We start from the raw sequence: 461,373 nt of genomic DNA on the forward strand, positions 1-461,373 counted from the left end.
TTTTTGAAGAACTACGTCCTACGCCAGAGCTTTCTTTTGCGGTAAAGCACCTTGACTGCCAGGCAGGTATTGTACTTACAGCATCGCACAACCCTCCTGAATACAACGGTTATAAAGTGTATTGGGAAGATGGCGGGCAATTAGTTCCACCTCAGGATAAAGCTGTTATTGATGTTATTGAAGCCTTAGAATACAGCGCCATTAAATTTGATGCTAACGAAAGCCTTATCGAATACATAGGCGAAGCTATTGATAAAGAATTTATAAAGTCATCTTTAATAAATGCGTCATTCAACACGCCGCAGGAAGCTAAAGATGCCCTTAAAATAGTTTACACACCACTTCATGGCACATCGGTTAAACTAATACCGGATCTTCTTGAAGATGCAGGGTATACTAATGTACACATCGTAACGGAGCAGGCAGTACCAAACGGAAACTTCCCTACGGTAAAATCGCCAAACCCGGAAGAGCCTGAAGCGCTTAGTATGGCTGTTGCACTTGCCGATGAGATTAATGCTGACATTGTTGTAGGTACAGACCCTGATGCTGACCGCCTTGGTGTAGCTGTTCGCAACGGTAATGGTATCATGACGCTACTTAACGGTAACCAGACCATGATACTAATGACCGAGTTTTTGCTTAGCGAGTGGCAGAAAAAAGGTAAGCTTGACGGCAAACAGTTCATTGGATCTACCATAGTTTCTACACCAATGATGCACGAACTTGCTTCGGCTTATGGTATAGAGTGTAAAGTGGGCCTTACAGGCTTTAAATGGATCGCTAAGATGATCGTTGATTTCCCTGAACAGGAATTCATTGGCGGTGGCGAAGAAAGTTTTGGCTATATGGTAGGCGATGCTGTACGCGATAAGGATGCGGTTACTTCTACGCTGCTGCTTAGCGAAATTGCTGCACAGGCTAAGGCTAATGCAAGCTCGTTATACCAGGAACTGCTTAAGCTGTATGTAAAATATGGTTTCTATAAAGAATACCTGATATCGCTTACTAAAAAAGGGCGTGACGGTGCTGCTGAAATTAAGCAGATGATGACAAACTGGCGCGAAAACCCGCTTAAAGAAATTAACGGACAGCGTGTAATTATGCTTGAAGACTATCAGGCATCTGTTGCAAAAAACCTGTTGAGCGGCGAAGAAGAACAATTAGACTTCCCTAAGAGCGATGTACTTATTTACTATCTTGAAGATGGTACTAAAATATGCGCCCGCCCCAGCGGTACAGAACCTAAGATCAAATTCTATTTCAGCGTGAATGATAAGCTGGATGATGTTGCAAACTTTAAGCGTGTTGAAGAAGCGCTTGACCAAAAAATCAAGAATATTGTAGAGGAACTTGACCTCAAATAATTAAATGAGTGATTATAAAAAAATAGCGCGCTTAGCACTGCCTTATAAAAAGTATATTATTTTAAATATATTTTTTAACGTGCTAAGCGCGTTTTTCAGCACCATATCGCTGATAGCTGTTATACCGGTACTAAAAGTAATTTTTGAAGACAACAAGGTTATACTTGAAAAACCTGTTTTTACAGGATGGGATTCTTTTACAAAATATCCTGAGCAATACCTTAACTATATACTTACCACGCAAATAAATGAGCATGGTACTTTTAATGTACTTATGTTCATTATAGGTATTATCATTACTATATTCCTGCTAAAAAATCTTACCAGTTATCTTGCGGTATACTTTATTACCTACCTGCGCAACGGCCTTATTAAAGATATCAGGGAAGCCATGTATGCTAAGATAGTAAGGCTGCCTGCTTCATACTATTCGGCTACAACAAAAGGCGATGTTATAGCAAGGCTTACCACAGATGTTAACGAGATAAGTAACTCTTTGCAAAACATCCTAGAAATGGTTGTTAAAGAGCCTTTAACAATTATTTTTACGTTAGGTACCATGCTGGTACTTAGTCCTAAGTTAACGCTGTTTGTATTTATATTTATTCCTCTTGCCGGATTTTTAGTTTCGCGCGTGGGCAAAAGCCTTAAAAAGAAATCGATGCTGCTGCAAAAGGAACAAGGCGAAGTACTGTCTGTATTGGAAGAAACCATAAGCGGGTTGAAGATCATTAAATCTTTTACGGCCGAAAATATTTTTAGTAAAAAATTCAACACCACCAGCGACAGGCTTTTTGAGCACAGTAATACCGTAGCAAACCGCCAGAATCTTGCATCGCCAATGAGCGAGTTTTTGGGTATTGTTATTATATCTGTACTGCTTATATATGGAGGTTATCTGGTATTTCAGGATAAAAGTATGGAAGCCGGATTCTTTTTAGGCTATATATTAATGGCATACAACATTCTTACCCCTGCTAAAGATATTTCTAAGGCCAGTTACGGTCTTAAACGCGGTACAGCATCTGCAGAGCGTATCGTTCAGATACTGGAAGCTGAAGTTTCTATAGATGATCATCTTAAAGCGGTAGAAAAAGAATCGTTTGATAGCGGTATAAGCATTGAGAACATAACCTTTGGGTATGACGAAAGCAAAAACGTACTGACCGATTTTTCACTCCACGTGCCAAAAGGCCAGACTGTAGCCCTTGTAGGCCAGTCAGGCTCAGGTAAAAGTACAGTAGCTAACCTGCTTACACGTTTTTATGATGTAAATAACGGTGCCATTAAAATTGATGGTGTAGACATAAAAGACATGAAACTGAATAACCTGCGCGGTATGACCGGTCTGGTAACTCAGGATAGTATACTCTTTAATGATACTGTAAAGAACAATATGCTTATAGGCCGCCCTACAGCAAGCGATGAAGAAATTATTGAAGCGCTTAAGGTAGCCAATGCCTATGAGTTTGTAGAAGGCCTGGAACACGGGATAGATACTAACATAGGCGATGGTGGCGGTAAACTATCCGGTGGGCAAAAACAACGCCTGAGCATTGCACGAGCGGTACTTAAAAACCCGCCGATAATGATACTCGACGAGGCTACCTCTGCACTGGACACCGAAAGCGAGCGCCTGGTACAGGAAGCACTGGACAACATGATGCAAAACCGCACATCTGTAGTGATAGCCCACAGGCTAAGTACCATACAAAAAGCCGATAAGATCGTAGTTATGAAACATGGCCGCATTGTAGAACAGGGCACTCATGACCAGCTTATTGCACTTCAGGGTACATACAACAGACTTGTAATGATGCAGTCTTTTGAATAGATTATCAGGATTTTATAATATTGGAATTTTGGGTAGTTCGAGTAGTTGATGCTCCGGAATCTTTGTCATTCTGAGCGCAGCGCAGCGAAGTCGAAGAATCTCAATGTAACTAATACCAAAAGAAAATAACAATTGATTAATAGCCGCAGGTTTTGCGGCTATTTTTTTTAGGCGTAACTTTAAACTTTCAATACATTTAATTACATGCCTAAAAAAGCCATAATCTACGATCTTGACAATACTATTTTCCCTGTAAGTGCCATTGGCGATAAGCTTTTTGGACCGCTGTTCGACCTTATACAAAGTTCAGGACAATATAATGAGAATATGGACACCATTCGCTACGCCATTATGCGCACACCTTTCAGGCTTGTAGCGGCACGCAATAACTTTAGCGATGACCTTACCCAAAAGGGCATTGAACTTCAGGAAACGCTCGCTTACAGCGAACCTATAGATACGTTTGAAGATTACCCCGAAGTAAAGAACATTTCCGCAGAGCGCTTTCTGGTTACTACCGGCTTTGATAAAATGCAGCGCAGCAAAATAGAACATTTAGGCATTACTGGCGACTTTAAAGAAATTCATGTCGTTAACCCTACCCTTACCAATAAAAAGGAAGTTTTTAAAAGTATACTGGAACGCAACGGATACACACCCGATGAAGTTTTAGTTGTGGGCGACGATCCCGAAAGCGAAATTGCAGCCGCAAAGGCCCTGGGCATAGCTACCGTACTGTATGACAAGTATGATAATTTTAGTGTTGATGATGCAGATTACAAAATAAACCATTTTGCCAGCCTTAAGGATATTTACCTAAATTCGTAATATGTACATCAGTAACAACGATATTAAGCTACCCGCGCCCGACACTATAGTCTGGAAATACCTGGATCTTTCTAAGTTTCTGGATATGCTGCTGTGTAAACAAATGTTTATGTCTCGGTCTGATAAGTTTGAAGACCAGTATGAAGGTACATTTAGCGAACCAACTTTTGAGGAGCTTAAAAAAATATCGGCTAATAATCCTGAGTTTTTAGACAATTACAAGAGCCATCGCAAAAATGTAGTAATAAGCAGCTGGCACATTAATGAATATGAGAGCTATGCCATGTGGCAGATCTTTACAAAGAATAATGAAGGCCTGGCCATACAAAGCACCATAAAACGCCTACAGGACGCTATGGGGCCTGAAAATCGTTATGACCAACATATTGGCGAGGTAGAATATATCGACTATAAAAAAGAATACATCCCGTTTGATAATAACTTTTTCCCGTTTCTGTTCAAGCGAAAAAGTTTTCAGTATGAACGTGAGGTTCGTGTAATTTCTGACCTTACTCAGAACAATATATCCATACACGAAGGGCTTAAGGTTAATGTAGACATCAATAAACTTATTGAGAAAATATACATTCACCCAAAATCAGAGAACTGGTACAAAAACCTTGTCATACAACTAATGCAGCAACTTGGTTTTGATTTTGAAATTGAAAAATCTGACCTTGAAAGCGATATACTTATTTAAGCCTTAAAGTTTTTAAAGTCATAAAGTCGAAAGCACCTAGCATTAATGCTTTATATCCTGTACTTCTTGTGGGTCGTGCTTGTGCCTGAACATTATGGCAAACGCAATGGCTATAACAAGCGCATAAGCTGCAAAAGACAACCATATGTTATGCCAGTCTTTCATCATTACAGGGCTGCTAAAAGCGCCATTTGTTATACTTATACCCTTACTTTCTATAAATCCGAGCATATGGGCATTATCCGGTGTGGTCTCTAAGAATGAAGATAAGCCACTGGCATCTGTAAAAGATTTAGTAAAATACTTATCAATAACCCATCCCGCCGTAAAACTACCAATGATGGCTCCAAAACCATTGGTCATCATCATAAAGATACCCTGTGCAGATGAGCGTATTTTAGGGCTTGTGGTAGTTTCTATAAACAGTGAGCCTGAGATATTAAAGAAGTCGAACGCCATACCGTAAACAATACATGAAAGTATAATCATCCAAAGGCCGGTTACAGGATCGCCAAAGGCAAACAGGCCAAAACGAAGTACCCAGGCCAGCATACTAATAAGCATAACCTGCTTGATACCAAAACGCTTAAGGAAGAAAGGAATGGCAAGGATAAATAATGTTTCAGAGAATTGTGAGATAGACATTATGATAGTAGAATATTCTACCACAAAAGAATCGGCGTATTTAGGAAAATCTTTAAACTCACTTAAAAACACGTCGCCATAAGCATTAGTAAGTTGTAACGCACCGCCAAGAAACATAGCGAATATAAAGAAAAGCGCTGTTTTATAAGTGGCAAAAAGCTTGAAAGCCTCAAGGCCTAATGTTTCTACTAATGTAGCATTTCGGGTAGCATTTTGCGGTTTACATGGTGGCAGCGTAAAGGCATAAAGGCCAAGGCCTATAGCGGCTATACCAGCAATGTAAAACTGATATTCGGTAGCTTTGCTTCCCGTAAGGTTAGTTATCCACATGGCTGCTATAAAGCCAAGCGTACCCCAAACCCTGATGGGTGGAAAATCTTTTACTACATCTCCCCCATTGTTCTTTAAAACAGTATATGATATTGAGTTACTTAATGCTATAGTAGGCATATAACAGCACATAGCTGCCAGCATAACCCATATAAAATCTGACGGTGTAGTAACCTGCGGAATGTAAAACAAAATACCTGCATAAAGTATATGCAATGCGCCATATAGTTTTTCGGCATTTATCCATTTATCTGCAATAATACCTGTAAGTGTAGGCATAAATACAGAGGCTAACCCCATAGTACTAAAAACAAGTCCAAACTGGGTACCCTCCCACTGTTTAGTACCAAACCAGTAATTTGCAATTGTGATAAGCCATGCTCCCCAAACAAAAAACTGAAGGAAACTCATTAAAACAAGGCGGTTCTTAATACCCATATAGTGCTGTATGTATTAACATTTAATTAACGGAGGTAAAACTATCAATATTTTTCGGTTTTAAAAATATTGCAGCCGTTAAATGTTACATCGTTAGCGTAAAAAACAGGATTTATTGCAGATTTATCATCACACCAAAAAGGCTGGTGCTTGCCGCAAGGGTATAGCGAGAATAAGAATAATCAAAACGAAGCTTATTAAAGCGTACTGAGAACCCGGCTGAGATACCCGAAAAGCTTCGCTTATCTGTAATACTAAGCTCTGCACTACGGCGAAAGTTATACCCCGCCCTTATGTTAAACGATTTTCCCGGAAACAATTCAGCCCCAAGTATTACGTGGCGCAGGGCATTATTAAAAAAAGAAACTTTTTCTTTTGTAACATTACCCTCAAGGTCTTCTGTGGCGCGGTTAGGGTTACTAAACGCAATATTCCATTGTTGCAGGTTTTCGAGCGTTACATGCCAGCGGATTGGCACGTTCTCTACTTCCTGGCTTATACCGGCAATAACCTCTAACGGAAGAGGCTCATTAGTACCGGCATAGGTTGTTAGCTGTGTACCTATGTTGCGCACAGCAAGCCCTATATTAATATCATTATCCTCGTCAATGTAAATACCGCCTATATCAACTGCAGCGCCTATTGAGTTATAGCTTTCCAGTGTAGAAGAAATTAGTTTTGCATTAGCACCAATGTGGATATCAGTATATGGGATGTTGTAGGCATACCCAAAAGAAAGTGCTATTTCGCTGCCGCTGAATGTACCGGTTTTGGTTCCCATTTCATCATAACCTTCAAAGTCGCCATAATTTACATAGTTTACACCCATATGAAAGGTTTGCACATGCCTGTCATATGTATATGCATAGGCAGCTGTACCATAAGTAACCTCGCCAAAATAACTGCCGTAGTTGGCAGATAGCTGGTTGCTCATTTCCGGGTTTATGGTAGCAGGATTATAAATAGCCTGGTTTACATCATAGTCATAGAGGGTAACAAGCTTGCCCCCCAGTGCTGCCTGTCGTGGCGATGTAACAAGGTTTAAGAACTGGTAGGTATACTTACCACCTATCTGGCCGAAAGATGCCGTGGCGGCAAGCAAAAAAATTAAAAGGTACCTGTTTTTAAACATTCGAGTAATGGCGATTTTGCATACTATAACGCAGTTGCGAAGATATTATTTTTTAAATAAAAAAACGGCTAAGAATTTTAGCCGTTTTAAATTTTATGTAATACGCTTTTTAAGTCTAAACTACCAAACCTTATAAGATAGAAATAATTTAAACCCAATAGGTAAGCCCTTAGAGCGTTTTAGCATTTTTAGCATCCTGATCAGTAATGGCATACTTAAGTACATCTCTCATATAACGCACATAATGAAAAGTAACACCTTCAAGGTATTCTGCTTTTATCTCATCAATGTCGCGTTTGTTTTCTTCGCAAAGGATGATTTCTTTAATACCGGCCCTCTTGGCAGCCAGTATTTTTTCTTTAATCCCGCCAACAGGAAGCACACGTCCGCGAAGCGTAATCTCGCCTGTCATGGCAAGGTTTTTCTTTACCCTTTTTTGGGTGAAAGAAGACACAAGAGATGTAAGCATTGCAACACCCGCACTTGGCCCATCTTTAGGCGTAGCACCTTCAGGCACGTGAATGTGTACATTATATTTTTCGATAACCTCTGGTTTTATACCCAGCTCTTCGGCGTTCGATTTTATATACTCCAGCGCCAGCGTGGCAGATTCTTTCATCACCGTACCCAAGTTACCTGTCATGGTCATGTTACCTTTGCCTTTGCTCAGTATCGACTCTATAAAAAGGATGTCTCCACCTACACTTGTCCAGGCAAGGCCGGTAACAACGCCGGCAACATCGTTATTTTCATAACGGTCGCGTTCCATTTTTGGTGCGCCAAGTATTTTTATTACATCCTCATCTGTAAGCTTAACGCTGTACTCCTCCTCCATTGCTATACACTTCGCAACATTGCGTACTACTTTGGCAATTTGTTTTTCAAGACCGCGTACACCACTTTCGCGCGTGTAGCCCGTAACTATCTTTTCAATTTGCTTTTTGCCTATTACAATATCTTTAGATGTAAGCCCATGTTCCTTAACCTGTTTTGGCACAAGGTGCTTTTTAGCTATTTCTACCTTTTCTTCAATGGTATAGCCCGTCATGTTTATTACTTCCATACGGTCGCGCAGTGCAGGCTGTATGGTAGCCATATTGTTTGATGTGGCTATAAACATAACCTTACTAAGGTCAAAGCCCATTTCAAGGAAGTTATCATAAAACTCCTTGTTTTGCTCAGGGTCTAAAACCTCAAGAAGTGCAGACGATGGGTCGCCCTGGTTACCTGTGGCCAGTTTATCAATTTCATCAAGTACAAAAACAGGGTTGCTTGTACCCGCCTTTTTAAGGCTCTGGATAATGCGGCCCGGCATAGCACCAATGTATGTTTTACGGTGTCCGCGAATTTCAGCTTCATCACGGAGTCCGCCCAGTGATATACGGATGTATTCCCTGCCCAGCGCTTCTGCAACCGACTTACCTATACTTGTTTTACCTACACCCGGAGGCCCATAAAGACACAGGATAGGCGATTTCATATCATTGCGCAGTTTAAGTACGGCAAGATATTCTATAATACGCTTCTTAACATCGTCAAGGCCATAATGGTCGCGGTGCAACACTTTATCGGCACGTTTAAGGTCAAAATTATCTTTACTGAATTCGTTCCATGGCAGGTCGAGCATCAGTTCAATGTAATTACGCTGAATGGCATACTCAGCAGCCTGTGGATTCATACGCTGCATTTTTGACAGCTCTTTGTCAAATTGCTTAGCCGTTTTCTCGTCCCATTTCTTGGCTTTGGCCTTTACGCGCATTTCTTCCACTTCCTGGTCGTGACTAACACCGCCAAGTTCTTCCTGAATGGTTTTCATTTGCTGGTGCAAGAAGTACTCGCGTTGCTGCTGGTCGAGGTCAAAGCGCACTTTGCTTTGTATATCATTCTTAAGCTCCAGTTTTTGCAGCTCAAGGTTCATATAACGCAAGGTTTCCAGCGCACGGTCTTTAAGGTCGCTTATGGCTAACAGGTCCTGCTTTTCTTTTACAGAAAGGTTCATGTTACTGGAAACAAAATTTACCAGGAATGAGTCGCTTTCAATATTTTTTATGGCAAAAGTAGCCTCAGTAGGAATGTTTGGACTCTCTTTTATAATTTGTATGGCAAGCTCCTTTATAGAATCTATGATGGTAGTAAATTCAGGATCTTTAAACTGCGGGCGCACCTCTTCAAACTCACGTGTTGATGCACGCAGATAAGGCTGATCTGTAATTACCTCACTAATCTCAAAGCGCTTTTTACCCTGAATAATTACCGTAGTATTACCGTCGGGCATTTTAAGCACACGCAGTATTTTTGCAACCGTACCTACCGTATTTATATCATCAGCACCCGGCTCTTCTACTGTTTCATCTTTTTGCGACACAACACCAATGATCTTGCTGTCGCCATTGGCATCATTAATCAGTTTTATAGATTTATCGCGCCCCGCCGTAATAGGAATTACAACACCCGGAAATAATACCATGTTACGCAGCGGAAGTATAGGAAGTGTTTCTGGCAGGGGCTCATTATTCATTTCCTCCTCATCCTCAGGAGTCATTAATGGAATAAGCTCTGCATCAGTATCAATCTCCTGAAGTGACAAACTGTCAATATTTAAAATTCTTTGTTTAGACATATCGTGTTATAGGTCATTTTGTCATTATTAAAGATACAGATATAAAACAACAAAGCTAATCAATATACTGTTAATCTATTAATTAGCCCAATGTATCTGTACTGGCCCTTATGGCTTCCCCGTTATAAAACAAGTACTATGCCAATAAAAAAATCCGCCTGAGCGGATTTTAAATCTATTTTGATGTCGTAGTTAGTTATACTCTACATCAAATGAACCGGCTGTTACTGTATGCGTTGCAACACCTGCATCATTTGTTACGGTGTAGCTAAATGTACCTGCAATCCTGGTACTGGTCTTACTTGTAATAATAAGTGTACCATTGCTCACTGCTGTCTCAACATCAGAGCTATCTGTAAACCATGCCTTAGCTGTTGCAGTAGGTGTAGCGCTAAAAGGATATGTACCTACACCAAGGTTGTTCATAAACAATCTTATTTCATGATTATCACCAAAAGCCTGAAGCGTAAGCTGATTATCATTTACCAGTCCAACTACCACGTCAGTCCCTTCATAGGTATATGCAGTACCGTCTACCGTAGCCCTAAACACATCATCTGTTGGTGTAGTACCTGCTTCAGTGTAAGGAATGTTCTCAAATTTACCATCAGTAAATGCTTTATTAGCAACACCATCGCGGTAGCCTGTAAAGCTAAATGTACCAGAGATAGTATGATTAGTTGTATTGATCTGGCTAATGGTTACCGTACCGGATACATCTTCTTCTGTTAGAGAAATATTAGAATATACATTATCTTCATCGCCATCAGGAGAATATGCCATTAGTGCACGTGCATCATAAGTACCTGTTGTAACAGCGTCAAGCACTATTGATACATACTCGCCGCCTGTGCCCCTAAAGCCCGTTATGCTCGTAAGGCCATTACCCACTGTAGCAACATAAGTACTGGCGTTATACTGGGCACCATCTATCTTAACTGCAAATGAAGCTGTTCCTGTAACGCCGTCTCCTGTATAAGGCAACGCCGTAAATATACCGTTTGTAAATTCTAAATTCGGGATGTTTGCCGAAGGATTATACCAGTAGCCTGTAAAGTTAAAAGTACCTGTTACTTTATGTGTCGTAGTATTTATAGACGCAATATTAACGGTTCCTGAAACATTTGAAGTACTTGTATTTGTGTACATTCCCGGTATTGTAGCACTTGGCGTATACGTCATTACAGATGCCGTATGAGCCCCCCTTGTAGCAGGTACTGTAATGGTAAAGACACCACCTGTATCGCGGGTGGCGGTTATAGTAAGCACTCCATTAGTTACTACAGCTGTTGTAGATGTAGCCCTGTAGGTAGCATTGCTAAAATCTACCTGAAAAGACGCCGGAGTATTGTCATCCGGATTTTGGCCGACAAGCAAAGGGTCTACCGGCTCAGTATCACATGATGTGAACCCGATAGCCATAAAAAGCACCATAATAGAAGAAAGTAACTTTAATCTTTTCATAACATTGGATTTAAAGTGCCAAATATAAATTTTTAATTTATAAGAATGTAAACTTTGTTGCATATTATTTAATAAAAAAGCCTTGTATCAAACAAGGCTCTTTATGAAATATGGTAAGTATTATTAATATGTCACATCAAAATGTCCATCGCTAATTTCATGGGTCTCTGTCGTCATATATCCCCCGGTAAAATTAAAGGTGCCTTTAATTTTTCTATTAACAGTATCATGTTCACTAATTATTAATGTACCACCAGATGCTCCAAACATTCCACTTGGAGTTTCATTAGCCATATACATAGCAACGTAGGTATTAAGTGCGCTAAGAGTGTAGGTTCCCTGAGTAATTGTTGACGGAAAAAACAGTGCAATAGACTCTACAGCCCCTCTGCGTGCACCAAGGTTAATATTGCCTCCGAATGAGGTGGCAGATATAGTAGTACCAACAAAATTCTGTCCATCTAATTTCGCAGTAAATATATTATTAGTTACCGGAGCTTCACCCTCAGCGAAAGACACATTGCTAAACTCCCCGCTTGTAAAAGTTATAGTTTCAATTTCATCAGTAGTAGGATTATCCATATCAAAAACAGAGCGTACACCTGTGAATCCGAAAGTACCTGAAACTGTTTTATTTACAATATCAATTGCGGTTATGTTAACAATTGCTGTATCAGTATATTCAGGATATTCTGAATACTGCCCCCATCCTCCAGCATCAGCTATATAAGAACTCTGAGCATTACCGGGAACATAAGCCATAGCAAGTAGCCCCGCAGGAGAATTTGGGTCGGGTTGCTGTGCCGCAAACTCGAATGTACCCACACGAGGATAAGGTACCGTAATCATAAAAGATGTACCATCTGGTTTAATTCCCATCACAGAAAGATATTCAGATGCATAAACCGCACGGGTTGTTGCTGCAGTCCAGGTTGCACCGTTAAAATTCACTTTAAATAGCGGATTACCTACAGGTTCTGTAGGTGTATTTCCTGTATAAGCAATATTTGTAAAAACGCCATTTGTAAAGTCAATGGCAGGCATATTTGCCCCTGCAACACCCCAGTAGCCCTTAAAGTTAAAAGTACCCGTAAGTTTATGCGTTGTTGTATTTATAGATGCTATACTTACCGTACCATTTACAACTGTACTGCTACTGTTTGAATAAAAATCTGTTGCACCGGCAGTTGGGTAGTATTTAATAACTGCATTAGTATAATTACCTCTTGTAACACCCGGTACAGTAATTACAAAGTATCCTGCATTAGTTTTAGAACCCAAAATCTGTATTGTGCCATCCTGAATGATAGCTCCTGTAGTGGTCGCATTATAAGTAGAACCTCCAAAATCTACATGGAAAGCAGAAGTTGCTTCAGGTTGCTGCCCTACCAGTAAAGGATCTGCCGGCTCAGTATCGCAGGAAACAAGCCCTAATGATGTACAAATAAGAATAAGGAAAGAAAGTAATTGTAGTCTTTTCATTGTATTGGTTTAAAGCGCCAAATATAGATTAATTAATCTACATTAATGCAAACAAAACAACCGATTATGAAAGAGAAATAACACTTTTTAAGACTTAATTATCAATGAATTAAAGTTTTTAAGTTGTTTAATTTAATTTTTTATATGTTTTGGCGCACTACTCTTGTCGATTATGTGAGTGTGTATGATAAATTTAATTGCATTGAATAGTCAAAAAATAAATACAATCGTATTTAATTAGGTAACTCATCGAAATGGCGCACACAGAGGACACATCAAATTTTCAGTTATCATTAAACCAGTAAGTTAAGAAGATGTGGCTGGTTATTGAGATAATCTACATAAAAGCCGCGCTCTTTCATATTAGCTAACAGTACTTCATACTCTGAGGCATTTTTAAGCTCAATGCCTACTACAGCGGTACCTTTTTCTTTACTATTCTTTTTGGTGTATTCAAAATGGGTAATGTCATCGGTAGGGCCAAGAACATTCATTACAAACTCTCGCAGGGCGCCCGGCCGTTGTGGGAATTTTACAAGGAAGTAATGCTTGAGACCTGCATATAACAGTGCACCCTCTTTAATTTCTTCCATACGGGTAATGTCATTGTTACTGCCGGATATAATGCATACCACATTCTTGCCTTTTATCTCGTCGGTAAACTGGTCAAGCGCCGCTACAGATAATGCTCCTGCGGGTTCGGCTACAATAGCATCTTTATTATACATACTCAGTATTACCTGGCAAATACGGCCTTCATCTACCGTGCGCATATCATGCAGGGTTTGACGACAGATGTCAAAAGTAAATTCGCCTACCCTTTGCACGGCTGCACCGTCTACAAATTTATTGATACGGTCCAGGTGTACTGTTTCGCCTTTGTCAAGTGCTTTCTGCATACTGGGCGCTCCCGTAGGCTCTACCCCTATTATTTTAGTATTAGGCGAAAGCTGTTTAAAAACACTGCTTAGCCCTGCTGCGAGTCCACCTCCTCCTATAGGCACAAATATATAATCTATGGGTTGCGGCAGCTGTTCCAGCAATTCTAGGGCTATGGTAGCCTGACCTTCAATAATTTTAGGATCGTCAAACGGGTGTATGAATACTGCGCCTCGCGATTCACAAAAATCGGTCGCGGCATATTTTGCCTCATCAAAGGTATCTCCGGCCAAAACCACATCTACATAGTCTCCGCCAAACATTTTTACCTGCTCCAGCTTTTGTCCCGGTGTGGGAGTAGGCATAAAAATAGTGCCGTGCACCTGCATTTTATTACAAGCAAACGCCACACCCTGTGCATGGTTACCCGCGCTGGCACATACTACACCTTTAGCAAGGTCGGCAGCACTAAGCGTAGCCATTTTGTTATAGGCACCGCGCAACTTATACGAGCGTACCGGCTGCAAATCTTCACGCTTAAAATAAATGTGCGCATCATAAATTTCGCTGACAGTACGGTTTAGCGTAAGTGGTGTGCGGTTAACAATGCCATTTAGCCTCTCAGCAGCTTCCTGAACATCTGGTATTGTGGGGAAATATGTTGTCTTGGTATTCATTATATATGATTATACCTACGCTCTGTCATTGCGAGCAGAGGTACGGAGCGCGGCAATCTCATTCAAGTTAATTGATGAGATTGCTTCGTCGTTCCTCCTCGCAATGACAGCCAGATAGGTACGTTATTATTATATGCTAAGAATAGCTTTTGCTTTCGCCGGGTGCCTAGTTATTCTCCGGCCTCAGGCTACGCACGGTTTTACCGGCTTGCCACATTTCGCTTTCGCGAAGTTCAGCCAGCTCGGCATCCAGTTTTACGCGGTAGTCCGGCTTGCTGTTACTGCTGATAGAGAATCCGGCTTCTTTTCCTGTAGCTACGCTATCGTACAACTCTTCAAATACAGGCTTGGTAGCATCTTTAAAACGCTTCCACCAGTCTAATGCGCCACGTTGCGCGGTAGTAGAACAGTTAGCATACATCCAGTCCATACCGTTTTCAGATACTAAAGGCATAAGCGATTGTGTAAGTTCTTCTACCGTTTCGTTAAATGCTTCAGACGGTGAGTGCCCTTTAGATCGAAGCACCTCATACTGTGCTGCAAAAATTCCCTGTATTGCACCCATAAGTGTGCCGCGCTCTCCGGTAAGGTCAGAATATACTTCTTTACGGAAATCGGTTTCAAAAAGATATCCAGAACCAATAGCAATGCCCAGTGCCACTACCCTATCCCAGGCTTTACCTGTAGCATCCTGAAAAATGGCGAAGCTGCTGTTAAGCCCGCGGTTTTGCAAAAACATACGGCGTAGTGATGTACCAGAACCTTTAGGAGCCACAAGGAACACGTCTACATTTTCTGGCGGAACAATGCCTGTTTGCTCATTAAAGGTTATGCCAAAGCCATGCGAGAAATAAAGCGCCTTACCCGCAGTAAGATTTTCTTTAACCAGTGGCCAGTACTCTATTTGTGCAGCATCGCTAAGCAGGTAACATATGATAGTACCTTTTTGCAGTGCTTCTTCAATTTCAAAAAGTGTTTCGCCCTCCACAAAGCCATCTGCAACAGCTTTATCCCATGAAGGCGAATTTTTGCGCTGGCCCACAATTACGTTAATGCCGTTATCTTTTTGGTTAAGCGCTTGGCCGGGACCCTGAACGCCGTAGCCTATTACAGCTACTACCTCATCTTTTAATACTTCCTGTGCTTTTTGTAACGGGAACTCATCGCGGGTAACCACGTTTTCTTCTACCCCGCCAAAATTTAATTTTGCCATTTTTTGTCTGTTTATTTTTTAATTAAGTTTCTTATTTTTTAAGTTTCTGAGCTACTAAGCAGCTAAGGCTTCGAGCCAGCTTCACTCAAATTTCATGGACATCCCAAATTGTCATTCTGACGACAGGAGGAATCTCTTAATTTTAAAACCATTTCAATAACGAGATTGCTTCGTCGTACCTCTCCACAATGACAGAACGTACTGACAGTACGTTTGAGTGAAGCTACTCCTTTCTTGAGAGGGGTTGAAGTCGTGTTGCGCTTACTTTATGACTTTACAACTTTCGACTTTACAAACCCCAGCTTACATTGTAAACACGCCATCGCGTTGGTCAAGGAACTCGTTTTCTATAGCGGGTTCGCTTGGTTTGGCGGCTTCAAATTCCATTACAGCTTTGTGTATGCCTTCGCTGGCCTTTATAACCGCTATACGCGCACTACGTACAAACTCTATCAATCCCCAGGGCTGCAATGCGGCTACAAGTGCATCTATCTCTTCGCGATGCCCTGTGGTTTCAAACACGGTATAGTCATGACGTATAACTACTGTATTGGCACCATACTGGCGCAGCAGGCGCTCTACCTTTACTTGTTCGGCTATTACTTTAGTAGGTACTTTATACATGGCCATTTCCTGCCATACAATTTCTTCATCAGTATTAAAAAATACCTTTAGCACTTCTACCTGTTTTTCTATTTGTTTTACAGCTTTTTCCACTACATCCCTACTTTCATTGATAAGAATGGTAAAACGGCTGATGCCTTCAACCTCGGCAGGGCAAACATTCATTGTTTCAATGTTTATCTTCCTGCGCGAAAACACTATAGCAATGCGGCCCATAAGCCCCACATGGTTTTCGGTATATGCTGTTATGGTAAATTCCTGTTTCATTTTTTTTAAAGTTTCTTAGCGGCTGAGCTGCTTAGTTTCTGAGGTTAGCTTTACCCATGCTTTTTTTCTATACCTGACAGGTTTTAAAAACCTGTCAGGTATAGTTCACGGCAAGAGTGGCAACAACAAACAATGAACTATAAACAATTTAACTACGGGCTTTGCCTGCTATATTTCCTCCCTGCTCAATACAATATCACTCACACTCCTGCCTTGTGGCACCATAGGGAACACGTTATTTTCTTTACCTACCATTACTTCCAGCAGGTAGCTGCCATCGTGTTCCAGCATGGTTTTAAGCGCATCGGTAAGTTTGTCGCGTTCGCTTACACTTTTACCCGGTATGCCATAACCTTTTGCTACCTGAACAAAATCAGGACTCTGTATATCTACAAACGAATAGCGCTTTTCATGGAACAGCTGTTGCCACTGGCGCACCATACCTAAGAAACAGTTGTTTAATATCAGTATTTTTACATTGGGCTTAAACTGCATGATTGTTCCCAGTTCCTGTATTGTCATCTGGAAACCACCATCACCAATTACCGCCACGGTAGTACGGCTTGGGTCGCCATATGCCGCGCCAATGGCAGCCGGAAGTGCAAAACCCATAGTTCCAAGGCCACCACTCGTAACATTGCTCTTGCTTTTATTATATTCCGCATAACGGCAGGCAACCATCTGGTGCTGGCCTACATCGGTTACTATGATAGCCTCGCCTTTTGTAAGTTCGTTAAGAATCCGAATTACCTCACCCATAGTCAGTGTATCGGTTTCAGGGTACACCTCATCATGAATGACTTTTTCTACCTCCTGTTTTTTACAGTCAATGAATTTTCGGTGCCACCCCGCATGCTTACGTTCCTCTATAGCAGCCGTAAGCATTGGAAGCGTTTCTTTACAATCACCCCATACCGGTACATCTGCCTTTACATTTTTATCTATTTCAGACGGGTCGATATCCAGATGGATGATCTTCGCCTGTTTGGCATACATATCTAACCTGCCGGTAACGCGGTCGTCAAAACGCATCCCTATTGCAATAAGTACGTCACATTCGTTCGTAAGCTTATTAGGTCCATAATTACCGTGCATACCCACCATACCCACACCCAGCGGATGATCTGTAGGAATGGCACTCATCCCCATAATGGTCCACGCTGCGGGTATACCCGATTTTTCAATAAACACCTTAAATTCTTCTTCGGCTTTGCCAAGAATTACGCCCTGCCCAAAAACGATGAACGGACGCTCAGCCGCATTGATAAGTTTTGCGGCTTCTGCAATATATTCAGGTCGCACTACAGGTTTAGGCCTGTAGCTGCGAATGAAATTGCATTTTACATACTCTGTAAACGCTATCTTTTGCAGTTGTGCATTTTTTGTAATATCAATAAGCACAGGACCCGGCCTGCCCGATCCCGCTATGTAGAATGCCTTGGCAATAACGGCAGGCAACTCTTCTGCATCGGTAACCTGGTAATTCCATTTGGTAACCGGTGTGGTAATGTTTATTACGTCCGTCTCCTGAAAGGCATCAGTCCCCAGCAGATGTGCGAATACCTGACCTGTAATACATACAAGCGGCGTACTATCTATCATGGCATCGGCTAGACCGGTAACTAAGTTAGTTGCACCGGGACCGCTCGTAGCAAACACGATACCCGTTTTACCGGATGCCCGTGCAAAGCCCTGTGCTGCATGTATACCGCCCTGCTCATGGCGTACCAGTATGTGCTGTAGCTTATCGGCATAGTCATAAAGTGCATCATAAATAGGCATGATGGCACCACCAGGGTAACCAAATATAGTGGTTACGCCCTCCTTAAGGAATGCTTCAAGTAAAACCTGCCCACCGCTATGGGTTTTAGGAGCTTCAACTTCAACAGGAACTTCTTTTAATGTGGTATCTGCTTTTTCAATTGTCTTTTGCATACAACTTAATTTTATTTGTCCTACGACGTTGCCGTAGGCTTATAGATTTGACCCTTACAGGGTCTTTGGCATTGATATTTAGAATCTAAACCCCCCCACCCTGCGGGCAGCTTCACTATACTTTATATGTCTGTGCGACACGCACTAGAATTCATCTGTTACACAGCCCTCGGCAGCCGAAGACACCGTACGGGCATATTTATACAGCAATCCGCTTTTTACCTTTAGCTCAGGCTGTTGCCAGGCAGCCCTGCGCTGTGCCAGTTCTTCATCGCTAAGCAATACATTAATGGTATTGTTTACCGCATCCAACTCTATAATGTCATCATCCTGAACCAAACCTATAGTACCACCGTCATATGACTCGGGAGTAATATGCCCCACTACAAAACCATGGGTGCCGCCACTAAAGCGGCCATCGGTAATGAGGGCTACGCTCTTGCCAAGTCCTGCGCCAATAAGGGCACTGGTAGGTTTAAGCATTTCCGGCATTCCGGGTGCACCTTTAGGCCCCTCATTCTTTATCACGATCACATCGCCGTGCTGTACTTTTCCACTCGAAATACCTTCTATAAGATGTTTTTCGCCGTCAAAAACACGGGCAGGGCCTGTAAACTTCTCCCCTTCTTTGCCTGTAATTTTAGCCACGCTGCCGCCTGTTGCCAGATTTCCGTAAAGGATACGCAGGTGTCCATCGGGCTTGATAGGATTAGAAAGGGGACGGATTATTTTTTGGGTTTCAAAATCAAGAGAAGGAACGTCTGCCAGGTTCTCGGCTAACGTTTTTCCGGTTACGGTAAGGCAATCGCCGTGCAGCAGGCCTTCCTGTAACAGATATTTCATAACGGCAGGAATACCGCCGTTGTTGTGCAAATCCTGCATTAAATACTTGCCACTCGGCTTAAAATCAGCCAAAACGGGCGTAGTATCGCTCATGCGCTGAAAATCATCCTGTGTTACCGATACGCCTACGCTTTTAGCCATGGCTACAAAGTGCAGTACAGCATTTGTACTACCGCCCAGTATTACGATAATGCGCATGGCATTTTCAAACGCCTTACGCGTCATGATATCTGTAGCCTTAATATCTTTTTCAAGTAACAGCCTTATATATTTGCCGGCATCCAGGCATTCCTGTTGTTTCTCTGGGCTTAGTGCCGGATTTGAAGATGAATAAGGCAAACTCATACCCAGAGCCTCTATTGCAGATGCCATAGTATTTGCGGTATACATACCACCACAGGCTCCTGCTCCCGGGCACGCATTGCGTATCACACCCTGAAAATCAGTTTCGCTCATGGTACCGGCTATTTTACCACCCAGTGCCTCAAATGCCGAAACAATATTGAGGTCTTCGCCTTTATAACATCCGGGGGCTATAGTACCGCCATATACCATTATAGACGGCCTGTTTAGCCTGCCCATAGCCATAATGCTACCCGGCATATTTTTATCGCAACCGGGAATGGTAATGAGTCCGTCATAATACTGCCCTCCGCAAATGGCCTCAATACTATCGGCAATAACATCGCGGCTTACAAGGCTGTAGCGCATCCCAGCGGTACCGTTACTCATACCGTCGCTCACACCAATAGTGTTGAATATAAGCCCGGCCATGTTGTTATCCCAGGTTCCCTGCTTTACAACTTTAGCAAGGTCGTTAAGGTGCATATTGCAGGTGTTTCCATCATAACCCATACTGGCTATGCCCACCTGTGCCTTATCCATATCATCATCTGTAAAACCTATGCCGTACAGCATGGCTTTGGCCGCAGGCTGTGTGTCATCCTGCGTAAATATTTTAGAAAACTTATTTAATTCCATTATTGTTTGTAGTTCAGGGTTCATGGTTTAGAGTTACTCACTCTTGCCTTTAAACCTCAACTTAATATTTAGTTTGTGTGTGTATTTGTAACTACTCTGCCCTGCTGGCACCCTCAAAAGGGGAATAGCTTCACTCCTGTTGATAACATATTGTGTGGCTCAACTATAAACGATGAACCACAAACAAAAAACTACCGCAGTTGCAGCTTAAACTCCTCAAGGTTCTTGCCTACTACAAGGTTACTGTATCCTTTCTGGATAATGGCACACAGGCTGCTGTCCCAGTCTTTTGTAAACGGTATATCATCTAACGATTCTAATGCAATAACTTCTGCGGCAGTACCACAAAAGAAGGCAGCATCTGCACCACGCATTTCATCGGGTGTGAAGAATTTTTCTACTACAGGAATATCCAGTTCTTTGCACATTTCTATAACCGTGGCGCGGGTAATACCCGGAAGTATACTCCCCAGAGACGGTGTATATAACGTGCCGTCTTTTTCAAAAAAAACGTTGGCTCCGCTACTTTCGGCAACATAGCCCTTAGCATCCAGTAACAAAGCTTCATCATAACCTTTATGGCGCGCTTCTTCGCATGCCAGTATAGAATTTACGTAGTGTCCGCTTGCCTTGGCTTCGATGCGAAACGCTTTAGGATTTGGGCGCTCAAAGCTGCTGGTCATTACACGTTGTTTACCAGAAAGGTACCCGTTGCTCCATCCCCATGCCTCTATAGCCAGGTAACTCTCCTTCCCCCTGCTCAATGACATATTTGGCGAACAAAATACCAGCGGGCGGATGTAGGCATCGCTAAGCCCGTTACGCTCTAAAAGTTGGTAGGTAAGTGCGGTAAGTTCCTCGGTAGTATATTCAAACGGAATGTACATCATCTCTGCACTGCGGCGCAGGCGGTCGTAGTGTTCTTGTGCTTTAAAAATTCTTGTGCCGTTATCTGTCTTATACGACTTAATACCTTCAAAAACGGCATAACCGTAGTGTAGTGATTGCCCGTAAAGATTAGTAGTTGCTTCGGTTGCTTTTACAAACTCGCCGTTGTAATAAATAATCGTGTCGCTGTTGTAATACATGTATGCTGTTTTTCTGTTTGTTTATATACTAAATACCGGATACAAAAAAGCCGTTCCTTTATGAGGGAACGGCTTTTATATATCTGATATATCTACACGGTATCCCTCACATTAATTGCTAATGAGAATAATGTTGTGCAGGACTACTATGTTGATGTTTGTTTTCATTGTTATAACGAATGTATAAATAATTTCTCAACAACCAAACAATTTAACTAACAATTATTCAACACAAAACCTTTTATAAACATATTAATATCTGAAATTTTGCCAAAATATTAAATAGTACAAAATTTAAAGTGTGATTTTAGATTTTATCAAAAATAGATTGCTAAAAAGGGATGCGATTTTTCTTGATATGGCAAAAATCATAGCAATACAACGGGAAACAAAAAACCCGTACTACAAAAATGTAATACGGGCTCATGTCATAAATTATATAATGGCCTAATATCCTGAAAGCGGAATTTCTACCGAATATTCTTTCCCGCCAGATACATCGAGTTTACGATCTCGCATCCACGGGTTGTGTATCTTGAGTATCTTATAATTAATCCCCTGCTGCTTTGCAAAAACAGAAAGATCGGGCACGGATGATGTTACACTAACCGTTTTAGATGGTATAACACCATATAGCTCGCCGGGCGCAAGCGTAAAGCCATACTGCGCCGGGTGCTGCATAATTTCTTTTAATGCCAGTATCCTGAAAACATAGCGGCTTGTTTCATCAGCCAGCAATACATCATAATAACTATCTACCCCCTGAAAGGTAAGCTGTTTATTTACGCCACCCAGGCCGGCGTTATACGATGCCGCTGCCAGCGTCCAGGAACCAAATTTGTTTTTTGCAGCAAGCAGGTATTTACAGGCAGCCTCTGTACTCTTAGCCAGGTGGTAGCGTTCGTCTACAATCTCATTTACTTCAAGTCCGTATTGCTTGCCGGTTTCTGGCATAAACTGCCATACACCACGTGCACCTGCAGGCGATACCACATTTACAAGTCCGCTTTCTATCACAGCCAGGTATTTAAAATCATCGGGGATGCCATACTGTTTTAATATGGGTTCTATAACGGGAAATGCCCTGTTGGCACGCTTTAATATAAGGAGTGTTGTAGCGTCGAGGTTTGCGTTAACCAGCAGTTCCCTGTCTAATCGTTCACGCACATCGCTTATATTTAACGGTGTCTTTTCTCCCGCAAAATCAATCTGCGTTGGGAAAGAACGTCTCTCTACTGCTACGGTTTTATCTGCCGGTTTATCATAAGTTGTTTGCACTGCAATACCTCCCAGTAAAACCAGTGATGCTGCTACGCCTGTATTTTTTAGCCACTCCATTTATCTTCTGTTGTTTTATGTTCTATATTTTCTGAGGTCGAAAGTATGATGCCCAAGCATCATGAATACTACTCTCAATTCGTAATTTCTAATTCTCAATAATTTCCGGCAGGTGCTCTGTAAGCCACTTGCCTTTTGTAAGCACCATAACATGGGTTGCTTCCTCAACAGGTATGTAGCTTTTTAAATACTTTACCGGAAAAACCTCATCGGCTGCTCCGTGTATGTGCACTACATCCATATCAGGGTCGCATCTGTCCCAGTTTATAATTGTTTTAAACGCCCAGTCGAGGTATTTCTTATCCCGTACCGACATAAATTTATCATATAAATTCAGCTTTCGGGTTACCGCGTTGTTACCCACAAACATTTGCGCCAGCCAGCCTATTTCCTGCATCAGTCTTGTAGGGAAAAGATGGTAGGCCTTAATACGTTTTGCAAAACGCATTCGCCTTGGATACTCAGCGTTGCATCGCACGCTGGATATGATAATTATCTTTCTGGCCTTCAACACCTTAGCCATTTCCTGCACAATGAGCCCCCCAAATGATACGCCTACCAGCACCGGGTTTTCATGCTTTATTGCCTGCGCTACACGTGCTGTATAATGGGGTATGGTTTCCGCTTTGTTTTCGGGCAGCAACCATTCAAGATAATGACATTCATAGCGCTCTTCCGGCAACTTAATGTTTTCAAAAATTGCAGGGCTTGCCGCAAGGCCGGGCATAAAGTACACAGGTATCTTTTCCATCACACAGTTTTAACGCCCATATAGGGGCTACTATCAAAATTTATTCCGAAATTTGTATAAAATTAAAGTTTTTACAGTAACACACTGTTGCCAAATTTTAATTTATCCGTTAAAATTCTATGAAAACAAGACTATTCCCTAAAAGCCAGCGAGGTACAGCAGATCATGGCTGGCTACAAGCCAACTTTTCTTTTTCGTTTGGCAATTATTATAACCCCGATATGGTACAGTTTGGTATGCTTCGCGTGCTTAATGATGATACCATAGGCGCAGGTATGGGCTTTGGCACGCACCCGCATGATAATATGGAGATCATTACCATTCCGCTTGAAGGGGGGCTTACCCACCGCGACAGCATGGGCAGTCATGCTACCGTTCGTTTTGGCGAAGTGCAGGTAATGAGTGCCGGTACCGGGATTACTCACAGCGAAATGAATGCCAGTGAGACTGACCGCGCCAAAACATTACAGCTATGGATATTTCCGGAAACAGAAAATGTAACGCCACGCTATGACCAAAAGAGCTTTGACCCCGAGGCACATCGTAACAGCTTTATCAATATTGTGTCGCCAAATGATAAAAATGACGGCAATGCACTATGGATCTATCAGCAGGCCTGGCTACATCTGGGTGTTTTTGACGCAGGGCAAACCATAGAATACAAGATAAACGCCGAAGGGAATGGCTTATATCTGTTTTTAATTGAAGGAGAACTTGAGATTAATGGACAGGCAGTTAATGAGCGCGATGCCTATGGTGCTGTAGAGTTTGATACCCTACAGATTAAAACAAAGGCTGCCGCCAAAATACTGACCATAGAAGTACCAATGCAATTTAAATAATAGCCATGGAAGTTAAAGACAACGAATTTAGCCGTCAATTTGAAGCTACTGTTAACGGCAACACCTACACTATTGAATATTCTATACAGGAACGCAAACTGTTTCTAACCAAAGTGCACCAGCCCGAAGGAGCAGAAGATGATGGCGTTATTAGCGATATGCTAAAAGAAATTTTAGCTACTGTAGAAGAAAAGAGATGGCGTGTAATGCCTATTCACCCTAAGGTGGTAGCGTTTTTCAGGAAAAACCCGGGCTATAAAGATATGCTTCCGCCGGGCATACGAATCTAAATTACTTAATTACCAATACACACATAATGCAAAGTTTAAAAGGAAAGAATGCACTGATTACCGGTGCAGGAAAAGGTATTGGCAAAGCCATAGCGCTTGCCCTTGCTGAAGAAGGAACTAATCTTATATTAATAGCCCGCACAGCTACAGACGTTGAAAGCGTAGCTAAGGAAGCTGAAGCAAAAGGTGTAAAAGCGCTTGCTCTTACTGCCGATGTTGCCGAGATCGTTTCGATTACCGCAGCGATCGAAAAAGGTGTGGCCGAATTTGGCCATATCGACATACTTATCAATAATGCGGGTGTAGGCAAATTTGGTAAGTTCCTCGACCTTACACCAGATGAGTTTGAAAACATTATCAAGGTAAACCTTATGGGCGTGTACTATGCTACACGTGCTGTACTACCAGGCATGATAGAGCAGCAAAGTGGCGATATTGTAAACATATCATCTACCGCAGGATTAAAAGGAGCAGCAGTTACCAGTGCCTACAGCGCGAGTAAGTTTGCGGTAATGGGCTTGACAGAATCGCTAATGCAGGAGGTACGCAAACACAATATACGTGTTACAGCACTTGCCCCAAGTACTATTGCTACAGATATGGCAAAAGACCTTAACCTTACCGATGGCAACCCTGATAAAGTAATGCAGGCCGAGGATTTTGCTGAGCTTATTGTGGCACAGCTTAAGCTAAACAAGCGTGTATTTATTAAGGAGAGCAGCATTTGGTCTACAAATCCATAAAATAAGATATGAGTAACGTTGCATGCCCGCTGTGCAGCGGAACCTCTAAAACATATTACATACATGGGCAAAGGGAGTTTTTACAATGCTCCCTTTGCCTTTCTGTTTTTTTAAACCCAAAAGATTATCTTTCTGTAGAAGCCGAACTGGCGCACTACAATATGCACAACAACGACCCGGAAGATGTGCGCTACCAAAACTTTGTGCGTCCCATTGTAAATCCTATCCTGGCCGATTTTAAGCCGGAAGATAAGGGCCTGGATTTTGGTTCGGGTAGTGGCTCCCCTATTGTAAAACTGCTTACTGATGCGGGTTATAACATTAGTCAGTACGACTTATTCTACCACAACCATCCTGAAGTATTACAGCAGCAATATGACTACATTGCCTGTAGCGAAACGGCTGAACATTTTAAAGAAGCGCATAAAGAATTTACGGTATTTCGTAAATTATTAAAACCCGGCGGCAGGTTGTATGTAATGACATTGCGTTTTGACCCGAATATTGATTTTGGCACCTGGTTCTATAAAACCGACCCTACCCATGTATTTCTATACAGCGATGAAGCGTTTGAATGGATACGGGAGGAATTTGATTTTAAGAGTGTTGAATTGAATGGCAGGGTTGCGGTGTTGGGATTGTGATCTTTAATTCTTAGTATATTTTACCACTAAGGTCACGAAGTTTTACACAGAGATCACAAAGCTGTGTGAATAATTGTGGGTACGGGGCTATATGCTATTGTAACAATAGGATACATCGAAATATATTTTTTTGTATATTTATAGAAATATATTTCGTCATGGATACTTCAACACTAAGGACTGATCTGATAGATAAAATCAAAAACTCTCTTGACGATGAAACAGTTTTAGACATTGCCCGATTAGTAAACTTAAATAATGAAAAACTTATAGTGGTTTTTACAGAAGAGCAACAAATGCGTATAAATAAATCTCTCCTGGATTATAAAGAGGGTAGATATGTAACTGGCGAAGTTGCTGAAAAAGATATTCAGGAATGGCTAAAAGATTAATTTGGACAACTGAAGCCTTAAACAACAGAAAAGAAATTTTCGAATACTGGACTAATAGAAATCAGTCAAAATCCTACAGTAGCAGACTAAACAAAATTTTTAATGAACATATAGAATTAGTTCTTAAATATCCTGAAATAGGCATGAGAACTAACAATAAAGATATTTTCACAAAAACAGTCAGGGATTATCAAATCATATATTTATCGCTACAAAATTCGATAATGATCCTGAGTATTTGGGACACAAGACAAGACTCAAACAAATTAAAATATGAAGGTTTTTAATTTGTTTGAATCTTGTAAAGAAATCACCCAAGCCACTTCACTAAATCATAAAAATTTTGCGGAGCCACACCATGCCCTACCGGATACTCGTGGTACTCATTTTTAATGCCTAACGTGTTTAAAAATTCAGGAGCTTTACGTGCCCAGTCTACCGGGATAACCTGGTCTACAACGCCGTGCGAGATAAAGAATTTAATATGCGAAAGTTCTTTTGTATGTACATCATCTGCTACTATAGGCTGGTGCAGGTAACCGCTAAGTGCTGCCACCCTTCTTATTTTTTCAGGATATTTTAAAGCTACCGAATAACTTAATATAGCACCCTGGCTAAAGCCGATAAGCGTTACATTATCTTTATCGATAGGATATTTAGCAGTGGCTTCGTCAATGAACGTTGCAAGCAGGTCGCGCGATTGTGCCGCCTGGGCATCATCGGTAAACTTATTCATATCGGCATCAAAATTGATGGCATACCACGCATACCCTGCTCCCGGAAGGTTATAGGGCGCACGTACCGACAAGATAAAATACTCGTCGGGCAATTGTGCTGCAAAACCAAAAAGGTCTTCCTCATTACTGCCGTAGCCGTGTATTAGTAATAGCAAAGGATTTTTATCAAGCTTTACTTTTGGTTCTCTTACCAGGTGATATAATGACAACTCCATTACTTACATTTTTTTAAATACTTTTTGAAACAGTTTGCCTATTAATGGCATTGGTGTAGTTTGCCCGGAAATGGCTGTGTAAAGGCCATAACCCCACAGTACTGCCATAAATATCCAGAACGGAAATACTACCATAGGTGCCCAAAAGCCGCTAAGTGTATATCCCAGTGCAACAAAAAGTATTGATAAGCCCAATGCCTGCCTAACGTGGAAAGACGCATACGGGTTTTTATTCTCGGCATTCATAGACATGGCTATCAGTGCACCTACTACCAGTATATAAGCTGTAATTGCGGCTGGCTTGCCCTGTTCTATCGTTTCTTTATCCATTTAATATATTTCTATTGTGCTTTTAACTTCAATATCAGTACGCGGGTCAAATACTACATCATAATAACCTGCCGCGCCGGCATTAGCGTTCAGCTGCAATTCTTGCCTGCCAAACTCTACTCCTTTTTTATCGTTTATTTTAAAGGTAACTGTCCCTTTAAATGCTTTTTCTGTAATTATGTAAATAACAAGCTTATTATCTTTGCCAAGGCTGTCATTTTCAATATGATATTTACCGGTGCTAATGCCTTGTGCCTTTAACCCTTCAGAAACCACCACCTTACAATCAAGATTGCGCTCTACTCCTTCAGTAACGCCCTCAGTAAATTCAGTAGCCATTTCACCTACGGTTTCTCCGCCTTTATTTATGGTTTCTTTGGTTTTCTCCTTTACTTTATTGCATGATATAGCTAACGCCGCCATCAATACTACAGTTAAAAGCTTCTTCATAATTATCGTAAAACTAATTTACCGTTATTGTAAACTCCATATGCCCTGCCCTTAAACTGCTGACCCAAAAATGCTGAGTTCTTTGATTTAGAAAGAATATCTTTTTTATCAAATGTCCAATCACCTTCAGGGTTAAACAGCGTAAACGAAGCTGCATCGCCCTCGGCTATGCCGTTGCTTTCAATACCAAAGATAGCCTTGCCCGCAGTAAATTTGTCTACAATTACCTCCAACGGAAGCAATGTATTAAGCACCCCAAAGGCACTTTCAAAACCTATGGAACCATCTTTAGCAAGATCAAACTCCAGTTTCTTAACCTCTACATCAAGCGGGTTATGGTCGGATGTTATTACATCAATAGTACCATCTAATACGCCTGCTAAAAGGGCTTTTCTTTCACTCTCCGGCCTTAATGGTGGTGCTACTTTATAGCGGCTGTCAAAATTGCCCAATACTTCATCTGTAAGCAGCAGGTTATGTATGGCTACACTACAGGTTACATTCAGGCCTTTTTGTTTTGCTTCTTTTATCAACTGAACCGACTTGGCTGTACTAATCGTTGGTATATGCAGCTTGCCTCCTGTATATTCTAAAAGATACAAGTTACGCGCTATCTGAAGTTCTTCGGCCAGCGCCGGAATACCTTTAAGTCCCAGGCGCGTACTTACAATACCCTCATGTACCACGCCTTTACCCTTTATCTTATCGTCCTGGGAATAGGCTATAACCAGTCCATCAAAATCCTGTACGTATTGTAGTGCTATTTTAAGCAGGTTAGCATCAGATAACGACTTTTGATAATCGCCAAAAGCTACTGCACCGGCATTTTTCATATCAAAAAATTCAGCAATATCTTTACCCTCGCTACCTTTTGTCAGCGCCCCTATTGGGTGTGCTGTTGTAGCGGCATAGGCCGTCCTGCTTTTTATAAAGGCAATGTCTGCCTGCTTGTCTGCAACAGGGTTACCGGTAGGTTGCAGTGCAACATTAGTAAATCCGCTTTTAGCAGCCACCTCAAGGCCATTTGCAAGGGTTTCGCGGTCTTCATAACCGGGTTCGCCCAGGCTTACAGAGCTGTCAAACCAGCCTTTAGATATGTGCAGGCTATCAAGCTCAACCACCTCATAGCCATCTGCACTAAGGTTAGCGCCTATTTTTTGTATGGTGCCATCTTTTACAATAATGTCTACAGCCTGTTTGTGGTAAGGGCTGTTAGCATCTATAATAGTAGCGTTTTTAAAGATCAGGTTCATGTTATTTTACAAATTTTTGTATCAATAGTTCAAGTATCAGGAAAATAAGTGTGCCTACAACAAACCATTTCCACAGTTCGCTTGCGGTGCGGCTCGATGTAATGTCGTTAAATACGGTAGCAACAGAGTCTGCTTTAGTAAAATCTGCCAACACATCACTGTTCTCCAGGCTTAGGTTACTCTCGGTACGTGCGTGGTTAAAACTCACGTCCTTTAATTTTTCGCTTCCTTTAAAAATGGTATAGTTACCCGCTTTTTCAGGGTAATCGCCAAAAGAAAGTTTTACTTTATTGCTCAGCACCTGCTGTGCCGGTATAAAATCGTTATCTGCACCCTTAACGCTTACTACTTCGTCTTTAACCAGTACGGCATCAAGCAGCAGGTTTTGGTTACTGCCTATGGCAATGGCACTTATACCTGCTTTACCACTGTTTTGCCCCATGTTATAAAACGTAGGCACAATAAGCGGTGAGTTCTGGAAGTTTGTATTGGCTTTGTTTACCGGTGCAGCAAAGACATATACATTTCCAAGCCTGTTAGTTACAGAGGCAAGGAATGGTGTTTGGTCGTCAAAAGTAAGTACCGGCAGCGCATTGCCGCTAAGGGTAAAGCCCCCGTTTACTTTAGGGTACTGAAAGTTATCGGTCTTTTTTTCGAAAACGGTTTGGTACAACGGGTGGTTAAAGGCAATTTTAGTGATCTGCCTTTCAGTTTTAGCAAATGGCTTAAACTGTGCATTACCAAAATTACTTAAAAGGCTATTCAGGTTTTGAAGGCTGCCTTCTGCCGAAGGGATTACAACGATGTTCCCTCCTTTTGCATAAAAGTCTTTTAGCGTAGTAATAAGCGATTGTGGAATGTCTTTAAGCTCGTTAAGGATGATGGCATCCTGCTTTTCAAGACTGTTATAATCTAACGCAGATAACTGTACATCGGTAAGGTTAAATTCATCGGCGGTATAAATACGAGTAAGGAAGCTGTTTTTAGCACTTTCTCCAATTACCGTTACGCTTGATTTCTCAGGTTTTGAAATGCTGAAGTAAAATGTATTATCGTACCCCAGGCTGTTATCGCTCACTTCTACCCTGCCGTGAAAATCTTTTTTAGGTATTGTAAAAGTGCTGCTCTTTTTAGCAGCATCAAATTTCACGAGTGTCTTCGCTATAAGACTGTTACCGTTGTACAGGGCTATAGGCACATCATCTGTAAATTCGCCATATGCCTGCATATCTACCTTTACTTCATAAAAGTTATCCATTACCTGCGATATGTACACGCTGTCTATAGCAACGTTGCGCGTAGTTTCAGCCTCGGGAATAACGGCATAACCGGTAACATCCTTAAATGTTGAAACATATTTACTATCAAGGTTTACGGCATCGGTAATCAGCACTACATCTTTGCCCGTTGCCTGATTTTTGGCTTTAGCCTTGGTCAATAAAAAGTCAGGGCGAAAAGGCACATCGGTATATTGCAGGTTTTGCAGGTCTTTTTGTATCGACTTTATATCGGTGTTAAACCATGCATTGTTATTAGTAATTAGCGAAAATTGCTGTGTTTCGGGCGTATTTTCAAGGAGGTCCTGTACCGCGCGTTTTAGCAGTTCACCCCTGTTTCCTTTGGCATGCATAGAAAAGGAATTATCAAGCAGTATCACCATTTCATTGCCGGTCTTATCATCATCTTTAGCCTTAAAATAGGGCTGTGCAAAGGCAACGATCAACAATGCAAGCAGCGTTAAACGCGTGGCAAGCAGCAGCCATTTTTTAATGACCGAGCTTTTACGGGTTTGCATACTTAGTTCTTTAAGGAAGCGGACATTAGTAAAGTACTGCTTTTGAAAGCGGCGCAACTGGAACAAATGTACCAGTATGGGAATTATCAGCAGGAATAAGAAGTAAAGAATGTCCGGGTGTTTAAACTGCATTCGCTTGAAAGTTTGTCAAAAATAAACATTTTTATTGTAATTGGAACGGACATTGCTCCTGATAAATTTCACAAAACATTTAAATAAATTACTTTTGTAAGCACTAAATTGCATACCATGAAATTAATCAAAGCCTTAGCGCTATTTGCCGTTATGAACGCCGCCGCACAGGATAACTATAATCTTATAATAGGTACATATACTAATGCATGCCCCAGCAAAGGCTTGTATGTGTATGATTTTAACACCACTACACTGGATTATAAATTAAAATCGAATACTGATGCTGTAGTGAACCCAAGCTACCTTACCGTTAGTAACGACAAAAAATTTGTGTACAGCGTTAACGAAGATGGTAAAAACAGTACTGTAAGCGCGTTTAAATACAATACCACCACCGGAAAACTTGACTTTGTAAACAAGACCGACAGCAAAGGCGCCGATCCCTGCTATATTATTAACGATGATAAAAATGTTATTGTAGCTAACTATAGCGGTGGTACTATTTCGGTATTTGAAAAGAAATCCGACGGTAGCCTTAGCGATGCCATACAAACGATAAAACATAGTGGTACCGGTCCTGATAAAGGCCGCCAGGAAAGTGCCCACGTGCACATGGTGTACTTTAGTCCCGATAAAAAGTATGTGTTTGCCAATGACCTGGGTACCGATAAAATATTTATGTACACCTACAATCCGGGTGCCGGAGCAAAAACGCTTACACTAAAAGAATCTTTTTCAGTTAAAGCCGGAAGCGGGCCGCGCCACCTGGTGTTTAACCCTAACAATACTTTTGTATACCTGCTACAGGAACTTGATGGTACGCTTACTACGTTCGATTATATGAACGATAAACTTACCTCAATACAGGAAATTAACGTTACCCCTAACCTGCTTAACGGTAAGCACGGTGCTGCCGACATTCATTTTAGTAATGATGGTAAATTTTTATACGCTACAAATCGTGGTGATGCCAATACCATTTCGGCATTCAGGGTTCACGCAAACGGAATGCTTAGCATGGTACAGCAAATAAGCACACAAGGCAGTGGCCCACGTAACTTTACCATTACACCAAACGACAACTTTGTTTTAGTTGCAAACCAAAATACTAATAACGTTACTATTTTTAAACGTGATAAAAGTACTGGTTTCCTTACCGATACAGGAAAGAAAATAGAGCTTTGCCAGCCGGTGTGTTTGGTGTTTACGGGGAAATAGTTTACAGTGAGCAGTCGCAGTAAGCAGGTGCTTCACTCGGATGTTGTAATGCTTTCTTCACGCCCGTCCTTCCGAACGAAGCACAGTATTACAATCTAAAGGAGCAAATATACTTAATGAGATTGCCGCGGTCGTACCTCCCTCGCAATGACAGCACCTGAATAAAGGCCTGGTCACAACGACAACGATATTAAACATAAAAAAACAGTCATACTTCGAAAAGTATGACTGTTTTTTTATGTTTAGATCCTTCGACTCCTTTGCCCTCAGGATGACAACATCTGAGTGAAGCTAATCTTAATACTTAGTACTCAATTCTTAAGACTAAAATCCTATTTTCCTTTTTTCTTTTTAGCGGCACGCTTGGCCTCTACACCACGGTTACGGGGTTCCGTTTTACGGGGCTTGGTTTTGCCCGGGCCACCCAGGTTTACTTTTTTATTCTTTTCTTTCTTTTCATGGAAGGCACCACCACCGTCATTCTTTTTACGCTTTAGCAGGAACTTGATTTTTTTGCGGTCTTTTTCAAACTCCAGCAGGCGCTCCTCTACCTTTACACCTTCCGGAATGTCCTGAAAGTCCAGTTCCTTCTCCATTAGTACTTCGGCAGCAAGCTGTATTTCCTCTTCGTGAGGAGAAACAAAACTTACAGCAACACCCTCTTTATCAGCACGTCCGGTACGGCCTATACGGTGAATGTACTGCTCAGCCACTTCAGGAAACTCCATATTAATAACATGGGTAATGTCTGATATGTCCAGTCCGCGTGCCATAACATCGGTAGTAATAATACCCCTTAGCTCGCCCGCCTGAAAATTCGCCATGGTGTTGATCCTGTAATTTTGCGACTTGTTAGAGTGTATAACCCCAAACTGTCCCTCATACTCTTCTTCAATGGCATTACTTACCATATCAGCAATCTTTTTATTATTCACAAATACCAGTACACGCTCCAGGCTTTCGTCTTGTAATAAATGTTTAAGCAAATTTATTTTGGTCAGAAAGTTAGGCACCTGATAAGCAAGCTGCGTTATCTTTTCCAGCGGTGTACCACTGGCAGCCAGCGACACCTCTTCCGGAAATTCAAAGTAATCATTAAGCAATTCATCTACTTCGTCAGTCATGGTAGCAGAAAACAGTATGTTCTGCTTTTTAGACTTCATCATACTTAATATAGAAGTAACCTGTGCGCGAAAACCCAGGTTAAGTATCTCGTCAAACTCATCTATAACCAGCTTTTGCAGCGAATCAAAACGCACAACATTATCCAGCGCAAGATCCATAAGACGGCCGGGAGTACCTACAAGTATATCTACACCTCCGTAAACGGCTTTCTTTTGGGTATTAATATTTACACCTCCGTAAACACCCAGTACCCGAACAGACATATATTTAGTAAGCTTTTCTGCCTCTTCTGCAACCTGTACAACAAGCTCACGCGTGGGTACTAATATTACAACGCGGGCACTGTCTGTAGCTAAAAACTTCCATTGCTTAAGTATGGGCAGCAGGTAAGCAAACGTTTTACCGGTACCTGTTTGTGCAATGCCCATCATATCGCGGCCGCTTGTTATTACCGGCATGGCACGCTCCTGTATGGGCGTGGGTGTGGTAAAACCAAGTTCATCTATGGCTTTTTGTAATGATTTTGGAAGGTTAAAATCTAAAAATGTGGACATTGCAAATTAATTTAGCTGCAAAGATAGTTTAATTAGGCGATTACAGGGCCAGAATGTTAGATTATTGAGGAACTGCCCCGCTTTTAAATTAACATAAACTTGCATATTATTTATTTTATCGGGAGTATTTTTAAGATATAAAACAAAACATTATGTCAGAATTTGTAACCATAGGCCATGCCATATCTATAGCAGCTATAAGAGATTACCTGTTTGCAAAACGTATAGACCAGGGCGACACACTTGTACTTAACAATCAGGATTACCATACTATCTCAGAAGAAATACTACATTCCGGCGAGCCTGTAGATATCCCTGTAAATGTACTTGGAGTATTATTAGCGAAAGATACTACAGGAGACATTCCGGTAGGAAAAGTGCAGATCGTAAAAAACGAAAAGCTGTAATAACCTTTAAACTCATGACCATGCACGAAACGTTTAAGCCAATAAAAGAAGCTTTTGAAAAAGAAGGTATTGATGTTGCCAGTGCAGCATTTAGCATTACACCCTATTCGCTCAATACAAAACTTAGCTTTAAATTTAGCAATGCAGATGAACTGCTGTACTTTTTAGGCGTTTCTTCTCCGGGAGATACCGCCGGGATAGAGCATATAAACAAGCTGATTGTAGATGCGGGTGTGCAGCCCGACAGTTTTTTTTACGTGAATTTTTATACCCCAAAAATTGCTGAACTTTAATTTATTAACTCCTTACTATGGATCCGGGATACCTGAAAATAAAAATAGACATTAAGAGTGAGCACGACCACTTTTTAAAGAAATACGACTTTAAGCGTAAAGAACTGAAACGTGACGAGATAAAAAAGATATTCGACAGTTTTAAAGATTTTTTTAAAACTGACGGACACTTTAAGTTTAAGGAAAATGAACATAGTGTTACCGCAGAATATAAAGACCATACCGTGGTGCTTGATATGGATATTTATAATAACATAGATAGTGCCGACTTTAAGTTAAACGGCACTATAACCACCTTTGAAGGCGATAATTTTGAATTTACTGCCGAAGGCATACAAAGTAACGATATGGCTTTACCTCCTACCGACATCGACGAACAGGAACGTATGGTTTACGATACAAAATTTTACAAAGAATTTTTAGAGGATGAAGTTATCTATACTTTTCAGTATCAGGTTACCGGGCGCCAGGCTGTTTATCTTAGCATGAACGAACTGCTTGCCGCATTATAAAAACACAAAAGCCGCCCAATTAAGAGGCGGCTTTAGCATTTTTAAAAACTATCAAAATTAAAAAACTATTTCTTTACCAGTTTCTGGGTAGTTGTTCCTGCGTTGCTTTTTGTAGTTACAAAGTACATTCCTGCTTTTAATGATGTTACATCTATTACTTTACTTTGCGCTTCCATTTTTGTATACAACACAGTTTTCCCTAAAACATCTGCTATAATTATCTCTGCCTGTTGTGCATTTTCTAATTGTATGGTAACGTTGTTATTAGCCGGGTTAGGATACAGTTTAATACCTCTCTTGCCAAAATCTGTAATACCCGCAGTATTTTGAACCGTTGTAATGGCAGTATTCGTTACAATAGCCTCATTAAAATCAAAGTAAATATTAGCAGTCTCCTGCATAGAATCGCCCAGCCCTACTGTTTGTAAAGGCTTGATCCTAAAGCTTACAAAACCATGGCTGGCTGGCTCATTAGCATCTTCAAAAGGTAGTTGAATACCATCAAAAACAAAATCTAATCCCTCAGCAGAACGGTTTGCCCTATACACATGGCTGCTGCCAATAGGCTGAAAGGTACTCCAGTCAAGGTTTTCATCAAGCGGCAGGCTAACCTTTATATTCTGTGCATTGGCAGAACCCGTATTTTGGAAACGTATCGTATACGTCAGGAATCCTTCAGCCTGTGTTTCGGTAATATACCTGCCTTCGTGTACAGTGATATCATTAGGGTCATAAGAATTTACAGCCACCTGATTAAATGCATATGCATTATTATCGAGGTTAATATCGCTGTTTACAGGTGTTATTGTTGCAGTATAGCTTAGTATTGTTCCGCTATTTACAATAGGCGGTACTGCTACGGTAAACGAAACATATTTATAAATGGTTTGGTAAGGAGCCAGGTTATTGTATGTCCACGCAAGTGTATTACCACTTTGTGTAGCGCCCGTGGTAACAGGGTTGCTTACAAGCGCACCGTTGTAAGTAAGGTTTATAACACCACTTACGGTTGTGGTACCATAATTAGTAGCCGCTACATAATATCCTGCCGGAAATCCCGCAACTGCCTGTAATGCAGGAATAATATATGTAGCTACATCACTATACGGTGCCGGCACGCTGATACAAAAATTGTTTACCGTAGCATCTTCCGGAAGATGCAGTGTTACATTTGTCGGGCTGGCTGTAAAGCCCTGTCCGTTTATGTTCTGTATCCATACAGTTACGTTACCTTCTCCAACATTATTAAAAGTGTAAGTCCCATTAGCATCGGTAAAAGTATTAAACACATAGTTACCACTATTGTAGCTTACCATTATACCGGCAACCGGATTATCGCCGTCATCACAGCCGTTGCCTTCATCATCAAGTGTAACTATGCCTGTAAGCGTTGAAGATCCTTCGCAGGGTATTACCAATAGTTGAAGCGGCAGGTATCCTAGGCAATTATCGTACAAAAAGCCAATGTATATTGTTATCTCATATATTTCTACGCCCACAAATGCCTGTGTGTTTTGTATTGCATTTGTTTGCGTCTGGGCACCCGCCTGCGTCAGGTAAAAAGCAATATCTGTTACCTGCGGATTGTGCAGTAAAAACTCCTGTGCAGCAATTTCAAGATTAAAAGTACCTATGCCATCGTTATTAATATCGCATACTGTTAATGGATTTGGAGGCAAAACATTATCTGATGAACCTACATGTACCGTAAAGTGCACATCAGCCCAACAGCCACTATTTTCAGAATTATAAACGTAAATGGTTTGTGTACTATTTATTACCGTACCAACAGGTATAACAGTACCCCCACCGTTTGGCGCTGTGCGGTATTCGCCCGTTTCTAAATCAGGTAGTGTGTAAGGCCAGCAAGAGTTTACATCCTGAAAATCATTAGAACCAGCACCTATAGTTATGGTAAAACTCCGCTCGTTACTGCAAATACCATTACTGGCATATATATACAGTGTCATAGAAGCCGTTATAGATGTCCCGGCAAAAAGCGAAGTACCTGTTCCGCCCGGGCCTGTATAATAGTTACCATTAGTAAGAGCAGGCAGTGTGTATGAACCACAGGCTACAATATTACTAAAACTATCAAGACGTATCGACGGAATAACCGTTACCACAAAACTCGCCTGCGAACTGCATGTAGTAGTACTGGCATAAACATAAATAGTCTGCGTAGTTGTAATTGCTGTACCCACCGGTATAACAGCACCGGTACCCTGTGGGCCGGTATAATAATTGCCTACACTAAGTGCAGGTAAATTATAAAATGTACATACTGATATATTGCTGAAAGTCCCTACGTTTGGCCCCGTAGTAATAATAAGCTGGAAAAAAGATATTGCAAATTCTCCGGTAATATTATTTATAAGCCTTGCGTATATGGTTTCCTGAGAAATACCAATATAAGCTGAAGGATTAGCAATAGGGCTTACCCCAGTCTGGGCATTACTGTTTGTAGTATGGTATGTAACAGAATAATTTTCAGGATCCTGATTCCCCCTGATGATGTCATCCTGAACCGTAAGATCAAAAATTTCATACCCGCATTGTGCTATATTGGGTGCTTGGTAGGCAGTTACCTGTGCACTACTTTTAATTGTAGCAAGAATACACAAAAACATGAGTAAAATTCGTTTCATAGTAAATTGGTGTTTTGTGATGGGAAGATTTAAACATTAAACAACCAAAATGTTAAAAACCCTACCTAAATACAAACAGGAGATTTTACAAATCTGAAAACCACACCTCTTAAATAAACAATAAAGCAATAAAATGTTTTAAAAATAACAATTTGTTATTTTTTGTTAAGTAATTGATACAAACTTGTATGCGCACTTTATGATGAGTATTTTTGTACCCTAAACTTAGATATAATGGAAGCGAAACAGTTAGTTAAATTAGCTGAAGAATTTGGAAGCCCGCTCTATGTGTACGATGCGGAAAAAATACAATCTCAATACAACAAGCTCGAAAAGGCATTTAGCAAGGTATCAAGCCTGCGTATAAACTATGCTGTAAAAGCACTTAGCAATATATCTGTACTTAAGTTACTAAAACAAATGGGCTCAGGCCTTGATACGGTTTCTATACAGGAAGTACGCCTTGGACTTCTGGCAGGCTATGCTCCCGAAAGGATTATTTATACACCAAATGGCGTTTCTATGGAAGAAATAGAAGAAGTAGCCACATTAGGTGTACAAATAAATATAGACAACCTGTCTATACTGGAGCAGTTTGGTGCCAAGCATCCTACTACACCGGTTTGCATTCGCATTAACCCACATGTTATGGCTGGCGGAAACAGTAACATATCTGTAGGTCATATAGACAGTAAATTTGGTATCAGTATCCACCAGATGCCACACCTTTTGCGCATTGTAGAAAATACAGGTATGCATATTAACGGCATCCATATGCACACGGGTTCTGATATACTTGACATTGAAGTATTTCTTTATGCTGCCGAAATTTTATTTGAAACGGCATTACACTTTAAAGAACTTGAGTTTGTAGACTTTGGTAGTGGCTTTAAAGTAGCCTATAAAAAAGATGATATCCATACCGATATCGAAGAACTGGGGAAAAAACTAGGGAAGCGCTTTAATGCGTTTTGTACCGAATATGGCCGTGATCTAACGCTTTGCTTTGAGCCTGGTAAATTTTTAGTGAGTGAAGCAGGTTACTTTCTTGCAAAGGTTAATGTGGTAAAACAAACTACGTCTACCGTTTTTGCAAGTATCGACTCAGGCTTTAACCACCTTATACGCCCTATGCTTTATGGCTCATACCACCAGATAGAAAATGTTACAAATCCTAAAGGCAAGGAACGTTTTTATAGTGTGGTAGGATACATCTGCGAAACCGATACGTTTGCCAGCAACCGTCGCATTGCCGAAATTAAAGAAGGCGACCTGCTGTGTTTCCGCAATGCCGGGGCATACTGTTTTTCTATGTCAAGCAACTATAACTCCAGGATACGCCCAGCCGAAGTACTTTGGTACGAAGGCAAAGGCCATCTTATAAGGGAACGCGAAACTTTTGAAGACATCATCCGCAACCAGGTCATCCTCGATTTCGAGCCTGCACAGCCTGTTGCCGTTACCATTTAGGTTATATATTGTTACTTTTTTGAAAGGCCGGGACAGTAATGTTCCGGCCTTTCTGTTTTCTTAAATCTTTAATTTTATAATTTCACAGCCCATCGTTAGCGCATTGCATGCGTCCATGTTCCCGCCATTGCCTTTATCTTTCCGCTACGCTACAAGGATACCGGCGCTGTCAGGGCTAAGAACAATCTAAGCGCACCGCAGCAGCTTTTAGCAATAGTGTCCAGTTGTTCTAATAGAAACTTACCTATAAAAACAACCCGGGCAGCCATATGGCTGCCCGGGTTTTCTTTTTGTGGTTTGTATTCAGTTTAGTGAAGCTACTGCTTACTGCTACTGAACACTGCGCTAATTGTTGTTTATCGCTTCATCGCAAAGTGCGCCTTAAAGGTCCTTGCATGGCCGTTCTCGTTGAACTCAACCGTAAACCAGTAGTCGTCTGACGGTAACGGGTTACCGTTGTAGGTACCGTCCCACCCCTGGCCTTTGTCGGTCCTGCTGTCAGGGCTCAGCTGTTTGATCAGCTTGCCGTAACGGTCAAAGATAAAGATCCTTGCACCCGTGCCCTGAAGACCGATGATGTTCCAGTAGTCGTTGATGCCATCGCCGTTTGGTGTGAAGTATTTAGGGTAGTCCACTACGCTTACACCCGGGATCCTTAGCATGTCACATGGGTTGATCTCAAGGGTGTTCGCATCACGAACGTATACCGTAAAGAAGCCCAGCGGTACATTAGTAAATACATTCGAGTTCTGCCATGGGCCCAGTGGCGTGGCATTGCCGTCTGCATCTTCAGGGGCAAGGCTGTACTGGTAGTCGCCATAGCCCTGTACAAGTACCGTTACCGTCTGGTTGTCCCCAAAGGCGTTGCTTACCACATAACCTGTATTAATGATTTCCGCCGGCCCTGAAAGGAATACTTCAAACGGTGCCACTGCATCTGAGATACAGCTGTCTGCATTCCATACTTCTACCGTGTAAAGGCCTTCTTCGGTTGCTGTGTACCTTTCTGAGGTGCCGTTCGTGGTTACTGCCGTACCGTTAAGGTACCACTGGTAGGTGTTGCCTGCCGTGGTGTCGCCTGCATGCAGGTACACCGGTTTGTTTACGTTGCCACTGCTGTATTCCACACACAAGGTATCATCGTTGTCTTCACTGGTAATGTTTGGTGTTGGCAGCAAGCTTACCCTGATGTTAAAGCTTGTTACTGCATAGCATGGTGAGAACGTGCTGGTGTTGGTTACCCTTACCCAGATCGTCTGCCCAAGGTATACCGTATTGGTAAACGCTGCAGGCGTTGCTATATACTCCGCTGCCGTGATATCGCCTGCCTCGGCTGCTGCCTGGCTGGTGTAGTAGCCCAGTGTATATTGTGCAGGGTTCTGGGTGCCCAGTACTTCTGCTCCTGCTGGGGTAAGGTCAAAGGCCGTAAAGCCGTCGTTTGTACCGTCATAGTCACATTCCACCATTGGGCTGTTAGCCGGGCTTGTAACAGGGTTGGCTACAGCTGCCTGCTCTGCATAAAGCTCAAGTGTTGTCAGTATCTCACAACGGGTTGTGTTGTCTGTTACATGTACCAGGATCTGCTGGTGCCCTGCCGTTACGTTGGTATAGTTGTGCGGCAATGCCGTACCTGCCGTATAGGCAGCCATGTCTTTATAGAACCTGATTGCATAATCGGTAGGGTTTACACCTGCAGTGGTTAGCAGGTCGGTTATATGACCGATTAGGTTGAACGTCTCAAAGCCGGTCGTCGGGTCGTTACAGATCGCATACAATGGTACTACGCCGGTGCTGTCATATACCGGTGGCAGTGGGTTTACGATAAGCGGTAAGGCTACAACTTCTGCACAGCCCGGTGCGCCCGGCTGGGTATCGGTACGCGTTACACGTACATATACCGTATCGTTCCATGGGGTTACACTCGTATACGCTGTTGGGGTACCGATGTATTCTGCAGCGGTAATGTCGCCTGCTTCGGCGGCGGCTTCTGTGGTATAGTAGGCCACCTGGCTCTGGGTATCCCCGCCCAGTATGTTGCGTTTGGCAAGGTCAAGGTTAAACACCTCGATACCGTCGCCAAGGTTGGCATCATTCGTATCGCAAAGCTCCAGTGGTGTTGGCGCTATGTTTGGCGTTGGCCTTGGCACTACCCTTAGCGTTACGCTGCTGTAGCTCTCACAACCCTGTGGCGTGGTAACACGTACAAACACCGTTTGCGGGTTTGAGGTATTGGTATAAGCGCTTGCAGGGCTGATCAGGCTGGTATAGGCACTGTCTTCAAAGTATTCTACGATGTTACTTTCCCCGATGCCGGTTGGCGTCAGGATGTAGTCGTTCATTGCCGTAAGGTCAAAGGCGGTCTTGCCGTCGTTTGGAAGGGCCTCGTCACACAGCATCAGCACCGTTGGGGTGGCAAGCTCTTGTGGCGCATTGACATGCAGCTCAAAGCTGCTTACCTGGTAGCAGTCCGTGCCCGGTACACTTACCCTTACCCATACCTGCTCGCCGTCGGTGCCGCGGTAGCTCTGTGGTGTGGTGATGCGTGGTGCTCCGGCCTGGGCATTCACCTCACTGGTAAAATACTCGATCGTGTAGCTGCCCGGGGCAACTCCGGTCTGGGTGTATACTTCAGCATCTTTTTGAGTCAGGTCAAATACCCTCCTGTGGTCGGTATTGTCGCTGTCTTCATCATCACAGTCCGTCAGGTCGGTTAGCGTTACTGCTATCGGCGCACGGGTAATGATGATCGTGATCGGGTAGACTATAGAGCGGCATCCTGTTACCGTATTGGTAGCAACCACATAAAGTACCTGGCTGCCCGGTGTTACGTTCTCATAGTCGGATGTGTTCAATATAGGGTTGTTGCCCCTTTCTGCATCATCCTGTGTGCGGTAGAAGGCTACTGTTAAGCCTACACCATTGTTGACCATGTTCGCTACAAGCGCGTCCAGGTCAATATTACCATAGCCTGAGCCGTTGGTATCGCATATGGTCAGTTCATCCAGCGTTGGGCTTACCAGTACCGGAAGTGGCTCTACACGGATGTCCAATAGTACGATACGGTAGCAGCCCGTTACATTATCGGTTACCCTTACAAAGATGGGCTGTACCGCAGGGGAGCCGGTATTTTCATACGTCTCAGGGTTAGGGATTGCTCCGGTACCTGATTCTGCATCCGCAAGGTTCGTGTGGAACGTGGTGGTTAAACCGTTTACGCCTCCTGTGATCTCGTCTGTCTTAGCGGTAAGGTCAAATTCCTCGACCTCATCGCCGGAGTTATGCTCGTCACAAAGTACCAGCGGTGTTGGGTTCGTTACTACCGGTAGTGGGTTTACTACAAGGTTTAGTGGTACAATGTCGTAACAGCCCGTAGCGTTGTTCGTTACCCTGATGTATACTGTAGCTGTGGCTGACGTATGTGTGCCCGGGGTAGCGATAGCAGGCGTGCCTAGCTGTGCGCTGCTAAGGCCGGTATGGTACGTTACTGTAAACTGGGCAGGGTTCATCGTGTTCAGCACGATAGCCTGGTAGCTGGTAAGGTCAAAGATCGCCTGCCCGTCGGTATCGCTGGCACCGTTGTCGCAAAGCGCATAGTCCTCAAGTGGGTCTGTCGCTTCCGGTACGGGGTGCACCACAAGGCGTAGCGGTACTACGTCAAAACATGAGGTAGTGGCTGAGTTTACACGGATGTAAAGCGTCTGGATGCCTCCCGTGGTCTGTGCCTCGATGTTTGTATAGTCATTCAGGTGCGTAGTGATCGGGTTGGTCCCGTTCTGGTAGTTTGCATCCGCTGACGTCTCATGGATCGTAAGGGTTACCGTACCTCCCATTGCCGCCTGGATCTCATCCAGTGCATCCTGAAGGTTGAACGTAGTTACATTATCGTTGTTGAAGTCACATTCTTCAAGGTCGGTTGGGTTTGGTGCGATAGGCGCCGGTTGTACTTCCAGTTGGGCCGGTGCAACAACGCTACAGCCCGTAGCCGTATTGGTTACCAAGGCATAGATCGTTTTGTTTACCGAAAGGTACGGGTTGACCGTAATGAAGTTCGCATTGCCAGGTACCGCATCGGCCTGGTTTTCATAGTACAGTGCCGTATAACCGGCCTGCCCGCCCATCATTACAGGGTCTAACCTGTCAAAATAGAACAAGCCTTCACCCGGGGTTTCTTCACACGCGTAGAAAATTGGGCTGCTTAAATCCGCTAATGGTAGCGGGTTAACGATCAGGGTAAAACTCCCTACATCATAACAGCCGTGTATTGTTTCTACTCTAACCCATACCTGTTGCCTGTCACGGGTTTCATTCTGGTAGCTCGCAGGTGAGATGATCGCATTCTGGTCAAGCTGCGCATCGCTGTTGCTCCTGTAGTAGGTTACAACGTCCGTAGGGTCGCTCGTAGCCTGCGTATTACGGCTCGTAAGGTCAAACACTTCCTTGCCGTCTAATGCAGGGGCAGTGTCGTCGCAAAGTACTATATCCTGGATTGGGTTGATCACCGGGCGTGGGTTTACCGTCAGAATTACCTGCCCTACCGAATAACAGTTGCCTGTCACTCCTGTGGCTACTACCCTGATGTACACCGTGCCACCTGTGCTGCTGTAGGTACCCGGGCTGCTGATCTGGCCTGCTGTACCGCCTGCATCGGCGAAGGCCTGGCTAGTGTAAAAGGTAGCTGTATAGCCTGCCTGGTTGTTGACAACCGCGGCACCCGCAGGAATAAGGTTGAACGTGCCGGAGCCTGTCCTGCCGTCTTCGCAGACATCTAGGCCTGCAACGGGGCTTAGCGTTGGGCTTGACAGTGCCTGCAATTGTAATGGTGTTACAACATAACAGTTTGTGGTAGCATCCTGCACACGGGCATAGATTGTTGTGGTAGCGCTATAGTAGCTGTTGGCAAGCTCGGTACCTGTAGCTCCACCCTCTGCAAGCAGTTGCGTGGCGTAGTAGCGTACCGTGTAGCCTGTATTATTATTGGTTATCTCATTGTTTTTTGCAGACAGTGTAAAGGTAGCCCTACCCGTGCCGTCATCGCATAATGAATACGGCGTCGTGGCCGGGTTGACCACCGGAAGCGGGTTGACGATAAGGCTGAAAGAGCCTGTACTGTAGCAGCCTTGTGCATTTTGCACGCGCACCCATACTATCTGTGGTGAACTTGTATTGTTATAGGTAGCAGTACCCACAAGTGGTGTGGTGCCGGCTTCAGCATCCGGTTGGCTCGCGTAGTAGCTTACCGTGAGTCCGCTTACACCTGCCGTGGCTTCCGCGTCTTTCGTGGTCAGGTCAAACGTGGCTACATTGCCCGTGGTTGCCGGGTCATCGCACAATACATAGTTTTGTATGACAGGGATCGCAGGCCTTGGGTTTACCGTTAGCTGTACCTGTGTTACCCCGTAGCAGTTGGTACTGTTTGCAGCGTCTATGACACGGATGTAAACCGTCTGGGTGGCCGATGGATAGGCTCCCGGGGCTGATGGTGTAATTACATCGGTATTGGTTTGTGCGCCGTTAAGGCTGCTGTGGTAGCTTACCGTATAGCCTGTCTGACCGTTTAGCGCCTGGGTAGCTGCCGTGGTTAAATTGAAGACCGCAATGCCATCATAATCGTCATCGCAAAGCGTTTGTGCTGCTGGCGCTGTGAGCGCAGGGGCTGCATCGATGGTGATCGTTGCCGAATCTGTACCTCCTATAATACAGTTACCAGGGTCTGGGGCTATCGTATAGGTTACCGTATAGCTGCCCGGCGTGCTTGTTGACGGGGTGATTGCACCTGTGGTGGCGTTGATCGTAAGGCCTGTACCTGCCGTGAAGGTTCCGCCTGTTGTAAAGCCCGTAGCAGGTGTTGGTAACACATCTGCAGTGGCCGAAACACACGCATTAGATGGCAATGTGAAACCCGTAACAGGTGCCTGGCCTGTACCTACGGTGACAACCAATGGTGCAGGGACACTTGGGCAGCCTAGTGCGTTTTGCTGCTCTACATAATATGTAAAAGTACCCGCCAGACTCGTATCCGGAGTAATGCTCGGATAGCTGTTACCTGCTACGTCATACCAAACCAGTGTATTACCAGCATCTACACTAGCCGTCAAAGGAACAGCCGTCTGGTGCTGGCAATATGTAATGTCTGTTACTGTAGGCGAAGGAGGTTCAGCTCCTGTAAATGTTATTGAAATGCTTTTAAAACAAGTAGGTGTACCCCAATTATACTTATAAACTCCGGGCACTGTAAAACCATGAATCTGCGTACCATTTGTTAAAGGACTCGTTATAATCGAAGTTCCGGGGTTACTACTGTCGGCTGTCCATGTACCTATACCTGTGGCACCTAAAGTTGTATAGGTAGTACCACACCCAACTGTAGTAGGAACAGCCATAACGGTATGCTCTAACCCAAAAGTAAAATAGTAACCCGTAGGTATATTTACATTTTTATATAGTATTGTTCCTGTATCATCTAAATCATAAATGGTTATGTCATTAGCCAAAAAAGCAGGAGTTGATGACACAACAAGATATTTTGTATTTGCAGGTAGCTCTGCTTTAGCTGCAGCTATGGTTACATCAGTAATGCTACCGGTTTTTTGTACTTTCCATGTTCTTGCAATTCGGTTTACACATTCGCCAAGAAGAACATTATTCCCCATTCCATCATCTGCTGTCATAAAATAAGATGCTGACGCATCTATGGTAGTGCTGTTTATAGCATTTGAAAGAGGAAAAACACCCGCAGCACTTTTATTATAAACAGTTATAAGGTTATTGTTATGTACTGATTTAGATTGCTTTTGGTAAAGCCCGGAAACATCATCTCTACCTATGCCGGTAACATTAAATTTAAAAGCATTATCTGTTGCCCAAAATATACTGCCATTGGGTGCTGTATAATTCCAATTTGTTGACGATTGCCCGGTAGTTAGGGTTACGCCATATTTTACAGCAAGATATGACTCAACCTTATTAACATCTGCGTCAGAAAGGTTTACGTTATATGTAATTACCTCTGCAACTCCTCCACTAAATAATTCGCTTCCGTTATTACTTCCCACAAAAAAACCTGCGGAGACAGAAGGATTATAAACAGGATCAAACCTGTTTGTGATGTTTGCGATATCACCATTGCGCTTCGCGCTGAATTCGTTTGAAGTAGTGCTTGTACTTATACCCTTACCTAAAAGGATGATTCCTGCAGTTTCAGGATATGATGTAGTATTTTGACCGCCCGGATATGGTGCGGCATTATAGTAATCTCCGGTGCTGCCTGATACGCCATTACCAGACTGGGTGCGGAAACTGGGCTTGAACTGCCAGCGGTTTGACCTGGAATAGGTAAGAGCCGTATTTTTTGGGTTGATATTAGCGTATGTATTTACTACGACAAATGCCGAACCCTGCGTAGCCATAAGGTCTGCCGCGGTGCCATCTGTATTAGATAACATGGTATTATTACCACTGCTAAACTGGATAAACGGGTTAAAGTTAAAGTTAGCAATAGGAGTATTTGTTGGCGTATACACAGGCATACGCGAAGTTGTTGTCTGTGTTAGGGCATATGTACCTGCATTAGTACCTCCGCTGCTTGTCCAGGAACGGACACGATTATCTGCTGTATTGTTTAATAAAACGGGATCAGTAGTAGCGGTACCTGCACTGCTGGTTGACCTAAACCAACCTGTAAGGCCGGCATTAACACCGCCTGGCGACTGCGAAAAGACACTTCCTGCGCAAAATAGCAGTATTATTGACAAAGCTTTTGAACGCTTTAATGACTTAAACATTGTGAGAAAATTATTTGTATTCATGATCATTCGGGAATCGCAAAATTAATTTATTCTAAACAAGAATATATACCTGTAGCACACACTTGTGAGTGTTTTTACATAAATGTATTTTACACACTAATTTTAAACAGGTTAGCTCTTATTTATTTTATGAGAACTAATATATGCAGCCCTTTTATTCGGCCAATACTGCCTTTAGACAGAAAAAATGCCCGGACATTTAGTCCGGGCTGTATATACTACTGCTTCACGATAAGGAATTCACTCCTTCTGTTTTGTGCGTGCTCTTCCTGTGTGCATGCTGTGCACTTAACTTTAGGCTCGCTCTCGCCATAGCCTTTGCCTGAGATACGCTCTTTAGCAATGCCTTTTGAGATGATGTACTGTACCGTACTCTTTGCCCTGCGGTTAGACAGGCTCATGTTGTACTGGTCACTGCCGCGGCTGTCGGTATGAGACTTAACCAATACCACAAGGGCCGGGTTGTTTTTCATCGCGGCTACCGCCTTGTCAAGCTCAAAGGCTGCTTCTTTGGTGATGTTACTCTTGTCGTATTCAAAGAATATTTCATTAAGCACGATCTCTGTTGGTTTTACGATCGTTTCGATCGGGTCAAGGTTAGCATTTACCGTTACCTCTCCGCCTGCGGTCTTGGCTACCGGGAAGGTGTTGTTTACATAACCTTCTGCACTGGCCTGTACGGTATATGGCCTGTCACAGTCGATGTTGTAGTTTACCTGCCCTTTATTGTCTGCCGTGCGGGTTTCGATAACATTGCCTTTTTCATCTACTATAGCCACTTTGGCTGCTGCAATGGCTTTGCCTGTTTTTGAGTCCCTGACCATTACAATGGCTTCTACACCACATACCGGGGTAGCAAGGTAGATCTTGTCAAAGCCGTCACGGTTACTTGAGAAGAAACCGATCTTTTTGGTATCGTTAAACGTAAAGGCGAAGTCGTCCTTTCCGGTGTTGATTGGCTGGCCTACGTTTTGTGCCTCGGTGCCTTTTTTAAGGTCAATCACATAAACGTCTAATGCGCCAAAGCCTTTCCTGCCATCGGTTGAGAAGTATAGCTTGTCACTATCGGTGATGTAAGGGAAGCTTTCCCTGCCTTCGGTGTTTACCTTTGGCCCAAGGTTCTGTGGCTCGCCATAGCTGTTGTTGCCCTTGATCTCTACTTTCCAGATGTCGTTGCTGCCACCCATCGAGCCTTCACGGTCCGATGCGAAGTACAGCCATTTACCGTCTTTGCTTACTGATGGGTTGCCTGTACTCCAGGTCTTGCCGTTAAATGGCAGTTCCTCGATGTTGCCCCACTTGCCGTTGACTTTTGTGGCTTTGTACAGGTATACCTGACCTTGCTTGCTGTTGCTTTCCTTGTCTTTTACATATTGTTTCTTTTCTTTAAAGCTCTCGCTTGAAAAGTACAATGTGTTGCCCTCAGGGCTTACCGAAGCAGGGCCGTCATGCCATTTACTGTTCACATCGCTTACCGGGGTGGGTTCGCTGATCGTACCGTTGGCATTATAGGTAGCCTGGTACAAATCAAGGAACGGCTCATCGTTGGCTCCATAGGTTTTCCTTGCCGTGTTCCTTGCGCTGGTAAAGTACAGGGTGTTGTCATTGGTCAGTACCGCGCCAAAGCTGCCGTATTTCTTGTCGTTGATGTCCAGTACCTTTTCATCAAAAAGTTTGGCCTGGTTGCGGAGCTTAGGCAGGTAGTTTGGGTCTTGTTTAAAGGTTACCGCCCTTTGGTCGTTTGGTGCCAGTTGTGCAAACTTCTGCATCTGTACGTTGCTTTCCTCATACTTGCCTTCTGCTTTAAGCATCTGTGCATATTTGTAGTACGTCTCGGCATCCTGGGGCGTTTTGGTGGCTTCTGCAAACCATTTTACCGCTTCCTTGCTGTTGAACATATTGTAGTAGCTTTCGGCAAGTTGCTTTGCTACATAGTTGTCTTTCTTTTTTACTTTTAGGTAGGCTTGCGCCGCGTCTACATACTCAAGCCTCGCAAATAGTTTGTCGGCAGCCTTCGTTTCTTCGCTCTGCGCCATCGCCGAACCAGCTATAAGCAGAAAGCCAAGGGTAAGATATAAATTTTTCATGGTCCTGTCTTTTGCTTTTGGTTAGAAATAACGTGGTGAACGTGATACTTTTTTCGGGAAGTTGACATCAAACAACAGCATGATCTCGTGTGAGGCAGGTGTGGTTACCTTCAGGTCGGATACGATGTGGTCGTATGCATAGCCAATCCTCAGGTTCGGTGTGATGGCATAGTTTACCATACCACCCCATGAATCGTCTAACCTGTAAGTGGCTCCGATCTCAAATTTCTCGAAGAACAGCGCGTTTAGTGAACCGTCGATAGACGGGTCTACACCAAAGGCTGATTTTACCATGAACGAGGGCTTCAGCTTGAAGTTGTCGGTTACCTGGAATACGTAACCTCCTGTTAAAAAGTAGTGCGATACTTCTGAACCAAAACGGTAGTCGGTACCGCTTTGGGTAAGGTCAAGGTGTTTGCTCTTTAGCATGTTGGGTACCGAAAACGCTAAGTAGTAGTTATCGGTGTAGTAGAACACTCCTGTTCCTATGTTAAAGTAGGTGTTGTTTACGTTTTCTGCAAATGCAGGGTCATTAGGGTCCGGTACAAAGCCGTTGCCAATATCGCTGAACAATCCTACTTTATGGAAGGTAGCGCCCGCCTTTAAGCCAAGGGCAAGCCTGTGCGCGCCACCAAGTTTCAGCGTGTAGCTGAAATCGGCATATACATTGGTTTCATTCACCGGACCGATCTTATCGGTGATCGCCGATAAGCCCAATCCTACATTTTTGCCCACAGGGCTGTGGCCCGAAAACGTGCCCGTACTCGGGGCTCCGTCTACATCTACCCATTGCTTGCGGTATAAAAGCCCAAAGGCTAAATTCTCCTTGCTGCCAGCGTATGCAGGGTTGATTACGTTCATGTTGTACATGTACTGTGTGTAGTGTGGGTCCTGCTGTGCGACTGCATCCGTAAACCCTACAAAGGCCAGTAATGCCGCCAGGTATAGTTTCTTTGTCATCTCTTAGTCTGTTCTCTTTTTTTATTCTCTTAATTTTGCCTGTTGATGTAGATCCATCCTGTTTTGCTCTCGCCATTGTTGCGCTCAAACATATAGAAGTACGTTCCTGTTGGCAGTTCGTCGCCATTACTGCCCTGTCCGCCCCACTGATTGGTGTAGCTGCCTTTAAAGCTGTAAACCTCAAGCCCGTAACGGTTATAGATACTGATTTTTCTTACATCAAGGTACGCAAGATCAAAATTGTCATTCTGCCCTATCGTTCCGCCCGGAGAGATACCACGCTGAATCTCGCAGTTGCCTGTAGTAAGTGCTAATTCCTCTACAGTAGTACAACCGGCAGCATTTTCTGCACGCACATATACTATACCTGTAGTTGTAGTAAGTAGGTAAGAAGCCGGTGTAGCAATGGCATTGTTATTAGCAAGGGCATCTGCCTGAGTGGCAAAATATCCTAGTGTAACACCTGTGCCTGCCTGCGCAGCTACTTCAGTAAGATTAAACGGAGAACAACCGGTAAGTTCTAACGCCGCAGCAAATTGTGGAGCCGGCAAAACATTAAGAATAAAAGATGTTGTTGTATAGCATCCACCATTACCTACCCTGACATAGATAGTTTGTGGGTTGGCCGTATTATTATAACTACCCGGTGTAGTAATAGCACCAGTATTGTTATCTGCATTGCTCTGGCTTGTAAAATACGTAACGGTATCTGTAGAACCGGCAGGTAATATAAGCGCATCGCGGCTTGAAAGATTAAATGCAGCTACTCCTGTAGTTACTTCGCAAAGCTGGTAATCAGCAATCGTATTTGCAACCGGAAGCGGATTTACAATTAGAGCCAGGCTTGCAACACTGTAACATCCTGCCGCTGTTTGCACCCTTACCCAAATAGTAGCCGTACCACTAGTATATGTAGCAGGTGTAGCTACAGGAGTAGTGCCTGCATTAGCAGCAGCCTCTGTATCATAGTATGAAACCGTTAAGCCCGCTACACCATTGGTAGCTTCTGCATCTTTAGAGTTAAGGTTAAATACTGCCTGAACTCCTGTGGTTGCAGGATCATCGCAAAGTACATAATTTGTTAAACCCGGCGTTGCAGGAAGCGGATTTACCTGCAGGTTAAGGGTTGCAAGGCTGTAACATCCTGCTGCCGATTGTACCCTTACCCAAACAGTACCTCCGGCACTTTGATAAGCAGAAGTTCCTGTTATTGGCCTGGTGCCATCATTAGCTTCTGTTTCTCCGGTATAATAAGAAACCGTTAAGCCCGCTACTCCATTAGCAGCCTGTGCATCTTTAGTTGTAAGGTTAAATACTGCCTGTACCCCTGTTGTTGCAGGATCGTCGCACAGTGCATAGGTAGTCATTACAGGCACCACAGGTTTAGGGTTTACTGTAAGCACAATAGTTTTTATGGTATAACAGTTTGTTGTAGTGCCGTTTTCTATAGCCCTGATATAAACTGTTTGTGTATTTGGTGTTATCGTTGAGTATGCCGCAGGTGTGGTTATAGCAGCTGTTCCTGCTTCGGCATCTGTTAATGATGTGTGGTAGGTTAGCGTGATGCCTGTCTGCCCGTTAAGGGTGTTGTTACCTTCTGCTTCCAGATTAAATACAGCAAGCCCGTCATAATCATCATCACATAAAGCTAGTGAAGACGGTTCAAGCAGCACAGGTGCGCTGTTAATAAGTATCGTTACTGTAGTATCATCGCCTGTAATACAATTTGTAACATCTGTAGTAACTTCATATTTAACATTATAAGTTCCCGGTGTACTTGTAGCAAGGTCTATTTCTCCTGTTGCAGCATTAATTGCTAAACCTGTAGCAGGTGTTACGGTAAATGCACCTCCTTCGGTAAAGCCTGCGTCTTTAGTTGGTACTACATTAGCAGCGCCCGCACAAACAGCAGCAGGAAGTGTAAAGCCTGTAACGGCAGTAGTAGGAGTGTTAATTGTTACCGTAATGGTAGCATCCAGACTTTGGCATCCCTCAGGAGAAGTCTGATAAACATTAAAAGTAGCAGTACCTATAGCAGACGTTAATGGAGTTGGTGCACCCGGCAGTTGTATGCCGTTGCTGTCTACCCATGTAAGTGTGTAACCGGTAAGTGCAGTAGCCGTTAAAGGTGCAGCTATTTGTCCCTGGCAATATGCAATATCTGTAACAACCGGTATAGCAGGTACAGCACCGGTATATGTTATAGTTACTGTTTTAAAACAGCTTGCACTACCCCAATTATATGTATAAACACCCGGTGTAGAGAAACCAGAAATTAGTGTGCTGTTTGCTGTAGGGTTAGCAATAACTGTGGCAGATGGGTTGGCACTATCTGCCGTCCAGGTACCAAGACCTGTAGAAGTAACTGTTGTAGTTGATGTATTACAGCCAATAGTTACCGCGTTTGATACTACGTGCTCTGATCCATAAGTAAAGTAATAACCGGTAGGAATATTTACATTTTTGTACAATATAGTTCCGGTATCGTCAAGAGGATAAGTAGTGATATCTCCCGCAGGAAAGGTTGGGTCTGATGATACGACAAGGTATCTTACATCTGCAGGCAATTGTGATTTTGCTGCTGCAATAGTAACATCTGCAATACCACCCGTTTTCTGAACTTTCCATGTGCGTGCAATGCGGTTAACACAGTTACCCTGCACCGTTGCATTACCAAGACCGTTATCTGCCGTTATAAAATAAGAAGCCGTAGCATCTATAGCTGTTGTGTTTAATGCATTTGTTACAGGAAATGTACCCGCAGTATTTTTGTTATAAACCGTAATCAGGTTATTGTTGTGTATTGATTTAGACTGCTTTTGGTAAAGGCCAGAAACATCGTCCCTGCCTATACCGGTAACATTAAATTTAAATGTATTATCTGCTGTCCAGAAAACGCTGCCATCCGGCGCGGTATAGTTTCTGTTGGTTGAAGATTGCCCAGAAGTGAGAGTAACTCCATATTTTACAGCAAGATATGATTCTACCTTGTTAACATCTGCATCAGAAAGGTTTACATCAAAGGTAATTACCTCAGCAATGGCTCCGTTAAATATTTCATTTCCATTATTACTGCCCAGGAAGAACCCTGATGAAACAGCAGGATCATAAACACTGTCAAAGTTATTGGTAACACTTGCTGTATCACCATTTCTGTTAGCACTAAAAGTATTAGATGTTGAATTGGTATTAACACCCTTACCCATCAGGATTATACCTGCGGTTTCAGGATAGTTAGTCATACCAACACCTCCCGGAAACGGAGCATCGTTATAATAATCTCCTGTACTACCGGCAAAACCGTCTCCGGTTTGTGTCCTGAAGCCCGGCTTAAACTGCCATTTGTTTTGTGAAAACAAATAAGTAAGTGCCGTATTTTTTGGAGTAATATTTGTATAAGTATTAACTACCAAAAATATAGAACCCTGGGTATTTAAAAGATCTGTTGTGAAACTTGTATTTGTAAGCAATGTATTATTACTGCCTGAAAATTGCATGAACGGGTTAAAGTTAAAGTTTGCACTTGCTGTATTGCCCGTAGTATATACCGGCATACGTGTGGTATTAGACTGTACCAGTGCATAAGACCCTGAGGTGGTGCCACCACTACTCATCCATGAAGTAACACGGTTATCTGTTGTGTTATTTAACAAAATAGGATTTGTATTAGCTGTACCTGCATTACTGGTAGACCTGAACCAACCTGTAAGGCCGCCACTAACCCCACCCGGAGCCTGTGCAAAAACAGTTGTGCCACCCAGCAGAGAAATAACTACAAAAGCCCTGACAGGCTTTAATATGAAAGATGTTAATAAATGATATTTTTTGCTCATTATAATTGGTTTATATAATTTAATTTGTAGGTAAACTGAGTTGTTTTTTTGTCTTAAATCTTAGCCGTTTTTTGCATTAGGAATACAGTTTAAAACTGTTATTTTTAAACAGTCTAAATATAAAAAACAAAGATTGTAAGATATTACTGTTTAACATAAAAAAATCAACAAATAAATATGACAGTTCCTTAAACCGTAAACTTCTTGTTTTTAGGCAAAAAGGGCTTTCAGTATTGTTTCAAACAATTGTACTATTGTTTTATTGACCAAATTTTATTTTAAAGACGGCCTTATAAAGCTTCTATTTGAAGCAAAATTTTTGTTGTAATAGTTCAAAAAATAAAGAAAAGCCGTGATGCCTTTTGGGCAACACAGCTTCTCTGCCTAAAATCAATAAACTTTAATTTTTAACTATTTTGGCAACTTGCACATTGCCGTTTTCAAACTCAGCTTTCAGCATATAAATACCGCTGCTAAGTAAACCCATATGTAGTGTAGGCTGTAACGACCTTAGCACTTCTTTGCCCAGGCTATCATAAACAGAAACTACTTTTATAATTGACTGTGATTTAATTTGAACCATATCTGTTGCAGGGTTAGGGTATACTGCAATTGCATTTTTACCAAAACTTTCAACTGCCGATACCGGGATGTTTACGGTAATGTTAATACTTGTAGATAGTGTAGCTCCGCTCGCAGATGTTGCAGTAACAACGGCTGTACCATTTGCAACAGCAGTTACAAGGCCATTTTCATCTACGGTTACAATACCTACCGGTGTAGCAGTCCATACAACATCTGTATCTGTAGCATTTTCAGGAAGTATTGTTGCAACAAGCTGCAATGTACCACCAGCGGTAACAATTGTTGGCTCCGCATTGTTTTCTACAGTTACAGTAATACTTGTAACCACAACTACCTGACCTGTAATAACCACATCAATCGTATCTGTAAAAGATCCGTCTTCTGTAGTAACAGTAACGGTAATTGTACCGTTAGCCAATGCCCTGATTAATCCGTCTTCGCTTATCGTAGCAAAATCACTGCCTGCACTAATAGCCCATGTAACATCTGCATTACTTGCATCATCCGGAGTAACAGTAGCCACAAGCTGTAGTGTACCACCATCTGTAGTTATTGTTGCCGGTGCATCATCTGCCACAGCTACATCAACTGCTGTTACAGCAATTACCTGATTAGAAATAACAACTTCAATATCATCATAAATTGTAGTATCACTTGTAAGCGTTGCGCGTACTGTTACAGCACCATTAGCCAGAGCTGTTACCAGGCCTGTAGCACTTATAGTTGCAAACTCGCTTCCTTCTGCAATAGTCCAGGTTACAGTCTCTGTAGCCGGTGTTACTGCTGCGGTAAGTTGTAGCGTACCTCCATCTGTAGTTATGGTAGCCGCAACATCTCCCTGCACCGCTACTGCAACTGTAGATGGTAATGCCGGTGATGCTGTTGCAGAAACAGCAAGCACTGAAAGACGTATCTCACTTGCCCATTCTGCCGAAGATGACCCTTCAAAACTAAAGGCAATACCGGTTATGGTTTTATACTGATTACCTGCATCAAGCGGCAGAGCTACCTCATAAAGCCTTGGGTTTGTAGCGCTGCCTTCAAGGTTGTTGTTAGCAGTATTAATACGCCCTATACCTTGTATAGCATAACCGTCGCCATCATACCAGTCGCTGATTGTAAGTGTTGAAGCCTGTGTAGTGCCATCTGCAAAATTTACCGTAGCAGAAAACGACTGGTACTGGTTACCGCCGCCTGTAGCACCTGCCAAAAGGTAAAGGGTACTAACGTTTGATTTACTGAATGCTAGGGTTCCTGTAGACGTTGCTCCATTACCCACATAAGCCGGTGTTAGGAACAGGGCATTATTGCCACTGTAATCTGCTAGCTGAAAATTAACGCCAATTGAATTTGCACTATTGATCAATCCGTTAACCGGCAGTCCGTATGTGGGTGTTGAGCCAGATGTTGTAGCCTGAAAATCCAGGGAAACAAGCGCTCGTGTATTATGCTGATCAAAGCCCATGGTTGTAGAAGCCGAAGCATTGCCTACACCATTTGCTATAATATCCTGATTAAAACCTGATGTGATGGTAACAGGTGTAGCTGTTTGCGCAAAAGATATTGCCGGGCTAAGCGACAAAAAGCCGAAAGCGATTGCATACCTAAATGGATAAAGTAGTTTTCTTTTCATAAACCGTCATGTATTAGTGTTAATTATTAGCTCTTTATAACTTTTTTCACAACCACCTCATCGTTAGAAAAAAGTATTTTAACAATATACATACCGCTTTTAAGGGCAGACATATCAACGTTATTTGATGTACCTTTAGACACAACCTGACCCGTAATGGAAACAACAGTAAATTCTTTTACTTCTTGATTTACCGCGTTTATAACAGCTGTGTTTAAAACAGGGTTAGGATATAGAGAAACACTTTCTGCACTAAAAGTATCTGTAGAAAGTACCGTATCATAACTTTGAAGATATACCGACATTGGTATCATACCATCGTTTCCGTTAAAGGTAGCATCCGGCACATCGATCTTGAAACTGTGTGCACCGGCAGAAAGGTTACCCAGGCTAATTTCCCTGATAGGAATTGAATTACCGGGACACCAGTTGTTCCAGCTCCATGCAGCATCTGTATTTGCCAGAGGCGCTCCTGTATTACAGTTATTATAAATACAATTTCCCTGAGTATTATACCTGCGGTAAGGTCCACAAGATACACCCCCCGGCTTATAAGTAAGCACCTGCACACCATCTACATATACAAAGTGCTGCCTCCTTACATATTCTTCACCACCGCTGCCTGCACCATGGCTTGATGTTATAAGGTACAGTTTTGCATTTGGCAAAGCCTCATCAAGTGTAAAATTTATGGTACGCACCGTTTCATTAAGCACATCTGTACCAGAAAGGTTATAATCGCGCATTTCATATTTAAATGATAGTGGCTTTAAAAAATTATTGCTGTAGTTTACCGATGCATCAGTTTCTGAAACAAACTCAAGCGTGCCAAAAAATACATCGTTTCTGCCAGAGCATCCTGCCACCTGGGTGTTTGCAGCATAAGGAACACCAAAAAGTTCAAGTTCTACCCAAAGGTCAAATTCTGATGTAAGCTGTGTATCCTTAAATATCTGAGCTACGTTATCTATTTCATAAGTATATGGTACCTCATCCGGCTGTACATTCTTGTTCATAAACGGAGTAATGTACCTGCCTAGTTCCAGGCGTTGCACTTCTGAAGGGTTGTAAGATGTAGCATCTTTAGGTACAAGCGCCAGGTTAATGTTACCTATCCTGTCATAATTATCACATGATGCTTTTATGGTAACGTTCATGGTAAGCTTGTTGCCAAACTGTGCCAGTTGTTCTGCCGTAAGCTTTTTAGCATATAATGAATTGCTGTGCCTTATAACACCATCCGGCACCGGCTCTGATACGTTAGCTGCATAGCCATCATAAAACAGTATCTGGTCAAATACTGTAAGTATATATGGGTCTTGTGCAATAGCTTTATTTGAGAAGAGAAAAAACAAGCACAAGCCGGCAAAAAAGGCCTGCCTGTGCTTTTGAAAATAACCAGAGAGATTCTTAATAGTAGTAGTTTTGTTCATTAGGTAAGAGTTTCGCGTTTAATAATAATGCTGTAAACTTCTTATTTTAAGCCTAATGACGATTGTACTATTGTTTCAAAACCTGTAACTATTGTTACATTATACTGCTGTTTTTAAGAAATCGCTTGGTGTTATACCATAAACCTCCTTAAAACTACGGGTAAAGTAAGATGGGCTTGCAAAACCGGTTTTATAAGCCACCTCAGCTACCGTAAAATTCTCTTTAAGCAACGGTAAAGCTTTACTCAGGCGATAAGCCCTGAGCATTTCACTGGTGCTCATTCCGGTAATACTTTTAATTTTACGATGCAGGCTTGTCCTGCTTATAAGGAGCACTGCAGAGAGCTCTTCTACCCCAAAATTATCATTGTCGATATTCTCGTCTACTGCTTCGTATATTTTAAGCAGGAACGGGTCTATCGGCTTACTTTCTATAACCTCTTCTGCAGCCGGTAACGTAGTAAGCCCCCTGTAAATAGATTCGCGTAACAACTTTTGCTGCGCCAGCCTGTTACTTACCCGCATTAGTAGTTCTTCTACACTAAAAGGTTTTGTAAGATAATCATCTGCTCCATATGAAAGGCCTTCCAGCCTGCTCTCCATATCAGCTTTAGCGGTTAGCAAAAGTACAGGTATATGACTTGTAGCAATATCAGCTTTTACAGCACGGCAAAATTCAAAACCATTCATTACGGGCATTAACACATCGCTAATTATAATTTCGGGCGAATGTTGCTGCGCAAGTGGTAATGCAGCAATGCCGTTTTCGGCAGCTACAACATTATAATGCGCATTTAATATGCTGTACATAAATGCTGCAAGCTCCTTATTATCTTCTACTACCAGTACTGTTGGCTTTTCAGTAGTGTGATCTTCAACAAACACAGCACCGGTATTTTGGGCTGCTTCTCCTGCAATAGTTGTAGTAAGTTCTTTTAACGGCAGGAATATTTCAAATACCGCGCCCGTTGTATGTAGAGAATTAGTCGACACATTAATAGTACCGTCCTGAAGTGTGATTAGTTCTTTAACTAAAGAAAGGCCTATTCCGCTGCCAGTTGCCAACCTGTTTTCTGCACTATTACCTCTGTAGAACCTATTAAAAATATTTAGTATATCTTCTTTTGTAACTCCCGGGCCATTATCTGAAACACTTAAGATTATACCGTTAGGCACTATATCAAGCTTAACAACAATACTGCCGCCTTGCGGGCTGAAACGTATAGCGTTAGACAAGAGGTTAAAAAGTATCCTTTCCATCATTTCTGCATCAAAAAGATAACCTGCATTTTCTGGTATTTCCTGCGTAATAACAATATCTTTTGAATTAGCTTCCTGCGAAAACGCCGCTACAACTTTGCGCATAACCTGCGTAAGATCACCAGCCGAAAAATGCGGTTTTAACGCTCCGGCTTCCAGCTTAGACATATCCAGGAGCTGATTGGTAAGATTTAAAAGGCTTGTGGCATTTTTAGTAATAATTTCTGCCATTTTGCCCTGCTCTGTTTCAAAAAGCCTGGTTTTAAGTTCCTGTGCGGGGCCAAGTATAAGGGTTAACGGTGTGCGCAACTCATGCGTAATGTTCGAAAAGAAGCGGGTTTTCATATCATCAAGTTCCCTAAGATGCAGGGCTTCTTTTTGTTTGAGCACAATTTCTTCCTTCATTACACGCTGCCTGATCCTGAAGTTAGTAAACAGCAATACAGATACCGCAAATAATATAAGATAAACTATCCATGCGCCGGTAGTATTCCACCAGGGTGGCGAAACTGTAACCGGTAACGATTTTATGTATGAGCTCCACTTACCCGTAGTGTTAGTAGCATTAACTTCAAAAACATATTTACCCGGCGGAATTTTAGTATAAACAGCATCTCTTTTATTTGCTGCGGCTACCCACTTATTGTCATATCCTTTAAGGCGGTAGCGGTACTTAATATCTGTAGGATGATTAAATTGCAGTGCTGCATATTCTATACGCAGGGTATTATCATTATAAGGCAGGCTTAAATTTGTAACCAGAGGTAAGGCGCTGGCATAAGCCGTACCTTCAATTGCCTGGTTATTAATAAAGATATCTGTTAGCTCTACATTTGGGTTAAAATTATCGTCTTTAATTTCCTGCGGATTAAAAATCACATACCCGTTTATACCGCCAAAGGCAAGCTTACCATCGGGCAACGGTATTTGATGAAAACGGTTAAACTCATTATTAGGCAAACCGTAAGAAACCGTAAAAGTGCGGCTTTTGTGTGAAACAGGATCAAAACGCACCAGGCCCTTATTAGTACCCAGCCAGAGATACCCAGCCGCATCCGGCAACATAGAATATACAACATTATCCGGTAAGCCCTGCTTTACAGAAAACACGTTTGTTTTAAAGGTAGTTTTATTAAAGCACAGTAAACCTTGCGGGCTGCCTATCCATATAAGGTTATTACCGGCAGGATCTGGAAGCATATTATAAAGGCTTCTTGCCGAAAATACTTTGCCCTCTTTATCATTTACTTTATGCAGTGTTTTGCTTTTTAGGTCAATGTAAAATAAACCATCATACTCTGTTGCCACCCAAAGGCGGGTTTTATCTAAAAGTATACTGCTTGGGGCTACGGTTTTTAAACTATAATTGCCTGCCGTTTTAAAAGGAGTACTTAGCTGCCATACTCCTGAACTCTGCAAAGTATAAAGACTACCACAATCGTCCATTACCATAGGCATTCCGTTTGCCATAAGCACCAAACCTTTTACCGGCACAAACTTTTTATTTGCTGCCGGCAGCTCAAAACCTGTTACTTTTTTTTGCCTGATATCATAGCGGTAGAGAGCCCTGTCTAATGCTATCCAGATGTTATTAGCATCTTTAACAGTACGCAAATAATAACTAAGGGGCAAAGTACCCTTATATGAATTTTTATGCGCCAGGTATGCAACCGGAAAATTGAACGCTCTTGTCAGCACATCTGTTATAAAATCCTTCTCGTACCTATGTGAATCAAAATCTGTAGCAAGGTCAATCTGGGTGATGCCATCTGTGTTTCCGCCTGTCCAGATAAGCCCTGACCTGTCTACAAGGAAAGCCTGTATGTTTCGAAAATCTTCTAACCCGTCTTTAGCATATTTTTTAAGTCCGTTATTATCATCATAGCTATAAACATTATTTCCTGCTATAAAATACTCTTTTCCATCAGGGCCAATGTTTATCCATTTAACGCTGTATTCTGTAACTTCGGGTAGACTTATCTTGCGAAACCTGTGACTTTTTGGTTCAAAAAAGAAAATATTTTTAAGGTCTGTCCACATCAATTCGCCGTTAGCTCTTTTGTGTAGCTCAGGAATATCGTCGCCATAGTCAAGGTTATCGTTAAAGTACTGCTTGCACTGCAACGGATAATCAATAAACCTGCTACTGCCCTTTATTAAACGGCTTAGTGCATTTTGCCTCAATACCCATAAATCTTTTTTCCCGTCTATAAAAAGGCTCCTTATGGTATCGCCCTGAAAAGAATAGGTTCGCTTTTCTTTTATTTTTCCGTTATGCTGATATTTAAAACTCTTTACGGTTCCACCTTTCCCCAGGTACCATATAACATTATCATCTGCAATGCTCCAGCCACGGCGTATTATAAATAACTTTTCTTTTTCTGAAATATCCTGTGTAATGATATGGGACACTTTTGCAGAGTCTATACTAAGCCTGTCTAATTCTCCCGTTTCATACTTAAGCCAAAGCGAATTTCCGGGGCCGGGTTGCAAATGGGTTATGGCATTAGATGCAAGCGAATTTTTATCTGAAAGGTCATGCTGAAATATCCTGAAGTTATGGCCATCATAGCGCGCTAATCCATTTCTGGTTGCAATCCATATAAATCCCTGCTTGTCCTGGTGCAAGCCCGAGATAAACGACTGCGGAAGGCCTTCATTTTCAGAAAGCCGCCTTGTATTTTGCGCATATAAAAATAATGGCAAAAATAATATATAGAGTACAGACTGTAATTTCAGTCTCATTGCTGCTGGAATTTATTGGTCAATAATGGTCATGATTAAAAAAATATGACGCCTTCAGTTGATGCCAATGTACACTGATTTGCCCCTATTATGCAAATTTCACTTATTTTTTAACAAAACTCACAAATTTTACAAATAAAACTATTAAGTATCCATCAAAATTAGAAAATATACTGACTGAGGATATCAAAGTCCATTGGTGTAATTTTTAAAATCAACATAGCACCTTAACAATAGCAGTACATCTTAAAATACATAACAATATGTTTAAATTTTTCACACATGCAAATGTTTTTGTTATGAAAATTAATCAGTTTCTATTTTTTTTCAAAACCTATTGGGTAATATGTAAAAATTAATTGAATTTATTTTTATTTAATCTAAATAAATAATTTTACCAAATATACTTATAACCTTTCATAACAATGAAGAAAATATCTTTACTCATTAAAAAACAACATCTTAAACCCGTCAGCTTACTTTGGCTGGTTTGTGTTTTTATGTTGTTTACAGCCGTTAGTAATGCACAAACCATTTCTTACTATAGTTTTAATCAAACTGAAGGAATGTACACTCCTTTATTTAACGGTACCAATATTGCTACAGCCACGGCGGCATCAGGCACCGGTGGTATTGACGACCAGGTGTATACATTAGATAATGTTATTCCTTTTAATTTTAACTTTAACGGACAATCATATACATCACTTAAAGTATATGCTAATGGTTTTGTTTCGTTTGGGGCAACAGCATCTAATAGTTCTGACCCTATAGGATCATCAAACAGCTACGAAGGTGTAATATCTCCACTTGCTGCCGATCTTGATGCGCTTTACAATATTAACGGCGATAGCGGAAATATAGCTTATGAAGTAATTGGTACGGCACCAAACCGTGAGTTTGTAGTACAATGGAGCCACTTCAGGCCTTATTCTTCTACTGCTGCAACAGTAGCTTCTCACCACAACTGGAACTTTCAGGCACGCTTAAAAGAAGACGGCACCATACGTTTTGTTTATGCACTGTCATCTGCAGGCACACCGTCTTCTACAACTGCTAAGGTAGGCCTAAGGGGTACAACATATAATGATTATAACAACCGCACAGCAGCCGGCACTACAGCCAGTAACTGGAACAACACTGTGGCAGCTACAACGTCATCCGGCGGAATTTCCACTAACTATAACTATCTCCCATCTGATGGCCTTACTTTTACATGGACCCCACCGGCTGCATGCCTTGCACCGGTAACACAGCCTACTGCACTTGTATTAAATAATACAGGTATTATTATAAATGCAAGTTTTGCAGCAGCAGTTCCTGCCGCTGACCGTTACCTGGTTTTGCGCAACATTGCAGGTACAACGCCAAATGCTCCGGTTAACGGCACTACATATGCTACAGGTGTAAACACAAACCTTAATAGCTATGTAGCTTATTATGGTACAGCCACATCTTTCGAAAACAACTACAATCACGGTATAAGAGGTAATAACAATTATGTATACACTATTTATGCTGTAAGTTCAAACTGTAATGGTGGACCGCTTTATAATACAACCGCCCCGCTTACAGGCAATATTACAAACTGCCCTGCAACTGTTAACGGCATTACTTCTAATGCTATTACATCTACCGGTTTTACACTGGCATGGCCTGCTACAGATAATGGCAATGCAAGAGAATTTACAACTGTTCTGGAAGTAGCTACTAACAGTACTTTTACAAACATGGTTACCGGATCTCCTTTTACGTTATCGTCTTTTACAACTTCTCAGTCAATTACAGGCCTGCAACCTAATACACAATATTTTTACAGAGCTAAAAATGTAGTTACAGAATGCGAAAGCAGCTATTCTACCGTAGGTAATGTATATACATCGTGTATACCTGTATCTGCTTTTAATGAAGGCTTTGATGGTGTTACCGGTTTAGCATTACCTAACTGCTGGAGCAAAATACTTGTGGGCGCCGGAGGCCCGCCAACCATTAATGTTACTACAACTGATGCTTTATCTGCACCAAACAATGTAAGCTTTTATGGCAATGGCGCGGATACCGAAGTAGAAACTACTAAGATAATATTGGTAAGCCCGGAGGTTAATAACCTATCGGCAGGTACACACAGGCTACGTTTTAAAGCCCGTAAAACATCATCTACAAGCACTGCGGGTATACGCATAGTAGCACTGGATGGTAACACCGCAGAGGCAACCAGTACTATAATAGAATCTGTAACCACGCTTTCTACTACCTATCAGGAGTATACTGTTTACTTTACGAGTTACACAGGCACCGGAAATTACATTGGTATACAAAGAGTTGGAGGGCCATCTTACTCTTATGTATATGTTGATGATGTTGTTTGGGAACCGGTGCCTTCTTGTATAGAACTCCAGGCGGTAACAGCTACAGAACCAACACCTACAGGTGCTACAATAAGCTGGACTAATGTAGACAATGCTGCTCCACAGGGTGGATATGAGTATTTTGTTTCTACAACAAATACAACACCAGACGAAACACAAACTTTTGTACAAACTACTCAAACAAGTGCAACCCTTACTGGCCTTGCAAGTGGGGTAAGACACTATGTTTTTGTAAGGAGAATATGTAATGCTACCGAAAAAAGCCCTTGGGTAGCTACAAACTTTACAACAATCGCCACAGCTCCGGCTCCGTGGATAGAAGAATTTCTTACATCATCTTACCCTACAGGCTGGACTACAACAAACTGGTCATTGGGTACAACAAGGGGTATAACCGGAGAAGGTAATTCGGCTACCAGCCTTTATAAAAACCTTTTCAGCGGCGCAGCTACAGGTACATTTACAACCATAGCGGTTGGCCCGCTAAACGCATCAAACTATGAGTTGAGCTTTTATCATAAACAATCTAATTATAACGGCCCTTATGCAGCACCTGCTAACTGGGGTAATTTTACAGTACAGGTTTCTGATGATTTTGGCGCAACGTGGAATGTAATTGATACCATCGAAAATGAAAGCAATACCGGATATACTCAAAAAGTATATTCACTTGCTAATTATCAGGGAAATTATGTGCAGGTAAAAATTGTTGCTAACTGGACATCGGGTGACTTTGACCTTTCTTTTGATAAGTTCGAAATTAAAGCTCCGGCAGTTGCTGTAGAAAATGTACTGGTTACTGTTGCAGATAACGCACCGGCTACCATTACAACTGAAAACGGAACACTGCAGCTCCAGGCAACAGTAAATCCTGCCGGAACAAACCAGGAAGTAACGTGGTCTGTATTTGCAGGTAGCGATTTTGCTTCGGTTAGCGAAAGTGGCCTTGTTACTGCTATTGCTAACGGTACCGTTACGGTACGTGCTACATCAAATGTTGATGCCACTAAATTTGAAGATATAGAAATTACTATTGCCATAGAAGAAACCCCTGAAGGATATTGCGAAGTAAGTGTTGAATACGATGTAGAGCCTATAACCCTTGTAAATTTTGCCAATCTAAACAAAGCTACAGCTGCCGGTATAAACAACACACCGGCTTATGAAGATTTTACGGCATTAATAGCCAATGTAAACCGCGAAGGTATCTATACCATGACTGTAAAAGGTAATACAGGTAACCTTGAGCACGACATCAGGGTATTTATTGACTGGAACCGGGATCTGGTTTTTGATATGGATACTGAATATTACACTACCTCTTTACCCGCTTCTACTGGCGAAGATACTGTAGAGGCTACCTTAGAAATTACAGTTCCAGAGAATGCTGTATTGGGCAACACGCGCATGAGGATAATAAAAGATATGTGGAATGTATATGAAGAAGGAGAATTTGATGCTTGTACTGATGCCTACTATGGGCAAATAGAAGACTACACGGTTACTGTTGCAGAAGCAATAGAAGTTACAAGTGTTTTAGTTACAACACAAAATAATGTTACTGCTGAGATAACTGTTGAAAATGGTACGTTACAACTGGTAGCTGCTGTAAACCCTCAGGGTGCAAACCAGGATGTTACATGGTCTGTTGTATCAGGTGCGGCTTTTGCAACACTTAGCGAAAGCGGACTTGTTACTGCTCTTGCAAATGGTACTGTAGTGGTACGTGCAACATCGGTACAGGATGCTACAAAATTTGACGATATTGAAGTTACCATAAATTATGTAACAGTAATTGCTGTTGAAAGTGTAACTGTTGCTACTCAAAATAATGTTACTACTGAGATAACTGTTGAAAATGGTACGTTACAACTGGTAGCTGCTGTAAACCCTCAGGGCGCAAACCAGTATGTTACATGGTCTGTGGTATCAGGTGCGGCGTTTGCAACACTTAGCGAAAGCGGACTTGTTACTGCTCTTGCAAATGGTACTGTAGTGGTACGTGCAACATCGGTACAGGATGCTACAAAATTTGACGATATTGAGGTTACTATAAATTATGTAACAGTAATTGCTGTTGAAAGTGTAACTGTTGCTACTCAAAATAATGTTACTGCTGAGATAACTGTTGAAAACGGTACGTTACAACTGGTAGCTACTGTAAACCCTCAGGGCGCAAACCAGGATGTTACATGGTCTGTGGTATCAGGTGCGGCATTTGCAACACTTAGTGAAAGCGGACTTGTTACTGCTCTTGCAAATGGTACTGTAGTGGTACGTGCAACATCGGTACAGGATGCTACAAAATTTGACGATATTGAGGTGGTTATTGATACTGCACTTTCTAATGAAGATTTTGACGCAATTAAACTTACATTGTATCCAAATCCTGTGAGCAGCATTCTTTATGTTGAAACCCCGGCTGGTTTTGAAAACTATGAAATATTAGATATTACCGGGAAATCTATCCTGAATGGTAGCAATAAAGCTATCAACTTTGAAAGCGTTAGCGCCGGTACTTATCTTGTAAAGATTAACCTGGAAGATGGAAAAACAGTAACCAGAAAAATCATCAAAAAATAAGCTCGATACTCCCAACTAAAAAAACTAAGTAAGGAAGCCGTCTCAATATCTAATTGAGGCGGTTTTTTTATGTATATATAAAAGGAGATTTGAAAGAAAACATTATTGTGACTCAATAGACATATAAAGTAATAAGACATATCTAAACTGGAGTGATAAGTTTGAACAGCCCCTTGGCTTTTATAAAGATATTGATGCCTTTGAGGTAAAATATCTGTAAAAATTATAAATTTGAATATGAAGAAAAAAATTGTAGTGCTATCCGGTGCGGGAGTAAGCGCCGAAAGTGGTGTAGCGACCTTTAGGGATGCAGACGGATTGTGGGAAGGACACGATGTAATGGAAGTCGCCACCCCGGAAGGCTTTGCCAAAAATCCGGCACTGGTACTGGACTTTTATAATCAGCGACGCCGTCAGCTTTTTGATGTGCAACCCAATAGCGCACATAAGATAATTGCTGAACTGGAAACAAATTTTGACGTTACCGTGATAACCCAAAATGTAGACGACCTGCATGAGCGTGGTGGCAGCAAACAGATAATTCACCTTCATGGAGAACTTTTAAAGGCGCGATGCACTGTAGACGAGCATACTGTTATAGAATGGGCAGGAGATATTGTACTGGGACAAAAGCATCCTGATACCGGCAGGCAATTACGCCCGCATATAGTGTGGTTTGGCGAAGCCGTGCCTGCAATAGCTGATGCGGCAATATATGTTGAACAGGCCGATTATATTATTGTAATAGGCACCAGTATGCAGGTGTATCCTGCTGCAGGGCTTATAGATTATGCCAAACGCAATGCTAAAATATTTTACATTGATCCTAATCCTGCCAGCGTAAGTGGTTTTAATAATGAGATAGAGATTATTAAAATGCGGGCAAGCGAGGGCATGCAGATTGTTAGGGATAAACTAAATAATATAGCAGAACACAATTAAGTTTTCAACAACAACCAACACCTTGCTGCAATAATTCTTAAAAAAAAACCATTCATGCCAGTTGCTGTTTATTTATGTGCCTCAATTTCTATAGTCTTTACTACAGCCCTCTTCGGATTACTTATAAATAATACAATTAATTCTAAGGATTTTTATAACAGGTTAACTAACATGAACTTTATAAGAAATGAGGCCATTAACAAGTACTTAGGAGTTAAAGCACTCAGACTTTTAATTGTAAATACTTTTTGGAGTAAGCTCAATCCCAGCCTTCAAATTCCAAATACAAGGAATAAAGAGCAATTACTAAAAATACGTGCCGAAATGACTAATGCTGAAATTAGCCACCTCATCGGATTTTTAATTACGTTACTATTAATGCTTACAAGCTATGCTACTTCTTGGCATACAGGTATCATACTACCCTTGTTAATTTCAAATATTGCATTTCACTTACATCCGGCGCTATTACAACAATATAATAAACGCAGACTCGACAAGCTATTGAAAATGCTCTAAAAAAAAATAAGAGCCCCTGAAAATACAAGGGCTCTATATTTTTATACTAAACAGTATCTACATTACTATTTGCTCAGGTACATTTTTCTGCGGCTGTAAAGCTCATAGAACTGGTCATCTTTAAGGTCATCAATAAACAGGATACTCTCCCCTGTTGACTTCATCTCTGGTCCAAGCGCTTTGTTCACACCCGGGAATTTACTGAAAGAGAATACCGGCTGCTTTATGGCAAAGCCTTTAAGCTGTGGGTTAAAGGTAAAATCTTTCACTTTTTTCTCGCCCAGCATTACTTTAGTAGCATAATTTACATAAGGTTCGCCATATGCTTTAGCAATAAACGGCACCGTGCGGCTCGCTCTTGGGTTGGCCTCGATTATGTAAACAATATCATCTTTAATAGCAAACTGAATGTTGATAAGCCCTACCGTTTTAAGCGCAAGCGCTATCTTTTTAGTATGGTCTTTAATTTGCTGCATTACAAACTCGCCAAGGTTAAATGGTGGCAACGTAGCATTACTGTCGCCACTGTGCACACCACAAGGCTCTATATGCTCCATGATACCGATGATGTAAACATCTTCGCCATCGCAAATTGCATCGGCTTCAGCCTCTATAGCGCCGTCAAGGTAATGATCCAGCAGTAATTTATTGCCCGGTATGCTCTTAAGCAGGTCGATAACGTGCTCTTCAAGCTCCTGCTTGTTGATAACAATTTTCATGCCCTGGCCACCCAGTACATAACTTGGTCTTACCAGTAGCGGGAAGTCTAATGTCTCAGCAAGCTGTACCGCTTCATCAGCGCTCTCTGCTATACCAAACTGGGGGAATGGTATGCCCAGGTCTGTAAGCAGGTCAGAGAAACGCCCTCGGTCTTCAGCAAGGTCAAGCGCATCGTAGCTGGTTCCTAATATCTTTATGCCATAGCGATCCAGTTTTTCAGCAAGCTTAAGGGCAGTCTGCCCACCAAGCTGCACGATAACACCTTCTGGCTTTTCATGGCGGATGATGTCGTAAATATGCTCCCAGAATACCGGCTCAAAGTACAGCTTATCTGCCGTATCAAAATCGGTAGAAACTGTTTCCGGGTTACAGTTTATCATGATGGTTTCATAACCACACTCTGCTGCTGCAAGTACACCATGTACGCAAGAGTAGTCAAACTCAATACCCTGGCCTATACGGTTAGGGCCTGAGCCCAGTACCACAACCTTTTTACGGTCTGATACTATACTTTCGTTATGAACATATTTGGTACCGTCGGCCTTTTCTATCTCTGCCTCAAAAGTTGAGTAGTAGTAAGGTGTTTTAGCTTCAAATTCGGCCGCGCAGGTATCTACCAGTTTGTAAACACGCTTTACGCCCATTTCTTCGCGCTTGTTATACACATCACTTTCTACACACCCCATCATGTGGGCAAGCTGCCTGTCGGCAAAACCTTTTTGTTTGGCCTCAAGAAGCAGTTCTTTTGGCAGGGTATCTATTTTAAAAGTAGAAATTTCTTTTTCAAGTATGTACAGCTCCTCATATTGCTTAAGGAACCACATATCTATTTGTGTAATTTCGTGGATGCGGCTTAATGGTATACCCATTTGTATGGCATCATAAATTACAAAAACACGATCCCAGCTTGCATGGGTAAGCTTATCTATTATTTGCTCGTAGTTTTTGTAGCCTTTACCGTCAGCGCCAAGCCCGTTACGCTTAATTTCAAGCGACTGGGTAGCCTTGTGCAGCGCTTCCTGGAATGAACGGCCTATACCCATAACCTCACCTACAGATTTCATCTGAAGGCCTAGCGTACGGTCTGCACCTTCAAACTTATCAAAGTTCCAGCGTGGTATTTTTACGATAACATAGTCAAGCGTTGGTTCAAACAGGGCCGATGTAGATTTTGTAATCTGGTTTTGTAGTTCGTCAAGGTGGTAGCCCAGTGCCAGTTTAGAAGCTATCTTGGCAATAGGGTAACCGGTAGCTTTAGAGGCCAGTGCCGATGAGCGCGATACCCTTGGGTTGATCTCAATGGCTACAATGTCTTCTTTTTCATCCGGGCTTACGGCAAACTGCACGTTACAGCCACCGGCAAAGTTACCTATGCTGCGCATCATTTTGATAGCCATATCCCTCATTTTCTGGAAGGTGGTGTCAGATAATGTCATGGCAGGTGCTACGGTAATACTGTCTCCCGTGTGGATACCCATAGGGTCCATATTCTCGATAGAACAGATGATAACCACGTTATCGTTCTTATCACGAAGCAATTCTAATTCGTATTCTTTCCAGCCTAAAAGAGCTTTATCGATAAGCACCTCATGTATAGGCGACATCTCAAGGCCGTAAGTAAGCAGGTTGTCAAAGTCTTCTTTTTTATGTACAAAAGCAGCTCCTGTACCACCCAGCGTAAACGATGGGCGAATAACCAGCGGGAAGCCAAACTCCTGCGCTATCTCTTTACCTTTAAGGAATGAGTTAGCCGTTTTAGCAGGTGCAGCAGGTATGCCTATCCTTTCTAAAAGTTGTTTAAACTGTTCCCTGTCTTCGGTAATGTTTATGGCGTTAACATCTACACCTATAAGGCGCACGTTAAAGTCGCTCCAAATCCCTTTTTCTTCTGCCTCAAGGCATAGGTTAAGTGCAGTTTGCCCACCCATGGTAGGTAATACAGCATCAATATTAGGGTGCGCTTTCAGTATCTCAATGATCGATTTTGTGGTAAGCGGCTTCAGGTAAATATGGTCGGCCATAGAAGGGTCGGTCATAATGGTGGCCGGGTTAGAGTTGATAAGGATAACCTCTATCCCCTCTTCTCTTAGTGAGCGCGCCGCCTGAGAACCGGCATAATCAAATTCGCATGCCTGGCCAATTACGATGGGACCAGAACCGATGATCAGTACAGATTTAATGGAAGTGTCTTTTGGCATTGTGTGTTGTCGTTGTGTTTAGTATGTGTTTGCCTTATAAAAGGCTGTGCAAATTTACATTTTTTTTAGGCTATCCCCAAGGCTACATTAAGCGTAGTGAAAATATTTCGTACCCATTAATATCCCGGGGTGAAGCCGCCCCGCCTCTCCTTTAGTGTGGCCTGGGTATAAAAAAAGGCGTTACTTAAAAAAAGTAACACCTTTATGTATGTTTTATACAAACATTATTTTTTGTGACGCGGTTCGCTAGAAACTGTTAGTTTGTGGCGGCCTTTAGCCCTTCTGCGAGCAAGCACTTTTCTACCGTTGGCAGAAGCCATCCTGTCCATGAAACCGTGCTTATTTCTTCTTTTTCTCTTTGATGGTTGAAAAGTTCTCTTACTCATTGTTTTGTATCTTTAAATCTTTATGAATATCTTTCTTTCGGGTTCAGGAACCTCTTCCTAAAAACCGAGTGCAAATATACAAACCTTTTTTTTTATGCACAAGTGGTTTTATAAAAATTATTTTTAAGTAAAATTATTACCTTTGCGCCGCTAATTTACAATACTTATATGTTTAATAAAAATATAAAGCTGGTAATAGCCGGCCTAATCCTTATAACAGCCGTATGGCAGTTTACAGAAAACAACATTGGCAATGGTATATTCCTTATACTTATAGCGGGTCTTGTAGTACTTACCTATTTTAAGAATGAAATAATTATTGCTGCTTTCTTTAAACTAAGGAAACAGGATTTTGAGGGGGCTAATAAATTATTAGACAAAATAAAGAACCCACATACAGCACTTGTGCGCAAGCAGGAAGGCTACTACAACTACCTTAAAGGGCTTATGCTAAGCCAGACAAACCTTAATGCTGCCGAGAAATTCCTTAAAAAAGCAGTAGAGCTTGGCCTTAGCATGGATCAGGATCTTGCCATGGCAAAACTTAACCTTGCCGGTATAGCAATTTCTAAAGGACGTAAAATAGAAGCTGAAAAATTGCTTAGCGAAACTAAAAAACTGGACAAACAGGGCATGCTGAAAGACCAGATAGCCATGATGAAGGCTAACCTGAAAAAAGGCCCTGCACAACAGCAAATGAGAAGATATTAATAAGAACCGCCTTAGGGCGGTTTTTTTATGGTGTTATTTCACTAATAGTCTATATTTGGTTTTATCAATCAATCAATCAATCATGAAAAAATATTTTATTATTAGTCTACTTGGACTTACATCAATAATTTCCGGACAGAGTATTAATAAAAAGTATAAAGCATTATGGGCTGCTTCTTTGTTTAAATATCAATTTAAGAAAGATATGACATTTAGTTTCATAGCGAGCGGTCATATAGGAAACATTAAAGAAGTCGGCAAATATGAACTTAAAAGAGACACATTGCTACTAACATTTGACGGTATCTCTAAGCCTCTGAAATTTGTATATGATTTTCAGGGTAAGCTTATAGAAATTGTCACCGGCTACGAATATGATGAATATACTGAAGAAGAAGGCATAACTAAATCAGCAATTAAGCGTGTGCCTGTTAAAATTATCGTGTATGATTGCAATACAAAAAAGAGAGATACATTTTTGTATTATGGTATTAAACCCGAAGGTGAGACAAATATTAAAGAACAACTTTATTATTTCCTAAACAGCTTTAAAATCCTCAGAAAATTAGAACCCAAAAAAATCATTAAACTTTCAGAGACTTCTATAGGCAAGTTAGATGCAACTGATAGCTATGACAAAAATGAAAGGCTAATTGAAGTCTTTTATAGAGGAAGTCGTATCAGTGGAATACAGCCTCAAGGTTATGTTTTTCATTATAAATTAGAAAGCAACCAGATTGTATCCATTACAGACAATGGACCCAATGTAAATTCAAGTTTTATTTTCACAAATGACAAATCAAATAACCTCGAATCTATTACTGAAAAAACTAAAAATAATACACTTATCTATATTTTATCCTATGAATAACACAACGTTATTCATAGGATAAAGCGCGGTGGTTTAGCCTGTTTTATTCAAAGGCACTGCTATATAATTTTTACTATTTTTGGCAGGATCACCAACCTATAAATTATATGGCTTCACTCAAAAATAAGTTTATCATAGTATTGATTTTGATAGCCTTCAGTGCATACAGCCAACAACCGCTTAAGTATGTGAGTGATAATTATTTTATAAGCAGGCTGCTCTATTACTACGATCCGGGAAAATATGGAAACCTAAATTCCCCCTATTATTTTCAGATAAAAAAAGAAAACAACAAATACGGAATTTATAAAGATACTGATAAGTCGTGGGCTATTGAGCCGGTTTATGATTCCATTACCCGCACGGCTAATGTGCTGCAAAACGGCAAATGGTCTAACCTTCTGTTTAAACACCCACTTGATGATTATCAGTATTCATACCCACTGTACCTCATTGTTGAAAAAAACAACCGTAAGGGCCTGATGTCTGTATGATGAGCTGCGCCATACAGAATTTGAAGGTTTTTTCCTGACACGCAACGGTAGTGCATGGGGACATGTATCGCTTACGAATAAAAACCTGAGGGCTGAGCCACAGTTTGACTGTGTATATTATGACAAACAGTTCCCTATAAGTAATAGTACCGCATGGATACAACGCAGTTGTATTGTTACCTATAAAAACGGCAAAGAATATAAATTACTATCACTAAACGGCACCGTACTCGAAACCGGAAAGAATGATTAAATTTGTAGCTCGGAAGAGTACTCAGAACTTTGAACCTCCGACTTAAAAACAAAATAAATGTCTTCACACCACATAGTACGCGACGACCAGGAACCCGCACTTATAATAGCTAACGGCGCTGCCTGCAGCAAAGAGCTTATGGGCCACCTGCTGGAATGGTCGCCACTGGTAATTGTGCTTGATAGCGCTATAGACCGTGTAATGCAGTTGGGCATAAAAGTAGATGTATTGCTGGGCGACTTTGACCGTGGTTTTGACCCTGAATATTACCGCGACCTGCAATACCCGTTGGAAATTGTATATGCTCCGGACCAGGAAAAGACCGACCTTGAAAAAGCATTCGATTTTTTAATCGACCGCAAAATACCCGCTGCTAATGTTATCTGGGCCACCGGCCGGCGTGCAGACCACACCATAACAAATATTACAAACATAGTACGCTTTCGCGATAAGCTTAAAATTGTACTGTTAGACGACCACAGCAAAATATTTCTGTTGCCCCCTACGTTCGAAAAATGGTACACTGCCGCTACCCCTATTTCGCTAATACCCATAGGCCAGGTTGAAGGTATTACCACCAAAAACCTTAAGTACCCGTTAAACAACGAACCGCTTACCATAGGCTATCGCACCGGAAGCAGCAACGAAGTTGAGAAAGATGGCATGGTACTGATAGAGCATAAACAGGGTGACCTGCTTATGATGGAGTGTTATGACTAAACATATCATAAACAGCTGATTCCAAACAAATGCACACCATTCGCACTGCTACAATAAACGACCTGCCTGCCATACAAGCTATTATGAACTATAATATTTTGCACAGTACAGCAATATATGATTATGATGTTAAAACTGGCACAGAAATTGAGCAGTGGTTTACCGATAAGCAAAACGGCAAGTGGCCCGTTTTTATCGCCGAAGAAAAAGGTGCTATTTTAGGTTATGCTACGTATGGCACATTCCGTTTTAAGGCGGGTTTTAACCCTACTGTAGAACATTCGGTTTATGTTGATGAGGCCGCCCACGGCAAAGGCATTGGCAAACTATTGCTTAGCCACCTTATTGAAACAGCACGCAGCAGCGGCTACCACTGTATGGTGGGCTGCATAGATGCCAGCAACGGAAGCAGCATTGCTTTTCATAAAAAGTTTGGCTTTACAGAGGCCGGAGTTTTAAAAGAAGTGGCATATAAATTTAACCGCTGGCTCGACTTAGCATTCATGCAGCTCATACTGCAATAATTGCATTCGGGCGATGCTATATCGAAATAGTGTTTTTTATAACATTTTTTAGATTGTAAGTAAGTTATCTTTTACTAATTTTGTACCCAATGAAGGTATTTGTGAAATTGTTTTTCTGGGCTTTACTTCTTCTGGTTGGCGGATATAATAATATCTACGCACACCAGGATAATGCTGCACCTGCCCCTGTAAAAACAATTGATCAGATCTTACTGCCCGGCATTAGCCATATACAGTACAACCTTGACTCCAGCATTAAATCTTACAACACTACCTTAAAGCAAAACGATAAAGTAGAGCTTAGGGATGGCGAAGAGGATGAAGAAGATATGTCTTCTTATAAAGTTGTTACCGCTAAAAAAACTTTAGCACTGCACAACTACTTTACTACTGATTTTTACAATTACACCCCAGGATATTTTTGCGATGCCTTAAATAAAAGCTTACCCGTTTGTAAGCAGTTATTTCATTACCCATCAAACAGGCTGCATATAATATTCCGTGTATTCAGGATTTGATACCCTAAATCCGTGCAGGTAAAAACCACTTCGTTTTTCCTGTAATTATCCATTTGTATTGCGCTTTTATAATGCCGGTTGTCCATTACAATTTCTTGTAATGGGATATATACCTGTACATTCCCTTTTTTCGCGCACTACAAATCCACATTCCATAAAAAGTAATCAAGTAAGTTGTAATAATTTTATTATGAAGAGAATCCTCATGTTAGTAAGCCTGGGTGCCACACTTTGCATCACAAGCTGCCAATCAAAAAAAGAAGAAAAAGAAGAAGCTACTAAATTCTTAGTTACCAACCCGGTAGTAAAAGACACTACTACTATTAAAGAGTATGTAGCGCAAATTCGTTCAATAAGCCATATCGAACTAAGGGCTCAGGAGCGCGGTTATTTGCAAAAAATATTTATAGACGAAGGCCAGTTTGTAAAAAAAGGCCAGCTATTGTTCCAGATCATGCCGAACCTTTACCAGGCAGAACAACAAAAAGCACAGGCAGAAGCAAACTTTGCCGAAATAGAATACAAAAACACCAAGAGGCTGGCAGACAGCAAGGTGGTTGCCCCTAATGAGCTTGCCATGGCAAAAGCTAAATGGGACAAAGCAAAAGCAGAACTGGCTTTAACCTCAGTTCACCTTCAGTTTACAGAGATCCGCGCACCGTTTGATGGTATCATCGACCGTTTTCATGTAAGGCTTGGTAGCCTTGTAGATGAGGGCGAGCTGCTTACAGAACTTTCTGACAACAGCAAAATGTGGGTGTACTACAATGTACCTGAGGCAGAATATCTTGACTATAAGCAAAAAGTAAAAGCTAACGATAAACCATCGGTAAGCCTGCTTATGGCAAACAACAAAATCTTTAACCACGAAGGTATTGTATCTACCATTGAGGCAGATTTTGATAACGAAACTGGTAACATTGCCTTCAGGGCTACCTTCCCTAACCAGGAAGGCCTTTTAAGGCATGGCGAAACCGGTAACATCGAAATGAAGGTACCGTTTAAAAACGCACTACTTATCCCTCAAAAAGCTACGTTTGAAGTACTTGATAAGAAATATGTGTATGTTATAGACAAGAACAACGAGGTAAAATCAAGAGAAATTACCATTGCTGCTGAGCTGCCTCACCTGTTTATCATCAGTAAAGGACTTTCTACAGATGATAAAATACTGCTTGAAGGTATACGTCTTGTAAAAGAAAACGAAAAGATAGAATACAAATTAGAGAAGCCTGAATATGTTTTATCGCATTTGGAGCTATACGCAGAGTAATAATCTAATAACTTCAAAAAAGACAAAAGATGTTTAGTAAATTCATACACAGGCCTGTTTTTGCGATTGTAATTTCGATTATGATCGTGTTTATGGGTACGTTGGCAATCACACAGTTGCCTACGTCGCAGTTTCCTGATATTGCGCCTACAACAGTAAATATATTCATTGCATATCCCGGTGCAAGTGCCGATGTGCTTGTTAAGTCTACACTTATTACACTGGAGAACTCTATCAACGGTGTTCAGGATATGCGATACATGGCTACCGATGCCACCAGTGCCGGTGAAGCCACATTAAGGATAATCTTTGAACCGGGTACCGACCCTAACCAGGCGGTAATCAGGGTAAAGACCAGGGTAGACCAGGTTATGCCACTACTACCCGATCTTGTACAGCGTGAAGGGGTGGTTATTACCCCTATACAGCCGAGTATGCTTATGTATGTCAATCTTTACGCTAAAGATAAGAGCATGGATGAGAAATTCCTGTACAACTACGCTAACGTAAAAATGATACCTGAAATAAACAGGATCAAAGGTGTGGCAAGGACTCAGATATTGGGTAGCCGTACTTATGCAATGCGTATCTGGCTAAACCCAGACCGTATGCGTGCTTACAAAGTATCTGTAGACGAAGTTATGGATGCCCTTGGCCAGCAGAGTATTGTGGGCCGTCCGGGCCGTATAGGCCAGAGTTCCGGTATATCGGCACAATCATTAGAATACGTACTTACTTATAAAGGCAGGTTTAGCGAGCCGGAAGAATATGAAAATGTAATTATCCGTGCCAACGCCGATGGTGAGGCCATACGCCTTAAAGACATTGGTAAAGCCGAGCTGGGATCAGAATTCTTTGACATCTACTCTAACCTTGACGGTCACCCATCTGCCTCAATCGTACTACGCCAAAACTATGGCAGTAACGCGAGTGATGTAATTGCAAAGGTAAAATCTACCCTTGAAGACATGAAAAAATCATTCCCGCCGGGGCTTGATTATAAAATTAGCTATGACGTTTCTAAATTCCTTGATGCCTCTATAGAGCAGGTAATTGATACCCTTAGAGATGCGTTTATACTTGTGGCACTGGTAGTGTTTATCTTCCTGGGCGACTGGCGCTCTACGCTTATACCTATATTAGCGGTACCGGTATCGCTGGTGGGTGCGTTCTTTGTAATACAGTTCTTTGGCATTACCATAAACATGGTTACCCTGTTTGCACTTGTACTGGCTATTGGTATTGTGGTAGATGACGCGATTGTGGTCGTCGAGGCGGTACACGCCAAGTTTGAGGAGTTCCCCCACATATCGCCATATCTTGCTGTTAAAAAAGTACTTGGCGAAATTAGTGGTGCCATCATCGCTATTACAGCAGTAATGGTTTCGGTATTCCTTCCTATCTCATTTATGAGTGGTCCTGTGGGTACGTTCTACCGCCAGTTCTCTATCACTATGGCGAGTTCTATTGTAATTTCTGCAATTATTGCACTTACGCTTACACCGGTATTATGTGCCATGCTGCTTAAAAACCACCACGGCCACGAAAAGAAAAAGAACATACTTACTAAAGGCCTTGACCGCTTTAACAAAAGCTTTGATAAACTTACAGGCCGATATGAAAAATTGCTTAAGGTTATTGTTAACCGCAGGGTAGTAACTTTTGGTGTGCTTCTTGCCTTTTGTGCCGGTACGTTCTATGTAAACAAGATACTTCCTTCAGGGTTTATACCAAGTGAAGACCAGGGTACTATCTATGCCATCATCCAGACGCCTCCGGGATCTACGCTTGAAACCACAAACCAGGTTTCTCAAAGGCTACAGAAAATATGTGAGGAGATACCTGGTGTAGAATCGGTAACATCGCTTGCAGGTTACGAGATCATGACCGAAGGCCGTGGATCTAACGCCGGTACCTGTCTTATCAACCTTAAGCCTTGGGATGAAAGGGATAAAAAAGTAACCGAGATCATGGAAGAGCTTGAAGAAAAATCTAAAAACCTTGGTGCTAAGGTAGAGTTCTTTGAACCGCCTGCAATTCCTGGTTTTGGTTCTTCTGGTGGTTTCTCTATGCGTTTGCTTGACAAAAACACAACTACTGACTACCAGGAGTTTGACAAGATTCAAAAAGACTTTATGGATCAACTGGGTAAACGCAAAGAGCTAAGCGGCCTTTTCAGCTTCTTCGCAGCTAACTACCCTCAGTATGAGCTTATCATAGACAATAACCTTGCAATGCAAAAAGGCGTATCTATCGGTAAGGCTATGGAAAACCTTGACATCCTTATAGGTAGTACTTACGAACAGGGCTTTATTAAGTTTGACCGTTTCTTTAAGGTATATGTACAGTCTGACCCTAAATTCAGGAAACTGCCTACAGACATCCTTAACCTGTATGTTAAAAACGACCACGGTGAGATGGTACCTTACTCAGCCTTCATGAAAATGAAGAAGACACAGGGGCCAAACGAGATTACCCGTTACAACATGTACAACTCTGCGGCTATACAGGGTCTGCCTGCAAAAGGCTACACAACTGCCGATGCTATTGCTGCTGTAAAAGAGGTTGCTGTTAAAACACTACCTAAAGGGTATGATATTGCATGGGAAGGACTTTCTTTTGATGAGGCTAACAGGGGTAACGAATCCATCTACATCTTTATGATCGTACTTGCGTTTGTTTACTTTGTACTTGCAGCGCAGTATGAAAGCTTTATTATTCCTCTTGCCGTAATATTATCACTACCTGTGGGTGTATTTGGTTCATTCCTTTTACTACAGCTTATGGGTCTTGAAAATGATATCTATGCACAAATCGGGCTCATCATGCTCGTCGGGCTACTGGGTAAGAACGCGGTACTGATTGTAGAATTTGCGGTGCTCAAGCACCACCAGGGTTCTACCATACTGGAAGCTGCCATAGAAGGTGCTAAAGTACGTTTCCGCCCTATCCTTATGACCTCGTTTGCATTCATTGCCGGTCTTATTCCGCTAATGCTTGCTTCAGGCGCAGGCGCCATTGGTAACAGGACACTGGGTTCTGCGGCGCTTGGTGGTATGCTTTTCGGAACCATTTTCGGTGTAATCATCGTTCCCGGATTGTATTACATTTTTGGATCGATCGCTAACGGCAGGAAACTGATACAGTTTGAAGATGATAGCTCGCTGTCTGAAGAACTGGTGCACCAAATAGATAACTTCTCTAATACCGAAGACAATGAGGCTTAACAACAGAATATATAACTATATGGCAATTGCGGCCGTGGGACTTAGTTTCACGGCGTGCAAACTGCCCGAAACCGTAACAAAGGCAGAGAATAACGCTACTCCTGCCGCTTATGCAAACGGATCTACGCAGGATACACCAAGTGCTGCTACCATAAAATGGAAGCAGTATTTTACAGACCAGAACCTTGTCACCCTTATAGATACTGCCCTTGCCAATAATCAGGAACTGAACATTACACTTCAGGAAATAAGAGTAGCCCAAAACGAAGTAAGGGCACGCAAAGGGGAATACCTTCCGTTTCTTGGCGTTCGCGCCGGTGCCGATGCTACAAAGGTTTCGCGCAATACTAACATTGGTGCGCTGGAGCATAACATAGACATTGTGCCGGGCAAAGAAAACCCTGAGCCTCTTCAAAACTATATGATCGGGGCTTATGCCAACTGGGAAATAGACGTTTGGGGCAAACTGCACAATGCTAAAAAAGCTGCCGTAAACCGCTACCTTAGTACTGTTGAGGGTAAAAACTTTATGGTTACTAACCTGATTGGTGAAATAGCAGATTCATACTACGAGCTGCTTGCACTTGACAACCAGCTTGCCATTGTACAGCAAAACATACAAATACAAACTAACGCGCTGGAAATTGTGAAGCTGCAAAAAGAGGCTACACGTGTTACCGAGCTTGCCGTTAAGCGTTTCCAGGCACAGGTGCTTAATACACAAAGCCTGCAATACGATATACAGCAAAAGATAGTGGAGACAGAAAACAGGATCAACTACCTGGTAGGCCGTTTCCCTCAGCATGTAGCACGCAATACACAGCCGTTTCTTGATATTACACCAAATGCAGTACAGGCAGGTTTACCATCGCAACTACTGGCTAACCGCCCTGATATTAAACAGGCTGAGTTTGACCTTGCCGCTGCAAAACTTGATGTTAAGGTTGCCAAAGCGCGTTTTTACCCGCAACTGGGTATTTCGGGCGGTATTGGCTACCAGGCATTCAACACAAGTTACATTACAAAGCCGGAGTCGCTTATCTATAACTTAGCGGGCGACCTTATGGCACCGCTTATCAACAGGAATGCTATAAAAGCAACGTATTATTCGGCGAATGCCAAACAAATACAGGCTGTTTATAATTATGAACAGAAAATACTGAATGGTTACATAGAAGTAGCCAACCAGCTTTCTAAAATAAGCAACCTGCAAAAAAGCTACGACCTGAAATCGCAGGAAGTAGAGGCACTTACCCAGTCTGTAAACATTTCTCAGGACTTGTTTACCTCTGCAAGGGCTGACTATATGGAAGTACTGATGACACAGCGCGACGCGCTGGAGTCGAGGTTTGACCTTATTGAAACCAAAATGCAGCAAATGAGCGCTATGGTAAATGTATACCGTGCGCTTGGTGGAGGCTGGAACTAACACAACACTTACCTTGATTACCCTGGGCCATCTGGAATTTATTTCGGATGGCCCTTTTTTTGCGGACAGTTTTACCTCAAAGGACACAAGGTTTTCACAAGGTACACAAAGCTAATCCTACATTTTTCTAAAAAAATTACAGAGTTAAAACATAAAGCTTTGTGTGATTTCAACCTCAAAACAAATAGTGTTCGGCAGCTTTGTGTACCTTGTGAAAACCTTGTGTCCCTTGTGGTTAATTTAAAAATGTGTACCCCCTTAGTAATACAATTAATTGTTAAAAGATTTCAGGGTAGTTTTAAAATTCGGAAATTCAGATGTTATTTTAAATGAAAAATAATTTCTCGCAAAGGCGCTAAGGCGCAAAGCTGTACTGTTGATTAACTTGCTATACAAGCTATTTGTAAATGTAGAGCTTTAGTGCTTGTCGATATTTTATTCTGTTATCACTTTTGCGGCTTAGCGCCTTAGCGAGATATTAAATCATCATATATATCTTCAAATCTTATTATTTTATCCTGTTTTAAAAACTTTATACTATTATTTAAAATGAAAGATATTGCCAGGCGCTTCCCCGAAAATCCGCTACTCATGCCTAAAGATATTACACCAAGTAATCCGGCATTAAAGGTAATCAGCCTTTTAAATCCGGGTGTATTCACGTTTGAAGGTAAAATATGGCTGGTAGTGCGTGTGGCAGAAAGTACGGCGCAAAAAGAAAGTGTAATCTATTTCCCAATAGTAAACGAGGCAGGACAGACAGAGATTATAGAAGTACCTTTAAACGATCCCGACCTTATAGCTAATGATGCCCGTGTTATAAAATACAAAGGCCAGGATTACCTTACTACCCTATCGCACCTGCGGTTACTGTGTAGCGAAGACGGCAGGCATTTTTATGAACCGGACGGCAACAATATGTTGGCTGGCAAAGGCATACAGGAACAATTTGGCATTGAAGACTGCCGCGTTACTAAAATTGAAGATACTTATTACCTTACCTATACAGCCGTATCTGATAATGGTGTGGGCGTAGGTTTACGCACAACTACAGACTGGATTAGCTTTAAACACAAAGGGATGATACTGCCACCGCATAATAAGGACTGTGCTATTTTTGAAGAAAAAATAAACGGAAAATTTTATGCCCTGCACCGCCCCAGTAGTGTAGAGATAGGCGGCAACTATATCTGGCTGGCAGAATCGCCCGACGGCGTGCATTGGGGCAACCATCAATGTATTATTAAAAGCCGTGCGGGATTGTGGGATAGTACCCGCGTAGGCGCAGGAGCTGCTCCTATAAAAACGAAACACGGCTGGCTCGAAATTTACCATGGGGCTAATGGCGCAAATCAATATTGCCTGGGCGCTTTCCTCCTTGACCTCAACGATCCGTCAAAAGTACTTTCGCGCACCACCCAGCCCATTATGGTACCTACCGAGCCTTATGAACTCAGTGGATTTTTTGGGTATGTGGTATTTACTAACGGCCATGTCGTAGACGGCGATGCCCTTACCATATATTATGGTGCAGCCGATGAGTTTGTTTGCGGTGCACATTTCTCAATCAATCAAATACTATCGATGCTGGAGTAGCCTTTAATGTGAAAAACCAAGTGTAATACTGGTAATGATAATGGCTACCACAATAAGGGTAATTACGGTATAGAGATAATCTTTCTCCAATAAAAAAGAGAAAAGTGATAGTATTACCCGTACCACAGGTGTTAAGAACAGCAATATGATACCTAAAAAGATGATTGATGCACCATTGCCTTCAAGGCTTCCGCTAAGCACATTACTTATAACGGTAAATATGTTACGGTCGTTTTCTATAAAATGAGCATAATTAACGGTATCATTACCATGATGCATTAAATATATAATACCACCTATTGCCGCTACAGACAATGATGTCCACACACCATAACGCAATAAGTTACCAACTATGGACTGAAAGTCTTTTTCTCCAAATTTTTCCTGTGTCATAGCTGTTATATTTTTCCGTTAAGTCCGTTGTAGATCATGTTTATTGCCAGGAAGAAAATAAGGCAGGCAAAAAACACGCGCAGCTTTTTAGGATTGGTCTTAACCAAAATCTTTGCCCCTGCCATAGCGCCAAATAATACGCCTATAACTACAGGCATACAAATGCCGGGCTCTATATAGCCTTTTTGTACATATATAACAGAACTTGCCATTGCGGTAACACCCATCATAAAATTACTGGTTGTGGTAGATACCTTAAACGGTATGCGCATAATGTTATCCATAGCGATTACCTTAAAAGCACCTGAGCCAATGCCCAAAAGCCCTGACATCATGCCTGCAAGGCCCATCATGCTAAAGCCGCCAATAACATTCTTGGTTCCGTAGCGTATAACCGTACCATCATGTGCCGGGTAAGTGCCGTTTAGTTTTAGTTTTTCAGCCAATGGGCTTGATTGTAAAACTACATGCTCTTCCTTTTTGCGAAGCGAGTTTATAGCCGAAAAAATAAGTGTAAGCCCAAACAATACCGCTATAAAAGAGGTAGGTGCAACAGCCGAAAGCAACGCCCCTCCTACTGCCCCAATTGTGGTGGCAATTTCAAGAAAAATCCCCAGGCGCATATTGGTAATACCTTCTTTTACATAAGCCGCTGCCGATCCCGAAGAGGTGGCAATGACCGAAACCAGTGCCGCACCTATGGCATAATGTATGTCTACCCCTAAAACTACTGTGAGCAGCGGTATGATGATAATGCCTCCGCCAAGGCCTGATAACGAACCAATAAAGCCTGCCAGGAAAGCCCCAAGCAGCATTATCAGCGTAAATGTAAGTACTGTCATGCTAAAAAATATTCTGGTTTACAAGTTACGAAGTAATCAAGCATCAAGCGTATATATTCGCTATAGATTGACAAAAAACATTATAAAACACTACTTTTCAACCATCTACACAACACTAAAAAATAATTCCCGGCCACGACAAGCGCAACCGGGAATTAACACACACAATGGTTTAGTTGATTAAAAGATGATTTTTCGGGTCACCCTGCCCTTTTCGGTATCTATTACAACCGCAAGTACCTGCTGTTGTACCGCAAGGTTATTAATTTCAGCTTTCGTATTGTCTACATCGTTAAGTCGGTATACCTCCCTGCCCTGCATGTCATAAAGTGTTACGCTAATAAGCAGTACATATCCTCCATCAACAAATAACGTGTTGCCGTTTTTATAAACTACTACATTATTGGCATCAGTATCTACTATATCAGTTCCAAGTGCATTAGTCTGGTACATCAGTTCAAAACGGGTGTCAAAAGTTCCTGCCTCTGTAGTAAACGTATAGTTACGCGCATCAAGGCTGCGGATAATACCCTCCGCATTATCTTTCAGATATACTTTTTGCCCAGTAGCAAATACACCTTCAGTATGGTCTATGCTAATAGTATACTGCCCTGCATTAGGCGCACTAAAGCCCAGGTTTACAACATCAGCTATATTAAACGCAGGCCTTGCCTGTATGGCAAGCTTAGTATCTACAACTACAGAGTATAGCGAAACAGTAGCGGCATCTGTAAGCAATTTACCATCATAACCATAGTCAATACCATTAGTTGTATTATCAAGGTAAGCAATAGCAGTTTGCGCTGCATCGCCCTGTACTCCTGTAACGTTAAGCCACACTTTTGAGGCGTTACTTTCCCCCTGCCTAAAAAAGCCCTGATTACTGCCCTGCGCATTGCGTCGCATACTATTTGTAAAAGTTAGCACAGGTGCTGTAACAGCTCTAGTAGCTGTTTTTACGATAAAGCCCTGCCCTGGTGCTATCATCCAGTTGTTTTCAATACCGCTATAAAAAATTTGCTGGTCGCTGCCAGCGTTACCTGACGGATTAACAACAAGACCGGCACGGGTAAGCGTAGCATATGACGATGAGCTTGAGCTGTTGCGTTTTCTCCATAAGTAAATACCGGTATCTGTAGCAAGCTTACTTAGGTTTGCGGTAAAAAAATCGGACACACTAACCGGCGACGGATATGGGTTACCCACAGCAGTAAAGCGATTATTATCCATAGACAGCTGTATGTTTACACTACCATTATGAGGTGTACCTGTAAAGGTACCTGTAAAAGCATAAGAGGCTCCTGTTTCGTAACCAGGTGTATCTTGTACTGTATTTGGCATGCGTACAAGATATCCTTTACCTGTTTCAAAACTCGAATTCGCTGCATCTACTGCCCAGTACCCTTCTATCCATGAAGTACCGTTATTGGCATATTTATATTCGTAAAAACGGTTTGCTAAAGTTTGCGGACTAAAGCCCAATATGTTTTGCCCCGCCACAGGAGACGACCATAGTGTATAGTCCAGCCTGTATAACGGATTTGCTTTTTTGCGTAGCGTAATTTTGCCCTGGTTAGCCACATCATTCACCTGCACAAAAGCACCATTATCTTCTACAGTTACGGTGGCGTTGTCTGCTATAGTAAGCGTATTAGTAAGGCGAAGTGTTCCGCCTGTTGCCACATTAACTGATGCACCACTGCCCACGTTAAGCGTATTTGCATAAGCAACAGTACCAGCATTAACTACAGGTTTAAGTGATGTTTGAGATACCGTTATGGCATCTACTGCCGTAGGCAAAGCACCACCGCACCAGTTAGCCGGGTTGTTCCAGTTGGTGTCCTGTGCGCCCGTCCACTCATAGTTTACCGTTGCAGTAACCGGTACCCTTATAGCCGATTCGCCACAGCCTGTCGTAAATTTCCAGTCGTAAAAGTAAAACCAGTAATCTGCATTAGATGTACCTCCTGTATTTCCTGTAAAGGTAATTCCATTATAATTCCTGTTATAGAATGCACTGCCTCCACTATTATTCCTGATTACCATGTTTGCACCGTTAAATGAAACATATTTCCATTCAAGCTGATATCCGGTACCTGCCGGTATATCCCATCCTAAATTCACAATAAACGGCGCGGCAATAGTTGTGGTTGTAGAGACAGGTGCCGCAGATATTGAAAATGTGTATTCTTTTAAAACCACTCCTGAAGAGTTCTTCAGAATAATTACATTATTATCCTGCTGATCTGCCGGATATATAGTAACTGATTGCAATGATGTAGCTTGTGAAACATTAAAGATAGTAGCATAACCATTATTAAATGTACCATAGGCTGTTGATACATTTTGCGGAGTAACCGGCCCTGCAGTACTATTACTTTGCAAACCCGATGCCGCAGCATAATATGTTGTTGTATGCGCTACCTGTGGTGTTGTAAAAGTAAGGCCTGTTCCCAGTGCCGTGTTGCTATCTGCAGATGTATACCATTTTACTGTATTACCTGCCTGAGTAGTTGCTGCCAACTCTACAGTTCCTAATCCGCAACGATTACCCGGTATTACGGAAATTACACTTACATTAATACCAATTTCCACCGGTGCAGAGGTAAGCACTACAGTACCGTTACATAAAACATCACACTTAAACCATCTTTTATTTTCACTTGCTGTTAATGTTGATAAAGATGATGAAGTGGCATTACCTGCATTAATATAAGTAATTCCGTCTGCTGAAGATTTCCATTGATATGTTATCCCGGTGGTCTCGGGTATTGCCTCCAACAGACTAAAATTCAGGTTCTCTTCGGTACATATCGTGCTTTTTGATACTTGTGCGGTTACTGCTGCAGGAAAAGTTATCGTGCTGCAATTAGGGAGGCTGGTAATAGCTACATCATCAATATATAAATAAAAGCCACTTGTTGCAGATGTAGCATGCCAACCAAAATATTGCACACCAGTTGCTGTTGCAGTATATGTTACTGTAGCGGTTTGAAAAGTACTGTTTGTGATTGCATTATTACTAAACAATGCGCTCCCGGACATTGCTGTTGCACTTTGCGAAGTACCCGTTCTAACCTCTAGTGCTTCAGGATAACTTGAGCCATATGCCCTATAGGCAAATGTAATTTTGTATGTATTACCAGCAATAAGATTAATACCCGGAGTAAACCACCAGTCATTAGCTGTACTAGAACCATAGGGATATCGTAAAGAATTACTGCCGCTATTAGCGTAACTTGATGACGTTTGAATAGCCCAGGTCTTACCATCAGCATTAACATCCTGTACAAGTGTACAGCCCGGTATAGTAGTAACAGCATCAAAGTTTTGTGTATAAGGTGCATTAATTGCTCCACAAGCGGTTGTAAAAGTAGCTGCTGTCGCGGTCCATTCGCTTTTATCATTTGCTGAACAAACCGAACGTACCCATGCATAATAAGGGGTATTAGCCGCAAGATTGCTTAATGCAGATGTTGTAATCCCGACAGATGTACTGCCTGTAACAGGTGTAGCTGCTACCGGTGCAGTGGCTGAAGTACTTAAATAATACTCATATCCTAAAGCCGGCGCCGATGATGGGGCTGTCCAGTTAATGGTTGCGGAAGATGATGTAATGTTTTGTGTGGCAGCCATAGTGCCGGCAAGACAGGTAGCGCTTCTTTTTACAGATACATTGTCCAGATAACAGTTAAAGCCATAAGCTGACGTAAATAAGAATGCTATATAAACTTTAGGCTGGTTAGCCGCAGCTGTTGGTAAGGTTACCGATTTTTTAACCCATGCCAATGTAGCGGCGTATCGGGTTACCTCAGCTCCTGCATTTACCCAGGTAGTGCCGTTTAATGAATATTGTAACTGTACTTTATCAGCCTGAGTACCTGCACTGCTAAGATACCAATAATACTCTACGTCTACGCTGGCAATATCTGTAGTGTTAAAAGCTGACGACATAATGCGTGTTTGTACATTGGCACGCGCATCATACGAACCAAAGCGTAGCATATATCCCCCTTCATAAGGAGAGGCTGTCGGATTACTGCCGGAAGATACAGCGGTAATAGTACCATTAGCCGTTGTAGAACTTATTATTGCCTGAGACCAGCAACTATTGATTGTTGAAGCGTTAAAACATTCTGTATAAGGTATGCTCACAGCACATGTTGGCGGTGTTTGTGCATAACAAACACCAGTGGTAACCAACAGCATTAAAGTTATTTTTTTTAGTATTGGGAGAAAACTATTCATTTTATATTTATTTAAACTTATTCTAAATAGATTTTTTGACCGTAAAAAAAGGGTAACAGAAGCTACCCCTCTTTTTTATGATAAATGATTATTGTTTTTGGTAAACATAACGCCTGGTTACTGTTGTAGTTCCTACTGTAGTAGTTGTCTCTATATAAAAACGATTATTAGCATCAGTAAAGGTTATGGTTTTTACATCATTTGTAGCACCAACAGTAAATGTATATACATTGTTACGGGCTGTCCAGTAACCTATATTCCTGTCGCTGTTTACACAATTGCCAGAGCCACCATTTCCGTTTCCTGAATCGTCGTCACTGTCATCATCAGAATTATCATCTGTAGGTGTGGTACCGTTATCGTCACTTTCATCATCATCGCTGCTGTGCTCATCGTCATCGTCGTCGCTGCTACTATGATCATCATCGTCATCATCATCTCCGCGAAGGGCACTTATATCTGCCCTGCCCGGTTTACCACCATTTTCATAAAGTTCGTGTGTAAACTGTTCAGGCCCGAAAATGTAGGTTTCTTCCATCTCGCAACTGTTTAGCGAAACCGGGTTGCTATTAGTATATTGTTCTACAAGTTTCCAGGTACCTATAATAGGGTTTGCACCGGCACTATTGTCGTCGTTATTACATGATATTACTGCCACAATGGCTATAATAGCTGTAAAAAGGATGAGTAATTGTTTTTTCATGGTATAGTATTAAGGGTGTTTAGTGTACAAATTTAAAACCAAGGGTAAAGATATCGGCAGTAAGCGAATCGCTGCGCTCATAATGATTGTATCTAAAATCGATGTTTTTAATCCCAAATGCGAATATTTTAAACTGCTGAAAAATATCGGTATATCCTGCACCGGCTCCGTATTGATGGCTATCAAAAGATGAGAGGTCATAATCTGATGTGTAATAGCGTTCAAATGAATAATGCGCATCATGCGGGGCAAAATAACGTGTGGCTTTTTGTGTATAGAAACGGTACATAGGATAAACCGTAAAGCGCTGCCCCAGTTTTACAGGCAACTCTATACTTGCAGTATGCCCCTGTAAACCCCAGTTATCTACATAATACCTGTAGTAAGTGCGCAGGATAAGCCAGTCGTTTACATAGTAATTAAAACGAAGGCCTAATGGCAGTTTAAAACGTGTACCGGGCAATCTTTCTACATCATCTGCAAGGCGAAATATTCCTTTGTTGTCCTGTAGGTTGTATACCGGAATGTAGCGCGCCTGACCTATGTAATAATTTGCCTTATCAGCAAAATAAATACGATGGTATGGTGTAGATAACAAACCCTCCTGATATAACAGGTCTGCAAAAACAGATACCTGTAAACGCTTGTTGATAATTTGCGAACCCGTAAATGATATGGCATAAGAATTACGTTTTTTATTAGTCCATTCTGTAAAAGCAGATGGCAGGTAATTGCGGCTCTCCTCGCCCATCTGGTCATAAATAGTAACGCCCTCAAAGTAGCCTTTGTTCAGGAAGTTCATACCATATGTACCATATTCATGCAATTCTGTTGGGTAAATGGGTTTCCATTTATCAAAGTAAGCGGTGACTTTTACGCCTACCTCACTATTCTTATCATTAAAAAGACGGGCAATGCCTGCACCCACCCCTACCGAATGATAATCGTATTCTGTAGAGCCCGAAGCATTTGCCGTCCATATCAGGTTACGGTCGTCTGAGCTATGGCTATAATTAGCCGATATTGAGGTAAGCACATCATGCCTTGAGGCGCCACTACTGGCTATCCAAGGGCTGCCATAAGGAGCCGGAGTGGCAGTACCGTAATCATCGTCGTCATCGCGTTTTAGCGGTGCTGCATGACGGCTTGCACCGGTATTGTTCGTATTTGTATAGGTACCATCGGTAAAAAAAGGATTAATATTACCCGATGACGCCGATGTATAGGCCGAAAAGCCCATGTCAAACGTAAGCACATCGTCATCATTTAAAGGCACGGCAATAATGATATCGCCTGCCGTATCGGTAATTTCCTCAGTACCTGTACCGCCACCCACAGCAGAATGTATACCCTGCTGCTTGTAGTAACTGCCTAACAGGTCTACCTCGGTAGTTTCGAGTACGCGCTTTTTAAACACCGTTGTGGTATCTGTTTCCTGCGCAAAGCCTCCGCATGCATAGAGCATGATAAATAAAAGATAGTATTGTTTCATACCTGTTAGTTACAGCCGCAGCCCCCTCCTGTTTTACCGCCGTTAGCGCCAGATGCCCCCTCACGGTACACCTGGAAATTAGTTTCATAGCGTTCTGTTGGTTTTGCAGTTAGCGCCATATCAGGGTCGTTTACCTGCTGCTTTTCGTAGTCTTTTACTGAAGAGCATGAGGCTATAGCCGTACACAGTATAATGAAGCAAAGTAATTTTTTTATCATCTCTTTATTTTTGCCTGTACTTTTTAATATCAATATTTTTTGAGGTAAATATCTTACCTCCATCGGTAACAATTACACAGCTTAGCGCGGGGAACTGGCTTATAAGGTTTAGTCCTACATCTTTACCCAGCACCATAATGGCCGTACTAAAGCCATTTGCCATCTCGGCACTTGGACCCATTACCGTTACACTGCACAAACCCGTAACCGGGTAGCCCGTAACCGGGTTTATAATATGGGTGTAGCGCTTACCGTTTAACATTACATATTTTTCATAACTGCCGCTGGTTACCACCGCACTTTCGCGCAATGGAAATGCTGCAAATACTTTATTCTTATTCAGCGGATTAGTTATGCCCACCATCCAGGGTTTACCATCGGGTTGTGTACCCCAGGTATTCATATCGCCAGAGGCATTTACAATACCTGCCTTTACGCCTTTTGCTATCAGGAAATCGCGGGTTTTATCTGCCGCGTAGCCTTTACCTATAGAGCCAAAACCTATTTTCATACCCACCCGTTTCAGGAATATGGTACTGTGCTGTTTGTCAAGAATAATATCCTTATACCCTACATTCTGTACCGATTTTTTTACCGTCTCAGGGCTTGGCATTTCGGTCATGCTACCATCAAATTTCCATATCTTATCCATCGCCGCAAAGCTGATGTCAAAAGCACCATCGGTTATCTTAGAAAAGTACAGTGCCCTTTCGGTAAGCTCAAAAAGCTCTTTATCTACTTTTACCGGGGCAATGCCCGCGTTGCGGTTTACCTCAGATACCTGTGTTTGAGGGCGCCATTCAGAAATAAGGTTTTCTATACGGGTTATCTCCGCAACTGCCGTATCAATATATGCCTCTGCCTCAGCAGCCTCGTTTGCCACTATTGTAATATCAAAGCGGCTGCCCATAAGCATCAGCGTACGCTGGCGCACGGTTTGACACTGCGCGGCTATCGCCACAATGGTAAGTATAAAGGTTAAAAGGCCTTTCATGTTACTTTTGTTCTAAGGTATGCAACAGGGCTATATAATCTTTCGGGCTAATGTTTTTATAAGCAGTTTTCCCTAATACTTTACCTGATTTATCTAAAATTACAACCAGCGGAAACGCACCTTCTTTATTGTATTTTTCATACAAAGCTGCGTTTTGATCCTGCTGTTCTTTTGGCAGTGCATTAGCCTTTTTCTTTGGGAAATCAGCACGCACAAGTACCCAGTTGTTTTTAGACTCTTCTTTAAACTCTGCCGATTCCCATATTACTTTTTCAAGCTTTATGCACGGTGCACACCAGTCTGATCCTGAAAATACAAGAATCATGTTTTTAGATTCGTTGCCTGCAACAGTCCTGGCCTCATTAAAAGAGGTATGCCACTCCTGTGCCTGTACCGCCATAGGTAAAGCAGTAAAAAGAGTAATAAGGGTTATTTTTTGAAGCAAGCGCATCTTAGTAAACAATCTTTTTAGAAGTTAGCCTGCCTTCGTTGTCTGTTACTTTTATAAGCAATACACTACCGGTTTGAGGAAGTGTTGCAATATTAAATTCATTAGCGCTTATATTCTTCGACACAAAAAGCTGCCTGCCCTGCAGGTCATAGACTTCTACTACATTTAGATTAGCTGTAGCCGAGGTTATTTTGATATTTCCTATAGAAGGGAATACAACAATACCGTTATTTTTAGAAAAGGTTTCGTTAGCAAGCGTACCAAAAGTCAGCTTTATATTTGGTCTTTCCCAAATAGCTGCCATTGTAGCATCTTGTGTCCACGGATTATCGCCATCACATCCTATCCTACCATCAGTATATCCGGCACACATTTTATTTCCGGATGTTGTGGTAAAGCGAAATTGTGGCCTACCCTGTTCTATACAAGTACTGCCTATAACCAATAATGAAAGGTTCTGCCCCGTAAAGTTATAAGAGTTTTGCAAGGCAAGTTCCATCCAGCCGGCTGTATCATTATTTGGCAAATCTCCCTCATACACAAGCACATAATCTGCAAAGCCACCTCCAATGGTATAACGTTCGCTTAAAGCACTTTGAGAGGTGCTTTTAAGATAAATCTGTACAAATGGCTCTACAGAACTGCTTCCTGAAGCTTTATTAAAGGCAAGATTAGTAATGGTGCCACGCAGGCCTACCTCATCTGAAGTATATATACTTTCGGTAGCCGATGAGTTGTAAAAAGTAGCTATAGGAGATGAAGTACCCGAAGATGTTCCGGTACCTATTGTAACAACGGTTTGAGCAGAAGCTATGCCTATTGAAGACAGCAATATTGCACTAAGTAATTTTATTTTCATAGTTGGTGATATTTATCAGGTAGTTATTTTTATTTATACCAGTTCTAAATTACGGTGCAATATTAGAAAGAAAACAAATCACAAACAAACAAAATTTTAGATTTTCTTAACAAAATTTCAACCCCCTATTTATAGAGTAAAATCCAGTCGTTGTGCGAAAAGTAGTTCCATTCGGCAGCCGCCATATCGATTTTAGGATCGATAAGCAAATGCGGAATGGCTTTATTTATAGATGTTTTAGCTGTTATGTACACTGCCACATCCACACCTTTTTCTGCATATTCAGTGTGTATATATTGTGCCATTTGCCACAACATATCAGGCTTAGTAGCGATGCCCCTGCGTTGTGCCGGTGTTAAAACATCATCCAGGTCATATACCCACGATTTCTGGGTTTTCTTATCAAAAACTTTAAATTGTGCATATCCCCTGCGCTTGCGCAACATCATGCGCCAGCTTAGCCTGTGCCCCTCTTCCGTCCACATAACATCGCCTTTAATAATGTGGTGGCGCAATGGCATAAACACCTGGAAAACAAAATAGGGTACAAAAATCCATAGCCATTTTCGGCTTACAACTGTGCTTTCAGCTTTGGTTACCGTTACGTTTTTCTTCGGGAAAAACCACTTTGTAATTTTTTCAGCCGGAAAGAAAAACACCAGCATGGCCAGCGACAGGTAAGGAAAGATACCTATGTGTAAGGTAAACGAATTGAATAAATGAAAAATGATTGCCGCTGCCAGTGCCCACGGCCTTGTTTTTTTATACAACAGTGCCGGCACTATAAGCAGGTCGAATGCTATACCCGCATAAGCTATAAAAATGTGCATCCACTTTTCACGAAAGAAATGGATACCATAAGTTTTAGCTGCTTTTTTCAGTATCCCTCCTGTAAAAGTTCCGTTTAGCCAATCCGGGTACAGCTTGGCTACAGAAGCATAAAAGTATACAATGCCTATTTGCAGTACAACAACAAACCGGCACCATGCAGGCATTGTTTTTCGCTTAATTTCCGGGTGCAGCTTACTGTCTGCCGAGGCATAGGCATTAGCCGGAAGTACACACATAATACCTGAGATGAGTATAAGCAGGTAATAATGGTTGTTGTAAGATGTTTTCTGCATAAAGTAGATGCCAGCCCATAGCAGAGTATATAAAATCATACTTAACCTGTACTGATAACCTACCATAATAAGCACACCAAGAAGCGCCAACACAACAAAATATACATACATACCATTGCCGGGAAGCGGCTGTAGCCACTCCATACCAATGTGTGAAAAGGTAAACTTTGGCGCAATAAAATTTTGATATACCCAGCCTTCTGCAATATGCAATACCGCCTGCCATGCCAGCAGGAAACCAAACAAAATCCTGAAAAGGATAAGCTGGCTGTTATCTATATTTTGATCTAAGAATTTAATACGCATACTTTGGCAGGAAAAAGCAGCTACAAATTAAAGAGATTAAGAAATAAGAAAGGCAAAAATTCGACGCTAATTTTAAAGCAAAAAAAAATCAGGGACAGATAATCTGCCCCTGACTTACTCTGTATAAAACAGTTAATTATTTTTTGATGATCTTGCTTTCGTCAATACCATACGCCTTTATAACAGCGTTGTAATCTTTAAAGTCTGCCTTAGGAGCTAACTTACCTGCACCGTTTTGGCTACCAGGAATAACCACGATCCTGAAAAGCTGGTTTGAGGTATAGGTACCTGAAGCCTGGGCAAGGTCAAAATTACTTACCATGTAAATAAGCACGTCTGTGCGAGTAAAGTTAAAATCATAACCTATTACATCACCATTATCAAAGTTATAATTTCTTGGGGTAAGCTCCCAAACATTACTGTTTGCTACAGCATCATAACCCTGCCTGTAAACCAGCACCATATCATAAGCAAAAGTGTTATCTAAGTTAACCAGCTTAGCGAAATTGTTTCCTGAATTGAAATCCAAAGTTGTTTCTATAACTGTTGCAACGGTATCCTGATCCTGGGCACTGCCTAAGTCGTCGTCGTTATTACATGATGTTAGCATAAGAGAACTTACAGCAGCAAAAAGTAAAAGTATCTTTTTCATAATTTTAATTGGTTTTAATGTTATTTATTAATGACAGCTAAAGTATTTCAAAAAATGAGCCAAAATAAATTTTTAGAAAAAATTTAGGAAAAAACTGCTATATCTTTGTTTTATGAGTATTGATAACACTACACTTTATATGGTTATGCTGGGTGCCGCACCTCCCGGGCGCACGATAGAACAACACGATATATTTTTTGGTATCGGCAAAAATGTCAAGGCGTTAAAGAAGGATATTTATAATTTTTGGCCCAATGCGGGCCAACTGCATATTGACTCATGGCGAGCTATAACCAAGGTAGATGATTTTGTTATAAAAATTGTCCCGAAAAGCGAAGCCATACCACAGGAACTTAAGCTTTTCTTCCTGAACCTGGGCGGATATTTACCTAACGACCTCGAAGAATATCATTATAAAATACTGGTAGTGGCTAAAACCATGGGTAAAGCCATTAAGGCCGCTAAGCAAACTGCGTTTTATAAACAGTATGGTTTTAAAGGCGCAGAATCGCACATTGACGAAAAATATGCCCTTGATGTAGATGACATGCACAAGGTGGAAGACCTGTTGCCACAGCATTTAAAAGAGCTGTACCACATACAGATTACTCCTGCACTTGGGGAACCCGAAGACACGCTGCATGCTGGTTATGTAAAACTTGGCCCTGCCTAGTTATTTAATTTCTTTTACACCTTTTATAAACAGCCAGCGCATAAAGATTTTTTCTTCGCCCTGAATTTTACCCGCCTGAAATTTAGGCGCAATTATAGTAGTTACCACAAAAGCTGTTAGTGGTACCATCCACCCGCTTAAGTTGGTAAACTCACCTATAATGTAGTAAAACAGCATAAAAACGGGCGCAAAACCTAAAAAGTTATAAAGTAGCGCTTTGGTAGATTTTTTCATGTAAGGTATTTATAAACCGGCTGCAAAGGTAGCTATATCAGTATAAATGGCAAACATAGAACTCACCGAATAATTTTTGTAAATTTCCTCAAATCACGAAACATGGACTCAACGCCCCTCACCAATAAACAATACCTTTTAGAAAAAATGCCCGGCAAGGGCGGCTGGACCTATATTCGCCTTACAGATATCAACCAGCCTAAAGGCACGCCCTTTGGCATGATGCGCGTTAAAGGTACAATAGACAGCTACGAACTTAGCAGTTGCACACTTATGCCTATGGGTAGCGGATGCTTGTTTTTGCCTGTAAAAGCAGCTATAAGAAAAACAATTAAAAAAGACGAAGGCGATTATGTACACCTTGTTTTATTTAAGGATGATGAACTCTTTAAAGTACCACAGCAATTAGAGGAACGCTTAAAACAGGAAGGCGTAGATAAACATTTTTTGAAATACAAACCCTGGGAGCAACGCATGTGCTCTCAATGGATATTTAGTGCAAAACGACCTGAGACCGTAAATGAGCGTATTATTAAAACTATTATTCGCCTAAAGCGGAACGAAAAAATTGTATGAGCGAAAAAATCTGCTAAAAATGCAGAATTGCAACGTTTTCGCCCTAAATAAGTGCAGCCTTTAAGTAGCATTAACAAATATTATTGCGCCAATAATGTTAAAATTTTTGAGAGCCCTTGTTTTTTATAATTTTATTATGTTATATTTGGCATATCATTAATTCTTAATTAACAAAGCCTATAAGCGAAAACTACTTTTTAGAACCGTGCCGACCAACGCGGTGTTAAGACCAAAATTCAAAAAACGCTAAAAAGTATTGCTATGGCTAATGTTGTAATCCCTGACGCTGTCCTGGTGAAAAATTATGTAGGTGGAGATGAAAATGCTCTTGCTACGTTAATTAAGAGACACCAATCAAAAATTTACGGTTTTATCTATTCAAAAGTTTCTGACAGGGATATTTCTGATGATATCTTTCAGGATACTTTTATAAAAGTGATAAAAACACTGAAATCTAACTCATATAATGAGGAGGGTAAATTCCTGCCGTGGGTAATGCGTATTTCGCACAACCTTATTGTAGATCATTTCCGTCGCAACAAAAAGATGCCTATGCACCGTGAAACAGAAGAGTTTTCTATCTTCTCTATCATGACAGACAACAGCCCTAACGTAGAGAGCCGCATTATTACAGAACAGGTTGAAACTGATTTGAAAAGGCTTATCATGGAGCTGCCAGAAGACCAAAAAGAAGTACTGCAAATGCGTATGTACCAGGATTTGAGCTTTAAAGAAATAGCAGACCTTACAGGTGTTAGCATCAATACTGCACTGGGCCGCATGCGTTATGCCCTTATGAACCTTCGTAAAGTAATCGAAAAAAATAAAATTATTTTGACTAATTAGGCAATATCGGGTGTTGTTTTGCGTTGTAATGTTTATACATAACAAAAACATCGCTTCATGGCAAAACTTTACTCTAAAATAATACCAGCAACACAACAAGATATGCTGCCAAAAAAAGAAACAGTAGATTTCCTGCTAAGCTATTCTAAAGCTCTTAAAATAGTTAAGACAGAGAACGGTACATTCGAAAATATTGCTAATTAATTTCCTTAAACCTCCTGAAAATTTATTTACGGGAGGTTTTTTTATAATATTCTTCCAGCACAGCTTTACGCCCTATTGTTGACGTAATTATATCTTTATCCAGGTGCCATCCACGCGCCTGGCAGTATTGCCTGCCATACCATATAATTTGTAAGTGCAGGTCATTCCACCGATTTTTAGGAAATAACTTTTTAGCATCTTTTTCTGTCTGCACTACATTTTTACCATCGCTTAACCCCCAGCGGTACATAAGCCTGTGAATGTGTGTATCTACCGGAAATGCCGGCACGCCAAATGCCTGGCTCATTACTACACTTGCGGTTTTATGCCCCACGCCCGGCAGCGCTTCAAGGTCTTCAAAATTATCCGGCACTTCACCATTGTGCTTATCCAGCAAAATCTGGCTCAGCCCGTGTATTGCTTTGGCTTTAGCCGGCGATAAACCTACTGGTTTTATAATTTCCCTTATCTCATCTATATCCAGCTTTACCATCATCTTAGGGTTATCTGCCCTTTCAAAAAGTAATGGGGTAATAAGGTTTACGCGCACATCAGTACTCTGGGCACTCATCAACACGGCAATAAGTAAAGTATAAGGGTCTTTATGATCTAACGGAATGGGGATTGTAGGATAAATTTCATCAAGTGTTTTTATAACGAATTTTGCCTTTTCTGCCTTGGTCATTTTAAGTAATTTAGCAAAACAAATATACACCTAAATGACCACACTTAAAAAAGGCGATAAAGCACCCGATTTTTCAGGCACAGACCAGTTTGGAAAAACCCACACATTAGCCGATTATAAAGATAAAAAGCTGGTAGTTTTCTTTTACCCAAAGGCAGATACCCCCGGCTGTACCGCCGAAGCATGCGACCTGCGCGACAACTACCACCGTTTTGAAGCGAAGGGTTATGCACTTCTTGGTGTTAGTGCAGACAGCCAGAAAAAACAAGCTAAGTTTACCGAGAAATACAGCCTTCCCTTCCCCCTTATTGCAGATGAAGATCATGCTGTACTAAATGCTTTTGGCGTATGGGGGCCTAAAAAGTTTATGGGCCGCACGTTAGACGGTATACACCGCACCACGTTTGTTATTGATGAAAACGGTATTATTGACGAAATAATTGAAAAAGTAAAAACAAAAGAACATACCTCACAGATATTAAAATAACGCTGTAACATTATTTATATCGGGGCAAAATGGCCAAGAAAGCAACCTCTATTCCGGTAAATACCATGTATGGTGCAGGCATTGCTGTAGGCAAAGCTACTGTAGCAGGCATTAATATATATAAAGAAGTAGAACGTTCGCATCGTGACAATTATCATTCGTTTTTTATGATGGAAGCCGGTACTGCTGCTGTCGAAATAGATTTTCAGCGGTATGATATCGCCCCGTTTAGCATTGCTTACATTCACCCTAACCAGGTGCACCGCATTGTTGCCTTTGAAAATGCTACGGTGTGTTTTTGCCTTATCAATAAAGAAAACCTTAACCCAGAATATCTGAGGTTATTGGAAGATATTGCCCCTGCAAAACCTTTATATATAGGCCCTGAAGCATTTTCTTTAATAGATAGTGCAGCAACACTGGCTATTAAGCTTTTTGAAAGAAATGAAGAGAAGTTATATCACTCATCCCTAAAAGGCAGTTGCAACACACTACTGGGTTTAATAGTTGCGCAATATTTAGAACAGGCCAAACCCATGGAAATACTTTCCCGTTTTGAAATCGTTACCAAAGCCTTTAGATCGCTGCTGGAAAATAATTTCACAATAATAAGGAAACCATCAGAGTATGCTGAAAAGCTGAATATATCTATCCCCTATTTAAATGAATGCGTTAAGAACACTACCGGCAATCCTGTTTCGCATCACATACAGCAACGCATTATACTGGAAGCAAAGCGATTGCTCTATTATTCAGACAAATCGGTTAAAGAAATTGCGTCAGAACTAGGTTATGATGACTACCCTTATTTTTCGAGGCTGTTTACAAAAAATACAGGCATGAGCGCTATAGCATTCAGAAACAAAAACCTCGATTAATCCAATACATACTTTAAATTGTTATTGGGTCATTCTTGTCTTAGCTTTTACTTTGCTGTATAAAATTTAAGCTTATGCCAAGTGCACCTAAATGGGTATTTGATGTATTTGAACGCCTTTTATCGCCGGATATGCCGTTGTTAGAAGTTACTGAAAATATATCATTATCTCAAAACATCAGAAAAATTTGCTTTAAGGGCGATTTAAAAAACTTTGATTTTCAACCGGGCTATCATATTGACTTTCGTGTATCTGACACCGATGTAAGACGATACACACCTTCATACTATGATGTAAAAAACGGAATACTGGAGTTTATCTACTACCTGCACGGAGATGCCCCCGGCACACGGTTTATGACTAACCTGCAACCGGGAGATACAATAAATATAAACCAGCCAAGAGGCCATAAATACTACGATCCATCAGCAGAAAAATATATAATCTTTGGCGATGAAACCTCATTAGGCTTAGCATGCTCACTCCTTCCGTTACTAAAACAAAATGCACATCAGTTCTGTTTTTATTTTGAACTGGATGAAGAAAACAAAGACATCCCCGAAAAATTGGGTCTTCAAAACGTTACTGTATTTACCAAAGGTGTATTACTAAAGGGCGAAAGCCTCATCCAAAATTTACCCGCTTTTCAGGAAGCCGACTGGGAGGATGCGCATTTTGTACTTACCGGAAATGTAAGATCAGTACAGACGCTACGAAAGTTAGCTAAAATCCATGCAAAGGGAAAAGTACATGCTCATGGCTACTGGCTTGAAGGTAAAAAGGGACTTTAATAACTGAAACATGATGATCTACGTATTCAAAACTTCGGTAAAAACCAAAAAGGACAGCCTGAGGTTAAAACCCCTGCTAAATGAAGCCCTGTCTATCGCAAAATGGAATTTTGACCTTGAAGACTGCGATAAAATTTTACGAATAGATAGCCCAACATGCATCATTAAGGCTATAGTAAAGCTATTAAACAATAATGGCTTTGAATGTGAAGAACTGAAAGATTAGGTGCTTTGTTAATAATTTTTTAACATTCCCTGATTGCCTTAATACGCTGCCTTTTATAGTATCTTTGCAGCCGCAATGAATACATACACAGCATATTTCAGGTTACTCTTTTTTCTACTGTTAACCTCAGCAGCATCAGCACAATACATACGTGTAGACGACACCTACACGGCACAGCAATTAATACAAAATGTTTTACTTAATAACCAGTGTGCAGCAGTAAGTAATATATCTGTATCTGGGGGCAATTTTGCATCGGGGTCGCAAAGCTATGGTTATTTTAATGGTAATGGCAGTACTTTTCCGTTTCAGGATGGCGTAATATTAAGCACTGGCCGTGCAGTAAGGGCTGTAGGGCCTAACACATCGTTACTTGATGATGGTAATAATATGGACTGGAATGGCGATACTGACCTGGAGCAGGCACTAGATATTAATAATTCGACAAACGCAACGGTACTGGAATTTGATTTTGTACCGCTTGCCAGCCATATAAGTTTTAAGTATATGCTTAGCAGCGAAGAATATCATGACGATGCACCATGCAGATATTCAGATGGTTTTGCTTTCTTATTAAGGGAAGCTGGCACTACTAACCCATACACTAACCTGGCTGTTATACCCGGCAGTACTATTCCGGTAAAGGTTACATCGGTACACCCACGTATAAATACACCTAATGGATGTGAAGAGCAAAACGAAGAATATTTCGGTGCTTTTAACGGAAGAGAGCATCCTACAAATTTTAACGGACAGACAAAGGTAATGACTGCCGAAGCTACCGTAGTTCCCGGCACCAGCTACCACATTAAACTGGTAATTGCAGATGAAACCAACTACCGTTATGATTCAGCCATATTTTTAGGCGGAGGTAGTTTTAACGCCTCAACTTACTTAGGGCCTGACAGACTTTTTGCTACTAACAATCCGCTTTGCAACGGCGAAGCTTTTTCTATGGATGGCACAACCGCTACTGCTACAACCTATCAGTGGTACAAAGACAACACAGCCATAACCGGAGCTACAAACCCCGTTTATGTTGCCAGAGATGCAGGCACGTATACCGTTGACGTAAAATTTACCGCGACCTGTTCTGCAAAAGGTTCTGTAAAGTTAGAATATGCTGCACCCCTTACCTTTAGCACCTATACACTACTGCAATGCGATGACGATGCAGACGGGCTTACGGCATATAACCTTGCAGCAGCAGGAGAACTTGCCAAAAATGGAGATACTACTCTACAGGCCGATGCTTATTTTACAACATTAGCCGATGCACAGGCCAATACAAATGCAATTACGGTAATTAACCCGTACTATAATACCACACCAAACCAGCCTGTTTACATCAGGATCCAAAACCAATATGGTTGCAGTGCCATTGCTACAGTAAATCTTAGTACGTCTAATAATATTGTAACCAATCCTGCACCACATGGTGAGTGCGACGTAGACGGTACCGATGATGGTTTTTATAGTTTTAATCTTAACACATTGTTCGACAACCAGATACTTGCAAGTCTTCCCGCAGGCACACAAGTTACCTACTACCCTGCATATAACGATGCGCTAACGTTTAGCAATGTCATTACAAATTCGCAGGCATATGCAAACACAACTGCTTACGCACAAAACATTTATGCGCGCGTAAGCCAGGGAAGCGACTGTTATGGTATAGCCACGGTACAACTGTTGGTATATTCTTTTGGGACGAGCCTTACAAATGAAAATATTACACTTTGCGCAGGCAGCAACATTACACTTGATGGAGGCAGCTTTAGTACCTATTCCTGGGATACCACACCAATACAAACTACACGCCAGATAACTGTAGATACCCGGGCACATATACTGTAACCGTTACTAATGCGCAGGGATGCAGTGGCAGCAAAACCTTTACCGTAAGTCTTTCCGGAGCAGCAACAGGCGCAACTGTGGATATTACCGATTTTAAAGGTGGAGAGAACAGCTTTACCATAACGCCACAAGGTGCTGGTAAGTATGAATATTCTATAGATGGAATTAATTACCAAACAGAAAATACGTTCACGAGCCTTGAAACGGGCGAATATTTTATATACATAAGAGATATTAATGGTTGTAGCCCGGTTTACAGGAAAAGGGTTTATGTACTTGATTATCCTAAATTCTTTACTCCTAACGGCGATGGTAAAAACGAAACCTGGCGCATACCTTATTTATCAAGCCGCCCCGGTGCTAACGTAATTATATACGACCGCTTTGGTAAGCTGATAACGTCATTTTATGGCAACGCTCCGGGATGGGATGGTACGTTAAATGGTTACCGCCTGCCTGCTACAGATTACTGGTTTGTAATTAACTTAGAAAATGGGCGTGTGATACGCGGGCATTTTGCATTGATAAGATAACTCTACAATATAAAATTTCACCACAAGGTCCACCAAGATTTCCACGAAGTTCACAACGTAAACCGCCTTAGCGGAAGGATACAAAGCTTTATGGTCTTTGGAGTATACCTACTATTTTCATTAAGCTTTGTGGTCTTAGTGAAAATCTTGGCGGACTTTGTGGTAAATATACCAGCAAGCCTCATCTTAGCCCTTCTATTTAATCACATAAATTGAAATCAATACCTTTTATCCAAAACAAAAAACCGTCTAAAAATTGCTTTTTAGACGGCTTACTATAGTATTAAAAAAGCGACTATTTATTTAAAAAAGCCACCACGTTTGTATTAATACGTTCGTTGATATTAGTAATATCTGCCTTACTGAACTTCTCACCTATGATGTTCTCATAAAGCTCGATATAACGTTCAGAAACACTTTCAATATATTCGTCTGTCATTTCAGGTATCTGCTGGCCTTCTTTACCCTGGAAACCATTTTCGATCAGCCACCTGCGCACAAACTCTTTACTCAGTTGCTTTTGCTCTTCACCTTTATTCTGGCGCTCCTGATAACCATCGGCATAAAAATAGCGTGAAGAATCGGGCGTGTGTATCTCGTCAATAAGTACGATCTTACCATCTTTAGTCCTGCCAAATTCATATTTGGTATCAACCAGTATCAGTCCGCGTGAAGCCGCGATCTCAGTACCACGCTGAAATAAGGCACGGGTATATTTTTCGAGTACTAAATAATCTTCTTCGCTAACAATACCCTGTGTAAGGATAGCCTCACGGCTTATGTCCATATCGTGTTCGCCATTATCAGCCTTAGTAGTAGGCGTAATAATAGGCGACGGAAATTTATCGTTCTCTTTAAGGCCTTCTACAAGTTCCACTCCACAAAGCACACGTTTGCCGGCAGCATATTCGCGTGCAGCGTGGCCGCTAAGGTATCCGCGAATAACCATCTCTACCTTAAAAGGCTCGCAAAGCTGGCCTACGGCAACGTTAGGGTCTGGTGTATCAATAAGCCAGTTAGGCACGATATCTTCTGTAAGGCGCATAAATTTAGTTGCGATCTGGTTTAGTATCTGCCCTTTATAAGGAATACCTTTTGGCATAACCACATCAAAAGCACTAAGCCTGTCTGTAGCCACCATAACCAGCAATTCATCGTTTATAGCATATACTTCGCGCACCTTACCGCGATATACGGATTTTTGGCCGGGAAAATTAAAATCGGTACTTGTGATGGTATTCATCGTAGTGTTGTTGTTTATGTTGAAGATGCAAAAATAACAAAGTTATTTAATGTTAGCTTTTTTATTATGAAAGCGAGATACAATTAAATTTTCATACTTGAAATACAGCTTAATAAATCTTGCATATATTTGACTTAGCAACCACCAACTAAATTTTAATGGATATAACATATATACTTTACCTGATTACATTTTTAGCATTCCCGATAATTTCTATTATAGTTTCATCCTACATAAAACCTGTGTGGTATCTGAGAAAGTATTTAAAATGGATTATAGTATTTTTTATAATCCATAATATTTTATTTCTTTTAGGTTTCTCATTAAAAGGTGATTATTCTGACTACTTTATATTCTCATCCGAATATTTTCTTTTTTGTTTATTGGCATCAATGCTACGTAGATCTAAACAATCAAACTTGAAACCGATAGGCACAACTGGTACCGTGATAATGATTTTAGGATTTCTGCAGGCTATACCCGGAATACTTTTTTTTATTATATCGGCTCAGAATTACGAGACCGACAAAATATATCTTTTCTCATCCGAAAACAATGTATATCAGACCCGAAGATATAGCTGTGGTTTTGTAACGTTCGAAGACATAACGTACACATTTGAAACATATAATTCATTCAAATACCTACCGTTTGAACATCTTATAGACAAAACTGTTTTTTCTTCGTCAAAGACTGAAATTAATTTTTATGATGAAAATTTTAAGATAAAAATTATAAATTCCAATCAAAAACAAACTTTAGAATTCTCATCAGGAAATGGGAAGAAGTTTTTAAAAGTTCTTGATTAAAAAAACACCTGACAAGTTTAAAAACCTGTCAGGTATAATTAACTTTATAAACTTTTGATTTTACAACTTTATAACCCGGAGTTACCCCTGGTGCTCAATTCTCTTATAGGCCTCAATAACTTTTTTCACAAGGCGGTGGCGCACCACATCCTTATCATCAAGATAAATAATGCCTATGCCATCTACATCCTTAAGTATCAGCAAGGCTTCTTTAAGGCCGCTCATGGTACTGCGTGGCAAGTCGATCTGGCCGGGGTCACCGGTTATCATAAACTTGGCACTCTTACCCATACGGGTAAGGAACATCTTCATTTGGGAGTGTGTCGTGTTTTGCGCCTCATCGAGTATTACAAAAGCATTATCAAGCGTACGCCCACGCATAAATGCCAGCGGCGCTATTTGTATAATACCTTTCAAAATGTAATCTTCCAGCGTTTGTGGTGGCAGCATATCGCGCAGGGCATCATATAGCGGTTGCATATACGGGTCCAGCTTCTCTTTCATGTCTCCCGGTAAAAAGCCAAGGTTCTCCCCTGCCTCTACCGCGGGGCGTGTAAGTATAATGCGTTTAACCTGTTTTTCTTTAAGCGCCTTTACGGCCAGCGCCACACCTGTGTAGGTTTTACCTGTACCGGCAGGCCCTATGGCAAATACCATATCGTTTTTAAACATGGTGTCTACCAGTAGCTGCTGGTTTGGTGTCATGGCTTTTATAAGCTTTCCACCAATGCCGTGCACCAGTATCTTATCGCTGGGGTTCATGTGTTCTGTAACACTGTCGCCCTGTATAACACGCTCTATAACATTGTCGTCTATATTGTTGTAGCGGCTAAAATGGTGCATCAGCCTTTTAAAGCGTTTTTCAAATTCATCAAGCAGCTCTTTTTCACCAAAAGCCTTTAGCGTGGTACCACGGGCTACTATCTTTAGTTTCGGATAATACTTCTTAATGGTTTCCAGGTGGCTGTCCTGTGCGCCCCAAAAATCTTTGGGTGCTATGTCGGTTAGTTCAATGATCCTTTCGTTCAAGCAAGTAAGTTTTAATGTGAATATATCGCTATATTATTAGTAGCTTTGCATTCAAATTTAGTGAAATTTTAGTCGCGGATTTTAAAAGTTTTGCACAATTTTATGTCAATAATTACCCTCACAACCGATTTTGGACTTTGCGACCACTTTGTGGGTGCGCTAAAGGGCAAGCTGATTTCGGGCTGTGCAGATGCTACAATTATCGACATATCGCACAATGTAGATTTATTTAATATTCCGCAGGCCAGTTACATAATAAGTGCAGCATGGCGTAGCTTTCCGGCAGGCACAGTACACCTTATTGCTGTTGATGCAGAGCTAAGTGCAGAGAACCGTCATATTGCCATTTTATGGAATGGTCATTACTTTATAGGTGCCGATAATGGCATATTAACCCTGCTAACCGAAAACATACTCCCTGAAAAGATAGTAGAAATAAACATACACGACCGCCTGCCCGAAGGCAGCAGCGCTATGGATGTTTTTGCCACAGTAGCCTGCCATCTAACTAAAGGCGGCACGCTTAACGTTATTGGCAAAGAAATTACTACAGGCCTTAAACCCATGCTGGAGATGCACCCTGTTGTGGCAGGCGATAAAAACACCGTAAAAGGCAACGTTATATATATTGACCACTTTGGCAACTGTGTTACCAACATCAGTAAAAAGCTGATAAAAGAAGTAGCAAAAGGCAGGGATTTTGAAATAACCTTTGGGACCAAAGGGCATATTAAAGCGCTTAAAGAAAGTTATTCTGATTTTACACTAAATGAACGTTTCTCCCTAAAGGATTATGAGGGCGAAAAACTGGCACTTTACAATGAGGCCGGTTACCTCGAAATAGCTATTTTCCGGAGTAACCCGCACACGGTAGGATCGGCTAAAACACTACTGGGCTTAAATTACAGGGATGTGGTGACTGTGGTATTTAAATAATTGAAAAAAATAAAGATTGAAAAATGTGAGGTGCAGACATTTGCCCCCAACTGAATAAATTAATGTATGTTTGTACGCATTGTAAAAATGGTGTTTATTGAAGAGCACGTAAGCGCTTTCCTTCAGAACTTTAATAATGTAAAAGAGGACATAAGAAATGTGCCCGGTTGCCGTTTACTGGAATTATACCGTGACAAAGATAACCCACAGGTGTTTTTTACCTACAGTTACTGGGAGCGTGAAGGAGACCTTGAAAACTATCGCAATTCTGAGCTTTTTAAAGGTGTGTGGGCCATTACAAAACCACTGTTTGCACAAAAGGCTGAAGCATGGAGTGTAGATAAACTGGTAAGCCTTGAGTAAATTACCGGATTTTTAGATTTAGAAATCAATTATTAATTTGTAAAACGAGATTCCTCCTTCGTCGGAATGACAAAGCAGAACTTTAAAACTTTTGACTAATAAATGAAAGCATTATTGCTACGAGAGATCAAGTCCTTCTTTGGGTCGCCCATAGGGTATCTGGTCATAGCCCTGTTTTTATTGCTCAACGGCCTTTTCCTTTGGGTATTCGATTACGGCTTTAATATACTGAACAGTGGTTTTGCCGATATGGCACCTTTCTTTACCCTGTCTCCCTGGATCCTTATTTTCCTGATTCCCGCGGTAACCATGCGCTCTTTTTCTGACGAAAAGAAACAAGGCACGCTGGAGTTACTCTTTACAAAACCACTCAGCACCTGGGAAATTGTAAATGGTAAATTCTTTGGAGCCTTTGTACTTATCTTATTGGCACTTATACCTACTGTAATATATGTATTTGTAATATCGTGGCTTGGAAGCCCTCAGGGTAATATTGATATGGGCAGTACACTGGGCTCTTACTTTGGCCTATTATTCCTTATAGCAGGCTACACCGCCATTGGAGTGTTTACCTCTACCCTTTCAGATAACCAGATCGTTGCCTTTATATCTGCCATGTTCCTGTGCTTTTTATTTTATTTTGGTTTTGAAGGCCTTGCATCATTTGCAGGCGCCTTTGGCACACAGGTATCAAAACTAGGCATGGATTACCATTTTAAAAGCATGAGCCGCGGCGTTATAGACACGCGCGACGTTATTTATTTTGCCAGTATTGCAATACTGTTCCTTTCGTTAACCGTTTACAAACTTAAATCGCTTAAATGGTAATGGAAACAGCAAAACAACGCAGTAGAAAACAGCTTATCATTACCATAGTGGCATTGGTAGCGCTAAATATAGCAGGGGCATTTATATTTAAACGCCTCGACCTTACTAAAGACAAACGTTACACCCTTTCTGACACATCGCTAAACCTTATAGCATCGGTTAATGAACCCCTGTATATAGATGTTTTTCTTGAAGGCGATTTTCCCGGAGAGTTTAAACGCCTGCAGGACGAAACCAGCCAGTTGCTACAGGAATTCTCAGCATATAATACCGATGTAAAGTTCAACTTCTTTAACCCAATGGATAAGTCAGAGAGTGCCGCCGCTACCAAGCGCGACCTTATCTACACCATTTTTAAAATGGATAATCCGTCTATTCCCGCTAAGGATGATGCCGAGGTTAGAAAAAGCATTGATGGCATATCTGACATTGACAAAGCCATATTCGACACCTTTAACGGTAGCGGAATGAAGCCCGCCAGCGTTAGCGTAAACGATAAGGGCAAGCAAAGCGAAACCCTTATCTTTCCGTGGGCTATTGCAACATACAAAGGTAAGACGGTAAAAATTCCGCTTTTAAGAAATATGCGTGGTGCCAATACAGCCGAAAAAGTAGAAGTATCTGTGCAGCACCTGGAATATGCTTTTGCAGAAGCATTTGACAGATTAACCCGCGACAAGCAAAAAAGAATAGTAGTTATACAGGGTAATGGAGAATTGCCTGCACGCTATATGGGCAGTTTCCTTAAACAGCTTCGCGAAAGTTACCACCTTGGCCCATTTACGCTTGATTCTGTTGCTAAAAATCCACAGCAAACCCTTAAAGAGCTCCAAAAGTATGACCTTGCCATAATTGCCAAACCTACCGAGCGATTTACCGAAGAAGAAAAGCAAGTACTGGACCAGTACATTGTAAACGGCGGTAAAACCCTTTGGATGGTAGACGCTGTACAGGCCGAAATGGATAGCCTGTATAATGAAACAGGATCTACACCCGCCATAGCACGCGACCTTAATATTAATGATATGCTATTTAAATATGGTGTGCGCATAAATCCTGACCTTATTCAGGATGAAATGAGCACTAATATTAAACTGGCATCGGGCGCACAGGGTAATAATACACAGTATCAATTATACCCCTGGAGGCTATCGCCTTTTATTTACCCTGATTCGGTAAACCAAAACCCGATAGTGCGTAACCTTGGTGGTATTAAAATGGAGCTTGCCAGCCCAATGGATACCCTTAAGAACGGCATTAAAAAGAACGTTTTACTGGCATCATCACGCTACTCTAAAAAAGTAGGTACACCGGTAGCCATACGCCTTGATATGGTTGCAGAAGAAACTACCCCTAAAGATTATCCGGTTCCTGGCTTTATGCCTGTGGCGGTGTTATTAGAAGGCAGTTTCCACAGTATGTATGAAAACCGCGTACTGCCTTTTAAAGACCCTGCTTATAAAACAGTAGGCAAACCGGGTAAAATGATCGTGATATCTGATGGTGACATTGCCAAAAACCAGTTCGACAAAAACGGACAGCCGCTGGAACTGGGTTATGACAAGTGGACTGAGGAGTTTTTTGAGAACAAAGATTTTATGCTGAACTGTGTAAACTACCTGCTTGATGACAACGGACTTATTAACATACGCAGCAAAGATGTGAACCTGCCAATGCTTAATACAGAAAAAGTGTATGACAACTACACTACAGCACAAATTGTTACCATAGGCCTCCCACTTGTACTATTGGCTATATTTGGCTTCCTGTTTACCTGGCTGCGCAAAAAAAAGTACAGCAAGGCAGCTTAACTGTTAATAAAAAAGTTTCGGTTTTAGATAGCTTTACGATATATTTGCTACCGTTTGTGGCTAGCACAAACCAATAAATAAAATTAAGATGAAATTTATAGTATCGAGTACATATTTGCTAAAACAGCTACAGGTGCTTAGCGGCGTTATAAACAGCAGCAACACCCTGCCTATTTTAGACAACTTTTTATTTGAACTGAACAATACAGAGCTTAAGGTATCTGCCTCAGATCTTGAAACTACAATGTCTGCCGTACTGGAAATAGATTCAGAAAGTGTGGGCAGTGTAGCGGTACCTGCAAAGCTACTTCTTGAAACGCTAAAAACATTTCCTGAGCAACCTCTTGCTTTTACTGTAGAAGATAACAGTACAGTAGAAATAAGCTCCAACTCGGGTAAATATGCGCTGGCTTATGCAGCCGGCGATGAATTTCCTAAAGCTGTAGCACTGGAAGATCCATCGTCTACCCTTGTACCTGCAGAGGTGCTGGCTACCGCAATAAGCAAAACTATTTTTGCAGCCGGTAATGACGATCTTCGTCCGGTAATGTCGGGTGTGTTTTTCCAGTTTTCTCCTCAGGGGTTAACGTTTGTTGCTACAGATGCGCACAAGCTTGTTAAATATGCACGTACAGACGTTCATGCCTCTCAGGTGGCTGATTTTATCATGCCTAAGAAGCCTCTTAACATATTAAAAGGTATCCTTGCCACATCAAATTCAGAAGTTACTATTGAGTATAATGATGCCAATGCAACTTTTTCTTTTGATAACTATGTGTTAACCTGTCGCCTTATAGATGGTAAATACCCTAACTACGAAGCGGTAATTCCAAAAGAAAACCCTAATAAATTGATGATAAGCCGCAGCCAGTTTTTTGGTTCGGTACGTCGTGTGGCTATTTTCTCTAACAAAACCACACACCAGATACGCCTTAAGATAGCAGGTACAGAATTAAACATTTCTGCTGAAGATATTGATTATTCTAATAAGGCAGAAGAAAGGCTAACATGCGACTATCAGGGCGATGATATGCAGATAGGTTTTAACTCGCGTTTTCTTACAGAAATGCTTACAAACCTGCAAAGTGATGAGATAATGCTCGAAATGTCGCTGCCTAACCGTGCAGGTATCCTTACACCTGTTGACGGACTTGACGAAGGTGAAACTGTTACAATGCTGGTAATGCCAGTAATGCTAAACAGCTAGATTACGCTTTTTAACTAACCCTTAATACCCTTGCCCCGAGATGTAAAAAACATTTCGGGGCATTTTTGTTATGCCGGGCAACAAAGTTACCTAAGAGTTAAGAAAAATGTAACTTTAAGAACTGATTTTGTTTTTTTATGTTAAAGACCTAATTTTTTATTAAAATACATTCGCCGTATAAGCACAATTTTGATAATTTTAGGAACTTAAAATCATATAACTTTTCTTATGAAAAAAATTACGTTAATTTTCATGTTACTTCTCTCCCTGAACAGCTTTGCACAGCTGGCTCTGGAAGGATTTGAAGGCACATGGACACCCCTATCGGGCACACAGGGCAATGCCGGGCCCGCCGGATGGTATATCAGGAACGTTACAGGCCCCATACAGGCTTGGAATGTAACTACCGCAAACGTTTCTTTTGGTACTCGTGCAGCGGCAATTATCCGTGAAAATGCCGGAGCGGCAACTCCTGCTGAAGACTGGCTGATAACGCCATCTTTTAACGTACCGGTAAACGGCCAGCTTAAATTTTACACAAGGCCAAGCGATGCGGTAGAACAAAATACCACATACAAGGTAATGATAGGCACTAACCCTGCAGATGCAACTACTTTTACAGAGTTACAGGCATGGACTGATGGTACCATCAATACTGACCTTACCGTTTATGAACAAAAAGTAGTAAACATCCCTGCTGCGAACAATAACCAACAGCGTTATATTGCTTTTGTGAGAATAGGCAATAATGGCGATACATGGCTTGTAGACGAGGTACAGGTAGTAGGACAGTGTTTTACACCTACTGCACTTACATCAAACGCATCCGGCACCAGTGCAACTCTGGGCTGGACCAGCGCGAATACCGATTTTGAGGTAGAAATACTTACAGGTAATACTCCTATTGGTCCTGCTACGGCTGTAACAGGCACAACTTATACTACACCTGCAACTCTTACACCATCTACTCCTTACCAGTATAGGGTAAGAGCAGTTTGTGGCCCTGGTAATTATAGTGCATGGACAGACCTTGCCAGTTTTACCACGTCGCAAATTCCTGCTACAATGAACCTGACAGATGGTTTTGAAGATGGTTTAAAATGGACATTCGTAAACGGTACACAGGTAAACAACTGGGCACTTGGTACAGGCACTGCTAATGGTGGTACACACTCTTTATATGTATCTAATGATGGTGGTGTTACAAATGCTTACACAAACAGCTCTGCTTCAGTAGTACAAGCCTACCGCGACATCCAAATGCCGGAAAGTGTAGATCAATTACTATTATCTTTTGATTGGAAAGCACTTGGAGAAGTTTGCTGTGATTATTTAAGAGTATATTTTGTACCTGCAACAGTAACACCTGTAGCCGGGACACAATTACCAACTGCTCCTGCCGAGGGTATAAATATAACTACTACTGCCGGTGGAACTAATTTTAATAATCAGGCAAACTGGTCAGTTACACCTGAAACCAGGACTATTAATGCTGCTGCTTATGCCGGCAGGGTTATGAGGCTTATCTTTGAATGGCGCAATGATGGCGACACAGGTAATCCGCCACCTGCAGCAATTGACAATGTAAACCTTTCGATTATTACATGTCCTGCTCCTACAAACCTTGTTTTAGCAAACATTAATCAAAACAGCGCTTCTTTTACATGGACAGCCCCATCATCTGTAACACCTACTTATGATTTTTACTTCTCTCCTGTAAATACCGCACCTACTGCAAGCACTTCGCCTACTGCTAACATACCTACTGCATCGCTTAACCTGCCAGGCCTGCAAACAAGTACTACTTATTATATATGGGTACGTGCTAATTGTGGTACCGGAGATACAAGTACATGGGTAGGGCCGCTAGCCTTTACAACTACTCAGGTTCCCGGAACACTTACTTATGCCCAGGATTTTGAAGGTACACATGGCTTTGGCTATGTAAACGGAACATCTGTTAACAAATGGGTTGTAGGTACTGCAGCTTTTAACGGCGGCACAAAAGCATTATACATTAGTAATGACAATGGTGTAAGTAATGCTTACAGCAATGTCACCACTACTAATTATGTACATGCATACAGAGATATTGCAATACCAGCCGGAACGGCCGAAGTAAATGTAACTTTTGACTGGAGATCAGTAGGTAATACTGGCGACTACCTGCAGGTTTGGGCAGTGCCATCTACCTTTAACCCTACTACAGGTACCCAGATTACTACACAAAATAGTGGTGGCGTACAAATAGGCGGTAACTTTATCAGCCAGAATACATGGACTACCTATGCAAACACAACTAACGTTGCTGCTTATGCAGGCCGTATGTTCAGGATAATTTTCCAGTGGACAACAAATACTTTTACTTTAAACCAAAGCCCTGCTGCCATAGACAACCTAAACATAAGTGTTGTTACATGTCCTAAGCCAACAGCTCTTGTTGCTGCCCCGGGAAGCACCAGCGCTACGTTAACCTGGACACCACAGGGTACAGAAACGTCTTGGGAAGTTTATGTTGTACCTACAGGAACTGCTGCACCTACAGCAAGCACGATTGGTACGGTAGTAACAACGCCTTCTTACACAGCAACTCCATTAAATGGTAATGCAGCTTATCAATATTACGTAAGGGCAATATGTGGCACCTCTGATAAGAGTATTTGGGCCGGACCATTGTCATTTTCAACTACAATTGCTAACGATAGCTGCGATGGCGCTATGCCATTACCAGTAAATACTACAGATGCCTGTACACAAACAACACCAGTAATATTTACATCGTCTACAGCATCTACTGTGCCTAACTCATCTTGTATGACGGTGGCAAACAGTACAGATATCTGGTACTCATTTGTAGCAACTGATTTCTCTAATGTAATTTCACTTTCAGGATTTACGCTAAATGCAACAAATGGAACTGCACAGAATGTAATAATTTCTGTTTACGAAAATAACTGCGGCGCTATTGGTAGTGCTATTGGATGTAGTAATACAAATTACTTAAGGGCACGTAATCTTACTGTAGGCCAAACCTACCTTGTAAGGCTTTCACTTAACAGTGCGTCGCCTGCGCTTAATACAGCGTTTAACATCTGTATAAACACACCGGTAACTCCAAACAACTCTAACGCTTCAGACTGTCTTGTTAGTACAATAGACTCAAGTTTTGATAATAGGCCTGTTACCAGCGGAGAAGGAAACGTAAATGTTGGACAAAATGCCACACAGGGTTGGAAAACATTCAACACTAATGGCTTTATAGAACTTTGGCCATCTCCTGCGTCATTAGCAAACGGCCTGTCGGCTATCAAACGAAGTGCCTATGAAGGCGAATTTTTTGTAGAATTAAATGCTGACGGAGTATTCCAGACTATTTACCAGGATTTTGATACTCCTGTATCTACAACATTCACTGTAAGTTTTGCGCACAAAGGCCGTTATGGTTCAGATGAGATCCATTTATTAGCGGGTAATGCAAACAGTACTGACCTTACTACTTATACCATGATAAGTAACGTTACGACACCTAATGATGTTCAGAACGCTACAAATGGATGGGTACTTTATGGACAGGCACCAAACGCCACCATTACATATACTGTTCCGGCAGGGCAAACGAAGACAAGATTTGTTTTCCAGTCAGGACCAACTACACCTCCACCTAGTGACCCGAGTGACAGATCGTCTGGTAACCTTCTGGACAGCGTTATTATAAAATCAGACAACAGCATTATTACCTCAAGCCCTGCCGCGGCAGACTGTGTTAACAATGTGGTTCCTGTATCTGCTAAAGGCGTTGGCCACTGGGTAGCACATACTACTAACCCGGGCGCTACCACGATAGCATCTGTAACAGGAAACAATACTACTATTACAGGCTTTACTGTTCCTGGTAACTATGAATATGACTGGGTGACCGATTTTTGTTTGAGCACCCTTGTTATTAATTATGATGCCCCTATTATTGCTGCACCAACGGGTACAGCAGCTTATGACTACTGTGTAGGCGCAACTGCTACTACACTAACAGCTACTGGTACTGCAGGATATACACTACACTGGTATGATGTTGCTACAGGAGGTACAGAACTTACTGCTGCCCCTACTCCATCTACAGCAACTGCCGGCGTTACTACTTACTATGTGAGCCAGTCTACAGGACAATGTTTTGGACCAAGACTTGCCATTACAGTTACTGTAAATGCTGTGCCTAATGCTCCGGTAGTAGTACCAACTGTTACTTACTGCCAGAATGCAACTGCTACAGCGCTTACAGCTACAGCAGACACCGGAAATACACTTACATGGTATGATGTAGCCACAGGTGGTACAGCCCTTACTGCTGCGCCAACACCTTCTACTGCTACAACAGGAGTTACAACGTATTATGTTAGCCAGACTGCTACCGGTAATTGCGAAAGCCCAAGGGCTGCCATTACCGTAACCGTATCGACTCCGGGACCTCAACAGGCTGCGTTTACGCTTCCGGCATCTGTATGTATTGCTGCTGCAACAAATCCTGTGGCTGTACTTGCAACAGGAACCGTAACAGGTGGTACATTTACATCTTCAGACGCTACAAACCTTGTTGTTAATGCAACAACAGGAGAGATAAATCTTGCTGCAAGTACAGCAGGTACTTACACGGTAACCTATACTGTAGCCGGTAGTGTTACAAACTGTAGTTCTCAGGGTACAGATACACAAACTATCGTTCTTACACCGCTTGCTACTCCGGTAACAGGGTTTACTTACGGTACCATATGTGTAGGCAGCGCTAACCAAACGCCAACACTTGCAACAGGTTTCCCTGCAACGGGTGCCTCGTTTACATCATCAGATGCAACAAACCTTGTTGTAAATGCTACAACGGGTGAAATTGATATGACACTTAGCCAGGCCGGTACTTATACCGTTACTGTTAACTTTGCACAGGATGCTGTAAACTGTATCGCTGCTGCTACAAACAGTACATCGGTAACTATTACTCCGCTTGCTACTCCGGTTACAGGATTTAGCTACACTAATGTATGTGCTACTGCTGCAAACCAACTTCCTGCACTTACGACAGGTTTCAACACAGGCGGTACATATGCATCTACCACAGGCCTTGTTTTTGCTAATGCTGCAACAGGTGAGATAAACATTGCTGCGAGTACACCGGGTCTGTATACAATTACATATACATTACTTCAGGATAATGCAAACTGTCTTGCGGGTGGTACTAATACTGCGCAAATAGAAATAACCCCTGCCGCTACACCGGTTACAGGCTTTACTTATACAAATGTATGTGTTACGGCCGCTAACCAGCTTCCTACGCTTGCAACAGGATTCCGTACGGGTGGTGTATTCTCATCAACTACAGGATTAGCCGTTAACGCATCTACAGGCGAAATCAATATTGCAGGAAGTACTCCGGGGGCATATGTTATAACATATACAACAACAGCAGATAATGCTGCTTGTATCGCTGCATCTGTAACTACAGCAAACATCACGATAAGCCCTGCGGTTAATCCGGTAGTGGCATTTGAGTTTGATGCGTCTTACTGTTTTGGTACAGGTAACGTAACGCCAGACCTGGCAACAGGCTTTGTATCTGGTGGTACATTTACGGCTACAGGTGGTATTACCATTAACCCTGCTACAGGAGCATTTTCTCTTGCTAATGCAGCGCCGGGTACTTATAGTGTAACCTATACCATACCTGCTAATCCTGCAAATTGTGATGCAGGCGGAACAAATACTGAAACATTTACAGTAGGTACTGAAATACTGTTTACAATTGACGGTGAATGTAATGGTGCTGCTTATGTACTTACAGCTACACCTGATAGCGGATCTTTTGACCCTGCTACAGTTACTTACCAGTGGAGTACGCCATCAGGCACTCCAATAGGTACAGACAGTGCACAGCTAAATGTAAGCGACTACCTGAGCAGTACTCCTGCCGTGGAAACATTCCCTCTTGATTTTGTACTTACAGTAAATAATAATGGCTGTACTACCCCTGTAACATATACTGTTACTGATATATCTTGCGAAATACAGCGCGGTATATCTCCGGGTGGTTCTGATGGCCTTAACGATTACTTTGACCTTGCCCAGCTTGGTGTTAAAAAGCTTACTATCTTTAACCGTTACGGTGCAGAGGTATATGCTAAAAAGAACTATACCACAGAGTGGGTAGGACAAACTAACGGTGGCGACGAGCTTCCTACCGGAACATACTTCTGGGTAATGGAACGCAACGTAGGCGAAACAAAAACAGGATGGATTTACATCAACAGACACGAATAACTATAACATAGTTTTTATTAAAGCGGCTCCATTGGAGCCGCTTTTTTGTTATATTAACAACAAAACAGGTGATTATTAATAAGTTTTTACAAACACAAATGCTTAATATTAATTTAACTCGAATGGTTTACATACATTTGCAGCCGAATTTTTAATTAAACATCCATGTTAAAAGAATTACGCAAAGGAGCAAAGAGATACGGAAACGTTTTTTTACTGTTGTTCTCACTATTATCAATTCACGTTTCTGCACAAGTAGTGTACTACCACGATTTTGGAACAAGTACCATAAATACGCATCCATATATGGTACCGCCTACAAATTCTGACGCGAGCCTTAGCGGATCTTCATGGACAAATACACCACGAGCAGAGTGGACTGATTTTGCAGGTGCTACCGGAAAAGCGCTTTCACTTAATAACTCGTCAGGCACTCCTGTAGTTACACTTACTTTTAACATTGCACCCCAAAAGCAACTTGATATTACAGGATTTAGTTTCTGGACACAACGTAGCGGCACCGGCGCGCAAGCCTGGACAATGCGTATAAATAACAATGTGGTGGGTAATGGAACGATGCCTACAGGTGGTACTGTAGCAGCTAATCCGGCACTAACAACACCTGTAACCAGCCTTACCGGTACAGTAACTGTTACACTTTCGCTTAGTGGCGCAACAGGTAACGGCACCTGGAGACTGGATGATTTTACCCTTTTTGGGACTGTAACAAATACCTGTACCCCACCGGTTGTGAGTTCGCTTAGCCCAGCTACAGCTCCTGTTGGAACTGTGGTAACTTTAAATGGTAGTGGCTTTGCTACAGGTACTACAGCGGTACTTTTTAACGGCACCCCCGCAACTTCTTACCAGGTAGTTTCAGATACACAAATAAAAGCCATAGTTCCTGCCGGTACTTCGGGTATCGTTAAGGTAACTACAAATAACTGTACAGGAGAATCAACCGGCGCGTTTACATATCTTACAGCTAACTGCCCCGGCATCAGCAATGGCAACGATCTTTTTATATCTGAAGTTTATGATGCAGACCGTGGCGAAGGTGGTGCTATAGAACTTTATAACCCTACAGCTCTTCCTATTAATCTTGCTCAGTACACGCTACGCAAATTTAGAGATGCAAACCCTAACCAGGGAACAGCACCGCTGCAACTGGTAGGAACAGTTCCTCCTGGGGAGGTATACCTTGTAGGTAAGAAAAATAACAACATTGCGGTTTGTGATATAAACAGCTCTGTTGAGCTTGTCGATGGATTTAATGATCTTGATGAATTTGTACTATTAAAGAATGGTGTCGTAATTGATGATGTTATATGTCCTAATCAAACCGGTTTTTCGATGTATCGTAATTTTGATGCCGTAAAACCCAAGGTAACATATTCAGGTGCTGACTGGAATACACTTTTGATTGAAGACTGCGCAGACCTTGGCCGTTATAATATACCTACTACGCCTCAGGCATCATTTACAGCACAACCACAAAACACGGCAATTTGCCATGATGCCACAGCAACATTTACAGCAACGGCTCAGAATGCTACTACAGGATATACCTACCAATGGAAAACCCTTGACAATGGTATTTGGGTAAATGTGGTAAATAACGCTACTTACTCAGGTGCGCAAACAGCTACACTAAATGTAGTTGGCAGTGCGGCTTTAGACGGCAACCAGTATTATCTTGAGGTAACATCTGCTAGCTGTACAATAGTTAGTAACGCCGCGCTATTAACTGTAAACGCTGCTCCTGAAACACCTATAGCTAATGTTGTACAACCTACATGTACTAATCCTGTTGCAACTATTACAATTACTCCTGTTGCAGGTGTTACATATAGTTTTGACAACTTAGCCTTTAATGTAAATAATGAGTTTACAATGGCTACACCGGGCACCTATGCCATAAGTGTAAAGAATGCCGCAGGATGTATTACATCTTCTACTGTTACTGTTGATGCTGTACCAAACGCTCCGGCTACTCCCACAGCAGTCGTTACACAGCCTGACTGTACTAACACAACTGCTACAATTACCATTGATAACACGATTACAGGTCTAACATATAGTTTTGACGGAAGTGCTTTTGGAACCAATAATGTATTTACAACTACTGTAGCCGGTACATACACCATCAGTGTAAAAAATGCTTCGGGATGTACGACATCATCTACTGTTACTGTAGATGCAGCTCCAAATGCCCCTGCAACACCTATAGCAGCGGTTATACAGCCTACATGTACTAACCCAGTGGCTACAATTACCATTGATAACACGGTTACAGGCCTAACATATAGTTTTGACGGCAGTACTTTCGGAACCAGTAATGTATTTACAACTACTGTGGCGGGCACATACACTATCAGTGTGCAGAACGCTGCCGGATGTATTACATCATCTACCATTACTGTAGATGCAGCTCCAAATGCTCCGGCTACTCCATCGGCTATTGTAACACAACCTACCTGTACTAATACTACAGCTACAATAACTATAGACAATACCGTTACCGGACTAACCTATAGTTTTGATGGCAGCGTATACGGAAGCAATAATGTGTTTACTACAACAACTCCGGGTACATACACTATTAGTGTACAAAATACTACCGGATGTATTGCAAGCGCAACAATTACAGTTAATGCTGCTCCAAATGCACCTGCCACTCCATCGGCTATAGTAGCACAGCCTACATGTACAAATCCAACTGCGACTATTACAATAGATAACACCGTTACCGGACTAACATATAGCTTTAACGGCAGCGCTTACGGAACTAATAATGTGTTTACAACTACTGTAGCCGGTACATACGCTATTAGTGTACAAAACGCTGCAGGATGTATTGCAAGCGCAACAGTTACGGTTGATGTTTTACCAAATGCACCTGCAACACCTGTAGCTGTAGTAGCACAACCTAGCTGTACTAATGCTACAGCTACAATAACAATAGATAATACCATTACCGGATTAACATATAGCTTTGACGGAAGTGCTTACGGAACTAATAATGTATTCACAACTACTGTGGCCGGAACATATACTATTAGTGTGCAAAACGCTACAGGATGTATTACTTCATCTACTATAACAGTTAATACTGTACCAAATGCTCCTGCTACTCCAACAGCAGTAGTAACGCAGCCTACATGTACTAATCCTACAGCTACTATTACTATAGATAATACCGTTACCGGATTAACATATAGTTTTGACGGAAGCGCCTATGGAGCTAATAATGTATTCACAACTATTACAGCAGGTACATATACCATTGGCGTGCAAAATGCAGCCGGATGTACTACCTCGTCGACAGTTACGGTTAACGCTGTACCAAATGCACCTGTAACACCTACAGCTACAGTAACACAACCTACCTGTGCTATTGATACCGCTACAATAACCATTGATACTGCAACCGGGCTTACTTATAGCTTTAATGGTAGTGCATATGGTGCAAACAATGTGTTTACAATAGCAGCAGCAGGTACATACACAATTAGCGTGCAAAATGCTGCCGGATGTACATCAAGCAGTACTGTTACTGTAAATGTTGCGCCACAGCTACCTGTAATAAGCCTTGCAGAAGGTTGTATGCCTACAACAAACGGCAGGGAGTTTTTACTGGAACTTATTACTACAGATACTAACCTTGACCTAAATACACTAACCTACGAATGGAAACGTGAAACCACAGGCAGCAGTACAATCGTTTCTACTGATGGCCCGGTGTTTAATGTTTCAGAATATGTTGCAGACAACAACATTACTACATTCCCATTATACTTTACACTTAAGGTAACTACACCGCAGGGATGTACTGCTACTTTTTCGGGAGAAGCAGCAGGTGTGCTTTGCGATATTCCGCGTGGTATTTCGCCGAATGGTGATGGTAAGAACGATGCGTTCGATCTTTCGGGAATGAATGTAAGCAGCATTTCAATCTTTAACCGTTACGGCCTTGAAGTATACAAAAAAGGTGCATATACTAACGAATGGCACGGCCAGACCGATGGCGGACATGACCTGCCTACAGGAACGTATTTCTATGTTGTAAAAACAGGAGAAGGTTCTAAAACCGGATGGGTTTACATCAACAGGGAAATAAGATAATTCCACATAAATTTTCAAAAAAGCTTCGCTAACCGCGGAGCTTTTTTTATGCACTGCGGGTAAAAATAATTTGTAACTTAGTACGAAATTACATCACCCATGTCAGTATCAACTCCCCGTCGCGTAGCCATAATTGGTTATAACCGCATACCGTTTGCAAGGCAATTTACTAACTATGCTACCGCTTCTAACCAGGATATGATGGTGGCTACGCTAAATGGCCTTATAGAAAAATATAACCTTAGCGGAAAGCAACTGGGCGAAGTAGCAGGTGGTGCCGTAATAAAACACAGCTGGGAAATTAACCTCATGCGGGAGTGTGTACTAAATACATCTCTCGACCCTAAAACACCTGCGTGCGACATTCAGCAGGCCTGCAATACGGGGCTTGAAGCTACCATGTACATTGCGAATAAAATTGCGTTGGGGCAAATTGACTGCGGTATAGCCGGAGGTGTAGATTCTACAAGCAATGTGCCATTAGAGTTTAATGAACACATTCGTAAAATACTACTGTCCGTAAGGCGCGAAAAAAGCACATGGAACAAGATTACCAAACTGGCCGGGATAAAGTTTAAGGATTTTAGTCCCGTTGCCCCTGCAAATCTTGAACCCGGCACCGGGCTTTCTATGGGTGGGCATACCGAGTATACCGCTAAATACTATAACATACCTCGTGCAGACCAGGATGCCTACGCGCTAAGCAGCCACCAAAAAATGGCAGCCGCCACAGATCGTGGTTTTTATAAAGACATGGTTTCTCCGTATCTCGGGTTAACGGAAGACAACAACATGCGCCGCGATACCAGCATTGAAAAACTGGCAAAGCTAAAACCCGCATTCGACAGGGAACACGGCTCGCTTACGGCGGGTAACTCCTCCCCGCTTACCGATGGAGCTTCATGCCTGTTACTGGCCAGTGAAGAATGGGCTGCACAAAACAACCTTTCTGTTCTTGCTTATATTACCCATGCTGAGTTAGCCGCCATCGAATACATAGAAAACAAGCATAACCTGCTGTTAGCACCTGTATATGCCGCACCAAAAATGCTGCAAAAAGCAGGGCTTACCCTTCAGGATTTTGATTTTTATGAAATACACGAAGCCTTTGCTGCACAGGTTTTAACATTGCTAAAAATTTGGGAAAGCGGTGAGCTGTCTGCGCAATTTGGCGTTCCGGCATTGGGCAGTATCGACCTGGATAAGCTAAATGTAAATGGCAGCAGCCTGGCTACAGGGCATCCTTTTGCGGCTACTGGTGGCAGGGTTATCGCCACATTGGCAAAACTGCTGAATGAAAAAGGATCAGGACGTGGATTGATATCTGTATGTGCTGCCGGCGGGCAGGGCATGACCATGATACTTGAAAAATAGCATCGGCTTTGGAACAGTTTGACAGCATAGATTATTTAAAGTTGGGACACTTACGCCAGGTTACGGCATATAATGCACTAACCAGGCATAAGGTGATGGAACTTCTCTCCGGGTACACACCATTACTTGCAGGTACCATTCCTATAGGAATTGATGTAGACACCAGCGATCTTGATATTTTATGCTGCTGGCATGATAAGGAAACTTTTATCAATATACTTACAGATTCATTTACAGGTAAGAAAGGTTTTGTTCTGAAAGATTATAGTATTAATGGTGTGCCAACTGTAAAAGCAAACTTTTATATTGACAGTTTTGAGGCAGAGATTTTCGGTCAGAACATTCCGGTAAAAGAGCAATATGGTTATCGGCACATGATCATCGAACATAAAATACTGGAATACAAAGGAATTGAATTTCGTAAAGAGATTATCCGGTTAAAATCACAGGGCATTAAAACCGAGCCCGCTTTTGCAATGCTTTTAGGTTTGGAAGGAAATCCATATGAGGCACTTTTGGACTACAAAACGGGTTAGAATATGGCAAGTATGCTGCTAAATATTTTGGGATATGGCAAAAGGGGCTTAAATATATGTTAAGTAACTTTTTATAAACCCCTGTTCCGTAATGTGTTTTGTAATTTTATGGAAACAGCCCGATTGGGCCTTACTCCCCGGGCGAAATTTATTTTCATGAAAATCATTACTGTTTCTTACAGGTTACCCCTGTCTATTAAAAAACAAAACCGAAAAACGAACATAACACAAAGTGCCGGCGGCCTGGCCACAGCCGTACTATCTTATACTGAGAAAAGCGATAAAAACCTGACATGGGTGGGCGTTGCCGATTTCGAAAAATCTACCTGGGATCATCATAAAGACAGTTTTCCCAAAACCTTTGATGTAGAGCCTGTTTTCCTTGATAAAAAGCTGAATAAGAACTTTTATAATGTTTTTAGTAATTCGGTATTATGGGCGCTGTTTCATTATTTTCCTTCATATGTAGAATATAATGATGAAGCCTTTGAAGCCTATAAAACGGCTAATGCAATAGTTGCCGAAAAGGTAAATGAGCTCTACGAACCCGGCGACATCATCTGGATACATGATTACCACTTCCTGGGGCTTGCCAAATTGGTTAGGGAACAGCATCCGGATGCAAAAATTGGTTACTTCCTGCACATCCCATTCCCTAACTTTGAGATTTTCCGTATACTGCCAAACAAAGTCAAGAAATATATATTAGAAGGCATTTTGGGCGCTAACCTTGCCGGCTTTCACACCTGGGATAACGCCATGCACTTTACCGAATGTGTAGAGAAGATACTGGGCGTTTCGCAACGTAGCTTTATATTTTCTCAGGACAGCCACCGCACCCGTGTGGGCTCCTACCCTATTAGCATCGATTTTGATAAATTTTATGATGCTTACGATAAGCCTGAAGTTGCAACACTTCGTAATGAAATTAAAGACCTGTACCAGGACAAGAAAATCATATTTTCGGTAGACAGGCTCGATTATACCAAGGGCATCAACAACCGCCTCTATGCTTTTGAAAGCTTTTTAGAAAAACATCCGGAATGGAAGGAAAAAGTGGTTTTCCTACTTGTAATTGTACCATCCCGTGAGGAAATAAATAAGTATGGCGAGCGTAAACGCATGATAGAGCATAATGTAGGGCGTATAAATGGAGCTATGGGAAGCTATAAATGGAACCCTGTGGTGTACCAGTACCAATCGGTAGACTTTGACCGTCTCATTGCATTATACAGCAGTGCAGATGTGGCATTGATATCGCCTGTGCGGGATGGTATGAACCTTGTTGCAAAAGAGTATGTTGCAGCACGAAAAGACCAGCGCGGCGTATTAATATTAAGCAGCATGGCAGGCGCAGCAAAAGAGCTTCAGGAAGCCATTACCATAAACCCTTTTGATACCGAGCTTACCGGCGAAAGAATAAATCAGGCATTGCTGATGCCAGAAGAAGACCAGCAACGCCGTATGGAGCGTATGCAGCGCTACATTAAAAAGCACGACGTGTTTTTATGGGCTACTAAGTTCCTTTCGGACACAGAGGAAATGTACAGCCATGATAATAAGGCGGTAGCGCTAAAAGGAAAAGACAAAGAAGAAATACTGCTTAAGTACGAAACTGCTAACAAAAGACTGCTATTACTGGATTTTGACGGTACGCTCGTAAACCTTAAAAGCAGACCTGAACTTGCCGTTCCCGATGATAAATTAAAGAAACTACTGGCTGGCCTGGCTGCCGATCCTAAAAACGAAGTATGGATTGTAAGTGGCCGGGACCGCAACTTTCTGGAGCATCATTTAGGGCACCTTACTTTAGGATTGATTGCCGAACATGGTGGCTGGATAAAACGTGATACCTGGGAACCTGTAATACACGGCACCAACAGCTGGAAGGAACAGGTTATTCGTATTATGGATGAATATACAGATACCAATGCCGAAAGCTTTGTAGAAGAAAAAGAATTTGGCGTGGCATGGCACTACCGCAATGTAGAGCCTAAACAAGGCTTTTTGCTATCGCGGGAATTGCTTAACCTGCTTAAAAACAATATGCAAAATGTACCGGTACAAATAATAGACGGTAACAAGGTGATTGAGGTTAAACATTATATGGCACACAAAGGCACCACCTGCAGAAATAATATACTGTGCGGCGAATATGATTTTGCCATTGCCTTTGGCGATGACAAGACCGACGAAGACCTTTTTGAGCAACTGGAAGGCCCTAATGACTTTTCTGTAAAAGTAGGTCCGGGAAATACATCTGCAAAATACAGGATAGATTCGGTTGAAAAGGTACTTGCGTTTTTAGGTAAGCTGCAAGGTACCACAACAGTAAAATAATGTACCTTTAGGCATTCCAAAGAAAATAAATTACGAATGAAAAAACAGTTTACCCTTTTCCTGCTGCTTATAACAGCCGGGATATCTTATGCACAAAAAACAGAGTATGCTATTACAACGGATATTAAATATTATCCTGAAAGTACCTATAAAAACGATTCTTATAAGGCAGAACGCTGCATACTTGATGTGTATTACCCCAAAGATAAAAAAGGATTTGCAACCATAATCTGGTTTCATGGTGGTGGCATTACCAGCGGCAGTAAAGAAATTCCGCAAGCTTTGAAGGATAAAGGATATGCTATTATAGGTGTGGGTTACCGCCTGCACCCAAAGGTAAAAGCCCCCGTGTATATAGAAGATGCCGCTGCTGCCATAGCCTGGGCGTTTAACAATATTGAAAAATATGGCGGCGACCCATCGCTGATATTTCTTTCAGGACATTCGGCAGGTGGGTATCTTGATTTGATGGTGGGGCTTGATAAGCAATGGCTTGCTAAATACAATATTGATGCGAATAAAGTAGCAGGATTGATTCCATTTAGCCCGCAATGTGTTACACATTTTACAGTACGCAAAGAGCAGGGCATCCCTGAAAAGCAACCTACTATAGATAAGTACGCACCGCTTTTCCACGTTCGTGGCGATATGCCGCCTATCCTGCTTATAACCGGTAACCGCGAAATGGAGTTATTGGGGCGCTATGAAGAAAACGCCTATTTTGAACGCATGATGAAACTCAACGGGCAAAAAGACATTCGCCTGTTTGAAATAGATGGTTACGGCCACAATATGGCTGACCCCGCCTATCCGTTACTTTTAAATGAAGTAAAAAGGGTTTTGGAGATGAAGAAGAAATAGTGTTCAGTGTTCAGTCGCAGTTTTGTTATTCAGAAACAGTAACTTTAATCAGTATTCAATCGTAGTTTTGTCATTCCGACGATAGGAGGAATCTCAAATTAAAGTAGAGATTCCTCCTATCGTCGGAATGACAAAATCACTAAAACCTTACTCAGCCACTACATCAAGCTCTACCTTAAGGTTGTTTATGATAAACTCCTGCCTGTCTGGCGTGTTCTTGCCCATATAAAATTCAAGCAGGTTCTGGATTGAAGTAGCATTATCCATAAGCACAGGGTCAAGCCTTATGTCCTGACCTATAAAATGCTTAAACTCATCGGGCGATATTTCACCAAGCCCTTTAAATCGTGTAATCTCCGGCTTGCCTTTTAGTTTTTCTATGGCGTTACGGCGCTCTTCGTCGCTATAGCAATAAATGGTTTCTTTTTTATTACGTACACGAAACAGCGGCGTTTGCAGTATGTACAAATGGTTTTTATTTATAAGCTCAGGGAAAAACTGCAAAAAGAAGGTAATAAGCAGCAGGCGGATGTGCATACCGTCTACGTCGGCATCAGTGGCTATAACAATGTTGTTGTAGCGCAGGTTTTCCATTTCCTCTTCAATGTCCAACGCGGCCTGTAAGAGGTTGAATTCCTCATTTTCATACACGATCTTTTTGCTCATACCATATGAGTTCAGCGGCTTACCCCTAAGGCTAAAAACCGCCTGCGTATTAACATCGCGCGACTTGGTTATTGACCCCGAGGCAGAATCTCCCTCGGTAATAAACAGTGTACTTTCAAGGCTTCGCGGGTTCTTGGCATCAGGAAGGTGTACACGGCAGTCGCGTAGCTTCTTGTTGTGCAGGCTGGCTTTTTTAGCCCTGTCGCGTGCCAATTTACGAATACCACTTAGCTCCTTACGCTCGCGCTCTGCCTGTAATATCTTTTTTTGCAGGGCATCGGCCACTTCGGGGTTGCGGTGCAAAAAGTTATCCAGCTTGTTCTTTACAAAGTCGTTTACAAAAGTACGTACACTTGGCCCATCAGGCCCCATATCTGTAGAGCCCAGCTTGGTTTTGGTCTGCGACTCAAAAACCGGCTCCTCTACCTTAACGCTTATGGCACTCACAATAGATTTACGGATGTCTGACGCCTCAAAGTTCTTGTTGTAAAACTCTTTAATGGTGCGCACTATGGCCTCTCTAAAAGCCCCTAAATGCGTACCACCCTGTGTGGTATTTTGCCCGTTTACAAAAGAGTAATATTCTTCGCTGTATTGGGTTTTACTGTGCGTCATGGCTATCTCTATATCTTCATCCTTAAGGTGGATAATGTCATAGATACGGTCTTCTTCGTGAATATTTTCGGCAAGAAGGTCTTTAAGCCCGTTTTCGCTCAGGTATTTTTCGCCGTTATAAATTATTGTCAGTCCTGTATTCAGGTAACAATAATTCTTCAGCATTTTTATAACATACTCATTACGGTACTTGTAGTTTTTAAAAATCAGATCATCTGCAATAAAGCTTACTTTGGTACCTTTACGTCGGGTAGTTTCTACGACATCATCTTCAAGGGTAATGTTACCCGCAGAAAATTCAGCAGCCTTAAGTTGGTTATCCCTTACAGATTCTACCCTAAAGTAATTAGACAGGGCATTAACTGCCTTAGTACCCACACCGTTTAACCCTACCGATTTTTTGAACGCCTTAGAGTCGTACTTACCACCGGTGTTCATTTTACTTACCACATCTACCACTTTACCCAGCGGTATGCCACGGCCGTAATCGCGCACGGTAACGGTTTTATCTTTTACGGTAACCTCTATGGTTTTACCCGTACCCATTACAAACTCATCAATAGAGTTATCAATAACCTCTTTTATAAGGATATAGATACCATCATCGGGCGACGATCCGTCACCTAATTTACCAATGTACATACCAGGCCTCATCCGGATGTGCTCTTTCCAGTCGAGTGATCGTATGTTGTCTTCGGTATATTGATTTTCTTCTAACATAGGGGTAATTCAGGATTTTGTGCTAATATAGTGCATCTGCACAAAAAATGAAAGCCGGATAGCGTAAAAGTTCGTTTTTAGTTCTCAAAATTTTAGCCACGAATTACACAAATTTCACCAATTCTTTATTCGTGTAAATTAGTGCAATTCGTGGCTAATCTTTTAGTTTAAGGCAAATAATTTATCGCTGTATGTTATAAGCCGCAACCGACATTTTATTTACAAAAATAGTAAGTGTACCTCTGGCAGTTTTATCAAGCACTACATTAAACTCTCCTACCCCATTTGTAAACTTTGGGGTTACCCTGCTGGAAAACCCACCATTACTAAACTGGTAAGCAACTTCATCAGTAGGTTTTATGCCTTTAATTTTAACAGGAAGATTGGCTGGAACGACTGTTTTTATTACACCAATAGTGGGCGATACCAACTCATACCCAAGGTCATAATACAATGGCAACGAAGCAAATTCACGTTCGTTCTTATTTGTCATCAGCCATTTTTTATCATCCGGAAAGTGGTTAAGGAAAAACACATCAGGTTCGGTAAAAAAGTAATGGTCATCAAACTTAAACCCAAAGTTCTTGCTCTTACCGGTAATACCACCGGAGCCCCAGGTAACATCCATCAGTTTCCATTGTCCGTTAATTTTTACTGCGTTCCAGGCATGGTTGCTATTTGTAGGCAACTTACCAATGTCATGAGGTAATATCTTGGCGTTGCCGTGTATTACCTCCGTTTCAAGACCCAGTTTGCGGGCAATAACGGTATACAGCATAGCGTAGCCGTGGCACACCCCTTTTTTTGCACGTAATGTAGTATTGGCAAGGTCATTTTCTATGGCCTCGATCTTTGCCAGCCGCTCTGCCTCGTTGCTGTAAGCATATTTTATAGGCTTGCGCCCAAGTGCTGACGGATTGGTGTCGTAACTAATGTTTAGCGCTATCCAGGTAAAAATGGCACGCGCCTTTTCATCGTCCCGCTGAAAGTCGGCACCAATACGTGAAGCAATCTTATCAATACTGTTGTACGTTGTGGGATAGGTTTTAACGGTGGCGTCTACTTTTGCATAATCCTGCGCATGGGCATACCCAATACACAAAACCATCAAAAGCAGTGTATAAAGTTTAGATATGTTTTTCATGATAGCCATAATTTCAAATACTTTGCCAGAGTATGTTAAAAGTTATAATGTTCTAAGGTTTAAAAGTTTTTAGCTACACATAAACATTAATCAACCTTACAACATTATAACTTTCAACTTTAAAACCACTATTCATAGTGATAAAATATCCCCTTGTCATACGGCGTCCATAAAGCGGCCTTTTGGTGGCCTGCCTTTAGTGCTTGGTTGGCCCAGGTGTTGCAGGTATAAAACAGGCTGTAACGCCCTTTACCTTCATAAAAAGCATCGTACTTACCGTAGCTGTGCCCTGATATCCATTGTATTTTTTTGGCCTCATTTAGCTGAAAGCTGTCTTCTATGTAAGCAACCAGGTCAGCATAATCGGCTTTGGTTATCATTATCTTTTTACATTCTACATCTTCCGTCAGGCTCTTATAAAACCGTGTGTGCATGGCCGATGTACCCAAATAAAATGCAGCCTTGAGCGCTGTACTGGCCTTAAGGTCGCTCCACTCCGGCGTATCGAGGTAAAAACCTTTATCGCCCCAGCCAAAGGCTACAAACTTTGCCGTAGTGTCTTTAGCGGTGGTGTGTGTAAATAATATGTCTTTACCCCAGTCTTTTACATCGTTTTTTAGTGGTACTACAATATCAGTATGCACACCGTTTGAATTAATATAAATGGGAACATCGCCACCCTGCGCCGGATGCCTGTTAACGGGGATGCGGTAGAGTACAAAGACCGAAACCAGATAAACAACTACAAAAAGAATGATGCCCACAATAAACCGCATTGTAAAGCGGAGTATGCTTTTAAGTTTCTTTACCATAGTCAAAATTGCGAATTATGGATTTTAGTTCGGCATCAAGTTCCGGATTGGATATTTTATTGGCAGCTACATCAAAGTTTTCATTAAAGGATGGCAACGAGAACGTAGCCCTGATGTTGCCACCATAGCGCTTAAGGCTGAGCTGAGCCGCTTCCAGTGAGTTTCTGCCGCCATAACCTCCCGGTGAGGTAGACATTAGTAATAAAGGCGTGTTATCAAAAACCAACTTTTTTTGGCGGGATGCCCAGTCGTAGATATTCTTGAAGGCAGCGGTCATACCGGCATTATGTTCTGCTACCGATATTACCAGTATATCTGCCTGTTCTATTTTTTCGTAAAATTGTTTTGCAATGGGTGGCTGTCCTATGAGCTTTTCTTTATCAACGCTAAACAGTGGTAGTTCATAATCGTTAAGATCGAGAATTTCTGTTTCTGCATTTTCGAAAAGGCCGGCAGCATAGGTGGCCAGTTTTTTATTGATAGATTGTTTGCTGCTGCTTCCGGCAAAGGCAAGTAATTTCATAGTGTGGTATTAAAAATGGTTTGGTTAAATGTACGCAACATCAGTGAATCTTCCTAAAGCCCTGCACTGTTCCTGCATTGCTTTTCAACAGCCTTTTAAATTCGTGCTTCGTGGGGCTTAACAGCACCCGTGTGGTATCGGCATTGGCGTGTACATCCTTCACAACGGTTTTCACAATACCCAAATCTTCCTTGTATAAAAATCGCGTAATGTACAAGCTGTCTTTTTTAACCGAATAGGCAGCCACATGCCAATAAATGGAATCTTTAGTGTTTGAAATAAAATCACCATTGACAAGTTTTGCCGTATTATCTGAAAATGAAAAAAGCGTTTGCCTGCTATCGGTAGCAAGATAAATAGAATCTGAGTCTTGTTTAACAATCCTCATATCAGGGCTTAAAGAATCCCGCAGTGCCTTGATAGACAAGCTTTCGTCTCCATTATATCTACTAAAAAACGAATCTTTTTTTGAAATAGCCCATCCATAGTATGCATTGTATGCTATCTCTTCTTTTGAAATTTGCAAAGTATCGCCATACTCGCTTACGTAGTGCCCAAGAAACTTTTTAGGTATATTAAGCAAAGTATCTTTATCCAAAGGTTGGGCTTCAGCAAAATAATATATATCATCAGCAGCTTCTGTTGAAAACCTTTTACACGAACAGCATAATGCCATTACCACAATTAAAATTACTACTCTCATAATGTTGTCAGTTTTCTTCTAAGGACAGCGAATAATAAAAAACATTACACTTCTCAAAAAAAAATAAATGAGCATTACTTCTTATACAAAACAATGCTCATTTATTTGATATACTCCATTACCTACCTATCAAAACGGAACAGGTGTGCATTTTCATTCTCCTTACCTAAAATCATATCCCTGATAATCTCGGCACCTATCTGGCTAAAGGTAATGCCGTTACCCCCAAACCCAAGCGAAAAATATCCATTGGGCTTACCCGGATATTCGCCTATGTATGGCAAGCCATCTTTAGTAGATCCAAAAGTACCCGTCCAGCTAAATTCAGGTTTAAAATCCAGTTCAGGAAACAGCTTGTTTACATCGGTTGTAAGCTGCTTTGTTTTTTTCTTCAGTAGTTTATCCCGTTTCCAGTCAACACTAAAATCTTCGTCCCTGCCGCCTACCAACACACGTTTATCTGCGGTTGTACGCAGGTACAGGTAAGGGTCGGCCGTGTTCCATATCAACAGCTCGTCTTTCCAGAAGTTACGTTCGTTATACTGCTCGCTAATAGTGGCATAAGTACTGAGGAGCTTAACAATATCTTTATCTATAAAATCTACCACTTCATAGCCCACGGCATATACCAGTTTTTTTGCTTTTATGGTATAGCCGGTATCGGTAGTTAGGGTAACGCCATCTTTATGGTGCTTAATATCAGTAACGGGACTGCGGTCAAAAATCCTGTTGTTTTTATGTTTGTGTTGCAACAGACAGTGCGAGAGCATATAAGCATTAGTTTGCGCCGCAAGTTCAGAGCGTATGGCACCATAACTTTTAAAACCGTATTCTTTTTGTACGTCTTCAGCCTCCAGCCATGTTACATCAAAACCTGCTGCTTTGCGGGCTTCAAACTCTTCTTTAAGCCACGCTACATCTTTTTTATAGGCAGCGTAATACAGGCTTTTCTTCTTCTCGAAATATTCTATACCTACGTGTTTGGTGATTTTCCCCAGCTCTTCAATGGCGCGGCCGCACAGCTTATATGCAGTTTCAGCTTTATCCCTGCCTATCATTTGGGTAAGCCTATGAAGTGGTACATCTATTTCATACTGAAGCAGCGATGTACTTGCACTGGTACTACCCAGGCCTATGGTTCGCGCATCTATGGTCGTGCATTCTATACCCGCTTCTACAAGGTAATAGCGCGCTAAAGCGCCGGATATTCCCGCGCCCAGTATGGCAACTTCTGTTTCTATATCGTGGTCCAGCTTTGGGTAGGTAAACGGTAGGCCATCTTTAACAAGCCAGAATGGGTAACCTGATTTTAGTGTCATGTATGCTTATTTTATAATTAAAGTTACTTGATTTACACGTCTGAAATTTAACAGGAAATCAATTATAGGATATATTTAACGCTTGTAATACCACGGTATTTTTGCATAGCTTTGCATCAGAAATTGTTTGTGCAGCTACCATGATAAATCCCAGCGCCAGCGGGTGGATTGATAAGTTTTTTGCAACGCAAAAAAACCACCTGCCCGAGTATGAAAATTCCCATGCCTTTTACAGGGCAATACGGGACAGCGGGTTTATATACGGGCACATAGTAAGCTTTGACAATATAGACCAAAAAGAAACCAAGAGCTGGACGACTGAGGAAATTACTAAGGTAGCCCTTATGGATACCCTTTATGGTGTGTACAGGCTCATTTCTAAAACAAGCGATACGGCTGCCTTTATAAACAGCGCTATTGCCTATTACAAAGAGGCGCAGCCCGAGGGTTTCGCGCTCCTTAAAAAGGTACTACCCACAGCACCACCGGCACACGAATTAGAGAATATTCTTGACGACCGTATTCGTACCAATAACAACATTATTAGCCGCAATTTTAGCCACATACTTACTAATGCCCTGATGTTTATGGATGTACTGGCTTTTCGGCAATACCTGCTGGACGGCGACCGCCCACAGAAGTACCTTAAAAAGCTGGAGGAAACGGTAATGACCATTGTAAGCCTGGCACTAAATAGTAAGCAGGATAAAACGCAGTATGACGACCTGCTGATCCGCCTCTTTGAATCATCTGTGCGGTATACTAAGCTCAGTAACATTAATACAGACAGCCTTGAGGAAGCGGGTTTTGATTATTTTGAATCGAAATCTGAAAAAAATTACCTTTTGGATATGGCCGCTATGGCGATATGGAGCGACGGCCGTGCACAACAAAGCGAAATAGAATTTATGTACCGGCTAAACGATCGCCTGGGCCTGCGTGAAGATGCCCCTGCCGAAAGCATAGCCAGCTATGATGTGTTTATTAAGCTGAATAAAAAGCACATTCCGTTTTTTAACTACAGCAACCCGGTAAAGCATTTTTATGACCATGCGGCGCAAAGTGTAACCAACCTTATAATCCGTAATAAAAACCGCCTGATAAAAGAGCTGAGTAATAATGGCGAACTTATGCTGCTGATTACCCACTCTACCCACCGTAGCCTTAACGATAAGGAAAAGAAAAAAGTAAAGAAACAACTGCTTGAAATTTGTAAGACGGTACCTTCTCTTACCATCTTTTTACTACCCGGCGGAAGTCTGCTCCTGCCCCTGCTTATTAAATTTATCCCTCAGCTGTTGCCAAGTGTGCTGAATGAAAATTTGGATAAGGAAGATACTGCGTAATGGTTTCTCGTAGTTAGCCATTAGAATAATATTTTACTATATTGAACCGCTTGAATAAAAAATTGTAGTATCTTTTGATTGCCGCATTATATATATGTCTAATAACATTATCCTTACTGATTTAATAAAATGGAAAAGATAGAAATACCGCTTCACAAAGGTAAAATTACCTTAATGGTTCTTGGCTCATTACTATTTATTGGGTTAGGATATTTTTTATTAACCGAAGATTTAGGTTCCTACAGATACAGCAAAGAAGTGATTAATCTTGTAGGTACGCTTTGTATACTCCTCTTTACTCTGGCATTTGCTATGTCCCTTTATAAGCTTTTTGATAAAAATAGGGGGTTAACTATTGATGATAAAGGAATTATTGATAATTCCACCTTTACTTCCGGCTTCCTGATAACTTGGGAAGATATAATGGATGTTAGTCTTTATCAGGTAAAATCTACTAAATTGCTGTTAATCCATGTATCTGATAATGAAAGATATCTTGAACAAATGAAAGGCCTGAAAAAGATGCTTGGCAAGCAGAATATAAAACTTACAGGCACACCACTTTCTATTAACCCAAATAGCCTGGATATAAAGTTTGATGAGCTGAACAAACTTGTTTCAGAGCGGCTTGAGTATTATAATAAAACAACATAAAATAGCAAGCCCCCGCCATTACAGCAAGGGGCCCGCACACACATCACCTTAAAAGCTTTAAACTTAAAGCATAAGTCTGTCTACCTTAGATAAGTCTGAGTTGTCGCTCAGGTTTACGTCTAGGTCTTTTACAATACCGCTGTCCAACCCGTACACCCACCCGTGCAGGTGCAGGTTTTGCCCGTTTTTCCAGGCGTTCTGAACTATACTTGTCTTAGCAAGGTCATACACCTGCTCTCTTACGTTTACTTCTACAAAGGCATCAAACCTTTCATGCTCATCTGCAATACCATCCAGATAGGTATGATTATGCCTGTACACATCTTTAATATGGCGTATCCAGTTATCAATAATTCCTATGCTCTGGTTGCCCATAGCCGCCTTAACGCCGCCACAGCCATAGTGGCCACACACAATAACGTGCTTTACCTTAAGCACATTCACGGCATAATCTAATACGCTCAGCATATTAATGTCGCTATGTATTACCATGTTGGCAATGTTGCGGTGTACAAAAACCTCACCCGGCTGTGCACCAATAACTTCATTTGCGGGCACACGGCTGTCTGAGCAGCCTATCCATAACAAAGGCGGCTCCTGCCCTTTCGCAAGGCGTTCAAAGTACTGCGGGTCGGCCTGTAGCTTACCTTCACTCCACTTCTTGTTATTCTCTAAAATTTGTATGTAAAAATCGTCGTGGCTCATTTTCTTCTTAATGCTGCGCCAAAGCGCGTTAATTTAATCTAACATCTATTGTGCTCAAATATAATGGGGAAGCATATTGATACTACAATACTATCTCAATCCGGTTGCTCAATATATTGCTTTACAAAACAATAACCTGAGGCTAACACAGATACCTTCTGACAAAAAATATATGAATTTATGAATAGACCCAATATGGGCTGTAAGGGTTATTAACAACCCTCTGGTGGAGGAGAAAAAATATCTCCACAAACATTTTCATGCTTCTGGAGATATTCTGATGATATTGCTGTAGATTTTATAATAACAGGAACAAAAGCAGCTTCATAAACCCATTGCGGACCCATTTTAACCTCTTTTATTTCTTTGTGCATTTCTTCTTCGCTAAAGCCGCAAACAACAGATACCTCTGTATCCTCATCATGCAACAGGCTCACAATGGTGGGCGCTGCCAAAAAGGCAAGGAACATTACGATTACTATGTTTACAAGTACTTTCATTGTGGCGAAAATATGTAATTAAATCTGAAAAACCAAAATACTGCCGGCTTTTTAAATTTCTTCTTCGCTCCATGCCTTCATCATCCACATGGTTTTTTCCTGCTCTTTTATAAAGTCGCTCATCATACTGTTAGTACCCTCATCGTTAATGTTGGCAGACTCCTCAAGTATAACCCTTTCTATTTTAAGCAAATCGGCAATCGACGCTATAACAAGGTGCACCGCCTCGGTATCCTTACTAATATTTTTACCTACGGTAAGCTTGTTGTTTTTAATATAATCTTCAAAAGTATGCAACGGTGTAAAACCCAGTGTAAGTACACGCTCTGCCACAAGGTCTATTTTAACCTGGGCATCGTTATAAAGCTCTTCAAACTTTACATGAAGCTGAAAGAAGCGCTTACCACGAATATTCCAGTGAATGCCGCGCAGGTTTTGGTAATACACCTGAAAGTTTGAAAGTAAAATATTAAGTTCTGCTGCAATTACCTCAGCTTCTTTTACAGGAAGCCCCAGTATATTGATCTCTTTTTCTGTAGTTTTCATACTATGGATTAATTATGTGTTTGTAAGTTTTTAGCCATATAAAGTTACGTAAATTTACCCATAAAAACGATAGGAAATATCAATCGTTTTTATAATTTTATCATAAAAATCTATCATATGACCATTACCCAACTTCAATATGTATTAGCCGTTGCCGAGCATAAAAACTTTACCGCTGCCGCAGAAAAATGTTTTGTTACCCAGCCCACACTTAGTATGCAGATTCAAAAGCTTGAAGAAGAACTGGATATACAAATATTTGACCGCAGTAAAAAACCTATTCAGCTTACCGAAGTTGGCGAAAAAATAGTAAATCAGGCTAAGAACATCGTTAACGAATCTGGTCGTATCAAAGATATTGTAGACCAGCAAAAAGGGTTTATAGGCGGCGATTTTAAAGTAGGTATCATCCCTACCATTATGCCTACGCTCCTACCCATGTTCATGGCAAACTTTATAAAGAAATATCCGCGTGTAAACCTTATTATAGAAGAGCGAAATACCGAAGATATTATAAAGATGCTGAAGAATGGTCAGCTGGATGCTGCCATAGCCGCCACCCCACTGGATGAAGAAAGCATAAAAGAAGTGGTATTATACTATGAGCCTTTTGTGGCTTATGTACCTGAAAATAACCCTGCATACAACAAACCCGAATTTGAAGTAGAAGACCTGGAGGCTAACTTAAGTAATATACTGCTGTTGCAGGATGGGCATTGTTTCCGCAATAATGTACTGAATATCTGCAAGGCAACATCGTTGCCAAACGATAACCATTTCCAGATCGAAAGCGGTAGTTTTGAAACCATGGTTCGCCTGGTAGACGAAGGCCTGGGTATGACGCTCCTGCCCTACCTGCACACACTGGATATGCCCGTAAAGGCTACCGAGAAACTGCGCCCGTTCAAAGCGCCGCAACCTTCGCGTGAGGTAAGCCTTATTTACAATAAAAAAGAGCTTAAAGGCCATATTATCGATGCCCTGCGCAGTACCATTACCGGTGTGGTACGCGGTGCCATTGCTTTTCAGGATGTGCAGATAACAAGCCCTACACATGTGAAGTAGTTTGGTTTTGCAAATACATAAAAAAAAAGCCCTGAAAATTCAGGGCTTTTTTACAATATGATCTTTGGTGATCGCATCAGGATTCGAACCTGAGACCGCCTGCTTAGAAGGCAGGTGCTCTATCCAGCTGAGCTATGCGACCCTTAGATTGCGGGTGCAAAATTATAAAAATATTTAACTTATCAAAGACTTATTAGCGGATATATTTACTTTTTTTATCGCTCTGCCTGATATTGTCTTAGGGTAACACAAAATTTACACTAAAATTTTGTGCAATAAAACCGCTGTCAAGGTCTTTATTAATGCGGTTCCACTACCTTTTTTACGCGCTGTAAAACAACTTAAATTACAATTAGGCTTCTTTATTTTGACATTACAAGCACCTGCAACAACCCTCAAAACAAACTGATTAACAATAAGTTAATATTTATTTTAAATGTAAAAAAAATCAGGGTTTGGGAATAATCATATTTTTGGAGGCACTGATTTAATCAACAATCAAAACCTTTCTAAACCATGATCAGAATTTTACAAACAAAGTTTTTGGCCTTAGCTGTCATGCTTATGTTGCTTGCAACGGCAACAGGCTTTTCGCAAACGGCTTTTACATTAAACCACGGCTTTGGCGGGCCTTCGGGCCTTCCCACTGGTATCGAAATCCAGTCATATGACGGAGTAAGCGCCTGTGCAACCACTCCCAACGGACAAAATGCCGTAACCACCCTTACACTTAAAGCTACACTGGGTTTTACTTTTAAAATTACCAGTATTAATGGTACAGGTGTAAGAAGCAATGCAGGTTCATCATCATTTAACTTTCAGGTTATTAACAACGGCACGGTAAATGGCACAGTAACCAGCGTAGCTTCTTCTTCGAGCTGTAATGGTGGCACCGCCATAAGCGCGCTTAATGTACCGGAAACCAACCAGATTGTTACCTCCGGTAATACCATGATGATTAAAGTGGTTCGTGTACCGGGCTCTACATCGGGCAACGGTTACAGCCATGCTAAAACACTTGTTATACAGGGCGAAGTAAGCGTTATGGCACCTATAGCTACCATAGCTACAACAATAAGCACCGGTGGCTTTACCGCAAACTGGGATCCTGTGCCTAATGCCACAGGCTACCGCCTTGACGTAAGCAGTACTGAAGACTTTTCTAATATACTGGAAGATTATGACAACGTTGCCGTAGACGGTTTATCTACTTATGTATCCAGCGGCATATTGCCAAACACTACCTTCTATTACAGAGTAAGAGCAGAAAATGGCGCTTTAGTTTCGCCAAACTCTAATGTTATAACAGTTGCGGTTCCTGCCTGTGGCATCATCAATCTGCCTGCCGCTACTGCACAATTACTTTGTGGTCCATCTACCGTTGCCGGGCTTACAGCAATTGGGACAGGTACTATAAAATGGTATGAAAGCCAAACGGCTGCCCAGCCAATGCTGGCTACTGCCACAATTGTAACAGGTACATATTATGTATCGCAAACCATTGCAAATTGCGAAAGCGAAAAGTTAGCCGTTAGCGTTACTGTAAATGATATTCCTGCAATGCCGGAAACAGTTACAGAACAATTATTTTGCGGATCGGGTACTGTAGCGGGTCTTACAGCCGTAACCGGAGTATCTCTAAAATGGTATATGGAAGAAACAGGTGGTACACCACTGGCACCTGAAACCCCTGTTACAATGGGAAATTACTTTGTATCGCAAACTGTTAACGGCTGCGAGAGCCTTCGTAACTTTACCGAGGTTAGCATAGTACCCATACCAGATGCCCCTACTGCCGATGCACAACTGTTTTGCGGCACGGCTACAGTAGCCGGATTAATATCATCTGGTACAGGCGCATTATGGTACACTGCCGAAACCGGTGGTACCGCACTTACAGCAGACAGCGCCATTACTACAAATACCTACTATGTATCTCAAACAGTAGACGGTTGCGAAAGTCCGCGTACTGCGGTGGCTATTACTGTAAACGCAATTCCGGCACTTCCGGTAGCAGTTGCGCAACAGTTTTGTGGCTCTGGTACGGTAGCACAGTTGGTTACAACAACAGCTACTGCTCCTAAATGGTATACTGCTGAAACAGGAGGCACAGCCTTAACTGCTACTGATGCATTAACTACTGCTACTTACTATGTAACCCAAACCATAGACGGCTGCGAGAGCCCAAGGCTTGCCGTAGTAGTAACTGTATATGATATTCCTGCCATACCACTGGTTAACCCGCAGGTATTTTGCGGCGCAACTACAGTAGCCGGTATAATCACAGAACAAGGCACTGCCGTTAAATATTACACTTCACTTACAAGCACTGCCCCCCTAAGCAGCGACACAGCACTTATAACAGCTGTTTACTACGCCACACAAACCGTTAACGGCTGCGAAAGCCCAAAAACAGCATTTCTTGTAATTATAAACAACATTCCTGAAGCACCAGTTGCCACAGCGCAGTCATTTTGCGGCGTTGCAAATGCCGGTAGCCTTACAGCAAATGGTATAGCACCTGCATGGTATAGTGTTGAAACTGGTGGCGATGCCCTTACGGCAAATGCTGAACTAACTACCGGTACATATTATGTATCACAAACCATTAATGGTTGCGAAAGCCCTCGCACAAGCGTAGCAGTTACGGTAAACAGCATACCCGCTGCACCACTTGCAGCTGCGCAAACATTTTGTGGTGCTACAACAGCAGCACAGCTACAAGTTACTACAGGTACAAATACACTATGGTATGCAACAGCCGACGGCATTACACCACTAAGCCTTGCCGCATCTGTTAATACAGGGAATTACTACGTATCTCAAAGAGTTAATAACTGCGAAAGCACACGCACTATGGTAGCAATTACGGTAAACGCCATACCGGCAATGCCTGTAGTTAGCAGCAGTGCCGTAACATTTTGTAATGCAGCCACAGTAGCAGGGCTTTCTGCTGAAGGACAAAACATCCAATGGTACACTACTGCAACAGGAGGTACTGCATTAACCACAACTACCGCCATTGCAGAAGGTGTATCTGTTTACTACGCATCACAAACCGTTAACGGTTGCGAAAGCCCGAGAGCGGCACTTGCTGTTGAGCGTAACATTACACCGGCGCCAGTTGTGGCAGCGCAATCTTTTTGTGGAGAAACAACAGTAGCCGACCTTGAAACAAACAGCATAAACGGGATTGTATGGTATAGCGCGGTAACAGGCGGTATGCCACTAAGCAATGATAGCTCAATTGAAACAGGTACTTACTATGCGTCGCAAACACTAAACAACTGCGAAAGCCTTCGTACTCCTGTAGAAATTTCAGTAAACATTTTAGATCAACCTGACGGGGATGCTACACAAGAGTTTACTTCAGGACAAACCCTCGCCGATCTTGAACCTAATGGAAACAATATCACATGGTACAGTAATGAAGACCTTACCATAGTGTTACTGCCTACTACTTTACTTACAGATACTACAACCTATTATGCAGTTGTGAGTGAAGGAGATTGCATAAGCCCGTCACTTGCAGTTACAGTAAATGAAGTACTAGCCACAGAGAGCTATACTAAGAACATTGCATTTTACCCTAACCCGGTAGTTAATACACTAAGCATAAAAGCGGATGATGTAATTAAAGCAGTAGTAATCTACAATATGATTGGGCAGCCGGTAATGAAACTTTCTACTGATCAGGACTCAGTTACTGCCGATATGTCGCACTTGGCATCGGGAGTTTATTTTGTAAAGGCTGAAACTGAAAAAGGTAGCCAGACAATGAAAATCTTTAAAAAATAAGATGCTGTATTACTACAAATGTTATTAGTTGTTTAATAACGATAAAGACTTAATATACATTCTATAGACAGAAGTAGCTCTCGGGTTACTTCTGTTTTTTATTTTATAAGTTTTAGAAAATCTACATTCAATCTACTTCAAAAAAAAACCTTCAAATACCGAAGTATTCAAAGGTTTAATTTTTTTGAAGTTCTCTTTCAAACTCCAGGTGGCGGAGAAAGAGGGATTCGAACCCCCGGACCTGTTACAGTCAACGGTTTTCAAGACCGCCGCATTCGACCACTCTGCCATTTCTCCAGTAAGTATCGCTTTCATTACCTGATTGCGAGTGCAAATATAGTAAGCTTTTCGGGTTCTGCAAGCACTTTGAACTAAAAAAATAAAAATAATTCCATTCTTTTTTTTAACCATTTCATTAACTGAAACTTATCCGAAAATAAAAATTTAATATTTTTCAGAATGTTTATCGTTCCTGGTAATTTAAAGTCATACCTACCGGCAGGTTAATTCAATTATTCTCTCATGATATAACTTTGGCTAATCTTTATATTTTCATTACGAGAGTTTTTAACATACCGTAAATACCTTTGTATCAGTAACAATTAAAAACACTGTCATGAAAAATATAGCTATAGTAGTTATGCTTGCGCTGGGCTTTACAGCCACAGCACAGGTTAACCAAAATGTAACCAAAGAAAGTACCACCACAACCGTAACGGTAAATAATGGTACAAAACCACGAAAAATAACAAAGACTGAAACTACCGAGGCAAAACAAAATATAGAGCTTAAAGATGCCGACAGTAAAAAGCTGAATAAAGATGTTAAACCTACGCCGGTACAGGTATCAAGCAGTACAACAATACAGGGCGACGGTATACCAACTTATTATGAGCTGAACGGCGAGCGCTACATTTTTGTTACTGACAGGAATGGCTACAAAATTGCATCGCCCACTGTTAAGAACTATGGTGTGGTACGTAAAACAGATAACGGACAATACATATACCGTACAAGCCAGGGCACCTCTATAGGGCATTTTGACGATAGCGGAAACTTTGTTGTAGAAACCTATGATGACAAAAGCGATGGCATTACTGTAGAGACTTATACTAAAGTTGCCAATCCGTAAAGATAATTTGAGTTATTAGTTAAGATTGCTATGAATAAAAAATCCTGAGGTGTAGTGCCCTCAGGATTTTTTTATGCGGTTTAGTCCGGATAATTATTTAATCGGCTGTATGCCTTTATGTGTAGGTACGGTTGTTTTTATAGAACCGTCTTTATTAAATTCCAGTTTATCTATACAAACTTCGCGGTGAAAACCTGCCGCATCGCCCATGTTTATACCATCAGGATAATTAAACCTGTGGTACACAATATACCATTCGTCCTTACCCGGCACCTGCACTACAGAATTGTGCCCTGTAGCATATATGCCACTTTCTTTATCGCCTTTAATTACTACATTATCAGCAGGTATTTTTATTGGCCCTAACGGAGACTTTGCAGTACCATAACGCACCTTATAGTTAGGGCTACGGGTATCGTCTTCGCTCCACATAAAATAGTATGTACCCTTGCGGTAAATTACATACGTACCTTCTCTAAAGGTATCATCCACCTTAATGGTTTTGGTACTGTTTTGCTTAAGGCTAACCATATTATCATTAAGCTCTGCCACAGCCATATAACCGTTACCCCAATACAGGTAGCTTTTATTGGTCTTAGGATCTGTAAATACATCAGGATCTATTTCCTGCCCGTCTTTTACACCATCCGGCCTGGTGGCAACAAGTGCCTTGCCGCTATCTACAAATGGGCCTGTAGGATTGTCGCTAATCGCCACGCCTATTTTTTGTGCTGCTGTAAAGTAGTAAAAGTATTTATACTGCCCGTTTATCTTTTTTTCTACAATGCAGGGTGCCCATGCGTTACGGTTTGCCCAGGTTACGTCTTTTTTAAGGTCTATTATAATACCCTCATCTTTCCAGTTGGTAAGGTTATCAGACGAGAATACCTTAAAATAGTAACCTCCCCACCCATCAAAACCATCGCTGGTAGGGTAAATATAATACTTGCCGGTTTTATTACTATACAGCACATCAGGATCTGCATAATAGCCTTCTAAAGCAGGATTGTTATTTATGGCAGGATAGTCTTTTGGCATCCCCCATTTAGCAATAACTGCTTTTAGTTCGCTACGGGTTATTGGCAATACGGTACCGTGTCTCGGGTGAAAATCCATGCTTACTTCATTATCTATTGCTGTAAAATACTCCAGGTCGGTACTTTTTGTAAACTGGTATTTGCCTTTAAGATACATATCATACATTAGTATGTATTCATTGGTATGATTCAGCTTAAACACACCCGATCCTTCTACTGCTTCGGGTGTTTGTTGCAGGTACTTGTCATTTTCAGTCCATTTACCCGAAGTTAAATCGGTTGTGGTAGCCACTTTAATACCTGCCTTTTCACCTTCGGTTTTATAGAATAAATGGTACACACCATCTTTTTCAATAATGTCGCCGTCAATGCACGCCTTGCCGGATTTTGGAAAGAACAATTGTTTAGGTGCACTTTCAAAACCTGTAAAATCTTTGTTAGCGTATGCGTAATAAATTATGTCAGCGCCATTATCGTGCTGCATACTAAAGTAGACCATATACTTACCGGCCTTAGCATCATAAATGGTTTGCGGTGCCCATACACGCTTCAGGTTCTCATTACCCGAAAACGCTTTTTGAATGTTTACAACAGATGATGTCCAGTTAACAAGGTCGGTACTTTTAAGCAATACCATAGCACGGTTGCTGTCCCATCCTTTAGAAGATGTCATATCGGTAAGCGTCATATAAAACGTTTTGCCATCTGCACCGCGCAATATGTGCGGATCGCGTACACCACCGGTGCTGCTTATTTTTTTGCTGTCTATAACAGGCTTATCATTATTTAAAGTATAAAACTTATAGCCATCTGCACTTATGGCATAGCGCACCTGTTCTTCGTCTACACTATTACCTGTAAAATATACAAATAAGTAAGCATTAAGATCTTTATCAGGCACTGCTGCCGGTGGCTGCTGTGCATTTAAAAGCGGTATTATTGCAATAAAGAGTAGTATAAGTGATTTGAATTTCTTCATAATATTTTATTTGGTTTTAAATCGTATAACCGTAAACGAATACGGTGGCAGCTCCTTGCTAAGTGCCTGCTGCGACGGTATAGAAGTAGTTACAGGTTTACCTGTTTTACTATCAGGCTTTTCGGCAAATACAGTGTAAGTAGCCGCCCCTTTAGCTGTGATGTTTTGTAATGCTATTTCCGGCATAACACTTACAGGCAGTACGTTTGCTATTTTAATAATAAGGTCGCCGGTAGCAGCATCTGTTACTACAGAAATACCTAATCTTTTATTTACCTCGCTATTATCTGAAAGTTTTACAAAACTTTGCAGATAGCTGTCGCCGGGGTTATTACCATATAATTGCTGTACATAATAATTTACGGTAGGCTTAACTTCGCTGCCATTAAAATAAATAAGGTCAGGATTCCATTGTGTATGGTTTTCTCTTGCTAACATTGGCGCATACGAAGCCATACTTACCACATCGCCGTTACGCTCTACCCCTGTAAGGTATAAGGCTTCGGCCAATGCATTGTACATGGTGTTACCCCATGAGGCATATTCCCCAAGATATACTTTAGCCTTAGAGCGATCGTAACTGTCATAAAAGTTTTGATTGTTTATAAACCACCCCGGTTGTTCATAATAATGTTCATCTACCAACGGTAAATTCAGCTTATCGGCTATCGCCCAGCCTTCACGATAATCTGAGCCTTCAAAAAATGGGCCCACGGTACCTATCACTTTAATATCCGGATATTGTTTGCGTACGGCATTAACAATCATTGTATAGCGTTCTTCAAACACATCGGTAATCAGGTCTTCATTACCAATGCCAATATACTTAAGGTTAAAAGGCTTAGGATGTCCTGCTTCGGCACGTTTTTTACCCCAGGTTGTGGTAACGCTGCCATTTGCATATTCTATAAGATCCAGTACATCCTGCACATATTCGTCCATGTGTTCCATTGGGATACCAAACTGCTGTCCGGCGCCACCTACGCCCGAATTTTGGCATGGTACACCCGCTGCCAATACCGGCACAGGTTCTGCGTCCATGTCTTCGCAATACTGAAAGTATTCAAAATAACCCAGCCCCATACTTTGGTGATAGCCCCACAGGTTACGCATTGGCTTGCGGCTTTCAAGCGATCCTATGGTGTTTTTCCAACGGTAAATGTTATCAATACCATCGCCATGCGCCACGCACCCACCCGGAAAACGCATAAACCTGGGGTGCAGGTTTGCTACTGTTTCTGCCAGATCTGCACGCAGGCCGTTCTTGCGGCCTTTGTATGTTTTTTGTGGAAACAAGGATACCATATCAATAGCCGTTTCACCAGTAGTACTTATTTCTAAGACAGCGTCTGTAACCGTTTTACCTGGCTTTAGTATAGCTGAATATTTTTTCCAAAGTGTACCAGGCTTAATATTGGCCTGCGCCAAAATAATACCTGTTGCATCCTTAAGTTTTACAGTAAACGCCGCACCTTTTGCAAAAACCGAAAGGTCATACTTATCGCCTGCCTTTAAGGCTATACCATCAAAACCGGTATTGCTTACCGTATTGTTTTTAATAATGGCATAATGGGCATTGTTGGCATGGATACCGTTAACACTATCCAGTTTAAAAGTTCCTGTCCAGGCCGTGGTATGGTTCCAGTTTTTATCCTTGCTCTCCTTATCACTAAGGGCATATTCAAAATCACGATTCTGGATGAGTTCGGCATACAACCCACCATCGGCAGCATAATTAATATCTTCAAAGAAAACCCCGGTAAGCAGGTTGCTTATCTTTTTGCTTTGGCTAGCATCAACCGTAATTTTTGCCTGTAAGGACTTTAATCCGGCAAACATTTTGGCATCGCTTTCCGGCGAAGTTTTGTTGTGTTCGTTTTTATATTTTACAGACTGAACTGTCTTTACAAGATTCTCTACCACACTGTAATCAACCTCTGTAATAGTACCTATATGACTTTCGCCCTCTATAATAACTGTTCCTTTTGCAGCTGCGGCAGTTGCGGAAGATTTTGTATCAGTATACTTTTTAAAATCAGCCGTGGTAGTGTTGTAAGGTTTTCCATTACTTGTAAAGTTTATGACGTAGCTTCCGTTGTTTGCTGATACTGTAATATTTTCTACATTACCACCTTTCATTACAGGTACATAGGTCTGGCGGTTCCAGTTAACAAGATCAGTACTGGCGGCATGGGCAAGAACATTGTCCCTTTCGTTTACACTCCACAGGCAATGGTATATGCCCGCATTATCTTTAAACAAAAAAGGATTAAGCATTCGTTTTTCTGCACCCCAACGCCCATAATCACATTTTAAAAAGCTATGCTCAGGACCAATGGCAAACCAGTTTTTTTTGTCATTACTCCACGCAAAATGAAGCCCGTTATGCCCTTTGTCCTTCTCTGTGGCATAGGCAAAAAGGTATACCTTGTGCGGGCCGTAATCTTTTGGATTAGTGCCAAATGCAGTGAGTATTGTAAAACAATATAAAACTATAAACAGTAAAGTTATTTTCTTCATAATGAGGTTTGGTTAAATTTCTTTGATGTTGTTATTGCAAATTAATGACAATTAGCAATAATAGTCAAATAGACCATAAATAAACATCAAAGAAATATTTAACTGTTCGATTTACTTGCTTAATTTATATAAAACCGAACTATGCGGCTTTAGGCTTGCAGAAATTATACCCGATACAGTACCGCCCTTTGCTGCACTATTCCACATATCTGTCACTTTTACATTACCTGAAACACCAAGATCAGCCAATGTTACAGCTACTTCTTTTTCAGATTCAGAAATATTAAATAAAGCAAGATAGGTACTACCATCTTTAGGATTCTTAGAAGTAACGGCTATCTGCCCGTCTTTCTGGTAAATTTGCTTTACATCAGTACCCTCACGATGCATCTTTAACACCTCATCATTAGTAAGGAGTGATAGCGTAAACGCGTCGTTACTCGGCATATCACCACCAAACATCAACGGCGATTTAAATATGGTAAAAAATGTCATCAGCAGGTACTGCTCATCTTTGGTCAAGCGTGTCATACGGTCCTCGCCACGCTCACCACGTACCGATATGCGTCCAAGCGGAATCATATCGCAATCCGGCCATGTACCCGGCGCTATATACGGATACCACTTTTGGGCAACATCCATAAGATGGGTTATGTGTGGCCAGGTATCCCAAACGTCGTCTACCATACGCCACATATTAGCATGGTTACTAACGTGTACAGCATCTTCAATTGGGGTTTCTCCCGGCGAGGTGCTCAGTACTATTTTCCTGCCACAATTATCAATGGCATTGCGTATTAGGTTAATCTCTCCTTCATGATACGGGGCAGAAAGGTCATCGATTTTAATAAAGTCTACACCCCATGAGGCATACAGGTTAATGATGGAGTTATAATACTCTTGTGCGCCAGGCTTATCTGCAAGTATAGTATAGTTATCCTGAAGCCACTTACACTGCATATCTGTAGTATAGATCATATCTGCAGTAATACCGTTAGTACCCAGTATTGGCATTTTTTCCTGCACCGCTTTTTTAGGAATACCGCGCATTATATGAATACCATATTTAAGGCCTTTACTGTGCACATAGTCTGCCAGTGCTTTAAACCCTTTGCCACCTTTAGCAGACGGAAAACGGTTTACAGCAGGCTGATAGCGCCCATACTGGTCTATAACATAACGCGGGTCTGTCTGGTTGTATCCACCTGCCTTATCATTCTCTACAAACCAGCGGATATCGGTTACTATATATTCCCATCCGTGGCTTTTAAGGTTGGCCGCCATATAATCTGCATTAGCCTTAACCTCAGCTTCGGTAACTGTAGGGCCATAACAGTCCCAACTGTTCCAGCCCATAGGCGGGGTTTGTGCCCAGGTTTTAAATTCACCCTGCTTAAATGCAGTTGTTTTTTTACTACTGCCACAACCTGACAGCAAAGCAATACTGCACGCGGCAGCTACTATAACTTTTACTTTCATCTTAAAATAAATAAACTACTGTATACAGCTTTGCAGCCATATACAGTAGTGGTTTTGGTTTTTTACTAACTATTTACCAATATGTTTTTACTATTTAATTGTAATCGTAGCCTCTGCTGATTTTAGCCACGGGCTGGTAAACTTAACGGTAACCTGTCCTGCATCACCAGTTGCCTGTATGTAAGCAAGTATGTGCCCGTGAAATGCCCTCTGTACATTATCTGTATAATCGGTCATATCGCTGTTATTACCTGCCTCAAGACCTAATAATTTTGCAGGCCCGCTTACCACAGTAGTAATCTCATTGTCAGACAGCATTACCGGAAGCCCGTTTTCGTCAACTATTTGCAATAAAACCTGGGCAGTGCCTTTTTGTTTATCAATAGTAATGCTTTTTTGGTTAATTACCAATGCATAAGGCTGCTTAGATGATGAAACCGCAAAACGGCTTACCTCTTTATTGTCTGCACTAAGGCCAATGGCTTCAAGCTTACCAGCCTTGTAAGGCACATCCCATGAAATAATACCTGATTTGGCATCATAGTTTTTCACTTCGCCTATAACTTTACCGTCAAGCTCAAGGCGTGCTTTAGCAGCGTTAGTGTACACTACTACCCTTACGGTCTGTCCATCTTCATAATTCCAAATTGGCCACGCATCCATAGAAAGTTCCCTTTCCTTTTTAGCAACATACGTCCCCGCAAAAATCATTGGCTTATCTGACCAAAGCGACTGACGGAAATAACCGCGTGGCTTTATTTGCCCTGCAAAATCTACAAGACCTGAATAGAAACCTCTTGATGGCCATTTACCCGATTCGCCTAAATAGTCAATACCCGTCCATAGGAACTGCCCAAAAATATGCTCGTTGTTTTTAACCGCAAGCCAGGCTTCCATATCGTGGCGGTTTTCGCTGCCATAAATTACCCTTTTAGGGTATTTTTTGTGGTCTGTCTGGTATTTGCTTTCGGTATAATTATACCCGGTAATATCTATTGCCCCCGGATATTCAGTCTCGTTACTCATTGCTACACCTGCAAGGCCTGCAGTTGTAGGGCGCGATTTGTCATATTTTTTAACCGCTGCTACAAGGCGTTTTGCAATGGCACCAAGGCGCATGGCATCTGGCGCATCTTTTTTATAACCACCATAAGCTGCCTGAGAGAAGCCATTATTTTTATCGCCATCAAGTACCGGGTGCGAATATGGGTCGTTAGGATAATCTACCTCGTTACCTATGCTCCATGCAAATACTGACAGGTGGTTACGGTCGCGGCGCACCATATCTTCAAGGTCTTTTTCTGACCATTCTGCAAAAATATCATAAGAACCTTCAAAGCCCGGTGTACCCACGTTCCAGCCCTCAAGCCATTTACGTTTAGGATATTCCCACTCATCATAAGCTTCGTTAAGTATTAAAAGTCCAAGTTCGTCACACAGTTCATAAAACACAGGAGCCTGTGGATTGTGGCTTGTGCGCACTGCATTAACACCAATAGATTTAAGGGTTTGCAGTCTTGTTTTCCATACATCGCGTGGCACGGCAGAACCCAGTACACCGGCATCGTGGTGCAAACAAACACCTTTAAGCTTCATCCATGTTCCGTTAAGGGCAAAACCTTTATCAGGATCAAAGGTAAAACCACGGAAACCTGTAGTAAGTGTTGATTTATCTATTGCCTTACCATCTTTAAGTACCGTTGTTTTTAGCGTATACAGGTTAGGATTGTTTAAGCTCCAAAGCTGTGGGTTACTTACCTTAAGCTGTGTAGCTATCTTTCCTGATTGATTAGCCGCTACTGTTACCTTGTCAGAACTTTTAGCAACTGTTTTACCGTCTTTAGATACCAGTTCGCTTACTACTGTAACGGCCGATTTTGAAGACGATCCGTTTTCTACCGAAACCTCAACATTCAGTACACCGTTTCCGCTTTTCACTTCAGGATAAGCATACACACCCCATTGCCCAATGTGTACAGGGTTAGCATATACTACCCACACATTACGGTAAATACCTGATCCGGTATACCAGCGTGAGTCCGCACTTTTACTATGGTCTACACGCACGGCTATGGTATTTTCTTCGCCATATTTAATATATGGTGTAGCATCATAAGCAAAAGATATATATCCGTTAGGGCGTTTGCCTAACGATTTCCCGTTTATAAACACCTCACTCCTGTTATATACCCCTTCAAAGTACAGGTATACTTTTTCGCCTTTTTTGGCTTGTGGTACATTTAGTGTTTTACGGTACCACCCTATACCACCCGGCAAGAACCCGGTAGCACTGGCAAGTGTAGGGCTAAGCTGGCCTTCTACACTCCAGTCGTGCGGTACATTAACTGTTTTCCAGTCTTTCTCGTCTAACTTGGTATTTTGCGCATTTGGCGCATCCTGAAGAATGAACTTCCAGTTATCATTAATTTTTTGTGGCTCTCCAAACGATACCTGTGCCGTACCCGATATGCAGGTAAGACCCAGGATAAAAAGTGCTAATTTCTTAATTGTCATTATTGGCTATTTTTAATTTTTGATTGTTTTGGCTTAGAATTTATTCTGCTATTATTGTAACTACAGATCTTGACGGTATAGTAACCTTACCCTGGGTTACTGTAGCGGGCTCAAGATTTTTTTGAGCCGATGTTATGTATAGTATAAGGTTTGTAAGTGCGGTTCCGTTTTGTTTTAATACAAATACTTTATCTTCAGGAGCCGTGTTGATTACAACTGTTACCAGCTTACCTGTAGACGGGTCTTTATATGCTGAATACAAAAAACTTTGCGCCTGTATATCTCCTAAAGAACTACTTATCTTAACCCTCTTGTACCCGGGACGTATAAAGCGGCTGTAGTTACCCATGGCCCAAAGCATTTTACTTTCGTAATAATTACCATCTGTATTATTCTTGTCTACATATACCAAGCCGTCTTTATAGTTGTAACCAGAAATGGCTATCCACCAGTGCCACGCCGTAGCATTAGCCACCGTAAGGTCGCTGTGTATTACTTTAGCAAGATATAAAGCCGGAGAAATACCCAGGTCGCGCCCGTTACCCTCTATCTCGCCGGCATTGTCGCCCAGTATACAGTATTCTGACATCCAGTAGCGCAAGCCCTGCACCTGGCTTACGGTCGATGCCAGTTGCTGCCTTTTAGAGACCATGTTATTGTATGGCGATGTAGTAAAATAACTGTGCCCGGAAATAGCATTATCAAGGTGTGGCAAGTTACCTACGTAATTTGCAGTGCCCGGTATAAAAAAGTCTTTTACCTGGTCTGCCCTGCCTGGTTTATTGCCTGTTGAATACAAATAATCTATTTGTGCACACTCAGCAATATTAATTCTTGTATCAAGCCCTTTTTCTTCAATTTTCTGGCTTAAAAGTGTGGTAATTTGTGCTATTTCATTGTTAAAGAACGGAGTTCCCTCCTGCCCTCCGTCTGCCCAATCCCATTGGGGTTCGTTCAGCGGGCTAATGTAATCTACATCAAGGCCTAAGTTGTTTAGCCCTTCTGTTACATTTACAAGATAATCTGCATATGCAGAAAACTTAGAATCATCCAGGTTTGATGCCTGCGCATTACTGGTAAAAGCCTTCCCGTTGTTGGTAAGCGATACCGGCGGGCTGTTAGGAAAAACCAACAGGTTTTGCACGCCGCGCTGTTTTGCAGCATTGGCAAACCATACCTGTCCTGCCTGCCTGTTCCAGTCATACGTACCGTTAGGTTGCAAAAAAGATTCTGCCCTGCGCCACTCATCGCCTATACCGCTTGCCGCGCCCTGTTCTGCACTTCCTGCACCTATGTTAAAGCGCCATAGCGAAAGGCCAATCCCCTTTGGCTTACCGGCGGCATCATCTTCGGTACTAAAAAGCAAATCAGCAATGGCATCTTTTTTTGCGTCGGGCCATTTCCCCACAAACTGGCATGACCACGCATCAGACGCGCCAAAGTGCTCTATAGACTGATACATACTACCGTCTTCTATATTTAAAGACAGTTCAGTATTTTGTCCACCATTTTCCGAAGCATCCTGGGTACTGCTGCAAGAAGCACTAATTATGGCTGTTATAGTAAGTAATAAGGTTGTAAGGTGATTATATTTCATAGTAATTATATAAAGAGAAATCCGGGGCGCTCTCACACTGCACCCCGGATTGCGGATTAAAAAAATTAGTAACCCGGATTTTGCTCTAGCACATTGTTAGATGCTAATATTTCAGACCTTGGTATAGGCAACCAGTAATGTTTCTCCTGGAATGCTTTACCTTGCAGTGCTGTAGTAACGGTGTAGTTAAATGTACCATCAGCATTTTTATTGATGCTAATACCTTTTGCTGTAGCATTTTCTGTTTGTGCAGCAATTTTCCAGCGGCGTACATCATAAAAACGGTGCTCTTCAAATGCAAGTTCTATCCTGCGTTCGTGGCGAATGCGTTCGCGCATATCGCTTTGAGACAGCCCTGAAGGAAGTACCGGCATACCGGCTCTCTCCCTTATGCTGTTTACAGCATCATAAACCGAAGCATCAGGACCTGCAGCCTCATTTTGCGCCTCTGCATAGTTTAGCAATATTTCACCATAACGGATATATATCCAGTTCTGAACACCTGCCACAGCCCAAGGGTTGATGATAGGAAGATCTTCACGAAGAAACTTTCTTAAATAGTAACCACTCTTACTTGTGTTCCATGGGTCAAGTCCGTCTGAACTGTCTCTTCCCCCGGACGGAATGTTTCTACACTTCTGTCTTTATATTCAGCACCATTAAAAAGTACGGTCTGGTAAAAACGAGGATCACGATTTTCATAAGGCGCAGCTGCCTGTGTAGGGTTATTCCAGCTAAATGATGTACCATCGGCCATTTCATAATCATCTACAAGGTTTTGCAATGGCACGTTTCCGCCCCATCCGCCATAGCCATTAGGGCCGTTAGCAATTTCGAGCGCAAGGTGGCGCCCAGTAAGATTGTAAAAACGTGCAAAGATGTATTCTGAATTGCTCTGCTCGTTTGTAAATAGTTTATCATAACCTCCCTGAAACAGGGCATATGTGCCTAAATCCATAACGGCTTTATTTGCAGCAGCAGCAGCGGCCCATTTCTGAGCATCAGATGAACCTCCTGTGTATAGTGGGCTAGCACCGTATAATAACAGCCTGCCTTTAAGGGCAAGTGCTGCACCTTTTGTGGCACGTCCTTCTCCATACTGGCTGCTGTTTGATGCCGGAAGGCCGGCAGCAGCTTCGTCAAACTGTGCAGCAGCATAAGAGATAACCTCTTCTATAGGCCTGCGGTCGAAAAGAGCTGGGTCTGCATAATTTTCACCGAGTTCGAAAACCCTGTCACCCATAAGCACTACCTTACCGTAGTTCCTTACAAGATCAAGGTAACGAAATGCCCTCTGAAATTTAAGCTCAGCAATAAGGCGGTTAGTGCGATCTGCGCTCATACCTACCTGCTGAATATTTGCAAGAGCATAGTTAATTTCGCGTATACTACGGTAACTTCTTGCCCAGAAAGTTCCGGCAATACCCGTATTTTCAGGAGCAAGGGCACCCTGCTGTATCAGCCAGGTATCGTCATCATTATTATAAATAGATTCATCTGTAAGCGAGCTCCACATACCGTATTCAAAGCCACGGCCAAAGCCCGGCTGATTAGAGTCTCCCTCTTTATTGGTAAGTTTAACCCCCATATAGCGGTTAATAACGTAGGCTTCAAAAAGCGTAGAGTCGGTAAGTATTGCAGCATCAGATACCACACTTGTAGGATTTACATCCAAAAAGTCTTTTTCGCAACCTGTAAGTACCGCACCGGTAGCTACTGTTAGCGCTAAAAACCTGATTATATTAGCTTTTTTCATAGTTTTTTTATTAGAATTGAACATTAAAACCAAGGTTGATAATTTTTTGCTGCGGATAGAACTGCCCGCTTTCATTATTACCTTCCGGGTCGTAATCTTTTACCTTAGTAAGTGTAAACAGGTTAAACGCACTGGCATATATCCTGAAACTTGAAATGCCATATGAGTTAAGTATATCAGATGGAAGTGTATAACCCAACTGTACGTTTTTAAGCCTTACGAATGATGCATCGTTTAACCAGAAATTGTTACGCCTGCCTCCACCACTTATTGCTGTACCAGACCTTTCGCTTACACGAGGATATGTACCGTTAATATTTGTAGGGCTCCAGCGGTTATCTGCCCAGCTGCTGTAAAAATTGCCTACTGTACCACTCTCCGGCAATACATACTGGCTTACTTGTGTTTGTCCTGAAAATACTACAGATATATCAAAGTTTTTATAGCTGGCATCTGCTGTAAGGCCAAATGTCATTTGGGGTATGTTACCATACTTAGTACGCACCATATCATCGGCAGTAATTTCTCCGTCACCATTAACATCCCTAAAAATAAGGTCGCCAGGCTGTGCTGTAGAAAGATGTGGTGTGCCATTAATTTGTTCCTGAGTTTTATAAATGCCTACGGCATCATAAAGCAGATACGTCCCCCATGGGTTACCTGTAAGCCTTTGATAATCTAAAGTTCCCGGTGCTTCATCATTGTAAACCACTTTACTTTTTGCAAATGTAAAGTTACCCGATACACCCCAGCTAAAATCGCCCTGATGGCTGTAGCCAAGTGTAGCTTCTATACCGTAACTTTTCATTTCCCCTATATTTTCTTTAGGTACTAACGGGTCAGAACCATTTGGGTTAACAATACCTGTAGAACCCGGTATAGATGCGTTACGTGCTATAAGTATCTTGCTCCTGTCCTGTGTAAAGTAAACAACTTCCGCAGTAAAATTTTTCAGGAAACGGGTATTGATACCAAAGTCCATTTTTGTAGCCCTCTCCCAGGTAATGCCCGGGTTAGCAAGTTTAATAAGGTCAATACCAGAATTAAGTACATTTCCTGTAACATATCTGTTATTAAACGCATAATTATTAAAATACTGGAATGCCTCAGTACTATCATTACCCAGCTGCCCCCATGAGGCACGTATTTTAAGATCGTCAAAGAAAGAAACGTTGTTTACAAACCAGTCTTCTTTAGTAAGGCGGTAACCCGCTGAAACCGATGGGAAGAAGCCATACCTGCTACCTGACGGGAAATATGATGAACCATCTACTCTCATTTGAAGGTCAAGAAGGTATTTTTCATCAAAATCATAAGCGATGCGGCTTATGTAACTTTGCCTTGTATAGTTTGTAGTAGAACCCCAGTTATCCCTGTCTGTAGCTGATGCTCCACCCTGAGATAGTTCTGGTGTTTCTGTAGTTGGGAAGTTGATACGCGAAGCACCAAACCTGTGCCAGTTTAGTTCGCTTTGCTCATACCCTACAAATGCATCAATGTTATGAACGCCAAACTTACGCTTAAAGTTTAGCTTGATGTTTGATACCGTTTGAGACTGGTTAGTCTGTTCTTCTGTAAGCGCACCTTTTTGGTTAGCACCGCCACCTACTACATAAGCATCATAATTACCAGTAGCCTCGTTATAATCGTAAAGGTTATAAGGTGTAGCAAAACTTTTAGAACTGCTCTGGCTTACATCTGCCGAGTAAAAACCATCAACTGATAACCCTTCAAGGAAACCAAACTGATAGCTACCACGAAGGATACCATTAAACACATAAGTAGGATTCTCATTAGTACCACCCAATCCTGTAGCAAGTACAGCAGGGTTGCTCCTCTCAATACCTAAAGATGGTAAACCGTTAGGATAATAGGCAGGTACTGTAGGGAAAGCCCTATAGATGGTACGGAAAATTTCGCCTCCACCCGTTACAGGAAATACCCTGTCTTCTTTACGTCCTGATAATGAAACTCCTATCTTAAGGCGGTCATTAATATTTGTATCAATGTTAGTCCTTACGTTATACTGATTATAATCTGTAGCGCTGTTTCTGTACAAACCTTCCTGAGATACTTTACCAATAGAGAAAAAATAGTTTGTATTTTCACTACCTCCCTGCACATTAAGGTTGTGCTGGCTTTGAAGAGACGTTTTTCTTAACGCAACCTTAGCCCAGTCAGTATTAGGATGTCCCAGCGGATCTGACCCATCTCGAAACTGCTGTATATCATTATCGCTGTATACGTTATTTAAACCTACTGAGTTATTGTTATAATAGGCTATTTCATTTTGTATTTGAGCATAGGTAGCCGCATCTGCCATATCCGGCAACCTTGTTGGCGAAGAGAAGCCCTGGTCAAAATTATAGCTTACCGACATTTTGCTGCCGCGCTTACCTTTTTTAGTAGTAACTAATATTACACCATTTGCCGCACGGCTACCGTAAATAGCTGCAGAGGCATCTTTAAGTACCGTTATGGTTTCTATCTCCTGGGCATTAAGCCTGCTAAGGCCGCCTATTTGTCCCGGCACACCATCTACAACTACAAGTACGTCATTACTGTTCATGGTAGATATACCACGAATGGTTATAGCTGAATCATCATAACCCGGTTCTCCACCACGGTTACTGGCTATTACACCACTTACACGCCCTGCAAAACCATTAGATACGTTTACTGCAGGACTTTTGGCAATACTTTTACCGTCAATCTCAGAGATTGAACCTGTTACGGTAGCTTTCTTTTTAACACCATAACCTACAACAACTACTTCTTCCAGTTCTTTGTTATCTTCCTGAAGTGTTATGTTTATTGTTGTCTTTCCGCCAACTGCCACTTCCTGGTTTTTAAAGCCAATACTGCTGAATACTAAAACAGCATCTGGTGCAGAAGCTTCTATTGTAAAGTTTCCATCCATATCGGTAACAGCCGAATTACTGGTACCTTTTAGCATAACGGTAACGCCGGGTACCGGCATTTGGTCTGAACCAGATACTACCTTACCTGTTACCCTCGACTGGAAAAAATATGATGCCGTTGCATCGGGCGTATTAGCATACGCAAGCCCTCCTGATAAACCTATACACAATGCCAGTATAAACCTGCTTTGTACTATAAGCCTGGGCTTTAAAAATGTAATTCTGTTCATAAATTAAGTTTTTAGGTTAGTGCTACATACTTAATCGTTATCGAAAAAAGTGTGTAATGCGTGCAAAATTTTACGGTTAGTGCTATAAGCTTTTTTATCAATACATAAAATGTGAGTAAATAGGCTGAGTTGTACTGAGTGCATATTGCGCAACCGTTTATATTTCATATAAGCTTGTTTAAGCAGCTATGCTTATGAAATATCTTCTTAATCATCACATAGGTGGATCTGTCATAGGCTAAAATAGGGGTTTGAGTTTCGTGTTTGGTTATTGAATTAAATTTATTGTGTATGTGTAAGTATATGTATCGGCAGTAAGCATGTACTGAGCGTGTGGCAATGCACCCCAGCTGGTATCGCCTCCTACCCCACGTTGTGCAAGGTCTATGTGCAGGTACACTTTATCTTCGGGTTTTACATCATTAATGTGTCTGCCATTTTTTGTAAGTCCCGGATCCAGGCTTTCTGTAGATACATTCATGGCGCTAAAACTTAATGGCTGTGCTCCTGAAATTGAAAGCCCTGCTCCCGCCGTGTTTGTAAGTTGTATCCAGCGGGCATCCGTTTTATATCCAGACTCCTGCGGACGAATGTACTCCCATGTAAACTGACTTGATACCTTGTCTGAATATGTGCCTACAAAGGCTGCGGTATTTCTGTCGGCATAATTCTCCCATGGGCCACGACCGTAATATTGCAAGTTATCATAAGAGCCGGGTAACTCCATACGCATACCAAAGCGTGGCATTTCAGGCAGGTTTTTACCTGTGCGGTTTATGGCTGCGGTAACCTTAATGCTGCAATCATTCTGTATTAAATAGGTAACAGTGTAGGGTGCATTTACACCTCCAAGGGTATATTTTACTTCTACAGGTAACCCTGCATCTGTTTTTTTACCAATCGTTACACTTTCTACTTTTGGGTTTTTGTTAGCATCTTTCCAGATACCTAATTTTTTAGGCATTTCATTACCAAAATCGTTATCTGTTGGGGCACGCCAAAAATATGGTATAGGGAACGCACTAAGCGTTTCGGCAGCGCCCGACTTTTTATAGCTTGAAATCGTACCTGTAGCCAGGTTAAAACTTCCGGTAATGCCATTGCCTTCAAAAGTTAGTGTATTGCCTTTTTTCTTATAGCTGAATTTACCTTCTGCCTTAACCGACTTCTCAAAGTAATTGCCTTTTATTTTAAACTGTTCGCGGGCAAGTTCTGTATTTGCAGGTACAAGGTTTTTCTCTGCTTTTGTAACAGCATATACGTTAAGATAGTACTCTGCATCGTCAGCAGTATCAAGTGTAAGCGCTATTGCTGTTTCTTTACCAGGCTGTGTGTTTGCGGTAAGATTACCAGACTGGCTTACTTTACCATTTCTTAAAAGCTCCCATTTAAAATTGAAGTCGGCAAGGCTGGTATAGTGGTAGTTATTCTTAACCACTACTTTGCCATCCTTATAGCTAAACGTAATGTCCTGGTACACTTTTTTAACTTCTACAAGGCCTGGATCGCCTACCCTGTCTGCTGTTACAAGGCCATCTGCACAGCCGTTCTCATCATGCTGTAGGTTAGCCCCGCCAAGGTCGCCGCCATAAGCCCAGTATTCTTTACCGTTAGCATCTACCGCTTTAATGCCCTGATCTACCCAGTCCCATATAAAGCCTCCCTGCATGTGCGGGCTTGTTGCTATAATATCCCAATATTCCTGAAAATTACCGGTACTGTTACCCATAGCGTGTGCATATTCGCACATAATGTATGGCCTTGTAACACTTGACGCAGCATACTTTTTCATGCTGTTTATTTCCGGATACATAGGGCAAACAATATCGGTATCTGTATTTTCACCAGCTTGTTCAAACTGCACCGGCCTGCTTGTATCGCGTTTTTTAAGCCATTCATAAGCTTCAAAAAACACAGGGCCATTACCACATTCATTACCCATAGACCAGATAATTATTGACGGGTGATTCTTATCGGTTTCATACATACGCTTTATACGATCTATATGAGCAGGAGCCCACTCTGGCAAGTAAGCCGGGTGTTTACTCTTATCAAATGCATTTTGAAGCTCAGCGCCCATATCATGGGTTTCTATATTAGCCTCGTCTACAACATACATACCATATTCATCACACAATTCATATATGTAAGGGTCGTGCGGATAGTGACTCATACGTATGGCATTGATGTTGTTTTGCTTCATAAGCGCTACATCTTTGCGCATCATTTCTCTATCAGGGGCATGGCCTTTTACCGGGTGGTGCTCGTGCAGGTTAACGCCGTGTACCATAATTTTCTGTCCGTTTACAAGTAGCTGGGCATTTTTGATCTCTACCCTGCGGAAACCTGTTTTGCCTGAAATAACCTGTGTTTCTCCTTTCTGCCCTTCCCACTTCATGGTGTAGCGATACAGGTTTGGCGTTTCGTTACTCCATTTTTGTACGTTTTTAAGCGTAGTGGCAAACTCAAGTTTTGTTGTATTTTCAGTAAGTTTTTTAGTAGCAGTAAAAACTTCTTTACCTAAATTATCTGTAAGGCTAAAGATAAAGTTACCGGCTCCCTTAGCATTAATAACGTTATATTTTTTAAGGTCTACCGTAGCAGATAAAACACCATTATTATAGCTGTCATCCAGGCTTGCCCTTACTTCATAATCTTTTACAGAAACTGCCGGAAGCGCCTGCAAATACACATCGCGTTCTATACCGCTAAGACGCCAGAAATCCTGGTCTTCAAGGTAGCTGCCATCATGAAAACGGAATACCTGTACTGCAAGCAGGTTATTACCTTTTTTAAGGAAACTTGTTATATCAAATTCGGCAGGCGTTTTACTTGCCTTGGTCATACCTACCTCTTTGCCGTTCATAAACACACGTGCATATCCCGATATCGAACCAAAATGCAGGATAACCTCTTTACCCGTCCAGTTCTCAGGCACGGTAAAGGTTTTGCGATAGCTGCCTACAGGGTTATAATCCGGCGCTATGAAAGGCGGATTTTTAGGGAACGGGTATACAATATTGGTATAAATAGGAATGTCGTAACCCTGCATTTCCCAGTTAGAAGGCACAGGTAATTCTTTCCACGCGCTATCATTAAAACCGGGTGCATAAAAGTCCTGTGGCCTGTCTGCCGGCTTTTTTACCAGGCTAAACTTCCACTGCCCGTTAAGTGTTTTATAATATGCCGAAGCCTCCGGATTCGCCTTTACAGCATCTTCCTGTTTATCATACATTATAAAAGTAGCATGTGGCTGTTCTTTATTACGGTCTACCGCTTGCGGGTTCTCCCATTCATTTTTTTGGGCAGCCACAAACTGTGTAGCGGTTAGTAATAAACAGGCAATAACGTTCTTCATTTCCATATTATAATTTTATCCTTTTGTTTTTATGCCCGCAGTTGTGCTGCGGGCGTGTGTAAAAAACATTTAAAAAACTCTTCTTTTATTTTACAAACGATTTAAAATATTGGCAGAGCTTTATTGACAACCTGTCTTACATATAAGTTCTCAATAAAACTCCCTAACCTTACTTAAACGTTGTAGTAAGCAGAGCAAAGAAAGGGGTAGTTACACAAAACACAGGGGGGTAAATTGGAAAAAAAGGGAGGGCAATTTCGCAAAATTCAGTTTTAAAGCCTTAAAAATAGGGATATACAAAAAATATAGAGAATAATATGCATTTTACACAGTACACAATAGTGTGATATGTACATTTATTTTTACCCTATAAATGGGAAATTATTGATGTTAAGCAAAAGCTATTATTTGATGATATTAAGGTCGCTGTTAAAAGAGCTTTTGTATTTCTTAATATATTCTGACGGTGTCATGCCAAATAGTTTTACAAATTGTTGCCTAAAGTATTTCTGGTCTTCAAATCCTACCAGGGCACTTGCCTGGGCAATGTTTATATTTTCGGTTAGCATAATTAATGCTGCCCTGCGCAATTTTACCGATCGTATAAAAGCGTTTAGGGTCTGACCTGAAATGATCTTTATTTTTGTGTAGAGCGTACGGTGGCTCATGCCCATTTGTATAGCAAATGATTTAATAGAAAAATCAGGATCATCAAAACCGGCTTCGATAATCGTGATACATTTCTTTAAAAAGTCCTGATACTCTGCAGGCACTTTCTGGGTATTTTCTTTGAGGGTAATGCTATCAAGAAAATATTTTCGCAGGTTACTCCTGCTGCGCATTAGTGCATCTACACGTGCCAGAAGTATATTGTCATCAAAAGGTTTCATGATATAATCGTCTGCCCCATCATTAATGCCCTGTAAATGCGTTTCGGTATTTTGCGATGCCGTTAATAATATTACCGGTATGTGAGACAGTTCGTCACTACCCTTAATTTTTCGGCAAAGCTCCAGCCCATCCATAACCTCCATAGTAATATCGCTTACAACAAGATCTGGCATATGCTGCTTTGTAAGCTTTAAACCATCTTCGCCATTCTCTGCACTATATACCACATAGGCTTCAGAGAACATCCTTATCAGGTAGCTCCTAATATCAGGGTTATCATCTATAACCAGTATTGATCTCTTGTCTGTCAGTATCTTTTTATTAAGTTCTTCATCCGGCCCGGTTTCCTCTACGGTTATTTCATCCAGATTATCTGCCAGGAGTTCTTCTACAAGTTCGCTCATTTTAGGGGTAGCTTCACTTATCTGAATATCTTCAAAATGATCATATCCCTTTAAAAAGTTTAATACAAACCTGCTGCCTTTACCCGGCTCGCTGGTGCAGGATACCCTGCCCTTGTGTTTCTCTGTAAAATATTTTACAATATAAAGCCCGATGCCAAAACCGGTACCTACAGATACATGGGCACTTGCCTGCCTGAATTTTTCGAAAATGGCCTGCAACTCCCCTTCCGGTATGCCTTTGCCGGTATCTGATATTGCTATTTCAATTTCTTTATCTGTCTGCGAAAGTAAAAGGCCTATAGTACCGCCCGGAGGCGTATACTTAAAGGCATTAGACATTAGGTTAAACAACGATATCTCAATTTTTTCGTAGTCGCCAATAATTTCAATATTCTGATCCGGCATTTCAAAACTGTAAGTAATTTTTCTGTCTTTTGCCTGGCTTACAAAGCATTGATAAACCTCATTGCACAGCTGGTTGATGTTGATGGCCGAAATCTTAAGCACATCTGCATCGCTCTTAGCCTTACGGAAAAGCAATAACTGGTCTACAAGGCTCAATAGCCTGCGGGCATTGCGGTGTGCAACAGCAAGGTCATTAGGCAGATCAGGATTACTATCGGGCTTTTTTATAGCCCTTTGCAGCGGATTGATAATAAGCGATAAAGGTGTACGGAATTCATGCGATATGTAGGTAAACATTTCGATCTGCTTTTCTGCAAGTTCCTTTTCTTTATTACTTTCCATTTGCGCAAGTTTTACCTTATAGCGCATCTGTTCCCTGTTTTTATTATAGCGGATGTAAGAGTATATGGCTCCTGCGACAAGGGCCGCATACAGCATATACGCCCACCAGCTCCTGTACCACGGCGGCAATACCGTAATGTGCAGCAAAGCCGTAGGTGTATTCCAGGTTCCGTTTATATTTTTTGTTTTCACCTTAAAGGTGTAATCGCCTTCAAGAAGGCGCGTGTAGTTAGCCCTGCGGCTGTGGTTAACGTAGTTCCAGTGTTCGTCCCATCCTTCAAGGTAATAGGCATAGGTTACTTTATCGCTGTTCTTAAAATCGGGCTCCACAAAATCTATTGACAGCGTAGTTTGATCAAACGGTAGCTTAATACCGTGTATTTGCCCTTTATGCTTTTCTGTAACAAACTCTGTTTTCTTCTCTACAGGGTTGTTGTTTATAGAAAGCCCCGATAATAATATGTTTGATCCCGGCTTTGTATCTTTAATTAACTCAGGCCTGAAACTATTGAATCCCCTAATACCGCCAAAGAGGATTTCTCCCGTAGAAAGTTTAAGTCCTGCATTAAAACTAAACTGGTTACTCTGGAGGCCATCATTTGCCGAAAAATTCATGAAAAGATTAGTGTCGGCATCAAAACGGCTAAGTCCGTTATAGGTACTCATCCACAAGTCGCCGTTTTTATCTTCAATAAGGCGAAGGATTGTATTGCCGGGCAGGCCATCTGTAGTAGAAAATCTTTTATACTTTTTTGTTTTACGGTCAAAAAGCAACAGCCCTCCTTCCTGGGTACCTACCCAAAGCCTGTGCTTACTGTCTTCAAGCACAGCCCGTACAGGATATCCTATTTCATACACCTCGTGTTTACGCTTATTGGTATCAATGCTGTATAGCGAAGTGTAATTCCCGCCCCAGAGCTTACCATCTGCAGTTTCTGTAAGGCATTGCAGGTTATTTATTTTTGCATCAAATAAATCAAAACGGTTTGCTTTTATATTAAAGCGGTACAGTGCGCCCTCGTTAGTTGCGCTTGCCCAGATATCGTTGTGAGAATCTTTATAAACCAGCCAGATGTTTTGCTCAGTTTGTCCCGTAACAGGGTTATAGCAATTAAAATATTCTGTGCGGCCGGTAGCCGGGTCAATGCGGTTTACCCCTCCTGCCCAGGTAGAAATCCATATTCGGTTTTGGGTATCCCGTACCAGGCCGGTTACAAAATTGCTTGTAAGCTTGTATTTAGAACCTTCTGCTTTTGAATAATGGTTGTAAGAGTTGCTTTTCCTGTCCCAGTAGCGCAGGCCTGCACCATCTGTACCTATCCAAAGGTTATTTTTTTCGTCTTCGCAAAATGAGAGTATAAAATTCTCTGTTAGATTATTTGGGTCAGTACCTTTATATTTTATGGTCGAAAAATAAGTTGGTGTAGCGCCTATCGTACTTATACCTCCCCTCAGGGTTCCTATCCATTTATTTGCCGCGCGGTCTTTATAAAGGCAGTATACGGCGTTACTTTTAACCACCGTTTCTTTATTTTCATTGCTGTATGGCACTGCCTGTTTTGCACCTTGTGGTAGTACAAACAACCCTCCGCCGTCTGAAGCTATCATTAGCTTATTGCCATCTGCAAGGAGGTTAACCACATTTAGCCTGGGCAAAAAGTTTTGAGAAATAACCTTTGCAGCAGTATCATAAAAAAGCAATCCTTCATCTGCCCCTATCCATAATTTTCCGGTACTGTCTGTTATCATGCAATTGGCTCTAAGGTTAGATGCATAGACCGGGATAAGATTACCTTTGGTAACATCAAACCTGCACAACCCTAAATTTCGCACAAAAATCCAACCATAACTTTTGCCCGGTACCGGCTGTACAGCCAGTACATCATAATTATATACTGGTTTTTTATCTGTAACAAGCGGTATCTGTTTACCTAAAAACGACTTGCCATCATACATAATAAGGCCACTTTGCTGCGTACCTACCAACATACCATAACTGCCAAAGCTTTTTATCTGGTGTACGTTTCCTATAATTGCCTGCGGTTTATTACCCACTAAGAATTCTAATGGCTTAAAAACATCAGTAACCTGGTCGAGTACACAGCCTCCGCTGGACGTACCTATCCATAAATTGTTTTCTGCATCGCCAGACACACAATATACATTATTACTTATTAGCGAAGAGGTATCACCCAAACGATTGCGGTACACTTTAAACTCATAACCATCATAACGGTTTAAGCCATCATAAGTGCCTATCCACATAAAGCCGTTCATATCCTGGTGCATGGTAAGCACCGAGTTATTAGAAAGGCCATTACTTATATCATAAAAGGTAACAGGATAGCGCTGCCCGTGCAACAATGATATAAAAAGAAGCATTGAGCAGTAAAACGATAGCCTTATTATTTTTATGAAATTCATGTATAAAAATATGGTCGAAAAAAAATGAATATTGTATAATTATTGCTGCGCCAAATTAATATTAATTTAAAGAAAACACAAAAATACATTCACAATATACAATTGCTTTTTTTATAATGATCTTGGTAAAGAAGCTCAAACGCCATTTAAAAACTACTCTAAAGCATAAAAAAAGGCTGCCCATTGGCAGCCATCTGAACTAAAATATTATTAAAAACTCTAATGCACTACAGTGAACTGCCATAACCTACAATGGCTACTGACAGCAGCAATATAACAACGCCGCCTATCATGGTAACCCGCGCCTTATGCCCTGCACTAGACCATTCTTTAAGGTACAGCCCCCAAAGGTTGCCGGTTATGATAATGGTAGACATATGCAATATCCAACTGCCTGCCCCATTGCCCAGGCGGCTTTCGCCCATGCCATAGAAGAAAAATTGCAGGAACCACGTTGTACCTGCAAGTGCAGAAAATATATAGTTTTTTAATAGCGGTTTTTTGCTATCTGAAAATGCACCAAAAGATTTGTTCTTTTTAAACAGGTAAATACACCAAACTGCATTTGTAGTAAACCCACCCCACAATACTACTAAAAACGTAATATTATTTTGAAACAGCGGATTAGCCCCCTGCTCTAAAGCCAAGGCTGCTAAAGGTCGGCCAGCCTCTATACCGTAATTAAAGCACGAGCTCAGTGTTCCTGATAAAATGGCCAAAAGTAGCCCCTTCTTCAAATTGAACTCTCCCCTATTGGTAGTATCGGCATTTTTAATGTTACGTTCTTTTAAAATACCTGCCCTGCCGGAAACCGCTATGCCTGCAATACAAACCAGTACTCCCAGCAAAACCATTTGCCCTCCGGCAGAAGCCAGCATCTGGCTAACGGTAACCTTACCATCCTGAGGTACTAAATCATAATATAGCGGTGGTAGCAACGCCCCAAACGCAGAGCTGAATCCTAATATAACAGAGTTACCTAAAGACATACCCAGATACCGCATACCCAGCCCGTAAGTAAGGCCGCCCACACCCCATAATAACCCAAAAAGAACAGGCCAACCAAGATATTGCGGATGCTCTGTAATTATGTTTATAAAATTTGGTATGGTAAGCGCAGCAGCGATAAAGGGTACGATGATCCAGGAGAAAAGTCCGCCGGCGATCCAGTAATTTTCCCAACTCCAGTTTTTAACTTTTTTGTATGGCAGGTAGAAACTTCCGGCAGCAAGGCCACCGGTTAAATGAAATATAACTCCGAAAAAATAGTACATAATTTGTGTGTGGTTAAGGTCTACCTATACCGAAATCGATATAGACGGTAACAATATTACATCAAAAAACAGGTTTAACCATCCTGCACCGTCCTGTAAAATAAAGATTACATAAAAATAACAGTACACTACAGGATACCGTTACAGGCTGCAATGTTTACATTTGAAACATCAAACCCTATAATTGAAAATAACCAAATGACTTTTACAAAACCTTTATCTAAGTTTATCGTTATCATGGCAGCATTACCCCTGTTCATGAACGCGCAGGACCATTACCCAGCAGGACAGCGCGAAAAATGGCTGGACATTGCCAAAGAAAATACGCCCAAATTAATAGAAAGCATAAAAAGACCTGTTAGTCCTGTAAAACTGGCGGCAGATGCCAAAGCTTTTCAGGGTTATAAAGCCGAACCAAATGGCAATGTTGCCGATGTATATCAAAAATCATTCAAGCAGCAGTCTGGTACCGTGCTCGATTTTGGCGAACACCTTACCGGTTACTTTACCTTTACCGTAAAAACATTGAACAGTGTGCAGGATGCGCCATTGCGCTTTAAACTTACTTTTGGAGAAATTCCATCTGAAGTTGCCGTGCCTTTTGACCCCTACACCGGAGGCCTGAGCCGCGCCTGGCTTCAGGATGAAACCGTAACCGTAATCGAGCTTCCCGCAACCATAACCATACCCCGCAGGCTTTCTTTCCGCTACGTTAAGATAGAACTACTGGGCAGTTCGCCATATTTCGACTTTACCATAAGCGATGCAGTTTTAAAAGCCACAACCTCAGCAAAAAACACACCTGCCCCTTTAGCTACGGCAACAACAGATCTTATCAATAAAATTGATGCCGTGGGTCTTACTACCCTTAAAGAATGTATGCAGACTGTTTTTGAAGACGGCCCTAAGCGCGACCGCAGGCTGTGGATAGGCGACGTGTATTTACAGGCCCAGGCCAATACTTATTCATTCAAGCAGCACGACCTTACTAAACGCTGCCTGTATTTATTAGCAGCCCTGTCTCAGGAAGATGGTTATTTGTATTCTAATATTTTTGAAGCTCCACAACCGCACGCACAGGAGCGTTCTCCGTTTTTATTTGATTATGCACTATTATATAATGTGCTTTTAAAAGATTACCTGGCTGCCACTAACGATAAACAAACTGCAGCCGACCTTTGGCCTGTAGCCAAACGCCAGATGGATAACATTACCACATACCTTGATGCTAATGGTGTTTTTGATGCTGATAAAGCCGTAAAAAACTCATGGTGGCTGTTTGTAGACTGGAACGATAAACTCGACCGACAGGCAGCGTTACAGGGTGTTATGATATTTAGCATGAAACAAACCCTGGAACTTGCAAAACAATTAGGCAAAGAGAAAGAAGTGGCACAGCTACCGGCGCTTATAACCAAAATGACAGCCGGGGCGCTTAACAAGCTGTATGATAAAAAACAAGGTGTATTTATTAGTGGTACATCTAAGCAGGTTTCTTATGCTTCTCAGTCATGGCTTATTTTAGCAGGAGTTGTAAAACAAAAAGAAGCGCAAAAAATACTTAAAACCCTTCAGGCAAATGCAACTGCTGTAAGACCCGGCGGCCCATACCTATATCATTATTACGTACAGGCTTTAATAAATAGTGGGCTTACTGCTGATGCTAAAAAAGTTATTACAGATTACTGGGGTGGCATGGTAAACAAAGGTGCCGATACTTTCTGGGAGGTTTATGACCCTACAAATGATGAACTTTCTCCATACAACTTTTTCCCTATAAACAGTTACTGTCACGCCTGGAGCTGTACTCCGGTTTACTTTATCCGTAAGTATCCTGAAATTTTCCAAACAAAATAACCTACCAATACCATTAACAAGACCGCTCATTAATTTGAGCGGTCTTTTTTTACCCAAAATAAAACGGGCTACCTAAATGGGCAGCCCGTTTACACAAAAAACAATAACCTGAAGTATGGCCCACTACAAATTATTTAAAACTATTACTTTATAAGGTGGTTAGGAAAATCTTCTGTTCTTTCACAACACACCTGCTCCATTACCTGTTGCAATTGTATTTTAAGCAGCGAAATGGCATGGTTACCACCTTCATTGCCCAATGCGGCTACACTATACATAAACGTGCGCCCTAAAAAAGTAAAATCAGCTCCACAGGCCAAGGTACGTGCGACATCAACACCGGAGCGGATGCCGCTATCCATCATTACTTTTATCTGGTTTTTATATTTTTCTACAATAGGATGCATAGACGCTATGGCACTTTGCCCCGCATCGAGCTGCCTGCCCCCGTGGTTAGAAACTATAACGCCATCAAAACCAAGCCTTATGGCCATTTGTACATCTTCTTCGCTTGCCACACCTTTTAGAACCAGTTTACCCTTCCATTTATCCCGTATTGGGGCAATACGTTCTTCGTTTACCCTGCCAGAGAATGTGCGGTTCATAAACTGCCCCAGTTGCGCCATGTTCAGTCCTTTTTCCATATAGGGCTTCAGGGTTTCAAAAGCAGGTTGGCCGTGTATCAGGGTTTTAAGCGCCCATTCCGGTCTTCCTAATATCTGGAGTATATTCCTGAGTGTCATCCGTGGTGGCATTGCCAATCCGTTACGGATATCCCGCGGACGGAAACCAAACGTAGGCACATCGCTCAATACAACAAGTACAGGATATTGTGCATCTTCAGCACGTTGAATAATGCTGTCGCGTACTGCCGCTTCTGCCGGATGATAGAGCTGATACCAGGCACGCCCGTGGGTAAGTTCGGCTATGCGCTCTATGCTTGCAGTGGTAACAGTACTCAATATAAACGGGATGTTATGCTCATAAGCCGCTTTTGCCAGAATTTCAGGCGCATTAGGCCACATTAATCCCTGCAGGCCTACCGGCGATATACCAAATGGCGCGTCATAGGTATGCCCAAACAGTTCTGTCTTCATTTCAGACTTAATGTGCTTAGACAGGTAATAAGGCTTTAATTCAATATCGCGTATATCGGCGGTATTCTTAATCAGGTTTACATCCTCATTGCAACCACCGTCCAGGTATTCAAAAGCAAAGCGCGGTATTTTGCGCTTTGCCTGATTTATAAGGTCTTCAACCGATGGGTAGTTGCTGTTATATTTTAACTGCATTGTTATGATTATTTTTTATAAAATTGACTCTGCTCAGACATCAAAAAACAACGGAACCAGTTTCTTCATCCTGTAATTTTCTTTCAGGAATTTTGAGGTTACCTGCCTGTCTGATATTACCATGGCGGCTCCTAAAGCTGACCCCAATGGCGAATGGGTAGAAAGTACTTTAAAGTTACTGTAATGGTGCGACATTAGTTTCATAAACACATCATTATCAGTAAATCCGCCATCAATATAAATGGTTTTGATATCGCTGCTGCCTATGGCATTGTTTATAGTATCTATCTGCAACTCCATAAGTTCGATCATCAGCTGGTGATAGGCTTCTTCAAAAGTAGCAAACGGTACCAGATCTGTTTGTTGTGGCAACCTTTTAAGATTTACACCTTCAAACTTAAAATATACCGCAGGCTTTTCTACCAGCTTTAAATAAATATCACGGTCAAACTGCACCTCGCGGTGGTAGCCATATTCTTTATTGTAATGCTCGGTAAGCATTTCTACCTGTACCCTGTACTCGTTACCCATAAAAAAGCGGGAAGCTTTTACACGCCTGCCATCTATCCTTAAATAATTAAGGGTGTTATTTTCTACATCCTGCCGGGTAAGGCTATCGGCATTATAGGGGTTGAGCGCAATACTCCACGTGCCTGTGCTAAGCAGCAGGAACGGTTTTTTTTTGCTTAAAATATACGGCAGCAATGCCGACGAGCTGTCGTGTATACCCACCCCTATTTTTATCTTTCTGTCTTTATAAGTTGTATTAATGCTTGCCGATGTGGGCACTATAGGCGGCAGTATCCTGTCGATACCTTCGGCGTGTACCCAACTATGATAATCTTCGGCATCATAATCCCAAAGGTTAGTATGGCAGCCTATGCTTGTATACTCGCTTACAGGGATGCCCGTAAATAAATAAGAGAGGTATTGCGGCAGGTGCAGGCTGTATTTTACACGGCTAAATATTTCAGGCTTTGTATATTTTAACCAATACAACTGCATGCCCGAATTTAGCATACCCGATTGTGGCGATGCTGTTTGGGCTGCAATAGTCAGCGTATCTCCATACCTTTCATAGAACTGGTTTGTAATCTGCTCAGGTATAGCCTTTGTATAATTGTATAAGGGCGTAAGTGGTTTGCCTTTATAATCAAGGTGTACCAGGCTCGCCCCGTATGATGAAAAATTCAATGTTTTTACGTCATAATCCGAATGTTCCAGTATGCTGTCCAGTGTATGCTCTATCCAGTTGCGCAGCGCATCGAGGTCTTCAGCCTCAAAGCCATCTTCATCAACGGTTAAGGGCAGGTCAGTATACTCGCGGTGTACCTCATTATAATCATCATCGAAGAGGAAAAACTTTTTATTGGTCTTGCCAATATCAAATACGGCATTAACTTTTACCATATCTATAGCTTTTACAGGCCTGTAGCCTTAGAATTTGTCCCTCTTTCTTTAATCAACTCATTGCGCACACCCAAAGATCTGTAAGCTGCCAGCGGGTCTATTGCACCACCGGCCTTTTGGCGTGCTGCCTTTAGTATCGGCCTTACATCTGTACGGTAAGCATCCTGTAATATTTCCTGGCATTTTACCACATCGTTATCCTGCTGCGCCTGCCTTAACGCTTTTTGGTCTACCAGCAATGCCTGAGTATAAGCAATACGTATGGCCTCAAGCGATTGTATAAGGTCTTCTAACGGATCTTTAGTATTATGGCTGGCATCGATCATCCAGGCAAGGTCAGGGTTTTGTGGATTGTTTTCCATACCATACACCAGTTCATTAAAAATAAGGAACAAGGCATACGGCTTGATAGAACCTACGGTAATATCATCATCACCATATTTGCTGTCGTTAAAGTGGAAACCACCCAGCTTGCCCTTCATCATCAGGGTAGCCACAATCTGCTCTATGTTAGTATTTGGCAAATGATGCCCAAGGTCTACCAATGTAAAGGCATTGTTTCCACAGGCATTAGCCAGCATAAATGATGTGCCCCAGTCCTGTATAACAGTGCTGTAAAAAGCAGGCTCATAAGGCTTGTATTCTATAAACAGCTTCCAGGCATCGGGCAATGCCGCATAAATGGCTTTAAGGCTGTCTTCAGTATGTTGCAGTACCGTCTGGAAATTGCGCTGCCCCGGGAAGTTAGCCCCGTCTGCAAGCCAAACGGTAAGGCTTTTAGAACCAAGCTGCTCTCCTATTTTTATAACATCTATATTGTGCTGAATGGCATAATCGCGGGATGCGGTTGTAGTGCTGCTTAATGAACCAAATTTATAACTCTCTTTTGCTCCCGGCTGATCCTGAAAGGTATTAGAGTTCATAGCATCAAATACAATTCCGTGCCCGGCAGCTACTTCTTTTATAGCCTTTATATCCTGCGGGATATCCCATGGAATATGCAGCGACACTGCACCTGCGCTCTGTGTAAGTGCATGCAACAGGCCTATATCATCAAGCTTTTGCTCTAACGATGCAGGTTCGCCTCCGTAAGAGAAGCGCCCAAAACGCGTGCCACCGGCACCCAATGCCCAACTTGGAATAGCCACCTGAAAGGTGGCTACTTTATTTATAATACTATTTACATCTATACCTTTTTTAGCAAACCTGTTGGCTATCAAATCAAGCTCAGCTGTAAATATTGTGTCTTCTTTTTTATTAAGGTCAGCTATGTGCTGTTGTGTAATCTTCATTTAAATGAGGTTTGGTTTATTAAATTTAAGCCACTAACCCAGCATAATCGAATTGGCAGGCAAGTACACAAATTAAAACGAATTTTAATTCTGATAAAATATCGTTTTAGTAAGTTTAATTCTCTAATTGCAGCTACTTAGATTATTCTAATTTGTGGCTTCTTTTTTTAGCGTACAAAGGCATTTGCCATGCCGCCATCTACGTTAATGGTGCCGCCGGTGCTCTTATCTAAAATACCCACACAGGCAAATACACCATTTGCTATATCTTCCGGCAATATAATTTCGTTAAGCAGGTTACGCTTGGCATAATGCGCAGGCAGCTCTTCAACTGTAATGCCGTATGCTTTGGCACGGCCTTCGGCCCATTCGCCTTCCCATATTTTACTGCCCACAATTACCCCATCAGGATTAACAGTATTTACACGTATCTTATCCGGGGCAAGTTCTGCGGCAAGCAGACGCGTCATGTGTTGCTGACCTGCTTTAGCAGTACCATAAGCTACATTATTAGGACCCGCTACGAGTCCGTTCTTGCTTGCTATATGCACAATGTCGCCGCCAAAGCCCTGTTTTTTCATAATCGCTACACCTTGCTGCGCCATAAGGAACTGTCCTTTTACAAGTACATCCTGCAGCAGGTTCCAGTCTTTTAGCGTGGTATCTTCTAATGATTTTGATATGGCAAGCCCCGCAGAATGTACAACAATGTCTACACCACCAAAAGCAAGGCAGGCCTTTTTATAAGCCGCCGTAATCGATGCTTCATCGGTAACATCGCAAACTGATCCATCGGCCAAATCCCGTTTATAGGTTGCTAATGCAATTTGCAGGTTCTCCTCACTAAGGTCGGTCAGTACTACATTAGCCCCCTGCTGAATTAATTTATCGGCAATAGCCTTACCAATACCTCCTGCTGCGCCGGTTACTATGGCAACCCTGCGGCTCAGTGGCTTTTCGGCAGGCATACGCTGTAGCTTCGCTTCTTCAAGCAGCCAGTATTCAATATCAAAAGCTTCCTGCCTTGGCAGCGAAGTATAGGCTGTAATAGCCTCTGCACCGCGCATAACATTAATGGCGTTTACATAAAACTCACTGGCCACACGCGTGGTTTGCTTGTCTTTAGCAAAACTGAACATCCCCACTCCCGGATATATAATAATAACGGGGTTAGGATCGCGCATTGCCGGGCTGTTAGCGTGCTTACAGCTTTCGTAATATTGCTTGTATTCTTCGCGGTACTGCGCAAAAGCAGGCTCCAGTTTCTTTAGTACTTCCGTCGTATTATACACATCTTCATCCGTACTTAAATCAAGCACAAGCGGCTGTATCTTGGTACGCAAAAAGTGATCCGGACAGCTGGTACCCATAGGTGCAAGGCGCTCAAGGTCATTACTGTTAATGTATTGTAATACCACATCGCTATCGGTAAAATGGCCAACCATTTTATTTTCAGACGACGCCAAACCGCGTAGTAGCGGCATCAGCGTTGCGGCTTTATCAAGACGTTCTTCTGCCGAAAGGCTTTCCACCTTCTGTCCGCCAAAAACAGTCCCTTTTTCTTTTATCTTTTTCTCTATGTAAGCACTTGCCGCTTCGATAACCTCAAGGCTGTTAATATAACATTCATAAGACGTATCGCCCCAGGTAAACAGCCCGTGACTGCCCAGTACAATACCACGGATGCCCGGATTATCTGCAAGGCATTTTTCTAACTGAAGCCCAAGGTCAAAACCCGGACGTTGCCACGGCACCCAACCCATAGTGTCGCCCCAAATGTCTTTAGTTACCTGTTCGCTGTTTTGTGCAGCAGCAACCGCAATAAGTGCATCTGGGTGCAGGTGGTCTATATGCTTAAACGGCAGCAAGCCATGCAGTGGTGTATCTATAGATGGTGCCTTGCTGTCAAGGTCAAAAATGCAATGGTTAAAAAGTCCCACCATACGGTCTTCATCAGCCAGGCCGCCATATACATTTTTAAGGTCGCGCAGGCGCTTGGTATATAATCCGGCAATGCCGCCACGGGTAAGGGTGCCTATATCGCCACCACTTCCTTTTACCCACATTACCTCTACTTCTTCATTTGTAAGCGGGTCTTTTTCTATGGTTTTACAGCTGGTATTGCCCCCGCCATAATTAGTTATCCTTAGATCTGACCCCAGTATATTGGAACGATACAGGAACAGGGCAACCTCATCTCCTGCTAATTGAGATGCCTTTGCCTCGTCCCATAAATAATCTACATATTTAAATGTTTTTTCCATTTTATTGCGAATTACTTTTTATTGATTTGCCCAAAAGTAACCTTAACTTACTACGAAGGCATCCTGTACTGTACTGCTCAGTGTCAAACAACAAAAAGCACATCGGCCATACAGGATACAACAGGACTCCCACCTCAAAAACATTACATAATATTGCTGTCTCATACACGTTTGGGTTCGTAATAAGTTGGATAAAAGCTCTGCATCTGCAGGGCTTTTTGCTTTATGGGGTGTCCTGTAGTATCCTGCTAAAAATTTTAGCAAATCCATTTTTACTTATCCATAATTTAAATACATTTACGCATAATAAAAAATGCCTGCACCATGTCGCAAACGATTGAACTCAAAATTAACGAAAATTCAAGTATTCCCAAATATAAGCAGATCGTTGATTCTATTTTGGGCGATATCAAGCGCGGCCATATAAAGTTAGGCGAAAAAATACCTTCTATTAACGAACTTAGCGAAATGTGCTACCTGTCTCGCGATACCGTAGAAAAGGCATACAAGATACTAAGGGAACGACAAATAATAGAATCTGTTAAGGGTAAAGGCTACTACATATCTAATATGGACAGGATAAATAAGATCAATATCTTTTTTCTTGTCAATAAGCCCAGCACTTACAAAATGATGATCTACGACAGTTTTGTAAATGCCATAGGCGCACATGGCCAGGTAGATATGTATGTATACCATTGTGACGAAACCCTGTTCTCTAACGCCATACAGCGCAACCTTGGCAATTATGATTACTATGTGGTAATGTCGCACTTTCGAGATGCCAACAGTAACCATGTAAGCTACACGCCCGAAACACTATCAGCCATGGAGCAGATACCCAAAGATAAACTCATATTATTAGATAATACCAAGCCGGGGCTTGATGGCAAGTACAGCACTATATACCAGGATTTTAAAAATGACATCTACCATGCCCTGAATGAAGGGCTTGAAAAAATATTGCGATATGACAAAATGATACTGGTATATCCGCAAAAATCAACACATCCGTATCCGAGGAGAATTGTACATGGTTTTCAGCAGTTTTGCCGCGAGCATGATATTGATTTTGAAATACTGGAAGAGGTATATGAAGATATGGAGTTTACCAAAAGGGATATTTTTATAACCATACAGGAGCGCGACCTTGTAAACCTTATGCGGCAGGTGCGCAACCGCAACCTTACACTGGGCAAAGACCTGGGCATTATATCGTATAACGAAACGCCACTCAAAGAACTTTTAGACATTACCGTTATTAGTACAGACTTTAAGGCTATGGGCGAATGTGCTGCCTATATGGTGCTTAAAAACAAGAAAGAACAGGTAAAAAACGTATTTAAATATATAGAGCGAAACTCACTTTAAATACTGCAATTAGTAGCCTTTACAGTATAGTACAGGATGCCTTTACAACTTAGAGGCAATATGTTTGCGCTAAATACCAAACATTATGAAACACAAAAGTGTAAAGATCCTTTTTATTGCATTTGCATTATGGAATGCAAATACCTATGCCCAAAAAACGCCGCAACTGGGCAAAGACCCAATTCAAAAGGTTATTGATGCCATGACCCCTGAAGAAAAGGCACACCTGCTTTTAGGTACCGAAATGCTGGGTGCAACCATAGACGGTAAGCCACGGATGCATGCCCCGGGCGCCGCGGGTGCTACTTATGCAATTCCAAGGCTGGGTATTACCGCATTATTACTTGCCGATGGCCCTGCCGGCCTGCGTATAGAACCTAAAAGAGAAAACGACCCCAACACATATTACGCCACCGCATTTCCTGTGGGTACTGCATTAGCTTCAACCTGGAATACGACATTGCTCGAAGAAGTGGGCAAAGCCATAGGCAGCGAAGTGCGCGATTATGGTGTAGATGTATTACTGGCACCTGCCATCAACATTCACCGTAACCCATTGTGCGGCAGAAATTTTGAATACTACTCTGAAGACCCTGTAGTTGCCGGAGAAATTGCAGCGGCTTACATTAAGGGTGTGCAATCTCAGGGTGTGGGCACGTCTATAAAACACTTTGCCGCTAACAACCAGGAAACGAATCGCCTCTCAATTAATGAACACATAAGCGAAAGGGCAATGCGCGAAATTTACCTGCGTGGCTTTGAGATTGCCGTAAGGAAATCGCAACCCTGGACCGTAATGTCTTCTTACAACAAAATAAACGGCATATACACCTCAGAACGTAAAGACCTGCTTTGGGATATATTAAGGCAGGAATGGGGATTTAAGGGCTTTGTAATGTCAGACTGGTTTGGTGGTTACCATGATTTTGCCGCTACAGGCAGCAAGACGAGCGATGTAATAGCACAAATGAATGCCGGTAACGATGTACTGATGCCGGGTACAAAATTTCAATATGATGCATTAGTTGATGCCATTAAAAAAGGTACACTTCCTAAAAATGTTGTAGACCGTAACATTAACAGCATCCTGCAGGTTGTATTAAAATCGCCGGCATTTAAGAAACAGAAATTCAGCAATAAGCCCGACCTTGTAAGCAATGCCCTTATTGCGCGCAACGCCGCCGCAGAAGGAATGGTACTTTTAAAGAACGAAAGCAACACATTGCCTTACAACAACAAAGCTCAGAACATTGCACTCTTTGGCATTACTTCATACAACTTTATAGCCGGTGGCACTGGTAGCGGCGATGTTAATGAGGCCTACACCATTTCGTTACTGGACGGGTTATCTAACGCCGGCTTTAAAGCAGACCAGGGACTGAAATCGCTTTATGTACCATTTGTAGCAAATGAGGCCGACAAAGAACGTAAACGCCGTGAAGATAATGGTGGCATACTGGCTACACCAAAAAAAATGCCCGAACTGCTATTACAGGATGACCAGATTGCTAAGGCCGCAGATCAAAATGCGGTAGCTATAATTACCGTAGGTCGTAATTCCGGTGAAAATGGCGACCGCCAGCTTGCAGCCGATTTCTATCTGGCAAATGATGAGATTACGCTGCTAAACAAGGTGTCAAAACACTTTCACCAAAAAGGGAAAAAAGTAATTGTGATACTTAACCTGGGCGGCGTGATAGAAACAAACAGCTGGAAAGATAAGACTGATGCTATTTTACTGGCCTGGCAGCCCGGACAGGAAAGTGGCAATGCCGTAGCCGATGTTTTATCGGGCAGGGTAAATCCATCAGGCAAACTAACAATGACATTTCCTGTAGACTTTAACAACAATCCTTCGGCAGCAAACTGGCCGGGTACACCTGCCACTAATCCAGAAGAGGTATCGTATGAAGAAGGTATTTATGTAGGTTACCGCTATTTTACCACATTTGGCATAAAGCCGTCTTATGAGTTTGGTTTTGGCAAGTCGTATAGCTCATTTGCTTATACGGGTTTAAAAATAAGCGCAAAAGAATTACAGGATGAAGTAACCGTAACAGCCACGATAAAAAACTCAGGTCAGGTTGCCGGTAAAGAAGTTGCAGAACTATACATTTCTGCACCCGGTATAAGCCAGGACAAGCCTGTAAAGGAACTTAAGGCGTTTGCCAAAACCTCCAGCCTTGCACCCGGCGCTTCAGAAACAGTAACTTTTAAATTATCTAAAAGAGATTTTGCGTCGTTTAACAGTATAACAAATACCTGGACAGTAGAACCAGGTACCTATCGTATAGCTGTAGGCTCATCATCAGCTGACCTTAAGCTGGAAGGCACAATAAATGTAGCACAGGAAAAAGCGGTAGAAAAAGTGGGTGACGCCTTTGCTCAGGACAGCACACTTACAGAAATAAAGCCATAATATATTAGTCCCTAAGCATTTTACTATTAATGCCTGCCTAATCAGCAGGCATTTCTATTTTATAATCAGAAAAGAAATAGGGCTAATTATATATTAATTTTTAAGCCCTGAATTTTCTATAATCCGTCCCATTATATTAAAAATGCTAAAACGTTGTAGAAAATTTTAGCAAACCATCACAGTACAGGATACGTTTGCTAAACCATTCCTGTAATATTGAACTATAATTTAAAATAACCTAACCTTTTTTAATTAATCACTTATTTTTTATGGTAAAAGTATTACTAATGCAAAAAAGGCACTTCGTGCTTTTCTTTCTCTTTATCCTTACCGGTGCCTGGGCACAGGGGATAAGAGTTACAGGTACTGTTCGTGATGATGCAGGAGCCTCCCTGCCCGAAGCAAACATTATGGTTAAGGGTTCGTCTGTTTCCTCAGCTACAGATATGGACGGTAACTTTACCATCGAAGTACCATCTGCTGATGCTGTACTGGAAATTAGCTACATGGGCTTGTTAACCCAGGAAGTTAAAGTGGGTAACCAAACAGCTATAAATGTACAGCTTACAACCGATGTAAAGGCACTGGATGAAGTAGTTATTGTAGCATACGGAACCCAAAACAGGCGCAACGTAACCGGTTCTGTACAAACAGTAAATGCCAACGATATTAAAGACCAGCCGGTACCACAACTTACACAAAAGCTACAGGGTAAACTTGCCGGTGTGCAGATAACCCAAAATACAGGGATACCCGGCCAGGGCATGACCGTGCGTATTCGTGGGGCGGCATCCATATCATCCGGCAGCGATCCGCTTTATGTGGTAGACGGATTTCCGCTTCAGGGTAATATTGCTAACATTAACCCAGATGAAATTGAAAGCCTTACCGTACTTAAAGACGCATCATCTACATCGCTATATGGTTCGCGTGCGGCAAATGGTGTGGTGCTGATTACTACAAAAAGAGGAAAGAAAGGGCAAAATAAATTCTCGGTAAACATGTATTCCGGCCTACAGGCAATACCCGATAAAGGCAAGCCTGATATGATGAACGCACGCCAGTTTGCCCAGTTTAAAAAAGAAGTGGCTGAAGAACGCGGGCAGCAGGTTCCTGCAATGTTCCAGAATCCAGATCAGTATGGCAAAGGTACTAACTGGTTTGATGCCGTTACCCGCGAAGCTATCATACAAAACTATAACCTTACCTTCTCATCTGCTACAGAGAAATCGAGCACCTCTATAGTAGCCGGATTCAACAAGACTGAAGGTGTATTGTTAAACTCAAATTATAACCGTATCTCACTACGTGCCAATACTGATTATAAGTTTAGCGATAACATTAAAGTTGGGTTTAACATAGCCCCTACATTTACATCTAACAGCACCCCACAGAGTGACGGTATATGGTACAACGGTGCAAACATTATACAATCTGCACTACTTACCTCTCCCATTGCTTCTTATAAAAATGCCGACGGAACTATTCCATTAGCTATAGGCGACCAGTACGGAACGGCTGCCGGGCCTAACTGGTACAACCAGGTACAGGTGGTTAAGAATAAATCAAAACAACTGGGCTTACTATCAAATGCTTTTGTAGAAATAAAGCCTTTAAAAGACTTTACCTTTAAAAGTATGATAGGTGTAGATGCGGGCAATTCAGTATCAGACTCTTTCTACCCTTCTACAGCGGGTAACCTGTTTAACCCGCCAAATGAAGGCGATGCAACGCGCATAAGTGCTTCTCACGGTAACAGTTGGGCATATTCATGGCTTTGGGAAAATACGCTTGGCTATAGTAAAACTGTTGGCGAACATAATTTTGAAGCACTTGTGGGTTATACAGTCCAGGCAGCACATTCTGAAAGCGGCAGCCTTAACGGGCGTGGTTTTCCAGATAACAGGGTACAAACCATAAATGCAGCAACCATTGTTACAGGATCTACAGATGTGCAGGACTGGAGCCTGGCCTCTGTTGTGTCAAGAGTAAATTATAATTATAAAGGCAGGTACCTGCTTTCGGCAGCACTAAGGAGAGACGGTTCTTCAAGGTTTGGATCTGATAACAAATGGGGTAATTTTCCATCAGTATCAGCAGGGTGGATTGTTTCTGACGAGTCGTTTATCCCAGAAAACAATGTGCTTTCATTTATGAAGATAAGGAGTGCTTATGGTATTACCGGTAATAACAACATAGGCAATTACCTGCAATATGCAAATGTAGTGGCTACCAATAACCCGTTTAACGACCAGCTGCTAAACGGCAGCAGCGTAGCAGGGCTTAACAACACTGCATTAGGATGGGAAACCACCAAGCAGGTAGATGCAGGTATAGACCTCAACTTTTTTAATGACAGGATAAGGTTTGTATACGACTACTACCACAAAACCACCGATAACTTATTGTATTCTGTAGAAATACCTATCTCATCTGGGTTTTACAACTACACCACAAATATTGGCAAGATTGCCTTTTGGGGTCATGAATTTACCCTGGGTACTGTAAATCTTACCGGAGATTTTAAGTGGAATACTGATTTCAACATTTCATTTAACCGAAACAAAGCCCTTGAGCTTGGTACTGCAAATGCAGCAATATATGGCGACATGACCATAACACAGGTAGGCAAGCCATTCGGGCAGCTGTATGGCCTGGTGTGGGATGGTGTATATGCAACCCAGGAAGAGTTTGATAATTCACCTCATCATGAAGGTGCAGAACTGGGGAGTGTTAAATATAAGGACATGAATGGTGATGGTATAGTAACTAACGATACCAGAGATCAGCGTGTGCTGGGTAATACGGCACCAAAATTTAACTACGGCTTTACCAATACCTTTAGCTATAAAAACTTCGACCTTTCTGTAGTGTGCCAGGGGGCTTATGGTAATAAGATCATCAATATGGCAGACCGTTTTACCGGTAACCTTGACGGTTCTTTCAACGTGCTTAGCGATTTACAAAACAGGTGGAGGTCTGAAGAAAATCCCGGTAACGGAAAATGGGGTAAGGCATCTGGCAATACAGGCCCTGAGCGCGACTGGTCAAGCTCTAAATGGATGTACAACGGCAGTTACCTAACTATTAAAAATGTATCATTAGGTTACAGTTTTTCTAATGCGAGTGCAGACTATCTTAAAGGACTCCGCCTGTATGCCAGCGTACAGCAACTGTATGTGTTTACAAAATATCCGGGCGGTAACCCAGAGGTTTCGGCAGGTGCCGGATTATTCTCAGGTGTTGATTACACTACATACCCGGTTCCGAGGACGTTTACCTTTGGTATAAACTATAATTTCTAAAACTATGAAAACGAAGATACTATCTATACTTATTGCGGCTGCCTTACTGAGTGCCTGCGACGACGATTTTTTAACTAAGCTACCGGAAACCGTGGTTCCCGCAGAGAACTTTTATAAAACCGATGCCGATTTTAAACTGGCTACTGTGGGTATGTATGCCCCGTTACGTAACCTTTATGGCACCGGGCTTGCCGATTATGGCGCATGGACAATGGGCGAAATGCGGTCTGATAACACCATATTTATTTATAACTCACAAAACCGTGGCTATGCAGACAGGGAGTATGTAGATGAATTTATTGATGATGCTAATGGTGGCGCTATAAGCAATAAGTACCAAAATGATTATATTATTATAGGCAGGGCTAACAAGATATTAAGCACTATAGATGCTGCAGATTTTGACCAGGTACAAAAAGACAATTACAAAGGCCAGGCACTGTTTATGAGGGCTTTTGCGTATTTTGACCTCGTGCAGTATTTTGGCGACGTGCCACTGGTATTGGTTCCGCCAACAACCTATGCAGAAACCATTGTGGGCAGGACAGCAACAGCAACAGTGTATGAGCAAATAATTGCCGATGCCACCCTTGCAGCCACCCTTATGCCAAACAAAGCAACACAGCAAACCGGTTTTGTAGCAAACGGTGCGGCATATACCCTGTTGGGCAATGTGCATATTGTATTAAAACAATGGGCGCAGGCAGAGCAGGCATTACTAAATGTGCAGGGTTACAGCCTTGTAGCAGATTATGCTAGTATCTACAGCCCTTCTAACAAAAATAACCAGGAATCAATTTTTGAAGTGCAATATTTTGATGGCCCAACTGCAGGCGTATCAAGCAATTTTGCTTATAACTTCCTGCCTGTATTAGCAAATCCGGGTGTGATAGACGGTTTTCCTGATGGCAACAGTAATTCTTATGCAGGATGGAACACCCCAACGCCGGAACTTCTGGCGTCTTATGAAGCAGGCGATTTAAGAAAAGCGGCTTCAATAGGGTTTTACACCGGCGAAGGTTATACAAACATTCCTTACATTAAAAAGTATGTACATGGTGCTGAAATTGCACCAAATACTAATGACAACTGGCCGGTTTACCGCTATGCAGAAGTACTGCTGTTTTTAGCCGAAGCCGCTAATGAGCAGGGCAAACCCGAGGCGCTATCGTATCTTAATTTAGTACATGCCAATACAAGAACCGGCCTTGCCCCTATTACAAATACAAACCAGAACGACCTGCGCGACCTTATAAGCCAGGAGCGTAAAATAGAACTGGCTTTTGAAAACAAGCGCTGGTTAGACCTTGTGCGTACCGGCACGGCATTACAGGTTATGAACGCCCAGGGAGCAAATGTACTGGCTAACCCACAGGCATACTATTTCCCTGCTAATGTTACTCCTCCGGGTTATGTTGTAAGCGATAAGCACCTGCTATTCCCTATACCGCAGCGCGAAATACGCATTAACCCTCTTTTAACCCAAAATCCGGGTTACTAAAAAAACACATTTAAATACCGGCCATTATATATTTGGGGGCAACCCCTGTATAATGGCTTTTTTATACCCCAAACTTTCAGCTTGCTTGCTGCATTTCTTTCATCCCAAAGAAAAATTTAATAACCTTAATTTCTTTAATCATGAAAATGAAATTTCTGTTTTTAGCCCTTGCAATACTTTTTGCGGGCAACAGCATGAACGGACAGGCACTAACGGCTGCCGACTTTTTAAAGGCTAACGGAACCGTGCTGCGCAAAAACTCCGGTACAGGAGATGTTATAAACCTGCGGGGCACAAACCTTGGCTCATGGCTAAGTATGGAATACTGGATGGCTCCGCTGGGTACCGGGGCTGCAAACAGGAGCCAGTGGGTAGCCGGGGCAACCTCTACCTATCCGGGTACAAATGTGGAAAGCGTTTTTGATAATGATCCTGCTACGCGCTGGGCCAGCGGCCTGGCTCAGCTGCCTGACGGATCGCAGTACTTTATAGTAGACATGGCAAGGCCTACCCTGTTTAACCGCGTATCTTTTGAAGCCGCAGACTTTACAGGCGATTATGCACGGGGTTATAAAATAGAAGTATCTGACAATGCCCTGACATGGGAAGTAGTTACTACGGGCACCGGAAATGTACAAAACATTTATGTGCAGCTGCCTAACATCTATTTAAAAAGGTATGTAAAAATAACCCAGACAGGAACCTCAAATAGTAATTTTTGGTCCATTGCCGAATTTAATGTGTTTATGGAAGATGACTTTTCGGTACGCAATGCCCTTTACGACCGTTTTGGTGTAGTCGGTGCCGATGCTGCGCTGGATAGTTTCCAGAATGCCTGGATTACAGCAACAGATCTTGATAACATTAAAAATATGGGCATGAACATGGTGCGTGTACCTTTTTACTGGATGGAAGTAATGAACAACGACGGTACCATAAAAAGCAATGGTTTTACTCAGCTGGACTGGGTGGTTAGCGAATGCTCATCACGAGGAATGTATGTAATACTCGACCTGCATGGTGCGCCCGGCGGTATCAACGGTTTTATAACCAGCGGGCAGGCCGTAATAAATAATTACTGGACAGATACCAACGCACAACAAATGACCATTAACTTATGGAAATCTATAGCCACCCGCTACAAAGATAATCCGGCTGTAGCAGCTTACGACCTGCTAAACGAACCTCTTAGCAGTAACCAGACATTATATCCTATTCATGCTTTTTATAATACACTCTACCAGGAAGTAAGGGCAATAGATGCAGACCATACTATATCGATTGGTGCGTTCCCTACATTCGATTTTGTGGTACCTCCTTCTACCTATGGTTGGACAAATGTTCTTTACCAGGTGCATAACTATAATGAAGATAAAACCAACCATGCCTCTCAAAACGGATTTATAGATGCCATCTTATTAGACGTTGCAAACCACCAGCACAACTGGAATGTGCCGGTATTTGCAGGAGAATTCAATTTCTGGAACTTTCCTGATCTTTGGCAAAAATACCTGCGTGGCCTTAATGCCCTTAATGCATCGTGGTCTAACTGGTCGTACAAAACAAAACGTACAGACAGCCCTGTAGAGAACTGGGGATATTATCAGGAGAACACAAGTCCGTCTCCCGGTCTTCAATACGATTCTCAGGCCACTATACAAAGTAAATGGAGCGTTTTTACCACCCCAAACTTTGTACCGAATACTACGCTTATAAACACGGTATCAGCCTATACCGGTGCGGGCGTATCTGTACCACCTGCCGGCAGAACGATATGGCTAAAAGGCAACAATGGCAAATATGTAAGTACTGAGGGTAACGACAACCCCATGACGTGTATTAAAGATGCTTATAACGGCTGGGAGTTATTCACCATAGTAGATGCAGGTGATGGCAAAATAGCGCTAAAAGGCTCAAACGATAAATATGTAAGTTCTGAAAACGGCAGTGCTTATATGATATGCAATAAGACAACTATTGGCACTACAGAGAAATTTACATTTATAAATGTAGGCGACTGGAAGGTAGCTCTAAGAGGTAGCAACGATAAATATGTAAGTTCTGAAAACGGAAGTAACCCAATGATGTGCGATAAGCCAAAGATAGCAGACTGGGAAACGTTTATTTGGGGAGACGCCATCCCCCTGGGAGTTACAAACCACGAAATAAATGACGGTTATGGATATATTGTTTACCCAAACCCTGTTTACGACACATTAAGCCTAAAAACTAAAGTTGATAATTACAAGGTAGAGATATTTAACATCCAAGGAATTATGGTAGCGAAATCAGAAAATCATAATGATTTTAAAACCATAAATACAGCTAAACTCAGCGCCGGTATCTATACCGTGAAGATCTATACAAATAATGGTGAAACAGTAAGCCGAAAAATTATAAAAAAATAAATAGTAAAGACTTCTACAGTAAATATTTAAACAAAAACTCCTGAGGTATGTCCTCAGGAGTTTTTACGTTTTAGGCTTTTTATTTCTCCAGGGATTATTACAAATGCAATGAATAGAGTACTCCAACCTAATAAAAATAAAATAATTTCGTAAGTATTTAAAAAATACCAAAATGTATAAATTCTGACATTCCATGGCATATCAGTTTGTTCTGCTACCTCAACAAAATCACCAATGTTATAATATTGTGCAAAAGTATTTGGATGGTTTTCAGTAAAAGTTACAGTATCTTTTCCATTATAATATTTGACTGTTGGCTGATATATTTTATCATATCCATATTTTGGTCCCATGTATATGGTTCCTGTACTTACACTGCAAACTTTGCCCTTGTAAAAATTATAATCCTTTTTTTTATTAAACTCATAAATAAAAAAGGGAATCAACAAGATTCCCAATATCGCTAAGCCCTTATAAAATTTATAATTACTCATCTCCGTGCAAAAATGCCTGGCGGTTAAGTAATGTTTCATCACTTTCCACATGGTTATCATCGGGCACGCAGCAGTCTACCGGGCAAACGGCGGCACACTGTGGCTCATCATGAAAGCCTTTACACTCGGTACACTTATCAGGTACTATATAATAAATATCGTCGCTTATAGGCGTATGCGGACTGTCGGCATCTACTTCCTCGCCGCTTGGCAATACAAGTTTGCCGCGCAGTTTAGTACCGTCTTTATAGCGCCAGTCGTCAGCGCCCTCATATATTGCGGTGTTAGGGCACTCCGGTTCGCAGGCCCCACAGTTTATACATTCGTCTGTTATAATGATCGCCATGGCTGTATCTTAGTTTTAATACGTAAATTTGCAGCAAAATTACGTCCAAATCCATTCATAAACAAGAACAATGACGTTAACAGAAACAAAAAAAGCGTTTGCACAGCTCGGTGATTTCTTAGGCCAGTTTAGTTTAGAAAACAGCCAACCTAAAGAAAATGTGTTGTTTAACGATATTTTTTATAACGACTTCTTAGACCTTATACAACTATCGCAATCGCATAACCGCTGGTTTACACCAGAGCAGGTTTATTTTGCCATAGACCAGTGGGCACAGGCTTTAACACAAAGTAACCTTGACAACTGGCTTGCAGGCTACAACCTTGAGGCAGTGCAGCCTAAAACCGTAGGGCTTATACTTGCGGGTAATATTCCGTTGGTAGGTTTCCACGATTTTTTATCGGTAATTGTTGCAGGGCATAAAGTTTTGGTAAAACTATCCTCTAACGATAAATACCTGTTGCCGTTTTTAGCAAAATACCTGATAGCCGTTGCACCCCAACTCGCAGAACAGATAACCTTTACCGAAGGAAAACTGGAAGGTTTTGATGCGGTAATTGCCACAGGCAGTAACAATACCGCACGCTATTTTGAATACTATTTTAAAGATAAGCCAAGCATAATACGCAAGAACCGCAATTCTGTAGCAGTACTTACAGGTAATGAAACTGCTGAAGAGCTTACCGCCCTTGGCGAAGACATCTTCCGTTATTTTGGGCTGGGATGCCGCAATGTGTCTAAACTTTTTGTACCGCAGGGTTATGACTTTACAGCATTTTTTGAAGCGATATTTGCCTACGGCGATATCATTCATTATGAAAAGTATGCCAACAATTACGACTACAACAAAGCCGTATTTTTAATGAGCAACTTTAAGCTGCTCGACAACGGTTTCCTTACCATTAAGGAAGATACAAGTTATGCCTCCCCTATTTCGAGCGTGTTTTATGAATATTATGATGACATTGATACCATAAAACAAAAACTGGATGCAGAACACGAACAGATTCAGTGTGTTGTAGGCAGCGGTTACCCGCACAGCAGCCTGGCATTTGGGGAAACACAAAAACCGGGCTTGTTAGATTATGCAGATAATGTGGATACAATTTTGTTTTTATCAAAAATATAGCAGAATAATTTAGAAAAATAGTAGTGCTTGTTTCTTTCATAATTAAGAAATTTGTAGCACTTTATAAGTAACACACTACCATGAAAAAACACAACTTTAGCGCAGGACCATCTATCCTGCCACAAGAAGTATTCGAAAAATCAGCACAAGCCATATTAGACTTTAACGGTTCCGGGCTATCAATACTGGAAATATCGCACCGCAGCAAAGATTTTGTTGCCGTGATGGAAGATGCCCGTGCCCTGGCCCTTGAACTTCTTGGCCTTACCGGCAAAGGCTACCAGGCTATATTCTTATCGGGCGGTGCAAGCCTTGAGTTTATCAGAGTACCTTATAACCTGCTTAAAGAGGGTGGCAAAGCTGCCTATCTTGATACAGGAACATGGGCTTCGGCGGCTATAAAAGAAGCGAAGAAATTTGGTACTACCGAAGTTGTGGCTTCATCAAAAGCAGAAAACTATAACCATATCCCTACCGGATATACCATACCTGCCGATGCAGATTATTTTCACTGCACCAGCAACAACACCATTTTTGGCACGCAGATGCAGGATTTCCCTGAAACAGATGTGCCACTGGTATGCGACATGAGTTCGGATATTTTTTCGCGCGAGCTCGATTTTTCTAAATTCGGAATCATCTATGCCGGAGCGCAAAAAAACATGGGCCCTGCGGGTACCGCACTGATAGTAATCAAGGAAGAACTGCTGGGCAAAACAGGCCGTAGTATTCCGTCGTTATTAGATTACCAGCAGCATATTGATAAAGAAAGTATGTACAATACCCCGGCGGTATTTCCTGTATATGCGGTATACCTTACCCTGCAATGGCTTAAAGGCCAGGGTGGCATAAAAGGTATCGAAGCTAAAAACAACGAAAAAGCAGCATTACTTTATGACGAAATAGACCGTAACCCATTATTTGTGGGTACTGCAAAAAACGAAGACCGTTCTAAAATGAACGTATGCTTCTTATTAAAAGACGAAGCACACGCAGAGCAGTTCGACAAACTGTGGAAGGCAGCAGGCATTAGCGGGCTACCGGGTCACAGGTCGGTTGGCGGTTACAGGGCTTCTATTTACAATGCCATGCCTATAGAAAGCGTTCAGGTACTTGTAGATGTTATGCAGGAGCTTGAGAAAAGTGTTCAGTAAACAGTATTCAGAAAACTAGCAGTAGACAGTTTTGCCGTTGCTTCGCCAGTTCGGCTAAAGCCTCGGGTCCGACGATAGGAGGAATCTCAATCGCTATAAAATTTCGAGATTCTTCGACTCCGCTGCGCTGCGCTCAGAATGACAAACCGTTCTGAATATTTCAATTTTTCAATCATTAAATCTTTAAATACTAAAGAATGAAAGTATTAGCAAACGACGGTATCTCTAAAAGTGGGATCATTGCCCTTGAAGATGCAGGTTTTGAAGTGATAACAACAAAGGTAGCCCAGGAGCAGGTTGCCAATTATATAAATACCAATGATGTTGCTGTACTGCTTGTACGCAGTGCTACTAAAGTACGCAAAGACATTATAGATACCTGCCCGGGCCTTAAGATAATAGGCCGTGGCGGTGTGGGTATGGATAATATTGATGTGGAATATGCCCGCGAAAAAGGCATCCACGTTATTAATACTCCGGCATCATCTTCAGACTCTGTGGCAGAGCTTGTATTTGCCCACCTGTTTAGTGGTGTACGTTTCTTATACGACAGTAACCGCCAGATGCCCCTTGAAGGCGACTCTAATTTTGAGGCACTTAAAAAAGCATATGCCAATGGTATCGAGCTTCGTGGTAAGACCTTGGGTATTATCGGTTTTGGACGTATAGGGCGCTCTGTGGCACGTGTGGCACTGGGACTTGGCATGAAAGTTATTGCATCTGATAAGTTTGTAGGCGAGGCTGCCATCCGTGTAGATTTTTACAATGGGCAGTTTATTAATGTAGACATTGTTACTGAGCCTCTTGAAGACCTTTTTAAGCATGCTGACTTTATTACCCTGCACGTTCCTGCACAGGACGGCGGTTATGTAATAGGCAAGCCTGAATTTGAGATCATGAAAGACGGTGTGGGTATTGTAAATGCATCGCGTGGGGGTGTGATAGATGAAGTTGCCCTTATTGACGCGCTTGACAGTGGCAAGGTAGCTTTTGCAGGCCTTGATGTTTTTGAAGAAGAACCTACCCCAGCTGTGCAGGTACTAATGCACCCAAAAGTATCGCTTACGCCGCACATAGGTGCTGCAACGCTCGAAGCACAGGACCGTATAGGTACAGAGCTTGCAGAGCAGATAAGCAGCCTGCTTAAATCTGAAAAATAAAAACCAATTATAATGAGAGGCCGCTATGAGAAATCATGGCGGTTTTTTTATGGATAATATATGGAGGAGATTACTCCGCTGGCTGGTGGTTATAACTAAAAACACGTTTTAGTTTCCAGCTGCCTTTTGTATCTATAACCCAAAGGCAGGTAAATTTTGCACGGCCTGTTTTGTATGCTGATTTTCCGGGCTCCTGCATATAAAATTCGTGTTCACCCGTTTCGAGTGCGCCATATACAACACCATTTTTTTCCATTGCGCATACTTCAATGCTTCCGGCTACAATGCGGCGTGTTATTTTTCCGTCAGGAGAATTACATATGTTATTTCGGGTAGCATCTATAAACTCCTTTTTATTCTGAATGCCGCCCTTGTCATGGTAAAACTCCAGGTCATCGGCAAGAATATTATCAAGGATTTTATAGTTACAGTTATTAAAGCCCTGGTCAAAAAGCAGGCTGTCCATTTTTATGGCTTTGAGGTATAAATCAGAACCTTTACGTTCCTGGGCATTCATAAAGCCGATAGAAAACAAAGCAGCTATGAGCATACTTATTACTCCTGTTTTAAAATACTGTTTATGATGCTGTTTCATTAGAGTGAAGTTAAATTTAAAATCTAATTTCTGAAATCTTAAATAAAAAAAGCAGGCCTGTAAGCCGGATTCTGTATTGCGCCAAAGCACAACCCTTATCATTTATCTGGTAATAACATTGCTGTTACTATCTATCTGCCTACCCCCCGGCATCGGGCGGGCCGCCCTACATATAGCCGGTATACATGGCATTTCACCGCAAAGAGTTTACCTGGTTTCACTACAGCATTACCTGTACATACTTTCTGTTGCACTTGTCCTCCCTCCCGCCGAGGCGGAAAGTGACGGGCGTTACCCGCTAAGCTGCCCTCTGGTGTCCGGACTTTCCTCCCTCACGCAAGCGTGAAAGCGATAAGGCGGCCTGCTTTGGCGGCAAAAGTACGATTAAGTTTGAAAGTTATAATGTAGAATGTTGTAAAGTTCTGCACGCTATTCAAAACTTTCAACGTTTAAACACAATTCAGTTTAACATTCCGTTGGCAGCCATGCGTTGGCGTAATTTTTACCTTTAGGTATATAAAGCGAACGTACTTAAAAACACATATCATGGACAGACAAATGTATCACTACGCCACCGTTTCTAAGGCATTACAGGAACTGGCAGAAAAAGGTTTTACAACAGATTTTAACCTTGAAGAAGACCGTATTAAAAGCCGCACCGAAGACTTTACGGTAGAGCACGTTTATCGTTATGAGGGCGAATCTGACCCTGGTGATGAGGCTACCGTATACGGCATATCATCTAACAATGGCGAAAAAGGCGTGTTTGTGGCCGGTGCCGGTGCATTTGGCGAAAAAAGCGCAGCAAAGGCACTGCACGAACTAACTATGCAAGGCAGGGATAGCTAAGATGAACCGCCTGCAAAAAAAACTCGAAAAAATAGGGAGCGATCCTAAAATAACCGCAAAGGCTGTTGGCCTGCGCTATGCCCTTAGTACCGACAAAGGCTATTACAGGAAGCGCCGTGCCAACAGTTTTTCTTATGTAGATGAAAATCGTGCTGCTGTAAAAGATAAAGATGTACTGGAACGTATTAAGACACTCGTTATTCCGCCGGCGTGGGAAAATGTATGGATATCTCCGTTTGAAAACGGGCACCTGCAAGTAACAGGTACCGATGCAAAAGGCCGCAAGCAGTACCGCTATCATCCGCACTGGAACAAGATACGCAACCAGAGCAAATTTTACCGCCTGCGCCGTTTTGGGCTTGCCCTGCCCCACATTCGTGAGCAGGTAGATAAAGACCTGGCACGCCATGGCCTGCCCTATGAAAAAGTTGTTGCCCTTGTAATAAAGCTTATTGAGCTTACAAACATCCGCATAGGTAATGATGCTTACAAAAAACTATATGGGTCTTTTGGACTTACCACACTGCGCGACAGGCACGTAAAATTTGAAGGTAGCACCGTATGGTTTGAGTTTGTAGGCAAAAAAGGTATTAAGCACAAAATAAAGCTGCAAAGCCGCCGTATGGCGAACCTGGTAAAAAAATGCAGGGACATACCGGGACAGGAACTCTTTCAGTATTATGATGACGATGGCAAACACCACACCATAGGATCGGCAGATGTAAATCATTACCTTAAGGAAGTTTCGGGTGAAGATTTTAGTGCCAAGGATTTTCGTGCCTGGGCAGGTAGCCTTAATGCCTTATGCGCCTTTCATGAACTTGGCGAATTTACCACCCAGACAGAACTTAAAAAGAATATCATAAATGTGTTTGACCATGTAGCCGGGAAGCTAGGCAATACCCGCACGGTTTGTAAAAAATACTATGTACACCCCACAGTCGTAGCCGCTTATGAAAAGGGTTCGATATGGAACTATAAGGCCACCATTACCGAAAAGGACAATGCAGGCGAACTCAATCCTTCTGAAAAAGCCTTACTTAACTTACTTACTACAGAAGACATAGCGGAGGTGGTGGGGTAATCTATTTAAATATTGAAAGATTTAAGATTGAAAAATTCATTGACCATAGAAGTTTATTATTTTTATAGTAATTTTCAGGTTATAAAATATTTTAATCTTTCAATCTTAAATCTTTCAATCTTAAATCTTTCAATCAAATTTGGAAAACTACACTGTAGTATTGTTTATACTCGCCATCATGATATGCCTTTCTGCCCTGGCAGATAAGATAAAACTACCTTACCCTATTATACTTATCGTTGCGGGCATTGCCATAGGCTTTACACCATCTCTCCCTAAAATTTCTATAGACCCGGAGATCATTTTCCTGATATTTTTGCCGCCACTGCTGTATGATGCTGCCTTTAACATCTCGATGAATGATTTTAAAACCCAATTCAATACCATAAGTACACTGGCTATTACGCTTGTTTTTCTTACTACAGCGGGTATAGCTGCCGTAGCCTACTTTTTGGTTCCCGGTATGACCTGGCCGCTGGCATTTGTACTTGGCGCCATACTATCTGCTACCGATGCCGTTGCTGCCATGAGTATTACAAAAGGGCTGGGCTTATCGCACAAAACAAATACCATACTTGAGGGTGAAAGCCTTATAAACGATGCATCTGCACTGGTAGCCTACCGCTTTGCTGTAGCTGCCGCAACAGGAACAGCCTTTGTATTTTGGCGTGCTGCATGGGAGTTTATTGTACTACTGGCAGGTGGGTTTTTAATTGGTTTCCTTATGGGAAAAATAACATTTGTACTTCAGTTCATAAAAAACAACAGCATTGTAATTGTCAGCTTCCTGTTATTACTGCCTTTTGTAACCTATCTGGTTGCAGAAGAATTTCACGTATCGGGTGTTATAGCGGTAGTTGTTTTGGGTTTATCTGTCTCGTTTTTGAGCAACAGGGTTTTTCCTGAACATTTAAAAAACCAGTCGCGCCACATTTGGGACATTATTATATTCCTGCTTAACGGACTCATTTTTATTTTAATTGGCCTGCAGTTTCCTTACGTATTAAAGAATATACCATCAGAAAAAGTTGGACCATACATAGGTTATGCCTTTATAATTACAATAGTTACGCTAATTATCAGGATGCTTAGGGTGTTTAGCCAAAGAATGAACCTTCAAACCGCATTCAGAAAAAGAAGAGGACGTATCAGTAAAGAAGCATTACTGGATTTAAGAAACAGTCTTATCATAAGCTGGAGTGGTATGCGTGGCATTGTATCGCTTGCAATTGCCCTTGGTTTACCCGAAGAGCTTGGCGATGGCAGCCCGTTTCCGCTACGCAACGAGATTATCTTTATATCGGTTGCCGTTGTGCTGTTTACACTGTTAGGGCAAGGGCTTACCCTGCCATTTATAGTAAGAAAACTGACACGAAAGCCACAGGAATAATAATTACTTTTTACGATATATCGTAAATTATAAAATACAAACCATGAAAAAACAGTTCCTATTACTCATCGGTTTACTGGTTTTAAACGCTGCTAGCGCACAGTATGCAGATCCTAATTTCCCTAAGCCTACGGCAGGTTATGGCAGCGATGGCATACATAATGTAGCTGTAGAAACGTTTAACAATCCTAATTTTATAGGTCATACCATAAATATTTACCATCCGGCAGATGTAACTACACCTGTACCTACAATATTTTACAGCCATGCTTATGGTGGCAACGATCCTGAGAACATTATTGGCGTGCTTAACTTCATTGCCTCAAAAGGTTATGCAGTAGTATTTGTTCCTTATCAAACTTTAGCTACTGTTACCGTGCCGGAACGCTATGCCAACCTGGCAGCAGGTTTCCGAAAGGCAACACATGACTATCCAAATATAATTGATACCACAAAAGTTGGCTTTTTAGGACATTCATTTGGCGGTGCTGCTTCCTTTGGCATTAGCCATGAGCTGTTTACAATTGACGAATGGGGACAAAACGGACGTTTTATCTATGCGCTGGCACAATGGTATGCTTATAATTTAAGTCCTGATGACCTTACCTCCTATCCTGAAAACACAAAAGTACTTTTCGAAATATTTAACGACGACAGCTATAACGACCACCGCATGGCAGCCGACATTTTTAACCATATTACCGTGCCGGGATCAGAGAAAGATTTTCTCCTGGTACCGTCATCTACTGTAAATGGCTATACTTATTCTTCAGAGCACAACCTGCCCAATACATCAGCAGCTTTTGATGCACTTGATTATTATGCTTACTACCGCCTGCTTGATGCGCTCATTGACTATTCGTTTAACGGAAACACGGCCGGAAAAGATGTTGCCCTTGGCCATGGCAGCACAGCACAGGTAAGCATGCCCGGCACCATGGCAGATTTAGTGCAGTATAACAGTCCTGCTATTTTGTATCCGCAGGATAAGTATCAGTTTCCCTGTAATAATGAAGCTGAAAATCCAAGGGTGGGCTATTGCGCGGAAACAGCAGATGTAGCCAATTTTACAGCAAATTCCATTAGCATTTATCCAAACCCTGCCGGAAGGTATTTGTACATACAAAATAAACAGGCGGTAACATTACAGGTTACCATATTTAATAACCTGGGGCAACATATGGGCAACTATTCATCTGCCCAAAATCAAATAAGTATTGATACTTCTGCCCTGCAACCCGGTGTTTATTTTTTGAGTATAAATAACATCAGGTCAAAATTCATTAAATCGTAATGTTATTGGTTTAAATCATTTAGCTGTAATGTGGATAAGTACTTCAAAATTCTGAATTCTGAATTCTGAATTCTGAAATAAAATCGAGTATCTTTGCCACTCTATGGAACAGTTTATTGTATCAGCCCGCAAGTACCGCCCCCAAACGTTTAAAGACGTTGTGGGTCAGCAGGCTATTACAAATACACTGCTAAATGCCATAGAGAGCAACCACTTAGCACAGGCACTGTTATTTACCGGGCCCCGTGGTGTGGGTAAAACTACCTGTGCGCGTATCCTGGCTCGTAAAATAAATCAGGAGGGTTATGACGACCCTTATGAGGATTTTGCCTTTAACGTGTTTGAGCTCGATGCTGCCAGTAATAACTCGGTAGACGATATCCGCAGCCTTATAGACCAGGTACGCATACCGCCACAAACGGGTAAATACAAAGTGTACATTATAGATGAGGTGCACATGCTCTCTCAGGCCGCTTTTAACGCGTTCCTTAAAACGCTCGAAGAACCGCCTCGCCACGCCATTTTTATACTGGCTACGACAGAGAAGCACAAGATTATACCTACCATACTTTCGCGCTGCCAGATATTCGATTTTAAGCGTATAACGGTTAAGGATGCTAAAGAGCACCTTGCCGAAGTAGCGCGCAGCCAGGACATTACTTTTGAAGATGATGCCCTGCACATTATTGCCCAAAAGGCAGATGGTGCCATGCGCGATGCCCTGTCTATATTTGACCGTGTAGTAAGCTATTGTGGCAAGAACCTTACACGACAGGCTGTTACCGAAAACCTGAACGTACTCGATTATGAGTACTACATTAAGGTAACCGACCTGATATTAGAAAACCGTATCCCGGACTTGTTACTTGCTTATAATGATATTCTTGCAAAAGGTTTTGACGGTCACCACTTTGTAGCCGGGCTTGCCAGTCACTTCCGTGATTTGATGGTATGCCAAAACCCTGCTACGCTGGTGCTTTTAGAAGCCGGCGAAGTGGCGCAGAATATGTACCGTGCCCAAAGCCAGAAAGCCAGCCAGGCATTTTTGCTACAGGCCATAGATATTGCTAACGACTGCGACCTTAAGTATAAAGTAAGCCAAAATCAGCGCCTTTTAGCTGAGCTTTGCCTTATGCAGCTTGCCTCCATCACCTTTGATGGAGAAAAAAAAAAGTTGACGGGTTTATAATTCCCCCTCATTATTTTAAAGATGTTGTTTTGGGCAATGTACCCCTGCAGCAGCAAAATATCACACAACCTGCGGCTCAGCCAACTGTAGCCGAAGAAAAGCCGGCTACGATAACACCACTGCCTGCCGCCGAACTTGAGGTAGAAACACCCGAAGTTGTAACACCAGCGGTTGTTAAGCCACAACCTCTTGATGATGGTTCGCCCCGTGTAAGTGCGTTTTCTTTATCTAGTATCAGGCAAAAGCGTGAGTTGCAGGAAAACCATAAAGCCATTATTCGCCATAGCGAAGAAATGCCAAAACAGGCCTTTAGCGAAACCGATATGCGCCTGCTGTGGAACAAGTTTGCACAGCGCCTTAGCGACAGCGGCCAAAAAATCATGTCTACCTACATGATGATAAACGATCCTTATCTTGATGCTAATGGTTCTACGATAAGGCTGGAGTTACCTAACGAAGGCAGTAAGGTAGATTTTGATGCAAGCAAACTGGAACTTGTGGGCTACCTGCGGGGTAAGCTGCACAACCACGACATTATGGTAGAAGTGCATGTAAATGAAACAACATCTACCCGCCACGCCTTTACTCCCGAAGAAAAGTACAATAAGCTTAAAGCTATGAACCCGGCGTTAGAAAGCTTACGCAAGATGTTTGACCTTGACTTTTAAATGCACATTTATGGCTAAAATTTATATACTCTTAGTCGCATTAACAATACTTACCGGTTGCCGTTCGCACCATGTATCACAAGACATTGCTACCGAAGAACGTGAATTTACAGACGAAGACAGTATTATAAATCAGGCCAATGTGTATGAAACGTTATATACAGGCTTTGGCATGGGAGAGCCAATATCCGGCACCGATACTATAAAACACTTCGTAAAACTGGAGCTTATTACAAAAGCCTTTTTTGACCAAAAGAGAAAAACAGCTGTAGATTATCTTACACATGATACCCAAATCAAAAAGAAGGATAGTGTACTTACCTTACCCTGTCGTGACAGCATTATCATTTTAACCGACCACGAGGTTGATGATGAAACACGCCATACACATGAGTATATGGGTTATATACCATTTTTAAATAAATATGTTGTGTCGGGCGCTTATTGGGAAGATCGAGATGTGCAGCTTCTTGATAAAATCACAGGTAAACTTACTGCTACACTCTCAGAGTATCCTTTTATATCGCCAGACAAGAAGTTTATACTTGACGTCACGGCTAACATTTATGATACTACTGCTGATATGCACATTTTTAGAATAACTAAAAGTGGTATTGGGCAGGCATTATATACTACATTCAAAAACTGGATGCCTGAGATTACAATAGCCTTTTACAGTAAAGATGGTAGTTTTTACACGCCCGTAAAACACCCCAAACGCTTTTGGGATAAAACAGGTAATTATAGTACAGATTATCAATACCTTAAAATTACGATACTTGAAAAAAACATCCCAAAGGTTATTACACCCATCCCATATTAAAGGCTTTTTGTAAAATCTCGTAAGTAGATTTTGCTTCGCTCTTTTTAAGCATATTTTTGCGGTGTACGTCTACGGTATATTTACTGATGCTCAGCATTTCGCTTATTTCCTGGCTACTCATTCCGGCGGCAAGCGCCTGTAGTATCTGGCGTTCGCGTTTTGTAAAAAAGCCTTTTTCTGCAGCAAGGTCTTTTTCAGTATCCACATTAAGGTAAGAGGGTGAGCCATCCAGCCCAATAAAAGACAATTGGGGTTTTCCCGATGTTTTAAGATGGTCAATATCTGTGTCTACAGCAAAGGTTTTAATATCCTCTGCGTCATGCTGTATGATAACAAACTGGTGCAGGATGCGTATGTAGCTGCCGTCTGATTTTTTAAATCTCAGGTCATACTGCACCTTATAACTAAACAAACTGTTACCCGAAAGTTCGCCAAAAAAGTTGCGTACCGCTGCCTCAAAGCTCACAAAATAAGGTACATCTTCAGGGTGTATAAAACTTACAATGTCTTCAAGCGTTACATCGGCCTCATATCCTATAACCTCTTTTATTTCGGGGCTTACATATTCCAGCATGGATTTTCGGACATTGACCACATAAAAAAAGAAGCTCCCCGCATGAAAAACATCCAGTAATTTTCTCTGGAAACCAAGATCAAAATTCTCATCAAGAACATTTTCACCTTTTGCTATGGTTTCCCAAATTTTTTTGACTTCTTTTAAAGCTTTCATAAACACCCCGGTTTTACGAAGCTAATTTAACATTTAATTCACATTAAAACGATTAAGTACGCATTATTTAATTGTGAATTTTCAATGAGACCCCTATTTTTAACAGGTGTATGAAATTATTTACATTTAAAGAAACAGCAATTAACTACCAGATAACCTGATTTTTGCCTTTCTCTGCTAAAAAAGCGTTGGTTTTACTAAAATGCTTATTACCAAACCACAAACCCCTATTAGCGCTTAGTGGCGATGGGTGTCCGCTTTCCAGCACAAGATGGCGGCTGCGATTTACACGGGCGCCTTTCTTTTTGGCAGGCCCACCCCACAACAGGAATACTACATTCTCTTTTTCGTCAGATATTTTTTGTATCACGGCATCGGTAAAGGTTTCCCATCCCTGTCCCTGATGGCTGTTAGCTTCACCTTTTCGTACCGTAAGTACCGAGTTAAGCAATAGCACACCCTGCTCTGCCCAGCGCTCTAAATTGCCTGTTGGCGGAAAAGGCTTATCAAGGTCAGCCTGTATCTCTTTAAATATATTAAGCAATGACGGCGGCATGGGTATACCATCGTTAACCGAAAAACAAAGTCCGTTTGCCTGTCCGGGGCCGTGGTAAGGATCCTGCCCAAGTATTACCACTTCTACTTTATCAAAAGGGCAATGGTCAAAGGCAGAAAATATTTGCTTGCCCGGCGGGTAGCAGATATGGTCTGCATATTGCTGCTTTACAAAAGGAATAAGATGCTCAAAATAAGGCTTTTCAAATTCGGCAGAAAGCACAGCTTTCCACGAGGGGTGTATGTTAACGTCCATATTTTCGGTTTGATACCGCAAATATAATCATCAGCGCATATAGCATTGGCATAAAGCCCTCTTAAACTTTCCTGACAAATGTGCAGCCTTGCGCAATATGTAGTATTTTTGCATAATAATTGCTGTAGCAACACTAATGATAAGCATCACAGAAAAAACACTTAAAGACTTAGAATTCGGCACCGTGCTGGAGGCAGTAGCCTCAGGTTGCGTAACCGAACCCGGCCATGAAAAAGCAATGGCCATAATCCCGTTTAAAGACAGGGAGGAACTTATGGATGCCCTTAGGCAAACATCAGAATATGTTTCATCTTTTGATAATAACAATGCCCTGCCTAACCATGGTTTTGAGCCCGTAACCAATGAGCTTAAATTTCTGGCTATAGAAGACAGCTACCTCGACGCTGCTGCCTTCAGGAAAATAGCCAACATGAGCGAAACGGTGGGCACACTGATAAAATTTCTTGAAAAATTTGACGACTACTACCCTACACTTCAAAAGCGTGCTGCCGCAGTAGACTTTGCAAAAGACATCCTGAAATTTATAGATAAGATTGTAGACAAATATGGCGAAGTAAAAGACGACGCTTCTTTTGAACTACAGGGCATACGCCGTGAAATGAACCTGGTTAAGACCAAAATAAACCAAAGCTTTACCATGGCACTTAGCCACTATAACAGCCTGGGGTATCTTGACGACATTAAAGAAACCGTAGTAGAAAACCGCCGCGTACTGGCTGTAGCCGCCATGTACCGCCGCAAGGTAAAGGGCAGCATACTGGGTAGTTCTAAAACAGGCAGCATTGCCTATATAGAACCGGAAGCTACCCTGAGACATTCGCGCGAGCTTAGTAATTTTGAGTACGAAGAAAAAGAAGAGGTAAAAAAAATACTGAAACAGCTTTCGGCGCTTGTACGTCCGTTTGTACCTGTATTATATGATTACCAGGACTTCCTGACCGATATTGATGTAGTATCAGGCAAGGCCAAATATGCAAAGCGCATTAACGGACTGTTGCCCCATATTAACGATGAAAAAAGGCTGTATTTCCGGGAGGCATATCATCCTATATTATTTAGCAGTAACAGGCAAAAGAACAAGCCCACCTATCCGCAGACGATAGAGCTAAAAGAAGATAACCGCATTATTGTTATATCTGGGCCTAACGCCGGTGGTAAGAGTATTACCCTTAAAACCATTGGCCTGCTGCAACTAATGCTGCAAAGCGGCCTGCTGATACCGGTGCATGAACGTAGTGAAACGTTTTTGTTTGACCGTATCATGACCGACATTGGAGACAACCAGAGTATTGAAAACCACCTGAGTACCTATAGTTACCGTCTTAAGAACATGAACTACTTTCTACGAAAGTGTAATGACAAGACGTTGTTTCTTATTGATGAGTTTGGTACAGGTTCTGACCCTGAACTGGGCGGCGCTTTGGCAGAGACTTTTCTTGAGGAGTTTTACCACCGTGAGGCTTTTGGCATCATAACCACGCACTACACTAATCTTAAGATACTGGCTAACGAATTGCCTTTTGCGACCAATGCCAACATGCTTTTTGACGAGAAATCGCTGGAGCCTATGTACAAGCTTATCCTCGGGCAGGCCGGTAGTTCATTTACCTTTGAGGTAGCCCAGAAAAACGGCATCCCTTACGGGCTTATAAACCGTGCCAAGAAGAAGATCGAGGGCAGTAAAGTGCGATTTGACAAGACGATTGCCACACTGCAAAAAGAGCGCTCTAAGCTGGAAAAGACTTCTCAAAACCTTAAAGAAGAAGAAGACCGCGCACGTGAAGAGGGTAAAAAGATGGAGAATATCAACACCCGCATACAGCAAAAACTGGAAAGCTACCAGGAACTGTATGACGCCAACCAGCGCCTTATTTATATGGGGCAAAAACTGGATGATATTAGCGAAAAGTACTTCAACAATAAGAACAAGAAAGAGCTTATTGGCGAATTCCTGAAAACGGTAGAAATAGAGAACTCCAAGCGCAAGAAACTGGAACCAAAGGAGAAAAAAATTAAGGAGGTTCAGCAAAAGCAGGTAATAGCCGAAGTACAGGTTAAGGTAGAAGAAATTCGCCAGGAGAAAAAAGAAAAGAAAATAAAGGAGGCTGAAAAACCAAAGGTTAAAGCTGCCATAAAAATAGGAGACCGTGTGCGTATGATAGACGGCAAAGCTGTAGGCACATTGGAATCTGTTGAAAAGAATAAGGCTACAGTGAACTATGGCATATTTACCAGCAAGGTAGCCTTAGAAGCACTGGAACTTGTAGAGGCGATGAAGAAGTAATTGGTTGTTGGTTGTCAGTTGATGGTTGTTAGACAGCACGTTAAACGGCTGAGTGAAGCTCATTCTGAAATCTAAATTCTGAAATCTGAAATGGAATTACCTGTAGATAAAAAAATAATACTGTTTGATGGGGTTTGTAACCTGTGCGATAATACAGTGCAGTTCCTTATTAAACACGATAAAGAAGATATTTTCCGGTTTGTGGCCATTCAGTCAGAGATCGGGCAGGAAATCATTAGCCATATTGGCATTGACACGTCTAAGACAGACTCTATTATTCTTTACGAGCCGGGGCACGCCTATTACTACAAGGCACAGGCAGCACTTAACATTGCCACATCGCTTGGCGGCATTTACAGCCTGATGGGTATTTTTAAGATACTGCCAAAAGGATTATCAAATATGGTGTATGACTACATTGCCCGCAACCGCTACAAATGGTATGGTAAAAAAGATGCCTGTATGCTGCCAACGCCTGAAACAAGGGCTAAGTTTTTATAACCTAATATTTTACCTCAAGGTTCACAAAGTCTATCACAACAGCCACAAAGCTTTATGTGTTTTTAAATGAAATATACAGCTTTGTGATCTCCGTGAAAATCCCGGTGTTGTTTGTGGTAAATCGACAAAGTGTATCTTTGCAAAAACTTTTCCTTTGAGATATTTTATAGAATTTGCCTATAACGGAAAAAATTACTGCGGATGGCAATACCAGCCCCACAGCCCATCAGTACAGGAAACGCTTAACAAAGCACTCTCTATCCTGCTCCGCACCCCTACAGATGTGGTAGGCGCCGGCCGTACTGATACGGGCGTACACGCCACACAAATGTTTGCCCACTTTGACCACGACGGCATTGCTGAACCAGAAAAACTAGCACTAAGGCTCAATGCGTTTTTGCCAAAGGATATTGCCGTATACCGTTTTATACCTTTGCACGACAGTGCCCATGCCCGCTTTGATGCTACAAGCCGCACATATGAATATCACATCCACACGTTTAAAGATCCGTTTGTACATGAGGGCAGCTGGTATGATTTTCATCCGCTTGATGTAGCTAAAATGAACGAGGCTGCGCAGCTGCTGTTTGATTTTACCGATTTTAAATGCTTTTCTAAAGCCCATACTGATGTTAAAACCTATAACTGTAAGATTACCCGCGCCGACTGGCAGCAAAATGGCACACGACTGGTTTTTACCATTACTGCCGACCGTTTTTTGCGCAATATGGTACGTGCCATTGTAGGTACTTTGGTAAACGTAGGACTGGGTAAACTAACCCTTGAAGATTTCAGGAAAATTATTGAAAGCAGGGATCGCGGGCAGGCCGGATTCTCAGTTCCCGCACACGGATTATACCTTACTACGGTAAAATATCCGTATCTTTGATGCATATTATGAAAGCCGAAAAAACTCCTAAAAATAAAAATGCCGCATCACTAAGCAAGGTAATGCGTTTTGCCTCTCCTTACCGTATGCGCTTTGTATGGGTTATTATTTTCTCGATAGCCTTATCAATATTTGCAGCCATTCGCCCCTACCTGCTTAAAGAAACCGTAAACAGCCACCTTATACATAAAGATAATGAGGGCTTGCTTCTTTATGTAGCCCTTATGGGCCTCGTCCTGATTTTTGAAGTAGCATCGCAATTCTACTTTGTATACTGGGCAAACTGGCTGGGTCAGGATATTGTAAAAGACATACGCGAAAAGCTGTTTAGCCACATTACGCACTTCCGTATGAAATTTTTTGATAATGAAGCAGTAGGAAGGCTTGTTACACGCACGGTTTTTGACATTGAATCTATTGCCAAGATATTTAGCCAGGGACTTTTTATGATCATCAGCGATATGCTAAAGATGGTTGTTATCCTGGGCTTTATGTTCTGGATGAACTGGAAGCTTACCGCCGTGGTAATCATAGCCATGCCTTTTCTGGTTATAGCAACACGCATTTTCCAGAAAAAAATGAAAGGCGCTTTTGAAGAGGTACGTACACAGGTATCAAACCTTAATACCTTTGTTCAGGAACGCGTTACGGGCATGAAGATCGTGCAACTCTTTAACCGCGAAGAAATAGAATATGAAAAGTTTAAGGTTATCAACCAGAAGCATAATGATGCGTGGCAAAAAAATATTCTTTATAACTCCATCTTCTTCCCTATTGCCGATATCATATCGTCGCTAACACTGGGATTTGTAATATGGTATGGCGGTGTAGACATTATAGGCCATGGTAACCTTACCACACCGGGCGACCTTTTTGCATATATCATGTTTATCCCTATGCTGTTTAACCCACTTAGGCAAATAGCAGATAAGTTTAACGAGATGCAAATGGGTATTGTAGCTTCTGACCGTGTTTTTGAACTTTTAGAGATGGAAGGCTATACCCAGGTTAATGGCTCGCGTGAGGCATGGCATTTTAAAGGCGACCTGTTTTTTAAAGATGTACGCTTTAGTTATATAGAAGGCGAAGAAGTAATTAAGGGCATTAACCTTAAAGCAGATTCAGGTCAAACCGTAGCTATTGTAGGTGCTACAGGTGCCGGTAAAAGTACCATTATTAACCTGCTGAACCGTTTTTATGAAATAGATAGCGGCACCATTACCATTGATGGCACTAATATTGACGAGTTTACACTGGAAAGCCTGCGCCGCCAGGTTGCCATTGTGCTTCAGGATGTTTTTTTGTTTGCCGATACAATACTGAACAACATTACACTAAACAACCCTGATATTTCGAGAGAGCAGGTAATAGCTGCCGCAAAATCTATAGGTGTTGATGATTTTATAAGCAGCCTGCCGGGTGGTTATGATTATAATGTTAAGGAGCGTGGTGTGATGCTATCTTCTGGCCAGCGCCAGTTAATTGCCTTTTTAAGGGCTTACGTAAGCAATCCTTCTATCCTTATACTTGATGAGGCTACGTCTTCTATTGATACTTATTCTGAAGAAATGATACGCAGGGCTACAGAGGCCGTTACCCAGGGGCGCACCTCTATAGTTATAGCGCACAGGCTTGCCACCATTGTTAATGCAGATAAGATTATTGTAATGGATAAAGGTAAGATTGTTGAGGAAGGCACTCATTATGAACTTATAAACCGTAACGAAGGGTATTATAAGAATCTTTACTTTTCGCAGTTTGCTACAGAAAGTGATGAAGCCGAAAAGGCAAAATAATAAAAAACACAAATTCTCAACGAGAGTTATCAAATACTAAATTGGCGGCTATAACCGCCAATTTTTGTTAAATATATATTGTAGTAAAAGTATCTTTATTAAAAAAATGCTATGAAAAGAATTCTACTCCTTTTGATACTTTTACCTGTTACCGGTTTTGCTCAACATTTTGAGTGGTTAAAAACACCTGAATCTTTAATGCCTTATAATCCTGATCTGGTAGGATATACTACCACGACAGATGGTGACGGAAATATTTTTTATACAGGCTTTAAAGATACTCCCTATATTTATAACAGCATTATGGGGAGCCTGTACTTTAATAAATACAGTACAAATGGCACATTACTTTTTTCTAAGACCATAGGCGGTCAGGCTCAATCATACAATATGCTAACAGACAGCCAAGGCAATACCTATATGGCGCTTGGCTATGTAGGTTCTATTACAATAGAAAATATAACAATAAGTACCATAAACCAGGGAGAGGTTTATTTACTGGCAAAATTTGGCCCCATGGGCAACCTTATATGGCATAAGGAACTTGTGCCCACTGACATGGGCGATAACTGGTATAACGAGATTGCGGAGTTTAAAGCACTGGCGCTTGATACCCGCGATAATCTTTACATAGGCTATGCTGACTTCTTTAAAAGTTACGTGGAAAAAATTGTCCCTCAGGATGGCACAGTAGCCCACACTCTTACCCAGGATAATGTACGCAGGATTAGTTCTGTTGCTGTAGACAGCGATGATAATGTTTACACAGCAGGAAGCTGCATTGAGACTGATGCGAATTTTAACGGAACAAATGTTACAACTACATTGAATTATAATGTTTACGTCGCAAAATATAGCGGCGCAGGAGAGAACAGATGGGTAAAAATCGTAGAGGATATTACCTGCTCTGAACCAAGAGTTGCAGTAAAATCGCCCGATTCCGTTTATTTTAGCTCTAACCTGTCTGGCGCGTTTGCCTTTGACAACCTTGTGGCTGAAGAAGGAGTAGGTTCTGAACAATTTTTCCTGACAAAATTAAATGCACAAGGCCAATATCAGTGGCTGCGCCAAACACCACCAAACAGCCGCTTTGCATTAGGAAATCGCAATAACCTCTCGTTAGACAACGCAGGAAATGTTTATCTCGGCGGTAATACATCGGGTACAATACACTGGGGCAATGGCATTACTACAAGTATACTGAGCTATAGTCTTAGGGGTATTGTAGTAAAATATGATTCGCAGGGTATGATACAGATGGCTAAAATTGTAGGTGGTAATAATAATGAAGTTTCAATTACAAGATTTGATGACATTACGCTGAGTAATAGTGGTGATATCATTACAGCAGGCATGGGGTTTGGCCCCACAGCATTTGACGCCATTACATATGACCCTCAACAAGATACATCTTACTACCCTTTTCTGACAAAGTTATCAAAGACTACAGCTGGTACTGATGATTTTTCGAAAAAAACGATAAGTATTTACCCTAGCCCTGCAAAGGATAAAATTTACATTACCGGGATAACCGCTACACTCAATGCCGGCATTTTTAACTTGCTTGGCCAAAAGGTTAAAGATATAAGTGCTACCCCAACACAACCCATTGATATTACAGCACTGCCCCCGGCACCTATTTTATTTATTCAGAAAATGTAAAGACACTTACATTTATTAAATCGTAAAACAGTACGTTCTTTAATTTTGACTATTAATAATCCCCTTTTGGTTTAATTCCAAAAGGGGATTATTTTTAAATTGATACCTGCTATTGGTATTTATTTATTCTAATCTTTATCTATTAACAAAGTTGATTATCTCTTCGTTAAACCTGTTTTTGTGCGTGTAGAACAACCCATGCGGAGCATCATCATATACTACATATTCTGCCTGTGGTACAATCTTGATCGTTTCTTCGGCAGAAGCGTCAATAGGCACCGTTTCGTCTGCCTTACCATGCAGCACCAATAGCGGAATTTTTATTGCGGCAAGGTCGGCTCTAAAGTCTGTCGTAGACCATGCCTGCATTGCTTTTATGGTTGCATAGCCGGCAGAGTTTAGCGTAAGTATCTGATCCCTCTGCAAAAATTCTTCGCTTACGGGGTTGCTAAACAGGTGCACACCATAAAACTTTTTTGCAAACGTAGCCAAAAATTTAGGCCTGTCTTCTTCAAGCTGCTGCTTAATATCATCAAACATCTCCTGTGGCAGGCCTGTAGGGTTATCTTCTGTTTTTAGCAGAAACGGTGTTACAGCACTTATAAGGGCAGCTTTTGTAACGCGCCCGGCTGTGTTGTATTTAGAAAGATAACGGGCTACTTCTCCCCCACCCATACTAAAACCTACAAGAGTTACATCGTTAAGGTCTAATGTTTCCAGAAGCGCATGGAGGTCAGATGCTAAGCTGTCGTAGTCGTAACCTTGCCATGGGCGCGACGATTTACCAAAACCACGGCGGTCATACGCTATTACACGAATGTTATGTTTAGGTAGTTCATTGAGTTGGTATTCCCACATTTCGTGGTTAAGGGGCCAGCCGTGTATAAGCACTACAGGCTTGCCGCGCCCTATTTCTTCATAATAGATTTGAACTTCTTCTGATGCGCCGGAAAGGCTGACGGAACTGTTTAAGATAAAAGGCATAATTAATGTTTTTAGCTGTTGAATAACAAAGTTATAAACCCAACTTTTGCCTTATACCCTAATTAAGAAAGCTTTGGCAGTTAATAAATACACAAGCTTGTCCCAATAAAAAAGCCTCCTTTTAGGAAGCTTAATATTACATTTTATCGGTCTTAAAAAATATCGGGGTCACCTTTACCTACCCTCACTACTTCCGGCTCATCACCGGAAAGATCTATGATGGTAGATGCTGTATTATCGCCATAGCCGCCATCAATAACAACATCAACCAGATGCTGCCATTTTTCAAAGATAAGTTCAGGATCGGTACTGTACTCTATTACTTCATCATCATCATGTATCGAGGTACTAATTATAGGATTACCTAGCTGACGTACTATTTCGAGCGCTATATCATTGTCTGGCACACGTATACCCACGGTAGTTTTCTTTTTAAACTCTTTTGGCAGATTATTATTCCCCGGAAGGATAAACGTATACGGCCCCGGTAGCGAACGCTTCAGTATCTTAAATGTACTGGTATCTATTTGTTTTACATAGTCAGAAAGGTTGCTCAGGTCGCTACACACAAAAGAAAAGTTAGCTTTTTCCAGCTTTATGCCTTTAATTTTTGCAATACGTTCCAGCGCTCTGCTGTTTGTAATATCGCAGCCCATACCATAAACGGTATCTGTAGGGTAAATAATGATGCCTCCGTCTCGAAGTACATTCACCACTTTATTTATCTCTTTCTCGTTGGGATTTTTAGGATATATTTTTATGAATTGAGCCATTTATTGTTAAGCTGTTTGGGGTTTGTCGTTCAGTGTTATACAAAGTTACGCATACATTAAACAATGTACTGTTTATCTTAACAGTTTATAAAGAAAAGTACTACTCAAAATTATCGTATATACGTTCAAACTCTTTGCGGTTAAGCCAGTGCTGACGCATTGCTTCTTTATAAACAGCTTCTATACGGGCTTTGTAATCGTGCGCAATGCCATTTACTACCACATAATCTACTACTTGCTTATAAGAGTTAAACATGCTCTTATAAAAGCTGTCTGCACTTATTTCACGCCTGGCGGTATACTTCATGGCAGTTTCTAAATTGTAAAGCATCACATCTGCAACAACCATAGCGTCTACACCAAGCGAAAGAAAATGCTTAATGTATTTTTGGGCTGTACCCCTTCGAAGCTTAGGACGTTTGCCTCTTGGCGGAAAATACTCTGCAACAATTTTTAGCTTGGCCTCCTGCTCCAGCTTGTCTTCTTTCGGGTTAAAAACAAAGTTGTAATAAGTTTTAACATCAGCAAATTTTTCATACAAAGCTAACAGTTGCTCTTCCAGTTCTTCTTTTGGTAATGATGCCAGGTATTTCTTAAGGTCGCGTTTACTCATACAGTCCCAAAATTACAGCTTATTTTTTATACATAATAATTTACTAAAAGATATGGAGAAATTATATAAAATGCTATTTTTGCCATTCTTAAAATAATTGAAACTAAAACTTCTTTACCGTGGAAAATCCGAGCGCGCAGAAACTGATCAATAAGATACAGGTTGATCTTTTTAAAAATGGTTTTGATGCTGATAAGCTTGTAGCAGACCTAAAAAAACTACGTGAATATTCGCTTGAAGAAAATAACCCTGTGCTTACAAAGGCATTACGCCTTACTTATGAGCATATAGAGGCTAACGGCGCATTTCTTATCCCTATCCCGGATGATGAGCCTATAGAGGGTGAAGAGCTTGTTACAGATGAGCAGTCTGGCACTGAAAACAACCTTGAAAGCCTTGAGTACCTTTTCTCATTGTTTACAGACCTTTCTCATAAGACAAACTTATCTGACCTTAGGGAATACAACAAAGCATTACAGGCATTTTAGTCAATTTAGACTTAAAATTTAAATATATAAAAAACGAGGACACAACTGTTCTCGTTTTTTTTATGGAATAATACGCGATTATTCCATTTTTCTAAAAACACAAAGGGATTTCAAAAATAAAATCCCTTTTTATATCTCTTGGAAGTTTTATTCAACTACCTAAAAAGCTCACGCTTAACCGTTAAGATTAAAACTTCCAGTCAAACTCATCATTACTATTAATAGTTGCTCCTACTTCTACACGGATAACTTCGCCATATTCAACCTGAAAAATGGCCCAGTTTGCCTCGTTAAAAAAGTTCTCAACAGAGTCGTAGTTTTCCTGCTCAAAATCTTTTACGTTATTTTGTAAAAGTACTTTTGTAAGGGCTTCCCATTTGTTACCAATAACGGGCTGCCCGAAAAGCTTAAGATCTTTACCGGACGCTATGATATAGCCCAACCTGAAATCTTCGTCGGCATAAAAAGTAAGACGCAGTTTTTTATCGTTATATAAGTAAATTGTATTTTTATCTTCATCCTTATATGTGCGTGATGGCTTGCCGTACAGTAATGTAACATCTTCTTCCTGCATACCAAACAGTAGTTTATCAATACCAGAGCGTAAATTTATTTCCATGTCTATAAAGTAAATTAAGGCAGCAAAGTTAGGGATTATATTCCCGAAAAAAATGTAAATTCTATAAGACAATTACGTCAGTTGCTTTATAATTATTCATTTTAATTGTCCTGTAAAACTCAATGACCTTATATACCTAAAGTGTGTACGGCACAGTGGCAATCATTAAAAAATTAATGATCTCCAAGCATGAAAAACGAAGCTTTGCAATTCAAAAAAATAATAGTTTTTACAATATGCTAAAACCAAATGTGAGAAAATTTACCTAATTTAACCTCAAAATTATTTATAACTAAGTTTAATTTAATACTTAACAAATGAAAAGAATTAATGTACTGGCATTCACGGCTGCAACTCTATTATTTATTTCATGCGGTGGAAAATCATCCGAATCTACTTCAACAAGCGAGGAAAAAGAAGTAGCAGAAAAACAAGGTGACGTTTTTGCCGTAAATCTTGAAACTTCTAAGGTAGACTGGAAAGCATTTCATAAAGGAGGATTTGCCCCACGTTGGGGAACACTTTCAATTAAATCGGGTGAGGTAGCTTCAGAAAATGGCGAACTTACCGGAGGCGATTTTGTTATCGATATGCAGTCTTTAAAAGTAGACCCTGCATCTGTAACTGAAAAAGATAAAAAATCTACAGACCTTGAGGCACACCTTAAAAATGCTGACTTTTTTGATGTTGAAAAAAACCCAACTGCCGAGTTTAAAATCACCAGCGTAACCAGCCTTGCTACACCACCGGCAGATGCAGTTGCAGGAGCAAACAAGACTGTAAGTGGTAACCTTACACTACAAGGTAAAACGCTTAACGTATCATTTCCTGCAAAAGTTGAAGTAGTTGACGGCAATGCAACACTACAAGCTAAATTTACTGTAGACCGCTCTGAATGGGGTATTAAATTTGGAACATCTGAAGCTAATCCGGCTGAATGGATGATAAGCAAAGATATCGAAATAGGTGTTGATGTTAAGGCTACAAAAAAATAGGTCGTAATCAATGTAATTAATTCTTATGACAAGTAATATACAGGTCTAACCGGATTAACATACCTTAATAATCTGAGAACCTTTAAGTACATAGTAATGTGTATTTAAAGGTTTTTCTTTTTCTCTAAACACTGTCCATCATTTAAGAATAAGACATTGCCTTTCTAAAGTTGAAGGAGTTTTATATATTTATAAATAAAAGATATGCCACAATACAAAGCCATATTCCGCTTACCTGGAGGAAAAGAACTTGAAGCCCACAAAGGATATGTACCTGATGCGTTTTTTGATGCCATTCAGAACGTTACAATAGATGATATTGTAGAAATCTATGAAGATGGATTTATACTTACTATTGAGATGCACGAAAAACTAAATATTGCTAATACATTTAGTAGTTATGCATCAATTGGAAAATATGCCTCGCAAGGAATGAATAAAACTCCTAAATTTAAAATCGAACTTTTAGAGCGCTTAAAAATAGCAAACCATGCCAGGCCTCTTGAGATACATTATAATTACCAGGTATTTATTATGGAATATATAGATTCTCCTCCCGAGGATGATTAAATCATCCCGATCAATTTCATACTCTACGTTTTACCTCGCGTGTCTAAATAACGTATTGTAATATATAAGACCTACCTATAAAAACAACCCGGGCAGCCAATAGGCTGCCCGGGTTTTCTATTTGTGGTTTGTATTACTCAGTTTAGTGAAGCTACTGCTTACTGCCACTGAACATTGTAACTATTATCGCTTCATTGCAAAGTGCGCCTTAAAGGTCCTTGCATGGCCGTTCTCGTTGAACTCAACCGTAAACCAGTAGTCGTCTGACGGTAACGGGTTACCGTTGTAGGTACCGTCCCACCCCTGGCCTTTGTCGGTCCTGCTGTCAGGGCTCAGCTGTTTGATCAGCTTGCCGTAACGGTCAAAGATAAAGATCCTTGCACCCGTGCCCTGAAGACCGATGATGTTCCAGTAGTCGTTGATGCCATCGCCGTTTGGTGTGAAGTATTTAGGGTAGTCCACTACGCTTACACCCGGGATCCTTAGCATGTCACATGGGTTGATCTCAAGGGTGTTCGCATCACGAACGTATACCGTAAAGAAGCCCAGCGGTACATTAGTAAATACATTCGAGTTCTGCCATGGGCCCAGTGGCGTGGCATTGCCGTCTGCATCTTCAGGGGCAAGGCTGTACTGGTAGTCGCCATAGCCCTGTACAAGTACCGTTACCGTCTGGTTGTCCCCAAAGGCGTTGCTTACCACATAACCTGTATTAATGATTTCCGCCGGCCCTGAAAGGAATACTTCAAACGGTGCCACTGCATCTGAGATACAGCTGTCTGCATTCCATACTTCTACCGTGTAAAGGCCTTCTTCGGTTGCTGTGTACCTTTCTGAGGTGCCGTTCGTGGTTACTGCCGTACCGTTAAGGTACCACTGGTAGGTGTTGCCTGCCGTGGTGTCGCCTGCATGCAGGTACACCGGTTTGTTTACGTTGCCACTGCTGTATTCCACACACAAGGTATCATCGTTGTCTTCACTGGTAATGTTTGGTGTTGGCAGCAAGCTTACCCTGATGTTAAAGCTTGTTACTGCATAGCATGGTGAGAACGTGCTGGTGTTGGTTACCCTTACCCAGATCGTCTGCCCAAGGTATACCGTATTGGTAAACGCTGCAGGCGTTGCTATATACTCCGCTGCCGTGATATCGCCTGCCTCGGCTGCTGCCTGGCTGGTGTAGTAGCCCAGTGTATATTGTGCAGGGTTCTGGGTGCCCAGTACTTCTGCTCCTGCTGGGGTAAGGTCAAAGGCCGTAAAGCCGTCGTTTGTACCGTCATAGTCACATTCCACCATTGGGCTGTTAGCCGGGCTTGTAACAGGGTTGGCTACAGCTGCCTGCTCTGCATAAAGCTCAAGTGTTGTCAGTATCTCACAACGGGTTGTGTTGTCTGTTACATGTACCAGGATCTGCTGGTGCCCTGCCGTTACGTTGGTATAGTTGTGCGGCAATGCCGTACCTGCCGTATAGGCAGCCATGTCTTTATAGAACCTGATTGCATAATCGGTAGGGTTTACACCTGCAGTGGTTAGCAGGTCGGTTATATGACCGATTAGGTTGAACGTCTCAAAGCCGGTCGTCGGGTCGTTACAGATCGCATACAATGGTACTACGCCGGTGCTGTCATATACCGGTGGCAGTGGGTTTACGATAAGCGGTAAGGCTACAACTTCTGCACAGCCCGGTGCGCCCGGCTGGGTATCGGTACGCGTTACACGTACATATACCGTATCGTTCCATGGGGTTACACTCGTATACGCTGTTGGGGTACCGATGTATTCTGCAGCGGTAATGTCGCCTGCTTCGGCGGCGGCTTCTGTGGTATAGTAGGCCACCTGGCTCTGGGTATCCCCGCCCAGTATGTTGCGTTTGGCAAGGTCAAGGTTAAACACCTCGATACCGTCGCCAAGGTTGGCATCATTCGTATCGCAAAGCTCCAGTGGTGTTGGCGCTATGTTTGGCGTTGGCCTTGGCACTACCCTTAGCGTTACGCTGCTGTAGCTCTCACAACCCTGTGGCGTGGTAACACGTACAAACACCGTTTGCGGGTTTGAGGTATTGGTATAAGCGCTTGCAGGGCTGATCAGGCTGGTATAGGCACTGTCTTCAAAGTATTCTACGATGTTACTTTCCCCGATGCCGGTTGGCGTCAGGATGTAGTCGTTCATTGCCGTAAGGTCAAAGGCGGTCTTGCCGTCGTTTGGAAGGGCCTCGTCACACAGCATCAGCACCGTTGGGGTGGCAAGCTCTTGTGGCGCATTGACATGCAGCTCAAAGCTGCTTACCTGGTAGCAGTCCGTGCCCGGTACACTTACCCTTACCCATACCTGCTCGCCGTCGGTGCCGCGGTAGCTCTGTGGTGTGGTGATGCGTGGTGCTCCGGCCTGGGCATTCACCTCACTGGTAAAATACTCGATCGTGTAGCTGCCCGGGGCAACTCCGGTCTGGGTGTATACTTCAGCATCTTTTTGAGTCAGGTCAAATACCCTCCTGTGGTCGGTATTGTCGCTGTCTTCATCATCACAGTCCGTCAGGTCGGTTAGCGTTACTGCTATCGGCGCACGGGTAATGATGATCGTGATCGGGTAGACTATAGAGCGGCATCCTGTTACCGTATTGGTAGCAACCACATAAAGTACCTGGCTGCCCGGTGTTACGTTCTCATAGTCGGATGTGTTCAATATAGGGTTGTTGCCCCTTTCTGCATCATCCTGTGTGCGGTAGAAGGCTACTGTTAAGCCTACACCATTGTTGACCATGTTCGCTACAAGCGCGTCCAGGTCAATATTACCATAGCCTGAGCCGTTGGTATCGCATATGGTCAGTTCATCCAGCGTTGGGCTTACCAGTACCGGAAGTGGCTCTACACGGATGTCCAATAGTACGATACGGTAGCAGCCCGTTACATTATCGGTTACCCTTACAAAGATGGGCTGTACCGCAGGGGAGCCGGTATTTTCATACGTCTCAGGGTTAGGGATTGCTCCGGTACCTGATTCTGCATCCGCAAGGTTCGTGTGGAACGTGGTGGTTAAACCGTTTACGCCTCCTGTGATCTCGTCTGTCTTACCGGTAAGGTCAAATTCCTCGACCTCATCGCCGGAGTTATGCTCGTCACAAAGTACCAGCGGTGTTGGGTTCGTTACTACCGGTAGTGGGTTTACTACAAGGTTTAGTGGTACAATGTCGTAACAGCCCGTAGCGTTATTCGTTACCCTGATGTATACTGTAGCTGTGGCTGACGTATGTGTACCAGGGGTAGCGATAGCCGGGGTGCCAAGCTGTGCACTGCTAAGGCCGGTATGGTAGCTTACCGTAAACTGGGCAGGGTTCATCGTGTTCAGCACGATAGCCTGGTAGCTGGTAAGGTCAAAGATCGCCTGGCCGTCGGTATCGCTGGCGCCGTTGTCGCAAAGTGCATAGTCCTCAAGTGGGTCTGTCGCTTCCGGTACAGGGTGCACCACAAGGCGTAGCGGTACTACGTCAAAACATGAGGTAGTGGCTGAGTTTACACGGATGTAAAGCGTCTGGATGCCTCCCGTGGTCTGTGCCTCGATGTTTGTATAGTCATTCAGGTGCGTGGTGATCGGGTTGGTCCCGTTCTGGTAGTTTGCATCCGCTGACGTCTCATGGATCGTAAGGGTTACCGTACCTCCCATTGCCGCCTGGATCTCATCCAGTGCATCCTGAAGGTTGAACGTCGTTACATTATCGTTGTTGAAGTCACATTCTTCAAGATCGGTCGGGTTTGGTGCGATAGGCGCCGGTTGTACTTCCAGTTGGGCCGGTGCAACAACGCTACAGCCCGTAGCCGTATTGGTTACCAGTGCATAGATCGTTTTGTTTACCGAAAGGTACGGGTTGACCGTAATGAAGTTCGCATTGCCAGGTACCGCATCGGCCTGGTTTTCATAGTACAGTGCCGTATAACCGGCCTGGCCGCCCATCATTACAGGGTCTAACCTGTCAAAATAGAACAAGCCTTCACCCGGGGTTTCTTCACAGGCGTAGAAAATCGGGCTGCTTAAATCCGCTAATGGTAGCGGGTTGACGATTAGGTTGAAGCTCCCTACATCATAACAGCCGTGTATTGTTTCTACTCGTACCCATACCTGTTGCCTGTCACGGGTTTCATTCTGGTAGGTGGCAGGTGAGATGATCGCATTCTGGTCAAGCTGCGCATCGCTGTTGCTCCTGTAGTAGGTTACAACATCCGTTGGGTCGCTTGTAGCCTGCGTATTACGGCTCGTAAGGTCAAACACTTCCTTGCCGTCTAATGCAGGGGCAGTGTCGTCGCAAAGTACTATATCCTGGATTGGGTTGACAACGGGATGAGGCCATACAACAATAGGAAGTGCAATTACAGAAGCACAGCTATTATCTGCTGTTGAAACTACACGTATAAATACGTTAGATCCTCCCGTATAGGTTCCTGGGGTTAGAATAAGGTTAGTATTACCTCCTGCCTGTGCCGAAGCCTGTGTAGTATAAAAACTAACAGTATAGCCCGGTTGGCTATTAATAGCCTGATTTCCGGAAGGTATAAGATTAAATTGTGCAACACCGTCATTCGATACATCGTCACATGCTTCCAACCTTGTAGGAGCAACAAGTACCGGTGGCTGCACAATGGTAACTACAAAAGAGCTTTCATCTGTACATGTAAGAGTACCGTTACCCGTTTGCGCATAAACATATACCGTTCTTGTACTGGTTAACACATCTCCTGCAAGCAACTCAATACCTGTTCCGTTAGGCCCGGTAAAATATTTACTGTTAGCCGGAAGCGGATCAAGCGTGTAGCTACGACATATTGTTACATTAGGAATCACTGTTGCTACAGGTTGCGGATATACTGTAACAGTAAAGCTATCTTCATCGGTACATGTATTTGGAGCCGTACCGGCAACAGCATATACATATATAGTTTGTGTAGTTGTTATAGCAGTACCTACAGCTAATTGTGTACCACCACCATTAGTGGCAGTATAATAATTACCTACAGTAAGAGAAGGAAGTATATAACTACTATTGCTACAAATTTCAGCATTTGCCGGAGGAGTAACCTGTGGCGTTGGTGTAACCACTATAGGAAAGCTCGAAACGCTATAGCATGAACGGTTTTGAGTATTAGTAATCCTTACATATATAGTAGTACTACCTGTACTGTAAATATTAGGAGTTACAATATGGCTAGCATCACTACTGGCATCTGAAGTATTTGCATAATAACGTACTTCAAAAATATTAGGATCAAGCCCATTTAGAGCAGGAGTATCCTGAACAGTCAGGTCAAAATTTTCCAGACCATTATTATCTGCATCACATGAATACAAACCTGTTAATGTACCCACTACAGGCTGAGGAAATACCGTTACCGTAAACGTATCTTCATCGCTACAAGTGTTAGGCGCAGTACCTGCTGTAGCATAAACAAATATAGTTTGTGTAGTTGTTATAGCTGTACCTACAGGTAGCTGGGTACCACCACCGTTAGTGGCAGTATAATAATTACCTATAGTAAGAGCCGGAAGTATATAACTACCATTGCTGCAAATAGCAACGTTTGCCGGAGGCGTAACCTGTAACTGTGCCGTAACTACTATAGAGAAGTTTGAAACACTGTAACATGCACGGTTCTGGATATTTGTAACCCTCACATATATAGTGGTACTACCAGTAGTAAAAGTAGTAGGGTTTAATATATGGCTCACATCTGCATCTGCATCGGCAGCACTTGCATAATAGCGCACCTCAAAAATAGCAGGGTTAAGACCATTAAGCACAGGAGCATCCTGAACGGTAAGATCAAAAGTTTCTAGTCCGTTATTATCCGGATCACACGAACCCAACCCTTGTAGTGTTACAGGTTGTGGTGCCGGTATTGCAGCAACCACAAAACTCTTTGGAGTTGATATACATGGTGCAAAATAATCTTCTAATGTATACCATACAGTTTGCTGCCCCGTAACTGGATATGAAGTTGGGTTAGTTATGGCTCCTGTACCGGCAGCCGCAGCAGCCTGACTAGGATAATACGTTAGCGTCCATAAATCAGGATCTGCGCCATTAAGTATTAAGGCATCATTTACCGTAAGGTCAAAACTATGCGACCCTGGAGAACATACAACTAAATTATTAGGTACACCATTAGGATATGGATCACTAAAAGTAACGTTAACTGTATCAGTAGCACCATCAGGACACGCCGCGTTACTTACGGTAACAGCATAAGCACCCGATTGTGTAACTGTAAGCGTACGTGAGTTTGTTCCTGTTGGAGTTCCATTAACCGTCCAGGCATAGGTGGTACTAGCATCAAGATAATTAGCCGCGTTTGAAGTAGTTGCAGCAACCAAAGTAACATTTGTGTCAGGACATGGAAACTGGTCTGCACCTAAGTTAACAACACATTCAGGACAGGCAGTTGCTCCATCTCCTCCAATAGTTGTTTGTGCAAAAGTTATGACACCGGGAACATTTCTGAAATTTGTAATAAGGATTACATAATATTCACCGGCATGTACAGTACCTAAATCTATGGCCTCTGTAGGATCTGGAGAATAACTACAATCTACTGTAGTACCTGGATTTAGATATGCCGGACCTGACTGTGGCGTCGAAAATGGTCCCCAAGCTATAAAGTCAACGTCGATAGGATTCCCGTTAACGTCTACCTGTTCTACCTGTAACTGCATATTACCATCGGCATTGATGTATATATACGTCCATAGCGGGTTAGGCTGCGTTCCGAGACATCCATATCCCTGGGCAGAGTTAGGATCTGCTACGGTACCTGCTGTACTTGGAAAGGTGGGATACCCCTGCTGTTGTTCACCACAGACAAATACCATATTAGAAGCAGAGCTTCCTGGATTTTGAGCTAGTGCAGTGAATGATAACAAAATAGCTAAGAGAAGAAAATAGTATTTTTTCATTTTCTGACAATGGTTTTAAAAGCGCGAAATTTACGATAAAATGAACTTATGGCAACAAAAAAGTTACATTTTTTTATAATAACAGGCTAAAAGCATTTTTCCCTACATAAATCTTCAATTTTTTCAAATTTTTATTAAATGTAAGATTTTAAGTTAAATTACTTAACATTGAACAATTCAACTCTTAATTCCATGTTAAATACTGTTTATCCAATAAGCAATCAAGAATGTTATCGAAATTTATAAATGTATTTTAAAGGCAACTTATTTAAAAAATTTTTATAACTATCTTTGCAAACTATTTTTACAGTAAACATTACAATAATGACCCACAACGAAGAATACAGGGACGAAATAGGAGATGACCATATTGGATCTGGTGCAGAAACGCCTTTAAGGGCTGATGCTTTTGACCTTGCCGATGACGAAAAAATAAACCTGATAAAAAAGGATGTAGAAAGCATACTGCGCACACTGGGTATGGATCTTACAGACGACAGCATTAAGGGCACGCCTAACCGTGTAGCAAAAATGTTTGTAAAAGAAATATTTGGCGGGCTTAACCCTGCTAAAAAACCCGGTTCTTCTACCTTTGAAAACAAATACAAATATGGCGAAATGCTGGTAGAAAAAAACATTACCGTTTACTCTACCTGCGAGCACCACCTGCTGCCTATTGTAGGCCGTGCTCACGTGGCTTACATTAGCAATGGGTCTGTAATAGGGCTTAGCAAAATGAACCGTATTGTAGATTTTTATGCAAAACGCCCTCAGGTACAGGAACGCCTTACCATGCAAATTGTACAGGAACTGCAAAAAGCGCTGAACACGCTTGATGTAGCATGTGTTATAGATGCAAAACACCTTTGTGTAAACTCTCGCGGCATACGCGATATTGAGAGCAGCACCGTAACAAGCGAGTTTGGAGGTAAGTTTAAAGAAGAGGCTGTAAGGCGCGAATTTTTAGACTATATTAAACTTGACACCCAGTTTTAAAAATAACTATCCACTTTTATAACACCTATTATATAATATATGCAGCTTTACCAAAACCAGCATCTGAAGATATATAATTCCCTTAGCGGCGAAAAAGAAACGTTTATCGCACTGCACGAAGGCAGCGTGGGCATGTATGTATGCGGTCCTACCGTTTACAGCAATGTGCACCTGGGCAACTGCCGTACGTTTATATCTTTTGACCTGGTATACCGCTACCTTAAACATTTAGGGTATAAGGTAAGGTATGTGCGCAATATTACCGATGTAGGCCATATAGAGGATGATGCCGATGAAGGCGAAGATAAAATAGCCAAGAAAGCAAGGCTCGAAAAGCTGGAGCCTATGGAAATTGTACAGCAGTATTCGGTAGATTTTCACCAGATACTGGAGTTGTTCAATAACCTGCCGCCAAGCATAGAGCCAACCGCTACGGGACACATCATTGAGCAGATAGAAACCATTAAGGAGATATTTGCAAATGGATATGCTTACGAAAGTAACGGATCTGTTTATTTTGATGTGGTAAAGTTTAATGAAGGGCATGATTATGGCAAGCTTAGCGGCCGTAATCTTGATGATATGCTTAGTAACAGCCGCGAACTGAGTGGGCAGGACGAAAAACGCAACCCAGCAGATTTTGCCCTTTGGAAAAAAGCAGAGCCGGAACACATTATGCGCTGGCCATCGCCGTGGGGCGACGGTTTCCCCGGATGGCATCTGGAGTGTACTGCAATGAGCACTAAGTACCTGGGCAACCATTTTGATATTCACGGCGGTGGTATGGACTTAAAATTCCCGCACCATGAATGTGAAATTGCACAGAATGAAGCAGCTACAGGACAAAGCCCTGTTAATTACTGGATGCACGCCAATATGCTTACCCTTAACGGGAAGAAAATGAGCAAATCTACAGGTAATAACATACTGCCACGCGAAATATTTACCGGTAGCAATGATGTACTGAGCAAAGCGTTTAGCCCATCTGTTGCGCGCTTCTTTATGTTGCAGGCACACTACCGCAGCGTGCTCGACTTTAGTAACGATGCTATTGTAGCCAGCGAAAAAGGGTACAATAAGCTTATGGAAGCTTTAGAAACACTGGGCGACGTTGCAGCTTCAGCCACTTCTACACTGGATATCGAAACATGGAAAAAAGCATGTTATGATGCCATGAATGACGACTTTAACAGTCCTATACTCATTGCTCAGTTATTTGAAGGTGTGCGCTTTGTAAACCTGCTTAAAGACAACAAAGAAACGCTAACTGCCTCTGACCTTGAAAGCTTTACCAAATCAATTAATGCCTTTGCATTTGATGTACTTGGCCTAAGAGATGAAAAAGGACAGGATGGCAGCAATGATAAGCTTGAAGGTGTTGTAAATATGCTTATAGAGATGAGAAAGGAAGCCCGCGCTAATAAAAACTTTGCGCTAAGCGACCAGATACGCGACCGCCTTAACGACCTGGGCATTGAACTGAAAGACAGCCGTGAAGGCACTACATTCAGCGTTAACTAAGCTATAATGAAAGCAGGGCAAATTATTACCATGCCTTTTGTGCTGTTAGTGCGCTTTTACCAGGTAGCCCTCTCCCCTTTTTTGCCATCGGTATGCCGGTATACACCCACATGTTCGCAATATACAATAGAGGCTCTAAAAACACACGGCCTTTTTAAGGGTGGATGGCTCAGCGCGAAGCGCATTGTAAGCTGTAACCCGTGGGGCGGTAAGGGATATGACCCCGTTCCCGGAAAATCTTGTGGGCATAGCCATTAATTAATCTTAAAGTTTGTAACAAATCTAAATTTTGTAAGACAAACCTATAAAATATATAGTACCCAATAATGATACACAGCCTTAGCATTACCTGGAACCCTACCGAAGGATTTGATCTTGGCCCCATAACCATACGCATATACAGCCTGATGTTTGTGGTAGCGTTTGGCCTTGGCTGGTTCGTTACAAAAAAAATATTTGACCGCGAGGGCGAATCGGTAGAAAAACTTGACAAGCTTTTTATATATACTATTGTAGCCACATTACTTGGCGCCAGGCTTGGACACGTGTTTTTTTACGACTGGCCTTACTTTAAAGACCATCTTTCAGAAATACTCCTGCCCTTCCGATGGGATAGTAACGGGAAGTTTGAATTTACAGGCTTTGCCGGCCTTGCCAGCCATGGTGCAGCTTTAGGTGTTATACTTGCAGTATTATGGTACAGCAAAAAGGTAATTTTCAGGCCTGCGCTATGGGTACTGGACCGTATTACACTACCGGTAACCAGTGGTGGTATTTTTGTAAGGATTGGTAACTTTTTTAACAGCGAGATCATTGGTAAACCAGTAACAGACCCTAATATGCCCACAGCAGTTCGTTTTGTGCGCGGAGAGGACAGTGTAACCGTAGCGGGCAGAATTATTGGACTTAAACCGTATCAGGCTGTACAGCTTACACAGTCAACATCTCCAGATCATGCTTATAAAACCATTGAGCACGATCCTAAATTTGCAGAGGTGCTTAACGCAATACCTTATCGTTACCCTGCCCAGTTATATGAAGCATTTTTATACATCTTTGTATTTGCCATTTTATTCTATATGTACTGGAAAACACCGGCACGCAAATTCAGGGGGCTTATTTTCGGGGTATTTCTTGTATTGCTCTGGACCGTTCGTTTTGTAGTAGAATACGTTAAAGAAAGTCAGGGCGGCTTTGAAGGTGCCCACCCCATACTCTCTACCGGGCAATGGCTAAGTATACCATTTATACTCGTTGGTTTCTATCTTATTTTTACATCAAAGAACAGAACTGAAACATTATAATATAAGCCGCCTTTTAAAGGCGGTTTTTTATTGGACACCTAAATTTCACGGAGAAATCCGGTTTTAATTTTAATACGAATAAGAACCGGAATAAAAATTCGTTTAACTTATATAATTCGTGGCCTATATTTTGAAACGTTTGCACTGCTTGCTTAAATTGTTTCTAACCTATTTTACGTAAATTTGTTCAAATAAATTTTGACTTTGAAAAAGACATTATTCCTGGCCATATTGCTACAGCTGTTATCATTAACCATGATGGCACAAACCCCGCCTGCGCAGCAAAGTAAGAAGCTACTTATAGATCATGCAGATTTTATTAATGGCGACCAGACTGAGATACCAGGTGCGGTAGTACTTACGGGGAATGTACGCCTTATACACGATGGCGCGTTAATCACCTCAAATAAAGCTTATTATTTTGAATCGGAGAACTATGCCAAGTTGTTTGGCGAAGTAGCCATGAACCAGGGCGATACCCTTTTTATGAACAGCCGTTATGCAGAATATAACGGAGAGAAAAAATTTGCATTTGCCAGCGGCGGTGTAAGTATGCGTTCGCCCGATATGAAACTGGTTACCGATACCGTATATTTTGACCGGAATATACAGCAGGCGTATTACCGTAGTGGCGGTACTATAACCAGTGCTGACAATGTACTTAAAAGTAAATCCGGACGCTACTTTGTGGCACAAAAAAAATATGAATTTCGTAGTGCGGTAACACTTACCAACCCCCAGTATGTAATGAAGTCTAATAACCTGGACTACTATACTGCCGGTGGCCATGCTTATGTTTTTGGCCCTACGACCATTACCGGAAAAGACAATTTTATATATACCGAAAAGGGATTTTACGATACCAAAAAGAATGTTGCCAAGCTGCTTACCAACTCCTACATAAAAAACGGCACCCAGATTATTAGGGGAGACAGTTTGTATTATGACCGAAAACGGGAATTCTCGTCGGCTACAAACAATGTCAGGATTACAGATACCGTTAATAAATTCATTGGCCGCGGACACTATGCCGAAGTCTACAAAGCCAAGGACTCACTAATGCTGACACGCCATGCAGAAGTAATAACACTGGTAGAAAAAGACTCATTATACCTGCATGCAAAAAAGATGATCGTTACCGGCCCAGAAGGCTGCCGCGTGGTGCGTGGCTTTAGCAACGCCCGTTTTTTTAAAACAGATATGAGCGGTAAGTGCGACTCTATACATTCTGACGAAGAAAAAGGATTAACGCAGCTCATACGCCGTCCCGTAGTATGGAACGGACAAAGCCAGGTAACAGGCGATGTTATTCATCTTATTTCAAACAATACTACCCAGCAGCTAGACAGCATAAAGGTACTTACAAATGCTTTCATTGTTCAGGTTGATACGCTATGGAGTAAAGCTCACCCGGACAGGGCGCGGTACAATCAGGTAAAAGGTAAAAACCTCTATGGTAAGTTCCGAGAAAATAAGCTTTATGAAATAGACCTTGTGGGTAACACAGAAAAGATATACTACATGTATAACGATGATGATGAACTTATAGGTATTGACAAGGGTGTAAGCAGTAAAATACATCTGGAGCTAGAAAACAACGAAATTGTATCTGTAACATCTATGGTGAGCCCACGGAGTGAAAGTTATCCGGAAAAGGACTTTGCCGAAAATGCCCGAAAGCTAAAAGGCTTTATATGGCGGGGCGATGAAATGATATTGACAAAAGATGATATCTTTCCTGAAGAGGAAAAGAAACTGCACGAAGACATACTACGAAAAACAGGAAAGCTTAAAAACATAGTAGACAAGCCTATGGAGCCGTTAAAGGAAACCCTTAATTATGACAAGGATCATCCTAAACCAAAGCCTGAAGTTCAGCCAGCAGCCGGTACACCTGCTCAAACACTGCCTTCTTCGGCAAATAAAACTCCAAAAACAACACAAAAGGCACAGGGCAGCGCCAGGACAAAACAGCTTACACCTGCTACTACAGCTAAAAAAGCTCAGTAGCTATTATTATTGAATTATTTAAAAACGGGTCTTCCCCTACTCCGTGCTAAATCCTGTTTTGGGATGAGGGGGCAACAATGCTAAACGATTTTTACAAATACCAGGCACAAACCTCTCCACACCCGCTGGGTATAGCCATAAGCCACGCCGAGGGCAGCTACATTTATGATGTTGACAACAAACCCTACCTCGACTTTGTAGCCGGGGTATCGGCTACCAGTCTTGGGCATAAACACCCCAGGGTTAATGATGCTATTATAAAACAGCTTAATACCTACAGCCATGTAATGGTATATGGAGAGTATGCGCAACATCCTGCTACAGAACTTTGCAGATTACTGGCAGAGCACATGCCACCGCAACTAAATAAAACCTATCTGGTAAACAGCGGCACTGAGGCTACCGAGGGCGCACTTAAACTCGCACGACGGGTAACTGGGCGTAGCCAGCTTATTTCGTGCCATCATGCTTATCATGGTAACACCATGGGCAGTATGAGTGTAATGGGGCACGAAGAGCGCAAGCAGATATTCCGCCCGCTTATACCCGATGTAAATTTTATTACGTTTAACAACGAAGAAGACCTGCAAAAGATAACCACAAAAACAGCCGGAATTATTCTTGAAACCATACAGGGAGGTGCCGGATTTATACAGCCACATAACGATTTTCTTAAAAAAGTGCGACAGCGTTGTGATGAAGTCGGTGCCATAATGATACTCGACGAAATACAGCCAGGCTTTGGCCGTACAGGTAAACTTTTTGGTTTCCAGAACTATGATGTGGTACCGGATGTAGTTGTTATGGGTAAAGGCATGGGTGGCGGTATGCCCGTGGGTGCTTTTACGGCATCTGCCGATATGATGGACCTCCTAAGCCACGACCCCAAACTTGGACATATAACAACCTTTGGGGGGCATCCTGTTATAGCAGCGGCCTGTCTTGCAACTTTGCAGGAAATAACAGAAACTGACATAATGGCGCAGGCGCTGGAAAAAGAAAAATTGTTCAGGCAATTACTCGTACACCCGCTTATTACGGCAGTGCGTGGTGAAGGCCTGATGCTTGCCGCCATGACCCAAAGCGCTGATATTACTAACGAAGTTATACTGCGCTGCCATAAACGCGGGTTGATATTATTCTGGTTGCTATTTGAAGGAAAAGCAATACGGATTACCCCTCCCCTGACAATTTCGGAAGATGAAATTAAAGAAGGTTGTGGCATCATTATTGAAGTTATGAATGAAGTGCTCAATGAGCAGCAAAAATAGATAGGTTCAGTAACAACAACTTACGAACCTTAAACAACGAATTACTTAACATAAATGTTTTGTTAATTAAATTGTTTAAAAGATATTTAAGAGATTTCCTTTTTAGGTAAGAATTTTGTAACTTTAAGAAGGATAATTTTAAACACATGAGTATGAATTTGAGTCACGAGGAAGAAGATCGCAGTTTATCCTTATCAAAGTTCGAATCGATGTTGAAAACCAACAAAGTATTCTTCTTTGACTCTGAAGAGTTTGAAGATATTATACTTCATTATCTCGACAGCGGTAAAATTAATTTAGCTAAGAAGGCCTTAAAGCTCGGCCTGGAGCAACACCCCAGGTCAACAGGTTTAAAATTAGTACAGGTTGAAATTTTAGTTTTTGACGACAAGCTTGAGCTGGCAGAAAAATTGCTCAATGAACTCTATGCTATAGAGCCTACAAACGAAGAAATATATATACAAAAAGCCAATATTTACAGTAAGCGCGACCAGCATGAAAAAGCGGTAGAGCACTTAGAAATTGCCCTTAAATATACCGATGACCTTGCCGATGTGTATTCATTACTGGGTATGGAGTATCTGTTTATGGACAACCTTGAAAAGGCGAAAGAGAATTTTATAAAGTGTCTTGAAGAAGATACAGAGGACCATTCTGCGCTTTACAACGTAGTGTATTGTTTTGACTTTTTGGACCAGAACCTGGAAGCCATTGTTTTTTTAAACGAGTTTATAGACAAGAATCCGTATAGCGAAGTGGCATGGCATCAGCTTGGCCGCCAGTATTATGCCATTAAAGAGTATGAACAGTCGCTACGCGCATTTGAATATGCTACGCTTATAGATGAAAGTTTTTTGGGTGCATTTCTTGAAAAAGCAAAGACACTGGAAAAACTAAAGCGTTATGAAGACGCGATAGACTGTTATAATACTACTATGGAGCTTGATGACCCTACGTCTTTTGCGCTGCTTCGTGTAGGTAAATGTTATGAAAGGCTTGGAAATCGTGAGAAAGCGCTTAAGTTTTACCTTAAAACGGTGCATGAAGATCCGCTTTTAGACAAAGCCTGGATAGCAATAACAGATTTTTATATTCGCCTTAAGAATTACCAAAAGGCGCTATATTATGTAAATAAGGCTATAGGCATAGATAACGAAAATAAGTTGTACTGGAAGCGCTATGCTACCATAAACAACGCGCTTAACTTTTATGAGGAAGCCGAAGAAGGTTACCGAAAAGCTGTAGAGTTTGGCGATTACCAGCTTGATACCTGGTTGTTTTGGATTGATACATTACAACAGCTTGGAGAGTTTGATACTGCTATTGCAACACTTTTGCAGGCAGCCGAATATTATGACGAAGAGCATGAGGTAGAATATCGCCTTGCAGCACTGTACCTTAGACAGCAGGAACTTGATAAAGGTGTTTTTCACCTTAATAATGCTTTGAGGCTTAATTACAGACAACACACCTTGCTGGAAGAATATTTCCCAGATGTATTTTTAATGGACATCGTTCAGGACGAAATGAAAAAATACAGAAAAAAATAACTTAACAAATAGTTTTTATACTTGCCCTGTTTCTCTTAGAAACAGGGTTTATTTTTTTTTTAGATCTGCACCAAAGCCTGTGAAGCGACTAGTCTTTACAACCAAATCCTGCACCTGCGTTTAGAAAAAGGCCATTAATAGAAATATTGGCATCTTATAATGTTACGGTAATCACTTCCTACTAAGCCTCAATATTATAAATGATTATGGCCTTTTGCCAATGGTTCTAACGTTGCTAAAGGCAAGCCTTGTCTTGCCGGTAAGCCAGTGAGCACATGCACAAACAGCTAATTTCTCGTGTCTGCCGGTTGTTAATAGCATCACGTTAAAAATTTTAAAAGCGATACTCTGCTTTGAGCAATAAATATCTGGGCATTAGCCTGTATTCTGTAACAGAGATGTTTACATCATTAATCAGGTATTCGGTAAAAGTTTTGGTATTAAAAAGATTTTGACCGGATAATGTAAAAGTTAGCTTGTTGTCTTTAACCGTATAACGTGCCTCTACATCCAGAAAGTAATATTTATTGCTGTTACTGTCTATATTACCGAAATAATAACGTTCTGATTGCAACTGTATATTAAACTTTGGACTAAACATAAATGACAAATCTAAAAATGACGTGTTGTTAGTATAAGAATTAGTTATCGTTGTACTAACCTCAGAATGATCCCATTTAGAACCTATATGATAATTAAAGAACCCCCTGAAGCCAGACCGAAGTTCAAAGCCATAATTAACTGAAAGACTTCTAACTTCACGTAGATCAGAATCGTTTACAATGTTCTTAAAATTATACTTGCTGCCCCCTGCCAGGAGCTTTAAATTTGAATAAATGAATTTAAAATACCGGTTTACATTTGACGAAAATGTTATAAACTCACGGTCTTTAATTATTATCTTTTTTGAAAGAGAATAATTTTGCGCTATTAAAGTATTTGTACTAAAAAAATCGTGGTTTTTAGTATATAAAAAGAATGTGTTTGCAAAGAATTTATCGCCCCAGCTTCCATAATTATAATTGAGTAAAAAGGAAGATGCTTCAAGAATATTGAAGTTGCCAGTACCTTTAGAAAAATCGCGAAAACCGGTGTGAATGTAATTGCTGTAAACATCTAAAATTGTAGCATTAGATGGTGTGTAGCTATATGATGTCTGGATAATATTGGTTTTGTTTATTTCCCAGTCTGCACCTATTTTAGGACTTATTAAAAAAGGTGACTGCTTTTCTAAAGATGCTTCCTGTTTAAGTTCATTAAAAAACTGGTGTAGTTCCAGCTGCCCAAATATACTTAGACGCTTAAACTTTGTAAGATATTTTACTTTTGCATAGGTATCATTTACTATATAGCCTACATTATTTTGAAAATCAGTTGGGCGGCTAACTTCTACATTTTCATTAAAAATGACAAAGTCAGAATCCAGTTTATCATTTCGATATTTATTACCAAACTGTAGTTCTAAAAGGTCTCCGCTTGATTTTCGGTCAATAAGATGTCCTTCCAGGCCAGCAAACTGCATTTTGTTTTGCGAATATTGTTTTACATTGCTGGCTTCAGTATTAAATAAATCCTGATAAATAAATTGATTTACACCATAGTTTTGTGGTGTTTTTTCGTTGATATACCTTCCTGAAATAAGTAATACACTGTTTTTTTTAAATTTATTTGTAAAAATTATTTTATGGTCTATTAGTTGGTTTAATGCGTTTAGATGTTCTTCTAAATAATTTTCATTAAAAAGTAGTGCACTTGTATTTTTGCCTTTTGTGCTGTTAAACTTAGCAGTATATTCAATGGTTACATTTGCATTAATGTCATAAATCAGGTCTGCCTTACCAAATCCCGTGAGCGCATTTTTGCGCACATTTTGATTTTGAGTATTTGTAAAGTTAGTACCCTCCACAAAATAAGAATCTATACTGTTTTTATAGAAATTTATACCATCGCTGTTGAAAAAGCCAAGGGTTTTTAGTTTAATTTTTGAAGACAGGGCATGTATCGCATTTAATGAAACCATTTCTGCATTGTTTAAATTTACCCTTTTTTGCTTAAGCTGTGGCTGATAGGCATTGATTGAAAGTATTGATTGGGCATTTTGGTCATCTCCCACTCCGCCGGGTTCATTACCTCTGTAAGGCCGTATTAAATGGTCTATATCTCCGGTGGCATCAATACCTATATTGTTTAGATTAGTCAGGAAATAATATTTGTCTTTCTTCCCAAAGTTCATAAGATTACCTTTAGCCTCATATCTGTTATCAGATGCTACACCATAGCCTAAACTTGTATTTCCAAACCATTGCCGTTTAAAATCGTCTTTAAGCGTAAGGTTAAGCGCTACCCTTTCACTTTTTTCGATGCCTTTTAAATGTTTGTTGTTTGAGTAATGTTGCAACACCTCAATCTTATCAATAGGATTAACAGGCATGTTCTTAGTAAGTAGTTTATACCCCTTATCAAACATATCGTCGCCATCGATCATTATATTTTCGATTTCCTGGTTGCCCACTTTTATTGTACCGTCATCTGAGATTGACAGGCCCGGAATTTTTTTCAGTAAGTCTTCAACTACCTGCTCATTGCCCTGGCTAAAATATTTTGCATCAAATACAATTGTATCCTGTTTTACACTAATGGGTGAAGTTGTATTTATTATAACTTCATTTAATTCTAACGGTTCATATTGCAATACAACATCCTTATTTATTTCTACGGCTTCAGTGCTAATTTTTACAGCTATGGTAACGGGCTTAAAAGATAACGCCGAAATAACAAGGTTAAAATTCCCCGTTTTATCTACCACTATAGAAAATTTCCCATTATCATCTGTATATCCATAAGCCGTTATAACGGCACTACCTTCAGGACTCAATATTATGCTGGCATTTTGCAGTATTCCATTATTCACATCTGTTACCTTACCTCTAATTGTAGTTTGAGATGCGCCACGTGCCGCAAGTAGTAAAAGCAGTATATAAAAGAGGGTGGTTAGTTTCATTACTTACCGGTTGTTTAATTTTTACAACAATGCATAGTGTGTATAATGATAGTAATTGTAGATGTAACTATTCAAAACTTTTTTCCAGATCATAATTTTCGCCTACTTGGGCGCTTATTTGTGCTCCTCTTGGCAGCTTGGCTTTTAAACGATCTATAAAGTCGTTAACTTCATTGTTTTTGTATGTTACATACTGGTCAAGTGTTATCTTTTTACCTTTAGCCGGTTCTTTTATTACACTTGCTGTAAGTGTAGAAATTTTTGCAACCTGTATAAAAATGTTGTTGTCTGTAGATTTTGCTTCTAATACCAGTCCCGGCAGGCCATTAAACTTCCATGGGCCAAAAGCGGTAGGAATTTCTTTAGTATACCACACTTCATAGGTACGCCCTCTAAACTTGCCTATGGCTTTGTTGCAGGTCATTTTGTTTATAAGCTTAACGTCATCTTTTAACTGCCAGTTAAAATTGGGTATTTTTTCATCTACAATAACAGGTAGAAATTTGCCGCTTATGCCTACAAATTCCCTAAAAACAATCTGTTTTGTTTTTCCGTTAAAATAATATTGCCTCCCAATACTATCGTTAGGCTTAACACTAAAACTGATATTTTCCTCCTGGTCTACCATAACGGTATCCAGAGATTTTTGCACCCCCGGAAAGTAGGAAATCGCATCGCTTTTATTTAACCTTAATTCGAGCTTTTCATTTTCATTAAGCCCTATGTTTTTATAATTGTATTCTACTTTGTAAGATGTACCAGCCTGAGAAAACACATTAATTGTATATAGCAGTACTATTAATAAATATCGAGTCATGATTATTTTATTATGTTAAACGATTATAAAAAAGCTGGCAAAGCTACCCCAAAGGGCAACTCTGCCAGATAAATTTTGGCTATCCGTAGAATGCCTCAAGAAGTTTGATCTTCGCTTTTAGCCCAAGGCAGTCCAGGTAAGATGTATCTGAAATTGTTAGTTCCACATTAATTTCAACCCCCTGAAAAGTACCTTTAACGGTTACAGTACAGTCTCTGTTAGCCTCGTTTGCATCGGTACTGTTCTGCGTTTTTACAGCAGGTGTTACTACCTCTTTAGACTTAAGTGTATCTACACTACCATTAGCAAATGTTAAACTGCTTGTTAACGCAAATGCCGCAATGAATAATATCTTTTTCATGACTAACCTTTTATTTCGTTAACAACACCTTTGATCAGTTTTATTGCAGCATCAACACAATCGTTAGCTTCAACGGTAACGCTGATGTTAACCTCTTTGCCATTAACGGTGCCTTTAACCGTAATTTTACAATCTTTGTAAAAAACATCAGCTGCCTCTACTTGAGAAACAATGTTTTTTTCGGCTAATACTTTTTCATTAACCGGCATCTCATGCGTGTTAGCAAATGCTCCAGATGAGAAAGCAACTGTGGCAACAAGGCCATAGAATAAATTTTTCATAAAAAATAATTAATTGGTTTCCTACCTTCAGGAATTTAGCGTCCTCCTGTGTCAGAGTTAATTCCGGGACGTGATTTTTTATGGATGAACGGTCGGCCCAGTATTCTATATCATTTTATCTTGGTAATATCCCACCCTCTGTCTTTAGTGGTGTCTTTAATTGTAATGGGAGCTACCGGTTTTAAAACATCTATAGTTGACGCGTCTGGTGCTGGTGTAGCAAGGGTTTCATCATCAGTGCTGCACGACATTATTGCTACTGCAAAAATTGATAGTAAGGCAAGTTTTTTCATAATGATTAGTAATAACCACTTTTGGTTTAAGTTGGATTTTGGAGAATTATCATGAACTAATCTGGCTTAGTTCGTGTATGAATTCAAAAAATTGGCTGTGGTTATTGATATTCCAAATGTACCTGCCTTTTTAATTAAAATAAAACGAATGTTACTGGAATTTATAAATTACACATGGGTATTTTATAAATTCCACGCTTTCCAGCATCTGGTTAAATATTTAAAAACAAGCGTTTTACGCAATTGTTTATGTTAAAATTTGTACTTTGTTGTTACTGATTAACACTTAGTGGTATATTGCTTATATTTTTAGCTTTATATGTCTAAATTTCAAATATTCGTCTTCTTTATTTACTTCACAGTACAGTCAGTTTGTGCTGCCGCGGGTATATTACCTGTAGATTCTCTTGAGCATAAAAGCTATACTTATATAAATGATCGCATAAATACCTTTGAGAAAGACAGCACCAAAGTTTGGGTATATCTTAATGCCTATGTACGCAAGGCCAAAAAAGAACAGAAGTTTAAAGAAATAGTATATGGATATCAAAATTGCGTATACCTGTCTGACAATGCGGTTAGCATAAAATATTCTGACAGCCTTATTTTTTATGCTGAAAAATCTGCAGATAAAATTTTAATTGGAAGTGCTTACCTAACCCGCGGAATAGCCTATTATAAACTAAGAAAATATCCTGAAACTTTAGATAATTACCTTACTGCAGACCGCTATTTAACCGAAACAAACGATGATTATTTAAAATATAAGGCTAAGTACAATATTGCGCTTATAAAGAGCTATCTGGGAGACTACCAGGAAGCTATGGATTTATATAAAGATTGTATTGAATATTTTAAACGTGATGGCTTTAATAATACACGTGGATATTTAAGCGCCATAGGTGGTCTTGCTTTTGCGTATAACAGACTTGGAGATTATGAGTTAAGCTCTAAAACAGCAGAATGGGGAATTAGAGAAAGTAAAAGGCTGGAACAAAATCTTGACATGCAGTACATCAGGCAGATAGAAGGAATTAATTTATATGGCAAAAAACAATATGCTAATGCTATAAAGTTGCTACAGCAATCTTTACCTGATATTATAAAGAATGACGATTTTGCGAACCAGACTGTGGGCTACTTTTATTTAGGAAAAAGTTACATGGCAATTAATGATGTACAAAAAGCCATGCCATTTTTTTACAAGGTAGATTCTGTTTTTAATAAAAATAATTACATACGGCCAGACCTTCGCGAAAATTATGAAATACTTATAAATTACTACAAGCAAAAAAATGATAAAGACAAGCAGCTCTTATATATAAATACGTTACTGCGCGCAGATAGTATCTTAAATACAAATTACAGATATTTAAGCAACAAGATAAAAAAGCAATACGATACTAAAGATCTTAACCTTGCCAGGCAACAGATAGAGTATGAACTTTCAGGTGCTAAAAATAAGATGATTTTATATCTTATCCTTTTAGCTATTACAACAGCATCTTTAGGTTATTATATTTATATGTACTATGCGAAGCAACGGTTGTACCAAAAAAATTATGAGAAATTGCTCTTAAGCCAAAAAGCACCTCCATTAGAGGTTAAAGAGCCCTCAAGACCTCTGGATATTAATAAAGAGGTTGTAGATGAGATACTTTCTAAACTCAGGAGATTTGAAGAAAAAGAGCTTTTTCTAAAAAAAGACCTTACCCAGGCTAAACTGGCTGATATGCTAAAAACAAATTCTACTTACTTGTCTAAGGTTATTAATAATAATGGTAAAACGTTTACAGTATACCTTAATGAATTGCGAATTAATTACACAATAGATTTGCTAACAAGAAAACCCATTTACCGTAATTATACTATAAAAGCATTAGCTGAGTTATCTGGTTTTAGTACAGCACAAAATTTTTCGGATGCTTTTCTTATAACAACAGGTATTAGGCCGTCTTACTTTATAAGTAAATTGTCTAAAGAGTACTTAAAGGTTAGCTAGAATACTCTGTTAAATCAATACTAAGGTATTATCTACCATAATTGGAAGGTTTTGTTATTGTTCTGCATTTAAAATATAAACGTCTCTAAAGTTAAATAAGGTTGCTACAGCGATTCATCGCCAGCTAGATTGCTTAAAGTTGTAATTCCGTTGTCAAATAAGTATTGGCGTATATCAGGGATTACAGTCGAACACTTGACCCCTATTCTGGCATTTTTTGAAAATAAAAAATGAACTGTTTTGTAATCTGTCTCTCCTGGCCTTTATTCCGGATAAGGGCGAACTGTTTCTGTCTAAAAGAATGTTTCTTATTGAAGCCGATGTTTTCGTGCCAAAAACTCGCAATTTTGCTTACAGGATCTTCTATAAATTTTTACGGTTTTTCTTAGTTAATTTTTTTTGACATTAAGAGTATTTCTTTATTAATTATTTCCGCATTTTCTTTTTTTGTAATTATAGTACCGTGAGTTCCATTAATAATAACTTGTTTTCCGTTATTAGATAGTTCTTTCAATTCTTTTTGCATTTCGAACCATAATAAAACTTGTTTGTCTGGGTCAATCCCTTTTTTTCTATATCTTTCTTTTTGAGATTCACTATATTGTTCCGTTGCTGTAAAAACCAAAATAGGTAATGAATCTAAACTATTTGCTTGACCTGCCCGAAAAAGAATAGCATCATTGATGCCATTTTCTTTTAGGTTTCTACGATAAACTTCACCTGAATAAAAAGTGAGATCACTAGAACGGATATGGCAATCTTTTGGCAAACCATCGTCCATAGAGCTTGGATTAATTTTATTATAAATTCTCAATATTCCCATATCGGAAAGTACTGAAACAAATTTTATTATCTTAATTTGTTCTTTCGGTATCAATGCTTTTTGTTCCAATCGCATCCATTGTTCGGGATGGCTTGAATCCAAAAAAACAACTCCTTTTACTTCATCAGGATATAGATCTCTAAATATGTTGCACCAGTCTGGAAGTAATAGTGGAAGTGTAAATGCTAATCTTAATAAGGTTGGTAAAACATATCTGCTTAAAAAAGTAAATACTGCCCTTGGGGGTAGCTGGACACTTGAATATGAAAAGAATGATAATACCTATGACCTCCCTCAAAACAAATGGGTACTAAGTAAAGTTACAACACATGACGGTTTTACCGGAAGCGGGGCAGATACTGCATTTGGGCCGGATATTACCAAAACATCTTTTAAGTATGCCAGCCCGAAATATGACCGTAGGGAACGGGAGTTTTTAGGTTTTGGTACCCTAACTACAAAACAACTAGACCCATCAAACGAAGTGGTGTTTCGTACCGTTATTAATTATTACTATAACGAAAATATTTACCTGAGCGGGCTTGCTAAAGGATCTGCAACCTATAACAGTGCTAACCAGCTTTTGGCTAACCAGAGCACGCTTTATAATATTCTTAATCCTGATGCACCAGTAGTAAATTTAAATGCGGAGAGTAATAATTATATTCAACTTAACCTTGCTCCATCTTTATTAGACAAATCAAGGCTATTTGTTGCGATGGTAAAAACAACCTCAGGTTCATATGAAAATGGGCAGGCGCAGGTATCAGTAAAAACAGTACAAGCCTATAACAACACAGGTAATATTACGTCTTACATAGACGGGGGAAGCAGCCATGAAGATAGCTACAGGACTGCCATTGAGTACCATCTTGCCAGTTCGTTTGAGCAATCAGCCATGACAGGATTTCCTAGTAAAATATCGGTTTACAAGTATAGCAACAACCAGCTAATGCGTCAGCGCAGCGCTTCATATAATACTAAGGGCAGCATGATGCAAATTGTTACAAAGCTAAATGCTACCGAAGATAATACTGTTGTTTTTGGATATGACGCTTACGGTAACCTCAATAAGGTAACCGAAAATGATAATAAGAATAGTACTAACACAACAATGTAAGCTCCCCCAAAAATAGTACAGTTTAAAAGTAGAATTTTTATTAACTTTAAACTGTAATTATGAAGACTAGTAAATTTAATCCCACCCAGATCGCCAAGATCCTCAAAGAGTTTGAATCGGGCAAAGATGTTGATACCATAAGCCGTGAGCATGGAGTCAGCAAAGCTACTTTTTATAAATGGCGGCAGCGTTATGGCGGTATGGAAGCCAGCGAACTTAAGCGGTTAAAAGCCCTTGAAGAGGAAAATGCCAAGCTTAAGCGTATGTATGCCGACCTTGCCCTTGAACTGGACATGGCAAAATATATCATCGAAAAAAAGCTTTAAAGCCTTGCCATAAAAGAACCATTGTAACCGACCTGGCTTGTGTTTACCCTAACGGCAAAAGCAAGGCTTGCCGTCTCTTACAGACCAGCCGGAGCAGTTTATCGTACCTCTCGGTAAAAAATGATACAGGTCTTATTGAACGCCTTGAAGGCTTTGCAAAAGACCATCCCCGCGAAGGCTTTTGGAAGTGCTATTACCGCCTGCGCAATGGTGGTGATAAGGTAAACCATAAACGCCTGCACAGGGTGTATAAGCAACTTGGGCTTCCGTTACGCAGGAAGGTAAAGAAACGCCTGCCTGCAAGGGTTAAGGAAGCTATAGTTATACCTGAGAGCTTTACCCACACCTGGAGCATCGACTTTATGAGCGACAGCCTGATGGGCGGCAGGAAGTTCCGCAGCTTTAATGTAATTGATGACTATAACAGGGAAGTTTTGTTTATTGAGACAGATTATTCTTTGAAGAGCCGCCGCATAATATGGGTTTTAAAACACCTCACAAACCGGCATGGCAAGCCAAAACGGATACGAATGGACAACGGGCCGGAATTTGTTGCTAAATTGGCTCAGGAATGGAGTGCTATAATGGATATTGAGTTTAAGTATACCCAGCCTGGGAAACCTACACAGAACGCCCTTATAGAACGCTTCAATAAAACCTACAGGGAGCATGTGCTGGATGCACATCTTTTTGAGAGTATCGATGAGGTAAGGGATATCAGCCACCAATGGGTGGAGGACTATAACAACCACCGGCCTCATGATGCCCTGGGGGGAATCAGCCCGAGCGCCTATAGAATAAAAAACAATACAGTTGATGGGCTTCGTTCCGCTACGGCTACGCCTTCACTACACTCAGCCCATCAACTGTTAGAAACATAAGATCGGAAATAACAGTATTTTTTATACTTTTAAATCGTACTAAAAAAGGGAAGCCTACAACAAGCTATGTAAAGAATTTGACATATGACAGTATACTTTACACCTATCCAACAGGAGTAAATAATTCTTTTGGAGAAACTTCATCTACAGCCTACAATTATCTTTTTGGAATACCCGTATTTACAACAGATAAAAATGCGCAGTCTATGCGTACACGTATTGATAACCGTGGCCGTATTATAGAAGTTACAGGGCCAAATGAGCTCGCCCTTGAAACTTCGTCAAATAAAACATGGACTATTCGTATGCAATATAAGGGGGAACCGTCCGTACCACCCAAACAGACGGATTTTAGTTTGTCCTCGCCCGTTTTAAAACTGCGTACATTTTGGTAGTAGCCCGTAACGGCATTGTATGCGCCAAACAAAGTTCCTTTAGTGGTTTCAGTTTGTTGGGTATCGTCTGCCATAGCATACTCAAATGCAGTATCACAGGCATTTTTATACATCGTTGAAAGTTCCTCGGTAGCCCCTTTCTTTAAGAGGTTGTAGGTTTCTTTGTTCGGGCAGAGTGCCAACTGTATCAGTTGCTTAACCTGTTTATCTTCGATGCGCACGTTAGCCCACTGGTTAAAAATGCCCTCTAATTGCAATGAAAGAGTATCGGCAACGCCCATTACTTTATGCGCCTGTTCTAAACGTTCCTTAGCCCCTGCGGTGTGGCGTATGCGTACCACGTTAGTAGCGGTTTTCATTGCTGCATTTAACGTATTCGAGCAAACAACCCTTACAGGCGTAAACGCTGCCATGATTGAACCGCTGCCATCGTGGGAGGTGGTCAGGAAAATATATTTCTGTGTTACATCGTCCCCATTGCCCACACGGATATAGCCGGGCAGTTTGGCGGTTATAAATATGCGTTCCCCGTTGCCGAGTGCGCCTGCGGTTTCATACAGTATGCCCTCGCCACCGCCTACAATGGCATCGAAGAAAGCGAACGCATCAGCATTCTGTACGATTTGGTAGTCTTTGCCCACCACGCCAAAAACGGCTTTGTTATCTGTACGTAGGGTTGCGTATTGGTCGGGTACGGGGTAACTCTCGAAATCGCCTGCACCCATAGCAAAAATCGGTGCTTTTGCCACTTCATAGTCCAAGCCTGCAAAGGTTATCGCTTCACGGCTTGTCGGGTAGTTCTCTACAATCTGCCCAAGCCCGTGCCATGCGGTTTGTTTTACGCTCATAAAGGCGTGCTGCCCTGTCTCTTTGTTGAAATTTAAATTATGTGCCATAATTTTTTGAATTTAATAATAATACAATCGTTTTGTATCTCCTTTCAATTCTCTTATCTGATACAGTCCTGCTACGCTTGCGCTCCGCATAACTTTTTCCCAAAAGAAAACCGAAAAAAGAAAGCAATATCAAGGTGCAGGCAATGCGGAAAAAGCAAAAGGAAACGGAATAAGTCCCAAGGGGTGGGTTTGTGAGTGGGCGAGCAAAGCCATTATGCCGTAGTCTTTTGCCTTTTTTTGGATTGACAGCAATACCTTCGCTTGCTTTTATCGGTTTACTTGGGAAAAGTTTCTTTTCTAAACCTATCAAAGCCAACCAATGCCTTAAATCGCCGGAAGCGATTTACCGATTAAATCAATGACTACCTTCATTCCATACTGGCAAAAAAACTAAAAAGGAATATAAAGTGGACGATAACGGCACACATAAAAAACATAAAGGAGGCAGGCATCCTAAAGATGACCGTGCTACCTTCCGTTATTCCATCAGCCTGAGAGCTGTGGAAAATGCTAAGTTCCTGAGCTTGTTTGAGCAATCGGGCATGAATGTTATGGCACATTTTATTACTGCCTGCATTTTCCAAAAGACCATCACTACCGTAAAAATTGACAAAGCGGCAATAGATTACCATGTGAAACTAACGGGACTGTTTGCACAGTTCCGCGCCATTGGTGTCAACTACAACCAACTCATTAAAATCCTGTACAGCAACTTTACCGAGAAGAAAGCCGCTGCCTATCTGTACAGGTTAGAAAAGCAAACCATCGAACTTGTTGCCGTTAGTAAAAAGATCATTGAACTTACCACTGAATTTGAGGCGAACCATCTTAAAAAGTGAGCCATGGTAGCTAAGATTGGCAGGGGCAAAAGTTTGTTTGGTGCCTTATCCTACAATATGGATAAAGTAAAGCACAATACCGCAACGGTATTGGCAGGCCAGAAAATCATAGAATCTCCGGACGGTACATTTACCGTACCACAAATCTCAAATTCATTCCAGGCATATCTTGTTGCCAACCGGAAAACAGAAAAGCCAGTGGTGCATATCTCACTCAATCCTGATCCTGATGACAAAGTAAGCAACAATGATTATAAAGCCATTGCTAAGGATTACATGGAAAAAATGGGTTATGGCAAGCAGCCGTTCATAGTATTCAAACACAAAGACATTGAGCGCAGCCATATCCATATTGTAACGGTATGTGTGGACGAAAAGGGAAGGAAAATCTCTGATGCCTTTGAAAAAAGAAAGTCCATGGCAGCCTGTCGGGAACTGGAACGCCAGTACAACCTGAAAAATGCTGTTGAAAAAAAGCAAAACCGAACCGAGCCTATCTTTAAACCGGTCAATTATAAAGTTGGCGATATCAAAAGCCAGATGGCTGCCGTTATCCGTTACCTGCCGAAATACTATCAATACACTACGCTTGGCACGTACAAGGCCTTACTCTCATTATTCAATATTACTGCTGAAGAAGTAAAAGGCCAGTATAATGGAAAACCTAGACAAGGACTGGTCTACTTTGCATTGAACGAAAAAGGAGAAAAGGCAAGCAATCCATTCAAAGCTTCACTGTTCGGTAGAGGTGCGGGCTACACTGAATTGCAATCTCACTTTGCAAAATCTAAAATGCAATTGCAAAACAGTGCTGACAGGTCAACACTCAAAGCTACTATTGAAAAAGCAATATTGGCGACTAAAAATGAAACAGAATTTAAAACGGCTTTAAAAGAAGCAGGTATCAACACGGTTGTCCGACGGACAGCGGATAATCGAATCTACGGCATCACGTTCATTGACCACCAATCCCGTTCAGTATGGAACGGGTCGCAACTTAATAAAAACCTTAGTGCAGGCACTTTTAATGAATGGTGGAATAACGGTAATAAACCGGAAATTAGTTTACCAAATCCAAATGATGTAAAATCATCGAATATTAATCCTTTGATGAAACAAAGCCCATTATCTGAAAATGAAAAGATCAATCCAAACCTGTCCGATGCTGCCAATGCTCTCTCAGACATATTTGGAGGTTTGCTGCCACAAACTCAAGGCGAAGATTATGAAGAGGAAGCATTTGCACGGCAAATGAAAAAGAAATCCAGGGGATTAAGAAGATAGCCGGACTATCTCACGAAAACAACCTGCCGTTTTGCAGCGGAGCGACGAAGGAGTATAGCTGTAAAACGGCAATATCAGTCTAAAAAACTAAAAGGCTTTCCCGACTAAGGAAGGGAGTGCCTTTTGGTTTTCCATACCAGTTAAAGACATCTACTGCCAGCGGATGGCAGAAATACCAAACCTATCATCAAAGGAATTATTTTGGTGCTATGAACTGAAAATGGAATGATGATGAGCGAGTATATTACAAAAGATGACCTAAGGCAATTCGGCCTTGTTATGATGGATGATTTCCGTAAAATCATTGAAGAGTCTAAAAAGGAGCAGCAAAATAAACCAGTATTGGACTGGCTAAAAAGCCGTGTCGTACGTAAACTACTGGATATATCAGCAGGTTCGTTGCAAAACCTGCGCGTTACAGGAAAAATACGTTTTAAAAAAGTGCTGGGTTCCTATTACTACAGTAAGGCTGACATAATGAATTTGTTCAACGACAAACAGCCGACTTATGGAACTGCATAACCTTTTAAAATACCTGAAGCTATTTGAACGGGACACCTCTCTAAATGTATGGCACTTTGCTTTGCTTAGTGCCATACTATACCTTGGTTACACGCAGGGACAGCCCAAAATCATCAATGTCAGCCGCAGTAAGATTATGGCGCTTTCGCATATCAAAACATTGCCTACCTACCACAAATACTTTAAAGAGCTTCAGGTTATGGGGTACATCCGTTACACGCCTTGCTATCATCCTGGATATAGAAGTGAAGTGGAATTATTGTTCAATATACACACTGCTGTTAAATGAATTTGTTGCCGCACTGAGGCAACAAATTCAAAAAGGTATAAACTAAACATTTATAATTGTGTCATCAATGATGACACAATTATAAATTACTATTTAATTAACTTCTGCTTTATATAGAAACCGTTTTACAGCCTAATTGATATCATTAGCACTTAAATCAACTAATAACTTTGCCATTAACTGCGCTGATTTTTTGCAGTAAATATCTACCGGCCAGGTTATGGTTGCTATCCGGGTCATACCATCACCTGTAATTTTTATTGCTTTTAAATCCGGATGATTAAAAATTGACGAGCCCATTAAAACGGTTGCCCATTCGCCGCTACCTACTAATAATAAAAGCATATTGATATCGTTTATTTCCATCTTGATATCAGGTTTTATATTATGGCGCAATAATAAAATATCCAAATAATTGCGGATGCTGAATCCGCCTGATGGTAATAATAATGAAACATTTTCTAATTGTTTAATATTAACATGTTTTTTTTTAGCTAAAGGGTGGTTTGAGTCTACAATCAGAGCAAGGCAGGATGAAAAAAGCCTTTCTGTTTTATAGCTACCGTTTTTTTCCTGTTGCAAAAAGGAAAGCATCATGTCAACATCGCTCCGGCCGAGTTTTTCTAACAATTCCTTTGTTGTACCGAAAACAATGTCAAGTTGGACTTTTGGGTATTTTTTCGAAAACTGTATGATAGCTTTAGTCAATAGGTCGGTTAAACCATAAGTAACACCAATTGTCAAGTTACCAGTATTGAGGTTCATTAAATCCTTCAATATAATTTTTCCATCGCTGGCATCCTTTACAGTCTTAAGAGCATAAGGTAAAAATATTTTTCCGGCTTCCGTTAACCGTACCCTCTTTGCAATCCTGTCAAATAAAGGTATCCCAAGTTCATCTTCGAGTTGTTTGATCTGTTGGGACAAGGTGCTTTGTGTAATAAACAAAGCGCCGGAAGCTTCCGTAAAATTTTGCAATTCGGCTGCTTTGATAAAATATTTAAGTTGTCGAAGTTCCATAACTAAAGATAGTAACATAATCGGTTTTACCAATCAAGTATATCGAAAATAAGAGTTTAGACGATTACTATTTATGTATGACCTTTGACTTATCAAAAAAAAATAACATTATGGAAATCCAACAAAATGCTGAGAACGCGCTATCTCACTCTATTGTTAAAGCAATTATCAATGCCCCAATCGAAAAAGTAAATATTGCTGACTGGTTGTTCAACCTACCCGATGAAGAATACCAAAGATGCTCTACAGCCCATATCGCTGCCGGGTTTACCCGCACATTGAATGGCGTTCCAATGTCTATCAATGTTGAAACTATCGGCGGTGCTCTTATCATTCAGCATTACGTAGCGACAGAGTACAGGGCAGACTATTGCCGGATGTTATCCGTTTCGGACGCCATATCAACCAATGGTAGAAGTAAAGTCCAGGTACTTTGGGAATTGAGGGCAACAAAATTAGATGACAATACCTGTGAATACACCAATGAGATCCATGCTACAGCCACGCCCGAGTTCTTGGAATTCATGAAAACTCATAATATTACTTTAGCGCAGGCTGCCCATGACCGTCAAGTCGCATCAGATGCTCATAATCACGAGGAAACACCACTTTTTGCGAAAAGTATAGAAATGAAAGCTCTTACGGGTAAATATGGTATTTAATTAAAACTTCAAATCATGAAAAGCCGGTTAATGAGGCTTGTGAGCATACCGGAAGGTATGCCGCAACCCAGTAATTTCAAAATAGAGCATGAGGAACTCGGGGTTCCTGCCAATGGTGAGTTACTCTTAAAGCCAATATATATTTCTGTAGATCCTTACCTGAGAGCCGCTATGAGCGGCGGACATCCGCCCAATTTAAACGCAGGGGATATCATTATTTCGCGGGGTATAGCAGAAGTAGTTAGGTCGTCGGACAAAAGGTTTTCGCAGGGCGATTTTGTAATGGGCTATATGGAATGGCGGGATATTTTAATAGCTAAAGCGGATGGATTAATCCATCTTAAAAATAACGCCCTACCATTAAGTGCTTATTTAAGTGTCCTGGGATCTACTGGTTTATCAGCCTACTTTTCACTCATTGAAATAGGAAAGCCTAAAAGGGGAGAAACCATGATTGTTTCCGGTGCAGCTGGTGCCGTAGGAAGTATCGCCGGACAAATCGGTAAAATATTGGGATGTAAGGTTATCGGTATTGTTGGTAGCGAGGAAAAAGCACAGCTTATCACATCCGCTTTCCAATTTGATGCGGCCATAAATTATAAAACCAATAAAGATATTAATGCCACTATCCAAGAGCTTTGCCCGGAAGGCATTGATATTTACTTTGATAATGTGGGGGGTACTGTATCAGATGCGGTAATTAGCAACATGAACGATTACGGGAGGGTAATAGTTTGTGGGACAATTGCTGATTATAATAACACTATGAAAGCTACAGGGCCACGTTTACTACCTCTTGTTGTTTTTAAAAAATTATTGATACAAGGTTTTCTCATTGGCGATTACAAAGATCGTTTTGAGGAGGGTCGGCGTCAGTTGCAACATTGGTTAGCTGAAGATAAAATTCATTACACTGAAACAATTATGGAGGGCTTTGAACAATTACCCGATGCGTTTATTGGTCTTTTTAATGGCACGAATAAAGGAAAGATGTTAGTCAAGATATCATCTTGCACAATATATTGAGCCTTACCTTTTACAATGGTGTTTTAAATTCAAAAATGTATTCGGCATTGGGTCGCTCAATGTCTTGGTTAATCCTCCAGATCACCTCATCAAATGAATTGAGTTCTATTTCATAATTAGTAAAGTTGTAGGAGTATATCAGCAGATATATTGAGCCGTTCTTTTAAAGCTCGTATCATGGAAAGGCTAAGCTTTCTTTTACCGGACAGGATTTCAGATTTTCGCAAACCTAGGATTTCTGAAAGTTCAGTGTCAGAAAATATTTAGCTGACCTAGCCGTAGCAAAATCATGGCGCTTTCGCATATTAAGAGTTCACCCACATATCATAAATATTTTAAAGAACTTCAGGTAATGGAATATATCCGTTACAATCTTCTACCATCCGGGGTATTGGAGTGAGGTCGAGTTGTTGTTCAAAAAATAGATATAATTAGATGAACAACTCGCACCACTGGTGCGAGTTGTTTAATTAGGTTGAATTGTCGCATCACTGATGCGACAATTCAATATATTGATGTGATATTTAAGATGAACCATGTCAGTGATTATTTATGCAAATTACCCTGCGAAACTACTACACGTAGTACCTGCATCATCATAGTATTTTTTAATTACCTTGGTCAGGTGGCTGGCATCGGTAAAGCCCAGGTCATAAGCTATTTCCTTAAGACTTTGCCCCGAATATTCTAATCGGCTTTGAGCTACATTTACACGGGCTTTCAAAATGTACTCCTTGAGGCTCTCACCTGTTTTCTTTTTAAAATATTCGCTTATGTAGGTAGGAGATAAATTAAATTCTTCTGCTATAGCATCTGCTTTAAGTTTGCCGTTATCAAAGAGGTTATATTGTATATATTGCAATACATCACGCGTTTGACTGTCTTTATCCTTATGTTTTTCCAGAAAACTGTTTTCGAAGTTTCGTAATAGTATGTTAAGCATTGCCACCATATTTGTCCTTAGTATCGACTCCGAAAAATTTTGCTGTTGCCTTTCCTGCTGCATGCTGTTTATAAGGCTTATCATAACAGACTTGTCAGCTTCAGAATGTATAACATCTCCGGGCACCCTGTTATAACTGCTTAGGATATAGTGCAGGTTACTAAACCACTGGCTATAATCCATCATGGTTCGTTTGTCATTTTTAAAGAATAACGCATTAAACCGGATGAACGTGAATGTAGTAGGAGTAGCTATTTCAAAAGAATGGCAATCATATGGAGGCAATAAAAAAATACTACCACCTTCATAGGGGAGCAAACTATTGTTGATGCATTGTTTACCTTCACCTTCCTGAATATATACTAATTCAAAGAAATTATGCTGATGTGGGCGGCGGCTCCACTCAGTAAGCGTTTCCTTTTCTATCTCAAAAGGGTGTAGTGTATTTTCGATATGCATAACCTGTACTTTTTCTTTAGGAGGGTAACTAAGCAAATATAAAACTTTATCCCCTTTTATGGTATAAAACAGCTTCATGTCAGTCTCTGTTTTAATGGTATGAATGTATTGAGAAACAATGCCTGCATTGCGCTATACATTACAGGCATTGTTATCTTCTGTATTTGTTAAAGTGTAACAACAACTTTGCCTACAGTCCGGCCACTTTCTACGTGTTCATGTGCCAAAGCCATATCATTAAAGCCGAATGTTTCTGAGATGTGTGATTTAATATAACCTTTTGCAAGCCATTCAGCAATTACTTTCATATCATCCCCATTAGAACTTACCATGAAGAAATAACCGTTTACTCCTTTTACCCTGGCTTTTTCGGTTACGGCCTCATTAAGACCCGTTGGTATGCTAATTAGCGTACTGCCACTTTTTGCAACCTCAAGAGAATTATCAATATTATCGCCCCCTACGGTATCAAATATAAAATCATATTCATTAGCGCTTTCTCCCCAGTTGTAACCATGATAATCAATATGATGGTCTGCACCTAAGCCTAATACAAAATCTTTATTTTTAGCAGACGAGGTACCCGTAACTTCTGCTCCAAGGTGTTTTGCTATTTGTATTGCAAAATGCCCAACACCACCGGATGCCGCGTGCACTAGAATTTTTTGCCCTGCCTGTACATTTGCTTTAAGCACTGTCGCCTGGTAGGCTGTAAGCGCAGCGAGTGTAGCCGCGGCAGCTTCTGAGTGGGAAATATTAGCCGGTTTTAATGCGAGATGGCTTGAGGGAGCCGCTACATATTCAGCATAGGCTTTACCATGGCCGGGAAAGTTAACCATACCAAACACTTCGTCTCCTTTTTTAAAGCCCGAGTTGCTGCCGGCCTCTTGCACAACTCCGCTGATATCCCAACCCAATATAAGTGGCAGTTCGTCTTTTAGCCTTCCAAAAACGCCTTTACCGGCGCGGCTTTTTACGTCTACTGGGTTAATACTTATAGCTTTTACCTGTACTAATACTTCGTCATTATTAATTTTGGGCGTTGGGAGTTCTGTATAGGTCAATTTATCTGTCCCTCCCGGTTCGCTTATTTGTATTGCTTTCATTTTAAATTTATTTTAATTTGTTGATTATTATCTAAATGGTACACCTGCTGCAAGTGGTTTAAACCTGAAAATGTAATATGGAGCTTTGGCTTTGTTATCGCCATTATTAAATGCACCCCCAAGGTGTACCTGAGCTGCAGATACATACATAAACCCATCGGCAGCATTGTAGCTAACCCCATCCGGCCACAGCATTCTTTTGTCAGCTGTAAAGTCATGTACACTACGGTCTTTAGCCAATACCACACTTATACTGTTGGTTTCTAATGCAGTTAAATATATATTTCCATCAATATCAATACTAAGCCCTCCATTATTAGGCTTTGTAGAGTACGTTTCTACACGCTTATCCAGTTCAGTCTGTGGAATAACTTCGTTTAAAAGGTCATCAAACTTTAAACGGTAAATTTTGCTGCCATTCAGCGGGGCATAGTACAGCCACTCAAAATTAGCATCGGCTGTAATACCATCGCAACCCACAAGTAAGGGTTTGCCGCTAACCGAAAGAGTCTTGCTATTTATAATGGTGGGGGTATTTTCAGGTAATGTGGTCCTGGTACCTTCAAGCAGCCTGCGGGCTGCCCCTGTTTTCATGTCTATTACCATGAGTGCTGCCTTACTGCCGTCTCCACCGTTGCCTATGCCTTCATCGGCAATTACAAACACGCCATGTTTAGTATCTACTACCATGTCGTTAGGTTGCGATGTGGCTGCAAGAGAAGTTTGCGGTAAGTAATATATTCTTTCAAGCTTATTGGTACGGGTATTCCAACCTACAATTTTAGGGGTAACAGCATTGCGCTGCCCCATATCGAGCATCCAGATAATACCATTAGCGTCGTTGCGTATGCCCAAAACATTGCTCAGGTAATGATCGTCTGTATCGCGTGGTGTATTCCATTCAATGTTTGGAAACGGCACACTTGTTTTTGTTCGCGCATCATATTTCATAACCCTTATTTCGGGGTTAAAAAACGGATGGTTACTGTATACCAAATCGCCTTGAGGGGTGTAGGCTATATTGCCTACCGGATGGCTCACTTCGGCATACACTTCAGCTTTAGAAACCTTGCCGTTCCATTGTGCCGGTGAAAGAGTTTGGACGGCAGATTTTGCAAAATAATTATCGGTACCTGCCAGCCAGTCCATACGCGCCGGACTAAAAAAATCGATATCTATGGTATTGTCCTCAAGGGCTATAAAACTGTGGGGGATATTTGGGGGAATAATAATTCCTTCGCCGGCTTTTACAATAACTTCTTTACCTGCTACCAGCACTTTAACGCTGCCTTGTGTAATGAGCGAATACTGCTCATTTGCGTGTTGATGCATGGGTACCACGGCATCCTTTTTATAAGTAAAGTAACCTATAGTGCCGGATTCTCCTGAAATAGTACTGCGCGTTAAGAGTTGGTTTAACGGTTTAGAAGGTAGGTCTTTAAAAGAAAAATGCTGTATTTCCTGAGAGTTTCCTGCTACGCCGGACAGTATTGCTGCACCCATAACTATATTTTTAAAAATTGCTCGTTTCATGTTCATTACAGTTTTAACCTTAATAGTTTATACGGTTTTTGAGTCGTATTTACATTGTTATTAAACCACGGCATGTGCTGTATTTGCGAAATCGAAATGTACAGATAACCATCAGCAGAAATACTGTAACTATCAGGCCATATAAGTTTTTCAGGATCAGTTACCAGTGTATGCATTTTAAGGTCGGGAGTAATTTTTACAATACTGCTTTTTTCAAGATCACCCAGGTAAAGGTTGCCGTCTTTGTCAAACTCCATCCCATCGGTAGTTATAAAATGCCCCAGGTCTTCTACCTTATCATCAATAGTTTTTAAAGGCGTAGAGAAATCTCTTAGTAAAGCGGTACTTACACGGTATAGTTTATCGTCTGTAAGGGGTTTATAGTATAGCCATGCTTTATCCTGTGTAAGTGCTATACCATCCGAATTTATTTTAGGAATGCTGCCATCTGCTTTGGCAAACTCTTTACCGTTAAATGCAAAATGATAAGCAGGGTCGGATGTTACCGATGGCGAATCATGTAATACAAATCTGGAATCGCCTGTTTTTGTGTTAAGCACTACGATACCGCCATTTGATGAACTGGTCATGTAGGCAAAGCCATTTGTGTTATCTACCCTTATATCGTTAATATAACTCTCTTTACCCGCTACGTTTTCAGGAAATTTGTAAATACGCTCTATTGTATTATCAGCAAGCTTTATTTTAATAACCTTGTTACTGTTTTTATAAACAGGCCCAAGGCCTATACCGGCTGCATCTACCACCCATAAATAACCTTTTTCATCCGCTACTACCGCCTGTATACAAACAAACTTATCGCTGCCATTGTCTCCTTTTTTAAAACTGTTCCATTGTGCATTGGGATAGGGTACCGGTTTTCCATCTTTTACTTCTACAACCGAGTAGCTGTGCTTATCCAGCCAGTAAGGATAATTGGTAAATATCCTGCCCTCAGGCGAAACAGCGACGCCGGTAAGTTGATAGGTGCTGTCTGCAAATACCTCTCCAAGCTGCACAGTGGTTGCTGTCTGAAGGGTATCAGCTGTTGTGGTTTGCACTACCTCGTTCGTTTTTTCTTTATTGCCGCAGGCAGAGAGCAAAGCTGCTATTATGACCGAGGCTACTTTAATATAATTTTTCATGATATTATAATTTATATTTTTTTGATGAAACAAAGTTACTTTTGCTTTACACCGATTGTATAGTACGTTTTTAGGATTTAATAGTACAAAATCACGTTTTGATTTTAAAAAAAAGATACCGCCCGTTGCCGGACGGTAATCTAAACCTGTTAAGGCACATAAACATATGCTATTATTGATGCCTTTGCTATAACATTGGCACTAAGGTTAAAACCCACAAGTGCAGGGTTGGCGTCTTTATCCAGGTTGAGTTTTGATTTAAGGGCATATATAGTAATTACATACGGGTGGTAGCCACTAGCGGGTATAGGAACCGGGCCTCCGTAGCCATATTTTTTAAAATCATTTAATGATGAAATGCTCCCTGCCGGTAAAAGTTCAGGATGGATACTTGCCGCGCCTGCTTTTAACGATTTTGTGTCTTTAGGGAGGTTAAATAAAACCCAATGCCACCAACCACTTCCGGTAGGTGCGGCGGCATCATACATGGTTACGGCAAATGCCTGCGTGCCCTCAGGTGCGTTTTCCCATTGCAGGTCAGGAGAAATGTTGCCTCCGTTTACTCCCCAGTCGTTATAATAAAATTCTTTTGTAAGTTGCCCACCAAGTGTGTTGCTTTTTAAAGTAAAAGTTTTAAGGCTATTTTGAGCCTGTGCTCCAGCGAATGAAAGTGCAAATACACCTACTGCAATTAGTTGTTTAATTGAAAAAGTTTTCATGATACATTATGTTTAAAATTTTAAAAATTGTTATTGCCGGTATGGTAACCTGACAATGCAAAGTTCAGCAGCAGGTGCCCGTTTTGTGTGGTACGTTTTAAGGTTTGACAGGTAAAAAAACAGGTAGTCCTGTAAAGCACAAAACCTGCTTAATTAGTATTAAACAGGTTTTGTAAAGGAAACGACACTCTATTAAATCCATTGCTTTGGTATAAGCTGGTACCCTTCATTTTGCTTTTTGACATAACTTAGATTAGGAAACTCAAAATGAGGGCCGGCTATTAGCAACCTTTCGGTATATGCCTTTTCTAACAATGTTATTCTTGTTTTTGCTGCCATTGCATAGTCTACGTCTGTAGCAAATCCTACTTCAGGCATAGCAGCCTGTACAGCGGGTATCGTAAATATATCGCCGCAGAAGAGTAGCTTTTCACCTTCCGACTCTAATAAAAAACCTGTATGTCCTGGTGTGTGCCCCGGAAGGGGAACGGCAGTTATAGCTTCAAGAATTTGTGTGCCAGACGTGTTAATCCTTTCATAAGATCGTAATGCTACCCTAACATCTTCGGCATTTTGTATATCATGAGGCTGTGTATGGCTGGTATTCAGCCAATAGTTTTCTTCCGTTTCAGACACCCATATTTTAGCATTTGGAAAGTTTTTTTCGCCATTTTGATTTATAAGCCCATAAAAATGGTCGCCATGCAGGTGCGTTAAAAGTACTGTGCCTATTTCATCCGGTTTTATTCCCATGAATTGTAACGCCGCCAGTAGATGCCCTTCAATATCCGGGGCAAGTTTGTTCCCCATACCGGTATCTATAAGTATTGGCATATGCCCTGCGCCCTCTATAAGAAATACGCTTGTTGTAAGCGTAGGCACTTCAGGCCTGAATGTTTCGTGCAAAAAACCGCTAAGGTCTATATTAGGCAAATGGGTTAAATAAGGTTCACCCGCAATAAAATGGCTGTCGTTTATAACGGTTACTTTTTTATTACCAATTTTCCATTGGAGTATCCCCGGCAAAAGTTTAAGATCTTTATTCATTATTAATGTATTGAGTTTATAAAATAAGTTTCCTGTCCATAGAGTGACATCTATAGCTTTAGAGATTCATTGAATTAAAAGTAACTGCTGTGTTTAGGTTTGTTTAGTAACCATAGAAGGTGCTATGCCATAGTGTTTTTTAAAGGCATATGAAAAATGGGACAAGTCCTGGAAGCCAAGATCCTGATAAATTTCGATTGAGGTCTTTCGTTCTTTTGTAAGTAATTCCCGTGCTGCCCCTAACCGTTTTTTAAGAATCCATCGCGCCGGAGACTCATTGAAAACAATCTTGAAATCCCTCTTAAAAGAAGTAAGGCTACGCCCTGTTAAGTATGCGAAACGTTCCAGTGATACATTAAACTGAAAATTCTCCTCCATAAAATCTTTAAGGGCTATTTTTACGGGCTGCGAAAAATCGAATAGCACATTTTGCCACATTACGTCATTTTTTAATAATAGAAGTAGTGCTTCCCTTTGTTTTAATTGCGCAAGGCTTATATCGGTCTCTAAAAAATCTTCGTAATCCAGTAATGATTTCATAAAGATCTTTATTAGTGAATCGTTTTTAGGCATTTTAAAATGGGTTACATCTCCCTTTGCATTATATTTAAATTCTTTTGCAAAATTTGTGAGGGTGTTTTCGTCAAAAAAAAGGGTTATGGTTTTAAAATCACTTTCAGATCCATTTAGTTTTTTGAATTTAAGCAATTGGTTTCTTCTGCAAAAAAAGACATCGCCTGCTGATATTGTTTTCTTATAAGCACCAAAATCGAGTTCCATGTCTCCTGCAACTACAAGACCAAGGCTATGCTGCGCTACAAACTGCTCTCCATCTTTCCAGCGCGAGGCATGGCATGTAAAGCTTACGGGGAAAAACGTATCCTGCTTAATCATAGTTTTCAGTACTAATTCTTATACAAAGATAAATACATTTCTACAGAGATTACTTTGTAAAAAAGGCCAAAGTTAGCTTTGCCAAAAAGGCCATTTCTACAAGTAGTATAATTTTAAATTTTTCTTCTAGCGAGTTGAAAAGGACTTAAATTTGCTTTTGAGTAAAACAAACAAATTTATATGGGGCAGCTAATATCAGGATCCGGAACTAAATTAATAAGCCTGCAAAATACAGTGGAAAACATTTTGGTTCAGCCCATACGGTTTAGTGAATACAGCATAATTTTTGTTGACGGCGGAGAAGGTACTTTTTATTCAGATTTTGGAGCATTTACCTTTAACGGCCCTATGCTTTTTTTTGCCACCCCAATGCAGCTAATTTACATTGAAGCGGCAATTGCCATACAATATACTGTGCTTCAATTTCACGGCGACTTTTATTGTATGGAATACCATAGAGAAGAAGTAGCTTGTAATGGTTTACTGTTTAATAACATATATATAGAGCCATCATTGCAACTTAATCTTGCAGACCATAAGAGCTTTAGCCAGCTTATCAACCAGATAACCGAAGAGTTTTCTATGCCCACACCGTCGGATATTGTATTGAAATCATTATTGCAACTGTTTCTTGCAAAGTCGAGCCAGGTTAAAAACAGGGAACTGGACAGTGCTGTAAACACAATACAGCGCGATGATGAAATGGAGCGTTTTAAGCAACTGCTGGAAACTCATTTCCTTACCCTTCGCAAGCCCTCTGATTATGCCGATCTGCTCATTATGGCTCCTAACACGCTTACCAAAAGGTGTAGCAAATACTTTAAAAAAACACCATCGCAGCTCATCACAGAGCGTCTTATAGTAGAAGCTAAAAAGCAATTGCACCAAACACGAAAAACGATTAAGGAGATAGCGTATGCCCTTAACTTTCAGGATGAATTTTACTTTAGCCGTGTTTTCAAGAAATATACTAACGAATCTCCCCAAACCTTTAGAGACAAAACAGGCATATCTATAGTGGCAGATTTGTACAGGTAATATCCTTTTTTGTCCATGTTTCAGGGTGTATGCCCAATGTAACTTTGTATCAACAAAAACAAATTACATCATGAAACAGATTATAATACAACAAATAGCCAATTTAGAAAATGTGGCTAAAAACGCAACCCGATTTGGTATAGTGGTTGTGTTTATCTGGATAGGAAGCCTTAAATTCTTTACCTATGAGGCCGATGGTATAGTACCCTTTGTGGCCAATAGCCCTTTTATGAGTTTCTTTTACAACACCCCTGAAACTTATAAAACACATCAAAATAAAGAAGGCGAATTTATAGCCGTAAACCACGAGTGGCACGAGCAAAATAATACCTATGGTTTTTCAGAAGGCCTCGGTATTTTTTTAATCGCTACCGGCCTATTAGTAGCCCTCTACAAGGTAATTCCGTTTTGGAGTATGATAGGCAGCCTGCTGGTATTTATAATGACTTTGGGTACACTCTCATTCCTTGCAACCACACCCGAAAGCTGGGTACCTAACCTTGGCGATACTGATTACGGGTTTCCATTCCTCTCCGGACGTGGCAGGCTGGTCATAAAAGATATAGTAATCCTTGGTGGTGCCCTTATTACCATGAGCCAGTCGGCACAGCTATATCTTTCACGAAACAAATAAGAGTTTTAAACCGTAACGTGATTCTGTGCTATTCTTCCTGAAAAATGAAACATCCTGCGGCAAACAGGCAACCTAACTTTGCTATATCAAATTGAAATAATCAATAACATTAAAAAATTAATAATCATGAAAACAATTAATGTACCAACTAAAGAACAGGTAAGTGAACAATCACAACAATTATTTGAAGCCATTTCTAAAAAAATGGGTAAAGTGCCAAACCTTTATGCTACTATTGGATATTCTGCAAATGCGCTCAAGGGCATACTGGAGTTTGAAGAAGCTTTTAGCCACAGTGCATTTAGCGCAAAAGAGCGTGAGGGCATTAATCTTGTAGTATCTCAGGTTAACGACTGTAATTACTGTCTTGCAGCACACACCATGCTTGCCGGGCTTAAAGGCTTTAAAGCCGATGAAATTATAGCCATGCGTAAAGGTTTTTCTGCCGATGCAAAATTTGAAACTGCACTGCAACTTGCAAAAGCAATAGCTGAAAATAAAGGTGCTGCTGATGCAGAGCTAAAAGAAGCCTTTTTTAATGTGGGTTATACCGAAGCAGCACTTATTGACCTGATTGGTATTATCACCGTTCGCACTTTTACAAACTACGTGTATGCGCAAACAGAAATCCCTGTTGATTTTCCTGCTGCACCGGCACTTAACTAATTTAAAACAACACAATAAATTTTTTAACCATGAAAGCTTTAAATTTAAAACACGCGGTAATAGCACTTGTATTACTAACCGCAAACGTACTAATGGCACAGGAAAGGCCTTATAAAGGAGAAAATGACCCGGAGGTATTTACAAAAGTCCAGTCATTTTTAAAAGCGTTAAATTCAGGAGAAGGTAAACCGATGGAACAATTAGGCCCGGCAGATGCCCGCCAGGTATTAGTAGGTGCACAAAAATCGGTTACCGTTGATTATTCTGGTATTGAAGAATCTGAACGCGTTATTTCTCAAAATGGATATAATGTAAAAATACACATTACAAAGCCTAAGGGGGCTAAAGCTAATGCTCCCGTATTTATTTTTATTCATGGTGGCGGATGGGTTTTAGGAGACTATCCTACACACCGCAGGTTAGTGCGCGACCTGGTTGTAGAAAGCGGAGCTGTAGCAGTATTCCCTGATTACAGCCCTTCTCCTGAGGCTAAATATCCTACAGCGATTAATGAAATTTATGCAGCTACTGAGTGGGTATCAAAAAATGGCAGCGAAATAGGAGTTAATGGTAAAAACCTTGCCGTTGTGGGCAACAGTGTAGGTGGTAACATGGCGGCTGTAGTAGCCCTTATGGCAAAAGATAAAAAAGGCCCTGAGATTAAATTGCAGGTGTTGCTATGGCCGGTAACCGATGCCAATTTTGAAACACCTTCTTACAATGCGTATGCAGACGGCAGGTTCCTGACTAAAAATATGATGAAATGGTTTTGGGACAGCTACCTTCCGGACGCTGAAAAAAGAAAAGAAATTTATGCCTCTCCTTTGCAGGCCAGTGTAGCGCAACTTAAAGGTTTACCACCAGCCCTTGTACAAACTGCCGAAAATGACGTATTGCGAGATGAAGGCGAGGCTTATGCCAGAAAACTTGACCAGGCAGGAGTACCTGTAACATTAACACGATACGGAGGGCTGATACATGACTATGGACTACTAAATCCAATAGCAGATGTACCTGCAATAAAAACAGCCATATTACAAGCGGCAACCGTGATAAAAAGTAGTTTGGCTACGAAATAAAATCAAATTATATATAACAAAAAAAGATAAGCCGGGATGCTTATCTTTTTTTGTTATGTGCAATATTTATGCTTGTGCTTTATACTGTTGTTTGTATTGTACTGGGGTGTGACCAACTACTTTTTTAAATAACCTTGTAAAATAGGATGGCGTTTCAAAGCCAAGGTCGTAGGCTATTTGCGCCACATTATTATCGCTGCTTAATAACAGGTTTTTTGCTTCTTTTATAAGGTAGATGTGGATATGGTCTAAGGCTGTTTTGCCGGTTTCCTGTTTTAAAACATCACTTAGATAACGTGGCGATATGTTGAGTTTATCGGCAAGGTAATTAACTGTTGGAAGCCCCTGGTTTTGGTGAAGCAGTTTTTCAAAATATCCTCCTAAAAGATCCTGAAATTTTTTTAAAGTGGTTCCTGATACGTTGGTGCTGCGATTAATGAACTGTCTTTTGTAAAATCTGTCCGAATACTTTAAAACAGCGTCTATATGCGACAGGATAATATCACGGCTAAGTTCATCCTGGCTGGCTTCATGTTCGGCGCGCATCTTATAGTATAAATCCCAAATTACGGTTTCTTCCTGTGGCGAAAGGTGCAATGCCTCGTTAATTTCGTATTCAAAGTAGCCATACTTTTTTATCTGTTCATGCAGGTGGTGCCCTGACAGATAGTCTTCATGAAAGAACATTATAAAACCTTTTTCGGCAAACTGTACATTACTTACTTCAATAATTTGCCTCGGTTTAACAAAAACCATAGAGCCATTGTCATTATCATACTTGGTCTTACCATACAACATATAGCCTTCTTTGATTTTTTTGAGTGCTATCATATAGAAGTCTCCGGTAAAACGGTCTTCACCTACAGAATATGTCATTAATTCTTTACAGGTCATCATCGTCACAAGCGGATGCAGAGGTGGTTCAAAACCGCTTTTATCATGTAACTCAGTGATCGATTTGTAGTGTGTAATTTTTTCCATAGTGAGGTATGTTGTCGTTGGTTTTTATTCTATAAGCGAAAAGTAATCAAAATTATCCAAGACTACAAAAAAGAATAAATCTTACATAATGGAGAGTATGGTAAACTTACGTATATCTGTGCTATTTCTCACTACTTATGAACCATTTTGCTAATTGCGCTACTGGTAATTTTGATATATCAAATAAGCATAATTATTAAATATCATGAAAAATCAAAAACTCGAATTTTTGCATATAAGCAGCTTGTTAGCCTTTGTACTTATACCCCTGGGTGGCCTTACCACAGATATTTATATCCCATCATTACCTTCTATGGCACATCAACTTAATGTATCGGTTGAAGCGGTGCAGTTATCATTGCTTATTTTTATGATAAGCTCCGGTATAAGCCAGTTGTTTATAGGTAGTGTACTGGATAGTTTTGGCCGTTACAAAATTAATATCGCAGCACTTGTATTATTTGCAATGGCAAGTTTTACTATCGCTTTAGTTCCTGATATTTACCTGATTTATATAATGCGGGCTGTACAGGGCATAACAGTATCCCTGATAATAGTGGGCAAGCGGGCATTTTTTGTAGATATGTACACCGGCCAGGCATTAAAGAACTATACCAGCCTTTTCTCTATTGTATGGGCCACAGCGCCAATAATCGCACCTTTTATTGGTGGCTACCTGCAACAGGTATTTGGCTGGCAGTCTAACTTTTACCTGCTCGGAATTTTGACAGCCCTTGTACTTGTGCTCGAACTTAAATTTACAGGAGAATCTTTAAAAACATTTCAGCCATTTAATTGGGAAAGGATATCTAAGGTTTATAACACCATGCTGGGCACACCCGATTTTACCCTGGGCTTGCTGATTATAGGGTTCACGTATTCATTACTTGTTATATATGGCATGGTAAGCCCTTTTATAATTGAGAAAGTATTTGGCTATACCCCTGTCACAACAGGCTATAGCTCCCTGCTCTCTGGCGTAGCACTAATGAGTGGCGGCCTTATTAGTAAATTGTTATTAAACAAACCGTTGTTTGCAAAACTTAATGTGGCAATTGCACTTCAGGTTATAGCAGTCTTAGCTATGTGGATCACTACGCTGTACACTAATAATATTATTATACTGATAGGCTTTACTATGCCCATCCACCTTATGTCGGGCTTTATATTCAATAACGTTTATGCCTACAGCCTGCAGCGTTTTACACAAAATGCAGGCACTGCCAGCGGCCTTACCGGAGGAGGTATTTATGTAATAAGCTCCATTGTGGGTTACGGGATGATTAATGCCTTTAGCGTAAAAACTGTTCATGCCTTATCAACTGTAAACCTTGGTATAGTGATCGTATTACTATTAACTATTCTTGTATTTAAACACTATTCAAAAGCAAGAATAGCTATTACAGACTAAACGTTGTTTTGTGCTATTACTGCCTACAAATGAACTATTCCGCACAGTGCTGCACATCTAACTTTGCTATATCAAATTACAACACTTAAAAACATATACATCATGTCTAAAACAATTTTAATTACAGGAGCATCAAGGGGTTTTGGTAAACTATGGGCAGAAGCCTTTTTAAAACGTGGCGATAAAGTAGCCGCTACAGCCCGTAACCTTTCTGACCTTGATGATCTAGTTTCAACTTATGGAAGTAACATCCTTCCGGTTAAGCTTGACGTTACAAAGCGAGAAGCTGTTAACGAGGCTATAACCACTATAACTAATTACTTTGGCAGTATAGATGTGTTAATAAACAATGCGGGATACGGCTTGTTTGGTACTGTAGAAGAAACTACAGAAGAACAGGCAAGGGCGCAAATGGAAACCAACTTTTTTGGGTTGCTGTGGGTAACACAGGCCGTACTACCGGTTATGAGGGCACAAAAAAGCGGTCATATAATACAGGTTTCAAGTTTCCTGGGCTTAACCACATTGCCAATGCTTGGCTTATATAACGCTTCTAAATTTGCTGTTGAAGGTTTAAGCGAAACTATAGCTACCGAAGTTGCACACCTGGGCATTAAAGTTACCCTTATAGAACCTAATGGCTATGCTACCGACTGGGCAGGCGCATCGGCTACGCAAACACATGACGGTATTGAAGATTACACTATCATACGTGAGGCTTTTGCCACATCGGGAGAGAATCCTGATACGTGGGGCAAACCCGAAGCTACGGTTGATATAATGGTTAGCCTAACCGATAATCCTAACCCTCCGCAAAGGCTTTTATTTGGAAAAATAGCCTATCAGTCCGTAAAACAGGCATATACCGAAAAACTTACAGCTATTGAAGCATGGAAAGAAGTGAGCATTGCTGCCCACGGACATTAATTTTAACCACCTTATAAAAATCAACATTAAAATATTCAATCATGAAAACTTCAACCCAACAATTAGTAAACAAAGTTATTGCTGCCAACGGTGGCGCAAATGCAACGGAATATAAAACAGTAAGACTACACACCAATATAGGCGGCGTGGTATGGGATATAAAAGGGCATACAGGTGCACTCGCAGATGTAGAATTTACAGGATCGCTCACTGAACAAAAAGCTTCCTGGAAAAACATTTTTAAACGTGGATATATTTCAACATTCGAGCCCGGTAAAGTAGAACTCCTTGATGAAAATGGTGGCCTTAAAGGTGAGTTAATTAATCCAAAGGATTCTTTTAAAGGGTATACTGTAGAAACGCCATGGTCTGCTGAACAGGTAATTTATTTTTCCAGCTATGCAACCTGGAATTACGCTACTACACCTTTCAATTTCCTTGTTCCGGGGGTAGAAGTTAATCAGCTGGAAGACTGGGATGAAAAGGGGGAGATCCTTCAAAGGCTTGAAGTTATTTACCCTGACGGTTTTACAACCCACAGCAAAAGACAGGTATTTTACTTTGATGCCAATGGACTTTTAAAACGCCATGATTACTGGCCTGTGGTGCTGGGTGGCTCTTCTGCAACGCAAATTATTGAAGATTATAAAGATTTTCAGGGTATTAAAACGGGCACTAAACGAAGGATTTATATTCTTAACGATACTGACAACAGCTATCAGACTGACCCCATCTTAGTATCTATCGACATCCTTGATGTAAGTTTCGAATAAAACCTCATTTAAAATTAACAGACTTCTTTTAAAAACATATAATTATGAATACTCAAGATTATACAGCCGCTACCGCACCTACGCAATATATAAATGTAAACGGTATAAATTACGCTTATCGCAGGTTTGGCAAAACAGGAGGAATCCCGGTTGTAGGGTTTCAGCACTTTACCGGTACGCTTGATAACTGGGACCCTATTATTCTTGAAGGCCTGGCAAAGGAACGCGAGGTACTTATTTTTGATAATACCGGGGTAGGCAATACATCTGGTGAAACGCCGGACAATGTATTGGAAATGACACATGACGCGGTAGACTTTATTAAAGCTTTAGGCCTTACTAAAATTGATGTACTTGGATTTTCCCTTGGAGGGTTTATTGCACAATATCTGGGTGTACTTTACCCTGAACTTGTAAGGAAACTGATTATAGTTGGGGCGGCGCCACAAGGTTCAAAAGTTTTAGAAGGTTTCCCGCAGTTGATTTACAAAGCCATGCAGAAAGAGCCTGCTGAACGGTTTTTGTACATTTTCTTTACAGCGTCTGATGAAAGCCGGGCTAAAGGCAAAGAAACATTGCAACGCTTATTTGAAAGAACAATTGACCGTGATAACGAAAGTAAAGAACAGGCTGTCATGGCACAGCTAACAGCAATAACCAATTGGGGATCTGACCCTGTCACCATAGACCTCAAAAAAATACAGCATCCCGCATTAATTGTGCAGGGCAGTAACGATAAAATGATGGATTCTGACAATTCATACCTGTTGTTTAAACAATTGCCTAATGCTGTATTAACCTATTACCCCGATGCTGCACACGGCTCTTTTTATCAATACCCTGAACGGTTTGTAAACCAGGCAAACGATTTTTTAAATGCCTTTTAATTAATTGGTTGTGTTTACCAGCACAAGGGTTTAAAAACTCTAAAAAATGAAACATTATAAAACACTTAGTGAAATGCACCGTGATAATGGATGGCCACCACCGGAACATCCGTTGTTAAGTATTGTAAGTTGCCAGAAAGATTGCCCGCTTGGAGACCGTGAATTTACAAGCAATTGTTATATGATTGGTTTTAAAAAATTAAAATCGGGCGTAATACTCTATGGCCGCACAAGCTATGACCATAGCAGTGGTGTTATGATGTTTGTAAAGCCCCGTCAGATTATCGAAATGAAAAACCTTGAATTTGAAGAAGATGGTTTTATGCTACTCATTCATGAAGATTATTTTAACGGCCACGAAATGCATAACAGCATAGAAAAATACGGCTTCTTTGAATATGAAATTAACGAGGCATTACATTTATCGCCAGCCGAAGAGGAAATTATACTTAGCCTGCACCAAAAGATTGTAAGGGAATATTACAATACTACAGATGAATACAGCCGGGAAATTATATTGAGCCATATCGATTCTATACTAACGTATGCCCAACGTTTTTTTAAAAGGCAGTTTATAAACCGTACAGACTTTTCAGGCAAAACAGTTACAAAATTTAATGAGGCTTTTAAAGCGTATATGAACAGTGATTTACCCAAGGAAAATGGGCTTCCTTCTGTAAACTATCTGGCAGAAGGTTTAAATCTTTCACCACGCTATCTAAGCGACCTCCTTAAGCAGGAAACGGGTAAAACGGCTATAGACCTCATACACATACATCTTGTAACGATGGCTAAAAACATGCTGGTAACCGGCAATAATAATATTAGCGAGATAGCCTACCTGCTTGGCTTTGAGAACAGTTCTTATTTTACCCGCCTGTTTAAAAAACAGGTTGGGCTAAGGCCAATGGAATTCAAAAGAATAAAAATGGGACAGGCATAATTCGTCAACTCCCCAAAGCACATTTTATAATAATACTATAAAGACTCGCAGAGCTTTATCTATTATCATCATTTATAAAACAGCATACGTAAATCTGTGCTATTTCTCCCCACATATGGACTATTCTCCCGCCTATAGTCGGAATAAATTTGTCCTATATAAATAACATTAAAAAATAAATATATCATGAAAACAATTTTTATTACAGGAGCATCTAGAGGTTTTGGAAAACTTTGGTTAGAGGCATTTTTAAAACGCGGTGATAATGTAGCTGCTACATCAAGAACAATAGAGGCTTATAAAGACCTGGTATCGCAATACAGTAAACAGTTTTTACCGCTTCAGCTGGATATAACCGATAAAAAAGCGGTTACCGAAGCAGTTAATAAAGCACATAAACATTTTGGAAGCCTTGATGTAGTTATTAATAACGCTGGTTACGGCTTATTTGGCGCTATTGAAGAAGCTGGAGAACAGGAAACTAAAGATATTTTTGAAGCTAACGTTTTTGGTACACTGTGGGTTACACAGGCAGCCCTTCCAATTTTCCGTGAGCAGAAAAGCGGACACATCATTCAGCTTTCAAGCGTACTGGGGGTATGGACGCTGCCTACACTTGGTATATACAACGCTACTAAATTTGCTGTTGAGGGCTTAAGCGAAGCATTAGCCAGCGAAGTAGCTGAATTTGGCATCAAAGTAACAATTATTGAACCAAATGGCTACACAACAGATTTTGGTGGCGCATCTGCTGTGCAAAGCGAAGCGATACCAGCTTATAACAATGTAAAATCTGCCCTGGGCGATACTGAAGGATTGTTACCCGAAGATTATGGTAAACCGGAAGCTACAGTACCCGCAATCCTTAAACTAATAGACAGCCCGGAACCACCATTACGTCTTTTCTTAGGTAAGTTAGGATACACCAAAACTAAACGTGTATATGCAGAGAAACTTGCTACATGGGAATCTTGGGAGGATGTAGCTGTTGCGGCACACGGTTAATTGAAAACCTAAAAAAAATACAACTCAACTCCCTTGTAAATACGTTTTCAGGGGAGTTGTATTTTTTAGGTTACTATTCAGAGATATGTATAAGTCATGCCGTGATATGTATAAATTATTAATTATGAATAGTCGGAACTTTGTTGTGTTAATAGAAACAAAGAAAAAACTTAAAAATTATTTGTAATGAAAAAAACAGTTTTAGTTACTGGTGCATCATCAGGCTTTGGTAAAGAAACCGTAAAGTTGTTTCAGCAAAGAGGCTGGAATGTAATTGCAACGATGCGTACCCCGGAAAATGAGCACGAATTAAATCACCTGGATAATGTACTTGTTACAAAGCTTGACGTACAGGAGGAATTTTCTATAAAAGCATCCGTGGAAGCCGGAATAGAAAAATTTGGAAGTATTGATGTCTTGGTTAATAACGCCGGTTATGGATTAATGGGGGTTTTTGAATCTGCTACAAAAGATCAAATACAAAAGCAATTTGAAGTTAATGTGTTTGGGATGATGCAGGTAACGCAGACCGTTTTGCCTTATTTACGTAAAAATGGCAAAGGAACAATTATTAATATCTCTTCTTTTGGGGGATTGGTTGCACTGCCGTTCACGAGTCTTTACGCTGCATCTAAATTCGCTGTTGAAGGATTTTCCGAATCCTTATCCCACGAACTGGTTAAGCTTAATATCAAGGTGAAAATTATTGAGCCGGGAGGTGTGCATACTAATTTCCGTAATGGATTAGATGTAATCAAAAATGAAATCCCAGAGTATGACCCACTGATGGGCAGTTTTTTCGGGCGCTATGCTCTTCCCACAGAAAACATTGATAAAGCAACACCTCAGGATGTAGCTGCAACTATTTTAGAAGCCGCTACAGATGAAACGAACAGATTAAGATATATAGTAGGCAATGATGCTCAGTTTTACGCTGACCTGAAGTTTAAAAATGATGAAGTGCAATTTATTAATTCGGTGAGAGATTTTTTTATCAATTAAAGTGAGGCGACTCCCTCAATTGTAAATATTGATATATAATTGTTTCAGATTATTGAGGGAGTACTTTTATTACCGGTCCATATTCACCTGATAACCTTGTGAAAATTAATTAAATTTATGAATGGCTATGAAACCAACATATATTGATATAAAATCCATTTCTGAGGTACATAAATTCTACAATTGTGGTAAACCCAAGCACCCATTAATCACCGTTATTGATTTAGCACAGGTTAATCCGGACAGGCCAGCAGAAAATGTATTTTACAGGACTGATTTCTATTCTATTGTTTGCAAACGTTTTGAGGGGGCTATAAAATATGGCAAATCATATTACGATTTTGATGAAGGTTCACTAATGTTTACATTACCAGGGCAGGTAATTTTGTCGGAACCTGGTATAAATATTATTGAGGGATGGGGCATTTTCTTTCATCAAGACCTGCTTGTAGGTACTGAACTCGGAAGGAAAATTAGTGATTATTCTTTTTTCCAATATAGTACAAGTGAAGCCTTACATATTTCTGAGGCTGAAAAGCTAATATTGCAGGATACAATTAACAAGATAAAAACAGAATATTCTCAAAATACGGATAAGCACACCAAGAGCCTTATTGTAGATAATCTACAATTAATACTCAACTATTGCAACAGATTTTATGACAGGCAATTTTATACCCGCGAAAAAGTAAGCAATGATATTGTTAAAAAATTTGAGGGATTGCTTATTGACTATTTTAAAGAAGATAATCTTACAAATGATGGTATTCCTACTACAAAATATTTCGCTTCCCGTTTAAATCTATCTTCTAATTATCTGTCTGATGTGCTAACTAGATTTACGGGTAAAACCACTCAGGAACATATTCACCTAAAGATAATCGATATGGCAAAAATCACTCTCTACGATAGCACAAAGTCAATCAGTGAAATCGCATATAGTTTAGGTTTTGAGCATCCATCACATTTTACCAAGTTATTTAAGAATAAGACTGGGATTTCCCCCAGGGAATATAGAAATTTGAATTAAACAAATTCTTATGCTGGTTTTGTAATAAAGGTACTTACATCGGAAAAACTGATAGGCTCAGGTCATACACGTTATGATTTCAAAGGCAAAGGTTCAGGAAATCGGATAATTTTTATCCTCATATTTCTCAACCAGCATAGAAAGGATTTCCATTTCATCGGATTCCTCACTATCAGGCTGCAAATCGAGTTGCATCAGTTCGTGTATACGCGCAAGGGCATCTTCATGTTGCTCTTCGGTTCTGATTAATCGTAACATCTTGTCTGATTTAAAAAAAAAAGATAAAAAAACGTCACCAAAATGGTAACGTTTTTAATTTTAATCTTGATTGCTATCCGGCTTCTCTTCTTCAAAAATATCGTTGAACTTTTGCTGCAACAGTTCCTTTTCTGGAAGTTGTGTCCGGTATTTTGCAACCATAGTTGGGGAAAGACTACGGCTCAATGAATATTCAACTACCTGATTATTCTTGTCTTTACAAAGCAGGATACCAATACTTGGGTTCTCATGTTCCTTCTTGACATCCCTGTCCAGTGCTTCAAGGTAAAAATTAAGCTGCCCGATATGCTCCGGTTTGAATTTACCCGCTTTCAGCTCAAAGGCAACCAGGCATTGTAAACCACGATGATAAAACAATAAATCAATGTAAAAATCACTATCGCCGACCATTAACTTATACTCGTTACCGATAAAAATGAAATCACGTCCAAGTTCTAAGATGAAGTCTTTCATCCGGTTTAGTAATCCGTTTTGTAAATCACCTTCACTATGCTTCTCGGGCAGATTTAGAAAATCAAAAACATAAGAATCCTTGAAAACCTGCTCTATGTCAGTTTTTGAATTTGACTGAATAACGGATTTTGAATTTTCACTCGTCATTGCCCGTTCAAATAGACTGGAAGAAATCTGACGGTCAAGTTCACGAACGCTATAGCTTTCCCGGATTGATAATTTAATGTAAAACTCTCTTTCTTCCATTAGCTTACATCGCGAGAAAATAGTCATGTGGTGTGTCCAGCTAATTCTTACAATAATACTCTCTTTAATATCTATTGCTTTAAATTGTGTCATCAGTGATGACACAATTGCAGATTCTTGATTTTCAGAAGATAAGGAATTACTTGAACTCATTATTAATTTATGATTTTCAGGATACGATTCGTAAAATTGTATCATCCTATACAGGCCTCTGCTGTTGAAACCTTTGAGTTCCGGATTATTGCGCTGAATGTAAGCCGACAATTCAGTAACAGTTTTATCTCCCCAGTCGGCATGGTTTAATTTATTACTTATATACCTACCTACATTCCAGTATAGATTTATCAATTCAGCATTTACAGCTTTAATCGCGTTTGTACGTGATTGTTTTATAATTTGAACTATTTCTATAAAATTATTTTCCATGATTTAAACTTTTTTAAGATGAGGATTCCCGTGAGACAGCGCCAGCAGTTCTTTCAATTCATGTATTTCCTGCTGCATTTTAGATATGATGTCCGGTGACGGTGGCTCAGGTGTAGTTTCCTTACTGCTCAGCCTCAACTGTAACTGTTTCATTTCCCTTCCTACCGATTGCTGCTCGGTAATGGCATACTCTTCGGTCTGTTTTACCGATTGGTGTCCCAACAGTTCCTTCACCACATGAATAGGTACATCATTATTGAGCGTTACGGTGCTCCCGAAGGTGCGCCTGGCCTTATGGGTGTTTAATGTGCTTTCGATGCCGCACAGCGTAGCTACTTCTTTAAGGTACTCATTCATTTTCTGATTGGAGGTTACCGGCAATACCGATTCCCTTTGCAGGCAGATAGGATGGTCTTTGTAGCGTTCCATGACTGCTTTGGCTTTCGGTAACAAAGGCACATTAATAGTCCCACCGGTTTTCTGCCTTTCACTGATAATCCACATTTCCCCATCAATACCTAACTTAATATCGGATTTCTTCAGGTTGAAGGCATCAATGTAGGCCAGCCCGGTATAGCATTGAAATACGAAGATGTCACGTACTGTGGTAAGCCGTTGAGTGGAGAAGGTATGGTTTTCCAATAGCACAAGTTCATGGGCGCTCAATGGCTTTTTATGGATCTTGACTTTCTTCGCTTTGAAACGCTTGAATGGGTCAGTTGCTATAATCTCTTTATCAATTGCGAGTAACACAATCTTCTTGAAATTGGTAATGTACTTCACCGCTGTGTTGTGGCTGATGTTTTTAACTGTCTTCAAATAAAACTCATAATCCTTTACAAACTCAAAGTTGAGCTCGCGAAAATCCATATCCTCCACATTGTACTTAAAGCGGAGGTATTCTTTAAGGTGCTTCTTGGCTACCTCAAAACGTACGTGTGTACCGATTGCATATTCGCCTCTCTCGACCAAGGCTAGTAATTCATCATTGTGCTTTTGGAACTCCTGCACAATCTTGCTCTGCGATGCTGCTTTGCCCATCACATAATCCATAAGCTTTTCGCTGGTCACAGGTTTACCGGCATACATCAAATCGGTGCGGTACTGCTGGATTTTCATCTCAAGGGTTTCCAGGAAGAAATTCACGGTACGTGCATCTTCTTTGTTGCCCGTTGCACGCTCTTTGGACTGATCCCATCGGGTGGCATCCCACCGGCGGCGGGTAGAGGTTTCTTTTGGTACTCCGTCAACAGTAATCCTCAAGTAGATTAACCTGTCATTTGTCTCTTTTCGCGGGGTCTTCAGGAAGAAGGTTAACCCAAAACTTGTTGCTAACATAATTCAACATTTTAAAAATTAATAAAATTAGAATTATAGCGTCTGTAAATCAAGTCGTTAAGCAGGTTTACCAGTTGAAAATCAAAGTGTTACATCATATTTTGTGGCACATTTTTAAAAATTTCTTTGGTGCCACAAAAAGTGCCACAAATTTTGGGCATTTTTGTAAATTTTGATAGTGCAGGAGGGTAAAATAAAAAAACCTGCAACTTCGTAAAGTGCAGGTTTTCTGTGATTTAACTAACTTTATCTGGAAATAAAGCCTTGTACTAGTGGGCGATGAGGGGTTCGAACCCCCGACCCCCTCGGTGTAAACGAGGTGCTCTGAACCAGCTGAGCTAATCGCCCTTTCGGGTTGCTTTACGTTGTTGTTATTAGTTCCGTATTGCGAGTGCAAAGATAGCACAGTTTTTAATATTTGCAAGCTATTTCAAAAAAAACTTACTGTTTTTTTACCGCTATCAGTAAAGCCCTATCTTCGCTATTTGCTACTTCTACAGTAATAGGCTCTCCTTTAGCATTTTTGCCTTCCACTACATAAAGTTTCCCGCCTTTACCGGATGGCTTATTACTTTTAGAAAAATCAACATCTCCATATTCTAAAGTATTCTTTACATCTTCCTGGGTAACCCATCCCTCTTTAAGCGTATGGTTTGCCTCCTTACTAATAGTAAGCCCTTTTGAACGGATATTCTTTAAAACCCTGCAGTTTGGCATATAACAAAAATCCTGGCCACGCTTATTAAATATAAAAACAACTACAAATGCGCCCATCATCAAGCCAAAAAGGTAATAGGCAAGCCTATGCTGAATCTTCATCTTCTAAAAAATTTAGGCAAAAGTAAGCATTGGGCAAGACACAAAATAATAAATGCAGGGTAATTTTAAATCTATTTACGGTGCTGTGTCAAGGGTCAGCACCTTTTTATCAAAAAGATCTGTTACATCTTCCGTATCTTTTTGTAGGTTCCATACCTTAAATCCCAGTTCTTGCGCAGCATCGGTATTAAACTTTTTATCATCTACTACCAGCGTACGCTTTGGCTGAATGTCGTGGTTACCCACAACATAGCTAAACGCTTCTGCATCGGGCTTCCTCACTCCTATTTCGTGGCTAAAATATACCTTTTCAAAACACTGGTAAAAATCGCTATAGAAGGATTCCCCTACTTCATTTTCGAATTTCTCTATATGTATAGGATCTGTGTTGCTCAACAAAAATAACCTATAGTTAGGAGCCAGCTTTTGCAGAAACTCAAGCCTGTATAGCGGAAAGTCGGCAATACCGGCATTCCATGCATTTTTTATTTGGTCTAGTGTTGCATCGTTTGTAAAAGGTTGTATGCCTTTCAGGTAGTCATCAGAACTTATTTTTCCGGTCTCAAATTTCTTTTCAAGCTTTTCCAGATCGGCATTCCAATTGGTTATACCAATAGCAGCAAGTGCCGCATCCTTACCTTTTTTATCTTTATTTAAAAACACATCCCCCAGGTCAAATATTATCGCGTTTATCATAGTTCCTGAAAATTAGCAGTTCATCATCAAGTATATTTTCCCTGCTTACAAGATTTCCGGTCAAAACCGGTGCTAATGTACCTTTGCCAAAAACTGACAATCCTTTAAACACACGGGCTTCATCCCAAAGATTGGCATCAATAAACGACTGTAGCGTTTGCCTGCCCCCTTCCACAATTACCGACAGCAATCCGTGCCGGTGCAGTATAGTACCTATAGTATATGGTAAATCATCGTTAAAAGGTACGGTTTCATAAAGCAGGATATCTAAGATAGCAAAATTGCTTTTCTCCGTCAATATTATTGACTTTATTTTTTGATTTTTAACAGCATAACTATCAGGTATGCGAGCAGTTCTGTCTAAAACAACACGCACAGGATCTGGCCCTGTCCAGCTACGAACGTCAAGAGATGGGTTATCATCCAGCACGGTAGTAGTACCCACTAATATCGCCGCCTCTTCACTGCGCCATTTATGAACCAGCTGGCGCGAATATTTATTGGTTATCCAGACAGGCTTTTTATCTTCTATTTTATCCGATAATTTAGTGTGCGGACTCAAAAAACCATCAGCACTTTCAGCCCATTTAAGTATGATATAAGGTCGTTTTTTTTCGTGAAACGTAAAAAAACGGCGGTTACTTTCACGGCATTCTTTTTCCAATACACCAATAGTGACTTCCCTGTCTGCTTCACGCAACTTTTTAATGCCGTTTCCAGCCACCTTTTCATGCGGGTCTGTGGTGCCTACCACTATCTTTTTTATTTGTTGGGCAATAATAAGATCACAGCAAGGCGGGGTTTTTCCGTAATGACTACACGGCTCCAGGCTTACATAAAGTGTAGCATCAGGTATCAGGTGCGTGTCCTGCGGCAGTACCGAATTGATACAGTTAACCTCACCATGCGGGCCACCATAAGGAGAGGTATGGCCTTCGCCAATAATACGTCCATTATGTACAAGCACGGCACCTACACTGGGGTTAGGCATGGCAGCACGCATACCATTTTCTGCCAGGTCAAGGCAGCGTTGCATATATATTTCGTGGTTTTCCATTTTGTAGTATACGCAGTTACTGCGCCTGTTTATTTATCATTCCAAAGTTACAAATTACCGCATTACCCCTATGACCAAATTACCAAATGAACAAATAACCCTAACTTTGCACTATGAATATTATTACCATACGCCCTATACAGCCCGCAGACAACCATAAAATAGCCGCTATAATTCGCGGTGTGTTTGATGAACTCGATGCACCTAAAACCGGCACTGCTTATGCAGATCCTATATTAGACACATTAGGCGAGGTATATACTGCTGAAAAATCGGTTTATTTTATTGCTGAAGTTAACGGGGTTGTTGTAGGCGGCGCCGGTATTGCAGCTCTTGAAAATGGCCCCACAGGTATTTGTGAACTACAAAAAATGTATATGAGTAAGGCAGCTCGTGGTAAAGGCATTGGCGCAAGCCTGATGGAGCATTGTATTAAAGCCGCAGTAGATTTTGGCTATAGCCAATGCTACCTTGAAACGTTACCCTACATGGAAGACGCCCAAAAACTCTACAAAAAACATGGTTTTAAATACCTTGACGCGCCTTTGGGTAATACAGGCCATTCATCCTGCCCGGTCTGGATGCTGAAGGAATTAGCTCCTCAGCCTTCAAAAAATGAGCAACTTATCAAAATAAAAGATTATCAGTCAATATTTATCAATACCCTCTCTCCTATTCATGGTTCAGATGAGGCCGAATCTTTTTTCTATATCACACTCGAAGAAATAAACGGGCTTAAGCGTACCGGATTGATTGTGAATCCTGATGTACAACTTTCTGAATCTGAACTAAAGCAATGGGATGATGTTCTGGCTCAACTAAAAACCCAAAAGCCCATTCAGTATATTTTTGGTAAGACCTGGTTTTACGGACTCGAATTTAAGGTAAATGAAAATACATTAATTCCCCGTCCGGAAACAGAGGAACTTGTAGAATGGATCATCAACGAAAATAAAAACAGGTCAGGCATAAAAATACTCGATATTGGTACCGGCAGCGGATGTATTGCTATCTCACTGGCAAAAAACCTGCCTGACGCAACATTGTATGCCATTGATGTTTCTGAAGAAGCTTTAGCAGTAGCCAAAGAAAATGCTACTATAAATAATGTTGCCGTAAAATTCATCCAAACTGATATTTTAAAAGCCGATAATTTGCCGGAAGTATTTGATATTATCGTATCGAACCCTCCCTACGTACGCAACCTCGAAAAAGTGGAGATAAAGCCAAACGTACTCAAATTTGAACCGCATCTGGCATTGTTTGTTGACGATAACGACCCGCTTATTTTTTACAGGAAAATAGCTCAACTGGCAAAAAACAATTTAAAAAATGACGGCAAACTGTATTATGAGATCAACCAATATCTTGGCACAGAAACAGTCGCTCTTTTAGAACATACAGGCTTTACTAATATAATTTTACGAAAAGATTTTGTAGGCAACGACAGGATGACGAGCGCCAGTAACCAGTGTTCAGTAGTTAGCAGTTTTTGAGTAGTTATGTCATTCTGAGCGCAGCGCAGCGGAGTTGAAGAATCTCTCTGCTTATTCCAAAATTCATCCATCAAAATCCAAAATAGCAAGCCTACTCATACCTTAACGCCTCCACAGGGTCTAACGCCGCAGCTTTAATAGCAGGATATAATCCGGATACTATAGTAACAAATATTATAGTTCCCAGAGCAGCAATGGTTGCCATCCACGGCATAGGGAACGCCATACTACCAAAGACAGATATTGCAAAACCTGTAAGCAAGCCCAGCAGCGTACCCACAAAGCCTCCCATAAGGCATACCACCAGCGTTTCGGTAAAAAACTGCATGGCAATTGTACCTTTTTTAGCACCCAGCGATTTGCGTACACCTATCTCCCGGGTGCGCTCTGTTACAGATACCAGCATGATATTCATCAGCGCTACTGACGAACCAAATACGGTTATTACACCAATAACCCATGCAGCAGTGCTTAGTGTATCAGTCTGCGATTTTAAAGATTCTAATAGTTCATCACTCCGTTCTATCCCAAAATTATCGTTAGCCGAAGGGCTAAGCTTTCGCAGGCGGCGCAATGTGAGTATCGCCTCGCCTACAGCACCATCCAGCAAATCCTGGTTGGTAATACTCACCTTTATAGTATAGTCAATACTTGGCGCGCTAAATAATGATCGTGCCAACTGTATGGGAATAATAACATTAAGGTCCTGCCTGTTGCCAAAGGTAGAGCCACGGCCTTTTAGCACGCCTATAACTTTAAATCGTGCCCCGCGTATAGAGAGTTCTTTACCTATGGGATTAACATCTTTAAAGAGTCCTTTTTCAAAGTCGGCGCCCACAATACACACAAAGCTGTTATTCGAAATATCAAAATTATTAAAATTACGGCCTGAGGTTGTTTCCAGTCCTGAGTTGGGCAGGAAGTTTTCATCGGCACCTACAATGGTAATTTCAGGGTCGGTTTTTTTGCCCTCATATTTTACTTCTACGCTACTGGCAGCAGTAAATGAAAGCGACGTTTGCGCTCCTATAAAATTATATTTGTCCTGAAATTGTTTTGCCTGCGGATAGGTAATAACGGGATTTACACGTGCATCACTATTGTTTTGCCTGCCCACCTGCTCGCTATAATCATAACGGGTAATGGTAAAGGTATTAGACCCCATAACGGCCAGATTGCCGGTAATGCTGTTTTCGAGTACAGCCACGGCAGCAAGTATGCCCACCAAAGCCCACACACCCAGGCCAATGATAAACACGGTTAATATAGTACGTAGCTTTTGCCCGCGTATAGATGCAAGGGCTATCCTGGTATTCTCCCTGAAGAGGTTAAACATTATTGATCGATTTTTACGCTAAAGTAAACAATTTGTTTCAGGTTTCAAGTTTAACGTTGTGGGAAACTTGAAACCTGAAACCTGAAACAATTACTATATTTGCAGAAAAATAAAACAAAATGGCAAAACCGGGAATTCCAAAAGGCACAAGAGATTTTTCACCTGTAGAGGTGGCTAAGCGTCAATACATCATGTCGGCGATAAAGCATCATTTTGAGCTGTTTGGCTTCCAGCCTATTGAAACGCCTTCGTTTGAAAACAGCGATACTCTTATGGGTAAATATGGCGAAGAGGGCGACAGGCTTATTTTTAAGATACTTAACAGTGGCGATTACCTTAAAAAGGCTACAGAAGATTTTTTGACAAACCGCGATAGCGGCAAACTTACTTCCCAAATATCTGAAAAAGCGCTGCGTTACGACCTTACCGTGCCATTTGCACGTTATGTGGTACAGCACCAAAATGATATAACCTTCCCTTTTAAGCGTTACCAGATACAGCCGGTATGGCGTGCAGATAACCCGCAAAAAGGGCGTTTCCGCGAATTTTACCAGTGCGATGCAGATGTGGTGGGCAGTACTTCACTATGGCAGGAAGTAGAATTGGTACAACTATATGATAATGTATTTTCTACATTAGGACTTAACGGCGCAACAATAAAAATAAACAACCGCAAAATATTAAGCGGCATTGCCGAAGTTATAGGCGCATCAGACAAGCTGATCGACTTTACCGTAGCTCTTGATAAGCTTGATAAAATAGGCGAAGACGGCGTAAAAGCGGAAATGCTTGCAAAGGGACTAACCGAAGAAGCTATAGAAAAAGTACAGCCGCTGTTTAACTTTACGGGTACCATTAACGAAAAACTGGATAAGCTTGCAGAACTTTTAGCCGCTTCTGAAGATGGCACGAAAGGCGTGGCAGAACTGCGTTTTATATGCGATAATGTTGCAGCTGCCGGCCTTGGTAAATCGATACTCGACCTTGACGTAACCCTGGCACGCGGGCTTAACTATTATACCGGTGCTATATTTGAAGTTTCGGCTCCTAAAGAAGTAGCCCTGGGCTCTATAGGCGGCGGTGGCCGCTATGATGATCTTACCGGCATCTTTGGGCTCAAGAATATGAGTGGTGTAGGCATCTCTTTTGGGCTTGACCGCATTTACCTTGTATTGGAAGAGCTTGGACTGTTCCCCGAAACAGTTACAGAAGGCACTAAAGTATTATTTACCAACTTTGGCGAAAAAGAAGCCCTGTATGCGCTTAAAGCAATTAACAAATTGCGTAAAGAAGGTATTAAGGCAGAACTATATCCTGATGCTGCCAAGATAGGCAAACAGTTTCAGTATGCCGATAAGCGCGCCATACCGTTTGCCGTACTTACCGGAGAAACAGAACTGGCTGACAACACGTATACCCTTAAAAATCTTGCCTCAGGCGAGCAGGAAGTGGTAACGTTTGAGGTACTTGCCGAGCGCATTAGCTGGACATTGTAAAGATTACATACAGCCATAAAATAAAAATTCCCGCGCTGCAATCCAGGCGGGAATTTTTTTTGTATTGTTTTACGCAAGGTTGTTTAGGCAATGTCTAACAGGTTTACACTGTTTTTAGTAACATTACCGGTACCATCCTGAACGATCTCTATACCCAGGATCTCAAAAGGGCGCTGAAGCAGCAATCCGTTTGCATCAAGATAATCCATTACCAGGTCATCAAAACTGTCTGGGTGAAGAGAAATAGCTACACTGTCTGTAAGCTCGTTGTCGATAATAAAATTACGCATAGCGTCATAAGTAATTTTCTCCATATACTTTATAGATTTTAGGTAAAGTAAATTTACTTGTTTATCTGAATAAAGTATTGTTAAAAGTGTTAAACTTTACTAAATCAATATTAAATATCGATTTAGCACAAATATAATACTTAAAATCCTGTTAAAATTTAAAGATATTTCAATTCAACTATCCTTAAAAAGTTGCATTAAATGCAATCTGTTAGCTTAAAATTGCCCTTTTGATGTTATTTATTTAATAATTAGGCTATTTTAAATACAATATTTTTTATAATTATGCGTTGTCCCTTTTTAATACCTGAAATCGATGATGCCATCACCTGTATTTCCTGATTTTGGTGTCTGATTTTCAGTTTTTTGCCAACCTAGAGTAGGATATTTCTTTCGAAGCTCTTCTAAATCGCGCGAAAAATAGTCTGCAACAAAAATTCTTGGCGATCCTTTCACTGCCTTGTCAACATAATTTAGCTCTCCTAAATAAGTTATACCGCCTTTTTTTATTTCAAACGGAATCGCAAATTCTTTGCTGCTGTCTACACTTCCTGTAGGCCCCAGGTGGTCAAGGTAACTGTATTGCGTAAACGCGTAAGTACCCGGTTCGCGCTCTATTATAAACAAGTAGCTTTTTTTATTATTGAAATCGCCATTAAAACTGCTTACATTATTGTTACGTCCTTTTATCATTATCTTACCTGCATTAGCCTTTTTAAAAGCTTTATCGCCGGAAGTAGCATTATAAAAAAAGCGGTAAATATCGTTAACAGGCACATCGCCTTCAAAGGTAATGGTACCTACTGCAAGGCCTTTATCCGGTGATGGAGAGAGTGTTTGTGGCGATGCATCGGCACTCTTTGTTGCACAGCCCGCAATAAGGGCAAGGCACAACAGGGCATATATTTTTTTCATCATTGTGTATTTTTACAAAGGTAGCTATTTACCACACTATTATTATATTTGTAATTATACACTTTAGCATGAAAAAAGTTATCAGCATAGCCATAGCGCTCATTATATTAATCTCATTAGTATCACTTGGTAAACAAGAGTTTACTATTATAGGAAAATGGAAAGGGCAGGAAAAAGGTAGCACTGTAACATATATGGAGTTTGACGAAGAAGGCTATGTAAGCATGCGCCGTAACGACGAGGTTATGGGCGGCAAGGATTTTAAGATTAAAGGAGAAGCCTTCTCAATGTTTTACACTACTGATTTTGAAAAAAATCCACCTCAATTAGATGTTACCGTTACAAGAAAATCTACCGGTGCACAGCGCAAAATGTTTGGTGTCATAAAAATTGTAAACAACAACAATATCATCATTAGCCTTACTGAAAGGATACGCCCTGAAAACTTCGACGGTCCTGAAGCCATTAGCTTTAAGAGGCAGTAGGTAGCTTGATGTAATTTATTATATTTGACATTAAACCAGTAAACCACCACTTTATGCTTACCCGCCTATTTATAATTCTATTTTGCTTATCATCGGCTTTTGCTAAATCTCAGGAAAAAGAAAAACAGCAAATATTAGCAGAAGCCTGGCTACTGTACAACTCTGAACGAGCGTCATGGCATGGCACAGATATATTTACAGAACGCTATCCGGCACTAAGAAAAAAAATGTCAGGATATTTCAGTTATACTGAAGGCGATGAACATAAATGTGTATTCTATGACCAGGCCAACCCTCCAAAAACACTGGCAATTATTACCTTTAACAACAATTTTGTTTTAGAAACGGCAAAAGTAGATACAACCGCACGTATACTTACTAAGTATGAGACTGACCTTTGTAGCATACGCGAAAAAGTTACGCAGGAAGTATACAAGGACACTACGCTTTTTAAACACTATAAAAACACCAGTTACAATCTTGTTCCTCTGATAGTAAACAACAAAAAGAAAGTATACATTTTTACCGGCCCGGGTAATACAGGTCAGGTAATTTTTGGCAATGACTATCTTATAGAATTTGACAAGAAAAATGTTATAAAATCTAAAAAAGCACTCCATAAAAGCATAATACCTATAAATTATGCGAAAGAAGGACAGGAAGTAACTACTATGCATACCCATCTTCCTTCAAGCGGCGACCTTATAACTGCTACCGATATTTGCACACTCCTACTCTATGCTCCTTATGCAAACTGGTCGCAGCACTATGTAATATCGCAAGAATATGTATCAATTTGGGAGTGCGAAAAAGAGAACCTGTTCATTATGACACGCAAGGCGTGGGATAAAATTTCAGAAGCCGACAGTAAAGGAAATAAGAAATAATATGCTTAAAAAATACTTATTAGCTGCCGGGTTTGTACTGTTGCTATCATCATACACCACTACCGACGATGTTTACATTTGCGATAGCAAGGGCGGTAAACGTTACCATCTTAGCAAAGATTGCCGTGGGCTTTCAAATTGTAAAGCCGAAATAAAAAAGGTAACACTGACTGCTGCCAAAGAAAGCGGAAAAACGCTGTGCGGTTATGAAGACTAGCACTTTATAAAAAACAGAAACGCGGCTTCTAAGCCGCGTTTCATTACCCAAAAGCTAAAAGCTTTATCGGGCTAAATATAGTCCACTACATACAATAGCAACAGCAGTAATTGCCACACCTGCCTGTATATAGGTCATAATTGTATCTTTTCGGTTAAAAGACCTATAGTGTTCATACCTTTTTTTGCTGTCATGAGCATTGTAAGGAGTATCAAAGCCTGTAAGGATCATCAGTTTTTTCATAGCGCATCGTCATTTAATTCATTATTCTTCCATAAAAGTAAACATTAATCGCACCAAAACAATTTATTTTAAGATTTTATTTTGTGTTAAAAATAATTTTTAACAGTTTTTACTAAAAATCAGTAACACAGTACTGATTAAACTGATAAATGCGTGTGCGTTTTTGTAATCTATAATCTTTAACTACTTTTGCCCCTTTATAATTTTAATATTGTGGGCAAAGAAATTGTTGTGCTTATTGGCGGTCCGGGTAGTGGTAAAACCACGCTTATAGAAAAGCTTACCGAAAAAGGCCATACGTGTTATCCTGAGATATCGCGCGAGGTAACATTAGAGGCACGCCGCCAGGGTATAGAACAATTGTTTTTAGAAAAGCCCCTGCTTTTTAGCGAACTACTTTTAGAAGGCCGTAAAAAACAGTATAATAACGCCCTTGCCGAAGAAAAAGAAATTGTTTTTATAGACCGCGGCATACCTGATGTATTGGCGTACATGCACTATATAGGAGATGCCTACCCTGCTTTTTTTGACCAGGCCTGCCGTGACCATGTATATACTAAAATCTTTTTCCTGCCACCGTGGGAAGAAATTTACACTGCGGATGAAGCCCGTTATGAAAACTATGAGCAGGCAGGACTAATTTCGCAGCACCTGCAGGAAACCTATAAAAGCTACGGCTACAATCTTATTGAAGTACCAAAAGACACCCCTGATAACAGAATTCTTTTTATCTTGGGGCATCTTTCATAAACTGATATGCAGCAACCGCTAGATATCCTTAAAAAATACTGGAACCACGACAAATTTCGCTCCCCTCAGGATGAGATCATAAAATCTGTACTGGAGGGTAAAGATACCTTTGCACTTATGCCTACGGGCGGGGGTAAATCGGTGTGCTTTCAGGTACCGGCATTAATACAGCCCGGCATTTGCCTGGTGGTATCGCCGCTTATTGCCCTAATGAAAGACCAGGTGCAGAACCTGCAAAAGAAAGACATTAAGGCTATGGCGCTAACCGGCAGCCTTAGTGTAGACGAAATAAGCAACCTACTGGATAATTGCCGTTTTGGTAATTACAAGTTTCTATACCTCTCGCCCGAAAGGCTTGAAGCCGACTGGATAGTAGAACGTATAAAAGAACTCGATATAAACTTAGTGGCCATTGACGAAGCACACTGTGTATCGCAATGGGGGCACGATTTCAGGCCGGCATATCTCAAGATATCCAAACTAAAAAAGGAACTGTCAAACGTGCCTTTTATAGCACTAACAGCATCGGCCACTAAAAGGGTGCAAGAAGATATCGTTAAACAGCTCGCACTAAAAGAGCCACAGGTCTTCAAAAAATCATTTGCCCGCGAAAACATCGCTTATATGGTTTTTGAATGTGAAGACAAACTGCACCGCCTGCAACAAATGTTTACCAAAAACCCCGGTCCTGCTATTATATATGTACGCAACAGGCGTGCCTGCCACGAGGTTTCGCGCCAGTTGCAGTCGCTTGGGTTTACAGCAACCTATTATCACGGTGGCCTTAAGGGAAAGGAGAAAGAGGCAAATATGCAGGGCTGGTTAAAAGGTAATATACAGGTTATGGTTGCCACCAATGCCTTTGGTATGGGCATAGACAAGCCCGATGTAAAGACCGTAACCCACATACAACTGCCGGAAAATATAGAAAGTTACTACCAGGAGGCAGGCCGTGCAGGCCGTAACGGACAAAAGAGTTTTGCTGTAGTGCTGGTTAGCCCCGGAGATGTACCGGCAGCAAAAAGCCAGTTTTTAGATGCGCTGCCTGATAAGGTGTTCTTGAAACAGGTTTACCTTAAACTGAATGCTTTTTTACAAATAGCCTATGGCGAGGGTATGGAAGAAGTATTCTCGTTTAACTTTAACGACTTTTGCCACAAATATAATTTCCCGGCCGTTAAGGCATATAATGCATTACAGTTCTTAGACCGCCAGGGCGTGCTTACGCTTTCGCGTGAATTTAGCGAGAAGGTAGTAATGCAGTTCCTTATACCCAGTCGTGAAGTGGTGCGCTATACCAGCCTTAACCCTGCCGATGAAGAGGCTATACTGGCTATACTGCGCAACTATACCGGAATCTTTGATGCTGAAACCACTATTAATATCCGCTTAATAACCACCAAAGCTAAAATTAGCGAAGCTGACCTCATGCAACTGTTAAAGCGTATGGAAGGCCAGGGCATTATTGGACTTCGGGCTTCGGGCAATGATGGTGCTATTGTTTTTAATGAAGTACGGGAAGATGAACACACCATAAACCGTATCTCAAAATTCCTGGAGCAGCAAAACACCTTAAAAGTTTCGCAGCTGGAGAGTGTACTACATTATATTGCAGATACTACACATTGTAAAAGCCGCTTTATACTGGAATACTTTGATGAAGAAACCACAACAGATTGCGGTATCTGCTCGTATTGCATCTCAAAAAATAAAGTGCAACTAAGTCCGCTCGAAACGGCAACAGCCATACTGGAGCTGCTAAAAGAAAAGGCCTTATCTTCGCGTAGCATAGAGCAACAGCTGGGGCTTACATCAAAAGACACTGTTTTTGCCCTGCAATTATTGCTCGACAGCAAAAGGATTATACTTAACGACCATAACGAATATATACTGAAATAATGAACACCCTGAAAATCGTTTTTATGGGTACCCCGGATTTTGCCGTAGGGATACTGGATGCCATTTACCAACGTGATTATAATATTGTGGGGGTAATTACCGCCGCCGACAAACCAGCCGGACGCGGCCAAAAAATAAAATACAGCGCCGTTAAAGAATATGCCTTAGATAAAGGACTGAATCTTTTACAGCCGACTAATCTTAAAGATGAAACTTTTTTGGCAGAATTAAAAAGCCTTGGTGCTAACCTGCAAGTGGTGGTAGCCTTTAGGATGCTGCCGGAAGCGGTTTGGAAAATGCCGGAGCTGGGTACGTTTAACCTGCATGCCTCCCTGCTGCCTCAGTACAGGGGAGCAGCGCCTATTAACTGGGCTGTTATAAATGGTGAACAACGCACTGGGGTAACTACATTTTTTATTGATGAAAAAATTGATACCGGCGCCATGATACTTAAAGCCGAAACAGAAATAGGTACAGACGAAACCGCCGGCGAACTGCACGACCGCCTTATGAACCTGGGTAAAGATACCGTTGTAAAAACACTGGCGCTTGTTGAAGCCGGTAATGTTGAAACCACGATACAACCACAGGAAGGTGATATAAAAACGGCTTATAAGCTTAATAAAGACAATTGTAAAATAGACTGGAACAGGCCCGGAATCGAAATTTACAACCAGATAAGAGGCCTGAGCCCCTACCCTGCCGCATGGACATTTATTAAAGACGGTGACCAGGAATGGAATGTAAAAGTATACGAAGCAGCATTTACACATGGCAGCCATAACAGGGTTGCAGGTAATATGATTGTAGAAAACAAGGAGATAAAAGTGTTTACTACAGATGGATTTCTGGTGTTGAAAAGCCTTCAGTTTCCTGGAAAACGCAGGATGACGGCGGTCGAATTATTAAACGGTATGAATTTTACTACAGAAGCAATTGCTAATTAATCAGCTGAAATCTTGATATTTTAAAGAATTCTAATTAAACAAGGCTAACAGTTAACATTTCGGGAAAAGTTATCAACAATTAAAATGAAAATGTTACAAAAGTCTTGTGTGGTATGGAAATCCTGCTAAATTTGTAGGACAGGAATTGGAAAAACAATAATTTTAACCAAACAATTAATTACGAATTATTATGAACAAATCAGAATTAATCGACGCGATTGCAGCAGACGCAGGAATATCTAAAGGTGCAGCTAAAAAAGCTCTTGAATCATTTGTATCTAACGTGAGCGAATCACTTAAAGGTGGCGGAAGAGTATCATTAGTAGGCTTTGGCTCATTCTCAGTTTCTGAAAGAGCTGCAAGAGAGGGAAGAAATCCACAAACCGGAAAATCTATCAGCATTGCTGCTAAGAACGTGGTTAAATTTAAGCCGGGAGCTGAGCTTGACGGACATGTAAATAGCTAAGAACTAGCTTAGTTAAATTAATAAACAAAAGGCTCTTCAATATTTTGAAGGGCTTTTTTTTTAAAACTGTGTGAATTTTTTTTCAGACTTATTTTTTTTTGTTAAATTTAGTTCAAATTGTATAAGGATGATTTCATTAAAACCCCAGAAAGGCTTTCTGCTGGTGGCAGAACCTTCAACAATTGGAGATCTATCTTTTAACAGGTCCGTTGTGTTGCTTGCAGACCATAATCCCGAGGGCTCAATAGGCTTTATACTTAATAAGCCATTGGGCTATACCATTAGCGATCTGGTACCGGAGGTAAGCGCAAGCTTTAAAATATACAATGGTGGGCCGGTTGAGCAGGATAATCTCTATTTTATTCATAACGTTCCTGAACTGATACCGGATAGTATTGAAATATCTAACGGTATTTACTGGGGAGGCGATTTTGAGTATGCTAAACAGCTTATAAACCGCGGGCTTATAAAGAAAACCAATATACGTTTCTTTTTAGGCTACAGCGGTTGGAACGCTAATCAACTGGAAGAAGAACTGGAAGACAGCTCGTGGATTGTATCGCAAAATAGCTATGATAATAAAATCATAGGAAAATCCAGCACTTCCTTCTGGAAAGAAAAGATAATGGAACTTGGTGGCGACTACCTGATATGGAGTAATGCCCCTGAGAATCCTTCTTTAAATTAAACCAACTTTTACCAACCGGAAATTTGCCCCAAAAAACCAATTTTCCTTATTACCCCAGCCTTACTTTGGCGTTAAGCCTCTTTACCAGTTCTTGAGACAATGAGGTGGTAAACTCTTTTTTACGGTATTTTGTAATGGGCTGTATACCGGTAATTACATTGGTAAGAAAAAGTTCGTCTGCTTTTTGCAGGTCAAACGGAGATATAGAAGCTTCAGAAACCTCAATGCCTTCAACTTTTTTTGTCAGTTCAAGAACCTGTTTACGCATTACACCGTTAAGGCATCCGTCTGCAATGGGAGGTGTTGTAAGCTTACCGCCACTCAGCATAAAAATATTAGATTGCAGGCCTTCTATTACATTTTTATCATCGTTTACAAGCAAGCAGTTGTCATAACTATTTTCATGCGCAAAAATGCTCGCAGTAACGTTTATAAGGCGGTTGGTACTCTTAATGGTAGATAGTAATTGCTTGCTTACATAAAAGTCTTTATAAAGTTCTACCTCATAAGGGGCATCACTTACTTTATATAAGGCATCAGCAAGTGGCTCTGCTGTAATTACAAAATCGGTATTTTTCGCCGTGGGCAAATAACGTCCGCCCGGCTGCCTGAAAAACGTAATACGTGCCCTGTAAGACAATGCCTGCGGCAGCGTAGCTACAAGTTCAAGCACCTGGCTTTCCATATACTCCAGCGTAAAATGCATAGGGATATCCATACGTACTATACGAAGCGAAGCCATAAGCCTGAAGTAGTGGTCTTCAATAAAAAGCACCTTACCGCCCAGTACCCTTACGGTATCAAAAATGCCGTCGCCATATAAGAAAGCCCTGTTCTCTTCAATAGCCAGTGCCGATTGCTGCACCAGGCTGCCATTGTAATTAATCATAAAAAAAGCCCTGAAAAAATTCAGGGCAAATATACTTCTTATATTTTTAAAAGCCTATACAGAGCCTAAAACGTGCTTAAGGTCTGATATCTGGTTTTCCCAAAGCTGCTTAGACTCCTGAACATCTTCCTGTTCTGCAAAGTCAACAACCAGTAACGACACATCTTTAGTAATCTCATCTACAAGTATGCGTAACTCAAAATAGTAATCACCATCCTTGTTTTCATCATCAATCCACCTGAATTTTACTTTCTCTCCGGTTTTTTTAGACGAAAGACGCGCCTTTTCCTCTGTATCATCCCATATAAAAGTAAAGTATTCTCCACGTGAGTTAACGTTATCAGCAAACCACTCAGACAGCCCTGACGGCGTAGATATGTACTGATACAAAAGCTGCGGAGATGACGTTATAGGAAATTCCAGCTCGTATTTTATTTTTTCGTCCATTACTATGAAAATTTTTCGAAATATATAATTTTTAACATTCATAAAAAAACATTTACAAAAATAATTTTTTCATTAAAAAAACATTTGGAGAAGTAGAATATTGTGCTATCTTTGCACCCGCATTCAAGGATGTACAAACCGAATAAAATGGCGAGGTAGCTCAGTCGGTTAGAGCGCAGGATTCATAACCCTGAGGTCACGGGTTCAACTCCCGTCTTCGCTACAGAGACAAATGGCACTATTAGGAGACTAATAGTGCTTTTTTTTTGTCATTAGCAATCTGTAAAATCAAGATGTATTTTCTAAGCTGTATGCTTATTGAATCCAATGGAGTTGTTTGTATTTAATTTAGAAACTACTTTAAAATAGAGCAATTTTGACTTTTTTTTGAAACTTTAAAGTAGATGTGACAAAGCTTTCTGTTGCATCTGTCTGATAAAAAACGGAAATTTGAATCTTGCTCTTAACTAACTCATTTCGTGTTGCCGCTGTTGCCGGCATTTTATTTAATCACGGCTTTAATAATTCTTTGATAGCCATGTCTAATACAGGGTCATTCATATTTAGTAAATCATTTTGAGTATTTAGAACATGAATGTCAACAGGCGCACCAATTCCTTCATAACAAGTCATTTTGTTATCGTAGTATCGCTCATTAGAGAGTGAAATAAGCCACCCATTAGGAAGTGTAAAGCCGTACATATTTGAGTAAATGCCGCGTGTGTTTGAACCAACAATTTTTACATTTGGTAGTTCTCTCATTATAGAGGCATATAAATCTCCTGCACTTACTGTTTTGTCATTTGTTAATACTACTACAGGTTTTGTAAATTGAAAAACACCTTTAGGCTCAGTGTACCATGTTTCAAGTTGCCCAAAATCTTCATATCCTCCTTTTCTTATTCTTGTTTTTTTATGCATCCCAATTACTTTACTAGCTGTAAATCTGCCAGCAACTTCATAAGCAAATTCATCATTGCCTCCAATATTATCTCTTACATCTACGATAATTGATTTCACATCTTTAAAGCTTGCAAACAGCGTATCCAATAGTTTACCTGCAACTACTGCATCAGGCACATTATCGGAATCTTGATCAACGAAGCATCTGTTGAAACGCAGGTATCCAATACCATTTGAAGTCGAATAAGCAAACAGAGGTACATGATTAAATTCAGGACCTGAGTATTGCAGCGCTGTAAAATGTTTTTGCAATAATGAAGAATTTACCATTTGCCAAAACTTATTGCGTAAACTATCAGTTGGAAACTCTTTTACGAACTGTGAAGGTTTTACAGATTTAAATTGCTTTATTCCCGGAACGATAACATTGATATGATTGTCATTAAAAGGGGCCAGCATCTGAGAAAAAAACGTATATAAAGAATCATCAGAAGTATTTGCGTTTATCAGTGGTCTATATTTTTTATAGGTGGCATGCCAGTCAATATTCCTTAACTTAAAGAAGGCATAGTTGTCTTCGAAAGTATGCCATAACACTTCAAAATTTAATTCTGGTTTTGAAATAGCAGTGTCCTTTGGATAGGATACCGGATTTTGAGCAATAACAGAACTTATAGAAAATGATAGCAATGCAAGGAAAATATATTTTTTCATTTTAAAATTTTTACCGTTCGTGTTAGTTCATATTTCTAAAGGGCATAAGGCATCAAATAAATCACCCATCCTTTCAAAGATATGCTTAAATGTTGCGACAAAGTGGTTTTTTTATGGAAAAACGACTTTGTCGCAATGTGAGTTAGTGTCAGTTTAGATGATTTAATTAGTGTAAGCAACTATTCTGTTTTTATGCGACGTTTATATTCTCCTATGGTGCAATGAAAATATTTTGAGAAGTTTTTTGAAAGTGTGACAGGATGCAGATTTGTTATTAGTGGGCTCTTTCGCATCTGTCTGCTAAAAGTAAGTTTAAAATATACCACCTGAAGAATTATAGATTTGGGATAACAATAACCTTTGGTATTCATAAAGCAAGAATTATAAGTCACTATAGGTAAATCTTATTTGTAAATCCGACAGAACCGTTATTCACTTGGAAATGTCCGATAAACTAGCCAAATCTTCCTCAAAATAGTTCGACATCTGTTCGGGCAACGCTACAAAAAATCAAAAACCTGTAAGATAATCACTTACAGGTTTTTTTATGTTTACTCATTTTCTGATTATTTTAATTAGCTCAAAAATACTCCTTAATGGGTACTGAAATTGATGCAGAGTTGGCTATATTTACCTATAACCAATATATACTATGAAGACATTCTCATCTTTAGATGCACAGGTAGAAAACTATAACGCCGGATTACCCTTAAACCCAATAGCCCTCAATCAGCTAAAACTCCCTGTTGATTTTACGAGCAGGGCATTTTTAACCAATAACGTGGGCAACAAATCATTAGAAGGCATAGCAAAGCTTGTAGGCAGCGTAGTAAAAAAATCGATTATAAACCGTGTAGAAACTTATGAAGAAACCGGAAACAATTACAAAAAAGACGGTGTAATTGTTGTACCTACAGAACCGGCTAACGGGGTTTTGGTAAAAAACACGTACAACAGGAAAATTGGCAGTGTCATAAAATTTTTGATTGCAGGTGCTTCTTTTGATAATGATATAGCCTATGAGATATTGGTTAATGATATAGCCGAGGCAAGCATAGAAGGCTCTGAACTGGATAAAGATGCACTTTATAACGCCTACGGTACCGAAGCAGACAAAGATGCTTATTATATAATATTAGCCGCTGTGAGCACCAGCCTTACCTACTCTACTTATAATAAAACAAGCAGCAAGGCAGACTTCAGTATCTCGGCAGTATCTGTTAACGGATCGTATTACAAAGATGGAAGCTCCCTTTTCAGAGAATGGAAAATAGGATTTAAACCTATTAAAATATCAGAATTTTTAAAAGGATATACGCCAGCGAAACCTTCTGTTACCCAAACTCCGTCATAAACTTATAGCGCACCTTATCTCCCGATAAGGTGTTTTTATTTTTCGCCTGGCCTGTAGCTACTGCGATTTCTGTTTTTAAAATGCTGTTCGGGGTCTTCATCTACTACATCATATACCTGCCCGCCAAGTGCAGCACGATTAACATAATCTTCCTGCTGCCTTAACTGTATCATATTGCCCAGTACGAGCGAAAATTCATAATGCATCTGTGCAAGGCGTGCGTGCATATAGCCATATGCAAACGCTTTGTTAAACAACACGTTATTACCCTGACTCATTGTTGCAATAACTGCCCCGTTTGTTATACGCCATTTAATAGTTACATTAAGGTTAGCCGCATTTTTTGTATTATTGTCTATCAGATCATTAACTTCTCTTAGTGTGCTATACCCTAAATATATTTTATCCCGCTCTTTCATAACTAAGATTTATTTCAATTACAAATTTAAAAGAAAATAATCTTATATTTAAATTTTAAAAATCAGTACTTATCAACACTCCATAAAAAAACCACGCCTAAGCGTGGTTCTGCTAAATTCAATCCTGAATTTATAAGGACAATTCTTTACCTAAACCTTATCCTAATTTATTATTTTCTGTTTTTAAAAAGTTCCTGTAACGGCTTTAGCTGTTTGCTGTCTATAGGTGCCTTTTGTAGCAGCTGTGCAATAGTAAGCACATTAGTTGGGGTCATATCGTCTCCGGTAACCCTAATAAGCCCAAAACCATTTGATGGCTCGTGCATATACACTACAAACTCTTCTATATGCTCACCGTCTCCTTTAGTATTTATAGAAGCACCCATACCATCATGATTAAACTTTACAAGCTCATCATAAGTATCATCTTTCAACAGCTTTTTCACTTCAGCATCTTCCTTTTCATAGGTCTTGCCATTAGAGTCATTAGCTTTAAAAACCAGCACATTTATATGCTCAAGCGATTTCAAGGCCTTTTTTTGATCATCAGAAAGGTCAAGGCTATCTGTTTTTATAAAAGTGGGTGCAACATCTAAGGCTATAAAATCTTTAGCCTCACTTTTTTCTATAAAATACTTCTGTACAGAGGGCTTACTTTCGCATGAAGTAAGTAATAGTATAGCAGAAGCGGCGATTATGTATAGCAAACGTATCATAGTTATTTCTTTTTAGAAGCTTTTTTAAGCTCATTACCGCCCGGAAGGCTCATTTTATCAGTAAGCATTGATATATCGCTAAGGTCGAAATTTCCGGTAAGAGACATCAGTACAGTTTCATCCTTACCACCGTCTATAAACATCAGCAGTTCTTTAACCTGAGAGCTTGTAGCACCCTGTTTAACATATATCTTTATGTTCCTGCCACTGTCGTTTATGCGCATAAGTTCATCCAGCGGGTTAGACTTAAGGTAACCGTCTACAGTGCTGCGCATCTCTCCGGTATACTTACTATTATCTGTAGTAAATACCCTGAGGCTTTCCAGTTTTGACACCAGGTTTTTATACTGCGCGGCATCTTTATCCTTAGGATCTGTCTTTATCTGGCTCATAAGCTCAAACATCTTTTTATTTACAATAACAGATGTAATGCCCGTCCTGTCTTCAAACTTTGTAAAAGGCGACTGCGCAAAAAGCATGGCAGGTAAAAAGACAAACAGAAAGGCTATAAATACTTTTTTCATTTTGATGTTATTAAATTATTTTTGGGGTAATCAAGGCTTAAATTACTTCAGCTTCTTAAGGTCGTTAAGGTTAATATTACCGGTAAAACTAAGCAATACTACCTGTTTATCCTTATCGTCTTCTACAAAAACAAGCGCTTCTCTTACTTCAGATTTGCTTGCACCCTCTTTTACATAAATCTTTACTTTAGAACCTTTGTCGCTAATGCTCATCAGCTCATCAAGGGTATTACTTTTAAGGTACGAAGATACTGCGTTCCTTATGTTTTTCATGTGCTTTTTTTCTGAAGTCGTAAACACTTTAAGGCCGTCAAGATTTTTAACCATGCTTAGGCACTTATCTGTCTTTTCGTTACCGGAAACCTCTATGTTGCCGGCCATTTCAAACAACTCTTTGTTAAGCGTTACCGATGTAATGCCGTCTACGTCTTTAAACTTGTCAAAAGCGGTAGTTTGCGCAAATCCTATAAATGGTGCAACGGCTAAAATTGATGTGATGATAAACTTTTTCATGATGTTATTCTTTAAATACTGTTTTTCTTGTTTTTTCATATTCTCCTATGTAATTCATGCTGCTCACGCCAACGTTTACGTTTTTAGAGAGCATATTAAGGGCCTTCTGTGTTTGTATAAAGGCTTCTTCGGGGGTATCATAAGTACCCAGGTCTTGTTTTTGCGGCGGTTCATTAAAGTTAAACCAGGTAACCATACCCGCCAGCAATACCACACTAGCCGCTACCGATATCCATTTACGGTAATTTACCTTAATGGTAAGAGGCAACTCTTTTTTAAATTCGCCTGCATCGGCCTGCGCTTTAAAATACCCAAACATTGGCCTGTACTGCTCCAGGTGTGGCGCCACACCCGGCGAAGAAAAGTAAGCTTTTAGCTGCTGCTCCTCTGCAATACTGGTTACCGCGTCAAAATATTTGTCCAGTAGGGCTTCAACTGTTTTTAATTCCATAGCTGTGTTTTTTTGTCAATTCTTCCCTCAGTGTCTTACGTGCTCTTGATAAGGCCACCCGCACTGCGGTTTCATTCATATCCATAATCTTTGCAATCTCCTCAAACTCGTATTGCTCTATATCGCGAAGCTGTACAATAAGGCGTTGCTGCTCTGGCAGGCCTGCCATAATCTTTTCTGCCCATTCCCAACTGTCGCGGTCTTCTGCCTGTTGCTGTAAGCCCGCCTGGCGATCAGTATAATTGGAGTGCACAATCCGCATTTCTGATGCCTGCTTGCTCTTAAGCCGGTCCAGGCAATAGTTCTTAGCCATCGTCATGGCCAGAGCCTCTACGCTGGAGTAGCCACTAAGCTTCTCCCGGTTATTCCATAACTTTACCAGCACCTCCTGGGTGGCATCTTCCGCTTCTTCGGTGCTTACCAGCAAGCGCCTGGCCAGCCGGAAAACTTTATCCTTAAACGGGGAGATGGTTTTTATAAACTCCGCCTGGTTCATTTAATGGTTGTTTATTATCGGTTTATAATAGCTAGACGAGTAGCTATATTTTTTGTTACACGAATATTAAAAATATTTAAATTTACGTTTTAAATATAAAAAGCGCTCAATGAAAAAGATCTGTATAATACTGTTCTCGCTGGTTGCCGGAGCTGTAGCCCTGCAATCGTGTGAAGACATGGATGATAATGCCGTACCTGTAAATGATTTTATATGGAAAGGCCTGAACCTGTATTACCTGTGGCAGGAAGACATACCTAACCTTGCAGATGACCGCTTTTCAAACCAGGGACAACTAAATAACTTTTTACAGGCTTATGACAGCCCTGAAACACTTTTTGAAAGCCTGCTGTACCGCGAAGATGCAGGCGGACGTAAGGTAGACCGCTGGAGCGTTTTGTTTTCTGATTTCCGTACACTGGAAAACCTGTTGCAGGGAACAAGCAAAAGCAATGGTATGGAATATGGGTTATCTTATACCGATGCGTCTCAAATTGGTGTTTTTGGATATGTACGCTATATACTGCCGGATACTGATGCTGCTGGTAAAGACATACACCGTGGCGACATTTTTTATGCCATAAATGGTACAACACTAAACAGGAGCAATTATCAGGAATTACTAAGCCAGGGTACATATACACTAAACCTTGCAGATGACATTAACGGCACAATTACACCAAATGGCAGGACTGTATCGCTTACCAAAAGTGAATATTCTGAAAATCCGGTATATATACACAACACTTATACAAGTGGCAGCCATAAAATAGGTTACCTTATGTATAATGGTTTTTACAGTAACTATGATGCTGAGCTTAATAATGCATTTGGACAATTTGCTTCAGAAGGGGTGACTGACCTGGTTTTGGACCTGCGCTATAACGGAGGCGGATCTGTACGCACGGCAACATATTTAGCCAGCATGATAACAGGCCAGTTTAATGGACAGCTATTTGCTCGCGAGCAATGGAATGCTAAATTACAGGCTTATCTCGAAAGCAATAATGCAAACTCGCTAGATAACCTGTTTACAGATAAACTAACTAATAACACTACAATAAACAGCCTTAACCTTAATAAAGTTTACATACTTACGTCTGGTACTACAGCATCTGCCAGCGAATTGGTTATTAACTGCCTGCAACCTTACATTGATGTAGTGGTTATAGGCGATACTACAACAGGTAAAAACGTGGGATCTGTAACATTGTATGACTCGCCTACTTTTTCTTCTAAAGACCGAAACGGCAGCCACAGATATGCAATGCAGCCTATAGTACTAAAAACGGTAAATAAAAGCGGGTTTGGTGAATATAGCGATGGCATAGCCCCTCAGGTTATATTAAAAGAAAAACTTACAACTCTTGGGATACTAGGCAATCCTGCTGAGCCGCTTTATGCAGCTGCAATAGCAAAGATTACACAACTAGGAAAGCCATTTTTACAAGATAATGAAACAGGACTAAAAACTTTTAAAGACAGTAAAAGTATAAGGCCATTTGGTAATGAAATGTACAAAGAAGAAATGCCAAACGGAAGCCTATACTTACTTAAAAACTTACAATAGTCAGGACTTTTTACTTTTTATAAATATTACAAACGGCTGCCAATAAGCAGCCGTTTGTAATTATAATATGTAAGTACAGTATTCGATCAAAGCTAAAGCATGCTTTTTCAATTTTAAAATGTAGCTTGTAATTTTTACGTTACAATAAAATTCAGTCAACTCTTAATAATTAAATACACTTATTTCTTATACACAACATTAGTGTTAGAAGTTAAAATTTAAGCACCGAGATCTCCAAGATATAAATTCGAGCTATAACTGCCAGACCTAGTAATACCAATCATTAATCAACTAAAGGCAAGTAAAAGGGCGGCTTATCTATAAGTCATATAATATACATCAAAATTAAGACCAATGTATATTCATAATGGTTTAAAATAATTGAACATCTTTGGGGCATAAGTCTTAAATAAGGCAAACGACAACCACCAACTACGCCTACATCATATCAAAAACTACTGTAAATTCAATAAGATTAGGGTATAAAAAAATGCCCCCGCATTGCGGGAGCATCTTATATATTGAATAAAATTCAATTAAAATTATTTGATAATAAATGTTACCCTACGTACAGTTTGACGGGCATATTTAGAATCTTTGCTAACAGAAGCATCTTCACCGTTACCAACTATGTTAAGCCTTGAAGCGTTGATACCTGCATCAACAAGGATTTTCTTAACATTTTCAGCTCTTCTTGCAGATAGTGCTTTGTTGTATTCAGTATTACCAATTTCATCAGCATAACCTATTACATCAGCAGATTTAGATGGGTTTTCTTTCAGATATTTGATCAGGAAGTTAACACCATTAACAGACTGTGGATTTGGTTGATCTGCATTAAAGTCGAAGTATACGTTAACGTAACCACCGTTGATAAGATCTGTAAGGTCTGCAGTAGCAGAAGATTTAAGTTCACCTTCTTTTTTCTCTAGGTAAGACTCAAGTTCATCAGGTACACCGTTACCATTACGGTCAATGTTACGACCTTTGCTATCTACAGCTACACCAGCAATAGTATTTGGTTCAGCATCAAGATAATCAGGCACACCATCTTTATCAGAGTCATTCATCATTGTTTCAAGATCGCCTACACGCTTATCAAGCTCATTAAGCTGATCTGTTACACTATATACATACCAGTCAGCATGTTTCTCTTTACTACCAAGGTAGAAAGTAAGACCTACTGTACCAGTCATTAACACACCGTCAACAACGTTTGTGCTAACTGTAGAGTTACCATCAAAGTTAAAGTTTTGTACACCATTTACAGATGTTGTAAAGTCTCCTGTAAGCACAACACTATTAGAAAGCCTAAGCTGACCTGTAAGACCGCCTATTAAGTTAAGACCATGATCCTTAGCATCACTATAAAGTGCATTATCATCAAAAGTCATTCTAAATACACCGGCACCACCATGTAGTAACAAACCGAACCTATTTGTCCAGTCTTCAAAATTAAGGATTCTACCTACGTTAATTACACCTTGTAGGTCTAATCTCATAAATGTAGTTTTGAAATCCAGACTGTTGTCGGCATTCTTAAATTGGTTGTAAGCTGCATCAAGCTTCAAACCAAATTTGTTGTTAAACATATAACGCACACCAAGTTCACCAGTAATAGGTGCAAGACGCGAAGTCCTGTAACCTTCTGTAAATGTACGTCCGGGCTTGTTAATACCGGCACCAACTTCTATTGACCATTTGTCATATTCTTGTGTTGGTTTAGCTTCCTGCGCATTTATACCCTGCGACAGGCAAAGCAGTAATAGGGGGAGTACAGCTTTCTTCATAAATAATTGTTTTGTTTATCAGTACGTTTAAATTTTTCTGTAAAAATAGTAAAATAAAAATAAGAAAATATGTATTATATTTATAAAAATTTTAAGCGAATTTAAAAAATGTTCTCTACAATCAATCCTCATACAGCTATTTCGATAGCTGATCATCAATACATTGCAGATTCCGAAGCAGGCATTATAGCCGAAAAATCGTTGGTTGCTTTTCAGTCCTGGAGGTCTGAAAACATTGGTGAAAGACTAAACTTTATCAAAAGTTTAATACTTACTTTAACAAAAAACAAACGTTTACTCGCGCATCAGGCTGTTTTAGAAATGGGTAAACCATTAAAACAAGCTTTAGCTGAGGTGGACAAATGTAAGCTTTTATGCGAATTTTACCTACAAAATTCAGATTTTTTTTTATCAGGCAAAAATATAGATACTGATGGTACAGAAAGTTACACTATTTATGAACCTTTAGGGCCTGTTTTAGCCATCATGCCATGGAACTTTCCGTACTGGCAGGTTTTTCGTTTTGCTATACCTACCATCATTGCAGGAAACACTGTTTTAGTTAAACATGCGAGCAATGTAGCCGGGTGTGCTCAACTTATTGAAAACTTATTTTCTGAAGCAGGATTTCCTCAAAACATCTATACAAACGTGCTCATTTCGGGCAGTCAGGTAAAAAACCTTATAGACAACCCATCTGTTAAAGCCATTTCTTTAACCGGTAGCGAAAAGGCAGGAGCCTCAGCCGCATCGGCAGCTGCGGCACAAATAAAAAAATCTGTATTAGAACTCGGCGGCAGTAATGCCCTGATTATTTTAGCTGATGCTGATCTTGAAAAGACAATACCTGAAGCCGTAACAGCACGTTTTCAAAATGCCGGACAAAGTTGCATTGCTGCTAAACGCTTTTTAGTACATTCATCTATATATGACAAATTTATTAAAGAATTTACAAAACAGGTAGCTGCTTTAAAAATGGGAGATCCAATGGATGAAGCCACATACATAGGCCCGCTTGCACGTGTAGACCTGGCTGAAGAAGTAGAAAAGCAGGTAAATGACTCTGTAGCGATGGGAGCTAAAATAGTTACCGGTGGCAAACGCAATAATGCGTTTTACACCCCCACGGTACTAACAAACATTACCATAGACATGCCTGTTTTTAAAGAAGAAGTCTTTGGTCCGGCTGTTCCTGTGCTTGCTTTTGACACTTTTGAAGAAGCTGTTGAACTAAGTAATGCAACCGGTTTTGGATTAGGCGTATCTATTTTTACAACAGACATAGAAAACATCAAACAAAAAATACATCTTTTTGAAGAAGGAGCCGTATTTATAAATGCAATGGTAAAATCTGACCCTGCCCTACCCTTTGGTGGTATAAAACGCTCTGGTTTTGGCCGGGAACTTGCCGAAAACGGTATTAAAGAATTTGTAAATGTAAAAACGGTTTATATCAGGTAATATGAATCTTTTAGAACCTCTTAACCAGCATCTAAACAAATACCCATACATATACCGAATTGAGCTTTTAGACCGGTTTTTCCAGATACTGGATAACAAGGAAATTGTTTTTGTAAAACCATCCTGTTGGACAGATCCTATGGAGAACATCATATTCAACGCCCGCATCTTAAAAGGCGATACAGAATATGTGCATCCGGCAAAAGATAAAATATATGCACAGTGCTGGAGCTATGACGATGATTCGTATGCGCTCTGGCAAATTTACACAACCAAGCCTGATGATTTTGGCATAACAAAGAGACATCCCGGAATACGCATAACAACACACCTGAACAGGCTCGCTCATCTTGCAGAAATGAATACGGGGGTTTTTAATTATGGACTTGTAAACTATTTACCCAAGAAAGACCTTATCAAACTACCCAACACTCCTGAATTTATAGCCTGCCTGGCATCAGAAGCGTTATGCGATGACCACTTTCGCTCGCTGCTCATAAAACGAAAGTCGTATAAATATGAAAAGGAAGTACGCCTTATGTACCATTCTGATGAAAATAATGCAGATAGAATATATCGCCTCAAAATTGAGCCACACGAGCTCATAACATCACTTCGGTTAGACCCATCGCTTACAAAAAAAGAAGCTGCCCTTTTAAAGGAGCAACTCATCTATCAATATAATTTTAAGCCAAGCCAGATTACTCAATCTACCTTAAACGCCGACAACAAGCTTATATTCAGGATTTAACTTCACAATTTTACTTAATATTTAATAACCAAAAAAGCCACGCATAATATAATACGTGGCTTTTTGTGTATATAAAAAGATTATTAATCTATCCTTGTAATCTTTGCACCAATAGCTTTAAGCCTTTCATCTATACGCTCATAGCCGCGGTCTATCTGGTCGCTGTTTTGTATTGTACTGGTTCCTTTTGCAGAAAGCGCAGCAATAAGCAGCGATATACCTGCCCTTATATCTGGAGAAGACATTAATATGCCCCTTAATTTAGATTTAAAGCCAAGACCAATTACGTTAGCCCTGTGCGGGTCGCAAAGTATAATCTGCGCTCCCATATCTATAAGGCGGTCTACAAAGAACAGGCGGCTTTCAAACATTTTTTGGTGTATAAGCACACTACCCCTTGCCTGCGTTGCAACTACCAGTACAATGCTCAAAAGGTCTGGCGTAAAGCCCGGCCACGGCGCATCTGAAATAGTTAGTATTGAGCCATCTATATAGCTTTGTATCTCATAACCTTCTGTGTGTGCAGGAATGTAAATATCTTCACCCCTACGCTCCAGGGTTATACCCAGTTTTCTAAATACACTTGGTATTACACCCAGGTTATCCCAGCTAACATCTTTAATAGTTATTTCGCTTTGTGTCATAGCGGCAAGACCTATCCAGCTGCCTATTTCTATCATATCCGGTAAAATACGGTGCTCACATCCGCCCAGTGTGTCTACACCTTCTATAGTAAGCAGGTTAGATCCTATACCGTTGATTTTTGCCCCCATGCTGTTTAGCATTTTACAAAGCTGTTGCAGGTAGGGTTCACAAGCTGCATTATATATGGTAGTTGTACCTTCGGCAAGTACAGCAGCCATAACAATATTAGCCGTACCGGTTACCGAAGCCTCATCAAGAAGCATATAAGTACCTTTTAGCTTTTCAGCCTCAACACCGTAAAAAGAATCTTCTTCGTTGTAACGAAATTTAGCACCCAGACTTATAAATCCTTCAAAATGGGTATCAAGTCTACGGCGGCCTATCTTATCTCCACCCGGCTTAGGAATATAACCTTTGCCAAAGCGGGCCAATAACGGACCTACAATCATAATAGAACCACGAAGCCCTGCACCCTCTTTCTTAAAATCATCGCTCTCCAGGTAGGTAAGGTTTACCTCGTCTGCCTGAAAAGTATAAGAACCATGAGCAAGTTTTTGAATTTTTACACCCAGATTGCCTAACAACGCTATTAGCTTGTTAACATCTATAATGTCAGGAATATTAGTAATGGTTACTTTTTCGGAGGTAAGCAATACAGTATTTAGTACCTGTAGCGCCTCATTCTTGGCACCCTGAGGTGTAATTTCGCCTTTAAGCGGCGCACCGCCTTCAATTTTAAATGTTCCCATGCAGCGATCTAAAAGTTTTGTTTAGGATTACGGTTGTTATTCTGGCTATTATTTCTGTTTGTGGTACCCCTCTGCATTTTTTGGCGGGGGTTATTATTATTACTGCTAATAGCAGCATTGCTATGCGTTTTATTGCTCAGCTTTTTGTTAACCTTCATAAGGTCGTTCGAGGCAGAAAGCTCCTCATCTGTAGAAAGCAGGTTTATTTTGCCGCCACTAAGTTCTAACAGGTGCTGAAATATTACATCATCCTTTACGGTATCTTTATTCCAGCTCAGGAACGACTTCTTCATATGGTTAGCAATCACAATGATAAGTGCATCTTTAAGCGGGCCATCTTCCCACTTATTAGCTACATCTATCATGTATTTTATATTATTGCCATAAAACCTGTACTTCGGAAAGTTTTGAGGATATGCAAGCCTGTCCGGCTTTTGGGCAAGAATTTCACGGTTAGGCAATGGGTATGGAGAATCTACATCAATTGTAAAATCAGACATTATAAAAAGCTGATCCCAAAGCTTGTGCTGAAAATCCGGCACATCACGCAGGTGCGGATTAAGGTTGCCCATAACCGATATAATGTATTTAGCTGCCTTATTACGCTCAGCACGGTCTTCTAAAGCTACAGCCTGAGAAATAAGCTTTTGCAGGTGCCTGCCGTATTCCGGTATTATAAGGTGCGACCTTTCAGCATTATACTCTAAGTGATTAACTGCTTCTACGGAATTATACATATATTTTAATTTATAAGGAAATTATGCCTTCTACACTAGAAAGCTGCTTGTATTTTTCCACTATTTCAACAGGCCCTTCCATGCGCACGTTTATAGAAATACTGGTATATTTACCCGTTTTAGACTGGGTGGTTTGTATCACTGCCCCCATGTCATTAAACGCATCTTCTACAGTGGTTATCTTTTGCGCGTCTGAGGGTACAATAAATTTAAAAAGATATTCGGCCGGCCAATCAGCAGATCCTGCCAGTTCTTCGGTAAGCCTTATATAAAATTCTTCGCTTTTGTTATCCATTGTTCAGGTAAAAATAAACGCAAATATACATTATTCCCACCTATATGTTACTGCTGCCACAATATATTATCAATACACACGCAACCCTGCTGCAAAAATGGCATCTAACAATCAGATTTAGGTTACATAATGGTTATTTTTTAAAGAGCCTCCTGCATATTTTGCAGGAGGCTCTTGTATTTTAGTTTAGTGCAAACATTACCGTAACTATAGACACCACTGCCAGTATGCAATAACTGTAGGATATAATTTTACCCAGCCTTTCACTTAAGCCAAAAAGCCTTAGTACCGAAAAAAGCGAAGTACCAATAACAAGGTTCAGGAAAATCCATAATAACAATATCTTATCCATCCCTCCATTTTGCGCAGACATCTTACTGTTTATCTGAAGACCTATCAGAATACAAAAAAGCGGCAGCCAGATAAAATAAAGACTTACCAAAACATGGTATGCAAGATGCTTTAAATCAAATTCTCTCATAATCTGATATTTGTATTTACATCTTAACGCAATTTTAAGAATAAATATTGGCATAAATTTAACTTTTATACACTAAACAGAATACTGCCGAAAATTTTAAAAAATCCTCAATAATTATTATTCAACTAATTTGACGATTAAAAATTCATAAAATAACGAGAATATATTTAATAGATAATATCTTACAATTACATTGTGATTAATGTTAAAATACAGGTGCTTTAACATTAAATCAATATTTTTTTTATGTATCTTTACGTCATAATTTTTTGCCCCCCAAAGGATTATACCGAAACCCAGAAAAGGAATATTAATTTTACCGAATGCTATTTATGAAGTTGAAAGAACTAAAAAGCTGGCTCGACCAGCTGAGCGACCAGGAACTTGAAAAAGAACTGCTTTACAATTCTATGGATTACGGAATTTCTGGCAATGTAGCCGAAATTAACCGCAGCGATGACAACTTATACTATGTGGGCGATGAGCCTGTACTACTACACACCAGGCACGACCTTGAAAAACGTGGCTTTACCGATAAGCAAATTAATGAGCTTGACGTGGAGATACCAAAGGGATGCTACTATATTGAACTTAGTAACGAATACAGCATATTACAGCGTTTTGTAAGCTAATAAAACGCATACGTATTAACAATTTGTTTTGCCATCTGTAGGTTTTTATTTGATAACTTAGTATAGTTAACAATAAACTTACCGATGGCAAAATCTGTTTTAACCATTACCCTAAATCCTACTGTAGACAAAAGCACTACAGTAGAAAACCTGAAGCCCGAGAAAAAACTACGTTGTACTGCACCTAAATATGAACCGGGCGGCGGCGGCATTAATGTGTCGCGCGGTTTGGTAAGACTGGGTATAGATTCTGTTGCACTTTTTACTTCGGGTGGGCGAACCGGAGCGTTATTACAGGAACTTTTAGAAGAAGAAAAGGTATCCGTAAAGACGGTTAGCACTAAAGCCGAAACCCGTGAGAATTTTATTGTTGTAGATACATCACACAACGAGCAGTACCGCTTTGGTATGCCGGGCGAAGATATTACTGTTGACGAAGCTGATGAGATATTTAAAACCATTATTACCATATCCCCATTCCCTGAAATTACCGTTATAAGCGGCAGCCTGCCCCCGGGTATTGAAGCCGCATATATAGGTAAACTGGTAAGAGCTCTTAAAGAAAAAGGTTCGCTGGTTATTGCAGATACATCTGGCGATGCGCTGGAGGAAGTGCTTAAAGAAGGTGTATACCTGCTTAAACCTAACATTGGCGAATTGGCAACACTCACAGGACAAAAGGAACTGGATAACGACAGCGCAGACGAAGCCGCAAAACAACTTGTAGACGAAGGTAAAGCTGAGATCGTAGTAGTATCGTTAGGGCCACAGGGCGCTTACCTGGTTAGCAAAGACGAAACTATACATGTACCTGCACCATCAGTAAAAAAGCTTAGTACCGTAGGTGCCGGAGACAGCATGGTAGCCGGTATGGTCAGCATACTGGCAAAGGGCGGCACACTTACCCAAATGGCACGCATGGGCGTAGCCTGCGGATCTGCCGCTACAATGAGCAGTGGTACCGGGCTGTTTAGTAAAGAAAATGCCGAGAAGCTGTATAAGTGGTTATCTAAATAAGTTCTTAAGAATTTTAAAAGGCAAGAGGCGGAAGGCAAATGAAATAATTGTCCCTGACATTTTAATTTCTTTCTCTCATGTCTTCTGCCTTATGCCTTATGCCTCTTCACTTAAATTCCAAAAATCTATGACATACGATTACGCTAAAGACATTTTCGACGAACTGAAAAACTATGAAGGAAAAGCTACTTTTGAAGGTAGCGAAACGGGTATTGATTATTTTGTGCTATTACCAAAAGAAGAACTGGACGATTTTAGCCTGGCCGGATTTCTAGAACAATATACTGCAAATACCAGCTTTGAAGTAGAGGGCAACCACAGCCTCGCTTACACGATTATCGGCATTAATGCTACGCTGCCCGACTATACCGATGATGCCGATTACCTTGCAAAACTCACGGTTTGGTAGGATATGTAGCTTACACAATTAACTTTGTGGACTTCGTGAAAGCTTTGTGCAAATAGTGGTAAAACAAAATGCAAAACCCCACCAAAAAAGGCAGGGCTTGCTACATAAACAAAAAACAAACATTTAATAAAACAACCTTAGTCTTATAAGTTAGCCAGCTCAAATGTGAGCGCAACATAGTACAGCCCGCCTATGGTAGGCCCTGCCGCATACTGGTAATATTTATTATTCAGGATATTTGTGCCGCCTACTTTAGCAACTGCAAATATCGATGGTATCTTTACATTAACCTGGGCATCGGCAGTAAAGTAAGCCGATACATCGCCATTAGCTAACGTACTCTCCCAGTAAAAAGCATCCTGCCAGCGCCCGGTAACGGTAAAACCTACATTTTTAATGATTTGCCTATTGCCTATGGTAAGGTTTGTAACCCACTTTGGCGTATTAAAAGCAGTAATAAAAATATCTTTACCTCCATCTGACAGCAGGTCGTTATAACTTACATTAAAACCTGCGGTGTAATCTTCATAAAAATTATATTTAACACCCAGCGATGAGCCAAAGCTTTTATAGGTATTAGAACTATTGGTAAACACACGGTAATGATCGCGGGCACTGCGGGTAAGCATGGCAAACACAGCGGCATCGCTGCCCACGGTGGCATCTTTAGGAACCGCAACCTCAACCTGGCCTAAGAAGCCATCGTAAATGTTATAATACGCATCCCAGTCTATCGAAACGGTATTGTTAGCAACCACACTCTTATAGCCTACTTCAAACGAGTTAATCTGCTCGGGCTTCATTTGCGGAAGGTTAGCCACTACCAGCAGGTTACGGTTATCCAGCGCAGCCTGGTTGCGGGGTGTACCGGCATCTGCAGCATCATTAACTGCGGCATTAAACTGGTCTATAGAGGTTAATGTGTATGAATTTTCCAGGAAGCCAATACCATCATTCACTCTTGCTAATCCACCTACACGGCGCACATTGCCATTATTCACAAAAGACAGCGCCTCAAATAGGGAAGGAAAACGGAAACCATTCTGGAACGATGCCCTGAAATTGTGGTTTTGCTTTGGTGAATACACCACTGCAACACGAGGATTAAATTTGGTTTCAAACTCAGGATTACGGTCAGCACGAATAGAAGCGTTAAGCTTTAGCCTGTCGTTAAAAAACCGCTTGGTAAGCTGTACAAAGGCACCATATTTTTCATACTTCTGCTTATCGCCAAAACTACCGTTTGTCAGTGGTACATTACGTTCGGCTAACGGGCGCGAAAAATCTACAAAGTTATTACCATCCGGCGTTACAAGGTATTGACGGTAATCAACACCGGCCTGTAAATCGAATATCTTAACATATTTAGAAAGGTCGTACTGCCCCTCTACATGGTACAGTGCCGATTTTTGCTTTAGCCATGCACCGCCGGTTTCGGGCGCACCGACAATGCCAGAATTAGCATGATCCCAGTTGTTGGTACGTATAATCGTATTCTTCAGCGCTTCAAATTCAGGCGTACCCGGCTCTACCCTGCCCTGGTCTGCAACGGCACGTGCATTAGCAAAGGCCTGCGTTAGCGGTGTACCACCATTTATAGATGATTGTAAAGCAGTTTGAAACGCATTGCGCCAGTTGGTATTACTGGCATGGGTCAAGTCAAGGTTATCCGCCAGTGGCTTTAGGTTATAGGAGTCTCCGGTATCTTCGATAGAGGTATATGCCCGCACATAAAATTCCTCACCTTTTAGTTCTACCTTATGGTTTTGAACGGTAGCATTATCTAGCCTAATTTTGTTGCCCCGCTGAAACGTACCATCCATAAGGCCATAGCGATACACATAAGATACCTCAAGATTTTCTTTAATTTTGTAATAAGCACCCGCATCAAACTTGGCATTAGTTACCGTTGGGTCTACCAGGTCTTTTTCAAGATACCCCGTGCGCGATACATTAAAAGTATGCTGCTGACCATCAATATTGGTGGTAACCGCCACACGGTTATTACGCTCATCGCCATAGTTGTTCCAAAGGTCGGCCGCCGGATTATTAGTGCCCGAAAGTTCAGCAAAATCGGGGTTTCCTGTTACAAGATTGTATGGGTTCTGGTCTTTAAGCGTGTTAGATATCCAGTCAGTCCCTTTAAAATAAGAGCCATTAACTTTTATAGCAAATTTATCATTAAAAACGTGGGCATAGCGCAGCGCAGCTTCAGTAAATAGTGAAGCATCCTTATCGTTATCATTAACATGATTTACACCATTGCGCAGGTACAGGCTAAGCCCCTGGTGCGTAAATGGGCTGCGTGTTTGCAGGCTGGCAAGGCCATTAATGGCATTCATACCGTATAATGCAGATGCCGCACCGGGCGTTATCTCCATGCTCTGGATGTCTAATTCTGTAGGACCTATGGCATTGCCAAGTGGCACACCAAGCGTGGCTGCCTGAACATCTACCCCGTCAACCAACTGCATAAACCGGAAGTTATTAGGCACGTTAAAACCACGTGAGTTTGGCACTTTAAGCGTAAGGCTTGATGTGAGCAGTTGCACGCCCTTTACATTATCCAGCGCATCATAAAATGTAGGCGCAGGATTATCTTTAATGGCTTTAATGTCAATTTTTTCGATGGAAATAGGCGACTGTAAAATACGTTCTTCCACACGCGATGCAGAAACCACTACCTCATTTAGCAATGTGTTTTCTGTATTGAGCTCTACAGCTATTTTGCTTTGTGCAGAAAGTATCTGTATTTCCCGGGACTGGAAGCCTACGCCCGAAAATACCAGTACAAACGGATAGCTTACCTGTGCACGCAATGTAAATTCACCTGACTCGTTACTCGCCGTTACTGCCGCAGGATTCCCTTTAACTGTAACGGTTATTCCCGGTAGCGGTTCTTTTAGCTGACGGTCAGTTACCAGCCCACTGACTTCTACCACGCTGTTTTGAGCAAATGATATTGCAGAAAATAGTAAGAAAATAAGAATGGAAAATATATGGAAGTAAAATTTCTTCATATGCCCGATCTGGTTTTGATGCGGCAAATATATAAATTATCAAATACTCTATAGAATTAATAGACTAATAAAATTTACATCTCACACAAAATTCAAGTACCCTCAAAAAACACGGCCTTTCTGAGAAATTTTAATATTTAATTGGCAATTCCTTACCAAAACATTTAAGGTTTATGAGGCATCTTTGTAAAATCAAAACCACTTAAAAACCTTATTGCCATGAAAAAAAATATCGACTTAGCAACAATCAAAAGTTTTATAGCTACCAATGCCCTTACAGAAAATGTTATGCTTATGCTGCACCCATCTAACTTTAGCAAGCTTATGACAGCGGGTAAAAGCAAAGTGAAATCGCTATGTGTTTCGGGCATCAATATTATTGAAGATAACAATGGTGAGGTTAACGAAGGTGAAATTGATGTACTGGAAGTAAAATTCAATTAATGAAGTAAAACTTTACACTCCCAAAAAAAACAAAAGCATAAAAGCACGGAATTTACTTCCTGCCTTTATGCTTTTTTAATATTATAAAACTAAGGTTTTAACTACTTCTTTTCTATCTCCCTTAGGTTTTCTATTTTTTTGTGTTCAAGAAACCCTTTAATATCTTCAAAGTGTTCTTTTACGCGTTTGTTACCAAACTCAAATACCTTGGTAGCCAGTCCGTCAAGGAAATCCCTGTCGTGAGATACCAGTATCAGTGTACCGTCAAAGGCCTTAAGGGCATCTTTAATAATATCCTTGGTTTTCATATCAAGGTGGTTGGTAGGCTCATCCAGTATCAGTACGTTAACCGGTTCTAAAAGTAGCTTTATCATGGCCAGGCGGGTCTTTTCCCCTCCCGACAGTACTTTAACTTTCTTGGTGGTATCATCACCACTAAACATAAAAGCCCCCAATATAGTTTTTATCTGTGTACGGATGTCGCCTTCTGCAATGCGGTCTATGGTGTCAAATATTGTAAGATCGCCATCGAGCATTGCTGCCTGGTTTTGCGCGAAGTAGCCTATTTTTACATTATGGCCCATTTCCAGCTTACCGCCATCGTGCGTTATTTCACTCATTATGGCCTTAACCATGGTCGACTTACCTTCACCATTCTTCCCTAGAAACGCAACCTTTTGCCCGCGCTCTATTACCATATTAGCATCCTTAAACACTACGTGGTCGCCGTAAGATTTGTTTAACCCTTCAACAATTACAGGATATTGCCCTGAGCGTGGCGACGGCGGAAACTTTAAACGCAACGCAGATGTATCTACCTCATCAACCTCTATAGGAACCAGTTTTTCCAGCATTCGCACGCGAGACTGCACTTGCTCAGTTTTAGAGAAAGTTCCCCTAAAACGTTCAATAAACGCCTGATTTTCAGAAATGAATTTTTGCTGCTCTTCATAAGCCTTTTGCTGATGTACACGGCGGTCTTTGCGCAGCTCAAGGTAATGAGAGTATTTAGCCTTGTAATCGTAAATGCGGCCCATAGTAACCTCTATGGTACGGGTAGTAATATTGTCTACAAAGGCGCGGTCGTGGCTTATAACCATAACGGCCTTTGCGCTGTTTATCAAAAAGTCTTCAAGCCACTGTATACTATCAATATCCATGTGGTTTGTAGGCTCATCCAGCAGTATAAGGTCGGGCTTTTGTAATAGTATTTTAGCAAGCTCAATGCGCATACGCCATCCACCGCTAAACTCAGATGTTGGCCTGGTAAAATCTTCGCGTAAAAAACCCATACCCGTAAGTACTTTTTCTACTTCGGCCTCATAGTTTATCTCTTCTATCGAATAAAATTTCTCACTAAGCTCAGACACCTTTTCGATAATCTTATAATACTCGTCAGATTCATAATCTGTACGCACGGTAAGTTCATCGTTAAGCGCATCGATCTCTGCCTTCATTTTAAAGATCCCGGCAAATGCCTTAGATGTTTCTTCAAATACTGTGGCATCATCATGCGTAAGCAAATGCTGCGGCAGGTAAGCAATAACAGTACCTTTAGGCGAAGATATATTGCCTGTAGAAGGTTTGCTCTCCCCGGCTATAATTTTAAGCAGGGTACTTTTACCCGCACCATTTTTCCCCATAAGGGCTATTTTGTCGGTCTCGTTTATAGAGAAGGACACATCGCTAAAAAGGGTGGTACCGCCAAATTGTACCGAAACAGCATCTACAGTAATCATTACAGGTATTTTTTAGAGCCGCAAAGATAACCATTAGCCCCTATTATACTATAATGTGCTGAAAATAAAAATGCCCCCGCAAAGCAGAGGCAAATAAGTTTATAAACCATAAAATTTAAATGACAAAATTGGCAGAGGCTATCCCGCTACATTTGAGCTTATAACTATAATGACCAATATAAATATTACAATACTTAACCAAAATGAAACCAGCAACAACTTGCGATACCCTTTAAGGTCTTTATGTAATGCAACATCATTTACATTGTGGCGTATTGCGGCATCTACCGCTTTAAAAGACGGTCGCCCGCCTTTATCTACAACATCTTCGCTATAATAACGCTGGTATCTGGAGCTAAGGCGTAAGTTTAGCATAACTTTAATGGCTATAAGTCCTACCACTATATAACTAAGGATATCCATTACTGAAATACTACTATATTTTCTCCGTCAAAACTCGCAAATACCATACTAGGGTGCGAATCCTGATGAAAGATATTACCATTTGCATCAATAGCAATGGCACCGGCAAAGCCATCATAAGGTTTTAATTCGGCAAAGGTTTTTTCAAAAGCATCAGCAATGGGCAGACCATCGGTAATACGGGTTACAATTTTAGCAGCTGTGGCATTACTTACAATGTCTTCACCAACGCCGGTACAGCTAACACCACAATGGGCATTTACATAGTTACCCGCTACGGTAGCACTGTCTGATATACGGCCTACCATTTCAAAACCTTTACCTCCGGTAGAAGTTGCAACAGCAAGTTTACCATCAGCATCTAATGCTACACAGCCTACGGTTCCTGTACCTGTAGCGGCGAGTTTATTTTCAAACTCAGCGCGTCTTTCAGGTGTTTCAGTGCTAAACTCAGCAAAGCCATTTTTATGGGCAAAATTTGTTGCGCCTTCACCCCCCAGTACGCGATCGTCATAAGGCATCAGTTGTTCAGCGACCTTAATGGGGTTCTGAACATTCTGTATGTTTATAACACCGCTAAGTTTTTGCGTAGTACCATCCATAAGAGCTGCGCTCATGCGTATCTGTCCGTCGCTTTGTATCTGCGAACCTATACCGGCATTAAACAGCGGGCTGTCCTCCAACAGTGTAACGGCATATACCACAGTTTCGGTAGCAGTATGGTTTTTAAGATATTCATAAGAAGCCTTTACGATAGAAACAAGCGCTTCTTGCTTGGCTGTTTTTGTTTTTATATCAGTAGATGATTCACTAAAAAAACCACCGTGTATTATTACTTTCATTTGTTGTTTGGTTTTATTTCACCGAGTCTCACAGACAATTTTTTTTGTATCGCAAAGTTACACAAAGAAGGCACAAAGTTTCGCAAAGGTTTTTATTCCCTGCAAAGCTTTGCGCCTCATTTATAATTTAAAATTCAAAATTTAAAATAATATACTACTCCTTGTCATCTGCACTCACACTTGGGTCGCTGTCTGCTTCCAGGGGAGTGTATAGCGGAATAGAGTATTGTGAGTTATGTATCTCCATTTCTTTAGTATTGAGGTCGTAAGTATCGTACATACTCATTACATGTACTACCATATTGTTTATAGATATTGGCCTGCCAAGGTCTACCTGTGTTAAGTTAGTATCCTTAATCTGGCGTCCGTCTACTAAAATAACAAGCCCAGAGCCTATGGCTTCCATTTTGCCATCACCGGTAATCAGCAGCCCGGTATCTTCGCCCAGGCCTATGCCCAGCGTACGCGGATTACCTACAACCGCCTGAAATAGGCGTCCCATACGGCCACGCTGCACAAAGTGGGTATCTATAATTACATCCTGTATAAGGCTAAGGCCGCTGGTAATTTTTACCTCACCTTTTAAAAGCGCCTCACTACTGCTGCCCTGATAGATCATGTTATTGCTTGCAGCCGCAGCACCGGCACTGGTACCGGCATATATAAACTCTTCGTTCTTAAACTTTTCAAGAATGATGTCGTGCAATTTTGTACCGCCTAATATAGAGGTAAGGCGCAACTGGTCGCCGCCGGTAAACATTACCACATCGGCAGCCTGTATGCGTGCCAGTATTTCGGGGTCGTTTGTCTGTTCGCGTTTCTCGATATACATCACGCCCACGTTCTCAGCCTTTAAGTACGCAAATGCCTTTATATATTCTGGCCCTACCTGGCGCGGTATTACTGATGCCGTTGTTATTACCTCGATACGGCTTTCTTCACCGTGCTTAGATTCACGGATGATGCGCCTTAAAATACCGGTTTCAAAAAAGTTTAGGTTATTAGCTACATTCTGGTCAAAAGACGCTTCTGTAAAGCTGCCTTTATCTACAGCCCCTCCTATAATTATTAGTTTTCCCTGTACATTACTCATGCTGCAAAGTTAGTTTAAAAAGATAAAAACGCCATTCTCAGTTAATTATTTCTTACTTGAATGTTACCAAAAGAAGCGCTTTGCAAAATATTTGGTTCAAATATACTTTTTAATTATTTTTTTAAGTAAATTTCTAACGACGAAACACAATTTAAAGCACTTGTGTTAAATTTCAGTAAAAAACTAAATATCAGCACACAATTTACCAGAGATAGACTAACCTTATTCCCCTTTTTGCCAATTTATGAAAATTGAGAAGATCCAGGCCCTTCGCGGGCCGAACATTTGGAGCGTGAAGCGCAAAAAACTAATACAAATGCGCCTTAACCTGGAAGAGCTGGAGCAGTTTCCTACTAACAAAATAGATGGTTTCAGGGAACGCATCGAGGCGCTAATACCATCGCTTTATACCCACCGCTGCAGCGAGGGTGTACCCGGCGGATTTTTTGCCCGTATAGAAAGGGGTACCTGGATGGGCCACGTTATAGAGCACATAGCACTGGAGATACAAACCCTTGCGGGAATGGAAACCGGTTTTGGCCGCACACGCGAAACAAAAACTCCCGGAACTTATAATGTAGTATTTAGCTATGTTGAAGAAAACGCGGGTATTTATGCCGCAGAAGCTTCGGTAAGGATTGCAGAAGCGCTTATTGCAGGCACAGAATATGACCTTGACGAAGACATACAGCAAATGCGCAAGATACGCGAGCGCGACCGCCTGGGCCCAAGTACCGGCAGTATTGTAGAAGAAGCCGTAGCGCGCGATATACCATGGATAAGGCTGGGCACCAACTCGCTTGTGCAACTGGGCTATGGTATTAACCAAATGCGTTTTCAGGCAACGATTACTAATAAAACAAGCCATATAGCAGTAGATATTGCATGTAACAAAGAGCAGACTAAGCGTATGCTGGAGGCGGCATCTATACCCGTGGCAAGCGGCGGCATTTGCACTACCGAAGAAGGTTTACAGGAAATTATAAACAAAATAGGCTACCCGATTGTACTAAAACCACTTGACGGTAACCATGGTAAAGGCGCATCTATCAATGTAAAAACGTTTGAAGATGCTGTAGCCGGCCTGGAATTTGCCCAAAAATATGGCAGCCGTGTTATTGTAGAAAAATTTATAACAGGATACGATTTCCGCGTGCTTGTTATTGACAATAAAGTCGTTGCAGCTGCCCAAAGAGTACCTGCGCACATTAAAGGCAATGGCACACACAATATTGGCCAGCTTATAGACATTGAAAACCTGGACCCACGCCGTGGTTACGGACACGAAAATGTACTTACCGAAATTACAGTAGACCGCGACACTACCGATCTGCTTGATAAAAAAGGCTATACTCTTGATACCATACCGGCAGAAGGAGAAATTGTATATCTTAAATCTACCGCCAACCTGAGTACCGGTGGCACATCTGTAGATGTGACTGACCTGATGCACCCTGAAAACATTTTCCTTTCTGAGCGTATTAGCCGTGTTATAGGACTCGACGTTTGTGGTATAGATATTATGGCAGAGAACCTTACGCAGCCGCTTAAAGAAAATGGTGGTGTGATACTGGAGGTTAATGCTGCACCCGGTTTCAGGATGCACCTTGCGCCAAGCGAAGGCCTGCCCCGCAACGTGGCGGCACCTGTTATCGATATGCTTTACCCTCCCGGTAAACCAAGCCGCATTCCTATTTTTGCGGTAACAGGTACAAATGGAAAAACTACCACTACCCGCCTATTGGCACATATTGTAAAAAATAATGGCTATAAAGTTGGTTTTACCACATCTGACGGTATTTATGTGCAAAACCACATGCTGGAAAAAGGCGATACCACAGGCCCATTTAGTGCTGAATATATTTTAAAAGACCCTACGGTAGAGTTTGCCGTATTAGAAACCGCACGCGGTGGTATATTACGGTCTGGCCTTGGTTTTAGCCGTTGCGATATTGGCGTTATAACGAACATACAGGAAGACCACCTTGGCCTTAACGACATCAATACTATAGACGACCTTGCACGGGTAAAACGCGTTATTCCGCGCAGCGTGAAAAAAGACGGCTGGGCTGTATTGAATGGCGACGACCCCGAATGTATTAAAATAGGTAAAGAGCTTGAATGTAATGTAGCATACTTTAGTTTAGACGAAGACAGTGCATTTATTAAGGAAGAAGCTAAAGCAGGCCGCGTAACTGCGGTATATGAAAACGGCTTTATTACCATTAAAAAAGGTGGTTGGAAGATTCGTATCGAAAAGGCTTCTCACGTGCCACTTACACTGGGCGGTAAAGCAAAGTTTATGATTGCTAACGTACTTGCTGCTACCCTTACATCGTACCTTTGGGGCTTTAAGACCGAAGATATTAGCCTGTCGCTGCAAACCTTTATACCCGGTGCCGCACAAACGCCCGGGCGTATGAATATTTTTGAGTTTAAAAACTTTAAGGTGCTTATTGATTTTGCCCATAACCCTGCCGGATACCAGGCTGTAGAAGATTATCTGAGCAATATAGAAGCTACACAAAAAATAGGCATTATTGCAGGTGTGGGCGACCGCCGCGACGAAGACATTCGCGAATGCGCCACCATAGCCGCACGAATGTTTGACCACATTATAATTCGCAATGAAAAGCACCTGCGCGGACGTACCGAAGAAAACATAAACGGGCTGCTGCTTGAAGGTTTTGCCGCAAGTGGAAGGCAGGTTACCCACGAGGTAATTCCTAAAGAAACCGAAGCCATAAGGCACGCTATAGATAATGTGCAGGAAGGCAGCTTTATTGTAGCACTGAGTGATGTGGTTACTAATGCCATTGATGTAGTACAAGGCTACCTTGATATTGAAAATGAGGAAGCCATACAGTCATAATCTCAACCTTTGAGAGCAATAAAAAGAGGCGTACCATTGGGTACGCCTCTTTGCTTTTATAGTTTTTTTCTGAGAAACAGTATGAGCTATTACACGGGGTCTGGTATAAATATTTTTTCCAGATCTTCTTTGCATATTGGTTTAAGAAAATACTCCTTAACTATAGTACTGAATTTTTTGGCCTTATTAAGATCCTGTTCATCATTAGACGAACTTATCATATAAATGGTAGAAATTTTTGCAAGGCTGCCTGCAAGCTTAGAGTACTCTTCTAAAAATTGCCACCCATCCATAATAGGCATATTAACATCCAGCAAAATAAGATCTGGCAGGTTACCGGTATCTTTATTTTGCTTAATGCTTTCTATAGCGTCTTGCCCGTTACTAAAAAACAAAGGGTTAACATCTATATTATTTTGCTTAAAAAGGTTTTTAAGTAAAAAATGGTAAATTTTATCATCATCAATTACATACATATTATTCACCCTCTTCATTAAAATATAATTTAAATACAGTACCTTTATTTACTTCACTCGAAACTTCAACCCTGCCTCCCATGGCTTCTATCTGGTTTTTGGTAATAAACAATCCTATTCCCCTTGAATTTTGATGCTTATGGAATGTTTTATACATGCCAAATAATGCATTCTTATGTTTCTTAAGGTCGATACCCAGGCCGTTATCACTAATATACAACACTTTCTTACCTTTCTCTATGGCATAGTCATAAGAAATTACCGGCTTTCGTTCTGAACTTGAGTACTTAATGGCATTAGTTGTAAAATTAAGCAACACACTTTCAAGATATGCCGGGTTGTAGCTAACAGTAACATCCAGCGGAATATTAATTTCTATAGTAACACCATGCTTACTAATTTCATTATGCAATATAGTAAGTATATTCTTAAGGTAATACCTTAAGTTCAAATCTTCTTTTACGTTTTTTACTTCGGTCTGAATTTCAACCAGCTCTTTTAAATGGCTGATTGTTATTGTTAACCCATCTGATATACCTTCAAGATGATCAAGCATCTCCTCACGCTCACCTTCAGTACCGGCTGTTTTTAATAAATCCAGCAACATTTTAAGGTTACCCGCATGCGATCGTAAATTGTGCGATACTATATGGGCAAAGTTGCTAAGCCTGTTATTTTGTTCTCCAATAATAGTAATAATGCGGGCAAGCTCAATTTCTTTTTCTTTAAGCTCAGTAATATCTTTAAGCGTGCCAATAGCCCTTGTAGGCGCTTCGTGCGCATCACGGTTTACAATACGCCCCCTGCTCATTACCCAGCGATGGCCAGACTGCTCGTGTTTTATACGGTATATATATTCAAAACGCTGGGTTTTACCCGCTATATAATCTTCAGAGGCTTTCATATGCCCTTTAAGATCGTCTTTAAATATAAGCTTGCGCCATTTTTCAAAAGACATAACGGTATCTTTCTCTTCCCTTCCTATGATTTTCATGGATTGGGAGGAAAAAAACACCTGATTATCAACCATATCAAAATCCCAGATACCCTCAGAGGCAGCCTCAAGGGCATATTTTATACGCTCACCTGAATATTTCAGCTGCAGCTCCTGTTGCTTTTGAGTAGTTATGTCGCTCATGCGCCCGTAAAAAATTACACTTCCGTCCTGTTGCAACTCAGGGTTAGCATGTACCTTTATCCATCGCAGCCCTTTTAACGGCAACTCCACTTCATATTCAAAATCCCACGGCACACCCCTTATACGCGCCCTGTGCAGGGCTACATAAAACCCTCTGTTATATTTGGGCAGTAACCTGTCATTAAGGCAACCCACAAAATCTGCCATAAAATCTTTTGCAGATATTTCATAAATATTGCTTACAGATTCACTGCAAAAAACCAGTGTATATACATTATTTCTTTCCCATGCCAACTTAAAAATAACATCCGGAACCTGATCAAGAAGCCTTTTATAAAAGGCATTTAAAGGTTCTGCTCCATCTACATCGGGAATATCGAAAAACTTCATGGTATAAATTTAGAATAAAAACATCAAATTGTGAACAAGCCGGCATTGCTTTTTTATTTTCTCGGATGAAAGTTGTTTACAATCTGTGAAAGGAAGGTTCTGTCTACATGCATATACACTTCTGTAGTAGTAATAGACTCATGCCCCATCATTAACTGTATAGATCTTAGATCGGCACCATTCTCCAGCAAATGTGTAGCAAATGAGTGCCTAAAGGTATGCGGGCTTATATTTTTTTGCAGGGTTGTTTTCTCAGCCAGCCTTTTTATAATGGTAAAGACCATAGCGCGCGTAAGCCCTTTGCCACGCCTTCCCAAAAACACAATATCTTCATGCCCTTTTTGTATATCAAGGTGTACGCGAATGCCTTTTACATAATTAGCGATAAATTTTTGTGTTGTATTACCTATGGGCACAAAACGCTGCTTACTACCCTTGCCGGTTATTCTAATAAACCCTTCATCAAAATAAAGGTCAGAAAGCCGAAGTGTAGTAAGTTCAGATACACGCAGGCCACACCCATACAGGGTTTCGAGCATAGCTTTATTACGCTCGCCATCATTTTTACTGAGGTCTATAGCGGCAATAAGGCGGTCAATTTCATTAACTGAAAGCGTATCCGGCAGTTTTCGTCCCATTTTTGGCACTTCTATAAGCTCCATGGGCATATCTTTTCGATAATCTTCAAACACTAAATATTTAAAAAAACTCTTAAGCCCTGAAATAATCCGTGCCCGGCTGCGTGGGTTTAGTTCTCCTGCTATATAGTAAATAAACTGCTGCAGCGTTTCTTCACCAATTAAAACCGGAGAAACATCTATTGTATTATCTTCTAAATACTTAACCAACCTATTTATATCAAAAAGGTAATTTGTAAGCGAATTTTCAGACAGGCCACGCTCTATCCTGAGGTAGGTTTTGTATTCGTTTATGTATGTTTTCCAAACTTTCATTACCGGTTAAACTTTTGTGAATTAAGAAATCCTTGGTAATTGCACCTTTTTTATTGATATACTTTTGAAACACAAAACTAAAACTAAATTAAACATGAAACTATTTAAATTTTTAACAGTAGGCGCATTATTAATAGGTGGTATGGCTACCTCTTTTGCGCAGGAAGATGCAAGTAATGCCGACAGCATGAACATTAGCTTTGGTGTTAAAGGTGGTGTAAACTTTGCAACACTTAACGGTGGCGACATTGATGGCAGCCCAGACTCAAGAACCAGCTTTCATGCCGGTGTATTTGCAGAGTTCCCGATAACAACTATGTTCTCTATACAAACTGAGGCTTTATATTCTGGCCAGGGCGCCGAACTTAATTTTAGGGGAAATGATGGCGACAGGGCTGAACTTCAGCTTGACTACATTAATGTGCCGGTACTTGCTAAATTCTATATACTGGAAGGCTTAAGCATTGAGGCAGGACCACAGTTTAGCTTTTTGCTAAATGATGAAGTTGATTTTAACCCAAATTCTAACGGCGGCGACAACCCAACACCGTTTAGGGATAGTCTAAAAACATTTGAATTTGGTGTAGCGGGAGGGCTTACATTCCAGACGCCAATTGGTATTTTTGCAACGGCAAGATACAACCAGGGCATTACAAAAATTGCTGACGACTTAGACATCCAAAACTCTGTTTTTCAACTGGGTGTAGGATTTAAATTCTAAAAAATAAGATTGATTGGTTTACACACTCTTGTGTAAGAGGGCTGCCTTAGGGTGGCCCTTTTTTTTACCGGAGCACTACCTGGGTTACAACATCTCTGCCCAGCTCCTCATTTATCATTTTTATGATCTTATCCTTACCGTAACTAAGCTCTTCGCGCAATACTGCCGATGTAAGCTCTACATAAAGGATACTGTTTCTTAACATAATGTCGCGGGTATAGTTGTTAACCCCATTACCCATAAGGTTTTTCCAGGCATCACGCACATTTATACCATCCATACCTTTTTGCAGGTTGTTGGTTTTTATAAACTCTTTAAGCACATCACCTATAGAGCTATTATCATTTAGCCTTTTAGCCATTATTTTACAGTAAAGGGTTCTGGTTTTTTATAATGATATTCTATATTATGCTGGTTTTTAACCACCAGCTCCTCTTCGTTAAGCTCTATAAGCTCTTCCTGCCATTTAGCATACTCTGTACTATAGCTCATAATGGTTTTACCACTCTTTTTCGAAAGTGTAAGTTTTTCACTCAGGTCATTCATACGGTAGCTGCCATCCATTTGTGGCATTACTTTTTTACGGCTGCCTACAGAATCTTTTATCTCAAAAAAATCGATAGTAGGATTTACAGAGTAATCTTTTTCAGAACCATCGGGCATAATAACTTTTTCTATCTCCCAGTAACCATTAATTGCATTATATCCTTTTTCTGAACTTTGCTCTTTACAGGAAAATAACAGGGTTGTAAATAAAAATAGAAAGGCTGCTTTTTTCATTAGCTTAAATATTAAACGCAAAGTTAAGTATTAAAAATTGTACATGCCTGCATTAAAAATGCTTTATTGATACATATATTTTGTATGGCACAGCAAGTAATATTTACCATATATAACAAGAAAAGCCGTGGCGGGTACCACAGCTAATATTGTAAAATGATATTATTTGCTTGTTATATTCTACTTAAAGAAAGAATCTACAAATTCATATTTGTTAAATACCTGCAAATCTTCAATACCTTCGCCTACACCTATGTATTTAACCGGTATTTTAAACTGGTCTGAAATACCTATAACAACACCACCTTTAGCAGTACCATCAAGTTTGGTAACCGCAAGGCTTGTAACCTCTGTAGCAGCGGTAAACTGTTTAGCCTGCTCAAAAGCGTTTTGGCCGGTAGAGCCATCAAGCACTAAAAGTACATCGTGAGGCGCATCATCAATAACCTTTTGCATTACGCGCTTTACCTTAGTAAGCTCGTTCATAAGGTTAACTTTATTATGAAGCCTTCCGGCAGTATCAATAATTACAACATCGGCATTTTGCTTAACAGCGCTCTGTACCGTATCAAATGCTACTGAGGCAGGGTCGCTGCCCATTTGCTGGCGTACTATAGGCACTCCTACCCTGTCTGCCCATACCTGCAATTGGTCTATTGCTGCGGCACGAAAGGTATCTGCAGCTCCAAGCACCACATTATGGCCGGCTTTTTTAAACTGGTAAGCAAGTTTGCCAATGGTAGTGGTTTTACCTACACCGTTAACACCTACAACCATTAAAACATATGGCTTTTTATTAGCCGGAATTTCAAACTCTGTAGCTTCGCCGGTATGGGTTTCGCTTAGTAAACCGCCAATCTCTTCGCGCAATATACCATTAAGTTCATCTGTACCCAAGTATTTATCGCGAGATACACGCTCTTCTATGCGCTCTATAATTTTAAGTGTGGTATTAACCCCCACATCAGATGCCACAAGTATCTCTTCAAGGTTATCCAGCACCTCATCATCTACTTTGCTTTTACCGGCAACAGCCTTAGAAAGCTTTGAAAAAAAAGAAGTCTTTGTTTTTTCAAGGCCTTTATCAAGGGTTTCCTTCTTTTCTGAAGAAAATATTTTTTTAAAGAAATTCATATACGCTACTTCGTCTTGATTTGCGGGGTAAATATAGAAAATAAAAAAGCTACTTTCGTTATCTGAAAGTAGCTTTTCTATATACTGTAAGGATAATTATTTCTTTTTAAGAAATGTATCCACTTCTTCAGGAGACATAACGCTCTCAACAAAAGTATAAGCACCAGTTTTAGGAGACTTTACCATTTTGATAGCTTTGGTTAACCTTTTAGAAGCTGTCTGTAACGTTGCTACGGTTTTCTTTGCCATGACTCAAATGAATTATTTAATTTCTTTATGAACCGTAACCTTTTTAAGGATAGGGTTGAATTTTTTTATCTCTAACCTGTCTGGGGTATTCTTCTTGTTTTTGGTAGTAATATACCTTGAAGTACCCGGAACGCCTGAAGTTTTGTGCTCAGTACATTCTAAAATAACCTGGATTCTGTTACCTTTTTTTGCCATCGTGTAATTTATTTATGAGGTGTAAACGGAATTATTTAATAAACCCGTTAGCTTTGGCCTCTTTTAAAACCGCGGCTATACCATTTTTGTTAATAGTCTTGATAGTAGAAGCTGCTACCCTTAGAGTGATCCACCTGTCTTCCTCAGGAAGATAAAAACGCTTCTTAACTAAGTTCACACTAAACTTGCGCTTAGTTTTGTTCATTGCGTGGGAAACGTTATTTCCAACCATCGCTCTTTTACCGGTAAGGGCACAAACTCTTGACATTATTTCTCGCTTTTATATCGTTATTCAAAATCAGGGTGCAAAGAAACAAAAAACTAATCAATTACGCAAACCCAAATAATTAGTTTTTTAAAATTTCCTGATAAATTAGTTCCAGTGCCTTTTCAGACGCCCTCTCTATTACCTTTTCTCGTGGTTGACCAAAGTCATATTTAAAACTGTAAACCTTTGACGGTGTTGCAATTCCTATAAATACCGTACCTACATCGGCAGCGGCATCGCCCTTTGAAGGCCCTGCATTTCCGGTAGTAGAAACTGCATAATCTGTATCAAATATTTTTTTAGCACGCAGTGCCATAACCTCCGCAACCTTAGCACTAACCGGGCTGTATATATCTATAAGCTGCTGTTCTATACCTAAAATATTTACTTTGCTTTGTGTAGCATAAGTAACAGCACTGCCTTTAAAGTAAGCCGAAGCACCGGCAACACCTGTAAAGAGAGAAGCTACCCTGCCGCCTGTACAACTTTCGGCAGCCGCTACGGTAAGCCCTTTGTCGCGCAGCATTTTACCCAGCACTACCTCCATAGATTCATCTTCGTTCAGGCCTACAATAATATCACTAATTATAGCCTGTAGTTTTGTAATTTCATGCTCAAGCGCCAGTAACAGCGAAGCCTCATCTGCACCATGTGCACTAAGACGTAAACGCACTTTACCGGGACTTGGCAGGTATGCCAGTTTTATAAATGGCGGCAAATTATCTTCCCAGTCAGCAATACGTTCTGCAACAAGGCTTTCACCCTGCCCGTAGGTCATTATTGTACGATGGATGATGTACGGCCTTTCGTAAGCTTCTACAATCCTGGGAATAACTTCATTATCTATAAGATATTTCATTTCATAAGGCACGCCCGGCAGCGATATAAAAACCGTATCGGCCTTTTTTATCCACATACCCGGGGCAGTACCCACCTCATTGTGCAGCACAGTAGCTTTAGACGGCAGCAATGCCTGATCTTTGTTCATTTGGCTGGCGGGGCGGCTCATAGCCTTTTCAATAAGTTTTACAACGTGTGCTTCAACATCTTCATTACGTACCAGATGGTCATCAAAATATTCGCAAAAAGTAGTTTTTGTAATATCATCTTTTGTAGGACCAAGGCCACCTGTAAAAATCACGACTTCTACCCTGTTTTGCAAAAATGCCATAGTATCCAGTATATGGCGGCGATCGTCGCTTATCGACATCATTTCAGAAACACTTACACCTATCCTGTCCAGCGCCTTAGCCATATAAGCCGAATTAGTATCGGTTATCTGGCCTATAAGTATTTCATCTCCTATGGTTACTATAGCTGCTTTCATAATTACAGGTTATAATTTTTCTTTACTTCTTTAAGCGTGTTTGCAACATGCTCTTTAAGACTCCTTACAACATCTCTTATTTCCTTGCGCCTGCCTTCGGCTTTTGCCCATTTTTCAATAGCAAGTATATCGTCATACGCAAGATCCATACCCAGCAAATCCAGCGTAGGTTTTATTTTATGGGCAGCATGATACACCCTGTTATGGTCTTTATCTTCAAGGCCTGTTTTAATATTTTTTACCTCAACAGGAACCTCTTCGGTAAAAAGAGTTACAATTTGTTTTGCAAATTCTTCATCATTATCAGAAATCGCATATACTTTTGATAAGTTGTAATGTAATGCCATATCTATTACTTAACCTGTATCTTAAATAGTTGTTTTCCTTCTAAAAAGCCTTCCAGCACATCGCCGGCGGCTACCGGGCCTACCCCTTCGGGCGTGCCTGTAAAAAGCACATCGCCGGTGCGCAGCGTAAAGTATTTTGAAACCTCAGCAATTAGCTCGTCTATCTTCCAGAGCATAAATTGTGCATTACTTTTTTGAACAGTATCACCATTTTTATGCAGTTCAAAATTAATATCATCTACAGATGTATAATTGGTTTTTGGCACAAAATCGCCAATAACCGCAGAACCATCAAAAGCTTTTGCCTTTTCCCACGGCAGGCCTTTAGCTTTAAGGGCATCCTGAAGGTCGCGTGCGGTAAAGTCTATACCTACACTTATCTCATCATAATACTTATGTGCAAACGTAGGCTCTATATACTTGCCTACTTTATTGATCTTTACAATAAGTTCAATTTCATAATGCACATCAGTAGTAAACTCCGGTATTACAAATGGAAACTGCTTTTGTAAAAGCGCCGAATCGGGCTTCATAAAAATAACCGGTTCAGAAGGGCGCTCATTATTAAGCTCCTCTATATGGTTTACATAGTTCCTGCCAATGCAAATAATTTTCATAGTACGAAGCTTATGCTAATTTATTATTTAATTTCCTGAGTTTTATAGCCGTCAGTACTTTTTTAGTATACAGCGGAAAATCAGCACTCTGAAACCATCCGTAGTAACCCGGCTCCTGCTGCAGCACCTGCTCTACCTTTACGTTTTTAAATTTGCCAAAGGTAAACACCTCCTGGCCCGCATCATCAAGCGCTATAAAACCGGCAAAGTCTACCGCCTTTTTACGTGTAGTATATTCTGATAGCAAACGCATATCATTCTCAAGGTCTTCATAACGGTCTAGCTGCGACTTCAAAATTTCGTAAGTAGCATTTGTATCTGCTGCTGCTGTATGGGCATTTTCCAGCACCTGCCCGCAGTAAAATTTATACGCAGCACTCAGGGTACGCTCTTCCTTTTTATGGAATATGGTCTGTACATCTACAGATACCCGGTTCTTCATGTCAAAATCTACGCCGGCACGCAACATCTCTTCAGCCAGCAGCGGTATATCAAAACGGTCAGAATTATATCCTGCAAGGTCGGCATCCTTTATCATAGTATATATCTGCGTAGAGAGTTGTTTAAAAGTAGGCTCATTTGCCACTTTCTCATCAGTAATACCATGAAAAGCAATGGTAGCAACGGGTATCGTCCTTTCCGGATTTACCAGCCAGGTGCGGCTTTCCTTATTTCCGTTTGGGTAAACTTTTAAGATTGATATTTCTACAATACGGTCTTTCGTAATGTCTGTACCTGTAGTTTCAAGATCGAAAAAACAGATGGGGCGGTGTAGTTTCAGTTCCATTATAATGCTTTGTGCTATTACAAATATAGCGGTACAAAATTATAAAAAGAACATTAGCTGCGTGTATTTACGGTTAAAATTGCAAATTAATTAAAGGCAAATTAGTTACAGTCCCATATATAGTCAGATGTTTCGTATGTTTTTTGTTTGTAGTCAAAATGCCACCACTCATAAGGGTAAATACTAAAACCGGCTTTGGTCATTATCTTAGCCAGCAGCCTGCGGTTTTTACGTGCTTTGCGGGATATATCTTTATAGTCAGGATGCGACACCTCGCTAAAATCGTCAAAAGCCCCACCCATATCAAGCAAATTACCATCGGCATCTGCCAAAGAAATATCTATAGCCCTGCCCCTGTTGTGGTTACTTCCTTTACCGGGCTTGGCCACATACTTAGGGTTATTTACAATTTCATACATTTTATACTGAATGGGATACGGGCGATAACAGTCAAAAATTACCAGCCTTAGCTCTTTTTCAGCAGCAAGTGCATTTGCTTTATCAAGCGCCACTGCAACCTCAGGTCGCAGCAGGCAACGCGCACAGGGATATACTTTTTGGTGCATAAAGTTGGCTGTATCTGCATATGCCATTTTATTAATAACGCCGTCAGCCTCAAATTTCACCTCAGACCACTCTGTAGATAACGAATCGATAATGCTTGTCTGTTCTTGCGCTGCGGCAGTAATACTGGTTACAAATAACAAAAACAATAACCTGAGGCACGTGATGGTATAAATTTTGAGCATATTCAAATATAAGAATTTGTACCTTTATAAAAAGTATTGCCATGCCAAAAAAGAACCGCAAACAAGAGGAACTCTGGAACACCATAAGCCATGGTACCGGTGCGGCACTATCTGTAGCGGCACTTGTAGCTATGGTTGTATACAGCGCATTATATGGTACCGCCATACACCTTGCGGCATCTATTGTTTTTGGCAGCAGCCTTATTTTGCTCTATACAGCATCTACTGTTTACCATGCAGCATGGAAACTAAAATGGAAACGCATACTACAGCGCATAGACCACCTGTGCATTTATGTTTTGATAGCGGGAACATATACACCCGTTGCACTACTGGGACTAAAAGACACCTGGGGCTGGGCAATATTTGGGTTTATATGGGCCTTTGCCATTGCAGGGTTTATCTTTAAATTTTCGCCCCTGCGAAAAAATGAAAAGCTGTCCCTTACCTTATACGGGCTTATGGGCTGGCTTATTATTGTTGCCATAAAACCATTAATAAGCAGTGTGGCTCCGGGTATGCTGTATTATCTGTTAGGTGGAGGTTTATGTTATACTTTCGGCATCTACTTTTATGCCAAAGAAAAAATCCCGTATAACCATACCATCTGGCATATGTTTGTACTGGGTGGCAGTGCGCTGCACTTTGCGGGTATTTTTATATACCTCATTCCATAAAATCAACAATACATAAATCGTAACTTATACAAAATGAAAATATAATATAGTTCAAATATTTTTTCTCGCAAAGACACAAAGGCGCAAAGCTTTACTCTCATCAAGTACCGACACAAGCGACTGATAAGCCGCAAAGCTTGGCTCCTTGGTGTGATATCTAAATCATTTGACTACACTAAATATGCAGATAGTATTAATATCAGGATTAAAAGCATAAAAAAAGCGCGATACCTAAATACCGCGCTTTGCTTATTATAATTTAAAGATTCCGCCAAATACTATCATCCGCTGAAAGTAGGTGAAGTGTTGCGAAGCCTTGTCTGCTCCCTGGTAGGTAGTACGAATGTCATTCATGTTAATGTATCCGCTTTTAAGTTCTCCCAGTATAAAAAAGTGCTTAAAGAAGGTAATGTTAATACCTGCTTCTGCCGCTACTCCAAACCCTGAAATATGAAAATCATCATGGCGTTGCTTACCCAGTACCATGGCATTAGTTTTAGGATATAAAACCCCGCCATAAACTCCTTCGGTAAGATTAATTTGTATTATATCGGTATTTGTAATGCCTAGATATTTAGAAAAATCATCCATTCTTGATATACCGGCATTAATAAAATTAAGGCCATCAGTATGTTCAAACGTAAGAAAATCTTCCGTCATCTGTACCGGTATGTTGTTATAGATACCGTTAAACGCTGCACCGGGCTGGTCTAAAGGCTGATCAATATAGCCGTTTACATTAACAGTCTGGTTTTGCGTCATTACATATTTCATGTGGTCTAAACCAACAGCTATACTGTAATGATCATTAATATAATACCCCATCCTGAAGTTGGTCTGCGGAATGGTCATCTTGGTTGGGTTTACATAGTCCATATGCCAGCCCTTGGGCTTGTCATGGGCTGCTACATTGTTAAGGGTAAAATTATACCCGTTACCGGTAAAGTTAATATCTGATTCAGAAAAACTTGCACGGTTACCGCCCCAGTAAACAAAGAACTTTCCTTTATTGTGAGCTGTGTATTTTTCAGGACTTGCAGGCACTTGCTGCGCAAAGGTGTACTGTGAAAAAATACAAAAAGTTAGTACAACCTTTAGCCAAGGTTGTTTCATTAGGGTAATTTGTGATGTGTGTATAAAAAATTAAAATTGATTTATTGTTCTCCTTATGGCGGTTAGTTTTTCCATAAGGCCTTCAAAATAGTCAAGGTGCAGCATATTTGCGCCATCGCTTTTGGCATTGGCAGGGTCAAAATGTGTTTCTATAAAAATACCATCTACACCGGTGGCTATGCCGGCGCGGGCAATAGTTTCGATCATATCTGGCCTTCCTCCGGTAACGCCTGCTACCTGGTTAGGCTGCTGTAGCGAGTGTGTAACATCTAACACCGTAGTAGCAAAATCTCTCATGGTAGGTATACCCCTAAAGTCTACCACCATATCCTGGTAACCAAACATAGTACCACGGTCTGTAACCATTACTTTATCGTTACTGCTGTCAAGCACTTTTTGCACAGCGTGCTTCATGCTCTCAGGGCTCATAAACTGGCCTTTTTTAAGGTTTACAGTACGCCCGGTTTCAGCAGCTGCCACTACAAGGTCGGTCTGCCTTACAAGAAACGCCGGTATTTGCAGTACATCTACATACTGGGCTGCCATCAGGGCATCTTCGTTAGTATGGATGTCTGTAACGGTAGGTACGCCAAAGGTTTCAGACACTTTACGCAATACCTTAAGGGCTTTTTCATCGCCTATACCCGTAAAGCTGTCTACACGGCTGCGGTTGGCTTTTTTAAACGATCCTTTAAAAACATAAGGTATTTGCAGCCTGTCGGTTACTTTTACAATATGCTCAGCAATGCGCAGCGCCATTTCTTCTCCTTCTATGGCACATGGGCCTGCAAGTAGAAAAAAGTTGCCGCTATCGGTATTCTTTATTTGGGGGATGTTTTGTAAGTTCATTTCAGAGTTTTAAAATGTGGTGCAAAGATAAAAAGAAAAAGCCTTCTAATTGCAGAAGGCTGTGGTGTAATTATAGTACTTTTCGTATGCCAAAATCTTTAGGTGCCATTACCTTACCTTTTTCATACAGGTTAATATAAATTATCTTAGGTTTGGCAAGTCCTTCCCAAGTAACTTCATAAATATCAAGCAGGCCGGCACCCATATCAAACTTCTTGGTAGGGAATGGGCAGCACGAATCTGTTTTTTTATACTCCAGCTTTTCCCCGTTAGGGCCGCTAAGTGCTCCAAAAAAGCGTTTCACGTTAATTTCTGCCGCACTGTAGGGCATAAAACCAAGGTTAACAGGGTAATCCTGGTTATAACCATATTTTTTATCGGAAGCCGTTTCGGTAATTACAAAAGTCTTTTCTTTAGTAAGTCCCGGCATTACGGCGGTATCATCTATGTTTTGTATCGTGTTTTTTGTGCTTACACAGGCTGTCGCCATTATTAATATGCCCAATAGAAGGAGCTTTTTCATAGTAGGTTGAATTTTAATTCAAAAATAATAAAATTATGGTGAATAATGGAACGCGGATTACATGGATGCTTCGCAAGCGCAGATTTTAAAACCTGGCAGTAAAAAATCTGCGGGCATCCGCTCAATCCGCGTCATCTGCGTTCCATATTATTTGTTATTTTTGCAATCAAATATTACAATTATGTATAGCTTTTACGGAACCTGGCCGTGGTATGTGTCAGGCTTTTTAATAGGATCGGTCATGTTACTACTGGTTTTCTTTGGCAAAACCTTTGGTATGAGCAGCAACCTGCGCACTATGTGCAGCATTATGGGAGCAGGTAAAACATCTGACTTTTTCCGATTTGACTGGAAAGCCCAGCGCTGGAATTTAGTAGTGGTACTTGGTGCCATGATAGGTGGCTTTATAGCAACACATTATTTAAGCGACGGATCTGGGGTGGTGCTTAATCCTAAAACAGTTACCGAACTTAGCCTGATACATATTGATGAGCCTAACGGAAAATTACTACCGGATGCGCTAACCAGTGCAGAAGCGTTACAATCGCCTAAAGTATTGGGCATATTATTGCTTGGTGGTTTGCTCGTAGGTTTTGGCACACGCTATGCCGGTGGTTGTACATCCGGGCACGCCATTACCGGATTAAGCAATTTACAGTTACCCAGCCTTATTGCGGTAATAGGTTTTTTTATTGGCGGATTGATAATGTCGTGGCTGTTGCTGCCCCTAATTTTAAAGTAAGATGAAGTTTATAAAATATTTACTGGTAGGCATATTGTTTGGCATTGTACTAACCAAATCTGAGGCCGTGTCGTGGTACAGAATCTATGAAATGTTTCACTTTCAGTCCTTTCATATGTATGGTATAATAGGTACTGCTGTAGTAGTAGGTACTCTTGGTATTCAGCTTTTTAAAAGAAGTAAACTTAAAGATATTAACGGTGAACCCATAGTATTACAGGATAAAGAAAAGCGTTTTACAAGCTACTTTGTAGGCGGTATTATCTTTGGCTTAGGCTGGGGACTGGTAGGCACCTGCCCCGGGCCAATTTTTATACTGATAGGCTCAGGCTTTATGGGCATAGGCATTGTACTTATAGGTGCATTACTTGGCACCTGGGTATATGGCTTGCTAAAAAACAAACTACCACATTAAACCGATATGGAGGTTTTTTTAATCCTCTTCTTTATTTATAAAATTACCAACCAAACCAGATTGTACATCATGAAAAAAGTACTTGTGTTATTAATGATGTTTACGATGTCAGTAAAAGCACAGAATACAATGGGAAATACTTATTTTACATGGAACGATTTTACTGAAAACTTTGGTAAGGAAATGGTTTCTGCTGAGGATGTTCATACCAGCATGGTTAAAAGCGGTTTAAAAGAGAATGCTCTAACGGTTATGGATTTTACATTCATATCTGATAAAAAAGAAAACCTTGAAAAATTGGCGGAGTTTCTTCATAAGCATTATCCTTACAAAATTGAAAGTATAAAGCGTAATGAAGATGTGTGGGAAATTAATGGAATAACAAACGCAATCCCTGTTACAGCAGATAATATGCTTTTTTAGGCATTAGACATGTATAAAAGAGGATATGAATTTGACGCAAGACTTGATTCCTATGGAGGCCTTAGTGGTTCTAAAAATTTTCCTAACTTAGAGAAATCTCAAGAGGATATATATTTTGAAAGTGGCATCAGTTGTTATGATAAAGGTGATCTTAGTGGGGCAATTATTAACTGGTCACTTACATTGGCTATAAATCCTAAAGAACCAAATGCTTATTATTCAAGGGCTATTGTTAAAGCAGAACTATATACATGGAAAGCTGCTCTTAATGATTATAATAAAGCGATTGAATTAGCGCCTGACTTCACGAGTGCATTAGTAAACAGAGGTAGTCTTAAAGATGACAATGGTGATTATATGGGTGCTGTACAGGACTATAATACCGCACTGAAAGTTAAACATTTAGACATTGAACAAGAAGAGATGATTTATTTTAACAGGGGTAACTCAAAATATAATCTAAAGGACAGGAAAGGCGCATGTACAGATTGGCAAAAAGCATATAAATTAGGTTCAACAGACGCTAAAGATAAACTTGATAAATATTGTAATTAACACTAAACCTGCATCAGCCAGCGGTATGCTTCAGGAAATGCTTTGCGCCAAAGCTTTTCGTTATGGTGCCCGTTGTGAATGATCCGTTTTTGTATCTGGCGGGCATTAGCAACACGTTCTAAGATCAACTGTTCCATTCGTTCCAGGTCGGGTATCATGGCGGTACTCTCATGATCGCCCGCCATTAAATATATGCGGCCTTCAATTTTATCAACGCTTTCTATAAAGGTATATATCTCTTCGCTAAACCAAAACGATGGCGAAAACACTCCTGAATTGCCAAAAACCTCAGGATATTTTAGCAAAGCGTAAAAGGAAATCAATCCACCTACCGAACTCCCAAAAATAGTAGTTTGCGACTTATCTTTCAGCGTATTATAATGGCTGTCAACATATGGCTTTAAGGCATTAACCATAAAATCAAGATAATCATCGGCATGGCCACCACCGTGGGTATCATTAGGATATGGCGTCATTTCGTCAATACGGTGCTTATCACCGCCGTGTGCTATACCTATAATAATGGCTTCGCTATGCAGGTCATTCAGTTTCTCCTCAATATGCCATTCATGATTATTAGTTTCAGGCTGCGCAAAAACATTTTGCCCATCGTGCATGTATATTACAGGATACCCTAAGTTATTGGCATCATATCCCGCAGGCAGGTAAACCCAAATGTTTTTATCCCCATGCAGTTGCGGCGCTGCTATGGTAAATTCTTCAACGGTACCTTTTTCTGTAATTGTTTTCATGGTTTTGTAATCAAGTAATAACAAACCTAATAATACTATCCGGAAAACTATGCTAAAGGTTCGCTAAATAAGAGATACCATTATGTCCGACTTAATTCTCAAAATACTCAAACGCATCGATAATGTCAAGGTACACCCCGTCAAAACCTGCCGCTGTTATTTTATCAAGATATGAGTCGCTGTTTTTGTAAATGATATCCTGCCAGTCCTGGTTCCAGTATTTTACTTTATAGTTGCCCGGCCAGTCCGGATTTTCGGCAGCGATCCAGTCCGGCTTGTCCGAATTCCACAAGTTTTTCCAATAGTAGCGGTAATCTTCAGCCTCACCTATAGACATATAGCATATAACCATACGTGTACCACCATTAGCCTTATGTCTTAATTGTACAATTTCCTGAGCAGTAAACTGCTCTTCATTAAAAAACAGGTCAATAATAACAGCATCATAATTAGTAGCTGTTACTGCCCTGATAAAATCAGCCTTAGTGGCTAAATTCTCAGGGTTGATAAAGAATATAAAATTCTTTACATCAGATAACTTTGTAATGTTATTACTGTTTACATTATGTGGCGCAGTGCCGGGTATTACGGTAAGGTTACGATCTGGCGCGGCATAAGAAACATATCCCGAAGCCTGGTTGGCGGTATAAGAAGCCGTCATTTTTGAGGCCGTGCTGCAATAATCTGTAACCAGTATGGTGTTGCCCGCATTTTTAGAAATGTTCAGAAAACTTTTCAGGTAATTTGTCGTAGCAGTGTTTGTTGCCTTATCGTCACTATCATAGCCGTACAGCAAATCTTCCTGCCCGTTACCATCTATGGCATCTAGATAAGCCGTTGCCGGGCTTCCACCCTCTTCTCCGGTGCTGCTTACCAGCTCAATGCCGTTTTGCGGAATCACAGCAAAATTAGGATTAGCTGTTTTTGCCTTTTGGCTGATGCCGATAACAAAATCGCGCATATCCTGCTTAAAATCCCTGTCTTCAGGTGTATTGCTATTGTTACTATCATCGCTTTTGCTGCATCCTGTAAGCAGGGCTATAAATATTACTAAAATTGTTGCTTTCATTTTTGGGGCGTTTTATAACATAACTCAGGCAAAGGTAGCTTTAGTACCCTGTACCACTAAAAATTATTTTTCATTTTTTAAACTTTGGCTACCTTAGCAGGATAAACAAACAAGCGTTTTATGGACATCCTCCAAAAAATTACGGCACTGCGCGACGAGCTTAACCAGCACAACCACAACTATTATGTGCTTGATGCTCCCTCTATATCTGACTTTGACTTTGATATAAAGCTGAAAGAACTTCAGGAACTTGAGGCCAAACATCCTGAATATTTCGACGAAGATTCTCCCACGCAGCGTGTGGGTGGTGCAATAACCAAGAATTTCAACACGATAGCACACGAGTACCGTATGTATTCGCTCGATAATTCCTACTCTAAAGAGGAACTTTTAGAATGGGAAAAGCGCGTACATAAAAATCTGGGTACCGATGATGTACAATATACCTGCGAACTAAAATATGATGGTGCCTCAATAAGCATATCGTATGAAAACGGCAGGCTGACCAAAGCTGTAACCCGAGGCGATGGTTTTCAGGGCGATGAAGTTACCGCTAACATAAAAACGATACGTGCTGTACCCATAAAATTAAAGGGAGATTATCCTGCAAAGTTTGACATTCGCGGGGAGATCATCCTACCCCTGGAAGGCTTTGCTAAAATGAACCAGGAGCTCATAGAACTTGGAGAAACTCCGTATGCTAATCCGCGAAATACGGCATCCGGTAGCCTTAAGCTACAGGACAGCGGTGAGGTTGCAAAGCGCCCGTTAGATTGTTTATTATATTCATTAATTGGCCCTAACCTGCCTGTAGCCACCCAGTTTGAAGGACTTGAAAAAGCCCGCCAATGGGGTTTTAAAGTACCTAAAGAAGCGCGCTTAGCCAACAATATAGATGAAGTACTGGCTTTTATAGACCACTGGGACCATCACCGCCACGACCTGCCTTATGAGACGGATGGTGTGGTTATTAAAGTAAACGACCTGCACCAGCAGGACGAACTGGGCTATACTGCTAAAAGCCCGCGCTGGGCTGTAGCCTATAAATTTAAGGCAGAGCGTGTAAGTACCAGACTAAACTCGATATCTTACCAGGTGGGGCGCACCGGGGCTATTACGCCCGTAGCTAACCTTGAGCCCGTGCAGCTTGCGGGTACTACCGTAAAGCGTGCGTCGTTACATAATGCAGACCAGATCGCCAAGCTCGACGTGCGCGAGGGTGACGAGGTATTTGTAGAAAAAGGCGGTGAGATAATTCCCAAGATTATTGCCGTAGATTTTACCAAACGCCCCGAAGATTCTAAAGAAACGATATATATAGATAAATGCCCCGAGTGCTTTACCGAGCTCGAACGTAAAGAGGGCGAGGCACAGCACTACTGCCCTAACTTTTATGGTTGCCCGCCGCAGATCATTGGTCGCACCCAGCATTATATTTCGCGCAAGGCGATGGATATTGAAGGCCTGGGTGGAGAAACCGTTGCCCTGCTTTACAACTCTGATCTTGTACACAACTATGCCGACCTTTACGAACTGAAAAAAGAGCAGGTTATACCGTTAGAGCGTATGGCAGATAAGTCGGCGCAAAACCTTATAGACGGTATTGAGAAATCTAAAGAGATTCCGTTTGAACGCGTACTTTATGCATTGGGCATCCGTTATGTGGGCGAAACCGTTGCCAAGAAACTGGCGCGTCATTATAAGAATATCGACAACTTAGCAAAGGCTTCACTTACGGAATTAATTTTGGTAGATGAAATAGGCGAACGCATTGCCCAAAGCGTTATCGGATTTTTTGAAAATGAACAGAACCGCATCCTCATAGAGCGCCTTAAAGGCTATGGCGTACAACTTGAAGCCGCTGCGGTGGCCGATACTAAAGTAAGCGACAGCCTGGCCGGGAAGATATTTGTAGTATCGGGTGTGTTTGAAAAATATAGCCGCGACGAACTTAAAAAAGCTATTGAAGATAATGGTGGTAAAGTAGGTGGTTCTATTACCGGAAAAACCAACTACATTGTAGCCGGAGATAACATGGGGCCTGCCAAACTTGAAAAAGCCAACCAGCTTGGGGTTAAGATTATTAGTGAGGATGAGTTTATAGAGATGCTTAATCTGAACAATTCCTCACAATAAACATTTGGGAACGCATTTAAGTTATCTTGTAGTATGAACCAAATTCAATTAAAATCAGATCGGCTTTTGCTTCGCAATTTTATTGCGAGTGATGTTATAAATGTACACGATTTGCTGATACAACCGGAAACCATAGCTTTTAATCCTGGTCTTGCTCCCGAGAATGAAGCGGCTACACTAACATTACTTTCAGGCTGGCAGCAGGAAATAAACAATGAACCACGGCTTAATTACACTTTCAATATTGAAAATACTAACAAGCAATTTATAGGAATTATCAGTATTGGTATTGTAAAAGTAAAATATAGAAATGCCGAAGTATGGTATAAGCTAAGCCCTGATGTTTGGGGTAAAGGCTATGCTACTGAGGCGCTAAATACCGTTATCAAATTTGGTTTTGAAGTATTAAATTTGCATCGTATCGAGGCAGGCTGTGCTGTTGGCAACATCGCATCTTATAAAGTGATGGAAAAGACAGGAATGCAACGCGAAGCACACAGACGCAAATTACTCCCGCTTAAAACCGGTTGGAGTGATAATTACGAATATGCTATTCTTGACGAAGATTACTTTAAAGGCATTTAAAATGAACATAAAACTCATTGCCATAGGCAAAACCGATAATAAAGCTCTGCAAACGCTGATAGACGACTACACCAAACGATTGGGTTTCTACATAAAATTTGACCTGGAGATCATTCCGGATATTAAGAACGCAAAAAACCTGAGCGAGGCACAACAAAAAGAAAAAGAGGGCGAACTTATACTGGGCAAGCTCTCCCCTACCGACCAGTTGATATTGCTCGACGAGAACGGCAAAAACTTTAGTAGCGTAGGCTTTAGCGAAGAGCTGCAAAAAAAGATGAACTCAGGTATTAAGACACTGGTATTTGTTATTGGCGGGCCGTATGGTTTTAGCCAACAGGTGTATGCCAAGGCTCAAGGCAAAATATCGCTCTCATTAATGACGTTTAGCCACCAGATGGTGCGGTTGTTTTTTATCGAGCAGGTGTACCGGGCATTTACCATTTTAAGAAACGAGCCGTATCATCATCAGTAACCAGGATTAAAACCAACCACCATGAAAAAAAAACCAATAATCCTATTAACACTTTTATTATTAGCAGGTTGTAACAATAAAAGTAAGACTTCTGAACCTACACAACAAAGCGATAATTTTTTTGACAAATTTGAGAAGCTTGACAAAACTACCCCTTTCTTTACTTTTGACCAAGTAACATATTACCACAATGATTTTACAAGTGGTGAGTTTGCAGATATAATTGATAAGGAAGACTCAATTAGTAAATCTGAGAAAAATTTACTTGAGACAATTACTACTAATCTTCCGGAAAACTTAAATGACATAATAATAATCAACATCAAAAATAATTATCCCGTAAAAATTGAGATGCCCGAAAAGGATATTCAATTTCTAAAAGATATTTTTCAGGAAAAATACAAAGATCGCGATTGGTCGAGTGCCTGCGTACCAATGTATCGCGATGTTTTGGTTTTCAAAACAAGAGGGAAAATAACGGGAATCGCAAAAATATGTTTTGGCTGCTGGGAATTCAGCTTTTCGGGCACAAAAGCAAAAACAGGCGGTTTTGGCCTGAAAAACGAATTGAATAATCTTCATAAGTTGCTCTACGAGAAACTACCTAAAGGAAATAAATCAGATCAATGATATACTGATTAAAACAAGCTTAAACCAACCACCATGAAAAAAATATTATCTCTTTGTCTGCTCCTTATTTTTCTAACAGGTTGCGAACAGCAACCCTTTTTTGATTTTGATAATGTAACGCATTATCATAGCGATATTACTCAAGAAGAGTTTTCTATCTTAAAGAATAAAAATACTAACGATAAAAATTTCGAATTATTCTCCGCTCTCTTATGGGGACATTATGATTACCCAAGAACCATCCACAATACAAAATTTATTGGCGGTGTAGAGCAGTTCTATCCTGTAAAAATTGAGATAAACCCAGACAAAATTGTTCAGTTTAAAGAGATTTTTAAAAGTAATAATTTAAAACCTGATGTTGCAACACTATGCGAGCCCTTCTATAGAGATATAATCGTATTTAAAAAATCAGGTCAAATTACAGGTATTGCAAAATTATGCTTCGGTTGTCAACAGTTAGCAATTATTGGTACAGATGAAAATGCTGAAGGGTTTGGAGAAAATGGGGAGTGGAAAAAGCTACAAACATTATTATCTGAAAAATTGCCTGAAGGCAGCAATCTTACAGAAGAATGAAAACCGTAAATCAATACATCGCCCAGTTTCCACCCGAAACCCAAAAACTCTTACAACGGGTTCGGGATGTTATTATACAAACAGCACCTGATGCCGAGGAAAGTATTAGCTATGCCATGCCAGCCTACAAACTAAACGGAAAACCGCTGGTATATTTTGCGGGTTATAAAAAACACATTGGTTTTTATGCCACGCCTACAGGCCATGAGGCTTTTAAAAATGAACTTAGTAAATATAAGCAAGGTAAAGGCTCGGTACAATTTCCTATTACAGAACCGATGCCTTTAGACTTAATAAAGCGTATAGTAGCTTTCCGCGTAAGCGAAAATTTTGCGAAAGCCAAAAAATAAACAACTTACACCTTAGCCTTTGTAGTAAAGGCAATAACCAGCAACGCCATAAACGCAAGGAATAAAAACGAAACTTTGAGGCTTGATGCTTCTGCCAGGAAACCAATAACCGGGGGCCCTACTAAAAAGCCCACAAAACTAATGGTACTTACGGCTGCAATAGCCGGGCCAGGCTGCATGGTTGTGCTGCGACCAGCGGCACTGTACACTAACGGCACCACGCTAGATATACCCGCACCTATAAACAGGAAACCTATTATAGAGGGTATCAGCGTAGGGAAAATAACCACCAGCAACAACCCCGTAAGGCTCAGCGTACCGCTAACCTGCAATGTAGTTTTTAACCCGAAGCGTGCCGCAAAACTATCGGCAACAAAACGTCCGCTTGCCATGGCACACATACCGGCAGTATAACCCGCGCCTACCCATGCACCGGGAGCCAATACTACCTTTTTAAAATATATGGTACTCCAGTCAAACATAGCACCTTCTATAACCATAGAGCAAAATGCAATTAAGCCAAGGGTAATAAGTGCACTGTCGGGTTTGGCAAAGGCACTCTTTTTCTTTTCTGCCCCCTTGTCGTTATGCAGGTATTTTAAGCATACAATAACCGATATTACTGTAATAATGGCTATCAATATAAAATGTGGCATTGGGTCTACCCCCTGCCCTATCATCAGCGTACCCACACTTGCACCTACAAAACCGGCAAGGCTCCACAAACCGTGAAACGATGCCATAATGGGCTTTTTATACAATACCTCTGTTGCTACTGCCTGTGTGTTTACAGATATGTTTACCGAATTACTAGCCATTCCAAACAGCACCAGGTTAGCCGCTAACAGGTATATATTAGGTACAAGCCCAAGCCCCACCAGCGATACACCATACATCATTAATGCTACGGCAAGTACTTTGCGGCTGCCTACTTTATTTACTGCCCAGCCCGCCAACGGCAGCGAAATCATAAGGCCTACAGGTAATGCAAAAAGTACCGCGCCCAGTGCTGCTTCGCTAAGCGAAAGTTTTTGCTGTATAGTAGCAATGCGCGATGCCCAACTGCTAAAAACAAGCCCCGCCATAAAAAACATGGCTGCTACTGCCCTTCTTATAACAACCGGCGCGTAAGATGATGTCATTTTTATACTAATAAAGGTTAGTTACGCAAAGATATAATTATAAGTGTAAAATATACAATTATAATATTTTTCATTGCTTCAATAAAAAGCAAAAATAGTAAATTTGATTGTTCTTGAATTACAAATAATATGATGGTATTAAATTTCATTCAAAAGACAATCACAATTATTGTTTTAGCAACTTTCTTTGAAAAAAAAGACGAAAAAGTAATGTGCATTAAATAATTATAGTACATTTGACTATAACTAATTCTCACCCTAACCAATTTAAACAGAAAACACTATGAAATTATATAGAACATGAATTATCTCACGGGCGGAAGTTCAATCACAAGCTCCCTTCTACTTCGGTACATAATACCGCATAAACCTATAAGTATCGATATCATAAAATGTATAATTCTTTTACGCACACATTTTATACAGACGTTAATTTTATAGGCATAATTTATAAAATCTATATTTTTTTGGTCTAACTCTTGTATATGTCGAAAAATTAGTGTTATTTCGACACTTATTAATTTATAGTTTCTTTAACAGAAACTAACAGACTTAAAAAGGGGTAGTTACCCCACAACAAACAACAATTTTTTACAAACATAATTATGATTGACTTAAAAACATTTGAGGTGTGGTTTGTAACCGGAAGCCAAAACCTTTATGGCGATGAAACACTTAGACTTGTAGCAGAACATTCTCAGGAAATTGCAAAAGGCCTTGACGCTTCGGGCAAAATACCTGTACGTGTGGTATATAAGCCTACTGTAAAAAGTACTCAGGAAATATATGATACGCTTGTAGCTGCAAACACTGCCGAAAATGTAATAGGTGTTATTACCTGGATGCACACTTTTTCTCCTGCCAAAATGTGGATCAGGGGTCTTGCTGCTTTAAAGAAACCTTTACTGCACCTGCACACACAATACAACCGCGACATTCCGTGGAGCTCTATGGATATGGACTTTATGAACCTTAACCAGAGTGCACACGGCGACCGTGAGTTTGGTTTTATGGTATCGCGCATGCGCAAAAACCGTAAAGTTGTTGTAGGTCACTGGCAATCTGCCGATGTAGAAGAGCAAATAGGCAACTGGAGCCGTGCAGCAGCCGGATGGCATGACTGGCAAGGTGGTAAATTTGCCCGTTTTGGAGATAATATGCGTTTTGTTGCCGTAACAGATGGCGATAAAGTTGAGGCAGAACTTCAGTTCGGTTTCTCTGTAAACAGCTATGGTATTGGCGATCTTGTGGCTTTAATCGACGCAGTTTCCGCAAACGATATTGAAGCACTTATCGAAGAATATAAAGAAAAATACACCATTGCGGCTGACCTGCTTCCGGGTGGTGAGCGTCACAGCTCTGTATACGAAGCGGCAAGAATTGAAATTGCACTTCGCAAATTCCTGGTAGACGGTGGCTTTAAAGGCTTCTCTGATACTTTTGAAGACCTTCATGGTATGGTACAGCTTCCGGGCCTTGCGGTACAAAGGCTTCTTGCAGATGGCTTTGGCTTTGCCGGAGAAGGCGACTGGAAAACAGCAGCCCTTGTGCGTGCATTTAAAGTTATGGGTAGCGGCCTTGAAGGCGGTAACGGCTTTATGGAAGACTACACCTACCACTTTGACCCTAACAACGAGCTTGTACTTGGTTCTCACATGCTTGAGATCGACGAGTCGCTTGCTTCTACAAAACCAAGCCTTGAGGTGCACCCATTAGGTATTGGTGGTAAGGCAGACCCTGCACGCCTTGTATTTAATGTAGCCGGTGGCGCAGCCCTAAACGCTTCTATCATAGACGTGGGTAACCGTTTCCGTATGATTGTTAACGAAGTTGAAGCTGTAGAGCCACAACATGAATTACCAAACCTACCGGTAGCACGCGTTCTTTGGAAACCACTTCCTGACATGAAAACCGGTTGTGCCGGATGGATCTATGCCGGTGGTGCTCACCACACTGCTTACAGCCAGAACCTTTCTGCAGAAACCATACAGGATTTTACAGAGATGGCAGGTATCGAATTTATCCGCATTGGTAAAGATTCTACTATAGACAGCATCAAGAATGAACTTAGGTGGAACGATATTGCCTTTAAATAGTAAAGTGCTATCTTAGGCACTTTTTAAACCAAATCTCAAACGTTATAAATTATGGGCAATTTTGAAACCATTGATTATGTAATTTTCATTGCTTACTTTTTCATAGTCTCCGGTTACGGGTATTATATTTACAAAAGCAAAAAAAAGGAAGAAGGCGAAGTGTCTGACTCTAAAGACTTTTTCCTTGCCGAAGGTTCGCTTACATGGTGGGCCATTGGTGCATCGCTTATTGCATCTAACATCTCTGCAGAGCAGTTTATCGGAATGAGCGGTAACGGTTTTGTGGTGGGTGTAGCGGTAGCCGCTTATGAGTGGATTGCTGCCATAGCACTTATTATTGTGGCTGTATGGTTTATACCCGTATATCTTAAAAATAAGATATTTACCATGCCTCAGTTCCTCGAAAACAGGTATAACCAGACTACGAGCCTTATTATGGCTATATTCTGGCTGTTTTTATATGTGTTTGTAAACCTTACTTCTATCCTTTATCTGGGTGCTATTGCTATAGCAAACATGGCAGGCATGGATCATTTCCATACCATTGTTATTGTTATGGCTATCTTCTCCCTGTTCATTACACTGGGCGGTATGAAGGTTATTGGCTTTACAGACGTTATACAGGTAGTAGTACTTGTAATAGGTGGCCTTGCTACTACTTACATAGCGCTTACCCTTGTTAGCGAGCACTTTGGGTTAGGTACAGATGCTATTGCTGGCTTTAAGGCCATGATGCAGGATGCTCCGGACCACTTCCAGCTTATGGGTACAAAACCGGGACCGGGTGCAAGCCAGGCTGAAGTAAACAAATACCTTATGCTTCCTGGTATTGCAATGTATTTTGCAGGTATCTGGATCGTTAACCTTAACTATTGGGGTTGTAACCAGTACATTACACAACGTGCCCTGGGTGCCGATCTTAAAACAGCACGTACAGGTATCCTGTTTGCAGGTTTCATGAAACTGGCTATGCCGGTAATTGTAATGCTTCCGGGTATTGCTGCTTATGTACTTTACAAAAATGGCGCTCTTCAAACAGAAATGGGTGTAGGAGAAGCCTTTAAGGCAGATAACGCTTACTCAGCTATCCTTAGTTTCCTACCAACAGGATTAAAAGGTCTTTCGGTTGCTGCACTTACTGCTGCTATCGTAGCATCGCTTGCAGGTAAGGCAAACAGTATCTCAACAATATTTACACTGGATATTTACAAGCGTTACATCAACAAAGATGCAGGCGAGAAAAAACTGGTAATCATGGGGCGTATCGCTATCCTTGCTGCCATTATCTTCTCTGTAGCACTTACATGGAATGACGCTCTTGGAATAGGTGGCGAAGGCGGATTTACCTTTATCCAAAAATATACAGGCTTCTTTAGCCCGGGTGTATTTGCAGTGTTCCTTTTAGGTATGTTCTGGAAACGTACTACCGGTGCAGCAGCTGTTGCAGGTGTTGTAGGTGGCTTTGTGCTGTCTGTATTCTTTAATAGCTATGCAGTAGATTTGTTTGGCCCTGAAACCATTTTATGGACAGCTTACCAAAATGCAGCTGGGCATTATGAAATACCATTCCTTATCTGTATGGGCTGGGCATTTTTCTTTACCTTGCTAATGATGATCGCTATGAGCCTTGCCGGCCCTAAGATCAATCCTAAAGCATACGGACTGGATACTGCTATGTTTAAAGTGGCTCCTTCTACACTGGCGCTTATCGTAGTAACATTACTATGTGTTGCCGGACTTTATATAACATTCTGGTAAAACTTAAACTCACACAATATGAAATTTTTTATTGACACCGCTAACCTTGCCCAGATTAAAGAGGCACACGAGCTTGGCGTGCTGGATGGTGTAACTACTAACCCGTCGCTTATGGCTAAGGAAGGTATTACCGGACAGGAAAATATTATAAACCACTACAAAGCCATTTGCGAAATTACCGATGGCGATGTTAGTGCAGAGGTTATTGCAACTACTTTTAACGAAATGGTTGCCGAAGGCGAAGCTCTTGCTGCCCTGCACCCACAAATCGTGGTAAAACTACCTATGATAAAAGACGGTGTAAAAGCTGCAAAATACTTTTCAGAAAAAGGTATCAAAACTAATGTAACCCTTGTATTCTCTGCTGGTCAGGCACTACTTGCCGCTAAGGCAGGCGCTACCTATGTATCGCCTTTTGTAGGCCGCCTTGACGATATTTCTACAGACGGACTTAACCTTATCCAGGAAATCCGCCAGATCTATGATAACTACGGTTATGAGACAGAAATACTTGCAGCATCTGTGCGCCACACTATGCATATTGTAAACTGTGCAAAACTGGGCGCTGATGTTATTACAGGCCCGCTTAGCGCAATAGAATCGTTACTTAAACACCCGCTTACCGATAATGGCCTTGCCCAGTTCCTGGCAGACCACGCTGCAGCGGCTTCAAAAGCATAATTATTTATGGAAAAGATAACCGATATAAAAAAATTAGAACAGATAGCCAGCCAGGTGCGCCGCGACATTGTGCGTATGGTACACGGCTGCCAGAGTGGCCACCCGGGCGGATCTCTGGGCTGTACTGACTATCTTGTAGCATTGTATTTTAATGCCATGACCCGCAAAGAGGGTTTTGATATGGACGGTAAAAATGAAGATTTGTTCTTCCTTTCTAACGGTCACATCTCTCCGCTGTTTTACAGCGTACTGGCACATGCAGGTTACTATGATAAGAGTGAGCTTGCTACTTTTCGTAAGTTAAACACAAGGCTTCAGGGCCACCCCACCACGCACGAGCACCTACCGGGTATCCGGATTGCATCGGGTTCATTAGGGCAAGGAATGAGTGTTGCCATAGGTTCGGCTTTAGCCAAAAAACTAAATGGTGATAACAGCCTTGTATATGCGCTTTTTGGCGATGGCGAACTTCAGGAAGGCCAGATATGGGAAGCAGCAATGTTTGCACCGCACAACCGTGTAGATAACCTTATATGTGCTGTAGACTACAACGGCCAGCAGATAGACGGGCCTACAAGCCAGGTACTTTCTCTGGGCGACCTTAAGGCCAAATTTGCAGCGTTTGACTGGACAGTACTTGAAAGCGATGGTAACGATATGGCTACAATAGTTGCCAAACTTGCCGAAGCTAAAGAACTTACAGGCCAGGGCAAACCTATTGTTATTTTGCTAAAAACAGGTATGGGCCACGGCGTAGACTACATGATGGGCAGCCACAAATGGCATGGTGCCGCACCAAACGATGCTCAGCTTGAAGCCGCACTGGTACAACTTGAAGAAACGCTTGGGGATTATTAATTTAAAGATTGAAAATTTAAATATTGAAAGATTCAGGACGGTTTAACCATACTGCAATTTTTAAATCTTTCAATCATTAAATTCTTAAATGAGAAAAAGCATGAAAAAATACACATACACAGAATCAAAAGATACGCGTTCCGGCTTTGGGGCGGGATTGCTTGAGGCAGGCAGGCGCAACAGCAATGTTGTGGCACTGTGTGCTGACCTTGTTGCCTCGCTAAAAATGCAGGATTTCATCAATGAATTTCCTGAGCGTTTTATACAGGTAGGTATTGCCGAGGCTAACATGATAGGCATCGCGGCAGGTCTTACCATAGGCGGAAAAATTCCGTTTACGGGTACGTTTGCAAACTTTTCTACAGGAAGGGTTTACGACCAGATACGCCAGAGTGTTGCCTACTCAGACAAAAATGTAAAAATATGTGCATCTCACGCCGGTCTAACACTGGGTGAAGATGGTGCAACCCACCAGATACTGGAGGATATAGGCCTTATGAAGATGCTTCCGGGCATGACGGTTATCAACCCGTGCGATTACAACCAGACAAAGGCGGCTACTATAGCCATTGCTGAATATGAAGGTCCTGTATACCTACGTTTTGGCCGTCCGGTGGTGCCTATATTTACCGATGCAGACCAGAAGTTTGAGATAGGTAAGGCATGGATGGTAAACGAAGGTGCAGACGTAAGTATTTTTGCTACAGGCCACTTAGTATGGGAAGCCATACAAGCAGGCGAAAAACTTGCAGAAATGGGCATTGATGCAGAGATCATTAACATTCATACCATTAAGCCTCTGGATGCAGAAGCAGTACTAAAATCGGTAGCCAAAACAGGCTGCGTGGTTACTGCCGAAGAACATAACAGGCTGGGTGGCCTGGGCGATAGTATTGCACAGCTGCTTGCAACCAACAACCCTGCCCCACAGGAGTATGTTGCTGTTAACGACAGCTTTGGCGAAAGCGGAACCCCTGCCCAGCTTATGACTAAGTACGGCCTGGATGCTGAACACATTATTAAAGCAGTGCAAAAAGTTATAGCACGCAAAAAATAATTTTAATTACACCAATTTTTAAAGCCATTTTATCGAACCTCTGTTCTGTAAAGTGGCTTTTTATTTCGCTTACAACTATAACGTTTTATTAAACCAAACCTCAATATTATGATTCAAAAACTCAGCCTTGCATCGCTGGCGCTTATCCTGGCATCATGCGCGTCGGGTGTTAAGACAAGTGGCACTGAGGCCAGCCCGGACGGCAAGCTTACAGTAGACTTTGGCGTAAACAAAAAAGAACAGGCATACTATCTTGTAAAAAATAATAAAACCGTTGTTATTGATACCTCTTACATAGGCCTTGTGCGTAAAGATGCCAATTTTTTTGAGCACCTGCATGTAGCATCTATTGGCGATAGCGAAAAAGTTACTGATAGCTACACCATGCTACAGGGTAAGAAAAAAGACATTACCTACACCGCAAATCAAAAGGTACTGCACCTTGAAAATAAGGACGGCCAAAAAATGGACGTTATCTTTAACGTATCAGAGCACGGACTTGCTTTTAAATATAAATTTCCTGAAACATCTGAAGATGTAAAGTATATTACAGAGGAGAAAACAAGCTTTAATTTTGTGGCAGGTAGCAAAGCATGGCTACAACCCATGAGTGAAGTAAAATCAGGATGGGAACATTCTAACCCTGCTTACGAAGAATATTACCAGCTTTATGTTCCGGTGGGCACGCCATCTACAATTGGTCAGGGATGGGTATTCCCTGCGCTGTTTAAAGCCGGAGACACCTGGGTATCGGTATCTGAAACCGGGTTGGGAAGTAATTACTGTGCATCGCACCTTGATTATGATAAAGATGCCAAAACCATTAAAATTGTCTTCCCACAGGATAAAGAACGTTTTGCTGCAGATGCAGCCCTAAACCCTGAATCTAAAACACCGTGGGAAACACCATGGCGCATACTTGCCATAGGCAGCCTTAATGATGTAACCGATTCAACCCTGGGTACTGACCTTGCAGACAAGACTGTTGAGGGCAACACTGCGTTTGTAAAACCGGGTATATCTTCATGGAGCTGGGCCATCTTAAAAGACGATTCTGTTAACTATGATACTACAAAGCAGTTTATTGATTATGCACATGATATGAACTGGCCGTACTGCCTTATTGATGCCGACTGGCACAAGCGCATAGGCATGGATAAGATAAAAGAACTTTTAGCTTATGCAAAAGAACGCAATGTAAAACTAATACTATGGTATAATTCTGCCGGAGACTGGAACACCGTACCTTATGGCCCTAAAGATAAATTTCTTACAGCTGAAGGCCGTGAAAAGGAATTCAAGATGCTGGAAGACCTTGGTGTGGGAGGTGTAAAAATCGACTTTTTTGGCGGAGATGGCCAAAGTATGATCGCTTACTATCATGACATACTAAAATCAGCATTAAAGCATAAGATACTGGTAAACTTTCACGGGGCTACCTTACCAAGGGGATGGCAACGCACCTACCCTAACCTGATGACTGCAGAAGCAATCAAAGGTTTTGAATATATTACGTTTGAACAGCAAAATGCCGACCATGAGCCATCTCACGCTGCTATAATTCCGTTTACGCGTAATCTTTACGACCCTATGGACTTTACCCCTATGGCACTGGACAAAATACCAAACATTAACCGCAGGACCACAAGCGGGTTTGAGTTGGCACTGCCTACCCTATTTATGTCGGGCATACAGCACCTTGCCGAAATACCGGAAGGCATGGCAAAAATGCCGGATTATGTAGTTACTTATCTTAAAGATATTCCTACCGCATGGGACGAGAGTAAATTAGTGGCTGGTTATCCGGGTAAAGATGTGGTAATAGCACGCCGCAAAGGCGATGCCTGGTTTATTACAGGCATTAACGGCGAGGATAAAGCCAAAGACATCAGCATCGACCTTTCATTCCTTAAAAAGGATGGCTACATGATTACCGATGGTGCTGCCTCTTTATTTGATAAGACGGTTGTAAAACCTGGTAAAACTACCGTAAAGCTAAAGCCAAACGGTGGTTTTATAATGAAATTCTAAGATTATAAGTGTTACATTTTTTGAGTAAACAGCCCTGAAAGGGGCTGTTTTTTTATTTCTATACTTGTAGATTTTACCGCTTAAAATCAAAAATAAAAGGCACTTTAATTTTAAGAAAAGAAAGAGGGTTAGATTTATAAAACACAAGCATATTTTCATTTACAAGATAAAATGGTATAACGTTAGAATACTCATCCGGCACCTGTATTTTAGAATATTTACTCACCTCTACATTATACAATACAGGTATAAATTTACCTTTATATAAAACCTCATCATATATCAATTTACCATCTTTCAGTATTGCTGTAGATTCTCCCGAAATATTTTTTACAATACATTTTGGCGGCCTATTACCGTCTAAAGACCAGGCATACAAATCTGCATTTGCATTTACTATATCCGGGTCATGCGTCACGCTGTAATAGAGAGTATTACCGGCCACTGCTACAACAAAACCATTAATTCCGGTTTCTTTCATTTTACCACCAAATAACTGGATAATACTGTCTTCTGAATCAGTTATAAATACATTTCCGCAATCATCTGCAGCAATAAATGCTGAATTTATGTTATAGTCTGTGTCTTTACCTTTAAAGGAAACTACTAAGTGTTTTTTAACATTACTTATCATACAATCATCTTTTATAAGATGTATCGCTTTACCTTTAGGATAGGTAAGAAATAATTCAGGTTTCCCTTCAATTAATACATACAATTTGTTCTCATTAAAAGAATCAAAAACTGGATTTCCTTTATTGTATCCTACAAAGACCATATCTTGAGAAAAACAATTACAGGATAATAAAAAAATTAAGAAATACCGTATTAGAAAATCGATCATAAAGTATTGGTTTGAAATCAAAAATAATCATTCTTATCAATACATATAAACAAAAAACCGGTTCCCTGCCAGGAACCGGTCTCATTAGCAAAATAAGTAACCCAAACTTATATAACTAACCTAACAAAATATTGCTTGTTATTTTTTTGCCGAGAATTTGTAGATAGTAGTTGTACTATATTTTTCTCCCGGGTTTAATGTTGTAGTAGGGAATTTTGGCTGGTTAGGCGCATCAGGATAATGTTGCGTTTCCAGGCAAAGACCGCTGCGTTTTTCATAGTTACCACCACCTTTGGCAGGTTTAGTGCCATCTATAAAGTTACCGCTGTAAAACTGTATGGCAGGCTGGTCTGTAAATACCTGCATATAACGGCCAGAAGCTTTGTGGTATACACTACCTACTTCTTTTACCTTATTGCTACTGTCTGTAAATACCCAGCAGTGGTCAAAACCGCCGCCTTTTTTAAGCTGGTCATCTGTAGCGTTAATGTCTTTACCTATCTCTTTAGCAGCAGTAAAATCAAACGCTGTGCCTGTAACTGCCTTAAGCTCTCCTGTAGGTATCAGCGTAGCATCTACCGGAAGGAATTTATCTGCCTTAAGCTCCAGTTCGTGATCAAGAATTGTTTTGAATTTGCCGCTTAGGTTAAAGTAGCTGTGCTGCGTAAGGTTTACAACCGTTTTCTTATCGGTTTCAGCTTCATATTTAATTTCAAGCGCATTATCATTGCTTAGCGTGTAGGTAACCACAACTTTAAGGTTGCCAGGGTAACCTTCTTCGCCATCTTTAGCGGTGTAGCTAAGTTTGATAGACGGCGCATCGCCCTCAATCGGCTCAGCAGTCCAAACCCTTTTGTCAAAACCTTTACCACCATGCAGCGAGTTAGGCCCATCATTTACCGTTAGCTGGTACTCTTTGCCGTCAAGGCTAAATTTACCTTTAGCGATACGATTGCCATAACGGCCAATGATTGCGCCAAAGAAATAAGGGTTAGAAGAAAGGTACAGATCCGGAGACGTATAGCCTAAAACCACATCTTCAAATTTACCGTCTTTATCCGGGGCTGTAAGCGAAAGGATATCACCACCCATAGTGATTACTTCCATCTTCATGCCGTTAGCATTGGTAAGTGTGTACTTTTCGATCTTTACGCCTTCAGCCGTTGTGGCATAATCAGATTTTTCGATAGTACTCTTAGCAGCCGGTGCGGTTTGTTCGGTCATGGTTTCTTCTTTTTTCTCCTCTTTGCAGCTAATAAGCATCGTAGCACTCATTAGTGTGCAAAGGGCGATTTTTACGTTTTTCATAATTCAGTTTGGTTTGATTATAATATCATTTACCCGATATAGCCAAAATCCTGCTTTATAACGATAGGCATAGCGGTAAAATAAATATACTAACTTTTTGCCCAAATATTATTAACCACATAGGTACATAGCATCTAATCCTAAAAAGGAAACATAGAAAATTCTTTTTAACATAGCCTATATTGAAGCGAAGCTCCCTATATAATCTTCCCGTTTTCACAGGCCATTCATTGGCTATGTATCTATGTGGTTAAACTAATTAAGGCATTGTTAACTTTGTCCGTAGTACGCATCTTTTCCATGCTTACGGTCGTAGTGTTTTTGAATTAAAGAATCCTTCATGCGCGGTGCATTCGGGTTGATCTGGCGGGTAAGGTAAGCCATCTCGGCTACAGCCTCAAGCACCTTACTGTTGTATACTGCCTTGGCAGCATTCTTACCCCAGGTAAATGGCCCGTGGTTGCCCAGCAATACCATTTCTACCTCTTCATAAGAAATACCTTTATCCTTAAAGCAGTCCAGTATCTGGATACCGGTATTGTGCTCATAATTACCCTCAATAAGTGCATCTGCCATAGGTGGAGCGCACGGAATATCTGCCGTAAGGTGGTCTGCATGGGTTGTACCTAAAATAGGAATATCCATTTGCGACTGTGCCCACGCAACAGAATAAGTAGCATGCGTATGCGCAATACCACCTATCTTTTCCCAGTGCTTGTATAGGTAAGCATGCGTTTTAGTGTCTGAAGACGGGCGCATGGTACCTTCTATAATGTTGTTATCATAGTCAAGGATAACAATATCCTCAGGCTTTAAAATATCATAAGGAACGCCGCTTGGTTTTATGGCAAATATACCGCGTGCACGGTCTACCGCACTAACGTTACCAAAGGTGTATATAACCAGCTTAAGGGCATCAAGCTGCATATTAGCCTCATAGCATTCCTCTTTCAGGCTTTTATATAAGCTCATACTTTTTTTCTTTTATTACATTTTCAACAAAAGTACCTAACTGCTTGTAAGACTCCATTAAAGCTTCGTATTTTTCTACGTGGCCTGCCTGAGGGAAGTATTCTGCCTCAAAATCAGACCCCATTTTTTTACTGGCTTCAATAACATCGCCATATACACCTGCTGCAACAGCGGCATAAATAGCAGCGCCAAGTGCAGGTGCCTGGTCGCTTTCGGCAACTTTAATAGGCATATTAAGCACGTTAGCAAGTGTTTGCATGATGAATGGCGACTTACGTGCCACACCACCAATACCTATTACAGCATTGATCTTTACACCTTCGCTCTCAAAACGGTCTACAATCATTTTAGAACCAAAGCAAATGGCGTTTACCAATGCCTTAAAGATGTGAGGTGCTTTTGTACCCAGAGACAATCCGCTGATTGCAGCCTTAAGCTCCTGGTTAGCATCCGGAGTACGGCGGCCGTTAACCCAGTCAAGCGCTACAGGAACTGCTTCAGACAACGGGATATTCTCTGCTTGCTTAGTAAGCGTACGTATAAAGTTAGCATCTACCTCATCGGCAAGTTTTTGCTTTTGCTCTGCCGTAAGGATATCTGATGTAAGCACCAGGTTATCTATAGGCCATGAAAGGATATTTTTGAACCATGCCAGTACATCGCCAAAGGCAGACTGGCCGGCTTCAAGACCGATAAGACCCGGTATAACCGAACCATTTACCTGGCCACAGATACCTTTTACAGTATTAGTACCAATAACCTCTGACGGAGATATCATGATATCGCAGGTAGATGTACCCATGATGCGTACCAGTACGTTCTCGTCTACTTTAGCACCTACAGCGCCAGAGTGTGCATCAAAGGTACCTACAGCTACTACAGTCTTGGTTGTAAGGCCAAGCTTTGCAGCCCATTCTGCATTAAGGTTACCCGCTACAACATCAGATGTATAGGTTTCATCATATAAATTGTTTCTTAGCGAAGCAAGGTACGGGTGCAGCTGCGAAAGGAATTCTTCCGGCGGAAGCCCGTTCCAGCTTTCATGCCACATGGCTTTATGGCCTGCGGCACAACGGCTGCGCTTAAAGGTTTTAAGGTCTTTATCATCTGCTAGCAGGTAGGTCATAAGGTCGCAGTGCTCCATCCAGGTATATGCGGCATTTTTAACAGCCTCATCTTCCCTTACAATATGCAGGATCTTAGCCCAAAACCATTCTGACGAATAGATACCGCCTTCAAATTTTGTAAAGTCTTCTCCACCCCATGTAGCAGCAAGGTGATTAATCTCATCAGCTTCTTTTATTGAGGTATGGTCTTTCCACAAGATCATCATGGCATTAGGGTTTTCTTCAAAACCGGGAACCAGTGCAAGCGGCGTACCATCCTGCGCTACCGGTATTGGAGAAGAGCCCGTGGTATCGATACAAATACCAACAACCAACTCTGGATTAACCTCACTGGTAGACACTACCGATTTGATCGTATTCTCAATACCCTCAATATGGTCTAGCGGGTGCTGGCGGAAACGATTAGCCTGCGGATCGCAGTACAAACCTTTTTTCCAGCGTGCATACATGTGTACTTCTGATGCCAGTTCTGCACCATTATCCGTATCTATAAGTACCGCCCTAACCGAGTCAGTACCATAATCTAATCCTATAACATATTTCTTCATTTCCTAAATCGTGTGAGTTTATTTTTTTACAAATATAATAATCTGTTTTAAATAAATGTAATTATTACACTTGTAAAATTTTAGGAAAGTTTAACTTTAATAATTACGAAAGAATAAGCAGGTATTTCAGCTTCTATTTTGCTCTTACCTGTCTTGATCGTAGTCTCGGCCGGTGCTACCGGTTCTTTATCAAAGTTGTTCTCTGCCTTAAGGTTATCTGATTTTAAAACCGTCATGGTTCCGCTTGCTGCAAGCTTCGCTCCTTTAACATCAAGGTTTGCTTTTTGAGCATTTGCAGATGTGTTTACGATCTTAACTATAACTTCATTATTCGCCTTGTCTATTACAGCGCTGGAGAACATACCGTTTTGTCCGGTAACAGGTTTGCCACCCTCTGTAATAGAAATAAGGTTAGTACCCGCATTGTTACCATATAGCTTTTGCACATAATAGTTTGGCGTAGCATAGCTTTCAAGGTTATTAAACCAAATAAGGTCCGGGGTCCACTGCCAGCCATCAGCATGGGCAAAAAGCGGCGCGTAGCTTGTCATATATACCACATCGGCATTACGCTCAAGACCGGTCATAAATGCAGCTTCAGAAAGTGCAGCCTCCCAGTTATTCTTATTATCAGGGCTGGCAATATCTACTGTTTGTACAGCATACTCTCCGGCAAATACTTTTGGCCCTTTACGATCATACTTATCATAACGGGTTGCATTCTTTTTAAACCACTCTGGGCTGTTATAGTAGTGCTCATCTACAACGTCTGCCTTAAGTTTTTTAAGTTCATCCCATCCATATTCAAAATGCTCTCCATCCGGAGATGGCCCACTACCCGACACAATTTTTATTGCAGGATATTTTGCACGTATGGCTTTGTCAAATGCTTTATAGCGTTCTATATAATCTGGCCCCCATTGCTCGTTACCTACACCTATCATTTTAAGGTTAAAAGGTTTTGGGTGCCCCATGTCGCTACGTAGTTTACCCCACTTGGTAGTTACGGCACCGTTAGCAAACTCAATAAGGTCTAATGCGTCCTGGATGTAAGGATCAAGCTGATCCATTGGTACAAGCTCTCCTGTGTTGTACTGGCAGGCAATACCACAACTTAAAATAGGCACCGGTTCTGCCCCTATATCTTCAGAAAGCTGGAAGTACTCGTAAAACCCAAGTCCGAATGTCTGGAAATAATCCGGTGTAAGTTTATGGTTAAACTCTACATTCCAACGGTTTATAAGTGTTTCGCGATCATCTACATTACCCACACTTTTTTTCCACTGGTAGCGCTGCTCAAGTGTGCGCCCTTCAACAATACATCCGCCAGGAAAACGAAGGAAGCCCGGATTAAGGTCATAAAGTTTTTGTACAAGATCTTTACGAAGTCCGTTTGGCCTGTTTTTCCATGTATCTTCCGGAAATATAGATAACATATCTACATTTATTACACCTGTTCCTGTAAAGGTAACTTTCAGTTTACCCTTAGCTACAGTTTTATTAGCTTTCATCTGGGCGGTATATTTTTTCCAGTCTTTACCCGCCGGACTAACTGAGCTCTCAGCAATTACTTTGTCCTGCTCATCTATAAACTGAAAAGTAATTTTGCTGATGTTTCCGCTTTGGTTCGCAGCCATTACAGATACATTGTAAGCATCGCCATCTTTAATACCTATACCACGGAAACCCTCGTTTAGAAGAACGTAGTTTTTATCGTTGTTAACCTCAATGCTGGCAAAGTTTTTATTCCCTGCTTTTTTAGATTCTATTATGTTAGCATAACCGGAAGTTTTGTTAAGCGAGTGCTTACTGCTGTTTGGCTGTACCCACCCCATAAGCGGCGTATCAAATTCAAACGAGCGGTTTTTTACCAGCTCGGCATAAAGGCCACCATCGGCTCCCAGGTTAATGTCTTCAAAAAAGATACCGTACATGGTAGGCTGGATCTTAACACCTGTGTCTTTAAAATCCAGTACATACTTGTTTACTGCCGGTTTTTGCTGTGCCACACCCGAAAGTGAGCCCATAAGCATTGCAGACAATACGGCATTTTTAATAAATTGTGTCATGTTTATTCTAGTTTTGGTTTTGTTCAATTTCTTTAATCATCAGGCATTCGTTACTTGCCTGAATCCTTTTATTTATCCATTGGCTGTACAAGAGGCCAGCCATCTTTCCAGCTTATTTCTTTAATCTTAAGCTTTGGTGCGCCTTTTTGGGCAATTTCATATGCATGAAATACCAAATAGTCTTTACCATTAAAGGTATAGGCGCTATTGTGCCCTACACCTGCCCAGTTCTTGTTGCCTTCTATAACCAGTGTGCCACCACCCTGGTTCAGGTCTTTTCCGGCAGCATCAAGGTATGGGCCTTGTACTGTTTTGCTGCGGCCTACAACAACTTTATAGGTGCTGTTTTCGCCACGGCAGCAATAATCCCATGACAGGAACAGGTAGTACCAACCGTCTTTTTTAAATACAAACGGTGCCTCTAGTGCTGCATCGCCCGGGTCTTTATCCTCAAGGCTAAAACTGCGCTCGCGGCGGGCAATGGTAAACCATTCTTCAGGTTTTGCAATTGAAAGTAAATCCTTTGACAGCTTTACCATTTTAAGCCCGTCCCAAAACGAGCCAAAGGTTAGCCATGGTGTGTTGTTTTCATCATATATGAGGTTAGGGTCTATGGCATTCCACAGGTCGCGGTTAGGTACAGACTGCACAACGATACCGTGGTCAGTCCATTTAAAATCTTTTGACGCCGGGTCTAATGTCTTGTTGGTTGCCACACCTATTGCCGATGTGTTTTTTGCAAATGATGAAACGGAGTAATACAAATAGTATTGCCCGTTGTGTAAGCTTACATCCGGAGCCCAGATGTGGTTTTTAAAATCTGCTGCCACACCAGTAGCCCAGGTTGGTGCATTTTCAAAAACAGGCTTTTCCTTCGTCCAGCTTTTCATGTCTTTTGATGAAAATACCGAAATGCCATGCCCGGTGCAAAACAGGTAATAGGTACCATTTTGCTGTATCATTACAGGGTCGTGCACAATTGTTTCGTTTATGGGCAGCGCTTTCTGCGAAAAGACGCTGCCGTAAACGAAAAACAAAACTAAACTAACCCAAACATAACTAACTTGTTTTTTCATGTATATTATTTTTGGATGCCCTCGGTAGTCATTACTATACGCTTAAGGGTACCATCATTATTATAGTACAATTTATCTATACATACCGAGCGGCGAAAACTACCGCCATGAGGCTGTATGGCACCATTATGGTATATAAAATATGACTGCCCTTTAAATTCTATTATAGACTGGTGGTTTGTATTACTATTACCGGCCAGCTCGTTTAGAATACCTTTGTACTCCCACGGCCCTTCAATGCTTTTGCTCATGGCGTAGGCTAACTTTTCAGGAAACTGGTAAGCATAAGAAAGGTAATACCAGTCTTTATGCTTGTGTATCCACGGCGCTTCGGTAAAGTTTGGCAGGTCTACAACTTTAATATCCCCGTCAACTTCAGTCATGTTCTCTTTAAGCTTTACATATTTACAAACAGTATTACCCCAATACAAATATGCCTGTCCTTTATCTATATATACAGCAGGATCGATATCATCCCAACTGATAGACGTTTGTGTGGTCATATCGTTTGTAATAAGTGCTTTGCCAAGAGCATCTTTAAAAGGCCCTAGCGGAGAATCTGAAACCGCCACACCTATTGCCTTACCCGGTATTGTACCATGTTCTACACATACATACCAGTAAAACTTGCCATCACGCTCTATAACCTGGGCAGCCCAGGCATCGCCCTTAGCCCATTTAAAATCTGAGGCTTTAAGTGGCACCGGGTGCTTTTTCCAGGTTACCATATCGGCAGATGAATATACAAGCCACTCATTCATCTTATAAAAGTTGAAATCGTTTGGTGCCTCGTCATGCCCGCCATACAGGTAAACCGAATCCTTGTACACCATTGCAGCGGGATCGCCTATGTAGGTATCTTTTATTATAGGGTTATTTTCTGATGGTTTTGTTACCCCCTTTTTCTTTTGGGCAACACAGCCCAACGAAAGGGCTACCGCAAAAAACACCAATATCTTTTTCTTCATAATTGTATTTTGTATGTTAACCGGAAACCAATCCTTTCCGGTTAGTAAATTTTCTTACCCCAAAGCGGTTTTCCATCAGTAGCGGAACCGGAAATGGTTAAAGCAACTTTTCTTGGAGAAGCCTCCCAGTCCCAGCCATTAAATATTTTACACTCAATACCGTTAATTATAACTGCATTTTTTGCGCTATCATATGACCAGGTTCCTGTCATTCCGTCACCTACAGTACCATTAGCATTAAGGCTTACTGTAACTGATTTTTGTATTACCTTATATTGATAATTCATATTGATTATCTCCCAGGCACCCACAAAAGAAGCATCTGTAAGTGTTGCTGCCGGTACACCCGCATAACGCTCTGGCGCTACAACCGGCCATCCGTCAGATGTCCAATCCATTTCCCTTACCTGGCCCATCATTACTGCATTAGACGCATTGATACCCGGTACGTTTTCCGGTAATCTGCCCTGAGATGTAAAGTACCATTTACCATTAGCCTCATCCTGAATAACACCACAATGAGAAATACCTACCCAGCCGGTATGGTTATTAAAAGCATAAGGGTGCGTTAACATAGGCCAGGCATCTGCCCCCTCTGTAATACTTTGCCCATTTTTGCCTACATAAGGGCCGGTAATGTTTCTTGACCTTGCCACCCTGGTATTGTAAGCTACCGAAAGCTCATCATATGCAAGGAACAGGTAGTAATATCCTGTTTGTGCATTATATACAATTTCCGGACCTTCAAGCGCCTGCCACCTGTTTGTGCTTATATTTCCACGGCCTGATATGCGCACACCATAGTCATCAATAGTATTAAGCTGGTAAGGCCTGCCTGTTTCCGGGTTAATTTTTACGGCAGCAATTCCTGTATGCCATGACCCGTAAATAAGCCAGTGCTCTCCTTCAGGTGTTGCAATATAACTTGGGTCAATGCTGTTAAACTTATAATATGCATTCCAGTCGTTTGCTCCGTTTCTTACATGACTTGTAACACCATCCGAAATATTGCAAATCACCATACCTTTATCTTCCCATTGGTTAGAAGCCAGGCTTGTGGTTTCCATCATACCAATATAAGCTTCCTCACCCCATGATCTGGCAGGATCTGTACCTTCAACAAGTGCGTCATTTATCACACTATAATACATCCTGAATTTATTACCTACTTTACGCACACATGGCGCCCAGTAACCATAGGTAATATTCTGTATAGGTGCACGCCCTTCTATAGCCCTGCGTGTATTGATTTCATCTTTAACCCAGTTAGCCTCACCTGTCATTGCAGCCCCCAGGTATTCCCAGTTTATAAGGTCTAGAGAACGCCTTGCATGAAAGTGTCCGTGACCAAAAGAAGCATTACCATAAGATGCATCTGTCTGGTACATATAAAAGTACTGCCCGTCTTTAACTATCGTAGGGTCATGTACGTTTGCAAGGTTCCACTGGTTCCTGTTTTCCCAACCGCTAATTGCAGTATAATTATCGGCATATTTAGGGCCATTAAAGGTTTCGCCTACCGGGCCATCGTCATCTGTACCTCCGCCTGTACCTCCAGATTCGTTATCATCTTTGGTACAGCCTATAGTAAGAAAACAGGCTAGCATGAATACTATATAAGGTTTAATATTTTTCATAGCTATTAGATTAATATTTTTAAAAAATCTGAAAATTCACTTTAAAGTCTATATTGTAAACAGATATTAAGCAATCTGTTTATCTGCATATTACATATAAACAGACCGCTTAATACTTTTTATTTTGCTTCAAATACCACTACCGAAAATGGAGGAAGGGTTACACTAAGTACTCCTTTTTTGTATTTAAAGTCTTTAAAATCTTTAGGCGTAATTGCGTTCGGGTTTTCGAACGTATTGTGATCCTGAAGTTTTCCTGAAGAAACGATCTTAGCTGTAAAATCTTTCAGGTTAAGGCCTTCAAGGTTGATATCTGTAGCAATCTTATCTGTTGAATGGATGTTAACCAATGAGATATGTGTTTTACCATCTTTAACAGAAGCAGATACACTTACTGCCTTAAGGGTTTCATTACCTACCTTATAATCTGGCGATTCTAACGTTACAGGAAGTAATTTTGCATCCTGGTGCGCTTTATAAAGCTTCATGATATGGTATGTAGGCGTAAGCAGCATCTTATCTGCTTTAGTAAGTATTACGGCCTGCAGTACATTAACCGTTTGTGCAAGGTTAGCCATGCGTACACGGTCGCTGTGGTTGTTAAAAATATTTAGTGTAGTACCCGCTATCATAGCATCGCGCATGGTATTTTGCTGATACAGGAAGCCCGGGTTAGTACCCTCTTCTACATCATACCATCCGCCCCACTCGTCTACAATAAGCGCTATCTTTTTTTCAGGGTCATACTTGTCCATGATCTCGCTGTGCTTAGTAACCAGCTCTTCCATTTTAAGGGCTGTCTTCATGGTTTCAAAGTACTGCTTCTCATCAAATTTGGTGGATGATCCTTTGTGGTCCCATTCAACAAATGAGTAAGAGTGCAGCGCTACACCCTCAATAAGAGATTTTGGTATATCGCGCATTAATACTTCTGTCCAGTGATAATCTGCTACGTTAGCCCCGGATGCAATACGGAAAAGCTTTCCGCTGTTAGACCAGTCGCCCATAAAAGTGGCATACTGCCTGTAAAGGTTTGCATAATATTCTGGTGTCATGTTACCGCCACAACCCCACATTTCGTTACCCACACCCCATATCCTTACACCCCACGGATTTTCGCGGCTGTTTTTTTTACGAAGGTCGCTCATTGGACTTTTGCCACCGTGGTTTACATATTGTACCCACTCTGCAAACTCCTGTACAGTACCACTACCTACGTTAGCGGCAAGGTAAGGCTCAGTGCCCAGGGTTTCGCATAGGTCTAAGAAATCGTGTGTACCAAAGCTGTTATCTTCGGTAACGCCACCCCACCATTGGTTTACAATAGTAGGCCTTTCACTTTTTGGGCCAATACCGTTTTTCCAGTGGTAAGTATCTGCAAAGCAGCCACCCGGCCAGCGAAGGTTAGGTATACCAAGATCTTTAAGTGCCGCAATAATGTCATTACGCACACCATTAGTATTAGGTATTTTGCTGTCTGCACCTACATAAAAACCGTCATAAATACAACGCCCAAGGTGCTCTGCAAAATGCCCATAAATATGTTTATCAATTTTAGGTGCAGCTGCTTCAGCTTTTACTTTAACAGTTGCTTTTTGTTGTGCCGTGAGAGCACCGGGCAGCAATGACGCTGCGGTAAAAAATAATGCGGTAACTATTTTATTGTGTTTGCCCATAATGTGTTTAAAATTTTAATACCGTGCAGTGGGCCCTCACATGCCCGCCGCACGGTATTAAGTTTATTCTTTAATAATAAGTTGTATTAGTAGCTTGGGTTTTGTACAGTACCCGGGTTGTTATCCATTTCAAGCTGTGGTATAGGGAAGAATTCCCTGCCCGGCTGATAAGTATTAAACTCTGCATCACGGGTTTTAAGCCATGCAAGCTTAGTTGCATCTTCTAACCAGCCCCAACGACGAATATCGTCAAAACGGTGGCCTTCTGAAGCAAACTCAAGAAAACGTTCGTGACCTATCTGCTCTCTCATTTGTGCCTGCGTCATGTTAGGCTTAACAGTTGCAAGATCTGGCAATTGTACCCTGCTCCTTACCTGCTGTATGTAAGTGTAAGCCTGAGGTGTCTGACCAAGTTCGTTAAGACACTCAGCATACATAAGCAATACATCAGAATAACGCATAAGGCGCTCATTTATACCGCTTCTCCAATCCATTTCATCCGGAAAATCGCCGTCAGCATTCTGGTATTTTCTCCAGAATAAGTCGTTAAGATCTGCCGGGCTGTTTCTATAAAAAGTAGCAAAATCATGCCCATAAAGCATCATTCCCGGCTTATTATAAATTATAGTAACATCAAGCCTTGGGTCTACGCCACCGCTAACAGTAGCTTCTTCTTTAAATTCATTAAATAGTGTCCATGTAGGCTGCATATCTGTAAAACCAAAAACACGGGGTGCATATGTAATAGCACGTGCTGAAGTTTTACCCCAGTCAGAACCGGGAGCTCCGCCCCAGCCAAGGGCTACACCACCCGCATCACGGCTAAACTGAACTTCGAAAATCGATTCTGAATTGTTTTCGTTTGCAGTAGTAAAGTTGTCTTTATAGTTAGACACAAGAGAGTACCCAAGAGCCATAACTGCTTCAAAATTAGTTTTAGCAGCAGCATACTCTTTATTAAAAAGCTGTGCCTTTGCAAGATAAGCAAGAGCAGCACCTTTAGTAGCTCTACCTTTTTCGCCGGCATCAACACCGGCAACAGTGGTGTAAGAAACCGGAAGTAGCTCTGCTGCCATGGTAAGGTCTGCCTTTACCTGTGCCCAAGCCTCTTCCTGAGTTTTTTGTTCATGGTACACCTGCTCACTGGTTAGTGGTATAGGCACATTTTTAAACATATTTACAGCATGAAACAAATAAAGACCCCTAAGGAAATAGGTTTGCCCCAATAGCCTGTTTTTGTAAGCCTCATCTGTAAATGTTATACCCGGCACCTTATCTAATACCTGGTTAGCACGATAAATACCCTGATAGTAGGTTTCAAATGCCCAACCGTAAATTGAAGCATCTGCAATGTTAGAGTTAAACCTACCCACGTTTGCCATAGCAGCCCATGGACTGTTACTGCGTGCATCATCTGCCTTACCATCCAGCAAAAGCGGTGTGCTTCTCATATAGGTACCATCTGTAATAAGACTGGCATATACTGCATTTACACCTTTAGCCGCATCTTCCTCTGTTTTCCAGAACGCTGCCGCGCTATCAAGGTTAGGGTCAATTTGATGTAATTCATCATCCTTTACACAACCCGTTAGCGTAAGTGCCAGTACGGGAATGATAAGCGATTTTTTTATAGTAAATATATTTTTCATGACTTTTTCATATTATTTTTTAGAAACTTGCTTCTATACCAAAAGCGAACGTACGTGGGTTAGGGAATGAACCATTATCAAAACCTCTTGAAAGTAGGCCGTCATTTCCGTTAAAATCAGGATCTACACCCTTGTAAGGAGTAATAGTAAGCAGGTTAGACCCTTGTACATATAGGCGAACTCTTTCTACAAACTTGTTTTTCTCCATAGGTACGTTGTAGCCAACCTGAAGGTTTTGCAGCCTTAAGTAGTCTCCTTTTTGTATAAAACGGGTAGACTCCCTGTTGTTTTGGTTAACGTCATTAAATGTAGGACGTGGTACATTGGTATTGGTATTTTCTGGCGTCCAGTAGTTAAGCTCATCTTTATGGCTGTTAAGAATACCACCCTGCATAAGTGCCGCATAGGTACCGTTAAACACTTTGTTACCACCATGACCTTGCCAGAACATTGAGAAATCAAAGTTTTTATAGCTGGCATTAAAGTTAAAACCATAGCTGTATTTAGGTATAGAGGTACCTAAGTGTGTACGGTCATCACTAGTAATTTGACCGTCGCCATTTACGTCTTTAAATTTAACATCGCCGGGTTCAGCTCCTAACTGTGTAGCATGATTTGCTATATCGTCTGTATTCTGGAAAATACCTTCTGCAACATAAGCAAACAAATCACCTGCACTATGGCCAACTTCTGTAATAGATGCTGCACCATAAATAGGCAGTCCATCGTTAGCTATCTTAAGCACTTTATTTTTAAGTGTACCAAGGTTTGCATTTACATCCCACTGAAAATCATGATCGTGATTGCTGTAACTTACTGTAAACTCAAAGCCCTGGTTTCTAATTCTGCCTACGTTAGTACGTATGTTAGCAGGGAACGCGCCTGTAGAAAATGGCAACGGCTGCCCTACGATGATATCATCTGAAGTTCTTACAAAATATTCTGTAGTAAACTGTAGCTTGTTTTTAAACATGGCAAATTCTAATGCCACATTTGTAGTAGATGTTTCTTCCCACTTGATATTAGGGTCTTTAAGATCTATTACTGTAGTACCCGGAGCTAAGCCGTTATTAAATGTATATGATGCAAATGGATTTACTACAGCAGAATAATCGTAGTTAGCTATTGTATTGTTACCAAGTAAACCATAACCTCCTCTTAGCTTAAGGGTATCCCACCACTCAGGTAGCTTAAGATCATTACTTATTTTATAAGCACCTGATACAGAGTAATAATTACCGGTGTCATTTTTAGGAGCGAACTTAGAAGACCTGTCCTGACGGAAGTTACCTGTAATGTAGTATGTATCATTAAAACTATAGTTTATCCTTCCTAATAGTGACTTTCTTGTTTCTCTCTGAAAGTTTTCTCCTCCGGAAATAGCATCTGCAAACTGTATCTGAGAAATTTCGTTGTAGTCATATCCTACACCACGGCTCCACATGTACTGGTCTCTCCAGTCTTCCATAACACTACCTGCCATGGCATCAAAATGATGCTTACCAAAGTTTATGTCATAGTTAAGAAGGTTATCTACAATAGTCCTGGTGTTGTTAGTCTGGTTTATGTTAAGTGCTGATTCTGCCTTAACAGTAACATAGTACCATCCAAGGTCGCTTTGCGGCACAAACATCCTGTTTTTAAGATTCATCTGGTCCGCAGTAACCCTTGTAGTAAACTTAAGCCCTTTTACTATTTCAAGTTCACCCCACACATTACCTATAAAACGGTTTCTGTTAGAGTCACTATTTACAAGGTTGTTCCAACCTATTACGTTAAGGATAATAGCCCTTTGTGAAAGGTTATCTGTACCACCATAACCGCCCAGCCTATTGGCATCATAAACCGGCATTGTAGGAATACCCTGAAGCAACGTTGTAATGGTAGATTCACCATTATATGATGTAAAGTTATCTTTACCAGAATCTGTATAGCCTAATTTAGCGCCATACTTAAATTTACCTTTTTGTCCACCTATATTAAGTGTTGTAGCATAACGCTCAAATGCCTGAGGCACTTTAAGGTAACTTGTATTTTTAAAGTAGTCTACGTTCAGGCTATAATTCATAGTCTCTGAACCGCCACTAAAGCTAAGCGAGTGGTTTTCTACCCTACCCGTGCGGTAAGCAGCATCCTGCCAGTTAGTATCAACATTGTTGATATAGTTAGGGCTACTAGGGTCGTTACCCGGTAGCAATGCCATACCCACGTTAGCAAAAGAAGCGTTTGCTATTTGCTGGTACTGCTCCCTATTTGTAACCGGGATTTTTCTTGCTACTTCCTGAAAAGCTGTATATGCCTTGTAATTAACGCTGGTTTTACCGGCCTTACCTTTTTTAGTAGTAATAATTACTACACCATTAGCACCACGCACACCATAAATAGCAGCCGAAGACGCATCTTTTAAAACCTGCATCGACTCAATTTCGCCCGGTGCAAAGTCATTTGGAGCATCTACGATCATACCGTCTATTACAAACAGTGGGTTGTTATTGTTAAAAGACGTTATACCACGTATTTTAATGTTTACAAAACCACCCGGCTCACCCGATGATTGTACTGTAACACCTGCTACCTGGCCCTGAAGCTGCTTGGCAACATCATAAGTAATGGTTTTTTTAGCATCTTCAACTTTTACCACACCTACAGATCCTGTAAGGTCTGATTTTTTTGCGGTACCATAACCTATCACAACCACGTCGTCTAGCTGTGTAGCAGCGGTTGCAAGTTTTACATTAATAACAGTCTGGTTACCTACTTTAACCTCCTGGCTTGTAAAACCGATGTAAGAAAAAACTAATACATCGTTTGCGTTAGCCCTGATAGAAAAATTTCCGTCAAGATCTGTAGACACACTGTTTGATGTACCTTTAATAAGAACAGTTGCCATAGGCAGCGCCATACCATCTTCGGTAGAAGAAATAGTACCTGTTACAGCCACCTCCTGCGCAGAAGCGGTCATGACTGTAAATAAGATAAGCATACAGGCGGCCAGCTCTTTTTTAAGGAGCCCTCCCCTAATTGCTTTAAATAACGTAGTTAATCTCATCATAAAAATAAAATTTGGTTCGTTTAATAAATGTATTTTTTACACTTCCAAATTTAGTTAAAGATTATTTAAAAAAACAAATAAAATTTTCAAAAAGTGAAATTTTAACATAAATAAACTAATAAGACCCTAATACTACAACGTTGTCAGCCATCAAATATATATTATTGCGATTTTTTCAAAATAATTGTAATTTCGTACACTTGTTAGTATCTTGCACTCAATTAAAAATCAATGGAAAGCTATAACGATCAGGAAAAAGTACTGCTTGCAGTAGACTGTATTATCTTTGGGTTTGATAAAAAGCAGTTGAAAATACTCCTTATCAAAAGGGATTTTGAACCCGAAAGAGGTAAGTGGTCGCTTATGGGTGGTTTCCTCCGTCCCGATGAAAATCTCGATAACGCAGCCGTGCGTGTACTGCACCACCTTACAGGTCTTGACAATGTATATATGGAGCAGTTGCGTATGTACAGTGCGATAGACAGGGATCCTGTAGACCGCACCGTATCGGTATCTTACTACGCACTCATTAATATAACAGAGCACACAGAAATAAATAAAAACTTTTCTGCTAAGTGGTTTGACATTACCGAATTTCCGAGCCTGATATTTGACCACAATATAATGGTAGCAAATGCCATGAGCCGCCTGCGTTACCGCGCCTCTACAAAACCTATAGGCTTTGAACTGCTGCCGGAAAAATTTACCATGAAGCAGCTACAGGTACTTTATGAAGCAATACTGGGTGAAAAACTGGATAAGCGTAACTTTATAAATAAAATAAACGGGCTTGATATTTTATTAAAGACCGAAGAAAAAGATATGAACTCTTCGCGCAAGGGATCATTCCTTTATAAGTTTGACGAAGAAAAATATAAGCTCAAAGTTTCAGACGGGTTTACATTTAAGTTATAAAAAAAGCCGGAGGTATTTAACCTTCGGCTTTTTTGTTTTTTTGTTTCCAGGCTTTCTTCAGCGCGGCATAGTCTATCGTAAATGCCGGATCCTGTTGTTGCAGGCGGTGCTCTTCAAAGGCTTTAAGTAAAAATCCTTCTATTAAAAAGTCTTCGGCAACAATACCCGGGCTATATGTCTTTTTAAGGTCAATATCAAAAAGGTGCGCAATACGATTGCTATAAAATGCTTTAAAACCACTTTTTTGCTCCTTAATAAGATCAAAAGTACTTTTTCCCGTCTGGCGATATATAAGTTTAACCAGTATCTGGCCTTCTTTGCGGGTAAGCTTCTTAAGTTGTGCTTCAAACTCATCTTCAAGATAGTTTTGCACCATTTTAGCATATCGCTTTTTATCCTTTTCAGATTTTAGCTTTGCCATATTCTCATTCATCATGGTAAGACGATCAGCGGCTATCTTGGCATATGGGTACACCTTAAGCGTGCGGCGTCGCAGTATGGCAAGTTGCTTTTTTTCGTCGGCAGAAAGCGTGTCGTGCACATTAGTAATAACAAGCTCCTGGAGCTGGGTGTTTATAAGAATAGAATCCTGGTCAATACTGTCGTGTTCGGTAATTTGCGCAAAACCACCAACACTACATAGCATTACTAAAATTAAAGAAAAAAGCGCCTTCATCTTCATAAAATTTCTGTTCAAATGTATACAATTATACATAACTCTGCTCTGTAATTTATATTTTAGCGTCAAAATTAAATTTATGTCTGCAAAAACCATACTAAATGATGCTTCAATGGCATTTTTGGAAAAATATTTAAACAACGCTTCTCCCACAGGATATGAAAGTGAAGGCCAAAAGGTTTGGATGGAATACCTTAAACCTTATGTAGATACCTTTATTACCGATACCTATGGCACGGCTGTAGGTGTTATAAATCCTGATGCGCCATATAAAGTAGTTATAGAGGGGCATAGCGATGAAATATCATGGTATGTAAACTATATTACAGAAAACGGCCTGATATACGTAATACGCAACGGTGGATCTGACCACATGATAGCGCCTAGTAAGCGTGTAAACATTCATACAAAAAACGGTATTGTAAAAGGTGTTTTTGGCTGGCCGGCCATCCATACGCGCAACCGTGGTAAAGAGGAACCTGCCAAAATAGAAACCATATTTATAGACCTTGGCTGCTCTACTAAAGAAGAAGTTGAAAAACTGGGTGTGCACGTAGGCTGCGTGATTACCTACCCTGATGATTTTATGGTGCTTAATGATAACAAATTTGTTTGCCGTGCCATAGATAACCGCATAGGCGGATTTATGATTGCCGAGGTAGCACGACTGCTGAAAGAAAATGGCAAGACATTACCTTTCGGCTTGTACATTACAAACTCTGTTCAGGAAGAAGTAGGCTTAAGGGGGGCAGAAATGATTACCAAAACCATTCGCCCTAATGTAGCCATTGTTACAGATGTTTGCCACGACAGTACTACCCCTATGATAGACAAGCGCATTGAGGGCGAAACCCAGATAGGCAAAGGTCCGGTTATTACCTATGCCCCTGCTGTGCAAAACAACCTGCGCGAACTGATACTTGATACCGCTACTAAAAACGAAATACCTTTTCAGCGCCTTGCCTCAAGCCGCGTAACGGGTACCGATACCGACGCCTTTGCTTACAGTAACGGTGGTGTAGCTTCTGCCCTTATATCGTTGCCACTACGCTATATGCACACCACTGTAGAAATGGTACACAGGGAAGATGTAGAAAATGTTATTAAGCTTATTTATGAGACACTCCTTACTATAGAGAATGAGGAAACTTTTTCTTATTTTAAGTAATAACTGCCAATGAAAAATTTCCTGGAACAAACAGCACAATTATGGGTAATAACAAGGGGTATAATAATTACCTGCATTGTTATATGGCTACTTACGCTTAACTGGCATCAAGAGCTTATGAGCCCATTCACATTTCCAAAAGTAGGAATAAGCATTGCCTATCTTATGATGTTGTGCATATTGTTTTCTAATGAAATAAAAGGCAATAAACTTCCTTACCTTACCCGTTCATTTGCCGGAGGTTTATCAATATTATACGCCCTGGGCTTTTTATTTTCAACATTTGTTCCGGGTCAGCGCTATTTTATACTTATGGCAATTTGGTTCTTATTTTTTGGCCTGTACGATGTATTGATCATTGGAGGGTTCAGGCAGGAAGAATAATTTTATCTCTATATAACAGAGTATCTAAAATGCCGGCTAAAACTTTAGCCGGCATTTTAATATCTCAAACGGGGAAAGTTAAAGGTTAATCCTTTAAGCTCATAAAAAGCCATGTAATAAGAGTTGCTATCTTACAAAATTATCCTAATTTTATTATAACATTCAGTAGCAGGAGCCCGCGGTATATTTTTTAGTTGTAACTTCGATAGCTGAATATTGAACCTACTAAATATTGATATTCGAAAAATGACCGTATGATATACCGCAAACCGGATTCGATAATACCAAAGAACGACTATGAAAGGCTCGAAAAGCTGCGTGACTACCAGATACTGGACACGCACTCTGAAGATACCTTTGATAAAATAGCACTTATGGCATCGCAGATATTTAACACGCCCAGTGCCTTTATAACTTTTGTAGACGAAGACCGTGTTTTCTTTAAATCAAACCTTAGCTCACTTACGGTAAACGAAATTCCGAGAAATGACAGTTTGTGCTCGCTTGCCATACTGGAAGATAACATTACGCTTTTTCAGGATACACATCTGCATAATTCATTGCTTGAAAGTCCTTATGTAGCTGCCGAGGGTGGCATCCGCTTTTATGCCGGGGCACCATTAAAATCGCCTGAAGGTTACAATATGGGCACCATTTGTGTGGTAGACTCTGTTGCACGAGAGCAGCCTACATCGCACCAGCTCGAAATGCTGCGTACACTTTCTACCATAATTATAGATAAGCTCGAAAATCGCCTGCGCTACCGCAAATCGGTTGAATCGCAAATCAACCTGATGAATATTGCACTGCACGAAATTAAAAATCCGCTGGCAAGTATAAAACTTGCTAACGAGATTATTACTAAAAATCCTGCCAGTACAGAGCGTATGACCGAAAATATTAAATCGGCCGTTGCAAACATCCAACGTAAACTGGGCGAGTACCTTGCCCATAGCGAGATGGAAGAAAAAGACCAGGTACTTAATATTGAGAATGTAGACCTCAGGGATATGTTCCGCAGGCTGGTAAATAATTTTGAACTGCTTGCTGACCGCAAAAAACAGAGTATAGAACTACACGTAGATGAGCATTTGCCTATTGTAGAGGCCGACCGTGAAAAAATACTGGACGTTCTACACAACCTGCTGAGTAACGCAATTAAATACTCTTACCACAGCACTACGATAAAAGTTTCGGCACGCGAGGCCGGTAATTATGTACACATTGAAGTTAAAGACCAGGGACAGGGACTAAACCTGAGCGATATGCAAAAGCTGTTTACAAAATTTGCCAAGCTCAGTTCTAAGCCTACCGGTAAAGAAACCAGTAATGGCTTGGGGCTATCTATAACAAAATCGTTTGTAGAGCTGCATAAAGGTAATATTTATGCCATGAGCCCCGGTAAAGAAAAAGGCACTACGTTTATTGTATCGCTACCTTTTAAGCACAGGCTTGCTACAGAAGAGAGTGAAGCAGCAACTGCATAAGTATAGTAATTTTACACTTTAATATTCGTTTTTATGGTTAAAAATCATTAATTTACACTGTTTAAATTAATGGTATGAGTAACCGCAAAGCCCTGCTGGACAAACCCGCACTTACAGTAGAAAGATCGTTAAAAACGCTGGTAGAAAACCGTACGGTTTACTCTCTTGATAACTGTGAGCTCAATTTGTTTGAAACCTACCAGGAGTCTATACTTGTACCTTTAAAATTTAATGACCTTGTAGTTACCAGTATGCTGCGCGGAAAAAAGGTAATGCACCTTTTTGACGATCCTGAATTTGAATACCTGCCCGGCGAAACGGTTATTGTACCCGGAAATGTAGAAATGAAAATTGATTTTCCGGAAGCATCCGTTCAAAATCCTACGCAATGCCTGGCACTCGCCATAGATCATGACAAAATTAATGATACCCTGCATTTTTTAAACGAGCGCTACCCAAAACAAGATAGTTTTGGCTGGCGACTTAATCATGAAAATTACTTTTTTTATAATAATACAGAACTTGCAGCCACACTAAACAAACTGATACGTGAGTGTATGGGTACAAGCGTTACTAAAGATGCCCTGGCAGACCTGGCACTACAGGAGCTCTTAGTGCGCATTGTACAAACGCAAACCGTACAGCAATCTAATACAGGAAAGCTAACAGATAGTAACAGCCCTATTGTAGCAATAGCTGAATACATCCGCGCTAATATTACCGCACCGGTAAACCTTAAGGACCTGAGCGAAAAGGCGTGCATGAGCACAACTTCTTTTTACCGTTATTTTAAAAGGGAACTGGGCATGAGCCCGATAGAATTTATTTTAAACGAAAAAATAAAACACGCCAAGCAGTTGCTTAAAAACCCGGGCATACAAATAAACGAAGTATGTTTTATGTCTGGTTTTGATGACTGTAATTATTTTATCAGGCTGTTTAAAAAACACGAGGGCATTACACCAAAGCAATATCAACTATTGAATGTGGGGTAATTAGGATTGTTAGAATTTTAGATTATTTGTATTTTAGACTGTTGTTATATTAAACTATCCTTGAAATTCCTCCTATCGTCGGAATGACAAACTCTTTTCCATTCTGGACGCAACGCAGCGAAATCGAAGAATCTCGGGATATCAGACAATTGTTGTTTTCACATTCCACACAATTAACTCAAAACTATAAAGAAGGACAAACTACTCCTCAATATAGCTTAGCTCTTCCAAATCTACGCGCTCCTCTTCTGTAAATAAACGCGACTGTATCATAAATCTTTTTCCTAACGGAATTTCTAAAGAAAAGCTTGCGCCCCTGCCGTCCACCGCGGTTAGGGTAAGGTGGGTGTGCTGCCAGTATTCAAACTGATCCTTACTCATCCAGAACTCACAGCCCTCTACCACACCCAGGCACACATCGCTGTAGCCCAGTTTAAAATCACCTTTTTCAAAACACATCGGCTGGCTGCCATCACAGCATCCCCCACTCTGGTGAAACATCAGTTCTCCATAACGGCCTTTCAGCTCGTTTATCAGGGCTATTGCCTTTTCATCTGCATCTATCCTTTTATACATAGTTTTTGTTTTTAGTTTCGTACTGCTTTTTATAAATCTAAAGACCTTAGTTGGATTAGAATTTAAAAGCTATTTTATAACCACATAGATACATAGCTACTAATTTTATAAAGGTCTTAAAAGTTTATATAGAAAAGCTTCGCTTTAACATAGCCTATGTGCAAAATTTAATTTCTATGTATCCTTTTATACATAGTTTTTGTTTTAAAAAGTTATTCCATTCCGACCGGGGAAAATGAAGTAGAGGAATCTAATTACGTGAGATTTCTCGACTACACTGCGTTTCGCTCGAAATGGAACAACAATATAATGAATATAATTTTATGCCTCAGCAATCTCAAGCACCATGCGCCCTTCGATCTGGCCTTTTTTCATTTTATCGAACACCTCGTTTACATCTTCAAGTTTAGCAGCTGTAACATTGGCTTTTACCTTACCTTCGGCAGCAAATGCAATTGCCTCCTGAAGGTCTTTACGCGTACCCACAATAGACCCGCGGATGGTTATCCTGTTTAATACTGCATTAAAAATGTCAAGGTCAAAGGTTCCCGGAGGCAATCCGTTAAGTGCCATGGTACCTTTTCGCCTAAGGGTTTCAAGCCCCTGCTTAAAGGCAATAGGAGATACCGCCGTAATAAGCGCACCGTGCATACCGCCTACCTCTTTTTTAAGATACTCACCCGGGTTTTGCTCTTTTGCATTAACTACAAGGTCAGCACCCAGACGTTTTGCAAGGTCAAGCTTTGCATCATCTACATCAATAGCAGCAACGTGCATACCCATAGCTTTAGCATATTGTACAGCTACGTGCCCCAATCCACCAATACCGGAAATAGCTACCCACTCCCCAGGTTTAGTCTCAGTCTCTTTAAGGCCTTTATATACGGTAACACCTGCACATAGTATGGGTGCAAACTCTAAAAAGTTAACATTGTTAGGTAAAATACCCAGGTAGCGAGCATCGGCCACTACATATTCGGCAAAGCCACCATCTACGCTATAACCGCCATTTTGTTGAGTTTCGCACAGGGTTTCCCATCCGGTAATACAATGGTCGCAGCCACCACAGGCACTGTACAGCCATGGCACACCTACAGCATCTCCTTCTTTTACATTTTTAACACCGGGGCCTAATGCTACCACATAGCCTACTCCTTCATGACCGGGAATAAGAGGCATTTTTGGTTTTACGGGCCAGTCACCCTCCACAGCGTGCAGGTCGGTATGGCATACGCCACTGGCAATTACCTTAACAAGAACTTCATTCTGACCCGGCATTCTTACCGGCATTTCCTCAATTTGTAGTGGCTTGCCGAACTCTCTTATTACAGCAGCCTTCATGGTTTTAGGGATCATAATTTATTTTATTTGGGTTGTTAAACGGGTGTTTGCTTTGTAGTTAAATAGCACAGGAAACCCACGGCAGCCTCTCACACAGCTGCCGTAGTTTACCTTTACCGAAACAAATAATTCTAAAAAAATCGAAAAGAAAAGCAGGCTACCACGCCGTAACCTGCTTTGAAGAGTGGTTTCTTAGAAGAAACCTAATTTTTGTTTGCTATAAGAAACCAGCATATTTTTTGTAGACCTGTAGTGCTCCAGCATCATTTTGTGGTTTTCGCGGCCAAAGCCCGATTTTTTATAACCTCCAAATGGTGCGTGGGCAGGGTAAGCATGGTAGTTATTTACCCAAACACGGCCCGCTTTGATTTCGCGCGGTACCTGATATAGCTCATGCGCATCACGCGTCCATACACCGGCACCAAGACCATAAAGCGTATCGTTTGCAATTTCAAGGGCTTCCTCGGTAGTTTTAAAGGTAGTAACACACACCACAGGACCAAAGATCTCTTCCTGAAAGATACGCATCTTATTATGTCCTTTAAAAATAGTAGGCTGTATGTAGTAGCCACCGCCAAGTTCGCCATCAAGTTTGTTTATCTCACCACCGGTTAGCAGCTCTGCACCTTCTTCTTTACCTATTTTAAGGTACGATTGTATTTTTTCGTACTGGTCGTTACTTGCCTGTGCGCCCATCATAACCGTTTTATCTAACGGGTGTCCTATTTTAATAGCTTTTGTACGGGCTATAACACGGGCAATGAATTTATCATAAATATCTTCGTGTACTAATATGCGCGACGGACAGGTGCATATCTCTCCCTGGTTAAGGGCAAACATTACCGCACCTTCTACAGCTTTATCAAAATAATCATCATCGGCATCGCCTACTGATTTGAAGAAAATGTTTGGCGATTTACCACCAAGCTCCATGGTGCTCGGGATAATGTTCTCAGCTGCATACTGCATGATAAGGCGGCCTGTAGTAGTCTCACCCGTAAACGATATTTTAGAAATTTTAGGCGATGTAGCCAATGGCTTACCGGCCTCTACACCAAAACCGTTAACGATGTTTATAACACCGGCAGGTATTACATCTTTAATTAGTTCCATAAGTACAATGATAGATACCGGAGTCTGCTCTGCAGCTTTAACCACAGTACAGCAGCCGGCAGCAATGGCAGGTGCTATTTTCCAGGTAGCCATAAGTAATGGGAAGTTCCACGGAATGATCTGCCCTACTACACCAAGTGGCTCGTGCACTACGATACTCACAGTAGTTTCGTCATGCTCGGCTATCGTACCTTCTTCGGCACGGATAACACTTGCAAAATAACGGAAGTGGTCTATACAAAGGGGTAAGTCGGCAGCAAGGGTTTCACGGATAGCCTTACCATTATCAATGGTTTCTACGGTAGCAAGGTACTCCAGGTTGGCTTCCATAACATCGGCTATTTTGTTAAGGATACCGCTGCGGTATGCAGGAGATGTTTTGCTCCATGTTTTAAAGGCTTCGTGTGCGGCATCTAAGGCCAGGTCGATATCTTCTTTAGTAGATCGGGCAGCTTTTGCAAACACTTTACCATCTATAGGCGAAATGTTGTCAAAATATTCTCCCTTAACAGGCGGTACAAATTTTCCACCTATGAAATTGTCATATTTCTCTTTAAACTCAGGGCGTGATACTATGCTCATAACGTATTAATTTGTTTTTTTGTTTAATCCAAAGTTACCAAACTACAACGTTTTAGAAATAGCACTAATCTTTCAATTAATAGCACAAAATTGACAAATGATGAAAGAATGAAAATTTTGACACAATGTTTTTAAAGAATGTTAAAAAAACTGAAGTGTTTTATACAGAAATGAAATTAGCGCTTATCAAACTCTTATTTAATAAGTTCTAAATATGATGAGATTGCTTCGTTCCTCGCAATGACAGTACATGCTGAATCTGAAACAAAACTTACAGCCACTCTACTAATGACACCCCAAGCCCTATTGTGGTTTGCCTGTTGTTGTAGTCTATAAGTGTTTCGCCATAGCCGTGGGTCAGCTGCAAAAAGCCCCTGAGGTTACCATCTATGCGGTATGACCAGGAAGCCTCGCCATAACCGCCAAAGTTTTTATTGAATGAAAAGTTAGTACTGCCTGTAAGTGTTACCGTGTGGCGGCCGCGGCAGTAAATACCTATAGCCTCTGCCCTGCCTATTTTTTCGACAATATCAGGATTATCATCCTTATCATCGGGCAGGCGAAACCACGGACGCAGGTACAGTTGCCAGTCGCCGGTTTCAAACCCTGCTTGTATAATAATGCGGTTCCAGCTGCGGGATAGCGGTGTGGCGCGTCCGTTGCTCTGGTGGTTAAGGCTTATGCCCAGAAGGCGGTTTTTAAAGCCCAGTACATTAAAATTAGTGGCAAAGTTAAGTATGACCTCAGGTTCGTAGTTGGTTTCCCTAAAAGGGCGCGATAATGATGCATTATAGACCTGCCAGTGGCTTTTTTGGGTATAGGCACCCCACAGATCGCCATGACCCCAAAATAAGCCCTGAAATAGCTTTACCTTAAAACTGATTTGAAACTTGGCCTCAAGGTTGTTCAGGTCGAGGTTGTCATCGTTCTCATATTCTTCTCCGTTATTACCACTGTGCGGCATACCGTTTGGGCGGCTGCTCCATCGCAATGGCATGAGGTAAACAGGCTTGTAAGGCGTAAGTACAAAGGTACCTGCCGAGGTAAGCGTATCGAGTTCCCAGCGTTGCGACATACTCTTAGGCCGCGCTGTATTAAAAACAGACGATACCTGCGCCTGAGACGTGGTAATTATAAGCAGACAGAAGATAAACAGTTGCCTCATATACATTTAGGTTTACTCCCAAAGATAGCGAAGCTTCTTACAAAATGATGTTAAGAGAGTGGTAAAGTGGTTATGTGTTGATTTGGTTATTTGGTTATTCGAAACGGGACAAACTTAACGTCAGTGGAAGCTGCCGAATAATCGCATTACCAAATAATCGCGTTACCAAATAACCAAATCAACCTATAATTTAGTTACTGTGCCTTTTTGCTTTTGCGTATCGCCTACTATAGAAAACTCAAAGTTATACGTATTGCCTTTTGTATTCAGTATCTTCATGTGCACGCCTTTGCTCTCGGCTGTATTTTTCGGGTTTACTTTCTGTAATACATACTCGCAGTCGTTTATCCAGCGCACGGTTGAAGTATCAATTTTACCCTCAAAGGTTTCAATTTCAAATTTATCATCGCGGGTAAATTCGGTTACCTTTTTCTGTCCGTTGATCTCATATTCAAAACGGAATTTCCCGGTTTTGAAATCGGCGCAATTGCGCTCGCCCTCGTAGCATGATGTTAAAAGCAGTGCAGGCAGTAGTAAAAATAAAAATCGTTTCATTATTTGGTATCGTTAAGCCTTGTAAGCTCGTTGTCTGTAAAATTTCGTATTGCTTTTTCCTGCGCAAATTTTCCGCTGTTGTATTGCGCCGAATTATTTTTTGGGATGCTCAGGCTTTCCCATGCAGTTTGTTTCAGCATCTTGGCATAAAACACAATTTGCCCTATATGGTATGGGTAGTGCGCCAACTGCCTGTTGATGGCCTCAACAACGGTATGCCCCTCATTACGGATGTAAATAATACTATCTAAACTCTCAGGGGTTACGGTATCAAGCGCGGTAAAAAGGCATTGCCAGCCCTGCTCCCATCCTGCCATAAGTGCATTCTTATCTATATAGGTATCTATAAACTCATCATCGCGGTTGCGCCATTCCTTTTCGCCATCGCTGGTCAGGAAATCAGTCCAACGGCTCAGCATATTGCCCTGCAGGTGCTTTACAATTACAGCAATACTGTTTGTATCTTCATCGGCCGAATAAAAAAGTTGCTCCGGCTCTAATTGTGCCATGGCTTTTTCGCCCAGCGTTTTGTAGTACAAAAACTGCTTACGTGTGCTTTCGAGGTAAGATTTGGTGGCTTGCATTGTTTACTTGTAAGACATTAATTTCACTAATCTGTGGTTATAAATTCAGACCCACAAGGTTTTAGAAACCTTGCAGGTAGCAGACTCACATTCCTACAAGGTCTTAATGACCTTGTAGGAATGTGAGTCTGCTACCTGCAAAAATACGGCTTTAAAGGATATGATGGGAAAATAGGTAATATTTCATAAGATCTTAACTTGTAAAATATTACGTGTTATTAAAAAAAAGATATTGTTTAATTTTGTTAATTTGGAAACCAATTAAACAGTTGCTAATATATCCACTAATTTAGACCAATTTCAATTTTTATAATAGGCAACAATTGTGAGTAAATAACCAATGAACTTCTAACATGAAAAAAATCTTTATACTTTTAATTTCTTTCAATTATTTTTTATGTGATGCACAAAAAGCTAGCGATTTTATAATTCCTACAGGAGTCGCAGCGTTAAGCTTTGTTGCAATAAACTCAGAAAAAAAAGAAATAGCAAAAGAAATTAGTCAATTTAGATCTAAAGAATTTATAATAAACAACATAATTGGAAAAGTCAGTGAGAAAGATGTAAAATTTGAGACAGAAAGTCTTGCTTCAGATGATAGCGCTGGATTAATTTCTGTAGCATTTAATTGTACTGAAGTTGCCGAAAGAGGGCTTTTGTTAGCTTTTTTAGGTAACAATAGAGATGCCAATGGAAACATAGGCTTGGCATATGGTTTTAAATATATTCCATTAGTCGATGCTCAAAATCTCTTTAAACGTATTGATGGTTTAAAAGAGAAACACAAGAAATACTTGAATGCGGAAAATGATGTTAACAATGTATATATTGAACACGACGATATAAAGTTCATCTTATATCGAGATGCCGGAGATAAAGTACGTGTACTGTGGAATGGATTTGAAGTAATTTGGGAGCGTACTGCTTTCGATAGAACTAAACGAAGATTAGATCGTTGGTTTGAATAATTGCTTAAAATGTTTAGTGCTTTAAACAAATATTTTAAGTGTCCTCCATTAATCCACCATACTCTTCATAATCGTCTTTAAACCAAAAAACATCAGGAAGATACCTGCAAAGCAAAAGATAACACCAATAGCCAGCACCGGTATAAAAAACGGGTTGCTTTGGTTCTTAAAGGAGCTGTGTATTACTACAGGACCCAAAAAGAATAACGGCAGCGCACCACTAAGGTACTTAAGGCCTTTCATTAAAATTTGTTTATCGGTTGGCATAGGCTTCTATGGCTTTACGTACGTTTTTATGTTCTTTTAAAAGTGCTTCGGCTTCGGCTTCAGAGATACCCAGCTCGTCTACAATCATGCCTACGGCACGGCCTACAAGCTTGTGGTTGCTCAGTTGCATATCTACCATCTTGTTGCCCTTAATATGGCCAAGTTGTATCATGGTGGCTGTACTCAGCATATTAAGCACCAGCTTTTGGGCTGTACCGGCTTTCATGCGGCTGCTTCCGGTTACAAACTCCGGCCCTACTACCACCTCAACAGGATACTGCGCGGTTTGTGCCAAAGGGCTGCCCGCATTGCAGGTAATACAGCCTGTAGCAATACCGGCCTCGTTACACTTTTCTAATCCGCCAATAACATAAGGCGTCGTACCCGATGCGGCAATGCCTACCACAACGTCGTTAGCATTAATGTTATAAGCTGAAAGGTCTGCCCAAGCCTGCTCGCGGTCGTCTTCGGCAAACTCTACCGCACGGCGAATGGCGGTGTCGCCGCCGGCTATAATGCCTACAACCAAATCAAATGGTACACCAAAAGTAGGCGGACATTCGCTGGCATCAACAATACCCAGTCGTCCGCTTGTACCCGCGCCAATGTAAAATAACCTTCCGCCATTTTTTAGTTGGGCAACGGTTTTCTCTACCAGCTTTTCAATCTGCGGAAGCGCTTTCTCAATAGCAAGCGGCACGGTTTTGTCTTCGTTGTTTATATTTTGCAATAACTCACTTACGGGCATTTTTTCAAGATGCTCGTATTTAGAAGATTGCTCTGTAGTACGTGTAAAAGCCATAATAAACCTTTATATAATTTGCAGGCAAGATGCCAGGATAACGCCCAGTATAATACTAAGCAGCTTGGCAAGGTTAAACTTGTGGTCTTCGCCACTTTCAAAAATAATGGTACTCGATATATGAAACAGAATACCTACCACTATAGCCGAAATATACGGGTAATATTCTTCTACACAGGTTAACTGGCCAGAAATTAATGTACCTAGTGGTGTCATAGCAGCAAATACCACCATAAACAGCATTACAGACCATTTATTAAGCCCTGAATTTATAAAAAATGCCGTAAGTATGATAGCTATGGGGAAATGGTGTATGCCTATGCCCCACGCCATTTCCGGGTGGTGGCTTACCGGCATACCCTCAAGCAGTGCATGGATGCAAAGGCTTATGAACAGCAGCCAGGGCATACCGTGATTGTGCCCATGCCCGTGCACATGGCCGTGCTCTGCACCTTTAGAAAAATATTCGAGTATGATCTGGAAGATGATACCTCCCATTATAAAAATACCCACAGTGTGGTTGTGCCCGTGCTCGTGGCCATGTTCATGCCCTTCGTGCCCACCTGCGTGCAGGCTGGCTTCATACACTTCAGGCAGCAAGTGCAGTACCGTAAGCGCAAGCAGGAACGAACCACTAAAGGCCAACAGAAGCTTAAGGTTCTTTTTGTTTTTTGGCTTAAGCACCAGCGCGGCACCATAACCAATAAGCACAGAAAGCAGGGGAACTAAATATACTATCATCTTTTATTTAAAGATCATTATTAAACGATCTGATTCGTGTTTATAAAATTTACGCAGGCGGTAATCGCCAAAAACATCCAACAGGTAAATACCGGCCTCCTCCATCATCTGCTCAAAATCCGGCAGGGTAAGCGCCTGTACTTTTTCAACAAAATCATAGGTTTTTCCTTTATCGGTAAAATGTATTTCTTTTATAATATGATTGTCTTCGACATACCTCTTTAAATGAAACTCAATACCATCTACTACCTTTATTTCCTGTGGCACCAGATTTTCTATAACGCGGTGCACATTCATAAAGTCAATTACTGCAAAACCATATTCGCTAAGGCTTTCGCAAATGGCCTTGAGCGTACGGATGTTATCTGAATCGTGTTCAAAATAGCCAAAACTGGTAAACAGGTTAAAAATCGCGTCATATTTTGTTGGAAACGGGTCACGCATATCATGCACCATAAAGTGCAGGCTTTCGTTACTGCATTTACTTGCTTCGCGAATGCTGTTTTCGCTCAGGTCGGCTCCGGTAACGTCATAACCCAGTTGGTTCAGGTAAATGGAATGGCGGCCTTTTCCGCAGGCAAGGTCGAGTATTTTGGCATCATCCGGCAGGTTAAGATATCCGGTAAGGTTATCCATAAAAAGCTGTGCCTCGTGGTAGTCGCGATCTTTATATAGTATGTGGTAGTAAGGGGTATCAAACCACGACGCATACCAGGTATCTTCTTGGTCCTGTTGCATAGTTTATAAAATGTACCTGCAAATTTACGCTATTAGGCGAATATAGGGACTGGTTTTCAGTAAAAATTATAGTTATCATAAAAGGCACCAGTATTATATTTAACAGGAATTTAATTGCCAACAACTTAATTATTGCTAACTTTATATAGTTACAAACACACATTATTCTTAAACACAATAACCATGGAACAGCAAATTGCGATTTACGATTCGCACAAAAAAGCAGTAGAAGCACTAAAGACATTAAAAGCACATGATTTCCCGTTAAGCGATGTATCTATAATAGGAAAAGCAGGCATAGACAACGAACACCTGCATCTTGACGAAACAGACAAGGCAACTAACGTTCCTGCTTATATAGGGCTGGGTGCCGGTACAGTAGTAGGGTTACTTACAGGAATAGGCGTATTTGCCATACCCGGCTTTGGTGTATTGTATGGCGCCGGAGCTCTTGTGGGCGCGTTTGCCGGTGTAGAGGTTGGTGCCATAGGTGGTGGTTTTGTATCGGTACTTGCTAAGTACTTTACTAAAGATGACCATATAGAAAATATTAAAGACCATATCGAGGCCGGCAAATTTGCCCTTGTGGTAGCCGGTGATAAAGAAGATATCGAAAAAGCAAAAGAGATTTTACATACCGATGCACTGCACACGCATTACTACGGTTAAGATATGATACCCTTCTGATGAGAGCCTGTTTACATTGTAAGCGGGCTTTTTTATTTCAGCAACCCGTCCCCAATAAATTTTAATGTACTTTTGCAACGATAATTACAACGGTTAATGGAGAATTTTAAGATGATCGCCAAAACACTTTTTGGCTTTGAAGAAATATTAGCAAAAGAACTGCACCAGCTGGGCGCACAAAACGTAGAACCCGGCGTGCGCATGGTAAGCTTTGTGGGCGATAAAGGTTTTATGTACAAGGCAAACATAGCGTTGCGCACTGCCCTTAAAATACTAAAGCCCATACACGGTTTTAGGGCTTATAACGAGCTTAGCCTTTATAAAGGTGTACAAAGCGTAGACTGGAGCCAGTACCTTAATGCTAACCAAACCTTTGTGGTAGACGTTACCCTGCACAGCGAGCAGTTTAACCACTCGCAGTTTGTAGCGCTTAAAACCAAAGATGCCATTGTAGACCAGTTTCGCGATAAATTTGGCAAACGCCCAAGTATTGACAAAGACTATCCGGATGTACGCATTAACCTGCATATTTTTAACGACCAGTGCAGCCTCTCTCTTGATAGCAGCGGCGACTCATTACACCACCGTGGTTACCGCAGCGCTACTAACATTGCCCCTATTAACGAGGTACTTGCCGCAGGGATGCTGTTACTAAGCGGATGGGATGGCCAGGGCGATTTTCTTGATCCTATGTGTGGTAGTGGTACCATACTTGCCGAAGCTGCCATGATAGCCTGTAACATACCTGCAAACATAAACCGTAAGGAGTTTGCCTTTGAAAAATGGAACGACTGGGACAATGACCTGTTTGATAAAATTACTGATTCGCTACTGGGTAAAGTCCGTGAATTTCATTACAGCATAAAAGGGTATGACAAAGCGCCATCGGCTGTTGAAAAAGCGAAAGACAATATGCGCAATGCTAACCTTGAAGAATATATAACCATAAGCCGCGAAAACTTTTTTGACACCAATAAAGAAACGCGTGGCCCACTCCACATGGTATTTAACCCGCCCTACGGCGAAAGGCTGGATATAGACCTGGAGCGTTTTTACCGTGAAATAGGCGATACCTTAAAACAGGGCTATGAAAACACAAATGCCTGGTTTATTACCGGTAATCTTGAAGCCCTTAAGTTTGTAGGCCTAAGGCCATCGCGCAAAATAAAACTGTTTAACGGTAAGCTTGAAGCACGCCTGGTAAAATACGAAATGTATGAAGGCAGCAAGAAAGCAAAATTTCAGGAACGTAACGAGGAGTAATTAGTATTCATGTAGAGACGCATTGCATGCGTCTCCCAATAGATTTCACATAAGATTTAGCCCGCTTTAACTGAGTGAAGCTAGCCCCTCTCCTTTGGAGAGGTTGGAGTGAGGCAAAAAAAAGCCCGGAAGATTACACTTTCCGGGCTTTATATTTTATTTCGTTTCAGTAGTCCTTGTCTTTTCTGCTTTATGATCTGATAACTTTCGAATAAAGGGACTATTTTGTAAATAGCGTAATTACATAATACATTATTGCAGCAATAACAGCCGATACCGGTATGGTAAGCACCCATGCCCATAACAGGCTTATCGTTACACCCCATCGTACAGCAGATACCCTTTTTGTTACCCCTACCCCGATAATAGAACCGGTAATGGTATGTGTGGTAGAAACCGGAATACCTAAATGCTCAGCAGTATATAATGTAATAGCACCGGCAGTTTCTGCAGCCACGCCCTCAAGAGATGTAACTTTGGTAATTTTAGTACCCATGGTTTTAACAATTTTCCAGCCACCGCTCATAGTACCCAGGCCTATCATCATAAAACTCGCAATAGGCACCCAGTACCAGTGGCTTACAAAGTATTTAAACGGGTCTTCAGCCGCCATATAATTAGCATCTATCTGGATATGAGTATGATAATAAATAACCGCTGCACCTATAATACCCATTACTTTTTGAGCATCGTTAGCACCATGCCCAAGGCTAAATAGTGCTGACGAAACCAACTGAAGTCGACGGAACCACTTGTCTGCCTTTGATGGCATTACGTTCCGGCAAATATTCATAATGAGTATCGTTATAAAATAAGCTACAATAAGTCCAATAACCGGCGCAAGAAATATAAAGGCGATGATTAACCATACTTTATTTTCTACAACACTAGATAAATCGCCGTCAACCTGTATGGCATGCGCTACCGCAGCACCTACAAACCCACCAATAAGCGTATGCGATGATGATGATGGTATACCCAGTTTCCAGGTAAGGAGATTCCAGGTTACGGCAGCAATAAGGCCCGCAAGTATTACCTCAAGGGTAATAAAATCAGGGTTAACACTTTTTGCAATAGTATTACCTATTTTAAACTCCCCTATCCAGTACCTTGAAATAAAGTAAGCCAGGAAGTTAAAAAAAGCAGCCCACAGTACCGCCTGAAAAGGCGTAAGTACTTTAGTTGCAACAATAGTCGCTATAGAGTTTGCTGCATCATGAAAACCATTGATGAAGTCAAAAATAAGCGCAAGCACAATAATAACTACAAGTAAAGTCATAAAACGGTGTAAAGAATTGTGTTATGAGTGCTTAACAGCAATCGTTTCAAGCACGTTTGCTACTCCCTTACATTTATCTGAAGCCGTTTCAAGGGCAGAAAGCACCTCTTTGTACTTGATAATGTTTTTCACATCCGTTTCATTTTCAAAAATATCGGCAACAGCCTTATCAAAAACGTTATCTGATTTGTTTTCAAGCTTATTTAGCTTTTTACAGATATCAGCAATGTTTTGAAGGTTCTTCATATCCTTAAGGTCTGCCACAGCCATTTGAATAAGCTGCGCACTCTCTAGGGTTATCTCAGTCATCTTACGGATACTCTTGGTAATTTTCTCTACCTGGTAAAGCCTCATACGGCTTGCAGCCCCATAAAGGTAATCAGCAACGTTATCCATAGCTGTAATAAGCGCGTGTACATCTTCGCGGTCAAACGGTGTAAGAAAGTTACGGCTAAGCTCCAGGTTCATTGTATGGGTAATATCTTCGATAATTGCTTCATACTCTTCCACTTTTTTGAAAAGCGCTTCGCGCTCTGCTTTTGGAAGATTAACGGCTTCGTGTAATGTTTGAGCCAGAAAAACAAGGTTTTGCGCAGCTTGTTCAAACAATGGGAAGAATTTTTTGTCTTTAGGAACCAGAAACTGGAAGATACTATTTATAGACATTTACGTGTTTTTTAATGCCGCAAATGTAGGATGCTTATGTTAAGAAATCATTAACTAATCATAAACATGAGGTTACTAATGTTAAGAGCCGATTTTAGTAAATTTTACAGACCTTTTAAAAATTTATTTTATTTCCAAAGAAATTCATATTTTAGCAACAACAAACACTCATTTTTTTAATAATACCCAAATTTATGGATATTAATTTCAATAAAAACGAAGATCACAACAGGCTGCTTCTTTCGGCATTAAAGCAAAAACTGGCGAAAGTTTATGTAGGCGGAGGCGAAAAACGCATCGAAAAACTTCATTCAGAAGGTAAACTTACAGCACGCGAACGTGTTGACTATTTACTTGACAAAGATAGCAAAAGTATAGAGATAGCCGCTTTTGCCGGAGACGGTATGTATGCCGAACATGGAGGCTGCCCCGGTGGCGGCGTAGTAGTGGTTATGGGATACGTTTCTGGCAAGCAATGCATTGTTGTGGCTAATGATGCTACGGTAAAGGCTGGTGCGTGGTTTCCTATTACAGGTAAGAAAAACCTACGTGCCCAGGAAATTGCCATGGAAAACCGCCTGCCTATTATTTACCTTGTAGACAGTGCCGGCGTATACCTACCCTTGCAGGATGAAATTTTTCCTGATAAAGAACACTTTGGGCGCATCTTCCGTAATAATGCCATAATGAGCAGTATGGGCATTACCCAGATTGCTGCCGTTATGGGTAGCTGTGTGGCAGGCGGTGCCTACCTTCCTATTATGAGCGATGAAGCGCTGATTGTTGACAAAACGGGAAGCATCTTTTTAGCAGGAAGTTATTTAGTTAAAGCCGCTATTGGCGAAAGCATCGATAACGAAACTCTGGGCGGAGCTACCACGCACTGCGAAATATCGGGTGTTACTGATTATAAAGCTAAGGACGACCGTGATGCTTTAGACCGCATTCGCAGTATTGTTAGTAAAATAGGAGATTACACACCTGCCGGATTTAATCGCATTGCTGCTGCAAAGCCAGCTCTTGACCCTAAAGAAATATATGGTATACTACCTAAACTGCGTAATGAGCAGTATGATATGATGGAAATCATCAAACGCTTGGTAGACAATTCTGAAATAGATGAATACAAAGCAGGCTACGGACAGACTATTATTACCGGCTATGCCCGCATACAGGGCTGGGCTGTGGGTATTGTTGCTAACCAGCGCAAGGTGGTTAAAAGTAAAAAAGGTGAAATGCAGTTTGGCGGTGTTATTTATTCTGACAGTGCTGATAAGGCCACACGCTTTATAGCCAACTGTAACCAAAAGAAAATCCCTTTGGTTTTCTTACAGGACGTAACCGGATTTATGGTGGGATCTAAATCAGAACACGGTGGTATTATTAAAGATGGCGCCAAAATGGTTAACGCCGTAAGTAATTCTGTCGTACCTAAATTCACGATCGTAATAGGAAACAGTTATGGCGCGGGCAACTATGCCATGTGCGGCAAGGCCTATGACCCCCGACTCATAGCTGCCTGGCCTAGTGCTGAACTGGCTGTTATGGGTGGCACTCAGGCTGCAAAAGTACTATTGCAAATAGAAGCCAGTTCGCTAAAAGCCCGTGGTGAGGAACTAACCCCTGAAAAAGAAGCCGAACTGTTCGATAAGATAAAAGCAAAATATGATGCTCAGGTATCTCCTTACTATGCCGCTGCCCGCCTTTGGACAGATGGCATCATCGACCCGCTTGATACCCGCACCTGGATAAGTATGGGTATTGAAGCGGCTAACCATGCCCCGATTGAGAAACAATTCAATTTAGGTGTGATACAGGTGTAATTTCATACACATTATAAAACTAAAGAGCCGCTTACTGATTACAGTAAAGCGGCTCTTTTATATTTTTTTGACTTTAGCCTCTCGACTAGCCTATCATTTTCCTTGCCTTTTCCAAATCTTCAGGTGTATCAATACCAATACCTACATGGCTCGTTTGCACCATTTTTATTTTTTTGCCGTACTCTAAATAACGTAGTTGCTCCAGTTTTTCAGAAGCTTCCAGCTTTTGCATCGGCAGGTTATAGAAATCCATCAGCGCATGCTTACGGAACGCGTAGATACCTATGTGCTTCATGTACTTTACTCCTGCCTCCTTATCCCGTGGGTACGGAATTACCGAGCGTGAAAAGTACAGCGCGAAATTCTTTTGGTCGGTAATTACCTTAACGTTGTTTGGATTTTCGATATCCTCCCAGTCGGTTATGTGCATCATTAGAGAAGCAAGATCTACCTCACGGGCTATGTCTCCTTTAAATACCTCCAGAACATCTGCAAGTGGCTCTTTATTGATAAAAGGTTCATCGCCCTGCACATTTACAACCACATCTACATCCATGTGCTCTACAGCTTCGGCAATACGGTCAGAGCCACTTTCGTGTTCCTTAACACTCATAATGGCCTTGCCACCGTTGGCTACAATTTCGTTGTAAATAATATCAGAATCAGTTACCACAAACACATCGTCAAAAAGGCCTGTGCCAAGGGCTGCCTGATAGGTTCTGGTTATTACGGTTTTTCCGCCAAGATCCTGCATTAGTTTTGCAGGGAAACGGGTACTTGCATATCGTGCGGGTATTACGGCTATTATTTTCATGGTTTTGTCATTTTCTCTGTAGAGACGCATTGCATGGCATGCGTCTCTTATTATAAAAACGCACAACTGCGTCCTAAATTTTATTTAATTACGGGAGACGCATGCAATGCGTCTCTACTCCTCAAAGCTATCATCCTTAAACCCTATCAGGTACAGCCTGTCTTTTGCCCGTGTAATGGCGGTATACAACCAGCGGATATAATCGCGGTCGATGCCCTCAGGCAAATACGGCTGTTCGATGAATACTGTGTTCCACTGCCCGCCCTGGCTTTTGTGGCAGGTAATAGCATAGCTGAACTTTACTTGCAACGCATTAAAATGCGGGTTCGCCTTTATCTTTAAAAAGCGTTTAAACTGGCTTGGTTCATCGGCAAAATCTAACAAGACTTCCTGATATAGCTTGTTACTTTCTTCGTATGTTAATGAGGGAGATTCGCTCGTGAGCGTATCTAACAACAATACGGTTTCAAGCGGTGGCTGGCTGGGATAATCCACCAGGCGGACTTTCACCTTGGCAAATTTAAATCCATACAACTCCTCAATCCTGAAAATTTCCAGCACCTCGATAATATCGCCATTAGCAATAAAGCCGGCTTCGCTTTTTTCGTCAAGCCAAAAATAGTTATTCTTTACCACCATTAAAAAATCTCCGGTAGAAAGTTCGTTCTCACGGTCAAGAATGCGAGTGCGTATCTGCTGGTTGTAAGCGTTGGCGCGCTTGTTAGAACGCACTATAAATGCGGTATCTTCTATACTGTAATTGCTATAGGCGCTGTGTATGGCATCCTGAATATCATAGCCGTCGGTAAGGCGCACAATGTCTTTAAAACCACGTACATTGAATTTAAACGTATCAAAAAAAGCAGTCTTCAATAGTTCGCGCAGTTCGGTGGCATTGTATAGTATCCCCGACTTTTCTTCCTGTCGCATCACTTCGTCCAACTCTATGTGCTGCACATCTTTAAAATAAGCTTGTGACAATTGCTTTTCGTCGAGTGCCGGGCTAAGGTCAGAGTTTACAGGCGGCAACTGTGCCGTATCGCCCACAAAAATCATTTTGCAGTTCTGCCCGCTGTATACATAACTCATAAGGTCGTCGAGCAGGGAGCTGCTTTCATACATCTTAGAGTCGGTAGGCGTGTCAGATATCATTGAAGCCTCGTCTACAATAAATACTGTGTCCTTAAACTTGTTTTGCTGTAATGTAAATGACATAGCGCCACCACTCCCCTTTTTAGGGAAATAAATGCGCTTGTGTATGGTGTGGGCAGGCTTTTCGCTATAGCCTGCAATTACCTTAGCGGCACGACCCGTGGGTGCCAGTAGTACATATTTTTTACCGGCATCTTTAAGATGATTAACCAGTGTAGCAATAATAGTAGTCTTGCCTGTACCGGCATACCCCTTAAGTACAAAAAGATTATCGCGGTTACCGCTGACTATAAAGTGGGCAATTTGCTGAAAGAAAATGTCCTGTTTTAGTGTGGGGCTAAACGGAAAGTTTTGCCTCAGTATCTTATAAAACAGTGCATCGTTCATTAATAAAGGGGTGTTATATTTTATAGCCCAAAGATAAGGGTAATATTTCAGGACAAATTTAATACAGAAGGCAAAATTTTAAATTAGCTATTGCACAAAGTTTAACAAAGAAGTCGCAAAGTTTCGCAAAGTTTTGATACCCAGGATTTGCTTTGCGTGTCTTTGTGCTTCCTTTGCGATACTTTGCGAAATCATAATCCATGTATAACCTTTGTGCAAGTTTGCTGAACAACATCCAAAAAAGAATGTAAATTTGCAACCAATCGTATTTACTAATGGACAACGGTATTACCACAAAAAATTACAAGAAACTCGTGTTGCAGGCTGCGGCATCGGGTGCGTCGTTTTGCGTGCTCGATACCCTCAACCACGAAGTAAAGCAACTGGAGCATTTCACCTTTATAAAAACGGCACCTATAGACGATGAACTATGGCGGCTGTTTATGAAGTTTCCTGAAATGCGCCTGCGGTATGATGAGATTACAGTACTGCATGACAACCCGTTTAACACGCCTGTACCTACAGCTTTGTTTGACGAAAACTATGCCGGTAGTTACCTGCAATACAACACCCGGGTGTTTGAGGCTGACGTATATGCGTGGGATGCCCTGGGCAGTTATGACATTACTAATGTGCACGTGCCGCTCATGAACATCAATAATTACCTGGTGGACCGACTGGGTGCTTTTGAGTATAAAAATTCGAACAGCATCTTGATGGAAAAGCTGCTTGATGCATCTGCAAATGCTTTCGAAAAGCAGGTATTTGTGCACATTCAGCCCACACATTTTGAAATTATAGTTACCCACGGGCAAAAGCTGTTGCTGTTTAACTCATTTGAATATGCAGCACCCGAAGACTTTTTATATTACCTGCTCTTTACCATGGAGCAGCTTTCGTTAAACCCTGAAACGGCAAGCGTTTGGCTTTTGGGCAGCATTGATACCGAAAGTCCGCTATATGCTTTGGCCTATACCTATATACGCAACATTGCGTTATACGATACAACTAAGCTTGCAGAGAAATGGCAGATACCCCTGGGCAGGCTTCACAAAACTTTATCTTACTGAACGCATGAGGATCATTTCCGGAAAATATAAGGGGCACCGCATAAGCGCACCCAAAAACCTGCCTGTTCGCCCTACAACGGATATGAGCAAGGAGTCGATGTTTAACATACTGGGCAACCGTTTTGACTTTGAAGGCCTTAAGGTGCTCGACCTCTTTAGCGGTACAGGTAACCTGAGCTATGAGTTTGCCAGCCGTGGCGCTTCGGCTATTACGGCGGTAGATGGCGATTTTGGCTGTGTAAAGTTTATTAAGCAAACGGCAGCGGGCTTTGGGTTTAATATCTCGGCTGTTAAGAATGATGTGTATAAATTCCTGAAAGGGCATAAAGCGGTGTACGATATTATTGTTGCCGACCCTCCCTATAACTTTACACAACAGCAGTTTGAAGACGTGGTTAGCCTGGTGTTTGAAGCCGAATTGCTAAACGAAGATGGCATGATGATAATTGAACACAGCAAGCACACAAAACTGGACCACCTGATGAACTTTTCGTTCGAAAAGAAGTACGGCGGCAGCATTTTTACCTTCTATGAGTTTGATAAGGATGAAAGTGAGGAAGATCTTACTATAGATACTGATACAGAAGAGGATGAAATATAGGAATACGGCTTTAGGGCCGTATTTTTTTTGTGGGAGATTTTTGTTAGATTTGGAAAACCAATTAATCAAAGATGGAATTAGTAAGTCAAATTATAAATGACCTTATAGATGATAGTAAATCATTAAACTCTGCTCTTTTAAAAACAAAAGTTTTAGCTAATAGGATACAAAGTATTGAGTTATTGAATTGGGCAAGTAAGGAGTTAACAGGCTATAGTGACAATAGAGATTTACCTCAATACAGAAAAGCAAAACATGCATATTTGAAAGGGGATTATATTCAGGGAAACAATCTTTTTAAAAATGCCGATATTCCAACCGATGGATTAGAGAATGACTTAGAAAAAAAATTATTACTTCATGATTTTTCCGACAGTATAAAATCTTTAGAAAGTTTGATTTCTAAAAATAACCCAAAAATAGGTTTCCCTTTAAATCCAACAATTGTTGCTTTTTTAGAGTCAAATATACAGAATAACGGAAATCCTTATTTTCAACTTCTTAATGTGAATAAAATAGCTTCGACTACTATAATAGTTGAAATCTTATCTAACGTGCGAGATAAACTCTTAGATTTCATGCTTGAAATTGACAAGCAGTTTGATAATATAACCGAGATAAGAGATTTAAAAATGAAAAGCGAGGAAATAAAATCTATTGTGAATAATACGATTATTCAAGGTGATGGAAATGTGCTTAATACTGGAGAAAAAGCTAATATTAAAAATATCAACAAAATTAATAAATCAAACAAAACTGATTTGATAAGTGCATTGAAGGATAATGGAGTAAGCGATGGAGATATTTCCGAATTAGTTGAAATTATTGACCAAGAAGAACCTATTTCAGAAACGTCAATGGGACCTGTCGTTAATAAATGGATTGGAAAAATGCTTAATAAGGCTATTGATGGAAGTTGGAATATAGGTATTGGAGCAGCTGGTGGAGTTTTAGTTGAAATTATAAAGCAGTATTATGGTATGTAAATAACAGATTGCTTCGTCGTTCCTCCTCGCAAAGACGGTCCGTGAAGAAAGCATTCCTAATAATGCCTGTCATTGCAAGCGCAGCGCAGTTTGGTAATTTACAAGGTTCTGAAAACCTTGCAGGTTGTCGGCTACTATTCCTGTAAGGTCTCAAAGACCTTGTAGGTATAAATAATTTAACTTACAACACTTATGAACACCTGACAGGTTTTTAAAAAACCTGTCAGGTATAAAAACACAGAACCCCGCTCTCACGAGTGGGGTTCTTTATATTGGTACGGTTTGTCATGCTGACGATAGGAAACATCTCAACTTAATTAGAGATTCTTCACTTCGTTCCTCCGTTCAGAATGACAACACGTGAAGAAAGCATCGCAGTCAAGCTTACGCCTTTTGCCTTATCCCTAATGCCTTAAGACTTACAAACTATCTAATAAGCTTCCTGTACTTAACACGCTTAGGCGTTAAATCGCCACCAAGGCGTTTTCTACGGTTCTCCTCATATTCAGAGAAGCTACCTTCAAAGAAGTAAATTTCCGAGTTGTTTTCAAACGCCAGTATGTGCGTACACACCCTGTCCAGGAACCAGCGGTCGTGGCTAATAACCACGGCGCAGCCTGCAAAGTTTTCCAAGCCCTCTTCAAGTGCACGAAGCGTGTTGATATCAAGGTCGTTGGTAGGCTCATCCAGCAGGAGTACGTTACCCTCTTCCTTAAGCGTCATGGCAAGGTGCAGCCTGTTGCGCTCACCACCTGATAGTGTGTTTACTTTTTTGTTCTGGTCGCTACCACCAAAGTTAAAGCGGCTCAGGTAAGCACGGCTGTTAACCTGCCTGCCACCCATCATAATAAGTTCCTGCCCATCGGCGAAGTTCTCCCATATCGACTTATCAGGGTCAATGTTAGAGTGACTCTGGTCTACATAAGCAATCTTCACGGTTTCACCCACAACAAATTCGCCGTTATCCGGTTCCTGCTCACCCATTATCATACGGAAAATGGTAGTTTTACCCGCACCGTTTGGCCCAATGATACCTACAATACCCGCCTGTGGCAGCGTAAAGTTAAGGTTGTCATACAATAGCCTGTCGCCAAAACCTTTAGCAACGCCCTTGGCTTCGATAACATTTGTACCCAGCCTAGGTCCGTTCGGGATATATATTTCCAGTTTCTCGTCCAGTTCTTTCTGGTCTTCGTTCAGTAGTCGGTCATAGTTTTGCAGACGCGCTTTTTGCTTAGTCTGGCGGCCTTTTGCTCCCTGACGCACCCAGTCAAGCTCGCGCTCTAACGTTTTGCGGCGTTTAGATGCTGTTTTCTCTTCCTGCTCCAGACGTTTTGCCTTTTGGTCAAGCCAGGAAGAGTAGTTACCCTTCCATGGAATACCTTCGCCACGGTCAAGCTCAAGAATCCAGCCCGCTACGTTATCAAGGAAATAACGGTCGTGTGTTACGGCGATAACCGTACCTGCATATTGCGATAAGTGTTGCTCCAGCCACAGTACACTTTCGGCGTCAAGGTGGTTGGTAGGCTCATCCAATAATAATACATCAGGTTGTTGAAGCAGCAGGCGGCATAGCGCCACACGTCTTTTCTCACCACCCGAAAGTACTTTTATAGGGGTATCAGGCTCTGGTGTACGCAGGGCATCCATAGCTATTTCTAGTTTGGTATCCAGTTCCCACGCGCCACTGGCATCGATCTTATCCTGTAATAGTGCCTGACGCTCCATTAGCTTGTCCATCTTATCGGCATCTTCGTATACCTCAGGGTCGCCAAAGCTATCGTTTATTTTGTTGAACTCTTCAAGTAATGCAACCGTTTCGGCTACGCCCTCGCGTACTACCTCAATAACGGTTTTGTTTTCGTCAAGCAGTGGCTCCTGCTCCAGGTAACCTACTGTATAGCCGGGAGAAAATACCACATCGCCCTGGTAGCTCTTGTCTACCCCTGCAATAATTTTTAATAGTGATGATTTACCCGAACCATTAAGACCCAGGATACCTATTTTTGCCCCGTAAAAAAAGCTAAGGTATATATCCTTAAGCACGGGTTTTTGTGCCCCTGATACGTCTTAGAGACGCGGGACATTGAAAATATTACTTTCTTATCGTCGCTCATGTTATGTTTTTGGTTTATTGTTTTTGGTTTATTGTTCTCACTCAGTTGCTTAAACTTCAACCCATTTAAATCTGTCTAATATTTGCTCAGTCTTTCTTAAACTTAATACCTTTTATTTCTGTATTTCTAAGATAATTTATAAAAGACCCTAACTTATTCTTCTCAAGTTCAGCCATGTTATTAAGCTTAACATGCTGTTCTTCTGTAATTAACTTTTTATCAAATGCACGGTAGGATTGAGATTTCACTTCTCCACAGGAACCTTTAGCAATGCTAAGGAATTGAATAAACTCTCTCGTACCATTTCTTTCAAAGCCTTCTGCAATGTTATCCATTATGCTTCCAGAACTTCGAACTATTTGGTCTTTTAGAGAATAATTAGTTTTTAAGGATGTCGTTTCTATAAGGAATGTAATATATTGGCAAATTTCTCTGGCTAAAATCCAGACTTGTAATTCTTCAAATCGTTCAATTTTTGCCATTCCACCTAACTATAAACCACAAACCCTAAACAACAAACAATTTTTAAACCCTTCCTTTAAGCGCGTTAAATACCCATGCTATTGCAAAAAAGCCGATACCCACAGTACCGAAGCCCCATCCGGCTACCTCTTCATATTTAAATGCACCCATGCCTACCAGTATTGCTCCCATAATAACCATAAGCAATGTGGCCCAGCCAAGTACTGTATTCTTATTCATCATCTTCTCGTTTCGTGTTTAAAAAGCAAATATCGGTAAAGTTTGTTTATTTTAAAAACGTTGTCCTATCAGGATTGTACCAGATAAATACCGTCTTCTTTAATTTCGATAAGTCTTTGCTTATATAATGTACCAATTGCTTTTTTAAACGATTTCTTACTCATCTTCAGTACCGTCTTTATATCTTCGGGGTGGCTGTCATCTGTAAGACGAAGGAAACCACGGCTGGCACGCAGTTCATCCAACACTTTTTCTGCATTTGGCTCTATGCCTTCTACCCCACCTTTTTGCAGGCTAACATCTATCTTGTTATCAGGACGTATGGTTTTTATGTATCCCACAATGCGCTCGCCCAGGCGAAGGTCTTCGTATACATCGCTTTGGTACAGCAATCCTTTATACTTACTATTGATAATTACGTTAATACCAAGATCTGTAAAATGCGATACAATAAGGTCTACCTCTTCCCCTTCGGTTACGTCAAGGTCTTCATTTTTCAGGAACTGGTTTAGCTTACTGCTACCCACAAGGCGGTTACTCTTTTCGTCAAGGTGCATGTGCACCAGGTAGCGTTTGCCCTGCTCCATAGGCCTGGCCTGCTCCCTAAAGGGCACAAACAAATCTTTTTCAAGCCCCCAGTTTAAGAACGCTCCATAGTTATTGATATAACTTACACGAAGCAGTGCAAAATCGTTTAGCTTTATAAGTGGCTCTAAAGTAGTAGCCACCGGGCGCTCCTCCTGGTCCAGGTATATAAACGCGGTAAATTCGTCACCTTCATTCCATGCTTCAGGAACATACTTGTTTGGCAACAACACATCGGTAGTGCCATCGGTAAGGTAAAGCCCTACACTGGTACCCCGGGCTATGGTAAGGGTATTAAATTTTCCTATCTCGATCATTCAAAAATCATTATAAGCCACAAAGGTACTTAATGTAACAATGTATCAATGAATTTAATGTAACAATTATTGAATGTAACGATGTACTAATGGGTTAATGTATCAATTCGGTTCAGTATTGTAATTGCTACATTAGAAAATTAAAAAATTGATACATTAATACTACCTTTGCCAAAATTTTTTTCCAAATGGCTGAATTAGCATATATAGGTTACCATTTTACAATTGAACCAAAAGACCCTGCGGCAGAAATACTGATGGCCGAGCTGGGCGAAACCCCTTTTGAAAGCTTTGAGGAAACCGAAACAGGCCTGAGCGCTTACATACAGAAACAATACTGGACAGAGGATGTACTGAATGACATCTATATATTACAGTCGCCTGAGTTTAAAATTACCTATACTGTTGAAGATATTGCACAGATAAACTGGAACGAAGAGTGGGAAAAGAATTTTGAGCCTATAGAGGTTAGTGATGACTGTCGTATACGTGCTCCGTTTCATGAATATAAAGAGGTACAGTATGATATTGTTATAGAACCTAAGATGAGTTTTGGCACAGGCCATCACGAAACCACCTTTATGATGGCGCTGCATTTACTGGAAACTGATCTTGTTGGTAAAAAAACGCTTGACATGGGGTGTGGTACTGCCATACTTGCCATACTTGCCGAAATGAAAGGCGCTGAGCCCATTGATGGCATTGATATTGATAACTGGTGTTACCTGAACTCTATAGAAAATGCAGAACGCAATAACTGTAAGCACATAACTGTTTATGAAGGTGATGCTGCATTGCTTGAAGGTAAAAGCTATGATGTGATTATTGCAAACATTAACCGCAATATTCTTCTTAATGATATGCAGCAATATGTAGACTGCCTTAATAAAGACGGCATTTTACTCCTTAGTGGTTTTTATGAAGAAGACATCCCTTTTATAGACGAATCATGTACCGCTAAGGGACTTACGTTTGTAAAAAAGCACCAGAAAAACAACTGGGTTTCTCTAAAATACGTAAATTAGCATTTTAAATATTTGAAAATGAGCACTAAAGTATTAGAAGAAGTACTGGTTGAAGAAGCCGTAGCTGCTAACAGTGAAATTGTATTGTTTAATGATGATGTAAACACTTTTGACCATGTAATAAATACCCTGATAAGGGTGTGCAGCCATACCGCTGAGCAGGCAGAACAATGTGCATTGCTGGTACATTACAAAGGCAAATGCACCGTAAAAACAGGCGAACTTAACGATTTAGAACCGCAATGCAGTTCTTTACTGGAAGCCGGCCTGAGTGCTGAAATAATCTAAAAAAGAAGCCGTCTGAGTACTAACTAAGACGGCTTTTTTGTTTTTATATATTTGGTTTTAGCTACTGCTTTATATCTGAATTAGCTATTTATTAACCAATTTCTTAATCCTGTTCAATAGCCATTAATTAGAAGTCTAAACATAAGCAGAGCGATATACATTCCTTTTTAGTCATGTTATTTTAGTTCTGCTGAGCCCTGAAAATTGCCAACAAAAATTCAGGATCTATAAGCCCGGTGGCAGAGCGCTTCATTTCGTCTAACACACTTTTCATGGCAAAAGGGCTAAGCCCCATATTGATACCTAATTCCCTAATAGCAACCTGCTCATTACTATGCAAAATACCATCTGCCTGCATTAACAATGCAAGCCTGTAAAACTGCAATATGCGTTCGTGTTCTGATTTTATTACTATATGCTCAGCAGGTTCTTTAAAAAGGTTTTCGAAAATATCTTTTTCTACACGCAATTCTGAAGCTACTATCGACAGAAAACGATATTCTCTCTCATGCACATGACCATCAATTTTTGCAAAAGCAATCATCTCTGATAATAAACTGAGCTTTTCATGATAAGTGTTCATAGGTGGACTATTTTTACGCTAAAATATCTTTTTCCAGTTACAAAAACAAATCCTTTTTTGAAGCTTAAAAACCAAGATTATTGATAAAAGCCACAAGTCCATCTGCATCAACAAGATGGTTAGCAGTCATTTTATTAATTGCAAATTTTGGCATATACGGCATTTCGGCAGAATCAGGATCCTGTATTACCACCGTTCCTCCCATCTGTTGTATGGCTAAAAGCCCTTGTGTGCCATCGGCATTTGCACCTGAAAGTAATACAGCTGTTGCCCTGCTTCCAAAAACATCGGCCGCACTTTCAAAAACTACATCAATACTTGGCCTGCTGTAATTAACCTTATCAGATACATCAAGAGACAAGAGTCCGTTCTTTTCAAAAAGCAGGTGATAATCAGATGGTACAACATAAATAAAACCGGCTTCTAATGGTGTTTTATCTTCAATCTCTTTAACCGGAATCACGGTTTTCATAGCTATAAGATTTTCCAGGAGGCTGTCGTCAGTACTTTTACGGTGCAATACTATTACCATTGCCCAGTTTTGCAATGGTTTAAGTTGAGGCAGTACAGCAATAAGTACTTCGAGACTACCGGCCGAACCGCCAATGAGAAGTAAGCTAATATTTCTTATTTTATCTTCTTCCATATTTTTTCCTTCCTCAACTGCTCATATTTTCGCTGCATGGCAGAAAACTTTATGGTTTCTTTGGTCCCCAGGGCAAGGTATCCAAGCGTAGAAAGGCTTTCGTCAAATAATCCGAGAACCCTGTCCTGCAAATCCTTATCAAAATAGATAAGTACATTACGGCAAAGTATAAGGTCAAATTCATTAAACGAACGATCTGCTACGAGATTATGGATTGAGAATACCATTTTTTGAGATAGCTCATCCTTAAATTTTGCATAACCGTAATTAGCAATATAGTATTTAGAAAAGTCTTCTTTACCGCCCGATTCCAGATAGTTTTCGCTATACTGTTTCATCATGCGCATTGAGAACACTCCTTTTTTAGCCGAATTTAATACAACAGGGTTAATATCAGTAGCATATATAAGCGATTTATGCAGCACGTTAGCTTCCTGCAAAAGTATAGCCATAGAAAATACTTCCTCTCCTGTGGCACAGCCTGCATGCCATATTCTTATAAAGGGCTTGGTAGCAAGTATAGGTATTATCTCATTACGAAGCACATTGTAAAAAGACGGATCGCGAAACATCTCTGTAACATTTACAGTAATTTCTTCGACCATGCGTCTAAAATACTCTTCGTCAGATCGAACCTTAGAAAGAAACTGGGCAAAATTATCAAATCCATCCATTTGGTATAACCTGTCTACCCTGCGCTTAAATGATGCACGCGAATATCCGCCAAAGTCATACCCATGGTAATCATAAATTTCGTTTATAAGCAGTTCAAGCTGCCTGTCTTCAATCATAGCATTCTTTTTATTACACCGCGTTAAGCACCTCCATCAGCTTATCCATATCAATAGGCTTTGCAATATAATCATCTGCACCTGCTTCAAGGCACTTTTCGCGGTCGCCCACCATAGCCTGTGCCGTTACAGATATTACAGGTACACCTTTGCGCTTATTTAACGATTTGATAAGCGGTATGGCTTCATAACCATCCATACCGGGCATCATCATATCTATAAGTATAATATCTACATGAGTATCGCCTTTTAATAACTCCAGTGCCTCTTCTGCCCCTGTACATGAAATGCAGTTAAAGCCTTTTATTCTTAAAACTGCGCTAAGTGCAAAAATATTGCGGGGATCGTCGTCAATAATCAATACTGTTTTTTTGTCCATCTTTCTTCGTATTCTTCTTATCGATTATTGTTTATCATATAGCCAAACCCTTAGCAGCGATAACAACTGGTCTATATCTACCGGCTTTGTTATATAATCGCTGGCACCGGCGTTAATACATTTTTCGCGGTCGCCCGTCATGGCTTTTGCCGTTACAGCTATTACCGGCAGGTTGCGGTATTCTGCCTTTTGGCGAATGCGGGTAGCCGTTTCATAACCATCCATATTAGGCATCATCATATCCAGTAGCACCACATCGGTATCCGGGTTCTGGTTAAGAACAGTTAGTGCCTCCTTGCCATCAATAGCGGTAATAACATTCATCTTAAGCGATTCAAGCGCCTTAGTTAATGAATAAATGTTCCTTACATCATCATCTACCACCAATACCTTCTTACCGTTAAGGATATTATTAAGCTGGCTCAGTTTTTTTGCCACATCGCGCTTATCGCCTTTCTTATTTTCTTCTACAAGGTGCAGGAATAGCGATACCTCATCGAGCATACGCTGATATGAGTGTGCTGTTTTTACAATAATACTGTCTGCATACTTTTTAATCTTAAGCTCTTCTTTCATAGAAAGGCTCTTACCAGTAAATACAATAACGGGCAGGTTTTCAAGTCCCGGGTTTTGTTTTACATTTTCAAGTAGCTCATACGCCTGCCTGTCCGGTACGCCCATGTCTAATATTACACAGTCTACGGCACTTTGCTTAAGGGTATCTACCCCTTCAGCTATTTCGCTTTTTATCTCACTGTTAATGTTGTAGGTTTCTAAAAAGTAAGCCAGGGCTTTAGCATGCTTAGGGTTATCTTCTATAATAAGTACCTTTTGAGACTCGCGGTTTATAAAGTGTTCTATGCGCTTAAATACTTCCGGTATTTGCTCATAGGCCACCGGCTTATCTAAGAAGTTTACAGCGCCTTTAAGCAAGCTCTCTTTTTTAAGCTTATGCGATGACATTATATGCACCGGAATATGCTTGGTATGTGCATTTGCCTTAAGCTCTTCCATTACTTCCCAGCCACTTTTTATAGGCAGCTCAATATCCAGAAGCACCCCAACCGGCTTGTATGCCAGGGCAAGGTTAAGTGCATGGTCGCCACGCACACTTACAATACCTTTATAACCACGCTTACGGGTAAAATCTAAAAGGGTTTTGGCAAAGTTAACGTCGTCTTCTACAATAAGTATCGACTTATCTTCGGGCTTTAGGCTATCGCGGTCATCCGGCACATCATCCGGTATTGACTCACTCCTGAAATAGTATTTTTCATTCTCATTTTCATCTTCTGCATCAACATCTTCTACAACTGGCTTAGTATTTAAGAATGATGCCGAAACCGTAACCGGCTGCGCGCTTTGTGCACCTATTACAGGTATGGTTAAGGTAAACTCACTCCCCTTATTAACCTCGCTCCTAAGGCCAATTTCGCCATTAAGAAGCTTAGCCAGTTCGCGGCTTATAGAGAGCCCCAGGCCTGTACCGCCGTACTTGCGCTTAGTAGAACCATCTGCCTGCTGGAACGCTTCAAAAACAAGAGGCTGCTTTTCATGCGGAATACCAATACCGGTATCTTTCACATTAAAGGAAACCATCTTTTCGTTTATTGGGTTTTTCTTTATTTCAAGGGTTACACTACCCTCAGACGTAAATTTAACTGCATTCGATATCAGGTTTTTCAGTATTTGCTCCAGGCGCATCTTGTCGGTGCGTATTACAAGTGGAGCATCTTTTGCATCTATTGTAAACTCAATACCTTTTTCGCGCGCTACCTGTGTAAACAGGCCATTTAAGGTATCGGTAATTTCATTTACGGCAACATCGGCAAACTCAAGATCCATTTTACCGGCCTCAATTTTACTCAAATCAAGTATCTCGTCAATAAGGCCTAAAAGCCCATTACCCGAACTTTGTATAACACGGGCAAACTCTACCTGTTCGCCACTCATATTCTTCTCATTATTTTCAGAAAGCAGCCTGCTTAACAGCAATATTGAGTTTAACGGAGTACGCAGCTCGTGCGACATATTAGCAAGGAATTCTGACTTATAACGTGTTGTAATTTCAAGGTCTTCAGATTTTTTCTGTATCTCCAGGTTACGTTCTTCAAGAAGGGTACTACGCTCTGCAAGTTCTTCATTGGTTTGCTGCAGTTCTTCCTGCTGCACGCGAAGCTCTTCTTCACTGGCCTGTAGTTTTTCGGTCTGTGCCTCAAGTTCGGCGTTCATGCCTTCCAGTTCACTGTGCTGAGCACGAAGCTCTTCACCCTGTGCCTGTGTTACTTCAAGAAGTTCCTGCACGCGTTTTCTGCTTTGGGCAGCACGCAGTGCTATGCCTATATTTTTAGCAACGGCTTCTAAAAATTCTATTTCGCTTGTATTAAAGCCCTTTACGCTTACAAGCCCCATAGCGCCTTCTACCTTAACATCTATAAGCGGAATGGCTACTACATGCGAAGGTTTTAATTCTCCCAGTGCATAGGATACGATAACATTTTCTGCCGCTATGCCTTTTAACTGCATAAACTCGCCTGAAAGGGCTGCCTGGCCTAAAATACCGTCGCCAAGTTTTACGGTTCTCCTGTCTTCTCCCGGTACAAAACTGTATCCTGCCATTACATGCAGCAGGTCGTTTTCATTAACATATATTGCGCCGGCATCACTTGAGGTATAGTTAGCAACATAGTTGATAATGTCCTTACAAAGCTGTTCGATAGATTTTTCACCTATCATTACGGTGTTAAGTTCTGCAAGACCTGCCTGGTGCCATTCGTTTTCAGAAAGGCTTTTAAATGATTTGCCCAGGGCTTTTGCCATATTGTTCAATGATCCGCTAACAGTACCCAAAGAATCATTTTGCTTATCATCTGTACGGATATCATAGTTACCTGCCGAAATCTGGGTTGCTATAGCACTTATAGCTTCAATACGATCAGCCGTTTCAATATCTTTTTGTTTAAGCTCTTCACTTAGTTTAGCACGTTCCCTGAAATCGCGCATAATACGACTAAAATAAAAACCGCTTATAACCAATGAAAGTACAGCTGCAAACACAATCAGTACCATGCTATACGCAGCATAGCTATTACTGGCCTCTGTACGCGTAGTTAAAAGGCTTTGCTCCTCATTCTCCATACGGTTAACGAGTGTGCGCACACGTGCCATAAGCTCCCTGCCACGGTCAAGGTCTTCTACAAAAACGGTCCTGCCCTGTTTTTTAAGCGCTATCCTGTCTGCCAAAAAATTAAAAAAGGCTGACCGTATAGGCTTTAATTCGCTAAGGCTTTTTTGCTGCCTTGGGTTATCGACTGTAAGATTATCTACCTCGTTAAAAAATGCATCTGCCTTAGCTTCAGAATCTTTATACTGGGTAAGATACTCGTCCTGACCCGTTAATAAATACCCCCGCATACTGGTTTGGGCTTCAATAAGCACTACCCTGCCACCGTTAAGGTTATAAATAACCTTTTGGGTATGGTCTACCCACTGGTTACTGTCAAGGAGTTTCCTGATGCTTAAAAATGAGGCTACCGAACTTATAGTAAGTATCACAAAGGATACACTAAAGCCGACTAATAAATTCCTCTTGAAATTACTGTTCATGTATTGTTTCTGGTTATATGCGTTTATACAGGAAACACCATTATAAAACTGGCCCCTTTTTCAAGGCTGCTTTTGGCGGTAATAATCCCGTTATGTTTTTCTATAATCTTTTTGGCAATTGCAAGGCCAATGCCGGTGCCCTCATAACTTTGCCTGTCGTTTAAGCTCTGAAAGATAATAAATATCCGGTCAAGATATTTTTCATCAAAGCCTATTCCATTGTCTTTTACGGTAATCCTGTAAAACGTTCCCTCTTGAACAGCAGCGCTGTCAAAGCTTTTTTCGTTTACATATTCGCCATTTATTTCAACAACCGGCGGTTCGCTATTTTTTGCAAACTTAAGCGAATTTCCGATAAGGTTTTGAAAAAGTTGACGTAACTGCGTGTAGACACCATTTATAGTAGCAAGGTTACCCGCTTTTACTGTAGCATCTTTTTCTTCTATCAGATAATCAAAGTCGGTAGTAACCTCAGCAATAATCTTGTTAAGATTACACATTTCGGGCGCTACATTACTGGAAAGCCTGGAATAATCAAGCAAATCTGTAATGAGCCTTGACATCCTTTCGGCAGACCGTATGGTACGGTCTACATAGTTTACCCCGTCTTCAGAATTAATGTAGCGTTCTTTTATAATTTTGCTAAACATCTCTATTTTCCTGAGCGGCTCTTTAAGATCGTGCGATACTACCCAGCTAAATTGTTGCAGCTCGTGGTTACGCATTTCCAGCTCATCATTTTTAGCAACAAGCTCAGCAGTACGTTCAGCCACTTTAGCCTCAAGGTTATCCTGTGCTTCTTTGCGTATCTCTACTTCTTTACTAAGTATATCGCGAATGCTTCTCAGCTCCTGTTTTTGCTCATAGAGCTTTAAAAATGTTTTTACTTTTAAGATAAGAAAATCAGGATCTACCGGTTTTGTAATGTAGTCTACCGCTCCGGTTTCATAACCACGCGATATATATTTTTTCTCCTTATTTATGGCCGATAAAAAAATAACAGGTATGTCTTTTGTACGCGAGCTTCCGGCCATGATTTCCATAACCTCAAAGCCATCCATACCCGGCATTTGCACATCGAGTATAATAAGTGAATAGTTTACTTTAAGGATTTTTATAAGTGCTTCTTCTCCAGATTCAGCAGAGTCTGCCTGTAAACCATGTATCTCAAGAATTTTTTTGAGGGGCATTATATTTTCCCTCTGATCGTCAACAATAAGTATCATGGTTTAGAAAGGAGATAAAATATAGTGAGCCCGGCAAAACCTACAAACAGTAAAGTATTAGCGGGCAACATATTATTATAATAAATATAAGTAAAGCGGTGATTTTTGTTCACAAATCAAATGTATAAAAATAAGTGTTAAGGGTTTGTTAATTTTTAAAAGAAGAAACTTAATGTTTACAGCCAAAAATCCTCGCATTACAAATCTATAATTTCAGTAAACAGGTTGAAATTATTTCGACAACTGTACCTGTAAAGAATAAAAAACACAACAAATCTTTTCTTAATTATTAAAAATAATAACACTAAAATAACATAAAGTGAAATACAACGTAAAAAAAGGAGCTAATTTATATCTACAAAATTAAAATATATAACAAAATAACATGCTACACAATATTTAATTTCACACGTATTATCAAGACTTATTATTGCCGCAGATTTTTTTTGAGAAGCAGAAAACCAAATAATACAATCCTTCGTATATATTGGCAAATCGACGCACTGTCCCCAAAAATAATAAGTCATCTTAATTAAAGTAAGGTGTGGTTTCGATGGCTTCCCTCCTCTTTAATAAAATAAAGGGGAGGTTTTTATTTATATAACAATTACAGGCGTTAACAATTTAATAATATGCAAATGTTACATAAACAACTGTTATGCTGTTTTTTGTGATGAAATTTAGCTTACATTTGCCAATCCTAAAAATGCACAAAGTTAAAATTGAAATTAATTAACGTTTATTTATGTTAAAAAAACTACACAGAAAATTACTGAAGATGTTTGCTCTGGTGGCGTTGCTGCTAAGCGTAAACGCAACATGGGGGCAGGTTAACGAAAACTTTAATACTGTCTCTGGAACTGGTGGAAATAGTGGTGGATGGAGTGGAAGCATAGCATCTAATACATTAGGAACATTTGGAGACTGGACATCAGCCACTTCTTATAAAGGAGACAAATGCGTTAAGTTAGGATCTAGTAGTATTAAAGGCACAATTACCACACCTGCTATAGGCCTTACAGGTACTGCGACACTAACATTTCGTGCTGGAGCCTGGGATGGTAATACAGAGCAAACAGATCTGGTTTTAACTGTAACAGGAACTAATACAACATTAAGTGCAGCTACAGTAGTTATGACGAAAGGTAGTTTTTCATCATATACTGTAACCATTTCTAATTGTACAGCAGCTTCGAAAGTAACTTTCGCAGGAAAAAACGCTTCAAACTCCAGGTTTTTCCTTGATGATGTAGTTATTTCTCAAAATAGTACAACGCCTACTCTTTCAGCTACCTCAACATCTTTAACCGGTTTTACTTATGTTGTAGGGAATGGACCATCAGACTCACAAACATTTAGCATTAGCGGAAGTAATTTTACAACAGCTACAGGAAACCTGTCTGTTGGAGGTGCCACAAATTACGAAGTTTCTCTAAGTCAGAATAGTGATTATGCAGCTTCAATAAGCGTTCCTTATACTGGGTCTGCCATTTCAAACAAAACGATATATACAAGGCTTAAATCAGGACTAAGTATAAATACCTATAATGGTGAAACCATAACGATAAGCGGAGGCGGTGTCGCTACACCATACCCTACTGTAACTGTAAGCGGCAGTGTATTGACAAACAATGTAGCACCCATAGCATCAAATGTTACCGTAACAGGAACATATATGGTTGGACAATTGCTTTCAGGAACGTTTACTTATACCGATGCAGATAATGATGCACAGGGAACCTCAACTTATAAATGGTATCGTGCTAACGATATAAATGGCGCAAGTGCAGCAGCTATAACAAATGCTACCGCAGCCAACTATACATTAGTAAACGCAGATGCAGGTAAATTTATTCGCCTTGGTGTTACACCTGTAGCAGCTACAGGAACTTCACCTGGTGTTGAGAAATTTAGCGAATGGTCTGGATCTGTTGCAGCACCTACACTCACTACAACACCAGCATCTTTAAGTGGATTTACTTACTCTTTAGGCACAGGCCCTTCAACTTCACAATCATTTAGTTTAAGTGGCACCTATCTAACAGGTGCAGGTAATATAATTGTTTCTGCACCGTCAAATTATCAGGTATCATTAAATGATATTGATTTTACATCATCTGTAAATGTACCTTATACCAGCGCAACCCTTTCTCCTGCGACTGTTTATGTGAGACTGAAATCTGGTCTTAGCCAAGGCAGCTATAATGGAACTACGATTAGTATAAGCGGTGGTGGTGCTACAAAAACAGTTGCATTAAGCGGTACGGTAACTCAAGCTGTGGCAGTTAACGATGAATGCGCGACTGCTATTACTCTTACACTTAACGATGCCCCAAAAAGCGGTACAAGATTAAATGCTACGCAAAGTATATCCGGCACTCCTAGCTGCGGTGGAACTGCTGAAGACGATGTTTGGTACAAATTCACTACCTCAATTGCTGGAGAATATAAAATTACTTTTGCTCCAAGCGGAGATATAGATGGTGTTATCGACCTTCGATCTGGTGTGTGTAACAATACTGTAAACGTTGCTTGTGAAGATCATACAGCAGGCGGTGTAAATGAAGTAATGGTAATCTCTCTACCAGCTTCTACGACATATTATGTACGCGTTTATGACTGGTGGGATGCATCACTTATCCCGAGTAATAATAACTTTACTATTGCTGTATCATCACCTAAGCCTACTTTAACAGCTACTCAAACAAGTATCGCCTTTGGCAATCAAGCCTTTGGCACAACAAGCCCAACTCAAAATTTTAGCCTGAGTGGTATATTATTATCTAATGCGCCTGGAAATGTTAACATTGTATCAGCTAATACATCTTTTCAGGTTTCATTAAATGGTTCTAGCTGGTCAAATAACATAAATGTACCATATTCAGCTTCAACTCTTGCAAACACAACAATTTATGTAAGGTACATACCTTCTGATTTTGGTAATGTAACAGCCTCACTTTCTATAACAGGTGGTGAAGCAACAACAAGTGTACAACTAACAGGAACCGGTACAATAGTGGCTCCTATTGCAACTGATGCAACAGTTACTTCAACATCAGGTTTTACAGCGAACTGGAATGCTGTACCTGGAGCTACTGGTTATAAACTTGACGTTGCAACTACAAATGACTTTAACCTGGGTTCAACATCCAGTAGTACAGAGGGCTTTGTTGGTGGAAACGCACCTTCAGGATGGACGTTTAGTAATTTAGGATCACCATATACTTCATCAGGAAATTATGGTGCTGCATCTCCATCATTAAAATTTGACGATGATGTTAATAAATCAACAGTAACCACCACTACTTTATCTGGATCGGCAACACAGGTAAGTTTTTGGATAAAAGGACAGGGAGTTAGTGGAGATAGTGCATTCTTAGTAGAAGGTTTTAATGGTACAAGCTGGATAACTGTACAAAATATCACAGCTATCCCATCGACTGGAACTACAATTACTTATAGCGCAAGTACTACGCCTGCACTTCCTTCAAATCTTATCCAATTTAGGTTCACATATACAAAATTTATTGGAAACGTATCTTTAGACGACGTTGCGATAACATCTACAACGGGACCGTCAACATACGTACTGCCTTATCAAGATTATACTGTTAATAGTACTTCTCAAATCATATCAGGACTTGCAGCCAATACTACTTATTATTATCGCGTTAGAGCAATAAATCCCCCTTCAACTCTTACAAGCGCAAACTCTAACACTATACCTGTTACAACTGGTAAAAATCTTGTTTGGAATACAAACCAATGGACAGGCGGCGCAACACCAAGGCTAATAGACAATGGTACTATAGCAACTGCCTACACTACACCTGCCGCAGGTCTTAACATTGGTAACCTTACTGTAAACAGTGGCGTTACGGTAGATGTACCGGCTAATACAACAATTACTGTTGGCGGTAACCTGGTTAACAATAACGCTACAGGTGCTAACTTTATAGTACATGATAACGGTGCTCTTGTACAAACAGGTACAGGCACTAACACGGGTGCAGTTACTGTACTTAAAAACGCTAACCCGCTATACAGGCAGGATTATACTATGTGGGCTGCCCCGGTTGAAAACCAAAAGCTAATTGATTTTAGCCCTGCTACGCTTACAAATCGTTTTTACGAATATAAGTACGGTACTAATGCTCAAAATCAAAACATCGAAGGTTACTGGTCTATAGATCCTGCTAATACATTTAGCGCTGCTAAGGGTTACCTTATACGTATGCCAAATGTTGATGGTACCACAGGATATAATGCAGGCACAGCCACACTTACTTTTGAAGGTAAATTTGCAGGTAAGCCAAACACAGGAAATTACAACATTACAGCAAGTACGGCAGCAAACCGCTTTACAGCTGTAGGTAACCCTTACCCATCACCAATAGGTGTAGAAGAGTTTTATTTACAAAATAGTGATGTACTTGATAATGGAGCTACCATTTTCTTATGGAGAAAAAAGAACAGTACAACACAAAGCTCATCTTATGCCAAGCTAACACGTACAATGTTTACGGCTAACGGAGCAAGTACAGATGCTAACGGTAGTCATACTGGCGGGCAGGATCAGGAACAATTCTTTTCATCAGGAAGAACTTTCATGCTTGCTCCGGGTCAGGGCTTCATCGTTCAGACAAAAAATGGCGCTACAGGTACAGATATTAAATTTACAAACAGCATGCGTAAGGCTGCTCCTACAACAGGTGGCCAGGCATTCTTAAGAACTGCGCAAACACCTGCATCTCGCATGTGGATAAACATTGCAGGCCCTGATGGTGGCTTTAGCCAGTCTGGTATAGCATATTTAGCAGGAGCCACAACAGGTATTGATTATGGTTATGATGGTAAGCAACTTATAGAGCAAGGCATTGTTTCGCTATACTCTCTTGCCGAAAATACTGCACTTGCCATACAGGCAAGGCCGGAGTTTACAACTTCAGATGTGGTACCTATGGGCTACAACGCTAACATAGCAGGTAACTTTACCATTTCGATAGACCATACCGATGGTTTATTCTCTACAGGACAAAATGTTTACCTTAAAGATAAAGTTATGGGCATAACCCGTAACATATCTGAAAAAGACTATACATTTACTACTGAGGCGGGTAGTTTTGAAGACAGGTTTGAGGTAGTTTATACTACTGCAGCACTTGGTACAGACAACCCGGTTTTAACTGCAGATAACCTTATAGTTTACAAAAATGGCGAGTCTGTAAATATCAACGCAGGCAGCACACGCATAAATGCTGTTACAGTATTTGATATTCGTGGCAGGAAACTGTACAGCCAGCAAAATGTAAATAATACAGAAACTGTTATTAACGGACTTACAGTACAAAGCCAGGTGCTTATTATAGAAGTAGCAACTGAAAAAGGAATTGTAAGCAAGAAAATCATTTTCTAAAAAAGACACTTTCTTAATTAGAAATACCTTTTAAATACCTAAGCCCGGAAAATTAATTTCCGGGCTTTTTTTTGTTTCTTAAAAACACGATGTAAACAACAACATACAAGAAGTTTACACACACACAAAATAGCCTGAAAAAACACTGTTTTAGAAAATTCAGATCTGTTAACGAAATGCATTTCGACGGTGAAATTATTTCTTTCGGCGATAGAGCTTTAACCCTAAAAAATGCATGCAGTAGTCGCTATTCCTTTGTATAAAAAATGGGAATATTATGACTACAAATCGACTCTTAAGTGCTTACGCGCTGCTAGTTTGGAGCTTGACACTACTGTTGTTTACGGCTCCTGCAAATGCTCAGAAAGTTTATCCTGGCGCTACTGTAGCCAGCTCTAACGGAACTTTTAACAGCAATGTTACACTACCTGCAAATGCCGGTGGTACAGATTTTACTAATGCCGCGCGCATTTCGTCTTCGCTACTATCTAATGGTAACTATGTAGAGGTTAACTGGGGTACCACTCCTATTGCGGCAACTCCTGTTTATATTAAAGTAACTGCCGAAACTGGACTCCTTACAGGAGTTTTAGGTGGTGGCCTGGGTAGTCTGGTTGGCAATCTTGCAGCTATACTGCTAGATGGGCAATATATAAGAGTAACTGCTTATAATGGCACTACTGCCAGAAATAATGCCGTAATTGATGGAAACACCGTAAATGAAACCTCTGCTAACATTAAGTTAGTACAGGATGTTACTGGAACTTTTTACATCAAATTCATACCTAATAATACATTTACATCGATCAGAGTAGAAAATTTCAGGTCAGGAGCAACCGGTATTATTGGTGCAAAATGGCTGGATGTTTATGGAGCCTATTATGCAGGTAGCGCCGCAACCTGCGCTACAGGCAACTATACAAGTTATACTGGCGGTGGCCTGTTAGCCGCAGACATTACCGCCGGTGCGGGAAATGTTGATGCCTACAAAGCTATCGATGCCAGTGCTACTACATTCTCTAAACTTTCTATTGGTACCCTTGGTGTAGCTACTTATGTACAGCAAGACTTCTATTTTGAAAGCCCTTCAACTATAACAGATAAATACAATATTAAATTTAAGATATCGCCGGCACTAGTACAGGCGGGTCTTTTAAATAGTATTTCGATCAGGGGATATTCAGGCACAAATACCACGCCGGCATATACCGCTACTTCTGCAAGCCTTCTTAACGTAGATCTTTTAGGGCTCCTGCAAAACAACCAGACTACTTCAATAAGCGTTACACCAGGTGTTGTTATCGACCGTCTTTCTGTAAGGCTTACCGGATTAGTAAGTGCGTCAATACCTCAGGAACTTGACATATACTCTGTAACCAAGGGCGACTTTACTGTAAGCGTTGGTGGAGGTGGTAACGTACAGGTGGGCCAGGCAGTAACACTTACATCCAGCGTAAGCAACTGCGCTTCGTACACTTACTCATGGTCAGGCGGGCTTGGCACAGCTGCTACTGCTACACCGCCAACTACTGCAGTAGGTAGTACTACTTATACACTTACTGTTACAGATGCTTTTGGCATTCAAAAAATGGCCAGTGTAACTGTAAATGTTCTGCAACCTCCTGTAGCGGGCACACTAACCGGCGGTGGCAATATTTGCTACGGTAATGTACCGGGTGGCCTTACCCTTAGTGGGCAGACAGGAACGATTGCCCGTTGGGAAAAAGCAGACAACAGCTCTTTTACAAATGCTACAACTATAGCAAACACGGCTGGTGTTACATCTATTACAGGTGCACAAATAGGTGCGCTTACACAAACTACATATGTTAGGGCAGTGATACAGCTAAACGGTTATGCCGATGCTCATCCTACAGCTATATTTACTGTAAAAACCAGTACATGGGATGGTACAGCCTGGAGTCCCGCGGTGCCAGATATCAATACACTTGTACGCTTTACAGGCAATTACAATGTGGCAGCAAACATAGATGCCTGCGCACTCGAAGTAACTAACAATGCTATTGTGAACATCCCTTCAGAGTACACAGTAACTGTAAATGGTTATGTACATGTAACTACAGGAAGTTTTACACTACAACATAACGCACACCTAGTACAGCTAACAGATGCTGTAAACCAGGGAAATATTACACAGATACGAAGCAGCCAGCCACTTTACAGGCTAGACTATACACTATGGTCTGCCCCGGTAACAGGACAGCTAATGCAACCATTCTCTCCGGCAACTGCAACTGGAAGGTTTTACGATTATTATTATTATGCACAAAACACGACCACTAATGAATGGATAGAAGGTTTCTGGTCTGTTGATCCTGCAACAACCAGCTTCCAGCCTGCACACAGTTACCTGATAAGGATGCCAAATGAAAATGCAGCTCCCGGTTATAATGCAGGCACAGGCACACTAACATTTACAGGATCGTTTACAGGAGCTCCAAACAATGGTACTATACAAAGGCCTTTATCTACACTAAACAACAGGTTTACACCGGTAGGTAACCCTTACCCATCTCCTATAAACGTTCGTGCATTCTTTGATGCTAATGCAAGTGTACTTCAAACAGGCTCTACATTATACTTCTGGAGAAAGAAAAACAACTCAAACGCCAGTAGCTATGCTACCCTTAGCCGCGATGCTTATGTAAGCAACCATGCAACAGGTGGTAACCCGGGCGAAGAACATTTTGGTGGCGACCAGTGGGAAGCTTTCTTTAACAGTACGGTATCTCCTACACAGTGGATCATCAATCCGGGTCAGGGCTTTATAGTAAAAACTGCCACAGGCCTTACAAATCCACAGGTAACGTTTAATAATGCTATGAGAAGAGGCAACCATAATGCACAATTCTTCAGGACTGCAGAACCGGAAACACTTTCTCGCTACTGGATGGAAATGAAGGGTACAGATTCTTACAGTCAAATAGCGTTAGTTTATAGTAATACCGCTACATTAGATCTTGACTCAGGACGTGACGCTATGATAATGGGCGAAAATAACCTTGGTTTTTACAGTGTTGCCGCAGATACAAAACTAACAATACAAGCACGCCCTGAGTTTGCAGCAAGCGATGTAGTAGCTTTAGGTTATACAGCACAAAGTGCAGGACAGTACACCATTAACATATTACGCAAAGATGGTGTGTTTGACAACCAAAAAATATACCTGCGCGATAATCTGGAAGGGCTTACAAGAGAACTTGCTGATAATACTTATAGTTTTACCACAGAAGCAGGTACTTTTGATAACAGGTTTGAAGTATTATATACCACAACAGCACTTAGTGTTGATAATCCGGCTGCTACCCCAAAAACAGTTATGGTATATAAAACAGATAATGTTATCAACATCAATGCAGGAACAAGCCTTATAAACTCAGTAAAAGTATACGACATGCGTGGACGCGTACTATATGAGTCGGCAGAAAAAATAAACAATGTTGCTACTCAGGTTAACGGCCTTACAGCACAAACCCAGATACTGTTAGTGGAGGTAAATACAGTAGATGGTACCGTAACTAAGAAGATAGCGTATTAAAATTTGAAACCCTCCATTTTTTTTAAAGTCCCTGCTTCCCCGGCAGGGACTTTTTTGTGCTTATAGATTTCATATCCTATCGTCAGATTTTATTTATCTTTACGCTTCCAAATCAAAACATCGTTCTAATGACAAAAAAAATTATCCCGGGGCTGTTACTGGCCTTTACCGTACTAATTTCTTCATGCGCTGCCTATAAAACCGATCAGGGTCAGGCAATCCGCAAAGGTCCTTATAAAGGACAAATTTCAAAAACATCGGGCAGTAATATCCTTGATGCCGATGGAAAAGCAATTACCCTGAAGGGAACCAATTTAGGCAACTGGCTGGTACCCGAAGGTTATATGTTTAAAACAGGCCAGGTAAGCTCTCCCACTAAAATAGATGAACTATTTACCGAAATGGTGGGCCCGGACAGTACTGCAGCCTTTTGGCAAAAATACCTGGATCGATATGTAACACATGACGACATTAAATACCTTAAACGCATAGGTTGTAACCACCTCAGGCTGCCTTTCCATTACAAACTTTTCACTAACGATTTGTATATGGGCAAGCGTAATGCCGGCTTTGAATACTTTGACCGCGTAATAGAATGGTGCCGCCAGGAAAACATCTACGTGTTGCTTGATATGCACTGCGCTCCGGGTGGGCAAACCGGAGATAATATTGATGATAGTGCCGGATACCCGTGGCTGTACTTTAGTAAATCAAGCCAGGATCTTATGAGCGAAATATGGGTTAAAATAGCCCAGCGCTATAAGAACGACCCTATAGTTATAGGCTATGATGTGGTTAACGAGCCCATCGCCCACTATTTCCTAAAAGAAATACCGGATTATAACCACCGCTTGTTTTTACTTTACAAACGTATGGTAGCAGATATCAGGGCAGTAGATAAAAAGCATTCCATTTACCTGAACGGATCGGTTTGGGCAGGCGACTTTGGTGTGTTTGAAGAAATACTGGATGATAACATTGTATATGAATTTCACAAATACTGGTTTGACATCAACCAGGATGCCATACAAAAGTATGTTGACTTTCGCGACAAGCACAATGTGCCTATTTATATAGGGGAGACCGGTGAAAATACTGATGAGTGGATTAAAGACTTTACCGTACTGCTAAATAAGAACAACATTCACTGGGCGTACTGGCCTTATAAAAAGATGGACAACCTACGCGGCATCATGAACTTTAACCAGCCGGAAGATTATAAGCTGATTACTGACTATGCTGCCAGCGACCGTGCTAATTTTGAAAAAATTCGTACTAACATGCCCGACCGTGCAAAAGCACAAAAAGCCCTAAACGGATTTTTAGAGAATTGCCAGTATAAAAATTGTTTCCAGAACAAAGGTTATATTGAAGGTCTTGGGCTAAAAGTAGAATAAATTATTTATTATTGCACTTTAAAAAAAACCAATTAATTATGAAACAATTTTTAGCTATTTTATTTTTGGCAACTTTTACTTTACAGGCTCAAGACAGAGTAAACGAGGCAGAATCCCGTTCATTTGACGCAAGTACAGAAACCATGACCTCCGCCACGGGCTGGCTAAATTACAGCGGCCAGTGGATTGACCATTTAAACGTGATAAATCGAGATAATTCAGACAAGGGAAAAAAGAAATCAGGAGCATCAATGTCATTCGAGCCTCAAAATTTCGAGGAAATCAGCACAAAAAAATTTTCATATAAAAATAAAACCTACTACGTAATTGTTGTTAAAAACTGGAGTGGTGCATATCTATACCCGGCATTAAAACAAAATTGGGAAGAGCGCTTAAGTAAAACCGGATACGTAATTGAAGAGAAAGAATTCAATAAATTAAAAAATATAGATAAGCCGATAGAGGTAAAAGCACTTCAATCAATTTATATTAGCACAAGTGAATATGAATCTGGAAAATTTGTTAAAAGCGCAGAAGAGGCACTTGAAAAGCGAAAATCTGTTACATATGTAATGCCTGTTATGAAAACAGATAAAGGAATGATACGATTTTATATTCCTGCTTATTTCCCTGCCAATGATAAATATGACTTTAATCATTCATATTTTGAAACAGATATAGAAAATTTTTCTAAGATATATACTTTTAAATAGTAAGTGGAATTTTGATTACAAAACCGGAGCAGCAATGTTCCGGTTTTTTGTTTTTATATTTGGGTTAGTAATCAACCAAATGAAACAAATTATATTTTTACTCTTCTCTATTTTTATGCAGGCACAAAGTACAATTCCTGAACACAACATATTAAATGCATTAGATTATAGTAACACCGATGGGCTTTATACGCAGTTTATCCCTTTAGGTCATCCTTACTGTTATCTGATAGATTGCAGGCTCAATATCTTTAGATCAGATAACGGTGAGTGGGCCATTGCTGCCGAAAAACTTGGCTACAACCCAAGGAGCGGTTATGTAGAACTGGAAATTTATTATTACGGCAATTGTCTTAAAAACCTTGAAGAATATAATGGAAGCTTTTCTAACTCCTATATAGTTTTTCCTATTGATATTCATAGTTATGAGTCTACTACAGATGGCGAAGTTTTAAAGCCTGATGCAAAATATTGGCTGGTTCGTGGAGAAAAAGTACAGCTAACACACAATAAGTTAACATATAAGAATGCAGGTATTGAGTTAAAAGAATATGAACCGGGAGAAATAAATATAGAAGAAGCAGGCCGGCTTACCATCATTAACTACCATAACCTCTTTAGAGCTACCGATGCTGAGTTATACAAATGTATACCGAAAAGCTTAAAAAAAATAATGGTACTTGACACATGGTATCATAGGGATTATGACCGTTCTATAACAATCCCTTCTACTGATAATTTAAAAAAAACGTATGAGCTTAATAAAAGTATGATGGAGAAAAACGGGATAGATGTAAACCAATTTCTCAACTCAATGAAAGATCAAAATAATCGCTCCCAAAAAATGAATGAAGAGAATTACAATATCAACCGTCCATCGTCTTATGAAACCTGGCAGTTAATTGCAAAAGTAATTTCGCAAAATAATCCCGCACTTTATAAACCAATGTTTGCCTCCAATACACACTGGAAAAACTGGCCAGAATCCGGAAGTCTTTAAACTAAAAATATTCGACCTAAATAATATGATTTGTTAAGCAATACTATTAACCGGATATTCAGAATCCCGATTTTCCATTTCGACTGTAGCGCAGTGGAATGGAGAAATCTCCCTCTGACAATAGAGATTTCTCCCTATCGGTCGAAATGGAAAACAAGTTATCTAAACCTTCGGCTTTGTTTTTACCGCTGCTACAAGATTAGTACTTTCATTAGTATAAAACACCACCTTGCGTGTTTCGGGCAGGCCAGCAATGGTACTTTTTAAAATGGTACAGCTAATTTTTTCTACTAAAGCTTTATCATCCGGGGCAACAATATAAATACCCACCTGTTTGGCATCTTTAAAATAAAAGTACACTTCAACCTTTGTCTCAGCAGATATTGCTGTAACCTCATTAGTTACTTCAGCCAGTAAAGCTTTAGAATCTCCGGGATATGTAAATTTAGCAGCCAGCGTCTTGGCATCTATTACTTCAAAAGCACTCATACCAAGGCCACAGTACATTTCTCTAGGTTTTTCATTCTGTCCACAGGCAGTTAATAACAATGCGGCAGAAAATGCGATAAAAGATTTTTGAAATATGTTTTTCATGGTAAAGATTCAGTTTGGTTTATGGATTTAAAGTTAGGAAAATTGTGATTATATTTAGTGTACTTTAAGACTTTTAATACGTTGCTCCTTCTCTTTTAAATTTGCTTCACTAACATACGTTAACATCCCCCAAAACAACTATTTTCTCCGCTAAGATATCCCTCATTATATAAGGCATGGGCTAAAGCTTTCATTTCTTCATCATTAAGCCCGATTGAAAACTTACCTCCTTCTTTAATTATTTTAAGTGCTTTTTTAAAATCATATTTCTTCTTAACAACCTCAACAAGCTTAGGATCGTAGTCAAAAAAAGAAATATTATCAAGAGCCTCTTTATTTCTAAATTCAAAATACCTGCTCTTGGCACGCTTTTTTGATTCGTATACTTGCTTGTCTTTAGTCTTAAATTCAATGTGAAGTGCCCCGGCAACGAAATTGCCTTTAGTACAAATTTCTTTTGTTTCTCCTGAAATAAGATTTTTAACCTCTACAACAGTAAAATACCTGAACGTTCCTCCATTTTCTAATGCCCTCACAAAATTTGAATGTTTTGTTTCTTCAATTGTTATATCTGAATTTGTGTAAGCATCCCTGCAACTTGAACACAAAATACATAATATGGCAAAGCAAATAATTATTGAGTATTTCATATCGGTTTGGTTTACCACAATAATACACAATTTTCCCATTACAATTACTTACCCTACCTTTACAGGCTTTATGGAAAACGACACTTACAAAACCCTGGCAGCCCCCGGCGAAGAAACCCTTTTTAAAGAAAAGGGCAGTAAGTTCTTTGGCTACGCTTTTCCTGTAAATACCGAAGACGAGGTAAAATCGCTGCTTATCGACATTAAAAAGCTGCATCCGCAGGCGCGGCACTGGTGTTATGCCTTTCAGCTGGGTACCGAACCTAACATATATTATCGTGCTAACGACGATGGCGAACCCAGCAATACGGCCGGTGCTCCCATCTACGGGCAGATACAAAGCTTTGGCGTTACTAACGTGCTGGTAATATCGGTACGTTACTTTGGCGGAGTAAAGCTGGGCGTGGGCGGACTAATCTCGGCTTATCGCCTTTCAGCTCAAATGGCACTTCAGGCTTCAGAAATTATAGAAAAAACCGTAGATGTACAGTACACCATAAAATTTGGCTACGCAGACATGAACCGGGTAATGCGGGTTATAAAAGAAAAGAACCTCAACATTGTTTCTCAAAAAATGGAAATGGACTGCGAGATAGTTATCGCAACACGCAAAAAAAATGCCTCAATGGTATTTGAGGCATTTGAAAGTCTTTATACAATTTCAATTAAATAGTTTCAGGTTTCAGGTTATTTTTAAAGTTGTGTACTATACTGAACGGTGAAAAAACCTGAAACCTGAAACAAATAAAACTAAAAATTAAGCTTCTCTTTTACATACTGAGGCGGGCTTGTTGGTCGTCCGGTTTTCATGTCTACAAACACCAGCATAGAGTAACCCGTTGTTAATAACTCCTGTTTCTCGTTATATATTTCGTAGTCAAATTCTATCTTAACGCCATCCTGTTTTTTAAGTATCGTCTTCACACTTAAAAGGTCGTCATAACGGGCCGGTTTTTTATAATTCATGGTCAGCGACACCACCGGAAGCATGATACCCGCCTCTTCCATCGACTTATAGCTAATACCAAGATTTCTAAGCCATTCTACACGACCCATCTCAAAATATTGCGCATAATTTCCGTGATACACCACCCCCATTTGGTCGGTTTCGGCATAGCGTACACGTACTTTAAATTCGTGAAAATTCATATATTTTAATTGTTAATTTTTTACTAATTTTATGTTATTGGTGCTTACAATATTTTTTTAGAATAATCAATACACCCAAAATTTTTTTTTGAGGAATTTTGTGTTCATATTTGTTCTCCCGAAAAGGGATGAAAGCCTGTTCATTCCTGAAGTAAAAACAACAATTATAAACACCTAATATTCAGGATATATGACTAAAACTGCGCAATCGGTATGGGAAAACTGTCTGTTATTTATACAAGACAATATTCAGGAGCAGGCCTACAAAACCTGGTTCGAACCGATAAGGGCAGTTGAGCTTTCAGACAATGCCCTGTATATCCAGGTGCCCAGTAAATTCTTTTACGAATGGCTCGAAGAACACTATGTAAAGCTGCTTAAAGTAGCCCTTACAAAAGAACTTGGAATCGGCGCTAAGTTACTCTATAAAATTAAAATGGAAAACACTTATGGCAACAAACAGCCCTTTACAGAGCAGTTGCCAAGTGCCCACCGTGCCCCTGTAAAACCACAGGAGGTAGATGTACCTTTGCAAAACAAAAACCCGGAGCTTAAAAACCCGTTTGTAATACCCGGCATACGCAACCTTAAAATAGAATCTCAGCTTAATGCTAATTACAGCTTTGACAACTTTTTTGAAGGCGATGCTAACCGTCTTGCCCGTTCGGCAGGTATGGCTGTGGCAAACAAACCCGGAGGTACTTCTTTTAACCCACTCCTTATATTTGGTGGTGTAGGTTTGGGTAAAACCCACCTTGCACATGCCATAGGAATTGAGATAAAAGACAAGTACCCGGACAAAACAGTCCTATATATATCGGCAGAGATTTTTACCCAGCAATATATCGACTCGGTAAAACGTAATACCCGTAATGACTTTATCCATTTCTATCAATTGATAGACGTGCTTATTATAGACGACGTACAATTTCTTTCCGGAAAAACCGGTACACAGGATGTGTTTTTTCACATCTTTAACCATCTGCACCAAAATGGAAAACAGGTTATCCTTACATCAGATAAGGCACCGGTAGACATGCAGGATATAGAGCAGCGCCTGCTGTCCCGCTTTAAGTGGGGCCTTTCGGCAGAGTTGCACCAGCCGGACTATGAAACCCGTATCTCTATTCTTAACAACATACTGTTTCGTGATGGCGTAGAAATGCCTTCGGAAATTGTAGAATATGTAGCACGTAATATTAAGAGCAACGTTCGCGAACTTGAAGGTGCTATTATATCGCTCATTGCACAATCATCTTTTAACCACCGCGAGGTAAACCTTGAGCTTGCCAAAATGGTGGTAGAGAAATTTGTAAAGAACGTAAAGCGCGAAATATCTATAGATTACATACAAAAAGTAGTCTCTGATTATTTCCAGCTGGATATAGATACGCTGAAATCTAAAACCAGAAAACGCCACGTGGTGCAGGCCAGGCAGTTAGCCATGTTTTTTGCCAAGAAGTTTACAAAAGCATCCTTAGCAAACATAGGCTCTCAAATAGGCGATCGCGACCATGCTACCGTGCTTCACGCCTGTAAAACCGTAGATAACCTGGTTACTACAGATAAACAGTTCCGTAAGTTTGTAGATGATATTAATAAAAAACTATCTGTATAAATGCCCGTTAAGATACTGATGGTATGCCTGGGCAATATTTGTCGTTCGCCACTGGCGGAAGGCATATTGCAAAGTAAACTTCCTTCAGATAAATTCACGGTAGATTCTGCCGGAACAGGAGACTGGCATGCCGGGCAGGGTCCGGACAGACGGTCTGTTGCCACTGCAAAAGGCCGCGGACTGGATATTAGTTGCCAAAAGGCACGCCAGATAAAACCAGCCGACTTTACCAACTTTGACCATATTTATGTAATGGACAGCAGTAACCTGCGCGACGTTACTAAACTTGCACCGACACAAGAGGCAAAAGCCAAAGTAAAACTGATGATGGACGAGGTATTTCCAGGACAGAAAGTTGATGTACCCGACCCTTACTATGGTGGCCCCGATGGTTTTGAAAAAGTATATGATATGCTTGATGAAGCCTGTACCCTTGTTGCCCAAAAACTTATTAAAGAACACGCCTGATGCCTGCCGGAAAACTATACCTCCTACCCGTTCCCCTTGGTGATGATGCCAACCCTAAAGATGTACTTCCGGAAACGGTAGCACGGTCTATTGAGTTTATAGACCATTACATAGTAGAGAACGAAAAAACGGCACGCAAATTTATTAAGGCCATACTACCTACTAAAAAACAACCCGATTTAAAACTCTCTGTTTTAAACAAACATACCCTGGCCTCTGAACATATTGCTTTTATACAACCTTGTATAGAGGGTAAAAACATAGGCCTGATGAGCGAAGCAGGATGCCCCGGTGTGGCAGATCCCGGTGCTGCCATTGTAAAGCTGGCACATGAAAAAGGCATACAGGTGGTTCCGCTTGTAGGGCCTTCTTCTATACTACTGGCTATGATGGCAAGCGGCATGAACGGCCAGAGCTTTGCCTTTAATGGCTACCTGCCTATTGATAAAGGCGACAAAAAAGCAGCACTTAAAAACTTTGAGAAACTGAGCCAGGAAAAAAGCCAAAGCCAGATTTTTATAGAAACACCGTTTCGCAACAACAGGCTGCTTGACGACCTTTTAGTATTACTTCAGCCCAGCACACACCTGTGTATTGCCGCAGATATTACACTGCCTACAGAGCTTATTAAAACCCGCACTGTAGCCCAGTGGAAAAAAGAACAGCCCGACCTGCACAACAGGCCTGCTATTTTTATCGTTCATAGGTTTTAAGAAAGCTTCTTACTCTAAGCAAATTAGTTGTTGAGCAGCTTCACTCTAAAACTGCTTAGGTTATTCCACATTTTTTCAAAAAAATATAAAGGAGGGATAACGAAATAATCTATCTATATACTGATTAGATTGCTTCGTTGTTCCTCCTAGCAAAGACGTGCGTGAATAAAGGAACGTTCAAAACTTTGCTTCTTTGCAACTCTGCAACTTTGCCACTATCTTCGCACAATGAAACTATTCGACTTCTCAAAAAAGATCAATTATAAAAACGAGATACTGGCCGGGCTTACCGTAGCCATGACCATGATACCTGAGTCGCTCTCGTTTGCCATATTAGCGGGCTTTCCTCCCCTCGTAGGCTTATACGCAGCTTTTATCATGGGGTTGATAACTGCAGTACTTGGCGGCAGGCCGGGACTGGTTTCGGGCGGCGCGGGCGCAACGGTTATAACACTTATCGCCCTTATGAAATCGCACGGGCTGGAATATGTATTTGCTGCTGTGGCTCTTGCGGGCGTGTTCCAGATACTCGTAGGTATTTTTAAATGGGGAAAATTCATACGCCTGGTACCACAACCTGTAATGTACGGTTTCGTAAATGGGCTTGCCTTGGTAATATTTATGTCGCAGCTGGAGCAATTTAAAACGGTGATAAATGGCGAAAGTGTATGGCTGAGTGGCACACCGCTTTATATTATGGGCGGGCTTGTAGCGTTAACCATTGCCATAGTTATTGGTTTACCTAAAATTACGAAAGCTATACCGGCATCGCTGGTTGCCATCATGGTAGTATTTGCTGTGGTATTAGGTTTGGGCATCGAAACAAAAACTGTTCAGGATATCGCATCGGTACAGGGTGGCTTCCCTCCTTTTCATATACCGAATATTTCACTTTCATTCGAAACGCTTAAAATCATATTGCCCTACTCCCTTATTATGGGTGCTGTAGGCTTAACAGAAGGCCTGCTTACCCTGAATTTAGTAGATGAAATTACAGGCACCCGTGGCAACAGTAACCGGGAATGTATTGCACAGGGCACGGCCAATATTGCCAACGGTTTCTTTTCGGGTATGGGCGGTTGCCCCATGATAGCCCAAACGTTTGTAAACCTAAATGCAGGGGCACGCGCCAGGCTGTCGGGCATTGTAGCGGCACTTACCATATTGTGTATCATCTTATTTGGCGCACCGGTTATAGGCAAATTACCCATGGCTGCACTTACCGGTGTAATGATCATGGTAGCCGTAGGAACATTTGAGTGGGCAAGTTTTAAAATTATACGCAAAATGCCAAAAAGCGATATCATTACAGGTATTCTTGTAGCAGTAATAACTATTGTACTGCACAATCTGGCATTGGCAGTACTTATAGGCGTTATCATATCAGCCCTGGTGTTTGCATGGGAGAGTGCAAAACACATCCGTACAAAAACCTATCTTGATAACGGTGGCATTAAATATTATGAGATTACAGGCCCGCTATTTTTCGGATCGATAACTGCATTTAATGAACTTTTTGATATTGTTAATGACCCTCAGGAAGTTGTAATTGACTTTAAAGAAAGTCGCATTACTGATATGTCGGCTATTGAAGCGGTAAACATACTGACAAGAAAATACAATGAAGCAGGCAAAAAACTAACGCTGAAACACCTTAGCGCAGACAGCCGTAACCTGCTTAAAAATGCAGAGGGTATTATTGAAGTAAACATTAACGAAGACCCGCTTTACAAAGTAGTTTCGTAACAGCTTTGGCACTTTTACCTTGCCGTATTTTGATGTATGCAGTATCTTAGCAGATATGGTAAAACTTATAAACTTTAGTGTTTTCAAAAAATTTTTCGGCTCTTCAGCAGCAGGCGGAATTATTTTATTGACATGTGTAGTACTCTCTCTAACAATTGCAAATACTGGATTAGCAACCCCATTTAACCATTTTTTAGATATAAAAATAGGTTTTAAAAATTCAGTTCTTAATTTACAATATAGTACTATAAGCTGGATAAATGACGGGTTAATGTCTGTATTTTTTCTTTTAGTAGGCTTAGAAATAAAGAGAGAGATAATTGAGGGAGAATTATCGTCTGTAAAACTCGCTATACTTCCTGTACTTGCTGCCATAGGCGGCGTTATAGTACCTGCACTTATATACAGCCTATTTAATCATAACGACATACATACTGCCAATGGCTGGGGTATACCTATGGCTACCGATATTGCTTTTGCATTAGGAATATTATCGTTGTTAGGAAATAAAGTCCCATCAAGGCTAAAGATATTTCTTGCAGCCCTTGCAATTGTGGATGACCTTATAGCTATTTTAGTAATCGCCATCTTCTACTCAAGCGGTTTACATTATAATTATCTTTTATATGCTTCGGGTATATTATTGTTGCTCATCATCTTTAACCGTGCAGGAATTAAAAATCTTTGGTTTTATGTGGTTCCTGGGGTTGTTATGTGGTATTTTATACACCACTCTGGCATACATGCTACAATAGCCGGAGTACTTACAGCATTAACGTTACCCACAACACCTGATGACACCGAGTCTCCTCTTGAAAAATTGGAGCACCTTTTGAGTAATCCCGTGAACTTTATAATCATGCCGATTTTTGCTATAGCTAACACAAATATTACTTTTGAAGTAGGAATGTCTCAGGGGCTTATTAGCAATATGGGACTGGGTATTGTACTGGGGCTATTTCTAGGTAAACCTATAGGCATATTCACCATGTCCTGGCTAGCCGTAAAATTAAAACTTGCCAAACTCCCTGCTAAAGTAGGCTGGATACATGTTCTAGGTTTAGGGCTTTTAGGAGGCATAGGTTTTACAATGTCCATTTTTGTAGCACTACTATCTTTCGACAAACCGTGGTTGCAGTCAGAAGCAAAGTTTTCTGTATTAGTTGCTTCAATCTTATCCGGAATAGTTGGTTACACTTTCCTTAGTATCTATAATAAAAAGAAACAGCGTACTTAGTTTATTTAAAGGTTAAAACACAACCTAAAATATAAATACAGCATTATAATCAACACATTGCTTCATTGAGAGCTATTGAAAAAACCTAATTAGTTCAATAGATTAAGTTCAATATCAAATTTCACCCTTTCAATGTTTGCATATTATTAAAAATTCAGCACTTATTTTATCAAATTGTTTATTCGATTTTATTTTAAACAAATCATAAAATATTCAATGTTAAATTCTTTAATTTAGCAGTCTAAATCACATTTAACAATGCCATTATTTCCGGAATTTACCATCGCAATCGTGTTGGGGGCACTATTGCTATTTTACCTGGTCTTTCGGTTTCTAAACAGTAGACCGGGGTATCGCTCCCGAAAAAATGAATTACTTGAACGGTTTCAGTCCTTAAGAGTAAAATCTATTAAAATGCAGGAGGCACTCAGCAATTATATTTTGACTGAGCATGTGCTGAAAGATATTTTTGTAGATAGCTACACTTATGGAGATTTCCTGAAATACCTTCAAAAAAACCACATTCAGTACTTGTCTGATAAAAATTATGCAAGGCTTAAAAACAGTGACAACCGCTTACTGCTAAAGCAAACACAACAAGTACTCGAAGAACAGGAGAACAAGCTTGTTGATGCTGAAAGCAAGCTTGAGACGGTACTGCAGAAGAAAAGTTAAGCTTTTACTTTTGGAGAAGGATGTGCTACTATGTTAGAAGTATCATAGCCGCCAAATTTTTTGATGTAACTTTTTAAAGATGTACCAAAACCATCGCGGTAGCCATTGCGCCCATTACTGTTTAAAAACACTTTTACAGAATTGGCACCGGCTAAATGCGCAGCGGCAAGTATGCCCGATTCGGTTATTGTAACACCACGGATAACCTGGCCTTCGTAGCGGCCTATTTCATTTCTAAGTTCCCATTTGTTCTTGCAAAGAAGGGCTTTAAAAGCACGCTCCTGAAGGCCGGGATTATTTAAAAAGTTTTTTGTATTATAAATACCAAGGGCGCGAAGTGCTGTTTTGCCAAACTGGTATTTGCCCATGTAGCCATAACGGTTAACAAGCTTATAAAGGCCCTGGCTCTCTTTAATGCCTACTGCCTGTTTAAAGCCTACATAAGATTTTCCGGTAAATGGAAAGTTGAAGTTGATCTTGGCGGTTTCATCTATTGTAGGAACCGAGTAATGTGTTATCTCGTCTTCGGAAAGGTGAAATCCTTCTATCCTTCCAAATTGTTTTTCCTCTTTAGTCTTGAAACCGGTACTAACGGTTGCAATGAATAGGGCAAGCCCTGAAAAGTATATCCATTGTTTTACTAACATGTAATTTTATTTCTCATAATCTGTCACCTTATGAATTTCACAGTCGCAAATATACGCAAAAAATCTAACCTGATTTACAACTACTTAGCAACACCGGTTACTTTAACTTTACTTTAAGATTACAAAACCCATTGCGAAAACCGTACAAACACCACTAAACAAAGGGATTAACAAGAGCTGTTTTAGGAAGTGAAAATGTATAAAAAAAAGCAAAAAAAATATCCAAACAGCTCTAAAACCGTTTGGATATTTTAAAATTTTTGTAGGATTTTACCTCTTTATACCCATCTTTTCTACCCAGGCAACATACTTTTGGCGGTTTACTTCGTGTTGTGCCGGGGTAACGGCAAACTCATGGTAACCAAAATTAGTAACACTGGCACAAAAATAAATATAGTTGTGCTTTTCAGGATTTAGTACAGCGTCAATAGCGGTAATATCTGGCATTGCTATAGGCCCAGGAGGCAAGCCGGCATACTTGTAGGTATTGTAAGGCGAGTCTATAACTAAATCTTTAAAAAACACACGTTTTATAACCTGGTCAAAATCGCCAGACTGTTTCTTGATGGAATAAATAACGGTAGGGTCGGCCTCAAGCTTCATCCCTTTATTAACACGGTTAAGATATACACCGGCTACACGCGGCCTCTCATCGGTCTTTACCGTTTCTTTATGTACTATACTGGCAAGCGCAGAAACCTGCAATGGTGTAAGTCCTAATGCCTCAGCTTTGGCTGTACGCTCTGGCGTCCAGAATTTTCGATACTCTTTAATCATTTTATCGCGCACCTTAGTTGCCGATGTGTTCCAGTAAAACTCATAAGAGTTAGGAATAAAAATACTAAGTACATTATCTTCATTAAGGCCGTTTTCTTCGAGAAAAGCCTTATCTGTAAAGGCATTTAATATTTGCAGGCTATCTGGCTCTATTTGCTGAGACAGGCGCCCGGCAAGCCTTTGCAATGTTTCCTGATTATTAAATGACACATGAACTATTACAGGGTTACGCATTGAGCCAACAATATCGTTATTACTCATACCCTGTGTAAGTATGAATTTACCAGATTTTACATTTTCCGGATATTTTTTAAGGCCGGCTACCCAGTCAAATTTCTCCATATCTTCTACATAAGGGGTAAGCAGTTCTTTAGCCTTATCATAGTCAGATCCGCTGGGTATGTAGACAGCTACTTCTTTTTGAGTAAATTTTGTATTTGCTACGTATATTTTCTGGTAGGCATTGTACCCATAATACGTTCCGCCGAGGATGAATATCAGCGAAAAAATTGCAATAAATCTTCTTAGTTTCAAGGTTATAATTTTAAAATTATTTGTTTATCAACTGGTATAAGGCTTCGTCTGCATAGGTAGTCCCTCGCTTGTTCCACTCTTTTTTTATACCTATCAAATCAAAGCCAAAATTAGTAAAAAGGGCGGCACTTGCAATATTTGACGTATCAATATTTGCATAGAGCTGATGCAGGTTTAAAATACTGAATGCGTATTGCTTAACAAGGCCAAGTGACTCACTGCCCAGGCCTTTACCCCTGTTACCTTCGTCAGCAATAATAATCCCTATTCCGGCTCTTTGATTGGCCGGGTCAAAGTCAAACAAGTCAATAAGACCTACGGCATCAAAACTGCCCCTCATGCAAATGGCAAGCCGCAACTGCTTAGCCTCATAAATATCCTGGTGGGCATTTTCAAGGTACTGCCGTATAAGGAAACGACTGTATGGCGTTTGCGTGTAACTAACTTCCCACAGTGCCTCATTATTTTCTATACGATAAATAAACTCAAGGTCTTCGGGCTCCAGTGCGCGCAGGTAAATTGTATTTCCGGTTAAGGTTACCACTCGGCTTCGCCTTTAAATACAAAACGTGCAGGCCCTGTAAGATATACATCCTTAAACTGCTTGCCATCTTGCGTAAAAGACACGCTAAGCGAGCCTCCGGGTGTTTGCAGGCTAATCGTATCAGACGTGGTTTTACCTAAAACCTTCATGGCTATGGCCACGGCAGTAACACCGGTACCACATGAAAAAGTTTCATCTTCTACACCCCTTTCATACGTTCGCACTGAAAATTTGTCAGGACCTGACTGGTTTACAAAGTTTACGTTTGCACCAGCATCTCCATACAACCCGCTATAGCGTATGTTAGCCCCTATTTGTTTTACATCGAGTTGTTGCAAATCGTCTACCAGCTCTACATGATGCGGCGATCCTGTATCAAGAAACAGGTAATTTTCATATATCGATACCGTATTAACGTCTTTCATATGCAATGATACTATACCATCATCACTTATGGTAGCGTGGTGGCGACCATCTACAGCTTCAAACTCTGTTTCATTATCTATAATGCCCAGCGCATTGGCAAAAGCCACTATGCAACGGCCTCCGTTTCCGCACATCGTGCTGGTATTTCCATCAGAATTGTAGTATACCATACGAAAATCAGTACTACCTGCGTTCTCTAATAAGATGAGCCCGTCTGCACCAATGCCAAACCTTCGGTCGCACAGTTGCGAAACAAGTTTGGTATCATTTTTGGGAAAGATATCATCGCGGTTGTCTATCATTACAAAATCGTTACCGGTACCCTGGTATTTGTAAAAGGTGTATTCCATCATGCAAGTTATATGGGCAAAAGTACGAATATAAACAATGAACTAATCTTGACTTTTTTGATTGAAGCGAAAAATAGGGATTTTTGTTTCAGATTTTGACTTTTTGGCACTGCATAGCAGCGCTACGGAGTAAGAAAACAGGTAAAATATGGAGCGAAAAGACCAGTTTGCAGCCAATTGAAAAAAGGCAAGAGTAGTTCAATATGTAAAGCAAGGCAAACCCTGCACTTTAACTATAGTTTTAACCTTTAAAATAATTAAATACTGTTTTACTTATGAAACAAATTTCAAGCCTGTTTTTGGTATCCCTGCTTAGTGGTGCCACTACCCTTGGAGCATATAAACTGGTATTTGATAATGACACGCAAAACAATGCCTTATCAATTGCCGCTCCGCAAACCAGTTCAGCCAGAAATGTATCGTATGGTGCACCCAGTGCAGAAATCTCTGATTTTACCGCTGCCGCAGATAAAGCCGTACATACCGTAGTTCACGTAAAAAACACCGTTTACCGCAACGGTCCACAGTCTATGATGGATTATATGTTTGGCGCACGCGGCGGGCAGCAGCAGGCACAGGTGGGCACCGGTAGTGGTGTTATAATTACCCAGGATGGCTACATTGTGACAAACAACCACGTAATTCAGAACGCTAACGAGCTGGAGGTAACGCTTAATAACAATAAAACATATAAAGCTAAGCTGGTAGGTACCGATAGCAAAATGGACATCGCACTTTTAAAAGTAGATACCAATGAAAAGCTGCCCTATGCCACCTTTGGTAATAGTGATGATATTAAGGTGGGCGAATGGGTACTTGCCGTCGGTAACCCTTATAATCTTACCTCTACCGTTACCGCAGGTATAGTATCGGCTAAGGCGCGTAACCTGAGCAAAGACGGCTTACAATCTTTCATTCAGACGGATGCCGCCGTAAACCCCGGTAACAGCGGTGGTGCCCTTGTAAATACCCGTGGCGAACTTGTGGGCATTAACACCATGATATCGAGCACTACAGGATCTTATGTAGGGTATTCGTTTGCAGTACCAAGCAACATTACCCGCAAAATTGTAGAAGACCTTATGGAGTATGGTAACGTGCAGCGCGGTGCACTGGGCATACAGGGTGGTGAGCTTAACAGCATATCAGCAAGAGAGTTTGGTGTTACAGATACCCAGGGCTTTTTTGTAAACAGCGTTGTAGATAAAAGCGGTGCACAGAAAGCCGGCATCAAAAAAGGCGATATCATTAAAAAGATAGACAACACTATTATAAACGGGTTCTCAGACCTTAATGCTGCCATAGTAACCAAGCGCCCTGATGATGTGGTAAAAATAATAGTTCAGCGTAATGGCGAAACCATGACTGTTCCTGTAAAGCTTACTAAAAATGAGATAAACAGCTTTACTTATGACGGCCTTGAAATGGAAGATCTTACCGCTGCCGAAAAGAAAGCGCTTAAAATAGATTATGGTGTAAGGATAAAAGAAATTACCGACGAAAATTATATGCCGTACTATGAAGAACTTAAAGGCGGCATTATCCTGACCATAAATAATACTAAGGCTACCGATATTACTACGGTAACTGAAATACTTTCTCGCAAAGGCCCTAATAACCATGTTAAGGTAGAAATGCTTACCAAAAACAGAGAGCTGCTGCGATTTATAATGTAAATTTTCATCTTGCTTTATATTATTTTGTTTCCTGTACCCCCGCACTCACGGGGGTACTTTTGTTTTTACAGGTAACCTTTAGGTTAGTCATTAATTAACCTTCGCCCAACTTTTAGTTCAGGTTGTTACTTTACTTTTGGGATGAAATTTTTACCTGATGAAAAAAGTACTACGTAAAATCGAAATGTTGCTGCATAGTGCCATTGTAGCAGGGCTACTTATTGTTAGCTTAAAAATGATGCTTTCTGGGCTGTACTTTCCCGGATGCATCCTGGCTGGTCTTGTTATTGCCGCTACCTGCATAAGCCTCTTCTGGAAAAAACTGTCTATGTCTCCCAGATATGCACGGCTTACATGCTACTATCTGGAAGCGCCTGCATTTTTAATTTGCTGGCTGCATTTTAAACTGGGACATGAACCAATGCTTGCACAGGCGTATTTAATGGCTGCCGTTGTTTTTCCTTTTTTTGGATACATTAGTAACATCAAGACGTATAAAACAAAAAAACGGGCAGCCTGAGCTGCCCGTTTTCCATTTAATAAATAAGTAGTATTACTTTTTAATCACTTTTATTGTTTTGGCAGCGCCATCTTCGGCAACGACCTTAACCATGTAAGTGCCTGCCGTAAGCGCACCAAGGCTTAGCTGTGCTTGTGTTGCATTTAAAGTTTTCTTCTCAAGAACCAATTGCCCTAATAAGTTATGTACCTGAACACCACTAATGCTTTTAGTATAGCTTAGTGTAAGTACATCGTCTACAGGGTTAGGATAATATGTAAAACTTTCTTTGCCAAAATCATCCAAACCAAGTGTTAAAGTAATGGTTACTGCAAAAGCCGGGCTTGAACAATCTGCTAAAGTTTGCACTGCATAATATGTAGCCCCATCAACCAGTACGGTTTGGGATGATACAACAGTAGTGAGTGCTTCATCGCTATACCATATTATAGTAGCCGCAGCATTAGCTTCAATTTCTATATCTTCAACCGTTGAACCTGTTACAAGGCTCTGGCTCGCATCTCCGTTTATGCTACCGGCACTATTAATTGTAACTGTAAACGATGATTCGGATGTACAATCAGGATTTGCAGCAGCAACTGCATAAACATATATAACCGTAGTCTGTGTAATTTCTGTACCTGCGGCAAGTTGTGTACCTGTACCACCTGTAGCAGTATAATAATTACCTGTTTGTAGCGCAGGTAGTGTATAAGAATCACATTCTCTTAAATCGTCAAATTCAGTAGCTATTACAGAAGAAACAGTAATTACAACCGGGGTACGTGTAGCACTTTCACATGTACCTTCTATTTTTGAAACAAAGAAAGTACCCGTAGTCAATAATGTATCTGCCGGTATAGCATTATCTCCGGTAGGTCCAAAATACCATTTAAGCCCACCGGCAACGGGTAGTTCAGCTCCTGTAATACCGGCACAATATGCAAGCGGATCTACTGTTGGTGCAGTTACATTACAGTTTACGGTAAGCACACCACTTACATTTGTTGTGCTCCATATGCCACCTCCGTCAGCGGTATAACCACCATAAAGATAAGCTCCTGTATTAAGCTGAAAACGGCTTGCGTAGTAATAAGTACCCGGCGCAAGTGTAGCGCCTATAGCTGCACTAAACTCATCGTTATTACCTGCCTGTACATTAAAGGTAGCAGGCACCCAGGTTGTCCAGGCAGATGGATCGGTATTAGTTGTGCTTACACCTATCCACGCAGAAACACCGGCACCGGCACCGGCAGCCTCAGTAATTCCCTGACCGTAAGCGCGGGCATATATTGTACCCGTTTCACCCTGATTAATTGATAATGTAGCAGGCGACTGAAGGTTTACCCATGTTAGCTGTGCAACAGGTGCAGCCGCAGTAACATTTACATAATAATCTTCAACCTGGCCATACCCTATTGCATCTGCAGCGCTGCATGGGCTTGTAGTAGCTGCATTATAGGATTTGAATACTCTCATCCTGGTTATTCCTATGGCGGCATTGGCAGGCACTGCAATGGTTCCCTGGGCAACCTGCCCGTCAATTCCGTCAGAGTCTACAATACTTCCTATTTGATAAACTTCACCGTCATCGCTAAAATCACCATTTTTATTCCAGTCGAAAAATACGGTAAAATAGTTTGTAAAGCTTCCGTTTGTATTGCCTTTCAGTGCTATTGGATAGCTCTGCCCCTGGCTAACCTGCGCAGGAGCCAAAGCGGTAAAATCTTCCATATCTTCAGACGACGTTGCGTCTGCCGGGCTTTGATTATTTATACCTGCAAATTCTACCGAAGTTATAGGCTCTACGGTATTATAAAAATCTACATCACAATAACATGGTGCGCCCGTGCTTTGTACCTGCACGGGTGTACTCAAAACAGCTGTACCGCCTGCCATACAAGAAACAGATGCCCTGTACCAGGTAGCTGTAGCCTGTATGGCACTATATGTATCACCCGTACCACCTGTAGCAACATTTGTATACGTTACTCCATCGGCAGATGTTTGCCATTGAAAAGCCATGCCGGTAAAAGCATAATAAGGATCTAATGACAATGTAACGGGTTTTGAAGTACATATAGTTGCAGAAGAAGCCACCGTTACTGATGGCGCAGGTGTACCTGCGCAAGCACTGGCAGCTTCCTGGACAGCCGTAACTTCATCAAAAAATATCAGGAAGTCACTCTCAAAATTAGAAAGTTCTGCATATACCCTTAAGTATATCTGGCTTCCACCTACTGGCGTAAAAGTTGCAGTGCGCGTAACACAATCTGCAGACTCAACATGGTTAGAGGAATCTATGGCATCTATCGGACTCCATGGTCCCGTTGCAGAAGTGCCGTAATATACTGTAAATGTACCCCATTCCTGGTCGTTTGTTGTTGGTATAGAAGGAGAAGCTGCATAATCAAGTATACGGTATTGATAAGTTACAGTAACTTCTGTACCATTGCTTACCCCTATAGATGGCGAAATTAGTTCACCTGTGTAGCCTTCAAACCACCCATCATAAAGATTAACATAAGTTGTACCGCCGCCGCTGCAAACAGTAGTGTCATCCCAATCGAATCCAGTCGTTAACCACTCAATATCTTCAATGACATCAAAATTCTCTGAATAATTAATTTGCGCACTGCTTACAAAAAATGAAAGCAAGAGACCGAGACAGAGTAAAGCCCTGAGCCGAAGTAATTTTCTTTTCATAATTAATTGGTTTTATAATCGTTAAATATAACAATTATATTGTTATATGTCTAAAAAATGGAAAAAATCATATTTAAACAACAAAATATATAAATATAAACCAAATATTTTGCGATATAACCCCAAAACAACTCGTTATTATATAAAAATAAATCTTAAAAAATAATTAAAAATAATTTCACGAAAACGATTGAGTTTTTATACATTTGCCAAATAAAACAACAATACAGCAACAATGAACAACGCATTACTATACGAAAAAGAACTCAGCTACCAGGCCGACAGGCGTAAGGCAGGTGTAGAACTCATAAATATAGTTAGTGGATTATGGTATGACAAATCTATAGAATTGGTACTTTTTAGAAACCAGCTTATAGATAAAAGTGTAGGCGAAATTATTAATCTACACGAGTATGCAGCCGAGTTTATTAAAAAACCCATCAATATTTTTGATACTGTAGAGATAGCCCGTGCTATAAAACTGGCTGACCTTCCGCCAAGCCGACTTGATATTGGTAAACTGACCTACGAATTTCACGAAGAAACGAATACCTGCCATGATGCTGCAATATTTGTTGCAGACAGAGTAAAAGAAGCCCGTAGCAAAGGCGATATAAAGCCAAAAGATGTGGTGCTGTATGGTTTTGGCCGCATAGGAAGGTTGCTTGCCAGGGACATGATGGGAAAAATAGGTAAAGGAGCACAACTACGGCTAAGAGCAATAGTGGTTAGGGATAAGCATGATAGTGCCTTGCTACTAAAACGCGCGTCTTTGTTAAAACATGACTCAATACACGGAGATTTTTTAGGATCTGTAATAGCTGACGATAAAAATAACACCCTGATTATAAACGGTACAACCGTACATATTATAAGCGCCACTGCCCCCGAAGATATTGACTATTCTAAATATGGCATTAAAGATGCACTCCTAATCGACAACACCGGCGCATTTACAACAGCCGAGGCACTGGAGCGCCATCTTACATCAAAAGGGATTGATAAAGTTATACTTACAGCTCCCGGAAAAGGTATCCCTAATATTGTATATGGGGTAAATCATCAGCAGTTTGATCCGGAGAGTATCGACATCTGGTCGGCAGCATCGTGTACAACAAATGCTATTACTCCGGTATTAAAGGCTATAGAAGATACTTTAGGAGTAACTAAAGGCCACCTGGAAACTATTCATGCCTATACAAATGACCAGAACCTGGTAGATAATATGCATAAAAAGTACCGCCGTGGACGTGCCGCAGCCCTTAACATGGTAATTACCGAAACCGGTGCAGGTAGTGCAGTAGCAAAGGCAATTCCTTCGTTAGCCGGTAAACTTACCAGCAATGCCATAAGGGTACCTGTACCAAATGGGTCGCTTGTAGTAGTAAACATTGAGGTGGAGCGCGCTACGAATGTAACCGAAGTTAACGACATTATTAAGCACTACGCGCTTGAAGGCGAACTTGTGGAACAGATCAAATATTCTGTAAACAACGAGTTAGTATCCAGTGATATTGTAGGCACTTCTGCTCCTGCTATTTACGATAGTAATGCTACCATTGTAAGCCCGGATGGTAAAAACGTTATACTATATGTATGGTATGATAACGAGTATGGCTATAGCCAGCAGGTTATCCGCCTGGCAAAATATGTTGCCAAAGTAAGGCGCTATACTTACTACTAAAATTTGAATTTAACCAAACCTTTTTCTTCATAATTGTGTGTAATCTGCCCCCTTCCAATCCTATGGGGGCAGATTTTTTTGTTTTAAAACAAAGAGGAAGATTTGCATCTTCAAATAAATTACGGCATAAAAAAAACTCCCACCGTTACCGATGGGAGTTTCCTATATGATATAAGAACTACTTATGCCTTTGTTTCTTCAGCACCGGCTGCAGCAATAAGGTTAAGTGCACTACCGGCTACAAACCAGCCTATCTGGCCTTCGTTGTAGCTGTGGTTAACAAGTATAGTATCTGTTGTACCATCATCGTGTACAAACTCTAAAGTAAGCTGCCTGTTAGGAGCAAACTCTTTAAGGTCGGTAAAGTTAATGGTATCGTTTTCCTGTATTTTGTCGTAGTCAGCCTCATTAGCAAAGGTAAGCGCAAGCATACCCTGTTTTTTAAGGTTAGTTTCGTGAATACGGGCAAATGATTTAACCAATACCGCTTTAACACCCAGGTGACGCGGCTCCATAGCAGCATGCTCACGAGATGAACCTTCACCATAGTTGTGGTCGCCCACTACTATTGATGGTATACCTGCGGCCTTGTAATCACGGGCAGTAGCAGGTACCGGTCCATATTCGCCTGTAAGCTGGTTTTTAACGTTATTTGTCTTTTGGTTAAATGCGTTAACGGCACCAATAAGCATATTGTTAGAAATATTATCCAGGTGACCACGGAAACGTAACCATGGGCCAGCCATAGAAATGTGGTCTGTAGTACATTTACCAAATGCCTTAATAAGCAGTTTAGCACCTGTAATGTTCTGTCCGTCCCAAGGGGTAAACGGTGCAAGCAGCTCAAGGCGCTCAGATGTAGGGCTAACCACGATTTTTACACCAGAACCGTCTTCTGCCGGAGCCTGGAATCCAGGATCTTCAGCATCAAAACCTTTTGGAGGCAGCTCATTACCAGTAGGCTCATCAAGCATTACCTCTTCGCCATCTTCGTTGATAAGCTTATCTGTAATAGGATTAAAGCCAAGGTCTCCCGCAATGGCAAGCGCAGTTACAAGCTCCGGAGAACCTACAAACGCCAGCGTATTAGGGTTACCATCTGCACGCTTAGAGAAGTTACGGTTAAAAGAGTGTACAATAGTGTTACGCTCTTCTTTCTCAGCACCTTCCCTGTCCCACATACCAATACATGGTCCGCAGGCATTAGCAAATACTGTTGCGCCAATTTTATCGAATGTATCAATAAAGCCGTCGCGCTCTATGGTATAACGCACCACTTCAGATCCCGGAGTGATGGTAAACTGCGATTTAGTTTTAAGTTTCTTCTCTGCAACCTGCCTGGCAAGTGAAGCCGATCGCGAAATATCTTCGTAAGAAGAGTTTGTACAAGAACCTATAAGACCTACCTGAATTTGTAAAGGCCAGTCGTTTTTAGCAGCTTCTTCTTTCATCTTAGAGATAGGCGTAGCTAAATCCGGAGTAAAAGGGCCGTTAAGGTGTGGTTCCAGCTCAGAAAGGTTGATTTCTATAACCTGGTCAAAATACTGCTCAGGGTTAGCATATACCTCGTCATCTCCGGTAAGGTAAGCCGCAACTTTGTCTGCAGCATCAGCCACGTCGGCACGGTTAGTAGCACGAAGGTAACGACTCATAGAATCGTCGTAACCAAAGGTAGATGTTGTAGCACCTATCTCTGCACCCATGTTACAAATGGTACCTTTACCGGTACATGACATAGATGTGGCACCTTCGCCAAAATATTCAACTACAGCGCCCGTACCACCTTTTACGGTAAGGATACCGGCTACTTTAAGGATAACGTCTTTAGGGGCAGTCCAGCCGCTTAGCTTACCTGTAAGTTTTACACCTATAAGTTTCGGGAATTTAAGCTCCCACGCCATGCCACTCATTACGTCTACCGCATCTGCACCCCCCACACCAATAGCAAGCATACCAAGGCCGCCTGCATTTACTGTATGTGAGTCTGTACCTATCATCATACCGCCAGGAAACGCGTAGTTTTCCAGCACTACCTGATGAATAATACCTGCGCCCGGTTTCCAGAACCCGATACCATATTTATTAGATATAGAAGAAAGGAATTCAAAAACCTCATTGCTCTGCTCTTTGGCACGCTTAAGGTCGGTTTTTGCATCAACTTTAGCCTGGATAAGGTGATCGCAGTGTACCGTTGTAGGCACAGCTACTTTTGCTTTTCCGGCATGCATAAACTGAAGCAGAGCCATTTGTGCAGTAGCATCCTGGCAGGCTACCCTGTCCGGAGCAAAGTCTACATAATCTTTCCCTCTTTTAAATGCCTGGGATGGTGTTTTTTCCCAAAGGTGAGAATATAGAATTTTTTCTGACAGTGTAAGCGGACGGCCTACTAACTCACGTGCTTTATCTACACGCTCGGCCATATTTGCATACACTTTTTTGATCATTTCAATATCAAAAGCCATATCTCTATAATTTAATATTATACATTCATTTTTTTTCTGGCAACCTAAGCAACCAAAATTATTAAACCAACTGTTTGTAAGCCGGCGAAAACTTAGTCAGATTGATACCTTCAACCGCCGCTTTGTACTCGTTGATGTTTGGAATACGTCCTAAAATTGCAGACAGTACAACAACCGGTGTAGAAGCAAGTAAAGATTCACCTTTTTTAGCCTCGGTATCTTCTACAACACGGCCCTGGAAAAGACGTGTAGATGTAGCCATTACAGTATCGCCTTTGGCCGCTTTTTCCTGGTTACCCATACAAAGATTACAACCCGGGCGTTCCAGATACATCATATTATTGTATTCTGTACGGGCAGCACTTTTAGGTAAAAGATCGCTAAACTCAAAGCCTGAATACTTTTGCAATACATCCCAGTCACCTTCAGCCTTTAGTTCATCAATAATGTTATAAGTAGGAGCAGCTACAACAAGCGGTGCGTTAAATTTAACTTCGCCCTGTTGCTCTTCAAGATTTTTAAGCATTTGAGAAACGATTTTTAAATCGCCTTTATGAACCATACAAGAACCTACAAAGCCCAAATCTACTTTTTTATCGCCACCATAGTAAGAAATGGCGCGAATAGTATCGTGTGTGTAACGTTTTGAAACATCATCATTGTTCACATCAGGATCGGCAATCATCGGTTCTGCTATCACATCAAGGTCAATCACAACTTCAGCATAGTATTTTGCATTTCCGTCTGGAGTTAATGCAGGTTTTACGCCTAATTGTATCTCTGAAATCCTTTTGTTTGCTTTATCGATCAAGCCTTGTAATACCTGGTTGTGGTTATCCATACCTTTCTCGATCATGATCTGGATCCTGCTTTTCGCAATTTCCAATGATTCGATCAAAGTATCGTCCTGAGAAATACATATAGATGCTTTCGCTTTCATTTCCGCTGTCCAATCTGTAAATGTAAATGCCTGATCCGCAAGAAGTGTACCAAGATGAACTTCTATAATCCTACCCTGAAACACGTTTTCACCGTCAAATTGTTGTAGCATTTGCGCTTGCGTTGCATGTACAACATCGCGAAAATCCATATAGTCTTTCATTTCGCCCTTGAACGTAACTTTTACAGACTCAGGAATAGGCATTGATGCTTCGCCCGTTGCCAGTGCAAGCGCAACTGTTCCGGAATCTGCACCAAAGGCAACACCTTTAGACATCCTGGTGTGCGAGTCGCCACCAATGATAATTGCCCATTCATCAATTGTAATATCATTCAGAACTTTGTGAATAACATCTGTCATTGAATGATAAACGCCTTTAGGGTCGCGTGCGGTAATAACACCAAAATCATTCATAAATTTCATCAACTTAGGAATGTTTGCCTGTGCTTTTTTATCCCAAACCGAAGCCGTATGACAACCTGATTGGTAGGCACCGTCAACACTTGGCGAAATTACAGTAGCTGCCATAGATTCAAGTTCCTGTGCGGTCATTAAACCTGTCGTATCCTGAGAACCAACAATATTTACCTTTACGCGCACATCTGAGCCTGCATACAATACTTTGCCCGGCGTTACGCCAACTGCATTTATATTGAATATTTTTTCTACCGCTGTAAGGCCTTGCCCTTCAATAGTAATTTCTTTTGCAGGAGCAAATACCGAAGGAATATCGATACCCAAAGTCTGGGCAGCGAACGTTTGAATTTTTTTACCAAATACTACAGCATAAGAGCCGCCGGCTTTGATAAATTCTAATTTTTGCGGCGTGAACGATTTTGACAGGTCAATTAGTTCCTGGTCGCCGTTATATAATTTTTTCTTCTTTGTATTAATGGTCAAAACCGTTCCGGTAGCAACAGAATAAGCTTCTTCAAGAACAGGCTCGCCTTTATCGTTACGTACAAGGTTACCGTCTGCATCATGCTTTTTAACCCAGTTTTTAAGGTCGATTCCTATACCGCCCGTAACATCTACGGTTGTAAGGAAAATTGGCGAAATGCCGTTTGTTCCGCCCACAATTGGTGCAATGTTTACAAACGGAATGTAAGGACTCGCTTGTTTACCGGTCCAAAGTGCAACGTTGTTTACACCCGACATACGCGATGAACCTACGCCCATTGTACCTTTTTCGGCAATCAGCATTATGCTGGCATCCGGAAACTGCATCTGGAAATCTTTGATTTCCTGTTGTTGCTGTGGCGTCATCATACATAAACCGTGCAATTCGCGGTCAGAGCGAGAGTGCGCCTGGTTACCCGGCGAAAGCAAATCGGTAGAAATATCGCCTTCAGCGGCTATGTATGTAATAACCTTTATTTCTTCGGCTACGTCCGGAAGTTTTGTGAAAAACTCTGCCTGAGCATAACTTTCCAAAATTTCTTTTGCTATTGTATTTCCATCGTCATAAGCAACTTTAAGGCGATGTGTATCTGCTTCGTAAAGAAAAACTTGTGTCTTAAGTACATTTGCCGCTTCTTTTGCAATAGCAACATTGTAGCCAAGTGCTAAATCAAGCAATACCTCTATTGATTTACCGCCTTTCATGTGCGACAATAATTCAAAGGCAAATGCAGGGGTAATTTCTTCCACTACAACTTCACCCAGAATGATTTGTTTTAAGAATTTTGCTTTTTCAGCCGCTGCGGGAGTTGTACCCGGCAACGTATTATAAATAAAGAACTTAACAGAATCTTTCCTATTCGGATTATCTACATCAATAATCTGTGTTATGATTTGACTTAATAATTCTGCTCCGTCAATTGGTTTAGGGTGAAGTCCCTGGGCTTTTCTTTCTTCAATTTCATTAATGTAATCGTTATAAATATTCTCGAAAGCCATAGTAAGTATATTAATGTTCGTTCGTAAAAAGTCCGTAAATTTACTCAAACTTATTTCAATTAAAAAATTTTTATCGTTTCTTTAATTTGCGGGAATTATTATTTATAAACATTCTACTTTACTGAAGATAATTCAAAAACATTATGTTAAAGAGGGGTTTAGCTAAGAATTATTAATTATTTAACCGCATATTGCTAAAATGTAAAAATTCTGCCTAAAATTATACATATGCAACATTATTGAAATTTGAATTGTACGAAAATAAGCACCCTAAAACGATATAGTAAACTTGCAAATATATAGCACTTTTGTTTGCTCCTACCCCTTTTTAGTATAGTAGCGGTTATAGTAAATCATCAAAACCGACATAATGAGACTTACCCCAAAAAAGGATAGCTGAAATATATAGAATGATGCCGTATTATCTGTTACTACTTTAGTATCAATGTATGAAGTAGCCGATGTAATAACCATATACCCCGAAAATATAAGAAACAGAATACCGTACAAAAACCCGGTGGTTTTATCATTGGTAAAAAGCTGTGCACCAAGCCCAAGAAACACTCCAATTGACGGATAGCTAATAGTACCGAGGCTCTCATATTCCTGCACAAACCAAAATATTGCAAGCAGAATGTAATATATGGTAGGCGTAAAGCGTAAAAATTTGTCCATTTCGAAAAATATATTCATTAAAAAAGCCGCTTAAATAACGGCTATTAGTAAATTACAAATGTAATAAAGTTTAAGATGGGAATGCTATAAACCTTGCCGGCTGTGATTTTCTAAGCGCGTGTTTAAGCACCATTGCCCCCGCTGCAAGTCCTGAAGTTAAAAATATCCCACAACCAGTTAGTAGAAAACTGATGCCATCTAAAGATGCAGCAGGAAAATCCCTAAATTCTGAAAGCACAGCCAATATCATAAATAAAGAAAACAAACCCAAAGCTGCACCACTGGCAAGCCCCAGAATACGCTTGTTATAAACGAGCTGAAAAAGCATTACCAAGGCAACAATTAAAGCAAAATAATTAATATTACCCGATGCCAGTAAATTTTCTCCAAACCAGTACATTGCAAATCCAAGAAAGAATAGTTCGGGAATAAAAAGATATGCTTTTTTCATAAGAATTGGTTTTTAGTTATCCTATAACAACCTAAAATTAAACAATTTATTGCCTAAAAATAAAAACCAATATCAAGATTTTATCATAAGATATTTACGCTATTCTTCGTCAAAATCATTTATAAAATAGTCTGCATCTTCGGGTATAAGGCCATGCTCAACCGCTTTATCATACAGCTCGCGCGGTACAAATACAAACTGCGCAAACTGGTCTACCGCCGGAAGGTCGAAAATACGGCCTTCAACACCCTCGCCTTCTAACACATCATCGTTCATAAAATCAACAACCTCAGGATCAAACCATCCAATAAGGTTTTCAAGCTCTAACCAGTAGCTGTCGTTAGCCGTAATAACATCTCCGTTTAAAGTATCAGCTTCTTCTGAAAAACTAAAATCAAGTTCGATTGATGTAAATTTTATACCCGCTAACTTAGCCATATCGTGCAACACCTTCTTGTACTCATCTGCCGATTCAAAACCTTCTGCATCAAAAGAGAGGTGCGACAGTGCCAGTACAAAGTGATTGTTATCTTCAAAACGCAATAACTGCGCGGCTATTTCATCTATCTTATTTTGTGGCTGCTCAAACCAGCCAATATCCATTAATGTTTTTATATAAGCTTCCGGCCCTTTTGCTACTAACGATTTATAGTCTGTCATTTTGTTTATTTTAATTATTCATTGGATAAAAAAAGCTGTTATTAAAACAGCTTCTTGATTATCATTTCTTCGGTAATACCTTCGGCATCGGCCTTATAGTTCTTTATAATACGGTGGCGCAATATGCCCGTGGCTACAGCCTGTACATCTTCTATATCCGGGCTAAACTTACCGTTTAGCGCAGCATTGGTCTTAGCTGCCAGTATAAGGTTTTGCGAGGCACGCGGCCCTGCACCCCAGTCTAGGTATGTCTTAATATAATCGTTGCTTAGTGGGTTACCAGGACGGGTTTTATTAACCAGTGTTACGGCATATTCTATAACATTGTCTGCTACAGGTATACGACGTATCAGGTGTTGGAAATCTACAATTTCCTGCGCGGTAAACAACGGATTAACTTTTACAGATGTATCTGCCGTGGTACTTTTTACAACCTGAACTTCTTCTGCAAATGAAGGATAATCCAGCTTTATAGCAAACATAAAACGGTCTAACTGCGCTTCTGGCAGTGGGTAGGTTCCCTCCTGCTCTATCGGGTTTTGCGTAGCCAGTACAAAGTAAGGCAATGCCAGCTTATGGTGCTGCCCGGCTATGGTTACAGCTTTTTCCTGCATGGCCTCAAGCAATGCCGCCTGCGTTTTTGGTGGGGTACGGTTTATCTCATCGGCAAGGATAATATTACTAAAAATAGGCCCTTTTATAAACTTAAAGTTTCGGGTTTCATCCAGTATCTCACTACCCAGTATGTCAGATGGCATTAGATCAGGTGTAAACTGTATACGTTTAAAATCCAGTCCCAGTGCCTGGCTGATTGTATTTACCATAAGGGTTTTTGCAAGCCCTGGTACACCTACTAAAAGTGCGTGGCCTCCGGCAAATATACTCAGCACGATCTGGTCTACAACTTCTTTCTGGCCTATGATTATTTTTGCGATCTCCTGTTTTAAAGCGGCTTGTTTCTGAACTAAATTTTGTATAGCTGCTACGTCTGACATGGTATGTTCTGTTAAAAATTAAAGCTAAGGGTTACCTTAGCTTCAAACTTATAAATAATTTTATTGTCTACCTAATATAAACTGTACCCAACGGCTTATTTTTTAAGCCAGTTGTTTACAAATTTACAGCTTTGGTAATCTTTGCTTATCTTGATATAGGCTGCCTTGATTTTTTCCTCGCTCCACTTAGCAATGGTCCTTATCTGCTTTTCCTTAAGGGCAAGATCTTTAATTTTAGTATAATCTTTAGCATAGTCTGCCTCGTGCTGATCGTACCTGTTTGTTACCGAAAGTAACTTATATGTTTTAGTACCACGACGGTCAGTATCTAAAATAGGATCTGTTACCTGGTTATCTTTAAGATCTGAAACTTCATTATAAACAGATGGGTCAAGTTTTGTAAGTTCAAAACGTGTGCCCAGTGTTTGCGGGTTAATAAGAAGACCACCACTATTACGGGTTTCTTTATCATCAGACTCAGAACGTGCAGCATCAGCAAACTTAATTTGCCCACTGGTTATCTTCTGTCTTATTTTTTCAATCTTTTCTTTAGCTTTAGCTAAAGATTCAGGCGTTACTTTAGGCACCATAAGAATGTGACGCACATCGCGCTCCTGCCCCCTTACCTTTTCTACATATATAAGGTGGTAACCAAATTCTGTTTCAACCGGTTCAGATATCTCGCCTTCTTCAAGGCTAAAGGCAACGTCTTTAAACTCTTTTACAAACTGTGTTTTACGGTTCATCTTGTAATATCCACCACTACTTACAGAACCCGGATCTTCTGAATATAATACGGCCTTACTGTAAAAGCTGGAGCCCTCCTGTACCTCTTTCTTTATCTGCTTGAGTTTATCTATAACTTTTTGTTTTTCTTCCTGCGGAATATCCGGCTTTACAACAATCTGAGCTACTTCCATCTCTGCTCCAAAAACAGGGATATCTTCTTTTGCAAATTTTGCAAAAAACTGTCTTACCTCCTCAGGGGTGATTTCTACACCATCCATCACTTTTTTCTGCATCTCATCAGTAAGCAACTGTATCTTTACCATTTCAAAAAGTTCTGTCTGAAATGAGTCGTAGTCTTTCTTTTTAAAATACTCTACCATCTTTTCTTTAGACCCCAGCTGCTCCACAAAATAATCAACACGGCGGCTAACCTGCTCATTAACCTGTGCATCGGTAACAATAACACTATCCTGTATTGCCTGGTGCGCATATAGCTTATCTTCCATTAGCTTGCCAAGTATCTCACAACGGCTCACACCTTCTATAGACATATTTTGGGCCTGCATTTCTTTAAAAGCAAGGTCAATATCAGAGTCTAGCACCACATAATCGCCTACAACAGCTACAACACCGTCTACCTTAAGCCTTTTTCCTTTAGGAGTGTGCTTAACGGTATCCTGAACAAGAGGTATAATTTGCTGGGCAGCGGCAGAAAAGCCCATAAAGGCAAAAACTAAGAAAACCGCTATCCGGTTATTTATAAACTTCATATTTATCATTTTTAATCGCGTCATCCGTAATATCTTTTTGGATCTTTTTTATTAACTCCAGTTTCCTGTTATTTATTATAACCTCTTTTAGTGTTGGCCTTATATATTCATATGGGGCTACCATATTTCTGTCGAGTACCTTATTTACTTTTACCAGGTACACATCCAGTGAGTCAGGGTATTGATACCCTATACCGCTGGCTATATAACGCCCCCTGTTATCGGGCGTTATAAAAGGTAATTTCTGGTACACCTCTGCCATAGTTGTCCACACGGTATCATTAAACGCATAATTTTTAAAATGCAACGTCATTTCATTAAGGGCAATTTTATCTTTTTTGCCCCCGCTGTTAAAACGCTGGCGTGCTAGTCCAAACTTTGGATGGTCTTTTGCCATGCGCAGATAACGTAATTTTACTAACATGCCTGTAGTACGAAAATTATCTTTATTCGCATTATAATATGTACCCAGTTGCTCTTCAGTCACTGTAGTATCTACACTCTGCTTTACAAGCTCTTCCAGGTAAGCCTTAGTATACAAATCTGTTTTATACTGGCGTATCAACCCGTCAAGCTCCTGCTGCTTATCTTCATCAATGTTAACGGTAGCGGCATCAAACATAAGTTTTTGAGAAGCCCACCGGTCTATATAGCTTTTTATGATGGCAAGACTGTCTTTTGTAGGCGTACCCGGAGGCACAAGCCCCTGCAATTCTTCTTTTTGCAGGTAGGCATCGCCGGCACGGGCAGCTGCATCGGCAGGCTTCCCACCACCTTTATCTCCACAGGATAAAAGCGTAAGCGAAATAAAAAATAACAGTAGTTCCTTTTTAGCCATTAATGCTTAATCTCTTTTTTTACGTTTTCAAAAACGTCATTATTTACCTTAACGGTAAACTCTTTTTTAAGATCATCTACCCAGGTGCTTTCCAGGTATTGCTGGTAATCATTAATTACCCTGCCTCTTGCCTCATCCAGCGTTTTAGCGCCCGCCGGAAGTACTTTTACAACCTTAACCACATAATAGTAGTTAGCCTCCTTTACAATCGTACTTACACCCGGTTTCCAGTCGGTAAGTTTAGGCATTGCATCACTTCCTGTTTCAAAGGTTCCTGTTTTTTCTATAATGCTAATTTTATCTTTAGTATTAAGCTTCGCTTTAATGGCAACGGCATCTTTATTTTTAAGAAGCAGTTCCCTTGCTTGTTTTGCGGTAGTTTCTGATAATGAAGAGTATACTTCTACCTCAGCCCTTTGTTTCCATTGGTAATCGGCCAGATGTGCGTTATAAAACTTTTGTATCCCTATAGTGTCATTCTTGGCTTTATCCCAAATCTCCTTTTCCATAAGATCAAAAAGAAGCAACCCATCGCGATATTCTTCCATTACAAGGCTAAACTCAGGAAATTCTTTCTCAAGGTTGTCATTATAGTAAACATTTAGCTGCTCATCTACATACTGGTTATAAAGTACATCTACAGCATTTGAAAGTGGCTTTGCAGATATACCCATGTTTTGTTGTGTAGACACATATGTAAGAAAATCCTTACCCGTAAGCTTCTTGTCATTATTAATGATTACTAATGTTTTATTATAAGGCTCAAGATTTGCCGGTAGTTTCCATGTCATTTTATAAACACTGTCTGAAATGGCTTTTTGAGTAAGCTTGTAAACCTCTTTATCCTTAGTTACAGCATATTTCTTTTTTAGCTTACCGGTAACACTCTCTGCAATAAGGCGCGAACGCTCGTCTCTCTTAGTCCTGCTTTCAAAATCAGCTTTAACCTCTTCATAAGGTTTTGCAGCTTTTCTCTCGACAAGTTTTACAATATGCCAGCCAAACTGCGACTCAAACGGCTTTGATATCTCTCCCGGTGTTTTAAGCAGGAAAGACTGGTCTTCAAAAACTTGCGACGTAAGCTCGCCCGAACTAAACGTATTTAGCAAACCACCATTCTCTGAACTCGATTTATCTTCGCTAAATTGTTTTGCTAGCGCTGTAAAATCTTCGCCCTGCTGTAGTTTTTTATAAATATCCTCTATTTTAGATTTTGCCTTTGCAGCATCAGCACTATTAGGGTCTTTTGGCTTAAGCGCCATAATATGTGCCACTGTAATATCGCCACGGTTATCACGTATATCATTAACCTTTATAACGTGGTATCCAAAACGCGTGCGTATGGGTTTGCTTACCTGGCCTACCGGTGTGTTATAAGCCCCACTTTCAAACGGGTACACCATACGGAACACAGAGAAATACCCCAGGTCGCCACCATTTTCTTTAGCAGAAGGATCTTCTGAAAGCTCTTTGGCTACCTTAGCAAAATCTTCTCCGGTTGTTACCCTTTTGCGTGCTTCTACTGCCTTATTATATGCTTTTAGTGTATCGGCAGGGGTAGCATTTTCATCTACCAGAAAAAGCATGTGTGATGCCCTTACTTCTTTTTGCGAACGTTTGTAAGCTTCTTCTACCAGCTCTGTGGTTACTTTACTATCTGTAAGGTAGTTTTTAGCCAGCTGGTTGCGGTAGCTACGCAGTTCTCCCTGATATTTTTTATTATCCTGAAGGCCCAGTTTGTACGCTTTGTTAACTTTAAGCTTGTAGCCAACAAACAGGTCTAAGTAATTATCAAGATCTTTTTGTGAATCGTCTTTTACAAGGTCGAGGTTTTTATTGTAAACCCTTACAAACTCATCAGTATAATAAGGCTTATCGTTTACAGTAAAAAGAACATCTTTTTTTGTGGCCGGGGCGGCGTTTGTAGTAGTTGTTTCTTTAGAAGATTTACAGCCCGTAACTATTAATGCAGTAAGCAAAAGGCCTGAGAAAACCTGGTTTAATTTCATTATAAACAAAAATTTATATAACAGTAATTCGGATTAGTAAACGCTGCAAACTTTAAAAAAGTATGCAGGTGGCATTATGCAACCCACAAAAGTAAACAATCGATACTATTTCGCAAGGGATATGACGGTAAAAAGAGTTTTTAATGCTGCCAGCTTTAAAATGATGCGTGATGTATGTAAAATACGAGGGACAAAGTGCATATCAGGGCTATTAGTATTTTCATTAGATTTATTTTTTAAAAAAAACATACTATTACCTGATGATTTAAAATAGCAAAAACTCTTAAATGCTACAATAAAAAAATCCTGTCAAAGATAATTGTTGCTACTGTAATTCAGCATATCAACAAATTTACCTTTGACAGGAATATCAACTATAAAAGCAATAATTGTTAAAGACGTATAGGAGCTACGCTAAAATTAGTCGTTAAAATAAAAGCCCGCAGGTATAAGCCCTACAGTATGGCTTTTCTCAATTGTACCTGTAAGTGAGTATATATGTACTTTACCGGCAGCGCTATAATCGCCCGAATCTGCAACATAAATATGCCTGTCTTCTACAGCAAAGGCAGAAACACTTGCAACACCCTGTGCAGCGGCAGAGAACAATGGTGCGGCAGGCAGCGTAGTACTGTTTAGCCCAAGTGTATATACATTACCTCCAAGAGTGTAGTAAATTACATCATCTTCTATAGTAAGGTTAGAAGGGTGTTGTATGCCACTAAAGGCAAGTGTACGTTCTACAGTATTAGTTCTAAGGTTTATAACGCTAAGGCTTCCGGCATTTTCTGAACCTGAGTAAGAATTTTTACCCTCATTCAGTACATAAAGTTTGTCGTCTTCTATCTCAAGCGTGTTAGGTACGTCACCAACTGCTATCGTAGTACTAACCGTATTTGTAGCGCCGTTAATTACCGTGATGCTATTACCATATCCGTAGCCTCCCATGTGCGACACATATAGTTTACCATCTTCTTCAATAATCCTCTCCGGGCCTTCGGTAACCGGAATGGTAGTAGTAACCGCATTAGTAGCAAGGTTTATTACTGCTACATAATCATCTGTAGTAACTCCACCTGCACCCCAGTTGGTTACATAACCTTTACCTCCGTGAAACGCAATATAACGTGGGTTTACAAGACCTGTGGTTATGGTAGCAACATGAGTAAAAGTATAACGGTCTACTACTTCTATTTTGTTAGAAACGTTTAGTACAATATATGCATAACGCCCATCAAGGCCTACATCCTGGCCTACATCGCCCAGTACTGCACCACCATTATTAGCACCGTAAACATTATTTTCAAGCTCGCCTGCATCAGATATAAATGATACCGAAGCATTACCAGCATTAAAGTTACCCTGGTTTAGTACCAGTAAGCCATTATCATAAGCACCACGAGGTGCACTGTTACTGTCATCATCGCTACAAGATGCAAAAAACAGCGATCCTGCAATAACGGTAAGCATTAGTTTGTGTAGTTTCATTTGTGTTAGTATATTAAAATTTAAAATTAAGATATGCATTGTAATTGCGCCCCGGCATTGGCCTTACGGCAACATTCATATATTCGGCATTATAAAGATTGTTTACCTGAAAGCCAAGGCTAAGCCCGCCAGCTACATTAAAGGTATACTCTGCCCCTGCACCAGATACATTGTAGGCATCAATACCAGAACTGGTATCTGTGGTATAAAATACCTCTCCGGTAAATAAATGCCTGTAATAAGCCGAAAATCTTTTAACGGCATACGCCAATGTTGCAGTTGCCCTGTTTTTAGGCACATACATCATTTGGTTTTTGTTACCATCCTTTTGAGAAATGGTATAGGCATAGTTAGCATTCAGGCTAAAGGTGTGTTGCCCAAATTTTTTATCCCAGCTAAAAACCGCCTCGCCGCCATAGCTTTTAGCTTTATCAACATTTTCCGGCCTCCAGATACCGCCCACTCCCGGAACCCAGCGCAGCATATCGGTAAGGCGGATGTAATACCCTGTAAGGCTCAGCATGGCTGTACCTTTAGTAAACACATTACCTACCTCTGCCTGGTAAGAACTTTCAGGCTTTAAGTTCGGGTTGCCCGATCCTTCCCAGTACAGATCGTTAAACGTAGGTGCACGAAAGTTTCGTGAGCCGTTTACCTTTACCGCATAGAAGTCGCTTACCTTTACCCTGGCTCCTGCCGAAAAAAGTAACGGACTGCTATAAGCATTACCGCTTTCTTTCCGCAAGCCGGCTTCATACTGTAATACTTCTGTAATGCTATGCTTAAGCAATAGTGCACCCGATGCTGTGTTGCGGATGTTTCTTTTAATGTCGCTACCCTCGCCATCATTATGAGTAAGGTCGGCAATGGCATTTAGTTTAAGGTTTGGGGTAAAATCATAGGTTGCATCATATCGGGCTATCATGCTTTTTACTCGGCCTGTAGTATAATTTTCATTAGTATAATTTTCATAATACTTGTAATGCTCTTCAAGGTAAGCAGCCTTAAGCCTACCTGTAAATTTGCCGTATAGCGCCGTCCATTCTACCAGGTTTCGGGTATTTGTATCATCATACATACTGCTTGATGGCGCTGCCAGCGTACCACTAAAATGGCGCTGCCCGTCAAACAGGTAGCTATAAAAGCGCAGTATGTGCTTATCTGTTAGTTTATAGCCAAGAGCCGCATTAAGGCTGGTATTATGGTATTGGCCATTGGTATTATAAACATCGTAACCGGGATATTTATAATCGTTATCGCTCTTATTATGACTTACAGAGGCATTTACACTAAAGCGTTCGCTGCCTGCCATAACCTTATAATTAGCGCCCATTGTGGCAAAACTGCCATAATCGGTGCGCACTTCATTTACAAAACGGTTTGTAAAAACCAATGAGTTATCAAGGTGGATGCTGCCCCCTATAGCACTACTGCCATAAATAACGCTACCCCCGCCTGCACGTACAGATACTTCGTTAAAATCGCGGGCGTTTAATGTATTAAAATCGGTTTGCCCGTTGAGTTGCGAATTGATGTTAATACCATTCCACACCACTGCGGTTTGCTGTGCCGATGTACCCCGAAACGACGGCGACGATACCATGCCGGGGCCGTTTTCTTTAAAATATACCAGTGAATTGTTTACCAATAATGAAGTAAGCGAAGCCCCGCTCCTGCCAATAATGGAGTCGCTGAGCTTTTGTACAGACTGCGTTTTCGAAAAATCGCGCAGCTGCGTATCAGACACTATTACTTCAGTAAGGGTAATGGTGTCCTGCTGTGCGCTTGCAACAACACACATGAACAGGAATACAAAGACGAAAAGATTTTTATTTGCCATAGCTGGAGCCTTTTTTCCCGAAGGCCGAACAATTTAATTTTACTGTAGGCAGGTCTCCTGGCTTGCGTACTGTTGTTTACCTTCCCGCCCTTAAAAGCAGTGGTGTGCAGATAACAACAGCCTTCCGCCCGTGGCGGAATAAGCTTACAGTTGCGGGAACAGCCCAGGCATATACCTGATTCCCTTTTAATGCGTTATGCGCTTTTGCGCAAAGCAACCTAAAGATGGGTGCAAAGATAAAGGTTTTGTTGCGCAATTTAATTCATAACTTTGCGGCAGCTGAATATTTTTTATGAAGAAAATACTTTCCCTGCTTTTTGTTGCACTATTAGCAATAACAGCCTGTAAGAACACCACCGATGCCCCTGTAGCTACAGTACAGGCAACAACCAACGCTATTAAGCACGCTAAAGGATTGCAACTTTATAAATATAAAGGCTTTAGCCTTGTAAAAGTTACACAACCGTGGCCCAATGCTAAAGAAAGTTATACTTATGTAATGCTGCAAAAAGGCGCCACCCTGCCCGATAGCCTTAAGCAATATACAGTAGTTAACGTACCCATTAAAAGCGCCGTGGTTACCAGTACTACACACATACCGTCGCTGGAGATTTTAGGGGTAGAAAACACGCTGGTGGGCTTTCCCGGTACGCAGTATATTTCGTCTGAAAAAACGCGTGCACTTATTGATAGCGGTAAGGTGAAGGAAGCCGGTGCCAACGAAAGCCTGAATACCGAAATTATTATTGACCTTAACCCTGATGCCGTAGTAGCTTTTGGGATAAACAGTACCAACAAAACCCTGAACAGCCTTGAACAGGCGGGGCTTAAAGTACTGTATAACGGCGACTGGACAGAGCAGACACCACTGGGTAAAGCCGAATGGATAAAGTTTTTTGGCGCCCTTTACGGGATGGATGATAAAGCCGATGAAATTTTCTCTAAAATTGAAAAAGACTACCACGATGCGCAGAAACTGGCGCAAAACATAAAAGAAAAACCAACCGTTATGGGCGGCGCTATGCTTAACGACCAGTGGCTGCTACCGGAAGGAAACAGCTGGGCCGCACTGTTCTTAAAAGATGCAGGCGCAAATTACCTTTGGGCAGACAGTAAAGGTACAGGCAGCCTTAGCCTCTCGTTTGAAACCGTGCTGGAAAAGGCGCAAAACGCTGATTACTGGATAGGCCCAAGCCAGTACACATCGCTTAAACAGATGATGGAAGCGAATCCTCATTATGCAGAATTTAAAGCGTTTAAAAACAAAAAAGTATATTCGTTTAGTACCAAAACCGGCAAAACAGGCGGGCTTATATATTATGAGCTTGCCCCAAACCGCCCTGACCTGGTGCTTAAAGACCTGGTATATATTTTTCACCCTGAATTATTACCGGGCTATAAGCTGCAATTCTTCGAACAATTACAATAATATACGTGCCCAACCAACGCCGAAATAGTATTCTTTTTACTTGCCTGGGTATCGCCCTGGTAATGCTGTTTTTGGCAAATATCAGCCTCGGTGCAGTAAAAATTCCGCTTACAGATGTGGTTAATGCACTAACCGGCAACCATGCTTCAAAACCCGCATGGGACTATATTATTCTATCCTATCGCCTGCCAAAGGCTATTGTAGCCGTGCTTGCAGGCATGGCATTATCTGTAGGTGGCCTGCTAATGCAAACACTTTTCCGCAACCCTCTTGCCGGACCCGATGTATTGGGTCTTAGCAGTGGTGCCAGCCTGGGTGTTGCTTTTGTAATACTTGGTGCAGGGCTTTTACCCGGAGCTTTAGGCATCTTTTTAATGTCGGGTTATGGTGTGGTACTGGCATCGGTAGCCGGTAGCTTTGCCGTGCTGCTATTAGTACTGGCTGTTGCCCAACGCCTGCGCGATACTATGGGAATATTGATTACAGGCATAATGTTTGGCAGCTTTACAGGAGCAATAGTAAGTGTACTAACTTACTTTAGTACTGCTGAACAGTTACAAAAATATACTTTTTGGGCATTAGGTAGCTTAGGCAACCTGCCACAGCAATCTATTATCATATTAACAATAGTTACAATTATTGGGCTGGTTTTAGCCATAAGCTGTATAAAACCGTTAGATGCGCTTTTACTGGGCGAGCGCTATGCAGCCAGTATGGGCATTAACCTTAAACGCACACGCTTTATTATTATAATAGCCGCCAGCCTGCTTACGGGTTGTGTTACCGCTTTTGCAGGACCTATAGCCTTTGTAGGTTTGGTAGTGCCACACCTTGCACGCTTGTTACTAAAGGCTGGGAGCCACAGGATATTGTTTTGGGGAACGTTATTTATTGGCGGTATATTGATGTTGTTTTGCGATATGTGTACGCAGCTACCCGGTACTGCTGCCGTTTTACCTATAAACGGTATCACATCTATAGTGGGTGCGCCTGTGGTAATTAGCTTGTTATTAAAAAAACGTAACCGCACGTATTAATGGATACAAGAACCAAAATACTAACAGCAAACAATATAAGCATAGGCTACGGTAGCAAACAGCAAACCGTTGTTGCCGATAACATTACTATTACGCTTAAAGCAGGTTCACTCGTAGCATTGATTGGTGCCAATGGTATCGGTAAAAGTACACTGTTACGCACCCTGAGCGGATTGCAAAAACCGCTTTCAGGCAATGTGTCCCTTAACGAAAAAGACTTATACAGCTATTCCCCACATCAACTCGCTCAACAATTATCGTTAGTGCTTACAGAGGGGCTTCCGCCGGGCAACCTGAGCGTTTTTGAACTTGTGGCACTGGGCAGGCAGCCCTATACCAACTGGCTTGGCACGTTATCTGACGAAGACATTTCAAAAACGAATGAAGCCCTTACCCTAACCAACACGCAATATCTTGCCCATAAAAAACATTTTGAAATAAGCGATGGGCAACTTCAAAATGTATTGATAGCGCGTGCGCTGGCGCAGGACACTCCCCTAATAATTTTAGACGAGCCTACTACCCACTTAGATCTGCCACATAAGGTAAATTTATTGCGCCTGCTCAAAAAATTGGCTACAGATGAGGGTAAGTGCATTCTTTTTTCTACCCATGACCTCGAACTTGCATTACAAATGGCAGATGAGCTACTTGTGATGAAAAAGGGTAGTCTTATACAAGGCAGTCCGTCCACACTTATTGACAACAATCAAATGAATATGGTATTTGATGATCCGTCTATCGTTTTTGACAAAACTACAGGACGTTTTATTGCGCAGGACTTTTAGTTAGATCCAACCCTCTTTAAGCGCAGTCATAACCAGTTCGGCAGCGCTACCTGTTGCGGTTTTGCCCAGCATATTTTTGCGGTGCGTGGTTACCGTTTGTGTACTTATATTAAGCTGGGCACTAATCTCAGGCGATTTGTATCCCTGTGCCATATAAGCCAGTATTTCTTTTTCGCGGCGGGTAAGTATTTCCCTTGCCGGTGTATATACCTTTTTTGCAGCCACATCATGATATGATGGTTCTCCTTCCAGCCCTATAAACGACAACTGAGGTGCACCATCGGGCTTAAGGTAAGTAATATCAGTATGCACCCCCATAGTGCGCAGTACGGCTCCATCATCATCACTTTGTATGGTTATTACCTGTTGTAATAATCTTATGTAATTACCGTGTTTTGTTTGTATGCGGTAGTCATACCTTACTTTATATTTTAGTACCTGTTCTGCCCTCAGCTTATTAAAAAAATCAGTAACCTCATTTTCAAAATTAAGAAAGTGTGGCAAATCATCAGGGTGAATCTTAGAGATGAGCAGCTCAACGTTAAATTCATCCGGGGCATAGCCTAAAACATTCCTGATTTTTTCATCGGCATATTCTATTTCTCCAGATACACAGTTAAATATATAATGGTAGTAATTGCCCACCTGAAAAATGTTCATGAATCTTTTATGCAGTTCGGCCTGAACCGGTAAATCCAGATCCTCTGTAGTACGGGATATCCGATGCCAAATTTTCCGGGCTTCGTCATACGGTATAATGTCCATAATGTAAGGTGGTTGTTTGTTGTGTAAAGTTAAATCATAAAATCTTTAGAAGTATCTCAATTAATAGAGATTTTAATTAAATTTTGGCTACCTACTTAACATAAGATAAACACAGTGTGATATTTATAATGGTTAACTTTACTAAATAACCTATTAAATACTACTATCATGAGCAATCAGTTTACAGTAAAATATCCCGGAGACAAATCAGAATTACTGAATAAAATAAGGAGCACCGTGGGCTCTAAAGGCACCCTTAACGGCAACGAACAAAAGGGTAGTTTTGAAGGCAGTACCCCTGTGGGCAGCTTTGAAGGCTCTTACATAATAGCCGGAGACGACATTACCGTTACCATAGATAAAAAGCCCTTTTTGGTTTCTAATGGCCGCATACAGGAAGAATTTGAAAAAGCGCTTAAAAAAGCCTAAACCATGAAAGCAATCTTACTACTATGCTTTCTAAGCTTCGGCTTAAGCAGGGCACAGCCACCTCAGTTAGAACTTACTTCGAGAGGTTTTGAACCCGTTACGGTAACCATACCCACTGTTACGGCAGAAAAGTTTGTTGAGCTTAGCAAGGCATGGGTTACAACCCTTAAGCGGCGTAACCTGGAGTATGATATCAGTAACGTTAGTAATAACAGCCTTACCATAAGCGGTATGAAAACTAATGCCTTTTTCTATCGTGATCGGGGTGAAACGCACCAGCATAAAGTTAAGTTGGTCATGAAGATAGATTTTACACAAACATCATACACGCTTACACTTAGCGTGCCCGAAATCTATACCGATAATGATGTGCTGCTTAAATATACGCTGCCCAATTATTTTGATGAAAATGGCAAACTAAAGGAAGGATATAATGAACTTCAAAAGTCGCTTGAAACCACAGTGAACGACATTGCTCTTAATTACTACAATTTTATAATTAACTATAAATAAAAAGACTATGACATCAGGAACCGATGATACCAAAGACCTTGGCGATAAAAAGATAAACAATCAGGAAAAGGAAGCCCACGTAAACGAGGGCTTTAGCGGAGAAAATCTCCCTAAGAATTACGACCCTTCTAAAGATAAGCTGGATACTGAAATTGAAAAAAAGAAAGACGGCACCACCGTTACACAACAACGTGCCAGAGACACTGACGAAAAGAAAGCCCCTGCGGTAAACAGCCTTTCGGGCAAAACGGAAGAAAATGGCGTTGAAGTGAATAAAAGCCGCGGAACTTCTACAGAAAAAGAAGAAATAGAAACAGTAGAAAACAGGGATTTTAATTCGGATACGGAGAAAGACCGATATGATAAAAACGATACCGAAAGTAAAACCGTACGTGGCAATACACACTTTGGCGAATAATAATACAGCTATGTTAGAGGTACCATTTTTACGATATATCGTAAAAATGGTACCTCTTGCTATTCCTAAATGTTTCCAGATTTAAGGTATAACTTGCTGCGTTAATTGGTATATTTGATATCCGCTAAGAAATTCCAGTATGAAAATACTTATTGTAGAAGACGAACCCGGCCTGCGGGAAGTTATAAAAGAATCGCTCGAAAAAGAAAAGTATATTGTAGAAACGGCTCATGACTGTGTTTCCGGTATCGATAAAATAGGCAGCTATGATTATGATTGTGTGCTTATAGACATTATGTTGCCCGGAGGCAGCGGCCTAGCCCTTGTAAAGGAACTCAAGGAACTGCAAAAGAAAGAAGCTGTTATCATTATCTCGGCTAAAGACTCTGTAGATGATAAGGTTACCAGCCTTGACCTTGGTGCTGACGATTACCTGGCAAAACCTTTTCACCTTGCAGAGCTCCATGCCCGTATTAAATCGGCCATACGCAGAAAAAGCCATAATGGCGATACGTTTATAACACTGGGTAACATTCGCCTCTCGCCAGAACAGCGCAGTGTTGTAATTGATGGATCTGAACTTATACTGAACCGTAAGGAATTTGACCTGCTGTATTACTTTATGATAAACCCTAACCGCCTGGTAAGCAAAACCGCGCTGGCAGAATCTGTGTGGGGCGATTACATTGACCAGGCAGATAATCTTGACTTTGTGTACTCTCAAATAAAAAACCTTCGCAAAAAACTAAAAGATGCAAGTGCAGAGGCTGATATACAGGCTGTATATGGCATGGGCTATAAAATGACGGCACTATAATATGAATAAGGAAAAAAAAGGCATATCACTACAAAATTATACGCTGCGCTATTTATTAATTGGCCTGCTGGCCATAATAGCTGTATGGGCAGCACTTTTTTATGCTGTTATACTTGATGAAGTATACGATAATATAGACGATGGCCTTAAAAACTCTAAAATACTTATTGTGCGCGAAACCTATGCACATCCGGAGTTGCTGGAAACCCCGGATTTTGGTATCAACCAGTATAAGATCGAACCATTGGTTAAAGGTACTTATGACTTTTCAGACAAGTTTACCAGCACCTTTGAGTTTATGGAATATGATGATGATGATGAGCCGGTACGCCTTTTAGAAACCATATTTAATGATCGTAACGGCAATCCGCATAAACTTACCATCCGGGCCAGTATGGTAGAGGAAGATGAATTGCTTGAAGATTTGCTTACAGCACTTATTGCCTTATACATTATGCTTGTAGTAAGTATAGCCATAATCAACCGGATTATCCTGAAAAGAGCATGGCAGCCTTTTTACACTACACTGGGCAAGCTTAAATTGTATCAGCCCGGTACAGGTAAAACCTTTGAAACGCCCGACTCTAAAGTAACCGAATTTAAAACCCTGAGTCGCGAACTGCAAGAGTTGTTGCAACGTAACGAAGCAACTTATGCCAGCCAGAAACAATTTATAGAGAATGCGAGCCACGAACTGCAAACCCCTATTGCTATAAGCCTTAATAAACTGGAACTTTTTGCAGAAAACAACATCCTCCCTGACGAACAGATGGCCGAACTGGGTAAAATTAGCGATACCCTACAGCGATTAGTAAGGCTAAATAAATCGTTGTTGATGCTTTCTAAAATTGAAAACAGGCAATACACAGCAACCGAAAATGTAAACTTTAATGACCTGGCCGTGCAGATTGCAGAAGATTTTGAAGACCTGCTGGAATACAGAAAATTAAGTCTGGAAATACATCAGGACGGGGTACTTAATTTTAGCATGAATAAAGGTTTGGCACTTGCTTTAATTATCAACCTGCTAAAAAATGCCATAGTACACAACCATACTGCTGGGAGTATTACAATAACACTTACTAATACAGCTCTGTCTATACGAAACACAGGGAGTAGCAAACCCTTAGATACTGACCTGATATTTAAACGTTTTTATAGAGATTCATCTAACGAACAGTCTACCGGGCTCGGGCTTTCGCTGGTACAGTCTGTAACACAGCTATATCACATTAAAACAACCTATACATTTAGCGGCCAGCATGAGTTTTTACTCATATTCCCTGCGGTATAAACCATTACTTAATTTTTACCCAATTAATTTATTTTTAAGAAAAATCTGTTAAATAGCAGCTAACTTTATTGTATTCAATAACCTAAATACAAAAAATCATGCAAAACAGAATACTAAAACTTGGGGCATTTGCCATGCTGCTATCATTACTTACAGGCTGCGAGGCAATAGGAGATATATTTAAAGCCGGTATGGGATTCGGTATTTTTTTAGTAATTGCCGTTGTTGTGCTTGTTATATGGCTTATAAGTAAATTCAGGAAATAATTCTTTACAATACTTTTAATTGCACAAATGCTATAAATACAAAAAGAGGCTGCCCATTACGGACAGCCTCTTTCACCTATAATTAAATCGGTTGTTTGATTAATCTTTAGGTACATCTGCCGTTGCGGAACTGCCTGAAACATACAGCGGCCCTTCGGGCTGGCTAATGCTCCTGTCTTTTTTTTGTTTAGGGCGTCCGTAGGCACGGTGCATTGGTATATTAATATTACTGTTTGCAACTATACCCTCGGTAGCAGTTGGGTTGTATTCATAAATATCCTTAGGCTTTACCTTATACTTTTTGGCAATCATCATAATCGTTTCGCCCTGTGTTACCTTATGCCCTACAAGTTCTTCATTTTCCTTTGGTGCATCAGTAACGGCTGTTTCATCTTCACTCGTACTTACTTCCTGTGCCTGTACTGTACCTATGTACAGAAATGCGCACATTACTAAAAAGAGATATTCCTTCTTCATATTACAGCGGTTTTGATTTATGTTTAGGTTTTGTTAAAAATAAGAACTAATTAAATGTAAATCAAGCGCATGGGTAAATTAATAACAGTTTTATAAAATAGACGGCATGAGATGCAAATCATTGATAAAATCGCCGATAATCGCATTATCGCACCTCAAAAGCTGCATATTTTTTATATTTTTTAACTAACCATTAAATTTAGTTTATGAATTATAACTTTTTAAAAACAAATATTTTCTTACGCACATAAAAAAACCACGCCTTGTAGCGTGGTTTTTTTCATTTTGTTATTCCCATTCTATGGTTGCAGGCGGTTTAGAGCTGATGTCATACACCACGCGGTTTACGCCTTTTACTTTATTTATAATCTCATTACTTACCTTCATTAGGAATTCATAAGGCAGGTGTACCCAGTCTGCAGTCATACCATCGGTACTTTCTACAGCACGCAGGGCAACAACTTTTTCATACGTGCGCTCATCGCCCATAACGCCCACACTGTTTACAGGTAGCAATATGGCGCCGGCCTGCCAAACTTTGTCATACAGGCCATGATCTTTAAGCCCTTGTATAAATACATGGTCTACTTCTTGTAGCAAACGCACTTTCTCTGGCGTAATGTCGCCAAGTATACGGATTGATAATCCCGGACCCGGGAATGGGTGACGGCCTAACAGCTCCGGATCTATACCAAGCGTTGCCCCTACACGGCGCACCTCATCTTTAAATAACATACGAAGCGGCTCTACAACCTGAAGTTTCATAAAATCAGGAAGCCCGCCCACGTTGTGGTGCGACTTTATAGTAGCAGACGGCCCTTTTACAGAAACCGACTCTATAACGTCAGGATATATAGTACCTTGAGCCAGCCACTTAACATCGGTAAGCAGGTGTGCCTCGTCATCAAATACTTCAATAAATACGCGGCCTATGGTTTTACGTTTTGTTTCAGGATCATCAATACCGGCAAGCTGAGAAAGGAACCTGTCTGAAGCGTCAACGCCTTTTACATTAAGTCCCATATCTTTATACTGATCCAGTACGCTTTCAAATTCATTTTTGCGAAGCAAACCATTATTTACAAAAATGCAGTACAGGTTATCCCCTATGGCTTTGTTTAGCAATACTGCCGCAACAGTAGAGTCTACCCCGCCGCTAAGGCCAAGCACTACTTTATCATTGCCTATCTTAGTTTTTAACTCTTCAACTATTTCCTCTACAAAACTATTTGGTGTAAAGTTTTGAGGTACCTCAGCTATCTTTACCAAAAAGTTTTCCAGCATTAGTTTTCCTTCCGTACTGTGGTATACTTCAGGATGGTACTGTATGGCATAAGTAGTTTCTCCCTCTATGCGGTAAGCCGCATTTTCTACATCTTTAGTGCTTGCAAGCACCACTCCGCCCTCAGGCAGTTTTTTAATGGTATCGCTATGGCTCATCCATACCTGGCTGTGTGCAGAAACACCTTCCAGGAATGCCTCACCTTCTTTAATATAAGAAAGGTTAGCACGGCCATACTCGCGAATGTTACTTGGCGCTACCTCTCCTCCATTAAAATGGGCAAGGTATTGTGCACCGTAGCATACTGCAAGTAACGGTAGTTTACCACGAATGTTAGAAAGATCAGGATGCGGGGCATCTTCGGCACGAACCGAAAACGGACTGCCTGAAAGTATAACCGCCTTGTAAGACGACAAATCTGACGGTGGATTATTATAAGGGAAAATTTCGCAGAAGATATTTAACTCGCGAACCCTGCGCGCAATAAGCTGTGTGTATTGCGAGCCGAAATCTAAAATAAGTACGTTGTGTTGCATGGGCAAAAATAACCCAAATAATTTAAACTTTGAAAAGAGATTTTTAGATTTTTGAACTCTAAATCAAAATATAAAAACCCCCGGCACCTTAGCACCGGGGGTTCTATATTTTGGGATAACTTTAAGGCTTGCAGCCGTTAGTAAACAATACGCTTAGAAACTTTACCTTTTACGGTATCAATTTCTATTATAAGTACCTGTTTAGCTACGTTAAGGCTGTTTATAACCGTTTCGGTTGCGCTAACGCCTGCTTTGCTGTAAAGCTGCCTTCCGTTTATGTCAAATACATTTACACCATTAATAAGCGTGTTTCCTGTGTTAACACTAATGTTATTGCCTTGTTTATAAACAATTACTGTGTTAGGATCAAGCGTAGGGTTATCTGTACCTAATACTGAGTTTGTATATAGTACTTCAAAGCGGTTCTCAAAAGTACCGGCCTCTGTAGTAAAGGTATAATCGCGGTCGCTTATGTTACGGATGATACCTTCGGCATTATCTTTTAGGTAAATAACCTGGCCTTGTGTAAATACTCCTTCTGCATGGTCAAGGCTTATTGTAAACTGCCCAGCAGTTGCAGCTGTAAAGCCCATAAGCACCACATCTGAGGCATTAAACTCCGGCCTTGCCTGTATGGCCAGTTGTTTATTTTCTGCTATCGAGTATAAAGATAATGTATTACTATCTGTAAGCTTAAGCCCGTCATAACCATAGTCAAGACCTGTAGTACCCTGGTGCATATAAGCAACCATTGCCTGGCTGGCAGTACCGCTTTGTGATTTTATGTTTAACCATAGTTTAGAAGCTACAGTACCCTGAGCTGTTCTAAAGAAGCCTTGTGAAGCTCCCGGCGAAGCACTACGCATACTGTTTGTAAATTTAAGCTGTGGCGCTGTAAGGCCTTCGGCTGTTTTTACAATAAAGCCTTGTCCCTGACTTATTAGCCAGTTACCTGCCTCGGCATCATTACCCTGGTAAAAGTTACCAAGCGTTACAGTACTTGCATCGTCAGGATTAACAGTGTATCCTGCTTTTGTTAAAGTAGCGTAAGATGAAGACTGGTCTCCGTTACGCTTTCTCCATAAATATAAACCTGTACCTAACTGAAGCTTGTCTTCATTTTCAGCAAAGAATTTAGCTACGCTTACAGGCGATGGATATGGGTTACCTACTGCCGTAAAACGATTATTTTGTGTAGAAAGTGCTATTGTTACATCGCCATTGTTTGGCACACCTGCAAAAGTACCATCAAATGCAAATGAAGTATCTCCGCCATTATAACCACCGCGACCATCAGCATTTGGCATACGGATAAGGTAACCTTTAGCAGCATCAAAAGTATTATCGCCAGGTGTTACTGACCAGTAGCCTTCTATAAACTCTGTACCGTTGCTTGCATATCCGTACTCATAAAAACGGTTAGCCGCTGTATTTGGAGAAAAACTAAGAAGGTTTTGTCCTTTTACAGGAGATGACCACAATGTGTAATCAAGCCTGAATAGCGGATTGCTCTTTTTGTGTACCGTTATGTTACTTGTATTCTGAACATTTGCCGATTGAAGTAATGCACCATTATCTTCTACAACAAACTTATCTGCACCTGCTTCGTTTACAATTGTATTAAGCGTAAGTGTTGTACCTGTTGCTACAGTAATTGTTTTACCATTCTTAAGAGTAAGTTTACCCGCAGTAAAAGTACCGTTAACAGCAGTGTTATAATCTGCATTAATTGTTACATCTGTAGCAGCGTTTACAACTGTAGCTGTACCGTTAGGATAAGCAGCCGGTGTCCATTGAGCTGTTGTTTGTCCAGATGGTATTACCCATGTAAGCGAGCCTACTTTTGTAGTTACACTTGTTACGTTAGAATTTGCAGTAGCATTGCTGCCACTATATGCCCTTACACGATAATAATAAGTTGTAAAAGGTGTAAGATTAGTTACGTCATAACTGATTACATTACTAACATCAAGATTGTTGTAGCCTGTTACAAATGACGGTATAAAAGTCGTATTCATAGTATGGCTGCCCAAATAAGTATATGTATTATTAGCATATGATGTCCATTGAGAAGCATAATAACTTGTTGATGGTGCAAGCACATCTGCTTTTCTAACAAGCGTTACATCTTCGCCTCCTTCAATAAGATCAATTTGTACATTGTTTTTGTATAGTGCAATAGGGTCGTTACCATTATAATGAATTACGCGTCCGCCCGGTAATGTATTATAATTAAGTATCAGATTTTTTGTAGACGATATTCCTGATGCGCCATCAGAAGCTATTACATAGGTCTGTCCATGCTGAAGGTTAAAGTTAGGAAGCGGTAAAGTATATTCATTACCATCTCCAAAATCGCCGCTACCATTTAATTGCTGTTTTATAGAATAAGCAGAAAGGTTTACGGTAGCACCGGTTCCATTATATATTTCAAGGGCCTTGTTATTACTTGTACCTTCTACATATTCTGAAAAAATAAGATCTGTTGCGAATGTAGCAGTACCAAAATCAGGATTAGTACTTACGTCAAGCCTGTAGCCGGCCGCAGCCTCAACGGTATTCCAGTTAGCCTGAAAACTCGTCTGCTCTACATTTGTAGCGGCTATAGTAACCGGAGTAGCTATTGCTGATGTTGTAAATGAACGTATAGCTGTACCCGTGGCATAAACTGTACCTGTACCATCTATAGCATAAGCCCTGTAGTAGTAAACTGTAGAAGGTAAAAGACCTGTAAGTTGCTTTGTAAATGTAGTACCAGATACATCTGTTGTTTGCACACGCGTAGCTGTACCACCGGTAATAGCAGCAGATGTAGTAGCATAATCAAAACCATATTCTGAAAAAACAGAACAACCACCGGTTGTAGCAGTAGCCGAAAGTATACCGCTTACAGATGTGATTGTTGATGCTGTTACCGCAACGGTTGTTACCGTACCAGGATTGTTTTCTCCACTACCCAAAACAGGCACGCTAAGCTCTGCTATTTCAGCATCAGCATTAAGTGCTTCCATTACTATAGTACCATTATAGCTTTGTACTGCTGTTGGGGCAAATTTTACATATACAGTAGTTATACTACCATCATAATCTTCTATATCAAGAGTTGGTGTAAACACACCCGCTTCTGTAAGTGAGTAGCTATAACCGTTAACTGCTTTAATTTCTATTATACCGCCTTGTAGATTTGTACTACTAAATGTAAAATTGCTTACAGTAGTAGTATTAATACAAAAACTGTCGAAATTTAGCGATGCATTTTCCAGAACAAGCGAAGGTGCATTAGCATTTAATGTAGTACCTGTAGCGCTGCTGCTAAAAGCGGTTTCAACATTGGCCCCGTTGCGTGCCTTAACAGCAAAAGAATAAGTAGTACCGGCAGTAAGCCCAGTTACTGTTTCTGTACCCCAGGCAGCAAGGGTTTGCCAAACTTCAGTATCTCCTAAAGATCCGTCAGCCTGTACATACTTACCTCCGGCTTCCTGTATTGCATATGTTGTAGCGGTATTGTTGCCTCCGGAAACTACCTTTACATCAAGCGTAGTTGTTGTAGCATTGTTAACCGTAGGTATAGCCGGAGTAAGGGCAAGGGTATAAAAACTAAGTTTGCTGGTACTGTAACCGGTACCTGCAGAGTTTGTAGCATAAGCCCTATAAAAATATTGTGTATTAGAAAGAAGGTTTGTTGTCGTAACGTTTACATAACTAAAATTAGCTGCAAAAGTACTTACATCTGTTCCGCCTGTAATTTTGCTAAAGTTATTTGTACTAAGCACAGGAGTAGTTGTCGAAGAAGTAGTCCATACAAGGCCTTTAGCACTTAGAGCCGCACCGCCTGTAGCACTTACAGTACCTGTTGCAGAAGCATTGTTAGTTGTAATATCGGTAACATCTGTAACATCGCTTACTGTAGGTGCAGTTGATGAACTTGCTACAGTAAGATTAAAAGTAGAACCGTTTCTAAACCTTACTGTACCGGTAGCTGCATTAGCACCTGAAGGTATTAAATAAAGTTTTAGCGTTGTGCCTGCCGCAATAACTACACTACCTGTAAATGTATTTGTAGTAGTATTTGATTGTGAAGCAGTACCAAAATTAGTTAGTGTACCATTATTATTGATATACTTGATGGTAAACTTTGTTCCGCTGGCAGTACCACTTAATGTAGTTAACCAGGTAAAGCTTGTTAGTGTAACATTATAACCTGCATCTGCACTAATGTTAAATGTATAGAACTTGTTACCTGTGTAAGATGCCTCAGGAGAAGCAGTGTTAAAGCTGTTGCCGCTCATAGATCCACTTGCTGAGGCCGATCCTACTCCACTACCTCTAGATGCACTTGTAAAAGTGACACCTGCCGGGTCTGGTGTGTAAGTAGTAGGACTACTATCTAAGTCTCCTAAAGTAATTGTCTGGGCCCACGACCCCATAACTGTAAAAAACAAGACACAAAGAAATAAGTCTCGTCGCATTCGCTGTAAAATTGTCTTCATAAATAGTTTTGATTTAATTTGATTGGAACCTCACAAAGGTCAATTTTAAATACCACCAACTGAAGGAATACATGTTTTGTTTTAGTAATCAATAAGTTACAAATAAATTATCTAAAAGTTAACTGCCTGAATTTTATGTTATGTATTATAAACAAAATACCCCTCCTAATTAGGAGGGGTACCTTTATTAATGCGGCTTAACAGCATTGTAAACAATTGTTAATGCACAATTTTGTTTGTTACCGTTTTGTTATCTGCTGTTACCGTTTTTATGACAAGAACCTGATTAACGGCATTAATATCCGATAAAATAACATCATTAGCATTAAAAGCACCTGAATTAAACAATAGTCTGCCATTAACGTCAAATACAGTTACCGATTTTACAGCAACATTTGCAGATGATATAGCTATCGCTCCGTTTTGCTTATATACCATTACTTTATTATCTGTTAGTACAGCATTAGCTTTTCTTTGTGCGCTTATCTCTGTACTGGTTGTAGTTTCAACAATAACAACATTAGAGTTTACGCTTGCATTGCCGGCTACCGCCCTAACCCTATAGTAATACGTTACGCCAGGGTTTAAGTCTGTAACTATTTGTGTCGTATCAGTTACAGTAAGGTTTTCATAACCCGGTACAAAAGATGATGATACTCCAGAGAATGTATGGCTACCAAGGCCAGATACTGTATCTATAGGTAATACTTCCCACTCACTGTCTAATGTAGGGAAACCCGATGCAGGATTTACTGTAACACCACCCGCCACTGTTGATTTACGAACAAGGGTTTTGTCAAGAGTACTGTTTGCTGTACTTGTCCATGCGCTACCCGGATCTTCGCCTATACGGCCAAAGATGTCTACATTGGCAGTAGTAGATATTTTATATAGTGCAATGGCATCGTCTCCATTAAAGTTTATAGATGCTATAGCAGTAGCAGTACCTGTATAAAGTGTAGCAGCGCTGTTTTTTAGCACAAGAGTTGCACCGTTTGCAAGGCTTCCTGTAAGCTGTACATCATTTGTAGCGGTAGTAGCGCCATTAGCATACAGCCTTACTCTGTAATCTGTAAGGTCTACGGCAGCACCAGTACCATTGTATATCTCTATATATTTGTTAGAGGCAGAACCTTCAACATACTCAGAGAAGAAAAGGTCTGTAGCAAGAGTGGCAGTACCAAAAGTAGCCGATTCGCTAACATCAAGCCTGTAGCTTACTGCACCTTCTACTTCGTTCCAGTTAGCAGTAAAAGTGTCAGATCCTACAGCTGTAGCAGCAACAGCTACAGGAGCAACTAAACTTACAGTTGTAATAGCTACATCTGCGCTATATGAAATATCACCATTGTTTATGGCATATGCCCTTATATGGTAAGTAGTACCGGCTACAAGTTCAGTAAGGTTTACTGTAAAAGCACCTGTACCACTACCTGAATCAACCTGCGTTGTATTAGGAGCAAGAAGCTCTGGAGAAGCTGTTAGGGCATAAACAATACCTCTTTCTAAAACTTCTGAGCAACCTTGTGCGGTTACTTCTGAAAGTATTGTTGAAGTTGAAGATGTAGGAGATGTTACTGATGAAATTACTACTGTAGGAGATGAATTAACACCTGTACCTGTTACAGCAGCAGCAAAACTTGTAGCACCACCGCCGCTTACGGTAATGTTGCCGTTATAAGGGCCAGCCACTACCGGAGCAAACTGCACATATAAATCATGTGTAAAAGTACCACCTGTTTGTGCTACAGTAAGAGAATCTGTAAACGTACCTGTTGCAGTTTCAGAGAATGTGTAACCATCAAGAGGGCCAACAGTAATATCGCCTGCTACAAGATTGCTTCCTGAAATGGTAAACAATACCGGTGTACCAACAGTTTCTATACATACGCTACCAAAATCGGCTAACGCTGTGGCTGTTAAAACAGGCGATGTATTTACTGTAGTGTTTACTGTAATTACATTAGAATTAGTACTTGTAACCGCAGCTGCTACTGCCCTAACCCTGTAATAATATTGTGTACTGGCGGCAAGGCCACTTACAACCTGAGAGGTGCTGCTTACAGCAAGATCCTGATAACCGGGAACAAAAGCATTTGTGCCACCTACAAAGGTATGCATGCCAAGGTTGGCAACGTCATCCAGGTTGGCAACCGTCCACTCAGTTTCCAGTGTAGGGAAACCAGATGCAGGGTTTACTGTAACGCCTCCTGTTACAGATGGTTTTCTAATAAGGGTTTTATCAAGTGTGCTGTTAGAAGGGCTTGTCCAGGCTACACCCGGATCTTCTCCTATTCTGCCAAAGATATCAACATTAGATGAAGTAGATATTTTATACAGAGCTATAGCATCATCTCCATTAAAGTTAACAGACGCTACTATAGTGGCCGCACCCGTATATAATGTTGCTGTAGTATTTTTTAGTACAACAGTAGCACCATTTGCTAATGTACCAGAAAGCTGCACATCATTTGCAGATCCTGTTGCTGCGGTGCTGCCATTAGAATATAGCCTTACCCTGTAATCTCCAAGATTTACAGCTGCACCTGTACCGTTATATATTTCAAGATATTTATTAGTACCAGATCCTTCTACATACTCAGAGAAGAA

General features: G+C 40.9%; 382 protein-coding genes, 4 tRNA genes, 1 other RNA gene, 3 pseudogenes and 1 riboswitch (2 of these 391 only partly in view). Of the genes and pseudogenes, 183 read left to right on the forward strand and 207 right to left on the reverse strand.

Features of this window, described 5'->3' with window-relative positions; all coding sequences use genetic code 11:
* The 4 genes from DYH63_RS10755 to DYH63_RS10770 all read left to right on the forward strand — a co-directional run.
* Nucleotides 1–1,367, forward strand: the 3' portion of a protein-coding gene (locus DYH63_RS10755) for a phospho-sugar mutase (protein WP_116788806.1). Its footprint begins 361 nt before the window's first position; only the last 1,367 of its 1,728 coding nucleotides appear in the window; its start codon lies off the left edge, out of view; it ends in the stop codon at nt 1,365–1,367.
* Between the two features lie 4 nt (nt 1,368–1,371).
* Nucleotides 1,372–3,201, forward strand: coding sequence for an ABC transporter ATP-binding protein (locus DYH63_RS10760; RefSeq protein WP_116788807.1), 1,830 nt, complete (start codon nt 1,372–1,374; stop codon nt 3,199–3,201).
* A 204-nt stretch (nt 3,202–3,405) separates the two neighbouring features.
* Nucleotides 3,406–4,029 carry an HAD family hydrolase gene (locus DYH63_RS10765; protein WP_116788808.1) on the forward strand — a complete coding sequence of 208 codons (624 nt, stop codon included), beginning with the start codon at nt 3,406–3,408 and terminating at the stop codon, nt 4,027–4,029.
* A 1-nt stretch (nt 4,030) separates the two neighbouring features.
* Complete coding sequence (locus DYH63_RS10770; protein WP_116788809.1) at nt 4,031–4,729, forward strand: hypothetical protein; 699 nt, start codon at nt 4,031–4,033, stop codon at nt 4,727–4,729.
* 42 nt (nt 4,730–4,771) lie between these two features.
* On the opposite strand, the gene DYH63_RS10775 is transcribed toward DYH63_RS10770, so the two are convergent.
* The 13 genes from DYH63_RS10775 to DYH63_RS10835 form a co-directional block, all read right to left on the reverse strand.
* A complete protein-coding gene (locus DYH63_RS10775) occupies nt 4,772–6,142 on the reverse strand; it encodes a nucleoside permease (protein ID WP_116788810.1) in 1,371 nt (456 codons plus the stop codon).
* 112 nt (nt 6,143–6,254) lie between these two features.
* The gene (porQ, locus tag DYH63_RS10780) at nt 6,255–7,274 is read right to left on the reverse strand and encodes a type IX secretion system protein PorQ (protein WP_116788811.1); all 1,020 of its coding nucleotides are present in this window, start codon (nt 7,272–7,274) and stop codon (nt 6,255–6,257) included.
* A gap of 169 nt (nt 7,275–7,443) precedes the next feature.
* Nucleotides 7,444–9,894 (reverse strand): endopeptidase La, encoded by a 2,451-nt coding sequence (gene lon / locus DYH63_RS10785; protein ID WP_116788812.1) that lies wholly within the window; start codon nt 9,892–9,894, stop codon nt 7,444–7,446.
* A 192-nt stretch (nt 9,895–10,086) separates the two neighbouring features.
* Nucleotides 10,087–11,358, reverse strand: a complete 1,272-nt coding sequence (locus DYH63_RS10790; RefSeq protein WP_116788813.1) for a DUF6252 domain-containing protein — start codon at nt 11,356–11,358, stop codon at nt 10,087–10,089.
* Between the two features lie 123 nt (nt 11,359–11,481).
* The gene (locus DYH63_RS10795) at nt 11,482–12,840 is read right to left on the reverse strand and encodes a DUF6252 domain-containing protein (RefSeq protein WP_116788814.1); all 1,359 of its coding nucleotides are present in this window, start codon (nt 12,838–12,840) and stop codon (nt 11,482–11,484) included.
* Nucleotides 12,841–13,133: 293 nt separating this feature from the next.
* Complete coding sequence (gene ilvA, locus DYH63_RS10800) at nt 13,134–14,396, reverse strand: threonine ammonia-lyase (protein ID WP_116788815.1); 1,263 nt, start codon at nt 14,394–14,396, stop codon at nt 13,134–13,136.
* 166 nt (nt 14,397–14,562) lie between these two features.
* The gene (gene ilvC / locus DYH63_RS10805) at nt 14,563–15,609 is read right to left on the reverse strand and encodes a ketol-acid reductoisomerase (RefSeq protein WP_116788816.1); all 1,047 of its coding nucleotides are present in this window, start codon (nt 15,607–15,609) and stop codon (nt 14,563–14,565) included.
* A 303-nt stretch (nt 15,610–15,912) separates the two neighbouring features.
* On the reverse strand, nt 15,913–16,500 hold the full coding sequence (gene ilvN / locus DYH63_RS10810; protein WP_116788817.1) for an acetolactate synthase small subunit: 588 nt from the start codon (nt 16,498–16,500) through the stop codon (nt 15,913–15,915).
* 168 nt (nt 16,501–16,668) lie between these two features.
* The gene (gene ilvB, locus DYH63_RS10815; protein ID WP_116788818.1) at nt 16,669–18,435 is read right to left on the reverse strand and encodes a biosynthetic-type acetolactate synthase large subunit; all 1,767 of its coding nucleotides are present in this window, start codon (nt 18,433–18,435) and stop codon (nt 16,669–16,671) included.
* Between the two features lie 144 nt (nt 18,436–18,579).
* Nucleotides 18,580–20,259, reverse strand: coding sequence for a dihydroxy-acid dehydratase (gene ilvD / locus DYH63_RS10820; RefSeq protein WP_116790808.1), 1,680 nt, complete (start codon nt 20,257–20,259; stop codon nt 18,580–18,582).
* A gap of 191 nt (nt 20,260–20,450) precedes the next feature.
* Complete coding sequence (locus tag DYH63_RS10825; protein WP_116788819.1) at nt 20,451–21,347, reverse strand: branched-chain amino acid transaminase; 897 nt, start codon at nt 21,345–21,347, stop codon at nt 20,451–20,453.
* Nucleotides 21,348–21,794: 447 nt separating this feature from the next.
* On the reverse strand, nt 21,795–22,685 hold the full coding sequence (locus tag DYH63_RS10830; protein ID WP_116788820.1) for a lytic transglycosylase domain-containing protein: 891 nt from the start codon (nt 22,683–22,685) through the stop codon (nt 21,795–21,797).
* A gap of 88 nt (nt 22,686–22,773) precedes the next feature.
* Nucleotides 22,774–23,436 (reverse strand): alpha/beta fold hydrolase, encoded by a 663-nt coding sequence (locus DYH63_RS10835; protein WP_116788821.1) that lies wholly within the window; start codon nt 23,434–23,436, stop codon nt 22,774–22,776.
* A gap of 119 nt (nt 23,437–23,555) precedes the next feature.
* Here DYH63_RS10835 and DYH63_RS10840 point away from each other — a divergent pair, with 119 nt between their 5' ends.
* The 6 genes from DYH63_RS10840 (at nt 23,556) to DYH63_RS21780 (ending at nt 26,634) form a co-directional block, all read left to right on the forward strand.
* Nucleotides 23,556–24,278 (forward strand): pirin family protein, encoded by a 723-nt coding sequence (locus DYH63_RS10840; protein ID WP_116788822.1) that lies wholly within the window; start codon nt 23,556–23,558, stop codon nt 24,276–24,278.
* Between the two features lie 5 nt (nt 24,279–24,283).
* Complete coding sequence (locus DYH63_RS10845) at nt 24,284–24,568, forward strand: GNAT family N-acetyltransferase (RefSeq protein ID WP_116788823.1); 285 nt, start codon at nt 24,284–24,286, stop codon at nt 24,566–24,568.
* A 26-nt stretch (nt 24,569–24,594) separates the two neighbouring features.
* The gene (locus tag DYH63_RS10850; protein WP_205528241.1) at nt 24,595–25,311 is read left to right on the forward strand and encodes a 3-ketoacyl-ACP reductase; all 717 of its coding nucleotides are present in this window, start codon (nt 24,595–24,597) and stop codon (nt 25,309–25,311) included.
* Between the two features lie 8 nt (nt 25,312–25,319).
* Nucleotides 25,320–25,955 carry a class I SAM-dependent methyltransferase gene (locus DYH63_RS10855; protein ID WP_116788825.1) on the forward strand — a complete coding sequence of 212 codons (636 nt, stop codon included), beginning with the start codon at nt 25,320–25,322 and terminating at the stop codon, nt 25,953–25,955.
* A 158-nt stretch (nt 25,956–26,113) separates the two neighbouring features.
* On the forward strand, nt 26,114–26,347 hold the full coding sequence (locus DYH63_RS10860; RefSeq protein ID WP_116788826.1) for a hypothetical protein: 234 nt from the start codon (nt 26,114–26,116) through the stop codon (nt 26,345–26,347).
* Nucleotides 26,332–26,634: a type II toxin-antitoxin system RelE/ParE family toxin gene (locus tag DYH63_RS21780; RefSeq protein ID WP_116788827.1), complete on the forward strand. Its 303-nt coding sequence runs from the start codon at nt 26,332–26,334 to the stop codon at nt 26,632–26,634. Before DYH63_RS10860 ends, DYH63_RS21780 begins: the two co-directional genes overlap by 16 nt.
* 23 nt (nt 26,635–26,657) lie before the next feature.
* On the opposite strand, the gene DYH63_RS10870 is transcribed toward DYH63_RS21780, so the two are convergent.
* From DYH63_RS10870 to DYH63_RS10890, 5 genes are read right to left on the reverse strand one after another with little or no spacing between them, the layout of a single operon-like run.
* The gene (locus DYH63_RS10870) at nt 26,658–27,299 is read right to left on the reverse strand and encodes an alpha/beta hydrolase (RefSeq protein ID WP_116788828.1); all 642 of its coding nucleotides are present in this window, start codon (nt 27,297–27,299) and stop codon (nt 26,658–26,660) included.
* A 3-nt stretch (nt 27,300–27,302) separates the two neighbouring features.
* Nucleotides 27,303–27,629, reverse strand: coding sequence for a hypothetical protein (locus DYH63_RS10875; RefSeq protein ID WP_116788829.1), 327 nt, complete (start codon nt 27,627–27,629; stop codon nt 27,303–27,305).
* Nucleotides 27,630–28,079, reverse strand: coding sequence for a hypothetical protein (locus DYH63_RS10880; RefSeq protein WP_116788830.1), 450 nt, complete (start codon nt 28,077–28,079; stop codon nt 27,630–27,632).
* 2 nt (nt 28,080–28,081) lie between these two features.
* Nucleotides 28,082–29,332: a dihydroorotase gene (locus DYH63_RS10885; protein WP_116788831.1), complete on the reverse strand. Its 1,251-nt coding sequence runs from the start codon at nt 29,330–29,332 to the stop codon at nt 28,082–28,084.
* A gap of 1 nt (nt 29,333) precedes the next feature.
* On the reverse strand, nt 29,334–31,259 hold the full coding sequence (locus tag DYH63_RS10890; RefSeq protein WP_116788832.1) for a vWA domain-containing protein: 1,926 nt from the start codon (nt 31,257–31,259) through the stop codon (nt 29,334–29,336).
* Between the two features lie 117 nt (nt 31,260–31,376).
* Between DYH63_RS10890 and DYH63_RS10895 the strand changes: the two genes are divergently transcribed.
* Nucleotides 31,377–32,480 carry a lactonase family protein gene (locus DYH63_RS10895; protein WP_116788833.1) on the forward strand — a complete coding sequence of 368 codons (1,104 nt, stop codon included), beginning with the start codon at nt 31,377–31,379 and terminating at the stop codon, nt 32,478–32,480.
* Nucleotides 32,481–32,812: 332 nt separating this feature from the next.
* Here the strand turns inward: DYH63_RS10895 and DYH63_RS10900 are convergent, their stop codons facing one another.
* Nucleotides 32,813–34,159, reverse strand: coding sequence for a DEAD/DEAH box helicase (locus tag DYH63_RS10900; protein WP_116788834.1), 1,347 nt, complete (start codon nt 34,157–34,159; stop codon nt 32,813–32,815).
* Between the two features lie 152 nt (nt 34,160–34,311).
* Between DYH63_RS10900 and DYH63_RS10905 the strand changes: the two genes are divergently transcribed.
* From DYH63_RS10905 to DYH63_RS10915, 3 genes are read left to right on the forward strand one after another with little or no spacing between them, the layout of a single operon-like run.
* On the forward strand, nt 34,312–34,566 hold the full coding sequence (locus DYH63_RS10905; RefSeq protein ID WP_116788835.1) for a hypothetical protein: 255 nt from the start codon (nt 34,312–34,314) through the stop codon (nt 34,564–34,566).
* Between the two features lie 14 nt (nt 34,567–34,580).
* Complete coding sequence (locus DYH63_RS10910) at nt 34,581–34,859, forward strand: hypothetical protein (RefSeq protein WP_116788836.1); 279 nt, start codon at nt 34,581–34,583, stop codon at nt 34,857–34,859.
* Between the two features lie 17 nt (nt 34,860–34,876).
* Entirely contained in the window at nt 34,877–35,371 is a 495-nt protein-coding gene (locus DYH63_RS10915; RefSeq protein ID WP_116788837.1) for a hypothetical protein, read from the forward strand.
* Nucleotides 35,372–35,436: 65 nt separating this feature from the next.
* On the opposite strand, the gene DYH63_RS10920 is transcribed toward DYH63_RS10915, so the two are convergent.
* Nucleotides 35,437–38,019 carry a DUF7619 domain-containing protein gene (locus tag DYH63_RS10920; RefSeq protein ID WP_116788838.1) on the reverse strand — a complete coding sequence of 861 codons (2,583 nt, stop codon included), beginning with the start codon at nt 38,017–38,019 and terminating at the stop codon, nt 35,437–35,439.
* 234 nt (nt 38,020–38,253) lie between these two features.
* On the opposite strand from DYH63_RS10920, the gene lysA reads away from it, so the two are divergent.
* Entirely contained in the window at nt 38,254–39,489 is a 1,236-nt protein-coding gene (lysA, locus tag DYH63_RS10925) for a diaminopimelate decarboxylase (protein WP_116788839.1), read from the forward strand.
* A 356-nt stretch (nt 39,490–39,845) separates the two neighbouring features.
* Here lysA and DYH63_RS10930 read toward each other — a convergent pair whose 3' ends face one another.
* The 7 genes from DYH63_RS10930 to DYH63_RS10960 all read right to left on the reverse strand — a co-directional run bounded on the left by DYH63_RS10930 (nt 39,846) and on the right by DYH63_RS10960 (nt 61,830).
* Nucleotides 39,846–47,270, reverse strand: a complete 7,425-nt coding sequence (locus DYH63_RS10930) for a T9SS type B sorting domain-containing protein (RefSeq protein WP_162926994.1) — start codon at nt 47,268–47,270, stop codon at nt 39,846–39,848.
* A 242-nt stretch (nt 47,271–47,512) separates the two neighbouring features.
* Nucleotides 47,513–49,381: an OmpA family protein gene (locus tag DYH63_RS10935; RefSeq protein ID WP_116788841.1), complete on the reverse strand. Its 1,869-nt coding sequence runs from the start codon at nt 49,379–49,381 to the stop codon at nt 47,513–47,515.
* A gap of 21 nt (nt 49,382–49,402) precedes the next feature.
* Nucleotides 49,403–50,341 carry a PorP/SprF family type IX secretion system membrane protein gene (locus DYH63_RS10940; protein ID WP_116788842.1) on the reverse strand — a complete coding sequence of 313 codons (939 nt, stop codon included), beginning with the start codon at nt 50,339–50,341 and terminating at the stop codon, nt 49,403–49,405.
* 29 nt (nt 50,342–50,370) lie between these two features.
* Nucleotides 50,371–54,174: an FIDD domain-containing protein gene (locus tag DYH63_RS10945; RefSeq protein WP_116788843.1), complete on the reverse strand. Its 3,804-nt coding sequence runs from the start codon at nt 54,172–54,174 to the stop codon at nt 50,371–50,373.
* Between the two features lie 400 nt (nt 54,175–54,574).
* Nucleotides 54,575–56,392, reverse strand: a complete 1,818-nt coding sequence (locus tag DYH63_RS10950) for an Ig-like domain-containing protein (protein WP_116788844.1) — start codon at nt 56,390–56,392, stop codon at nt 54,575–54,577.
* A gap of 26 nt (nt 56,393–56,418) precedes the next feature.
* Nucleotides 56,419–57,825 (reverse strand): peptide-N-glycosidase F-related protein, encoded by a 1,407-nt coding sequence (locus tag DYH63_RS10955; RefSeq protein WP_116788845.1) that lies wholly within the window; start codon nt 57,823–57,825, stop codon nt 56,419–56,421.
* A gap of 99 nt (nt 57,826–57,924) precedes the next feature.
* On the reverse strand, nt 57,925–61,830 hold the full coding sequence (locus tag DYH63_RS10960; protein WP_116788846.1) for a hybrid sensor histidine kinase/response regulator transcription factor: 3,906 nt from the start codon (nt 61,828–61,830) through the stop codon (nt 57,925–57,927).
* A 425-nt stretch (nt 61,831–62,255) separates the two neighbouring features.
* Between DYH63_RS10960 and DYH63_RS10965 the strand changes: the two genes are divergently transcribed.
* The 3 genes from DYH63_RS10965 to DYH63_RS10975 all read left to right on the forward strand — a co-directional run bounded on the left by DYH63_RS10965 (nt 62,256) and on the right by DYH63_RS10975 (nt 68,243).
* A complete protein-coding gene (locus tag DYH63_RS10965) occupies nt 62,256–66,782 on the forward strand; it encodes an NIDO-like domain-containing protein (protein ID WP_116788847.1) in 4,527 nt (1,508 codons plus the stop codon).
* A gap of 237 nt (nt 66,783–67,019) precedes the next feature.
* Complete coding sequence (locus tag DYH63_RS10970) at nt 67,020–67,724, forward strand: SIR2 family NAD-dependent protein deacylase (RefSeq protein ID WP_116788848.1); 705 nt, start codon at nt 67,020–67,022, stop codon at nt 67,722–67,724.
* Between the two features lie 54 nt (nt 67,725–67,778).
* On the forward strand, nt 67,779–68,243 hold the full coding sequence (locus DYH63_RS10975; protein ID WP_116788849.1) for a glycosyl-4,4'-diaponeurosporenoate acyltransferase CrtO family protein: 465 nt from the start codon (nt 67,779–67,781) through the stop codon (nt 68,241–68,243).
* A gap of 65 nt (nt 68,244–68,308) precedes the next feature.
* Here DYH63_RS10975 and carB read toward each other — a convergent pair whose 3' ends face one another.
* Both carB and rpmH read right to left on the reverse strand, forming a co-directional pair.
* Nucleotides 68,309–71,161 carry a carbamoyl-phosphate synthase large subunit gene (gene carB / locus DYH63_RS10980; RefSeq protein ID WP_116788850.1) on the reverse strand — a complete coding sequence of 951 codons (2,853 nt, stop codon included), beginning with the start codon at nt 71,159–71,161 and terminating at the stop codon, nt 68,309–68,311.
* A gap of 224 nt (nt 71,162–71,385) precedes the next feature.
* Nucleotides 71,386–71,547, reverse strand: a complete 162-nt coding sequence (gene rpmH, locus DYH63_RS10985; protein ID WP_008464848.1) for a 50S ribosomal protein L34 — start codon at nt 71,545–71,547, stop codon at nt 71,386–71,388.
* Nucleotides 71,548–71,715: 168 nt separating this feature from the next.
* Between rpmH and DYH63_RS10990 the strand changes: the two genes are divergently transcribed.
* The 10 genes from DYH63_RS10990 (at nt 71,716) to DYH63_RS11035 (ending at nt 83,163) form a co-directional block, all read left to right on the forward strand.
* On the forward strand, nt 71,716–72,258 hold the full coding sequence (locus DYH63_RS10990; protein ID WP_116788851.1) for a tetratricopeptide repeat protein: 543 nt from the start codon (nt 71,716–71,718) through the stop codon (nt 72,256–72,258).
* An 82-nt stretch (nt 72,259–72,340) separates the two neighbouring features.
* On the forward strand, nt 72,341–73,129 hold the full coding sequence (locus DYH63_RS10995; protein WP_116788852.1) for a hypothetical protein: 789 nt from the start codon (nt 72,341–72,343) through the stop codon (nt 73,127–73,129).
* Between the two features lie 107 nt (nt 73,130–73,236).
* A complete protein-coding gene (locus tag DYH63_RS11000) occupies nt 73,237–73,623 on the forward strand; it encodes a hypothetical protein (protein ID WP_116788853.1) in 387 nt (128 codons plus the stop codon).
* Nucleotides 73,624–73,933: 310 nt separating this feature from the next.
* Complete coding sequence (locus DYH63_RS11005; protein ID WP_116788854.1) at nt 73,934–74,596, forward strand: thiamine diphosphokinase; 663 nt, start codon at nt 73,934–73,936, stop codon at nt 74,594–74,596.
* Between the two features lie 29 nt (nt 74,597–74,625).
* Nucleotides 74,626–75,120, forward strand: a complete 495-nt coding sequence (locus tag DYH63_RS11010) for a GNAT family N-acetyltransferase (RefSeq protein WP_116788855.1) — start codon at nt 74,626–74,628, stop codon at nt 75,118–75,120.
* A gap of 89 nt (nt 75,121–75,209) precedes the next feature.
* Nucleotides 75,210–75,638, forward strand: a complete 429-nt coding sequence (locus tag DYH63_RS11015) for a hypothetical protein (RefSeq protein ID WP_116788856.1) — start codon at nt 75,210–75,212, stop codon at nt 75,636–75,638.
* Between the two features lie 190 nt (nt 75,639–75,828).
* A complete protein-coding gene (locus tag DYH63_RS11020; protein WP_116788857.1) occupies nt 75,829–76,911 on the forward strand; it encodes an efflux RND transporter periplasmic adaptor subunit in 1,083 nt (360 codons plus the stop codon).
* Between the two features lie 29 nt (nt 76,912–76,940).
* Nucleotides 76,941–80,138 carry an efflux RND transporter permease subunit gene (locus DYH63_RS11025; protein WP_116788858.1) on the forward strand — a complete coding sequence of 1,066 codons (3,198 nt, stop codon included), beginning with the start codon at nt 76,941–76,943 and terminating at the stop codon, nt 80,136–80,138.
* Entirely contained in the window at nt 80,128–81,567 is a 1,440-nt protein-coding gene (locus DYH63_RS11030) for a TolC family protein (protein ID WP_116788859.1), read from the forward strand. Before DYH63_RS11025 ends, DYH63_RS11030 begins: the two co-directional genes overlap by 11 nt.
* Nucleotides 81,568–82,116: 549 nt before the next feature.
* Nucleotides 82,117–83,163, forward strand: coding sequence for a glycoside hydrolase family 130 protein (locus tag DYH63_RS11035; protein WP_116788860.1), 1,047 nt, complete (start codon nt 82,117–82,119; stop codon nt 83,161–83,163).
* A 3-nt stretch (nt 83,164–83,166) separates the two neighbouring features.
* Here DYH63_RS11035 and DYH63_RS11040 read toward each other — a convergent pair whose 3' ends face one another.
* The 11 genes from DYH63_RS11040 to DYH63_RS11085 form a co-directional block, all read right to left on the reverse strand.
* Nucleotides 83,167–83,556, reverse strand: coding sequence for a DUF1634 domain-containing protein (locus tag DYH63_RS11040; RefSeq protein WP_116788861.1), 390 nt, complete (start codon nt 83,554–83,556; stop codon nt 83,167–83,169).
* Between the two features lie 5 nt (nt 83,557–83,561).
* Nucleotides 83,562–84,398: a sulfite exporter TauE/SafE family protein gene (locus DYH63_RS11045; protein WP_116788862.1), complete on the reverse strand. Its 837-nt coding sequence runs from the start codon at nt 84,396–84,398 to the stop codon at nt 83,562–83,564.
* A 180-nt stretch (nt 84,399–84,578) separates the two neighbouring features.
* Nucleotides 84,579–88,646, reverse strand: coding sequence for a RemA C-terminal-like gliding motility protein (locus tag DYH63_RS11050; protein ID WP_162926995.1), 4,068 nt, complete (start codon nt 88,644–88,646; stop codon nt 84,579–84,581).
* 88 nt (nt 88,647–88,734) lie between these two features.
* Entirely contained in the window at nt 88,735–89,349 is a 615-nt protein-coding gene (locus DYH63_RS21300) for a hypothetical protein (protein ID WP_162926996.1), read from the reverse strand.
* 19 nt (nt 89,350–89,368) lie between these two features.
* Entirely contained in the window at nt 89,369–90,841 is a 1,473-nt protein-coding gene (locus DYH63_RS11055; protein ID WP_116788864.1) for a DUF3570 domain-containing protein, read from the reverse strand.
* Between the two features lie 5 nt (nt 90,842–90,846).
* Entirely contained in the window at nt 90,847–91,059 is a 213-nt protein-coding gene (locus tag DYH63_RS11060; protein ID WP_116790810.1) for a DUF4266 domain-containing protein, read from the reverse strand.
* Nucleotides 91,060–91,063: 4 nt separating this feature from the next.
* Complete coding sequence (locus tag DYH63_RS11065) at nt 91,064–92,053, reverse strand: FAD:protein FMN transferase (RefSeq protein WP_116788865.1); 990 nt, start codon at nt 92,051–92,053, stop codon at nt 91,064–91,066.
* Between the two features lies 1 nt (nt 92,054).
* Entirely contained in the window at nt 92,055–92,504 is a 450-nt protein-coding gene (locus DYH63_RS11070) for a thioredoxin family protein (protein ID WP_162926997.1), read from the reverse strand.
* A gap of 1 nt (nt 92,505) precedes the next feature.
* Nucleotides 92,506–93,363 carry a DUF8694 domain-containing protein gene (locus tag DYH63_RS11075; protein WP_116788866.1) on the reverse strand — a complete coding sequence of 286 codons (858 nt, stop codon included), beginning with the start codon at nt 93,361–93,363 and terminating at the stop codon, nt 92,506–92,508.
* 125 nt (nt 93,364–93,488) lie between these two features.
* Entirely contained in the window at nt 93,489–94,793 is a 1,305-nt protein-coding gene (locus DYH63_RS11080) for an HTTM domain-containing protein (protein WP_116788867.1), read from the reverse strand.
* A gap of 136 nt (nt 94,794–94,929) precedes the next feature.
* Complete coding sequence (locus DYH63_RS11085; protein WP_116788868.1) at nt 94,930–95,445, reverse strand: hypothetical protein; 516 nt, start codon at nt 95,443–95,445, stop codon at nt 94,930–94,932.
* Nucleotides 95,446–95,557: 112 nt separating this feature from the next.
* On the opposite strand from DYH63_RS11085, the gene DYH63_RS11090 reads away from it, so the two are divergent.
* Nucleotides 95,558–96,118, forward strand: coding sequence for a DUF1543 domain-containing protein (locus DYH63_RS11090; RefSeq protein ID WP_240408975.1), 561 nt, complete (start codon nt 95,558–95,560; stop codon nt 96,116–96,118).
* Here DYH63_RS11090 and DYH63_RS11095 read toward each other — a convergent pair whose 3' ends face one another.
* A complete protein-coding gene (locus DYH63_RS11095) occupies nt 96,119–96,352 on the reverse strand; it encodes a hypothetical protein (protein WP_116788869.1) in 234 nt (77 codons plus the stop codon).
* A 102-nt stretch (nt 96,353–96,454) separates the two neighbouring features.
* Here DYH63_RS11095 and DYH63_RS11100 point away from each other — a divergent pair, with 102 nt between their 5' ends.
* The 3 genes from DYH63_RS11100 (at nt 96,455) to DYH63_RS21305 (ending at nt 97,978) form a co-directional block, all read left to right on the forward strand.
* Nucleotides 96,455–96,928 (forward strand): DUF1905 domain-containing protein, encoded by a 474-nt coding sequence (locus DYH63_RS11100; protein ID WP_116788870.1) that lies wholly within the window; start codon nt 96,455–96,457, stop codon nt 96,926–96,928.
* Nucleotides 96,929–97,189: 261 nt separating this feature from the next.
* Nucleotides 97,190–97,774, forward strand: coding sequence for an RNA polymerase sigma factor (locus DYH63_RS11105; RefSeq protein ID WP_116788871.1), 585 nt, complete (start codon nt 97,190–97,192; stop codon nt 97,772–97,774).
* Between the two features lie 57 nt (nt 97,775–97,831).
* A complete protein-coding gene (locus tag DYH63_RS21305; protein WP_162926998.1) occupies nt 97,832–97,978 on the forward strand; it encodes a hypothetical protein in 147 nt (48 codons plus the stop codon).
* 22 nt (nt 97,979–98,000) lie between these two features.
* On the opposite strand, the gene nth is transcribed toward DYH63_RS21305, so the two are convergent.
* Nucleotides 98,001–98,663 (reverse strand): endonuclease III, encoded by a 663-nt coding sequence (gene nth, locus DYH63_RS11110; protein WP_116788872.1) that lies wholly within the window; start codon nt 98,661–98,663, stop codon nt 98,001–98,003.
* Between the two features lie 34 nt (nt 98,664–98,697).
* Here nth and bcp point away from each other — a divergent pair, with 34 nt between their 5' ends.
* From bcp to DYH63_RS11140, 6 genes are all read left to right on the forward strand, one after another.
* The gene (gene bcp, locus DYH63_RS11115; RefSeq protein WP_116788873.1) at nt 98,698–99,150 is read left to right on the forward strand and encodes a thioredoxin-dependent thiol peroxidase; all 453 of its coding nucleotides are present in this window, start codon (nt 98,698–98,700) and stop codon (nt 99,148–99,150) included.
* Nucleotides 99,151–99,179: 29 nt separating this feature from the next.
* The gene (locus tag DYH63_RS11120; protein ID WP_116788874.1) at nt 99,180–100,028 is read left to right on the forward strand and encodes a helix-turn-helix domain-containing protein; all 849 of its coding nucleotides are present in this window, start codon (nt 99,180–99,182) and stop codon (nt 100,026–100,028) included.
* A gap of 74 nt (nt 100,029–100,102) precedes the next feature.
* Nucleotides 100,103–100,819: a siderophore-interacting protein gene (locus DYH63_RS11125; protein ID WP_116788875.1), complete on the forward strand. Its 717-nt coding sequence runs from the start codon at nt 100,103–100,105 to the stop codon at nt 100,817–100,819.
* 10 nt (nt 100,820–100,829) lie between these two features.
* Nucleotides 100,830–101,045 carry a hypothetical protein gene (locus DYH63_RS11130; protein ID WP_369692776.1) on the forward strand — a complete coding sequence of 72 codons (216 nt, stop codon included), beginning with the start codon at nt 100,830–100,832 and terminating at the stop codon, nt 101,043–101,045.
* Nucleotides 101,046–101,120: 75 nt separating this feature from the next.
* Nucleotides 101,121–102,902 (forward strand): choice-of-anchor L domain-containing protein, encoded by a 1,782-nt coding sequence (locus DYH63_RS11135; RefSeq protein ID WP_116788877.1) that lies wholly within the window; start codon nt 101,121–101,123, stop codon nt 102,900–102,902.
* A 77-nt stretch (nt 102,903–102,979) separates the two neighbouring features.
* Nucleotides 102,980–103,435 carry a T9SS type B sorting domain-containing protein gene (locus tag DYH63_RS11140; RefSeq protein WP_162926999.1) on the forward strand — a complete coding sequence of 152 codons (456 nt, stop codon included), beginning with the start codon at nt 102,980–102,982 and terminating at the stop codon, nt 103,433–103,435.
* A 295-nt stretch (nt 103,436–103,730) separates the two neighbouring features.
* Here the strand turns inward: DYH63_RS11140 and DYH63_RS11145 are convergent, their stop codons facing one another.
* Entirely contained in the window at nt 103,731–104,678 is a 948-nt protein-coding gene (locus tag DYH63_RS11145) for a phosphoribosylaminoimidazolesuccinocarboxamide synthase (RefSeq protein ID WP_116788879.1), read from the reverse strand.
* 890 nt (nt 104,679–105,568) lie between these two features.
* Nucleotides 105,569–106,516, reverse strand: a complete 948-nt coding sequence (locus DYH63_RS11155) for a PhoH family protein (RefSeq protein ID WP_116788881.1) — start codon at nt 106,514–106,516, stop codon at nt 105,569–105,571.
* 102 nt (nt 106,517–106,618) lie between these two features.
* Between DYH63_RS11155 and DYH63_RS11160 the strand changes: the two genes are divergently transcribed.
* The 11 genes from DYH63_RS11160 to DYH63_RS11210 all read left to right on the forward strand — a co-directional run bounded on the left by DYH63_RS11160 (nt 106,619) and on the right by DYH63_RS11210 (nt 127,200).
* The gene (locus tag DYH63_RS11160; RefSeq protein ID WP_116788882.1) at nt 106,619–107,452 is read left to right on the forward strand and encodes an SAM hydrolase/SAM-dependent halogenase family protein; all 834 of its coding nucleotides are present in this window, start codon (nt 106,619–106,621) and stop codon (nt 107,450–107,452) included.
* A gap of 66 nt (nt 107,453–107,518) precedes the next feature.
* Entirely contained in the window at nt 107,519–107,815 is a 297-nt protein-coding gene (locus DYH63_RS11165) for a putative quinol monooxygenase (protein WP_116788883.1), read from the forward strand.
* 102 nt (nt 107,816–107,917) lie between these two features.
* Nucleotides 107,918–108,643: a gliding motility-associated ABC transporter permease subunit GldF gene (gene gldF / locus DYH63_RS11170; RefSeq protein WP_116788884.1), complete on the forward strand. Its 726-nt coding sequence runs from the start codon at nt 107,918–107,920 to the stop codon at nt 108,641–108,643.
* Nucleotides 108,643–110,454 (forward strand): gliding motility-associated ABC transporter substrate-binding protein GldG, encoded by a 1,812-nt coding sequence (gene gldG, locus DYH63_RS11175; RefSeq protein ID WP_240408976.1) that lies wholly within the window; start codon nt 108,643–108,645, stop codon nt 110,452–110,454. Before gldF ends, gldG begins: the two co-directional genes overlap by 1 nt.
* 88 nt (nt 110,455–110,542) lie before the next feature.
* The gene (gene dnaN / locus DYH63_RS11180; protein WP_116788886.1) at nt 110,543–111,661 is read left to right on the forward strand and encodes a DNA polymerase III subunit beta; all 1,119 of its coding nucleotides are present in this window, start codon (nt 110,543–110,545) and stop codon (nt 111,659–111,661) included.
* A 228-nt stretch (nt 111,662–111,889) separates the two neighbouring features.
* Entirely contained in the window at nt 111,890–117,964 is a 6,075-nt protein-coding gene (locus DYH63_RS11185) for an Ig-like domain-containing protein (protein WP_116788887.1), read from the forward strand.
* 165 nt (nt 117,965–118,129) lie between these two features.
* A complete protein-coding gene (locus tag DYH63_RS11190) occupies nt 118,130–122,089 on the forward strand; it encodes a T9SS type B sorting domain-containing protein (protein WP_116788888.1) in 3,960 nt (1,319 codons plus the stop codon).
* Nucleotides 122,090–122,188: 99 nt separating this feature from the next.
* On the forward strand, nt 122,189–123,463 hold the full coding sequence (locus DYH63_RS11195; RefSeq protein WP_116788889.1) for an acetyl-CoA C-acetyltransferase: 1,275 nt from the start codon (nt 122,189–122,191) through the stop codon (nt 123,461–123,463).
* 8 nt (nt 123,464–123,471) lie between these two features.
* A complete protein-coding gene (locus DYH63_RS11200) occupies nt 123,472–123,999 on the forward strand; it encodes a DUF4269 domain-containing protein (protein ID WP_116788890.1) in 528 nt (175 codons plus the stop codon).
* Nucleotides 124,000–124,155: 156 nt separating this feature from the next.
* Nucleotides 124,156–126,339 (forward strand): bifunctional alpha,alpha-trehalose-phosphate synthase (UDP-forming)/trehalose-phosphatase, encoded by a 2,184-nt coding sequence (locus DYH63_RS11205; protein ID WP_162927000.1) that lies wholly within the window; start codon nt 124,156–124,158, stop codon nt 126,337–126,339.
* A gap of 36 nt (nt 126,340–126,375) precedes the next feature.
* The gene (locus DYH63_RS11210) at nt 126,376–127,200 is read left to right on the forward strand and encodes an alpha/beta hydrolase (protein WP_116788892.1); all 825 of its coding nucleotides are present in this window, start codon (nt 126,376–126,378) and stop codon (nt 127,198–127,200) included.
* Between the two features lie 147 nt (nt 127,201–127,347).
* On the opposite strand, the gene DYH63_RS11215 is transcribed toward DYH63_RS11210, so the two are convergent.
* From DYH63_RS11215 to DYH63_RS11240, 6 genes are all read right to left on the reverse strand, one after another.
* Complete coding sequence (locus tag DYH63_RS11215) at nt 127,348–129,201, reverse strand: DNA topoisomerase IV subunit B (RefSeq protein ID WP_116788893.1); 1,854 nt, start codon at nt 129,199–129,201, stop codon at nt 127,348–127,350.
* A 181-nt stretch (nt 129,202–129,382) separates the two neighbouring features.
* Nucleotides 129,383–130,345, reverse strand: a complete 963-nt coding sequence (locus DYH63_RS11220; RefSeq protein WP_162927001.1) for a transglutaminase domain-containing protein — start codon at nt 130,343–130,345, stop codon at nt 129,383–129,385.
* 128 nt (nt 130,346–130,473) lie between these two features.
* A complete protein-coding gene (locus DYH63_RS11225) occupies nt 130,474–131,157 on the reverse strand; it encodes a TIGR02117 family protein (RefSeq protein ID WP_116788895.1) in 684 nt (227 codons plus the stop codon).
* Complete coding sequence (locus DYH63_RS11230; RefSeq protein WP_116788896.1) at nt 131,141–131,680, reverse strand: NADPH-dependent FMN reductase; 540 nt, start codon at nt 131,678–131,680, stop codon at nt 131,141–131,143. The genes DYH63_RS11225 and DYH63_RS11230 overlap by 17 nt, the downstream gene beginning before the upstream one ends.
* A gap of 40 nt (nt 131,681–131,720) precedes the next feature.
* On the reverse strand, nt 131,721–132,383 hold the full coding sequence (locus DYH63_RS11235; RefSeq protein WP_116788897.1) for a hypothetical protein: 663 nt from the start codon (nt 132,381–132,383) through the stop codon (nt 131,721–131,723).
* A gap of 122 nt (nt 132,384–132,505) precedes the next feature.
* A complete protein-coding gene (locus tag DYH63_RS11240; protein WP_116788898.1) occupies nt 132,506–133,702 on the reverse strand; it encodes an NAD(P)/FAD-dependent oxidoreductase in 1,197 nt (398 codons plus the stop codon).
* Between the two features lie 140 nt (nt 133,703–133,842).
* Here DYH63_RS11240 and DYH63_RS11245 point away from each other — a divergent pair, with 140 nt between their 5' ends.
* Both DYH63_RS11245 and DYH63_RS11250 read left to right on the forward strand, forming a co-directional pair.
* Nucleotides 133,843–135,048: an LETM1-related biofilm-associated protein gene (locus DYH63_RS11245; RefSeq protein ID WP_116788899.1), complete on the forward strand. Its 1,206-nt coding sequence runs from the start codon at nt 133,843–133,845 to the stop codon at nt 135,046–135,048.
* Nucleotides 135,049–135,177: 129 nt separating this feature from the next.
* On the forward strand, nt 135,178–135,702 hold the full coding sequence (locus DYH63_RS11250; protein WP_116788900.1) for an STM3941 family protein: 525 nt from the start codon (nt 135,178–135,180) through the stop codon (nt 135,700–135,702).
* Between the two features lie 63 nt (nt 135,703–135,765).
* On the opposite strand, the gene can is transcribed toward DYH63_RS11250, so the two are convergent.
* From can to DYH63_RS11265, 3 genes are all read right to left on the reverse strand, one after another.
* Nucleotides 135,766–136,407 carry a carbonate dehydratase gene (can, locus tag DYH63_RS11255; protein WP_116788901.1) on the reverse strand — a complete coding sequence of 214 codons (642 nt, stop codon included), beginning with the start codon at nt 136,405–136,407 and terminating at the stop codon, nt 135,766–135,768.
* Between the two features lie 212 nt (nt 136,408–136,619).
* On the reverse strand, nt 136,620–136,907 hold the full coding sequence (locus DYH63_RS11260) for a hypothetical protein (RefSeq protein WP_116788902.1): 288 nt from the start codon (nt 136,905–136,907) through the stop codon (nt 136,620–136,622).
* Nucleotides 136,908–136,958: 51 nt separating this feature from the next.
* Nucleotides 136,959–137,453, reverse strand: a complete 495-nt coding sequence (locus DYH63_RS11265; RefSeq protein ID WP_116788903.1) for a Dps family protein — start codon at nt 137,451–137,453, stop codon at nt 136,959–136,961.
* Between the two features lie 117 nt (nt 137,454–137,570).
* On the opposite strand from DYH63_RS11265, the gene DYH63_RS11270 reads away from it, so the two are divergent.
* Entirely contained in the window at nt 137,571–138,518 is a 948-nt protein-coding gene (locus DYH63_RS11270; protein ID WP_116788904.1) for a LysR substrate-binding domain-containing protein, read from the forward strand.
* A 65-nt stretch (nt 138,519–138,583) separates the two neighbouring features.
* On the opposite strand, the gene DYH63_RS11275 is transcribed toward DYH63_RS11270, so the two are convergent.
* Nucleotides 138,584–138,660, reverse strand: a tRNA-Arg gene (locus DYH63_RS11275).
* A 374-nt stretch (nt 138,661–139,034) separates the two neighbouring features.
* Here DYH63_RS11275 and DYH63_RS11280 point away from each other — a divergent pair.
* Nucleotides 139,035–142,316, forward strand: a complete 3,282-nt coding sequence (locus DYH63_RS11280; RefSeq protein ID WP_116788905.1) for an Ig-like domain-containing protein — start codon at nt 139,035–139,037, stop codon at nt 142,314–142,316.
* 209 nt (nt 142,317–142,525) lie between these two features.
* On the opposite strand, the gene DYH63_RS11285 is transcribed toward DYH63_RS11280, so the two are convergent.
* A tRNA-Ser gene (locus DYH63_RS11285) sits at nt 142,526–142,613 on the reverse strand.
* Between the two features lie 319 nt (nt 142,614–142,932).
* On the opposite strand from DYH63_RS11285, the gene DYH63_RS11290 reads away from it, so the two are divergent.
* Nucleotides 142,933–143,448, forward strand: coding sequence for a hypothetical protein (locus tag DYH63_RS11290; RefSeq protein ID WP_116788906.1), 516 nt, complete (start codon nt 142,933–142,935; stop codon nt 143,446–143,448).
* A 93-nt stretch (nt 143,449–143,541) separates the two neighbouring features.
* Here the strand turns inward: DYH63_RS11290 and DYH63_RS11295 are convergent, their stop codons facing one another.
* The 10 genes and pseudogenes from DYH63_RS11295 to rhaT all read right to left on the reverse strand — a co-directional run bounded on the left by DYH63_RS11295 (nt 143,542) and on the right by rhaT (nt 167,579).
* Nucleotides 143,542–145,464, reverse strand: a complete 1,923-nt coding sequence (locus tag DYH63_RS11295; protein ID WP_116788907.1) for a glycoside hydrolase family 43 protein — start codon at nt 145,462–145,464, stop codon at nt 143,542–143,544.
* 6 nt (nt 145,465–145,470) lie between these two features.
* Nucleotides 145,471–147,984, reverse strand: a complete 2,514-nt coding sequence (locus tag DYH63_RS11300; RefSeq protein WP_116788908.1) for an alpha-L-arabinofuranosidase family protein — start codon at nt 147,982–147,984, stop codon at nt 145,471–145,473.
* Nucleotides 147,985–148,095: 111 nt separating this feature from the next.
* Nucleotides 148,096–149,463, reverse strand: a complete 1,368-nt coding sequence (locus tag DYH63_RS11305; protein ID WP_116788909.1) for a glycoside hydrolase family 27 protein — start codon at nt 149,461–149,463, stop codon at nt 148,096–148,098.
* A 90-nt stretch (nt 149,464–149,553) separates the two neighbouring features.
* On the reverse strand, nt 149,554–151,977 hold the full coding sequence (locus tag DYH63_RS11310; protein WP_116788910.1) for a glycoside hydrolase family 2 TIM barrel-domain containing protein: 2,424 nt from the start codon (nt 151,975–151,977) through the stop codon (nt 149,554–149,556).
* Nucleotides 151,978–152,017: 40 nt separating this feature from the next.
* Nucleotides 152,018–153,574: a glycoside hydrolase gene (locus DYH63_RS11315; protein WP_116788911.1), complete on the reverse strand. Its 1,557-nt coding sequence runs from the start codon at nt 153,572–153,574 to the stop codon at nt 152,018–152,020.
* Nucleotides 153,575–153,639: 65 nt separating this feature from the next.
* Nucleotides 153,640–155,405: pseudogene (locus DYH63_RS11320) on the reverse strand (RagB/SusD family nutrient uptake outer membrane protein).
* Nucleotides 155,341–158,481 carry a SusC/RagA family TonB-linked outer membrane protein gene (locus tag DYH63_RS11325; RefSeq protein ID WP_116788912.1) on the reverse strand — a complete coding sequence of 1,047 codons (3,141 nt, stop codon included), beginning with the start codon at nt 158,479–158,481 and terminating at the stop codon, nt 155,341–155,343. The pseudogene DYH63_RS11320 and the gene DYH63_RS11325 overlap by 65 nt, the downstream one beginning before the upstream one ends.
* 268 nt (nt 158,482–158,749) lie before the next feature.
* Nucleotides 158,750–161,845, reverse strand: a complete 3,096-nt coding sequence (gene lacZ, locus DYH63_RS11330) for a beta-galactosidase, LacZ type (RefSeq protein ID WP_369692778.1) — start codon at nt 161,843–161,845, stop codon at nt 158,750–158,752.
* Nucleotides 161,846–162,243: 398 nt separating this feature from the next.
* The gene (locus DYH63_RS11335) at nt 162,244–166,305 is read right to left on the reverse strand and encodes a hybrid sensor histidine kinase/response regulator transcription factor (protein WP_116788913.1); all 4,062 of its coding nucleotides are present in this window, start codon (nt 166,303–166,305) and stop codon (nt 162,244–162,246) included.
* 227 nt (nt 166,306–166,532) lie between these two features.
* Entirely contained in the window at nt 166,533–167,579 is a 1,047-nt protein-coding gene (rhaT, locus tag DYH63_RS11340) for an L-rhamnose/proton symporter RhaT (protein WP_116788914.1), read from the reverse strand.
* A 198-nt stretch (nt 167,580–167,777) separates the two neighbouring features.
* Here rhaT and DYH63_RS11345 point away from each other — a divergent pair, with 198 nt between their 5' ends.
* Nucleotides 167,778–169,436: an alpha-L-rhamnosidase-related protein gene (locus DYH63_RS11345; RefSeq protein WP_116790813.1), complete on the forward strand. Its 1,659-nt coding sequence runs from the start codon at nt 167,778–167,780 to the stop codon at nt 169,434–169,436.
* A gap of 143 nt (nt 169,437–169,579) precedes the next feature.
* Here the strand turns inward: DYH63_RS11345 and DYH63_RS11350 are convergent, their stop codons facing one another.
* From DYH63_RS11350 to DYH63_RS11365, 4 genes are all read right to left on the reverse strand, one after another.
* Entirely contained in the window at nt 169,580–170,728 is a 1,149-nt protein-coding gene (locus DYH63_RS11350; RefSeq protein ID WP_116788915.1) for an alpha-hydroxy acid oxidase, read from the reverse strand.
* A 33-nt stretch (nt 170,729–170,761) separates the two neighbouring features.
* The gene (locus DYH63_RS11355; protein WP_116788916.1) at nt 170,762–172,138 is read right to left on the reverse strand and encodes an FGGY-family carbohydrate kinase; all 1,377 of its coding nucleotides are present in this window, start codon (nt 172,136–172,138) and stop codon (nt 170,762–170,764) included.
* An 11-nt stretch (nt 172,139–172,149) separates the two neighbouring features.
* Complete coding sequence (locus DYH63_RS11360) at nt 172,150–173,430, reverse strand: sugar isomerase (protein ID WP_116788917.1); 1,281 nt, start codon at nt 173,428–173,430, stop codon at nt 172,150–172,152.
* Between the two features lie 167 nt (nt 173,431–173,597).
* On the reverse strand, nt 173,598–175,694 hold the full coding sequence (locus tag DYH63_RS11365) for a bifunctional aldolase/short-chain dehydrogenase (protein WP_116788918.1): 2,097 nt from the start codon (nt 175,692–175,694) through the stop codon (nt 173,598–173,600).
* A gap of 324 nt (nt 175,695–176,018) precedes the next feature.
* Here DYH63_RS11365 and DYH63_RS11370 point away from each other — a divergent pair, with 324 nt between their 5' ends.
* The 5 genes from DYH63_RS11370 (at nt 176,019) to DYH63_RS11390 (ending at nt 186,698) form a co-directional block, all read left to right on the forward strand.
* Entirely contained in the window at nt 176,019–177,065 is a 1,047-nt protein-coding gene (locus tag DYH63_RS11370) for a GntR family transcriptional regulator (protein ID WP_116788919.1), read from the forward strand.
* A gap of 85 nt (nt 177,066–177,150) precedes the next feature.
* Entirely contained in the window at nt 177,151–179,484 is a 2,334-nt protein-coding gene (locus tag DYH63_RS11375; protein WP_116788920.1) for a glycoside hydrolase family 3 C-terminal domain-containing protein, read from the forward strand.
* A 287-nt stretch (nt 179,485–179,771) separates the two neighbouring features.
* On the forward strand, nt 179,772–182,789 hold the full coding sequence (locus DYH63_RS11380; RefSeq protein ID WP_240408978.1) for a SusC/RagA family TonB-linked outer membrane protein: 3,018 nt from the start codon (nt 179,772–179,774) through the stop codon (nt 182,787–182,789).
* Between the two features lie 4 nt (nt 182,790–182,793).
* A complete protein-coding gene (locus tag DYH63_RS11385; protein ID WP_116788922.1) occupies nt 182,794–184,290 on the forward strand; it encodes a RagB/SusD family nutrient uptake outer membrane protein in 1,497 nt (498 codons plus the stop codon).
* A 140-nt stretch (nt 184,291–184,430) separates the two neighbouring features.
* Entirely contained in the window at nt 184,431–186,698 is a 2,268-nt protein-coding gene (locus tag DYH63_RS11390; RefSeq protein WP_162927002.1) for a cellulase family glycosylhydrolase, read from the forward strand.
* Between the two features lie 53 nt (nt 186,699–186,751).
* Here DYH63_RS11390 and DYH63_RS11395 read toward each other — a convergent pair whose 3' ends face one another.
* Nucleotides 186,752–187,231 carry a hypothetical protein gene (locus DYH63_RS11395; RefSeq protein WP_162927003.1) on the reverse strand — a complete coding sequence of 160 codons (480 nt, stop codon included), beginning with the start codon at nt 187,229–187,231 and terminating at the stop codon, nt 186,752–186,754.
* Nucleotides 187,185–187,538, reverse strand: a complete 354-nt coding sequence (locus DYH63_RS11400) for a 4Fe-4S dicluster domain-containing protein (RefSeq protein WP_116788925.1) — start codon at nt 187,536–187,538, stop codon at nt 187,185–187,187. The genes DYH63_RS11395 and DYH63_RS11400 overlap by 47 nt, the downstream gene beginning before the upstream one ends.
* A 70-nt stretch (nt 187,539–187,608) precedes the next feature.
* Between DYH63_RS11400 and DYH63_RS11405 the strand changes: the two genes are divergently transcribed.
* The 3 genes from DYH63_RS11405 (at nt 187,609) to DYH63_RS11415 (ending at nt 190,981) form a co-directional block, all read left to right on the forward strand.
* A complete protein-coding gene (locus DYH63_RS11405) occupies nt 187,609–188,667 on the forward strand; it encodes an acyl-CoA reductase (protein WP_116788926.1) in 1,059 nt (352 codons plus the stop codon).
* 80 nt (nt 188,668–188,747) lie between these two features.
* Nucleotides 188,748–189,821 carry a 3-phosphoserine/phosphohydroxythreonine transaminase gene (gene serC / locus DYH63_RS11410; protein ID WP_116788927.1) on the forward strand — a complete coding sequence of 358 codons (1,074 nt, stop codon included), beginning with the start codon at nt 188,748–188,750 and terminating at the stop codon, nt 189,819–189,821.
* A gap of 197 nt (nt 189,822–190,018) precedes the next feature.
* Nucleotides 190,019–190,981: a D-2-hydroxyacid dehydrogenase gene (locus DYH63_RS11415; RefSeq protein WP_116788928.1), complete on the forward strand. Its 963-nt coding sequence runs from the start codon at nt 190,019–190,021 to the stop codon at nt 190,979–190,981.
* A gap of 70 nt (nt 190,982–191,051) precedes the next feature.
* Here DYH63_RS11415 and DYH63_RS11420 read toward each other — a convergent pair whose 3' ends face one another.
* Nucleotides 191,052–191,576 (reverse strand): nuclear transport factor 2 family protein, encoded by a 525-nt coding sequence (locus tag DYH63_RS11420; protein WP_116788929.1) that lies wholly within the window; start codon nt 191,574–191,576, stop codon nt 191,052–191,054.
* A gap of 44 nt (nt 191,577–191,620) precedes the next feature.
* Nucleotides 191,621–191,944: RNase P RNA component class A (gene rnpB / locus DYH63_RS11425), an RNA gene on the reverse strand.
* Between the two features lie 178 nt (nt 191,945–192,122).
* Between rnpB and DYH63_RS11430 the strand changes: the two genes are divergently transcribed.
* From DYH63_RS11430 to DYH63_RS11460, 7 genes are all read left to right on the forward strand, one after another.
* Nucleotides 192,123–192,425 carry a hypothetical protein gene (locus DYH63_RS11430; protein WP_116788930.1) on the forward strand — a complete coding sequence of 101 codons (303 nt, stop codon included), beginning with the start codon at nt 192,123–192,125 and terminating at the stop codon, nt 192,423–192,425.
* Between the two features lies 1 nt (nt 192,426).
* Nucleotides 192,427–193,509 (forward strand): DNA topoisomerase IB, encoded by a 1,083-nt coding sequence (locus DYH63_RS11435; RefSeq protein ID WP_116788931.1) that lies wholly within the window; start codon nt 192,427–192,429, stop codon nt 193,507–193,509.
* 139 nt (nt 193,510–193,648) lie between these two features.
* The gene (locus DYH63_RS11440; RefSeq protein WP_116788932.1) at nt 193,649–194,899 is read left to right on the forward strand and encodes a Na+/H+ antiporter; all 1,251 of its coding nucleotides are present in this window, start codon (nt 193,649–193,651) and stop codon (nt 194,897–194,899) included.
* Nucleotides 194,900–194,942: 43 nt separating this feature from the next.
* Nucleotides 194,943–196,193, forward strand: coding sequence for a T9SS type A sorting domain-containing protein (locus DYH63_RS11445; RefSeq protein WP_162927004.1), 1,251 nt, complete (start codon nt 194,943–194,945; stop codon nt 196,191–196,193).
* Between the two features lie 103 nt (nt 196,194–196,296).
* On the forward strand, nt 196,297–197,382 hold the full coding sequence (gene dnaX / locus DYH63_RS11450) for a DNA polymerase III subunit gamma/tau (RefSeq protein WP_116788933.1): 1,086 nt from the start codon (nt 196,297–196,299) through the stop codon (nt 197,380–197,382).
* Nucleotides 197,383–197,411: 29 nt separating this feature from the next.
* Nucleotides 197,412–198,050 carry a DUF8439 domain-containing protein gene (locus DYH63_RS11455; protein ID WP_116788934.1) on the forward strand — a complete coding sequence of 213 codons (639 nt, stop codon included), beginning with the start codon at nt 197,412–197,414 and terminating at the stop codon, nt 198,048–198,050.
* Between the two features lie 10 nt (nt 198,051–198,060).
* Nucleotides 198,061–198,873, forward strand: coding sequence for a hypothetical protein (locus DYH63_RS11460; protein WP_116788935.1), 813 nt, complete (start codon nt 198,061–198,063; stop codon nt 198,871–198,873).
* Here the strand turns inward: DYH63_RS11460 and DYH63_RS11465 are convergent.
* Together DYH63_RS11465 and ung are read right to left on the reverse strand one after the other, a co-directional pair.
* Nucleotides 198,854–199,603 carry a LuxR C-terminal-related transcriptional regulator gene (locus tag DYH63_RS11465; RefSeq protein ID WP_116788936.1) on the reverse strand — a complete coding sequence of 250 codons (750 nt, stop codon included), beginning with the start codon at nt 199,601–199,603 and terminating at the stop codon, nt 198,854–198,856. The two genes, DYH63_RS11460 and DYH63_RS11465, sit on opposite strands and share 20 nt — an antisense overlap.
* A 145-nt stretch (nt 199,604–199,748) precedes the next feature.
* Complete coding sequence (gene ung / locus DYH63_RS11470) at nt 199,749–200,414, reverse strand: uracil-DNA glycosylase (protein ID WP_116788937.1); 666 nt, start codon at nt 200,412–200,414, stop codon at nt 199,749–199,751.
* 136 nt (nt 200,415–200,550) lie between these two features.
* Here ung and DYH63_RS11475 point away from each other — a divergent pair, with 136 nt between their 5' ends.
* From DYH63_RS11475 to DYH63_RS11495, 5 genes are all read left to right on the forward strand, one after another.
* On the forward strand, nt 200,551–202,719 hold the full coding sequence (locus DYH63_RS11475; protein ID WP_116788938.1) for an endonuclease MutS2: 2,169 nt from the start codon (nt 200,551–200,553) through the stop codon (nt 202,717–202,719).
* A gap of 90 nt (nt 202,720–202,809) precedes the next feature.
* On the forward strand, nt 202,810–203,220 hold the full coding sequence (locus tag DYH63_RS11480; protein ID WP_116788939.1) for a thiol-disulfide oxidoreductase DCC family protein: 411 nt from the start codon (nt 202,810–202,812) through the stop codon (nt 203,218–203,220).
* Between the two features lie 154 nt (nt 203,221–203,374).
* A complete protein-coding gene (gene truA, locus DYH63_RS11485; RefSeq protein ID WP_116788940.1) occupies nt 203,375–204,109 on the forward strand; it encodes a tRNA pseudouridine(38-40) synthase TruA in 735 nt (244 codons plus the stop codon).
* Between the two features lie 8 nt (nt 204,110–204,117).
* On the forward strand, nt 204,118–205,905 hold the full coding sequence (locus DYH63_RS11490) for an ABC transporter ATP-binding protein (RefSeq protein WP_116790814.1): 1,788 nt from the start codon (nt 204,118–204,120) through the stop codon (nt 205,903–205,905).
* Between the two features lie 111 nt (nt 205,906–206,016).
* The gene (locus DYH63_RS11495; RefSeq protein ID WP_162927005.1) at nt 206,017–207,567 is read left to right on the forward strand and encodes a T9SS type A sorting domain-containing protein; all 1,551 of its coding nucleotides are present in this window, start codon (nt 206,017–206,019) and stop codon (nt 207,565–207,567) included.
* Nucleotides 207,568–207,702: 135 nt separating this feature from the next.
* On the opposite strand, the gene DYH63_RS11500 is transcribed toward DYH63_RS11495, so the two are convergent.
* From DYH63_RS11500 to DYH63_RS11510, 3 genes are all read right to left on the reverse strand, one after another.
* Nucleotides 207,703–208,551: an alpha/beta fold hydrolase gene (locus tag DYH63_RS11500; protein WP_116788942.1), complete on the reverse strand. Its 849-nt coding sequence runs from the start codon at nt 208,549–208,551 to the stop codon at nt 207,703–207,705.
* Between the two features lie 152 nt (nt 208,552–208,703).
* A complete protein-coding gene (locus DYH63_RS11505) occupies nt 208,704–209,324 on the reverse strand; it encodes an L-threonylcarbamoyladenylate synthase (protein ID WP_116788943.1) in 621 nt (206 codons plus the stop codon).
* Nucleotides 209,325–209,424: 100 nt separating this feature from the next.
* Nucleotides 209,425–209,937: a DUF6155 family protein gene (locus DYH63_RS11510; RefSeq protein WP_116788944.1), complete on the reverse strand. Its 513-nt coding sequence runs from the start codon at nt 209,935–209,937 to the stop codon at nt 209,425–209,427.
* A gap of 119 nt (nt 209,938–210,056) precedes the next feature.
* On the opposite strand from DYH63_RS11510, the gene DYH63_RS11515 reads away from it, so the two are divergent.
* Nucleotides 210,057–210,425 (forward strand): hypothetical protein, encoded by a 369-nt coding sequence (locus DYH63_RS11515; protein WP_116788945.1) that lies wholly within the window; start codon nt 210,057–210,059, stop codon nt 210,423–210,425.
* A gap of 187 nt (nt 210,426–210,612) precedes the next feature.
* Here DYH63_RS11515 and DYH63_RS11520 read toward each other — a convergent pair whose 3' ends face one another.
* Nucleotides 210,613–211,044: a hypothetical protein gene (locus DYH63_RS11520; protein ID WP_116788946.1), complete on the reverse strand. Its 432-nt coding sequence runs from the start codon at nt 211,042–211,044 to the stop codon at nt 210,613–210,615.
* Nucleotides 211,045–211,361: 317 nt separating this feature from the next.
* Between DYH63_RS11520 and DYH63_RS11525 the strand changes: the two genes are divergently transcribed.
* Entirely contained in the window at nt 211,362–212,039 is a 678-nt protein-coding gene (locus tag DYH63_RS11525; protein ID WP_116788947.1) for a YceI family protein, read from the forward strand.
* 204 nt (nt 212,040–212,243) lie between these two features.
* Nucleotides 212,244–212,609 (forward strand): hypothetical protein, encoded by a 366-nt coding sequence (locus DYH63_RS11530; RefSeq protein ID WP_116788948.1) that lies wholly within the window; start codon nt 212,244–212,246, stop codon nt 212,607–212,609.
* Nucleotides 212,610–212,792: 183 nt separating this feature from the next.
* Here the strand turns inward: DYH63_RS11530 and DYH63_RS11535 are convergent, their stop codons facing one another.
* The gene (locus tag DYH63_RS11535; protein ID WP_116788949.1) at nt 212,793–219,545 is read right to left on the reverse strand and encodes a T9SS type B sorting domain-containing protein; all 6,753 of its coding nucleotides are present in this window, start codon (nt 219,543–219,545) and stop codon (nt 212,793–212,795) included.
* 324 nt (nt 219,546–219,869) lie between these two features.
* On the opposite strand from DYH63_RS11535, the gene folE reads away from it, so the two are divergent.
* From folE to DYH63_RS11570, 7 genes are all read left to right on the forward strand, one after another.
* Nucleotides 219,870–220,541 carry a GTP cyclohydrolase I FolE gene (gene folE / locus DYH63_RS11540; protein WP_116788950.1) on the forward strand — a complete coding sequence of 224 codons (672 nt, stop codon included), beginning with the start codon at nt 219,870–219,872 and terminating at the stop codon, nt 220,539–220,541.
* 39 nt (nt 220,542–220,580) lie between these two features.
* A complete protein-coding gene (gene cysS, locus DYH63_RS11545; RefSeq protein WP_116788951.1) occupies nt 220,581–222,062 on the forward strand; it encodes a cysteine--tRNA ligase in 1,482 nt (493 codons plus the stop codon).
* A 6-nt stretch (nt 222,063–222,068) separates the two neighbouring features.
* A complete protein-coding gene (yidD, locus tag DYH63_RS11550) occupies nt 222,069–222,320 on the forward strand; it encodes a membrane protein insertion efficiency factor YidD (RefSeq protein WP_116788952.1) in 252 nt (83 codons plus the stop codon).
* A 68-nt stretch (nt 222,321–222,388) separates the two neighbouring features.
* On the forward strand, nt 222,389–223,366 hold the full coding sequence (lgt, locus tag DYH63_RS11555; protein ID WP_116788953.1) for a prolipoprotein diacylglyceryl transferase: 978 nt from the start codon (nt 222,389–222,391) through the stop codon (nt 223,364–223,366).
* Nucleotides 223,367–223,570: 204 nt separating this feature from the next.
* Nucleotides 223,571–225,376, forward strand: a complete 1,806-nt coding sequence (locus DYH63_RS11560) for an OstA-like protein (RefSeq protein ID WP_369692779.1) — start codon at nt 223,571–223,573, stop codon at nt 225,374–225,376.
* A gap of 77 nt (nt 225,377–225,453) precedes the next feature.
* A complete protein-coding gene (locus DYH63_RS11565; RefSeq protein WP_116788955.1) occupies nt 225,454–226,647 on the forward strand; it encodes an aspartate aminotransferase family protein in 1,194 nt (397 codons plus the stop codon).
* A gap of 152 nt (nt 226,648–226,799) precedes the next feature.
* Nucleotides 226,800–228,197, forward strand: a complete 1,398-nt coding sequence (locus DYH63_RS11570; protein ID WP_116788956.1) for a tetratricopeptide repeat protein — start codon at nt 226,800–226,802, stop codon at nt 228,195–228,197.
* Nucleotides 228,198–228,531: 334 nt separating this feature from the next.
* On the opposite strand, the gene DYH63_RS11575 is transcribed toward DYH63_RS11570, so the two are convergent.
* From DYH63_RS11575 to DYH63_RS11595, 5 genes are all read right to left on the reverse strand, one after another.
* Nucleotides 228,532–231,198 (reverse strand): carboxypeptidase-like regulatory domain-containing protein, encoded by a 2,667-nt coding sequence (locus DYH63_RS11575; protein WP_116788957.1) that lies wholly within the window; start codon nt 231,196–231,198, stop codon nt 228,532–228,534.
* A 67-nt stretch (nt 231,199–231,265) separates the two neighbouring features.
* Entirely contained in the window at nt 231,266–232,015 is a 750-nt protein-coding gene (locus DYH63_RS11580) for a GLPGLI family protein (protein WP_116788958.1), read from the reverse strand.
* Between the two features lie 79 nt (nt 232,016–232,094).
* Nucleotides 232,095–232,376: a hypothetical protein gene (locus tag DYH63_RS11585; RefSeq protein WP_116788959.1), complete on the reverse strand. Its 282-nt coding sequence runs from the start codon at nt 232,374–232,376 to the stop codon at nt 232,095–232,097.
* A gap of 2 nt (nt 232,377–232,378) precedes the next feature.
* Nucleotides 232,379–232,657, reverse strand: coding sequence for a hypothetical protein (locus tag DYH63_RS11590; protein WP_116788960.1), 279 nt, complete (start codon nt 232,655–232,657; stop codon nt 232,379–232,381).
* A gap of 110 nt (nt 232,658–232,767) precedes the next feature.
* Entirely contained in the window at nt 232,768–232,950 is a 183-nt protein-coding gene (locus DYH63_RS11595) for a hypothetical protein (protein WP_116788961.1), read from the reverse strand.
* Between the two features lie 319 nt (nt 232,951–233,269).
* On the opposite strand from DYH63_RS11595, the gene DYH63_RS11600 reads away from it, so the two are divergent.
* A complete protein-coding gene (locus DYH63_RS11600) occupies nt 233,270–234,952 on the forward strand; it encodes an AraC family transcriptional regulator (protein WP_116788962.1) in 1,683 nt (560 codons plus the stop codon).
* Nucleotides 234,953–235,337: 385 nt separating this feature from the next.
* On the opposite strand, the gene DYH63_RS11605 is transcribed toward DYH63_RS11600, so the two are convergent.
* On the reverse strand, nt 235,338–235,844 hold the full coding sequence (locus DYH63_RS11605; RefSeq protein ID WP_162927006.1) for a hypothetical protein: 507 nt from the start codon (nt 235,842–235,844) through the stop codon (nt 235,338–235,340).
* Between the two features lie 76 nt (nt 235,845–235,920).
* Between DYH63_RS11605 and DYH63_RS11610 the strand changes: the two genes are divergently transcribed.
* Together DYH63_RS11610 and DYH63_RS11620 are read left to right on the forward strand one after the other, a co-directional pair.
* Nucleotides 235,921–236,895, forward strand: a complete 975-nt coding sequence (locus DYH63_RS11610) for a toxin TcdB middle/N-terminal domain-containing protein (RefSeq protein WP_116788964.1) — start codon at nt 235,921–235,923, stop codon at nt 236,893–236,895.
* Nucleotides 236,896–236,954: 59 nt separating this feature from the next.
* A protein-coding gene (locus DYH63_RS11620; protein WP_439952022.1) for an IS3 family transposase occupies nt 236,955–238,102 on the forward strand; the annotation gives its coding sequence in 2 pieces (ribosomal slippage) (nt 236,955–237,216 and nt 237,216–238,102; 1,149 coding nt in all).
* 157 nt (nt 238,103–238,259) lie between these two features.
* Here DYH63_RS11620 and DYH63_RS11625 read toward each other — a convergent pair.
* Both DYH63_RS11625 and DYH63_RS21310 read right to left on the reverse strand, forming a co-directional pair.
* The gene (locus DYH63_RS11625; protein ID WP_116788967.1) at nt 238,260–239,393 is read right to left on the reverse strand and encodes a DUF932 domain-containing protein; all 1,134 of its coding nucleotides are present in this window, start codon (nt 239,391–239,393) and stop codon (nt 238,260–238,262) included.
* Nucleotides 239,383–239,703, reverse strand: coding sequence for a hypothetical protein (locus DYH63_RS21310; RefSeq protein ID WP_162927007.1), 321 nt, complete (start codon nt 239,701–239,703; stop codon nt 239,383–239,385). The genes DYH63_RS11625 and DYH63_RS21310 overlap by 11 nt, the downstream gene beginning before the upstream one ends.
* A 97-nt stretch (nt 239,704–239,800) precedes the next feature.
* On the opposite strand from DYH63_RS21310, the gene mobA reads away from it, so the two are divergent.
* The 4 genes from mobA to DYH63_RS11645 all read left to right on the forward strand — a co-directional run bounded on the left by mobA (nt 239,801) and on the right by DYH63_RS11645 (nt 242,327).
* Nucleotides 239,801–240,232: a conjugal transfer protein MobA gene (mobA, locus tag DYH63_RS11630; protein ID WP_116788968.1), complete on the forward strand. Its 432-nt coding sequence runs from the start codon at nt 239,801–239,803 to the stop codon at nt 240,230–240,232.
* A gap of 3 nt (nt 240,233–240,235) precedes the next feature.
* A complete protein-coding gene (gene mobB / locus DYH63_RS11635; protein WP_116788969.1) occupies nt 240,236–241,516 on the forward strand; it encodes a conjugal transfer protein MobB in 1,281 nt (426 codons plus the stop codon).
* A 225-nt stretch (nt 241,517–241,741) separates the two neighbouring features.
* A complete protein-coding gene (locus DYH63_RS11640) occupies nt 241,742–242,038 on the forward strand; it encodes a helix-turn-helix domain-containing protein (RefSeq protein ID WP_240408980.1) in 297 nt (98 codons plus the stop codon).
* The gene (locus DYH63_RS11645; RefSeq protein WP_116788971.1) at nt 242,025–242,327 is read left to right on the forward strand and encodes a hypothetical protein; all 303 of its coding nucleotides are present in this window, start codon (nt 242,025–242,027) and stop codon (nt 242,325–242,327) included. Before DYH63_RS11640 ends, DYH63_RS11645 begins: the two co-directional genes overlap by 14 nt.
* A 132-nt stretch (nt 242,328–242,459) precedes the next feature.
* On the opposite strand, the gene DYH63_RS11650 is transcribed toward DYH63_RS11645, so the two are convergent.
* A complete protein-coding gene (locus DYH63_RS11650; protein ID WP_116788972.1) occupies nt 242,460–243,365 on the reverse strand; it encodes a LysR substrate-binding domain-containing protein in 906 nt (301 codons plus the stop codon).
* Nucleotides 243,366–243,457: 92 nt separating this feature from the next.
* Between DYH63_RS11650 and DYH63_RS11655 the strand changes: the two genes are divergently transcribed.
* On the forward strand, nt 243,458–244,009 hold the full coding sequence (locus tag DYH63_RS11655) for a hypothetical protein (protein ID WP_116790815.1): 552 nt from the start codon (nt 243,458–243,460) through the stop codon (nt 244,007–244,009).
* Nucleotides 244,010–244,024: 15 nt separating this feature from the next.
* Nucleotides 244,025–245,035, forward strand: coding sequence for an NADP-dependent oxidoreductase (locus tag DYH63_RS11660; RefSeq protein ID WP_116788973.1), 1,011 nt, complete (start codon nt 244,025–244,027; stop codon nt 245,033–245,035).
* Nucleotides 245,036–245,594: 559 nt separating this feature from the next.
* Here the strand turns inward: DYH63_RS11660 and DYH63_RS11670 are convergent.
* The 7 genes from DYH63_RS11670 to DYH63_RS11700 all read right to left on the reverse strand — a co-directional run bounded on the left by DYH63_RS11670 (nt 245,595) and on the right by DYH63_RS11700 (nt 252,881).
* Nucleotides 245,595–246,515 carry an AraC family transcriptional regulator gene (locus tag DYH63_RS11670; protein WP_205528243.1) on the reverse strand — a complete coding sequence of 307 codons (921 nt, stop codon included), beginning with the start codon at nt 246,513–246,515 and terminating at the stop codon, nt 245,595–245,597.
* 89 nt (nt 246,516–246,604) lie between these two features.
* Nucleotides 246,605–247,543, reverse strand: a complete 939-nt coding sequence (locus tag DYH63_RS11675) for an NADP-dependent oxidoreductase (protein ID WP_116788974.1) — start codon at nt 247,541–247,543, stop codon at nt 246,605–246,607.
* A gap of 27 nt (nt 247,544–247,570) precedes the next feature.
* Nucleotides 247,571–249,076: an L-dopachrome tautomerase-related protein gene (locus tag DYH63_RS11680; RefSeq protein ID WP_162927008.1), complete on the reverse strand. Its 1,506-nt coding sequence runs from the start codon at nt 249,074–249,076 to the stop codon at nt 247,571–247,573.
* Nucleotides 249,077–249,081: 5 nt separating this feature from the next.
* A complete protein-coding gene (locus tag DYH63_RS11685; protein ID WP_116788976.1) occupies nt 249,082–250,221 on the reverse strand; it encodes an L-dopachrome tautomerase-related protein in 1,140 nt (379 codons plus the stop codon).
* Between the two features lie 149 nt (nt 250,222–250,370).
* The gene (locus tag DYH63_RS11690; protein WP_116788977.1) at nt 250,371–250,940 is read right to left on the reverse strand and encodes a YbhB/YbcL family Raf kinase inhibitor-like protein; all 570 of its coding nucleotides are present in this window, start codon (nt 250,938–250,940) and stop codon (nt 250,371–250,373) included.
* 192 nt (nt 250,941–251,132) lie between these two features.
* Nucleotides 251,133–251,987 carry an MBL fold metallo-hydrolase gene (locus tag DYH63_RS11695; RefSeq protein WP_116788978.1) on the reverse strand — a complete coding sequence of 285 codons (855 nt, stop codon included), beginning with the start codon at nt 251,985–251,987 and terminating at the stop codon, nt 251,133–251,135.
* A gap of 93 nt (nt 251,988–252,080) precedes the next feature.
* Nucleotides 252,081–252,881 (reverse strand): helix-turn-helix domain-containing protein, encoded by an 801-nt coding sequence (locus DYH63_RS11700; protein ID WP_116788979.1) that lies wholly within the window; start codon nt 252,879–252,881, stop codon nt 252,081–252,083.
* A 180-nt stretch (nt 252,882–253,061) separates the two neighbouring features.
* Here DYH63_RS11700 and DYH63_RS11705 point away from each other — a divergent pair, with 180 nt between their 5' ends.
* The 4 genes from DYH63_RS11705 to DYH63_RS11720 all read left to right on the forward strand — a co-directional run bounded on the left by DYH63_RS11705 (nt 253,062) and on the right by DYH63_RS11720 (nt 256,298).
* Nucleotides 253,062–253,919 carry a helix-turn-helix domain-containing protein gene (locus DYH63_RS11705; protein ID WP_116788980.1) on the forward strand — a complete coding sequence of 286 codons (858 nt, stop codon included), beginning with the start codon at nt 253,062–253,064 and terminating at the stop codon, nt 253,917–253,919.
* A gap of 70 nt (nt 253,920–253,989) precedes the next feature.
* Entirely contained in the window at nt 253,990–254,553 is a 564-nt protein-coding gene (locus DYH63_RS11710) for a DUF417 family protein (RefSeq protein WP_116788981.1), read from the forward strand.
* 126 nt (nt 254,554–254,679) lie between these two features.
* Nucleotides 254,680–255,219, forward strand: coding sequence for a carboxymuconolactone decarboxylase family protein (locus DYH63_RS11715; protein WP_116788982.1), 540 nt, complete (start codon nt 254,680–254,682; stop codon nt 255,217–255,219).
* Between the two features lie 29 nt (nt 255,220–255,248).
* Nucleotides 255,249–256,298: an alpha/beta hydrolase gene (locus DYH63_RS11720; RefSeq protein ID WP_205528244.1), complete on the forward strand. Its 1,050-nt coding sequence runs from the start codon at nt 255,249–255,251 to the stop codon at nt 256,296–256,298.
* A gap of 66 nt (nt 256,299–256,364) precedes the next feature.
* Here DYH63_RS11720 and DYH63_RS11725 read toward each other — a convergent pair whose 3' ends face one another.
* Nucleotides 256,365–257,279: a helix-turn-helix domain-containing protein gene (locus DYH63_RS11725; RefSeq protein ID WP_116788983.1), complete on the reverse strand. Its 915-nt coding sequence runs from the start codon at nt 257,277–257,279 to the stop codon at nt 256,365–256,367.
* A 205-nt stretch (nt 257,280–257,484) separates the two neighbouring features.
* Here DYH63_RS11725 and DYH63_RS11730 point away from each other — a divergent pair, with 205 nt between their 5' ends.
* The 8 genes from DYH63_RS11730 to DYH63_RS11765 all read left to right on the forward strand — a co-directional run bounded on the left by DYH63_RS11730 (nt 257,485) and on the right by DYH63_RS11765 (nt 265,257).
* Nucleotides 257,485–258,690, forward strand: a complete 1,206-nt coding sequence (locus DYH63_RS11730; RefSeq protein ID WP_116788984.1) for an MFS transporter — start codon at nt 257,485–257,487, stop codon at nt 258,688–258,690.
* 102 nt (nt 258,691–258,792) lie between these two features.
* The gene (locus DYH63_RS11735; RefSeq protein WP_116788985.1) at nt 258,793–259,617 is read left to right on the forward strand and encodes an SDR family NAD(P)-dependent oxidoreductase; all 825 of its coding nucleotides are present in this window, start codon (nt 258,793–258,795) and stop codon (nt 259,615–259,617) included.
* Nucleotides 259,618–259,658: 41 nt separating this feature from the next.
* On the forward strand, nt 259,659–260,390 hold the full coding sequence (locus DYH63_RS11740; protein WP_116788986.1) for a hypothetical protein: 732 nt from the start codon (nt 259,659–259,661) through the stop codon (nt 260,388–260,390).
* Between the two features lie 44 nt (nt 260,391–260,434).
* A complete protein-coding gene (locus DYH63_RS11745) occupies nt 260,435–261,277 on the forward strand; it encodes an alpha/beta fold hydrolase (RefSeq protein WP_116788987.1) in 843 nt (280 codons plus the stop codon).
* 46 nt (nt 261,278–261,323) lie between these two features.
* Nucleotides 261,324–262,220, forward strand: coding sequence for a helix-turn-helix domain-containing protein (locus tag DYH63_RS11750; protein ID WP_116788988.1), 897 nt, complete (start codon nt 261,324–261,326; stop codon nt 262,218–262,220).
* Between the two features lie 186 nt (nt 262,221–262,406).
* Complete coding sequence (locus DYH63_RS11755; protein WP_240408982.1) at nt 262,407–263,225, forward strand: SDR family NAD(P)-dependent oxidoreductase; 819 nt, start codon at nt 262,407–262,409, stop codon at nt 263,223–263,225.
* Nucleotides 263,226–263,411: 186 nt separating this feature from the next.
* Nucleotides 263,412–264,227 carry an SDR family oxidoreductase gene (locus tag DYH63_RS11760; protein ID WP_116788990.1) on the forward strand — a complete coding sequence of 272 codons (816 nt, stop codon included), beginning with the start codon at nt 263,412–263,414 and terminating at the stop codon, nt 264,225–264,227.
* Nucleotides 264,228–264,354: 127 nt separating this feature from the next.
* Nucleotides 264,355–265,257 (forward strand): helix-turn-helix domain-containing protein, encoded by a 903-nt coding sequence (locus tag DYH63_RS11765; protein ID WP_116790818.1) that lies wholly within the window; start codon nt 264,355–264,357, stop codon nt 265,255–265,257.
* Between the two features lie 93 nt (nt 265,258–265,350).
* Here DYH63_RS11765 and DYH63_RS21315 read toward each other — a convergent pair whose 3' ends face one another.
* The 7 genes from DYH63_RS21315 to ribD form a co-directional block, all read right to left on the reverse strand.
* Nucleotides 265,351–265,515, reverse strand: a complete 165-nt coding sequence (locus DYH63_RS21315) for a hypothetical protein (RefSeq protein ID WP_162927009.1) — start codon at nt 265,513–265,515, stop codon at nt 265,351–265,353.
* Between the two features lie 60 nt (nt 265,516–265,575).
* Nucleotides 265,576–266,661 (reverse strand): PDDEXK nuclease domain-containing protein, encoded by a 1,086-nt coding sequence (locus DYH63_RS11770; RefSeq protein WP_116788991.1) that lies wholly within the window; start codon nt 266,659–266,661, stop codon nt 265,576–265,578.
* Nucleotides 266,662–266,664: 3 nt separating this feature from the next.
* Nucleotides 266,665–267,999, reverse strand: a complete 1,335-nt coding sequence (locus DYH63_RS11775) for a site-specific integrase (RefSeq protein ID WP_116788992.1) — start codon at nt 267,997–267,999, stop codon at nt 266,665–266,667.
* Nucleotides 268,000–268,272: 273 nt separating this feature from the next.
* Nucleotides 268,273–268,347 (reverse strand) — tRNA-Val (locus DYH63_RS11780).
* 93 nt (nt 268,348–268,440) lie between these two features.
* A complete protein-coding gene (locus DYH63_RS11785; protein ID WP_116788993.1) occupies nt 268,441–268,818 on the reverse strand; it encodes a DUF4258 domain-containing protein in 378 nt (125 codons plus the stop codon).
* Between the two features lie 75 nt (nt 268,819–268,893).
* Nucleotides 268,894–269,514 carry an HAD-IA family hydrolase gene (locus DYH63_RS11790; protein ID WP_116788994.1) on the reverse strand — a complete coding sequence of 207 codons (621 nt, stop codon included), beginning with the start codon at nt 269,512–269,514 and terminating at the stop codon, nt 268,894–268,896.
* Complete coding sequence (gene ribD / locus DYH63_RS11795) at nt 269,492–270,571, reverse strand: bifunctional diaminohydroxyphosphoribosylaminopyrimidine deaminase/5-amino-6-(5-phosphoribosylamino)uracil reductase RibD (protein ID WP_116788995.1); 1,080 nt, start codon at nt 270,569–270,571, stop codon at nt 269,492–269,494. Before ribD ends, DYH63_RS11790 begins: the two co-directional genes overlap by 23 nt.
* Before the next feature lie 113 nt (nt 270,572–270,684).
* Between ribD and DYH63_RS21630 the strand changes: the two are divergent.
* Both DYH63_RS21630 and prmC read left to right on the forward strand, forming a co-directional pair.
* Nucleotides 270,685–271,071: pseudogene (locus tag DYH63_RS21630) on the forward strand (GNAT family N-acetyltransferase); the annotation flags it as partial.
* A 126-nt stretch (nt 271,072–271,197) separates the two neighbouring features.
* Nucleotides 271,198–272,067 (forward strand): peptide chain release factor N(5)-glutamine methyltransferase, encoded by an 870-nt coding sequence (prmC, locus tag DYH63_RS21635; RefSeq protein WP_240409113.1) that lies wholly within the window; start codon nt 271,198–271,200, stop codon nt 272,065–272,067.
* A 91-nt stretch (nt 272,068–272,158) separates the two neighbouring features.
* On the opposite strand, the gene DYH63_RS11805 is transcribed toward prmC, so the two are convergent.
* The gene (locus tag DYH63_RS11805; protein WP_116788997.1) at nt 272,159–273,403 is read right to left on the reverse strand and encodes an ABC transporter permease; all 1,245 of its coding nucleotides are present in this window, start codon (nt 273,401–273,403) and stop codon (nt 272,159–272,161) included.
* Nucleotides 273,404–273,522: 119 nt separating this feature from the next.
* On the opposite strand from DYH63_RS11805, the gene hisS reads away from it, so the two are divergent.
* Nucleotides 273,523–274,899, forward strand: a complete 1,377-nt coding sequence (gene hisS / locus DYH63_RS11810; RefSeq protein ID WP_116788998.1) for a histidine--tRNA ligase — start codon at nt 273,523–273,525, stop codon at nt 274,897–274,899.
* Nucleotides 274,900–274,982: 83 nt separating this feature from the next.
* On the opposite strand, the gene DYH63_RS11815 is transcribed toward hisS, so the two are convergent.
* Both DYH63_RS11815 and DYH63_RS11820 read right to left on the reverse strand, forming a co-directional pair.
* Nucleotides 274,983–275,213 carry a hypothetical protein gene (locus DYH63_RS11815; protein WP_116788999.1) on the reverse strand — a complete coding sequence of 77 codons (231 nt, stop codon included), beginning with the start codon at nt 275,211–275,213 and terminating at the stop codon, nt 274,983–274,985.
* Between the two features lie 276 nt (nt 275,214–275,489).
* Nucleotides 275,490–276,107, reverse strand: a complete 618-nt coding sequence (locus DYH63_RS11820) for a YajG family lipoprotein (RefSeq protein ID WP_162927010.1) — start codon at nt 276,105–276,107, stop codon at nt 275,490–275,492.
* A gap of 65 nt (nt 276,108–276,172) precedes the next feature.
* On the opposite strand from DYH63_RS11820, the gene DYH63_RS11825 reads away from it, so the two are divergent.
* Genes DYH63_RS11825 through DYH63_RS11835 form a run of 3 tightly spaced genes read left to right on the forward strand, consistent with a single transcriptional unit; the run spans nt 276,173 to nt 277,693 of the window.
* On the forward strand, nt 276,173–276,589 hold the full coding sequence (locus tag DYH63_RS11825) for a hypothetical protein (RefSeq protein WP_162927011.1): 417 nt from the start codon (nt 276,173–276,175) through the stop codon (nt 276,587–276,589).
* Nucleotides 276,590–276,642: 53 nt separating this feature from the next.
* Complete coding sequence (locus DYH63_RS11830; RefSeq protein WP_116789002.1) at nt 276,643–277,476, forward strand: hypothetical protein; 834 nt, start codon at nt 276,643–276,645, stop codon at nt 277,474–277,476.
* A gap of 1 nt (nt 277,477) precedes the next feature.
* A complete protein-coding gene (locus tag DYH63_RS11835; RefSeq protein WP_116789003.1) occupies nt 277,478–277,693 on the forward strand; it encodes a hypothetical protein in 216 nt (71 codons plus the stop codon).
* Nucleotides 277,694–277,756: 63 nt separating this feature from the next.
* Here the strand turns inward: DYH63_RS11835 and DYH63_RS11840 are convergent, their stop codons facing one another.
* On the reverse strand, nt 277,757–277,936 hold the full coding sequence (locus tag DYH63_RS11840) for a hypothetical protein (protein WP_116789004.1): 180 nt from the start codon (nt 277,934–277,936) through the stop codon (nt 277,757–277,759).
* Nucleotides 277,937–278,149: 213 nt separating this feature from the next.
* On the opposite strand from DYH63_RS11840, the gene DYH63_RS11845 reads away from it, so the two are divergent.
* From DYH63_RS11845 to DYH63_RS11865, 5 genes are all read left to right on the forward strand, one after another.
* Nucleotides 278,150–278,686: an AAA family ATPase gene (locus DYH63_RS11845; protein WP_116790819.1), complete on the forward strand. Its 537-nt coding sequence runs from the start codon at nt 278,150–278,152 to the stop codon at nt 278,684–278,686.
* A 6-nt stretch (nt 278,687–278,692) separates the two neighbouring features.
* Entirely contained in the window at nt 278,693–280,585 is a 1,893-nt protein-coding gene (locus DYH63_RS11850; RefSeq protein WP_116789005.1) for a RecQ family ATP-dependent DNA helicase, read from the forward strand.
* Nucleotides 280,585–281,532: a methionyl-tRNA formyltransferase gene (gene fmt / locus DYH63_RS11855; protein WP_116789006.1), complete on the forward strand. Its 948-nt coding sequence runs from the start codon at nt 280,585–280,587 to the stop codon at nt 281,530–281,532. The genes DYH63_RS11850 and fmt overlap by 1 nt, the downstream gene beginning before the upstream one ends.
* Nucleotides 281,533–281,722: 190 nt before the next feature.
* Complete coding sequence (locus DYH63_RS11860; RefSeq protein ID WP_116789007.1) at nt 281,723–281,998, forward strand: HU family DNA-binding protein; 276 nt, start codon at nt 281,723–281,725, stop codon at nt 281,996–281,998.
* 127 nt (nt 281,999–282,125) lie between these two features.
* On the forward strand, nt 282,126–282,686 hold the full coding sequence (locus DYH63_RS11865; RefSeq protein WP_116789008.1) for a YqgE/AlgH family protein: 561 nt from the start codon (nt 282,126–282,128) through the stop codon (nt 282,684–282,686).
* Nucleotides 282,687–282,735: 49 nt separating this feature from the next.
* Here the strand turns inward: DYH63_RS11865 and DYH63_RS11870 are convergent, their stop codons facing one another.
* Together DYH63_RS11870 and DYH63_RS11875 are read right to left on the reverse strand one after the other, a co-directional pair.
* Nucleotides 282,736–283,575, reverse strand: a complete 840-nt coding sequence (locus DYH63_RS11870) for an aminotransferase class IV (protein ID WP_116789009.1) — start codon at nt 283,573–283,575, stop codon at nt 282,736–282,738.
* A 54-nt stretch (nt 283,576–283,629) separates the two neighbouring features.
* The gene (locus DYH63_RS11875) at nt 283,630–284,022 is read right to left on the reverse strand and encodes an START-like domain-containing protein (protein ID WP_116790820.1); all 393 of its coding nucleotides are present in this window, start codon (nt 284,020–284,022) and stop codon (nt 283,630–283,632) included.
* Nucleotides 284,023–284,171: 149 nt separating this feature from the next.
* On the opposite strand from DYH63_RS11875, the gene DYH63_RS11880 reads away from it, so the two are divergent.
* A tRNA-Met gene (locus tag DYH63_RS11880) sits at nt 284,172–284,245 on the forward strand.
* A 287-nt stretch (nt 284,246–284,532) separates the two neighbouring features.
* On the opposite strand, the gene DYH63_RS11885 is transcribed toward DYH63_RS11880, so the two are convergent.
* Nucleotides 284,533–285,639: a S41 family peptidase gene (locus DYH63_RS11885; protein WP_116789010.1), complete on the reverse strand. Its 1,107-nt coding sequence runs from the start codon at nt 285,637–285,639 to the stop codon at nt 284,533–284,535.
* A gap of 652 nt (nt 285,640–286,291) precedes the next feature.
* On the opposite strand from DYH63_RS11885, the gene DYH63_RS11890 reads away from it, so the two are divergent.
* Entirely contained in the window at nt 286,292–286,993 is a 702-nt protein-coding gene (locus tag DYH63_RS11890) for a hypothetical protein (RefSeq protein WP_116789011.1), read from the forward strand.
* Nucleotides 286,994–287,028: 35 nt separating this feature from the next.
* Here DYH63_RS11890 and DYH63_RS11895 read toward each other — a convergent pair whose 3' ends face one another.
* The 6 genes from DYH63_RS11895 to DYH63_RS11920 form a co-directional block, all read right to left on the reverse strand.
* A complete protein-coding gene (locus DYH63_RS11895) occupies nt 287,029–287,412 on the reverse strand; it encodes a hypothetical protein (protein WP_116789012.1) in 384 nt (127 codons plus the stop codon).
* Nucleotides 287,413–287,582: 170 nt separating this feature from the next.
* Nucleotides 287,583–288,128: a GFO_1091 family lipoprotein gene (locus DYH63_RS11900; protein ID WP_116789013.1), complete on the reverse strand. Its 546-nt coding sequence runs from the start codon at nt 288,126–288,128 to the stop codon at nt 287,583–287,585.
* A gap of 2 nt (nt 288,129–288,130) precedes the next feature.
* A complete protein-coding gene (locus tag DYH63_RS11905) occupies nt 288,131–288,652 on the reverse strand; it encodes a GFO_1090 family protein (RefSeq protein ID WP_116789014.1) in 522 nt (173 codons plus the stop codon).
* Nucleotides 288,653–288,694: 42 nt separating this feature from the next.
* Entirely contained in the window at nt 288,695–289,165 is a 471-nt protein-coding gene (locus DYH63_RS11910) for a GFO_1090 family protein (RefSeq protein WP_162927012.1), read from the reverse strand.
* A 4-nt stretch (nt 289,166–289,169) separates the two neighbouring features.
* A complete protein-coding gene (locus tag DYH63_RS11915) occupies nt 289,170–289,616 on the reverse strand; it encodes a PG0215 family putative anti-sigma factor (RefSeq protein WP_116789016.1) in 447 nt (148 codons plus the stop codon).
* Complete coding sequence (locus tag DYH63_RS11920) at nt 289,597–290,112, reverse strand: GFO_1088 family ECF-type sigma factor (protein WP_116789017.1); 516 nt, start codon at nt 290,110–290,112, stop codon at nt 289,597–289,599. The genes DYH63_RS11915 and DYH63_RS11920 overlap by 20 nt, the downstream gene beginning before the upstream one ends.
* 109 nt (nt 290,113–290,221) lie before the next feature.
* Here DYH63_RS11920 and DYH63_RS11925 point away from each other — a divergent pair, with 109 nt between their 5' ends.
* Nucleotides 290,222–291,682 carry a GFO_1087 family putative carboxy terminal peptidase gene (locus DYH63_RS11925; protein ID WP_116789018.1) on the forward strand — a complete coding sequence of 487 codons (1,461 nt, stop codon included), beginning with the start codon at nt 290,222–290,224 and terminating at the stop codon, nt 291,680–291,682.
* Nucleotides 291,683–292,224: 542 nt separating this feature from the next.
* Here the strand turns inward: DYH63_RS11925 and DYH63_RS11930 are convergent.
* A complete protein-coding gene (locus tag DYH63_RS11930) occupies nt 292,225–293,472 on the reverse strand; it encodes an OmpA family protein (protein ID WP_116789019.1) in 1,248 nt (415 codons plus the stop codon).
* A gap of 108 nt (nt 293,473–293,580) precedes the next feature.
* Between DYH63_RS11930 and DYH63_RS11935 the strand changes: the two genes are divergently transcribed.
* Together DYH63_RS11935 and DYH63_RS11940 are read left to right on the forward strand one after the other, a co-directional pair.
* Entirely contained in the window at nt 293,581–294,933 is a 1,353-nt protein-coding gene (locus tag DYH63_RS11935) for an NAD-dependent succinate-semialdehyde dehydrogenase (RefSeq protein WP_116789020.1), read from the forward strand.
* A gap of 1 nt (nt 294,934) precedes the next feature.
* Entirely contained in the window at nt 294,935–295,684 is a 750-nt protein-coding gene (locus tag DYH63_RS11940; protein ID WP_116789021.1) for a hypothetical protein, read from the forward strand.
* A gap of 83 nt (nt 295,685–295,767) precedes the next feature.
* Here DYH63_RS11940 and murA read toward each other — a convergent pair whose 3' ends face one another.
* From murA to DYH63_RS11960, 4 genes are all read right to left on the reverse strand, one after another.
* On the reverse strand, nt 295,768–297,078 hold the full coding sequence (murA, locus tag DYH63_RS11945; protein ID WP_116789022.1) for a UDP-N-acetylglucosamine 1-carboxyvinyltransferase: 1,311 nt from the start codon (nt 297,076–297,078) through the stop codon (nt 295,768–295,770).
* An 8-nt stretch (nt 297,079–297,086) separates the two neighbouring features.
* Complete coding sequence (locus DYH63_RS11950) at nt 297,087–297,815, reverse strand: DUF4290 domain-containing protein (RefSeq protein ID WP_116789023.1); 729 nt, start codon at nt 297,813–297,815, stop codon at nt 297,087–297,089.
* 10 nt (nt 297,816–297,825) lie between these two features.
* On the reverse strand, nt 297,826–298,110 hold the full coding sequence (locus DYH63_RS11955) for a DUF493 family protein (protein ID WP_116789024.1): 285 nt from the start codon (nt 298,108–298,110) through the stop codon (nt 297,826–297,828).
* A gap of 181 nt (nt 298,111–298,291) precedes the next feature.
* Nucleotides 298,292–298,591: a hypothetical protein gene (locus tag DYH63_RS11960; protein ID WP_116789025.1), complete on the reverse strand. Its 300-nt coding sequence runs from the start codon at nt 298,589–298,591 to the stop codon at nt 298,292–298,294.
* A 332-nt stretch (nt 298,592–298,923) separates the two neighbouring features.
* On the opposite strand from DYH63_RS11960, the gene DYH63_RS11965 reads away from it, so the two are divergent.
* The 3 genes from DYH63_RS11965 to DYH63_RS11975 all read left to right on the forward strand — a co-directional run bounded on the left by DYH63_RS11965 (nt 298,924) and on the right by DYH63_RS11975 (nt 300,649).
* Nucleotides 298,924–299,223, forward strand: coding sequence for a hypothetical protein (locus DYH63_RS11965; protein WP_116789026.1), 300 nt, complete (start codon nt 298,924–298,926; stop codon nt 299,221–299,223).
* 84 nt (nt 299,224–299,307) lie between these two features.
* On the forward strand, nt 299,308–300,240 hold the full coding sequence (locus tag DYH63_RS11970) for a 1-phosphofructokinase family hexose kinase (RefSeq protein WP_116789027.1): 933 nt from the start codon (nt 299,308–299,310) through the stop codon (nt 300,238–300,240).
* A gap of 127 nt (nt 300,241–300,367) precedes the next feature.
* Complete coding sequence (locus tag DYH63_RS11975; protein WP_162927013.1) at nt 300,368–300,649, forward strand: hypothetical protein; 282 nt, start codon at nt 300,368–300,370, stop codon at nt 300,647–300,649.
* A gap of 143 nt (nt 300,650–300,792) precedes the next feature.
* Here the strand turns inward: DYH63_RS11975 and DYH63_RS11980 are convergent, their stop codons facing one another.
* Nucleotides 300,793–303,669: a TonB-dependent receptor gene (locus DYH63_RS11980; RefSeq protein ID WP_116789029.1), complete on the reverse strand. Its 2,877-nt coding sequence runs from the start codon at nt 303,667–303,669 to the stop codon at nt 300,793–300,795.
* A gap of 219 nt (nt 303,670–303,888) precedes the next feature.
* Between DYH63_RS11980 and DYH63_RS11985 the strand changes: the two genes are divergently transcribed.
* Nucleotides 303,889–304,113 carry a hypothetical protein gene (locus DYH63_RS11985; protein WP_116789030.1) on the forward strand — a complete coding sequence of 75 codons (225 nt, stop codon included), beginning with the start codon at nt 303,889–303,891 and terminating at the stop codon, nt 304,111–304,113.
* Between the two features lie 101 nt (nt 304,114–304,214).
* Here DYH63_RS11985 and DYH63_RS11990 read toward each other — a convergent pair whose 3' ends face one another.
* From DYH63_RS11990 to DYH63_RS12005, 4 genes are all read right to left on the reverse strand, one after another.
* Nucleotides 304,215–305,852 (reverse strand): ABC-F family ATP-binding cassette domain-containing protein, encoded by a 1,638-nt coding sequence (locus tag DYH63_RS11990; protein ID WP_116789031.1) that lies wholly within the window; start codon nt 305,850–305,852, stop codon nt 304,215–304,217.
* Between the two features lie 138 nt (nt 305,853–305,990).
* A complete protein-coding gene (locus DYH63_RS11995) occupies nt 305,991–306,275 on the reverse strand; it encodes a hypothetical protein (protein ID WP_116789032.1) in 285 nt (94 codons plus the stop codon).
* Nucleotides 306,275–307,117, reverse strand: a complete 843-nt coding sequence (locus DYH63_RS12000) for an isoaspartyl peptidase/L-asparaginase (protein WP_116789033.1) — start codon at nt 307,115–307,117, stop codon at nt 306,275–306,277. Before DYH63_RS12000 ends, DYH63_RS11995 begins: the two co-directional genes overlap by 1 nt.
* A gap of 154 nt (nt 307,118–307,271) precedes the next feature.
* Nucleotides 307,272–308,210, reverse strand: coding sequence for a cyanophycinase (locus tag DYH63_RS12005; protein WP_116789034.1), 939 nt, complete (start codon nt 308,208–308,210; stop codon nt 307,272–307,274).
* Between the two features lie 244 nt (nt 308,211–308,454).
* On the opposite strand from DYH63_RS12005, the gene cphA reads away from it, so the two are divergent.
* Nucleotides 308,455–311,082, forward strand: coding sequence for a cyanophycin synthetase (gene cphA / locus DYH63_RS12010; protein WP_116789035.1), 2,628 nt, complete (start codon nt 308,455–308,457; stop codon nt 311,080–311,082).
* 89 nt (nt 311,083–311,171) lie between these two features.
* Here the strand turns inward: cphA and DYH63_RS12015 are convergent, their stop codons facing one another.
* From DYH63_RS12015 to DYH63_RS12025, 3 genes are read right to left on the reverse strand one after another with little or no spacing between them, the layout of a single operon-like run.
* Complete coding sequence (locus DYH63_RS12015; RefSeq protein ID WP_116789036.1) at nt 311,172–311,576, reverse strand: response regulator; 405 nt, start codon at nt 311,574–311,576, stop codon at nt 311,172–311,174.
* Nucleotides 311,560–313,086, reverse strand: coding sequence for a sensor histidine kinase (locus DYH63_RS12020; RefSeq protein WP_116789037.1), 1,527 nt, complete (start codon nt 313,084–313,086; stop codon nt 311,560–311,562). The genes DYH63_RS12015 and DYH63_RS12020 overlap by 17 nt, the downstream gene beginning before the upstream one ends.
* Before the next feature lie 53 nt (nt 313,087–313,139).
* Nucleotides 313,140–314,039 (reverse strand): site-specific tyrosine recombinase, encoded by a 900-nt coding sequence (locus DYH63_RS12025; protein ID WP_116789038.1) that lies wholly within the window; start codon nt 314,037–314,039, stop codon nt 313,140–313,142.
* A 94-nt stretch (nt 314,040–314,133) separates the two neighbouring features.
* Between DYH63_RS12025 and DYH63_RS12030 the strand changes: the two genes are divergently transcribed.
* Nucleotides 314,134–314,760, forward strand: coding sequence for a porin family protein (locus DYH63_RS12030; protein WP_116789039.1), 627 nt, complete (start codon nt 314,134–314,136; stop codon nt 314,758–314,760).
* A 64-nt stretch (nt 314,761–314,824) separates the two neighbouring features.
* Here DYH63_RS12030 and DYH63_RS12035 read toward each other — a convergent pair whose 3' ends face one another.
* From DYH63_RS12035 to DYH63_RS12085, 11 genes are all read right to left on the reverse strand, one after another.
* Nucleotides 314,825–315,121, reverse strand: coding sequence for a DciA family protein (locus tag DYH63_RS12035; protein ID WP_116789040.1), 297 nt, complete (start codon nt 315,119–315,121; stop codon nt 314,825–314,827).
* Nucleotides 315,121–315,540, reverse strand: a complete 420-nt coding sequence (locus DYH63_RS12040; protein WP_116789041.1) for a lipocalin family protein — start codon at nt 315,538–315,540, stop codon at nt 315,121–315,123. Before DYH63_RS12040 ends, DYH63_RS12035 begins: the two co-directional genes overlap by 1 nt.
* 180 nt (nt 315,541–315,720) lie before the next feature.
* A complete protein-coding gene (gene ftsY / locus DYH63_RS12045; protein ID WP_116789042.1) occupies nt 315,721–316,674 on the reverse strand; it encodes a signal recognition particle-docking protein FtsY in 954 nt (317 codons plus the stop codon).
* Nucleotides 316,675–316,770: 96 nt separating this feature from the next.
* Complete coding sequence (locus DYH63_RS12050; protein ID WP_116789043.1) at nt 316,771–316,923, reverse strand: DUF4295 domain-containing protein; 153 nt, start codon at nt 316,921–316,923, stop codon at nt 316,771–316,773.
* A gap of 12 nt (nt 316,924–316,935) precedes the next feature.
* A complete protein-coding gene (gene rpmG / locus DYH63_RS12055) occupies nt 316,936–317,118 on the reverse strand; it encodes a 50S ribosomal protein L33 (protein ID WP_112087260.1) in 183 nt (60 codons plus the stop codon).
* 31 nt (nt 317,119–317,149) lie between these two features.
* Nucleotides 317,150–317,386: a 50S ribosomal protein L28 gene (gene rpmB, locus DYH63_RS12060; protein ID WP_020212604.1), complete on the reverse strand. Its 237-nt coding sequence runs from the start codon at nt 317,384–317,386 to the stop codon at nt 317,150–317,152.
* Between the two features lie 79 nt (nt 317,387–317,465).
* Nucleotides 317,466–318,713 (reverse strand): CinA family nicotinamide mononucleotide deamidase-related protein, encoded by a 1,248-nt coding sequence (locus DYH63_RS12065; protein ID WP_116789044.1) that lies wholly within the window; start codon nt 318,711–318,713, stop codon nt 317,466–317,468.
* A gap of 2 nt (nt 318,714–318,715) precedes the next feature.
* Complete coding sequence (locus DYH63_RS12070; protein ID WP_116789045.1) at nt 318,716–319,060, reverse strand: Hpt domain-containing protein; 345 nt, start codon at nt 319,058–319,060, stop codon at nt 318,716–318,718.
* Between the two features lie 5 nt (nt 319,061–319,065).
* Nucleotides 319,066–319,677 (reverse strand): fumarylacetoacetate hydrolase family protein, encoded by a 612-nt coding sequence (locus DYH63_RS12075; protein ID WP_116789046.1) that lies wholly within the window; start codon nt 319,675–319,677, stop codon nt 319,066–319,068.
* 10 nt (nt 319,678–319,687) lie between these two features.
* Nucleotides 319,688–320,464, reverse strand: a complete 777-nt coding sequence (locus DYH63_RS12080; RefSeq protein WP_116789047.1) for a 3'-5' exonuclease — start codon at nt 320,462–320,464, stop codon at nt 319,688–319,690.
* Nucleotides 320,465–320,565: 101 nt separating this feature from the next.
* Nucleotides 320,566–321,213: a M15 family metallopeptidase gene (locus tag DYH63_RS12085; RefSeq protein ID WP_116789048.1), complete on the reverse strand. Its 648-nt coding sequence runs from the start codon at nt 321,211–321,213 to the stop codon at nt 320,566–320,568.
* A gap of 41 nt (nt 321,214–321,254) precedes the next feature.
* On the opposite strand from DYH63_RS12085, the gene trhA reads away from it, so the two are divergent.
* The gene (gene trhA / locus DYH63_RS12090; RefSeq protein WP_116789049.1) at nt 321,255–321,890 is read left to right on the forward strand and encodes a PAQR family membrane homeostasis protein TrhA; all 636 of its coding nucleotides are present in this window, start codon (nt 321,255–321,257) and stop codon (nt 321,888–321,890) included.
* A gap of 252 nt (nt 321,891–322,142) precedes the next feature.
* Here the strand turns inward: trhA and DYH63_RS12095 are convergent, their stop codons facing one another.
* The 3 genes from DYH63_RS12095 to DYH63_RS12105 form a co-directional block, all read right to left on the reverse strand.
* Complete coding sequence (locus tag DYH63_RS12095) at nt 322,143–323,003, reverse strand: hypothetical protein (protein ID WP_116789050.1); 861 nt, start codon at nt 323,001–323,003, stop codon at nt 322,143–322,145.
* A 30-nt stretch (nt 323,004–323,033) separates the two neighbouring features.
* Nucleotides 323,034–323,852, reverse strand: a complete 819-nt coding sequence (gene kdsA, locus DYH63_RS12100; RefSeq protein ID WP_116789051.1) for a 3-deoxy-8-phosphooctulonate synthase — start codon at nt 323,850–323,852, stop codon at nt 323,034–323,036.
* A gap of 70 nt (nt 323,853–323,922) precedes the next feature.
* A complete protein-coding gene (locus DYH63_RS12105) occupies nt 323,923–324,375 on the reverse strand; it encodes a 2-dehydro-3-deoxyphosphooctonate aldolase (RefSeq protein WP_116789052.1) in 453 nt (150 codons plus the stop codon).
* A 181-nt stretch (nt 324,376–324,556) separates the two neighbouring features.
* Between DYH63_RS12105 and DYH63_RS12110 the strand changes: the two genes are divergently transcribed.
* The 4 genes from DYH63_RS12110 (at nt 324,557) to DYH63_RS21485 (ending at nt 326,510) form a co-directional block, all read left to right on the forward strand.
* Nucleotides 324,557–325,117: a YeeE/YedE family protein gene (locus DYH63_RS12110; RefSeq protein ID WP_116789053.1), complete on the forward strand. Its 561-nt coding sequence runs from the start codon at nt 324,557–324,559 to the stop codon at nt 325,115–325,117.
* Nucleotide 325,118: 1 nt separating this feature from the next.
* Nucleotides 325,119–325,532 carry a DUF6691 family protein gene (locus DYH63_RS12115; RefSeq protein WP_116789054.1) on the forward strand — a complete coding sequence of 138 codons (414 nt, stop codon included), beginning with the start codon at nt 325,119–325,121 and terminating at the stop codon, nt 325,530–325,532.
* Between the two features lie 69 nt (nt 325,533–325,601).
* On the forward strand, nt 325,602–325,955 hold the full coding sequence (locus DYH63_RS21480) for a hypothetical protein (protein WP_205528245.1): 354 nt from the start codon (nt 325,602–325,604) through the stop codon (nt 325,953–325,955).
* 9 nt (nt 325,956–325,964) lie between these two features.
* Complete coding sequence (locus tag DYH63_RS21485) at nt 325,965–326,510, forward strand: tetratricopeptide repeat protein (RefSeq protein ID WP_205528246.1); 546 nt, start codon at nt 325,965–325,967, stop codon at nt 326,508–326,510.
* Nucleotides 326,511–326,512: 2 nt separating this feature from the next.
* Here the strand turns inward: DYH63_RS21485 and DYH63_RS12125 are convergent, their stop codons facing one another.
* Together DYH63_RS12125 and DYH63_RS12130 are read right to left on the reverse strand one after the other, a co-directional pair.
* Complete coding sequence (locus DYH63_RS12125) at nt 326,513–327,262, reverse strand: alpha/beta hydrolase (protein WP_116789055.1); 750 nt, start codon at nt 327,260–327,262, stop codon at nt 326,513–326,515.
* 91 nt (nt 327,263–327,353) lie between these two features.
* Nucleotides 327,354–328,331, reverse strand: coding sequence for an endo alpha-1,4 polygalactosaminidase (locus DYH63_RS12130; protein ID WP_116789056.1), 978 nt, complete (start codon nt 328,329–328,331; stop codon nt 327,354–327,356).
* A gap of 120 nt (nt 328,332–328,451) precedes the next feature.
* Between DYH63_RS12130 and ligA the strand changes: the two genes are divergently transcribed.
* The 6 genes from ligA to DYH63_RS12160 are packed head-to-tail and all read left to right on the forward strand — an operon-like array spanning nt 328,452 to nt 333,086.
* On the forward strand, nt 328,452–330,467 hold the full coding sequence (ligA, locus tag DYH63_RS12135; protein ID WP_116789057.1) for an NAD-dependent DNA ligase LigA: 2,016 nt from the start codon (nt 328,452–328,454) through the stop codon (nt 330,465–330,467).
* A gap of 33 nt (nt 330,468–330,500) precedes the next feature.
* The gene (locus DYH63_RS12140; protein WP_116789058.1) at nt 330,501–331,052 is read left to right on the forward strand and encodes a GNAT family N-acetyltransferase; all 552 of its coding nucleotides are present in this window, start codon (nt 330,501–330,503) and stop codon (nt 331,050–331,052) included.
* 1 nt (nt 331,053) lies between these two features.
* Nucleotides 331,054–331,527, forward strand: coding sequence for a 23S rRNA (pseudouridine(1915)-N(3))-methyltransferase RlmH (gene rlmH, locus DYH63_RS12145; RefSeq protein WP_116789059.1), 474 nt, complete (start codon nt 331,054–331,056; stop codon nt 331,525–331,527).
* Between the two features lie 21 nt (nt 331,528–331,548).
* Nucleotides 331,549–332,157: a hypothetical protein gene (locus DYH63_RS12150; RefSeq protein WP_116789060.1), complete on the forward strand. Its 609-nt coding sequence runs from the start codon at nt 331,549–331,551 to the stop codon at nt 332,155–332,157.
* Between the two features lie 33 nt (nt 332,158–332,190).
* The gene (locus DYH63_RS12155; RefSeq protein ID WP_116789061.1) at nt 332,191–332,736 is read left to right on the forward strand and encodes a hypothetical protein; all 546 of its coding nucleotides are present in this window, start codon (nt 332,191–332,193) and stop codon (nt 332,734–332,736) included.
* Nucleotides 332,733–333,086 (forward strand): iron chaperone, encoded by a 354-nt coding sequence (locus DYH63_RS12160; RefSeq protein ID WP_116789062.1) that lies wholly within the window; start codon nt 332,733–332,735, stop codon nt 333,084–333,086. Before DYH63_RS12155 ends, DYH63_RS12160 begins: the two co-directional genes overlap by 4 nt.
* A gap of 5 nt (nt 333,087–333,091) precedes the next feature.
* Here DYH63_RS12160 and DYH63_RS12165 read toward each other — a convergent pair whose 3' ends face one another.
* On the reverse strand, nt 333,092–334,228 hold the full coding sequence (locus DYH63_RS12165) for an MFS transporter (RefSeq protein WP_116789063.1): 1,137 nt from the start codon (nt 334,226–334,228) through the stop codon (nt 333,092–333,094).
* A 605-nt stretch (nt 334,229–334,833) separates the two neighbouring features.
* Here DYH63_RS12165 and araA point away from each other — a divergent pair.
* The 6 genes from araA to DYH63_RS12195 all read left to right on the forward strand — a co-directional run bounded on the left by araA (nt 334,834) and on the right by DYH63_RS12195 (nt 342,709).
* Complete coding sequence (gene araA, locus DYH63_RS12170; protein ID WP_116789064.1) at nt 334,834–336,324, forward strand: L-arabinose isomerase; 1,491 nt, start codon at nt 334,834–334,836, stop codon at nt 336,322–336,324.
* Between the two features lie 51 nt (nt 336,325–336,375).
* Nucleotides 336,376–338,082 carry a sodium:solute symporter family transporter gene (locus DYH63_RS12175; protein WP_116789065.1) on the forward strand — a complete coding sequence of 569 codons (1,707 nt, stop codon included), beginning with the start codon at nt 336,376–336,378 and terminating at the stop codon, nt 338,080–338,082.
* An 18-nt stretch (nt 338,083–338,100) separates the two neighbouring features.
* Nucleotides 338,101–338,763 (forward strand): fructose-6-phosphate aldolase, encoded by a 663-nt coding sequence (fsa, locus tag DYH63_RS12180; RefSeq protein ID WP_116789066.1) that lies wholly within the window; start codon nt 338,101–338,103, stop codon nt 338,761–338,763.
* Between the two features lie 15 nt (nt 338,764–338,778).
* Nucleotides 338,779–339,621 carry a transketolase gene (locus tag DYH63_RS12185; protein ID WP_205528322.1) on the forward strand — a complete coding sequence of 281 codons (843 nt, stop codon included), beginning with the start codon at nt 338,779–338,781 and terminating at the stop codon, nt 339,619–339,621.
* Nucleotides 339,622–339,721: 100 nt separating this feature from the next.
* Nucleotides 339,722–340,678, forward strand: a complete 957-nt coding sequence (locus tag DYH63_RS12190) for a transketolase family protein (protein WP_116790821.1) — start codon at nt 339,722–339,724, stop codon at nt 340,676–340,678.
* Nucleotides 340,679–340,786: 108 nt separating this feature from the next.
* A complete protein-coding gene (locus tag DYH63_RS12195; protein WP_116789068.1) occupies nt 340,787–342,709 on the forward strand; it encodes a glycoside hydrolase family 97 protein in 1,923 nt (640 codons plus the stop codon).
* Nucleotides 342,710–342,782: 73 nt separating this feature from the next.
* Here the strand turns inward: DYH63_RS12195 and DYH63_RS12200 are convergent, their stop codons facing one another.
* The 11 genes from DYH63_RS12200 to DYH63_RS12250 all read right to left on the reverse strand — a co-directional run bounded on the left by DYH63_RS12200 (nt 342,783) and on the right by DYH63_RS12250 (nt 359,635).
* Nucleotides 342,783–343,553 carry a hypothetical protein gene (locus tag DYH63_RS12200; RefSeq protein ID WP_162927014.1) on the reverse strand — a complete coding sequence of 257 codons (771 nt, stop codon included), beginning with the start codon at nt 343,551–343,553 and terminating at the stop codon, nt 342,783–342,785.
* 138 nt (nt 343,554–343,691) lie between these two features.
* The gene (locus tag DYH63_RS12205) at nt 343,692–344,861 is read right to left on the reverse strand and encodes an aldose epimerase family protein (protein WP_240408985.1); all 1,170 of its coding nucleotides are present in this window, start codon (nt 344,859–344,861) and stop codon (nt 343,692–343,694) included.
* 270 nt (nt 344,862–345,131) lie between these two features.
* Nucleotides 345,132–345,833, reverse strand: a complete 702-nt coding sequence (locus tag DYH63_RS12210; protein ID WP_116789071.1) for an L-ribulose-5-phosphate 4-epimerase — start codon at nt 345,831–345,833, stop codon at nt 345,132–345,134.
* A complete protein-coding gene (locus DYH63_RS12215; protein ID WP_116789072.1) occupies nt 345,820–347,508 on the reverse strand; it encodes a ribulokinase in 1,689 nt (562 codons plus the stop codon). Before DYH63_RS12215 ends, DYH63_RS12210 begins: the two co-directional genes overlap by 14 nt.
* 80 nt (nt 347,509–347,588) lie before the next feature.
* On the reverse strand, nt 347,589–349,577 hold the full coding sequence (locus DYH63_RS12220; RefSeq protein WP_116789073.1) for an alpha-L-arabinofuranosidase family protein: 1,989 nt from the start codon (nt 349,575–349,577) through the stop codon (nt 347,589–347,591).
* Between the two features lie 68 nt (nt 349,578–349,645).
* A complete protein-coding gene (locus tag DYH63_RS12225) occupies nt 349,646–350,653 on the reverse strand; it encodes an arabinan endo-1,5-alpha-L-arabinosidase (protein WP_116789074.1) in 1,008 nt (335 codons plus the stop codon).
* Nucleotides 350,654–350,658: 5 nt separating this feature from the next.
* Nucleotides 350,659–351,621 carry a glycoside hydrolase family 43 protein gene (locus DYH63_RS12230; protein ID WP_116789075.1) on the reverse strand — a complete coding sequence of 321 codons (963 nt, stop codon included), beginning with the start codon at nt 351,619–351,621 and terminating at the stop codon, nt 350,659–350,661.
* Nucleotides 351,622–351,662: 41 nt separating this feature from the next.
* On the reverse strand, nt 351,663–353,258 hold the full coding sequence (locus tag DYH63_RS12235) for an arabinan endo-1,5-alpha-L-arabinosidase (RefSeq protein WP_116789076.1): 1,596 nt from the start codon (nt 353,256–353,258) through the stop codon (nt 351,663–351,665).
* A 119-nt stretch (nt 353,259–353,377) separates the two neighbouring features.
* Nucleotides 353,378–354,934 (reverse strand): alpha-N-arabinofuranosidase, encoded by a 1,557-nt coding sequence (locus tag DYH63_RS12240; RefSeq protein ID WP_116789077.1) that lies wholly within the window; start codon nt 354,932–354,934, stop codon nt 353,378–353,380.
* 86 nt (nt 354,935–355,020) lie between these two features.
* Nucleotides 355,021–356,583 carry a RagB/SusD family nutrient uptake outer membrane protein gene (locus DYH63_RS12245; protein ID WP_116789078.1) on the reverse strand — a complete coding sequence of 521 codons (1,563 nt, stop codon included), beginning with the start codon at nt 356,581–356,583 and terminating at the stop codon, nt 355,021–355,023.
* 19 nt (nt 356,584–356,602) lie between these two features.
* Entirely contained in the window at nt 356,603–359,635 is a 3,033-nt protein-coding gene (locus DYH63_RS12250; protein ID WP_116789079.1) for a SusC/RagA family TonB-linked outer membrane protein, read from the reverse strand.
* Nucleotides 359,636–359,866: 231 nt separating this feature from the next.
* Here DYH63_RS12250 and DYH63_RS12255 point away from each other — a divergent pair, with 231 nt between their 5' ends.
* A complete protein-coding gene (locus tag DYH63_RS12255) occupies nt 359,867–360,550 on the forward strand; it encodes an NUDIX hydrolase (protein ID WP_116789080.1) in 684 nt (227 codons plus the stop codon).
* Between the two features lie 16 nt (nt 360,551–360,566).
* Here the strand turns inward: DYH63_RS12255 and DYH63_RS12260 are convergent, their stop codons facing one another.
* Nucleotides 360,567–361,226, reverse strand: coding sequence for a DUF4294 domain-containing protein (locus tag DYH63_RS12260; RefSeq protein ID WP_116789081.1), 660 nt, complete (start codon nt 361,224–361,226; stop codon nt 360,567–360,569).
* An 82-nt stretch (nt 361,227–361,308) separates the two neighbouring features.
* Here DYH63_RS12260 and DYH63_RS12265 point away from each other — a divergent pair, with 82 nt between their 5' ends.
* The 4 genes from DYH63_RS12265 (at nt 361,309) to DYH63_RS12280 (ending at nt 365,263) form a co-directional block, all read left to right on the forward strand.
* Nucleotides 361,309–362,397 (forward strand): M42 family metallopeptidase, encoded by a 1,089-nt coding sequence (locus DYH63_RS12265; protein ID WP_116789082.1) that lies wholly within the window; start codon nt 361,309–361,311, stop codon nt 362,395–362,397.
* A 9-nt stretch (nt 362,398–362,406) separates the two neighbouring features.
* Nucleotides 362,407–362,781 carry a hypothetical protein gene (locus tag DYH63_RS12270; protein ID WP_116789083.1) on the forward strand — a complete coding sequence of 125 codons (375 nt, stop codon included), beginning with the start codon at nt 362,407–362,409 and terminating at the stop codon, nt 362,779–362,781.
* 254 nt (nt 362,782–363,035) lie between these two features.
* On the forward strand, nt 363,036–364,268 hold the full coding sequence (locus tag DYH63_RS12275; RefSeq protein ID WP_116789084.1) for a GAF domain-containing sensor histidine kinase: 1,233 nt from the start codon (nt 363,036–363,038) through the stop codon (nt 364,266–364,268).
* A gap of 74 nt (nt 364,269–364,342) precedes the next feature.
* Nucleotides 364,343–365,263 carry an AraC family transcriptional regulator gene (locus DYH63_RS12280; protein WP_116789085.1) on the forward strand — a complete coding sequence of 307 codons (921 nt, stop codon included), beginning with the start codon at nt 364,343–364,345 and terminating at the stop codon, nt 365,261–365,263.
* Nucleotides 365,264–365,464: 201 nt separating this feature from the next.
* Here DYH63_RS12280 and DYH63_RS12285 read toward each other — a convergent pair whose 3' ends face one another.
* From DYH63_RS12285 to DYH63_RS12310, 6 genes are all read right to left on the reverse strand, one after another.
* Nucleotides 365,465–365,839, reverse strand: coding sequence for a DUF779 domain-containing protein (locus tag DYH63_RS12285; protein WP_116789086.1), 375 nt, complete (start codon nt 365,837–365,839; stop codon nt 365,465–365,467).
* A 321-nt stretch (nt 365,840–366,160) separates the two neighbouring features.
* Nucleotides 366,161–367,195: an alcohol dehydrogenase AdhP gene (gene adhP / locus DYH63_RS12290; RefSeq protein WP_116789087.1), complete on the reverse strand. Its 1,035-nt coding sequence runs from the start codon at nt 367,193–367,195 to the stop codon at nt 366,161–366,163.
* A 177-nt stretch (nt 367,196–367,372) separates the two neighbouring features.
* Nucleotides 367,373–368,875, reverse strand: coding sequence for an aldehyde dehydrogenase family protein (locus DYH63_RS12295; RefSeq protein WP_116789088.1), 1,503 nt, complete (start codon nt 368,873–368,875; stop codon nt 367,373–367,375).
* A gap of 271 nt (nt 368,876–369,146) precedes the next feature.
* Entirely contained in the window at nt 369,147–370,040 is an 894-nt protein-coding gene (locus DYH63_RS12300) for a phospholipase A (protein ID WP_116790822.1), read from the reverse strand.
* A gap of 183 nt (nt 370,041–370,223) precedes the next feature.
* Nucleotides 370,224–370,595 carry a DNA topoisomerase IV gene (locus tag DYH63_RS12305; protein WP_116789089.1) on the reverse strand — a complete coding sequence of 124 codons (372 nt, stop codon included), beginning with the start codon at nt 370,593–370,595 and terminating at the stop codon, nt 370,224–370,226.
* Nucleotides 370,595–371,179, reverse strand: a complete 585-nt coding sequence (locus DYH63_RS12310) for a DUF1572 family protein (protein ID WP_116789090.1) — start codon at nt 371,177–371,179, stop codon at nt 370,595–370,597. The genes DYH63_RS12305 and DYH63_RS12310 overlap by 1 nt, the downstream gene beginning before the upstream one ends.
* Nucleotides 371,180–371,532: 353 nt before the next feature.
* Between DYH63_RS12310 and DYH63_RS12315 the strand changes: the two genes are divergently transcribed.
* Nucleotides 371,533–372,147 (forward strand): hypothetical protein, encoded by a 615-nt coding sequence (locus DYH63_RS12315; protein WP_116789091.1) that lies wholly within the window; start codon nt 371,533–371,535, stop codon nt 372,145–372,147.
* A 48-nt stretch (nt 372,148–372,195) separates the two neighbouring features.
* Here the strand turns inward: DYH63_RS12315 and DYH63_RS12320 are convergent, their stop codons facing one another.
* Genes DYH63_RS12320 through DYH63_RS12335 form a run of 4 tightly spaced genes read right to left on the reverse strand, consistent with a single transcriptional unit; the run spans nt 372,196 to nt 374,695 of the window.
* Nucleotides 372,196–372,414 (reverse strand): DUF6095 family protein, encoded by a 219-nt coding sequence (locus tag DYH63_RS12320; RefSeq protein ID WP_116789092.1) that lies wholly within the window; start codon nt 372,412–372,414, stop codon nt 372,196–372,198.
* A complete protein-coding gene (murQ, locus tag DYH63_RS12325) occupies nt 372,401–373,216 on the reverse strand; it encodes an N-acetylmuramic acid 6-phosphate etherase (RefSeq protein WP_116789093.1) in 816 nt (271 codons plus the stop codon). The genes DYH63_RS12320 and murQ overlap by 14 nt, the downstream gene beginning before the upstream one ends.
* Before the next feature lie 9 nt (nt 373,217–373,225).
* Nucleotides 373,226–373,954, reverse strand: coding sequence for a ZIP family metal transporter (locus DYH63_RS12330; RefSeq protein WP_116790823.1), 729 nt, complete (start codon nt 373,952–373,954; stop codon nt 373,226–373,228).
* 6 nt (nt 373,955–373,960) lie between these two features.
* Complete coding sequence (locus DYH63_RS12335) at nt 373,961–374,695, reverse strand: class I SAM-dependent methyltransferase (RefSeq protein ID WP_116789094.1); 735 nt, start codon at nt 374,693–374,695, stop codon at nt 373,961–373,963.
* Nucleotides 374,696–374,878: 183 nt separating this feature from the next.
* Between DYH63_RS12335 and DYH63_RS12340 the strand changes: the two genes are divergently transcribed.
* Together DYH63_RS12340 and DYH63_RS12345 are read left to right on the forward strand one after the other, a co-directional pair.
* Nucleotides 374,879–375,364, forward strand: coding sequence for a DUF1269 domain-containing protein (locus tag DYH63_RS12340; protein WP_116789095.1), 486 nt, complete (start codon nt 374,879–374,881; stop codon nt 375,362–375,364).
* Between the two features lie 114 nt (nt 375,365–375,478).
* On the forward strand, nt 375,479–376,645 hold the full coding sequence (locus DYH63_RS12345; RefSeq protein ID WP_116789096.1) for a THUMP domain-containing class I SAM-dependent RNA methyltransferase: 1,167 nt from the start codon (nt 375,479–375,481) through the stop codon (nt 376,643–376,645).
* 220 nt (nt 376,646–376,865) lie between these two features.
* On the opposite strand, the gene DYH63_RS12350 is transcribed toward DYH63_RS12345, so the two are convergent.
* Complete coding sequence (locus DYH63_RS12350) at nt 376,866–377,924, reverse strand: inorganic phosphate transporter (protein ID WP_116789097.1); 1,059 nt, start codon at nt 377,922–377,924, stop codon at nt 376,866–376,868.
* A gap of 21 nt (nt 377,925–377,945) precedes the next feature.
* On the reverse strand, nt 377,946–378,590 hold the full coding sequence (locus DYH63_RS12355) for a DUF47 domain-containing protein (RefSeq protein ID WP_116789098.1): 645 nt from the start codon (nt 378,588–378,590) through the stop codon (nt 377,946–377,948).
* A gap of 194 nt (nt 378,591–378,784) precedes the next feature.
* Between DYH63_RS12355 and DYH63_RS12360 the strand changes: the two genes are divergently transcribed.
* Entirely contained in the window at nt 378,785–380,413 is a 1,629-nt protein-coding gene (locus DYH63_RS12360) for an acyl-CoA carboxylase subunit beta (protein WP_116789099.1), read from the forward strand.
* 85 nt (nt 380,414–380,498) lie between these two features.
* Here the strand turns inward: DYH63_RS12360 and kdsB are convergent, their stop codons facing one another.
* Both kdsB and DYH63_RS12370 read right to left on the reverse strand, forming a co-directional pair.
* Nucleotides 380,499–381,227: a 3-deoxy-manno-octulosonate cytidylyltransferase gene (gene kdsB, locus DYH63_RS12365; RefSeq protein WP_116790824.1), complete on the reverse strand. Its 729-nt coding sequence runs from the start codon at nt 381,225–381,227 to the stop codon at nt 380,499–380,501.
* Between the two features lie 114 nt (nt 381,228–381,341).
* The gene (locus DYH63_RS12370) at nt 381,342–382,766 is read right to left on the reverse strand and encodes an ATP-dependent DNA helicase (RefSeq protein ID WP_116789100.1); all 1,425 of its coding nucleotides are present in this window, start codon (nt 382,764–382,766) and stop codon (nt 381,342–381,344) included.
* 275 nt (nt 382,767–383,041) lie between these two features.
* Between DYH63_RS12370 and DYH63_RS12375 the strand changes: the two genes are divergently transcribed.
* From DYH63_RS12375 to DYH63_RS12385, 3 genes are all read left to right on the forward strand, one after another.
* Nucleotides 383,042–383,836 (forward strand): DUF3822 family protein, encoded by a 795-nt coding sequence (locus DYH63_RS12375; RefSeq protein WP_116789101.1) that lies wholly within the window; start codon nt 383,042–383,044, stop codon nt 383,834–383,836.
* A 4-nt stretch (nt 383,837–383,840) separates the two neighbouring features.
* Nucleotides 383,841–384,437, forward strand: coding sequence for a 16S rRNA (guanine(966)-N(2))-methyltransferase RsmD (rsmD, locus tag DYH63_RS12380; RefSeq protein ID WP_116789102.1), 597 nt, complete (start codon nt 383,841–383,843; stop codon nt 384,435–384,437).
* 71 nt (nt 384,438–384,508) lie between these two features.
* Nucleotides 384,509–385,423, forward strand: coding sequence for an AbiTii domain-containing protein (locus DYH63_RS12385; RefSeq protein ID WP_116789103.1), 915 nt, complete (start codon nt 384,509–384,511; stop codon nt 385,421–385,423).
* A 426-nt stretch (nt 385,424–385,849) separates the two neighbouring features.
* Here the strand turns inward: DYH63_RS12385 and ettA are convergent.
* The 4 genes and pseudogenes from ettA to DYH63_RS12400 all read right to left on the reverse strand — a co-directional run bounded on the left by ettA (nt 385,850) and on the right by DYH63_RS12400 (nt 389,144).
* Nucleotides 385,850–387,540: pseudogene (ettA, locus tag DYH63_RS12390) on the reverse strand (energy-dependent translational throttle protein EttA).
* An 86-nt stretch (nt 387,541–387,626) separates the two neighbouring features.
* On the reverse strand, nt 387,627–388,022 hold the full coding sequence (locus DYH63_RS12395) for a four helix bundle protein (protein WP_116789105.1): 396 nt from the start codon (nt 388,020–388,022) through the stop codon (nt 387,627–387,629).
* Between the two features lie 43 nt (nt 388,023–388,065).
* Nucleotides 388,066–388,242, reverse strand: coding sequence for a CAL67264 family membrane protein (locus DYH63_RS21320; RefSeq protein WP_240409114.1), 177 nt, complete (start codon nt 388,240–388,242; stop codon nt 388,066–388,068).
* A gap of 68 nt (nt 388,243–388,310) precedes the next feature.
* Nucleotides 388,311–389,144: a CvfB family protein gene (locus DYH63_RS12400; protein WP_116789106.1), complete on the reverse strand. Its 834-nt coding sequence runs from the start codon at nt 389,142–389,144 to the stop codon at nt 388,311–388,313.
* Nucleotides 389,145–389,332: 188 nt separating this feature from the next.
* Between DYH63_RS12400 and prmA the strand changes: the two genes are divergently transcribed.
* Together prmA and DYH63_RS12410 are read left to right on the forward strand one after the other, a co-directional pair.
* Nucleotides 389,333–390,169 (forward strand): 50S ribosomal protein L11 methyltransferase, encoded by an 837-nt coding sequence (gene prmA / locus DYH63_RS12405; RefSeq protein ID WP_116789107.1) that lies wholly within the window; start codon nt 389,333–389,335, stop codon nt 390,167–390,169.
* Between the two features lie 18 nt (nt 390,170–390,187).
* Nucleotides 390,188–390,457 (forward strand): ATP-dependent Clp protease adaptor ClpS, encoded by a 270-nt coding sequence (locus DYH63_RS12410; protein ID WP_116789108.1) that lies wholly within the window; start codon nt 390,188–390,190, stop codon nt 390,455–390,457.
* A 181-nt stretch (nt 390,458–390,638) separates the two neighbouring features.
* Here DYH63_RS12410 and DYH63_RS12415 read toward each other — a convergent pair whose 3' ends face one another.
* The 6 genes from DYH63_RS12415 to DYH63_RS12440 all read right to left on the reverse strand — a co-directional run bounded on the left by DYH63_RS12415 (nt 390,639) and on the right by DYH63_RS12440 (nt 397,688).
* A complete protein-coding gene (locus DYH63_RS12415) occupies nt 390,639–391,040 on the reverse strand; it encodes an excinuclease ABC subunit B (RefSeq protein ID WP_116789109.1) in 402 nt (133 codons plus the stop codon).
* Between the two features lie 64 nt (nt 391,041–391,104).
* Nucleotides 391,105–391,686: a chemotaxis protein CheB gene (locus tag DYH63_RS12420; protein WP_116789110.1), complete on the reverse strand. Its 582-nt coding sequence runs from the start codon at nt 391,684–391,686 to the stop codon at nt 391,105–391,107.
* Complete coding sequence (locus tag DYH63_RS12425) at nt 391,668–392,477, reverse strand: CheR family methyltransferase (protein ID WP_116789111.1); 810 nt, start codon at nt 392,475–392,477, stop codon at nt 391,668–391,670. Before DYH63_RS12425 ends, DYH63_RS12420 begins: the two co-directional genes overlap by 19 nt.
* A gap of 13 nt (nt 392,478–392,490) precedes the next feature.
* Nucleotides 392,491–392,856 carry a response regulator gene (locus DYH63_RS12430; RefSeq protein WP_116789112.1) on the reverse strand — a complete coding sequence of 122 codons (366 nt, stop codon included), beginning with the start codon at nt 392,854–392,856 and terminating at the stop codon, nt 392,491–392,493.
* A gap of 24 nt (nt 392,857–392,880) precedes the next feature.
* Complete coding sequence (locus DYH63_RS12435; RefSeq protein WP_116789113.1) at nt 392,881–396,462, reverse strand: response regulator; 3,582 nt, start codon at nt 396,460–396,462, stop codon at nt 392,881–392,883.
* Between the two features lie 23 nt (nt 396,463–396,485).
* Entirely contained in the window at nt 396,486–397,688 is a 1,203-nt protein-coding gene (locus DYH63_RS12440; RefSeq protein ID WP_116789114.1) for a hybrid sensor histidine kinase/response regulator, read from the reverse strand.
* 745 nt (nt 397,689–398,433) lie between these two features.
* Here DYH63_RS12440 and DYH63_RS12445 point away from each other — a divergent pair.
* The 5 genes from DYH63_RS12445 to DYH63_RS12465 all read left to right on the forward strand — a co-directional run bounded on the left by DYH63_RS12445 (nt 398,434) and on the right by DYH63_RS12465 (nt 409,773).
* Nucleotides 398,434–403,104: a RemA C-terminal-like gliding motility protein gene (locus DYH63_RS12445; RefSeq protein ID WP_162927015.1), complete on the forward strand. Its 4,671-nt coding sequence runs from the start codon at nt 398,434–398,436 to the stop codon at nt 403,102–403,104.
* Nucleotides 403,105–403,381: 277 nt separating this feature from the next.
* Entirely contained in the window at nt 403,382–406,663 is a 3,282-nt protein-coding gene (locus DYH63_RS12450) for a RemA C-terminal-like gliding motility protein (RefSeq protein WP_162927016.1), read from the forward strand.
* Between the two features lie 128 nt (nt 406,664–406,791).
* Nucleotides 406,792–408,060, forward strand: a complete 1,269-nt coding sequence (locus tag DYH63_RS12455) for a glycoside hydrolase family 5 protein (protein WP_116789117.1) — start codon at nt 406,792–406,794, stop codon at nt 408,058–408,060.
* Between the two features lie 38 nt (nt 408,061–408,098).
* Nucleotides 408,099–408,773 (forward strand): hypothetical protein, encoded by a 675-nt coding sequence (locus tag DYH63_RS12460; protein WP_116789118.1) that lies wholly within the window; start codon nt 408,099–408,101, stop codon nt 408,771–408,773.
* Between the two features lie 79 nt (nt 408,774–408,852).
* Complete coding sequence (locus tag DYH63_RS12465) at nt 408,853–409,773, forward strand: DUF7003 family protein (protein ID WP_116789119.1); 921 nt, start codon at nt 408,853–408,855, stop codon at nt 409,771–409,773.
* A gap of 162 nt (nt 409,774–409,935) precedes the next feature.
* Here DYH63_RS12465 and DYH63_RS12470 read toward each other — a convergent pair whose 3' ends face one another.
* Together DYH63_RS12470 and DYH63_RS12475 are read right to left on the reverse strand one after the other, a co-directional pair.
* On the reverse strand, nt 409,936–410,367 hold the full coding sequence (locus DYH63_RS12470) for a hypothetical protein (protein WP_116789120.1): 432 nt from the start codon (nt 410,365–410,367) through the stop codon (nt 409,936–409,938).
* A gap of 119 nt (nt 410,368–410,486) precedes the next feature.
* Entirely contained in the window at nt 410,487–411,017 is a 531-nt protein-coding gene (locus tag DYH63_RS12475) for a hypothetical protein (protein ID WP_162927017.1), read from the reverse strand.
* A 70-nt stretch (nt 411,018–411,087) separates the two neighbouring features.
* Between DYH63_RS12475 and DYH63_RS12480 the strand changes: the two genes are divergently transcribed.
* On the forward strand, nt 411,088–411,690 hold the full coding sequence (locus DYH63_RS12480) for an IMPACT family protein (RefSeq protein ID WP_116790825.1): 603 nt from the start codon (nt 411,088–411,090) through the stop codon (nt 411,688–411,690).
* Nucleotides 411,691–411,767: 77 nt separating this feature from the next.
* Here DYH63_RS12480 and DYH63_RS12485 read toward each other — a convergent pair whose 3' ends face one another.
* The gene (locus DYH63_RS12485) at nt 411,768–412,166 is read right to left on the reverse strand and encodes an acyl-CoA thioesterase (RefSeq protein ID WP_116789122.1); all 399 of its coding nucleotides are present in this window, start codon (nt 412,164–412,166) and stop codon (nt 411,768–411,770) included.
* A 190-nt stretch (nt 412,167–412,356) separates the two neighbouring features.
* Between DYH63_RS12485 and dnaA the strand changes: the two genes are divergently transcribed.
* The 6 genes from dnaA to DYH63_RS12515 all read left to right on the forward strand — a co-directional run bounded on the left by dnaA (nt 412,357) and on the right by DYH63_RS12515 (nt 418,623).
* Nucleotides 412,357–413,784, forward strand: a complete 1,428-nt coding sequence (gene dnaA, locus DYH63_RS12490; protein WP_116789123.1) for a chromosomal replication initiator protein DnaA — start codon at nt 412,357–412,359, stop codon at nt 413,782–413,784.
* The gene (locus DYH63_RS12495) at nt 413,785–414,252 is read left to right on the forward strand and encodes a low molecular weight protein-tyrosine-phosphatase (protein ID WP_116789124.1); all 468 of its coding nucleotides are present in this window, start codon (nt 413,785–413,787) and stop codon (nt 414,250–414,252) included. It begins immediately after the preceding gene.
* Entirely contained in the window at nt 414,252–414,965 is a 714-nt protein-coding gene (locus tag DYH63_RS12500) for an SAM-dependent methyltransferase (RefSeq protein WP_116789125.1), read from the forward strand. Before DYH63_RS12495 ends, DYH63_RS12500 begins: the two co-directional genes overlap by 1 nt.
* 228 nt (nt 414,966–415,193) lie before the next feature.
* The gene (locus DYH63_RS12505) at nt 415,194–416,711 is read left to right on the forward strand and encodes a SulP family inorganic anion transporter (RefSeq protein ID WP_116789126.1); all 1,518 of its coding nucleotides are present in this window, start codon (nt 415,194–415,196) and stop codon (nt 416,709–416,711) included.
* A gap of 55 nt (nt 416,712–416,766) precedes the next feature.
* The gene (nhaA, locus tag DYH63_RS12510; protein WP_116790826.1) at nt 416,767–417,948 is read left to right on the forward strand and encodes a Na+/H+ antiporter NhaA; all 1,182 of its coding nucleotides are present in this window, start codon (nt 416,767–416,769) and stop codon (nt 417,946–417,948) included.
* Between the two features lie 414 nt (nt 417,949–418,362).
* On the forward strand, nt 418,363–418,623 hold the full coding sequence (locus DYH63_RS12515) for a hypothetical protein (RefSeq protein WP_116789127.1): 261 nt from the start codon (nt 418,363–418,365) through the stop codon (nt 418,621–418,623).
* Here DYH63_RS12515 and DYH63_RS12520 read toward each other — a convergent pair.
* The 4 genes from DYH63_RS12520 to dapF all read right to left on the reverse strand — a co-directional run bounded on the left by DYH63_RS12520 (nt 418,620) and on the right by dapF (nt 421,901).
* Nucleotides 418,620–419,270: a peptidoglycan-binding protein LysM gene (locus tag DYH63_RS12520; protein ID WP_116789128.1), complete on the reverse strand. Its 651-nt coding sequence runs from the start codon at nt 419,268–419,270 to the stop codon at nt 418,620–418,622. The genes DYH63_RS12515 and DYH63_RS12520 overlap by 4 nt on opposite strands.
* A gap of 270 nt (nt 419,271–419,540) precedes the next feature.
* Complete coding sequence (mltG, locus tag DYH63_RS12525; protein ID WP_116789129.1) at nt 419,541–420,581, reverse strand: endolytic transglycosylase MltG; 1,041 nt, start codon at nt 420,579–420,581, stop codon at nt 419,541–419,543.
* Between the two features lie 16 nt (nt 420,582–420,597).
* A complete protein-coding gene (locus tag DYH63_RS12530; RefSeq protein ID WP_116789130.1) occupies nt 420,598–421,125 on the reverse strand; it encodes a GNAT family N-acetyltransferase in 528 nt (175 codons plus the stop codon).
* Nucleotides 421,119–421,901 (reverse strand): diaminopimelate epimerase, encoded by a 783-nt coding sequence (gene dapF, locus DYH63_RS12535; protein WP_116789131.1) that lies wholly within the window; start codon nt 421,899–421,901, stop codon nt 421,119–421,121. The genes DYH63_RS12530 and dapF overlap by 7 nt, the downstream gene beginning before the upstream one ends.
* A gap of 275 nt (nt 421,902–422,176) precedes the next feature.
* Between dapF and DYH63_RS12540 the strand changes: the two genes are divergently transcribed.
* A complete protein-coding gene (locus DYH63_RS12540; protein WP_116789132.1) occupies nt 422,177–423,577 on the forward strand; it encodes a trypsin-like peptidase domain-containing protein in 1,401 nt (466 codons plus the stop codon).
* Nucleotides 423,578–423,734: 157 nt separating this feature from the next.
* Complete coding sequence (locus tag DYH63_RS12545) at nt 423,735–424,097, forward strand: hypothetical protein (RefSeq protein ID WP_116789133.1); 363 nt, start codon at nt 423,735–423,737, stop codon at nt 424,095–424,097.
* 33 nt (nt 424,098–424,130) lie between these two features.
* Here DYH63_RS12545 and DYH63_RS12550 read toward each other — a convergent pair whose 3' ends face one another.
* Nucleotides 424,131–426,782 (reverse strand): T9SS type A sorting domain-containing protein, encoded by a 2,652-nt coding sequence (locus tag DYH63_RS12550; RefSeq protein ID WP_116789134.1) that lies wholly within the window; start codon nt 426,780–426,782, stop codon nt 424,131–424,133.
* Nucleotides 426,783–427,017: 235 nt separating this feature from the next.
* Here DYH63_RS12550 and DYH63_RS12555 point away from each other — a divergent pair, with 235 nt between their 5' ends.
* Nucleotides 427,018–428,466 (forward strand): glyceraldehyde-3-phosphate dehydrogenase, encoded by a 1,449-nt coding sequence (locus DYH63_RS12555; RefSeq protein ID WP_116789135.1) that lies wholly within the window; start codon nt 427,018–427,020, stop codon nt 428,464–428,466.
* A gap of 182 nt (nt 428,467–428,648) precedes the next feature.
* On the opposite strand, the gene DYH63_RS12560 is transcribed toward DYH63_RS12555, so the two are convergent.
* From DYH63_RS12560 to DYH63_RS12615, 11 genes are all read right to left on the reverse strand, one after another.
* Entirely contained in the window at nt 428,649–430,928 is a 2,280-nt protein-coding gene (locus DYH63_RS12560) for an aconitate hydratase (protein WP_116789136.1), read from the reverse strand.
* A 61-nt stretch (nt 430,929–430,989) separates the two neighbouring features.
* On the reverse strand, nt 430,990–433,767 hold the full coding sequence (locus DYH63_RS12565; protein WP_116789137.1) for a bifunctional aconitate hydratase 2/2-methylisocitrate dehydratase: 2,778 nt from the start codon (nt 433,765–433,767) through the stop codon (nt 430,990–430,992).
* 318 nt (nt 433,768–434,085) lie between these two features.
* Entirely contained in the window at nt 434,086–434,442 is a 357-nt protein-coding gene (locus DYH63_RS12570) for a hypothetical protein (RefSeq protein ID WP_162927018.1), read from the reverse strand.
* A gap of 70 nt (nt 434,443–434,512) precedes the next feature.
* The gene (locus tag DYH63_RS12575) at nt 434,513–434,893 is read right to left on the reverse strand and encodes a hypothetical protein (protein WP_116789139.1); all 381 of its coding nucleotides are present in this window, start codon (nt 434,891–434,893) and stop codon (nt 434,513–434,515) included.
* A gap of 99 nt (nt 434,894–434,992) precedes the next feature.
* Complete coding sequence (locus tag DYH63_RS12580; protein WP_116789140.1) at nt 434,993–435,553, reverse strand: hypothetical protein; 561 nt, start codon at nt 435,551–435,553, stop codon at nt 434,993–434,995.
* Nucleotides 435,554–435,594: 41 nt separating this feature from the next.
* Nucleotides 435,595–436,548 (reverse strand): AAA family ATPase, encoded by a 954-nt coding sequence (locus DYH63_RS12585; RefSeq protein ID WP_116789141.1) that lies wholly within the window; start codon nt 436,546–436,548, stop codon nt 435,595–435,597.
* Between the two features lie 95 nt (nt 436,549–436,643).
* Nucleotides 436,644–438,047 (reverse strand): peptidylprolyl isomerase, encoded by a 1,404-nt coding sequence (locus DYH63_RS12590; RefSeq protein ID WP_116790827.1) that lies wholly within the window; start codon nt 438,045–438,047, stop codon nt 436,644–436,646.
* The gene (locus DYH63_RS12595; protein ID WP_116789142.1) at nt 438,031–438,885 is read right to left on the reverse strand and encodes a hypothetical protein; all 855 of its coding nucleotides are present in this window, start codon (nt 438,883–438,885) and stop codon (nt 438,031–438,033) included. Before DYH63_RS12595 ends, DYH63_RS12590 begins: the two co-directional genes overlap by 17 nt.
* On the reverse strand, nt 438,885–440,894 hold the full coding sequence (locus DYH63_RS12600; protein ID WP_116789143.1) for a peptidylprolyl isomerase: 2,010 nt from the start codon (nt 440,892–440,894) through the stop codon (nt 438,885–438,887). Before DYH63_RS12600 ends, DYH63_RS12595 begins: the two co-directional genes overlap by 1 nt.
* A gap of 420 nt (nt 440,895–441,314) precedes the next feature.
* A complete protein-coding gene (locus DYH63_RS12610) occupies nt 441,315–442,382 on the reverse strand; it encodes a YncE family protein (RefSeq protein WP_116789145.1) in 1,068 nt (355 codons plus the stop codon).
* Nucleotides 442,383–442,395: 13 nt separating this feature from the next.
* Entirely contained in the window at nt 442,396–444,222 is a 1,827-nt protein-coding gene (locus tag DYH63_RS12615) for a TonB-dependent receptor plug domain-containing protein (protein WP_116789146.1), read from the reverse strand.
* 30 nt (nt 444,223–444,252) lie between these two features.
* Nucleotides 444,253–444,459: riboswitch (cobalamin riboswitch) on the reverse strand.
* Between the two features lie 55 nt (nt 444,460–444,514).
* On the opposite strand from DYH63_RS12615, the gene DYH63_RS12620 reads away from it, so the two are divergent.
* From DYH63_RS12620 to DYH63_RS12630, 3 genes are read left to right on the forward strand one after another with little or no spacing between them, the layout of a single operon-like run.
* On the forward strand, nt 444,515–445,651 hold the full coding sequence (locus tag DYH63_RS12620) for an ABC transporter substrate-binding protein (RefSeq protein ID WP_116789147.1): 1,137 nt from the start codon (nt 444,515–444,517) through the stop codon (nt 445,649–445,651).
* Nucleotides 445,652–445,656: 5 nt separating this feature from the next.
* Complete coding sequence (locus DYH63_RS12625; protein ID WP_240408987.1) at nt 445,657–446,688, forward strand: iron chelate uptake ABC transporter family permease subunit; 1,032 nt, start codon at nt 445,657–445,659, stop codon at nt 446,686–446,688.
* Nucleotides 446,688–447,476, forward strand: coding sequence for an ABC transporter ATP-binding protein (locus tag DYH63_RS12630; RefSeq protein ID WP_116789149.1), 789 nt, complete (start codon nt 446,688–446,690; stop codon nt 447,474–447,476). Before DYH63_RS12625 ends, DYH63_RS12630 begins: the two co-directional genes overlap by 1 nt.
* On the opposite strand, the gene DYH63_RS12635 is transcribed toward DYH63_RS12630, so the two are convergent.
* The gene (locus DYH63_RS12635) at nt 447,477–448,241 is read right to left on the reverse strand and encodes a LuxR C-terminal-related transcriptional regulator (protein WP_116789150.1); all 765 of its coding nucleotides are present in this window, start codon (nt 448,239–448,241) and stop codon (nt 447,477–447,479) included. It abuts the gene before it with no gap.
* Between the two features lie 168 nt (nt 448,242–448,409).
* On the opposite strand from DYH63_RS12635, the gene DYH63_RS12640 reads away from it, so the two are divergent.
* From DYH63_RS12640 to DYH63_RS21325, 6 genes are all read left to right on the forward strand, one after another.
* A complete protein-coding gene (locus tag DYH63_RS12640; protein WP_116789151.1) occupies nt 448,410–448,670 on the forward strand; it encodes a hypothetical protein in 261 nt (86 codons plus the stop codon).
* A gap of 3 nt (nt 448,671–448,673) precedes the next feature.
* A complete protein-coding gene (locus tag DYH63_RS12645) occupies nt 448,674–449,183 on the forward strand; it encodes a hypothetical protein (protein WP_116789152.1) in 510 nt (169 codons plus the stop codon).
* Nucleotides 449,184–449,190: 7 nt separating this feature from the next.
* Nucleotides 449,191–449,601 carry a hypothetical protein gene (locus DYH63_RS12650; protein ID WP_116789153.1) on the forward strand — a complete coding sequence of 137 codons (411 nt, stop codon included), beginning with the start codon at nt 449,191–449,193 and terminating at the stop codon, nt 449,599–449,601.
* Between the two features lie 139 nt (nt 449,602–449,740).
* Nucleotides 449,741–450,418 (forward strand): response regulator transcription factor, encoded by a 678-nt coding sequence (locus DYH63_RS12655; RefSeq protein ID WP_116789154.1) that lies wholly within the window; start codon nt 449,741–449,743, stop codon nt 450,416–450,418.
* 1 nt (nt 450,419) lies between these two features.
* Nucleotides 450,420–451,712 carry a sensor histidine kinase gene (locus DYH63_RS12660; protein WP_116789155.1) on the forward strand — a complete coding sequence of 431 codons (1,293 nt, stop codon included), beginning with the start codon at nt 450,420–450,422 and terminating at the stop codon, nt 451,710–451,712.
* Nucleotides 451,713–451,810: 98 nt separating this feature from the next.
* Entirely contained in the window at nt 451,811–451,978 is a 168-nt protein-coding gene (locus DYH63_RS21325) for a hypothetical protein (protein ID WP_162927019.1), read from the forward strand.
* A 99-nt stretch (nt 451,979–452,077) separates the two neighbouring features.
* Here DYH63_RS21325 and DYH63_RS12665 read toward each other — a convergent pair whose 3' ends face one another.
* From DYH63_RS12665 to DYH63_RS12680, 4 genes are all read right to left on the reverse strand, one after another.
* The gene (locus DYH63_RS12665) at nt 452,078–452,455 is read right to left on the reverse strand and encodes a LysM peptidoglycan-binding domain-containing protein (RefSeq protein WP_116789156.1); all 378 of its coding nucleotides are present in this window, start codon (nt 452,453–452,455) and stop codon (nt 452,078–452,080) included.
* A gap of 288 nt (nt 452,456–452,743) precedes the next feature.
* Nucleotides 452,744–454,273, reverse strand: coding sequence for a glutamine-hydrolyzing GMP synthase (guaA, locus tag DYH63_RS12670; protein WP_116789157.1), 1,530 nt, complete (start codon nt 454,271–454,273; stop codon nt 452,744–452,746).
* A 137-nt stretch (nt 454,274–454,410) separates the two neighbouring features.
* The gene (locus DYH63_RS12675) at nt 454,411–458,763 is read right to left on the reverse strand and encodes a RemA C-terminal-like gliding motility protein (RefSeq protein WP_116789158.1); all 4,353 of its coding nucleotides are present in this window, start codon (nt 458,761–458,763) and stop codon (nt 454,411–454,413) included.
* A gap of 219 nt (nt 458,764–458,982) precedes the next feature.
* A protein-coding gene (locus DYH63_RS12680; protein ID WP_116789159.1) for a beta strand repeat-containing protein crosses the window boundary here: on the reverse strand, nt 458,983–461,373 show its 3' portion. The gene runs 783 nt beyond the window's last position; 2,391 of the gene's 3,174 nt are visible here — the last part of the coding sequence; the start codon falls outside the window, past its right edge; the stop codon is at nt 458,983–458,985.

Source organism: Flavobacterium psychrotrophum, assembly GCF_003403075.1.
Lineage (GTDB): Bacteria > Bacteroidota > Bacteroidia > Flavobacteriales > Flavobacteriaceae > Flavobacterium > Flavobacterium psychrotrophum.

Bases quoted from the DNA above. Each gene is read 5' to 3' on its own strand.
- DYH63_RS10830 (WP_116788820.1), bottom strand. From the start codon at position 22,685: ATGGAGTGGCTAAAAAATACAGGCGTAGCAGCATCACTGGTTTTACTG.
- DYH63_RS11700 (WP_116788979.1), bottom strand. From the start codon at position 252,881: ATGATTAAGCAGGATACGTTTTTCCCCGTAAGCTTTACATGCCATGCC.
- DYH63_RS12240 (WP_116789077.1), bottom strand. From the start codon at position 354,934: ATGGGCAAACACAATAAAATAGTTACCGCATTATTTTTTACCGCAGCG.
- DYH63_RS12155 (WP_116789061.1), top strand. From the start codon at position 332,191: ATGAAAAAAATATTATCTCTTTGTCTGCTCCTTATTTTTCTAACAGGT.
- DYH63_RS11235 (WP_116788897.1), bottom strand. From the start codon at position 132,383: ATGAGAGTAGTAATTTTAATTGTGGTAATGGCATTATGCTGTTCGTGT.
- DYH63_RS12355 (WP_116789098.1), bottom strand. From the start codon at position 378,590: ATGTCTATAAATAGTATCTTCCAGTTTCTGGTTCCTAAAGACAAAAAA.
- DYH63_RS11065 (WP_116788865.1), bottom strand. From the start codon at position 92,053: ATGAAAGGCCTTTTAACCTTTATACTTACCATTGTGGCGATAGCCGCG.
- kdsB (WP_116790824.1), bottom strand. From the start codon at position 381,227: ATGAAAATAATAGCCGTAATACCCGCACGATATGCAAGTACCCGTTTC.
- DYH63_RS11725 (WP_116788983.1), bottom strand. From the start codon at position 257,279: ATGGAAAAAATTACACACTACAAATCGATCACTGAGTTACATGATAAA.
- DYH63_RS12175 (WP_116789065.1), top strand. From the start codon at position 336,376: ATGGGCAATTTTGAAACCATTGATTATGTAATTTTCATTGCTTACTTT.
- DYH63_RS11490 (WP_116790814.1), top strand. From the start codon at position 204,118: ATGAAAGCCGAAAAAACTCCTAAAAATAAAAATGCCGCATCACTAAGC.
- DYH63_RS10845 (WP_116788823.1), top strand. From the start codon at position 24,284: ATGGAAGTTAAAGACAACGAATTTAGCCGTCAATTTGAAGCTACTGTT.
- DYH63_RS11475 (WP_116788938.1), top strand. From the start codon at position 200,551: ATGATAAGCATCACAGAAAAAACACTTAAAGACTTAGAATTCGGCACC.
- DYH63_RS12550 (WP_116789134.1), bottom strand. From the start codon at position 426,782: ATGAAAAGAAAATTACTTCGGCTCAGGGCTTTACTCTGTCTCGGTCTC.
- DYH63_RS11030 (WP_116788859.1), top strand. From the start codon at position 80,128: ATGAGGCTTAACAACAGAATATATAACTATATGGCAATTGCGGCCGTG.
- DYH63_RS11370 (WP_116788919.1), top strand. From the start codon at position 176,019: ATGTCGCAAACGATTGAACTCAAAATTAACGAAAATTCAAGTATTCCC.
- lgt (WP_116788953.1), top strand. From the start codon at position 222,389: ATGATACACAGCCTTAGCATTACCTGGAACCCTACCGAAGGATTTGAT.
- DYH63_RS11005 (WP_116788854.1), top strand. From the start codon at position 73,934: ATGTCTTCACACCACATAGTACGCGACGACCAGGAACCCGCACTTATA.
- DYH63_RS21315 (WP_162927009.1), bottom strand. From the start codon at position 265,515: ATGTTACGATTAATCAGAACCGAAGAGCAACATGAAGATGCCCTTGCG.
- DYH63_RS11240 (WP_116788898.1), bottom strand. From the start codon at position 133,702: ATGACACTAAAATCAGGTTACCCATTCTGGCTTGTTAAAGATGGCCTA.
- DYH63_RS11970 (WP_116789027.1), top strand. From the start codon at position 299,308: ATGGCAAAATCTGTTTTAACCATTACCCTAAATCCTACTGTAGACAAA.
- DYH63_RS11960 (WP_116789025.1), bottom strand. From the start codon at position 298,591: ATGAGAGAATTTGATTTAAAGCATCTTGCATACCATGTTTTGGTAAGT.
- DYH63_RS11000 (WP_116788853.1), top strand. From the start codon at position 73,237: ATGGCTTCACTCAAAAATAAGTTTATCATAGTATTGATTTTGATAGCC.
- DYH63_RS11625 (WP_116788967.1), bottom strand. From the start codon at position 239,393: ATGGCACATAATTTAAATTTCAACAAAGAGACAGGGCAGCACGCCTTT.
- DYH63_RS10935 (WP_116788841.1), bottom strand. From the start codon at position 49,381: ATGAAAAATTTATATCTTACCCTTGGCTTTCTGCTTATAGCTGGTTCG.
- DYH63_RS11310 (WP_116788910.1), bottom strand. From the start codon at position 151,977: ATGACAATTAAGAAATTAGCACTTTTTATCCTGGGTCTTACCTGCATA.
- DYH63_RS11445 (WP_162927004.1), top strand. From the start codon at position 194,943: ATGAAAAAACAGTTCCTATTACTCATCGGTTTACTGGTTTTAAACGCT.
- DYH63_RS11290 (WP_116788906.1), top strand. From the start codon at position 142,933: ATGAAAAATATAGCTATAGTAGTTATGCTTGCGCTGGGCTTTACAGCC.
- lysA (WP_116788839.1), top strand. From the start codon at position 38,254: ATGGAAGCGAAACAGTTAGTTAAATTAGCTGAAGAATTTGGAAGCCCG.
- DYH63_RS11210 (WP_116788892.1), top strand. From the start codon at position 126,376: ATGAAAAAACAGTTTACCCTTTTCCTGCTGCTTATAACAGCCGGGATA.
- DYH63_RS11045 (WP_116788862.1), bottom strand. From the start codon at position 84,398: ATGACAGTACTTACATTTACGCTGATAATGCTGCTTGGGGCTTTCCTG.
- DYH63_RS12595 (WP_116789142.1), bottom strand. From the start codon at position 438,885: ATGGCTAAAAAGGAACTACTGTTATTTTTTATTTCGCTTACGCTTTTA.
- DYH63_RS12560 (WP_116789136.1), bottom strand. From the start codon at position 430,928: ATGGCTTTTGATATTGAAATGATCAAAAAAGTGTATGCAAATATGGCC.
- bcp (WP_116788873.1), top strand. From the start codon at position 98,698: ATGACCACACTTAAAAAAGGCGATAAAGCACCCGATTTTTCAGGCACA.
- DYH63_RS12305 (WP_116789089.1), bottom strand. From the start codon at position 370,595: ATGAAACGATTTTTATTTTTACTACTGCCTGCACTGCTTTTAACATCA.
- murA (WP_116789022.1), bottom strand. From the start codon at position 297,078: ATGGGAACATTTAAAATTGAAGGCGGTGCGCCGCTTAAAGGCGAAATT.
- DYH63_RS11295 (WP_116788907.1), bottom strand. From the start codon at position 145,464: ATGAAGAAATTCAAATCACTTATACTACTCTTTATTGCAATAATACCG.
- hisS (WP_116788998.1), top strand. From the start codon at position 273,523: ATGGCAAAACCGGGAATTCCAAAAGGCACAAGAGATTTTTCACCTGTA.
- DYH63_RS11250 (WP_116788900.1), top strand. From the start codon at position 135,178: ATGGAAAAGATAGAAATACCGCTTCACAAAGGTAAAATTACCTTAATG.
- DYH63_RS11980 (WP_116789029.1), bottom strand. From the start codon at position 303,669: ATGAAGAAATTTTACTTCCATATATTTTCCATTCTTATTTTCTTACTA.
- DYH63_RS21485 (WP_205528246.1), top strand. From the start codon at position 325,965: ATGTATAAAAGAGGATATGAATTTGACGCAAGACTTGATTCCTATGGA.
- DYH63_RS10850 (WP_205528241.1), top strand. From the start codon at position 24,595: ATGCAAAGTTTAAAAGGAAAGAATGCACTGATTACCGGTGCAGGAAAA.
- DYH63_RS12015 (WP_116789036.1), bottom strand. From the start codon at position 311,576: ATGAAGAGGGTGAATAATATGTATGTAATTGATGATGATAAAATTTAC.
- dnaN (WP_116788886.1), top strand. From the start codon at position 110,543: ATGAAATTTATAGTATCGAGTACATATTTGCTAAAACAGCTACAGGTG.
- folE (WP_116788950.1), top strand. From the start codon at position 219,870: ATGACCCACAACGAAGAATACAGGGACGAAATAGGAGATGACCATATT.
- DYH63_RS12130 (WP_116789056.1), bottom strand. From the start codon at position 328,331: ATGAAAGCAACAATTTTAGTAATATTTATAGCCCTGCTTACAGGATGC.
- DYH63_RS21780 (WP_116788827.1), top strand. From the start codon at position 26,332: ATGGCTAAAAGATTAATTTGGACAACTGAAGCCTTAAACAACAGAAAA.
- DYH63_RS11875 (WP_116790820.1), bottom strand. From the start codon at position 284,022: ATGGACGAAAAAATAAAATACGAGCTGGAATTTCCTATAACGTCATCT.
- DYH63_RS12030 (WP_116789039.1), top strand. From the start codon at position 314,134: ATGAAACTATTTAAATTTTTAACAGTAGGCGCATTATTAATAGGTGGT.
- DYH63_RS12570 (WP_162927018.1), bottom strand. From the start codon at position 434,442: ATGGACAAATTTTTACGCTTTACGCCTACCATATATTACATTCTGCTT.
- DYH63_RS12440 (WP_116789114.1), bottom strand. From the start codon at position 397,688: ATGATACTTATTGTTGACGATCAGAGGGAAAATATAATGCCCCTCAAA.
- DYH63_RS11420 (WP_116788929.1), bottom strand. From the start codon at position 191,576: ATGAAACAGCATCATAAACAGTATTTTAAAACAGGAGTAATAAGTATG.
- trhA (WP_116789049.1), top strand. From the start codon at position 321,255: ATGCCAAAAAAGAACCGCAAACAAGAGGAACTCTGGAACACCATAAGC.
- DYH63_RS10860 (WP_116788826.1), top strand. From the start codon at position 26,114: ATGGATACTTCAACACTAAGGACTGATCTGATAGATAAAATCAAAAAC.
- DYH63_RS11190 (WP_116788888.1), top strand. From the start codon at position 118,130: ATGTTAAAAGAATTACGCAAAGGAGCAAAGAGATACGGAAACGTTTTT.
- DYH63_RS12300 (WP_116790822.1), bottom strand. From the start codon at position 370,040: ATGAGGCAACTGTTTATCTTCTGTCTGCTTATAATTACCACGTCTCAG.
- DYH63_RS11950 (WP_116789023.1), bottom strand. From the start codon at position 297,815: ATGTATAATTCCGTAGAAGCAGTTAATCACTTAGAGTATAATGCTGAA.
- DYH63_RS12520 (WP_116789128.1), bottom strand. From the start codon at position 419,270: ATGTTAGTAAAACAATGGATATACTTTTCAGGGCTTGCCCTATTCATT.
- ribD (WP_116788995.1), bottom strand. From the start codon at position 270,571: ATGGAAAACCACGAAATATATATGCAACGCTGCCTTGACCTGGCAGAA.
- DYH63_RS12430 (WP_116789112.1), bottom strand. From the start codon at position 392,856: ATGGACAAAAAAACAGTATTGATTATTGACGACGATCCCCGCAATATT.
- DYH63_RS11230 (WP_116788896.1), bottom strand. From the start codon at position 131,680: ATGAAATTACTTGCCTTTGCCGGAAGCAGCAGCAAACAATCTATCAAT.
- DYH63_RS11870 (WP_116789009.1), bottom strand. From the start codon at position 283,575: ATGATTAATTACAATGGCAGCCTGGTGCAGCAATCGGCACTGGCTATT.
- DYH63_RS11300 (WP_116788908.1), bottom strand. From the start codon at position 147,984: ATGAAGAAAATAACTTTACTGTTTATAGTTTTATATTGTTTTACAATA.
- DYH63_RS21300 (WP_162926996.1), bottom strand. From the start codon at position 89,349: ATGAAAAAACAATTACTCATCCTTTTTACAGCTATTATAGCCATTGTG.
- DYH63_RS12115 (WP_116789054.1), top strand. From the start codon at position 325,119: ATGAAGTTTATAAAATATTTACTGGTAGGCATATTGTTTGGCATTGTA.
- DYH63_RS12150 (WP_116789060.1), top strand. From the start codon at position 331,549: ATGAAAAAAAAACCAATAATCCTATTAACACTTTTATTATTAGCAGGT.
- DYH63_RS11325 (WP_116788912.1), bottom strand. From the start codon at position 158,481: ATGAACAGAATTACATTTTTAAAGCCCAGGCTTATAGTACAAAGCAGG.
- DYH63_RS10920 (WP_116788838.1), bottom strand. From the start codon at position 38,019: ATGAAACGAATTTTACTCATGTTTTTGTGTATTCTTGCTACAATTAAA.
- DYH63_RS11220 (WP_162927001.1), bottom strand. From the start codon at position 130,345: ATGAAAAACATATCTAAACTTTATACACTGCTTTTGATGGTTTTGTGT.
- DYH63_RS12580 (WP_116789140.1), bottom strand. From the start codon at position 435,553: ATGACAGACTATAAATCGTTAGTAGCAAAAGGGCCGGAAGCTTATATA.
- DYH63_RS11105 (WP_116788871.1), top strand. From the start codon at position 97,190: ATGGCTAATGTTGTAATCCCTGACGCTGTCCTGGTGAAAAATTATGTA.
- DYH63_RS12620 (WP_116789147.1), top strand. From the start codon at position 444,515: ATGAAGAAAATACTTTCCCTGCTTTTTGTTGCACTATTAGCAATAACA.
- DYH63_RS12160 (WP_116789062.1), top strand. From the start codon at position 332,733: ATGAAAACCGTAAATCAATACATCGCCCAGTTTCCACCCGAAACCCAA.
- DYH63_RS11660 (WP_116788973.1), top strand. From the start codon at position 244,025: ATGAAAAGCCGGTTAATGAGGCTTGTGAGCATACCGGAAGGTATGCCG.
- DYH63_RS11995 (WP_116789032.1), bottom strand. From the start codon at position 306,275: ATGGATATCCTTAGTTATATAGTGGTAGGACTTATAGCCATTAAAGTT.
- DYH63_RS11975 (WP_162927013.1), top strand. From the start codon at position 300,368: ATGACATACGATTACGCTAAAGACATTTTCGACGAACTGAAAAACTAT.
- DYH63_RS12285 (WP_116789086.1), bottom strand. From the start codon at position 365,839: ATGTATAAAAGGATAGATGCAGATGAAAAGGCAATAGCCCTGATAAAC.
- DYH63_RS11885 (WP_116789010.1), bottom strand. From the start codon at position 285,639: ATGAAAAAATATATTTTCCTTGCATTGCTATCATTTTCTATAAGTTCT.
- DYH63_RS11525 (WP_116788947.1), top strand. From the start codon at position 211,362: ATGAAAAGAATTAATGTACTGGCATTCACGGCTGCAACTCTATTATTT.
- DYH63_RS12050 (WP_116789043.1), bottom strand. From the start codon at position 316,923: ATGGCAAAGAAAACCGTAGCAACGTTACAGACAGCTTCTAAAAGGTTA.
- DYH63_RS12445 (WP_162927015.1), top strand. From the start codon at position 398,434: ATGTTAAAAAAACTACACAGAAAATTACTGAAGATGTTTGCTCTGGTG.
- DYH63_RS12235 (WP_116789076.1), bottom strand. From the start codon at position 353,258: ATGAAAAATATTAAACCTTATATAGTATTCATGCTAGCCTGTTTTCTT.
- DYH63_RS12555 (WP_116789135.1), top strand. From the start codon at position 427,018: ATGAACAACGCATTACTATACGAAAAAGAACTCAGCTACCAGGCCGAC.
- DYH63_RS10795 (WP_116788814.1), bottom strand. From the start codon at position 12,840: ATGAAAAGACTACAATTACTTTCTTTCCTTATTCTTATTTGTACATCA.
- DYH63_RS12600 (WP_116789143.1), bottom strand. From the start codon at position 440,894: ATGAAATTAAACCAGGTTTTCTCAGGCCTTTTGCTTACTGCATTAATA.
- DYH63_RS12200 (WP_162927014.1), bottom strand. From the start codon at position 343,553: ATGATCGATTTTCTAATACGGTATTTCTTAATTTTTTTATTATCCTGT.
- DYH63_RS11070 (WP_162926997.1), bottom strand. From the start codon at position 92,504: ATGCGCTTGCTTCAAAAAATAACCCTTATTACTCTTTTTACTGCTTTA.
- prmA (WP_116789107.1), top strand. From the start codon at position 389,333: ATGGCTGAATTAGCATATATAGGTTACCATTTTACAATTGAACCAAAA.
- DYH63_RS11770 (WP_116788991.1), bottom strand. From the start codon at position 266,661: ATGGAAAATAATTTTATAGAAATAGTTCAAATTATAAAACAATCACGT.
- DYH63_RS12245 (WP_116789078.1), bottom strand. From the start codon at position 356,583: ATGAAAAATATATTTACTATAAAAAAATCGCTTATCATTCCCGTACTG.
- DYH63_RS11040 (WP_116788861.1), bottom strand. From the start codon at position 83,556: ATGACACAGGAAAAATTTGGAGAAAAAGACTTTCAGTCCATAGTTGGT.
- DYH63_RS11955 (WP_116789024.1), bottom strand. From the start codon at position 298,110: ATGGATAACAAAAGCGAAGAATTTTATATAAGGCTTACCGAAGAACTG.
- dnaX (WP_116788933.1), top strand. From the start codon at position 196,297: ATGGAACAGTTTATTGTATCAGCCCGCAAGTACCGCCCCCAAACGTTT.
- DYH63_RS11385 (WP_116788922.1), top strand. From the start codon at position 182,794: ATGAAAACGAAGATACTATCTATACTTATTGCGGCTGCCTTACTGAGT.
- DYH63_RS12225 (WP_116789074.1), bottom strand. From the start codon at position 350,653: ATGAAAAAACAAGTTAGTTATGTTTGGGTTAGTTTAGTTTTGTTTTTC.
- DYH63_RS11055 (WP_116788864.1), bottom strand. From the start codon at position 90,841: ATGAAACAATACTATCTTTTATTTATCATGCTCTATGCATGCGGAGGC.
- DYH63_RS12335 (WP_116789094.1), bottom strand. From the start codon at position 374,695: ATGCAACAGGACCAAGAAGATACCTGGTATGCGTCGTGGTTTGATACC.
- DYH63_RS11740 (WP_116788986.1), top strand. From the start codon at position 259,659: ATGAAAACTTCAACCCAACAATTAGTAAACAAAGTTATTGCTGCCAAC.
- DYH63_RS11280 (WP_116788905.1), top strand. From the start codon at position 139,035: ATGATCAGAATTTTACAAACAAAGTTTTTGGCCTTAGCTGTCATGCTT.
- DYH63_RS11715 (WP_116788982.1), top strand. From the start codon at position 254,680: ATGAAAACAATTAATGTACCAACTAAAGAACAGGTAAGTGAACAATCA.
- DYH63_RS11735 (WP_116788985.1), top strand. From the start codon at position 258,793: ATGTCTAAAACAATTTTAATTACAGGAGCATCAAGGGGTTTTGGTAAA.
- DYH63_RS12275 (WP_116789084.1), top strand. From the start codon at position 363,036: ATGATATACCGCAAACCGGATTCGATAATACCAAAGAACGACTATGAA.
- DYH63_RS11750 (WP_116788988.1), top strand. From the start codon at position 261,324: ATGAAACATTATAAAACACTTAGTGAAATGCACCGTGATAATGGATGG.
- DYH63_RS11645 (WP_116788971.1), top strand. From the start codon at position 242,025: ATGGAACTGCATAACCTTTTAAAATACCTGAAGCTATTTGAACGGGAC.
- DYH63_RS11265 (WP_116788903.1), bottom strand. From the start codon at position 137,453: ATGAAAACTACAGAAAAAGAGATCAATATACTGGGGCTTCCTGTAAAA.
- DYH63_RS11120 (WP_116788874.1), top strand. From the start codon at position 99,180: ATGGCCAAGAAAGCAACCTCTATTCCGGTAAATACCATGTATGGTGCA.
- DYH63_RS11695 (WP_116788978.1), bottom strand. From the start codon at position 251,987: ATGAATAAAGATCTTAAACTTTTGCCGGGGATACTCCAATGGAAAATT.
- DYH63_RS10945 (WP_116788843.1), bottom strand. From the start codon at position 54,174: ATGAGCAAAAAATATCATTTATTAACATCTTTCATATTAAAGCCTGTC.
- DYH63_RS10870 (WP_116788828.1), bottom strand. From the start codon at position 27,299: ATGGAGTTGTCATTATATCACCTGGTAAGAGAACCAAAAGTAAAGCTT.
- DYH63_RS11025 (WP_116788858.1), top strand. From the start codon at position 76,941: ATGTTTAGTAAATTCATACACAGGCCTGTTTTTGCGATTGTAATTTCG.
- DYH63_RS10855 (WP_116788825.1), top strand. From the start codon at position 25,320: ATGAGTAACGTTGCATGCCCGCTGTGCAGCGGAACCTCTAAAACATAT.
- DYH63_RS12095 (WP_116789050.1), bottom strand. From the start codon at position 323,003: ATGAAACAACCTTGGCTAAAGGTTGTACTAACTTTTTGTATTTTTTCA.
- DYH63_RS21320 (WP_240409114.1), bottom strand. From the start codon at position 388,242: ATGAATAAGAATACAGTACTTGGCTGGGCCACATTGCTTATGGTTATT.
- DYH63_RS10875 (WP_116788829.1), bottom strand. From the start codon at position 27,629: ATGGATAAAGAAACGATAGAACAGGGCAAGCCAGCCGCAATTACAGCT.
- ilvB (WP_116788818.1), bottom strand. From the start codon at position 18,435: ATGCAAAAGACAATTGAAAAAGCAGATACCACATTAAAAGAAGTTCCT.
- DYH63_RS10880 (WP_116788830.1), bottom strand. From the start codon at position 28,079: ATGAAGAAGCTTTTAACTGTAGTATTGATGGCGGCGTTAGCTATATCA.
- DYH63_RS12565 (WP_116789137.1), bottom strand. From the start codon at position 433,767: ATGGCTTTCGAGAATATTTATAACGATTACATTAATGAAATTGAAGAA.
- DYH63_RS11390 (WP_162927002.1), top strand. From the start codon at position 184,431: ATGAAAATGAAATTTCTGTTTTTAGCCCTTGCAATACTTTTTGCGGGC.
- DYH63_RS10770 (WP_116788809.1), top strand. From the start codon at position 4,031: ATGTACATCAGTAACAACGATATTAAGCTACCCGCGCCCGACACTATA.
- DYH63_RS12480 (WP_116790825.1), top strand. From the start codon at position 411,088: ATGGAAAACGACACTTACAAAACCCTGGCAGCCCCCGGCGAAGAAACC.
- ligA (WP_116789057.1), top strand. From the start codon at position 328,452: ATGGACATCCTCCAAAAAATTACGGCACTGCGCGACGAGCTTAACCAG.
- DYH63_RS12340 (WP_116789095.1), top strand. From the start codon at position 374,879: ATGGAACAGCAAATTGCGATTTACGATTCGCACAAAAAAGCAGTAGAA.
- DYH63_RS11135 (WP_116788877.1), top strand. From the start codon at position 101,121: ATGAATACATACACAGCATATTTCAGGTTACTCTTTTTTCTACTGTTA.
- fmt (WP_116789006.1), top strand. From the start codon at position 280,585: ATGAACACCCTGAAAATCGTTTTTATGGGTACCCCGGATTTTGCCGTA.
- DYH63_RS12255 (WP_116789080.1), top strand. From the start codon at position 359,867: ATGGAAAGCTATAACGATCAGGAAAAAGTACTGCTTGCAGTAGACTGT.
- DYH63_RS11565 (WP_116788955.1), top strand. From the start codon at position 225,454: ATGCTAAACGATTTTTACAAATACCAGGCACAAACCTCTCCACACCCG.
- DYH63_RS11050 (WP_162926995.1), bottom strand. From the start codon at position 88,646: ATGAATAGTTTTCTCCCAATACTAAAAAAAATAACTTTAATGCTGTTG.
- DYH63_RS10910 (WP_116788836.1), top strand. From the start codon at position 34,581: ATGACCATGCACGAAACGTTTAAGCCAATAAAAGAAGCTTTTGAAAAA.
- DYH63_RS10905 (WP_116788835.1), top strand. From the start codon at position 34,312: ATGTCAGAATTTGTAACCATAGGCCATGCCATATCTATAGCAGCTATA.
- DYH63_RS10950 (WP_116788844.1), bottom strand. From the start codon at position 56,392: ATGAAAAGAAAACTACTTTATCCATTTAGGTATGCAATCGCTTTCGGC.
- DYH63_RS11075 (WP_116788866.1), bottom strand. From the start codon at position 93,363: ATGAAAATAAAATTACTTAGTGCAATATTGCTGTCTTCAATAGGCATA.
- DYH63_RS12165 (WP_116789063.1), bottom strand. From the start codon at position 334,228: ATGACATCATCTTACGCGCCGGTTGTTATAAGAAGGGCAGTAGCAGCC.
- DYH63_RS12650 (WP_116789153.1), top strand. From the start codon at position 449,191: ATGACATCAGGAACCGATGATACCAAAGACCTTGGCGATAAAAAGATA.
- DYH63_RS12220 (WP_116789073.1), bottom strand. From the start codon at position 349,577: ATGACACAATTTATTAAAAATGCCGTATTGTCTGCAATGCTTATGGGC.
- DYH63_RS10835 (WP_116788821.1), bottom strand. From the start codon at position 23,436: ATGGAAAAGATACCTGTGTACTTTATGCCCGGCCTTGCGGCAAGCCCT.
- DYH63_RS12515 (WP_116789127.1), top strand. From the start codon at position 418,363: ATGCAGGAGGCACTCAGCAATTATATTTTGACTGAGCATGTGCTGAAA.
- DYH63_RS11940 (WP_116789021.1), top strand. From the start codon at position 294,935: ATGAATCTTTTAGAACCTCTTAACCAGCATCTAAACAAATACCCATAC.
- DYH63_RS12485 (WP_116789122.1), bottom strand. From the start codon at position 412,166: ATGAATTTTCACGAATTTAAAGTACGTGTACGCTATGCCGAAACCGAC.
- ilvD (WP_116790808.1), bottom strand. From the start codon at position 20,259: ATGGAATTAAATAAGTTTTCTAAAATATTTACGCAGGATGACACACAG.
- rlmH (WP_116789059.1), top strand. From the start codon at position 331,054: ATGAACATAAAACTCATTGCCATAGGCAAAACCGATAATAAAGCTCTG.
- cysS (WP_116788951.1), top strand. From the start codon at position 220,581: ATGCAGCTTTACCAAAACCAGCATCTGAAGATATATAATTCCCTTAGC.
- rpmH (WP_008464848.1), bottom strand. From the start codon at position 71,547: ATGAGTAAGAGAACTTTTCAACCATCAAAGAGAAAAAGAAGAAATAAG.
- DYH63_RS11640 (WP_240408980.1), top strand. From the start codon at position 241,742: ATGATGATGAGCGAGTATATTACAAAAGATGACCTAAGGCAATTCGGC.
- DYH63_RS11865 (WP_116789008.1), top strand. From the start codon at position 282,126: ATGATTTCATTAAAACCCCAGAAAGGCTTTCTGCTGGTGGCAGAACCT.
- DYH63_RS12615 (WP_116789146.1), bottom strand. From the start codon at position 444,222: ATGGCAAATAAAAATCTTTTCGTCTTTGTATTCCTGTTCATGTGTGTT.
- DYH63_RS12610 (WP_116789145.1), bottom strand. From the start codon at position 442,382: ATGAAACTACACAAACTAATGCTTACCGTTATTGCAGGATCGCTGTTT.
- DYH63_RS11435 (WP_116788931.1), top strand. From the start codon at position 192,427: ATGAACCGCCTGCAAAAAAAACTCGAAAAAATAGGGAGCGATCCTAAA.
- DYH63_RS12665 (WP_116789156.1), bottom strand. From the start codon at position 452,455: ATGAAGAAGGAATATCTCTTTTTAGTAATGTGCGCATTTCTGTACATA.
- DYH63_RS11085 (WP_116788868.1), bottom strand. From the start codon at position 95,445: ATGAAAAAGATACTTTTACTTTTTGCTGCTGTAAGTTCTCTTATGCTA.
- DYH63_RS10955 (WP_116788845.1), bottom strand. From the start codon at position 57,825: ATGAACAAAACTACTACTATTAAGAATCTCTCTGGTTATTTTCAAAAG.
- DYH63_RS11010 (WP_116788855.1), top strand. From the start codon at position 74,626: ATGCACACCATTCGCACTGCTACAATAAACGACCTGCCTGCCATACAA.
- DYH63_RS10760 (WP_116788807.1), top strand. From the start codon at position 1,372: ATGAGTGATTATAAAAAAATAGCGCGCTTAGCACTGCCTTATAAAAAG.
- DYH63_RS11130 (WP_369692776.1), top strand. From the start codon at position 100,830: ATGATGATCTACGTATTCAAAACTTCGGTAAAAACCAAAAAGGACAGC.
- DYH63_RS10960 (WP_116788846.1), bottom strand. From the start codon at position 61,830: ATGAGACTGAAATTACAGTCTGTACTCTATATATTATTTTTGCCATTA.
- DYH63_RS11315 (WP_116788911.1), bottom strand. From the start codon at position 153,574: ATGAAATATAATCACCTTACAACCTTATTACTTACTATAACAGCCATA.
- DYH63_RS11585 (WP_116788959.1), bottom strand. From the start codon at position 232,376: ATGAAAAAGATATTATTCATTGCGGCATTTGCGTTAACAAGCAGTTTA.
- DYH63_RS10825 (WP_116788819.1), bottom strand. From the start codon at position 21,347: ATGTATTACAACAGCGACACGATTATTTATTACAACGGCGAGTTTGTA.
- DYH63_RS11510 (WP_116788944.1), bottom strand. From the start codon at position 209,937: ATGAGTAAACGCGACCTTAAGAAATACCTGGCATCATTACCAAAAGAA.
- DYH63_RS12495 (WP_116789124.1), top strand. From the start codon at position 413,785: ATGCCCGTTAAGATACTGATGGTATGCCTGGGCAATATTTGTCGTTCG.
- DYH63_RS11215 (WP_116788893.1), bottom strand. From the start codon at position 129,201: ATGTTAGAAGAAAATCAATATACCGAAGACAACATACGATCACTCGAC.
- DYH63_RS12205 (WP_240408985.1), bottom strand. From the start codon at position 344,861: ATGAAAAACGTAAAAATCGCCCTTTGCACACTAATGAGTGCTACGATG.
- DYH63_RS11570 (WP_116788956.1), top strand. From the start codon at position 226,800: ATGAATTTGAGTCACGAGGAAGAAGATCGCAGTTTATCCTTATCAAAG.
- DYH63_RS11775 (WP_116788992.1), bottom strand. From the start codon at position 267,999: ATGTTAGCAACAAGTTTTGGGTTAACCTTCTTCCTGAAGACCCCGCGA.
- DYH63_RS12635 (WP_116789150.1), bottom strand. From the start codon at position 448,241: ATGGACATTATACCGTATGACGAAGCCCGGAAAATTTGGCATCGGATA.
- DYH63_RS11530 (WP_116788948.1), top strand. From the start codon at position 212,244: ATGCCACAATACAAAGCCATATTCCGCTTACCTGGAGGAAAAGAACTT.
- DYH63_RS12195 (WP_116789068.1), top strand. From the start codon at position 340,787: ATGATTCAAAAACTCAGCCTTGCATCGCTGGCGCTTATCCTGGCATCA.
- DYH63_RS11730 (WP_116788984.1), top strand. From the start codon at position 257,485: ATGAAAAATCAAAAACTCGAATTTTTGCATATAAGCAGCTTGTTAGCC.
- DYH63_RS11805 (WP_116788997.1), bottom strand. From the start codon at position 273,403: ATGTTTAACCTCTTCAGGGAGAATACCAGGATAGCCCTTGCATCTATA.
- DYH63_RS12505 (WP_116789126.1), top strand. From the start codon at position 415,194: ATGAAACTATTCGACTTCTCAAAAAAGATCAATTATAAAAACGAGATA.
- DYH63_RS11185 (WP_116788887.1), top strand. From the start codon at position 111,890: ATGAAAAAAATTACGTTAATTTTCATGTTACTTCTCTCCCTGAACAGC.
- ung (WP_116788937.1), bottom strand. From the start codon at position 200,414: ATGGACGTTAACATACACCCCTCGTGGAAAGCTGTGCTTTCTGCCGAA.
- DYH63_RS11825 (WP_162927011.1), top strand. From the start codon at position 276,173: ATGAAAAAAGTTATCAGCATAGCCATAGCGCTCATTATATTAATCTCA.
- DYH63_RS11205 (WP_162927000.1), top strand. From the start codon at position 124,156: ATGAAAATCATTACTGTTTCTTACAGGTTACCCCTGTCTATTAAAAAA.
- DYH63_RS12675 (WP_116789158.1), bottom strand. From the start codon at position 458,763: ATGAAGACAATTTTACAGCGAATGCGACGAGACTTATTTCTTTGTGTC.
- DYH63_RS11820 (WP_162927010.1), bottom strand. From the start codon at position 276,107: ATGATGAAAAAAATATATGCCCTGTTGTGCCTTGCCCTTATTGCGGGC.
- lon (WP_116788812.1), bottom strand. From the start codon at position 9,894: ATGTCTAAACAAAGAATTTTAAATATTGACAGTTTGTCACTTCAGGAG.
- gldG (WP_240408976.1), top strand. From the start codon at position 108,643: ATGGAAACAGCAAAACAACGCAGTAGAAAACAGCTTATCATTACCATA.
- DYH63_RS11835 (WP_116789003.1), top strand. From the start codon at position 277,478: ATGCTTAAAAAATACTTATTAGCTGCCGGGTTTGTACTGTTGCTATCA.
- DYH63_RS12385 (WP_116789103.1), top strand. From the start codon at position 384,509: ATGGAATTAGTAAGTCAAATTATAAATGACCTTATAGATGATAGTAAA.
- guaA (WP_116789157.1), bottom strand. From the start codon at position 454,273: ATGCAACACAACGTACTTATTTTAGATTTCGGCTCGCAATACACACAG.
- DYH63_RS11745 (WP_116788987.1), top strand. From the start codon at position 260,435: ATGAATACTCAAGATTATACAGCCGCTACCGCACCTACGCAATATATA.
- DYH63_RS12350 (WP_116789097.1), bottom strand. From the start codon at position 377,924: ATGACTTTACTTGTAGTTATTATTGTGCTTGCGCTTATTTTTGACTTC.
- DYH63_RS12085 (WP_116789048.1), bottom strand. From the start codon at position 321,213: ATGCTCAAAATTTATACCATCACGTGCCTCAGGTTATTGTTTTTGTTA.
- DYH63_RS11270 (WP_116788904.1), top strand. From the start codon at position 137,571: ATGACCATTACCCAACTTCAATATGTATTAGCCGTTGCCGAGCATAAA.
- DYH63_RS12475 (WP_162927017.1), bottom strand. From the start codon at position 411,017: ATGAAATACTCAATAATTATTTGCTTTGCCATATTATGTATTTTGTGT.
- DYH63_RS12545 (WP_116789133.1), top strand. From the start codon at position 423,735: ATGAAAAAAGTACTACGTAAAATCGAAATGTTGCTGCATAGTGCCATT.
- DYH63_RS12540 (WP_116789132.1), top strand. From the start codon at position 422,177: ATGAAACAAATTTCAAGCCTGTTTTTGGTATCCCTGCTTAGTGGTGCC.
- DYH63_RS12190 (WP_116790821.1), top strand. From the start codon at position 339,722: ATGAAAAAATACACATACACAGAATCAAAAGATACGCGTTCCGGCTTT.
- DYH63_RS11495 (WP_162927005.1), top strand. From the start codon at position 206,017: ATGAAAAGAATTCTACTCCTTTTGATACTTTTACCTGTTACCGGTTTT.
- DYH63_RS12370 (WP_116789100.1), bottom strand. From the start codon at position 382,766: ATGAACGATGCACTGTTTTATAAGATACTGAGGCAAAACTTTCCGTTT.
- DYH63_RS11020 (WP_116788857.1), top strand. From the start codon at position 75,829: ATGAAGAGAATCCTCATGTTAGTAAGCCTGGGTGCCACACTTTGCATC.
- DYH63_RS11145 (WP_116788879.1), bottom strand. From the start codon at position 104,678: ATGAATACCATCACAAGTACCGATTTTAATTTTCCCGGCCAAAAATCC.
- rsmD (WP_116789102.1), top strand. From the start codon at position 383,841: ATGAGGATCATTTCCGGAAAATATAAGGGGCACCGCATAAGCGCACCC.
- DYH63_RS12455 (WP_116789117.1), top strand. From the start codon at position 406,792: ATGACAAAAAAAATTATCCCGGGGCTGTTACTGGCCTTTACCGTACTA.
- DYH63_RS10765 (WP_116788808.1), top strand. From the start codon at position 3,406: ATGCCTAAAAAAGCCATAATCTACGATCTTGACAATACTATTTTCCCT.
- DYH63_RS10990 (WP_116788851.1), top strand. From the start codon at position 71,716: ATGTTTAATAAAAATATAAAGCTGGTAATAGCCGGCCTAATCCTTATA.
- rpmB (WP_020212604.1), bottom strand. From the start codon at position 317,386: ATGTCAAGAGTTTGTGCCCTTACCGGTAAAAGAGCGATGGTTGGAAAT.
- DYH63_RS12420 (WP_116789110.1), bottom strand. From the start codon at position 391,686: ATGGAAGAAGATAAAATAAGAAATATTAGCTTACTTCTCATTGGCGGT.
- DYH63_RS12320 (WP_116789092.1), bottom strand. From the start codon at position 372,414: ATGCCAACCGATAAACAAATTTTAATGAAAGGCCTTAAGTACCTTAGT.
- nhaA (WP_116790826.1), top strand. From the start codon at position 416,767: ATGGTAAAACTTATAAACTTTAGTGTTTTCAAAAAATTTTTCGGCTCT.
- DYH63_RS12025 (WP_116789038.1), bottom strand. From the start codon at position 314,039: ATGAAAGTTTGGAAAACATACATAAACGAATACAAAACCTACCTCAGG.
- DYH63_RS11500 (WP_116788942.1), bottom strand. From the start codon at position 208,551: ATGCCTTTTATCTTAAACAGTTCCGTCAGCCTTTCCGGCGCATCAGAA.
- DYH63_RS11860 (WP_116789007.1), top strand. From the start codon at position 281,723: ATGAACAAATCAGAATTAATCGACGCGATTGCAGCAGACGCAGGAATA.
- DYH63_RS12345 (WP_116789096.1), top strand. From the start codon at position 375,479: ATGGAGAATTTTAAGATGATCGCCAAAACACTTTTTGGCTTTGAAGAA.
- DYH63_RS11260 (WP_116788902.1), bottom strand. From the start codon at position 136,907: ATGAAAGTACTTGTAAACATAGTAATCGTAATGTTCCTTGCCTTTTTG.
- DYH63_RS11610 (WP_116788964.1), top strand. From the start codon at position 235,921: ATGTTGCACCAGTCTGGAAGTAATAGTGGAAGTGTAAATGCTAATCTT.
- lacZ (WP_369692778.1), bottom strand. From the start codon at position 161,845: ATGGAAATGAAGAACGTTATTGCCTGTTTATTACTAACCGCTACACAG.
- DYH63_RS12260 (WP_116789081.1), bottom strand. From the start codon at position 361,226: ATGAAGGCGCTTTTTTCTTTAATTTTAGTAATGCTATGTAGTGTTGGT.
- DYH63_RS12585 (WP_116789141.1), bottom strand. From the start codon at position 436,548: ATGTCAGACGTAGCAGCTATACAAAATTTAGTTCAGAAACAAGCCGCT.
- DYH63_RS12005 (WP_116789034.1), bottom strand. From the start codon at position 308,210: ATGAGTAATGTACAGGGAAAACTAATAATTATAGGAGGGGCTGTAGAT.
- araA (WP_116789064.1), top strand. From the start codon at position 334,834: ATGATTGACTTAAAAACATTTGAGGTGTGGTTTGTAACCGGAAGCCAA.
- DYH63_RS10965 (WP_116788847.1), top strand. From the start codon at position 62,256: ATGAAGAAAATATCTTTACTCATTAAAAAACAACATCTTAAACCCGTC.
- DYH63_RS11840 (WP_116789004.1), bottom strand. From the start codon at position 277,936: ATGAAAAAACTGATGATCCTTACAGGCTTTGATACTCCTTACAATGCT.
- DYH63_RS11990 (WP_116789031.1), bottom strand. From the start codon at position 305,852: ATGATTACTGTAGATGCTGTTTCGGTACAATTTGGCGGTACCACCCTT.
- nth (WP_116788872.1), bottom strand. From the start codon at position 98,663: ATGACCAAGGCAGAAAAGGCAAAATTCGTTATAAAAACACTTGATGAA.
- DYH63_RS11680 (WP_162927008.1), bottom strand. From the start codon at position 249,076: ATGAAACGAGCAATTTTTAAAAATATAGTTATGGGTGCAGCAATACTG.
- DYH63_RS10915 (WP_116788837.1), top strand. From the start codon at position 34,877: ATGGATCCGGGATACCTGAAAATAAAAATAGACATTAAGAGTGAGCAC.
- DYH63_RS11755 (WP_240408982.1), top strand. From the start codon at position 262,407: ATGAAAACAATTTTTATTACAGGAGCATCTAGAGGTTTTGGAAAACTT.
- DYH63_RS11670 (WP_205528243.1), bottom strand. From the start codon at position 246,515: ATGAAGCTGTTTTATACCATAAAAGGGGATAAAGTTTTATATTTGCTT.
- ilvA (WP_116788815.1), bottom strand. From the start codon at position 14,396: ATGAATACCAAGACAACATATTTCCCCACAATACCAGATGTTCAGGAA.
- DYH63_RS11935 (WP_116789020.1), top strand. From the start codon at position 293,581: ATGTTCTCTACAATCAATCCTCATACAGCTATTTCGATAGCTGATCAT.
- DYH63_RS12075 (WP_116789046.1), bottom strand. From the start codon at position 319,677: ATGAAAATTATTTGCATTGGCAGGAACTATGTAAACCATATAGAGGAG.
- DYH63_RS11125 (WP_116788875.1), top strand. From the start codon at position 100,103: ATGCCAAGTGCACCTAAATGGGTATTTGATGTATTTGAACGCCTTTTA.
- DYH63_RS11815 (WP_116788999.1), bottom strand. From the start codon at position 275,213: ATGGAGAAAATTACTTATGACGCTATGCGTAATTTTATTATCGACAAC.
- DYH63_RS10940 (WP_116788842.1), bottom strand. From the start codon at position 50,341: ATGACAAAGAAACTATACCTGGCGGCATTACTGGCCTTTGTAGGGTTT.
- DYH63_RS12065 (WP_116789044.1), bottom strand. From the start codon at position 318,713: ATGAAAGCAGCTATAGTAACCATAGGAGATGAAATACTTATAGGCCAG.
- cphA (WP_116789035.1), top strand. From the start codon at position 308,455: ATGAAAATTGAGAAGATCCAGGCCCTTCGCGGGCCGAACATTTGGAGC.
- yidD (WP_116788952.1), top strand. From the start codon at position 222,069: ATGAAAGCAGGGCAAATTATTACCATGCCTTTTGTGCTGTTAGTGCGC.
- DYH63_RS11720 (WP_205528244.1), top strand. From the start codon at position 255,249: ATGAAAGCTTTAAATTTAAAACACGCGGTAATAGCACTTGTATTACTA.
- DYH63_RS21480 (WP_205528245.1), top strand. From the start codon at position 325,602: ATGAAAAAAGTACTTGTGTTATTAATGATGTTTACGATGTCAGTAAAA.
- DYH63_RS11685 (WP_116788976.1), bottom strand. From the start codon at position 250,221: ATGAAAAATTATATTAAAGTAGCCTCGGTCATAATAGCAGCTTTGCTC.
- DYH63_RS11965 (WP_116789026.1), top strand. From the start codon at position 298,924: ATGAAGTTGAAAGAACTAAAAAGCTGGCTCGACCAGCTGAGCGACCAG.
- DYH63_RS11080 (WP_116788867.1), bottom strand. From the start codon at position 94,793: ATGCGTATTAAATTCTTAGATCAAAATATAGATAACAGCCAGCTTATC.
- DYH63_RS12630 (WP_116789149.1), top strand. From the start codon at position 446,688: ATGGATACAAGAACCAAAATACTAACAGCAAACAATATAAGCATAGGC.
- DYH63_RS11920 (WP_116789017.1), bottom strand. From the start codon at position 290,112: ATGAACCAGGCGGAGTTTATAAAAACCATCTCCCCGTTTAAGGATAAA.
- DYH63_RS11915 (WP_116789016.1), bottom strand. From the start codon at position 289,616: ATGGAATTAAAAACAGTTGAAGCCCTACTGGACAAATATTTTGACGCG.
- DYH63_RS12470 (WP_116789120.1), bottom strand. From the start codon at position 410,367: ATGAAAAACATATTTCAAAAATCTTTTATCGCATTTTCTGCCGCATTG.
- DYH63_RS11415 (WP_116788928.1), top strand. From the start codon at position 190,019: ATGAAAGTATTAGCAAACGACGGTATCTCTAAAAGTGGGATCATTGCC.
- DYH63_RS12070 (WP_116789045.1), bottom strand. From the start codon at position 319,060: ATGGCATTACATTACAACTTATCAAAAGTATATGCGATTTCTGATAAT.
- DYH63_RS10895 (WP_116788833.1), top strand. From the start codon at position 31,377: ATGAAATTAATCAAAGCCTTAGCGCTATTTGCCGTTATGAACGCCGCC.
- DYH63_RS11890 (WP_116789011.1), top strand. From the start codon at position 286,292: ATGAAGACATTCTCATCTTTAGATGCACAGGTAGAAAACTATAACGCC.
- DYH63_RS11580 (WP_116788958.1), bottom strand. From the start codon at position 232,015: ATGACTCGATATTTATTAATAGTACTGCTATATACAATTAATGTGTTT.
- rpmG (WP_112087260.1), bottom strand. From the start codon at position 317,118: ATGGCAAAAAAAGGTAACAGAATCCAGGTTATTTTAGAATGTACTGAG.
- ilvN (WP_116788817.1), bottom strand. From the start codon at position 16,500: ATGAAACAGGAATTTACCATAACAGCATATACCGAAAACCATGTGGGG.
- DYH63_RS12415 (WP_116789109.1), bottom strand. From the start codon at position 391,040: ATGAACACTTATCATGAAAAGCTCAGTTTATTATCAGAGATGATTGCT.
- DYH63_RS11760 (WP_116788990.1), top strand. From the start codon at position 263,412: ATGAAAAAAACAGTTTTAGTTACTGGTGCATCATCAGGCTTTGGTAAA.
- DYH63_RS11655 (WP_116790815.1), top strand. From the start codon at position 243,458: ATGGAAATCCAACAAAATGCTGAGAACGCGCTATCTCACTCTATTGTT.
- DYH63_RS12295 (WP_116789088.1), bottom strand. From the start codon at position 368,875: ATGAGCATAGTATCACGCCCTGAGTTTAAAGAGAAATATGACAATTTC.
- dapF (WP_116789131.1), bottom strand. From the start codon at position 421,901: ATGGAATACACCTTTTACAAATACCAGGGTACCGGTAACGATTTTGTA.
- DYH63_RS12310 (WP_116789090.1), bottom strand. From the start codon at position 371,179: ATGCAAGCCACCAAATCTTACCTCGAAAGCACACGTAAGCAGTTTTTG.
- DYH63_RS10890 (WP_116788832.1), bottom strand. From the start codon at position 31,259: ATGCAGTTTAAACACCCGGACATTCTTTACTTCTTATTCCTGCTGATA.
- DYH63_RS11355 (WP_116788916.1), bottom strand. From the start codon at position 172,138: ATGGTAAAAGTTAATGCCGTATTTGATATTGGCAAGACCAATAAAAAG.
- DYH63_RS11790 (WP_116788994.1), bottom strand. From the start codon at position 269,514: ATGATAAACGCGATAATATTTGACCTGGGGGATGTGTTTTTAAATAAA.
- dnaA (WP_116789123.1), top strand. From the start codon at position 412,357: ATGACTAAAACTGCGCAATCGGTATGGGAAAACTGTCTGTTATTTATA.
- DYH63_RS11650 (WP_116788972.1), bottom strand. From the start codon at position 243,365: ATGTTACTATCTTTAGTTATGGAACTTCGACAACTTAAATATTTTATC.
- DYH63_RS12375 (WP_116789101.1), top strand. From the start codon at position 383,042: ATGGACAACGGTATTACCACAAAAAATTACAAGAAACTCGTGTTGCAG.
- ftsY (WP_116789042.1), bottom strand. From the start codon at position 316,674: ATGAATTTCTTTAAAAAAATATTTTCTTCAGAAAAGAAGGAAACCCTT.
- DYH63_RS11375 (WP_116788920.1), top strand. From the start codon at position 177,151: ATGAAACACAAAAGTGTAAAGATCCTTTTTATTGCATTTGCATTATGG.
- DYH63_RS12590 (WP_116790827.1), bottom strand. From the start codon at position 438,047: ATGAAGTTTATAAATAACCGGATAGCGGTTTTCTTAGTTTTTGCCTTT.
- DYH63_RS11035 (WP_116788860.1), top strand. From the start codon at position 82,117: ATGAAAGATATTGCCAGGCGCTTCCCCGAAAATCCGCTACTCATGCCT.
- DYH63_RS11160 (WP_116788882.1), top strand. From the start codon at position 106,619: ATGTCAATAATTACCCTCACAACCGATTTTGGACTTTGCGACCACTTT.
- DYH63_RS10995 (WP_116788852.1), top strand. From the start codon at position 72,341: ATGAAAAAATATTTTATTATTAGTCTACTTGGACTTACATCAATAATT.
- DYH63_RS11830 (WP_116789002.1), top strand. From the start codon at position 276,643: ATGCTTACCCGCCTATTTATAATTCTATTTTGCTTATCATCGGCTTTT.
- DYH63_RS11400 (WP_116788925.1), bottom strand. From the start codon at position 187,538: ATGGCGATCATTATAACAGACGAATGTATAAACTGTGGGGCCTGCGAA.
- DYH63_RS12660 (WP_116789155.1), top strand. From the start codon at position 450,420: ATGAATAAGGAAAAAAAAGGCATATCACTACAAAATTATACGCTGCGC.
- DYH63_RS12450 (WP_162927016.1), top strand. From the start codon at position 403,382: ATGACTACAAATCGACTCTTAAGTGCTTACGCGCTGCTAGTTTGGAGC.
- adhP (WP_116789087.1), bottom strand. From the start codon at position 367,195: ATGATCCCTAAAACCATGAAGGCTGCTGTAATAAGAGAGTTCGGCAAG.
- DYH63_RS12125 (WP_116789055.1), bottom strand. From the start codon at position 327,262: ATGAAAACAATTACAGAAAAAGGTACCGTTGAAGAATTTACCATAGCA.
- DYH63_RS12435 (WP_116789113.1), bottom strand. From the start codon at position 396,462: ATGAACAGTAATTTCAAGAGGAATTTATTAGTCGGCTTTAGTGTATCC.
- DYH63_RS12210 (WP_116789071.1), bottom strand. From the start codon at position 345,833: ATGAGCTTATATAAAAGCCTGAAAGAGGAATGCTATGAGGCTAATATG.
- DYH63_RS11595 (WP_116788961.1), bottom strand. From the start codon at position 232,950: ATGAAAAAACTTGCCTTACTATCAATTTTTGCAGTAGCAATAATGTCG.
- DYH63_RS11015 (WP_116788856.1), top strand. From the start codon at position 75,210: ATGAAGGTATTTGTGAAATTGTTTTTCTGGGCTTTACTTCTTCTGGTT.
- DYH63_RS11460 (WP_116788935.1), top strand. From the start codon at position 198,061: ATGGCTAAAATTTATATACTCTTAGTCGCATTAACAATACTTACCGGT.
- DYH63_RS11165 (WP_116788883.1), top strand. From the start codon at position 107,519: ATGTTTGTACGCATTGTAAAAATGGTGTTTATTGAAGAGCACGTAAGC.
- ilvC (WP_116788816.1), bottom strand. From the start codon at position 15,609: ATGGCAAAATTAAATTTTGGCGGGGTAGAAGAAAACGTGGTTACCCGC.
- DYH63_RS11345 (WP_116790813.1), top strand. From the start codon at position 167,778: ATGACTTTTACAAAACCTTTATCTAAGTTTATCGTTATCATGGCAGCA.
- DYH63_RS11430 (WP_116788930.1), top strand. From the start codon at position 192,123: ATGGACAGACAAATGTATCACTACGCCACCGTTTCTAAGGCATTACAG.
- DYH63_RS11365 (WP_116788918.1), bottom strand. From the start codon at position 175,694: ATGGAAAAAACATTTAAATATGTAGATTATTTATGGGACGAGGCAAAG.
- DYH63_RS12395 (WP_116789105.1), bottom strand. From the start codon at position 388,022: ATGGCAAAAATTGAACGATTTGAAGAATTACAAGTCTGGATTTTAGCC.
- DYH63_RS10885 (WP_116788831.1), bottom strand. From the start codon at position 29,332: ATGAACCTGATCTTTAAAAACGCTACTATTATAGATGCTAACAGCCCT.
- DYH63_RS12105 (WP_116789052.1), bottom strand. From the start codon at position 324,375: ATGAAAAAGCTCCTTCTATTGGGCATATTAATAATGGCGACAGCCTGT.
- DYH63_RS11380 (WP_240408978.1), top strand. From the start codon at position 179,772: ATGCAAAAAAGGCACTTCGTGCTTTTCTTTCTCTTTATCCTTACCGGT.
- DYH63_RS12230 (WP_116789075.1), bottom strand. From the start codon at position 351,621: ATGAAGAAAAAGATATTGGTGTTTTTTGCGGTAGCCCTTTCGTTGGGC.
- DYH63_RS12645 (WP_116789152.1), top strand. From the start codon at position 448,674: ATGAAAGCAATCTTACTACTATGCTTTCTAAGCTTCGGCTTAAGCAGG.
- DYH63_RS12040 (WP_116789041.1), bottom strand. From the start codon at position 315,540: ATGAAAAAAGCAGCCTTTCTATTTTTATTTACAACCCTGTTATTTTCC.
- DYH63_RS11090 (WP_240408975.1), top strand. From the start codon at position 95,558: ATGAGTATTGATAACACTACACTTTATATGGTTATGCTGGGTGCCGCA.
- DYH63_RS21325 (WP_162927019.1), top strand. From the start codon at position 451,811: ATGCAAAACAGAATACTAAAACTTGGGGCATTTGCCATGCTGCTATCA.
- DYH63_RS11095 (WP_116788869.1), bottom strand. From the start codon at position 96,352: ATGAAAAAATCTACCAAAGCGCTACTTTATAACTTTTTAGGTTTTGCG.
- serC (WP_116788927.1), top strand. From the start codon at position 188,748: ATGAAAAAACACAACTTTAGCGCAGGACCATCTATCCTGCCACAAGAA.
- DYH63_RS11465 (WP_116788936.1), bottom strand. From the start codon at position 199,603: ATGAAAGCTTTAAAAGAAGTCAAAAAAATTTGGGAAACCATAGCAAAA.
- DYH63_RS12575 (WP_116789139.1), bottom strand. From the start codon at position 434,893: ATGAAAAAAGCATATCTTTTTATTCCCGAACTATTCTTTCTTGGATTT.
- DYH63_RS11705 (WP_116788980.1), top strand. From the start codon at position 253,062: ATGGGGCAGCTAATATCAGGATCCGGAACTAAATTAATAAGCCTGCAA.
- DYH63_RS12265 (WP_116789082.1), top strand. From the start codon at position 361,309: ATGTCTGCAAAAACCATACTAAATGATGCTTCAATGGCATTTTTGGAA.
- DYH63_RS12250 (WP_116789079.1), bottom strand. From the start codon at position 359,635: ATGATGAGATTAACTACGTTATTTAAAGCAATTAGGGGAGGGCTCCTT.
- DYH63_RS11900 (WP_116789013.1), bottom strand. From the start codon at position 288,128: ATGATACGTTTGCTATACATAATCGCCGCTTCTGCTATACTATTACTT.
- DYH63_RS11395 (WP_162927003.1), bottom strand. From the start codon at position 187,231: ATGAAACATTACTTAACCGCCAGGCATTTTTGCACGGAGATGAGTAAT.
- DYH63_RS12080 (WP_116789047.1), bottom strand. From the start codon at position 320,464: ATGGAACTGAAACTACACCGCCCCATCTGTTTTTTCGATCTTGAAACT.
- DYH63_RS11225 (WP_116788895.1), bottom strand. From the start codon at position 131,157: ATGGTAAAGAAACTTAAAAGCATACTCCGCTTTACAATGCGGTTTATT.
- can (WP_116788901.1), bottom strand. From the start codon at position 136,407: ATGAGCCACGACGATTTTTACATACAAATTTTAGAGAATAACAAGAAG.
- DYH63_RS10900 (WP_116788834.1), bottom strand. From the start codon at position 34,159: ATGTCCACATTTTTAGATTTTAACCTTCCAAAATCATTACAAAAAGCC.
- DYH63_RS11910 (WP_162927012.1), bottom strand. From the start codon at position 289,165: ATGAAAAAGTTTATCATCACATCAATTTTAGCCGTTGCACCATTTATA.
- DYH63_RS11520 (WP_116788946.1), bottom strand. From the start codon at position 211,044: ATGGAAATAAATTTACGCTCTGGTATTGATAAACTACTGTTTGGTATG.
- DYH63_RS11590 (WP_116788960.1), bottom strand. From the start codon at position 232,657: ATGAAAAATTTATTCTATGGCCTTGTTGCCACAGTTGCTTTCTCATCT.
- DYH63_RS11535 (WP_116788949.1), bottom strand. From the start codon at position 219,545: ATGAAAAAATACTATTTTCTTCTCTTAGCTATTTTGTTATCATTCACT.
- DYH63_RS11360 (WP_116788917.1), bottom strand. From the start codon at position 173,430: ATGAAGATTACACAACAGCACATAGCTGACCTTAATAAAAAAGAAGAC.
- DYH63_RS11905 (WP_116789014.1), bottom strand. From the start codon at position 288,652: ATGAAAAAAGTATTTATAGCCTTTCTGTTTGTCTTTTTACCTGCCATG.
- DYH63_RS12500 (WP_116789125.1), top strand. From the start codon at position 414,252: ATGCCTGCCGGAAAACTATACCTCCTACCCGTTCCCCTTGGTGATGAT.
- DYH63_RS12270 (WP_116789083.1), top strand. From the start codon at position 362,407: ATGAAAAATTTCCTGGAACAAACAGCACAATTATGGGTAATAACAAGG.
- DYH63_RS11405 (WP_116788926.1), top strand. From the start codon at position 187,609: ATGACGTTAACAGAAACAAAAAAAGCGTTTGCACAGCTCGGTGATTTC.
- DYH63_RS12000 (WP_116789033.1), bottom strand. From the start codon at position 307,117: ATGAAAGTAATAATACACGGTGGTTTTTTTAGTGAATCATCTACTGAT.
- DYH63_RS21305 (WP_162926998.1), top strand. From the start codon at position 97,832: ATGGCAAAACTTTACTCTAAAATAATACCAGCAACACAACAAGATATG.
- DYH63_RS11925 (WP_116789018.1), top strand. From the start codon at position 290,222: ATGAAAAAGATCTGTATAATACTGTTCTCGCTGGTTGCCGGAGCTGTA.
- DYH63_RS12400 (WP_116789106.1), bottom strand. From the start codon at position 389,144: ATGATCGAGATAGGAAAATTTAATACCCTTACCATAGCCCGGGGTACC.
- rhaT (WP_116788914.1), bottom strand. From the start codon at position 167,579: ATGTACTATTTTTTCGGAGTTATATTTCATTTAACCGGTGGCCTTGCT.
- mobB (WP_116788969.1), top strand. From the start codon at position 240,236: ATGGTAGCTAAGATTGGCAGGGGCAAAAGTTTGTTTGGTGCCTTATCC.
- DYH63_RS12215 (WP_116789072.1), bottom strand. From the start codon at position 347,508: ATGAAGAAATATGTTATAGGATTAGATTATGGTACTGACTCGGTTAGG.
- DYH63_RS12655 (WP_116789154.1), top strand. From the start codon at position 449,741: ATGAAAATACTTATTGTAGAAGACGAACCCGGCCTGCGGGAAGTTATA.
- DYH63_RS11765 (WP_116790818.1), top strand. From the start codon at position 264,355: ATGAAACCAACATATATTGATATAAAATCCATTTCTGAGGTACATAAA.
- DYH63_RS10970 (WP_116788848.1), top strand. From the start codon at position 67,020: ATGAAGAAAAAAATTGTAGTGCTATCCGGTGCGGGAGTAAGCGCCGAA.
- DYH63_RS10840 (WP_116788822.1), top strand. From the start codon at position 23,556: ATGAAAACAAGACTATTCCCTAAAAGCCAGCGAGGTACAGCAGATCAT.
- DYH63_RS11710 (WP_116788981.1), top strand. From the start codon at position 253,990: ATGAAACAGATTATAATACAACAAATAGCCAATTTAGAAAATGTGGCT.
- DYH63_RS11785 (WP_116788993.1), bottom strand. From the start codon at position 268,818: ATGAAGATTCAGCATAGGCTTGCCTATTACCTTTTTGGCTTGATGATG.
- DYH63_RS10930 (WP_162926994.1), bottom strand. From the start codon at position 47,270: ATGTTTAAGTCATTAAAGCGTTCAAAAGCTTTGTCAATAATACTGCTA.
- DYH63_RS10975 (WP_116788849.1), top strand. From the start codon at position 67,779: ATGCCAGTTGCTGTTTATTTATGTGCCTCAATTTCTATAGTCTTTACT.
- murQ (WP_116789093.1), bottom strand. From the start codon at position 373,216: ATGGCTTTTACACGTACTACAGAGCAATCTTCTAAATACGAGCATCTT.
- DYH63_RS11675 (WP_116788974.1), bottom strand. From the start codon at position 247,543: ATGAAAGCAATACAAATAAGCGAACCGGGAGGGACAGATAAATTGACC.
- DYH63_RS12640 (WP_116789151.1), top strand. From the start codon at position 448,410: ATGAGCAATCAGTTTACAGTAAAATATCCCGGAGACAAATCAGAATTA.
- DYH63_RS11690 (WP_116788977.1), bottom strand. From the start codon at position 250,940: ATGAAAACTTTTTCAATTAAACAACTAATTGCAGTAGGTGTATTTGCA.
- DYH63_RS12410 (WP_116789108.1), top strand. From the start codon at position 390,188: ATGAGCACTAAAGTATTAGAAGAAGTACTGGTTGAAGAAGCCGTAGCT.
- DYH63_RS12020 (WP_116789037.1), bottom strand. From the start codon at position 313,086: ATGAAGTTTTTCGATATTCCCGATGTAGATGGAGCAGAACCTTTAAAT.
- DYH63_RS12360 (WP_116789099.1), top strand. From the start codon at position 378,785: ATGGATATTAATTTCAATAAAAACGAAGATCACAACAGGCTGCTTCTT.
- DYH63_RS12315 (WP_116789091.1), top strand. From the start codon at position 371,533: ATGAAAAAAATCTTTATACTTTTAATTTCTTTCAATTATTTTTTATGT.
- DYH63_RS11335 (WP_116788913.1), bottom strand. From the start codon at position 166,305: ATGAATTTCATAAAAATAATAAGGCTATCGTTTTACTGCTCAATGCTT.
- DYH63_RS12110 (WP_116789053.1), top strand. From the start codon at position 324,557: ATGTATAGCTTTTACGGAACCTGGCCGTGGTATGTGTCAGGCTTTTTA.
- DYH63_RS11195 (WP_116788889.1), top strand. From the start codon at position 122,189: ATGTCAGTATCAACTCCCCGTCGCGTAGCCATAATTGGTTATAACCGC.
- DYH63_RS11895 (WP_116789012.1), bottom strand. From the start codon at position 287,412: ATGAAAGAGCGGGATAAAATATATTTAGGGTATAGCACACTAAGAGAA.
- DYH63_RS10775 (WP_116788810.1), bottom strand. From the start codon at position 6,142: ATGGGTATTAAGAACCGCCTTGTTTTAATGAGTTTCCTTCAGTTTTTT.
- fsa (WP_116789066.1), top strand. From the start codon at position 338,101: ATGAAATTTTTTATTGACACCGCTAACCTTGCCCAGATTAAAGAGGCA.
- DYH63_RS11505 (WP_116788943.1), bottom strand. From the start codon at position 209,324: ATGGCTCAATTCATAAAAATATATCCTAAAAATCCCAACGAGAAAGAG.
- DYH63_RS10790 (WP_116788813.1), bottom strand. From the start codon at position 11,358: ATGAAAAGATTAAAGTTACTTTCTTCTATTATGGTGCTTTTTATGGCT.
- DYH63_RS11850 (WP_116789005.1), top strand. From the start codon at position 278,693: ATGCAGCAACCGCTAGATATCCTTAAAAAATACTGGAACCACGACAAA.
- carB (WP_116788850.1), bottom strand. From the start codon at position 71,161: ATGCCAAAAGACACTTCCATTAAATCTGTACTGATCATCGGTTCTGGT.
- DYH63_RS11930 (WP_116789019.1), bottom strand. From the start codon at position 293,472: ATGAAGAAAGCTGTACTCCCCCTATTACTGCTTTGCCTGTCGCAGGGT.
- DYH63_RS11100 (WP_116788870.1), top strand. From the start codon at position 96,455: ATGGACTCAACGCCCCTCACCAATAAACAATACCTTTTAGAAAAAATG.
- DYH63_RS11060 (WP_116790810.1), bottom strand. From the start codon at position 91,059: ATGATAAAAAAATTACTTTGCTTCATTATACTGTGTACGGCTATAGCC.
- porQ (WP_116788811.1), bottom strand. From the start codon at position 7,274: ATGTTTAAAAACAGGTACCTTTTAATTTTTTTGCTTGCCGCCACGGCA.
- DYH63_RS11350 (WP_116788915.1), bottom strand. From the start codon at position 170,728: ATGCAGTTAAAATATAACAGCAACTACCCATCGGTTGAAGACCTTATA.
- DYH63_RS12140 (WP_116789058.1), top strand. From the start codon at position 330,501: ATGAACCAAATTCAATTAAAATCAGATCGGCTTTTGCTTCGCAATTTT.
- DYH63_RS11245 (WP_116788899.1), top strand. From the start codon at position 133,843: ATGATAAATCCCAGCGCCAGCGGGTGGATTGATAAGTTTTTTGCAACG.
- DYH63_RS11305 (WP_116788909.1), bottom strand. From the start codon at position 149,463: ATGAAAGTAAAAGTTATAGTAGCTGCCGCGTGCAGTATTGCTTTGCTG.
- kdsA (WP_116789051.1), bottom strand. From the start codon at position 323,852: ATGAACTTACAAAACATCCCCCAAATAAAGAATACCGATAGCGGCAAC.
- gldF (WP_116788884.1), top strand. From the start codon at position 107,918: ATGAAAGCATTATTGCTACGAGAGATCAAGTCCTTCTTTGGGTCGCCC.
- DYH63_RS12425 (WP_116789111.1), bottom strand. From the start codon at position 392,477: ATGATTGAAGACAGGCAGCTTGAACTGCTTATAAACGAAATTTATGAT.
- DYH63_RS12280 (WP_116789085.1), top strand. From the start codon at position 364,343: ATGAGTAACCGCAAAGCCCTGCTGGACAAACCCGCACTTACAGTAGAA.
- DYH63_RS11985 (WP_116789030.1), top strand. From the start codon at position 303,889: ATGAAAAAAAATATCGACTTAGCAACAATCAAAAGTTTTATAGCTACC.
- DYH63_RS12035 (WP_116789040.1), bottom strand. From the start codon at position 315,121: ATGGCTAAAAGGCTAAATGATAATAGCTCTATAGGTGATGTGCTTAAA.
- DYH63_RS11600 (WP_116788962.1), top strand. From the start codon at position 233,270: ATGTCTAAATTTCAAATATTCGTCTTCTTTATTTACTTCACAGTACAG.
- DYH63_RS11575 (WP_116788957.1), bottom strand. From the start codon at position 231,198: ATGAAACTAACCACCCTCTTTTATATACTGCTTTTACTACTTGCGGCA.
- DYH63_RS11480 (WP_116788939.1), top strand. From the start codon at position 202,810: ATGGAATTACCTGTAGATAAAAAAATAATACTGTTTGATGGGGTTTGT.
- DYH63_RS12465 (WP_116789119.1), top strand. From the start codon at position 408,853: ATGAAACAAATTATATTTTTACTCTTCTCTATTTTTATGCAGGCACAA.
- DYH63_RS12460 (WP_116789118.1), top strand. From the start codon at position 408,099: ATGAAACAATTTTTAGCTATTTTATTTTTGGCAACTTTTACTTTACAG.